At 69.2% G+C, this 447,097-nt stretch carries 410 protein-coding genes and 7 pseudogenes (2 of these 417 cut by a window edge); 200 read left to right on the top strand and 217 right to left on the bottom strand.

Annotated features, from left to right (window positions below; translation table 11 throughout):
- Positions 1 to 705 carry the 5' portion of an epoxide hydrolase family protein gene (locus tag QFZ27_RS39135; RefSeq protein ID WP_429232348.1) on the bottom strand. 591 nt of this gene lie to the left of the window's left edge, so the window shows 705 of its 1,296 coding nt (coding positions 1-705); its start codon is at positions 703 to 705; the stop codon falls past the left edge of the window.
- Positions 706 to 927: 222 nt separating this feature from the next.
- Here QFZ27_RS39135 and QFZ27_RS39130 point away from each other — a divergent pair, with 222 nt between their 5' ends.
- Genes QFZ27_RS39130 through QFZ27_RS39120 form a run of 3 tightly spaced genes read left to right on the top strand, consistent with a single transcriptional unit; the run spans position 928 to position 3,074 of the window.
- Positions 928 to 1,767, top strand: a complete 840-nt coding sequence (locus QFZ27_RS39130; RefSeq protein ID WP_429232347.1) for an enoyl-CoA hydratase/isomerase family protein — start codon at positions 928 to 930, stop codon at positions 1,765 to 1,767.
- A 25-nt stretch (positions 1,768 to 1,792) separates the two neighbouring features.
- Positions 1,793 to 2,350, top strand: coding sequence for a VOC family protein (locus QFZ27_RS39125; protein WP_429232346.1), 558 nt, complete (start codon positions 1,793 to 1,795; stop codon positions 2,348 to 2,350).
- Position 2,351: 1 nt separating this feature from the next.
- A complete protein-coding gene (locus QFZ27_RS39120; RefSeq protein ID WP_429232345.1) occupies positions 2,352 to 3,074 on the top strand; it encodes an SDR family NAD(P)-dependent oxidoreductase in 723 nt (240 codons plus the stop codon).
- Positions 3,075 to 3,097: 23 nt separating this feature from the next.
- On the opposite strand, the gene QFZ27_RS39115 is transcribed toward QFZ27_RS39120, so the two are convergent.
- Positions 3,098 to 5,968: an ATP-binding protein gene (locus QFZ27_RS39115; protein WP_429232344.1), complete on the bottom strand. Its 2,871-nt coding sequence runs from the start codon at positions 5,966 to 5,968 to the stop codon at positions 3,098 to 3,100.
- A 222-nt stretch (positions 5,969 to 6,190) separates the two neighbouring features.
- Between QFZ27_RS39115 and QFZ27_RS39110 the strand changes: the two genes are divergently transcribed.
- The 3 genes from QFZ27_RS39110 (at position 6,191) to QFZ27_RS39100 (ending at position 9,585) form a co-directional block, all read left to right on the top strand.
- Positions 6,191 to 7,564 carry an ABC transporter substrate-binding protein gene (locus QFZ27_RS39110; RefSeq protein ID WP_429232343.1) on the top strand — a complete coding sequence of 458 codons (1,374 nt, stop codon included), beginning with the start codon at positions 6,191 to 6,193 and terminating at the stop codon, positions 7,562 to 7,564.
- Positions 7,565 to 7,709: 145 nt separating this feature from the next.
- Positions 7,710 to 8,660: a carbohydrate ABC transporter permease gene (locus QFZ27_RS39105; RefSeq protein ID WP_429232342.1), complete on the top strand. Its 951-nt coding sequence runs from the start codon at positions 7,710 to 7,712 to the stop codon at positions 8,658 to 8,660.
- A 19-nt stretch (positions 8,661 to 8,679) separates the two neighbouring features.
- Positions 8,680 to 9,585, top strand: coding sequence for a carbohydrate ABC transporter permease (locus tag QFZ27_RS39100; protein ID WP_429232341.1), 906 nt, complete (start codon positions 8,680 to 8,682; stop codon positions 9,583 to 9,585).
- Positions 9,586 to 9,627: 42 nt separating this feature from the next.
- On the opposite strand, the gene QFZ27_RS39095 is transcribed toward QFZ27_RS39100, so the two are convergent.
- From QFZ27_RS39095 to QFZ27_RS39085, 3 genes are all read right to left on the bottom strand, one after another.
- A complete protein-coding gene (locus QFZ27_RS39095) occupies positions 9,628 to 10,050 on the bottom strand; it encodes a hypothetical protein (protein ID WP_429232340.1) in 423 nt (140 codons plus the stop codon).
- Positions 10,051 to 10,154: 104 nt separating this feature from the next.
- Entirely contained in the window at positions 10,155 to 10,991 is an 837-nt protein-coding gene (locus QFZ27_RS39090; protein ID WP_429232339.1) for a response regulator transcription factor, read from the bottom strand.
- A gap of 61 nt (positions 10,992 to 11,052) precedes the next feature.
- On the bottom strand, positions 11,053 to 12,006 hold the full coding sequence (locus QFZ27_RS39085; protein ID WP_429232338.1) for an alpha/beta hydrolase: 954 nt from the start codon (positions 12,004 to 12,006) through the stop codon (positions 11,053 to 11,055).
- Between the two features lie 445 nt (positions 12,007 to 12,451).
- On the opposite strand from QFZ27_RS39085, the gene QFZ27_RS39080 reads away from it, so the two are divergent.
- The gene (locus tag QFZ27_RS39080; RefSeq protein ID WP_429232337.1) at positions 12,452 to 13,480 is read left to right on the top strand and encodes an alpha/beta fold hydrolase; all 1,029 of its coding nucleotides are present in this window, start codon (positions 12,452 to 12,454) and stop codon (positions 13,478 to 13,480) included.
- A 49-nt stretch (positions 13,481 to 13,529) separates the two neighbouring features.
- Complete coding sequence (locus tag QFZ27_RS39075; RefSeq protein ID WP_429232336.1) at positions 13,530 to 13,976, top strand: organic hydroperoxide resistance protein; 447 nt, start codon at positions 13,530 to 13,532, stop codon at positions 13,974 to 13,976.
- A gap of 36 nt (positions 13,977 to 14,012) precedes the next feature.
- On the opposite strand, the gene QFZ27_RS39070 is transcribed toward QFZ27_RS39075, so the two are convergent.
- A complete protein-coding gene (locus tag QFZ27_RS39070; RefSeq protein WP_429232335.1) occupies positions 14,013 to 14,474 on the bottom strand; it encodes a winged helix-turn-helix transcriptional regulator in 462 nt (153 codons plus the stop codon).
- A 145-nt stretch (positions 14,475 to 14,619) separates the two neighbouring features.
- On the opposite strand from QFZ27_RS39070, the gene QFZ27_RS39065 reads away from it, so the two are divergent.
- The 7 genes from QFZ27_RS39065 (at position 14,620) to QFZ27_RS39035 (ending at position 21,511) form a co-directional block, all read left to right on the top strand.
- On the top strand, positions 14,620 to 15,270 hold the full coding sequence (locus tag QFZ27_RS39065) for a cysteine hydrolase family protein (protein WP_429232334.1): 651 nt from the start codon (positions 14,620 to 14,622) through the stop codon (positions 15,268 to 15,270).
- Between the two features lie 76 nt (positions 15,271 to 15,346).
- Complete coding sequence (locus QFZ27_RS39060) at positions 15,347 to 15,871, top strand: hypothetical protein (RefSeq protein ID WP_429232333.1); 525 nt, start codon at positions 15,347 to 15,349, stop codon at positions 15,869 to 15,871.
- Positions 15,872 to 16,594: 723 nt separating this feature from the next.
- The gene (locus QFZ27_RS39055) at positions 16,595 to 17,248 is read left to right on the top strand and encodes a response regulator transcription factor (protein ID WP_429232332.1); all 654 of its coding nucleotides are present in this window, start codon (positions 16,595 to 16,597) and stop codon (positions 17,246 to 17,248) included.
- Positions 17,249 to 17,344: 96 nt separating this feature from the next.
- Positions 17,345 to 17,821, top strand: a complete 477-nt coding sequence (locus tag QFZ27_RS39050; RefSeq protein ID WP_429232331.1) for a (2Fe-2S)-binding protein — start codon at positions 17,345 to 17,347, stop codon at positions 17,819 to 17,821.
- Positions 17,821 to 19,965, top strand: coding sequence for a xanthine dehydrogenase family protein molybdopterin-binding subunit (locus QFZ27_RS39045; RefSeq protein ID WP_429232330.1), 2,145 nt, complete (start codon positions 17,821 to 17,823; stop codon positions 19,963 to 19,965). Before QFZ27_RS39050 ends, QFZ27_RS39045 begins: the two co-directional genes overlap by 1 nt.
- Positions 19,962 to 20,621, top strand: a complete 660-nt coding sequence (locus QFZ27_RS39040) for a hypothetical protein (RefSeq protein ID WP_429232329.1) — start codon at positions 19,962 to 19,964, stop codon at positions 20,619 to 20,621. Before QFZ27_RS39045 ends, QFZ27_RS39040 begins: the two co-directional genes overlap by 4 nt.
- Positions 20,622 to 20,668: 47 nt before the next feature.
- Positions 20,669 to 21,511, top strand: a complete 843-nt coding sequence (locus QFZ27_RS39035; protein ID WP_429232328.1) for an oxidoreductase — start codon at positions 20,669 to 20,671, stop codon at positions 21,509 to 21,511.
- Between the two features lie 111 nt (positions 21,512 to 21,622).
- Here the strand turns inward: QFZ27_RS39035 and QFZ27_RS39030 are convergent, their stop codons facing one another.
- Complete coding sequence (locus tag QFZ27_RS39030) at positions 21,623 to 23,047, bottom strand: PAS domain S-box protein (RefSeq protein ID WP_429232327.1); 1,425 nt, start codon at positions 23,045 to 23,047, stop codon at positions 21,623 to 21,625.
- A gap of 191 nt (positions 23,048 to 23,238) precedes the next feature.
- Between QFZ27_RS39030 and QFZ27_RS39025 the strand changes: the two genes are divergently transcribed.
- Entirely contained in the window at positions 23,239 to 24,408 is a 1,170-nt protein-coding gene (locus QFZ27_RS39025; RefSeq protein WP_429227829.1) for an ISAs1 family transposase, read from the top strand.
- 59 nt (positions 24,409 to 24,467) lie between these two features.
- Here QFZ27_RS39025 and QFZ27_RS39020 read toward each other — a convergent pair whose 3' ends face one another.
- Positions 24,468 to 24,713, bottom strand: coding sequence for a hypothetical protein (locus tag QFZ27_RS39020; protein WP_429225456.1), 246 nt, complete (start codon positions 24,711 to 24,713; stop codon positions 24,468 to 24,470).
- Between the two features lie 276 nt (positions 24,714 to 24,989).
- On the opposite strand from QFZ27_RS39020, the gene QFZ27_RS39015 reads away from it, so the two are divergent.
- The 4 genes from QFZ27_RS39015 (at position 24,990) to QFZ27_RS39000 (ending at position 27,204) form a co-directional block, all read left to right on the top strand.
- The gene (locus tag QFZ27_RS39015; RefSeq protein WP_429232326.1) at positions 24,990 to 25,493 is read left to right on the top strand and encodes a sigma-70 family RNA polymerase sigma factor; all 504 of its coding nucleotides are present in this window, start codon (positions 24,990 to 24,992) and stop codon (positions 25,491 to 25,493) included.
- Positions 25,494 to 25,880: 387 nt separating this feature from the next.
- The gene (locus QFZ27_RS39010) at positions 25,881 to 26,132 is read left to right on the top strand and encodes a hypothetical protein (RefSeq protein WP_429232325.1); all 252 of its coding nucleotides are present in this window, start codon (positions 25,881 to 25,883) and stop codon (positions 26,130 to 26,132) included.
- A gap of 8 nt (positions 26,133 to 26,140) precedes the next feature.
- Complete coding sequence (locus tag QFZ27_RS39005) at positions 26,141 to 26,506, top strand: response regulator (protein WP_429232324.1); 366 nt, start codon at positions 26,141 to 26,143, stop codon at positions 26,504 to 26,506.
- A gap of 203 nt (positions 26,507 to 26,709) precedes the next feature.
- Positions 26,710 to 27,204, top strand: a complete 495-nt coding sequence (locus QFZ27_RS39000; RefSeq protein ID WP_429232323.1) for a YciE/YciF ferroxidase family protein — start codon at positions 26,710 to 26,712, stop codon at positions 27,202 to 27,204.
- Positions 27,205 to 27,324: 120 nt separating this feature from the next.
- Here the strand turns inward: QFZ27_RS39000 and QFZ27_RS38995 are convergent, their stop codons facing one another.
- From QFZ27_RS38995 to QFZ27_RS38930, 14 genes are all read right to left on the bottom strand, one after another.
- Positions 27,325 to 28,614, bottom strand: coding sequence for an NRAMP family divalent metal transporter (locus tag QFZ27_RS38995; protein WP_429232322.1), 1,290 nt, complete (start codon positions 28,612 to 28,614; stop codon positions 27,325 to 27,327).
- A 178-nt stretch (positions 28,615 to 28,792) separates the two neighbouring features.
- Positions 28,793 to 29,689, bottom strand: coding sequence for a cation diffusion facilitator family transporter (locus tag QFZ27_RS38990; RefSeq protein ID WP_429232533.1), 897 nt, complete (start codon positions 29,687 to 29,689; stop codon positions 28,793 to 28,795).
- Positions 29,690 to 29,936: 247 nt separating this feature from the next.
- Entirely contained in the window at positions 29,937 to 30,905 is a 969-nt protein-coding gene (locus QFZ27_RS38985; RefSeq protein WP_429232321.1) for a 2-hydroxyacid dehydrogenase, read from the bottom strand.
- Positions 30,906 to 30,933: 28 nt separating this feature from the next.
- A complete protein-coding gene (gene ggt / locus QFZ27_RS38980) occupies positions 30,934 to 32,607 on the bottom strand; it encodes a gamma-glutamyltransferase (protein WP_429232320.1) in 1,674 nt (557 codons plus the stop codon).
- 10 nt (positions 32,608 to 32,617) lie between these two features.
- Positions 32,618 to 33,295: an RraA family protein gene (locus tag QFZ27_RS38975; RefSeq protein WP_429232319.1), complete on the bottom strand. Its 678-nt coding sequence runs from the start codon at positions 33,293 to 33,295 to the stop codon at positions 32,618 to 32,620.
- Positions 33,296 to 33,305: 10 nt separating this feature from the next.
- Positions 33,306 to 34,094: an ABC transporter permease gene (locus QFZ27_RS38970; protein ID WP_429232318.1), complete on the bottom strand. Its 789-nt coding sequence runs from the start codon at positions 34,092 to 34,094 to the stop codon at positions 33,306 to 33,308.
- Positions 34,091 to 34,984, bottom strand: a complete 894-nt coding sequence (locus QFZ27_RS38965; RefSeq protein ID WP_429232317.1) for an ABC transporter permease — start codon at positions 34,982 to 34,984, stop codon at positions 34,091 to 34,093. Before QFZ27_RS38965 ends, QFZ27_RS38970 begins: the two co-directional genes overlap by 4 nt.
- Positions 34,981 to 36,036, bottom strand: a complete 1,056-nt coding sequence (locus QFZ27_RS38960; protein ID WP_429232316.1) for an ABC transporter ATP-binding protein — start codon at positions 36,034 to 36,036, stop codon at positions 34,981 to 34,983. The genes QFZ27_RS38965 and QFZ27_RS38960 overlap by 4 nt, the downstream gene beginning before the upstream one ends.
- Positions 36,037 to 36,040: 4 nt before the next feature.
- Positions 36,041 to 37,099: an extracellular solute-binding protein gene (locus QFZ27_RS38955; protein ID WP_429232315.1), complete on the bottom strand. Its 1,059-nt coding sequence runs from the start codon at positions 37,097 to 37,099 to the stop codon at positions 36,041 to 36,043.
- 59 nt (positions 37,100 to 37,158) lie between these two features.
- Positions 37,159 to 37,983, bottom strand: coding sequence for a creatininase family protein (locus tag QFZ27_RS38950; protein ID WP_429232314.1), 825 nt, complete (start codon positions 37,981 to 37,983; stop codon positions 37,159 to 37,161).
- A gap of 46 nt (positions 37,984 to 38,029) precedes the next feature.
- Positions 38,030 to 39,013 carry an ABC transporter ATP-binding protein gene (locus tag QFZ27_RS38945; protein ID WP_429232313.1) on the bottom strand — a complete coding sequence of 328 codons (984 nt, stop codon included), beginning with the start codon at positions 39,011 to 39,013 and terminating at the stop codon, positions 38,030 to 38,032.
- Complete coding sequence (locus QFZ27_RS38940; RefSeq protein ID WP_429232312.1) at positions 39,010 to 40,854, bottom strand: dipeptide/oligopeptide/nickel ABC transporter permease/ATP-binding protein; 1,845 nt, start codon at positions 40,852 to 40,854, stop codon at positions 39,010 to 39,012. The genes QFZ27_RS38945 and QFZ27_RS38940 overlap by 4 nt, the downstream gene beginning before the upstream one ends.
- Entirely contained in the window at positions 40,851 to 41,804 is a 954-nt protein-coding gene (locus QFZ27_RS38935) for an ABC transporter permease (protein ID WP_429232311.1), read from the bottom strand. The genes QFZ27_RS38940 and QFZ27_RS38935 overlap by 4 nt, the downstream gene beginning before the upstream one ends.
- Positions 41,801 to 43,333, bottom strand: a complete 1,533-nt coding sequence (locus QFZ27_RS38930) for an ABC transporter substrate-binding protein (RefSeq protein ID WP_429232310.1) — start codon at positions 43,331 to 43,333, stop codon at positions 41,801 to 41,803. The genes QFZ27_RS38935 and QFZ27_RS38930 overlap by 4 nt, the downstream gene beginning before the upstream one ends.
- Positions 43,334 to 43,676: 343 nt before the next feature.
- On the opposite strand from QFZ27_RS38930, the gene QFZ27_RS38925 reads away from it, so the two are divergent.
- Positions 43,677 to 44,339 carry a FadR/GntR family transcriptional regulator gene (locus tag QFZ27_RS38925; RefSeq protein ID WP_429232532.1) on the top strand — a complete coding sequence of 221 codons (663 nt, stop codon included), beginning with the start codon at positions 43,677 to 43,679 and terminating at the stop codon, positions 44,337 to 44,339.
- Positions 44,340 to 44,649: 310 nt separating this feature from the next.
- Positions 44,650 to 46,116: an FAD-binding oxidoreductase gene (locus QFZ27_RS38920; protein WP_429232309.1), complete on the top strand. Its 1,467-nt coding sequence runs from the start codon at positions 44,650 to 44,652 to the stop codon at positions 46,114 to 46,116.
- Here QFZ27_RS38920 and QFZ27_RS38915 read toward each other — a convergent pair.
- From QFZ27_RS38915 to QFZ27_RS38905, 3 genes are all read right to left on the bottom strand, one after another.
- Positions 46,091 to 46,870 (bottom strand): class I SAM-dependent methyltransferase, encoded by a 780-nt coding sequence (locus QFZ27_RS38915; protein ID WP_429232308.1) that lies wholly within the window; start codon positions 46,868 to 46,870, stop codon positions 46,091 to 46,093. The genes QFZ27_RS38920 and QFZ27_RS38915 overlap by 26 nt on opposite strands.
- A gap of 83 nt (positions 46,871 to 46,953) precedes the next feature.
- Positions 46,954 to 47,148: a hypothetical protein gene (locus QFZ27_RS38910; RefSeq protein WP_429232307.1), complete on the bottom strand. Its 195-nt coding sequence runs from the start codon at positions 47,146 to 47,148 to the stop codon at positions 46,954 to 46,956.
- Positions 47,145 to 48,272 (bottom strand): Kelch repeat-containing protein, encoded by a 1,128-nt coding sequence (locus QFZ27_RS38905; RefSeq protein WP_429232306.1) that lies wholly within the window; start codon positions 48,270 to 48,272, stop codon positions 47,145 to 47,147. Before QFZ27_RS38905 ends, QFZ27_RS38910 begins: the two co-directional genes overlap by 4 nt.
- Before the next feature lie 159 nt (positions 48,273 to 48,431).
- On the opposite strand from QFZ27_RS38905, the gene QFZ27_RS38900 reads away from it, so the two are divergent.
- Positions 48,432 to 51,035, top strand: a complete 2,604-nt coding sequence (locus QFZ27_RS38900; RefSeq protein ID WP_429232531.1) for an aconitate hydratase AcnA — start codon at positions 48,432 to 48,434, stop codon at positions 51,033 to 51,035.
- Between the two features lie 19 nt (positions 51,036 to 51,054).
- Here the strand turns inward: QFZ27_RS38900 and QFZ27_RS38895 are convergent, their stop codons facing one another.
- The 5 genes from QFZ27_RS38895 to QFZ27_RS38875 are packed head-to-tail and all read right to left on the bottom strand — an operon-like array spanning position 51,055 to position 56,193.
- Positions 51,055 to 51,810: an ABC transporter ATP-binding protein gene (locus QFZ27_RS38895; RefSeq protein ID WP_429232305.1), complete on the bottom strand. Its 756-nt coding sequence runs from the start codon at positions 51,808 to 51,810 to the stop codon at positions 51,055 to 51,057.
- Positions 51,807 to 52,661 carry an ABC transporter ATP-binding protein gene (locus QFZ27_RS38890; RefSeq protein WP_429232304.1) on the bottom strand — a complete coding sequence of 285 codons (855 nt, stop codon included), beginning with the start codon at positions 52,659 to 52,661 and terminating at the stop codon, positions 51,807 to 51,809. The genes QFZ27_RS38895 and QFZ27_RS38890 overlap by 4 nt, the downstream gene beginning before the upstream one ends.
- Complete coding sequence (locus QFZ27_RS38885) at positions 52,651 to 53,544, bottom strand: ABC transporter permease (RefSeq protein WP_429232303.1); 894 nt, start codon at positions 53,542 to 53,544, stop codon at positions 52,651 to 52,653. Before QFZ27_RS38885 ends, QFZ27_RS38890 begins: the two co-directional genes overlap by 11 nt.
- Positions 53,544 to 54,569, bottom strand: coding sequence for an ABC transporter permease (locus QFZ27_RS38880; protein WP_429232302.1), 1,026 nt, complete (start codon positions 54,567 to 54,569; stop codon positions 53,544 to 53,546). The genes QFZ27_RS38885 and QFZ27_RS38880 overlap by 1 nt, the downstream gene beginning before the upstream one ends.
- 31 nt (positions 54,570 to 54,600) lie before the next feature.
- Complete coding sequence (locus QFZ27_RS38875; RefSeq protein ID WP_429232301.1) at positions 54,601 to 56,193, bottom strand: ABC transporter substrate-binding protein; 1,593 nt, start codon at positions 56,191 to 56,193, stop codon at positions 54,601 to 54,603.
- A 146-nt stretch (positions 56,194 to 56,339) separates the two neighbouring features.
- Between QFZ27_RS38875 and QFZ27_RS38870 the strand changes: the two genes are divergently transcribed.
- The 3 genes from QFZ27_RS38870 to kdgD all read left to right on the top strand — a co-directional run bounded on the left by QFZ27_RS38870 (position 56,340) and on the right by kdgD (position 59,103).
- The gene (locus tag QFZ27_RS38870; RefSeq protein WP_429232300.1) at positions 56,340 to 57,080 is read left to right on the top strand and encodes a FadR/GntR family transcriptional regulator; all 741 of its coding nucleotides are present in this window, start codon (positions 56,340 to 56,342) and stop codon (positions 57,078 to 57,080) included.
- A gap of 86 nt (positions 57,081 to 57,166) precedes the next feature.
- Positions 57,167 to 58,162, top strand: coding sequence for a mannonate dehydratase (locus QFZ27_RS38865; RefSeq protein WP_429232299.1), 996 nt, complete (start codon positions 57,167 to 57,169; stop codon positions 58,160 to 58,162).
- Positions 58,163 to 58,182: 20 nt separating this feature from the next.
- Positions 58,183 to 59,103, top strand: coding sequence for a 5-dehydro-4-deoxyglucarate dehydratase (gene kdgD, locus QFZ27_RS38860; RefSeq protein ID WP_429232298.1), 921 nt, complete (start codon positions 58,183 to 58,185; stop codon positions 59,101 to 59,103).
- Here the strand turns inward: kdgD and QFZ27_RS38855 are convergent.
- From QFZ27_RS38855 to QFZ27_RS38825, 7 genes are all read right to left on the bottom strand, one after another.
- Entirely contained in the window at positions 59,100 to 59,873 is a 774-nt protein-coding gene (locus tag QFZ27_RS38855; protein WP_429232297.1) for an ATP-binding cassette domain-containing protein, read from the bottom strand. The two genes, kdgD and QFZ27_RS38855, sit on opposite strands and share 4 nt — an antisense overlap.
- 4 nt (positions 59,874 to 59,877) lie before the next feature.
- Positions 59,878 to 60,864: an ABC transporter permease gene (locus QFZ27_RS38850; protein WP_429232296.1), complete on the bottom strand. Its 987-nt coding sequence runs from the start codon at positions 60,862 to 60,864 to the stop codon at positions 59,878 to 59,880.
- A 58-nt stretch (positions 60,865 to 60,922) separates the two neighbouring features.
- Entirely contained in the window at positions 60,923 to 61,855 is a 933-nt protein-coding gene (locus QFZ27_RS38845; protein ID WP_429232295.1) for a substrate-binding domain-containing protein, read from the bottom strand.
- 102 nt (positions 61,856 to 61,957) lie between these two features.
- A complete protein-coding gene (locus QFZ27_RS38840) occupies positions 61,958 to 62,809 on the bottom strand; it encodes a phytanoyl-CoA dioxygenase family protein (RefSeq protein ID WP_429232294.1) in 852 nt (283 codons plus the stop codon).
- 16 nt (positions 62,810 to 62,825) lie between these two features.
- Positions 62,826 to 63,884: a LacI family DNA-binding transcriptional regulator gene (locus tag QFZ27_RS38835; protein ID WP_429232293.1), complete on the bottom strand. Its 1,059-nt coding sequence runs from the start codon at positions 63,882 to 63,884 to the stop codon at positions 62,826 to 62,828.
- Between the two features lie 7 nt (positions 63,885 to 63,891).
- Positions 63,892 to 64,797 carry a sugar phosphate isomerase/epimerase family protein gene (locus tag QFZ27_RS38830; RefSeq protein WP_429232292.1) on the bottom strand — a complete coding sequence of 302 codons (906 nt, stop codon included), beginning with the start codon at positions 64,795 to 64,797 and terminating at the stop codon, positions 63,892 to 63,894.
- Between the two features lie 26 nt (positions 64,798 to 64,823).
- Complete coding sequence (locus QFZ27_RS38825) at positions 64,824 to 65,918, bottom strand: Gfo/Idh/MocA family protein (RefSeq protein WP_429232291.1); 1,095 nt, start codon at positions 65,916 to 65,918, stop codon at positions 64,824 to 64,826.
- 452 nt (positions 65,919 to 66,370) lie between these two features.
- Between QFZ27_RS38825 and QFZ27_RS38820 the strand changes: the two genes are divergently transcribed.
- From QFZ27_RS38820 to QFZ27_RS38785, 8 genes are read left to right on the top strand one after another with little or no spacing between them, the layout of a single operon-like run.
- Positions 66,371 to 67,072 (top strand): sugar phosphate isomerase/epimerase family protein, encoded by a 702-nt coding sequence (locus QFZ27_RS38820; RefSeq protein WP_429232290.1) that lies wholly within the window; start codon positions 66,371 to 66,373, stop codon positions 67,070 to 67,072.
- On the top strand, positions 67,069 to 68,604 hold the full coding sequence (locus tag QFZ27_RS38815) for a sugar ABC transporter ATP-binding protein (RefSeq protein ID WP_429232289.1): 1,536 nt from the start codon (positions 67,069 to 67,071) through the stop codon (positions 68,602 to 68,604). The genes QFZ27_RS38820 and QFZ27_RS38815 overlap by 4 nt, the downstream gene beginning before the upstream one ends.
- A complete protein-coding gene (locus tag QFZ27_RS38810) occupies positions 68,601 to 69,581 on the top strand; it encodes an ABC transporter permease (RefSeq protein WP_429232288.1) in 981 nt (326 codons plus the stop codon). Before QFZ27_RS38815 ends, QFZ27_RS38810 begins: the two co-directional genes overlap by 4 nt.
- Positions 69,578 to 70,585 carry an ABC transporter permease gene (locus tag QFZ27_RS38805; protein WP_429232287.1) on the top strand — a complete coding sequence of 336 codons (1,008 nt, stop codon included), beginning with the start codon at positions 69,578 to 69,580 and terminating at the stop codon, positions 70,583 to 70,585. The genes QFZ27_RS38810 and QFZ27_RS38805 overlap by 4 nt, the downstream gene beginning before the upstream one ends.
- A gap of 45 nt (positions 70,586 to 70,630) precedes the next feature.
- On the top strand, positions 70,631 to 71,761 hold the full coding sequence (locus QFZ27_RS38800) for an ABC transporter substrate-binding protein (protein ID WP_429232286.1): 1,131 nt from the start codon (positions 70,631 to 70,633) through the stop codon (positions 71,759 to 71,761).
- A gap of 50 nt (positions 71,762 to 71,811) precedes the next feature.
- The gene (locus QFZ27_RS38795; RefSeq protein WP_429232285.1) at positions 71,812 to 73,083 is read left to right on the top strand and encodes a metal-dependent hydrolase family protein; all 1,272 of its coding nucleotides are present in this window, start codon (positions 71,812 to 71,814) and stop codon (positions 73,081 to 73,083) included.
- 4 nt (positions 73,084 to 73,087) lie between these two features.
- Positions 73,088 to 75,232, top strand: a complete 2,145-nt coding sequence (locus QFZ27_RS38790; RefSeq protein WP_429232284.1) for a substrate-binding domain-containing protein — start codon at positions 73,088 to 73,090, stop codon at positions 75,230 to 75,232.
- The gene (locus tag QFZ27_RS38785) at positions 75,229 to 76,071 is read left to right on the top strand and encodes an alpha/beta hydrolase (protein ID WP_429232283.1); all 843 of its coding nucleotides are present in this window, start codon (positions 75,229 to 75,231) and stop codon (positions 76,069 to 76,071) included. Before QFZ27_RS38790 ends, QFZ27_RS38785 begins: the two co-directional genes overlap by 4 nt.
- A 390-nt stretch (positions 76,072 to 76,461) precedes the next feature.
- Here the strand turns inward: QFZ27_RS38785 and QFZ27_RS38780 are convergent, their stop codons facing one another.
- From QFZ27_RS38780 to QFZ27_RS38770, 3 genes are all read right to left on the bottom strand, one after another.
- A complete protein-coding gene (locus QFZ27_RS38780; protein ID WP_429232282.1) occupies positions 76,462 to 77,385 on the bottom strand; it encodes a response regulator in 924 nt (307 codons plus the stop codon).
- 85 nt (positions 77,386 to 77,470) lie between these two features.
- The gene (locus QFZ27_RS38775) at positions 77,471 to 79,186 is read right to left on the bottom strand and encodes a DAHL domain-containing protein (protein ID WP_429232281.1); all 1,716 of its coding nucleotides are present in this window, start codon (positions 79,184 to 79,186) and stop codon (positions 77,471 to 77,473) included.
- A gap of 43 nt (positions 79,187 to 79,229) precedes the next feature.
- Positions 79,230 to 80,282 (bottom strand): cytochrome-c peroxidase, encoded by a 1,053-nt coding sequence (locus tag QFZ27_RS38770; RefSeq protein ID WP_429232280.1) that lies wholly within the window; start codon positions 80,280 to 80,282, stop codon positions 79,230 to 79,232.
- 416 nt (positions 80,283 to 80,698) lie between these two features.
- Here QFZ27_RS38770 and QFZ27_RS38765 point away from each other — a divergent pair, with 416 nt between their 5' ends.
- Complete coding sequence (locus QFZ27_RS38765; protein ID WP_429232279.1) at positions 80,699 to 83,836, top strand: FHA domain-containing protein; 3,138 nt, start codon at positions 80,699 to 80,701, stop codon at positions 83,834 to 83,836.
- Positions 83,837 to 83,887: 51 nt separating this feature from the next.
- The gene (locus QFZ27_RS38760) at positions 83,888 to 85,564 is read left to right on the top strand and encodes an FAD-binding oxidoreductase (protein WP_429232278.1); all 1,677 of its coding nucleotides are present in this window, start codon (positions 83,888 to 83,890) and stop codon (positions 85,562 to 85,564) included.
- A gap of 179 nt (positions 85,565 to 85,743) precedes the next feature.
- On the opposite strand, the gene QFZ27_RS38755 is transcribed toward QFZ27_RS38760, so the two are convergent.
- Genes QFZ27_RS38755 through QFZ27_RS38730 form a run of 6 tightly spaced genes read right to left on the bottom strand, consistent with a single transcriptional unit; the run spans position 85,744 to position 93,370 of the window.
- Positions 85,744 to 87,363 carry a formylglycine-generating enzyme family protein gene (locus tag QFZ27_RS38755; protein ID WP_429232277.1) on the bottom strand — a complete coding sequence of 540 codons (1,620 nt, stop codon included), beginning with the start codon at positions 87,361 to 87,363 and terminating at the stop codon, positions 85,744 to 85,746.
- A complete protein-coding gene (locus tag QFZ27_RS38750) occupies positions 87,356 to 88,570 on the bottom strand; it encodes an ABC transporter permease (protein ID WP_429232276.1) in 1,215 nt (404 codons plus the stop codon). Before QFZ27_RS38750 ends, QFZ27_RS38755 begins: the two co-directional genes overlap by 8 nt.
- A gap of 4 nt (positions 88,571 to 88,574) precedes the next feature.
- Positions 88,575 to 89,303: an ABC transporter ATP-binding protein gene (locus tag QFZ27_RS38745; protein WP_429232275.1), complete on the bottom strand. Its 729-nt coding sequence runs from the start codon at positions 89,301 to 89,303 to the stop codon at positions 88,575 to 88,577.
- Positions 89,300 to 91,306, bottom strand: coding sequence for a vWA domain-containing protein (locus QFZ27_RS38740; RefSeq protein WP_429232274.1), 2,007 nt, complete (start codon positions 91,304 to 91,306; stop codon positions 89,300 to 89,302). The genes QFZ27_RS38745 and QFZ27_RS38740 overlap by 4 nt, the downstream gene beginning before the upstream one ends.
- Positions 91,303 to 92,736 carry a serine/threonine-protein kinase gene (locus QFZ27_RS38735; RefSeq protein WP_429232273.1) on the bottom strand — a complete coding sequence of 478 codons (1,434 nt, stop codon included), beginning with the start codon at positions 92,734 to 92,736 and terminating at the stop codon, positions 91,303 to 91,305. Before QFZ27_RS38735 ends, QFZ27_RS38740 begins: the two co-directional genes overlap by 4 nt.
- Positions 92,737 to 92,743: 7 nt before the next feature.
- The gene (locus QFZ27_RS38730; protein WP_429232272.1) at positions 92,744 to 93,370 is read right to left on the bottom strand and encodes a hypothetical protein; all 627 of its coding nucleotides are present in this window, start codon (positions 93,368 to 93,370) and stop codon (positions 92,744 to 92,746) included.
- Positions 93,371 to 93,439: 69 nt separating this feature from the next.
- Between QFZ27_RS38730 and QFZ27_RS38725 the strand changes: the two genes are divergently transcribed.
- Entirely contained in the window at positions 93,440 to 94,069 is a 630-nt protein-coding gene (locus QFZ27_RS38725; protein ID WP_429232271.1) for a hypothetical protein, read from the top strand.
- 51 nt (positions 94,070 to 94,120) lie between these two features.
- On the opposite strand, the gene QFZ27_RS38720 is transcribed toward QFZ27_RS38725, so the two are convergent.
- The 13 genes and pseudogenes from QFZ27_RS38720 to tssA form a co-directional block, all read right to left on the bottom strand.
- Positions 94,121 to 95,485 (bottom strand): peptidoglycan DD-metalloendopeptidase family protein, encoded by a 1,365-nt coding sequence (locus tag QFZ27_RS38720; RefSeq protein WP_429232270.1) that lies wholly within the window; start codon positions 95,483 to 95,485, stop codon positions 94,121 to 94,123.
- A complete protein-coding gene (locus QFZ27_RS38715; protein ID WP_429232269.1) occupies positions 95,485 to 96,759 on the bottom strand; it encodes an ImcF-related family protein in 1,275 nt (424 codons plus the stop codon). Before QFZ27_RS38715 ends, QFZ27_RS38720 begins: the two co-directional genes overlap by 1 nt.
- Positions 96,760 to 96,768: 9 nt before the next feature.
- Positions 96,769 to 98,352: a type VI secretion system tip protein TssI/VgrG gene (gene tssI, locus QFZ27_RS38710; protein ID WP_429232268.1), complete on the bottom strand. Its 1,584-nt coding sequence runs from the start codon at positions 98,350 to 98,352 to the stop codon at positions 96,769 to 96,771.
- A gap of 70 nt (positions 98,353 to 98,422) precedes the next feature.
- Positions 98,423 to 98,857, bottom strand: a pseudogene (locus QFZ27_RS38705) (contractile injection system protein, VgrG/Pvc8 family); the annotation flags it as partial.
- A gap of 11 nt (positions 98,858 to 98,868) precedes the next feature.
- Entirely contained in the window at positions 98,869 to 101,514 is a 2,646-nt protein-coding gene (gene tssH / locus QFZ27_RS38700) for a type VI secretion system ATPase TssH (protein WP_429232530.1), read from the bottom strand.
- Complete coding sequence (locus tag QFZ27_RS38695; protein WP_429232529.1) at positions 101,514 to 101,801, bottom strand: type VI secretion system baseplate subunit TssG; 288 nt, start codon at positions 101,799 to 101,801, stop codon at positions 101,514 to 101,516. The genes tssH and QFZ27_RS38695 overlap by 1 nt, the downstream gene beginning before the upstream one ends.
- A 70-nt stretch (positions 101,802 to 101,871) precedes the next feature.
- Positions 101,872 to 102,570, bottom strand: a pseudogene (gene tssG / locus QFZ27_RS38690) (type VI secretion system baseplate subunit TssG); the annotation flags it as partial.
- Positions 102,570 to 104,456 (bottom strand): type VI secretion system baseplate subunit TssF, encoded by a 1,887-nt coding sequence (gene tssF, locus QFZ27_RS38685; RefSeq protein ID WP_429232267.1) that lies wholly within the window; start codon positions 104,454 to 104,456, stop codon positions 102,570 to 102,572. The pseudogene tssG and the gene tssF, both read right to left, overlap by 1 nt.
- The gene (gene tssE / locus QFZ27_RS38680) at positions 104,456 to 104,962 is read right to left on the bottom strand and encodes a type VI secretion system baseplate subunit TssE (RefSeq protein WP_429232266.1); all 507 of its coding nucleotides are present in this window, start codon (positions 104,960 to 104,962) and stop codon (positions 104,456 to 104,458) included. The genes tssF and tssE overlap by 1 nt, the downstream gene beginning before the upstream one ends.
- A gap of 67 nt (positions 104,963 to 105,029) precedes the next feature.
- The gene (locus QFZ27_RS38675; RefSeq protein WP_429232265.1) at positions 105,030 to 105,563 is read right to left on the bottom strand and encodes a type VI secretion system tube protein Hcp; all 534 of its coding nucleotides are present in this window, start codon (positions 105,561 to 105,563) and stop codon (positions 105,030 to 105,032) included.
- 100 nt (positions 105,564 to 105,663) lie between these two features.
- Positions 105,664 to 107,166: a type VI secretion system contractile sheath large subunit gene (gene tssC / locus QFZ27_RS38670; RefSeq protein ID WP_429232264.1), complete on the bottom strand. Its 1,503-nt coding sequence runs from the start codon at positions 107,164 to 107,166 to the stop codon at positions 105,664 to 105,666.
- A gap of 2 nt (positions 107,167 to 107,168) precedes the next feature.
- Positions 107,169 to 107,723, bottom strand: coding sequence for a type VI secretion system contractile sheath small subunit (tssB, locus tag QFZ27_RS38665; RefSeq protein WP_429232263.1), 555 nt, complete (start codon positions 107,721 to 107,723; stop codon positions 107,169 to 107,171).
- A gap of 36 nt (positions 107,724 to 107,759) precedes the next feature.
- Positions 107,760 to 108,743: a type VI secretion system protein TssA gene (tssA, locus tag QFZ27_RS38660; RefSeq protein WP_429232262.1), complete on the bottom strand. Its 984-nt coding sequence runs from the start codon at positions 108,741 to 108,743 to the stop codon at positions 107,760 to 107,762.
- A 309-nt stretch (positions 108,744 to 109,052) separates the two neighbouring features.
- On the opposite strand from tssA, the gene tssK reads away from it, so the two are divergent.
- Genes tssK through QFZ27_RS38630 form a run of 6 tightly spaced genes read left to right on the top strand, consistent with a single transcriptional unit; the run spans position 109,053 to position 119,307 of the window.
- A complete protein-coding gene (tssK, locus tag QFZ27_RS38655) occupies positions 109,053 to 110,390 on the top strand; it encodes a type VI secretion system baseplate subunit TssK (protein WP_429232261.1) in 1,338 nt (445 codons plus the stop codon).
- A 30-nt stretch (positions 110,391 to 110,420) separates the two neighbouring features.
- Positions 110,421 to 111,887, top strand: coding sequence for a type VI secretion system-associated FHA domain protein TagH (gene tagH, locus QFZ27_RS38650; protein WP_429232260.1), 1,467 nt, complete (start codon positions 110,421 to 110,423; stop codon positions 111,885 to 111,887).
- Complete coding sequence (gene icmH / locus QFZ27_RS38645) at positions 111,874 to 113,178, top strand: type IVB secretion system protein IcmH/DotU (protein ID WP_429232259.1); 1,305 nt, start codon at positions 111,874 to 111,876, stop codon at positions 113,176 to 113,178. Before tagH ends, icmH begins: the two co-directional genes overlap by 14 nt.
- Positions 113,179 to 113,192: 14 nt before the next feature.
- Positions 113,193 to 116,795: a type VI secretion system membrane subunit TssM gene (gene tssM, locus QFZ27_RS38640; protein ID WP_429232258.1), complete on the top strand. Its 3,603-nt coding sequence runs from the start codon at positions 113,193 to 113,195 to the stop codon at positions 116,793 to 116,795.
- A complete protein-coding gene (gene tagF, locus QFZ27_RS38635) occupies positions 116,777 to 117,544 on the top strand; it encodes a type VI secretion system-associated protein TagF (RefSeq protein ID WP_429232257.1) in 768 nt (255 codons plus the stop codon). Before tssM ends, tagF begins: the two co-directional genes overlap by 19 nt.
- A 59-nt stretch (positions 117,545 to 117,603) precedes the next feature.
- Positions 117,604 to 119,307: a hypothetical protein gene (locus QFZ27_RS38630; RefSeq protein ID WP_429232256.1), complete on the top strand. Its 1,704-nt coding sequence runs from the start codon at positions 117,604 to 117,606 to the stop codon at positions 119,305 to 119,307.
- Between the two features lie 274 nt (positions 119,308 to 119,581).
- On the opposite strand, the gene QFZ27_RS38625 is transcribed toward QFZ27_RS38630, so the two are convergent.
- Positions 119,582 to 120,292 carry a PP2C family protein-serine/threonine phosphatase gene (locus QFZ27_RS38625; protein ID WP_429232255.1) on the bottom strand — a complete coding sequence of 237 codons (711 nt, stop codon included), beginning with the start codon at positions 120,290 to 120,292 and terminating at the stop codon, positions 119,582 to 119,584.
- A gap of 254 nt (positions 120,293 to 120,546) precedes the next feature.
- Between QFZ27_RS38625 and QFZ27_RS38620 the strand changes: the two genes are divergently transcribed.
- The 3 genes from QFZ27_RS38620 to QFZ27_RS38610 are packed head-to-tail and all read left to right on the top strand — an operon-like array spanning position 120,547 to position 124,789.
- Entirely contained in the window at positions 120,547 to 121,263 is a 717-nt protein-coding gene (locus QFZ27_RS38620) for a response regulator (protein WP_429232254.1), read from the top strand.
- Entirely contained in the window at positions 121,263 to 122,273 is a 1,011-nt protein-coding gene (locus QFZ27_RS38615) for a cytochrome-c peroxidase (protein ID WP_429232253.1), read from the top strand. Before QFZ27_RS38620 ends, QFZ27_RS38615 begins: the two co-directional genes overlap by 1 nt.
- A complete protein-coding gene (locus QFZ27_RS38610) occupies positions 122,270 to 124,789 on the top strand; it encodes a two-component system VirA-like sensor kinase (protein WP_429232252.1) in 2,520 nt (839 codons plus the stop codon). The genes QFZ27_RS38615 and QFZ27_RS38610 overlap by 4 nt, the downstream gene beginning before the upstream one ends.
- Before the next feature lie 46 nt (positions 124,790 to 124,835).
- Here the strand turns inward: QFZ27_RS38610 and QFZ27_RS38605 are convergent, their stop codons facing one another.
- The 3 genes from QFZ27_RS38605 to QFZ27_RS38595 all read right to left on the bottom strand — a co-directional run bounded on the left by QFZ27_RS38605 (position 124,836) and on the right by QFZ27_RS38595 (position 127,839).
- A complete protein-coding gene (locus QFZ27_RS38605) occupies positions 124,836 to 125,867 on the bottom strand; it encodes a LysR family transcriptional regulator (RefSeq protein ID WP_429232251.1) in 1,032 nt (343 codons plus the stop codon).
- Between the two features lie 355 nt (positions 125,868 to 126,222).
- Positions 126,223 to 127,107: an NAD-dependent epimerase/dehydratase family protein gene (locus tag QFZ27_RS38600; RefSeq protein WP_429232250.1), complete on the bottom strand. Its 885-nt coding sequence runs from the start codon at positions 127,105 to 127,107 to the stop codon at positions 126,223 to 126,225.
- A 3-nt stretch (positions 127,108 to 127,110) separates the two neighbouring features.
- On the bottom strand, positions 127,111 to 127,839 hold the full coding sequence (locus QFZ27_RS38595; RefSeq protein WP_429232249.1) for a FadR/GntR family transcriptional regulator: 729 nt from the start codon (positions 127,837 to 127,839) through the stop codon (positions 127,111 to 127,113).
- A 259-nt stretch (positions 127,840 to 128,098) separates the two neighbouring features.
- On the opposite strand from QFZ27_RS38595, the gene QFZ27_RS38590 reads away from it, so the two are divergent.
- The 5 genes from QFZ27_RS38590 to QFZ27_RS38570 all read left to right on the top strand — a co-directional run bounded on the left by QFZ27_RS38590 (position 128,099) and on the right by QFZ27_RS38570 (position 135,381).
- Positions 128,099 to 130,054, top strand: a complete 1,956-nt coding sequence (locus QFZ27_RS38590) for an ABC transporter substrate-binding protein (protein ID WP_429232248.1) — start codon at positions 128,099 to 128,101, stop codon at positions 130,052 to 130,054.
- Positions 130,055 to 130,282: 228 nt separating this feature from the next.
- Positions 130,283 to 131,269, top strand: a complete 987-nt coding sequence (locus tag QFZ27_RS38585; protein ID WP_429232247.1) for an ABC transporter permease — start codon at positions 130,283 to 130,285, stop codon at positions 131,267 to 131,269.
- Between the two features lie 8 nt (positions 131,270 to 131,277).
- Complete coding sequence (locus QFZ27_RS38580) at positions 131,278 to 132,402, top strand: ABC transporter permease (protein WP_429232246.1); 1,125 nt, start codon at positions 131,278 to 131,280, stop codon at positions 132,400 to 132,402.
- A gap of 16 nt (positions 132,403 to 132,418) precedes the next feature.
- Positions 132,419 to 134,161 carry an ABC transporter ATP-binding protein gene (locus QFZ27_RS38575; protein ID WP_429232245.1) on the top strand — a complete coding sequence of 581 codons (1,743 nt, stop codon included), beginning with the start codon at positions 132,419 to 132,421 and terminating at the stop codon, positions 134,159 to 134,161.
- Positions 134,158 to 135,381: a mandelate racemase/muconate lactonizing enzyme family protein gene (locus tag QFZ27_RS38570; RefSeq protein ID WP_429232244.1), complete on the top strand. Its 1,224-nt coding sequence runs from the start codon at positions 134,158 to 134,160 to the stop codon at positions 135,379 to 135,381. Before QFZ27_RS38575 ends, QFZ27_RS38570 begins: the two co-directional genes overlap by 4 nt.
- 56 nt (positions 135,382 to 135,437) lie before the next feature.
- On the opposite strand, the gene QFZ27_RS38565 is transcribed toward QFZ27_RS38570, so the two are convergent.
- Entirely contained in the window at positions 135,438 to 136,235 is a 798-nt protein-coding gene (locus QFZ27_RS38565) for a PfkB family carbohydrate kinase (protein ID WP_429232243.1), read from the bottom strand.
- Positions 136,236 to 136,274: 39 nt separating this feature from the next.
- Positions 136,275 to 137,288, bottom strand: coding sequence for an SIS domain-containing protein (locus QFZ27_RS38560; protein ID WP_429232242.1), 1,014 nt, complete (start codon positions 137,286 to 137,288; stop codon positions 136,275 to 136,277).
- A 178-nt stretch (positions 137,289 to 137,466) separates the two neighbouring features.
- On the opposite strand from QFZ27_RS38560, the gene QFZ27_RS38555 reads away from it, so the two are divergent.
- From QFZ27_RS38555 to QFZ27_RS38540, 4 genes are all read left to right on the top strand, one after another.
- Entirely contained in the window at positions 137,467 to 138,198 is a 732-nt protein-coding gene (locus tag QFZ27_RS38555) for a GntR family transcriptional regulator (RefSeq protein WP_429232241.1), read from the top strand.
- A 100-nt stretch (positions 138,199 to 138,298) separates the two neighbouring features.
- Positions 138,299 to 139,147 carry a transporter substrate-binding domain-containing protein gene (locus QFZ27_RS38550; protein ID WP_429232240.1) on the top strand — a complete coding sequence of 283 codons (849 nt, stop codon included), beginning with the start codon at positions 138,299 to 138,301 and terminating at the stop codon, positions 139,145 to 139,147.
- A 70-nt stretch (positions 139,148 to 139,217) separates the two neighbouring features.
- Positions 139,218 to 140,504: an NAD(P)/FAD-dependent oxidoreductase gene (locus tag QFZ27_RS38545; protein ID WP_429232239.1), complete on the top strand. Its 1,287-nt coding sequence runs from the start codon at positions 139,218 to 139,220 to the stop codon at positions 140,502 to 140,504.
- A gap of 32 nt (positions 140,505 to 140,536) precedes the next feature.
- The gene (locus QFZ27_RS38540; protein ID WP_429232238.1) at positions 140,537 to 141,511 is read left to right on the top strand and encodes an amino acid ABC transporter permease; all 975 of its coding nucleotides are present in this window, start codon (positions 140,537 to 140,539) and stop codon (positions 141,509 to 141,511) included.
- 35 nt (positions 141,512 to 141,546) lie between these two features.
- On the opposite strand, the gene QFZ27_RS38535 is transcribed toward QFZ27_RS38540, so the two are convergent.
- Positions 141,547 to 142,458 carry a dihydrodipicolinate synthase family protein gene (locus QFZ27_RS38535; RefSeq protein ID WP_429232237.1) on the bottom strand — a complete coding sequence of 304 codons (912 nt, stop codon included), beginning with the start codon at positions 142,456 to 142,458 and terminating at the stop codon, positions 141,547 to 141,549.
- A 6-nt stretch (positions 142,459 to 142,464) separates the two neighbouring features.
- Positions 142,465 to 143,145 carry a GntR family transcriptional regulator gene (locus tag QFZ27_RS38530; RefSeq protein WP_429232236.1) on the bottom strand — a complete coding sequence of 227 codons (681 nt, stop codon included), beginning with the start codon at positions 143,143 to 143,145 and terminating at the stop codon, positions 142,465 to 142,467.
- 123 nt (positions 143,146 to 143,268) lie between these two features.
- Here QFZ27_RS38530 and QFZ27_RS38525 point away from each other — a divergent pair, with 123 nt between their 5' ends.
- Genes QFZ27_RS38525 through QFZ27_RS38500 form a run of 6 tightly spaced genes read left to right on the top strand, consistent with a single transcriptional unit; the run spans position 143,269 to position 149,658 of the window.
- A complete protein-coding gene (locus tag QFZ27_RS38525; RefSeq protein WP_429232235.1) occupies positions 143,269 to 144,465 on the top strand; it encodes a mandelate racemase/muconate lactonizing enzyme family protein in 1,197 nt (398 codons plus the stop codon).
- A 41-nt stretch (positions 144,466 to 144,506) separates the two neighbouring features.
- Positions 144,507 to 146,090 (top strand): ABC transporter substrate-binding protein, encoded by a 1,584-nt coding sequence (locus QFZ27_RS38520; protein WP_429232234.1) that lies wholly within the window; start codon positions 144,507 to 144,509, stop codon positions 146,088 to 146,090.
- Between the two features lie 7 nt (positions 146,091 to 146,097).
- Positions 146,098 to 147,144, top strand: a complete 1,047-nt coding sequence (locus tag QFZ27_RS38515) for an ABC transporter permease (protein ID WP_429232233.1) — start codon at positions 146,098 to 146,100, stop codon at positions 147,142 to 147,144.
- Entirely contained in the window at positions 147,141 to 148,064 is a 924-nt protein-coding gene (gene nikC, locus QFZ27_RS38510) for a nickel transporter permease (protein ID WP_429232232.1), read from the top strand. The genes QFZ27_RS38515 and nikC overlap by 4 nt, the downstream gene beginning before the upstream one ends.
- Positions 148,061 to 148,912 (top strand): ABC transporter ATP-binding protein, encoded by an 852-nt coding sequence (locus QFZ27_RS38505; protein WP_429232231.1) that lies wholly within the window; start codon positions 148,061 to 148,063, stop codon positions 148,910 to 148,912. The genes nikC and QFZ27_RS38505 overlap by 4 nt, the downstream gene beginning before the upstream one ends.
- The gene (locus QFZ27_RS38500) at positions 148,909 to 149,658 is read left to right on the top strand and encodes an ABC transporter ATP-binding protein (protein ID WP_429232230.1); all 750 of its coding nucleotides are present in this window, start codon (positions 148,909 to 148,911) and stop codon (positions 149,656 to 149,658) included. The genes QFZ27_RS38505 and QFZ27_RS38500 overlap by 4 nt, the downstream gene beginning before the upstream one ends.
- Positions 149,659 to 149,799: 141 nt before the next feature.
- Here the strand turns inward: QFZ27_RS38500 and QFZ27_RS38495 are convergent, their stop codons facing one another.
- The 9 genes and pseudogenes from QFZ27_RS38495 to QFZ27_RS38455 all read right to left on the bottom strand — a co-directional run bounded on the left by QFZ27_RS38495 (position 149,800) and on the right by QFZ27_RS38455 (position 159,234).
- Positions 149,800 to 152,025, bottom strand: a complete 2,226-nt coding sequence (locus tag QFZ27_RS38495; RefSeq protein WP_429232229.1) for an MGH1-like glycoside hydrolase domain-containing protein — start codon at positions 152,023 to 152,025, stop codon at positions 149,800 to 149,802.
- A gap of 1 nt (position 152,026) precedes the next feature.
- Positions 152,027 to 152,617, bottom strand: coding sequence for a cysteine hydrolase family protein (locus QFZ27_RS38490; protein WP_429232228.1), 591 nt, complete (start codon positions 152,615 to 152,617; stop codon positions 152,027 to 152,029).
- The gene (locus QFZ27_RS38485; RefSeq protein WP_429232227.1) at positions 152,618 to 152,848 is read right to left on the bottom strand and encodes a TOBE domain-containing protein; all 231 of its coding nucleotides are present in this window, start codon (positions 152,846 to 152,848) and stop codon (positions 152,618 to 152,620) included.
- 409 nt (positions 152,849 to 153,257) lie between these two features.
- Positions 153,258 to 153,629: pseudogene (locus QFZ27_RS38480) on the bottom strand (ABC transporter ATP-binding protein); the annotation flags it as partial.
- A 37-nt stretch (positions 153,630 to 153,666) separates the two neighbouring features.
- Positions 153,667 to 154,446 (bottom strand): ABC transporter permease, encoded by a 780-nt coding sequence (locus tag QFZ27_RS38475; RefSeq protein WP_429232226.1) that lies wholly within the window; start codon positions 154,444 to 154,446, stop codon positions 153,667 to 153,669.
- A gap of 277 nt (positions 154,447 to 154,723) precedes the next feature.
- Positions 154,724 to 155,647 (bottom strand): ABC transporter permease, encoded by a 924-nt coding sequence (locus tag QFZ27_RS38470; protein ID WP_429232225.1) that lies wholly within the window; start codon positions 155,645 to 155,647, stop codon positions 154,724 to 154,726.
- Positions 155,648 to 155,911: 264 nt separating this feature from the next.
- Positions 155,912 to 156,982 carry an ABC transporter substrate-binding protein gene (locus QFZ27_RS38465; protein WP_429232224.1) on the bottom strand — a complete coding sequence of 357 codons (1,071 nt, stop codon included), beginning with the start codon at positions 156,980 to 156,982 and terminating at the stop codon, positions 155,912 to 155,914.
- Between the two features lie 333 nt (positions 156,983 to 157,315).
- Positions 157,316 to 158,074, bottom strand: a complete 759-nt coding sequence (locus QFZ27_RS38460; protein WP_429232223.1) for a LuxR C-terminal-related transcriptional regulator — start codon at positions 158,072 to 158,074, stop codon at positions 157,316 to 157,318.
- Between the two features lie 506 nt (positions 158,075 to 158,580).
- The gene (locus QFZ27_RS38455; protein WP_429232222.1) at positions 158,581 to 159,234 is read right to left on the bottom strand and encodes a LuxR C-terminal-related transcriptional regulator; all 654 of its coding nucleotides are present in this window, start codon (positions 159,232 to 159,234) and stop codon (positions 158,581 to 158,583) included.
- Positions 159,235 to 160,045: 811 nt separating this feature from the next.
- On the opposite strand from QFZ27_RS38455, the gene QFZ27_RS38450 reads away from it, so the two are divergent.
- The 6 genes from QFZ27_RS38450 (at position 160,046) to QFZ27_RS38425 (ending at position 165,991) form a co-directional block, all read left to right on the top strand.
- Positions 160,046 to 161,320, top strand: coding sequence for a hypothetical protein (locus QFZ27_RS38450; protein WP_429232221.1), 1,275 nt, complete (start codon positions 160,046 to 160,048; stop codon positions 161,318 to 161,320).
- Between the two features lie 652 nt (positions 161,321 to 161,972).
- Positions 161,973 to 163,124: an SIR2 family NAD-dependent protein deacylase gene (locus QFZ27_RS38445; RefSeq protein ID WP_429232220.1), complete on the top strand. Its 1,152-nt coding sequence runs from the start codon at positions 161,973 to 161,975 to the stop codon at positions 163,122 to 163,124.
- The gene (locus tag QFZ27_RS38440) at positions 163,121 to 164,083 is read left to right on the top strand and encodes an ATP-binding protein (RefSeq protein WP_429232219.1); all 963 of its coding nucleotides are present in this window, start codon (positions 163,121 to 163,123) and stop codon (positions 164,081 to 164,083) included. Before QFZ27_RS38445 ends, QFZ27_RS38440 begins: the two co-directional genes overlap by 4 nt.
- Before the next feature lie 63 nt (positions 164,084 to 164,146).
- Positions 164,147 to 164,901 (top strand): IS5 family transposase gene (locus QFZ27_RS38435; protein ID WP_429227308.1). Its coding sequence is split into 2 segments (ribosomal slippage): positions 164,147 to 164,485 and positions 164,488 to 164,901, totalling 753 coding nucleotides; the frame shifts between segments, so codons are not numbered across the junction.
- A gap of 165 nt (positions 164,902 to 165,066) precedes the next feature.
- On the top strand, positions 165,067 to 165,780 hold the full coding sequence (locus tag QFZ27_RS38430) for an ATP-binding protein (RefSeq protein WP_429232218.1): 714 nt from the start codon (positions 165,067 to 165,069) through the stop codon (positions 165,778 to 165,780).
- A 1-nt stretch (position 165,781) separates the two neighbouring features.
- Complete coding sequence (locus QFZ27_RS38425; protein WP_429232217.1) at positions 165,782 to 165,991, top strand: KTSC domain-containing protein; 210 nt, start codon at positions 165,782 to 165,784, stop codon at positions 165,989 to 165,991.
- Positions 165,992 to 166,099: 108 nt separating this feature from the next.
- On the opposite strand, the gene QFZ27_RS38420 is transcribed toward QFZ27_RS38425, so the two are convergent.
- The 5 genes from QFZ27_RS38420 to QFZ27_RS38400 form a co-directional block, all read right to left on the bottom strand.
- The gene (locus tag QFZ27_RS38420) at positions 166,100 to 166,912 is read right to left on the bottom strand and encodes a sugar phosphate isomerase/epimerase family protein (protein ID WP_429232216.1); all 813 of its coding nucleotides are present in this window, start codon (positions 166,910 to 166,912) and stop codon (positions 166,100 to 166,102) included.
- Positions 166,913 to 167,137: 225 nt separating this feature from the next.
- A complete protein-coding gene (locus QFZ27_RS38415; protein WP_429232215.1) occupies positions 167,138 to 168,244 on the bottom strand; it encodes an Ldh family oxidoreductase in 1,107 nt (368 codons plus the stop codon).
- A gap of 5 nt (positions 168,245 to 168,249) precedes the next feature.
- Positions 168,250 to 169,146: a carbohydrate ABC transporter permease gene (locus QFZ27_RS38410; protein ID WP_429232214.1), complete on the bottom strand. Its 897-nt coding sequence runs from the start codon at positions 169,144 to 169,146 to the stop codon at positions 168,250 to 168,252.
- On the bottom strand, positions 169,143 to 170,033 hold the full coding sequence (locus tag QFZ27_RS38405) for a carbohydrate ABC transporter permease (protein ID WP_429232213.1): 891 nt from the start codon (positions 170,031 to 170,033) through the stop codon (positions 169,143 to 169,145). The genes QFZ27_RS38410 and QFZ27_RS38405 overlap by 4 nt, the downstream gene beginning before the upstream one ends.
- Before the next feature lie 26 nt (positions 170,034 to 170,059).
- The gene (locus tag QFZ27_RS38400) at positions 170,060 to 171,352 is read right to left on the bottom strand and encodes an ABC transporter substrate-binding protein (protein WP_429232212.1); all 1,293 of its coding nucleotides are present in this window, start codon (positions 171,350 to 171,352) and stop codon (positions 170,060 to 170,062) included.
- Positions 171,353 to 171,573: 221 nt separating this feature from the next.
- On the opposite strand from QFZ27_RS38400, the gene QFZ27_RS38395 reads away from it, so the two are divergent.
- The 7 genes from QFZ27_RS38395 to QFZ27_RS38365 all read left to right on the top strand — a co-directional run bounded on the left by QFZ27_RS38395 (position 171,574) and on the right by QFZ27_RS38365 (position 177,457).
- Positions 171,574 to 172,623: a LacI family DNA-binding transcriptional regulator gene (locus tag QFZ27_RS38395; protein WP_429232211.1), complete on the top strand. Its 1,050-nt coding sequence runs from the start codon at positions 171,574 to 171,576 to the stop codon at positions 172,621 to 172,623.
- 2 nt (positions 172,624 to 172,625) lie between these two features.
- Entirely contained in the window at positions 172,626 to 173,351 is a 726-nt protein-coding gene (locus tag QFZ27_RS38390; protein ID WP_429232210.1) for an SDR family oxidoreductase, read from the top strand.
- Between the two features lie 24 nt (positions 173,352 to 173,375).
- Positions 173,376 to 174,392: a hydroxyacid dehydrogenase gene (locus QFZ27_RS38385; RefSeq protein WP_429232209.1), complete on the top strand. Its 1,017-nt coding sequence runs from the start codon at positions 173,376 to 173,378 to the stop codon at positions 174,390 to 174,392.
- 167 nt (positions 174,393 to 174,559) lie between these two features.
- A complete protein-coding gene (locus QFZ27_RS38380) occupies positions 174,560 to 175,306 on the top strand; it encodes an SDR family NAD(P)-dependent oxidoreductase (RefSeq protein ID WP_429232208.1) in 747 nt (248 codons plus the stop codon).
- 92 nt (positions 175,307 to 175,398) lie between these two features.
- Positions 175,399 to 176,052 carry a response regulator transcription factor gene (locus QFZ27_RS38375; protein WP_342240649.1) on the top strand — a complete coding sequence of 218 codons (654 nt, stop codon included), beginning with the start codon at positions 175,399 to 175,401 and terminating at the stop codon, positions 176,050 to 176,052.
- Between the two features lie 52 nt (positions 176,053 to 176,104).
- On the top strand, positions 176,105 to 176,485 hold the full coding sequence (locus QFZ27_RS38370; protein ID WP_429232207.1) for a hypothetical protein: 381 nt from the start codon (positions 176,105 to 176,107) through the stop codon (positions 176,483 to 176,485).
- 189 nt (positions 176,486 to 176,674) lie between these two features.
- On the top strand, positions 176,675 to 177,457 hold the full coding sequence (locus tag QFZ27_RS38365; protein WP_429232206.1) for a Ros/MucR family transcriptional regulator: 783 nt from the start codon (positions 176,675 to 176,677) through the stop codon (positions 177,455 to 177,457).
- A 170-nt stretch (positions 177,458 to 177,627) separates the two neighbouring features.
- Here QFZ27_RS38365 and QFZ27_RS38360 read toward each other — a convergent pair whose 3' ends face one another.
- Both QFZ27_RS38360 and QFZ27_RS38355 read right to left on the bottom strand, forming a co-directional pair.
- A complete protein-coding gene (locus QFZ27_RS38360; protein ID WP_429232205.1) occupies positions 177,628 to 180,315 on the bottom strand; it encodes a hybrid sensor histidine kinase/response regulator in 2,688 nt (895 codons plus the stop codon).
- A 2-nt stretch (positions 180,316 to 180,317) separates the two neighbouring features.
- Positions 180,318 to 181,421, bottom strand: a complete 1,104-nt coding sequence (locus QFZ27_RS38355) for an FIST N-terminal domain-containing protein (protein WP_429232204.1) — start codon at positions 181,419 to 181,421, stop codon at positions 180,318 to 180,320.
- 287 nt (positions 181,422 to 181,708) lie between these two features.
- Here QFZ27_RS38355 and QFZ27_RS38350 point away from each other — a divergent pair, with 287 nt between their 5' ends.
- The 7 genes from QFZ27_RS38350 to QFZ27_RS38320 all read left to right on the top strand — a co-directional run bounded on the left by QFZ27_RS38350 (position 181,709) and on the right by QFZ27_RS38320 (position 186,964).
- The gene (locus QFZ27_RS38350) at positions 181,709 to 182,836 is read left to right on the top strand and encodes an S-(hydroxymethyl)glutathione dehydrogenase/class III alcohol dehydrogenase (RefSeq protein ID WP_429227096.1); all 1,128 of its coding nucleotides are present in this window, start codon (positions 181,709 to 181,711) and stop codon (positions 182,834 to 182,836) included.
- A complete protein-coding gene (gene fghA / locus QFZ27_RS38345) occupies positions 182,836 to 183,684 on the top strand; it encodes an S-formylglutathione hydrolase (RefSeq protein WP_429232203.1) in 849 nt (282 codons plus the stop codon). Before QFZ27_RS38350 ends, fghA begins: the two co-directional genes overlap by 1 nt.
- 130 nt (positions 183,685 to 183,814) lie before the next feature.
- A complete protein-coding gene (locus QFZ27_RS38340) occupies positions 183,815 to 184,795 on the top strand; it encodes an ABC transporter substrate-binding protein (protein ID WP_429232202.1) in 981 nt (326 codons plus the stop codon).
- The gene (locus QFZ27_RS38335; protein ID WP_429232201.1) at positions 184,785 to 185,564 is read left to right on the top strand and encodes an ABC transporter permease; all 780 of its coding nucleotides are present in this window, start codon (positions 184,785 to 184,787) and stop codon (positions 185,562 to 185,564) included. Before QFZ27_RS38340 ends, QFZ27_RS38335 begins: the two co-directional genes overlap by 11 nt.
- The gene (locus tag QFZ27_RS38330; RefSeq protein WP_429232200.1) at positions 185,561 to 186,313 is read left to right on the top strand and encodes an ABC transporter ATP-binding protein; all 753 of its coding nucleotides are present in this window, start codon (positions 185,561 to 185,563) and stop codon (positions 186,311 to 186,313) included. The genes QFZ27_RS38335 and QFZ27_RS38330 overlap by 4 nt, the downstream gene beginning before the upstream one ends.
- A gap of 61 nt (positions 186,314 to 186,374) precedes the next feature.
- A complete protein-coding gene (locus QFZ27_RS38325) occupies positions 186,375 to 186,653 on the top strand; it encodes a type II toxin-antitoxin system ParD family antitoxin (protein ID WP_429232199.1) in 279 nt (92 codons plus the stop codon).
- On the top strand, positions 186,650 to 186,964 hold the full coding sequence (locus QFZ27_RS38320) for a type II toxin-antitoxin system RelE/ParE family toxin (RefSeq protein WP_429232198.1): 315 nt from the start codon (positions 186,650 to 186,652) through the stop codon (positions 186,962 to 186,964). The genes QFZ27_RS38325 and QFZ27_RS38320 overlap by 4 nt, the downstream gene beginning before the upstream one ends.
- Before the next feature lie 3 nt (positions 186,965 to 186,967).
- Here QFZ27_RS38320 and QFZ27_RS38315 read toward each other — a convergent pair whose 3' ends face one another.
- From QFZ27_RS38315 to QFZ27_RS38295, 5 genes are all read right to left on the bottom strand, one after another.
- Positions 186,968 to 187,516, bottom strand: coding sequence for a PQQ-dependent catabolism-associated CXXCW motif protein (locus tag QFZ27_RS38315; RefSeq protein WP_429232197.1), 549 nt, complete (start codon positions 187,514 to 187,516; stop codon positions 186,968 to 186,970).
- 7 nt (positions 187,517 to 187,523) lie between these two features.
- On the bottom strand, positions 187,524 to 188,360 hold the full coding sequence (locus QFZ27_RS38310; protein ID WP_429232196.1) for a substrate-binding domain-containing protein: 837 nt from the start codon (positions 188,358 to 188,360) through the stop codon (positions 187,524 to 187,526).
- Positions 188,361 to 188,370: 10 nt separating this feature from the next.
- Positions 188,371 to 188,931 carry a c-type cytochrome, methanol metabolism-related gene (locus QFZ27_RS38305; protein WP_429232195.1) on the bottom strand — a complete coding sequence of 187 codons (561 nt, stop codon included), beginning with the start codon at positions 188,929 to 188,931 and terminating at the stop codon, positions 188,371 to 188,373.
- Positions 188,932 to 189,028: 97 nt separating this feature from the next.
- Entirely contained in the window at positions 189,029 to 190,831 is a 1,803-nt protein-coding gene (locus tag QFZ27_RS38300; protein WP_429232194.1) for a methanol/ethanol family PQQ-dependent dehydrogenase, read from the bottom strand.
- Positions 190,832 to 191,290: 459 nt separating this feature from the next.
- Positions 191,291 to 191,746 (bottom strand): hypothetical protein, encoded by a 456-nt coding sequence (locus QFZ27_RS38295; protein WP_429232193.1) that lies wholly within the window; start codon positions 191,744 to 191,746, stop codon positions 191,291 to 191,293.
- A 332-nt stretch (positions 191,747 to 192,078) separates the two neighbouring features.
- Between QFZ27_RS38295 and QFZ27_RS38290 the strand changes: the two genes are divergently transcribed.
- On the top strand, positions 192,079 to 192,420 hold the full coding sequence (locus tag QFZ27_RS38290; RefSeq protein ID WP_429232192.1) for a hypothetical protein: 342 nt from the start codon (positions 192,079 to 192,081) through the stop codon (positions 192,418 to 192,420).
- A 198-nt stretch (positions 192,421 to 192,618) separates the two neighbouring features.
- On the opposite strand, the gene QFZ27_RS38285 is transcribed toward QFZ27_RS38290, so the two are convergent.
- Positions 192,619 to 193,413, bottom strand: a complete 795-nt coding sequence (locus QFZ27_RS38285) for a quinoprotein dehydrogenase-associated SoxYZ-like carrier (RefSeq protein WP_429232191.1) — start codon at positions 193,411 to 193,413, stop codon at positions 192,619 to 192,621.
- Between the two features lie 27 nt (positions 193,414 to 193,440).
- A complete protein-coding gene (locus QFZ27_RS38280) occupies positions 193,441 to 194,424 on the bottom strand; it encodes a quinoprotein relay system zinc metallohydrolase 2 (RefSeq protein WP_429232190.1) in 984 nt (327 codons plus the stop codon).
- Positions 194,425 to 194,646: 222 nt separating this feature from the next.
- Between QFZ27_RS38280 and QFZ27_RS38275 the strand changes: the two genes are divergently transcribed.
- The 6 genes from QFZ27_RS38275 to QFZ27_RS38250 all read left to right on the top strand — a co-directional run bounded on the left by QFZ27_RS38275 (position 194,647) and on the right by QFZ27_RS38250 (position 199,848).
- Positions 194,647 to 195,030, top strand: coding sequence for a c-type cytochrome (locus QFZ27_RS38275; RefSeq protein ID WP_429232189.1), 384 nt, complete (start codon positions 194,647 to 194,649; stop codon positions 195,028 to 195,030).
- A gap of 203 nt (positions 195,031 to 195,233) precedes the next feature.
- Complete coding sequence (locus QFZ27_RS38270) at positions 195,234 to 196,427, top strand: ABC transporter substrate-binding protein (RefSeq protein WP_429232188.1); 1,194 nt, start codon at positions 195,234 to 195,236, stop codon at positions 196,425 to 196,427.
- A 10-nt stretch (positions 196,428 to 196,437) separates the two neighbouring features.
- Positions 196,438 to 197,403, top strand: a complete 966-nt coding sequence (locus QFZ27_RS38265; protein WP_429232187.1) for a YVTN family beta-propeller repeat protein — start codon at positions 196,438 to 196,440, stop codon at positions 197,401 to 197,403.
- 226 nt (positions 197,404 to 197,629) lie between these two features.
- Positions 197,630 to 198,364: an ABC transporter ATP-binding protein gene (locus QFZ27_RS38260; RefSeq protein ID WP_429232186.1), complete on the top strand. Its 735-nt coding sequence runs from the start codon at positions 197,630 to 197,632 to the stop codon at positions 198,362 to 198,364.
- The gene (locus tag QFZ27_RS38255) at positions 198,361 to 199,215 is read left to right on the top strand and encodes an ABC transporter permease (RefSeq protein ID WP_429232185.1); all 855 of its coding nucleotides are present in this window, start codon (positions 198,361 to 198,363) and stop codon (positions 199,213 to 199,215) included. The genes QFZ27_RS38260 and QFZ27_RS38255 overlap by 4 nt, the downstream gene beginning before the upstream one ends.
- A 12-nt stretch (positions 199,216 to 199,227) precedes the next feature.
- Positions 199,228 to 199,848, top strand: coding sequence for a hypothetical protein (locus QFZ27_RS38250; protein WP_429232184.1), 621 nt, complete (start codon positions 199,228 to 199,230; stop codon positions 199,846 to 199,848).
- Between the two features lie 143 nt (positions 199,849 to 199,991).
- Here the strand turns inward: QFZ27_RS38250 and QFZ27_RS38245 are convergent, their stop codons facing one another.
- The 17 genes and pseudogenes from QFZ27_RS38245 to QFZ27_RS38165 all read right to left on the bottom strand — a co-directional run bounded on the left by QFZ27_RS38245 (position 199,992) and on the right by QFZ27_RS38165 (position 218,207).
- Positions 199,992 to 201,338, bottom strand: a complete 1,347-nt coding sequence (locus tag QFZ27_RS38245; RefSeq protein ID WP_429224333.1) for an IS4 family transposase — start codon at positions 201,336 to 201,338, stop codon at positions 199,992 to 199,994.
- A gap of 35 nt (positions 201,339 to 201,373) precedes the next feature.
- Entirely contained in the window at positions 201,374 to 202,207 is an 834-nt protein-coding gene (locus tag QFZ27_RS38240) for an HAD-IA family hydrolase (RefSeq protein WP_429232183.1), read from the bottom strand.
- Between the two features lie 2 nt (positions 202,208 to 202,209).
- Positions 202,210 to 202,887 carry an HAD-IA family hydrolase gene (locus tag QFZ27_RS38235; RefSeq protein WP_429232182.1) on the bottom strand — a complete coding sequence of 226 codons (678 nt, stop codon included), beginning with the start codon at positions 202,885 to 202,887 and terminating at the stop codon, positions 202,210 to 202,212.
- A 61-nt stretch (positions 202,888 to 202,948) separates the two neighbouring features.
- Positions 202,949 to 204,235 carry a lipase family protein gene (locus QFZ27_RS38230; protein WP_429232181.1) on the bottom strand — a complete coding sequence of 429 codons (1,287 nt, stop codon included), beginning with the start codon at positions 204,233 to 204,235 and terminating at the stop codon, positions 202,949 to 202,951.
- Positions 204,236 to 204,564: 329 nt separating this feature from the next.
- Entirely contained in the window at positions 204,565 to 205,824 is a 1,260-nt protein-coding gene (locus QFZ27_RS38225; protein ID WP_429232180.1) for a lipase family protein, read from the bottom strand.
- A 201-nt stretch (positions 205,825 to 206,025) separates the two neighbouring features.
- Positions 206,026 to 206,688, bottom strand: a complete 663-nt coding sequence (gene rpe / locus QFZ27_RS38220; RefSeq protein WP_429232179.1) for a ribulose-phosphate 3-epimerase — start codon at positions 206,686 to 206,688, stop codon at positions 206,026 to 206,028.
- Positions 206,685 to 207,611, bottom strand: coding sequence for a CbbX protein (gene cbbX / locus QFZ27_RS38215; RefSeq protein WP_429232178.1), 927 nt, complete (start codon positions 207,609 to 207,611; stop codon positions 206,685 to 206,687). Before cbbX ends, rpe begins: the two co-directional genes overlap by 4 nt.
- A 155-nt stretch (positions 207,612 to 207,766) precedes the next feature.
- A complete protein-coding gene (locus QFZ27_RS38210; RefSeq protein WP_429232177.1) occupies positions 207,767 to 208,168 on the bottom strand; it encodes a ribulose bisphosphate carboxylase small subunit in 402 nt (133 codons plus the stop codon).
- 13 nt (positions 208,169 to 208,181) lie between these two features.
- Positions 208,182 to 209,600, bottom strand: a pseudogene (locus QFZ27_RS38205) (form I ribulose bisphosphate carboxylase large subunit); the annotation flags it as partial.
- A 77-nt stretch (positions 209,601 to 209,677) separates the two neighbouring features.
- Positions 209,678 to 210,758, bottom strand: a pseudogene (fba, locus tag QFZ27_RS38200) (class II fructose-bisphosphate aldolase).
- 167 nt (positions 210,759 to 210,925) lie between these two features.
- Entirely contained in the window at positions 210,926 to 211,873 is a 948-nt protein-coding gene (locus QFZ27_RS38195; protein ID WP_429232176.1) for a phosphoribulokinase, read from the bottom strand.
- A gap of 379 nt (positions 211,874 to 212,252) precedes the next feature.
- Entirely contained in the window at positions 212,253 to 213,239 is a 987-nt protein-coding gene (glpX, locus tag QFZ27_RS38190; protein WP_429232175.1) for a class II fructose-bisphosphatase, read from the bottom strand.
- A 188-nt stretch (positions 213,240 to 213,427) separates the two neighbouring features.
- Positions 213,428 to 214,042, bottom strand: a complete 615-nt coding sequence (locus QFZ27_RS38185) for a PIN domain-containing protein (RefSeq protein ID WP_488168139.1) — start codon at positions 214,040 to 214,042, stop codon at positions 213,428 to 213,430.
- A complete protein-coding gene (locus tag QFZ27_RS38180; RefSeq protein ID WP_429232173.1) occupies positions 214,017 to 215,198 on the bottom strand; it encodes an ImmA/IrrE family metallo-endopeptidase in 1,182 nt (393 codons plus the stop codon). Before QFZ27_RS38180 ends, QFZ27_RS38185 begins: the two co-directional genes overlap by 26 nt.
- Positions 215,195 to 216,568 carry a 7-cyano-7-deazaguanine synthase gene (locus tag QFZ27_RS38175; RefSeq protein ID WP_429232172.1) on the bottom strand — a complete coding sequence of 458 codons (1,374 nt, stop codon included), beginning with the start codon at positions 216,566 to 216,568 and terminating at the stop codon, positions 215,195 to 215,197. The genes QFZ27_RS38180 and QFZ27_RS38175 overlap by 4 nt, the downstream gene beginning before the upstream one ends.
- Positions 216,565 to 217,125 (bottom strand): hypothetical protein, encoded by a 561-nt coding sequence (locus QFZ27_RS38170; protein ID WP_429232171.1) that lies wholly within the window; start codon positions 217,123 to 217,125, stop codon positions 216,565 to 216,567. Before QFZ27_RS38170 ends, QFZ27_RS38175 begins: the two co-directional genes overlap by 4 nt.
- 113 nt (positions 217,126 to 217,238) lie before the next feature.
- A complete protein-coding gene (locus QFZ27_RS38165; RefSeq protein WP_429232170.1) occupies positions 217,239 to 218,207 on the bottom strand; it encodes a hypothetical protein in 969 nt (322 codons plus the stop codon).
- 146 nt (positions 218,208 to 218,353) lie between these two features.
- Here QFZ27_RS38165 and QFZ27_RS38160 point away from each other — a divergent pair, with 146 nt between their 5' ends.
- From QFZ27_RS38160 to QFZ27_RS38140, 5 genes are all read left to right on the top strand, one after another.
- Positions 218,354 to 218,638 carry a carboxypeptidase-like regulatory domain-containing protein gene (locus QFZ27_RS38160; RefSeq protein ID WP_429232169.1) on the top strand — a complete coding sequence of 95 codons (285 nt, stop codon included), beginning with the start codon at positions 218,354 to 218,356 and terminating at the stop codon, positions 218,636 to 218,638.
- A gap of 31 nt (positions 218,639 to 218,669) precedes the next feature.
- The gene (locus tag QFZ27_RS38155; protein WP_429232168.1) at positions 218,670 to 219,059 is read left to right on the top strand and encodes an ester cyclase; all 390 of its coding nucleotides are present in this window, start codon (positions 218,670 to 218,672) and stop codon (positions 219,057 to 219,059) included.
- A 229-nt stretch (positions 219,060 to 219,288) separates the two neighbouring features.
- Positions 219,289 to 220,236 carry a calcium-binding protein gene (locus QFZ27_RS38150; RefSeq protein ID WP_429232167.1) on the top strand — a complete coding sequence of 316 codons (948 nt, stop codon included), beginning with the start codon at positions 219,289 to 219,291 and terminating at the stop codon, positions 220,234 to 220,236.
- Between the two features lie 219 nt (positions 220,237 to 220,455).
- Positions 220,456 to 221,634, top strand: a complete 1,179-nt coding sequence (locus QFZ27_RS38145; protein WP_429232166.1) for an IS481 family transposase — start codon at positions 220,456 to 220,458, stop codon at positions 221,632 to 221,634.
- 446 nt (positions 221,635 to 222,080) lie between these two features.
- The gene (locus QFZ27_RS38140; RefSeq protein WP_429232165.1) at positions 222,081 to 222,803 is read left to right on the top strand and encodes a DUF899 family protein; all 723 of its coding nucleotides are present in this window, start codon (positions 222,081 to 222,083) and stop codon (positions 222,801 to 222,803) included.
- 39 nt (positions 222,804 to 222,842) lie between these two features.
- On the opposite strand, the gene QFZ27_RS38135 is transcribed toward QFZ27_RS38140, so the two are convergent.
- Both QFZ27_RS38135 and QFZ27_RS38130 read right to left on the bottom strand, forming a co-directional pair.
- Positions 222,843 to 223,409, bottom strand: coding sequence for a hypothetical protein (locus QFZ27_RS38135; protein ID WP_429232164.1), 567 nt, complete (start codon positions 223,407 to 223,409; stop codon positions 222,843 to 222,845).
- Positions 223,410 to 223,788: 379 nt separating this feature from the next.
- A complete protein-coding gene (locus QFZ27_RS38130; RefSeq protein WP_429232163.1) occupies positions 223,789 to 224,454 on the bottom strand; it encodes a LuxR C-terminal-related transcriptional regulator in 666 nt (221 codons plus the stop codon).
- Positions 224,455 to 224,733: 279 nt separating this feature from the next.
- Here QFZ27_RS38130 and QFZ27_RS38125 point away from each other — a divergent pair, with 279 nt between their 5' ends.
- Positions 224,734 to 225,288: a hypothetical protein gene (locus QFZ27_RS38125; protein WP_429232162.1), complete on the top strand. Its 555-nt coding sequence runs from the start codon at positions 224,734 to 224,736 to the stop codon at positions 225,286 to 225,288.
- Between the two features lie 85 nt (positions 225,289 to 225,373).
- Here the strand turns inward: QFZ27_RS38125 and QFZ27_RS38120 are convergent, their stop codons facing one another.
- Positions 225,374 to 226,720 (bottom strand): IS4 family transposase, encoded by a 1,347-nt coding sequence (locus QFZ27_RS38120; RefSeq protein ID WP_429224333.1) that lies wholly within the window; start codon positions 226,718 to 226,720, stop codon positions 225,374 to 225,376.
- Between the two features lie 236 nt (positions 226,721 to 226,956).
- Here QFZ27_RS38120 and QFZ27_RS38115 point away from each other — a divergent pair, with 236 nt between their 5' ends.
- Positions 226,957 to 227,907 (top strand): YopT-type cysteine protease domain-containing protein, encoded by a 951-nt coding sequence (locus tag QFZ27_RS38115; RefSeq protein ID WP_429232161.1) that lies wholly within the window; start codon positions 226,957 to 226,959, stop codon positions 227,905 to 227,907.
- A 19-nt stretch (positions 227,908 to 227,926) separates the two neighbouring features.
- Here the strand turns inward: QFZ27_RS38115 and QFZ27_RS38110 are convergent, their stop codons facing one another.
- The 6 genes from QFZ27_RS38110 to QFZ27_RS38085 all read right to left on the bottom strand — a co-directional run bounded on the left by QFZ27_RS38110 (position 227,927) and on the right by QFZ27_RS38085 (position 234,670).
- Positions 227,927 to 228,352: a cupredoxin domain-containing protein gene (locus QFZ27_RS38110; protein ID WP_429232160.1), complete on the bottom strand. Its 426-nt coding sequence runs from the start codon at positions 228,350 to 228,352 to the stop codon at positions 227,927 to 227,929.
- A gap of 126 nt (positions 228,353 to 228,478) precedes the next feature.
- Positions 228,479 to 230,125, bottom strand: a complete 1,647-nt coding sequence (locus tag QFZ27_RS38105) for an ABC transporter ATP-binding protein (RefSeq protein WP_429232159.1) — start codon at positions 230,123 to 230,125, stop codon at positions 228,479 to 228,481.
- A 1-nt stretch (position 230,126) separates the two neighbouring features.
- The gene (locus QFZ27_RS38100) at positions 230,127 to 230,984 is read right to left on the bottom strand and encodes an ABC transporter permease (protein ID WP_429232158.1); all 858 of its coding nucleotides are present in this window, start codon (positions 230,982 to 230,984) and stop codon (positions 230,127 to 230,129) included.
- Complete coding sequence (locus tag QFZ27_RS38095; protein ID WP_429232157.1) at positions 230,981 to 231,937, bottom strand: ABC transporter permease; 957 nt, start codon at positions 231,935 to 231,937, stop codon at positions 230,981 to 230,983. The genes QFZ27_RS38100 and QFZ27_RS38095 overlap by 4 nt, the downstream gene beginning before the upstream one ends.
- 250 nt (positions 231,938 to 232,187) lie before the next feature.
- Positions 232,188 to 233,801: an ABC transporter substrate-binding protein gene (locus QFZ27_RS38090; protein WP_429232156.1), complete on the bottom strand. Its 1,614-nt coding sequence runs from the start codon at positions 233,799 to 233,801 to the stop codon at positions 232,188 to 232,190.
- Between the two features lie 203 nt (positions 233,802 to 234,004).
- A complete protein-coding gene (locus QFZ27_RS38085; RefSeq protein ID WP_429232155.1) occupies positions 234,005 to 234,670 on the bottom strand; it encodes a haloacid dehalogenase type II in 666 nt (221 codons plus the stop codon).
- A 205-nt stretch (positions 234,671 to 234,875) separates the two neighbouring features.
- Here QFZ27_RS38085 and argE point away from each other — a divergent pair, with 205 nt between their 5' ends.
- From argE to QFZ27_RS38065, 4 genes are all read left to right on the top strand, one after another.
- Positions 234,876 to 236,024: an acetylornithine deacetylase gene (argE, locus tag QFZ27_RS38080; protein WP_429232154.1), complete on the top strand. Its 1,149-nt coding sequence runs from the start codon at positions 234,876 to 234,878 to the stop codon at positions 236,022 to 236,024.
- Between the two features lie 101 nt (positions 236,025 to 236,125).
- Positions 236,126 to 237,403 carry an NAD(P)/FAD-dependent oxidoreductase gene (locus tag QFZ27_RS38075; protein ID WP_429232153.1) on the top strand — a complete coding sequence of 426 codons (1,278 nt, stop codon included), beginning with the start codon at positions 236,126 to 236,128 and terminating at the stop codon, positions 237,401 to 237,403.
- 29 nt (positions 237,404 to 237,432) lie between these two features.
- Positions 237,433 to 238,140, top strand: a complete 708-nt coding sequence (locus QFZ27_RS38070) for a GntR family transcriptional regulator (protein WP_429232152.1) — start codon at positions 237,433 to 237,435, stop codon at positions 238,138 to 238,140.
- Between the two features lie 19 nt (positions 238,141 to 238,159).
- Entirely contained in the window at positions 238,160 to 238,648 is a 489-nt protein-coding gene (locus tag QFZ27_RS38065) for an Lrp/AsnC family transcriptional regulator (RefSeq protein ID WP_429232151.1), read from the top strand.
- A 152-nt stretch (positions 238,649 to 238,800) separates the two neighbouring features.
- Here QFZ27_RS38065 and QFZ27_RS38060 read toward each other — a convergent pair whose 3' ends face one another.
- Positions 238,801 to 239,736 (bottom strand): 2-hydroxyacid dehydrogenase, encoded by a 936-nt coding sequence (locus QFZ27_RS38060; RefSeq protein WP_429232150.1) that lies wholly within the window; start codon positions 239,734 to 239,736, stop codon positions 238,801 to 238,803.
- A 3-nt stretch (positions 239,737 to 239,739) separates the two neighbouring features.
- Positions 239,740 to 240,591: a GNAT family N-acetyltransferase gene (locus QFZ27_RS38055; RefSeq protein WP_429232149.1), complete on the bottom strand. Its 852-nt coding sequence runs from the start codon at positions 240,589 to 240,591 to the stop codon at positions 239,740 to 239,742.
- Between the two features lie 341 nt (positions 240,592 to 240,932).
- Between QFZ27_RS38055 and QFZ27_RS38050 the strand changes: the two genes are divergently transcribed.
- From QFZ27_RS38050 to QFZ27_RS37995, 12 genes are all read left to right on the top strand, one after another.
- Positions 240,933 to 242,036, top strand: a complete 1,104-nt coding sequence (locus QFZ27_RS38050; protein WP_429232148.1) for an NAD(P)/FAD-dependent oxidoreductase — start codon at positions 240,933 to 240,935, stop codon at positions 242,034 to 242,036.
- 2 nt (positions 242,037 to 242,038) lie between these two features.
- A complete protein-coding gene (locus tag QFZ27_RS38045; protein ID WP_429232147.1) occupies positions 242,039 to 243,511 on the top strand; it encodes an aldehyde dehydrogenase family protein in 1,473 nt (490 codons plus the stop codon).
- Between the two features lie 211 nt (positions 243,512 to 243,722).
- Positions 243,723 to 244,634, top strand: coding sequence for a MurR/RpiR family transcriptional regulator (locus QFZ27_RS38040; protein WP_429232146.1), 912 nt, complete (start codon positions 243,723 to 243,725; stop codon positions 244,632 to 244,634).
- Positions 244,631 to 245,479, top strand: coding sequence for a D-amino acid aminotransferase (locus tag QFZ27_RS38035; protein ID WP_429232145.1), 849 nt, complete (start codon positions 244,631 to 244,633; stop codon positions 245,477 to 245,479). The genes QFZ27_RS38040 and QFZ27_RS38035 overlap by 4 nt, the downstream gene beginning before the upstream one ends.
- Positions 245,476 to 247,320 carry an ABC transporter ATP-binding protein gene (locus QFZ27_RS38030; protein ID WP_429232144.1) on the top strand — a complete coding sequence of 615 codons (1,845 nt, stop codon included), beginning with the start codon at positions 245,476 to 245,478 and terminating at the stop codon, positions 247,318 to 247,320. Before QFZ27_RS38035 ends, QFZ27_RS38030 begins: the two co-directional genes overlap by 4 nt.
- 32 nt (positions 247,321 to 247,352) lie before the next feature.
- A complete protein-coding gene (locus QFZ27_RS38025; protein ID WP_429232143.1) occupies positions 247,353 to 248,879 on the top strand; it encodes a glutathione ABC transporter substrate-binding protein in 1,527 nt (508 codons plus the stop codon).
- Positions 248,880 to 248,937: 58 nt separating this feature from the next.
- Positions 248,938 to 249,858: a glutathione ABC transporter permease GsiC gene (gene gsiC / locus QFZ27_RS38020; protein ID WP_429232142.1), complete on the top strand. Its 921-nt coding sequence runs from the start codon at positions 248,938 to 248,940 to the stop codon at positions 249,856 to 249,858.
- Positions 249,855 to 250,742 carry an ABC transporter permease subunit gene (locus QFZ27_RS38015; RefSeq protein WP_429232141.1) on the top strand — a complete coding sequence of 296 codons (888 nt, stop codon included), beginning with the start codon at positions 249,855 to 249,857 and terminating at the stop codon, positions 250,740 to 250,742. The genes gsiC and QFZ27_RS38015 overlap by 4 nt, the downstream gene beginning before the upstream one ends.
- A gap of 11 nt (positions 250,743 to 250,753) precedes the next feature.
- On the top strand, positions 250,754 to 251,794 hold the full coding sequence (locus QFZ27_RS38010) for a DmpA family aminopeptidase (RefSeq protein WP_429232140.1): 1,041 nt from the start codon (positions 250,754 to 250,756) through the stop codon (positions 251,792 to 251,794).
- Positions 251,791 to 252,609: a M55 family metallopeptidase gene (locus QFZ27_RS38005; protein WP_429232139.1), complete on the top strand. Its 819-nt coding sequence runs from the start codon at positions 251,791 to 251,793 to the stop codon at positions 252,607 to 252,609. The genes QFZ27_RS38010 and QFZ27_RS38005 overlap by 4 nt, the downstream gene beginning before the upstream one ends.
- Positions 252,610 to 252,622: 13 nt before the next feature.
- Positions 252,623 to 253,585, top strand: a complete 963-nt coding sequence (locus QFZ27_RS38000; protein WP_429232138.1) for an isoaspartyl peptidase/L-asparaginase family protein — start codon at positions 252,623 to 252,625, stop codon at positions 253,583 to 253,585.
- A 42-nt stretch (positions 253,586 to 253,627) separates the two neighbouring features.
- Positions 253,628 to 254,731, top strand: a complete 1,104-nt coding sequence (locus QFZ27_RS37995; protein ID WP_429232137.1) for a M24 family metallopeptidase — start codon at positions 253,628 to 253,630, stop codon at positions 254,729 to 254,731.
- A 15-nt stretch (positions 254,732 to 254,746) separates the two neighbouring features.
- Here QFZ27_RS37995 and QFZ27_RS37990 read toward each other — a convergent pair whose 3' ends face one another.
- The 4 genes from QFZ27_RS37990 to QFZ27_RS37975 form a co-directional block, all read right to left on the bottom strand.
- Positions 254,747 to 255,859, bottom strand: a complete 1,113-nt coding sequence (locus QFZ27_RS37990) for an alcohol dehydrogenase family protein (protein ID WP_429232136.1) — start codon at positions 255,857 to 255,859, stop codon at positions 254,747 to 254,749.
- Positions 255,856 to 257,235 carry an aspartate aminotransferase family protein gene (locus QFZ27_RS37985; RefSeq protein ID WP_429232135.1) on the bottom strand — a complete coding sequence of 460 codons (1,380 nt, stop codon included), beginning with the start codon at positions 257,233 to 257,235 and terminating at the stop codon, positions 255,856 to 255,858. The genes QFZ27_RS37990 and QFZ27_RS37985 overlap by 4 nt, the downstream gene beginning before the upstream one ends.
- 31 nt (positions 257,236 to 257,266) lie before the next feature.
- Positions 257,267 to 258,760 (bottom strand): NAD-dependent succinate-semialdehyde dehydrogenase, encoded by a 1,494-nt coding sequence (locus tag QFZ27_RS37980; protein WP_429232134.1) that lies wholly within the window; start codon positions 258,758 to 258,760, stop codon positions 257,267 to 257,269.
- 128 nt (positions 258,761 to 258,888) lie between these two features.
- The gene (locus QFZ27_RS37975; RefSeq protein WP_429232133.1) at positions 258,889 to 259,383 is read right to left on the bottom strand and encodes an Lrp/AsnC family transcriptional regulator; all 495 of its coding nucleotides are present in this window, start codon (positions 259,381 to 259,383) and stop codon (positions 258,889 to 258,891) included.
- Between the two features lie 64 nt (positions 259,384 to 259,447).
- Here QFZ27_RS37975 and ehuR point away from each other — a divergent pair, with 64 nt between their 5' ends.
- From ehuR to doeB, 10 genes are all read left to right on the top strand, one after another.
- The gene (gene ehuR, locus QFZ27_RS37970; protein WP_429232132.1) at positions 259,448 to 260,866 is read left to right on the top strand and encodes a MocR-like ectoine utilization transcription factor EhuR; all 1,419 of its coding nucleotides are present in this window, start codon (positions 259,448 to 259,450) and stop codon (positions 260,864 to 260,866) included.
- Positions 260,867 to 261,002: 136 nt separating this feature from the next.
- Entirely contained in the window at positions 261,003 to 261,800 is a 798-nt protein-coding gene (gene ehuA, locus QFZ27_RS37965) for an ectoine/hydroxyectoine ABC transporter ATP-binding protein EhuA (protein WP_429232131.1), read from the top strand.
- A 26-nt stretch (positions 261,801 to 261,826) separates the two neighbouring features.
- Positions 261,827 to 262,669, top strand: a complete 843-nt coding sequence (gene ehuB / locus QFZ27_RS37960) for an ectoine/hydroxyectoine ABC transporter substrate-binding protein EhuB (RefSeq protein WP_429232130.1) — start codon at positions 261,827 to 261,829, stop codon at positions 262,667 to 262,669.
- Between the two features lie 285 nt (positions 262,670 to 262,954).
- On the top strand, positions 262,955 to 263,614 hold the full coding sequence (gene ehuC / locus QFZ27_RS37955; RefSeq protein ID WP_429232129.1) for an ectoine/hydroxyectoine ABC transporter permease subunit EhuC: 660 nt from the start codon (positions 262,955 to 262,957) through the stop codon (positions 263,612 to 263,614).
- A 3-nt stretch (positions 263,615 to 263,617) separates the two neighbouring features.
- Entirely contained in the window at positions 263,618 to 264,274 is a 657-nt protein-coding gene (gene ehuD, locus QFZ27_RS37950; RefSeq protein WP_429232128.1) for an ectoine/hydroxyectoine ABC transporter permease subunit EhuD, read from the top strand.
- 13 nt (positions 264,275 to 264,287) lie between these two features.
- Positions 264,288 to 265,043, top strand: coding sequence for an ectoine utilization protein EutA (eutA, locus tag QFZ27_RS37945; RefSeq protein WP_429232127.1), 756 nt, complete (start codon positions 264,288 to 264,290; stop codon positions 265,041 to 265,043).
- A gap of 339 nt (positions 265,044 to 265,382) precedes the next feature.
- The gene (eutB, locus tag QFZ27_RS37940; RefSeq protein ID WP_429232126.1) at positions 265,383 to 266,375 is read left to right on the top strand and encodes a hydroxyectoine utilization dehydratase EutB; all 993 of its coding nucleotides are present in this window, start codon (positions 265,383 to 265,385) and stop codon (positions 266,373 to 266,375) included.
- Positions 266,372 to 267,355: an ectoine utilization protein EutC gene (eutC, locus tag QFZ27_RS37935; protein WP_429232125.1), complete on the top strand. Its 984-nt coding sequence runs from the start codon at positions 266,372 to 266,374 to the stop codon at positions 267,353 to 267,355. Before eutB ends, eutC begins: the two co-directional genes overlap by 4 nt.
- A gap of 10 nt (positions 267,356 to 267,365) precedes the next feature.
- Complete coding sequence (gene doeA, locus QFZ27_RS37930; RefSeq protein ID WP_429232124.1) at positions 267,366 to 268,544, top strand: ectoine hydrolase DoeA; 1,179 nt, start codon at positions 267,366 to 267,368, stop codon at positions 268,542 to 268,544.
- A complete protein-coding gene (gene doeB / locus QFZ27_RS37925) occupies positions 268,541 to 269,548 on the top strand; it encodes a N(2)-acetyl-L-2,4-diaminobutanoate deacetylase DoeB (protein WP_429232123.1) in 1,008 nt (335 codons plus the stop codon). Before doeA ends, doeB begins: the two co-directional genes overlap by 4 nt.
- Before the next feature lie 25 nt (positions 269,549 to 269,573).
- Here the strand turns inward: doeB and QFZ27_RS37920 are convergent, their stop codons facing one another.
- Positions 269,574 to 270,251, bottom strand: coding sequence for a protein-L-isoaspartate(D-aspartate) O-methyltransferase (locus QFZ27_RS37920; RefSeq protein ID WP_429232122.1), 678 nt, complete (start codon positions 270,249 to 270,251; stop codon positions 269,574 to 269,576).
- Between the two features lie 147 nt (positions 270,252 to 270,398).
- On the opposite strand from QFZ27_RS37920, the gene QFZ27_RS37915 reads away from it, so the two are divergent.
- On the top strand, positions 270,399 to 270,974 hold the full coding sequence (locus QFZ27_RS37915; protein ID WP_429232121.1) for an alpha-ketoglutarate-dependent dioxygenase AlkB: 576 nt from the start codon (positions 270,399 to 270,401) through the stop codon (positions 270,972 to 270,974).
- Here the strand turns inward: QFZ27_RS37915 and mtnC are convergent, their stop codons facing one another.
- Genes mtnC through mtnB form a run of 7 tightly spaced genes read right to left on the bottom strand, consistent with a single transcriptional unit; the run spans position 270,975 to position 277,298 of the window.
- The gene (gene mtnC / locus QFZ27_RS37910) at positions 270,975 to 271,682 is read right to left on the bottom strand and encodes an acireductone synthase (protein ID WP_429232120.1); all 708 of its coding nucleotides are present in this window, start codon (positions 271,680 to 271,682) and stop codon (positions 270,975 to 270,977) included.
- A gap of 9 nt (positions 271,683 to 271,691) precedes the next feature.
- A complete protein-coding gene (gene mtnK, locus QFZ27_RS37905; RefSeq protein ID WP_429232119.1) occupies positions 271,692 to 272,936 on the bottom strand; it encodes an S-methyl-5-thioribose kinase in 1,245 nt (414 codons plus the stop codon).
- Positions 272,933 to 273,775 (bottom strand): carbohydrate ABC transporter permease, encoded by an 843-nt coding sequence (locus QFZ27_RS37900; protein ID WP_429232118.1) that lies wholly within the window; start codon positions 273,773 to 273,775, stop codon positions 272,933 to 272,935. Before QFZ27_RS37900 ends, mtnK begins: the two co-directional genes overlap by 4 nt.
- On the bottom strand, positions 273,772 to 274,725 hold the full coding sequence (locus tag QFZ27_RS37895) for a carbohydrate ABC transporter permease (RefSeq protein ID WP_429232117.1): 954 nt from the start codon (positions 274,723 to 274,725) through the stop codon (positions 273,772 to 273,774). The genes QFZ27_RS37900 and QFZ27_RS37895 overlap by 4 nt, the downstream gene beginning before the upstream one ends.
- Positions 274,701 to 276,041, bottom strand: coding sequence for an ABC transporter substrate-binding protein (locus QFZ27_RS37890; protein ID WP_429232116.1), 1,341 nt, complete (start codon positions 276,039 to 276,041; stop codon positions 274,701 to 274,703). The genes QFZ27_RS37895 and QFZ27_RS37890 overlap by 25 nt, the downstream gene beginning before the upstream one ends.
- A 49-nt stretch (positions 276,042 to 276,090) precedes the next feature.
- A complete protein-coding gene (locus tag QFZ27_RS37885; RefSeq protein ID WP_429232115.1) occupies positions 276,091 to 276,636 on the bottom strand; it encodes a 1,2-dihydroxy-3-keto-5-methylthiopentene dioxygenase in 546 nt (181 codons plus the stop codon).
- On the bottom strand, positions 276,633 to 277,298 hold the full coding sequence (mtnB, locus tag QFZ27_RS37880; protein ID WP_429232114.1) for a methylthioribulose 1-phosphate dehydratase: 666 nt from the start codon (positions 277,296 to 277,298) through the stop codon (positions 276,633 to 276,635). The genes QFZ27_RS37885 and mtnB overlap by 4 nt, the downstream gene beginning before the upstream one ends.
- 246 nt (positions 277,299 to 277,544) lie before the next feature.
- On the opposite strand from mtnB, the gene QFZ27_RS37875 reads away from it, so the two are divergent.
- Together QFZ27_RS37875 and QFZ27_RS37870 are read left to right on the top strand one after the other, a co-directional pair.
- Entirely contained in the window at positions 277,545 to 279,902 is a 2,358-nt protein-coding gene (locus QFZ27_RS37875; protein WP_429232113.1) for a heavy metal translocating P-type ATPase, read from the top strand.
- A 57-nt stretch (positions 279,903 to 279,959) separates the two neighbouring features.
- Entirely contained in the window at positions 279,960 to 280,562 is a 603-nt protein-coding gene (locus QFZ27_RS37870) for a LysE family translocator (RefSeq protein WP_429232112.1), read from the top strand.
- Here the strand turns inward: QFZ27_RS37870 and QFZ27_RS37865 are convergent.
- From QFZ27_RS37865 to QFZ27_RS37855, 3 genes are all read right to left on the bottom strand, one after another.
- Positions 280,559 to 281,431, bottom strand: coding sequence for an ABC transporter permease (locus QFZ27_RS37865; protein ID WP_429232111.1), 873 nt, complete (start codon positions 281,429 to 281,431; stop codon positions 280,559 to 280,561). The genes QFZ27_RS37870 and QFZ27_RS37865 overlap by 4 nt on opposite strands.
- A gap of 4 nt (positions 281,432 to 281,435) precedes the next feature.
- Positions 281,436 to 282,356 (bottom strand): ABC transporter permease, encoded by a 921-nt coding sequence (locus QFZ27_RS37860; protein WP_429232110.1) that lies wholly within the window; start codon positions 282,354 to 282,356, stop codon positions 281,436 to 281,438.
- Between the two features lie 230 nt (positions 282,357 to 282,586).
- On the bottom strand, positions 282,587 to 284,152 hold the full coding sequence (locus QFZ27_RS37855; RefSeq protein ID WP_429232109.1) for an ABC transporter substrate-binding protein: 1,566 nt from the start codon (positions 284,150 to 284,152) through the stop codon (positions 282,587 to 282,589).
- A 128-nt stretch (positions 284,153 to 284,280) separates the two neighbouring features.
- On the opposite strand from QFZ27_RS37855, the gene QFZ27_RS37850 reads away from it, so the two are divergent.
- From QFZ27_RS37850 to QFZ27_RS37820, 7 genes are all read left to right on the top strand, one after another.
- Positions 284,281 to 285,414 (top strand): ROK family protein, encoded by a 1,134-nt coding sequence (locus QFZ27_RS37850; protein WP_429232108.1) that lies wholly within the window; start codon positions 284,281 to 284,283, stop codon positions 285,412 to 285,414.
- 4 nt (positions 285,415 to 285,418) lie between these two features.
- On the top strand, positions 285,419 to 286,879 hold the full coding sequence (locus tag QFZ27_RS37845; protein ID WP_429232107.1) for a M81 family metallopeptidase: 1,461 nt from the start codon (positions 285,419 to 285,421) through the stop codon (positions 286,877 to 286,879).
- A gap of 226 nt (positions 286,880 to 287,105) precedes the next feature.
- Positions 287,106 to 287,852, top strand: coding sequence for a copper homeostasis protein CutC (locus QFZ27_RS37840; RefSeq protein WP_429232106.1), 747 nt, complete (start codon positions 287,106 to 287,108; stop codon positions 287,850 to 287,852).
- Complete coding sequence (locus tag QFZ27_RS37835) at positions 287,852 to 288,880, top strand: ABC transporter ATP-binding protein (protein WP_429232105.1); 1,029 nt, start codon at positions 287,852 to 287,854, stop codon at positions 288,878 to 288,880. The genes QFZ27_RS37840 and QFZ27_RS37835 overlap by 1 nt, the downstream gene beginning before the upstream one ends.
- Entirely contained in the window at positions 288,877 to 289,914 is a 1,038-nt protein-coding gene (locus QFZ27_RS37830) for an ABC transporter ATP-binding protein (RefSeq protein WP_429232104.1), read from the top strand. The genes QFZ27_RS37835 and QFZ27_RS37830 overlap by 4 nt, the downstream gene beginning before the upstream one ends.
- A 141-nt stretch (positions 289,915 to 290,055) precedes the next feature.
- Positions 290,056 to 290,631: a cytochrome b gene (locus tag QFZ27_RS37825; protein WP_429232103.1), complete on the top strand. Its 576-nt coding sequence runs from the start codon at positions 290,056 to 290,058 to the stop codon at positions 290,629 to 290,631.
- A 32-nt stretch (positions 290,632 to 290,663) separates the two neighbouring features.
- Positions 290,664 to 291,377, top strand: a complete 714-nt coding sequence (locus tag QFZ27_RS37820; protein WP_429232102.1) for a CDP-alcohol phosphatidyltransferase family protein — start codon at positions 290,664 to 290,666, stop codon at positions 291,375 to 291,377.
- Here the strand turns inward: QFZ27_RS37820 and QFZ27_RS37815 are convergent, their stop codons facing one another.
- The 11 genes from QFZ27_RS37815 to QFZ27_RS37765 all read right to left on the bottom strand — a co-directional run bounded on the left by QFZ27_RS37815 (position 291,378) and on the right by QFZ27_RS37765 (position 301,235).
- Complete coding sequence (locus QFZ27_RS37815) at positions 291,378 to 292,139, bottom strand: class I SAM-dependent methyltransferase (protein ID WP_429232101.1); 762 nt, start codon at positions 292,137 to 292,139, stop codon at positions 291,378 to 291,380. It abuts the gene before it with no gap.
- 22 nt (positions 292,140 to 292,161) lie between these two features.
- Positions 292,162 to 293,589 carry an NADP-dependent phosphogluconate dehydrogenase gene (gene gndA / locus QFZ27_RS37810; RefSeq protein ID WP_429232100.1) on the bottom strand — a complete coding sequence of 476 codons (1,428 nt, stop codon included), beginning with the start codon at positions 293,587 to 293,589 and terminating at the stop codon, positions 292,162 to 292,164.
- 99 nt (positions 293,590 to 293,688) lie between these two features.
- Complete coding sequence (locus QFZ27_RS37805; protein ID WP_429232099.1) at positions 293,689 to 294,651, bottom strand: alpha/beta hydrolase fold domain-containing protein; 963 nt, start codon at positions 294,649 to 294,651, stop codon at positions 293,689 to 293,691.
- 16 nt (positions 294,652 to 294,667) lie between these two features.
- Entirely contained in the window at positions 294,668 to 294,820 is a 153-nt protein-coding gene (locus tag QFZ27_RS37800) for a hypothetical protein (RefSeq protein ID WP_429232098.1), read from the bottom strand.
- Positions 294,821 to 294,840: 20 nt separating this feature from the next.
- On the bottom strand, positions 294,841 to 295,542 hold the full coding sequence (locus QFZ27_RS37795; RefSeq protein WP_429232097.1) for an SDR family NAD(P)-dependent oxidoreductase: 702 nt from the start codon (positions 295,540 to 295,542) through the stop codon (positions 294,841 to 294,843).
- 86 nt (positions 295,543 to 295,628) lie between these two features.
- The gene (locus QFZ27_RS37790; RefSeq protein ID WP_429232096.1) at positions 295,629 to 296,201 is read right to left on the bottom strand and encodes a flavin reductase family protein; all 573 of its coding nucleotides are present in this window, start codon (positions 296,199 to 296,201) and stop codon (positions 295,629 to 295,631) included.
- Positions 296,198 to 297,142, bottom strand: coding sequence for an ABC transporter substrate-binding protein (locus QFZ27_RS37785; protein WP_429232095.1), 945 nt, complete (start codon positions 297,140 to 297,142; stop codon positions 296,198 to 296,200). The genes QFZ27_RS37790 and QFZ27_RS37785 overlap by 4 nt, the downstream gene beginning before the upstream one ends.
- Before the next feature lie 150 nt (positions 297,143 to 297,292).
- A complete protein-coding gene (locus QFZ27_RS37780; RefSeq protein ID WP_429232094.1) occupies positions 297,293 to 298,384 on the bottom strand; it encodes an LLM class flavin-dependent oxidoreductase in 1,092 nt (363 codons plus the stop codon).
- A 21-nt stretch (positions 298,385 to 298,405) separates the two neighbouring features.
- Positions 298,406 to 299,596, bottom strand: a complete 1,191-nt coding sequence (locus QFZ27_RS37775; protein ID WP_429232093.1) for an acyl-CoA dehydrogenase family protein — start codon at positions 299,594 to 299,596, stop codon at positions 298,406 to 298,408.
- A gap of 2 nt (positions 299,597 to 299,598) precedes the next feature.
- Positions 299,599 to 300,432, bottom strand: coding sequence for an ABC transporter ATP-binding protein (locus QFZ27_RS37770; protein WP_429232092.1), 834 nt, complete (start codon positions 300,430 to 300,432; stop codon positions 299,599 to 299,601).
- A 5-nt stretch (positions 300,433 to 300,437) separates the two neighbouring features.
- Positions 300,438 to 301,235: an ABC transporter permease subunit gene (locus QFZ27_RS37765; RefSeq protein ID WP_429232091.1), complete on the bottom strand. Its 798-nt coding sequence runs from the start codon at positions 301,233 to 301,235 to the stop codon at positions 300,438 to 300,440.
- Positions 301,236 to 301,559: 324 nt separating this feature from the next.
- Between QFZ27_RS37765 and QFZ27_RS37760 the strand changes: the two genes are divergently transcribed.
- The 4 genes from QFZ27_RS37760 (at position 301,560) to QFZ27_RS37745 (ending at position 305,123) form a co-directional block, all read left to right on the top strand.
- Positions 301,560 to 302,156, top strand: coding sequence for a nitroreductase family protein (locus QFZ27_RS37760; protein ID WP_429232090.1), 597 nt, complete (start codon positions 301,560 to 301,562; stop codon positions 302,154 to 302,156).
- A 237-nt stretch (positions 302,157 to 302,393) separates the two neighbouring features.
- The gene (locus QFZ27_RS37755; RefSeq protein WP_429232089.1) at positions 302,394 to 303,365 is read left to right on the top strand and encodes an ABC transporter substrate-binding protein; all 972 of its coding nucleotides are present in this window, start codon (positions 302,394 to 302,396) and stop codon (positions 303,363 to 303,365) included.
- 22 nt (positions 303,366 to 303,387) lie between these two features.
- The gene (locus QFZ27_RS37750; RefSeq protein WP_429232088.1) at positions 303,388 to 304,170 is read left to right on the top strand and encodes a class II aldolase/adducin family protein; all 783 of its coding nucleotides are present in this window, start codon (positions 303,388 to 303,390) and stop codon (positions 304,168 to 304,170) included.
- A 5-nt stretch (positions 304,171 to 304,175) separates the two neighbouring features.
- Positions 304,176 to 305,123, top strand: a complete 948-nt coding sequence (locus tag QFZ27_RS37745) for an ABC transporter substrate-binding protein (RefSeq protein ID WP_429232087.1) — start codon at positions 304,176 to 304,178, stop codon at positions 305,121 to 305,123.
- A gap of 63 nt (positions 305,124 to 305,186) precedes the next feature.
- Here the strand turns inward: QFZ27_RS37745 and QFZ27_RS37740 are convergent, their stop codons facing one another.
- From QFZ27_RS37740 to QFZ27_RS37720, 5 genes are all read right to left on the bottom strand, one after another.
- Positions 305,187 to 306,554, bottom strand: a complete 1,368-nt coding sequence (locus QFZ27_RS37740) for an amidase (protein WP_429232086.1) — start codon at positions 306,552 to 306,554, stop codon at positions 305,187 to 305,189.
- Between the two features lie 92 nt (positions 306,555 to 306,646).
- Positions 306,647 to 307,015 carry a VOC family protein gene (locus QFZ27_RS37735; RefSeq protein WP_429232085.1) on the bottom strand — a complete coding sequence of 123 codons (369 nt, stop codon included), beginning with the start codon at positions 307,013 to 307,015 and terminating at the stop codon, positions 306,647 to 306,649.
- Between the two features lie 217 nt (positions 307,016 to 307,232).
- Complete coding sequence (locus QFZ27_RS37730) at positions 307,233 to 307,916, bottom strand: helix-turn-helix transcriptional regulator (RefSeq protein WP_429232084.1); 684 nt, start codon at positions 307,914 to 307,916, stop codon at positions 307,233 to 307,235.
- 31 nt (positions 307,917 to 307,947) lie between these two features.
- The gene (locus QFZ27_RS37725) at positions 307,948 to 308,523 is read right to left on the bottom strand and encodes a short chain dehydrogenase (RefSeq protein WP_429232083.1); all 576 of its coding nucleotides are present in this window, start codon (positions 308,521 to 308,523) and stop codon (positions 307,948 to 307,950) included.
- Positions 308,520 to 309,236 carry an NAD(P)H-dependent oxidoreductase gene (locus QFZ27_RS37720; RefSeq protein WP_429232082.1) on the bottom strand — a complete coding sequence of 239 codons (717 nt, stop codon included), beginning with the start codon at positions 309,234 to 309,236 and terminating at the stop codon, positions 308,520 to 308,522. The genes QFZ27_RS37725 and QFZ27_RS37720 overlap by 4 nt, the downstream gene beginning before the upstream one ends.
- 98 nt (positions 309,237 to 309,334) lie before the next feature.
- Here QFZ27_RS37720 and QFZ27_RS37715 point away from each other — a divergent pair, with 98 nt between their 5' ends.
- Entirely contained in the window at positions 309,335 to 310,240 is a 906-nt protein-coding gene (locus tag QFZ27_RS37715) for a LysR family transcriptional regulator (RefSeq protein ID WP_429232081.1), read from the top strand.
- A 225-nt stretch (positions 310,241 to 310,465) separates the two neighbouring features.
- On the opposite strand, the gene QFZ27_RS37710 is transcribed toward QFZ27_RS37715, so the two are convergent.
- Complete coding sequence (locus tag QFZ27_RS37710) at positions 310,466 to 311,368, bottom strand: LysR family transcriptional regulator (RefSeq protein WP_429232080.1); 903 nt, start codon at positions 311,366 to 311,368, stop codon at positions 310,466 to 310,468.
- A 312-nt stretch (positions 311,369 to 311,680) separates the two neighbouring features.
- Here QFZ27_RS37710 and QFZ27_RS37705 point away from each other — a divergent pair, with 312 nt between their 5' ends.
- The 3 genes from QFZ27_RS37705 (at position 311,681) to QFZ27_RS37695 (ending at position 314,908) form a co-directional block, all read left to right on the top strand.
- Complete coding sequence (locus tag QFZ27_RS37705) at positions 311,681 to 312,718, top strand: aldo/keto reductase (RefSeq protein WP_429232079.1); 1,038 nt, start codon at positions 311,681 to 311,683, stop codon at positions 312,716 to 312,718.
- 380 nt (positions 312,719 to 313,098) lie between these two features.
- Positions 313,099 to 314,181: an alpha/beta hydrolase gene (locus QFZ27_RS37700; protein ID WP_429232078.1), complete on the top strand. Its 1,083-nt coding sequence runs from the start codon at positions 313,099 to 313,101 to the stop codon at positions 314,179 to 314,181.
- 205 nt (positions 314,182 to 314,386) lie between these two features.
- Positions 314,387 to 314,908: an SDR family oxidoreductase gene (locus tag QFZ27_RS37695; RefSeq protein WP_429232528.1), complete on the top strand. Its 522-nt coding sequence runs from the start codon at positions 314,387 to 314,389 to the stop codon at positions 314,906 to 314,908.
- 600 nt (positions 314,909 to 315,508) lie between these two features.
- Here QFZ27_RS37695 and QFZ27_RS37690 read toward each other — a convergent pair.
- Positions 315,509 to 315,850, bottom strand: coding sequence for a winged helix-turn-helix transcriptional regulator (locus QFZ27_RS37690; RefSeq protein ID WP_429232077.1), 342 nt, complete (start codon positions 315,848 to 315,850; stop codon positions 315,509 to 315,511).
- Between the two features lie 135 nt (positions 315,851 to 315,985).
- Between QFZ27_RS37690 and QFZ27_RS37685 the strand changes: the two genes are divergently transcribed.
- The 4 genes from QFZ27_RS37685 to QFZ27_RS37670 all read left to right on the top strand — a co-directional run bounded on the left by QFZ27_RS37685 (position 315,986) and on the right by QFZ27_RS37670 (position 318,825).
- Positions 315,986 to 316,861 (top strand): NAD(P)-dependent oxidoreductase, encoded by an 876-nt coding sequence (locus tag QFZ27_RS37685; RefSeq protein WP_429232076.1) that lies wholly within the window; start codon positions 315,986 to 315,988, stop codon positions 316,859 to 316,861.
- Positions 316,862 to 316,879: 18 nt separating this feature from the next.
- Positions 316,880 to 317,296 (top strand): GFA family protein, encoded by a 417-nt coding sequence (locus QFZ27_RS37680; RefSeq protein ID WP_429232075.1) that lies wholly within the window; start codon positions 316,880 to 316,882, stop codon positions 317,294 to 317,296.
- A 171-nt stretch (positions 317,297 to 317,467) separates the two neighbouring features.
- On the top strand, positions 317,468 to 317,746 hold the full coding sequence (locus tag QFZ27_RS37675; protein ID WP_429232074.1) for a hypothetical protein: 279 nt from the start codon (positions 317,468 to 317,470) through the stop codon (positions 317,744 to 317,746).
- Between the two features lie 212 nt (positions 317,747 to 317,958).
- Complete coding sequence (locus QFZ27_RS37670) at positions 317,959 to 318,825, top strand: hypothetical protein (protein ID WP_429232073.1); 867 nt, start codon at positions 317,959 to 317,961, stop codon at positions 318,823 to 318,825.
- Here the strand turns inward: QFZ27_RS37670 and QFZ27_RS37665 are convergent.
- From QFZ27_RS37665 to QFZ27_RS37635, 7 genes are all read right to left on the bottom strand, one after another.
- On the bottom strand, positions 318,796 to 319,707 hold the full coding sequence (locus QFZ27_RS37665) for a DMT family transporter (RefSeq protein WP_429232072.1): 912 nt from the start codon (positions 319,705 to 319,707) through the stop codon (positions 318,796 to 318,798). The two genes, QFZ27_RS37670 and QFZ27_RS37665, sit on opposite strands and share 30 nt — an antisense overlap.
- A gap of 91 nt (positions 319,708 to 319,798) precedes the next feature.
- On the bottom strand, positions 319,799 to 321,022 hold the full coding sequence (locus QFZ27_RS37660; protein WP_429232071.1) for a Gfo/Idh/MocA family oxidoreductase: 1,224 nt from the start codon (positions 321,020 to 321,022) through the stop codon (positions 319,799 to 319,801).
- 18 nt (positions 321,023 to 321,040) lie between these two features.
- Positions 321,041 to 321,868, bottom strand: coding sequence for a sugar phosphate isomerase/epimerase family protein (locus tag QFZ27_RS37655; protein WP_429232070.1), 828 nt, complete (start codon positions 321,866 to 321,868; stop codon positions 321,041 to 321,043).
- 3 nt (positions 321,869 to 321,871) lie between these two features.
- The gene (locus QFZ27_RS37650) at positions 321,872 to 323,287 is read right to left on the bottom strand and encodes an enolase C-terminal domain-like protein (RefSeq protein ID WP_429232069.1); all 1,416 of its coding nucleotides are present in this window, start codon (positions 323,285 to 323,287) and stop codon (positions 321,872 to 321,874) included.
- Positions 323,288 to 323,291: 4 nt separating this feature from the next.
- On the bottom strand, positions 323,292 to 324,461 hold the full coding sequence (locus QFZ27_RS37645; RefSeq protein ID WP_429232068.1) for a dihydrodipicolinate synthase family protein: 1,170 nt from the start codon (positions 324,459 to 324,461) through the stop codon (positions 323,292 to 323,294).
- Between the two features lie 3 nt (positions 324,462 to 324,464).
- Positions 324,465 to 325,616 (bottom strand): Gfo/Idh/MocA family protein, encoded by a 1,152-nt coding sequence (locus QFZ27_RS37640; RefSeq protein WP_429232067.1) that lies wholly within the window; start codon positions 325,614 to 325,616, stop codon positions 324,465 to 324,467.
- 111 nt (positions 325,617 to 325,727) lie between these two features.
- Positions 325,728 to 326,408, bottom strand: coding sequence for a TetR family transcriptional regulator (locus tag QFZ27_RS37635; RefSeq protein WP_429232066.1), 681 nt, complete (start codon positions 326,406 to 326,408; stop codon positions 325,728 to 325,730).
- Between the two features lie 221 nt (positions 326,409 to 326,629).
- Between QFZ27_RS37635 and QFZ27_RS37630 the strand changes: the two genes are divergently transcribed.
- The 7 genes from QFZ27_RS37630 (at position 326,630) to uxaC (ending at position 333,759) form a co-directional block, all read left to right on the top strand.
- Positions 326,630 to 326,836: a hypothetical protein gene (locus QFZ27_RS37630; protein WP_429232065.1), complete on the top strand. Its 207-nt coding sequence runs from the start codon at positions 326,630 to 326,632 to the stop codon at positions 326,834 to 326,836.
- 60 nt (positions 326,837 to 326,896) lie between these two features.
- Positions 326,897 to 328,186 (top strand): ABC transporter substrate-binding protein, encoded by a 1,290-nt coding sequence (locus QFZ27_RS37625; protein WP_429232064.1) that lies wholly within the window; start codon positions 326,897 to 326,899, stop codon positions 328,184 to 328,186.
- 4 nt (positions 328,187 to 328,190) lie between these two features.
- Positions 328,191 to 329,123, top strand: coding sequence for a carbohydrate ABC transporter permease (locus QFZ27_RS37620; protein WP_429232063.1), 933 nt, complete (start codon positions 328,191 to 328,193; stop codon positions 329,121 to 329,123).
- Positions 329,116 to 329,976 carry a carbohydrate ABC transporter permease gene (locus QFZ27_RS37615; protein WP_429232062.1) on the top strand — a complete coding sequence of 287 codons (861 nt, stop codon included), beginning with the start codon at positions 329,116 to 329,118 and terminating at the stop codon, positions 329,974 to 329,976. The genes QFZ27_RS37620 and QFZ27_RS37615 overlap by 8 nt, the downstream gene beginning before the upstream one ends.
- A 13-nt stretch (positions 329,977 to 329,989) precedes the next feature.
- Complete coding sequence (locus QFZ27_RS37610; RefSeq protein ID WP_429232061.1) at positions 329,990 to 331,006, top strand: Gfo/Idh/MocA family protein; 1,017 nt, start codon at positions 329,990 to 329,992, stop codon at positions 331,004 to 331,006.
- 2 nt (positions 331,007 to 331,008) lie between these two features.
- On the top strand, positions 331,009 to 332,091 hold the full coding sequence (locus QFZ27_RS37605) for a Gfo/Idh/MocA family protein (RefSeq protein ID WP_429232060.1): 1,083 nt from the start codon (positions 331,009 to 331,011) through the stop codon (positions 332,089 to 332,091).
- 264 nt (positions 332,092 to 332,355) lie between these two features.
- A complete protein-coding gene (gene uxaC, locus QFZ27_RS37600) occupies positions 332,356 to 333,759 on the top strand; it encodes a glucuronate isomerase (RefSeq protein ID WP_429232059.1) in 1,404 nt (467 codons plus the stop codon).
- 165 nt (positions 333,760 to 333,924) lie between these two features.
- Here the strand turns inward: uxaC and QFZ27_RS37595 are convergent, their stop codons facing one another.
- On the bottom strand, positions 333,925 to 334,338 hold the full coding sequence (locus tag QFZ27_RS37595; protein ID WP_429232058.1) for a hypothetical protein: 414 nt from the start codon (positions 334,336 to 334,338) through the stop codon (positions 333,925 to 333,927).
- A 144-nt stretch (positions 334,339 to 334,482) separates the two neighbouring features.
- Here QFZ27_RS37595 and QFZ27_RS37590 point away from each other — a divergent pair, with 144 nt between their 5' ends.
- On the top strand, positions 334,483 to 335,514 hold the full coding sequence (locus QFZ27_RS37590) for an AI-2E family transporter (protein WP_429232057.1): 1,032 nt from the start codon (positions 334,483 to 334,485) through the stop codon (positions 335,512 to 335,514).
- Positions 335,515 to 335,654: 140 nt separating this feature from the next.
- Here QFZ27_RS37590 and QFZ27_RS37585 read toward each other — a convergent pair whose 3' ends face one another.
- The 3 genes from QFZ27_RS37585 to QFZ27_RS37575 all read right to left on the bottom strand — a co-directional run bounded on the left by QFZ27_RS37585 (position 335,655) and on the right by QFZ27_RS37575 (position 339,691).
- Complete coding sequence (locus QFZ27_RS37585; RefSeq protein WP_429232056.1) at positions 335,655 to 336,260, bottom strand: hypothetical protein; 606 nt, start codon at positions 336,258 to 336,260, stop codon at positions 335,655 to 335,657.
- 82 nt (positions 336,261 to 336,342) lie between these two features.
- Positions 336,343 to 338,319: an SEL1-like repeat protein gene (locus QFZ27_RS37580; protein ID WP_429232055.1), complete on the bottom strand. Its 1,977-nt coding sequence runs from the start codon at positions 338,317 to 338,319 to the stop codon at positions 336,343 to 336,345.
- Positions 338,320 to 338,449: 130 nt separating this feature from the next.
- Positions 338,450 to 339,691, bottom strand: a complete 1,242-nt coding sequence (locus tag QFZ27_RS37575) for a dienelactone hydrolase family protein (RefSeq protein ID WP_429232054.1) — start codon at positions 339,689 to 339,691, stop codon at positions 338,450 to 338,452.
- Between the two features lie 114 nt (positions 339,692 to 339,805).
- Here QFZ27_RS37575 and QFZ27_RS37570 point away from each other — a divergent pair, with 114 nt between their 5' ends.
- Positions 339,806 to 340,309 (top strand): MarR family winged helix-turn-helix transcriptional regulator, encoded by a 504-nt coding sequence (locus tag QFZ27_RS37570; protein ID WP_429232053.1) that lies wholly within the window; start codon positions 339,806 to 339,808, stop codon positions 340,307 to 340,309.
- 18 nt (positions 340,310 to 340,327) lie between these two features.
- On the opposite strand, the gene QFZ27_RS37565 is transcribed toward QFZ27_RS37570, so the two are convergent.
- The 7 genes and pseudogenes from QFZ27_RS37565 to QFZ27_RS37535 all read right to left on the bottom strand — a co-directional run bounded on the left by QFZ27_RS37565 (position 340,328) and on the right by QFZ27_RS37535 (position 345,760).
- Positions 340,328 to 340,912, bottom strand: coding sequence for a hypothetical protein (locus QFZ27_RS37565; protein ID WP_429232548.1), 585 nt, complete (start codon positions 340,910 to 340,912; stop codon positions 340,328 to 340,330).
- Between the two features lie 7 nt (positions 340,913 to 340,919).
- Positions 340,920 to 341,729: pseudogene (locus QFZ27_RS37560) on the bottom strand (sodium:solute symporter family protein); the annotation flags it as partial.
- Between the two features lie 64 nt (positions 341,730 to 341,793).
- Complete coding sequence (locus tag QFZ27_RS37555; protein WP_429232052.1) at positions 341,794 to 341,991, bottom strand: DUF3311 domain-containing protein; 198 nt, start codon at positions 341,989 to 341,991, stop codon at positions 341,794 to 341,796.
- A gap of 114 nt (positions 341,992 to 342,105) precedes the next feature.
- On the bottom strand, positions 342,106 to 342,867 hold the full coding sequence (locus QFZ27_RS37550; protein ID WP_429232051.1) for an ABC transporter permease: 762 nt from the start codon (positions 342,865 to 342,867) through the stop codon (positions 342,106 to 342,108).
- Positions 342,864 to 343,790: an ABC transporter ATP-binding protein gene (locus QFZ27_RS37545; protein WP_429232050.1), complete on the bottom strand. Its 927-nt coding sequence runs from the start codon at positions 343,788 to 343,790 to the stop codon at positions 342,864 to 342,866. The genes QFZ27_RS37550 and QFZ27_RS37545 overlap by 4 nt, the downstream gene beginning before the upstream one ends.
- Positions 343,791 to 343,878: 88 nt before the next feature.
- Positions 343,879 to 344,880 carry an NADP-dependent oxidoreductase gene (locus QFZ27_RS37540; protein ID WP_429232049.1) on the bottom strand — a complete coding sequence of 334 codons (1,002 nt, stop codon included), beginning with the start codon at positions 344,878 to 344,880 and terminating at the stop codon, positions 343,879 to 343,881.
- Between the two features lie 64 nt (positions 344,881 to 344,944).
- Positions 344,945 to 345,760 carry an oxidoreductase gene (locus QFZ27_RS37535; protein ID WP_429232048.1) on the bottom strand — a complete coding sequence of 272 codons (816 nt, stop codon included), beginning with the start codon at positions 345,758 to 345,760 and terminating at the stop codon, positions 344,945 to 344,947.
- Between the two features lie 103 nt (positions 345,761 to 345,863).
- Here QFZ27_RS37535 and QFZ27_RS37530 point away from each other — a divergent pair, with 103 nt between their 5' ends.
- The gene (locus QFZ27_RS37530) at positions 345,864 to 346,436 is read left to right on the top strand and encodes a TetR/AcrR family transcriptional regulator (protein ID WP_429232047.1); all 573 of its coding nucleotides are present in this window, start codon (positions 345,864 to 345,866) and stop codon (positions 346,434 to 346,436) included.
- A gap of 27 nt (positions 346,437 to 346,463) precedes the next feature.
- On the opposite strand, the gene QFZ27_RS37525 is transcribed toward QFZ27_RS37530, so the two are convergent.
- From QFZ27_RS37525 to pdxR, 5 genes are all read right to left on the bottom strand, one after another.
- A complete protein-coding gene (locus QFZ27_RS37525; protein ID WP_429232046.1) occupies positions 346,464 to 348,506 on the bottom strand; it encodes a glycoside hydrolase family 5 protein in 2,043 nt (680 codons plus the stop codon).
- A 5-nt stretch (positions 348,507 to 348,511) separates the two neighbouring features.
- Entirely contained in the window at positions 348,512 to 350,701 is a 2,190-nt protein-coding gene (locus tag QFZ27_RS37520; RefSeq protein ID WP_429232045.1) for a beta propeller repeat protein, read from the bottom strand.
- 331 nt (positions 350,702 to 351,032) lie between these two features.
- The gene (locus QFZ27_RS37515) at positions 351,033 to 351,353 is read right to left on the bottom strand and encodes a DMT family transporter (protein ID WP_429232044.1); all 321 of its coding nucleotides are present in this window, start codon (positions 351,351 to 351,353) and stop codon (positions 351,033 to 351,035) included.
- 33 nt (positions 351,354 to 351,386) lie between these two features.
- On the bottom strand, positions 351,387 to 351,842 hold the full coding sequence (locus QFZ27_RS37510) for a carboxymuconolactone decarboxylase family protein (RefSeq protein WP_429232043.1): 456 nt from the start codon (positions 351,840 to 351,842) through the stop codon (positions 351,387 to 351,389).
- Positions 351,843 to 351,947: 105 nt separating this feature from the next.
- Positions 351,948 to 353,369, bottom strand: a complete 1,422-nt coding sequence (pdxR, locus tag QFZ27_RS37505; RefSeq protein WP_429232042.1) for a MocR-like pyridoxine biosynthesis transcription factor PdxR — start codon at positions 353,367 to 353,369, stop codon at positions 351,948 to 351,950.
- A 216-nt stretch (positions 353,370 to 353,585) separates the two neighbouring features.
- Here pdxR and QFZ27_RS37500 point away from each other — a divergent pair, with 216 nt between their 5' ends.
- Positions 353,586 to 354,200 (top strand): FMN-dependent NADH-azoreductase, encoded by a 615-nt coding sequence (locus tag QFZ27_RS37500; protein WP_429232041.1) that lies wholly within the window; start codon positions 353,586 to 353,588, stop codon positions 354,198 to 354,200.
- A gap of 14 nt (positions 354,201 to 354,214) precedes the next feature.
- Here the strand turns inward: QFZ27_RS37500 and QFZ27_RS37495 are convergent, their stop codons facing one another.
- Genes QFZ27_RS37495 through QFZ27_RS37485 form a run of 3 tightly spaced genes read right to left on the bottom strand, consistent with a single transcriptional unit; the run spans position 354,215 to position 357,171 of the window.
- Complete coding sequence (locus QFZ27_RS37495) at positions 354,215 to 354,922, bottom strand: ABC transporter ATP-binding protein (protein WP_429232040.1); 708 nt, start codon at positions 354,920 to 354,922, stop codon at positions 354,215 to 354,217.
- Complete coding sequence (locus tag QFZ27_RS37490; RefSeq protein WP_429232039.1) at positions 354,919 to 356,166, bottom strand: ABC transporter permease; 1,248 nt, start codon at positions 356,164 to 356,166, stop codon at positions 354,919 to 354,921. Before QFZ27_RS37490 ends, QFZ27_RS37495 begins: the two co-directional genes overlap by 4 nt.
- A 3-nt stretch (positions 356,167 to 356,169) precedes the next feature.
- Positions 356,170 to 357,171: an efflux RND transporter periplasmic adaptor subunit gene (locus tag QFZ27_RS37485; RefSeq protein WP_429232038.1), complete on the bottom strand. Its 1,002-nt coding sequence runs from the start codon at positions 357,169 to 357,171 to the stop codon at positions 356,170 to 356,172.
- 190 nt (positions 357,172 to 357,361) lie between these two features.
- Between QFZ27_RS37485 and QFZ27_RS37480 the strand changes: the two are divergent.
- From QFZ27_RS37480 to QFZ27_RS37440, 9 genes and pseudogenes are all read left to right on the top strand, one after another.
- Positions 357,362 to 357,460, top strand: a pseudogene (locus tag QFZ27_RS37480) (helix-turn-helix domain-containing protein); the annotation flags it as partial.
- Positions 357,461 to 357,484: 24 nt separating this feature from the next.
- Positions 357,485 to 357,907 (top strand): TetR-like C-terminal domain-containing protein, encoded by a 423-nt coding sequence (locus QFZ27_RS37475; RefSeq protein ID WP_429232037.1) that lies wholly within the window; start codon positions 357,485 to 357,487, stop codon positions 357,905 to 357,907.
- A gap of 180 nt (positions 357,908 to 358,087) precedes the next feature.
- Complete coding sequence (locus tag QFZ27_RS37470; protein WP_429232036.1) at positions 358,088 to 358,852, top strand: SDR family NAD(P)-dependent oxidoreductase; 765 nt, start codon at positions 358,088 to 358,090, stop codon at positions 358,850 to 358,852.
- 7 nt (positions 358,853 to 358,859) lie between these two features.
- Entirely contained in the window at positions 358,860 to 359,690 is an 831-nt protein-coding gene (locus tag QFZ27_RS37465) for an enoyl-CoA hydratase family protein (protein ID WP_429232034.1), read from the top strand.
- Positions 359,690 to 360,859 carry an acyl-CoA dehydrogenase family protein gene (locus QFZ27_RS37460; RefSeq protein WP_429232032.1) on the top strand — a complete coding sequence of 390 codons (1,170 nt, stop codon included), beginning with the start codon at positions 359,690 to 359,692 and terminating at the stop codon, positions 360,857 to 360,859. Before QFZ27_RS37465 ends, QFZ27_RS37460 begins: the two co-directional genes overlap by 1 nt.
- A gap of 177 nt (positions 360,860 to 361,036) precedes the next feature.
- Positions 361,037 to 362,677 (top strand): benzoate-CoA ligase family protein, encoded by a 1,641-nt coding sequence (locus tag QFZ27_RS37455; RefSeq protein ID WP_429232030.1) that lies wholly within the window; start codon positions 361,037 to 361,039, stop codon positions 362,675 to 362,677.
- Entirely contained in the window at positions 362,674 to 363,141 is a 468-nt protein-coding gene (locus QFZ27_RS37450) for an acyl-CoA thioesterase (RefSeq protein WP_429232028.1), read from the top strand. Before QFZ27_RS37455 ends, QFZ27_RS37450 begins: the two co-directional genes overlap by 4 nt.
- Before the next feature lie 2 nt (positions 363,142 to 363,143).
- Positions 363,144 to 363,569: a RidA family protein gene (locus QFZ27_RS37445; protein ID WP_429232527.1), complete on the top strand. Its 426-nt coding sequence runs from the start codon at positions 363,144 to 363,146 to the stop codon at positions 363,567 to 363,569.
- Between the two features lie 4 nt (positions 363,570 to 363,573).
- Positions 363,574 to 364,443 (top strand): alpha/beta hydrolase, encoded by an 870-nt coding sequence (locus QFZ27_RS37440; RefSeq protein WP_429232026.1) that lies wholly within the window; start codon positions 363,574 to 363,576, stop codon positions 364,441 to 364,443.
- On the opposite strand, the gene QFZ27_RS37435 is transcribed toward QFZ27_RS37440, so the two are convergent.
- Positions 364,413 to 366,098, bottom strand: a complete 1,686-nt coding sequence (locus QFZ27_RS37435) for a saccharopine dehydrogenase family protein (protein WP_429232024.1) — start codon at positions 366,096 to 366,098, stop codon at positions 364,413 to 364,415. The two genes, QFZ27_RS37440 and QFZ27_RS37435, sit on opposite strands and share 31 nt — an antisense overlap.
- A complete protein-coding gene (locus QFZ27_RS37430) occupies positions 366,095 to 366,550 on the bottom strand; it encodes a thiol-disulfide oxidoreductase DCC family protein (protein ID WP_429232022.1) in 456 nt (151 codons plus the stop codon). Before QFZ27_RS37430 ends, QFZ27_RS37435 begins: the two co-directional genes overlap by 4 nt.
- Before the next feature lie 187 nt (positions 366,551 to 366,737).
- Here QFZ27_RS37430 and QFZ27_RS37425 point away from each other — a divergent pair, with 187 nt between their 5' ends.
- Positions 366,738 to 367,283 (top strand): DinB family protein, encoded by a 546-nt coding sequence (locus tag QFZ27_RS37425; protein WP_429232020.1) that lies wholly within the window; start codon positions 366,738 to 366,740, stop codon positions 367,281 to 367,283.
- Positions 367,284 to 367,459: 176 nt separating this feature from the next.
- Here QFZ27_RS37425 and QFZ27_RS37420 read toward each other — a convergent pair whose 3' ends face one another.
- The gene (locus tag QFZ27_RS37420) at positions 367,460 to 368,086 is read right to left on the bottom strand and encodes a TetR/AcrR family transcriptional regulator (protein ID WP_429232018.1); all 627 of its coding nucleotides are present in this window, start codon (positions 368,084 to 368,086) and stop codon (positions 367,460 to 367,462) included.
- A gap of 138 nt (positions 368,087 to 368,224) precedes the next feature.
- Here QFZ27_RS37420 and QFZ27_RS37415 point away from each other — a divergent pair, with 138 nt between their 5' ends.
- The 3 genes from QFZ27_RS37415 (at position 368,225) to QFZ27_RS37405 (ending at position 371,848) form a co-directional block, all read left to right on the top strand.
- A complete protein-coding gene (locus QFZ27_RS37415; RefSeq protein WP_429232016.1) occupies positions 368,225 to 369,514 on the top strand; it encodes an MFS transporter in 1,290 nt (429 codons plus the stop codon).
- Between the two features lie 110 nt (positions 369,515 to 369,624).
- Entirely contained in the window at positions 369,625 to 371,199 is a 1,575-nt protein-coding gene (locus QFZ27_RS37410) for a 5-guanidino-2-oxopentanoate decarboxylase (protein ID WP_429232014.1), read from the top strand.
- Positions 371,200 to 371,278: 79 nt separating this feature from the next.
- Positions 371,279 to 371,848, top strand: coding sequence for a type 1 glutamine amidotransferase domain-containing protein (locus QFZ27_RS37405; RefSeq protein ID WP_429232012.1), 570 nt, complete (start codon positions 371,279 to 371,281; stop codon positions 371,846 to 371,848).
- A gap of 267 nt (positions 371,849 to 372,115) precedes the next feature.
- Here QFZ27_RS37405 and QFZ27_RS37400 read toward each other — a convergent pair whose 3' ends face one another.
- From QFZ27_RS37400 to QFZ27_RS37390, 3 genes are all read right to left on the bottom strand, one after another.
- Positions 372,116 to 372,985 carry a hypothetical protein gene (locus QFZ27_RS37400; RefSeq protein WP_429232011.1) on the bottom strand — a complete coding sequence of 290 codons (870 nt, stop codon included), beginning with the start codon at positions 372,983 to 372,985 and terminating at the stop codon, positions 372,116 to 372,118.
- A gap of 243 nt (positions 372,986 to 373,228) precedes the next feature.
- Positions 373,229 to 375,229 carry a 4-alpha-glucanotransferase gene (gene malQ, locus QFZ27_RS37395; RefSeq protein WP_429232009.1) on the bottom strand — a complete coding sequence of 667 codons (2,001 nt, stop codon included), beginning with the start codon at positions 375,227 to 375,229 and terminating at the stop codon, positions 373,229 to 373,231.
- Positions 375,230 to 375,437: 208 nt separating this feature from the next.
- On the bottom strand, positions 375,438 to 375,740 hold the full coding sequence (locus QFZ27_RS37390) for a hypothetical protein (protein ID WP_429232007.1): 303 nt from the start codon (positions 375,738 to 375,740) through the stop codon (positions 375,438 to 375,440).
- A 325-nt stretch (positions 375,741 to 376,065) separates the two neighbouring features.
- On the opposite strand from QFZ27_RS37390, the gene QFZ27_RS37385 reads away from it, so the two are divergent.
- Positions 376,066 to 376,977 (top strand): dihydrodipicolinate synthase family protein, encoded by a 912-nt coding sequence (locus tag QFZ27_RS37385; protein ID WP_429232005.1) that lies wholly within the window; start codon positions 376,066 to 376,068, stop codon positions 376,975 to 376,977.
- A 151-nt stretch (positions 376,978 to 377,128) separates the two neighbouring features.
- Here QFZ27_RS37385 and QFZ27_RS37380 read toward each other — a convergent pair whose 3' ends face one another.
- The 4 genes from QFZ27_RS37380 to QFZ27_RS37365 all read right to left on the bottom strand — a co-directional run bounded on the left by QFZ27_RS37380 (position 377,129) and on the right by QFZ27_RS37365 (position 381,163).
- Positions 377,129 to 378,217: an ABC transporter ATP-binding protein gene (locus QFZ27_RS37380; RefSeq protein WP_429232003.1), complete on the bottom strand. Its 1,089-nt coding sequence runs from the start codon at positions 378,215 to 378,217 to the stop codon at positions 377,129 to 377,131.
- 38 nt (positions 378,218 to 378,255) lie between these two features.
- Entirely contained in the window at positions 378,256 to 379,047 is a 792-nt protein-coding gene (locus tag QFZ27_RS37375) for an ABC transporter permease (RefSeq protein WP_380310128.1), read from the bottom strand.
- Positions 379,044 to 379,949 carry an ABC transporter permease gene (locus QFZ27_RS37370; RefSeq protein ID WP_429232001.1) on the bottom strand — a complete coding sequence of 302 codons (906 nt, stop codon included), beginning with the start codon at positions 379,947 to 379,949 and terminating at the stop codon, positions 379,044 to 379,046. The genes QFZ27_RS37375 and QFZ27_RS37370 overlap by 4 nt, the downstream gene beginning before the upstream one ends.
- A gap of 113 nt (positions 379,950 to 380,062) precedes the next feature.
- Positions 380,063 to 381,163 carry an ABC transporter substrate-binding protein gene (locus tag QFZ27_RS37365; protein ID WP_429231999.1) on the bottom strand — a complete coding sequence of 367 codons (1,101 nt, stop codon included), beginning with the start codon at positions 381,161 to 381,163 and terminating at the stop codon, positions 380,063 to 380,065.
- 421 nt (positions 381,164 to 381,584) lie between these two features.
- Between QFZ27_RS37365 and QFZ27_RS37360 the strand changes: the two genes are divergently transcribed.
- A complete protein-coding gene (locus QFZ27_RS37360) occupies positions 381,585 to 382,052 on the top strand; it encodes a RidA family protein (RefSeq protein ID WP_429231997.1) in 468 nt (155 codons plus the stop codon).
- 22 nt (positions 382,053 to 382,074) lie between these two features.
- Complete coding sequence (locus QFZ27_RS37355) at positions 382,075 to 382,857, top strand: TrmH family RNA methyltransferase (RefSeq protein ID WP_429231995.1); 783 nt, start codon at positions 382,075 to 382,077, stop codon at positions 382,855 to 382,857.
- A 149-nt stretch (positions 382,858 to 383,006) separates the two neighbouring features.
- On the opposite strand, the gene QFZ27_RS37350 is transcribed toward QFZ27_RS37355, so the two are convergent.
- Together QFZ27_RS37350 and QFZ27_RS37345 are read right to left on the bottom strand one after the other, a co-directional pair.
- A complete protein-coding gene (locus QFZ27_RS37350) occupies positions 383,007 to 383,537 on the bottom strand; it encodes a GNAT family N-acetyltransferase (protein ID WP_429231993.1) in 531 nt (176 codons plus the stop codon).
- Between the two features lie 82 nt (positions 383,538 to 383,619).
- Positions 383,620 to 384,750, bottom strand: a complete 1,131-nt coding sequence (locus tag QFZ27_RS37345; protein ID WP_429231991.1) for a type III PLP-dependent enzyme — start codon at positions 384,748 to 384,750, stop codon at positions 383,620 to 383,622.
- Between the two features lie 646 nt (positions 384,751 to 385,396).
- Here QFZ27_RS37345 and QFZ27_RS37340 point away from each other — a divergent pair.
- The gene (locus QFZ27_RS37340; RefSeq protein ID WP_429231989.1) at positions 385,397 to 387,355 is read left to right on the top strand and encodes a transglycosylase domain-containing protein; all 1,959 of its coding nucleotides are present in this window, start codon (positions 385,397 to 385,399) and stop codon (positions 387,353 to 387,355) included.
- Between the two features lie 72 nt (positions 387,356 to 387,427).
- On the opposite strand, the gene QFZ27_RS37335 is transcribed toward QFZ27_RS37340, so the two are convergent.
- Entirely contained in the window at positions 387,428 to 388,207 is a 780-nt protein-coding gene (locus QFZ27_RS37335) for a transposase (RefSeq protein ID WP_429231987.1), read from the bottom strand.
- A gap of 225 nt (positions 388,208 to 388,432) precedes the next feature.
- Here QFZ27_RS37335 and QFZ27_RS37330 point away from each other — a divergent pair, with 225 nt between their 5' ends.
- Complete coding sequence (locus QFZ27_RS37330; RefSeq protein WP_429231985.1) at positions 388,433 to 388,864, top strand: terminase large subunit; 432 nt, start codon at positions 388,433 to 388,435, stop codon at positions 388,862 to 388,864.
- Positions 388,865 to 388,925: 61 nt separating this feature from the next.
- Here the strand turns inward: QFZ27_RS37330 and QFZ27_RS37325 are convergent, their stop codons facing one another.
- Positions 388,926 to 389,414 carry a RidA family protein gene (locus QFZ27_RS37325; protein ID WP_429231984.1) on the bottom strand — a complete coding sequence of 163 codons (489 nt, stop codon included), beginning with the start codon at positions 389,412 to 389,414 and terminating at the stop codon, positions 388,926 to 388,928.
- Positions 389,415 to 389,604: 190 nt separating this feature from the next.
- Here QFZ27_RS37325 and QFZ27_RS37320 point away from each other — a divergent pair, with 190 nt between their 5' ends.
- The 5 genes from QFZ27_RS37320 (at position 389,605) to QFZ27_RS37300 (ending at position 395,419) form a co-directional block, all read left to right on the top strand.
- A complete protein-coding gene (locus QFZ27_RS37320) occupies positions 389,605 to 390,297 on the top strand; it encodes a TetR/AcrR family transcriptional regulator (RefSeq protein ID WP_429231982.1) in 693 nt (230 codons plus the stop codon).
- 89 nt (positions 390,298 to 390,386) lie between these two features.
- On the top strand, positions 390,387 to 391,592 hold the full coding sequence (locus QFZ27_RS37315) for an ABC transporter substrate-binding protein (RefSeq protein WP_429231980.1): 1,206 nt from the start codon (positions 390,387 to 390,389) through the stop codon (positions 391,590 to 391,592).
- A gap of 467 nt (positions 391,593 to 392,059) precedes the next feature.
- The gene (gene ltrA / locus QFZ27_RS37310; RefSeq protein ID WP_429225542.1) at positions 392,060 to 393,538 is read left to right on the top strand and encodes a group II intron reverse transcriptase/maturase; all 1,479 of its coding nucleotides are present in this window, start codon (positions 392,060 to 392,062) and stop codon (positions 393,536 to 393,538) included.
- 283 nt (positions 393,539 to 393,821) lie between these two features.
- A complete protein-coding gene (locus QFZ27_RS37305) occupies positions 393,822 to 394,463 on the top strand; it encodes a LysE family translocator (RefSeq protein WP_429231978.1) in 642 nt (213 codons plus the stop codon).
- Positions 394,464 to 394,555: 92 nt separating this feature from the next.
- Positions 394,556 to 395,419 (top strand): EamA family transporter, encoded by an 864-nt coding sequence (locus QFZ27_RS37300; RefSeq protein ID WP_429231976.1) that lies wholly within the window; start codon positions 394,556 to 394,558, stop codon positions 395,417 to 395,419.
- 12 nt (positions 395,420 to 395,431) lie between these two features.
- On the opposite strand, the gene QFZ27_RS37295 is transcribed toward QFZ27_RS37300, so the two are convergent.
- Positions 395,432 to 395,647 (bottom strand): DUF7336 domain-containing protein, encoded by a 216-nt coding sequence (locus tag QFZ27_RS37295; protein WP_429231974.1) that lies wholly within the window; start codon positions 395,645 to 395,647, stop codon positions 395,432 to 395,434.
- Positions 395,648 to 395,668: 21 nt separating this feature from the next.
- Positions 395,669 to 397,129, bottom strand: a complete 1,461-nt coding sequence (gene xylB / locus QFZ27_RS37290) for a xylulokinase (RefSeq protein WP_429231972.1) — start codon at positions 397,127 to 397,129, stop codon at positions 395,669 to 395,671.
- Between the two features lie 169 nt (positions 397,130 to 397,298).
- Between xylB and QFZ27_RS37285 the strand changes: the two genes are divergently transcribed.
- From QFZ27_RS37285 to QFZ27_RS37275, 3 genes are read left to right on the top strand one after another with little or no spacing between them, the layout of a single operon-like run.
- A complete protein-coding gene (locus tag QFZ27_RS37285) occupies positions 397,299 to 398,273 on the top strand; it encodes a zinc-dependent alcohol dehydrogenase (RefSeq protein ID WP_429231970.1) in 975 nt (324 codons plus the stop codon).
- A 2-nt stretch (positions 398,274 to 398,275) separates the two neighbouring features.
- Positions 398,276 to 398,680 carry a 6-pyruvoyl trahydropterin synthase family protein gene (locus QFZ27_RS37280; protein WP_429231969.1) on the top strand — a complete coding sequence of 135 codons (405 nt, stop codon included), beginning with the start codon at positions 398,276 to 398,278 and terminating at the stop codon, positions 398,678 to 398,680.
- A complete protein-coding gene (locus tag QFZ27_RS37275) occupies positions 398,677 to 399,720 on the top strand; it encodes a glycosyltransferase family 4 protein (protein ID WP_429231967.1) in 1,044 nt (347 codons plus the stop codon). Before QFZ27_RS37280 ends, QFZ27_RS37275 begins: the two co-directional genes overlap by 4 nt.
- Here the strand turns inward: QFZ27_RS37275 and QFZ27_RS37270 are convergent.
- From QFZ27_RS37270 to QFZ27_RS37260, 3 genes are read right to left on the bottom strand one after another with little or no spacing between them, the layout of a single operon-like run.
- Positions 399,717 to 400,472 (bottom strand): RibD family protein, encoded by a 756-nt coding sequence (locus tag QFZ27_RS37270; RefSeq protein WP_429231966.1) that lies wholly within the window; start codon positions 400,470 to 400,472, stop codon positions 399,717 to 399,719. The genes QFZ27_RS37275 and QFZ27_RS37270 overlap by 4 nt on opposite strands.
- Positions 400,469 to 401,215: an FkbM family methyltransferase gene (locus QFZ27_RS37265; RefSeq protein WP_429231964.1), complete on the bottom strand. Its 747-nt coding sequence runs from the start codon at positions 401,213 to 401,215 to the stop codon at positions 400,469 to 400,471. Before QFZ27_RS37265 ends, QFZ27_RS37270 begins: the two co-directional genes overlap by 4 nt.
- The gene (locus QFZ27_RS37260) at positions 401,212 to 401,955 is read right to left on the bottom strand and encodes a CDP-alcohol phosphatidyltransferase family protein (protein ID WP_429231963.1); all 744 of its coding nucleotides are present in this window, start codon (positions 401,953 to 401,955) and stop codon (positions 401,212 to 401,214) included. The genes QFZ27_RS37265 and QFZ27_RS37260 overlap by 4 nt, the downstream gene beginning before the upstream one ends.
- Positions 401,956 to 402,094: 139 nt before the next feature.
- On the opposite strand from QFZ27_RS37260, the gene QFZ27_RS37255 reads away from it, so the two are divergent.
- On the top strand, positions 402,095 to 403,084 hold the full coding sequence (locus QFZ27_RS37255) for a 2-hydroxyacid dehydrogenase (protein WP_429231961.1): 990 nt from the start codon (positions 402,095 to 402,097) through the stop codon (positions 403,082 to 403,084).
- A 110-nt stretch (positions 403,085 to 403,194) separates the two neighbouring features.
- Here the strand turns inward: QFZ27_RS37255 and QFZ27_RS37250 are convergent, their stop codons facing one another.
- The 5 genes from QFZ27_RS37250 to QFZ27_RS37230 all read right to left on the bottom strand — a co-directional run bounded on the left by QFZ27_RS37250 (position 403,195) and on the right by QFZ27_RS37230 (position 407,594).
- Positions 403,195 to 403,986 (bottom strand): DUF533 domain-containing protein, encoded by a 792-nt coding sequence (locus tag QFZ27_RS37250; protein ID WP_429231959.1) that lies wholly within the window; start codon positions 403,984 to 403,986, stop codon positions 403,195 to 403,197.
- 64 nt (positions 403,987 to 404,050) lie between these two features.
- Positions 404,051 to 405,214: a GNAT family N-acetyltransferase gene (locus tag QFZ27_RS37245; RefSeq protein ID WP_429231958.1), complete on the bottom strand. Its 1,164-nt coding sequence runs from the start codon at positions 405,212 to 405,214 to the stop codon at positions 404,051 to 404,053.
- Between the two features lie 103 nt (positions 405,215 to 405,317).
- Positions 405,318 to 406,220: a polysaccharide deacetylase family protein gene (locus QFZ27_RS37240; RefSeq protein ID WP_429231956.1), complete on the bottom strand. Its 903-nt coding sequence runs from the start codon at positions 406,218 to 406,220 to the stop codon at positions 405,318 to 405,320.
- Positions 406,221 to 406,229: 9 nt separating this feature from the next.
- Entirely contained in the window at positions 406,230 to 406,874 is a 645-nt protein-coding gene (locus tag QFZ27_RS37235) for a CoA transferase subunit B (RefSeq protein ID WP_429231955.1), read from the bottom strand.
- A gap of 15 nt (positions 406,875 to 406,889) precedes the next feature.
- The gene (locus tag QFZ27_RS37230) at positions 406,890 to 407,594 is read right to left on the bottom strand and encodes a CoA transferase subunit A (RefSeq protein ID WP_429231953.1); all 705 of its coding nucleotides are present in this window, start codon (positions 407,592 to 407,594) and stop codon (positions 406,890 to 406,892) included.
- 262 nt (positions 407,595 to 407,856) lie between these two features.
- Between QFZ27_RS37230 and QFZ27_RS37225 the strand changes: the two genes are divergently transcribed.
- The 3 genes from QFZ27_RS37225 to QFZ27_RS37215 are packed head-to-tail and all read left to right on the top strand — an operon-like array spanning position 407,857 to position 411,520.
- A complete protein-coding gene (locus QFZ27_RS37225) occupies positions 407,857 to 409,104 on the top strand; it encodes a TRAP transporter substrate-binding protein (RefSeq protein ID WP_429231951.1) in 1,248 nt (415 codons plus the stop codon).
- Positions 409,101 to 409,769: a TRAP transporter small permease subunit gene (locus QFZ27_RS37220; RefSeq protein WP_429231949.1), complete on the top strand. Its 669-nt coding sequence runs from the start codon at positions 409,101 to 409,103 to the stop codon at positions 409,767 to 409,769. The genes QFZ27_RS37225 and QFZ27_RS37220 overlap by 4 nt, the downstream gene beginning before the upstream one ends.
- On the top strand, positions 409,766 to 411,520 hold the full coding sequence (locus QFZ27_RS37215; protein WP_429231947.1) for a TRAP transporter large permease: 1,755 nt from the start codon (positions 409,766 to 409,768) through the stop codon (positions 411,518 to 411,520). Before QFZ27_RS37220 ends, QFZ27_RS37215 begins: the two co-directional genes overlap by 4 nt.
- 145 nt (positions 411,521 to 411,665) lie before the next feature.
- Here the strand turns inward: QFZ27_RS37215 and QFZ27_RS37210 are convergent, their stop codons facing one another.
- From QFZ27_RS37210 to QFZ27_RS37200, 3 genes are all read right to left on the bottom strand, one after another.
- The gene (locus tag QFZ27_RS37210) at positions 411,666 to 413,552 is read right to left on the bottom strand and encodes a potassium transporter Kup (protein WP_429231945.1); all 1,887 of its coding nucleotides are present in this window, start codon (positions 413,550 to 413,552) and stop codon (positions 411,666 to 411,668) included.
- Positions 413,553 to 413,842: 290 nt separating this feature from the next.
- Entirely contained in the window at positions 413,843 to 414,595 is a 753-nt protein-coding gene (locus QFZ27_RS37205) for an SDR family oxidoreductase (protein WP_429231944.1), read from the bottom strand.
- A gap of 322 nt (positions 414,596 to 414,917) precedes the next feature.
- On the bottom strand, positions 414,918 to 416,363 hold the full coding sequence (locus QFZ27_RS37200) for an aldehyde dehydrogenase family protein (RefSeq protein ID WP_429231942.1): 1,446 nt from the start codon (positions 416,361 to 416,363) through the stop codon (positions 414,918 to 414,920).
- A gap of 125 nt (positions 416,364 to 416,488) precedes the next feature.
- On the opposite strand from QFZ27_RS37200, the gene QFZ27_RS37195 reads away from it, so the two are divergent.
- The gene (locus QFZ27_RS37195) at positions 416,489 to 417,913 is read left to right on the top strand and encodes a sigma-54-dependent transcriptional regulator (protein ID WP_429231940.1); all 1,425 of its coding nucleotides are present in this window, start codon (positions 416,489 to 416,491) and stop codon (positions 417,911 to 417,913) included.
- Here the strand turns inward: QFZ27_RS37195 and QFZ27_RS37190 are convergent.
- The 5 genes from QFZ27_RS37190 to QFZ27_RS37170 all read right to left on the bottom strand — a co-directional run bounded on the left by QFZ27_RS37190 (position 417,910) and on the right by QFZ27_RS37170 (position 421,334).
- A complete protein-coding gene (locus tag QFZ27_RS37190) occupies positions 417,910 to 418,374 on the bottom strand; it encodes an ASCH domain-containing protein (protein ID WP_429231938.1) in 465 nt (154 codons plus the stop codon). The genes QFZ27_RS37195 and QFZ27_RS37190 overlap by 4 nt on opposite strands.
- 34 nt (positions 418,375 to 418,408) lie before the next feature.
- Entirely contained in the window at positions 418,409 to 419,620 is a 1,212-nt protein-coding gene (locus QFZ27_RS37185; protein WP_429231936.1) for an MFS transporter, read from the bottom strand.
- 126 nt (positions 419,621 to 419,746) lie between these two features.
- On the bottom strand, positions 419,747 to 420,160 hold the full coding sequence (locus tag QFZ27_RS37180) for a type II toxin-antitoxin system VapC family toxin (RefSeq protein ID WP_429231934.1): 414 nt from the start codon (positions 420,158 to 420,160) through the stop codon (positions 419,747 to 419,749).
- A complete protein-coding gene (locus QFZ27_RS37175) occupies positions 420,160 to 420,405 on the bottom strand; it encodes a type II toxin-antitoxin system VapB family antitoxin (protein WP_429231932.1) in 246 nt (81 codons plus the stop codon). The genes QFZ27_RS37180 and QFZ27_RS37175 overlap by 1 nt, the downstream gene beginning before the upstream one ends.
- A gap of 74 nt (positions 420,406 to 420,479) precedes the next feature.
- Positions 420,480 to 421,334 (bottom strand): helix-turn-helix domain-containing protein, encoded by an 855-nt coding sequence (locus QFZ27_RS37170; RefSeq protein WP_429231930.1) that lies wholly within the window; start codon positions 421,332 to 421,334, stop codon positions 420,480 to 420,482.
- A 136-nt stretch (positions 421,335 to 421,470) separates the two neighbouring features.
- On the opposite strand from QFZ27_RS37170, the gene QFZ27_RS37165 reads away from it, so the two are divergent.
- Together QFZ27_RS37165 and QFZ27_RS37160 are read left to right on the top strand one after the other, a co-directional pair.
- Positions 421,471 to 422,382: a fatty acid desaturase gene (locus tag QFZ27_RS37165; protein ID WP_429231928.1), complete on the top strand. Its 912-nt coding sequence runs from the start codon at positions 421,471 to 421,473 to the stop codon at positions 422,380 to 422,382.
- Positions 422,383 to 422,447: 65 nt separating this feature from the next.
- On the top strand, positions 422,448 to 423,041 hold the full coding sequence (locus QFZ27_RS37160; protein WP_429231926.1) for a phosphate/phosphite/phosphonate ABC transporter substrate-binding protein: 594 nt from the start codon (positions 422,448 to 422,450) through the stop codon (positions 423,039 to 423,041).
- A gap of 140 nt (positions 423,042 to 423,181) precedes the next feature.
- On the opposite strand, the gene QFZ27_RS37155 is transcribed toward QFZ27_RS37160, so the two are convergent.
- Complete coding sequence (locus QFZ27_RS37155) at positions 423,182 to 423,568, bottom strand: Hpt domain-containing protein (protein WP_429231924.1); 387 nt, start codon at positions 423,566 to 423,568, stop codon at positions 423,182 to 423,184.
- 104 nt (positions 423,569 to 423,672) lie between these two features.
- On the opposite strand from QFZ27_RS37155, the gene QFZ27_RS37150 reads away from it, so the two are divergent.
- Together QFZ27_RS37150 and QFZ27_RS37145 are read left to right on the top strand one after the other, a co-directional pair.
- Entirely contained in the window at positions 423,673 to 424,245 is a 573-nt protein-coding gene (locus tag QFZ27_RS37150) for a TetR/AcrR family transcriptional regulator (protein ID WP_429231922.1), read from the top strand.
- 82 nt (positions 424,246 to 424,327) lie between these two features.
- Entirely contained in the window at positions 424,328 to 425,428 is a 1,101-nt protein-coding gene (locus tag QFZ27_RS37145; RefSeq protein WP_429231920.1) for an alkene reductase, read from the top strand.
- Positions 425,429 to 425,691: 263 nt separating this feature from the next.
- Here QFZ27_RS37145 and QFZ27_RS37140 read toward each other — a convergent pair whose 3' ends face one another.
- Positions 425,692 to 425,853 carry a hypothetical protein gene (locus QFZ27_RS37140; RefSeq protein WP_186002468.1) on the bottom strand — a complete coding sequence of 54 codons (162 nt, stop codon included), beginning with the start codon at positions 425,851 to 425,853 and terminating at the stop codon, positions 425,692 to 425,694.
- A gap of 8 nt (positions 425,854 to 425,861) precedes the next feature.
- Entirely contained in the window at positions 425,862 to 427,751 is a 1,890-nt protein-coding gene (locus tag QFZ27_RS37135; RefSeq protein ID WP_429231919.1) for an ABC transporter ATP-binding protein, read from the bottom strand.
- Between the two features lie 59 nt (positions 427,752 to 427,810).
- Between QFZ27_RS37135 and QFZ27_RS37130 the strand changes: the two genes are divergently transcribed.
- The 5 genes from QFZ27_RS37130 (at position 427,811) to QFZ27_RS37110 (ending at position 435,458) form a co-directional block, all read left to right on the top strand.
- Complete coding sequence (locus QFZ27_RS37130; protein ID WP_429231917.1) at positions 427,811 to 429,538, top strand: long-chain-fatty-acid--CoA ligase; 1,728 nt, start codon at positions 427,811 to 427,813, stop codon at positions 429,536 to 429,538.
- A gap of 85 nt (positions 429,539 to 429,623) precedes the next feature.
- Positions 429,624 to 430,046, top strand: a complete 423-nt coding sequence (locus tag QFZ27_RS37125; RefSeq protein ID WP_429231916.1) for a MerR family transcriptional regulator — start codon at positions 429,624 to 429,626, stop codon at positions 430,044 to 430,046.
- A gap of 56 nt (positions 430,047 to 430,102) precedes the next feature.
- Positions 430,103 to 431,242 carry a thiolase family protein gene (locus QFZ27_RS37120; RefSeq protein ID WP_429231914.1) on the top strand — a complete coding sequence of 380 codons (1,140 nt, stop codon included), beginning with the start codon at positions 430,103 to 430,105 and terminating at the stop codon, positions 431,240 to 431,242.
- A 73-nt stretch (positions 431,243 to 431,315) separates the two neighbouring features.
- Positions 431,316 to 433,646, top strand: coding sequence for a 3-hydroxyacyl-CoA dehydrogenase/enoyl-CoA hydratase family protein (locus QFZ27_RS37115; protein WP_429231912.1), 2,331 nt, complete (start codon positions 431,316 to 431,318; stop codon positions 433,644 to 433,646).
- Between the two features lie 12 nt (positions 433,647 to 433,658).
- Positions 433,659 to 435,458: an acyl-CoA dehydrogenase C-terminal domain-containing protein gene (locus tag QFZ27_RS37110; protein WP_429231910.1), complete on the top strand. Its 1,800-nt coding sequence runs from the start codon at positions 433,659 to 433,661 to the stop codon at positions 435,456 to 435,458.
- Between the two features lie 184 nt (positions 435,459 to 435,642).
- Here the strand turns inward: QFZ27_RS37110 and QFZ27_RS37105 are convergent, their stop codons facing one another.
- Positions 435,643 to 437,079, bottom strand: a complete 1,437-nt coding sequence (locus QFZ27_RS37105) for an IS1182 family transposase (protein ID WP_429224230.1) — start codon at positions 437,077 to 437,079, stop codon at positions 435,643 to 435,645.
- A 170-nt stretch (positions 437,080 to 437,249) separates the two neighbouring features.
- Between QFZ27_RS37105 and QFZ27_RS37100 the strand changes: the two genes are divergently transcribed.
- Complete coding sequence (locus QFZ27_RS37100; RefSeq protein ID WP_429231908.1) at positions 437,250 to 437,798, top strand: thioesterase family protein; 549 nt, start codon at positions 437,250 to 437,252, stop codon at positions 437,796 to 437,798.
- Positions 437,799 to 437,863: 65 nt separating this feature from the next.
- Entirely contained in the window at positions 437,864 to 439,867 is a 2,004-nt protein-coding gene (locus tag QFZ27_RS37095) for a hypothetical protein (protein WP_429231906.1), read from the top strand.
- 158 nt (positions 439,868 to 440,025) lie between these two features.
- On the opposite strand, the gene def is transcribed toward QFZ27_RS37095, so the two are convergent.
- Positions 440,026 to 440,541 (bottom strand): peptide deformylase, encoded by a 516-nt coding sequence (def, locus tag QFZ27_RS37090; protein WP_429231904.1) that lies wholly within the window; start codon positions 440,539 to 440,541, stop codon positions 440,026 to 440,028.
- Positions 440,542 to 440,659: 118 nt separating this feature from the next.
- Between def and QFZ27_RS37085 the strand changes: the two genes are divergently transcribed.
- The 4 genes from QFZ27_RS37085 (at position 440,660) to QFZ27_RS37070 (ending at position 444,458) form a co-directional block, all read left to right on the top strand.
- The gene (locus tag QFZ27_RS37085) at positions 440,660 to 441,283 is read left to right on the top strand and encodes a hypothetical protein (RefSeq protein WP_429231902.1); all 624 of its coding nucleotides are present in this window, start codon (positions 440,660 to 440,662) and stop codon (positions 441,281 to 441,283) included.
- Between the two features lie 19 nt (positions 441,284 to 441,302).
- Positions 441,303 to 442,460: an aminotransferase gene (locus QFZ27_RS37080; protein ID WP_429231900.1), complete on the top strand. Its 1,158-nt coding sequence runs from the start codon at positions 441,303 to 441,305 to the stop codon at positions 442,458 to 442,460.
- 157 nt (positions 442,461 to 442,617) lie between these two features.
- Positions 442,618 to 443,352, top strand: a complete 735-nt coding sequence (locus QFZ27_RS37075; protein WP_429231898.1) for a DUF1345 domain-containing protein — start codon at positions 442,618 to 442,620, stop codon at positions 443,350 to 443,352.
- A gap of 533 nt (positions 443,353 to 443,885) precedes the next feature.
- A complete protein-coding gene (locus QFZ27_RS37070) occupies positions 443,886 to 444,458 on the top strand; it encodes a DJ-1/PfpI family protein (protein ID WP_429231897.1) in 573 nt (190 codons plus the stop codon).
- 50 nt (positions 444,459 to 444,508) lie between these two features.
- Here the strand turns inward: QFZ27_RS37070 and QFZ27_RS37065 are convergent, their stop codons facing one another.
- From QFZ27_RS37065 to QFZ27_RS37055, 3 genes are all read right to left on the bottom strand, one after another.
- The gene (locus QFZ27_RS37065) at positions 444,509 to 445,471 is read right to left on the bottom strand and encodes an isopenicillin N synthase family dioxygenase (protein WP_429231895.1); all 963 of its coding nucleotides are present in this window, start codon (positions 445,469 to 445,471) and stop codon (positions 444,509 to 444,511) included.
- A 217-nt stretch (positions 445,472 to 445,688) separates the two neighbouring features.
- A complete protein-coding gene (locus tag QFZ27_RS37060) occupies positions 445,689 to 446,729 on the bottom strand; it encodes an ABC transporter ATP-binding protein (protein ID WP_429231893.1) in 1,041 nt (346 codons plus the stop codon).
- A 10-nt stretch (positions 446,730 to 446,739) separates the two neighbouring features.
- Positions 446,740 to 447,097, bottom strand: partial view of an ABC transporter ATP-binding protein gene (locus QFZ27_RS37055; protein WP_429231892.1) — the 3' end only. The gene runs 755 nt beyond the window's last position; 358 of the gene's 1,113 nt are visible here — the last part of the coding sequence; its start codon lies off the right edge, out of view; its stop codon occupies positions 446,740 to 446,742.

Genomic DNA, 447,097 nt, shown 5'->3' with positions numbered 1-447,097 from the left:
CATGTTGGTGTGGATGCCGAGCAGCCCTGGTGGCTGCTGCAGCGCCATCTGCTCGGAGACGGCATTGCCCCAGTCGCCGCCCTGCGCGACGTACCTAGTGTAGCCGAGCCGCTGCATCAGCACCGCCCAGGCCTGCGCGATGCGGACCGGGGTCCAGCCGGGCGCCGTGGGCTTGCCGGAGAAGCCGTAGCCCGGCAGCGACGGGATCACCACATGGAACGCGTCCGATGCGCTCCCGCCATGCGCCGTGGGGTCGGTCAGCGGGCCGATGATCTTGAGCTGCTCGATGATCGAGCCGGGCCAGCCATGCGTGACGATCACCGGCAGGGCGTTGTCGTGCTTCGAGCGGACGTGGATGAAGTGGATGTCCAGCCCGTCGATCTCGGTGACGAACTGCGGCAGGCCCTTGAGCCGCGCCGCCATCTTGCTCCAGTCGTAATCCGTCGCCCAATACTCCGCGAGCTTTCGGATCGTTGCCAGCTGCACGCCCTGCGTGTCGTCCGGGACGGTCTCCTGGTCCGGCCACCGCGCCGCGGCCACGCGGCGGCGCAGATCGTCGAGCTGCTCCTGCGGGAAGCTGATGCTGAAGGGGTGGATGGCGTCGCCCGTGGCCGCAGCGAGCGGAATCGGCATCATCAAGGCGACGCTCGTCAGCGCCGACGCGACCAGCACGTCACGGCGCGTGGGGGACAAACCTTCCGACATGGCGGGCTCCTCTCAGTAATGTCATTGGCGGCTAAGCGCTAAGACAGACTGAAATGAGACCGGTGAAGGCGCGATTGCACGTTGGTATCGCCGACACCTTGGTATCGGACGAGGCCGGGTGATACCAAGGGGTCGGCGATACCTTCGTTTGATAGATAGAAGCGCCGCGCGCTGGCATTTCGATGGCACCGGGATTGTCCCAGTGACCATCGGAGATTGGATATGGATGCCATCGCAGATTTCGGCCGGATTCGCGTCGATCGCCGTTCCCCAGCCTATTGGCGCGTCACCTTCGACCTGCCGCCCCTGAACATCTTCGGACCGGGGAACATGGCGCAGCTGAACGCCGTCGTCACGGCGCTCGAGAGCGACGGGCAGGTCAAGGTCGTCGTCTTCGACAGCGCCATCGAGGGCTTCTTCCTGACCCATTACGATTTCCTGGCCAATCCGGAAGATACGCTCAGCCTGCCGCCGGGGCCGACCGGGCTGCAGCAGCTGCCCGACATGCTGGTGCGGCTCAGCCGAGCTCCCGTCGTCTCGATCGCGTCGATCCGCGGGCGGGCGACCGGCGTGGGCAGCGAGCTCGCCCTCGCCAGCGACATGCGCTTCGCCAGCCGCGAGAAGGCCATCCTGTCGCAGTGGGAGGTCGGCGCCGGCCTGGTCCCCGGCGGCGGCCCGATGGCCCGGCTGCCCCGTCTCATGGGCCGCGGCCGCGCGCTGGAGGTGCTGCTCGGGGCGGACGACATTCCGGGCGATCTCGCGGAGCGCTACGGCTATGTCAATCGCGCCTTGCCGGATGCGGAGCTCGACGCCTTCGTCGACGCGCTGGCGCAGAGGATCGCGTCCTTCGACAAGCAGGCGATCGCGGAGACGAAGCGCCTGGTCGACATGGCCAGCTTGCCGCCCGACGCCGATATCGCGCCGGAATGGGGGGCGTTCATGGCCGCGCTGGCCCGCCCGGCCGCCCAGACCCGGATCAAGGCGCTGATGGAGCGCGGCTTCCACAAGCCGGGCGATGTCGAAACGCGCCTCGGATACCACGTCGGGCAGCTCGGCCGCTGACAGAGACCAGACTCAGGAGTTGACCATGACCGGTACCCAGATGCGCGGTGAAACCGCCGGGGCGCGGGCGATCGACATGCGCCTCGAGATCGTCATCATTCCCGTCTCGGACGTCGATCGTGCCAAGCGCTTCTATGGCGATTTGGGCTGGAGGCTCGATATCGACCACGCAACAGCTGACGACTACCGCGTGATCCAGTTCACGCCGCCCGGCTCCGAATGCTCGGTCATCTTCGGCAAGAACGTCACCGCCGCCGCGCCAGGCTCGATGCAGGGGCTGCACCTGATCGTCTCCGACATCGAAGCCGCCCGGGAGGACCTGCTCCGCCGTGGCGTCGAGGTCGGCGAGCCGTTCCACGACACTGGCGGCGTGTTCCAGCATTCCGACGGAAGGGGCGTGGCCGCCGGTCCGAATCCGCACCGGAAAAGCTACGCCTCATACGCCTCGTTCAGCGATCCCGACGGCAATGGCTGGGTGTTCCAGGAGGTGACCGCGCAACTGTCCGGAGACATTGAACCGGGTGACGCGCGGTTCACCAGCGAGGTCGTGAATGCGGTCCGACATACGGCAAGCGGAGGGTGAAGTGGATCTCGACAGAACGATCGTCATCACCGGCGCCTCGGAAGAGATCGGCGCGAGCCTCGTCGGTACCTTTCTCGAGCGCGGCTACAACGTCGTCGCGGCGTCTTCGGAGATCGGCCGGTCTGCGGGAAACCTGCAGTCGGACCGGCTGGCCTGCGTCGCCGGGGATATCGCGGATCCGGACACGGCCGAGATCGTCGCCAAGACCGCGGTTGCGCGCTTCGGAAGGATCGACGCGTTGATCAACGGCGCGGGGACCTTCGTCACGAAGCCGTTCATCGACTACACGGTCGAGGACTATCGCCATCTCGTGTCGACGAACCTCGACGGGTTTCTGCACCTCACCCAGCTGGTCGTCCGGCAAATGCTGGCGCAGGGGACCGGCGGAAGCATCGTCACCATCACCTCCCCTCGGGGTGACCAGGCGAGCCCCGGCGTCAATGCGTCCGTCGCGATCATCACCTCGAGCGGTGTCGAAGCCGCCTCCAAGACCATCGCGATGGAACATGCGCGGGATGGCATTCGCGTCAATATCGTGGCCCCCGGCGTCGTCGTCATGCCGCCTCGAACGGCCAATCAGGAAATCCTGCTCGAGACGCTGCCGGCGACGCGCAGCACTTCCATGACGAAGGAACTCATCGATGCCGTCGTCTTCCTGACCGAGGCGCCTCAAATCACCGGCAAGGTGCTGCATGTCGACTGCGAACCAGTCGACAGATGGTGAGTCCCGGACCGGTATCGACGGTGTCAGCTGCTTGCCCCAAGCTCCTGCAGCAGTTCCTGCGCGACCATGAGATCGTGCGTGTCCTGCCCTTCGGCGAAGCGATCGTAGATCGGCGCCAGGAGCGCGAGCGCTTCGCCGGCCCGCCGCTGATCCTTCCACAATCGTGCCAGGCTCGTCGCTGTCCGCAACTCCCACGCGATCGTCTGCTGCCGGCGGGCCCATTCGAGCGATCGGTGATAGTACAACTCGGCCTCGCGCGGCCCATCGGGCGCACCGTAGGACAGGATCAGCTCGCCTTTGATCCTGAGGATCTCGGCGAAATACCATCGTTCGTCATTCTGTTCGGATCGCGCCAGGGCTTCGTCGATCGCCGCCAATCCCTCGGCAATGTTGCCGGCACGCCCGAGGGCAGAGGCGAACTCGCTCTGGAAGACGATGTAATAGACGCCGTACTGGATCTCGCGGAACTCCGCCAGGGCGGCCTCGAGTTCGGCCAGCCCGCCATCGAGGTCGCCGCGCTCGATGAGCAGGACACCTCGGAAGCACCGGCCCCAGCCTTGCCAGAAACCGAGCCCTTCGGCCGCATTGTCGATCAGCATCGAGACGTAGCGCTCGACCAGCGCCCGATCGCCGACGAACAGGGCCACTGGACAAGCGGCGTGAACCAGGACCTGGCAAAGGGTGAGGGTATCGCTGCCGGATGCGGCGCCGTCGACAATGCTCTTGACCAGGAGCACGGCCTGCTTCGGCCGGCCCTGCAGCCACAGAATCCGCGCAAGAAAGCACCGGGCCATTGCGCGTTGGTCGAAGACAAAGCGGATCATCTGGGCGCCGATGACCGGAACCTCGTATCTGCCCAGCATGCGTTCGATGATGTGCCGCGCCTCGGCCTGGTCGCCCAGGACATGCAGGATGTAGCCGACCATCCGGTCTCCGACCAGGATGCCGAGCTTGTCGCCTGTGCTGGCGGCAAGCTCGGAAAACCTCCTCGCGAGTGCCAGCGCCTCACGGAACTCGCCTTTGTTCAGCAAGCCGGCCCAGAGGCCCCACAGGGCCCGCAACTGGTAGTCGCGATTCTCCTGCCGCTCGGAGGTTTCGAGAGCCCGGTTCCATGCAGCCATGGTCTCCGACCCCAGGCCCTTTGTCTGCATCAAGGACCAGGCGCGCGCCGCGTGCAGGCGCATCTCCTGGTCCAGAGTCCGGCTGGTCGCGGGGGCGGCCAGGGCGCGGTCGACCCGTTCCTCGCATTCCCTGGTGAGCGAAAGATGAAACCAGAGCGGGATGGCGAGGACCGTCAATGCGACGCCCGTGGCCACATCGCCGATGGGCGAAAAAGCCCAGTCGAGCGCGGCTCTGACATTGTCGATGTTGTGCCGGTAACGTGGGAGCCAATCGGTTGCGGGCTCGCGCTCCCATTCCCCATAGGCCTGTTCGAGCAAAGCCCGATAGTGCTCGGCGTGCCGCCGGGCGAACCGGCCTCGTTCGCCGCATTCGTCGAGCTTGACCAGCGCATAGGCCCGGGTGGTGTCGAGCAGGCGGTAGAGCGCCACGGCCGCATCCAGGCTGGCCGTGACCAGGGATTTGGCGATCAGATCGGCGATCGCATCGACGATCTCGGACGGAGGCGTATCGCCGTCGGCCAGGATGGCGCTCGCCGATTCCATCGTGACCATGCCGGCGAACACGGCCAGGCGACGGAGCACGACCTGCTGCAGCTCCGGCAGCAAGGCGTAGCTCCAGTCGAGCGTCGTGTGCAGGGTCTGATGGCGGGGCAGGGCGGTGCGGCGACCGCGCAGCAGCAGGCTGAAACGCTCGTCCAGCCGAGCCGCGAGCCCGGCGACGCCGAATGTGTCGACCCGCCCCGCCACGATCTCGATGGCCAGCGCGATTCCGTCGAGGCGGCGGCAGATCTCGGCGACCAGCGGCGCCTCGGCGTCACCGAGCTCGAAGGCGTCGAGGCATGCGGCGGCACGCTCGACGAACAGCTGAATCGAGGGAAACGCCAGGGCCTCGGCGGCCGTGAGCTCGGCGCCGCTCTGCGGAAAGGCCAGCGGCGCGAGCCGGTGCACGCGCTCGCCCTCGGACCGCAGGGCTTCCCGGCTCGTCGCCAGGATATGGACGCGCGGGGCGCCCTTCAGCACGTCCTCCGCCATCCTTGCTGCGGCTTCGACGAGGTGCTCGCAGTTGTCGAGCACGATCAGCAGGTGCTTTTCCCGCAGGAAGGAGATCACGGTCGACAGCGGCTTGTCCGAACCCATGCCGACCCCGAGGACAGTCGCCAGCACGCCCGGCGCCAGCAGCGGATCGGAGAGAGGGGCGAGGTCGACGAAACGGACACCGTCCTTGAAGCTGCCGGCCAGGGTGTCGGCGACGGCGACCGCGACGGTCGTCTTGCCGATGCCGCCGGCGCCGACGATGGTGACGAAGCGCTGGCGGGTGACCTGCGCGGACAGGGCGGCCACCGTGTCGGAACGGCCGACCATGCGCGTGAGCGGCATCGGCAGATCCTGCCGCGCCTCGATCGCCTCGATCTGCCGGTCGATATCGCCGAGCGCAAGGCCGCGGTCGACGGGTGCTACGAAGCTGTAGCCGCGTCCGGGGATGTTGGCGATGAAGCGCTTCCCGGCCTGTCCGTCGCCAAGGGCGCGGCGCAGGGCCGCGACATGGACCTTCAGATTGCCCTCTTCCACGAAGGTGTTGGGCCATACGCGGTCGAGCAGCTCCTGCTTGCCCAGGATCTGGCCCGGCCGCTCGAGAAGAGCCACGAGGATGTCGCGGGCACGGCTGCCGAGGTGCACCGGTTTATCGCCTTCGAGCAGCAGCTGTTGTGCGGGCAGCAGCCGGAAGGCGCCAAAGGCGATTTCGCTTGGCTTTTCGGCCTCGTACCCGGTCACTCTTCGCCCCTTCGGCTCGTGAGTCTGACGGCGCGTGCAAGACGCCCGATCCAAGCCATGCGGGCTTTGTCCTGGCCGGCCTCATGCGTATCGTCCCGCGATCGACGGGCACGGTCAACGCCCGGTGCTGACGATCTGAGGGGCAAGGGCCTGCATTGCCTCCAACCCCGGAATCGTGGAATATTTTAATGTTGGACAAAAGACAGGTCTGGGAGGCACCAAATGGCATTCCGGAAGGGGCAGACATTCCTTCGGGGGGTGGAATTTACTCCTCAGTATTTAAATAATATGAACCGGCGTGACTTCATCACGCAAAGCGTGACGGCTGGGCTCGGCCTGGCCGGCATCGGAGCCGTCGCGAGGATGGGCAGCGGTGCAGCGTATGCGGCAGACCGGCCGCTGACGCCGACAATCTATCAGTGGATCCAGGATCTCCATCCCGGAATCCCGGCGGTGAACGAGAAGTTTCCGGGGATCAACTACCAGATCGCGCCGGTCGAGGGGTTCGGTATCGAACGCTTCGTCGCCGAGGCGAAAAACAAGGAAAGCTCCTGGGACGTCTATGTCGGGCAGACGCCCTTCGTCGAGATGTCCGCCTTCGTCAAGGCCGACGTGATCGAACCCTGGGACAACTACATCCCGAAGGAGGTGATCGATGACCTCCTCCCATCGATCCGCGAGGAATGCACGATCGATGGCAAGCTCTACAGCTGGCCGTTCCTTCTGGATGTGATCGGCACGGGCTGGCATTCCGGCCTGACGAGCGCCGCCGGGTTGGCCGATGCCGCGCCGCCGACATGGGATGATTTCCTGTCCGCGGCCAGAACGATTATGGACAAGAAGGCCGCCCCCTGGGGCGCCACGTTCGACTGCCATGGCTGGCGCTCGCTGGCGCCGATCGCGCACAGCATGAGCACCCATGTCTATACGCCGGAGGGCCTTTTCGACTTCACCAGCGAGCCTGCGATCGAGGCGCTGAAGCTGATGAAGCAGATCATGCAGCTCGCGAACCCCGATGTCCTGCTGGAAGGCACATCGGACGCCGGCGTCAACGGCACCCCTGACGAGGTCGCATTCGCCGCGCAGCGCGTCGGCCTCTATTTCAAGTACTTCAATGCGCCGCTGCGGATGGCGGCGAACTGGGACGACCCGAAGGCATTGCACCTCGGTCCGTTGCCCAAATTCGCCAATGGCGAGGGCTCGACGGTGTTCTGGACGACCGGCTGCGCATTGTTCAAGTACGGCCAGAACAAGGACAAGGCGGCGGAATACGTCAAGGCGCTGACCTATGACAGGCAGATCTGGAAAGACTCGATCATGGGTACGGCGAGCGGCCATCCGGGGCAGCTGCCGCCATACAAATCGATCTACGCCGAATGGCAGGCCAGCAAGCCCGACTGGATGCCGAACTTCGTGGGTTTGGTGCGGGACCAGCTCGACAGGGCCAAGGCGATCAACAACCACCTGTTCGGGCTGCAGCAGTTCGTCATCGGCAAGCCGATCTGGGAGACCTACCTCAAGGGCGAGGAGGCCGACCCGAGAGTGGCCATGCAGAAGGTCGCCGAGGCGGTCAACGCCGAGGTGAAGAAGGGCTGACGCACGGCCGGCGGCCAGTCGCTGAACGCGACATGTCGCCCAGGGTTACCGTCGTGCATATTGCCGGACAGGTCGGCAAAGGCTTTGGCTCCAGGAGCCGCAGCCGCGCGGATATGTGCGCTGAGTTTCCAACAGGTTCGATGGCATGGAAGAGACGATCCCGTCCCCTTCGGCAACGGCGACTGCCCTGCACCGCCACGCGGTGCAGCTTCGCCGAACGGCCGGCGCATGGCTGTTCCTGCTGCCGGCCCTGGCGTTCTTCGCCCTGTACCAGCTCTACCCGATCCTGCGTGTGCTCTGGATCAGCTTCACCGACTATCAGGTCCTGTCCGACCAGCCCGCCAATTGGGTCTGGCTGAAGAACTATGCCGACGCCCTGCAGGACCCCTTGCTGTGGTCCGGTCTCGGGCGTGCGGCTCTGTTCACCATCATGTTCCTGCCTGGAACGATCATCCTGCCGCTCCTCCTGGCAATCCTGGTCGATCGGGTGTCGAGCCCTCGCCTGGCGACCTTCTATCGGGTCGTCTTGTTGATCCCGGCCGTCATCCCCAGCACGCTGATATTCGTCTTATGGAAGTGGATGTACAACTACCAGGCCGGCCCGATTAATCACTTCCTTGTCGATACGCTCGGGCTGTTCACCCTGCACGATGCGCCGCAGTGGCTGGGCGGGACGCCGCTGACGCTGCCCTCGATCGCCATCATGGAAATCTGGTGGGGGCTCGGCTACCACACCATCTTCTTCCTCGCCGGCCTTGCGGCGATCCCCAAGGATCTGCCTGATGCCGCACGCATCGACGGGGCGAATGAGTGGCAGATCTTCTGGTATGTCATCCGGCCGCGGCTTGCGCCGATCATGATGGTGCTGGTCGTCCTGCGCTTCGGCACAGCGATGGCGGTCATCGATGAGTATCTGATCTTCGGCGGCTTCAACCGCGCCTCGCCGACCTATACCTGGACGATCTTCATGTACGATCAGGCATTCAAGCTCGGCCTCTGGAGGCAAGGCTACGCCGCGGCGATCGGCATGATCGGAGCAGTCGCCATGATGTGTGTCATGGTGCTGCTGCTCCGGGCTTTCCGCACCAAGGACTGACTGTGGGATCGAGCTGCCCATGAGCCCCGAACCCATCGATTACGCCGCGGGCGCGGCAATGCGGACGGCCGGCGGGACAGCCAGGCCGGGCTGGTCCAGGCGCAGGCGGGCCACGGTCATCCGGCATGTGGTCATCAATCTGTTTCTGCTGATCATCCTGCTGCCGCTGGTCTGGGTCCTGCTGATGTCGGTAAAGACATTGCCGGATGCAATGCGCGGCGATTTCCTGCCAAGCCAGCTTGATTTCAGCCATTACCCTTATGTGTTCGAGCGCATCGCGACGTTGCCCACCAACCTGTTCAACAGCATCTACGTCACGTTCAGCGCAGTTCTGATTACCATGTTCTGCTCTGTCACGGCCGGTTATGCGCTCGTCCACCTCAGGCCGCGCGGCTCCGGCAAGGTGATCGCCTTGTTACTGGTCTCGCTATACTTTCCCGTTCGCGTCGTGTCTCTGATCAGCATCTACGAGACCCAGCGTTGGCTTGGCCTGATCAACGATACCGCCGGCCTCATCCTGCCCTATGTGACCCTTCAGCTGGCGATCAGCGTCCTGATCATGCGCAGCATGTTCCAGCTCGTTCCGCATGAAATCATCGACGCCGCGCGGGTCGACGGCGCCGGTCCTTGGCGCACGCTCTGGATGGTGGGCCTGCCGATGGTGCGCAACGGCCTCGTCGTCATCTTCATTGTCAATTTCGTCGCTGCATGGGGTGAGTATCTGCTGTGCGTGACGCTGGTCGACGACCAGGCGAGGCGCACAATGCCGGTCGTCCTGGCCGTGGCCCAGGGCGGTCAAGGCCAATGGGCCTGGCCCAATCTCGCGGCCGTGTACATCATTGTGACCATGCCCGGCATCATCGCATTCGCATTCGCCCAGAGGCTGTTCTTCAAGGGCTTGGCTGAAGGCGCGATGAAGCTGTAGTGGGCAGGAGCGGGTGTGGGCCGCGTCGGTCGCGAGCCGGCCTCAGCGTGTCCCGCTATCGGCGGATATCGCCACGGCATTTCTCAGGCGGATTCGTTTCAGCGCGTCCTGTTCGACGAAGCCGGACACGCTGATATGGCACGCCGTCAGGGGGGCGGTGTCGGTGCAATGCTTCAGTGCTTGCCGCAGGCTTGCACGATCGAAGGTTGCCGGGTCGATCGAAACTCTGCCTTTGCCTGACTCGGCGTAGCACCCCGCGGAATCGCTGATGAAACCGGCTATTCGACATCCGGTGAGGGTGACTTGCGAGCCCAGCAGCGTCGTCGGGTCGGCCAGGAACGTTTCGACGTCGACGCTGGTGGCCGGCGTCGTCGCGCCCGGTTCGTCTGTTGCGTGCTGGCCCAGGCCCGGTCTGGCTGCGCCAACGATGCCCACGGCCATCGCAAGCCCGGCGGCGGCTGCCATAAGCACTCTGGTGGAGCCGGAGCGTCTGTGCTGCACGACCCGTTCCTCAAATCCGGACCAGGTCACCGCTCGGTGGCAGGAATACGCAATTCGGAGGAAGGGGGCTATGCGCATAGGCGATTGCTTCTCAAGGGCGGTCGAAGGCTGAGCTTCGTCGCCATCGCGATCAGGTCAGCCAGGGAATTCGCCTCCATCTTGCGCATGACCCTGCCGCGATGGGCCTTTACCGTGATTTCGCTGATGCCCAGCTCGAAGCCGACCTGCTTGTTGAGGCGCCCCCTGACGACCAGCGCCATCACCTCCTGCTCGCGGCCGCTGAGCGCTTCGTGGCGCCGGCGGAGGGCAAGCAGTTCCGCTTCATGTTCCAGCCCGGTCCTGCTGGCCTCGAGAGCGCGACCAACCGCCGTCAGCAGCTCCTCGTCGTCGAACGGCTTCATGAAGAACTCGACCGCGCCGGCCTTCATGGCCTGGACGGCGACCGGAACGTCGCTGTAGCCGGTCAGGAAGATGACCGGCATCCCGCTGCGCTCCGCCGCGATCCGCCGCTGAAGCTCGAGACCGCTCAGGTCAGGAAGGCGAAGGTCAAGGACAACGCAGCTCGGGACCGAGACATGGGGCCGCTCCAGGAACCCGAGCGCGGATCCGAACGCCTCCGCCCGCCAGCCCGAGATCCGGATGAGATCGGCAAGGGACTCGCGGGCGGATAGGTCATTATCGACGATGAAGACGGTCGGCGTGCGATCGGCGTCCGACGATGAGGGAGCGCTCGCGACGATAGGGCTCGACGGCGTATCGCGACCCAAGCCCAGGTCAAGCAGCTTCCCGCGTTCCGGGAAGTCGATGCGAGCCGGCTCGGTGGCTCTGCCTCGCGCCAGGCCGATCTCCGGGAGAGGGCTGCAGCGGATCTGTGCGGACGCACTGTGATACGAATGCGATATCATGTGTCCCTCCTCTGATTTACTGCGCGCGAGCGTCTCGGTTGTCCCGATTGATGGGCGGGCTTCAATCCAGGACGGAGCGCAGGGCGGCGACCGCCTGGGCGATGGCGCTTCGCGTTGCCGGCGTGTCGGCCAGCGCGTTCAGCATGACGAACCCGTGAACGGTGCCGTTGTAGCGGACCGAGGTCACCCTGACGCCGGCGCGAAGGAGCTGGCGGGCGTAGCCCTCGCCATCGTCGCGGAGCACATCGTTCTCCGCAATGATGACCAGCGCGTCGGGCAAGCCCCGCAATTGGTCGACGGAGGCCCGCAGGGGTGCGGCGGTGATCTCGTTGCGTGAGGCAGCGTCCGGGAGATAGGCGTCCCAGAAGCGCTCCATGGCGCTCTTCGTCAGCCAGGGTCCGTTCGCAAAGGTCTGGTACGAGGATGTGGCGAAATTAGCATCCGTTATCGGATAGAACAGGACCTGCAGATCGATCTTGGGACCACGGCGCTGCATCGCCAGGAGAGTGACCGCGGCGGCCATGTTGCCGCCCGCGCCGTCTCCGACCACCGCAAGCCTTGTCGGGTCCACGCCAAGGCTCTCGCCATGCGCGGCGACATGAGCGGTGACGGCATAGACCTGCTCCAGGGCAACCGGATAGCGCGCTTCGGGGGAGCGGTCGTATTCCACGAAGAACAGTGCCGCGCTCGCGGCGACGGCCAGCTCTCGCACGATCCGATCGTGAGTATCGGCGCCGCCGAGGCACCAACCGCCGCCATGGATGTAGACGATGACGGGCAGGAGTCTCTGCGCATCGCTGGGCCGGAAGATTCTGACGACCACGGATCCGGTCGGCCCGACCGGAAATGTCGCGTCCTCGATCTGGGCAGACGGCCGCCCGACGGCGCCGGCTTGAATCCGGACCAGCGCATGGCGCGCATCCTCAGGCGATCGGCGGCACAGATCGGGGTTCTCGCCGACTGTATCGAGAAAGTCCTGCGTTATCGGCTCGAGAACCCAACCTGCGTCGTTCATTCTGTGACCTCGGCTCGCGAGTGATCGGAGCTCAGGGACGGATCCGGCAGCAGCCTCGCGCGACCGCATGTCCAATAGTCTCCGCGGTGGTCTGACGACAGCTCACCGGGTCGCGCATCGATGGCTGGCCCCCGAAGGCGCCTTGACGAAGGAGATGCTGCGCCTGTTCGAACAGCGGTTCGAGTTAAGACTGGTAAATCCGATGGTTGGGTGTCGCAGCCCAACAGATCCGCCGCCGCGGCCTCGGTCGTGCCGCCGGAAAGCTGCGCTCGTACGAGGCCGCTGCGTCGACCACTGCGGTTAACCCCCTTTAACGAGGACTAACTGGGCAGCGCCTGCGGGTCGACATCAGGATCTGAGCATTCCCATCCGGCGCCGGGCCGGCGCCGGATGGGCGGTGGAGCATCCGCTCCTTCCCCGGCTCTCAGCAAAGGTCGCATCCCTCATGGACATCGTCAGCTCATCCGAAGCGATCGACCGGCAGCGTCGCCATCTGCTTGGCGCCGCCGCGCTCGCCCTCGCCGCCGCTCCACTGGGCACGATCGCCGCGCGGGCCCAATCCGCAGGATCGGGCGCGTCCTTCACCGCGCTGAAGCAAGTCAATGCCGGCGTGCTGAACGTCGGATATGCCGAGGCCGGCCCGGCCGATGGGGCGCCGGTCCTGCTCCTGCACGGCTGGCCGTACGATATCCACAGCTACGCCGATGTCGCGCCCTTGCTCGCATCGGCCGGCCACCGCGTGATCGTGCCGTATCTGCGCGGCCACGGCACGACGCGCTTCCTGTCCGGCGCGACCGCTCGCAACGGCCAGCAATCGGCGATCGCCGTCGACATCCTTGCTTTGATGGACGCCCTCAAGATCGAGACGGCGACGATCGCCGGGTTCGATTGGGGCGCGCGGACGGCCGATATCATCGCCGCCCTCCGGCCGGAGCGCTGCAAGGCCCTGGTCTCGGTCAGCGGCTATCTGATCGGCAGCCAGAAGGCCGGCGGAATGCCCTTGCTGCCGAAGGTCGAGCTGCAGTGGTGGTATCAATATTATTTCGCCACCGAACGCGGCCGGGCCGGCTATGAGCAGTACCGGCGCGACTTCGCGCGGCTCATCTGGCAGCTCGCATCGCCGAAATGGGCCTTCGACGACGCCGCCTTCGATCGCAGCGCCGCAGCCTTCGACAACCCGGATCACGTCGCGATCGTGATTCACAACTACCGCTGGCGGCTGGGCCTGGCCGAGGGCGAGGCGCGGTACGACGATCTCGAGCGGCGGCTGGCGGAGGCGCCGGTGATCGGCGTTCCGACGATCACGCTGGAAGGCGACGCCAACGGCGCGCCGCATCCCGAACCCGCTGCATATCGCCAGAAATTCTCCGGCCCCTACGAGCACCGGACGCTGACCGGCGGGATCGGCCACAACCCGCCGCAGGAAGCACCGCGGGCCTTTGCCCAGGCGGTCATCGATGTCGGGAAGATCTGACCAGCAGCCGCGCAACACCACGAAAGCGAAAGAAATCAGGAGAGGCACCATGAGCCAGGACACGAAAGAACAGGCCACCCAGGAGATCGGAAAGGTCGTGTACACGGCCAAGACCCACACCACCGGGGGACGCGAGGGCGGTGCCTCGCGCAGCTCCGACGGCCAGCTGGAGGTCAAGCTCTCGCTTCCGGGTTCGGGCCGGGCCGGCACCAATCCGGAGCAGCTGCTCGCGGCCGGCTGGTCGGCCTGTTTCGAAAGCGCGATCGGGGTTGCGGCCCGCAAGAGGAAGATCGCGTTGCCGTCGGGCCTGGCGATCGACGCCGAGGTGGATCTGCACCTCGGGGAGGCCGGCTATTCCTTGGGAGCCCGCCTCAATGTCAGCCTGCCCGGGATCGCGCGCGACACGGCCCAGGCTCTCGTGGATGAAGCGCACGAGATCTGTCCTTACTCGAAAGCCACGCGCGGCAACATCGACGTGGCGATCACGCTGGTCTGAGCCGGCAGAGCTTGCGGTGCTGCCACGACGCGGGACTTACCGGCTGGCCTTGAACGCCTCGGATCGAGCCTGGCGTTCCTCTCGGTATGCCGGGCTGAGCTTGACCGTCAGGTCCTCACGGCGCAGCGGCAGGCCGCAAGACTCGCAAACCGGCCCGAGTCCTGCCGGCTTGCCGCAGCTCCGGTGCGTGTACTGCACGGCGCGGCCTTCCTCGGGCGATTTGAGCCAGGTCTCGCCCCAGGCGCGCAGCGCCAGCAGAACGGGATAGAAGGCCTCCCCCTTCTCCGTCAGGTGATAGTCGTGCCGCAGCGGCCGCGTGCTGTAGGGGCGACGCTCGACCAGGCCGTCGCCCTCCAGGGCCTTAAGGCGCGCGGCGACCATCTGCGGCGTCGCACCGGTCTGGGCCTGGATCTCCTCGAAGCGGTGATTGCGCATGAAGAGCTCGCGCAGGATCAGCACCGTCCAGCGGTCGCCGACGACCGTCTCGGCACGGGCCACCGGGCAGAGAGTCTGATTGCTAGGGGCGGCCAGAGGCCTATCAACTTTCCTTTTCATAGGTACTTGAAGCTATGATTTCCATAGCAAACATGGAGTGCCGATCACGCTTGTGCAACCGGCCGCGCTGCGGCCCAGGAGGTGACCCATGCCTGACATCGCCTATTCGTGTGAGAGGACAGCGCTCCTCTTCGTCGACCCGTACAACGACTTCCTGTCGGAGGGCGGGAAGATCTATCCGCGCGTCAAGGAGGTCGCGGACGAGAACGGGCTGCTCGACAATCTGCGCCGGGTGAGCGGCGCGGTCCGCGCTGCGGGGATCCAGGTGGTGATCGTGCCGCACCGGCGGTGGGAGCCGGGCGACTATGAGGACTGGGACCACCCCAATCCGACTCAGCGGGCGATCATGCACCGCCACAGCTTCGCCCGCGGCGAATGGGGCGGTGACTGGCATCCGGATTTCGCACCGCAGCCAGGCGACATCGTCGTCAAGGAGCATTGGGGCCAGAGCGGCTTCGCCAACACCGACCTGGATTTCCGGCTGAAGCAGAAGGGGATCACCCATGTGATCCTGGTCGGGCTCCTGGCCAACACCTGCATCGAATCCACCGGCCGCTTCGCCATGGAGCTCGGCTATCACGTGACCCTGGTGCGCGACGCGACCGCCGCCTTCTCCCACGACATGATGCATGCCGCGCATGAGCTGAACGGGCCGACCTTCGCCCACGCCATCCTGACGGCGGCGGAGGTGATCGCAGCCTTGTCCGGCGCGACCGAACCACTCGCAAAGACCGCCTGATCGCTCGTCCGGCACGCGCGCCGCCCCGCGGCGGGACCGCAACCGCGCCCGACACCCATCGAAACGGAGACAGGACATGGACGACAACGAGATCGTTGATTCCAGCTTCACCGCGATCATCAATGCGCCGATCGAGAAGATCGACATTCCCAAATGGTGCTTCACTCTCGCCGAGAAGGATTACCAGGGCTGTTCACCGGCGCACATTGCGGCAGGATTCACCACGGCGCCGGATGGCAAGCGCATGTCGATCAATGTCGAGATCATCGGCGGAAGCCTGATGGTCCAGCACTATGTCGAGACGCTCGGCGAGAAAGACCATTTGATCCTGGAATCGGTTTCCGACGTCTTCACCCCGACCGGCCGGACGACCATCCACGTCCGCTGGGAGCTGAGCGTGAAGGCGATCGACAGGGAAAGATGCGAGTTCACCAACCGGGTCCGGTCTCGCGCGACGCCGGAGTTCATGGAGTTCCTCGGCCGGCAGGGCATCCCCTTCGACGTCTTCAAAGCCCAGCGCCAGCCGATGTCGATCTATCACAACAAGTCGGAAACGCCGCTCTTCGCCGCCAGCATCGAGCGCGCCGCGCTCAACAGCTAGCGTTACGGCGGCGCCAGAATACCGTGGAGGCCCGGGGCTCCAGCGAGCCCCGGGCCGTTTTGCTCCGGCTCACGAGCCGCGGCGAGCGGCTCGACGAAGCCCAAAAGAAATGCGGCCCGGCCGCAGGCGAGGCTTCAACTCGTGTGGCCGGGCCGCCAGCGCTGCTGGGGTATGACAGCGCCTCGAGGTTGTGGCCGCTTCATGGGGGGAATGAAGGCTTGCCACGTGCCGCGTTCGGGGGAGGAACCACGGCGAAGCTGAGAGTAGTCGATCCCTCGCCACTCCTAAATAATATGAAAGTATTGGTGCTCTGCTGCCTATCGCCGGGTGGGAGCCGCTTCCGACGAGCTGATCCTCGCGCCGCCAACGGCGCATTTGAGCGAGACGGACGCTTTGACCATGCCGATTAACCTCGCTTAACGAGTTCTAACTGGCTGGGGCCTGTGGATCAGCGTCAAAGTCCAGGCAGCAGACAAGCTGGTCGAGCACGTATCTGAAGTTGATTTTCGAGAACCAACTCGACAGAGGCGGCCATTTCGCAGCCCGGAAGCTGCCAGCCCTCTCAGCGTCGAACCGCGCACGCCCGGCCTCTGCACGAAACAGATCCGACGCGCCAGCCCGCGACAAGGGTCCTGCTTGCGGCCTTCGGCGGCGCTCTACGCAACCGAGAGATGGAGGGTGATCATGCAACTTGACCAGCCGCTCCCAGGGAGGTCGGCACCGTTGCCCTCACTGCGAAGGAGTGCAGCGGACCAAGCGCTCGTCATCATCGTCGACGATCAGGAATCCGTTCGGGAGGGGCTGTCGGAGCTGATCCTGTCGGCAGGATTCCAGCCGGTCTGCTTCGCGTCGGCCCGCGAATTCCTCGACGCCGACCTGTCGGATACTCCCGGCTGCATGATCCTCGACGTGCGGATGCCTGGGGCCAGCGGCCTCGATCTGCAGCGACATCTCGCCCAGAGCGGCAACCCCAAGCCGATCATTTTCCTGACCGGACACGGCGACATCCCCATGTCGGTCCAGGCGATGAAGGCCGGCGCCGTCGATTTCCTCACCAAGCCGGTGCGGGACCAGACGCTGCTCGATGCCGTGGTCGCGGGCGTTGCGATCGATGCCGCGCAGCGCGCCAGGGCCCGGATCGCCCGGCTGCATGCCGACCGCTACAGGACCCTGACGCTGCGCGAGCGGCAGGTGATGTGCGCCGTGGCACTGGGGCGCCTGAACAAGCAGATCGCCTTCGATCTCGGCATCAGCGAGGTCACCGTCAAGCTCCACCGCAGCAACGCCATGCGCAAGATGCAGCTGACCTCCGTCGGCGAGGTCGTTCGCGTCTGGGAGGTGCTGCCGGCCGAGATGCGCGAGCGGCAGGCGGCGTGACCGGGTGGCGGCGAGATTTGAGACCTGACGCTCCGGATCACACAGGCAACGGAGCCGGCGGGCATCAGCACAGCGCCTGATCGGAGGGGATCATCGATGACCTATGCTTTGAATGTGAACGGCAAGACCCATCCGGTCGATGTGGACGGGGACATTCCGCTGCTGTGGGTGCTGCGGGACGTCATCGGCCTGACCGGGACCAAGTTCGGCTGCGGCATCGCCATGTGCGGCGCCTGCACGGTCCATCTCGACGGGCAGGCGGTGCGGTCCTGCGTCACCCCCGTCGCGGACGCCGCGTCATTCGCGATCACCACCGTCGAAGCGGTCGGCGAGACCGATGCGGGCTCCCGCATCCAGAAGGCCTGGCTCGCGGAAGAGGTGGTGCAGTGCGGCTACTGCCAGTCCGGCCAGATCATGTCGGCGACGGCCCTGCTCGTGGCCAACCCCGAGCCGACCGACGACGACATCGACGCCGTGATGGCCGGCAACATCTGCCGCTGCGGCACCTATCCGCGCATCCGCGCGGCCATCAAGCGGGCCGCCGGCATGACGCTGACCGGGGAGAGCCGCTGATGGGCATCCTCGCCGCCACCGTGTCCGGCCAGGTCTCGCGCCGATCCTTCCTGATCTCCGCCGCCCTGGCGGGCGGCAGCTTCGTCATCGGGCCGCGCTTCGCCGAGGCCGCCGGGACGTTCACCCCGAACCCGTTCATCCGCATCCCGCCGGCCGGCCCGGTCGAGCTGGTGATCGCCTCCGCCGAAATGGGGCAGGGGGTCTACAGCGGCATCGCCACGCTGATCGCCGAGGAGTTGGAGGTCCCGCTGGCCCAGATCCGGGCCATCCCGGCCCCCGCCGACCCCTCGCGCTACGCGCACCCCATGCTCGGCGATCAGATCACCGGCGGCTCGGTCACCATCCGCGGCTTCTGGGAGCCGATGCGCCGCGCCGGCGCCGCGGCCCGGATGATGCTGGTCGCCGCCGCCGCCCGGGACTGGGGTGTTCCCGTCTCGGCCTGCCGGGCCGAGGCCGGCGAGGTGATCCATCCCGAAAGCGGCCGCCGCATCGCCTATGGCGCGCTCGCCGACAAGGCGGCGCGGGAGCCGGTGCCGGACCGGATCGATCTGAAGCCGGCGTCGGAGTTCAAGCTGATCGGCAAGGCGGCGCCGCGCCTCGACACTCCGAACAAGGTGAACGGCACGGCCCGGTTCGGGCTCGACGCCCATCCGGCCGGGGTCAAATTCGCCGCCCTCGCCATCAGCCCGACCTTCGGCGGAACGCTGAAGGCGGTGGATGACGGCGAGGCGCTCCAGGTCAAGGGCGTGCGCCAGGTCGTCCGGTTGAGCGATGCGGTCGCCGTCGTGGCCGACCATACGGGGGCTGCGCGCAAAGGGCTCGCTGCGCTGCGCATCACCTGGGACCCGGGGGCGAATGGCGGTCTGACGACGGCCGAGCTCGATCGCCGCATCGACACCGCCATGGCGAGCGGCGAGGCGTTGGTGGCGCATGAGAGCGGGACTATCGCCGAGGCCGCCGGCGTGCGCGGAATCGAAGCTGTCTACCGCATGCCCATTCTCGCCCATACCGCCATGGAGCCGATGAACTGCACGGTCGATGTGCGGTCGGGCTCCTGCGAGGTCTGGGTCGGCACGCAGGTGGCGGGCCGCGCCCGCCAGGCGGCGGCGCAGGTCACCGGCCTGCCGGTCGAGAAGGTGATCGTCCACAACCACCTGCTTGGCGGCGGGTTCGGCCGACGTCTCGACCATGATGGCATCGTCATGGCGACGCGGGTGGCGCAGCAGGTGGACGGGCCGGTGCAGGTGGTCTGGAGCCGCGAGGAGGACATCCGCCATGATTCCTATCGCTATCTCAATCTGAGCCGCCTCGATATCAGGCTCGGCCCCGACGGAATGCCGGTCTCCTGGCGGCATCGCGTGGTCGGGCCTGCGATCATGGCGCGGTTCCTGCCGATCCTGTTCAAGGACGGCATCGACCTCGACATCACCGGCGGTGCCGAGAGCCCCTACGACATCCCGAACAAGCGGGTGGAGTATGTCCGGCACGAGGCGCCGGAGGGCATGCTGACGGGCAATTGGCGCGGCGTCGGCCCCACCCGCAACGCTCCGCCCGTCGAGGGCGGCATCGATGAGGCGGCGCATCTGGCCGGCCGCGATCCGGTGGAGTACCGCCGCCAGCTGCTGGGTAAGGCGCCGCGGCTGCGGGGCGTGCTGGACCTCGCTGCGGAGCAGGCCGGCTGGGGCACGCCGCTCGGCGCCGATCGCGGCCGCGGCGTCGCCGTGACGGCGGATTTCGGCAGCTTCGCCGCCCTGGTCGCGCAGGTGCATGTCGGCAAGGACGGCGCCCTGAAGGTCGAGCGCATGGTCTGCGCCATCGATTGCGGCCAGGCCGTCAACCCCGACATCCTGCGGCAGCAGGTCGAGGGCGGCGTCGTCTACGGGCTGAGCGCCGCGCTGTACGGCCGCCTGAGCATTGCCGACGGCGCCGTCGTCGAGGGCAATTTCGACGACTCGCCGGTGCTGCGCATCCATGAATGCCCGCCGATCGAAGTCCACATCGTGCCGAGCACCGAACCGCCGGGCGGGGTCGGCGAACTCGGCACGCCGGGGGTCGCGCCGGCCTTGATGAACGCGATCTTCGCCGCGACCGGCAAGCGCCTGCGGGATCTGCCGATCTACACCCGCCAGCTGGGGAGGGCGTGACCATGCCGAAGCGTTCACGCCAGATCGGGCTGGTGGCCTTGGCCTCGATCGCCGCCGCGGCCATCACGCTCGGGCTCGGATCCGGCATCGCCGATTCCGCACCCCAGGATTCGACCCGGCAGCTGAAGGGCGTCGCCGCGTTCCAGTCGATCGCGGATGCCGGCGACCGTTCCCGTGCCCTTTTCACCGAGGCGGCGAAGGTCATCACCGATCCGCGCTGCATGAACTGCCACCCGGTCACGGGCCGGCCCACGCAGGGCGACGATATGCATCCGCATATCCCGTTCATGCAGGCGGGTGCCAGCCGTATCGGGGTGGACGGCCTGGCCTGCAGCACCTGCCATCGCGCGGAAAACACGGCCGTACTGGGAAGCCGCATCCGGTCCATCCCCGGCAATGCGCACTGGTCGCTCGCGCCGGACAGCATGGGCTGGCAGGGCCATTCGCTCGGCTATATCTGCCGGCAGATCCAGGATCCCGGGCGCAACGGCGGCCGCAGCCTGGCCCAGATCCGGCAGCACCTGGCCGAGGATCATCTCGTGGCCTGGGCGTGGCATCCGGGAGAGGGGCGGCGGCCCGCCCCCGGCACCCAGGCCGAGTTCGGCGCCCTCATCGCCGCCTGGATCGAGACGGGCGCCGAATGCCCGCCCGAGTGATGCGGCGGGACCGCCGGACCCGCATCACGGATGCATGGAGATCCATCGTGAAGACCTGGTTCATCACCGGTGCGTCGCGCGGCTTCGGCTTGCGGATCGCGCAGCTGGCGTTGGCACAGGGCGACGCCGTCGTCGCCATGGCCCGCAAGACAGCGGCCGTGATCGAAGAGCTGGGCGAGCATCCGAACCTGCTGGCCGTGCCACTCGACGTCACCGACGAAGCGCAGGCCCAAGCAGCCGTGGCCACGGCCGTCGAACGGTTCGGCCGGATCGATGTGCTGCTCAACAATGCCGGCTTCGGCCTGCTCGGCGCGGTCGAGGAGGTGACGGCCGAGGAGGTCGAGGCGGTGTACCGCACCAACGTCTTCGGCCTGCTCGCGGTCACGCGTGCGGTGCTGCCGCAGATGCGGGCGCAGCGGTCCGGACGCATCCTCAATATCTCGTCGATCGGCGGTTATCGCAGCGCGCCGGGGTTCGGAATCTACTGCTCGGCCAAATTTGCGGTGGAGGGCCTGTCCGAGGCGCTCCACCACGAGCTGGCGCCGCTCGGAATCCATGTCACCGTGGTCGAGCCGGGTTATTTCCGGACCGACTTCCTGGATTCGACCTCACTGACGGTGAGCAGCACCCGGATCAGCGACTACGACGGCACGGCCGGCGCTACGCGCAGCCGGGCGGCCGACCTCAATCACGACCAGCCGGGTGACCCCGACAAGCTCGCAGCCGTGCTGGTGGCTTTCGCCGACGCGCCCAACCCGCCGATCCGCCTGCCGCTGGGCAGCGACACCATCGCCGCCATCGAGGCCAAGCATGCCTCCGACGCCGCGATCCTTGCAGATTGGCGGTCCGTGGCTGCCTCGACCGACTTCGTCTCAAGCCGATCCGGTTGACGCCAGCCGGGCAGGCCGTCGGTGGTCAGTCCCTGCACTCCAGGCCGCACCGTTCTTTTTCTGGCCCGGCTCGTCGTCGTCCAAAACCGCGACTGGGCGTGCATCGCCCCGTCATCCCGGGGCGACGGTCAATTGGGCCAATGGAACCGTGATCCCGATCTCCAGCCCCTCGGGCAGCCAGCGCCGGGTCAGGTCGCCCTGCAACTGGCCCTTGATCGTGCCGTCCGCCAGCCGGGTTCCGAAGCCGTCGGCTTCGGGCGATGCCGCGATCGGCGGTCCGCCGCGTTCCCGCCAATCGAGGCGAAGCTGGTCCGCCTCGATTGCGATGGTGATCTCGACCCGTCCGTCCGGCATCGACAGGGCGCCGTATTTCGCCGCGTTGGTCGCGAATTCATGGAACACCAGCGCAAGCCCGGTCACGATATGGCCTTCGACGGCAAGGTCAGGTCCCGAGATGGACACCCGTCGGCCGGGAGCCTCCTCGTAGGGCGACACGATGGTCTGCACCAGCCCATACAGCGAGGTGGCAGTGGCGGCCTTCTCGCGCCCGATATCGGCCAGGGTCAGGTCATGCGCCCGGGCCAGGGCGCCGAGGCGGCTTTGGACGGCCTCGGTCAGTTGCTCGACCGATGCGCTGGACCTGGCGCTGAGGGTCACCACCGCCCCGGTGAGCGCGAACAGGTTCTTTATCCGGTGGCTCATCTCCCGCAGCAGCATGACCTGCTGTTCCTGGGCCCGACGCTGCTCGGTGATGTTGCGCACGATCTTTGACGCGCCGACGATACGCCCACCGGCATCCTTGACCGGCGACACCGACAGCGAGACCTCGACCAGGCTGCCATCCTTGCGGCGCCGGACCGTTTCGAAATGGTCGATGCGCTCGCCCGACCGGATCCGCGCCAGGATGCGCGGCTCCTCCTCATGCCGGTCGAGTGGGATCAGAATGGTGATCGGCTTGCCGATCATCTCCTCCGCGGCATAGCCGAACAGCGTCTGCGCGCCGGCGTTCCATGCCGTGATGATGCCGTCGAGGTCCTTCGCCAGGATGGCGTCGTCCGACGATTCCACGATCGCCGCCAGACGCTGCGCGGCCAGCTCCGCGCGGTACCGCTCGGTGACGTCGATCAGGATGCTGACCGCGCCGGTCAGCGCGCCCGCGGCATTGAACAGAGGTGTCGGGTAGGGGACGAAATGCACCCGGCTTCCATCGGGACGCTCGGCGATCGTATCGACCCCGAGGACCGGCAGCCGCTCCCGCAGCGACAGCGCCAGGGGCGCCTCGTCATGCGGCAGCGGGGTTCCATCCGGGCGGAACAGCCTCAATGCGCCGTTGTACCTTGCCTTTCCGATCTCCGGTTCGGTCCCCCACAACCGTGCCGCCGCGTCGTTGAAGAAGGTGATCCAGCCCTCGGCATCCGTCATGTAGACGGCGACCGGCAGGCTTCGTAGCAGAGCCTGCCATTGCAGCTCATCCGCAAGCCGGCCGAGCTTGAACCGCGACACCCGGAACTCGGCTGCGTTCGGCAGACCAACCATCCGGCGTCCCCTTGTCGAAGCCGCCGTCATCCGGCCGACGATGGCACGACCAGCGGTAACGAGAACCGTAGAGGCTGGGGCTGCGAAAGGCAACGAGGCGGCAGGCCGCCCCAGGGCAGCGAACTCAAGTTACAGGTGACAGGGGGGAGAAAGGGTGAATCGCTGGAGGCGGATGATTCGGAGCCGCCGAGATGAGCGAAGAGCAGGGGAGTGCGTGGCCGAAGTCGCGGCTGCGGGCGTTGTTGGAGCATTTTTCGACGATCGAGGATCCGCGGGACGTGCGTCGGATTCTGCATCCGTTGCCGGAGATCCTGCTGCTGGTGGTGTGCGGGACGCTGGCGGACTGCGACGACTATGAGGGGATCGCGTCGTGGGGCGAGGCTCATCTGCCGTTTCTGCGGCGCTATCTGCCGTATGAGCACGGGGTGCCGGGCGAGCGCTGGCTGACGATCCTGATGAACCGGATCAACCCGGCGCTGTTCTCGGCCGCTTTCAGCGACTGGGTGCGCGAGACCTGGCCGGAACGGCCGGAGTTGGTCGCCATCGACGGCAAGACCTCGCGCCGCAGCCATGACCGGGCGGCGGGCGCCGGGCCGCTGCATCTGGTCTCGGCCTTCGCCACCACCCGCCGGCTGGTGCTCGGCCAGGAGGCCGTGCCCGACAAGGCCAATGAGCTGGCCGCGATCCCCGTCCTGCTCGAACGGCTCGGCGCCGAGGACGGGCTGAAAGGCGCCCTGGTCTCGATCGACGCCATCGCCACCAATGCCGACATCGCCACGGCCATCCGAAAGGTCGGCGCCGACTATCTGCTGGCGGTCAAAGCCAACCAGCCGACCCTCAGGGCCGAGATCGAAGCCGGCTTCGCCGCTGCCGAACCTCACAGCCTCGATACCGACATCGATCTCGACAAAGCCCATGGCCGCATCGAGCACCGCCGCGTCGATGTGCTCCGCGAGGTCGACTGGCTCTCCGGCGAACGCCGCTTCCCCGGCGAGCTCCGCCTGCCCGGCGTCGCCTGCATCCTCCGCGTCCACGCCAAGGTCGAACTGGCCGACCGCTGCCGCCAGGACACCCGATACTTCATCTCCTCCGCCAGCCTCTCCGCCACCCAGGCCGCCGAGGCCGTGCGCGGACACTGGGCCATCGAGAACCGCCTGCACTGGGTCCTCGACGTCACCTTCCGCGAAGACCAGTCCAGGCTCCGCAAGGGACACGGTGCCCAGAACATGGCCGTCGTCCGACACTTCGCTCTCAACCTCCTACGCAACGCCCACGATAAAAAATCTCTCAAACTCCGCCGCAAAATCGCCGCCTGGTCCCCAAAATACCTCAGCTCGCTACTCTCCATGCCAGACCGGTAACTTGGATTCGTAGCCCTGCAGGCCGCCCGGCGCTCCCTTCGGGACGAGAACCGGTCGCCTCACCAGGAGCCGGTCTCGAACACCTGGCCGGCGAGACGGCCGGAGCCGCGGATGGCGTCGAGACGCGCCTCCGCGTCGTCCTCATCATAGGCCCAGATCGTCGCGGTCCAGACGCGCTCCCCGCCCGCCTGCGCCGCCAGGTGCGGGTATTCGATCATGAAGCGGAACATCGGCCGTCCCCACTGGTCGCAGGAGACATGCTCGGGCTCGGGGCGCTGGCGATCGGGAAGGCGGAGGACGGTCATGGCGCTGCGATCCATCGGATGGTGGGACCCATCCTCCTGAATGCCGGAGCTTCGATGACGGTTCCGGTGAGTTCATGGTCGGCAGTCGTCTATTCAGATAAGAGCGGTTAAACATTTGTTATCCAGGTCGACTAATTATCATTTGATAGTAAATTAAAAGACGGAACGAAGTTATCGGCGTGAGGTTTGTTTTGTGTTCCTCAAATTTATAGCCGTTCCGAATCGTTTCGTTGGATGAGGCGACGGGCGGCACCCAGTGTTGAAGGAAAGATCCCGATGCCGGACCAAGATCGTGCCGCGGATTGCGCCGAATTCACTGCCGTCGTCACCCCGGTGCTGTGCGAGCTTCGGCGCTATGCGCGATCCCTGACCCGCAACCGCGCCGACGCGGAGGACTTGCTGCAGGACACGCTGCTGCGCGCCTACAACAAGTTCCATCTCTGGCAGCCGGGGACCAACATCGCCGGCTGGCTCTGCGTCGTCATGAAGCGCGTGTTCCTGTCGCAATTCGAGCGCCGCGGACGGGTGATTGCGGTGCCGGCCGAGGATTTCGACGGGCCGCAGCCGCCCAGCCAGGACGACGTTGTCGATCTCATCCGTCTCGGCAAGGCCATCGACGGCCTGCAGCAGCATCACCGCGAGCTGGTGGAGGCGGTGGCGATCAACGGCGACTCCTATGAGGAGGCGGCGCAGGCCTTCCACATCCCGATCGGCACCGTCCGCTCCCGCCTCGGCCGCGCCCGCGACCATCTCCGGCACGAGACCGGTATCGGATCGTAACCGCACGTCCGGCCTCAGCGGTCTCTCGGCTCTGCCGCCGGCGAGGTCGGCCGCTGGAAGATACGGGCGAGGCACAGGCATCACGAAATTTCGCGACGGCCGGACGGTGACCGGAACCGGCTTTCCGATGAGGCCGTTGGTCCTGCAGGACCAAAGGTTCGGCGGGCCGCTCCGGCCCGGCAGGCGCAGCCCGCGGCGCGCCATGGCGACGAGTTGCCGGTTCGGGACCCCGACCGCGGCCTCGAGATACTTGCCGGTGCGGGCCGAATAGTGGATCACATCGCCATCGCGATTTGACCACGACGTGCGGGGGCGCGAACCGCTCCAGCACCCGGGCCTCCACGGCATGGTGCAGCCCCGCTGCGGCCGGCATTACCCGGCGAGTGCGTGACTAATGCCGGCAAATACGGCGCGCTGTCCGTTGCCGAAGGGCAGGTGACCGTGACCTGGGCGCAGCATCAGAATGAGAGGCGGCTCGACTGGACGGAAACCGGCGGACCTGTCCCGGCAGCGCCGGCGACGCCCGGCTTCGGGCTAAAGCTGGACGATCGCGAGGCCGAGCACGCCCTCGGCGGTAAGGCCGAACTGAACTTCGCCCATGAGGGGCTGATCGCAACCCTGCGATTTGAGGTCGAGTAGAGGCGCAAATGGGCCGCCCGGACTGGAAATCCAAGCTTCTGATCGTCGAAGACGAATGGCTTCTGGCAGAGCAGATCGCAAGCGCCTTGACCACGGCGGGCTTCGAGGTCGTGCCGCCCGTGCCATCGATCGCCACGGCATTCTCCGTGATCGATCGGGAGAAGATCGGCGCTGCCGTGCTCGATATACGATTGAAGGGCGAAGACAGTTTCGAGCTCGCCCGGGAGCTGCAACGCCGGGGAATTCCCTTCGTCTTCGCCAGCGGCCATGCGCGCCTGGAAATTCCTGCCGACCTGCGTGAGCATGTCGTGCTCGCCAAGCCGATCCGAGCAGATGAGATGATCGAGACGCTGCACGCAATTATCGGCCGTTAGATTGTGGTTAAGCTCCGATGAAGTAACGACAGATTATAATTTGTTATATTTGCCGTTCACATCTGACCGTTTCGCATCGTTTCGCCGTCTGGAAAGAAGTCATTCGAGGAACGAAGAGGAGACGACGCCTATTGACTTGTCGTCTGCGGCGCGGCGCGCTCGATCGCTCCGGCCGTCAGGCGGCAATCGATAGGGGGTAACCCATGGCGACGACTGAAAAGACACTCGACGACCTGTTCCTCGACACGCTCAAGGACATCTATTACGCCGAGAAGCAGATCCTGAAGGCCCTGCCCAAGATGGCGAAGGCCGCCCAATCCGCCGAGCTCAAGGCCGCCTTCGAGACGCATCGCGACGAGACCGAAGGCCAGGTCGACCGCCTCGAGAAGGTGTTCGAGCTGCTCGGCAAGCGGGCGCAGGGCAAGACCTGCGACGCCATCATCGGCATCATCGACGAAGGCAAGGAGATCATGGAGGAGTTCAAGAACACCTCCGCGCTCGATGCCGGGCTGCTCTCGGGCGCCCAGGCCGTCGAGCACTACGAGATCTCCCGCTACGGCACGCTGAAGGCCTGGGCCGCCAAGCTCAACATGCCGGAGGCCGTGCGTCTGCTCGAGCAGACGCTGCAGGAGGAGAAGAAGACCGACCAGCTGCTGTCGAGGCTCGCGGAAAGCAGCCTCAACCAGAAGGCGGCCTGATCCGGCGCTGCGGCGAGCGGTGATCCGTCCGGCGACCGATCCGTTGCCGGGCGCGTCTCGCTCGTCGCGGGCGATCTCGCACGGTGAAGCATAATTCGAGCCGGATTCCGATGCCCCGTATCAGGCCAACCAGGTCCAGACCATGGCGGCCGCGATCAGCGCCATGAAGCCCGTGGCGATCCAGCCCAGGACCGCGAGGCCTTGCGGCAGCCGGAACTCCCCGACGACGGCGCGGCGCCGGCTCAGGATCATGATCAGCGTCATGATCGGCACCGCGACCAAGCCATTGATGACCGCGCTCCAGAACAGCGCCTTGATCGGATCGATGCTGACGGTGTTGAGGCCGATGCCGACGATCATGGCGGCGGCGATTACGCCGTAGAAGGTCCTCGCCTCGGCCGGCTTGCACGCCAGCCCGGCTGGGCGGTTCAGCGTTCCGCAGACCCCGAAGGCCGCGGCACCGGCGAGTACCGGCACGCCCAGCATCCCGGTGCCGATGATGCCGGCCGCGAAGATTGCGAAAGCGAAATCCCCGGCGATCGGCCGCAGCGCCGAGGCGGCGTCGGCCGAGGTCTGGATGTCGAGCTTGCCCGACGCATGCAGCGTCGCGGCGGTGGTGATGACGATGAACAGGCCGATGACGTTCGACAGGCCCATCCCGAGCCAGGTGTCCAGGCCGATGCGGCGGAACTCGGGTGCGGCTTGGCGCGGCGCCTCAACCAGCGGCTTCATCTTCGGGTCTTCCCGCTCCCGCTCGGCTTCCTGTGATGCCTGCCAGAAGAAGAGATAGGGGCTGATCGTCGTGCCGAAGATGGCGACGGCCGCGGTGATGTAATCCGTGTGTGCCTGGAGGCGGGGCCAGACCAGTTCGACCGCCACCTCGCCCCACGGCACATGCACGGCGAAGAGGGTGCCGGCATAGGCGAACACCGACAGGCAGAGCCACTTCAGGTAGCTGGAATAGCGCTCGTACGGGACGAAGGTGATGAGGCCGCCACAGGCGATGGCGAAGCCGACGACATAGATCTCGTGAGGTCCGGCCACGAGCAGTTGCAGCGCCGCTGCCATGGCCCCGAGATCGGCGGCGAGATTGATGACGTTGGCCACCAGCAGCAGCGCCGCGATCGTGTAGCCGACCGGTCGGGGGAAGCTCTCAGCGATGTTGGTCGCCAGGCCCTTGCCGGTGATCCGCCCGAGACGGGCGCAAGCCTCCTGGATCACCACCATCAACGGAAAGCTGAGCAGCAAGGTCCAGCCCAGGGAATAGCCGAACTGGGCACCCGCTTGCGAATAGGTGGCGATGCCGCTGGGGTCGTCGTCCGAGGCGCCGGTGATCAGGCCCGGGCCGAGCTTCGACAGCCAGCCGCGAGGCTTGGGCGAAGCGGAGAGCGGATTGACCGTGCTGGACATTGGATCGGCGGCCTACTCCAGATCCTGGTCGAACTGCTCGTCCCGCCGAAGCGCCGGCATCACCGAACGTGTGGCGTCCTTCCAAGCGGGACTTTGAAGCAATGGCCGGGATGCCGCTTCGGTTCCGCTTCTGACAAGGACGGCATGGCGGCAGGGTTCGGATCTCCCGGCGCGCAACTCAGTTTCCGGCAGGTGCCGTGGGCGGGCTGGGTCGCAGGAAGATGCGCGTGATCTCCGGATGCTCCCGGCGCAATTGCTCCGTCAGATCGTCGACGGCCGCCTGGACATCCTCGCGCGGCAGGCCGTCACGGAAATCCAGCGTCATCGCGAGCAGGATCTCAGCCGGTCCAAGGTGCATCGTCAGCAACTCGACCACCCGGGCCACCCTGGGATCCTTGGCGATCGTCTCCCGCGCGCCGGCGATCACCGCGGCCGAAGCGCTTTCGCCGACCAGGAGGCTGCGCGTCTCATTGCCGAGCATCGCCGCAGCGCCGATGAGCAGGCATCCGACACCGATCGAGGCGATCCCGTCGAAGACCGGAGCGTCGAACCACAAGGCAAGGGCGAGGCCCAGCAGGGCGATGAACAAGCCGGCAAGGGCCGCGGCATCTTCCAGCAGGACCGCGAAGATGCCGGGGTCCTTGCTGCCGCGAATGGCGTTCCAGAAGGCGACATCATGGTGGGCGCGGTGAAATTCCCGCCAGGCCATGATCAGCGACCCTCCCTCGAAGACCACCGCGGCACCGAGGACGACGAAGTTCACCCAGACCCGGCTGAGCGGTTCGGGCGCCATGACCTTGGCCACGCCCTGGTAGATCGAGACTGCGCCGCCGAGCATGAAGATCATCAGGGCGACGACGAACGCCCAGAAATAATACTCCATGCCGTGCCCGAAAGGGTGACGAGCATCTGCCGGGCGCGCCGCCCGGCTGAGACCCAGCAAGAGGAGACCCTGGTTGCCGCTGTCGACGGTGGAGTGGATCGCCTCGCTGAGCATGGCCGCGCTGCCTGTCCATGCCGCGGCGGCGGATTTGGTCAGGGCAATCGCCATGTTTCCGGCAAGCGCCGCGTAGATCGGTCGCCGCGACCCGCCTGACGGAACCGGTGCTGGATGACCGCGCGAAACTCGCGATCGTCGTCGCGGCTCACGCGCCATGATGTCCGGCACGGAGCCGGTGCGGGTCGGCGGTTGCGGGTTCGCACATGATGAGAGAAACGACACGGTATTCGCAGCGGTTCCGCTGGTCTCGCGGCGCGAGCCCGAGCTCAGTCCATTCCGCTCTATGGCACCTCCGACTCCGCCGGTTCCCGCCCCCGTCCGATCACACCACCAGGTCGCGCTCCGGCACCGGCTCGCCCCGCGCGACGCAAGCGATGTTGCCGAACATCTGGTTGACGGTCTTGTCGAAATTGTCGGCCGCGATCGCCGCCAGATGCGGCGTCACCACCAGGTTGTCCAGGGTCAGCAGCGGGCTGTCCGAAGGCAGCGGCTCGATCTCGTAGACGTCCATGGCGGCGGCATGGATCGTGCGCGCCCGCAGGGCGTCGACCAGGTCGCTCTCCACCACCACGCCGCCGCGCGCGGCATTGACCAGCACGGCGGTCGGCTTCATCGCCGCCAGCGCGGCCTTGTCGATCAGGTTCTTCGTCTCCGGAGTCAGCGGGCAGTTCAGGGTGATGATGTCGGCCTGGGCCAGGATCTCCGGCAGCGTGGCGAAGCGGGCGCCCAGCGCGGCCTCCTCGGCGGCGGGCAGGGGCGTGCGCTTGGAATACAGGATGGTGCAGCCGAAGCCCTTCAGCAGCCGGGCGAAGGCCTGGCCGATGGCGCCGAAGCCGATGATGCCGACGGTCTTGCCGGTCAGCATGAAGGTCTGCATCGGCATCGCGGTCGCGGTGCGCCAATGGCCCTTCTTCAGCTCGGCATGGCCGAAGGCGATGCAGCGCAGCGCCGCCAGCGTCAGGCCCAGGGTGAACTCCGCCACCGGCACCGCGTTGCTGCCGGTGGTGCGGGCGACCCGGATGCCGAGCGCGCGCGCCGTGTCGAGGTCGAGGTTGTCGACCCCGACGCCCCATTTGTGCAGCAGCTTCAGCCGGGGCGCGGCGCGCAGCACCTCGCCGCTGACGCCGACCTGGCCGGCGATGGCGTATTCGGCGCCGGCGATGATCTCCTTCAGGTGATCGTCGCCGCGGGCGGTGCCATGGGTGAGAACCAGGCCGGGCGGCAGCAGGGCGCGGAGGCGGGTGACGCTGTCCTCGCTGATCGGGTCCAGGACGACGACGGTTTCGGTCACGGCAGGCTAACTCCAGTCGGGCTACAGGTCAGATCGTGAAGCGGACGCCGGCGCGCGCGAGGCCGCCGGAGATGGCGACGGGCGTGCCGTCGGCGCGCCAGCAGGCGGCGCCGGTCAGGGTGCCGTCGGGGGCGAAGGCGATCGCGTTCATGCCGCCGGCGATGCGCGGCATGCGGGTGATGCTGTGGCCGCGGGCGGCCAGGTCCTCGGCGACGGATTCGGGGAAGGCCAGCTCCAGCTCCAGCATGCCGCCCTCGGTCCACACCCGCGGGGCCTCGACCGCCTCCTGCAGGGTCATGCCGTGGTCGATCAGGTTGACGATGGCCTGCAGCGCCGACGGGAAGATGCGCAGGCCGCCCGGCAGACCCAGGGCGAAGGCCAGCTTGTCGTTGCGCAGCACCATCATCGGCGCCATCGAGGTGAACACCCGCTTGCCCGGCGCGATCGACAAGGCGCGGCCGGGATGCGGGTCGAAATTGTACATGTAGTTGTTGGTCAGCATGCCGGTGCCGGGGATCTGGGTGCAGGCGCCGAACAGGCCGTTGATGGTCTGGGTGGTGGCGACGACGTTGCCGGCGGCGTCGGCCACCGTGACATGGGTGGTGTTGGCCGATTCCCCGCCCGCCAGGCCGGCGGTCCAGGCTTTCGTCCGCCGCAGGTCGATGCCGGCGCGCCGCTCCTCGGCATAGGCCTTGGCGATCAGGCGGTCGACCGGCACATCGACGAAGGCGGGATCGGCGGTGGCGACGGCGCGGTCGGCGAAGGCGATCTTCAGCGCCTCGGCCAGCAGGTGCACGGCATCGGCCGAGCCGAAGCCCAGCCCGCCGATGTCATAGCCCTCCAGGATGTTCAGCATCTGCACAATATGCACGCCGGAGGACGAGGGCGGCGGCGGGCCCAGGATCTCGAAGCCGCGATAGGTGCCGCGCACCGGCGCGCGTTCGATCACCCGGAAGCCGGCGAGGTCGGCCTGGTTGATCAGCCCGTCATTGGATGCCATGAAATCGGTCAGCGCGGCGCCAAGCGGCCCGTCATACAGCGCGGCGGGCCCGCGCTCGGCGATCAGGCGCAGGCTGGCGGCATAGTCGCCCTGCACCAGCCGATCGCCCGGCCGCAGCGGCCGGCCGCCGGGCAGGAACAGGGCCGACAGGCCGGGGTCGCGGGCCAGGTCGGCGGCGCAATCGGTGATGCAGTCGGACAGGTACGGGCTGGCGACGAAGCCGCGCTCGGCGAGGCGGATGGCGGGCGCCAGCACATCGGCCAGCGGCAGCGTGCCGAAGCGCGCCAGCGCCTCGCACCAGCCGGCCAGCGCGCCGGGGACGGCCACGGCCTTGGGGCCGACCTCGTTCTCACGGTCGCGGACCAGCCGGGCCTTGCCGATCTCGTCCGACAGTGGCTCATACATCGTGGCGCTGCCGCGGCCCGGCGCGGTCGACAGCCCGTCCAGCACCAGGTGGCGGCCATCGGCCAGCCGGATATGGGCGACGCCGCCGCCCAGCACGCCGACCATCATCGGCTCGACCACGGTCAGCGTGAACAGGGCGGCCACCGCCGCGTCGACGGCATTGCCGCCGGCCAGCAGCATCTCCGACCCCGCGGCGGAGGCCAGCGGATGGTTGGTGACGACCATGCCGCGCGAGCCGGTGGCCGGCCGCTTCTCACAGGTGAAGTCGGTGACGCGCGGGGCGCGGGAGTCCGTCACGATTCTGGCCTCAGCTGGTCTGGTTCAGGGCTTCGAGAACCATACGGCTGGCGCCGGAGATGTCGCCCAGCTTTTCGCCGGCCTTGACCCGTTCCTGGCTGCGCTCGCCGCGCTCCTGCCGCACCAGCGCGGCATCGGCGATCGCCTCGGCCTGGTCCGCCGGCAGCACCAGCACGCCGGATTCGTCGGCCAGGATCACGTCGCCGGCCCGCACCGGGACATTGCCGCAGGAGATCGGCAGGTTCAGCGTGCCCCCCAGATTGTACAGCCGGGTGGTGATCGGCGACATGCCGCGGCACCACATCGGGAAGTCCGAATCCTCGATCTCGGCCAGATCGGTGCAGGGTCCGTCGACGATGCCGCCGACGGCGCCGGCCGCCTTGGCCGCGATGGTGACGCCGCCGCCCCAGCAGGCGTGCTTGTCGTCGCCCAGCCGGTCGACCACCAGGATGTCGCCCGGCCGCAGCAGGCCCAGCGTGTGGTGCAGCAGGGTCGAATCCTGGCCCGGGATGGCCAGGGTGACGGCGGCGCCGGCGATGCGCTTGCCGCGCAGCAGCGGCTGGATGCCCCGGTCCATGAAGCCCCAATGCTGGGAATGGCCGATGGTCGCGGTCTCGACGCGGCGCAGCTTCTCCACCAGGGCGGCGGGGATCTGCGGCGGCATGGGGGCAATGCGGTAATCGGGCATGTGGCTTTCCCTAGTTGCCGACGGCGCGCGCGACGCCGACGAGACGTTCGACCAAGACGACGACGAGAAGGGTCGCGGCGATCAGCACGACCGACAGGGCCGCGACCATCGGGTCGGTGCGGCCTTCGACGTAGCGCACCATCTCGACCGGCAGGGTCGAGGCACGCGGCCCGGCGATGAACAGCGAGATCACGGTCTCGTCGAAGGACAGCAGGAAGGACAGCGCCCCGCAGGCGATCAGGCCGGGCGCGGCCAGCGGCAGAGTGACCCGGCGCACCACCCGCCACGGCGTGGCGCCGAGCGTGGCGGCGGCGGCCTCGATGTCGTCCGGCAGGGTCGAGAAGGCGGTGGTCATCATCCGGACGACGAAGGGCAGGGTCACGATCATGTGCCCCAGCACCAGGCCGGGCAGGGTGGCGGTCAGGTGCAGCGGCGTGAAGAACAGCAGCAATGCCAGGCCGATGATCAGCGTCGGCAGCAGCAGCGGCGCCAGGAAGAAGCCCTGCAGCGCCTCGCGCCCCGGGAAGGTTCCCTTGTTCAGGGCCAGCGCCGCCGGCACGCCCAGCAGCAGCGACAGCGCCGTGACCACGCAGGCGATCTGCGCGCTCAGCAGCAGCGCGTCGAGCAGCGGCCCGTGGCCGGCCAGCGCCTCGAACCAGCGCAGCGAGTATCCCGAGGGGGGGAAGACGATGAAGTCGTCGGCGGAGAAGGCCAGCGCCACCACCACGACGATGGGCGCCAGGATCATGGCGTAGACGATGCCGGCGAGGGTGGAGAGGACGCGGCCGGCGCCGTTCATCGCTGCAGCCTCCGCGCTGCGAACCGGGCGACGACGGCCAGCGCCAGCAGCAGCACCAGCGTGTAGATCGCCAGCACCGCGGCCACCGGCCAGTTGGTGTTGGTGGTCGCCTGCTCGTAGATCTCGGTCGCCAACACGAAGATGCGGCCGCCGCCCATCAGCCTCGGCGTGATGTAGGACGACATCGACAGCACGAAGCCCAGCCCTGCGGCCAGCGCGATGGCGGGCAGGCTCAGCGGCAGGGTGACGCGCAGGAAGCAGCGCAGCGGCGTCGCCCCCAGGCTGCGCGCCGCCTCCTCCAGCGTGCGGTCGAGGCGGCCGAACCCGGCCAGCAGCGCCAGGATCATGTAGGGCATGATGCTCTCGGCCAGACCGATGGTGACGCCGGTCCAGTTGAACACCAGCCGCATCGGCGTGCTGATCAGCCCGAGCCACTGGGCGATGCCGTTGACCAGGCCGCGGTCGCCGAGGATGGCGAGCCAGCCGAAGATGCGGACCACGCCGGACACCAGCATGGGCATGATCGCGACCACGGCCAAGAGGCCGCGGAAGCGCGACCGGGTGCGGAACAGGAACAGCGCCACCGGATAGGACAGCGCCAGCGCCAGGGCGGTCGCCACCAGCGACAGCCACAGCGAGTTCAGGGTCAGCTCGGCGGTGAAGGAATCGGCGAAGACCTCGCTTGCGGTCTGCAGCGACCAGGCCTCGACCATCGCGCCGGTCGACCCGACCTCGTTGAAGGCGGTGCGGAACAGGCCGAGCGTCGGCCAGACATAGACGGCCAGCACGAACAGCGCCGCGGGCAGCACCAGCAGGGGCAGCGGCAGGCGCCGGCCGCGGGGCGGTAGGACAGGGCGTTCAGCGGCGAGGGGGTGCAGGACGTCGGTCATGGCGCCTCGCGCGGGAACAGCAGCGTGTCCTCGGCCGGCCAGATCGCCGCGACCTCAATGCCCTCGGCCGGCGGGCGCTGGCCGGACGGCATCTCAACGCTGAGCTGGCCGCCGGCGCCTTCGACCACGACCTCGATCCGGTCGCCGATGAAGACGCTATGCGAGACTTGGCCGCGGATCCGCGCCACGCCCTCGGCCGCGGGCTCGGAGATTGGGGCCAGGCGGATGCGCTGCGGCCGGACGAAGATGTCGACCTCGCCGGCCGGGGGGGCCGCGACCGGCAGCGCCGTGCCCCACAGGGCGATGCGCCCGTCGGCGCCGCGGGTCGCCGGCAGGATGTTGGCGCGGCCGACGAAATCGGCGACGAACCGCGTCGCCGGGCGCTCATAGATGTCCTCCGGCGCGCCGACCTGCTCGACCCGGCCGCGATTCATCACCGCGATCCGGTCGCACATGGTCAGCGCCTCGACCTGGTCATGGGTGACGAACAGGGTGGTGATGCCGAGCGAGCGCTGAATGTCGCGAATCTCGTGCCGCATCGCGTCGCGCAGCTTGGCGTCGAGGTTGGACAGGGATTCGTCGAGCAGCAGCACCGAGGGGCGGATCACCAGCGCCCGCGCCAGCGCCACGCGCTGCTGCTGGCCGCCGGACAGCTCGCGCGGGCGGCGCCCGCCCAGCGCGCCGAGGCGCACCATGGAAAGCGCCTCATCGACCCGGCTGGCGGCCTCGGCGCGCGGCACGCGCCGCTCCTCCAGCCCGAAGCCGACATTGCGCGCCACGCTGAGATGTGGGAACAGCGCATAGGACTGGAAGACATAGCCCATGTTGCGGCGATGCGCCGGCTCGCGGGTGATGTCGGCGCCGTCGACCCGGATGGTGCCGCCATCCGGCGCGATCAACCCGGCCATCATCCGCAGCGTCGTGGTCTTGCCGCAGCCGGACGGGCCGAGCAGCGCCACCGCCTCGCCCCGGCCGACGGTCAGCGTGACGTCGTCGACCGCGACGAAACCGCCATAGCGCTTGGCCAGGCCCTGCAGCTGGAGATAGCTCATCGGATCAGCCGGCCGAGATCACTTCGCGGCGCCAGCGGTTGTTCCACTTGTCGCGCACCTTGACGATCTCGCTCCAGTCGACCTCGATCATGCGGCTGCGGTTCTCCGGCGCGATGGCGGTGCGGGCCAGCACCTTGGGGTCGATCTGCGCCTTGCCGTTGGTCGGCGCGTAGAACACCCGCTCGGTGAAGGCCTTCTGCGCCTGATGCGACAAGGCGTGGTTGATGAAGGCGGCGGCGGTGGCGCGGTTCTTCGACCCGGCGGTCAGGTTGATGGTGTTGATCTGGAACACCGAACCCTCCGGCGGCAGCAGCGCGCCGAGCTTGCCCTGGGTCTCGTCGATCTTGCGCTGCGACCGCGCGTTCCACCCGGTAGCGACGCGGACGATGCCGTTCTGGATCAGGGAGTAGCCGTCGGGATTGGGGTTCCAGGTGTTCACCGACGGCGCCAGCTCGGCCAGCTTCTTGATCGCCTGGTCGATCGACTGCCGGTAGTCGCCGCCCAGCATCTTCTCGACCATCACGGTCAGGGCCAGGCCCTGGATGTTGGGCGGGGCACTGATCCCCAGCAGCCCCTTGAGGTCCGGGCGCCACAGCTCGGCCAGGCTGGCCAGTGGCGGCTTCAGGTTCACGGCGTCGGTGACCAGCACCAGATGGTCGAAGGTCACGGCCGGCCCGAACTCGCCGCCAGCGGCGCGGGCCTCGGGGACGAGCTCCTCCAGCGACGGTACTTCGGCCGGGGTCAGCTTGTCGAACAGGCCCTCGGCATTGCCGATGTTCGAGGCGGTGACGTCCATGATGGTGACGTCGATCTGCGGATCCGCCTTCTGGGCGCGGATGTTGCCCAGCATCTCGGCCGAGGTGCCGCCGGGCGCATAGGCGACCTCGACGCCCGGGAAGGCCTGCTGGAACGGCTCGATGACGGTCTTGATGTAGTTGTCCTGGAAGGTGCCGTCGGCATAGGACATCAGCCGGATCTGGCCGGAAGGCGACTGGGCCCGGAGGATCGCCGGGGCCGCGAGGGTCGCGACCCCGGTCTGGAGCAGGAGACGGCGCGTCAGCATCTGGAAGCCCCCATTGTTGGCCCCGTTCGGGGCAGCATTGAATCCGGTCGCGGCCTGACTCAGGCCGCGACCTTGTCGGCGAAATGCGCGACGAAGCGGGCGCAGATCTCAGTCAGCTTCTCGGTCAGGGCCGCGCCGGTCTCGGCCGAGCACAGCCGCGGATCACCCTTGCCGACGCCGAGGGTGTAGACCTCGTCATACTGGTTCGGCATGCCGATCTCGGCGCCGTCGAAGCTGGCGGTGCCGAGCCCGGTGAAGGGCAGGTCCAGCACCGGGTCACGCTTCGCCGGCCGCTCCGTCGGCATCATCTCCGGGCGCATCAGCTCCGGGAACAGGTGCAGGCCGATGCTGGTCAGCGGGTCGGCGCCGTGGCCGGCGACCTTCGCTGACGTCTCGGCCCCGACGATGCCGGGCAGCAGGCCGTAGCCGATGCGCCAGAGGTACAGGCTGGGCAGCACCGTGCCGTCGCGCAGGTACAGGTTGCGCGCCACCTCGGCGATCGGCCCGACATTGCCGCCATGGCCGTTGATGACGACCAGGCGGGTCAGCCCGGTTTTGTGCAGCGACCCGACCATGTCGGTGATGACGCTGGTCAGGGTCGACTGGGACAGGGCGATGCCGCCGATCATCGGGCCGAACCAGTCGACGCCGCCATAGGGCAGCACCGGCGCCACCAGGGTCCGGACGCCGCGCTGGCTGGCGCGGATGGCGGCCAGCTCGGCGATCTTCTCGGCCAGCAGGTAGTCGCCCATCGGGGCGTGCGGGCCCTGGTCCTCATGGCTGCCCATCGGCAGCAGGATCACCGGGTTCTGCGCCAGGGTCTCGCGGGCCTCGCCGCCCGTGATGGTGCCCAGATGCACCTTCGGTTCCGTCTTCGCGGCCAAAGCTCTACTCCTTGTCGGCAGGTCGGTGGGCGGGCCGGATCGTCATTCAGGCGATCTCCTCGGCCCGGATGCAGGCGACACGGCGGGCTTCGCCGTGGGGGCGCAGCTCCGGCACCGTCTCGGCGCAGGCCGGCCGCGCATGGGCGCAGCGGGTGCGGAAGACGCAGCCGGAAGGCGGGTTGGACGGGCTCGGCGGGTCGCCGGCCAGCAGGATGCGGCCGGCGCGGCGGTCGGGCCGCAGCTGCGGCGTCGCCGAGATCAGGGCGCGGGTGTAGGGGTGGGCCGGGCTGGTGAAGACGGCCTCGGCCGGGCCTTCCTCCATCACCCGGCCGAGATACATCACCATCACCCGGTCGCACAGGTGGCGCACCACCGGCAGGTCGTGGCTGATGAACAGCATGGCCAGGCCCAGGTCGCGGCGCAGCTCGGCCAGCAGCTGCACGATCTGGGCCTGGATCGAGACGTCCAGCGCCGAGACCGGCTCGTCCGCCACCAGGAAGTCCGGCCCGCTGGCCAAAGCGCGCGCCAGACCGATGCGCTGGCGCTGGCCACCGGAGAACTCATGCGGGTAGCGTTGCGCATAACTGGGGTCGAGGCCGACCCGCTCGAGCATCCCGGCCACGCGCTGGGCGCGCTGCCCGGCGTCGCCGACGCGATGGATGGCCAGGCCGTCGGCGATCTGGGCGCCAACCCGGCGACGCGGGTCGAGGCTGCCATAGGGATCCTGGAACACGATCTGCATGCGCCGGCGCAGCGCCCGCCAGTCGCGGCCGGAGGGTCGGCCGAGCGGCTGGCCGTCGAAGCTGACCGTCCCGGCGCTGGCGGGCATCAGCCCCAGCATCAGCCGGCCCAGCGTGCTCTTGCCGGAGCCGGATTCGCCGACGACGCCCAGCGCCTCGCCGCGGGCCACGCCGGCATCCACCGCCCGCACGGCCTGGACGGCCCGGCCGCGCCGGAACAGGCCGCCGGTGTGGAAGACCTTGGACAGGCCCCGGGCCTCGACCAGCGGCGTCGCCGAAGGGATGGTCATGCCGCGGCCTCCGTCCCGTTCGCCAGATCCTGCCAGCGGACGCAGCGGGTCCGATGCCCGTCCCGCGCCTCGTCGAGCGCCACCGGCGCCGCTTCGCAGGCCGCGACGGCGTGGTTGCAGCGCGGCGCGAAGCGGCAGCCGGCCGGGAAAGCATGGGGCTGCGGCACCACGCCGGGGATGCCGGCGGGCTGGCCGTCGCCGTCCGGCGTCGCCGCCAGCAAAGCGCGGGTGTAGGGGTGCAGGGGTGCGGCGAAGACCGCGGCGGCATCGCCCTGCTCGACCACCTGCCCGGCATACATCACCGTGACCCGGTCGGCGATCTCGGCGACCACGCCCAGGCTGTGGGTGATGAAGATCATTGCCGTGCCGGTCTCGCGCTGCAGCTCGGCCAGCAGCTCCAGGATCTGGGCCTGGACCGTGACGTCCAGCGCCGTGGTCGGTTCGTCGGCGATCAGCAGGCCCGGGCGGTTGGCCAGTGCCATGGCGATCATGACGCGCTGGCGCATGCCGCCCGACAGCTCATGCGGCCAGGCGTCCAGCCGCCGCTCGGGGTCGGCGATGCCGACGCGCCGGAACAGGCCCAGCGCTTCGGCCCGCGCCGCCTTGGCCGTCGTCCGGCGATGGGCGCGGATCGCCTCGGCCACCTGGTCGCCGACCCGGTGCACCGGGTTCAGGCTGCTCATCGGGTCCTGGAACACCATGGCCATGGCGCCGCCGCGCAGCGCCCGCAGCGCCGGCTCGTCCAGCCGCAGCAGGTCGCGCTCGCCCAGCCAGGCGGCGCCGGCGACCGGCCGCGCCGCCGGCGGCAGCAGCCCCATCAGCGCGGTGGCGGTGACCGATTTGCCGGACCCGCTCTCGCCGACGATCGCCATGGTCTCGCCGGGGCGGACCGAGAACGAGACGTCCTCGACCGGCCGGATTGTTCCGCGCGGGGTGGCGATCTCGACGGTAAGACCCTGCAGGTCCAGCACCGCATCGGTCCGCGCCGGCGGCGGCAGCAGCCCGGGCAGCACTCGGTCGATCAGGCGCGGCCGGGGGCGGGCGGCCGGCGTGCGCGGGTCGACCGCGTCGCGCAGCCCGTCGCACAGCAGGTTCATCGCCAGGATGGTCAGGCTCAGTGCCGCGCAGGGCCACAGCAGCAGCAGCGGCGACTGCTCCATCGTGGCGCGGGCGCCGCGGATCATCAGGCCCCAGGACGGGGCCGGCGGCACCACGCCGAGGCCGAGGAAGGACAGGCCGCTCTCCAGCACCACCGCGGCGGCGACGGCGAGCGACAGCTGCACCAGCACCGGCCCGGCGATGTTGGGCAGCACGGTGCGCAGCAGAATCCGGCCGGTCGGGGCGCCCAAAGCGCGCACCGCCTCGACATAGTCGTGGCTGCGGGCCGACAGCACCTCGGCATAGGTGACCCGGGCGAAGCCGGGCAGGTACAGCACCGAGAGCACCAGGATCAGCGTGCCGGCGCCGGGGCCGAGCAGGGTGACCACCAGCAGCGCCAGCAGCACCGGCGGGAAGCACAGGATGATGTCCATGCTGCGCACCGCCAGCAGCTCGCCGATGCCGCGGAACCAGCCGCCGATCAGCCCCAGCGCGGTGCCGAGGATGCCGGCGATGGCGGCGGCGGCAAAGGCGACGCCCAGGCTGGTGCGGGCGCCCCAGATCAGGCGGGACAGGACGTCGCGGCCGAACTCGTCTCGGCCCAGCGGCGACCCCGGCATCGGTCCGGCCAGGCGCTGGGCGATGTCCTGCTTCACCGGGTCCGCCAGGCCCAGCCATGGCGCCAGCAGCGCCAGCAGGATGACGGCTGCGACCAGCGCGCCGGGGAGCCACAGGCGCCTCATGCCGCGCGGATCCGCGGGTCGAGCACGGCGTAGAGCATGTCCATCGCCAGGTTGATCAGCAGGAACAGGCCGGAGACGGTGAGCACGATCCCGACCACCATCGGATAGTCGCGCGCCTCGACCGCATGCAGCAGCGGCGTCGACAGGCCGGGCCAGTTGAAGACGTATTCGACCAGAACGGTGCCGCCCAGCATGGTGCCCATCTGCAGGCCCAGCACGGTCAGCACCGGGCTCAGCGCGTTGCGCACGACGTGGTGCACCAGCACCCGGGCGGGGGACAGGCCCTTGGCCCGGGCGGTGCGGACATAGTCGCGCGACAGGGCGTCCAGCACCGAGGACCGCGTCATCCGGAACACGATCGCGGTCAGCCCCTTGGCGATGGCGATCGCCGGCAGGGCCAGCAGGGTCAGGTGCTTCATCGGATCCTGGGCCAGCGGCACGAAGCCGCCCGCCGGCATCAGCCGCAGGGCCTGGGCCATCAGCAGGATCAGCAGGGTGCCGACCACGAACACCGGCACCGCCAGCAGCAGCGCGGCGAGGCCGGAGGCGACGCGGTCGAAGGTGCCGCCGCGGTGCAGCGCGGCATAGGTCCCGGCCGGGATGCCGAAGACCACCGCCAGCAGCGCGCCGGCGACGATCAGCTCCAGCGTGCGCGGCAGGCGCAGCGCGATCTCCTGCGCCACCGGATAATCGTCGACCAGGGAGTTGCCCAGGTCGCCCCGCGGCAGGCCGGACAGGAAGTCGAGATACTGGTCCACCAACGGCCGGTCGAGGCCCAGCCGGCTGCGCAGCTCGGCCACCGTGGCCGGGTCGGGCGCGATGCCGCCGGTCGACAGCAGCAGCTCCGCCGGGTCGCCGGGCACCAGGTGCAGCGCCAGGAACACGATCGTCGCGACGATCCAGGCCAGCGCCAGCGAAGTCGCGATGCGGCGGAGCAGCCCGGCGATCATGTGAAGCTGGTCTCTTCCAGCGTCGCGCCGGAGGAGGTGGTCAGGGCGCCGGGCAGGTTGGTGAAGCCGGCGAGGCGCCGGTCCAGGCCATAGCCCTGCGATCGCCAGGCCAAGCCGGCCAGCGGCACCTCTTCGAGGGCGGCGCGCTGCATCTCCTTGTAGATCTCGACCCGCTTGGCCGGGTCGAATTCGCCCCGGCCGCGGGCCAGCGCCTCGACGGTCCTCGGCGCCTTCAGGCCGAAGGAGCGGCCATGGGTGGGCGCCAGCGAGGTGTCGAGCACCCCGGTGAGACCGTCCGGGTCGTTGTTGTCGGCCGCCAGGCCGTGGATGGCGATGTCGTACTGGCCCTTGGTGCCGCGGGCGACGCGGGTCGACCAGTCGGGCAGCTGCAACTCGCACCGGATGCCGATGGCGGCGAGATGCTGCTGCACCACCTCGGCGGTGTCCTTATGCATGCCGTACTGGGCGGTGGCCAGCAGTGTGGTCTGGAACCCGTCCGGATGCCCGGCCTCGGCCAGCAGCGCCTTGGCCCGGGCGGGGTCGTAGGCCCAGCCATGCGCCAGTTCGTCGTCGTACCAGGGCGTGCCGGCGGTGATCGGTACCCCTTCCAGCGGCTTGCCGCGGCCGAAGAAGGCGGCCTTGACGATGTCCTCGCGTTTCACCGCGTGCGCGATCGCCCGGCGCACCCGCGGATCGTCGAAGGGCGGCCGGGTGGCGTTGAACAGCACGCACATGAACGGCCCCTCGACCGTGTCGAGCCTGAGTCGCGGGTCGGATTCGACCGTGCCCATCGACTGCCAGGGGACGTATTCGATCATGTCGACATCACCGCTCTGCAGGGCGGCGACGCGCAGGTTCTCATCGGCATAGACGGTGAACCGGATGCCCTTCAGCTTGGGGATGCCCGGCTTGTAGAACTTGTCGAAGGCGGCGAGCTCGATCGCGGTCCCGCGCTCCTGCCCGGCCAGGCGGAACGGCCCGGCGCCGATCGGCTCGCTCGGCGTCGAGTTCCGCGACAGCACGAAGGTGTTGTAGTTGGCGAACCAGGCCGGCAGCGTCGCCGTCGGCGTCTTGGTGACCAGGCGGACGGTCTGCGGGTCGGGGATGTCGATGCGTGCGATGCCCTGGAACTGGGTGCGCATATAGGCGGTCGAGGTCTCGCCGGCGATCTGCTCGATCGACCATTTCACGTCGTCGGCGGTGACCGGGTCGCCGTTCTGGAAGACGCAGCCGGGGCGCAGCTTGAACACCCAGGCGCCCTCGTCGTCGACCGACCAGGATTCGGCCAGCTCGCCGCGCAGCTGGCCCTTGCTGTCATAGGTGACCAGGCTGCGGTGCAGCATCAGCTTCACCGTGCCGGCGGCGGCGCCGGTGCTGACCCAGGGCTGCAGGTTGGGCGGAAAGGCGGACAGGCCGAAGCGCAGGATGCCGTCGGCCGATTGGGCCCGTGCCGGCAGCGAGAGGCCCGGTAGCGAGAGAAGGGGCAAAGAAAGCCCGGCCCCCAGCAGCGCGCGGCGTGTCGTGGTCATGCAACGGCTACCCCCGACCATGATGCCATCCCCTGTTGTTTCCGGCGCGCAGGCGCATGGCCCGGGGCCGAGATGTCGATTTGCGCCCGATGTGCTCCGAGCTTGGGTTTGACATCTATCCGGCTGAAAATTACATGTCAACTAACATGTGGACGAAGCGGTGTGGTTCGGCCGGGGCGGCGAAGATGCCCAGAAGCTTCGCTGCAGTGCCATTTTCCGGGACGGTCGGGCTTTGAGCTTCCCGGCATAACGTGTAACCTCACTTGCAAACAATCAGGCCCGCAGGCGGCAAAGGGTTCCGGTGTCTCAACGTCCAAGACTGAGCGATATCCTCTATGGCGACATGCTGGGGCGCATCCAGCGCGGCCAGTTTCCGGGAGATGGCAAGTTGCCCTCCGAGAAGGAGCTGAGCCAGAGCTTCGGCGTGTCCCGGCCGATCGTGCGCGAGGCTCTGCGCCGCCTGCGCGAGGAGGGGCTGATCCAATCCCGCCAGGGCGCGGGCAGCTTCGTCGTCGGCGTGGCCGAGCCGCAGCCGCCGCGGCTGGCGAATGGCGGCCAGGGCATCCAGACGATCTCGGATGTGCGGCGCATCTACGAGTTCCGGATCGCGCTGGAGGGCGAGGTCGCCTATGCCGCCGCGCTGAACCGCAACGAGGCGCTGCTGGCCGCGGTGAAGGGCGAGCTCGACGCCATTGACCAGGCGATCCGCACCGGCAAGATCGGCGTGCAGCAGGACAGCGACTTCCACACCGCCATCGCCCGGGCGACGCAGAACCAGTATTTCGAGGCGGCGCTGGCCGCGGTGCGGCCGCATCTCGACTACGTCATCGACCTGGCGCGCAGCTTCTCCGTGCTGCATTCGGCCGGGCATCTGGCGATGGTCCAGCGCGAGCATGCGGCGGTGTACGAGGCGATCCGCGACGGCGACGCGATCAAGGCGCGCGAGGCGATGCAGGCCCATATCCGCAATGCGCAGGAGCGGGTGTTCGACGGCATCCATCTGTAGCGTCCGGCAGCAGGCCGGCGACCGGATTGCTTGACAAGCGGCGATCCGGCAGGGGCCGTTCGGCGGTGGTTGTCAGGCAGGCCGGCGAGGTGGTCTGAAAAATTGTATATTTAAATCAACTTATTGATAGATGGCCGCCCAACGCGCTGCGGCCGGGTTGTGCAAAAAAGCATAAGTTGACAAGTTGAACGGTGACAACGCAGAGTCGTGGCAGGGCGGTCCCTAGCCGCCAGTAGCCGTCCTGCGGGGCGGGCCCGACCGGCAGGGAGGCCGGCCGCCGCCCGGGCCCGCGCCGGGAGAGCCTGCGCGAGTGAACGACACGGCCAGCCATCTGCAAGCCCTGGGGGCGGTGCTCGGAGAGCGCGGCCTGCTCGCGGCGCCCGACGACCTCTCCGCCTATGAGACCGGCGCCCGCTACGACCGCGGCCGAGCCGCCTTCGTCGCCCGCCCGGCAACGACGGCCGAGGCCTCCGCCGTCGTTGCCCATTGCGTGCGCCACGGCATCCGGCTGGTGCCGCAGGGCGGCAACACCGGCCTCGTCGCCGGCTCGACGCCGGACCCCGGCGGGGCGCAGGGCGTGCTCAGCCTCGACCGGCTCGCGGCGCCGTTCGACATCGACCCGGCCAACCGCAGCGCCACCGTCGGCGCCGGCCTGCGCCTGTCCGCCCTCAACCAGGGGCTGGCGCCGCACGGCCTGGTCCTGCCGATCGACCTCGGCGCCGACCCGATGGTCGGCGGCATGGTGGCGACCAACACCGGCGGGGCGCGCTTCATCCGCTATGGCGACATGCGCCGGCATGTGCTGGGGCTCGAGGTGGTGCTGCCCGACGCGCAGGGCACCGTGCTCGACCTGATGCGGCCGCTGCGCAAGAACAACACCGGGCTCGACCTCAAGCAGCTGTTCATCGGCACCGGCGGCGCCTATGGCCTGGTCACCCGCGCGGTGCTGGAACTGCGGCGCCTGCCGCAGCAATCGGCCACCGCCATCCTGGTGCCGCGCGACGACGATGCGGTGATGACGCTGCTGACCGCGTTCGAGGAGCGGGTCGGCGACCATCTGGCGGCGTTCGAGGGGATTTCGGGCGCGGCGGTCGGGCTGGCGCTGAAGCATCATGAGCGGCTGCGCAACCCGTTCGCGCCGAATTCGCCGCCGCCCTTTTGCATCCTGGTCGAGATCGAGCGCTCCTGGGCGCCGCGGGAGCAGGAGCCGTCGATCGATGCCCTGATGGAGCAGGTGCTGGCGGAGATTTGGGACCTGCCTGGCAGCCCGCTCGCCGACGCCATGCCGGGCCGCGGGTCCGAGTTCTGGGCCCTGCGGCACGTGCTGAGCGAGAGCCTGGCGGCGGAGGGCCGTGTGGTGGCCTTCGACCTCGGCTTCGCCCGCGCCGACGTGATGCCGTTCCGCCGGGCGATGACCGAGATGCTGGCGCAGCGGCACCCGGAGGCGCGGATCTGCGATTTCGGCCATGTCGGCGATGGCGGCGTGCATTTCAACCTGGTGCTGCCGCGCGACTCCGCCCTGGCGCGCGACCCGGCGCCGCTGCGCGAGCTGGTGTTCGGCGAGGCGGCCGGGCGCTTCGGCGGCAGCTTCAGCGCCGAGCACGGCATCGGCCGGGTCAACCTGGCCTTCTATGAGCGCTTCGTCGCCGACCATGAGCGCGGCCTTGCCGGGGCGATCCAGGATCTGGTCGCTCCGGGCGGCCTGGGCGCGGTGGACTTCCGCGCCGCAGCCTCGTCGAAGCGCCCGTTGGCTAGCCGTCGGCCCGGTATGCGGTGATGATCCATGCCCGCGAGTCGAAAAGCACACCGTCCTCAGTCAGGTGCGCTTCGAGCAGATCGCGCAACCGCCGGAGCACCGCGTCAGCCTCCGGACCCGCCCGGGCCAGCGGCTCCTTGACCATGTACAAGCCCGTCAAGGCCTCATAGGCCGAGTCGACGTCCGGACCATAGAAAACGGGTTCATGCACCTCGGCAAAATCGACCGAGCCGAAGCCGGAAGCATTCAAGATTTCGGTCGTGATGGCAGGGTCACTGAGAGAAAACGCGGGGGCAGTTGTCGCCGACATGGCAGTCCCCGGTGCAAGTGCCTGCTGAATGGCAGTCGACCACTCGTTGCGGCTTTGGCTCTGCCATACCATCCACACCAGGCGCGCCCCAGGCCGCATCGCCCGGCCTATATTGGCGAAGGCCGCTGCCGGATCGGCAAAGAACATCGCTCCAAATCGGCTGATGCAGAGATCGAAACCGGCAGAGGGAAATACCTGCCGCTGCGCGTCGCCCTGCTCGAAAACGACGTTCCGCAATCCCTCTTCTGCGCTGCGCCGGCGGGCGACATCGAGCATCTGCGCCGACACGTCCACGCCAAGCACGCGGCCTTCCACCGCGGTTCGGGCAGCATCGCGAGCGGATTGTCCCGCACCGCATCCGATATCGAGCACGCGATCGCGCCTTCCAGCCTTGACGGCAGATCGGAAGATCTCGTTGTGCCGACGCAGTTCGGCGTCATAAAAGTCGGCGCAATTCAACACCATTTCCCACCTATCCTGGCCAGCGAGTTCTTGGCATGACTTTCTGCGTCCCGAGCGTGTGATACTATATCTTCGCCGGACGTCGGTCACTGGTCGCTTCGGCCGCCTCTATCCGGGCCCTTCGTCAGCATTTGCAGCACCAAAATTTCACTCTTGGGCGCGCCCATGACGACGTGCTCGCCCTGGGCCCGGGCGTCGGCGGCGTTGCAGGAGCCGCGGAACGAGCGCGTGAGGCGCTTCCTGGCGAGCCGCGCGGCAAGCTTGACGCCCAGGCCTTTCACTCCAGCGCAAAGGCCTCGTGGACGGCCGATTGCAGCGATCCGCCGAGCACGGCGCCGCCGCCCGCCACATAGATCCGGTCGCCCAGCACGGTCGCGCCGACGGCATGGCGCGGGGTCAGCATCGGCGCGTGCTGCTGCCAGGAATCGGTCCTCGGGTCGTAGCTCTCGGTCTGCCCGAACACCTTGGCCTGCCGCGGCACGCCCTGCTCGAGGACGCCGCCCTCGCCGCCCATGGCGAACAGGCGGCCGCGATAGACCACGAGCCCGTGCCCGGACCGGGCCGTGGGGATCGGTGAGCGCTCCTCCCAAGTGTCGCGCTCGGGCAGGTACGCGTGGTGCAGATCGGTGTTGTACTCGAAGGTGTTGAAGCGCCCGCCGATGATGTGGATCACGCCCTCATAGGCCACGCAGCCGACGTGGTCGCGCGCGCCCGGCAGGGCCTTGCGCATCTCCCACCGGTCCGACTGCGGATCGTAGACTTCGTGCCAGCCGACGCTCGCCCGCTCCGCCACGGGTGCCGCGGCCCCGCCGATCAGATGGACCTTGCCGTCCAGCACCACGGCCGCGGCGGCGCCGCGGGCGCGGGGCAGGGGGGCGATGGCGCTCCACCGGTCCGCGGCAACGTCATAGGCATAGGCGTTGGTGTCCGGATCGCGGTTCTGCTGGATGAAGCCGCCGAAGGCATAGACCCGGCCGGCATCGGCCGTGACCGCCACATGGTTGGCGCCGCGCGGCAGCGGGGCCGCGTCGAACCACCGGTCCGCACCGGGATCGTAGACATGGTGATAGGCGCGGTCGACGCGGCCTTCGCCATAGCCGCCGACGATGTGCATGCGGTCCGACCAGGCCGTCGCCCAGGCCATTTCGCTGCGCGGGATCGGCAGCGGCGCGCGAGCGATCCAGCGGCCTTGCGGTCCCTTTGGCGCCGGGCTGTCGAACACGCGCTGGGCCTCCTGCGCGGGTTCGAGATGGTGCACGAAGTCTCCGCCCTTCAGGCGGGAATAGGGCGCGGGCGAGGGCGGTGCGTCCTTCAGCGGCGGCAGGTGATCGGCGTGCTGGGCGAGCGCTTCGGTTCCGAAGGCGGCCGTGGCAGCTCCCGTCGCGAGAAAGGTCCGGCGATCCATCAGGGGCCTCCCGCAGTGGTCGTGGAGATCTTGATGATACGGGGCGGGGCCATCCGTGCAAGCATCCGCCTTCTTCGGCGCGCTGCATTCAGAATTGCATTTTGGGCTCTATAGTGCAAATTTGGAGTGCCGAAGTCGGGAGATCCTTGCGTGACCGTGATGACTGCATCCGCATCGCTGACTTCGGGCGGTCGCCGATACCACATCGTCGATCTGCGGGATGCGGCCGGCGCCGATCTCGGCCGGCTGCCCACCATCCATCGCATCCTGCTGGAGAACGTGCTGCGCAATGCGGGCGAGGACGCGCCGCGCGCGGCGGCGGCGATCCTCGCCTGGCTCGGCACCGGGCGGGGCGAAGAGGAGATCCCGTTCCTGCCCGGCCGCGTGCTGATGCACGACACCACCTGCGGCCCGGCGCTGGTCGACATCGCCGGGATGCGCGCGGCTCTCGCCGAGGCCGGCGGCGACCCGCGCCGGTTGAACCCGGTCCTGCCGGTCGACGTCTCGACCGACCATTCCCTCGCCGTCGATGTCTTCGGCACGCCGGACGCGATGCGGCGGAACATGGAGTGCGAGCTCGGCCGCAACGCCGAGCGCTACCGCTTCATGAAATGGGCGACCAACGCGCTGTCCGGCGTCCGTGTGCACCCGCCCGGCACCGGCATCATGCACACGCTGAACCTGGAGCGGCTGGCGACGGTGGTCGGCACCGCCGAGCGCGACGGCGTCGCCTGGGCCGTGCCGGACACCCTGATCGGCACCGACAGCCACACGCCGATGATCAACGGCATCGGCGTGCTGGCCTGGGGCGTCGGCGGGCTGGAGGCCGAAAGCGTGTGCTTCGGCATGCCCGTGATGATGCGCGTGCCCGAAATCGTCGGCGTCCGGCTGACCGGCCGCCTGAGGCCGGGCGTGCTGGCGACGGACCTGGCGCTGACCGTCACCGAGCGGCTGCGGCGGATCGACCTCGCCGACCGCTTCGTCGAGTTCTTCGGCCCCGGCGTCGCCACCCTGTCGGCCGGCGACCGCGCCGTGGTCGCCAACATGGCGCCGGAGTTCGGCGGCAACTCCGGTTATTTTCCGATCGATGCGCAGACGCTGCGCTATCTGCGCGGCACCGGGCGGACGGCGGCGCAGGTCCAGCTGGTCGAGGACTATGCCCGCCGCCAGGGTCTCTGGTTCGACCCGGCGGCGACGCCGCGCTACAGCGAGACGGTCGAGTTCGACCTCGGCGAGGTCAAGGTCAGCCTGGCCGGCCCGCGCCGGCCGCAGGACCGGATCTCGGCCGGAGCCACCGTCGCCGCCCTGGCGCCGATGCTGCCGGCCCCGCCCGCCGCCCCGATGGCCGGGGAACCGGGCGACGGGGCCGTGGCGATCGCCGCGATCACCAGCTGCACCAACACCTCGGATCCGCGCCTCCTCGTCGCCGCCGGGCTGCTGGCGCGCAAGGCACGGCGCCTCGGCCTGGCGCCGCCGGCCTGGGTGAAGACCTCGTTGGCGCCGGGATCGCCGACGGCCGAGCGCATGCTGCGCCGCGCCGGCCTGCTGGAGGATCTCGAAGCCGTCGGCTTCGGCATCGTCGGCTATGGCTGCACCACCTGCATCGGCAATTCCGGGCCGATGACGCCGGCGATCGAGCGGGCGATGGCAGGGCGCGGCATCCTTCCGGTCGCGGTCCTCTCCGGCAACCGCAACTTCCCGGGCCGGGTGCATCCGCAGCTCGAGGCCGGCTTCCTGGCCTCGCCGCCGCTGGTCGTCGCCTTCGCCCTGGCCGGCGACGTGAACCGCGACATCCTCGCCGGCCCGATCGGCCGGTCGGCCGCCGGCGCCGAGATCCGGCTCGCCGATCTGTGGCCGACGGGGGCGGAGATCGACGCGGCGCTGGCCGCCGCCGTCGACCCCGCCGACTACGCCACAGCCTACGACCGGGCCGAGGCGAGCGCGGACTGGGCGCGGCTCGACGCCCCGGAATCGCCGCTGTTCCCCTGGGACGAGGCCTCGACCTATATCCGCCGGCCGCCCTTCGCCGGCTTCGGCGCGGGCACCCGGCTGGGCGCCTATCGGGCGCATCCCCTGATCGTGCTCGGCGACGACATCACCACCGACCACATCTCGCCGGCCGGGCAGATCCCGGCGGACAGCGAGGCGGCGGAGCATCTGGCCGCGCATGGCGAGGACCGGCGCGACCTCAACGTCTTCGCCGCGCGCCGCGGCAATTGGCAGATGATGCTGCGCGGCCTGTTCACCAACCGCAGTGTCCGCAACCTGCTGGCGCCGGGGATCGCCCCCGGCTCGACCATTCATGCCGGGTCGGGCGAGGCGCTGCCGCTGTGGCGCGCCGCCGAGCGCTACGAGCGCGACGGCGAGGCCGTGGTCATCGTCGGCGGCGAGCGCTACGGCATGGGATCGTCGCGGGACTGGGCGGCCAAGGGCGCGGCGCTGCTCGGAATCCGCGCGGTGCTGGCACTCGGCTTCGAGCGCATCCACCGCTCCAACCTGATCGGCATGGGCGTGCTGCCGCTGCGGCTTGCCCGGCATCCGGCGGAGCTGGAACTGGCGCCCGGCGACCGGCTGGCGATCGCGGCCGATCCGGACCGGCTGGCGCCGCGGGCCGAGGTCGCGGTGACGCTGCATCGCGCCGCGGGCGGGACCGAGGCGCTGCCGGCCACCGCCGCCATCGAGACCACGCTGGAGATCGAGATCCTGCGCGCCGGCGGGATCATTCCCCTGATCCTGCGTCGGGCCATGGCATCGGACGGCTGAACCGCGGCCCGGCGGACGGTCAGAGGAAGCTGTTGGCGATCAGCTCCCGCGTGTAGGGCGCGGCAACGGTGCGGGCGCGCAACGCATCGGAGGACAGCTCCTCGATGCAGGCACCGTCCTTCATCACCAGCACCCGGTCGCACATCTGGCCGACCACGGCGAGGTCGTGGCTGACGAAGACATAGGTCAGCCGGTGTTCCTCGCGCAGGGCCATCAGCAGGTTCAGGATCTCGGCCTGGATCGACACGTCGAGGGCCGAGGTCGGCTCGTCCAGCAGCACGATCGACGGCTGCAGGGCCAGAGCCCGGGCGATGGCAACGCGCTGCCGCTGGCCGCCCGACAGCTCATGCGGATAGCGGTCGGCGAAGCGCGCCGGCAGGCCCACCCGTGCCAAAGCGCCGGGCACATGGTCCCACGGGTCCGGCAGGCCCATGGCGATCAGCGGCTCGGCCAAGGCGCGGCCGATGCGGTGCCGCGGATGCAGCGACCCGTAGGGGTCCTGGAACACCATCTGCACCCGGCTCAGCTCGTCGCGGCTGCGCGTCGGGCCGACCGGCTTGCCGGCCAGCTCGATCCGACCGGTCCAGCGCTGCTCCAGCCCGGCCAGGGAGCGCAGCACGGTCGACTTGCCGCAGCCGGATTCGCCGACGATGCCCAACGCGCCGCCGGGCTCGACCGCGAAGGACACGCTCTTCACCGCATGCGCGCTGCCGCGGCGGGACTGGAAGCGCACATCGAGATCCGCAACCCGGACCATCGTCTCTCCGGGGCTCATCGGGCAGTCTCCTCGAGAGCGGCGAGGCGGGCCCGGTCGATCACCGGCAGCCGGTGCGGCCGCGGGCCGTCGAAGCCGGGCATCGAGGCGATCAGGCCCCGGGTATAGGGATGCGCCGCCTCGTCGAGCGAGCGCAGCTCCTCGACCACCCGGCCGGCATACATGACGAGGATGCGGTCGCAGAAGCGCGCGACCATGCGGATGTCGTGGCTGATCAGGATCAGGCCGGAGCCGTTCTCCCGCACCAGCCCGTCCAGCAGGGTCAGCACGTCCTGGCGCACGCTGACGTCGAGCGCCGAGGTCGGCTCGTCGGCGATCACCAGCTTCGGCTTGTTCAGCAGCATCATCGCGATCATGGCGCGCTGGCCCATGCCGCCGGAGATCTCGTGCGGGTACAGCGCCATGGTCCGCTCCGGATCGCGGATCCGGACATGGCCCAGCATCTCCAGCGCCGCCTTGCGCGCCGCCCGGCCGCCCAGCTTCAGATGCACCCGCGCCGATTCCGCGATCTGCGCCCCGATCGGCTTCACCGGGTTCAGCGAATAGCGCGGGTCCTGCAGGATCAGGGCCATGTCGCGGCCGCGGATCCGGGTCATCTCGCGCTCGCGCAGGGCCAGCAGGTCGCGGCCCATGAAGCGCAGCGCGTCGGCCTGCACCTGCGCGCCCTTCGGCTGCAGCCGCATGATGGCACGCCCGGCGGTCGACTTGCCCGAGCCGGATTCGCCGACGATCCCCAGCCGCTCGCGGCCCAGCGCGAAGCTGACGTCGCGGACCGCCCGGACGGCATAGGCGCCGTGGCCGAAGGTCACCGACAGGTTCTCCACCTGAAGCATGGGGACGTCACCGGGCATGGCGGGGATCCAGCACGTCGCGCAGCGCATCGCCCAGCAGGTTGAAGGCCAGGCTGGTCGCCAGGATCGCCAGGCCGGGCATCACCGAGACCCACCAGGCGTCGAGCATGAATTTGCGGCCGCTGGAGATCATCGCCCCCCATTCCGGCGCCGGCGGCTGGGCACCGAGGCCGAGGAAGCCGAGGCCCGCCGCGGTCAGGATCACCCCGGCCATCGACAAGGTCAGGCGCACGATCACCGACGGGATGCACATCGGCATGACATAGAGGCCGATCAGCCGCAGATGCGAGGCGCCGTACAGCCGCGCCGCGGCGATGTACTCGGCCTGCCGCACCACCAGCGTCTCGGCCCGCGCCAGCCGGGCGATCGACGGCCAGGCGGTCAGCGAGATGGCGACGATCGCGGTGCCCAGCCCGGCGCCCAGCGCCGCGGCGAAGGCCAGCGCCAGCACCAGAGAGGGGAAGGACAGGACGATGTCGGTGGCGCGCATCAGCACGGCGTCGACGCGCCCGCCGCAATAGCCGGCGACGACGCCGATCAAGAGGCCGATCGGGCCGATGATCAGCGTCACGGTGCCGACGATCTGCAACGTGATCCGGCTGCCCCAGACCAGCCGGCTGAAGATGTCGCGGCCCAGCTCGTCGGTGCCGGCGAGATGACCCCAGCCGGGCGGCTGCAGCACGTTGTTCAGGTTCTGCACGGCCGGGTCGTAGGGGGCGATCCAGGGTGCCAGCAGGGCGATCACGACCAGGACGCCGATGACGGCCAGCCCGGCCATGCCCAGCTTCTCGCGCCGGAAGCGGCGGATCTGGACGGACCACGCTCCGCCGGCGGCCGGTTCGGCCGCGATCGGCACGATCGGCTGCTCTGCCTGCATCGACATCAGCGGGCCTCCCGCGTGCGGGGGTCGAGCGCCAGATAGGCGGCGTCGGCGAGGACGTTGAGGATCATGAAGATCAGGCCGATAAGCAGGGTGCAGGCCAGGATGGCGTTCATGTCGCCGATCATCAGCGCGTTGGTCATGTACTGGCCGATGCCGGGCCAGGAGAACACGATCTCCACCAGCACCGCCCCCTCCAGCAGATGGCCGTAGGAGATCGCCAGGATGGTGACCAGCTGCACCGCGATGTTCGGCAGGATGTGGCCCCAGACCACGGCCGGCAGGCGCAGGCCCTTGGCCCGGGCGGCGATGATGTAGTCCTGGCCCAGCTGCTCCAGCGTGAAGCTGCGGGTCATGCGGACGATATAGGCCATCGCGGCATAGGCCAGGATGCAGGCCGGCAGGATCAGGTGGCTCAGCGCGTTCCAGAAGATCTCGTGCTCGCCGGCCAGCAGGCTGTCGATCAGGATGGCGCCGGTCCGCGGCTCGACGATGTCCTCGTAGAACACGTCGATCCGGCCCGGCCCGCCGACCCATTGCAGCCCGGCATAGAACACGATCAGCCCGACGATGCCGAACCAGAACACCGGCAGCGAATGGCCCAGCAGGGCCAGCACTCGGGCGATCTGGTCCAGCAGCGTGTCGCGGTACAGCGCCGCCAGCAGACCGAGCGGGACGCCGACGACGACGCTGAGGATGATGGCCAGCGTGGCCAGCTCCAGCGTCGCCGGGAAGGCGGCGGCCAGGTCCGACAGTACCGGGTTGCCGGTCAGCACCGCGGTGCCCAGGTCGCCCTGGGCCATGTTCTTCAGATAGACCCAGAACTGCTCGGGGATCGGCAGGTCCAGGCCCATCTTGGCCCGCATCGCCGCATAGGCCGCCGGGTCCGCCAGCTCGCCGACGATGGCGCCCACCGGATCGGACGGCATCAGCCGCCCGATCACGAAGGTGAGGCACAGCAGAACCAGCAGGCTGAGAGCCAGGCTGAAGACGCGGCGCAGCAGCTTGAGCGGCAGGTCGCGGGTCATGTCGTCTCCCATCCGCCGGTCCGCATCGCGGTCACTCGGCCTTCTTGCTGACGATATCCAGCCGGACGCCGCGGAAGCCCTGGCCGACGAAGTTCTCGACGTTGCCGGACACCACGACCGGCGAGAACCGCTCGAACATCGGCAGGATGGCCGGGCCGCTGGCCAGGAACAGCTTCTGGATCTCGGTGTACAGGGCCTCGCGCTTGGCGCGGTCCTCCTCGCCGCGGGCCTGCACCGTCAGCTTGGTCAGCTCCGGGATGTCCCAGGCCGACCGCCAGGTGAAGTAGCCGGAATTGCCTTCCGGGCTGTTGTCCGGATTGTAGGTGAAGTTCTGCAGCGACCCGATCGGGTCGGCCATGTTGCCGCCGCCGGTCAGCGGCATCAGCAGGTCGAAGTCCCGGGCGCGGTGGGAGGCGATGATCTGGCTGCCGTTGCCCTGCTCGATCGAAACCTTGATGCCGATCTGGGCCAGCGAGGCCTGGATCGCGGTGGCCAGGTCGACGCGCGGAGTCTCGGCGATCGTCTTCAGCACCAGCGGGAAGCCGTCCGGGAAGCCGGCCTTGGCCATCAGCTCCTTGGCCTTGGCGACGTCCAGCGTATAGCCGGGGTCGGGCAGGGCGGTCGGATAGTTCTCCGGCACCGGCACCTGGCGGACCCGGCCATAGGGGCCCATGATCGTCTTCTGCATGCCGGCATAGTCCAGGCCCCAGGCGATGGCGCGGCGGACATCCGGGTTGGCCAGGTACTGGTTCTGCGTGTTCATCGCCAGCACGTAGAAGCCGCCGGTCGGCACGCGCTGGGTGACGAAATCCGCCTTGCCGTCGAAGGCGGCGATGTCGGAGGCGGCGAGCGCGGTGGCGACGTCGATGTCGCCGCGTTCCAGCAGCAGGCGCTGCACCTGGCTTTCCGCGACGTGGCGCAGCACAACCCGCTTCATCGCCGGGGCGCCGCCCCAGAAGGCGTCGTTGCGGTCCATCAGGATGATCTCGTTCGGCGACCAGCGGCGCAGCACGTACGGGCCGGACCCGGCCGAGTTGGCACGCAGCCAGGCATTGCCGAAATCGTTGTTGGCCTCGTGCTTGGTGGCCTCGGCCTTGTCGATCACGGCGCCGTTGTTGCCCGACAGGGCGAACAGCACGAACTCGGCGATCGTGCCTTCCGGCAGCTTCAGGCGGAAGGTCTTCGGGTCGACCACCTCGAGGAAATCGTCGATGTTCTTTTCGTCATAGCCATAGGGCTTCCACAGCGACGCGGCGGCCTGGTTCAGCTTCAGCATGCGCCGCAGCGACCACGCCGCATCCTCGGCCGTGACCGGGTTGCCGGAAGCGAACTTCGCGTCGCGCAGATGGAAGACGATCGACCGTCCGTCGACCTCCCAGCTCTCGGCCAGCTGCGGCACCAGCTTGGTCGCGTCGTTCGGATCGGTCGAGACCAGGCGGTCGTAGATGTTGGAGGTGATGATCCAGGAACCGGATTCGGTGGCCTGGCCGGGGTCCAGCGACAGCACCTGCGCCAGCGACGCCCCGATCACCAGCTGGTCCGCCGGTGTCTTGGCTGCGGCGATGCCGCAGGCCGGCACCAGCGCGACCGCCAGGGCCAGCAGCCTTCTACCCCATTTTCCCATGGTCCGGGCCTCCCTAATTTTATATGATGTCTGTTGTCTGATGACTTATCACTGCCGATCTTGACTTCGCAAGGGTCAAAATGTGTGACTGCCGCGGACGGATGGGCGGAGGGCATGCCCCCACAAAGAAGCGAGCAGGAGGAGCGGTGCCGAACCCAATCGGAGTCGAAGCGGGGCCGCCACGGCGTCGCGAGAAGCTGGCCACCGCGGTCGCCGAGGCCCTGCGCAGCCGGATCGCCAACGGCGCGCTGCCGGTCGGCGCCAGGCTGCCGACCGAGCAGCGCCTGATCGACGAGTTCAACGTCAGCCGCACGGTGGTGCGCGAGGCGATAGCCGAGTTGCGGGCCAAGGGGCTGGTCGAGCCGCGCCAGGGCGTCGGCGTGTTCGTGACGACGGGAGCGGAGCCCGAGCCCGGCCTCCTGTCCGGAGACTTCACCCGGCTGTCGGAAGTGTTGGAATTGCTCGAGTTCCGCATGGGCGTGGAGATCGAGGCGGCGGGCCTGGCAGCGCTCCGACGGTCGTCGCGGCAGGAGGCCGAGATCCTGCTGGCGCATGACCGCATGATCGCCGCGGTCGATATCGGCGGCAGCGCCGTCGACGCCGATTTCGGGCTGCATCTGGCGGTCGCCGCGGCCACCAACAACCATTTCTACACCGACGTCCTGACCTATCTCGGCAAGCGCACCATCCCGCGCAGCCGGCTGGGCGAATCGGCCGAGGCGACGACCGGCTACCTGCGCAAGGTGATCGTCGAGCATGCCCGGATCATCGAGGCGATCGAGCGCCAGGACCCGGACGCCGCCCGCCTGGCGATGCGCCATCACCTGACTGAAAGCCAACGCCGCTACCGCGCCCTGGGCGGGCTGACGGGCGACGCCGAATCCTGACGGGCGAGGCCCGTTCCGGCTTGTCATCAGTCATATGATGTCATATTAGCTCAGCCAACAAAGCCGATGGCAGGGAGGGTGCGGGCATGTATCTCGGAACGCAGAACGGGGTTCGGGACGACGACGACTACCGGGTCATGGCCCAGCTCGGCGTCCGCCACCTCAACGACAACCCTCCCGGCAACCCGCATGACTGGTCGCTGGACGTGCTGCTGCGCCACCGCGAGAAGCTCGAGGGCTTCGGCCTGGTGCTCGACATGGTGCAGCTGCCGCTCGGCTCCCGCCCGATCGAGCAGTCGGACAGCCCCGACATCCTGTCGGCGGGCCCGGACCGCGACCGCCAGATCGACTCGATCTGCCGGCTGATCGAAAATCTGGCGCGGGCCGGCATCCCGGCCGCCAAGTACAACCTCAACATCATCGGCATCCCGCGCACGCCGGACGAGCCGGGGCGCGGCGGGTCGCTGAACGCCTCCTTCCGCTGGGACAAGGCCGACCACGACGCGCCGCCGACCGTGATCGGCACCCTGTCCGAGGACGAGAACTGGGAGCGCATCGACTATTTTCTCGAGCGCGTGATCCCGGTCGCCACGGCGAACAGGATCCGGCTGGCCTGCCATCCGCACGACCCCTACACCCCGCCCGGCTATCGCGGCGTCACCCGGGTGCTGGGCACGGTCGAGGGGCTGAAGAAGTTCGTGCTGATGCGCGAGAGCCCCTATCACGGCCTCAATTTCTGCCAGGGCTCGATCGGCGAGATGCTTGAGAACCCGGGGAAAGAGATCGACGACGTGATCCGCTGGTTCGGCAGCCGCGGCAAGATCTTCAACGTCCACTTCCGCAACATCCGCGGCGGCAAGCTCTCCTTCATGGAGACGTTCCCGGATGAGGGCGACATGGACATGTGGCGGTCGATGAAGCTCTACGCCGAGCTCGGCTACCCCTACATGGTGATGCCGGACCATGTGCCGACCATCAGCGGCCGCGACCCGGAAGGCGTCGCCTTCGCCTTCTGCTACGGCTACATCGCCGCCCAGCTCGAGACGCTGAGCCAGCTCTACCCGGGGTCCGTGACCCGCTGATCCGATCGAACGAGGCCTTCATGGATCCCCAGCAGCTCAAAGGGGCCCTGTCCGCAGGGCTCCTGTCCTTCCCCGTGACCCATTTCGACGCCGATTTCCGCTTCGACCGCGCCGGCTATGAGGCGCATGTCGGCTGGCTCGGCGGCTTCGAGGCCGCGGTCCTGTTCGCCGCCGGCGGCACCGGCGAGTTCTTCTCGCTGACCCCGGCCGAGGTGCCGCAGGTGGTGCGCGCGGCGAAGGACGCGGCGGGCTCCACGCCGATCGTCTCCGGCTGCGGCTACGGCACCCACACCGCGGTCGAGATCGCCCGGGCCGCCGAGGCTGCGGCGGCCGACGGCATCCTGCTGCTGCCGCCCTATCTGATGACGGCGGAGCAGGCGGGGCTGTACGCCCATGTGAAGGCGGTGTGCGACGCCGTCGGCATCGGCGTCATCGTCTACAACCGCGACAATGCGGTGCTGTCGGCCGACACCATCGCCCGGCTGTGCGATGCCTGCCCGAACCTGGTCGGCTTCAAGGACGGCCACGGCCAGGTCGACCTGGTGCTGGAGATCACCCGTCGGATGGGCGGCCGCCTGGCCTATATCGGCGGCATGCCGACGCATGAGGTGTTCGCGGCACCCTATTTCAGCGCCGGCGTCACCACCTATTCCTCGGCCGTGTTCAACTTCGTGCCGGAGCTGGCGCAGCGCTTCTACCGCGCCCTGCGCGGCGGCGACACGGCGACCACCGACGCCCTGCTGCGCGACTTCTACTACCCGCTGCTGGCGATCCGGAACCGCGGCAAGGGCTATGCCGTGTCGATCATCAAGGCCGGGCTGACCGTGCTTGGCCGCTCCGCCGGCCCGGTGCGCCCGCCGCTAACCGACCTGAAGCCGGAGGAGATGGTGCAGCTGCGCGGCCTGCTGGCCCAGCACGCGGAGGTCCTGGCGCCGGCCTAGGTCGGCTCGATCGCGACCCCGTCCTCCGTCATTCCGGTGATGACCCGCTCCACCGCTTCGACGCTGGTGTGCCTGGGGTCGATGTCGTCCGCCACCACCCGGCCCCGGCGCATCACCACGATGCGGTCGACCACCTGGAAGACGTGGTGGATGTTGTGGGCGATGAAGATGCAGGAATGTCCCGAATCCCGGGCGTTGCGGACGAAGCGCAGCACCCCTTGCGTCTCGGCCACGCCGAGGTTGTTGGTCGGCTCGTCGAGGATGATCAGGTCGCTGTCGAAATGCATGGCGCGGGCGATCGCCACGGCCTGGCGCTCGCCGCCGGACAGCGAGCCGATCGGCGTGTCGGGCGGGATGTCCTTGCTGATGCCGACCCGCTTCAGCAGGTCGCGCGCGACCGCGTCCATGGCGGCATGGTCCATGCGGTTCAGCAGGCGCGGGCCGCGGATCGGCTCGCGGCCGAGGAACAGGTTGCGGGCGATCGACAGCTGCGTCACCAGCGCCGAATCCTGGTAGATCGTCTCGATGCCGTGGGCGATGGCGTCGGTGGTGCTCCCGATCTCCACCTTGCGGCCGCGGATGAAGATGTCGCCGCTGGTGTACGGCACGGCGCCCGACAGGATCTTGATCAGCGTCGACTTGCCGGCGCCGTTGTCGCCGAGCAGGCCGACGATCTCGCTCTCGCGGACCGTCAGGCTGACGTCCTCCAGCGCCCGGACGCGGCCGTAATACTTGCTGATATGCGCCATGCGGATCAGGGGTTCGGCCATCGTTTCAGGTCCCTGCCTGGTGCCGGCGTTCGAGCCAGGAGTGCAGCGCCATCATCCCCAGGATGATCGCGCCGATGAAGATGTTGTAGGCGAGGCCGGGCACCCCGATCAGGACGATGCCGTTGCGCATCACCCGCAGGATGAAGATGCCGAGCACGGTGCCCAGGATGGTGCCGCGCCCGCCGCTCAGCGCCGTGCCGCCGATCACCACCATGGCGATGACCTCGAGCTCGTAGCCGGTGCCGCTGTTCGGGTTGGCGGCCGAGGTGCGGATCGAGCTGATCACCCCGGCCAAGGCGGCCATCATCGACGACAGCACGAACAGCGCGATCTTGGTGCGGCCGACGCGGACGCCGCGGGCCCGTGCCGCGCCCGGATTGCCGCCCGCGGCCTGGATCCAGTTGCCGGCCCTGGTCTGGTTCAGGACGTAGCCCATCGCCAGCGCGGCGGCGATGAACCAGAACAGCGACATGTAGACCCGGAAGCCGGCGATGAAGAAGTCGCCGGCCAGCAGCCAGGCCAGCCAGTTGCCGCCGGTGTTCCAGGTCCGCTGCGGGAAGCCGTCGGTGATGAACAGCGCCGTGCCGCGCACCACCAGCAGCATGCCGAGCGTGACCAGGAAGGACGGGATCTTCAGCCCGGTCACGAACCAGCCATTGACCAGCCCGATCAGGCCGGCGACGGCCAGGGCGGCGATGAAGCCGATCTCCAGCGGCGCCGTGCCGCTGTTGAACAGCGTCCACATCAGCACCGGGGCGAAGCCGAAGACCGAGCCGACCGAGAGGTCGAACTCGCCGGAGGTCATCAGCAGCGTCATCGCCAGCGCGATCAGGCCGAGCTCGACCGTGAAGGCCAGGGTGTTGCTGATGTTCTGGGGCGAGAGGAATTCGGGGTTGATCGCCCAGAAGGCGGCGAGCTCGACCACGAGCAGGACGAGGGGCCCGAATTCGGGCTTGGCCACCAGGCGGTGGACGATCGATCGATGTTCCAATTGGCGGTCCCGAGAAGGGGTCTGCGCGGCACTTGCGGCCGCGCAGACCGGTGGAGCCCTACTTGCCGGACAGGATCTTGTCGTAGACCGCCGCGGTGTCCTTCTCGTACAGCGCGCCGGTGATGACGTTGAAGCCGGGCGGGATGCCGCCGGACGCCATCGCCGCCAGCGACAGGGCGACATAGCTGGTCGCCTGCGGGTCCTGCCACTGCGCCGCGTTGACGTAGCCGGTCAGGACCTCCTGGGTCGTGTCGAGCGAATTGCCCCAGCCGACGACCGGGATCTCGCCCGGCTTGACGCCGACCTGATCGAACACGCGCTTGACGCTGCCGGTCACCAGGTCGCCCAGGCCGATGACGGCCTTGATCTTGGTCCGGTTGGCGGTCAGGTAGTCGACCATCCGGCTGATGATCTCAGCCTGGTCCAGCGTGGAGTCGGTGACCTCCCAGGTGATCCCGAGCGGCTTGAACACGCTGGCGATGCCTTCCTCCTCCTGCACGCCGTAGGTCGCGCCGGGGACCTCGACCGGCATCCAGACGAAGTCGCCGGACTTCACCAGGCCCTTGTCGACCAGGTACTGCGCCCAGTTCCGGCCGAAGGTGGTGTTGTCGCCGCCGACATAGGCATCGAAGGCGGCCTTGGGGTCGGGGGTGTTGAAGTTGATGATCGGGATGCCCGCGGCCTTGGCTTCCTTCACCACTTCGATCAGGCTGCCCGGGTCGGGGCTGGTGGTGACGATGCCGTCGGCCTTGGCCGCGATCGCGGCGCGCACCGCTTCCTGGTGCGACGGCACGTCGCCGTTGTGGAACGAGGTGTTCACCGTCTGGCCGGTGTCGGCGGCCCATTGCTTGGCGCCGGCCAGGAAATAGGTCCAGACCGGATCGGCCGGCGATCCGTGCGAGATCCAGTAGAAGGTCTTGGCCTGGGCCGCGGCCGGCGCGACCAGCGCCAGCAGCACGCCGCAGAGCAGCAGCGACAATCGCCTGAACATGCGTTTCCTCCCCTGTTATTGCCGCCTTCTCATGATCGATGGGCGGACGTGCATCGAGACTGACACAGCTGCAGGCGGTCCGGCGATGCGGATCGCCTGGCCTCAGCGCATCGCGGTGCCTTCCGGCTGCGTCTTCGCTTCGACGGTCTCGTCGCGCTCCGGGTCGAAGAAGGCGCGGTGGCCGGCGTCGAGAGTCAGGCCCAGCCCCTTGATCCGCTCGTCCGGCACCTTCTCCAGCTTGGTGTAGCCGGGATGGTGATGCGCCTTGTACGGGTCGTTCCAGGCGGCGTTGTAGCAGCACAGCATGACGTTGCGCGAATGCTCGGACTTGTTCTGCTCCGAGGCATGCAGCGTGTTGGCGTGGAAGAAGCAGACGTCGCCCGGCGCCATCTCCATGTAGTCGCGCGGCATCCGCTCCAGCGCCTGGTTCACCCGCTCCATGTCGGCGCCGGTCTGGCCGCCGACCCGGCCATGGTCGATCCGGCCCAGCTTGTGGCTGCCGCGGATCATCTGCAGGCAGCCATTCTCCTTGGTCGCCCGGTCGATCGCGATGGCGACCGACATCATGTCGGGGTACAGGCAGCCATTGTTGTACCAGTAGCCGTAATCCTGGTGCCAATCCCAGGCGCCGCCGGCGCGGGGCCGCTTCATCGTCAGCTTGGAATGGTAGTGGTAGACCTCGCCGCCCAGCAGCCGCTCGGCGCCGCCGACCATGCGCTCGCAGCGGGCAAAGGCGCCGAACAGGTCGTCGCCCGGGTGGTTCCACAAGGCCAGCTCGGTCGACCCGCCCAGGCTGTCCTTCAGTGCCACGACATGGCTGCGGATGCCCTCGTCCTGCGCGATCGCCTGCTGCAGCAGGCCGATCTCCTCGGCATCGAAGAAGCTGCGCTTGACGACGTAGCCGTCGCGCCAGAAGGCGGCGTGGTCGGCCTCGGTCAGTTGGGGAAAGGGCATGGTGTCCTCCTGGTCTTCAAGGCAGGTTCTCGCGGGTGAAGATTTCGATCCGCACCGGGGCAGCGGGTTCGTCCGGACCCGAGCGGACGTGGTGGCCCAGTAGCAGCCGCAGCGTCTCCGCCGCCTCGGCGCGGGGGTTCTGGTTGATCGCGGCGTCCATCACGCCCTCGATCAGGAAACGGCGGGTGTGCGGCGTCAGCTCATGGCCGATATAGACCAGGTGCGGCGCGTCGGCCGGCCGGCGGCGCAGCACCTCGGCGACGCCGCGGTTGCCGCCGCCGATGTTGTAGAGGCCGATCAGCCCGGGATGGGCGGCCAGCAGCCGGGCGGTCACCGCGGCGCTCTGCTCGACGCTGTCATGGCCCTCGACCAGGGCCGGGACGGTCAGGTTCGGGAAGCGCTCGCGCAGCACGCTGCGGAAGCCGGCCTCGCGCTCCTCATGGCCGCGATAGGCCAGGCTGCCGGCGATCAGCCCGACCTCGCCGGTGCGCCCGGTCAGGAAGCGACCCATCAGGTCGCCGGCGGTGCGGCCGGCAGCGCGGTTGTCGACGCCGACATAGCCGATGCGGGCGGATTGCGGCAGGTCCGAGACCATGGTCGCCACCGGCACGCCGGCCGCCGCCAGCTCCGCCACCGCCTCGCGCACCGCCGGGTGGTCGAGGGCGATGAATCCGACGCCGTCGCTGCCCCGGCCGATCCGGCGCAGCGCCGCGGCCAGGGCATCGGGGTCGAAGCCCTCGATCAGGTGCAGCCGCGGCTTCACGCCGAAGGCGGTGAAGTCACGCTCCGCCGCCAGCACCGCGTCGCCCAGGTCGCGGATGAAGGTGTTGCTGCCGGCCGGCAGCACGATGTCGAACTGCAGGATCCTGCCGCGCGACAGCAGGCTGGCGGCCAGGTTGGGGGCGTAGTTCAGCCGCTGCACCACCGCCTGGACCCGGCTCGCGGTCTCGGCGTTGACGCCGTCGCGGCCGTTCAGCACCCGGTCGACCGTGGCCAGGCTGACCCCGGCCTCGCGGGCGATGTCGACCATGCGGGCCTTCTTGCCGGCGTCCATGGCGGTGGTGTCTTGCCTCATGCGGTCCCTAGACCCCCAGCGCCCGCAGCTTGCCATCGATGAAGGCCTTGGCGCGGGGCACGTCGGCCTCCTCCAGATGCTCGATGATCAGCGGGATGTTCGGGTGCCGGCGGGACAGGCGCTTCAGGTACAAATCGTAGTTCAGCGACCCCAGCCCCGGCGCCGGCAGCTCGATCTCGCCGACGCCGCGGAAGCTGTGCGCCTCCGACGCGTCGATGTCGGCATGCTTCTCCGACTTGTCGGTGCCGGAGCGCTTCACATCCTTGGCATGGCTGATCCGGATGCGGTCGTCCAGCGCGTCGAAGATCCGGTTCAGCTCCCGGTCCATGCGATCGATGTTGTGGGATTCGAAGTAGTTGGTCGGGTCCATCAGCAGGCCGAGGCCCGGGCTGGGCACGTCGGCGAACAGGCGCAGCGTCTCGTCGACCGAGCCGATGACGTTGTTGACATAGGGTTCGAGCAGGAACACCGCGCCGTGGTCATAGGCGGTGCGGGCCAGGTCCTCGACCACCGCGCGACACTCCTCGTAGCCTTCCTCGGTCTTGTTCTTCGGGTGGTGCACCCAGTCGCTGTCGGTGGCGAAGGTGCCGGTCTCGCTGATGACATAGGGGCTGCCCAGGTCGCGGGCGTGGCGGATCAGCGTCCGCAGATGCTCCAGCTTGGCCTGCCGCGCCGCCGGGTCGGGATGGACGATGTTGGTGTAGCCGCTGATGGCGCAGACCGGCAGGTCGTGGTCGCGGAAGGTCTCCCGGATGGTCCGGCACTTGTCGCGCGTGATCGCGCTGGTCGACAGGTCCATGTCCTTGAAGGCGAGGTCGAGCTGGACGGTGTTGAACCCCAGCGAGCGGATCTTCTTCGCCGTCTCCGGCAGCGAATAAGGGAAGTAACCGGTGAAGATGCCGACCTGGATCATGACGCGTTCCTCCGTGTTTGTTGTTGTCAGGCGCCGAATTCCGCCAGGCGGACGGCGCGCTTTTCGGTGAGCGAGCGGTAGGCGGCTTCGACCAGCGCCATGGTGCGGACGTTGTCGGCGCCGCTCAGCAGCGGCGGCTCGCCGGTCTGCACCGCGTATTGCAGCTGTTCCATCACGCCCTTGAAGGCGTGCGGGAACCACATCGTGTCCCAGCGCGGCTGCACCCATTTCCCGTCGGTCTCCGGCGCGCAATAGGCCAGGGTGCTGGGGCTGCCCTTCGGATAGTCGGGCCAGCCGATGGTGCCCTGGGCCAGGCCCTCGGTGCCCTCGACCCGCCACTTGATGTAGATGTCGCTGTCGAAGCCCTCGGCGCGCGGGCCGGACCACACGTCCTCCAGGCTCACCGCCATCAGCCCGCTGGGGAAGGACAGGGTGGAGCAGCAGATCCCGTCGCGATGCGCGAAGCCGGTGCGCGGGTCGGGCCGCGCCGCCGTATAGATCTCGACCGGGTCGCCGAACAGGAAGCGCAGCACGTCGAGGTGGTGGATGCTCATGTTGAGCAGGGTCAGCCGGCCATAGGTCTCGAGGAAGGGCTGCCAGTGCGGGATCGCCCGCATCTCGATCGTCGCCAGCACCGGCGTGCCGAGCGCATTGCGGTCGAGCAGCTGCTTCAGCACCCGCATCGACTGGTCGAAGCGCATGTTCTGGTTGACCGACAGGATCTTGCCGGCGGCCGCGGCCTCCGCGGCCAGGCGCTGCGCCTCGCCGTGGTCCATGGCCAGCGGCTTCTGCGCCAGGATCGCCCGGATATGCGGCTGGCGCAGCGCGTGCCGGATCAGGGCCGGCTGCTGGTCGGGCGGGAAGGCGATGTCCAGGATCTCGACCTCGCGGTCCTCGATCAGCGCCGCCGGCGTGTCGTGCACCCCGGGGATGCCCCAGCGCTCCGCCACCGCACGCGCCTTGTCCGGGGTACGGCTGGCGATGGCGACGACCGGGAAGCCGGCCTCGCGATACGCCGCCAGATGCACATCCGCCATGATGAACCCGGCCCCGATCGCGCCGATGCGATGGTCACGGCAACGGATCTCGGGATCGGGCGTGAAACCCGACGGCACGGACATGGCGGCCCTCCCTGGCGTATTTTGAGGTACGTTACCGATTTCAATTTTCGGCTTCAATGATGAATCTGAGTAGGGATTACTTTCGACTGAGCATGAATGAATGAGGTGCGTTACCGGTTGCCGGTCAGCATATACTAACTAGGATGTTATGCCTGATCGATCGTTCAGGCGCTGATTGTCCAGAATATCGGACATCGGTCCGCGCCGCTGCGTTGACGCCGGCGGCGGGGGAACCTCATCCTTCGGGAAAACAGATCCAGGGCGCGGGCGATGGCCACGAGCTCGGAACCGGGAGGAACGCTTGCAAATCGGCTTCAACCTGCTGGTGGTCGGAGGGGCGATCTCGCCCGCCGACCGCCCGGTGCTCGAATCCCTGAAGCGCCACGGCTATGACGGCGTCGAGGTGCCGGTCATGGCCGGGACCGAGGCCGATTGCGCCGCCCCTGGGCCGCGTGCTGGACGAGCTCGGCCTGGCCCGCACCTACACCACCATCATCCCCGACCTCGACCACAGCCCGATGAGCGCGGACTCGGGCGTCCGCCGCCGCGCCCGCGACCGGCTGGCCTGGGCGATCGATTGCGGCCACGCGCTGGGCGCCACGGTGATGGGCGGGCCGTACCATTCGCCGCTCGGCGTGTTCTCGGGCTCCGGGCCGACCGAGGACGAGCTGGCCAACCTGGCCGAGGCGCTGCGCTGGGCCGCCGGCCGGGCGCAGGAGGCGGGGATCCATCTGTCGATCGAAGCGGTGAACCGCTTCGAATGCTACGCCCTGAACACGATGGAGCAGGCGGAGCGGCTGCGCGTCCGGGTCGGGCACCCGAATTTCGGCTTCATGTACGACACCTTCCACGCCAATATCGAGGAGCGCGACCCGGTCGGCGTCATCGCCGCCCATGCCGCCGGCATCACCCATGTCCATTTGTCGGAGAATGATCGCGGCATCCCCGGCCGGGGCCATGTGCCGTTCGCGGCGACCCTGAGGGCCCTGCGCGGCATCGGCTATGACGGCTGGCTGACGGTCGAGGCCTTCGGCCGGGCGCTGCCCGACCTCGCCGCCGCCACCCGGGTGTGGCGCGACCTGTTTCCGGATCTCGACACGCTGCTCGGAGAATCCATCACCCTGATCCGGCGCGAATGGGAGGAAGCGGCATGAGCGATGCCGCCCCGCGCTTCGAGATGCGAGGCATCCGCAAGGTCTTCCCCGGCGTGGTCGCGCTCGACGGCGTGTCTTTCGCCTGCCGGGCCGGCGAGATCCATGCGTTGTGCGGCGAGAACGGCGCCGGCAAGTCGACCCTGATGAAGGTGCTGGGCGGCGTCTATGCGCCGGATGCCGGCGAGATCCTGGTCGACGGCGCGGCGGTGCGCTTCGCCCACCCCGCCGCCGCCCGCGCCGCCGGCATCAGCATCATCCACCAGGAGCTGAGCCTGCTGCCCGACCGCAGCGTGGCCGAGAACATCCATCTCGGCATCGAGCCGGTGCGCCGCTTCCGGCTCGACCGCGCGGCGATGCGCGCCGGCGCGCGGTCGCTGCTGGACCGGCTGTCCTCCGACCTCGACCCGAACATGCCCGCGCGCGACCTGACCATCGCCGAGCAGCAGACGGTGGAGATCGCCAAGGCGCTGGCGGTCGATGCCCGCATCCTGGTGATGGACGAACCGACAGCGGCCCTGGACGACGTCGAGGCGGCGCGGCTGTTGCAACTGGTGCGCAGCCTGAAAGAGGCCGGCGTCGCCGTGGTCTACATCTCGCACCGGATGCCGGAGGTGTTCGCCATTGCCGACACCATCACCATGCTGAAGGATGGGCGCCACGTCGCCACCCGCCGGCGGGCCGAGACCGGGGCGGACGAGGTGGTGCGGCTGATGGTCGGCCGGCCGCTCAGCGACTATTACCCGCCGCGGCCGGCGGACCCGCCCGGCGACCCGGTGCTGCGGGTCGAGGGCGGCGGCAATGCGCTGCTGGCCGATATCGATCTCACGGTGCGGCGTGGCGAGATCGTCGCCGTCGCCGGGCTGGAAGGGTCCGGCAAGACGGCCCTGGCGCGCGCCGTGGTCGGGGCCGAGCCGTTCCTCAGCGGCCGGATGTGGATCGAGGCGAAGGAGGCGCGGCCCGGCTCGGTGCGGGCCGCTCTGTCGCTGGGACTCGGCCTGGTGCCGGAGGACCGCAAGCGCGACGGCCTGGCGCTGATGCAGTCGGTGCGCGACAACGGCCTGCTGGCCCGCCGCGGCCTGGCCGGGCTGTTTTCCCGGCCGAACGGCAGGGCGGTGGGGGCGGCGGCAATCGACGGCATTCTGTCCGCCGTCGATGTCCGGGCGGTGAGCTGGGAGCAGGAAATCCGGCTGCTGTCCGGCGGCAACCAGCAGAAGGCGATCCTGGCGCGCTGGCTGGCCTGCGACCCGCAGCTGCTGGTCTTCGCCGAGCCGACCCGCGGCGTCGACGTCGCCGCCAAGGCCGCGATCTACCGGCTGATGCGCGACTTCGCCGCTCGCGGCCGCGGCATCCTGGTCGCCACCTCCGACCTGCCCGAGGCGCTGGGCCTGGCCGACCGCATCCTGGTGATGCGGGCCGGCCGCATCGTCGGCGAGCGGCCGGGCGGCGCGACCGAGGAGGAGGTCATGGCGCTGGCCACCGGCCACCGCTATGACCTCCCTGGTGGGGCGGTCGCGGCGTTGGGGGCGGTATGAGCGCGATCGCCACCACCGGGCGGCCGCGCCGCCGCGCCGAGCTGCCGGTGCCGCTGATCCTGATCGCGGCCTCGGCCATCGGCTTCGCCGCCACCGCCCTGGCCACCGGCCAGTCGGCGCAGCTGTCGGCCGACGGCGTGATCGCGGTGCTGGAGCGGGTGGTGGCGCTGGGGCTGGTGGCGCTGGGCCAGACCTTCGTCATCCTGGCGCGGTCGATCGACCTGTCGGTGGCCAACCTGGTCAGCGTCGCCGCGGTGATGTCGTCCTGGATGATGCAGGGCGACCCGGCGATGATGCTGCCGGCGGTGGCCGCGGTGCTCGCCATCTCGGCCCTGGTCGGGGCGGTCAACGGCCTGCTGGTGACGCGGCTGGAGATCAACCCGCTGATCGCCACGCTCGGCGTCGGGCTGGTGCTGCAGGGGCTGCTCAGCGCCTCGTTCCAAAACTTCGCCGGTTCGGTGCCGGAAAGCTTCCAGGTCTTCGCCTACGGCCAGGTCGGGCCGGTGCCCTATCCGGTGATCGGGCTGTTCGTGCTGACCGGCTGCGCCGCCTTCGTGCTGCGCTCGACCCGCTTCGGCGCCCATCTCTACGCCACCGGCGGCAACCCGGACGGGGCACGGCTGGCCGGCATCCACACCCACCGGGTGACGCTGGCGGCGCATGTGATCTGCAGCCTCGCCGCCGGGCTGACCGGGCTCTACCTTGCCAGCCGCCTGCGCTCCGGCGCCCCCTGGGTCGGGCGCGACGGGCTCTACGACCTCGAATCCATCGCTGTGGTGGTGATCGGCGGCACCATCCTGGCCGGCGGCCGCGGCGGCGTCTGGGGCACGCTGGCCGGAGTGATCCTGTTCGGCACGCTCGACGCCGTGTTCACCATGGTCGGCATCGACGCCTTCGTGAAACAGGTGCTGCGCGGCGGCATCGTCATCGCAGCGGTCGCGGTTTATGCCTATCGCACGCGGGGGCACGTGGCATGATCGAAACCACGGAGCCGCGCCCGATCGCCCCCGCGAAGGCCATGCCGTCGCCACTGCGCCGCCTGGCCGCGATCCGCCCGGCCTATTGGGTGCTGATCGCGCTGCTGGTCGCGATCGCCGTGGCCAGCCCGGCCTTCCTGGAGCCGCAGGGCTACATGAACTTCCTGCGCCGGGCGGCGCCGCTGGTGATCCTGGCCGCCGGGCAGCTGTTCGTCATCGTCGTCGGCGGCTTCGACCTGTCGGTCGGGTCGCTGATCACGCTGGTGGTGATGGCGTCGTCGCTGCTGATCCAGGGCGACCCGGCGCAGACCTGGTGGGTGATCGCGCTGGTCTACGGCATCGGCCTCGCCGTCGGCCTGTTCAACGGGCTGGTGGTGTCCTGGCTGAAGGTGCCGTCGATCATCACCACGCTGGGCATGCTGCTGGCGCTGAAGGGCATCGCCCTGGCCTGGTCCGGCGGGTCGCCACAGGGCTACCTGCCCGACAATTTCCGCGACTTCGGCCGGCTGACCTGGCGCGGCCTGCCGGGGATCGACCTGCTGCCGCTGGCGGTGGTGGTCGCGGTGGTGGCGGTGGCGCTGCTGTGGTGGCTGATGCACGGCACCGTGCTGGGGCGCCTGCTGCTGGCGGTCGGCGACAATCCGCGGGCGGCGGAGCTGGCGGGGACGCGGGTGCGGCTGGTGCGCACCATCGCCTTCGTCGTCTCCGCCCTGTCGGCTGTCACCGCCGGCATCCTGCTCGGCGGCTTCGCCGGGGTGTCGACCAATGTCGGCGACGGCTACGAGCTGCAGGCGATCGCCGCGATCGTGATCGGCGGCGCCCAGCTGCTCGGCGGCCGCGGCACCGTGCCCGGCGCCGTGGCCGGGGCGCTCAGCCTGTCCGCCTTGTTCACCCTGCTCAACCTGATCGGCCTGCCCAAGCCGCTGCGCGACGCGGCCCAGGGGCTGATCCTGATCGGCGCCGTCGGCTGGAGCGTCTGGCGCCGCCGCAGGGGAGGGGCCTAGCTCCACGATCATTTCAAGAACCAGAACGATAGGGGAGGAACGCCAATGCATATCGGGATGATGATCGGCACCGCAGCCCTGCTGGCCCTGGCGGCCGGCACGGTCCAGGCGCAGAGCTTCGATGATCCGAAGGAGTTCGAGGCCCAGCGGGCGCTGATGTCGGCCAAGGCGGAAGGCCCGGCCGACAAGCCGTGGGAGCAGCACTACGGCAGCCAGATGGTCGACACCGCCAAATACAAGAAGGCCGGGCCGTACAAGCTGTGCTTCTCCAACGCCGGGGTCGGCAACCCGTGGCGCGTGGTCGGCTGGACCACGATGCAGGCCGAGGTCGCCCTGCACAAGGCGGACATCGCCGCCTTCACCGTGGCCGATGCCGAGGGCAAGGACGACAAGCAGATCTCCGACATCAAGGCGATGCTGGCCAGCGGCAATTGCGACGCGCTGATCGTGTCGCCCAACACCACCGCGGCGCTGACCCCGGCGGTGGAGGAGGCGTGTAAGCAGGTGCCGGTCATCGTGTTCGACCGCGGCGTGCTGACCGACTGCCCGGTCACCGTGATCAAGCCGATCGGCGGCTACGCCTTCGGCATCGCCGCGGCCGAATACATCGCCGCCAATGTGCCGAAGGGCGGCAAGGTGCTGGCGCTGCGCATCCTGCCCGGCGTCGACGTGCTGGAGAACCGCTGGGCCGCGGCCAAGCGGATCTTCGACGAGAAGGGCATCGAGGTGGTGGGCGCCGAGTTCACCGATGGCGACCGGGCCAAGACCAAGTCGATCGTCGAGGACACCCTGACCCGGGTCGGCAAGCTCGACGCCGTGTGGATGGATGCCGGCGCCACCAGCGTCGCCGCCATCGAGGCGTTCGAGGACCAGGGCATGGACATGCCGATCGTCACCGGCGAGGACCAGCAGGACTTCCTGCAGAAGTGGAAGCAGTCGGGCATGAAGGCGCTGGCGCCGACCTATCCGACCTATCAGTGGCGCACCCCGGTGATCGCGGCACTGCGCATCCTGAAGGGCGAGCCGGTGCCGGGCCCGGCCTGGTCGCTGCCGCAGCCGACGATCACGGCCGAAAACCTGGACAAGTACGTCAACGACAAGATGCCGCCGCTGCATTACGCGATGTGTGGCTGCGAGGGCATGCCGGACTATCCGCAAAGATGGATCGGCAAATAGGCAACGCGCAGGGGCGGGCTCGGCCCGCCCCTCAGCCACCGGAGGATCCCATGGGCGATTATCACATCACCGGCGCGATGATCTGGGACGGCAGTGGCCGCGACCCTTATCCCGGCCAGGTCGTGGTCCGCGGCGACCGCATCCATGCCGTGGCCCCGGCCTCGGAGCGGCTCGATGCCGGCGGCTGCGAGGCGGTCGACGGCGGCGGCGCCACGCTGCTGCCGGGGCTGGTCGAGGGCCACGCCCACCTGTCCTTCTGCGGCGCCGCCCGCAACACCGATCTCGGCGACATCCCGACCGAGGAGCATGTGCTGGAGACGATGTGGAACGCCGAGCTGCTGCTCGACCACGGCTTCACCAGCTGCTACTCGGCGGCCAGCGCCAAGACCCGGCTGGACGTGGTGATCCGCGACAAGGTCAACCAGGGCCGGCTGAAGGGCCCGCGCATCCGTGCGGCCAGCCCGGAGATCACGGTGACCGGTGGCCTCGGCGACGAGACCCGGCTGCACCTGGCCCGCGCCAGCTTCGGCATGGTCTGCGACGGGCCGGAGGAGGTCCGCCGCGCCGTCCGCATCTGCATCCGCGAGGATGTCGACAACATCAAGATCAACATCTCCGGCGACGATTTCGTCGACCCGGCCAAGGGCGGCATGTCGGTGATGTCGCAGTCCGAGGTCACCGCCGCGGTGGAGGCGGCGCATGATTTCGGCCGGCGCGTGAACTGCCATGCCCGGGCCAGCGAGGCGGTGAAGCGCGCCATCCGCGCCGGGGTCGACGTGATCTATCATTGCGAGCAGGCCGACACCGAGGCGCTGGACATGCTGGAGGCGAAGAAGGACCAGATCTTCGTCGGCCCTGCCATCGGCCTGATCTACAACACCATCCACGAGGCCGGGCCCTGGGGCATCGACGAGGAGAAGGCGCGCAAGCTGGGCATGCATCTGTGCCTGGAGGCCAGCCAGCGCACCTATGCCGAAATGCGCCGCCGCGGCATCCGCGTCGTCATCGGCGGCGATTACGGCTTCGCCTGGACGCCGCAGGGCACCAACGCCCGCGACGTCGAGCATTTCGTCAAGCTGTTCGGCTACACCCCGTCCGAAGCGCTGCAATGCGCCACCCGGATCGGCGGCGAGCTGATGGGCATGGGCGACCGGCTGGGCCAGGTGCGCGAGGGCTTCCTGGCCGATCTCATCCTGGTCGACGGCGACCCGCTCGCGGACATCGCCCTGATCCACAACCACGGCGCCATCCGCATGGTGATGAAGGACGGCGCCATGCACCGCCTGTCGCCGCGCCGGGCGATGCGGGCCGCTGCCGAGTGACGCGGTGGAGGGGCCGCGCCAATCGGGTGCCCACCAGTCGGGCGTCGAGGTCCTGCTCGGGGTCGTCGACCGGCTGATCGAGGCGACCGGCGGGGCGACGGTCGCCGCCCTGGCCGACGGGCTCGCCGTGCCGCGCTCCAGCCTCTACGCCGTGCTGCGGCCGATGCTGGCCGCCGGCTGGCTGGAGGCGCCGCGGCGCGGCACCGTCCGGCTCGGCGCCGCCTGGTTCGACCTGGCGGTGGCGCTGGAGGCCGAGGCGGCGCAGCCGGCCGCGGCATCCCGGCCGCGGCTGCAGGGCATGACCGGCCCGGCCCGGTCCTTCCTGTGGAATCCGGGCTTCACCGAGCTGGTCGATGCCGGCCCCTTCGCCCGGCCGCCGCCTTACGTCTTCGGCTTCTCCAACGGCTCCCGCGCCAATCTCTGGCGCCAGGGGCTGATCCACGGCGTCCAGTTCGCCGCGTCCGAGCATGCCGACCGCATCGCCGCGCTGCGAATCGCCCATGCCGATGAGGATGCGGCGGCCCAGGCGCGCGACATCGACGCCTTCCTGGCCATGGGCGTCGACGCGCTGATCGTCAGCCCGCTGGAGACCGAGGCGCTGCTGCCGGCCCTGGCCCGGGCCCGCGCTGCCGGGCTGCCGGTGATCATGGTCGACCGGGTGCTGGGCGACACGTCGCATTCGCTGGTCCAGGTCGTCGGGCCGGACACCGCCATCGGCAGGCTGCCGGCGCAGTGGCTGGTCGAGACGCTGGGCGGCCGCGGCGCGGTGGTGATGATGGTCGGCGACCCCGAGATCGGGCCGCTGCTGCGCCGGTCCCGGGCGGCGCGCGAGGTGTTCGCGCTGGCGCCCGGCATCCGCATCCTCGACACGGTGCACACCGAGATGACGGTCGCGGCCGGCCGCCGCGCCATGGCCGGGCTGATCGAGCGCTGGGGTGACGCCATCGACGGCGTCTGGTGCGACAGCGGCCTGCACGGCGCCGGGTCGATCCAGGCCTGGGTCGATGCCGGCCGCGACGGCCGCGTGCCGCCGCACACCGGGGGCGACCAGAATGCGGTCTACCAGCTGGCGATCCTGCACGGCGTCAAGCTGGCGGCGATGGACTTCCCGCCGGCCATGGGCATCCGCTCGGTCGAGGCCGGGCTCGACATCCTGGCCGGCCGCACCTTGCCGCGGCGGATCGAGGTGCACACGCCCTTGGTGATCAGCCGCGGCTGCGAGACCGCCTCGGTCCGCGCCGATGTCTTCGTCGAGGACCATGTGCGCTGGGACCGGCCGCCCAGCCTGATCCTCGGCCACGGCATGGGCGAGGATTACGACCCGACGAGCTTCACGCCAGGGAAGGGGGGCGCCGTGGGCAAGGGCGCGGCGGCCGATGGCGGTGCCCGCTCGATCCTGCGCACGCTCGACATCCTGGTCTGGCTCAAGGCGCATGGCGGCGAGGCCGGCATCGCCGATTTGCTGGAGGCGGTGGCGATGCCGCGCTCGTCGCTGCACGACCTGCTGGGTCCCCTGGCCGGGCACGGGCTGCTGCAGCGCGGCGGCCGCGGCCGGATCCGCGCCGGGCCGCGGGCACGGGCGGCCGGCTTCGCCGCGATCGGCATCGCCGACCTTGCCGCCGCGGCCGAGCCGATGCTGGACCGGCTGGCGCGGTCGGTGGGCGGGGCCGCGGCACTGGCGGTGCTGCATGGCGAGCGCTGCACCATCGCCCTCGGCCGCGCCACGCCCGGGGCCGCGCCCGCGGTGCCGCCGATCGCGGTCGGCGGCCGCAGCCCGGTGAACTGGACCCTGGCCGGGCGCCTGCTGGTCGCCGAGCTGCCGGAACGCCGGCTGCGCTGGCTGCTGGCCGCCCATGCCCGGCCGCGACGCGACGCCTCGCTGACGCTGCCCGAGCTGGTGGCGGCGATCCGGGCCGAAGGTGGGCAGCGCGTCGCCGTCCTGGCCGGCGAGGCGGGTCCCGATCTTGCCGAGGCGGCGCGGCCGATCCGCGGCGCCGACGGCCAGGTCCGCGCCGTGCTGCTGCTGCGCGTGCCGGCCGGCGACCTGCCGGCGGCAAAGGCGGCGCTGGAAGCTCTGGATCTGCCGGAAGCCGCTGTGCCTATTCTGCCAACCGATCCTTCTCCCGTCACCGAGGCCGCCCTGCCATGACCGACCCCTTCATGATCCGCGCCCATGTGCCGGATTTCGAAACCCATCTCGCCGCCTATCGCCGCGCCAGCGAGCGCACCCGGCAGTCGCTGCGCGGCGTCCGCGACCTGGCCTATGGCGACCATCCGGACGAGACGCTCGACCTGTACCTGCCGGCGAAGGGGGAGGGGCCGTTCCCGGTCCATGTCTTCGTCCATGGCGGCTATTGGCGCGCCTTCTCCAAGCTCGACTTCGCCTTCGTCGCCGATGCCGTCACCGCCCATGGCGCGATCGCCGCGATCATCGACTATTCGCTGATGCCGAAGGCGCGGATGGCGACGCTGGTCGGCCAGGTGCGCCGGGCGGTGGCCTGGCTGGCGGACAATGCGGGACGCTGGGGCGGCGACCCGGCGGCGCTCAGCGCCAGCGGCGCCTCCGCCGGCGCCCATCTCACCAGCTTCCTGGCCTGCCGTGGGGCGCGGGAGGCCGCACCGCCGGCCCTGCCGGTCAAGTCCCTGCTGCTGGTCAGCGGCATCTACGACCTCGATCCGATCCCTCGCAGCTTCCTGCAGCCGGAGATCGGGTTGACGGCGGAGGAGGTGGCGGCCTGGTCGCCGCTCGCGGCCACACCGGCGCCCGGGCCGGTGGTGGATGTCGTGGCCGGCGCCGACGAGACGCCGCCCTTCCTGGACCAGGGCCGCGCCTTCGCCGAGCGCCTGGCCGCGGCAGGCGTCGCGAGCAGCTTCGCCACCCTCCCGGGCGAGAACCATATGAGCATCGCCACGGCGCTGGGCACCCCGGGCTCGCCTTTGGCGGAGCGCCTTGGCCGGACCATCGCCGCGTCGCGACGGGGCGCCTGATCCGGCCACGCCCGGGCACCTGGAGCCAGATGAGTCCAGCTCAGATCGGGTCATTCCGATCCGGCGGTTTGTTGCCGGGCAATCGGGTGGGGACTATTTACCTATCTATTGTCATGCCCGGGCTTGACCCGGGCATCCAGAGGCTGTCGACATCTTCTGGATTGCCGGGTCAAGCCCGGCAATGACAGGAAATAACAAACACGAAATGGTTCAGCCTCTTCACCCGATTGTCCTGGATCTGTTGTCTCTCCTGCTTGCGAGACCTTTTCAGAATTTCAAACATCGTCATTGCGAGCGCAGCGAAGCAATCCAGGCAACGCGAAAACGCTCGGCATCCTGTCAACCCCTGCCCGAATGTACTGAGGTGACCTGATCTCAATTCATTCCGCCCTAGCTGACCTTGGTGAAGCGGCCCAGGCTGCGGACGATGTTGTCGAGCAGGCCGCCGCCCTCCGCCGCTGCAGCCTCGACCGGCCTCGGTGCCGCCGGCTGCCGGGCGAATCTTGGATCGACCAGCCGCCGGCGATGCTCGCGGATGGCGGCGCTGACTGCGAGGCGGAAGACGTTGGGGCTGAGCGGCTTGATGGCGAAGCGGTAGATCTGCCCCTGGTTGATCAGCTTGACGATGGTGTCGGCGTCGGGGGAGGAGGTCGTCGCCACCACGGTGATGGAGGGGTCGATCCGGGCGACCTGCGCCAGCATGTCGGTGACATCGACGCCGTCGACCTCGCTGTTGGTGACGATGACGCCGATCTCCTCCTGCTGCAGGATCTCCAGCGCCTCCTCCATGTTGGACGCCGTCAGGATGCTGTAGTCGCGGGTGAACATCTCGAGCATTTCCTGGCGGTCGCTGGCCAGGCCGTCGATCGCCAGCAGCTTGGTGGCGACGCCGAGCGGCGGTGTCAGGACTGCCTCAGCCTCCTCGGCCGCGGCCGGGGCGGCGCGCGCGATCTCGGCTGCCTCGGCGATGACCTGGCGCAGCTCGTCCTGGTTCCACGGCTTGTTGAGGAAGCGGAAGACTTCGCCCTCATTGACCGCGCCGATGATGGCGACCAAGTCGCTGTAGCCGGTGAGCAGGATGCGCACCGTGTTGGGCCACCGTTTGCAGACCTGCGACAGCAGCTCGATCCCGACCATCTCCGGCATGCGCTGGTCGGAGACGATCACGTCGATCCGGTGGGCCTCCAGGATCGCCAGGGCCTCCCGCCCGCCGGTCGCGGTGTAGACGTCGTAGCTGGACCGGAACATCACCTTGAGCAGCTTTACGATGCGCTCTTCGTCATCCACGAAAAGCAGGCTGGGCCTGTCAGTCATCTCGCTCTCCTTCATACCTGCGAAGCATCATGGGAGGGGTATCGAACGGGGTGGGGCCGGGTGACGGCCGGACGGCGGACGTCTCTCACGCGGCGGCCTGCTCGAGCCGATGCTCGGATTCGGTCTTGGCGCGATGCGGCAGGATGATGGTGAAGGTGGTCCCGATGCCGGGCTGGGACCTGGCGGAGATGGTGCCGCCATGGGTCTGGATGATCCGGTAGCAGATCGACAGCCCCATGCCGGTCCCCTTGCCGACATCCTTGGTGGTGAAGAACGGATCGAAGATCTTGGGCAGCACGTCCGCCGGGATGCCGGTCCCGCTGTCCTCGATCTCGATCCGGATCATGTCCTCGGTTTCCACCCGCGTGCGCAGGGTCAGCTTGCCGCGCTTGGGCTGATCGGCCATGGCGTGGGCGGCGTTGTTGATGAGGTTCAGGAACACCTGCTTCAACTGCGTCGAGGATGCGTGGATCTTGGGGATCTTCCCGTAGTCCTTGACCGTATCAGCGATGTATTTGACTTCCGACCGGGCGATCAGGGCTGCGCCGTCCAGGGCTTCTTCGATATCGATGTATTCGAGGCGGCCTTTGTCGAGGCGCGAGAAGTTCTTCATCGTGATGATCAGGTTGGTGATTTCGTCGAGGCCGTGCAGCCCTTCATCGATCAGCATGTTGAGCTCGCCGAGTTGATCGTCGGGCAATCCGTCCGCCGTGGCCGGCCGCAGTTCCGCGACGGCGCCGAGGACTGATGTCCTGCCCGCCTGCATCTCGGCCATCTGGTCCCGGATCAGGCAGAACACCGCCTTCACATAGGCCAGCGGCGTGTTGATCTCGTGGGTGATGCCCGCCACCATCTGGCCCATGGCGGACAGCTTGGACGACTGGATCAGCTGCGACTGCGCATCCTCATTGGCCTGCTGCAGCGCCGAGTTGTCCTGGTTGAGCCGCTTGTAATGGCGGCGCAGCAGATAGGCGGCCCAGGTGATCGCCAGGACGAGCAGGAAGGAGCACACCAGCACCAGGTCGCGCAGCAGCGACCGGTACCGGTTCTGATCGGCTTCCAGGACCTGGGCGTCGCGCTGCAGGCGGTCGATGGCCTGGGCGGTCGGCACGGCCGTGAGGTCCACGATCAGCTTGGTGCCGAGCTGCTTCTGGCGAAGGATCACCGCCATATGGGCCAGGAGCGTGTCCGCCTTGGCCGCCGCCTCGGGCGATGTCCGGCCGGCGGCCTCGCGCAAGGCGGCCATCTGGTCGTCGATCACCTGCTGCAACTGCTCATTGGGGGTGACGATGTAGCTCGCCACATCGATGACGATGCGGGTCAGCAGATCGGCGATCGGCGAGTTGGACGGAGGCCGGTCCGCGCCGCCCTCGAGCTCGGCGAACAGATCCGCCGCGGCGATCGGCAACAGGCGCGAGGAGTTGCTGATGATCGAATACTGGGCCTTGATGCGCTCGACGATGCGGATCTTGGCGTCCATCGCCGAGCGGTACGCGGCCAGCGAGGACGGCAAGTCCCCGGTCGGTGACGAATCCCCGTCGGCCAGCTTTTCGATCGTCCGATAGCGCTCGGCCAGCGTGCCGACGGGCGCGGCCACGGAGTCGTAATTGGGGTTCAGGCCCAGCTCCAGGCTGAGGACGTCGGCGCTCCAGAGCGCGTCGATCTGCTTCATCTCGGCGAGGCTGGCCAGCAGCTCCGCCGGCCGGGTGTCCGGCGCCCGCAGCATCGCCAGCAGCGTTGCCAGAACCGTGAGAAGAACGGCGATGATGCCTATGCAGACGATCCTGGATCTGACGATCATGATCTGATCTCCGTCACCGTCTCTTCGATTGCGGTGGGGCAATTCATTGCGAAACGCGGGCGTCGAGCGGGCGCCCCTTGTATTCGCCGGTGAGGGTCCGCAGGAACGCCACGATCAGCGCGTTGTCGCGGGCCGGGATCTGGCGCCCGAGCTGGTATTTGGCCATGGCGTCGACCGCGTCGGTGAGGGTCGCGGCCGAGCCGTCGTTGAAATAGGGCGCCGTCAGCGCGACGTTGCGCAGGCTGGGGACGCGGAAGACGAACTTGTCTTCCTCGACCTTGGTGATGTTGTAGAGCCCGAAATCAGGGTTGTCGGGCGAGCCATGCGACCGGAAGTAGTCCCCGGGCGTCCCGAGCACGCCGAACACCTGGAACATGTTGCCGCCGACATTCACCCCCTGGTGGCAGGAGGCGCAGCCATAGGTCTTGAACAGGCGGTAGCCTTCGAGCTCGTCGGCACCGAGCGCCGCCGCGTCGCCGCGCAGGAACTTGTCGAACCGCGCATTGGGCGTGGTCAGGGAGCGTTCGTAGACGACGATCGCGTCGGTGATGGTCTGCGGCCGCATCCCTTCGGGATAGAGGCTGGCAAATGCCTGGCGCAGCGCCTGGTCCTGGGCCAGCTTGTCGATGATCGCCGGCCAGGTTTCGCCCATCACGGTCGGATCGTGGATCGCGGCCTCGACCTGCTGCTCCGACGACGCGAAGCGGCCGTCCCATGTCGGGCGGAAGTTCAGCGTCGAGTTGAAGATCGTCAGCGTGTTCCGCTTGCCCGTCCTGCCGGCAAGTCCCTTCGACTTGGCCAGCCCATCGTCGCCGCCATTGTCGAGGTCATGGCAGGACGAGCACGCGTTCTCGTTGTCCTTGGACAGCCGGACATCGTGGAACAGGGCCTCGCCCAGATCGACCTTGCGCTGGTCCAGCTCCAGCTGGAACGGGATCGGCGCGATCGGTTCCGGCGTCTGCGCCTCGACCAGTGCGGGCCCCAGCAGCGCCAGGGCCAGGGCCGGGACGGCGGCGATCAGGAACTGCCGCCCGATGGTCGGGGCCGAAGCCTGCCCTGTTGCGCGCCAATGCTGAAGGTCGAGATCACGTTTCATCTTCTGCCGCCCTGACGAATTCGTGGCCACGACGTGGATGCGTGACTGGAATTAGTGTCTACCGGAAGAAGATCTCCGCACTATGCGATCTGGTTATGGCCGCATCATCGCGGTGATGGGCGGAGAGCCTCCGCCGTTGCGATACCGTCAGGAACAGCGGGCCTCTGGGAACAGAGTGCTGAGAGCCCGTCTGGAAATGCTACTGGTGCGGCCGTCTGACAGCGGTTTCTGCGCTTCCGGTGCTCACGGACCCAAACGTCCGCTGCGCGCCGGTTCTCGAAACCACCGCCAGCCGACTCACACCAGCGCATTTCCAAACGGTCTCTGACACCAGCCCCGAGCGTCGCGCACCGCCGGCCAGGACTTGAGAGTCCCGGCCGGTCGTTGCTCAACCGCAACTGCAGGGAAGGCCTGACATGCTCGCGCGCACCGCCGAACGCAAGATGCTGGTCATACGGGGCGTGCTGCTGACCGGATGGGCCGGGCTCATCGCCTCGCTGTTCTGGGATCCGGTCTCGATGGGCTGGACCCATGCCGGCACCGCGGTCGCGGTCCAGGACGGGGTGCTGGAAAGCGAGCCCTATCAGGTCGGGGCCCGGGTGTTCTGGACCATCATCGTCCCGGTCATCCCGCTGTTCCTGATGGTGTTCGGGCACGAGGCCTGGCGGCGCATCTGCCCGCTGTCGCTGATGTCCCAGCTGCCGCGCTATCTGGGCTGGCAGCGGCAGCGCACGGTGGTGCGGCGGCGGACCGGCAAGCTCGAGCGCACGCTGGCCCTGATCCCCCGCGGCGGCTGGCTCGATCGCAACGCCTGGTACGTCCAATTCGGCATCCTGTTCGCCGGGCTGAATGCGCGGATCCTGTTCATCAACAGCGATCGTTACGCTCTGGCGGCAGCCTTGCTTCTGGTGCTGGCGGCGGCGTTTCTCGTCGGTTTCCTCTGGGGCGGCAAATCCTGGTGCAACTACTTCTGCCCGGCCAACATCGTGCAGAAAATCTACACCGAGCCGCGCGGATTGCTGGAAAGCGCGCCGCACCTGCTGCGCCCGGCCGTGCCGCAGTCGATGTGCCGCACCAGCGGCCCCGACGGCGACCGCAGCGCCTGCGTCGGCTGCGCCGCCAATTGCGGCGACATCGATCTCGAACAATCCTATTGGAGCTCGATCCTCGATCCGGCCCGACGGCGCATCTACTACATGTTCAACGGGCTGATCATCGGCTTCTACTGGTACTTCTTCCTCTATGCCGGCAGCTGGGACTATTACCTGTCGGGGATCTGGAGCCACGAGGCCGGGGCGCTCGGCCGGCTGCTCGATCCGGGCCTGTATCTCGCCGGCCAGGCGGTCCCGATCCCCAAGCTGGTCGCCGTGCCGCTGGTCATGGCGGCCGCCGTCCTGGCCTCGCTGGCCCTGGGCACCGGGCTGGAGCGGGCCTATCGCTGGCTGCGAAGCCGTGGCGGCAAGACCATCCCCGAAACGGAGATCGTCAACCACTGCCTGGCTGTCAGCGCCTATCTGTCGATCAACATCTTCTACCTGCATGGCGGCCGGCCAAGCCTGCTGATGCTGCCGTCATCCGCGATCCATTTCGTCGACATCCTGATCGTCTCGCTCAGCACCATCTGGCTGTGGCAGACGCTCAATCGCTCGGCGTTCAAGTATGAGCGTGAGAAGATCTCGTCAAATTTGCTCAATCAATTGAAAAAACTGAAGATCGACTTCAGCCGATACCTGGATGGCCGGTCGGTCGGCGACCTCAAGCCCGACGAGATCTACGTCCTGGCGAAGGTACTGCCGGAGCTGCCGCACGATCAGAAGCTCGAGGCTTACCGCAACCTGCTGGACGATGCCATCACCACCGGCAAGACCGGGACGGTGTCCTCGGCCGAGCTGCTGCACGACGTGCGGCAGCAGATGGAGATCAGCGACGAGGACCATCTGCGGCTGCTGGAGGAGCCGGAGATCTCCGAGGCGGCAGTGCTCGGTGCGGTCCGCACCACCACCAAGGAGCGGATGGCCTGCGTCGCCAACTACCACCAGATCCTCGGCCGGTATCTCGTTGCCCATGTCGCTTCCGGCCGGACGCTCGACACGATCCGGACCGATCCGGGCATGCAGGCGACGATCAGGACCCTCCGCACCAGCCTGCAGATCACCGATGCCGAGCATCGGGACGTGATGGCGGAGTTCACCGCGCCGGGCGGCATGCTGGCCCGGCAGATGGAATCCATCCTCGACGCCCTGGTGAAGCTGCAGGGGGCGTATTTCTGCCTGCAGAGCTCCAGCCTGCCCGATCGCTTCGCCCGGACGCTGAACGAGCTGCTGCTGGCGGCCGGGGCGGACCGGTTCGGGGCACTGCACGAGGCCGGCCTGTCCTGCCTGCATGCCTTCGGCGACGGCAAGCTCGGGCGCTGGTATGCGCAGGACCTGGCCGCGCTGGCGGGCGACGGCGTGATCGACGCATTGTCCCGCCCGGTCTCGGGGCAGGAGGAGGTCCGCTGGGAGGAGGCTCTCGACGAGACGATCACCGCCATCCTGCACGGCGCGGCCGCGGCGCCCGATGTCGACGGCAAGCGGCCGGCGGAGCTGCCGCGGCGGTCGTTCCGCGAGGTCATTGCCGCCGGCCTCGATCGCGCCGCCAGCCTGGAGCTGCTGCTGGAGCACGAGGCGCCGGTCGTCCGCGCCCTGACGCTGACCGCGTTCAGCTATGTCGACGATGCCCTGGCGCGCGGCGCCGCGCGCCGGATCGCGGAAGACGGGAAAGCCGACGGCCACTGGCTGCTGCGGCAGACGGTGGACATCCTGACCGGCGCTGCCGCAGCCGCGGAGGACGCTGGCGCGTCCGAGCCGCTGATCCATGCCGTGGTCGCCCTGCCCGACGGCACGCAGATCCGGTCGACGCATGCGCAGCCGGTGATCACCGTGGGCCGCGGACCGGGCAACGACATCACCATCCCCGGCCCGGCGGTGTGGCCGTACCACATGGCGCTGTCCTCGGCCCATGGCGAGGTCCGCATCCTGCGGCTCGACGGGGCGGGCATCTTCGTCGACGGGATTGTGCAGGACGGCGAGTCCGCTGTCCTCCGCCGCGACGCCGTGCTGACCTTCGAGCCGGGCGCCGGACCCAGCCTCCGGATCGACTGGCAGGACGCCGCCGAAAGCCGCTACCTGCGGTCCTTCGACCCGGCATTGCGGTTGGTGGCGCTGGCCCGCAGCCCGGCGCTGCGGCCGCTGGGCCTTTCCGCTCTCGCCGAGATCGTCCGCGACTGCCGGGTCGGACGCTTCCGGGCCGGCGACGCGCTGCCTGCGGCGGCCGGTTCGGGCGACACGCTCTTCCTCCAGTTCGGATCGATCCGTTCGTCCGCGCGCCTGTTCGAGGCCGGCGACCTGATCGAACCGGGCGATGGCACGCACGAGATCGTCAGCGACTTCGCCATCGTCATGGCCATCCGGCGGCCGGGCCTGCTGGCGAAGGTGCCGGAAGATACCCATCGGCCGCTGCCGGTTGCCGCCGAGGTGGCGGATCTCACGCCGTCTCTCCGCTACGCCAGCTGATCGACGGATCCAACCAGACCAAGAACCGACCAGACATGGAGGGCCATGCGCATGGACACGCTGACCGAAAACATTACAGCTGAAGCACAGGGAGTCGATCTGGCGGTTCTCGTGTTTCTGGTCTTCATCTACGTCTCCGACAGTGAAAAGGACATCACGCCGCAGGAGGTGCAGCGTTTCCAGACGCTGATGAACGACCTGCACTGGACCGACAATGAGGATATGTGCCGGGCGCTGACGACGCTGCGGTTCAACTACACGGCGACCTGGGCCGATTACGAGGCCGGGACGCTGGGGGCGGACAGCGATGCAATCACCCGCCAGCTGGCCCGATTCGAGGAGGAGTTCGGCGACGAGCGGGCGAATGCGCTGAAGGCGGCTCTTGCCGACCTGGTGCAGCGCATCAGCCGGGGGCCTTCCCGCGCGGGCGTCCGCTTCGCCCTCGGGGAGTCGAAGGGGCGCGCCACCGCCAGGCAGGAGCTCGAGGCGCTGCTGGCGCAGCCGATGCCGGCCGTCGCGGCGACCGAGCTGCGAGAGGCCGAGATCGGCCCGAAGCCGGAGCCGATTCCGACGGCAGGCGCCCAGCCCTGGACCACGGCCCCGATGGCGATCGGCGAAGCGCCGGTCTGGCAGGGCGGCCGGCTCAAGGTGCGCTGCATCGCCGCCATCGACGAGACGCGGGACACCAGGACCTTCACCCTGGCCGCCGACCCGCCCCGCCTGTTCAGCTACAAGCCCGGCCAGTTCGTCACGCTGGAGCTGCCGGTCGACGGCCGGACTCTGCGCCGCAGCTACACGATCTCGTCCTCGCCGTCGCGGCCCTACACCCTGTCGATCACGGTCAAGCGCGTGCCCAAGGGGTGGGTCTCGAACTGGCTGCACGACACCATGACGCCGGGGTTCGAGCTCGATCTGATCGGCCCGCACGGCCATTTCACCTGCGTCGACAGGCCCGCCGCCAAACTGCTTTTCATCGCCGGCGGCAGCGGCATCACGCCGGCGATGTCGATGCTGCGCTGGCTCGCCGACACCGGCTGCGCCGCCGACATCGTGCTGATCAACAATGTCCGGACGCCCGATGACGTGATCTTCGGGCAGGAACTGCAGCATCTCAGCTCGCGACTGGGCGATGCGCTGCGCCTTGCCATCGTGCCGGCGCGGGTGTCCGCGGGACAGTCCTGGAACGGCCCGACCGGCCATTTCAGCGAAGCGCTGCTGCGTCTCCTGGCGCCGGACGTGCTGGAGCGCGAGGTCTTCGTCTGCGGCCCCGGCGGCTACATGGCGATGGTCAAGACGCTGCTGCAGGCCCGGGGCTTCCCGATGGCCCGCTACCATGAGGAGAGCTTCGGCGGCGTGTCAGCCTCGGTTCCCGCCCTGCCGGCGCCGCAGACCTTGCCGGCGACCCAGGTTGCGCCGGTTCCGAAGGCGACCGCCGCGGCCGCCCCGGCCCCCGCCGCCGCTGCCGCCGAGGCCAGGCTCGTCTTCCAGGCCAGCGAGCGGACGGTCGATTGCCGCGGCGGCGAATTCATCCTCGATGCCGCCGACCGGCATGCGATCCCGATCCAGAGCTCCTGCCGTTCCGGCGTCTGCGGCACCTGCCGGATGCGGAAGCTGAGCGGCACCGTGAGCATGGACGGCCAGACCGCCCTCTCCGATCCCGAGATCGCGGACGGCTATTTCCTGGCCTGCATCGGCCAGGCCCGGGGGACCGTCGTCATCGACGCCTGAGAGACCGTCCGCAAATGCTACTGGCGCGGCCGTCTGATGGCGGTTTCTCCGCTTCCGGTGCTCACGGACCCAAACGTCCGCTGCGCGCCGGTTCTCGAAACCACCACCAGCCGACTCACGCCAGCGCATTTCCGAACGGTCTCTGAAGCTGGGGAGGCGGCAGCCGATCAGCCGCCGCTTTACCGGGTCAGGTCGTCGATCAGGCTCTGCGGGTCGGCGGCGCTGTTGTCGCGCATCCGCCGCATGTGCCGGACGAACAGGTCGACATAGGGCAGCAGCGCGTCGGAGCCGCGGGCGTGCAGCTCCGCCTTCAGCGCCGGCAGCTGGGCGGCGATGACCTCGTCGGAATAGTCGCTGCCGGTGCTGAGCACGGTGTCGACATAGGTCTCCCGCGAGGTCTTGACGGTGTCCTCCAGCCCGTCCCGCTGGGCCTCCATCTCGCCGATCCGGGCGGTGGCGTCGGCGATGGCCTTGCGGATCTGGGGATCCTGGCGCCGCGCCTGCAACTGCCGCAGCGCCGGCCGGGCCACGCCCTCGATCGCCCTCTGCACCGCCAACAGCCGCTGATGATCGATGCGCAGCTTGTTGCCGAGCAGGGCGCCGACATTGATCAGCAGACGGATGGTCCGGTCGCGCGCGTCGTTGCGGTCGACCAGCGCCTCGCGGATCGACCGGCCGGCGTCGCGCAGCTGGGCGCGGACCGTCTCGTCGCCCGCCTGGTCGGCGAGGCGGTCGATGGTGCCGAGCGCGGTGTCCTCGCGGCGTGCGGTCGACGGCGCCTCGCCGGAGGACGGCATCGCCTCCCAGGCCTTTTCGATCTCGGTCAGCTTCTCCGGCGAGGTCACCACCGGCGCCGCGACCACGAGGCGGAAGCCGAGCTGCCGGCTTTCCGTGGCCGTGGCGGCGCCGGCGGCATAGTAGGGCATCTCGACCCGCATGCCGGACCGGATCTGGCTCAGCGGGGTGTTGTAGTCGCCGCCGCGCGCGATGAAGCCGCCGGCCTGGCCGTGCAGCCGGCCGCGCCGGTTCAGCCGGAAGGATTCCAGCATCATCTCCGCGGCGTTGCCGAGGATGTCGTGCAGGCCCAGCGGATTGGGCTTGAGCAGCCCGATCGGGTGCAGCCGGCCCTCGGCCGAGCCGGTGCCCTGGTACCAGATGTAGTCGGCGGCGCCTTCCGGCATCGGAAAGCGCGCCGCCAGGAAGTTCTCGGAGGACACGGCCATGCCGCCGCGGGCGGCGTATTCCCACTCGTCCTCGGTCGGCAGGCGCAGGAAGCCCGGGGTGCCCGATTCCGCCGGCAGCGCGTCGCGGGCATGGGCCAGCAGCCATTGCGAATAGCGGTTGGCGAAGCCGATCACGTCGAACCAGGAGACCTCGGTCTGCGGCACCCGCTGCCGCATCCCGGGATCCGGGCAGGCATCGCCGGACAGCGCGGCCCATTGGGCGCGCGTGACCTCGTATTTGCCGATCAGGAAATAGCGGGTGCCGGGCGCGGCCGGGTCGCCGAAGGCGCCGGCGATCACGTCATAGCGCCGGTCGCTGAAGAAGCCGAGCTCGGGCTGGGCATCGCCGAACTGGACCCGGACGTCGTCGAGCACCCCGGTCGAAGGCAGGGCGACGCGGCGGAACGCCATGGCGCCGCCGCAAGGCATCGGCAGCACCACGTCGCCCTCCGCCGGGGCGGGGTTGTAGGCCTCCGCCGGCCAAGGGGCGTCGTCGGCGGAGGCCGGGTTCGGGGCGGCCAGGAGGAAGGCGACGATCAGCAAGCCCGGGAGGGACGATGGCCGGCGCTCAGCCATCGCGCAGCTCCTTGGAGACTTCGATCCGGGCCGCCAGCAGGCCGCCCCAGCTGGCCGACAGCAGCGCCGCCGCCATCGTCGCCGCAGCGGCCACGCCGAGATGGACGGGCAGCAGCCGGCAGATGCGCTCGCCGGGCAGGAGCCCGGTGGCGAACACGGAGTTGAGCACGGTGGCGGCCCCCTGGAACACCGCGGCGCCGAGGACGAGGCCGAGCAAGGCGATCAGCACGGCCTGAGTGACCGGGAAGGCGACCAGCGCGCGGGTCGGCAGGCCGATCAGCCGCAGCAAAGCGAGGTCGCGGCGCTTGCGCTCGACATGGCTGCGCAGCCCGGCCGCCAGCGAGATCAGGTAGCCGAAGCCGCCGCAGCCGGCGATCAGCCAGAAGGCGATGCCGAGACTGCGGTCGAGCGACTGCATCTGGGCGATGTCGGCCTCGGCGGTGCGAACCGCGACGTCCTGGCTTCGGAACGCCTGCTCCAGCCCGGCCACATCGTAGATCGAGCGGGCATAGAGGCGGAACCGGGCGAAGCTGCGCTCGGCCTGCGGCCGCGGTGCCCCGGGCCAGCCGCGGTCGTCGACGGCGTAGCCGTCCCGCCAGTCCTCGGTGGCGACCAGCAGGTCGAGCGGCGCCAGCATCGCCTCGTCCGGCGAGACCGGCTGGTCGGTGATGCCGGAAACCGTGAGCGGGATGCGCTGCGCCTCCAGCACGCCGTCGCGCTGGCGGGTGATCTCGGCGATCAGCCGGCCGCCTTCGGCGACGCCGAGAGACTCGGCCAGCCGGCGGGTCAGCACCACCGCGGCGCCGGATGGAGGCTCAGAGGCCCCCAGCATCGGGTCGCCCGGCCCGGTCGGCAGCAGCGGCGTGCCGGACAGGGTGCGCCCGCCGGCCTCGCTGCGCAGCCGGGTGACGCCGGCGGCGATCGCGCGGGTCGCCGGCGTGACGAAGGCGACATCCGGCCGGGCGGCGAGCCCGGCGAAGAAGGCGTCATCGAAGCGGCCGCTGCCGGCGGCGACGATCTCGCGGTTGCGGGGATCCTCGATCAGGCGCTGGGCCAGGGTATCGATCAGGCCGAAGCGCAGCCCGAACAGGACGAGGAGAGGCGCGAGCACGGCCGCCAGGCCGAGCACCTGGCACAGGGCGATGCGCCAGTCATGGCCGAAATCCCGGGTGGCGAGGCGCGCCGCCATGGCAATGCGTCCGGTCATCGGCTCAGGTCCAGAAATAGGCGCGCACCACGTCGTCCTCGCGGCGCAGGCTATGGCCGATGGTTCGCCGCCCGGTGGCCTGCGTGCGGGCCCAGTCATGCGAGGCGATGACGGCGGTGGTGCGGAAGCGTTCGACCGTCTCGACCAGCAGGGCGAAGACCCGGTCGGCCGTCGGCGGATCCAGCGAGGCGGTGGGCTCGTCGGCCAGCAGCACGTCGGGGCGATGGGCCAGCGCTCGGGCGATGGCGACCCGCTGCCGCTCACCCACCGACAGCCGGTCCGGCCGGAGGCCGAGCAGCCGGCTCAGGCCCAGCCGCTCCGCCAGCTCGCGGACATGGCCGGGATCGTAGCGGCCAGCGAGGCGAGCGGTCAGGGCAATGTTCTCGACCACCGAGAGATAGGGCAGCAGGCCGCCGGTCTGCAGCACATAGCCGATGCTGCTGGCCCGGATTGCGGCGAACGCGTCCTGCCGCCGCCGGCGCCACAGTGCGGCGAGATCCAGCGGCGGGCGGCCGAGCGCCGCCAGCTCGAAGATCTCCGCCTGGTCCGGCGCCAATGTCCCTGCCAGCAGGTCGAGCAGGGTCGACTTGCCGGATCCCGACTGGCCGTTGAGGAACAGGATCTCGCTGCGCGGCACCACCAGGTTGCTGACATTCAGCTCGAACCCGGCTGTGCCGGCGCCGCGCCGCAGCACCACGTTGCGCAGCGTATAGACGGGGGCTGGGCCGATCATGGCAGCGCATCGAGCGGCATCGGATAGACCGCGTCGCCGCCGGTGCGCTGCCCGTCGAGCGCGATCCACAGGTCGGTGTTGTCGTAGATCTGCTGATACAGGGTCACCTTGGCCTGCAGGTCGTCGAGGAACTGGCGCTGCTGCCCGAAGCTCCAGGACAGCCAGTCATCCTCGGTCAGCTCCATGATCCGGCTGCGATAGGGCAGGCCTTCGAGGTATTCCCCGATCAGGCCGAGATCGGCGAGGTGCCGCGCCTGCTCCTGGCCGACGCCCTCCGGCCGCCGGGCCATGGTCGCGGCGGCGCTGCGCAGCTGGCGGAAGAAATCGTTCGGCGCCACCCGCGTCGCCTCGCCGGCGTCGATGATCGCGCCGAGCGTCGACTGCAGGTCGGACAGCTGGTTCTTGCTGATCAGCACCCGCACGTCGAGCGCCTTGCGGGCCGGGTTGGCGATGTCGCGGTCCGAAATCCAGGACGAGAACAGCCGCGGGACCTGGCCGCCTTCCTTCTGGCCGAGATAGGCCAGCTGCATGGCGCGCCCGACCAGGCCGGTGCGGGCCAGCGCCTCGCTGCTCGGATCGTTGGTGTCGGCAGGGGCCGGCGCATCCGTCGCCGGCGCCACCTGGCCCTCCGCCGCCGACTGCATCTGGCCGAGCATGATCCCGGCGATCCGATCGATCACCGACCCGAAGCTGCGCAGGTCGCCCCCTTCGATCGGGAAGTACAGGCTGCCGACATTCGGATAGTCGGACAGCGGCTGATAGGCATCCTCGGCGGCGGCATGGTCGTCCTTGCCGGCCGCGGTCTTCAGATGGATGACCAGCACCGCGGCGCCCTTCGACTGGGCCAGCAGCCGCAGCTGGTCTGGATCAAGATGGGTGGACGAATAGGGGTCGTTGGCCCGTCGCGGGCTGGCATCGGTGATCAGGACGATCAGGCGGCCGGCCACCCCGGTCCAGTCGATGTCGTCCAGCGCGGCCTTGACCCCGGCGAAGGAATCCTCGCGGAAGTCGCGGTTGTCGGCATGCGAGACCTTGGCCGCGTCGAAGCGATCGAGGAAGCCCTTCGGGTCGAGCCCGTCGGACAGGGTGGCGAAGACCTTGGCGATATACTCGTCCGGACGGCCGTCCTCGAGCACGTCGCGGAACCCGACCAGGCCGAGGCTGAGCTTGTCGCCCTCCTCGGCATGCAGCTTCTCGATCAGGCTGCGGATCGTCTCGCGCGTCCGCGCCACATAAGGGTCCATCGACACGGTTGTATCGACGACGAAGACGACGCCGGCGCGGTAGCCGGCCATCACCTGCGCCGCGTTGCCTGGGTCGGTCGCCTGCGGCGATGAGGGCGCCGGCTCCTGCAGCGACGTCGCCGCCACCTGCAGCGCCAGGCCGGGGAAGCCCTTGGCGAAATAGCCGTCGGTCCAGTTCAGGATCGGCAGCAGGTAGAAATCCTTGGCCGGGTCGACCCAGGTCGACGGCTCGAGTGCCGCGATCGGGCTGTCCGGCGGCAGCGTTCCGGAAACGGCGGCCTGGCGCAGTGCGCCGGCCTGGGCGTCGGCATCCGGGGCCTCCATGATCGACAGCAGCGGCGCCGAGTCCTTGAAGAACAGCGAACGGTCGCGGTTGACCGGGTTGGTGAAATTCACCACCAGGGTCTGCTTCCAGTCGATCGCCTCGGCCTCGGGAAGCCAGCCCAGCGTCTGGCCGCCGGTGGTGGCCCCGACCTCGAGCCAGTTGCCGCCGTCACCGGCCGCCCGGGCATAGACGAAGAACATGGTCAACGGCGGGATCTCAGCCTCGGCCGGCGGCCCGCCCGGGGACTGGGACGGCCGCGCGCCCGGGCGTGTCAGGACCCGCTGCCACAGGCTCGTCGTGCCCGTCATCAGCAGCGGCTTGCGGGCGCCGGCAGGAGGCGCCGGATCCTGGGCGATCGCCGGGGCGGCGCAGGCCGCCAGCCAGGCCATGGCCAGGAGTGCGGCGAGGCGGAGCCGGAAGGCTGGTGTCGTCATCGCGCGGACTCCGCGTTGTCGAGGGCCTGCAGCCGGGCGCGGGCGATGCCGATGCCGCGCTGCAGGGCCAGGGCGTAGAACTCCCGCGCCCTGGTCGGGTTGGGCGCGCTGAACGGGTTCGGGCCGGTGGTCCGGACATTCGGGTCGTAGAACTGCGCGAGGCCGAAGGCGGCGTCGCCGCTGCCGCGCCGCGAGGCCTCCTCCCACAGCACCAGCGCCGTGTCGGCGTCGCGCTGCTCGGTCAGGAAGCGCTGGCCGGCGGCGAAGATCTCGGCCGGCGCCAGCCTCAGGATCCGTGGTAGCTGCTCACGGTCGAGCTTCTGCGCCGGCTCCGCCGCGCCCGGCGGTGCCGACATCAGCAATGCCGGCGTGGACGTCGCCGGGGGGATGTCCGAGCCGGACCACCACCACAGGCCCGCGCCGGCCGCCAGGGCCAGCAGCAGGGCAGCACCCTGGACCGGCCGCGACCGCAGCAGCGCGGACCAGCGCGACCGGTCGGGCTGCGCCTCGTCGACCAGGCTGCGCATCGATTGCGGCCGGTCGCGCGGATCGGGGGCCAGCATGCGGGTGATCTGGGTGACGAGGCCGGGCGGCACGCCGTCCAGCTCGGGGGTGGTCTTGCGGGCCTCGACCGTGGCCATCATGGTCTTGCCCATCTCCAGCGGCCGGCCGCGCGCGGCGGCGGCGAGGACGAGGCCCAGGCTGTAGATGTCGGATCGCCCGTCGACCTGTGCGCCGAACAGCCCGATCTGCTCCGGCGACGCCCAGGAGAGTTTGCCGGCGAAGCGGCTGCCCACCAGTGTCCGCATGCTGGGGTCGGCGAAGCGGGCGATGCCGAAATCGATCAGCTTCGCCCGTTCGAGCAGGCCGTGCTCGAGGATCACGTTGTCGGGCGACAGATCGCGATGATAGATGCCCTTGTCATGCGCCTCGGCCAGGCCGGCGGCCAGGCGGTCGCGCAGCTGCGCGATCTCGTGCGGCGCCAGCGGGCCTTGGCGCAGCCGGTCGCGCAGCGACGGTCCGTCGACATACTCCATCACCAGGTGCAGCCGCCCAGTGGCGTCGCGGAACAGGCCGTCATAGCTGACGATTGCCGCGTGCCGGATCTTGCGCAGGGCTCCGGCTTCGCGCAGGAACAGGCTGACGATCGACTCGTCGCCGACCAGGTCGGGCCGGATGATCTTGATCGCGTGCAGCGTCCGCTGGTCGCAATGCTCGGCCTGGTAAATCTCGCCCATGCCACCGCGGCCGATCAGCCGGGTGATGCGGTAGGTGTGCAGGACCACCGTGCCCGGCGCCAGCGACGGCCCGTCCTCACTCGGCGCTGTCGGGGCGTTCGGTGCGGCCGAGGCGCTCGGCGCGGCCGGGCCGACGAGGCGCGTCTCGTCGGCCGGCGGCATCTCGGCGTCGCGGATCGGATCGGCGATCATGGCTCGGCTACCAGACCGGCGGCAGCTCGCTGATGACCAGCACGGCCGGCACCGGCCGGTCGGGCGCCTCGACCGAAGCGACCCAGATGGCATAGGGACCGTTTCCGGGAGAGGTCAGCGTCATCACCGGGTTGACGCCGCCTGCCTCGCTGTCGTCGGCACAGAGCCATTGCCCAGCGGGCGTGTGCACCACCAGCGCCGTGTCCGTGCCCGCCGCGACGTAGAAATTCACCGGGCCGTGGACATCCTCGAGATCGATGGTCGCATCGGGGCGTTCCGGCGTGATGTTGCCGACACAGTCGCCGGCCAGCCCCACGACCGAGCTGCGCCCGCCGGCCAGCACGCCGATTGGCAGGGGATCAGTCCGGAAAGCGCCGGTCAGAGTGGCGGCCAGGTAGTATGGCCGGGCGGTCGGGTCCGGCGCCGTCGCCGAAGCCGGTGCGGATGCGATCTGCTGTGCGATCGCCGTTGGTGCCGTCAATAACAGGAAGAAAAGAACCGCAAAGGCGCGTTTTGCGATTGGCATCATGGCCTCCAGGGTCGGGGCTGTTCTCGGCGAATATGCGATGTGATCTGCAGGCGGACCAGAATTCACCGGCGTTTCGGCCTGGATACGATCATGCCAATTCCGCATGCTCTACCGCGGCTGCGCCGGGGCCAGGATGCGGGACTTCTGCGACCCACCTTCGAGAAGGCGCTGCCCATGTCTCCGTTCAAGCCGCCGATGATCGTGCTCGGTCTGGGCCTGCTGTGCGCCGCCTGCGCCGATCGCCTGCCGGACCCGAAGCCGTTTTCCCACTTCGGCAAGGGGCCCGAGGCCACAGCCGCGGGCACAGTGCCGGTGACGCCCGTCGCGGTCACGACGCTGCCGATCGAGGTCATCGCCCGCAAGGCGCAGTCCTCGCGGGTCACGCTCGACCGTGCGATGGATACGGTGCAGCAGCGGCTCAGCACTCTGAAGAAGCTGGTGATCGAGGCCAGGGCCAATCTCGGCCCGAACGGCACGCCGGCGCAGTACGCGGCGCTGCGGCAGGCGGAACGCCAGGTCCGGCGCGGCATGGTGCAGGCCCGGATCTCCACCGGCGACCAGACTGCCGGCTGGACCGAGCAGGCGTCGACGATCAACGATCTCAGCGGCCTGATCGTCTCGGTCTCCGGCCTGGTCAACACGATCGGCGACGGGCAGCCGGTGCCCGGGACGACGGCGCAGGCCGAAGAGGCTGCGAAGCCGTCCGATGTCGGTGAGACCGGTGTGTTCACACCGGTGCAGGCCGTTCCCGTCGCCGCGCCTGCCGCCCCGGCCGGTCCGGTCGCGGCAGCCGGGGCAAGCTGAGCCTCGGATCGATCCCGGAGAGGAGATGGAGGGCGGCTTCGGGCCGCACTTTCAATTTGAAGTGACGGCGACCAGCATCGATTTCAGCGCCTGCCCGGCCTGCAGGAAGGGCATCGGGTCGATCGCCTCTTCCGCGCGCCGGATCTCGTAATGCAGATGCGGCCCGGTCGACACGCCGGTCGAGCCGAGCCGGCCGATGACCGTGGCGGCCGTCACCTCCTGACCCGCCTCCACCGCGATCGACTGCATGTGGCCGTAGCGGGTCACCAGGCCATCGGCATGCTGGATCTCCACCATGTTGCCGTAGCCGCCGGCCGGCCCGGCCCGCAGCACGCGGCCGTCGGCGGTCGCGTAGATCGGCGTCCCCGCCGGCGCCACCAGGTCCAGCCCGGCATGCAGGGTGGGGACGCCGGTCACCGGATGGACCCGCAAGCCGAAGGGACTGGACAGCCGCAAGGGCACGCGCAGCGGCACGGCGAGGGGCCAGCCGGGCAGGCGGGCCGCCAACATACGGGCCTGCGCATCGATCGCCCCCGGAGAAAAGGGGCGGATCGCAACGCCGTGATCCCCCGCGACCGGCGGCAGGCCGAGCTGCTGCAGCGTGCGGTCGATCGCCGCGACGGCCACGGCCAGCCGCGCCGTCTGGGCGAAGCGGCGGTCGGCTGCGGCCAGATCGCCCTCATCCGCCGCGGCCGGCGCGCTGTCCTGGGACGGCGCCTGCGCGGTTTCGCGTTGCGGTGTCGGCTCGGAGGCATCACGAAAGACAGCGAGGCCGAGCACCGCGGTGAAGGACAAGGCGAGGGCTGCCGCGGCGCTGACGACCACAGGCCGGATGCGGGATTGCGGCCGGGGGCGGGCCGGCGAAGGGATCTCCGCCGGTTGCGCCAACGTCGGCAGCCGGTCGGGCAGCGCCAGCACCACCGCTCCGCTGCCATGCCGGCCGGCAGCCTCGGCACGCTGCACCAGCAGCCGGGCGGCGGCGTCGGGCGGCAGCCTTTCCAGCAGCAGCGCGGTGCCGTGGACGATGTCGGCAATGGCCGGTGCGGCGAGGATGACGCGATCGCTTGCATCCGGCCGGACGCGGACCGTCCCGGCGTTCACCTCCCCGGTGATGGGGACGAGGCCGGCTCGGCCCAGGCGATGAACGCTGCCGCCGCCCAGCCGCAAACACAGCAGATGCGGCGGCCGCAGCAGGACGATCATTGCCGAGACGCCGGTCTTCCGCCGCGCGATGCGCGCCAGTCGCGCTTCGTCAACCGCGCCATCGAGTGCGGCGAGATCCTCGAAAAGGCGGCTGGACCGCGCGTCCCCGGCCGCGACCACGGCCCACAGCCCGAGCTCGGGGCGGCAGAGGCACGCGGCACCGGCAGCGCCGGCAATGATGCCGGGGGGCTCGGCGATGACGTCCCGCGGCATCAGTCGAGAGCCGCGGCGGGCGGCGCGACATCGGCCGGCATGCTGCCGGCGGTCGCGACGAAGCGGCGAATGGCATCGTCGAGCAGCGGGGCGCCCTGCAGCTCCGCACCGTCGAGCCAGGCATAGCGGCGGTCGATGGCGGTCCACAGCCGCAGGCCGCCGAGCTTCCGGGCCAGGGCCGCGAGGGCCGCGTCGTCGCCCTGGCCGCGGTCGAACAGCGTGGCCCGGCGGGCGGCGACGGCGAGGCGCAGCAACGGTCCTTGCGATGGGGTCAGCGCGGCGAGGAGGTGCGTCGCCGTCTCCGGATCGGCGGCAGGGGTCAGCTCGAGCTCGTCCTGCAGCCCGTCCCAGGCGCGGGCGACGTCGTCGAGATAGAGTGCCAGCACGGCGGCGGTCAGGTCGCCGCCGCCCGATGGCGCCGCGCCGAGCACCCAGTCGTCGGAGTCCAGGGAGGCGGACAGATCCGTCAGCGCCGGCACGACCACCCGGTGGAAGCCGTCGGCGGTGAGCAGCCCCGGGATCGGCGTGGCCAGTGAGGCGCCCGACCGGCGCCGCACCGTCCAGCTGTCCGTCCCGAGCACCAGATCGGCGCGGAAGGGCGGCAGGCTCTGGGCCGCGTCCGAGGTGCGGATTGCGGCATAGGCCCGGGCCGACAGCGGCTGGTCGCGCAGCCGGATCCGGATCCGCTCCACCACCGCCATGTCCAGCGGCGGGGCGAGGCGCGGCTCGGCGGCGAGGGCACGGTCGAGCTGCAAGACCAGAGCCTGGCGCATCTGATCCGGGGTGGTCATCGACCAGTCGGTCGACGCCCACAGCCGGATCAGCCCGTCCTGCCGCGGTCCGGTGCCGCCGATGGCCAGCGCCGCCTTCAGCCCGTCGAAGGCGAGGTCCGAGGCGACGTCCGGCCGGTCGATGCGGGCCAGGATCCGCTGCGCCAGCCGGCGCAGGAACGCGTCCCGCAGCAGGTCGCGGTCGAGCCCCGCGGTCGCGGCGGCGAGGTCGTCGAGCGGCGCGGCGTTCAGGCTCAGCCGCCGCCACCAGGGCAGGGGAGCCGCCAGGGGCGAGGCGGCCAGGGCATCGAGGGCGGGCAGCGCGGCCGTGGGATCGTCCGGCGCAGCTTCAGGGGCGGGCGTCGCCGCTGTCGCGTGATCGATCGCGGCGCGCGCCCGGTCGGCGACACGGTGGTTCGAGACATGGATCGCCGCCAAGCCGGCCAGCAGGGCTGCGGCCAGGATGCAGCCCGCGATGCGGGCCGGGCGGCGATGGGTGCCCATGGCCCGCGGTCACACCGGCGCCAGCTTCGGCGACGGCGGCGGCGTCGGCAATTCGGGGACGGGCGGCGGCAGCCCCGCCGCGGTCAGGGCCTGGAGCAGCGCCGGGGTCGGCGGAGCCGGAATCGCCGGCGGCATCGAGACGATGGCGCCGGCGCGGGCGGGCCGGGCCATCATCCCGATCGTGGTGCCGATCATGGCGATGCCGGTGGCGCTGATCTCGATGATCTGCGGGCCCGTCACCCCCGTCACCACGAAGCGGATCTTGTCGGGCGTGACCTCGATGCGGCTGGTGCCGGGCGTCGCCGCGGCCTGCCCCGGCGCCATCGCGGTGGGCGACGAGGTCAGGACGTACTGCGTCTTGACGTCGACGGAATAGACGTCGCCGACCTCGACAGTGTGGTCTTTCTGCGCCTTGAGATAGACCTCCTCCTGCCCCCGCTTGTCCTCGAAGCGCAGCTCGTTGTAGGCGTTGACCGCGCCGCGGTCGGTGTGCGTCCGGAAGGTCGAGCGCGTCTTGTCCGCCGGCAGGGTCTCGGGCGGATCGTTGGTGGCGTTGTAGACGACCCCGGTCACCAGCGGCCAGTCGGGGTTGCCGTGAATGAAGTCGACCACGACCTCCTGGCCGATGCGCGGGATGATCAGGCCGCCGAAGCCCTTGCCCGCCCAGCTCTGCGCCACCCGGATCCAGCAGGAGCTGTTCTCGTCCTTCTTGCCCTCGCGGTCCCAGAAGAACTGGACTTTGATGCGGCCGAGCTTGTCGGTGGTGACGGTCTCGGCCCTGGGGCCGACGACGACGGCCGTCTGCGGCCCCTGGATCACCGGCGCCGGGGTGCGGCGCTGCGGGCGGTACTGGGTGGTCGCCGGGATGATCTCGACCATGCTGCGGTAGAGGAAGCGGTCGCCCTTCGCGTCGACGGCGTTCTCCCCGGCGCCGCCGACCTCTCCGACCTCGCCGACGACCGTGAACTCGTTCCCAACCGCCAGGAAGCGCTCGGTGGGCTTGGGGCGGGAATCGACGTCGCCGTAGTAGAACGGGTTCGCCGCAGTGAAGATCGCCCCGGTCGTGATCTGCCGCGCCGTGCTCTCGACCCGCGCCCGATAGGCGTTGCAGGCCAGCTCCTCGGCCCGGATCGTGGCGTAGAAATCGCCGTCCTTCTTCTCGATGTAACGGCCCGGATAGACGAAGGTCTCCTGCGTCGGCGAGGTTCCCGCGGCGGTCGAGGTCTTCGCCGCCGTCACCGGCGCGACCGGTGTGCCGCCGGGACGTCGGGAGGCGGCGGCGCCCGTAAGGGTCTTGCGCGGCGGGATGCCGCCGACCTTCACGGACGGAACGCGCGCCACGGCCTCGAGATTCGCCGTCGGCTTCTCGTGGTCGTAGTCGTTGAGGACGATCTTGTCCGGCTGCATCGACACCACCTCCTCCCAGCGCAGGATCAGGTCCTCCTGGTGCAGGTTCCGGGCCGGCCGCAGGTTGTGGTGGGTCTCCACCACCTGCGGCGTGCAGGGCTTGTGGCTCGAGGCGTTGTCGACCAGCACCAGGTCGTGCCGGTTCTCCGCATGCTCGAAGTAATAGTAGATCCCGTCCTGCTCCATCAGCCGCGCTGACGAAGGCCAGGTCGGTCTCGTCGTACTGGACGCAGAAGGGGCGTCGCGGCAGCCGCCCGGTGGGCCGGCCCTTGAAGGTGCCTTTATGCTCCTGGAAGATCTGGGTGATGATCTCGAGGCTGGTCTTGTTCTGAAAGATCCGGCTGTTGCGACGATAGTCGAGCAGCGACAGCCAGGGCCGCACCTCGGCCACGTAATTGAGGCGCTCGGTGTCGTCGAGGCCGAGATACTGGAACCGGGTGACGATGCCGTGGAAGAACCGCGTCGCCGTGCCCTTGAGCTTGAGGCCGACGGTCAGGGTCTGGCCGGGCACCTTGGCGAAGGTCTGGATCGGATCGGGGCTGGCGAGCGTCACCTCATAGACGAAGGGCTCGCCCAGCCGCTCGGTGCCTCGGAGCCGCCGGAGATAGACCTCGTTCAGCTGGAATGCGGCTGAGGTCACCGCCGCGAAGCGGTTGTCCTTCAGCAGGGTTTCGATCGTCGACAGGGGCATGGTGATGTCGCCTAGTCGCTGGGCTGCAGGGATGCGGCGGGAAGGCCGCCACCGAACTGGTAGTGGAAGGCATCGTCCCGCACGCCGATGTGCAGCGCGCCGACCGGCCGGCCGTCCCGCTGCTCGGCCAGGATGTGCCGGCTGACCGCCGGCAGCAGCGTGCTGGTCAGGATGGCGTCGACCATGCGCCCGCCGCTGTCGACCTGGCGGGCGCGCCGGGCGATCAGCTCGGCCACGGCGTCGTCGCAGGTCAGCGGCACCTTGTGGGCCTGCATCATCCGGTCGGCGATCCGCTCCAGCCGCAGGCGCACGATGCGGTCCAGCATGCCGTCGCTCAGCGCGTAGTAGGGCACGAGCGTCATGCGGCCCAGCAGGGCGGGCGGGAAGACCTCGCGCAACGGGCGGTGCAGCGCGCTCTCCAGCACCTCCGGCTCCGGTCGCGCCTCGGCGGCGCACAGCCGGGCGATCTGCTCGCCGCCGACATTCGAGGTCAGCAGGATCAGCGTGTTGCGGAAGTCGATCTTGCGGCCCTCGCCATCCTCCATCACGCCCTTGTCGAAGACCTGGAAGAAGATCTCATGGACGTCCGGATGCGCCTTCTCGATCTCGTCGAGCAGGATCACCGCATGCGGCCGCCGGCGCACCGCCTCGGTCAGCACGCCGCCCTGGCCATAGCCGACATAGCCGGGCGGGGCGCCCTTGAGCGACGAGACGGTGTGCGCCTCCTGGAACTCGCTCATGTTGATGGTGATCAGGTTGCTCTCGCCGCCCAGCAGGGTCTCGGCCAGCGCCAGCGCTGTCTCGGTCTTGCCGACGCCGGACGGGCCGCACAGCAGGAAGACGCCGATCGGCTTGGCGGGATCGTCGAGGCCGGCGCGGCTGGTCTGCACCCGCTGGGCGATCGCCTCCATGGCGTGGTCCTGGCCGACGACGCGCCGGCCCAGGGCCTCGGCGAGGGACAGCAGGGTGGTGGCCTCGTCCTTCAGCAGGCGGCCGACCGGGATGCCGGTCCAGTCCTGCACCACGGCGGCCACGGCATTGCGGTCGACCCGGTCGAGCACCAGCGGCGCCTCCTCCTGGATCTCGCGCCACTCGCCGTCGAGCCGCCGCAGCTCGGCCGGATCGGCGTCGCCGTCGGCGCGCAGCGCGGCCCGGGCCCGCTGAATCTCCTCGACCAGGCTGCGCTCGGCCTGCCAGCGGACGTCGAGCCGCGCCGCCTCCTGCCGGGCCTCCTCGAGCGCCTCTTCCGCCTCCGCCCGGCGCTCGCCGACATCGCCACCATCGGCCTCCTCGCGGCCCAGCATCTCCAGCTCCAGCGTCAGGGCGTCGATCCGCTGCCGCTCATGCTCCAGCCGGTCGGGGCGGGCGTGGCGGCTGACGGCGACCCGGGCGCAGGCGGTGTCCAGCAGGCTCAAAGACTTGTCCGGCAGCTGGCGGGCGGGGATGTAGCGCCGCGACAGTGCGACCGCGGCCGCCACCGCCTCGTCCAGGATCTCGACGCCGTGATGCGCCTCCAGCGTCCGCACCATGCGGCGCATCATGGTGACGGCCTGCGGCTCGTCCGGCTCGGCCACCGGGATGGCCTGGAAGCGGCGGCTCAGCGCAGGGTCCTTCTCGATATAGCGCTTGTACTCGGCCCAGGTGGTGGCGCCGATGGTCCGCAGCGTGCCGCGGGCCAGGGCGGGCTTCAGCATGTTGGCGGCGTCGCCGGTGCCCTCCTGCCCGCCGGCGCCGATCAGCGTGTGCGCCTCGTCGATGAACATGATCACCGGATGGGGCGCCGCCTGGACCTCGGCGATGACGTCGCGCAGGCGCTGCTCGAACTCGCCCTTCATCCCGGCGCCGGCCTGCAGCAGGCCGAGGTCGAGCGCGTGCAGGGCGACGTCACGCAGCGGCGCCGGCACCTCGCCGGCCACGATCCGCAGCGCCAGGCCCTCGACGATGGCGGTTTTGCCGACGCCGGCCTCGCCGGTCAGGATCGGGTTGTTCTGCCGCCGTCGCATCAGCACGTCGATGATCTGCCGGATCTCGGGGTCGCGGCCAATCACCGGGTCGAGCTTGCCGGCCCTGGCGCTCGCGGTCAGGTCCACGGTGTAGCGCGCCAGGGCGCCCCCGCGACTGCCTGGCGCCGATGGCGTCGCCCCGTCGGCGGCCTCCACCGGCGCCTGCGCGGCGGTGGCCTCGGGCGAGCCGCGGGTGATCGCCTCGAACCCGTCGCGCAGCCGGTCCAGCGCCAGCTTGCCGAATTCGGGTGAGATCGCGAGCAGGACCTGGCTGAGCGGGCGGCTGGACAGACAGCCATAGAGCAGATGGCCGGAGCGGATGCGGTCGTCGCCGAAGGCCAGGGTCGCGACCAGCCAGGCCTCCTGGGTCGCGTCCTCGATATGCTGCGACAGGTCGGAGACGGCGGTGGCGCCCCGCGGCAGCTTGTCCAGTGCCCGGGTCAGGTCGCGCGCCAGAATGCCCGGGTCGACGCCGAAGCTGCGCAGGATCCGCCCGAAATCGGACTCGGCGACCTCGTTCAGCTGGTGCAGCCAATGGACCAGCTCGACATAGGCGTTGCCGCGCAGCTTGCAGAACGCTGTGGCGCTCTCGATCGCGGCGTAGCAGGGCGCGTTCAGCTTGCTGAACAGGTTCCGGCGGCTGATGCCCGTCATCACGGACTCCACGAGGCTGTTTCGGGGGATGCCGCGTCCGTCGGGCCGGGAAGCGGCGGGGTCGTCGTCAGGTCGTCGGCGTGGCGGCGCGACTTGCGCTTGCCCATCCAGCCGGTCCAGCCGAGCCGGCCGCTGCGGCCCAGTCGGACCGCCGGCACCTCGTCGCGGCGCAGGACCAGGTTGACCTCCCAGTCCAGCTCGTCGCCGATGTAGTTGCGGACGGTCTGGGCCATCTTGTCGAGGCCGGGGGCGCCGGGCAGCAGCCGCTCGTACTGGGCCAGCTCCAGCGGGCCGATGACGATGCGGAACCGGTGATGATAGACCCGGATCCGGGCGCCGGCGGTGGGCGGTGCTGCCCAGCGTCCCGGTGCCCGGGTCGCGGCCCAGCAGGCACAGCGCGTCGCGCGGCAGCTGGACCCATTTCGGCACGAATTCGCGGATCTCGACCGGCGCCGCGAAGAAGCTGGCCAGGATGGCGCCGAGCCCCTCGGCGTTGCGGGTGTGCGAGGCAAGCCGCCCGGTGAAATGGACCTTGGCCAGGTCGGGCATGGCGTCCCGGTCCTGCAGCGATTCCATGCCGAGGCCGGCGAGGGCGCCGAGCTGCAGGGCGAAGCGGTCCTGCTGCGGCCGGTCGTGGCTCACCGTCGGCTCGCTCTCCGCCCAGGCGCGGAAGAACAGCGAGGCCATGCGGTGGTGGAAGATGTCGGCGAAGCGGACCAGCGTCTCGTCGCCGGCGTTGTGCTGCCGCATTTGGGCGTATTCGGTCAGGTGCAGCGGCAGCGGGCCGTTCGACCCGAACAGCCCGAAGACATAGGTGGCCAGCCGGGCGGGGCCATCCTCCTCCTCGGCCTCGGTCAGCCCCGCGATCGGCCGGGTCGGGAAGGCCAGGGCCGGCTGCTGCCCGATCCGCACCGGGTCCGATCCCGGCCGGCTCGATTCCCCCAGCCGCGGGCGGTCCGGGCTGAGGGCATCGATCCGCCGCAGCGTCTGGAAGACGTCGAAGTCGTGCGGCTCGGCCGCGACCGCGCCGAAGAAGCTGCTGAGCGCGTCCGGCATCACACCACCGCCCGGCGGCCGATCATCGGCGGCCATCGCATCACCTCGCCGCGCTGCAGGGTCGACAGCACCATCTCGGTGAAGCCGTTGATCGAGACGTATTTGGCGAAGAACAGGTTGAGGACGGAGGCCAAGGGGAAGGTGCCGACGCCTTCGAAAGCCGCCTCGTCCAGGGTGACGCCGATCTCGATCCCGCGCGCCACCGCGGCCTGCCCGCCGCCGGGCAGGCGCCGGACGACGGCCTTGGACCGGACGTCCCGGATGCCGTCGATCTGCCGCGTGGCGGAGGCGTCGTCCGGATCGACATAGAGGCGCAGCAGCTCGCGCAGCGCCTCGGCGCCCTGGTGGTCGGGCCGGTCGGAATTGGTGATCGACAGGTAGTTCAGCGACAGGTGGCTGATCAGCTTCCAGGCGACATCGCCATTGGCGAAGGACGGCCGCGGCCGGCTCGGCAGCGACAGGCAGCGGACGCTGGTCACCGGGGCGCCGATCTCGAGCGTGAAGTCGGTCTCGCCCCGGCCGACCGGCAGCAGCAGCGGCAGGTCCCGGTTCGAGCACAGGCAGCGCAGCGACAGCTGGCGCAGATCGGCCGAATAGGGGGCGGCCTGGCGGTCGACCAGTGAGACGAAGGTTTCGCTGCCGATATAGCCGGTGCGCGTGCCGTGCAGGCGCTGGTGCTCGGACAGCAGGCGCTGCTCGCGCCGCACCGTGTAGTAGGCGGAATGCTGCTCGCGCCGGCCGTGCTCGTGGATGCTGTAGAAGGGCAGGAACGGCAGCGGGGCCGCGTCGCCGCTCTCGCCCTCGCCGCTCATCTCCAGGATCGAATGCAGCTCGATGTCGAGCGGCCGAATCCGGTCGACCACCACGTGGTGCTCGTATTGCTTGTCGCTGACATGGATCCGGTCGGCCTGGCGCTCGAACAGGTTGACCGCCGGGGTCGCGAACAGGGCGATGTTCTGCGGGCCGAGATGGCGCTCCAGCCGCGACTCGGCACGGCCGAGCGCGAACACGATCTCGAGCTCCTCGGTGGTCGACAGCGCCACGGCATCGGCGAGCCCGCCGAGCTCGACGAACAGCGTCCGGTCCGCCAGGGCGAAGTATTCCTGCAGCAGGCGGTAGCCGTCGAAGGAGCGGGGAACCTCGGGCAGCAGCGACGACCCCGGCTCCAACCCGACCTGCCGCAGCGCCTGCCGCGGGATCGTCTCCTGCCAGGGCACCGGCCGGCTCAGCGGCCGGGCGACGATGGCGCGGGTGTCGGCGACCAGCTGCTCGGCCAGGATCGCGCCGATGCCGCCGGGCCCGGTCAGATGCAGCGTCAGCGCCTTCAGCGCCAGCTTGTTGAAGGGCAGCCCGTTGGTGGTCCGCAGCCGCAGACGCAGCGCCGCCTTCACCGCCTGCCGGCCCGGCAGGTGCAGGGCCGAAAGCTGCCCCGGCGTCGCGTAGTAGTCGACCCCGCTGACCACGATCGGCCACAGCTGGACGTCATGGGCGGTGCGGAACTCGCAATGGGTGACCGCGCCCGGGGCGAGCTGGCTCAGCAGCTTGGTCCCGCGCGGCACCAGATAGCCGTTCTCCAGCCGTCCGGCCTCCGGGTCCGGCTCGAACCGGGCGATCGTCATCGACGGCACCGGCGGCAGGAAATGCGGATACACCAGCTCGAGCAGATGCTGGGTGAAATCGGGGAAGCGCGACTGCAGCTTCAGCTGCACCCGCGCCGCCATGAAGGCGAAGCCTTCGAGCAGCCGCTCGACATAGGGGTCGGCGACCTCGGTCGTCTCCATGCCGAGCCGGCCGGCGACCTTCGGGAAGGAGCGCGCGAACTCGGCGCCCATGTCGCGCATATAGGCGAGCTCGTCGTTGTAGAGGCGCAGCAGCCGGGGATCCATCAGCTGGCCTCCGCGCGCATCTCGACGACGCGGACGACGTCGAGCTCGCGGTCGACCTCGGTGCGCATCACCATGCGCAGCGGCACCGGATGGGCCCAGAGGTCGGCCTCGATCTTGAAGTGGAGCGAGCCGATGTCCTGCCCGTCCTCGATTGCCGTGACTCTCAGGCTGTCGGGCAGCAGCCGCGGCTCGAAGCGATGCAGGCTGGCGACGATCTCCTGCCGCAGGGCGCTTGCGTCGACGCCTTCGCGGATGTGCCCGCCCAGCGGCCAGATGCCGTAGTTCAGCGTGCTGGATGCGACATGGGGATAGGCCTGCAGATCCACGGTCGCGGCCAGCTGGTTGGTGTTCAAAAGCCACGAGATGTCGCGCAGGATCACCTCCCGCAGCTGGCGCACCGAGAAGCTGCGCCGGTCCTGCGCCTCGGTCGCGCTGCGCGGCTGGTCGTCGGTCAGCCGGTCGAGAAGCGACGGCTGGACCAGGTCCCGCTTGACGGCTCTGGCCATGATTCACCTGAGGGGTATGGTCGGAAGAAAGGGCGACCGGCCGGGGCGCCGGCCGGTCGCGGCGTCGTCAGGCGACGAGCTTGGTGAAGTCGGTGCTGTTGGCGATCTGGTTCCAGATGCCCTCGCCCTGCTTCGTCAGGGCACCCTTGTCGTTCTGCTTGTAGTAGATGACCTTGCAGGCGCCGAACCGGAAGGTGACCGTCTCCTCCGGCGCCTCCTCGGCGTAGGACCACTCGACCTTCTCCACGGCCAGCATGTTGAAGGTCCAGTGCAGGAACAGGTTGGTGCCGGAGGTGCTGGTGCCGGAGCCGGTCGCCTTGAACAGCTTCAGGTCGACATTGCTGAAATGGGCGCCGCGGCCGCAGGCCACGTACAGGTGGGGCGAGGCGGTATCGACCTGCTTCTTGACGGTGAAGACCTCGAACTCGGCCTTGCCGGAGCCGGCGCCGCTGGTGTGCGGGCCGATGTTGAGCTTGTTCTCGAGCGAGAAGCTCCACTCATCGGCCAGCGTGATGCCGTCCTTCAGGATGAGGGATTCACCCTTGGGCTGAATGCCGTCCTTGGATGCTGCCGTGAACACCATGACTGCGTCGAACGCCATGTTCGTCTTCCTTCATCTGGTGGTTTGGAATGGGATTGAAGTCTCTCGGGGGTGATCAGCCGTGCCGCATGCGACCTCCTTCCGCCGATGGAGCGGATCGTCAGGCCTTGCGGGCCGACGGCAGGCGCGAGACCAGCCGCAGCGAGATGGTCAGGCCCTCGAGCTGGTAATGCGGCCGCAGGTAGAACCGGGCGGTGTAGTAGCCGGGGTTGTCGGCGACCTCCTCGACCTTGACCTCGGCCGAGGACAGCGGCTGCTGCGCCTTGCTCTCCTCGCTGCCCAGCTCAGGCGACGGGTGGACGTAGCCCTGGATCCACTGGTTCAGCCACTCCTCGACCTCGTGCCGCTCCTTGAACGTGCCGATCTTGTCGCGGACCATGCACTTCAGGTAATGGGCGAAGCGGCAGGTCGCGAAGATGTAGGGCAGCCGGGCGCTCAGCTCGGCATTGGCCGAGGCGTCCGGGTCCTCGTACTTGATCGGCTTGTTGACGGTCTGGGCGCCGATGAAGACGCCGAGATCGGTGTTCTTCCGGTGCAGCAGCGGCAACAGGCCGTTCTTGGACAGCTCGGCCTCGCGCCGGTCGCTGATCGCGATCTCGGTCGGGCATTTCAGGTCGACGCCGCCGTCGTCGCTGGGGAAGGTGTGGACCGGCAGGTCCTCGACCAGGCCGCCGGATTCGACGCCGCGGATCCGCGACAGCCAGCCATACAGCTTGAACGATCGGGTGATGTTCACGCCCATGGCGTAGGCGGCGTTGGTCCACAGATACTTGGAGCTGTCGCCGCCGTCCGACTCCTCCTCGAAGGCGAATTCGTCTACCGGGTTGGTCTTGGCGCCGTAGGGCAGGCGCCCCAGGGTGCGCGGCATGGTCAGCGCCACGTAGCGCGAGTTCTCGCCGTCACGGAACGACCGCCAGGCGGCGTGCTCCGGCGTCAGGAAGATCTTGGTGATGTCGCGCGGGTTGGCCAGCTCGCGCCACGAGTCCATCTGCAGCAGATGCGGCGACGCGGCGGAGATGAACGGCGCGTGGCTGGCGGCCGCGATCTGCGACACCGCCGACAGCAGCTCGACATCCGGCGGGGTGTGGTCGAAGTAATAGTCGCCGATCAGGCAGCCATAGGGCTCGCCGCCGATCTGGCCGTACTCCTCCTCATAGATCTTCTTGAACAGCGGGCTCTGGTCCCAGGCGATGCCCTTGTACTTGCGCAGGTTGCGGGACAGCTCCTTCTTCGAGATCGGGAAGACGCGGATCTTCAGCGTCTCGTCGGTCTCGGTGTTGAAGACCAGGTGATGCAGGCCGCGCCAGGCCGATTCCAGCTGCTGGAACTCCTCATGATGCAGCACCTCGTTGATCTGCGCCGACAGCTTCTGGTCGATCGAGGCGATGATCGACTGGATGGTGTCGACGACGTCGTCGCTGATCACCGAGGTGTCGCGCAGGGCCTGCTCGGCCAGGGTCCGGACGGCGGTCTCCACCGCCTCCTGCGCCTGGTCCGACCGGGTCCTGAACTCGCGCTGCAGCAGGCTGGCGAAATCGCCGGGATCGACCGTGGTGGCCGGGGCGGCCTGCGCCTCGGCGGACCGGGTGACTGCGGACGACATGGTCAGTTCTCCTCCGTCTCTGGGGCCGGGGACGGAACCGCGTCCGGCTGGTCCTTGGGGGTATCGGGCTTCGGCGCATGGCCGAGGGCGCTGAGCAGCGTCGGGTCGGCCAGCAGCCGGGCGACCAGCTCCTCGGCGCCGTTCTTGCCGTCCATGTAGGTCAGGAGGTTGGACAGCTGCGTCCGCGCCTCGAGCAGCCGGTTCAGGCTGTCGACCTTGCGGGCCACCGCCGCCGGCGAGAAATCGTCCATGCTCTCGAAGGTCAGGTCGACCGCGAGCTGGCCTTCGCCGGTCAGCCGGTTCGGCACCCGCAGCGCCACCCGCGGCTTGATGGACCGGAGCCGATCATCGAAATTGTCGATGTCGATCTCCATCATCTTGCGATCGGCCACCGGGGGCAGCGCCTCGGTCGGGTTGCCGGCGAGGTCGGACATGACGCCGACGACGAACGGCAGCTGGACCTTCTTGTTCGAGCCGTAGGTCTCGACGTCGTATTCGATCTGGACCCGGGGCGCCCGGTTGCGTGCGATGAATTTTTGACTGCTGGCCTTTGCCATCTCTTCATTCTCCTTAGTGTGGGGCGGCTCCGGTCGTCAGGGGCTCTCGTCGGCCGCCAGGCCGGCGATCGAGCGGTAATGAGCGGCGCCCTCGGGCGCGAGCTCCAGGAGCAGAGCCATGAAGTCCTTGGAGACCAGCCGTTTCGCCCGTTCCAGCAGGGCCGGCACCGGGCTGGCCGGCTCGTTCGCCCGGTACCAGCGGCAGATCCGGTCAAGCGAGCCGATGACGTCGTTGCGGTCGCGGATCTCGCCGGAGAGGGCAACGGGGGCCGCCTCTCCCTGCGGCGTCTCGGCTGCCGGCGCGGCGCTGGGCCGGTGGGCGTCGACCAGCTCCTTGGCCTGGCGCAGCAGGGCGATCAGCGGGTCGAAGCGGACGGCCTCGGTGATGTCGACGCGCTGCTTGATGCCGGCATCCAGGCGGATCGCGGCGGCCAGGGCGGCGTCGAGATCTGCGCCGGCCCGGTCGATCTGGCCGGGATCGGTGTCGCCGAAGGCGCGCTCGACGGCTGCAAGGTCGATCTCGCCGGGCCGCTGTGCCTCGATGCAGTCGCGCAGCGTGAAGTTGCCGAACTGCCGCGACGCCGTCAGGGGTACCTGGCGGATCTCCGCCATCAGCCCGGCCGGATCGCAGAGATTGGCCAGGGTGTTGAGGCGCACGGTCTGGTCGTCGCCATCCTCCGCATCCGGCCGCGGATGCAGGTTCGGCCAGAACTGCTCGACATAGCCGGCGAGCAGCTCGAGGCCGCCGCGCAGGCCGGTGAAGCCGGATTGGTTGAGGGCCGAGCGCGCCAGCAGCACGCCGATGCGCAAATCCTTGGTGCGGCCGGCGAGGTCCAGGCCCAGCCGCCAGACCTCGCGCCAGTCGGGGGGCTCGTCGGCCACGACGGCATCGCCGATCTGCTGGCCCGGCTTGCCCTGCGACGCCATCTCGAGCTCGAGAAACCCCAGATCGTAGTCGAGGGCCTCTCCGCACGCGTCGCTGTCGTCGACCGGCTTCAGCAGATGATCTGCGTCGAGCATGACCATGTCCGTCACTGCATGTCCGCCACTGGGGCTTTCCGGTTCGCGCCACCTTCGGGTCCCGGCAGTAAAGGCAAGTAGATCCGGGGGAAGGGGCGGTCGTTCGATTTTGGAAATCTAGCGAAGCCTTGGCGTCGCACTGCATGCGCGATTGATATGCGGGCATGTTGCGACAGGCTCGCCGCATCCCGATCCCGAATGCCCGGATATCAACTGCGCATGCGAGCGGCGCGCCGGATGCCGTCAGAGTGTCCGCATCCCTGATCGCCGGCCCGTATCCGGGCGGCCTCGGATGAAGCGGAGCGCAGGATGTCTTGGGACAACAGGGTCGTCTGGTCGGAAGGGCTGTTCCTCCGGCCGCAGCATTTCCAGCAGAGCGACCGCTATGTCGAAAAGCTCGTCCGCAGCCGCACGGCTGCCTTGCGCGGCTATGGCTGGGGCGTCACCGAGCTGCGGCTGAACCGCGAGCTGCTCAGCCTCGGCAAGATCGCGATCGAGACGGCCCGCGGCGTGATGGAGGACGGCACGCCGTTCAGCATCCCCGACGACGCCGACCAGCCGGTTCCTTATGAGGTGCCGGAGCATCTGCGGGATTCGCTGATCCACCTGGCCGTGCCGCTGTACCAGCCCGGGGCGGTCGAGACCGACGGGCGCGCGGCGACCGACGTGCCGATCCGCTTCGCGGTGGCGGACCAGGATCTGGTCGACACCAATGCCGGCGAGCGCGACGGCGCCTCGATCGAGGTGGCGCGGCTGCGCTTCCAGCTGCTGCCGGACGGGGCGGACCGGGCCGGCTTCTCCTGCCTGCCGATCGCCCGGCTGGTCGAGGTCCGGGCCGACCGGCAGGTCGTGCTCGACGACACGCATATCCCGCCGACCATGGACTGCGCCGGCTCCCGCACCCTTTCGAACTACATCACCGAGATCACCGGCCTGCTGCATCATCGCGGCGAGGCCCTGGCCGCCCGGGTGTCGCAGTCGGGCACCCGCGGCGTGGCCGAGATCGCCGATTTCCTGCTGCTGCAGGCGATCAACCGCTACGAGCCCTACTTCTCCCACCTCTCCGGCGCGGCGGTCGTGCATCCGGAGTCGCTGTACGGCCTGATGGTCCAGCTCGCCGGCGAGCTCGCGACCTATGCCCGGACCGAGAAGCGGCCGCCGGCCTTCGCCGGCTACAGGCACGAGGACCTGGCGCTCAGCTTCCGGCCGGTGATCCAGTCGATCCGGGCGTCGCTCAGCGCCGTGCTGGAGCAGACGGCGGTGCCGGTGCCGCTCAAGCAGCACAAATACGGCGTCCACATCGCCGAGGTCGCCGACCGCTCGCTGTTCACGACCGCGACCTTCGTGCTGGCCGCCCGCGCCGATGTCGAGGTCGACCGGCTGCGCCGCGAATTCCCGACCCAGATCAAGATCGGCCCGGCCGAGAAGATCAAGGAGCTCGTCAACGTCGCGCTGCCTGGGATCATCATCAACCCGCTGCCGGTGGCGCCGCGACAGATCCCCTTCCACGTCGGGGTCACCTATTTCGAGGTCGATCAACAGAGCCCGTTCTGGAAGGACATGCGCCATTCCGGCGGGTTGGCGCTGCATGTCGCCGGCGACTTCCCGAACCTTGAAATGGCGCTCTGGGCCATCCGTGGCCAGTAGCAGCAACCCGCAACCGACCAGGTGTCCCCCATGGCCCTCGTCCTACGCGTAGACAGCACCGAGTCCAGCCTGCCCGAGACCGTCGGGGCCGACGGCCTGGTCGAGGCGGAATCGGCGCTGACCATCGGCCGGGCCGACGACAACGGCCTGGTCCTGCGCGACGCCCAGCAGACCATCTCCAAGCATCACTGCTCGATCGAACCGGCGCAGGGCCGCTTCGTCCTGATCGACCGCAGCCGCAACGGCACCTTCCTGAATGACGAGTCGGAGGCGCTGCCGCGCGAGGTGCCGGTGGCGCTGAAGGCCGGCGACGTCATCCAGATCGGCAGCTACCGCATCGATGTCATCGCGGCGCCGGGCTCGGGGCCGGCCGTGGTCAAGGCCGACGAGCCGGAACGCACCGCGCCGCCGGCGGAGGAGCTGAGCTTCCTCGGCACGGTCCAGATGGGCCCCTCGCTCGGCGGCGGCATCACCAGCCGGCGCGAGGAGCCGCTGCTCGGCGAGATCGACGGCGACCTGCTTCCGGCCTCGGGCTTCGGCCCGCCGCGGGAGCCGCCGGCGGACGACTGGGCGGCCGTCCGCAAGCCGGCCGCCTCCTATGCCGACCACGTGCCGGAGCATGCCGTCGTCTTCGTGCAGCCGAGATCCGGCGTCGAGGCGATCCCCGACGACTGGGACATCATGGCGGAGCTCGGCGCACCGCCGGCGGCAAAGGCCGCGCCGGCCTTCACCCGGGTCGACACCGCCAGGCCACCGGACGACGACGACATCCTCGAGGCCCCGCCGCAGCCGGAGGTGCAGCCTGCCCCGCCGCCCCGGCCGGTGGCGGATCAGCCGGCGGGCCCCGGCGGCGACGCCGATCGCGCCGTGGCCGCCTTCCTCGCCGCCTGCGGCCTGTCGCCGGCGGATGTCGGCGCGGCCGACCTCACCGCCGTGATGGACCGGGCGGGGCGGATGCTGCTGCATTCCGTTGCCGGGCTGCACGGCATCCTCTCGGCCCGCCAGCTGGCGAAGCAGGAATTCGGCATCGAGCGCACGATGATCGAGCGCTCGGGCAACAACCCGCTGAAGTTCACGCTGGACGCGAAGGAGGCGATGCACACGCTGCTCTGCGTCGAGATCCCGGGCTTCATCCGCGGGGACGCGGCGGTCGAGCAGGCCTTCTCCGACATCAAGGCGCACGAGGTCGCGATGCTGGCGGCGCTGCAGGAGGCGCTGCGCAGCGTCTGCGACCGCCTGTCGCCGACCTCGGTCGAGCGGACGGTCGGGCAGGCCGGCTGGCACTGGCCCGGCACCAGGAAGGCCCGGGGCTGGGACGAGTACCGGCGGATCTTCGACGACGTGGTCTCCGGCCTCGAGAACGACGCGCTGCGGATCTTCGGCGCCGATTTCGCGCGCGCCTATCGCGCCGAAACCGCCCGCCCGCGGGGGCCGGAACGCAGGGACACGGATGGCAGCGCCCGTCCGGAAGGAGAAGGGCTGGATGGCGATGACTGAGGAAACCGTCCTGCTGCCGCGGGGCCCCGCCCGTCCCAATCCGGGCGGGCGGCTGACCCTGGTGCCCCCGCCGCCGTCCCAGGCCTCGCCGGCCGAGCGGTTCTGGGAGGCGCTGGCGCTCGACCGGCTCGGCCCGCTGGTGGCGGCCGCGGCGGCGCTGCTGGGCCTCTGCGCCCAGCTCAAGAACAGCAGCAGCCATCCCGATGTCGAGGGCCTGCGCCTCCGGGTGCTGCGCGAGATCGACGCCTTCGAGCGCCGGGTCACCCCGCTGGGCCTGGCGCCGCGGGCGATCAAGGCCAGCAAATACGCGCTCTGCGCCACCATCGACGACATCGTCCTGAACACGCCCTGGGGCAGCCGCAGCGTCTGGACCACGCGCAGCATGGTCGGATCGCTGTTCAGCGAGACCTGGGGCGGCGACCGGTTCTTCGACCTGCTGGCGCAGTTGAAGAAGGACCCCGGCGTCAATGTCGACCTGCTGGAGCTGCTCTACTACTGCATGAGCCTGGGCTTCGAGGGGCGGTTCCGGATCGCGCCCCGCGGCGCGTCCGAGCTCAGCGTGCTGCGCGAGGACGTCTACCGCCTGATCCGGGCGGCCCGCGGCGAGTTCGAGCGCGACATCTCCCCCCACTGGCGGGGTGTGGCCGCCGCCCGCAAGCTGCTGCGCGGCATCGTTCCCGCCTGGGTGGTCGGGGCGGCCGGCGTGGCGCTGCTGCTGCTGCTCTATGCCGGGCTGCTGTTCGCGCTGAACGGCCGCTCCGACCCGGTGTTCGACGAACTCGCCGCGCTGCCGCCGACCGGTGCGGTCACCCTGGCGCGGGTGGCGCCGCCGCCGCCGGTGATCGTCATGCGCGGCGACCGGCTGCGGCGCTTCCTCGAGCCCGAGATCCGCGAAGGGCTGGTCACGGTGGCCGAGGACGCCCAGCAGATCGTCGTCACCATCCGCGGCGCCGGCATGTTCGATTCCGCCAGCCCGACGGTGAAGAGCCAGTTCGAGCCGCTGCTGCGGCGGATCGGCGAAGCACTGAACGACCAGCCCGGGGCCGTTCTGCTGACCGGGCACACGGATGCCACGCCGATCCGGTCGCTGGCCTTCCCGTCGAACTATCACCTGTCACTCGCCCGCGCCAAATCGGTCGGCGAGATCATCACCTCGAAGATGAGCGAGCCCGGACGCGTGCGGGAAGAGGGCCGGGGCAGCACCGAGCCGGTGGCGTCGAACGACACGCCGGAGGGCCGCCAGCAGAACCGCCGGACCGAAATCATCATCAGCAAGTCGACGAATAGTTGAGGGGACGGACGGCCATGCAGGCAATCAAGAGCGCGCTCCGGTCGAAATGGCTGTATGTCGGCCTCGGCACCGGGATCGTCTGTGCCCTGATCTTCACGCTCGGGCCGCTGATCTCGATCGCGGGCTTCGCCCCGCTCGACAATCTCAGCAGCCAGATCGTCGCGTCGATGCTGATCCCGGTCGGGTACACCGTCACCTACATGATCCAGTCGCATTTCCAGAGCCTCGTCCAGTCGCGGGTCTCGAATGCACTGACCGGATTCGGGACCGGGCAGTCGGAGGAGGCCGGCGCCGCGGAGTCCCCGCGTGCCGGCGGGCGGGACGGAGCCGCGGGCAGGGAGCTGGAGACGATCTCCGGCCGCTTCCGCGAGGCCCTGGGCACGCTGAAGGGGCGCCGCTTCGCCGGGGCCAGCGGCCGGCGCTGGCTGTACCAGCTGCCCTGGTACGTCATGATCGGCCCGCCGGGGTCGGGCAAGACCACCGCGATCGTCAACTCTGGGCTCAGCTTCCCGCTGGCGGACAAGTTCGGCCGCAAGGCGGTCGGCGGGGTCGGCGGCACGCGCAACTGCGACTGGTGGTTCACCGACGACGCGGTGCTGATCGACACCGCCGGCCGCTACATGACCCAGGACAGCGATGCCGAGCAGGACAAGGCCGCCTGGCTGGGTTTCCTCCGGCTGCTCAAGCGCAATCGGCGGCGCCAGCCCCTGAACGGCGTGCTGGTGGCGATCGGCATCAGCGAGCTGACCTCGACCTCCGAGGAGGCGCGGCTCGACCACGCCGCCCGTATCCGCCAGCGCGTGCTGGAGCTGTACAAGGAGCTCGGCCTGCGGTTGCCGGTCTATGTGATGCTGACCAAGAGCGACCTGCTGGCCGGCTTCGTCGAATTCTTCGACGACCTCGGCCGCGAGGGGCGGGAGTCGGTCTGGGGCTTCACCTTTCCGCATGAGCCGGAGCGCGAGGGCGGCTCGATCGAGGCCTATGAGGCGGAATACGACGCGCTGGTCGGCCGCCTGGGCGAGCGGCTGCTGGAACGGATGCAGCAGGAGAGCGACATCCAGCGCCGCGCTTTGGTGTTCGGCTTCCCGCAGCAGGTCGCCAGCCTGAAGCACCTGACCCATCAGTTCATGCAGGAGGCCTTCGCCCCGAATTCGTTCGAAGAGCCGATCATGCTCCGCGGCGTCTATTTCGTCAGCGGAACCCAGGTCGGCACGCCGTTGGACCGCGTGGTCGAGGCGATGGCGCGGACCTTCGATGTCGCCCGGCCGCCGCGCCCGACATTCGGCGCGCAGAAGCGCAGCTACTTCATCAGCCGGCTGCTGCGCGAGGTGGTCTTCGCCGAGGCCGGGCTGGTCAATGCCGACCCCCGCGCCGAGCGGCGCCGGCGGCGGATTCAATACGGCCTCTATGCCGGGATCGCGGCGGTGGTGGCCGCGGCCGGCATCCTGTGGACGGTCAGCTACGGCCGCAACGTCGACCTGATCGAGAACGTCCGGCTGACCGCCAGCAGCTACGCCGCGGAGGCCAACACCCTGAAGCTCGACCGGGTCGACAGCGCCGACCTGCGGCCGGTCGTGCCGCTGCTGCAGAAGCTGCGCGAGATCCCGACCGGCTATGCCGATGGCGACGCCGCGCCCGACCGCCTGGCCGGCTTCGGCCTGGACCAGAGCGACAAGCTCGGGGTGCAGACGCGGGCGGCCTATCGCCATGCCCTCAACACCCTGCTGCTGCCGCGCCTGATCCTGCGGCTGGAGACCGTGCTGGCGGAGCGGCAGGACGACCCGGCGTTCCTGTACGAGGCGCTGAAGGTCTATCTGATCCTGGGGCAGCAGGGGCCGCTGCAGCGCGACGTGGTCCGTAATTGGATGGCGCTCGACTGGGGCGTGCAGTTCCCCGGTGACGCCGATGCCGGGCTGCGCCGCGCGCTGGCCGGTCATCTCGACGCCCTGCTGGAAGGCCCGCTGTCGAATATCGGGTTGAACGGCGACCTGATCGAGAAGAGCCGTGCCAAGCTCCAGGGCGTCTCGCTCGCCCGCCGCGTGCTCGACGCCGTCGTTGCCAGCCCGGAGGCGGGGAGGGAGCCGAGCTGGCGCCTGGCCGACCATGCCGGGCCGGTGGCCGAGGGCGTGCTGACCCGCCGGTCGGGGCAGCCGCTGAGCGCTGGCATCCCGGGCATCTACACCAGCGCCGGCTTCTACGACGCCTTCCTGCCGCTGCTGCCGCAGGTGGCCGATGCCGTCGCCGCCGATGGCTGGGTGCTGGACCCGCAGGCGGCCGCGGCTCCGGCCGGCAGCGAGGCTGGCCTGAAGCTGCAGCGCGAGGCATCGGCCCTCTACGCCCAGGAATTCGCGCTGCGCTGGGATCAACTGATCGGCGACATCGCCATCCGGCCGATGCGGACGGTCGACGATTCGCTGCGCACCTTGAACACGCTGGCCGCGCCGACCTCGCCGATCCGCCTGCTGCTGGTCGCGGCGGCGCAGGAGACCAAGCTGGAGCGGCCGCCGGCGCCCGATGACGCCGCGCCGGCCGGCGATGGCGCCGCCCAGCCGGGCAAGGTGCCGCCGAGCAAGCTCGAGGCGCTGTTCCGGTCGCAGTCGGCAGTGGACACGCCCGAAGGGATCGCCCGGCGTTACCTGAACGATCACTTCCAGTCGCTGCACCAGCTGGTCGACGTGCCGCCGAACAGCCAGGCCGACGCCCAGGCGCCGATCGACAGCGCCATCCGCGACCTCGGCGGCTTGTACCGCTCGCTCAGCGAGATGCAGGGGCTGGGCGGCGGCTCGCTGCAGAAGGGCGACCAGGCGGCCGTCGCGATCCGTCAGATCGAGGCCGGGGCGTCCAACCTGCCCGAGCCGATCCGGCAATGGATCCTCGGCGTCAGCCGCACCAGCTCGGACCTGTCGATCACCGGCGCCAAACGCCAGCTGGCCAGCGTCTGGTCCAGCGGTCCCGGCGCGCTGTGCCAGCGCGCGACCGAGGGGCGCTACCCCTTCAGCCCCGGTTCCGGCCAGGACGTCCCGCTCAGCGACTTCGCCCGGCTGTTCGGCCGCAACGGTGCGATCGACAGCTTCTTCGCCGAGAACCTGGCGCCCTTCGTCGATATGTCCGAAGGGTCGTGGAAGGTGCGGCCGACCGGGAATGTCGACTTCCGGCTCGACCGCGGCACGCTGGCCCAGTTCCAGCGGGCGGCGGCGATCCGCGACAGCATGTTCCAGGATGCCGGGGCGCAGCCCTCGGTCGGCTTCGTGCTGACCGTCGCCGAGACCGACCCGGCGACCGACACGGTGGTGGTCGACATCGACGGCCAGCGGCTGGAAAGCCGGCGGGGCCAGTCCGGGGCGATGCATTTCCGCTGGCCGGCGACCGGCGGCGTCGGCGGCGCCTCGGTCACCTTTACCGGCGACCAGGACGCGACCCTGTCTCGGGCCGGCGCCTGGGGCCTGTTCCGCCTGCTGGACCAGGCGGACACGCGGCGCCTCGGCGGCTCCGACCGGCTGCAGCTGCGGCTGGCGGCCGGCACCCATTGGGCGACCTTCATCCTCCAGGCCGACAGCGTGATGAACCCGCTGTCCGGCAAGCTGCTGGCGCAGTTCCGATGCCCGCAGGATCTGTGAGCGCCCGCATCCCGGCCGCGATCGCGGCCGGGCGGTCCTGCGGCTTCTACGGCAAGCTGCCGGCCCGCGCCGATTTCGTCGGCGCCGGGCTGCGGCCCGAGACCGTCGGCAGCTGGGACGCCTGGCTGCAGCAGTCCCTCGCCGCCGGCGAGGCCGCGATCGGCGCCGACTGGGCCGAGCTGTTCTTCGTCGCGCCGCTGTGGCGCTTCATCCTCCCCGCCGGCGCCTGTGGCCGGTTCACCCTGATCGGCGTGCTGATGCCCAGTGTCGACGCGGTCGGGCGCTGCTTCCCGCTGATGCTGGGGCAGGAGATCGAGCGGCCGGTCGATCCGATCGGGCTGATGGCGGGCAGCGGCCCCTGGTTCGCCGCCGCCGAGGCCCTGGCGCTCGACGCCCTGGGCGAGGGTTTCGAGCTCGCCGAACTCGGCCGCGACCTGCCGTCCTGGTCGGTCGTCCACAGCGCGGCGGCCCCTCAGTCCCCGCCCCGGGAGAACGGGGCCGGCACCTGGGTCGAGCTGCCGATCGCCTCGGCGGCACCGGCCGCGGTCGCGGCACTGGCCGGTCACGGCGCCCTGTGGTGGACCACCGGCGCCCGGCATGTGCCGCCGGGCGTGGCGGTCAGCGTCGGACTGGTCGCGCCGGATGGCTTCGCGGCCCTGATCGACGGCCGCTGGGCGCGGCACGGCTGGTCGGTCCGGCCGCCGGCCGGCGGCGGGGCCGAAGACAGCGAATGGGACCGGGACCTGTGAGGATCGGCAAGGCCCCCGCATCCGAGTTCTTCAACCGTTTTGTTCAAGAGAGGTGAATCATGGCGACGTTTGTGCACAACAAGGCCCGGGCCAAGAAGTCTCGGGACTGGATCGAGGAGACGGGCAGGAACAACGCCGAGTGCTGCATCGCGCTGGCCTTTATCGGAAAGGCCGATCAGCCGGTAGCGCTCGTCATGCCGGCGGGCCTCAACGGGCTGTCGAACAAGCTGAAGAACATGAACTATGAGGGGAAGCCCGATAAGATCGACGTCAAGAAGGACAAGGATTTCAAGCTTGTGGCGCTCGGATTGGTCCGGCTGGACCAGGAGGGCGTTCTCAATGTGAGGCTCAAGAAGGGCAGCGCGAAGTCGCTGGGCAAGGGTCTCAAGGAGTATTTCAAGGACGGCTTCGGCATACCGGTTCCGTACAACTCGATCGCTCCGGAGGTCGCTCTTCCGGAGGATCAGGAGAATCTGTTTGCCCAGACCGAGACGGAGAATCAGCAGAAGTTCTCGTCCGAGGAGGCCGATGCCGATCCGCAGGCGATCGTGGCCGAACAGCCCGGCCCGGCGATCGGTCAGGACGCTGATTCGGACACGGAAGGCTCACCGGTCCTCACGCCCGAGGCCAGCGTGGCCGGAGACGACGACGTCCCCGAGGAAGACTTGATGGAGGGCGTGGAGGAGTCGGACAGCGAGGACGAGGAGGATTACGAGGCCCTCTCGGACGAGCTGAAGACGGGCATCGCCACCGCGTCGGCGACCATTGCCGGCCACGCGCTGAGCCTCAGCCGGCAGATCGGCGTCGAGCGGAAGGCCGAGCTGGGCCCGCTGACCGACAAGATCGCCACTTGGCTCGAGGACATGCTGGCCGGCCTGTCGCCGGAAGAGCGGGAGATGCGGCTGCACAACCTGACCAGCCGGCTGCTGCTGATGCTGGCCTATCCCGAGAACCTGCGGAACCTGCAATATGTGAAGACGACCCCGTCGGCCGACGATGGCGAGCAGGACAAGCCCAGCCGCGAGAAGGTCCTGGTGAACGGGATCGATCTCGACAGCGTCTCGACCGACGATCTCAACCCGGAGGAGGTGACGGAAAGCCTGTTCAAGCTGGCCAAGGCGCGGGCCCAGGAGCGCCTTCTGCCCTACCCGCTGAACCAGGCGAGCCCCGACCGGATCGCGGGCATGGTGGCATCAGGATGGCCCAAGGAGGACGGCGACGCGGAGGGCAAGCGCAAGGCCGTGCAGCGCCTGGTCGCCGTCGTGCAGCAGATGTTCGCGAAGGACGACCAACTCATCGGCCTGCTCGGCTTCAAGAAGGCGGATACGGCCGACGGGGACAATCTCGTCGCCAGTCTGGTCGAAAGCATCAAGGAGATGTGGGAGGCGCACCGCAACGCCGCGATCCAGCAGAAGGACGAAGTGAAACGCAGGGTCAACCAGATCGTCAAGGTCGAGGCCCTCGGTGGCACTTGGCGGCATGTCGACGACATCTTCCTGCAGATCGACGACGAGATCTCCAGCCAGCTTGCCGCCATCATCGGGCAGGAGGGCGATGCCAGGTCGAAGGCGGTCGAGGCCGCGGCGGACACGGTCCGGGTGAATCTCGGCTATCTCAGCGGCAACAACATCGTCGATCTGCTCGACAACCCGCCCTTCGACGTTGGCCAGGGCGCCGTCGGCGAGACGCTGCGGGAAGGGCTCGACGGCGTCAGCAAGGGTCTGGACCGGATTGCATCCCTGAGCGTCGCGGCCGCGGCATAGCCGTTCACCGGGCCGGTCTCCTCGACGGGAGGCCGGCCCGGATCGACCAGGCGAAGTAGCGGAAGGTGGCTTATGCCAGCGACCCAAGGCACTGAACCGTCATGGCGAACCCCGGAGGGGCGTGGCCATCCAGCGGCTCGATCTCTGGATGGCCGCGGCGCTTCGCGCCTCTTGAAGAAGTTAAAACTTTCTTTCCCTTCCGGGGCCGCCCCAGCGGCGTGAGATGCTCGCCATGACGAAAAGGGCCGAGGGTCGATCTCGGTGACCGCCGGTCTCAGGCGTCCGCGAGATGTGCCAGCACGACCAGGGTGACGTTGTCGGGAGCGCCGCGCGCCAGCGCCAGGTCCAGCAGCGCCGCCGCCGCCTCGCAGGGCGGGGCGGCGAGCCGATCAGTGATCTCGGCATCGGCGACGACATTGCTCAGGCCGTCGCTGCACAGCAGGTAGACGTCGCCGGGCCGGCTGTCGCCCTGCACCATGTCGAGCTCGAGCGGCCCCGAGGCGCCGATGGCGCGGGTGATCACATTGGCGCCGGGATGCCGGCGGCCCTGCTCGGGCGTCAGGCTGCCGCTGTCGATCAGGCGCTGGACGTAGGAATGATCGCGGGTGAGCTGCCGCAGCACCCCGTCGCGCAGCCGGTACAGCCGGCTGTCCCCCGCCCACAGGCAGGTGTAGCGGCCGTCGCGGACGACCAGGACGACCACCGTCGCGCCGATCACCGCGCCGTCGCCGAGGTTGGCGGCCTCGGCCAGCAGCGCCCGGTGGGCTGCGGTGAGCCGCGCGCGGATCTCGTCGATCGGGGTGTGGCCCTGGGCCAGGGCGTCCATCACCGTGCGGCTGGCGTGGTCGCCCCGCAAATGGCCGCCCATGCCGTCGGCGACGGCCCAGAGACCCTGCTCGGGCCGCAGGAGGAACGCATCCTCATTGTGCCGGCGGACGGCCCCGGCATCGGTTTTCGCCGCCCAGTCGTATCGATGCTCGACCATGCGGCTACCGGGCCGGAGGGGCCTTGCTGTCTCTCCGCAACCGTTCATCCCGTTCCGCCTGTGCGCGCGCCATGGACTCATCCTAGGCGGTCACCAGGCGGAATCTCTTCATACGAAAGTGGTATGGTGGTATGTCTCCGGGGCGGGGTGGCGCTTCCGGCAGATGAGGCCGTATTTCCCATGCTTTTGCCGCTCACCACCATGTTCAATCGTGTGGAGACAGATCTGGGCGAACTCGCGGGCGAGGTTACGCGGTGAAGCGTATTCTCGTGGTCGATGACGATCCGGCGATGCGCGACGTGATCTGTGAATACCTCGAGCGACATGATTTCGAGGTCCGGCCCGCCTCATCCGGCGCGGCGATGACGCGGATCCTGGCCACGGAGGAGATCGACCTGATCATCCTCGACCTGAAGCTGGGGCAGGAGGACGGGATGGACCTGATGCGGGGCCTGCGCACCAGCTCGGATGCGCCCGTGATCCTGATCACCGGTCACCGCCTGGAGGAGATGGATCGGGTCATCGGGCTCGAGCTGGGCGCCGACGACTACCTGACCAAGCCCCTGGCCCTGCGCGAGCTGGTGGCCCGGGTTCGCACCGTCCTCCGGCGCCTCGAATCGGCGGGGGAACGGGCGCGCCGGCGCGAGAGCCGGGCCCGTTACCGCTTCGACGGGTGGGAGCTCGACGTCGCCCGGCGTCGCCTGACCTCCCCGGCCGGCGTCGAGGTCAGCCTGACCTCTGGCGAGTTCAACCTGCTCACCGCCTTCGTCCGGTCGCCGCAGCGGGTGATGACCCGGGAGCAGCTGCTGGTCACCAGCCGGGTGCATGACGCGGAGGTGTTCGACCGCAGCGTCGACGTGCTGGTCCTGCGCCTGCGCCGCAAGCTCGAGGCCAATCCCAGCGACCCGGCGCTGATCCGGACCGAGCGCGGCATCGGCTACGTCTTCGCCCCCACCGTGGAGTCGCTGTGATGCGCGCCGTCTTGCGGGGACTGGCCTGGGGCGCGGCCGCCGGGCTCGCGGTCCTGGTGTTCGGCGCCGCGCTGGGGCAGGGCGTCGATCCCGTCCGGGACGAGCCGATCTCCCCGATCGAGCCGGACCGGACCCTGGACCCGGCGAAGGTCGCGCTGGGCAAGACGCTGTTCTCGGATGTCCGGCTATCCGGCGATGACGTCCGCTCCTGCGCCTCCTGCCACGAATTCAATCGCGGCGGGGCCGACGGTCTGGCCCATTCCAAGGGCGCCAACGGGCAGCTCGAGCCCTTCAACACGCCGACCGTGTTCAACCTCGTCGGCGATTTCCGCCTGAACTGGCGTGGCAACCACCGGGTGCTGGAGGTACATAACGAGGCGGTGCTGCTGGAGCCCCGGCTGATGAATGCACGCTGGCCCGACCTGCTGGCGAAGCTGAACAAGGATTCCGGCATCCGCAGCGCCTTCGAGTCGGCCTATGGCGCCGGGCCCAGCCGCGAAGCCGTGCTCGACGCGCTCGCCACTTTCCAGCGGTCGCTGTCGACCCCCGATGCCCGGTTCGACCGCTACCTGCGCGGCGACGCCACGGCCATCACCGCCGACGAGAAGCGCGGCTATGAGCTGTTCAAGGCCTATGGCTGCATCGCCTGCCACCAGGGCCGCAACGTCGGCGGCAACCTGTTCCAGAAGTTCGGCATCTTCTCCGATCCCTTCGCGGGCCGGCAGGATGACGACGTCGCCGATCAGGGCCGCTTCGCCATCACCGGCCGCGAATCGGACCGCCGGGTGTTCCGCGTGCCCAGCCTGCGCAACGTCGCGCTGACCGCGCCCTATTTCCATGACGGCAGCGCCGACACGCTCGACGCGGCCGTCGCGATCATGGCCCAGGCCCAGCTCGGCCGCACCATGCCGCAGGAAGACCGCGACCTGATCATCGCGTTCCTGGGCACGCTGACCGGCGAATACGAAGGCAGGCCGCTGTCGCAGATCACCGCCGCCGAGGCCCGATGAGGACGCTGGGCGCCGCGCTGCTGGCCCTTCTGCTGGCGCTGACCTATCTGCTGGTCCACGGCGCCACGCCCGACGCGGCGCAGCATGAGCGCACGCTGGACGCGCTGCGCGCGATCGACCTCAACAACGCCGCGCTGCAGCGCGACGTGCTGCGGTCCCGCACCGGGCTGCTGCGCACCTACGACCCCCTGGTGCAGTCCGTGGCGGCGCTGCGTCAGGCGGCGGCCAGCCTGAAGAGCGCGGGCGACATCGCCGACGGCGACGCGCGCATCGCCATCGACCAGGACGCGGCGCAGCTGGTCGCGGGGGTCGACGACCAGGAAGGGCTGGTCGACGACTTCAAATCCAGCAACGCGCTGCTGCAGAACTCGCTCAGCTTCTTCAACCACACGGCCCGACAGCTCGACCAGGCGGATGGCGTGCGGCAGACCGCCCTGGCGTCGGAGATCGGCAGCCTGGCCAGCGCCATGCTGTTGTTCGCCGCCGACCCCAGAAGCGAGATGGCGGCCGAGCTGTCGGCCGCGCTCGACCGGCTGCGTGGCCTGGACGTTCCGGCCGCCGCGGCCCCGGGCGTCGACGCCCTGGTCACGCACGGGCACCTGATCCTCGCCACCCTGCCGACCGTGGACAGCCTCGTCGCCCGCCTGCAGACCGCGCCGATCGCGGAGCAGGCGCAGACGATCAAGCAGGCCTATTTCTCCGCCTATGGCCGGGCCGCGACGCGGGCCCTGTATTTCCGTCTCCTGCTTTATGCCGTGGCGGTCGGCCTGGGCGCTTACGTCTGCTACCTGTTCCTGCGGCTGCGGGCCAATGCGCGGGCGCTTGAGAAGCGCCTGGCCCTGGAAAACCTGATCGCCACGATCTCGACCGATTTCATCAACCTGCCCCGGACCAGCCTCGACGACGGCATCGAACAGGGCCTGGCACGGCTGGCCGGGCACATGCTGTTCGATCGCGCCCATATCTTCGTCTGGGGCCTGGACACTGCGCCACGCGAATACTCATGGTCGCAACCGCAGGTGCCGAACACGGCCGACACCGGCCGGATGCTGCTCGACCTCGCGAATGACTGGCCGATCTCGGCCGGGGCCGATGACGAGACCATCCATGTGCCCTCTGTCGTCGCGCTGCCCGACGGACCGGTCAAGGACCGCCTGGCGCTGCTCGGCCTCCGCTCCTGGCTGTCGATCCCCCTGGGCAAGGCCGGCAGCCGCTCCGGCGTCCTGATGTTCGAAGGGGTGACGGCCGAGAAGCGCTGGTCGGCGGCAGACGTCGCCCTACTGCGCACCGCGGCCGAAAGCTTCGCCAACGCGATCGAGCGCGAGCGCGGCGAGGTCCAGCGCGAGGCGCTGCAGATCCAGCTGGCTCAATCCCAGCGCCTGGAATCGCTCGGCGCCCTGGCCGGCGGCATCGCCCATGAATTCAACAACATCCTCGGCGCGATTCTCGGCTATGGCGAGCTGGCGCTGTCGACGCTGACGCGCAGCGGCTCGACCCAGCAATATGTGAAGCAGATCATGACCGCAGGCACGCGGGCGCAGTCGGTGATCGACCAGATCCTGGCCTTCAGCCGCCGCCGCGAACGCCGCTATCGCGCCATCCACCCGGAGCCCGTGGTCGCCGAGGCGCTGGAGCTGCTGCGCGCCTCCCTGCCCCCGTCAATCGCCTTGCACCGGCGGTTCGAGGCCGGGGATGCGGCGATCCTCGGCGACGTCACCGAGCTGCAGCAGATCGTCATGAATCTGTGCACCAACGCGTCGCATGCCATGAACGGGCAGGGCCGGATCGAGATCGGCCTCGACCTGGCCCGCATGCCGTCGGACGCGGTGCTGTCGCACGGTCCTCTGGCGGCCGGCGACTATCTGCGCCTCAGCGTGACCGATTCCGGCCACGGCATCGATGCCGCCGTGATGAAGCGGATCTTCGAGCCGTTCTTCACCACCAAGGCGGTGGGCAGCGGCACCGGCCTCGGCCTGCCGACGGTGTACGGCATCGTCACCGGGCAGGGCGGCGCCATGAATGTGGAGAGCCGGCCCGGCGCCGGCAGCACCTTCGAGGCCTATTTGCCCCTGACCGAAGAGCCGGTGGTGGACGAGGACGAGATCGCCGACGCTTCGGGCCTGTGGGGGCGCGGCGAGACCATCCTGGTGGTCGACGACGAGACGCCGCTGGTGCTGCTGCTGGAGGAGATGCTGGCCGCCCTGCGCTACGAGCCGGTCGGCTTCGACAGCAGCGCGGCCGCCCTGGCCGCCTTCCGCGCCGACCCCGACCGCTTCGACCTGATCCTGACCGACGCGCTGATGCCGGAGGTGGCGGGGATCGAGCTGGCCGCCGAGGCGCATCGCCTTCGTCCCGGCCTGCCGATCCTGATGATGACCGGCCATTTCGGCGGTCTCGAATCCACCGAGATCGAGGCCGCCGGGATCCTCAAGGTCCTTCGGAAGCCGCTGCGGTCGCGGCTGCTGGCGGAAAGCCTGTCCTCCTGCCTGGCGCCCGCGGACAGCGAGCACGTCTGAGGCGGCCGGCCCGGTCGTCCCGGGCCGGCATGATCCATGGAGAGGATCAGGACGCTTCGGCCAGCTGCTGGTTGCCCTGCACCGTCGCCAGCGCCGCGGCCGCGATCTCGCCGCGCAGCCAGCTGTGGTCCGGGTCGCGATGGCGCCGCTCATGCCAGATCAGCGCGACCTCGTAGGGCGGCAGGTCCAGCGGCGGCTCGACCACCGCCAGCGGCATCATGGCGGCGATGCGGGTGGCGACGCGGTGCGGCACCGTCAGCACCAGGTCGGTCTCGGCGATCATCGCCGGCGCCGTCAGCATGTTGGGGACGAGCATCGGGTCGCGGTCCGGCAGGTCCAGCTTGGCCAGCCCGTCATAGACCTGGCCGAAGCCGTCCTCGGAGCCCGAGGCGATCACGGCGTGGCGCAGGGTCGAGAAGCTCTCGATCGTCCATTCCTGCGCCAGCGCCGGGTGGTCCTGCCGCAGCAGGCAGGCGAAGCGGTCGGAATACAGGCTGCGCCGGAAATAGCCGGGCGGGGTGTCGCCGATCTGGCCGACGGCGAGGTCGATCTCGCCCTGCTCCAGCCGCCGCAGCGCGCCGGCCAGCAGCGGGTCGGTGACGACGTCGAGCAGGGGCGCGCGCTCGCGCAGCCGCGGCAGCAGGCGCGGCAGCAGCACCAGCGCCTGGTGGTCGGGCATCGCCATCGTCGCCCTCGACCGCCACTCCCCCGGGGCGAAGCTGCGGCTGGTCACCATCTCGCGGATCGAGTCCAGCACCGACGGCAGTGCCGCAGCCAAGCGCTCGCCGCGCGGTGTCGGCGCCAGGCCGGTCGAGGTGCGGACCAGGATCTCGTCGTTGAACATGCCGCGCAGCCTGGCCAGCGCCCGGCTCATCGCCGGCTGGCTCTGGCCGACATGCTGGGCGGCATGGGTGACGTTGCGGAATTGCAGCAGCGCTTCCAGCGCCACCAGGAGGTTCAGGTCGACCGAGGCCAGATTCGGCATCGGCCGTTGCGGTGCGGCCTGGCGGCCGCCGACGATCAGGGCCGGCTGCGGCCGCTCCATCGAGGTCTTCCGGGTGAAAGCGAGTTCGGACATGGTTCTCCCCTCTCGCAGGAGAGGCCCGTGGGGACGGACGCTCCTGTGACGGAAACGACGGGTCGTGGTGATGCCTGTCCGGCAGTGGCCCGCCGGTCGGCTCGTGCTGATGTCGCCGGACCGGGCGGGCCCCCGATCCGGGCCGGTGGGAACCACCGGCTGCAGGAGCCAAGTGTCGTCAGCCGCGTTAATTGCGGATTTCAGAACCGGCCGAAATCGTTACAGATGAAATCCGGCGCCCGCGATTGTTCCCGCGGGAACAATCACGCCGCCGGGACGGCCCGACGCCGGGGCTAAACTGCCCTCGCCGGGCCCAGCTTGTGAACATCCGTCAGGCGCATGACGGCATCCGGCATCAGCTCCGGTTTCGCCAGATGCGGCGGCGGCGCACCACCCCGTCATGGCCCTGCGCGCTGAACCACCCGCCCTGGAAATGGTCGGTCACCTGCGGCAGGTCCGACGGCTTGGCCTGGAAGGCCTCGGGCGCGGCGAAGTCGACGGTGCGGTCCTGCGGCCGGTAGCCCAGCGCGGTCGCCACCGAATTGTCCCACCACGCCGCGTCATTGGCCGAGGCGCCGTAGACGGTGGTGCAGTCGATGTCGGGATGCTCCAGCCCGATCAGGACCAGCTGGGCCAGGTCGCGCGGGCTGATCCACACCGCCAGGCCGCGGGCATCGAACGGCCGCTCGCCGGCATTGCCGATGCGGATCGCCAGGGTGCGGATGCCGGCCTTCTCGAAATAGACGCCCGCTTCCAGCTCGCCCCAGCATTTGCTGAGGCCGTAGAGGCCGTCCGGCCGCATCTGGTCCTCGACCCCGACGCGGGCGTCGCGCGGATAGAAGCCGGTGACATGATTGCTCGACGCCTGCACTACGCGGTTGATGCCGGCGCGGACCGCCGTCTCATAGACATTGTGGGTGCCGAGTACGTTGACCCGCAGGATGTCCTCGGCCGCACGCTCATTCGGATAGCCGGCGAAATGGACGATGGCGTCGGCGCCTTCCACCGCCGCGGTCAGCGCCGCCAGGTCGGTGATGTCGGCTGGCACCCAGCTCTCATGCTCGGCCAGCGGGCCGGGATCGGCGATGTCGAGGATGCGCACCGCGCCGATGCGGCCGGCCAGCGCGCGGCGCAGCACCCGGCCGACATTGCCGGCACCGCCGGTCAGCACGATCGACTTGGCGGACGCAATGCTTTCGGCGCCGGCGTCGCTGCCGCCGGGCGGGACGGGTGAGGTCACGATTCAGACTCCTTCGAACATCCGCTGCCGGGCATTGAGGACATGCCGGCGCATGGCTTCGGCCGCGGCCCCGGCGTCGCGCCGGCGGATCGCGTCGACGATCGCGACATGCTCGTCCTGCACCGCCCGGATCCGCTCCGGCGTCCGCATCCGGCTCAGGTGGCGGGTGATGTTCATGCCGACGGCGATATGCGAGGCCAGCGAGGACTGGACCGCGACGTGATACGGGTTGCGCGTCGCCCGGGCGACGGCCTCGTGGAAGCGCCGGTCCTCGTCGGCCCCCAGCTCGCCATTGCCCAGGCAGGCTTCCAGGGCCTCCAGCGCATCCTCGATCTCCCGCAGGTCCCCCGCCTCCCAGCGCTCGGCGGCCAGCGCCGCGGCCACGCCCTCGAGCCCGGCGCGGAATTCGAAGCAGCGCTGCACATCGGCGAGAGAGCGGACCTGGGCGAAGCGCAGCACCTCGAGATCGGGTTGCCGCCGGACATAGGAGCCGGAGCCCTGGCGCGAGACCACCAGCCCGTCCTGCCGCAGCCGCCCCAGCGCCTCGCGCACCACCGGCCGCGACGCGCCGAAGCGCACCGACAGCTCCGATTCCGAGGGCAGCCGGCTGTTCACGGCGAAGTCGCCATGGGCGATCAGAGACACGATGCCGTCATAGACCACCTCGCTCAGCCGGGCCGGCGGTCCGCCGTCCCGCGGCAATAGGCCGGCATCGCCGTCCGTGCCACTCATGCCCGCCATCCCCCCGCCGGCAAGTTGTCAAGATTGATCACGGCTGTGATCCGCCTGGCTTTCATGCCGAATTGGTCTGCCCATCCCGAACTTTCCGCTGTTTGCGCTGCAGCAAAGCCGGACGACAGAAAACGTCCGGAACAAGGCCATTGCGGTTGTGATTTGTCAATATTTGTAATATGACCGGAACGGCAAAGGAAGCGGGTCGGCACGCATGGCGAAGCCGGATCCGACGCAGCACACAGGGGAGGGTCCCAGGATGGACGACAAGCTCAGCGCCTCGCCGCACGTGTTCGCCCGACGCATGGTCCTGAAAGGTCTCGCCGGCGTGGCGGCGCTGCCGCTCGCGGTCCGGCTCGCTTATGCCCAGGCCGCCAAGGGGGAGGCGCCCGACCTGGCGCAGCTGGTCAAGGACGGCAAGCTGCCGCCGCTGGCCGAACGGCTGCCGGCCAACCCGCTGGTGGTGCAGCCGCTGACCAGGGTCGGCACCTATGGCGGCACGCTGCATCGCGGCCTGCGCGGCTCGTCCGACCACAACGGCATTCTGCGCATGGTCGGCAATCAGGGCTTGGTGCGCTGGAACCTCGAATTCACCAAGGCGCTGCCCAACCTGGCGGAGAGCTGGGAGATCAATGCCGACGCCACCGAATTCGTGTTCCATCTGCGCAAGGGCACGAAATGGTCGGACGGCCAGCCCTTCACCGTGGACGACATCGTCTTCTCGATCGAGGATTGCGCCAAGAATTCCGAGCTCTACGGCTCGGTCCCGTCGCAGCTCGCCATCGCCGGCAAGCCGGTCGTCGTGACCAAGATCGACGACGCCACGGTCAAGTTCACCTTTGCCGCGCCCTACGCCACCTATCTGGAGACGCTGGCGACCCCGCTGGGCCAGCACCCGACGCTGTACGCCAAGCACTACGCCAGCCAGTTCCATCCCAAATACAACGACAAGGTCGGCGATCTGGTGACGCAGGCCAAGCTGTCGAAATGGACCGACCTGTTCCGGGCCAAGAACGGCGACATCGAGATCCCGCAGCGCTGGGGCAATCCGGAGAAGCCGACCCTCGACCCCTGGGTGATCGTCGAGCCCTATGTCGGCGGCACCACCCGCGTGGTGATGAAGCGCAACCCCTATTTCTGGCAGGTCGACACCGAAGGCAACCAGCTGCCCTATGTCGACGAGCTGTATTTCGGCATCTCGCAGGACGTCGAATCGCTCCTGCTCGATGCCATTTCCGGGAAGCTCGACATCCAGGAACGGCACGTCAGCGCGCTCCAGAACAAGCCGACGCTCTCGCAGAACCGGGAGAAGGGCGGGTACCGGCTGATCGAGCTCGAACCCTCGGCGGCCCAGGCCTGCCAGATCTACCTGAACATCTGCCACAAGGATCCGAAGATGCGGGCTTTCTTCAGCCAGAAGGAGGTCCGCCAGGCGCTGTCTCTCGGCATCGACCGGCAGGAGATCATCGAACTGGTCTATTTCGGCCAGACCGAGCCCTACCAGACCGGGCCCCGGCCGAGCCATCCCTGGTACCATGAGAAGCTCGGCCGGCAGTTCACCGAGTTCGATCAAGACCAGTCGAACGCCATCCTGGACAAGGCCGGCTACGACAAGAAAGACGGCAACGGCTTCCGCCTGCATCCCGACGGCAGCAAGGTCTTCTTTGCCATCGACGTGATCCCGACCCTCAACCCCGACCTGGTCGACGTGCTCGAGCTGGTGAAGCGGCACTGGGCGGCGATCGGCATCGACATCAAGGTCAACACCATCGAGCGCGCGCTGTACTACACCCGCGGCGACAGCAACGACCATGACGCCGCGGTGTGGCCGGGCTCGGGCGGGCTCGACCCGATGTTCGACCCGCGCGACTTCTTCGCCCAGCATCCGCAGGGCTCCCGTTACGCCATCCCCTGGACGCTGTGGTACGTCTCGAACGGCCAGTCGGGCGAGGAGCCGCCGGAGAGCCAGAAGCAGCGCATGAAGCTGTTCGACGAGGCGCGCGGCACCGCCGATCTCGACAAGCGCGGCGCGATCATGAAGCAGTTGTTCGACCTGACCGCCGAGGCCTTCGAGACGGTCGGCGTCTGCCTCGCCGCCAACACCTTCGGCGTGGTCAAGACCAACCTGATCAACGCGCCGGAGAAGGAGCCGGATTCCTGGACCTGGCCGAATCCCGGCCCGGCCATGCCGCAGCAGTTCTTCTTCTCGAGCTGAGGGTTTGCTCGCGGACCGAAGAATCGATGAACCAACCCTGAACTGTCATTGCCGGGCTTGACCCGGCAATCCAGGAGCTACCAGGAACTGCTCTGGAAAGCCCGTGGATCCTCGGGTCAAGCCCGAGGATGACAAGTCGGAAAAGCACTCTCGTTTGCAGCATCCATTCGCAACAGAGTGCTGACGCCTTCCTCCGTCGCTCAGCGTTCGTTCCGAGGAGAGTCCCGGATGCTCCGCTTCATCGCCAAGCGTCTGCTGTGGATGGTGCCCGCGCTGTTTGCGGTCAGCTTCCTCGCCTTCGTCCTGATCCAGCTGCCGCCCGGCGACTTCGTGACCAGCTATGTCGCGACGCTGGCCGCCTCGAACGAGATCGTCGACCAGAACGCGGCCGCGGCGCTGCGCGAGCGCTTCGGCCTCAACGACCCGATGCTGTGGCAGTACGCGAAGTGGATCGGCGGCATCATCACCCGCGGCGATTTCGGCCTGTCCTTCGAATGGCAGCAGCCGGTCAGCGACCTGATCTGGGAACGCATGGCGCTGACCCTGGTGCTGACCCTCGCCACGCTGATCGCGACCTGGGCCATCGCGCTGCCGATCGGGGTCTATTCCGCGGTGCGCAAATACTCGATCGGCGACAGCATCGTCACGATCATCACCTTCGCCGGGCTGGCCATCCCGTCCTTCCTGCTGGCGCTGGTGCTGATGTATGTCGCCGCCATCGAGTTCGGCCAGGACGTCAGCGGCCTGTTCTCCCCGGCCTATGAGAAGGCGCCCTGGAGCATCGCCAAGATGTGGGACCTGCTGCAGCATTTGTGGATCCCGGTGCTGATCCTGGCGGTCTCCGGCACCGCCAGCCTGATCCGGGTGATGCGGGCGAACATGCTGGACGAGATCCACAAGCCCTATGTCACCACGGCGCGCGCAAAGGGCCTGTCGGAGTTCCGCCTGCTGCTGAAATACCCGGTGCGCGTTGCCCTCAATCCGTTCATCTCGACCCTCGCCTGGCTGCTGCCGAACCTGGTCTCCGGCTCGATCGTTGTGGCGATCGTGCTCAACCTGCCGACGGCCGCGCCGCTGCTGCTGCAGTCGCTGATGGCGCAGGACATGTATCTCGCCGGCGCCTTCGTGCTGCTGATCTGCGCGCTGACGCTGATCGGGTCGCTGATCAGCGACATCCTGCTCGCGCTGGTCGATCCGCGCATCCGCCTCGAATAGGGGGCCCCATGACCGACATCGCGACCGTCGCGCCGGCCGGCCAGCTCGCCGTCGCCTCCCAGTGGCAGCTGATCTGGTGGGCCTTCCGCCGCCATCGGCTGGCCATGGCCTCGCTGGTGATCGTGGTGATCCTCTATGTGATCGCGGCGGTGCCCGGCCTGTTCGCCATCAACGACCCCAGCCAGCAGAACGCCCGCGCCGCCTTCCACCCGCCGCAGGCGATCCACCTGTTCGACCGGGCCGAGGACGGCAGCCTGCAATTCGGCCTCTACTTCCACCCCCACAAGCTGGCCCGCGACCCGGAGACGCTGGCTGCCGTCTACAAGGAGGACCCGGCGCGCAAGGTCGCGATCTCGCTGTTCGGCCGCGGCTACAGCTATTCGGTCCTCGGCCTGTTCAGCACCGACCTGCATCTCCTGGCCTCGGCCGATCCGAAGCAGCCGCTGTTCCTGTTCGGCACCGACCGGCTCGGCCGCTGCGTCTGGAGCCGGATCATGCAGGGCGCCCAGATCTCGCTGTCGGTCGGCCTGCTCGGCGTGTTCCTGTCGCTGGCCATCGGCCTGATCCTCGGCGGCATCTCCGGTTATTACGGCGGCAAGCCGGATTTCGTGATCCAGCGGGTGATCGAATTCGTGCTGGCCCTGCCGACGATCCCGATCTGGCTGGCTATGGCCGCGGCCCTGCCGCAGGACTGGCCGGCGATCACCCAGTATTTCATGATCACCGTGATCCTCTCGCTGACCGGCTGGGCCCAGCTGGCCCGCGTCGTCCGCGGCCGCTTCCTGTCGCTCAGGACCGAGGAGTTCGTCACCGCCGCCCGGCTCGACGGCTGCGGCGAGGGGCGGATCATCTTCCGGCACATGATGCCGAGCTTCCTCAGCCACATCATCGCCTCGGTGACGCTGGCGATCCCGGCGATGATCCTGGCCGAGACGGCGCTGTCCTTCCTCGGCCTCGGGCTGCAGCCGCCGACCGTCTCCTGGGGCGTGCTGCTGCGCGAGGCGCAGAACATCCGCTCGATCGCGACCGCGCCCTGGCTGTTCGCGCCCGGCGCCTTCGTCGTCGTCGCGGTGATGGCGCTCAACCTGCTCGGCGACGGCCTGCGCGATGCGGCCGACCCGTACAACAAGTGATGGCGGAGAGGCCCCGATGACGAACCCTCCCGCAGCCCCCGTGCCGTTCCCCGGCCGCCCCAAGCCGGTCCTGGCGGTGCGCGACCTGGTGACCCATTTCCCGACCCGAGCCGGGCTGGTCAAGGCGGTCGACGGCGTCTCCTTCACGGTCGAGCGCGGCAAGACGCTCTGCGTCGTCGGCGAAAGCGGGTCGGGCAAAAGCGTCACCGCGCGCTCGATCCTGCAGATCGTCGACTCGCCGGGGCGGATCGTCTCCGGCGAGATGGTGCTGAACCGGGCCGACGGCAGCAGCGTCGACCTGGCCAAGCTGCACCCGCGCAGCCGGGCCATCCGCCGGGTGCGCGGCCGCGAGATCGCGATGATCTTCCAGGAGCCGATGTCGTCGCTGTCGCCAATCCACACGGTCGGTGACCAGATCATGGAGGTGCTGCGCCTGCATCTCGGCATGAGCAAGGCCGCGGCGCGGGCGCGGACAATCGAGCTGTTGAAGCAGGTCGAGATCCCGCGGCCGGAGCGGGCGATCGACCGCTACACCTTCGAGTTCTCCGGCGGCATGCGCCAGCGCGCCATGATCGCCATGGCGCTGGCCTGCAACCCGCAGCTGCTGATCGCCGATGAGCCGACGACGGCGCTGGACGTCACCACCCAGGCCGAGATCCTCGACCTGATCAAGCGGCTGCAGGCCGAATTCGGCATGGCGGTGCTGTTCATCACCCATGACATGGGCGTGGTGGCCGAGATCGCCGACGACGTGCTGGTGATGTATCAGGGCCGGGTGATGGAGCATGGTCCGGCCGATCGCATCTTCCACGCGCCGGAGGACCCTTACACGAAGATGCTGATCGGGTCGGTCCTCAAGCTCGAGGACAAGGCCGAGATCCGCCTCCGGCGCCCCGCCCTGCCGGCCGATCGCCTGCCGGTGATCGAGGTCGAAGGCCTGAAGATGCAGTTCGGCACCGGCAGCGCCGCCTTCGCGGCGGTCGACGGCGTGTCGCTGCAGGTGCGGGCGGGGGAGACGCTCGGCATCGTCGGCGAATCCGGCTCCGGCAAGACCACCATGGGGCGCTGCCTGCTGCGCGTCTACGACCCGACCGGCGGCGCCATCCGCTACCGCCGCGCCGACGGCGCCGTGGTCGACCTGGCCAAAGCCGACAAGCCGACGCTGTCGGCCTGCCGGCGCGAGATCCGGATGATCTTCCAGGACCCGGTCTCCTCCCTCAACCCGCGCATGACCGTGGCCCAGGTGATCGGCGAGCCCCTCTTGGTCAACGGCATCGCCAGGGGCAAGGATTTAGACGAGCGCGTCGCCGGGCTGATGCGCCAGGTCGGGCTCGAACCCGCCTGGCGGGAACGCTACCCGCACGCCTTCTCCGGCGGCCAGCGCCAGCGCATCGGCATCGCCCGGGCGATCGCCCTGAACCCGCGAGTCATCGTCGCCGACGAGGCGACCTCGGCGCTCGACGTCTCGCTGCGCTTCCAGGTGCTGGACCTGCTGCTGAAGCTGCAGGACGAGCTCGACCTCGCCATCATCTTCATCAGCCATGACATCGGCGTGATCCGCTACATGTGCGACCGCGTCGGCGTGATGTATCGCGGCCGGCTGGTCGAGATCGGGCAGGCCGACGAGGTCTGCGAGGCGCCGAGCCACGACTACACGCGGGCGCTGATCTCCGCCGTGCCGCGGCCCGATCCGCGCCGCCGCAGCATCCACAACCGCACCCGCTACACCGAACCCTCCGAGCGGAGCCTGGCGCTATGAAGATCACCGACATCCGGACCTTCCTGATGCAGGCCGGCCCGCCGGACCCCGACAAATGGGCGACGGATAGCGGCCAGTCCGGCGATGCGGCGATCGCGGAGGGCAAGCTCGGCGGCTTCCGTAACTGGCTGTTCGTGAAGGTCTACACCGATGCCGGCATCGTCGGCATCGGCGAATGCTCCGGCTGGCCGCGGGTGATCGAGACCGCGGTGCAGGACCTGAAGGCGCTGCTGATCGGCGAGGACCCGACGCATATCGAGCGGCTGTGGCAGAAGATGCAGGTCGCGACGATGGGGCATGGCATGCTCGGCACCGTCGGCGCCGGCGCCATGACCGGCATCGACGTCGCGCTGTGGGACATCAAGGGCAAGGCGCTGGGCGTGCCGGTGTGGAACCTGCTCGGCGGCAAGATGCGCGACCGGGTGCCGATCTATTCCCACGCCAACACGGCCGAGGCGGCGCTGGCGGTGAAGAGCCACGGCATCCGGACGATCAAATGCGGCGGCGTCGCCGACCCGGTGCGCAAGGTGGCGACGTTGCGCGAGGCGGTGGGCGATGAGGTCGACATCGCCATCGACCTGCACGGCCCGCCCTGGCTGACCCCGGCCGATGCGGCCCGGCTGGCGCGGGCGCTGGAACCCTACAACCTGCTGTGGATCGAGGACCCGATCGCGCCCGAAAACCTCGACGGCTACAAGCGCATCCGCGACGCCGCCCATGTGCCGCTGGCGGCGGGCGAGCGCATGGCGACGATCTTCGGGGAGCGTGAGCTGATCGAGCACGATCTGGTCGACGTCATCCAGCCGGACACGGGACGGGCCGGCGGCCTGACCCAGATGCGGAAGATCGCGGCAATGGCGGAGGCGCATCACATCATGATGGCGCCGCATTCCGGCTCGCTCGGCCCGGTCGCCGAATACGCGGCGCTGCATCTGCTGGCCGCGATCCCGAACGGGCTGATCCTGGAGCGGCTGGACGCCGACTGGCCGGGCCGCGCCCGGACCGTGGTGCCGCATCCGGTGCAGGAAGGCGGCTCGATCGCAGTGCCCGACGCGCCGGGCCTCGGCTGCGACATCGACGAGGACTTCGTCGCGCGCTTCCCCAGCGAGCGCAACGTCGCCGTGCCCGGCTCCGACCGGTCCTACGCGCCGGGCACCCACCAGGAGCACGTCTATGTCCAGACGCGGCTCCGGCGGGCGTCGTACTTCAACGGGCGCTGACGCGACAGAACCGCGGGCTTGTGCGGAAGACCGGCGTTCTCCGCGAGAACAGCCGCTCAGGGGAGCGGCTGCAGCGCCTGTGCGAAGCCGCCGATATGACGGCAGGTGAGGGCGGCGGCCTGCCGCGCAGTGTCCAGGCAGGTGCTCAGGCTGCCGCCCGCCAGGTGCGCATCGATGAAGGCGGCGATGAAGGTGTCGCCCGCGCCGGTGGTGTCGGCCACCTCGACCGGCGCCGCGTCGGCCTCGACCGTCGCCGCGCCGTTCGCGGCGACGCTGCCCCGCGCGCCGCAGGTCACCACCGCGATCCGGGCGCCCTGGTCCAGGAAGTCCCGGGCCAGTTGCCGGGCGCGGGCCCGGTCCTCGCCCGCCGAGCCGAAGGCGATGGCCAGGCCGTCGGCGCCGGGGTTGACGGCGAGGTCCTGCGAGACCGAGATGCCTGCGCCCACCAGCTCACGCCGCAGCGCACCGCCATCGTCCAGCCAGCCGAGATGGACATGGCGCATGCGGCGCAGCCGCGCCCGATCGGCCTCCGGCGGCCGGTATCCGGCGCAGGCGCCGAAATCCTCGAAGGCGATGATCCGGTCGCCCGCCGCGTCGATGTCGAGATCGGTCACGGCGGTGCGGCCCGGCCGCAGCAGGACCGGGCTGGTGTCGACCCCGCAGGCGGCCAGGCACGCCAGCACCCGGCGGCCGTCCTGATCATCGCCGACGGCGCCGAAATATCCGACCCGGCGGCCCAGCCGGCGCAGATGCACGGCCACGTTCACGGCATTGCCGCCGACCGCCGATTGCCGGGCCCGCAGATACCGGTCGATGCAGTTGTCGCCGACCGTCGCGATCTCGAACCCGCTCATGCCGCTCCTCGACCGTCCCGTTTCGGCGGCATCATGCCCTCAATAGGCCACCCGCTTGTAGTAGCGCCGGGTGGTGAGCGGATGGTCGGTCAGCACCTCAAGATGGGCGCTGACCCGTTCCAGCGCGGCAGCCAGCAGGATGGGTGAGACCAGGGCCCGGACCTCCGGGGACAGGCCCGGCAGCGCGAAGCGGGCGGCGTCCAGCACCAGCAGCCTGTCGGTGTATTGCCGGGCGAAGCGCTCGACCCGCTCGGCCAGCGGGCGATGCTCGTCCTCGCCCTTGAGCAGGACGACGCTGACGCCCGGCTCCACCAGCTCCAGCGTGCCGTGGAAGAAGTCGGACGCATGCACCGGCCGGGTTCGGATCCACTGCATCTCTTCCAGGATGCACATGCCGTAATAGAAGGCCTGCGGCCAAGCCGAGCCCGCTGCCGTGACGATGTGATAGGGCGTTGCCGCCAGGGCTCGGGCGAAGGCGTCCGCCTCCGGCTCGAAGTCCCGCTTCAGGCCGACCAGCAATTCCGGCAGGCGGTCGAGCTCGGCAACGGTCGCGGCCCGGTCTGGGCCTTCGCCGCGATGCTCCAGGATCGACAGGGCCACGAACAGCGACTGCAGGTAGAAGGATTCGCAGGAGGTGTCGTCCTCGGCGAAGTTGACGATCGCATGGTCGGCCTGCTCGGCCAGCGGCGTGCCGCCGTGCCCGACCAGCGCCAGCACCGTCGCCCCGCGCGCCTTGCAGAAGGCCAGCGCCTCCACGCTCTCTGCGGTCGTGCCGGACAGCGAGGGGATGACGACGATCGATCTCGGCCCGAGATGCCTCGACCCGGCCAGCACCAGCTCGGCCGAGGAATCCTCGAACACCGGAAAGGTGGAGCGGCGCTGCAGCAGTTGAAGAGTCGGCTGCATCAGGATGGCGGCACCGCCGGTGCCCAGGAAAAACAGGTTTTCGGCCCCGGCCAGGAGGCCGACCTGGATCGCGGCGTGGATCTGCTCCGCCGTCGCCGTCGCACCAGACTGGATCCGGATGTATCGCTGCTCATCGAAATTCAGCATCGCAATCGCCTCTCGGCTGGCTGAGGTGTCGGTCGGCCTGTCGTAACAGCAGACGAGATGTCAGACAACTGAACTCTGCGGAAAAGTTGTTGGTGAAGCTTGACGCGCGCGGCGTGGCTCTCGATGTTGTCTGACGGCCGCAGCGCCGGCTGCTGCAGATCGGCTGAGGAGGGCGTTCATGGCCACCGCGCTTCGGGACGAGCGGGCGCTGAGCGTCCGGCTCCGGGACGAGATCACCGCCCTGATCGATCGCGGCCGGCTGCAGCCCGGCGACAAGCTGCCGACCGAGGCTGAGCTGACGGAACGCTTCCGGATCTCCCGGCCGGCGCTGCGCGAGGCGCTGAAGCTGCTGGAACAGGAGGGGATGGTCTCGGTCGTCCATGGCAGGGGGCGCTTCGTCTCCGCTGCCGCCGCGGTGCGGGTGAAGCGCCCGATCACCTGCTTCGAGAGCGCGACCGACATGGTCCGGCACTTCGGCTACACGCCGGAGAACAAGGTCCTGGACCTGTCCGAAACCGGCGCGGACCAGGAGACGGCTGCAGCCCTCGGCATCCCGAAGGGCGCGCCGGTTGTCAGACTGGAGCGGCTGCGGCTGCAGGACGGCTCGGCGATCATCTACTCGGTCGACCTGGTGCCGCGGCCCGTCCTGCCGGCCGACCTCGCGGCGCTCGACTGGGGTGGGTCGCTGTGCGATCTCCTCGACCGGTGCGGCCACCGGCCGCGCGCCTCCGCCGCCACCGCTTCCGCCGGCTTCCTGCCGCAGGATGTCATCGATTCGCACGGCCTCGCGGATTTCGGACCGGCCTTCCTGATCTCGGAGATCTGCTATTCGGCGTCCGGCCGCCCGGTCCTCTACGCGCATGACTATCACCGCGGCAGCGCCTTCTCGTTCAGCTTCGCGCGCAAATAGCCGGGGACCCGCCGCAGATGATTTCGCGGCACCCGACTTGTCAGTCGTCAGACACTGTGTCTATGCTCCGCAAAGCATAAAACCAACATAAGGGGAGAGCATGTTCGGGAAGATTCTGTCGGCCGCTGCCGCCGTCGCGGTGCTGGCTCTTGCAGTGTCGCCGGCCCAGGCGGGCCAGACGCTGGACCGGGTGATGTCCACCAAGGTGCTGAACGTCGCCACCAATGCGAACTGGCCGCCGCAGGGGTTTCTCAACGACGCCAACGAGCTCGACGGCTTCGACATCGACATGGCGAAGGAAATCGCCAAGCGCCTGGGCGTCGAGGTCAAGTTCGACACGCCGGAATGGCAGGTGATGACCGGCGGCCGATGGCAGGGCCGCTGGGACGTCGCGGTGGGCTCGATCACGCCGACCAAGCCGCGGTCCCAGGTGCTCGATTTTCCGGCGATCTACTACTTCAGCCCCTACGTGTTCGTGGTGCACAAGGACTCGAAGGCCGCCAAGCGGTCAGACCTGAACGGCAAGGTGATCGGGGTCGAGACCTCGACCACATCGGAGGACTACATCAACCGGCGGCTGCAGATCGACGCGCCCGACGTGCCGGCCTTCACCTATGACGTCGAGCCGGGCGAGGTCCGCACCTATCCGGGGTCGATCGAGCCCTTCGACGACCTGCGCCTCGGCGACGGCATGCGGATCGACGCCATCGTGGCGCCGGAGCAGACGGCGCTCGGCGCGATCAAGAACGGCTATCCGGTCAAGGTGCTGCCGGGCGACTATGCCTTCTTCGAGCCGCTGGTGGTGGTCGCCGACAAGGGCGATGCGGAGTGGGATGCCAAGCTCAAGGAGGTCATCGGCGCGATGCGCGCGGACGGCACCATCTCGAAGTTTTCCCAGAAGTGGTACGGCCGCGACTACAGTCAGATGACGGTCTCGACAGCGAAGTGACGTCCGGTCACCCGTTGCCGGCGCGGCCGTTCGGCGGCCGCGCCTCGTGACAGCCGTCCCCGGAGACTCCATGCCGGCCTCTTACATCGACACGTATTACAGCCGCACGCTGGCTGCCGATGAACGATTCCCGCCGCTGGCGGGCAGGCTGAGCGCGGATGCCTGCGTCGTCGGCGGCGGCCTCGCCGGCATCACCGCGGCGCTGGAGCTGGCGCGGCGCGGCCGGCAGGTCGTGCTGCTGGAGGGGCGCCGCGTCGCCTGGGGCGCATCCGGCCGCAACGGCGGCTTCGTGTCGCCCGGATACGCCACCGGCCTGGGCGCGATCGAAAAACTGGCCGGCCGCGACACCGCCGCTGCGCTGTACCGCCTGTCGGTCGAAGGCGTGCGCATCGTCGCCGACAACATCCGCGACCTCGCCATCGCCGAGGCGGGACCTGTCCCCGGCCTCATCGCCGCGATCCGCTACGACGGCGCCGCGTCCCTGCAGGCCTATCGCGACCGAATGGAGCGCGACTTCGGCCGGCCGCTGCGCTTCATGCCGCGCGAGGAGGTCCGGTCGCTCCTGCTGTCCGCGAAATACCACCAGGCGCTCTATGACGCCGACTCCTTCCACTTCCACCCGCTGAACTACGCCCGCGGCCTGGTCCGCGAGCTGCAGCGACTGGGCGGGGTGGTGCATGAGGGCAGCCTGGTCACCGGGGCGGAGCTGGACGGGCCGCGCAAGGTGGTGACCACGGCCGGTGGGCAGGTCGAATGCGGCGACGTGGTCTTCGCCGGCGGCGGCTACACGGATTCCGTCTGCCCGGCGCTGCGGCGGGCCTTCCTGCCCATCGCCACCTACATCCTCCTGACCGAGCCGATCCGCGACCGCATCGCCGACGCGATCCGGACCAATGCCGGAATCGGCGACGACCGGCGCGCCGGCGATTACTACCGGGTGGTCGGGGGCGAGCGGATCCTGTGGGGCGGCCGCATCACCACGCGCACCAGCGACCCGCGCGACCTGGCCGAGCGGCTGCGGCGCGAGATGGTGACGACCTATCCGCAGCTCGCCGACGTGCACGTCGAGATCGCCTGGTCGGGGCTGATGTCCTATGCCCGCCACCTGATGCCGCAGATCGGGCGGCTGCAGCCTGGCGTCTGGTACTGCACCGCCTTCGGCGGCCACGGCATGAACACCACTGCGATCGGCGGCAAGGTCGTCGCCGAGGCGATCGCGGGCGAAAGCGACCGCTACCGGCTGTTCGAGTCCTTCGGGCTGGCCTGGAACGGCGGTCCCTTCGGGCGGGCGGCGGCCCAGCTGACCTATTGGACCTACCAGGCGATGGACGCCTGGCGCGAGCGCAAGGCCGCCTGAACGCCGGCCTTCGACAACGGAGCGGGGAGACGATGTACGCGGACAAGGTCGAATACCCCCGCATCTCCACCAGGCCGGCGGTCTTCCTGGCGCTGGCCCTCGGGCTGTTCCTGGTGTTCTGGGCCTGCGGGCTGAAGGGCACCTGGCTCGGCCAGATCGGCGTCGCGCTGATCGGCGAGCCGGCGGCGGAAGGCTGGGCCGGCAATGTCGCCGCCGCGGCGGTCGTCACCGTGGCGATGCTGGCGAATTTCTACGTCATCGTGTTCCTGCCGCGGTTCTGGCAGATCGGGGTGATCTGGACCGAGCTGATGTTCTGGATCGTGATCTTCTTCCGATCATTCGACCTCAGCCTCGAATTCGTCCAGCGCAAGATCGGCTTCCTGATCACCCAGGGCGTGACGACGACGCTCTACGTCTCGGCCGCCTCGATCGCGATCGCCTTCGTCCTGGCCATGGCCGGGGCGATCGCGAAGCTGTCGCGCAACGGCATCGCCTTTGCGCTCGCCACCTTCTACACCTCGATCTTCCGCGGCCTGCCGCTGCTGATGCAGGTCTACATCATCTATATGGGCCTGCCGCAGCTGGGCTATGTCGTGCAGGCCGTGCCGGCCGGCATCGCCGCCCTGTCGCTGTGCTACGGCGCGTACATGACCGAGATCTTCCGCGCCGGCATCGAAAGCATCCCGCGCGGCCAGTGGGAGGCGGCGCGGGCGCTGGGCCTGGCGCCGCATATGGTGCTGCGCAAGGTGATCCTGCCGCAGGCGATGCGGGTGATCATCCCGCCGACCGGGAACCAGTTCATCGCCATGCTGAAGGACAGCACCCTCGTCTCCGTCATCGGCGTGTGGGAGCTGATGTATCTCGCCCGCACCCAGGGCCAGACCGAGTTCCGGCATGTCGAGATGCTGATCACGGCCTCGGCGATCTATTGGCTGATGTCGATCGTCCTCGAGCTCGGCCAAGCCAAGCTCGAGCGCAGCTTCAACCGGGTCCGGTTCCGGGGATAGGCCGCGGCCGGCGGCCGCCGGCGCGGTGCAGCGGGTCAGCGTCCGCCGAAGCCCCAGCGCGCGATCTCCTGTACGAGCGTCTCGCGGTCGGCGGGATCCAGGGCCGGCAGGCCCGGCAGCCGCACCGCCCCGGCCGGGAAGCCCAGCAGGCCCAGCGCCTCCTTGACCACGGTGACGTTGGCGCCGTTGCCGTAGCGGGTGCGCAGCGTCTCGAAGCGCGCGATCTCGGCCACCAGGGAGCGGGCCTTGGCATAGTCGCCCGCCTCCAGCGCCGCATGGATGGCCAGCGATCGGGCCGGGTCGACATTGACCAGGCCGGAGGTGAAGCCGCGGGCGCCGAGGGCGTAGAACGGCGCGGCCCAGCCCTCGGCCAGGCCGCAGACCCAGATTGCCGTGCCGGCATCGCTCGACCGCACGCATTCGGCCAGCAGCATCAGGTTGGTGGTGGCGAACTTCACCCCGACGACATTCGGGTGGTTGGCGACCGACAGCAGGTCGTTGAGGCCCATCGCGTCGGACCGGACATAGGCGACGAGCGGCAGGTCGACCGCGTCGGCAATCGCCCGGAAATAGGCGGTCTGGGCCTGCGGCGCGGCGAAGGGGTCGAGCGGCTGGTGCGACATGATCGCGCTCGCCCCTGCCTCCTTGGCGCGGCGACCCAGCGCGATCGCCTCGGTCAGCGACCGGCCGACGGCGGCGACGACGTTGCTGCGGCCACGGGCGGCGGACACCACGGTGTCGTGCACCAGCCGCACCTCGTCGGGCGACAGGGCGTAGAACTCGCCGGTGTTGCCGGCAGCGACAATGTTGTGGATGCCGCCGGCGACAATCCGCTCGACGATGCGGCCGGTGAGATCCGCGTCGATGCCGCCATCGGCGGCATAGGCGGTCGCATGCACGCCCGAGATGCCGCACAGCGCGCGCCGCAGGCCGTTCTGAGTGTCCATTCTTCGCTACTCCTTCCGGCGCGCGAACGCCGTCTGCACATGTTGTCGGCCCGACCGCACGATGTGGTCGCGCATCGCCCGTTCGGCCGCGTCCTCGTCGCGCGCTTCGAGGGCCGCGAGGATGCTCAGATGCTCCTGCAGCGCGCGCTCCCGCTCGTCCGGATCGTTCAGCAGGAAGCGGCGCGTCGCCTTGTCATAGACCAGCTGCCCGGCCAGCAGCCGCTGCAGATAGCGGCAGCCGGACGCGGCGTGGATGGTGTCGTGGAACGTCTCGTTCAGCGCGATCAGCCGGCGCACCACGCCCGCCGCCGTCGCCTGGCGCATGCTGTCTCCGACCGCGCGCAGCTCCGCGATCTGCTCGTCCGTGATCCGCGCCGCCGCCAGGCGGGCGATCATGCTCTCCAGCGCCGCGCGGGCCAGCGCCATCTCCTCGGCCTGGGCCGCGTCGAAGGTGATGCGGATGCCGCGGCGCGGCTCGGTCCGCACCAGCCCTTCCAGCTCCAGCCGGCGCAGCGCTTCCTTCAGCGGCGTGGTGCTGACGCCCAGCTCCGCCGCCGCCTGGCGCTCGTTCAGCAGCGATCCGGTCGGCAGCTGGCCGGAAATGATGGCTTGGCGCAGCTGCTCGTGAACGTGCTCGCGCAGCCCCTTCAGCATGTTCGGATCGAGGGATGTCAGGGGGCGGTGCACGCTGTCCTCTTGCTGGATCGGGCGGCTTCCGGCGCCGGCAATTTCTTGAGACTTGATATATCAGGTCTCATCAGGTTAAGTCTAGCCACGAGGAAGCAACAGGGCCTGGGAAGGATACGCGGCGTGAAGATCGACCGTCTGCGGACCTATATGACGCGCGACAAGGACCGTCCGCGTCTGCTCGTCGCCATCGACACCGATGACGGCCTGACCGGCTGGGGCGAGTGCTACAACCACGGGCCGGACCGGGCGCTGGCGCCGCTGCTGGAGTACCTGTTCACCTTCCTGCAGGGGCAGGACCCGCGCCGCATCGAGTACATCGTCCAGTACCTGATGCAGCAGACGCGCTTCCCGCCGGGCGCGCTGACGCTGGCGGCGATCTCGGCGATCGACCACTGCCTGTGGGACATCTCGGCCAAGGCGCTCGGCGTCCCGGTCTACATGCTGCTCGGCGGCAATGTCCGCGACCGCGTGCGCGTCTATGCCGGCGTCTATACCGCTCCGGATGCGCCGGCCGCGCGGGAGGAGTTCGACCGGCTGAACGAGAATTGGGGCCTGACCGCCTTCAAGCTCAGCCCCTACCGCATCAACATCTACGAGAACCGCTGGGGCGAGGTGGTGCGCACCAGCGCCGAGTATTTCCGCTCGCTGCGCGAGACCGTGCGCAACGACTACGAGATCGCCTTCGACGCCCATGCCCGAATCTTCGAGCCGCACCAGGCGGTGCAACTCGGCAATGCATTGGCCCCCTACGACCCGCTGTTCTTCGAGGAGCCGATCCGGCCGGAGAATGTCGAGGTCTGGGGTGACATCAAGCGGCAGATGGCCTGCACCCTGGCGACCGGCGAGTCGCTGTACAACCGCTTCGAGTTCCTGCGCCTGCTGTCCCATCGCGGCGCCGACATCATCCAGCCCGACATCTGCGTCGTCGGCGGCCTGCTGGAGATGCGCAAGATCGCGGCGATCGCCGAGGCGCATTACGTCACCGTCGCGCCGCACAACCCGATGGGCCCGCTGGCCACCGCGGTGAACCTGCATTTCTCCGCCTCCCAGCCGAACTTCCGCATCCTCGAATACCGACTGCCGCACGGCCCGAACTACACCTTCGAAGCCGGTGGGGGCGGCGCCGGCAACGATCCGTCTGCAGGCGCCTGGTACGTGAAGGACCCGTATCTCCCTCGCGACGGCTATCTCGAGCTGCGCCCCGACCGGCCGGGCTGGGGCGTCGAGATCGACGAGGAGGTGCTGAAGACTGACGGCTACATCCATTGGGAACGGCGTGTGGGCCGTCGCCCGGACGGATCGTCAGCGTTTCCGTAACAATCAAGAAGGCGGGCATCCGCCGCAACAGGGAGGACGAAATGAGACTGTCCCTACTGGCCGCGACCGCGGCCCTGGCGCTCGCCTTCGGTGTGTCCGGCGCCCAGGCGGCCTCACCGGCCAACGCGCTGGTGATCGGCACGCAGCTCAGCGCCGTGCCGTCGCTCGATCCGGCGGCGATCAACGCCCGTACGCCGTCCGAGGTGGTGTCGAACCTTTACGACAACCTCGTGATGGTGAAGCCCGACGACCTGCAGACGATCCGGCCGATGCTGGCCGAAAGCTGGGTCGTCGCCGACGACAAGCGCAGCATCACCCTGACGCTGCGCCAGGGTCCGACCTTCGTCTCCGGCAATCCGGTGACGGCGGAGGACGCGGCCTGGACCATCCAGCGCGTCATCAAGATGGGGCAGGTCGGGTCGACCGACATCGCGCTCTGGGGCTTCACCAAGGACAATGTCGACCAGTTGGTCCAGGCCAAGGACGAGCGCACCCTGGTGATCAGCCTGCCGCAGCCGGTCTCGACCGACCTCGTGCTCTATTCGCTGGCCGGCGCCTCGCTCGGCATCATCGACAAGAAGACGGCGCTGGAGCATGAGCAGAACGGCGACCTGGCGCAGAACTGGCTGAAGGCCAACAGCGCCGGCAGCGGCCCCTACAAGCTCACCACCTGGCGGCCGAACGACATCCTGCTGTGCGATGCGCGGCCGGATTATTGGGGTGGCGCGCCGGCGATGAAGCGCGTTGTGATGCGGCACGTGCCGGAGTCCGGCAACCTGCGGCTGCAGGTCGAGGCCGGCGACATCGATATCGGCCAGTACATGGCGAACAGCGACATTGAGGCGCTGAAGGCCAAGGGCGCCGTGGTCGACCCCGGTCCGGGCCTGGGCTTCTACTACATGGCCATGAACACGCAGGATCCGGACCTGGCCAAGCCGAAGGTGCGCGAGGCGTTCCAGCACATCATCGACTGGAAGCCGCTGGCCGAAACCACGATGAACTTCAACGGCTTCCCGTGGCAGTCGATCATCCCCAAGGGCATGCCAGGCGCGCCGACGGGCGAGCCGACCGGCTACCAGTACGATCCCGAGCTGGCGAAGAAGCTGCTGGCCGAGGCCGGCTATCCGGACGGGCTGAAGAAGACGCTGTACCCGTCGGGCGACGCGCTGCTGAAGATGGCGGTGGCGCTGCAGGCCAGCGCCAAGAAGGCCGGGGTCGAGTTTGAGGTGGTGCCCGGCGAGCATGTGCCGGATTTCCGTGCCCGGAAGTACCAGGTGCTGGTCGGCAATTCCGGCTCGCGGCTGCCCGATCCCTTCGGCACGCTGGTGCAATACGCCTACAACCCGGACAACCGCGACGAGGCGAAGCTCGGCGGCTACTACCTGTGGCGCACGGCGCTGGACGCGCCGGAGCTGACCAAGCTGGTCACCGAGTCGAAAAGCGAGACCGATCCGGCCAAGCGGGCGCAGCTGTTCACCGAGATCGACCGGAAGTTCAAGGAGATGGTGCCGCCGCTGGTCATCGTGCTGCAGCGCACCGACCCCTATGTCATCCGCCAGGGCATCACCGGCTATGCCGGCAACCCGACCTGGTCGACGCGCTGGCTCGACGTCAAGAAGAACTGAGGCGCCGATGACGACGATCGACACGTTCAACCGGCCCGCGCGCTTCCTGCGCACGCGGCGCCTGTCGGGCCGCACCCTGTCGGTCGTCGTCACCCTGATCGGGCTGATGCTGCTGACCTTCTCGATGGGGCGGCTCCTGCCCGCCGACCCAGTGCTGGCGGTGACGGGGTCGGAGGTCGACAGCGCCACCTATGACCGGGTGTACCAGGAGCTCGGCCTCGACCAGCCGGTGTGGTGGCAGTTCCTGTCCTATGTCGGCCGGGTCGTCACCGGCGACATGGGCCGGTCGCTGACCACCGGCCAGCCGGTCTCGGCCGACCTGCTCAGCGTCTTCCCGGCCACGATCGAGCTCGCCCTCGTCGCCATCCTGTGCGGCACCCTGGTCGGGGTGCCGCTCGGCGTCGTCGCCGCGGTCAATCGCGGCAAGCCGATCGACCATGTCGCCCGGGTGATCGGTCTGGCCGGCCATTCGGTGCCGATCTTCTGGCTCGGCCTGATCGCGCTGATCCTGTTCTACGCCAAGCTGCAATGGGTCGCGGCATCGGGCCGGATCGACATCCTGAACGAAGGCATGGTCCCGCCGATCACCGGGCTCCTGCTGCTCGACACCGCGCTGCAGGGCGAATGGGACGTGTTCCGCGACGCGCTCGACCACATCATCCTGCCCGGCGCCGTCCTCGGCTACTATTCGGTCGCCTATATCAGCCGGATGACCCGCAGCTTCATGCTGGAGCAGTTGGGCCAGGAATACATCGTCTCGGCCCGGGCCAAGGGCGTGTCGCGCCGGCGGATGATCTGGGCCCATGCCTTCAAGAACATCCGCGTCCAGCTGCTCACCGTCATCGCGCTGACCTTCGGCGGGCTGCTCGACGGCGCGGTGCTGATCGAGACCGTGTTCGGCTGGCCCGGCCTCGGCCAATACCTCACCCGGGGGCTGAAGATGAACGACATGAACGTGGTGATGGGGGCGGTGCTGCTGATCGGCATCACCTTCCTGGTCATCAACATCATCTCCGACCGCCTCTACCGCATCCTGGACCCGCGCACCCGATGACCGCGACCTTCAGCGCCCCCCAAGGCGGCCTGCGCGCCTGGCTCAGGGCGGACGCGCCGCGCACCGTCTTCCAGTCGGCGATGCAGCAGCTCTATCGCGGCTGGCGGCGCTTCGCCACGCATCCGCTCGGCCTCGCCGGGCTCGCCGTCATCCTGCTGCTGGTCGTGGCGGCGGTCGCGGCGCCCTGGCTGACCTCCTACGACCCGATCGCGCAGGACATGGTCAACCGGCTGCAGCCGCCCTCGGCGGCGCATTGGTTCGGCACCGACGAATTCGGGCGCGACGTCTTCGCCCGGGTCGTCTACGGCGCCCGGACGACGATCTACATCATCCTGCTCGTGACCGTCATCGTCGCCCCGATCGGCCTGTTGATCGGCGCCTGCGCCGGATATCTCGGCGGCTGGGCGGACGAGGTGCTGATGCGGGTCACCGACATCTTCCTGTCTTTCCCCGGCCTGGTGCTGGCGCTCGGCTTCGCCGCGGCGCTGGGCCCCGGCATCACCAATGCGATCATCGCCATCGCCCTGACCGCCTGGCCGCCGATGGCGCGGCTGGCCCGGGCCGAGGCGCTGAGCCTGCGGAAGGCCGACTTCATCGCCGCGGTGCGGCTGCAGGGGGCGTCGAGGACGCGGATCATCACCCGTCACATCCTGCCGATGTGCCTGCCGTCGCTGGTGGTGCGCCTGACCCTGAACATGGCCGGCATCATCCTGACCGCCGCCGGCCTCGGCTTCCTCGGTCTCGGCGCCCAGCCGCCGCTGCCGGAATGGGGCGCCATGGTCTCGACCGGGCGCGAATTCATGATCGACTGCCCCTGGGTGATCACCGCGCCCGGCATCGCCATCGCGGTCGTGAGCCTGGCCTTCAACCTGGCCGGCGACGCGCTGCGCGACGTGCTCGACCCGAGGTCCGGCGAATGAACCCCCTGATCGAGGTCCGCAATCTCGGCATCGCCTTCGGCCGCGGCGACGCCGCCGTGCCGGTGGTGCGCGGCGTGTCCTTCACCCTCGGCCGCGAGAAGCTCGGCATCGTCGGCGAATCCGGGGCCGGCAAGTCGACGGTGGGCCGCGCCCTGATGCGGCTGCTGCCGCCGGGTGCCCGGGTCACGGCGGACCGGATGGCCTTCCGCGACACCGACCTGCTGAAGGCGAGCGAGCGGCAGATGATGGCTCTGCGCGGCCGGCGCATGGGGCTGATCCTGCAGGATCCGAAATACTCGCTGAACCCGGTCGTGCCGGTCGGCGAGCAGATCGCCGAGGCCTGGCGGCTGCATCACAAGGGGCCGGCTCGCGAGGCGCGCGAGCGGACGCTCGCGATCCTCGAGGCGGTGAAGATCCGCGACCCCGCCCGGGTGGCGCGCCTCTATCCGCACGAGATCTCGGGCGGCATGGGCCAGCGCGTCATGATCGCGATGATGCTGATCGCCGGCCCCGACGTGGTGATCGCCGACGAGCCGACCTCGGCGCTGGACGTCACCGTGCGGCTCGAGGTGCTGCATCTGCTCGACGAGCTGATCGAGAGCCGCGGCCTCGGCCTGATCCTGATCAGCCACGACCTCAACCTGGTCCGCCGCTTCTGCGACCGGGTGGTGATCATGTATGCCGGACGGGTGATGGAGACGTTGCCCGCCGCCGATCTGGACCGGGCCGAGCATCCCTACACCCGCGGCCTCCTGGCCTCGCTGCCCTCGATCCATCGTGCCCAGGGCCGGCTGCCGGTGCTGCGCCGCGACCCGGCCTGGCTGGCCGCGGCAGGAGGCACGCCATGATCGAGGTCCGCGATCTGGTCGTGCGCTTCGCCGATGCCCCACCGGCGGTGGCCGGCGTCTCCTTCGCCGTCGCCGCGGGCGAGACCTTCGGCCTGGTCGGCGAATCCGGCTGCGGCAAGTCGACGGTGCTGCGCGCCTTGGCCGGGCTGAACACCGACTATGGCGGGGAGGTGCGGCTGGACGGCACGGTGCTGCCGGCTCACCGTCCGCGCGGCTTCTTCAAGCGGGTGCAGATGGTATTCCAGGACCCCTACGGGTCGCTGCATCCGCGCCAGACCATCCAAGCCCAGCTGCTGGAGCCGCTGCGCAACCAGGGCATGACCCCGCCGGCGGATGCGGTCGGCACGGCGCTGGATTCGGTTGGGCTGCCGCGTACGGCGGCCTTCCGCTACCCGCACCAGCTGTCCGGCGGCCAGCGCCAGCGCGTGGCCATCGCCCGCGCCCTGATGCTGCAGCCGGAGGTGCTGCTGCTGGACGAGCCGACCTCCGCCCTCGACGTCTCGGTCCAGGCCGAGATCCTGAACCTGCTGATGGACCTGCGGGCGCAGCGGGGCCTGACCTACATCCTGGTCAGCCACGACCTCGCCGTGGTCGCCCATATGTGCCACCGCATCGCGGTGATGCAGGGCGGCCGCATCGTCGACGGCTTCGACGCGGCGACGTTGCGCGCCGGCACCCCCGCGCACCCCTACACGCAGGAGCTGCTGGCCGCCAGCGAAGCCTATGGCGAGGCGCCGGCGGGCTGATACAAGGGGCTTTAGCCCTTCCTCGTCATGGCGAGCCCCGCAAGGGGCGTGGCCATCCAGAGATCGAGCCGCTGGATGGCCACGTCGCTTCGCTCCTCGCCATGACGGGTTAAATATTTCGGCCCGTTGATACGACGCCCATCACCCGGCCAGGATCACCCGCAGCGTGCGGCCGGCGGCGCCGGCGGGCAGGTCCATGGTGACGCCGCCCTCGGCCCGCAGCGTGTGGGGCTCGTCGCCGATCCGCAGATCCAGCACCCGGTCCGGCGCCAACGACGGGAAGCGCAGCCAGGCGCCCGCCGGCAGCTCCGGCGGCAGGGTGACGGCGATGTCGCCCTCGCCGAAGCGCAGCTGCGACAGGCGGCCGACCAGATTCGTCTCCAGCAGGGTCCGGCTGCCGCGGCGCAGCGCCAGCACGCCGCCTTCGATGGCGACCGTCACCGCGCCGGCGGGGCTGGCGATCGGGCCCAGCGTCGCGTCGGCGCCGTCATTGACCAGTTCCCACCCGGCCCAGGGGTTGATGTCCATCACGCTGGCCACGCCCAGCGCCGGCAGCAGGGCGCCCCAGCTGTAGAAGCCCTCGGTGTCCGGCTGGTCCATCGGCTCGCCGGTCTCGGCGTTGAAGTTCTCCGGGCACAGCCGGCGCTCGTCCCAGACGCCGCGGAACAGGCGGACGCTGTCCTCGGCCAGGCGCGCGGCCTCACGGTCGAAGCCGTTGCGGCGCAGCCCGTGCCAGACCATCCAGTTCAAGGGTGGCCAGATCCGGCCGCGCCAGTAGGAATTGTCCTTCGCCGCCGGGTCGTCCCGCGTGGTGCCGGGGATGACGAATTCGCCGCCGAAGGTGGCCGGGTCCGCGAGATGGGCCAGCAGACGCTGCGCCTGCTCGGGCGAGGCGGCGCCGCAGATCAGCGGGTAGAAGCTGGTAGGCCCCAGGCTGCGCACGAAATCGCCGGACCAAAGCCGGTTGGCGAAGATGCCGCGGCTGTCGTCCCACAGTTCCGTGCCGATCTTCGCCCGGGTGCGGGCAGCGGTCTGGGCATGGGCGGCCGCGGCGGCATCGTCGCCCAGCTCGGCCGCGATCCAGGACAGCACCTCGGCGTCGAAGGCCAGCAGGCTGTTCAGCCCCACATCCTCCGACCTCAGGGTCCGCGTCTCCGGGTCGTAGGCCGCCTGGTCATGGATCGGCGAGTTGTCCATGCTGGATTCGTTGCGGGCGCCGAAGGAGGTGCCCTTGTACAGCCCCTCGCCGACATCCGAGGTGCCGTAGGAGACCAGGAAGCGGCCGCGCGGGTCGCGCTCGCGCCACCACCAGGCGTGGTTGCGCGCCAGGGTGGCATAGGCCAGCTCCAGCATCGGCCGCGAGCGCGAGCGGAGATAGATCAGCCACAGCAGGAACGACCCGATCGGCAGCTGGGTGCGGTCGACCCAGGCGTCGTTGGCGGTCAGCAGGCAGGCGAGGTTGCCCTCCGGCGTGGCGCTGGCCAGCGACGCCGCCAGGTTCTCGCGCGCCATCTCCTGGTCGAGAGTGCCGGTCAGCAGCGCGTTGTAGAGCTGGTCGTTCAGCCAGACGCCGAAGCCGCCGAACTTCGACAGGTTCCAGTTGCGGCTGATCGAGGTGTAGGGCCGGTGGTTGACCTCGTCCCAGACGGTGTTCCAGGCCATGACGTCGCGCAGCGCGTCCAGCGCCCCGGCCTGGGCCCCGGTCTGGCCCGGCAGGGCAGGGGCCTCGTCCGGCTCGGCCGCCAGCGCGCGGGCGCGCTCGACCGCCAGATCCGCCCGGTCGGCCACGGCGACGCCGATGCCGCCGTCGCGCATCATCTCCAGGTTGAAGCGCAGCACCAGCACCGGCGCCGCCTCCGACCGCGCGCCGAGATGGAAATAGCCGTTGGTCTCGTAATCCGCAGCCACGGCCTCGACCGTGGCGTGGCCGGTCACCTGCACCGGCGGCTCGGCGCTGGCCAGGGCGACGAAGCGGTGCCCGACCTTGACCACCGCAGCGCCCGCCGGGTCCCAGCGCACCACCTGGCCGTCCTCGGCCGACAGGCACAGGTTGAACCAGAAGCGCAGGCCCCATTCGCCGGTCTTCATGGTGCGCCAGGTGCCGGACAGCTCGAACGGCCCGCGCTTGGCCCAGCGCCAGGCCAGGCCGGTGCCGGCATGGTCGAGGTCCAGCTCCACCAGGCTGCCGTCCAGCGCATGGCGGCCGTAGCGGACCGACTTCGCCGGGAACAGCGTGGCGCTGCGGCTGCTGTCGGCATAGGCCAGCGGCGTCACCCGCACGCCGAGCGGCAGGAACACCATCTCGGCCGGGCGGCTGGACCAGGTGTTCCAGGCCCGGGCGAGCGGGACGGTGGTATCGCGCAGCATCTCAGCTCCAGGCCCGCAGGGCCGCTTCGGTCGTGACGATCTCCACCTGCTGGTCGAAGCGCGGCAGGATCAGGTCCAGCGTGGCGTGGTGGCCCGGCAGCGACGAGCTGGTCATCGCGTCGGACACGGCGACGATGCGGAAGCCGCGGTCGATGCCGTCCAGGATGGTGCCGAGGACGCAGACATCGGTCTCCACCCCGGTGACGATCAGCGTGTCGGCGCCCAGCGCGGCCAGCCGGTCGACGAATTCGGGCGCGGCGAAGGCGGAATGGGTCGGCTTGTCGATGACGCTGCCGGGCGCGGCCAGCGCCGCCAGCTCCGCCACCAGATCCAGCATGCCGGGCGCCAGGTTCGGCCGGGTCACCGCGGCCCAATGCGTGTAATAGCGGCGCCAGGTGCCGGACGCGTCCTCGGCCCGCTCCGGCGTCACGAAGCGCGGGAACAGGGTGCGGCCGGCTTTGGTCAGCGCGGCGACGTTGGGGACCACGCCCATCAGCGTCGGGGTCGACCACACCGTGTCCTCGGCGAACAGGCGCTGTAGGTCGATGGCGACATGGACGGTGTTCGGCGACAGCGGCCCGAAGCGCAGCATTCAGTCCTCCAGCGCGATGGTGTGGGCGGCGGACCAACCCAGGGTGACGGCGGCGCCGGGCGCCGGCGCGGCGGCATCCTGAGACCGGTTCTGCGAGAAGACCTTCAGCTCGCGCCCGTCCGGCCCGGCCAGCAGATAGGTCGAGACGGCGCCGGCATAGATCACCTCGCGCAAGGTCGCCGGCAGGGCGTTGTCGAAGCTGTGCGGGGTGTTCGGGGCCAGGATCACCATCTTCTCCGGCCCGCACCGCCAGCGTCACCTTGGACCCGGCCGCCGGCAGCGGCCCCGCGACCCGCACCATGCCGCCCTGCACCTCGACGCCGCCGGCCTTCACCGTGCCCTCGAGGAAATTGGCGTCGCCCAGGAACCCGGCGGCGAAGCGGGTGCGCGGCTGTTCGTAGATCTCGCCCGGCGCGCCGTCCTGCACGATCCGGCCGCGGTCCAGGATGGCGATGCGGTCGGACAGGGTCAGCGCCTCCTCCTGGTCATGGGTGACGAAGATGGTGGTCAGGCCGCTCTCGCGCTGGATCCGCTTCAGCTCGACCTGCATCTCCTGCCGCAGCCGCCGGTCCAGCGCCGACAGCGGCTCGTCCAGCAGCAGCACGGTCGGCTTGGTGACGATGGCGCGGGCCAGGGCGACGCGCTGCTGCTGCCCGCCGGACAGCTGCTTCGGGCTGCGGCCCTCGAAGCCGGACAGGCGCACCATCTCCAGCGCCTCGCGCGCTTCCTTGGCGGCGGAGGGGCCGCGCACGCCGCGCCGGTTCAGCCCGAACATCACATTCTGCAGCACGGTCATGTGCGGGAACAGGGCGTAGGACTGGAACACCATGCCGATGCGCCGCTTCCACACCGGCACCCGCGTGACCTCTTCGGCGCCGATGCGCAGCTCGCCCTCATCCGGCACCACGAAGCCGGCGACGATGCGCAAGAGCGTGGTCTTGCCCGAGCCGGAGGGGCCGAGCAGGCTGGTGAAGCGCCCGGCCTCGAAGGTCGCGCTGATCCGGTCCAGCACGGTGGCGGCGCCGTAGCGCTTGCTGATCGCGGTGACCTCAACGCCGCTCACGGGCGCCTCCCATGTTCGACAGCAGGGCGAAGGCCAGGACCAGGACCATCGAGGCGCCCAGAAGGATGGTGGAGATGGCGTTGATCTCCGGCGTGAAGCCCTTACGGATGGCGGAGTAGATCTCCACCGGCAGGGTGGTGACGCCGGGCGTCGCCAGGAAGTAGGAGACCACGAACTGGTCCAGCGACACGGCGAAGGCGAACAGCGCCGCGGCGATGATGCTGGGCAGCAGCAGCGGCAGGGTGACGCTGAAGAAGGCGTGCAAGGGCGTCGACCCCAGGCTCATCGCCGCCTCCTCCAGGTCGGCGCGCTGCGACTGCAGCCCGGTGCCGACCACCAGCACGACATAGGGGATGGCCAGGGCGACATGGCCGATGGTCATGGCGAACAGGCCGCGGCCGATGCCGGTGGAGAAGAAGAACACCAGCATGGCGGTGCCGGTGATCAGCCAGGGGATGGCGATCGGCGGCAGCAGCAGCAGTTGCAGCAGCGACCGGCCGCGGAACTTGCGCCGCGACAGGGCCAGCGCGGCCGGGGTGCCGATTGCGGTGGCCAGGATGGCGGTGACCACGGCCAAGACCAGGCTGTTGCCGCTGGCCGACAGCAGCCGGTCGTTGTCCGGCAGCTTCGCGAACCAGTCGAGCGAGAATTCGAAGGGCAACTGGTACAGCGGCGAGGCGTTGAACGCCATCACCACCATCACCGCGATCGGCAGGTACAGGAAGGCGATGACGATCCAGAGATGGGCGAGGCCGAGGCGTTTCATCGGCGGTCTCCCCCGGTCGCGGCACGATCGGATTCACGCATCGCCCCCTTTGAGTCCCCCCTCCCCCCGCGGGAGGGGGGTAGGGGGAGGGGGGCCCCTCCGCCCGGGCCGGCCTGGACTGTCGTGGGCCGGCCCGGATGCCGCAGGCGGTCCTTTGCCCATTCGCGCGCGGACGCGCGCAGACCCCTCCCCCTGCCCCCCTCCCGCAAGGGGAGGGGGGACTTGAAGGGGGGCGGCGCGTTGAGGGATTCCAGGAAAGTCGTGGCGAGGATGCTCGTCATGCCCGCGCCCCTCCCTGCTGGCGCTTCAGCACCGGCGCAGCCAGGGCGAAGATTGCCAGCACGATCGCCAGCATGGTGAAGGACAGGGCGGCGCCCAGCGGCCAGTTGAAGGCCTGGGTGAACTGGTCCTCGATCACCGTGCCCATGGTGACGCCGACCCGGCCGCCGAGGATGCGCGGCTCCATGAAGCTGCCGATCACCGGCACGAAGATCAGGACCGAGCCCGAGACCAGCCCCGGCGTCGCCAGCGGCAGGATGATCTTCCAGAACACCACCGGCGCCCGGGCGCCCAGGCTGCGCGCCGCCTCCAGGATCTGGTCGTCGATCGCCACCAGGGACAGGTAGCAGGTCAGGATCATGTAGGGCAGGTAGGCATGCACCAGCCCGACCACGATGGCGGGGTAGGTGTAGAGCAGGCCCAGCGGCGCCGCGTCCGGCAGCACCCAGTGGTACAGGCCGTCGATGATGCCGCCGTCGCGCAGCACCATGGTCCAGGAGAAGACGCGGACCAGCCCGTTGGTCCAGAACGGCAGGATGATCAGCAGGAACAGCACCTGCCGGGTGCGGCCGAAGGTGGAGCGCGCCAGGGCCAGCGCCGCCGGCAGGCCGATGACGGCGCAGATCAGCGTGGCCCAGATCCCGATCGACAGCGAGGTCCAGGCGACGTCGCGCAGATAGGGCCGCTTCAGGAAGGCGAGGTAGTTGTCGAGGGTCCAGACGATCGCCCGGCCGCCGAAGGGCGCCACCTTGAGGAAGGAGAAGCCGAGCATCATCAGGAGCGGCAGGAAGATCGCCAGCGTCAGCCAGCCATAGGCCGGCAGCAGCAGCCCCGCCGTGGCCAGCCAGCCGCGCTTCTCCGCCCCGCCCGTGGCCGGCGCGGTGACGGCGGAAGCGGTGGTCGGCGCCGCCAGCTCGGTCATCGGGTCATTCCCTTGCACCCATCCTCATACTCTTCTTCTGTCATCCTCGGGCATGACAGTGAAAGACAGCCGCCCGACTTTTCCAGCGCTGCCTTTTCATCCTCCCCCTCCCCCCGCGGGAGGGGGTAGGGGGAGGGGGCTGCTGCCGCAAGCACAGACGACGCAGGACCGATCCCGGCTTCGACATACCCCTCCCCCTACCCCCTCCCCCCGCGGGAGGGGGAGAGTAACAGGGCAGGCCGCACCATCAGCATTCGCGGGCGGTCACCCCGCGTAGAACGCCTTCGTCTCCTGCCACAGGTCGGAGAAGGCGGTGCGCTGGTCGTCGCTCAGCGGCGACATGAACTGCAGCTGGGACAGGTACTCGGCCTTGTGGATCTGCTTGTTCAGGTCGTCGGCCGGCAGCGCCGCCATGGCCTTGGCGTTGGCCGAGGCCGGGGCGCCGACATTGGTGGCCCAATAGTCGTAGAAGCCGGGGTCGATCATGTAGTTGATGAAGGCCAGCCCGGACGCCTTGCGGGTGCTGGTGGCCGGCACCGACAGCCCGTCGATCCAGCCGATCCCGCCTTCCTTCGGCACCACGAAGTCGACCGCCAGCTTGAAGTTGCGCTGCGACCGCACGGCCGCGCCCGACCAGTAGATCGAGACGTCGAACTCGCCGGCGGCGAAGGCCTTGTTCCACTGGTCCTCGCTGGACCACAACAGCTTCACGCCGGGCTTCAGCTCCTTCAGCTTGGCGGCGACGGCGGCCATGTCCTTGGGCGTGTTGATGTCCTGCCCGGTCATCAGCGCGCCGATGCCGATCGCGGTGACGGCGTCGTCGAACAGGGCGACGCGGCCGGCCTGGGCCGGGTCGGCCAGGACCGCCAAGCTGTCGGCCTTGACCTTGTCGCGGCGCAGGCCCAGCGCGTTGATGCCCCACAGCCAGGACACGCCATAGGCCTTGCCGTCCTTGTGGAAATTGGCGTGGTCGCGCAGCGCCGGCGCCAGGTCGGCGGCGTTCGGCACCTTGGCCAGGTCCAGGGGCTCCAGCAGGTCCTCGGCCTGGGCCTGCAGGGTGCGGGCGCTGTTGATCAGCACCACGTCATAGGTGCCGGGGTTGGTGCGCAGCTTGGTCAGCATCTCCTCTTCGGAGTTGAAATAGTCGTGCTTGACCTCGATGCCGGTCTTCTCGGTGAAGGCCTTCAGGGCCCAGGCCTCGTCGGTGCCGTAGCCCTGCCAGTTCAGCACATAGATGGTCTCGGCCGCCCGCGCCCGGCGCAGCGGCAACCCGGTGGCCAGCGCGCCGGCTCCGAGCAGGGCGCCGAAGCGGCGCCGATTGAGGATGATGGACATGAAACGCTCCCCGGCGGTTATTGTTTGTACACAAACGATGCTAGCGCGGGGTGGCGGGGGTTGTCAAATTGCGTTGGAGGGTCGCCGGCCGGTCTCCCGGCGATGAGAGCCGGCCCGGCATCCGGCGTCGAAAAAGGCCGCCTACTTCGAAAGGCGTATTTGGCGTATTTGAATAGCGTGTTATGGTTACTTCGCTTCGACCGAGGAAATGAATGTGTTCGGGCCGTCACCCGGCACACGGTATTGCGGATAAAGTATTCTTGCCCGTGTTGACGGATCGGGAAGGAACGCTTGAAGCTGGAAAGGCCGCCAGACAATGGCGGCCTTTCCATGTCAGGCGGCGCGGGTTTTCGCCGCGTGCAGCTTGAAGGCGATCTCGGTCCGGTTCCGGGCCTGCAGCTTCTTCATGATGGTACGGATGTGTACCTTCACGGTGCTTTCACACAGGTTAAGCTCATAGGCGATGATCTTGTTCGGCTTTCCCTGGGCGACGGCATCTGCGACTGCGGCCTGCCGTTCCGAGAGGCCGAGCAGGCTGTGAACGGTCTGATCGCGCTCCGGCCGCTCATGGCCGGAGTTCCGGAGGGCGGTGGCAGGAACGAAAGTGCCTCCGGCCATCGCGAGGCAAAGCGCCCCGATCACGACGCTCAGGCTGACGCTGGTGGGGATATAGCCGCGGGCCCCTTGTGCCAGGATCTCGGCGATATAACGGGGATCCTCGCTTTCGCCCATCATGACCACAGGGATGTCGGGATGGGCGCCGACCAGCGCACGGAGCTCGTCCTCGGGTGACGCGCCATCATGGCTGACCGCGCCGCACTCCAGCAGGATCACCGAGGTTTCGTGTCGATCCGGGCTCCGCCCCCATTCACCGATATCGGCGAATGCCTGGCTCTGAAAGCGGGCGTCGGCCCCCACCAGCGCCTGCGTCAGGGCTTCGCGGCCCAGGGCGCGCCTGTCGATGATCGCGACCATTCTCAGACCAGGAACGGGATGGTCCACCGTCCGGTCCCTGGTGGAATGATCAATCTCAGCTTCCGCCGTCCCGATAATGGCGGGACGCGCATCGGCTTGATTGCTGATGAAATGCATAATCCAACCTATGCTGTATCGGAGGGTAGTGTTCCCCCTTCCGCTTCATCCTATCGAAGGCGCTTTGCGCTCTAATTTTCGCTCGCACAGCCAGTGGGCTGCGCGGGGAGGCAGTTGGGTTAGGTTCAGCTATATCTGTATGACTTTTTATACGAAAGCAATATAATCGACGATACGCCTTTCGAGGGAGGAGGCGTAGGCGAGGCAGCAACCTGCAAGGGCATTCCAGGGCCGGATGGGTTAGGCCTGTCGCCCAGCGCGATGGCCTCCCGGCGATGAGAGCCGGCCCGGCATCTGGCGTCGAAAAAGGCCGCCTACTTCGAAAGGCGTATTTGGCGTATTTGAATAGCGTGTTATGGTTACTTCGCTTCGACCGAGGAAATGAATGTGTTCGGGCCGTCACCCGGCACACGGTATTGCGGATAAAGTATTCTTGCCCGTGTTGACGGATCGGGAAGGAACGCTTGAAGCTGGAAAGGCCGCCAGACAATGGCGGCCTTTCCATGTCAGGCGGCGCGGGTTTTCGCCGCGTGCAGCTTGAAGGCGATCTCGGTCCGGTTCCGGGCCTGCAGCTTCTTCATGATGGACCGGATGTGCACCTTCACGGTGCTTTCACACAGATCCAGCTCATAGGCGATGATCTTGTTCGGCTTGCCCAGGGCGACGGCATCGGCAACGACGCCCTGTCGTTCCGAGAGGCCGAACAGGCTGTGGACGGTTTGCTCGCACTCCGGCCGCTCATGGCCTGAGTTCCGGAGGGCACTGGCAGGGACGAAAGTACCTCCGGCCATCGCGAGGCCAAGCGCGCCGATCGCGACGCTCAGACTGACGCTGGTCGGGATGTAGCCGTGGGCTCCCTGCCCCAGGATTTCGGCGACATGGCGGGGATCCTCGCTTTCGCCCATCACGACCACGGGGATGCCGGGATGCGCGGCGACCAGCGCCCGGAGCTCGTCCCCAAGGGGCCGATGATCGTGGCCGGCCGCGCCGCACTCCAGCAGGATCACCGAGGTGTCGCCCCGTTCCGCGCTCCGTTCCCACTCGCCGATGTCGGCGAATGCCCGAATCCGAAGGCGCGCATCCGTTGCCGCCAGCGCCTGCGTCAGGGTCTCCCGGCCCAGGGCCCGTCTGTCGATGATCGCGACCGTCGGGCCCGGCACGGGATGGTCCGCCGTTCGATCCCCGGCGGAACAATCGATTGCCGGTCCTGCCGCCCCAATGATGGCGGGAAGCGCTGCCGCTTCACTTCTAACGAAATGCATAATCGCCTCTTGTTCTATCTGAAGTAAGGCTCGACCTTCCCGCTTCATTCAAATGAAGGCTTCTTGCTGCTTCTAATTCTCGCTCGCAGAGCCGATACGGTTTGCCATCACCGGTTGGCTCCGCGGGGCCATTTCAAATATAATTGTATGATATTTTATGCAAAATCAATGAGGGTCTATGTACCCCTTATGGTCGATGGTTGCGGCAAAGGGAGTGTGCCCGGCCGCAGATCGGGGCGTAGAGCCTGTTGCCCGGCACGAATCGAAGCGGGGCCGCGCTCGCAGGAGCCAGGGCGGGCTTCCCTCCAGAGACCGTCCGGCCTCGGCATGACTGCTGGGAGGCTTAGCTGGGTTACATACATTCGTATGATATTTATTCAAAGCCGATGAAGACCTGCAGGCGGATTTAGAGGCCGGCTGGGCCAAGTCGCTCAGGGCGATGGAAGCAGGCCCGGGAACGCGATCAGCAACAGCCAGGAACGGCGTTCTCTCGACCTGCAGCGCCGCGTCCGCGCGGAGGCCATGACGGTCCCGTCGAAGAAGCGGCCGGCGCTGCTCGCAATGGCGCATGCGAGTCACTCTGCTGCATCCGTAACCGGAAAGGGCTCGGCCGAAACGATGCGAGCACACAAGTCTGAGCATCGTTCGATCCTCCCGGCGGCTGTGCCGCCGCCGGTTCATGGTGCCAGATCTCACGGATACGGATTCGATGCCCGACCGGAAGCCATCCCCCGCTGCAAGCCTGTCGCAGAGCGGCCCCGACACATTTGAGAGCTGGGTGGGCGAGTTATGCAGCATTCCTCGGAACGAGCGGCCGGCGATCAGGCCACTGCCATTGTTGCCGGACGGCAGCGGACGCATGTTCCATTCGGAGGAAGAGCTGGCCGCGTTCAGTCGCTCATCCGCATTGCCCCGGCGGGCGGGACCGTCGGATGGCGGTCGGGGCCGGCGGAGCGACCATCCTGCAGCTCCCGCTTCGACAGGACTGTCGGCCCAAGGCGCCCGGCCGTCCGCCGCAACCGCACTCAAGCCGTCCTTCGACAGGCCTGCGGGCGTCGATCCACGCGAGAAGGATCTGCCCCCCTTGCCGCCCAAGGCGACTGCAGGCCGGCCGGCGCGGTTCGGGAGGGTCGATGAGGTCTTGTCGCGGCCGGAGGCCGGTTTCGACCGGCGGCACCAGGAGGCCGCCAACACGGCGGCGTTCGCGAGCCAGCCCGTCGCCGTGGCCCCGCCGCTCGCCGAGGTCCTGACAAGCGAGCATTGGGCACGGAACAGGGGTCGCCTGGCCAAGACCCGCAGAACCGGCATGGGCCAGGCCCTGAGGGAGCTGGAGACGCTGTACGCCGCCGTGCGATGGGATCAGCTCTCGCTGATGAACCCGAAGCCGTTCTCCCTGGCCGAATGGGAAAGACGGTACGAAGCCGCGAAAGCGGCGTGCATAGAGGCCGGCAAGTTCTACGGCCAGGCCGATCAGGTTCGCAGGCTGGCTCTGGAGATCCGGAACAGCTGGCGCACCCTCGATGCCGAGAAGGCCTTGTGCGACGGGATCGTCAGCCGGATCGACGAGCTCACGGCGTCCTCGTTCGGGACTGTCACGGAAGCCACGCTCACCGCGCGGTACGAAACAGCGATCGCGGCTCGTCGTCAGACACTGGACAGCCTTCACACCAAGGTGCCGTCGCTGGTCCAGAGATGCGTTGCGGCGCTGAAGACCGTGGCATCGGAAGAAGATTGGACAGGCGTCGGGATACTGACGCTGTCCCGGAACATCACCCAGATCATCGGCAATGCGCAGTCTCTCGCCGATGCCGGGTTCGACGTGCGGGTCGATGTCTCGAGATGCTCCGACTTGTTCCGTCGGCTCACGCCTTACGCCAATATCGGGGCGCCGAGGCTGATCGATGGGCGTGGCTTTGAATTCCACCATCGAACTCTGATGGATATCCTGCTCGAAATGGAGCGTGTACCGATCATCGCTTCCTGACTCAGCAGCTGCCGTTGGGGGGGCGGCCCCGCCCTCTGCGGCCGGGCCTTGCGCAGCTCGGTCCGCATTTCCGCTTAGGCGTTGAAGTGGTCGCGCCTGACCTCGCTGCCGGCCGTCCGGCGAAGGCCTTCAGGGCCTAGGCATCGTCGGTGCCGTAGCCTTGCCAGTTCAGGACATAGATGGTCTCGGCCGCCCGCGCCCGGCGCAGCGGCATCGCTCCGGCCAGCGCCCGGCCCCGAGCAGGGCGCCGAACCGGCGTCGATTGAGTGTGAAAGACATGAAACGCTCCCCGGCGGTTATTGTTTGTACACAAACGATGCTAGCGCGGGGTGGCGGGGGTTGTCAAATTGCGTTGGGGTGGGCGTACCCTGACCATCGAGTGCGCTGTTGAAGGCCAACGGCTCGGCAGACACGAGCGCGCTGGCTTCTCAGCCCACATATGAGCTACCATTGCAAAGACGGAGCCTTAAGCCATTTTGCTGTGTAAATTATTCTGTATTCGGAGACAATAGGTGCCCCGCTTACCCAACGTCTCGCAGTAAAAGTTTTAGAACGAGAAAAAAACTTCAAGTAGAACCACAATAATTTTAGAAAAAGGCCTTGCTTTAGGAAAAAATATATGGCTATAAATATTCACAACCCTGATCAATATATGGCGTCGCTGCGCACTATCATTGCGCAGGGTCGCAAAAGAATTGGATTTCTTATCGGAGCGGGAGCGCCCGCCGGAATGGCTAAAGCTGACGGCACCTATCCTCTTATACCAGCCGTGGTTGGCCTAACAGACAAAGTCTTGACAGCCCTGGCTGGGAAATATGGACCTCAGATCAATTCTCTTAAGGAAGAATTACCCAAGAATGATATAGAGACAATTCTTTCTAGAGTCCGAATTTTGGCAAAAGTAATTGGAAATACTAAGCTTCACAATATGGATGGACCAGGATTTGATGAGTTCGGTAGTGACATTTGTGCTGAAATTGGAAAAATTGTCGATGTATTGCTGCCAAAGCCAAATTCTGCCTACTCTGACTTAGTAAATTGGATAACCGGAACTTCTAGAGATAGTCCCATCGAGATTTTTACCACCAACTATGATCTTCTACTTGAGGAAGCGTTCGAAGCGATCCGCGCGCCATACTTCGATGGTTTCGTAGGCGGTCGAGAGCCCTTCTTTGATCCGGTCTCTGTCTCGCGTAACGATCTTCCTTCTCGGTGGACACGCTTATGGAAACTTCACGGATCTCTGGGGTGGAGCGCCGGCGAACGAGAAGAGGTCATTCGAACTGGGAATCGGAGCGCGACGCACCTTGTCTTCCCGGAACACCTCAAATATGACCAGACGCAAAAGGCACCCTACACAGCTCTATTTGATCGGTTGAGGACATTCCTTAGCGCCAATGACACATTGTTAATTTCCATAGGCTTCTCTTACGCCGACGCTCATGTCGCTGCGCGGATTGATGAAGGGTTAGCTGAAAATGCAGCCGCCAGTGTGTTTGCATTTCAGTTCAAAACTCTCGCGGAGGAGGGGGCCGCATGCGATCTAGCACGAAAGCGCCCAAATTTCAGTGTGTACGCACGCGATAAGGCGATGATCAACTGCACCGCGGGGCCTTGGGTCGTCCCCGCAGATCTTCCCAGCAAGGACTGGGGCCCAATTCGCTCTACTTACTGGGGACAAGCTAAGGGATCTGACCCGGAACAATTTCTGCTCGGGGCAGTTGAACCATTCTGCAAATTTTTTGCAGCCTCCCGTTCAGCACAAATCTTCTCCCCAATAGCCGCTCCGAGTGCGGCGCCATGAGCGCGCCGACCCTGCTGGGATATGTCGGAGCGGTGTCTGGAGCCACAATCAGCGTCCGGCAATTTGAGGGAATCGCCTCAGGTATCGCGATCATCGGAGGACGAACTTATCGAGTTGGCCAGGTGGGAAGTTTTGTCAGAATCCCACAAGGTTACCATGATCTATACGGCATCATCGCCGACGTTGGGGCAAGTGCAACGCCTGAGACGCTTAGGGACGCGGCAGCTCGCGGTGAGCGATGGATGACGATTCAGCTCGTTGGCGAAATTGTCGAGGCTACCTTTGAACGTGGCATTAGTCAGTATCCGTCGATAAATGATGAGGCGCATTTAGTTACCGAAGAGGATCTCGGCAAAATATATGGGACATCGGATTCAGGTCAGGTAACAGTGGGTCGTCTTGCAGCGGCGGAGAGCATTCCAGTCAGAATCGACCTCGATAGACTCGTGAGCAGGCACTCAGCTATCCTTGGATCTACCGGATCAGGAAAATCGACCACCGTCGCCAGCCTTCTCAGGTCAATTTCAGTAGGGCAAGGAAAGGAAAAATCTTTTCCATCTGCTCGTATCCTGCTTCTGGACATTCATGGGGAGTACACAAAAGCTCTTTCGAATGTTGCTAAAACATTCAAGGTTAATCCAGGACCTACTGAGGAGAAGCTAGTCGTTCCATACTGGGCGATGGATATAGATGATCTGATTCTTTTCCTTATGGGGAAGGTCGAAGAAAAGGCACTAACAGCTATTCAGGATAAGATACTAGATGCAAAAATATCCGTTTCGGAGACATCCGATTTTCCAGGTGTCGATGTAACATCATTAACTTTGGAGAGTCCAATACCTTTTAGCTTAAAGCAACTGTGGTTCGAACTCATAGATCCGGAGTTAAAAACCTGGAATAATCAAGCTAGGACAGATTCTGCGATAATTGCTAGGGTTAAAACCCAATCATCCTCTTGATGAAGTCGGTGAATCGTGATTCACCCGGATTCCGGATCGACCAGAAGGGAGCGGGGACGACTGATGAGCAATCTGTTCTGGCTCAACGACGAGCAGTGGGCGGCGATCGAGCCGTTCATGCCGACGAACCAGCCTGGGGCGCGGCGCCAGGACGACCGTCGCGTCATGTCGGGCATCTTCCACGTCTTGAGGACCGGCTGTCGCTGGCAAGATTGCCCCGGGGCGTATGGCCCGGCCACGACCATCTACAACCGTTTCAACCGCTGGTCGCGCAAGCGCTTCTGGACGGGCATGCTGGAAGCGCTCGCCAGCGCCGGTGCGGCGACCAACGCCGTCGCCATCGACGCCACCTACGTGAAGGCCCAGCGCGCCGCCTATGGCGGAAAAGGGGGGCCAAGGCGCAGGCCATCGGGCCTTCGCGCGGTGGGAACACAACGAAGATCCATGCGCTCACCGACGTGATCGGCCGCCCTTTCGTCGTCGACCTCACGCCCGGCAACGTCGCCGATGTGACCGCTGCACCGAAGTTGATCGAGCGGGCGGCGGGCTTGGGCTATCTCATCGGCGATAAGGGCTACGATGCCGACGGCCTGCGCGCGATGATCCGCGCCCGCGGCGGCCGGCCAGTGATCCCCGGCAAGGCCAACCGCAAGCGCAAGATCCCGCTCGACAAGGCTCGCTACAAATCTCGCCATCTGATCGAGAATGCTTTCGGCCGATTGAAGGATTTCAGACGTATCGCCACTCGCTACGACAAGCTGGCCCGAAACTTCTTGTCCGCCGTCGCCCTCGCAACTTTGCTTGTCTTCTGGATCTGATTGAGTCTGGAGCCTAAGGGTGATGCCGAAACTCTCTCTCCACCGCAATATCCTATGCCAGGCCTCGGCAATACGTCCCCATTCACCAACAACATCGGCGTTCTCTCAATTCGGCGCCAGCTATCCCAGCTGCGGTCGAGGCTCTTAGACCGGCGGTATGATTTCATGATGCATCCGGATGATTGGGAGCCTAACCTTAGTGGTGCCGTCGCCAAAGATCTGCCCCAATTGCTAGAAAGTTGGATTGGTCATGATCGACCCATTACCATATTGGATCTGTCCGGTATTCCAAGCGTAGTGATGTCGCGTCTTATCGGTGGCATTCTGAACATTATTTACGAGGGCTTGTTTTGGGGACGGGAGCTACCAGAGGGTGGTCGGCAACGGCCGCAGCTTGTTGTCATGGAAGAGGCGCATCGATATCTCGGAAAAGATACGGAAAGCCCCGCTCGAGAGATGGTTCAGCGAATTGTTAAGGAGGGACGTAAGTTCGGTGTGGGTGCGATGATTGTTAGTCAACGACCATCGGAAATAGACGAGACTATACTTTCGCAATGTGGGACTTTTTTTTCGCTTAGGCTTTCGAATGGAAATGATCGTGCTAAAGTCCAGGCTGCCTTACCTGACAATTTAAGTGGAGTGGTCGATAGCCTTCCCGTTCTGCGTACGGGCGAAGCCATTATCATCGGCGAAGCAGCACGATTACCGATTCGCTGCCGTGTGACGTTGCCTCGTGAAGGGGAGCGTCCCGAGAGCGGAGATCCGCTAGTCGCTGCATCTTGGTCGAAAGAGCCGGCAAAAGGTGACTATATCGCGCTAGTGGCTGCTTGGCGTTCTCAAAATTCAAAATTAAAATATAAAATAGAGGAGGAAAAATAAATTGGAGCGACAATCTGTTAGTTCAACAAGTATTGCCTCAATTGGTTATGATAAAAATAGCGAAACACTTGAAGTGGAGTTCATAAAATCCGGCGTATATCAATATTATAATGTTCCATTATTTATGTTTGAAAGATTAATATCTTCAGATTCTATTGGATCGTTTATAAATAAGGAGATTAAGCCACCTTATTCATGTTCGAAGATGTAGTAATATTAAAGAAGAACGAAACACAGCAAACTCACAGACTGATGCTCGGGTCCCAACAGAGGGGGCGGCCGCTTCCGGCGACCGCTTCTCCGCCTGAACTCCAGATTTTCACACCTCCCCCAGCAACCCCTTCAAATACCCGATATCCCCCCTCAGGAACGGCACCACCTCATCCCCCATGCGTTGGCCCTGGCCGCTCGGATGGCTGTACTCGGCCGGCAGGCAATACGCCCCGTCATAGCGCACCTTCCGCAGCACCTGCACGAAGCCGCGCCAGGAATAGGCGGCGTGCCGGTGCGTGGTCCAGTGCACCTTGTAGACCGCATCCTCCTCCGGCGGCGTCAGCCGGCGCTGATAGGCGCTCTTGAAGTTCACCAGGCGCAGCCGGTCCGACAGGATGTCGACCGCCAGCTCGACCGGCTCGCCCGCCACGCCGCAATGCGCCATGTCCAGGACGGCGCAGACATGCTTCGGGTCGTAGCGCTCGATCAGGTACAGCACCCCCGCGGCGCTGCCGATCTGGGCGCCGGAATGGTTCTGGATGCCGATCGCCACGCCGTGCCGCTCCAGCGCCGGCAGCAGCGCGTCGAACCGGCGGCGCCAGCCGTCGACCGTGGCGCGGAAGCCGACCGCCGGGTCGACCGCGACGCAGATCCGGATCATCGGCACCCCGGCCTCGCCGCAGGCGGCGACCGTGGCCTCGTCGACCGGCCCGGCGATGCTGCGGATCGACAGGCCGCGCGCCGCCAAAGTGCGGGCGGCGGCCGGCAGACCGGTCGCTGCCGTCTCCGGCGTCACCTGGTAGCCGGGGCGCACCGGCAGCTCCACCCCCTGGAGGCCGAGCCCGGCCACCGTGTCGGCCAGCTGCGGCAGCGGGCCCGTCCAGGGCTTGGTGAACACGGTCAGGATCGGCTCGGACATTGTTCCTCCAGGAGGCAGGGGCCGGCGGGGCAAGGCCCTTTTCGTCATTCCCGCGAAAGCGGGAATCTCTTTCCGGTCAAAGCGTTGCGAGATCCCCGCTTTCGCGGGGATGACGGGTTTGGAGTAGGCAAGACGAATTCAAGCTGAGTCTCCCCTCCCGCAAGGGGAGGGGGGACTCAAGAAGCGGGAGAGGCAACGCGAAGGCGCAGAGTTCACCTGAAGCGATCATGCTCCGGCCGCTGGCAGGGTCGGGTAGCGGGCGAGGTCGAGGCCGCCGGCCCGGGCGGTCTCGCCCAGGCTGCGCCAGACCTCGTCGGGCAACGGCACGCCGCCGGCGATGCGCTCGGCCCGGCGGCGTGCCTCGGGCTCGCCGGGCAGCAGCACCTCGCTGCCGGCCTCGGCCGGGCGGCAGGCCTTGAAATAGTCGATGTAGCGCGTGGTCTCGGCCGCCAGATCCTCAGCCGAGCCGAACTGGCCGGGCGCCATGTAGATCGACAGCATGCCGTTGCAGAAGCGGCGCGGCCCCGGCCCGGCGCAGCCCGACCCGGTCAGGGCGCCGGCCACCAGCTCGCAGATCAGGGCCAGGCCCGACCCCTTGTGCTCGCCGAAGGCGCGGATGGCGCCGAGCCCGTCCTGGGCGTTGCGCGCCTTGCCCGCGACCGGCGGGCCGTAGAGCGTGTCGGGGGCCTGGCTCAGCGTGCCGTCCGGCTCGATCAGCGCGCCCTCGGGCAGGGGCTTGCCGCCATTGGCCGCCACCAGCACCTTGCCCTCGGCCACCAGCGAGGTGGCGAAGTCCAGGATCACCGGCGCCCGGCCGGGTACCAGGAAGCCGGCGGCGAAGGGGGCGGTGGAGAAGCGCCGCTCGACCCCGCCGAAGGGCGCCACCAGCTCGCTGCCGGCGACATTGACGAAGTGCAGCGAGCACAGGCCGGAATCGGCCGCCATTTCCGCCCATTCGCCGATGCGGCCGAGATGGCCGGCATGGCGCAGCCCGACCACCGCGACGCCGCCCTTCAGCGCTTTGTCGATGCCGAGCTGCACCGCCTGCGGCCCGACCGTCTGGCCGAAGCCGTAGCCGCCATCGACCAGGGCGAAGGCGGGGGTGTCGGTGACGACCGCGGCGGTGACGTCGCGCCGCACCTCGTCCTTGGCCAGCATGCCGACATAGCGCGGCACGCGGATGACGCCATGGCTGTCATGCCCGGTCAGGTTGGCGGCGACGAGATAGCGGGCGATGCGCTCGCTCTCGGCGGCGCTGCAGCCCTGGGCGGCGAAGATATCCCCGACCAGCTGGGTCAGGGTGTCGTGGCGGATCAGCATCGGTGGTCCCATGGGTTTCATTTCAGGCCTGTCGTCGCGATCCCCTCGATCAGCCGGCGCTGAAAGACGAAGAACAGGACGAACAGGGGGACCAGCGACAGCAGCGACATCGCCAGCATCGGGCCCCAGGCCGAGACGCCGGTCGAGGCCATGAACAGCCGCAGCCCCTGCGGCACGGTATAGGAGGCCATGTCGGTCAGATAGACCAGGGGCGTCAGGAAATCCTCATAGGTCCAGATGAAGGAGAAGACCGCGGTGGTGACCAGGGCCGGGGTCAGCAGCGGCAGGATGATCGAGCGGTAGATCCGGAACGGGCTTGCGCCGTCCATCATCGCCGCCTCGTCCAGCTCGCGCGGGATGGCGCGGATGAACTGCACCATCAGGAAGACGAAGAAGGCGTCGGCCGCGAGGAACTTCGGCACCACCAGCGGCAGGATCGTGTTCACCCAGCCCAGGCTGTGGAACAGGATGTATTGCGGGATCAGCGTCGCGTGCAGCGGCAGCATGATGGTGGCCAGCATCAGCGCGAACAGGGTGCGCTTGAACCGGAAGTTCAGCCGGGCGAAGGCGTAGGCCACCAGGCTGCAGGCCATGACGTTGCCGATCACGGCCAGGGCGGAGATCAGGAACGAGTTGCCGAAGAACACGCTGAAGGGCAGGGCGGCGCCGCGCCAGCCATCGGCATAGTTCTGCAGCCGCAGCTTCGACGGCCACAGCCCGGGGTCGGAGAAGATCTGGTTGGACGGCTTGACCGAGGCGCTGGCCAGCCACAGCAGCGGGTAGATCATCACGATGGCGCCGGCGATCAGCGCCAGGTGGATCAGGATCCGCTTCGGCCGGACATCGGCCATCCAGAAAGGAAGGCCCTGGCTGCCGCTGTGCATCCGGCCGCTGTCCTGCGCCGGGGCCGTCATCGCCCGTCCCCGTAATGCACCCAGAAGCGGGCCGACAGGAAGGCCACGGCCGTGGCGGTGGCGATGATGCCGACCAGGATCCAGGCCATGGCCGAGGCGTAGCCCATCTGGAAGTTGGTGAAGCCCTGCTCGTAGAGATACAGGGTGTAGAACAGCGTCGAATCCGCCGGCCCGCCAGTGCCGTTGCTGATGATGAAGGACGGCGTGAAGGCCTGGAACGCGCCGATCATCTGCATCACGAAGTTGAAGAAGATGATCGGCGTCAGCAGCGGCAGGGTGATGCGCAGGAACTTGGTCACCGGGCCGGCGCCGTCGACCGCGGCGGCGTCGTACAGATCCTGCGGGATCTGCTTCAGCCCGGCCAGGAAGATGATCATCGGCGACCCGAACTGCCACACCGCCAGGCTGACCAGGGTGTACAGCGCGGTGTCCGGGTTCGAGATCCAGCTCGGCCCGTCGATGCCGAACCACAGCAGCACGTGGTTGATCAGCCCGTCATAGCTGAAGATCTGCCGCCACATGATGGCGACGGCGACACTGCCGCCCAGCAGCGACGGCAGGTAGTACAGGCCGCGATAGATGCCGAGGAACGCGATGCCGCGGTTCAGCATCACCGCCACGGCCAGGGCGAAGGCCAGCTTCAGCGGCACCGACAGGAACACGTAGCTGAAGGTGACCTTGACCGCCTGGAGATAGCGCGGGTCCTCGAACAGCAGCCGCTCGTAATTGTGCAGCCCGGCCCAGACCGGCGGGTTGAACAGGTCGTAGCTGGTGAAGGACAGGTACAGCGACGCCAGGATCGGCCCCAGCGTCAGGCACAGGGCGCCGACGATCCACGGCGCCAGGAACAGGAAGGCGGCGCCGTTCTGCTCCGCCGTGCTGCCCACGCCCCTCGGATTGGCGCCCCGCCGCCTCACAGCCGCGCCTTCGCTTCGCCGATGAACTGGTCGGCGGCCTCCTGCGGCTTCATCTTGCCGAAGGCCACCGCCTCGTTGGCCCGGCGCAGCATGCCGGACATCCCGGTGATGCCGGGATAGCGCGGCGGCGCCGGGTTCTGCTGCAACAGGTCGATATAGGCGATGATCTTGCGGTCCGCGTCCGTGCCTTCGTTGGCCAGGGCGGCCCGGCCGGCCTTGGACGCCGGCACCATGCCGCTGCCGCGGTAGTACAGCTCGATCCCCGCCGGCTCGAAATGGATGAACCGGATGATGTCGACGATCCGGTCCTTGTGCGGCGACTTGGTCCACAGGCCGGTGGAGTTGCCGGCATAGGTGTAGTGGTGCTGGGCCAGCGTGCCGCCTTTGAACCCGTTCGGCAGCATGTGCAGCACCAGGTCGTCCTCGGTCAGCGCCTGCAGGCCGACGAAGCTGTCGGTCAGCGACGCGAACATCGCCGCGCGGCCGCTGATCAGGCCGGTCAGGGCCGGGTCGTCGCCATTGGCCAGCGCCTGCACCTCGCCGGGCGGGATGCCGCCGGCGTCGCGCAGCCGGGCCCAGTAGGCGAACCATTCGGCCAGGTCCTCGCGGCTGAAGTTGAACTGCCGCTCCGGCGTGAACATCGACTTGCCCATGCCGCGCAGGAAGACGTCGCAGGGGATGTAGTTCGACCCCGCATCTTCCAGCCCCCAGAAGCGCTTGCCCTTGGCCTTGCTGATCGCGACCGCGGTCTCGGCCAGCTGCTCCCAGGTCCACATCTGGTCGGGCAGGGGCACGCCCGTCTCCTCGAACACCGCCGTCTTCACCGTGATCGCCGGGGCGATGCAGTCGTTCGGGATGGCGTAGAGCTGGCCGTTCAGGGTGCCGGCCTTGATCGCCCCGTCGACATAGTCGGACAGGTCCAGCGGCTTCGGGATGTAGCCGTTCAGCGGCGCCAGCACGCCGCGCCGGGCGTATTCGCCCAACAGGTCGACATTGACGCTGAACATGTCGGGCGCGTTGCCGCCCGCGGCCTCGGTCGCCAGCTTGTCGGTGAAGGCGCCGAAGCTGGTGAATTCCGGGACGATGTCGACCCCCGGATGGCTGTCGGTATAGGCCTTCAGCGTCGCCAGCGTCTGCTTCAACTGCTCCTGCGATTCGACATAGCCGCCGAAACGGATGCGGGCCGTGTCCTGGGCGAAGGCGCGGGGCGTGAGGCCGGCCAAAGCCAGCCCTCCCATCAGCCCGGCCCCGTAGCGCAAAGCGTCGCGTCGATTGAGTGTCCTGGACATTTGGGTCCTCCCCCATGGGCGGTGGTGCGCTTGTTGCGCCTTTCACCATGACCGGCTCGTTGGTGCCCGGTTGGTGCAACGTAACACCAACTTCGCCGGACAAGTCAACACGGAGGATTTTCATAATTGGGGCCTGGTCCTGCAATCCGCCATTTGACAGTGGCGGCAGGCCGGCGCTATTCGTGATAAAACGTTGTACTGAACGAATGAGCCGGGGAAACGTGGCGAGCATTCTCGACGTGGCGCGGGCGGCAGGGGTCTCGGCCAGCACGGTGTCGAACGTGCTGAACGGCCGGCATCGGCGCATGCAGGCCGAGACCAAGGCGCGTGTGCTGCGGGCGATCGAGGATCTCGGCTATACCCCGAACGCGCTGGCCCAGCAGTTCAAGTCCGGCCGCAACCGCACCATCGGGCTGATCGTGCCGTCGGTCGCCAACCCGTTCTGGGGGGCGCTGGCGCACAAGGTCGAGCGCGCGGCGACCGCTCTCGGCTACAAGGTGCTGTTCTGCAATGCCGAGCGCGACCCGCAGCTGGAGGCCCGCTATGCCGAGACGCTGCTGTCCTCCGGCGTGCGCGGGGTGATCTTCAGCTCCTCGCCGCTGTCCTTCGACCACATCGCCCATCTGACCAAGCGCGGCCTGGTGGTCGCCGCCTTCGACCGCAAGGGCCATGGCGCGGAGGAGGTGGTGGCCTGCAGCGTCAGCGTCGACAACGAGCTCGGCGCCCGGCTGGCCGGCCAGCACCTGGTCGGCCTCGGCCACCGCCGCATCGGCTTCCTGTCGGGACCCATAAAGACCTCCAGCCGCGCCGGCCGCCTCGACGGGCTCAAGGCCGCGATGGCCAAGGCCGGGCTGGCGCTCGACCCCGCCCTGGTCTGGCAGGGCGCCGGCATCGGCGGCTACGGCGACACCGAGGGGCCGGAGCTCGGCCGCATCGGCATCCGCGAGCTGCTCAGCCGCGACGACCCGCCGACCGCGGTGGTCACGGTGAACGACATGTACGCAATGGGCGCCTATGCCGGCGCCCGCGACCTCGGCGCCGCGATCCCCGGCGACATCTCGATCGTCGGCTTCGACGACATCGACCTCGCCGCCGTCGTGCATCCGGCGCTGACCACGGTGCGCCAGCCGCTGGCGCCGATGGCGGAAGCCGCAGTCGGGGCGCTGATCCGGGTGCTCGAGGGCACCGATGACGGGCAGGAGGCGCATGTCAGCGCCATGCCCCAGCTGATCGTGCGGGCCTCGACGGCGCCGCCCAAGCAAGGAGTCTGACGATGGCGGGTGTGCTTTCCGGCCGGACGATCCTGGTCGCCGGCGCCGGCAGCGGCATGGGCCGGGCGACGGCGCTGGCCGCCGCGGGGGAGGGAGGCTCGCTGCTTCTCCTCGGCCGCGACCGTGGGCGGCTGGATGCGGTGGCTAGGGAGATCCGCGAAATCGCCCCGGACCGTCCGGCGGTGGTGATCGCGGCCGACGCCGCCGATGCGGCGGCGCTGGACGCGGCCCTGGCGCCGCATGCCGGGGCGATCGATGTCGCGGTCAACTCGGTCGGCACCAACATCGCCCGCCGTGCCTTCGGCGAGCTGACGCCGGACAGCTGGGCCGGCATGGTCGATGCCAACCTCACCGCCGCCTTCAACCTGACTCGCGCCGTGGTGCCCGGCATGCGCGGCCGCGGCCAGGGCCTGATCATCCACATCGCCTCGGTCGCGGCGCGCAGGCCCGACCGCTCCGGCGCCGCCTACCAGGCGACCAAGGCCGGGGTGATGGCCCTGTCGCACGCGGTGATGGAGGAGGAGCGCGACAACGGCCTGCGGCTGACCGTAATCCTGCCCGGCATGACCGACACGCCGCTGCTCGACAAGCGCCCGGTGCCGGTGCCGGCGGAGGCGCGCCGGAAGGCGCTGCAGCCGGAGGATGTCGCCGCCGCCTGCCTGTTCGTCATGGCGCTGCCGCCGCGCGCCCATGTCGCCGAGATCATGCTGCAGCCGAGCCGGAGCTGACCGGCCCCATCAGAGGACGCGAAGATGTCGACAGGATCCAGGCCGGTGGTGGCGCTGCTGCTGACGCCGGAGATGCGGGCGCAGATGATCCCGCCCGCGGCGGAGGAGGCGCTGGCCGCCGCCGCCACGGTGCGGGCGCCGGGGCCGGGCGAGCTGACCGCGGAAAGCCTGCCGCGGCTGCTCGACGGCGCCGTCGCGGCGCTGACCGGCTGGGGCACGCCGCCGCTGGGCGACGAGGTGCTGGCTGCCCGGCCGGGGCTCGGCCTGGTCGCCCATTCCGCCGGCAGCGTCCGCCGCCTGGTGCCGCCCGCGGCGATCGAGAGCGGCCGCCTGCAGGTCTCCCACGCCGCGGTCAACATCGCGGAATCGGTGGCCGAGTTCGTCATTGCCCAGACCCTGTCGATCCTTCGCGAGCCGCACAAGCACGACGCCGGGATGAAGGCCGGTGAGGGCTGGCTCGACCTGCGCCAGCGCCATCTCGGCCGGCTATTGGGCGCGCAAACGGTCGGCATCGTCGGCGCCGGCTATGTCGGCCGGCTGGTGATCGGGCTGTTCCGCGCCTTCGGCTGCCGCCTGCTGGTCTCCGACCCGTATCTCACCACGGAGAAGGCGGCCGGGCTCGGGGTCGAACGCGCGAGCCTCGACGAGCTGCTGGCCGGCTGCGACATCGTCTCGCTGCACGCCCCGGCGCTGCCGGAGACGCGGCACATGATCGGCGCGGCCCAGCTGGCGCGGCTGCGCGACGGCTGCCTGTTCATCAACACCGCCCGCCCGTCGCTGGTCGACGAGGCGGCGCTGCTGGCCGCGCTCCGCACCGGCCGCTTCACCGCCGCGCTCGACGTCTTCGACCAGGAGCCGCTGCCGGCCGACAGCCCGTTCCGCAACCTGGCGAACGTCGTGCTGTCGCCGCACGCCGCCGGCCACAGCGCGGATTCGCACAAGCGCCAGGGCGCGACCACGGTCGACGAGATCTGCCGCTTCCTGGCCGGCGAACCGCTGCGCCACCGGGTGACGCCGGCGATGCTCGCGACGATGGCCTGAGACCGTCCGATCACACGCCCGGAGCGGCCGTCTGATGGCGGCTTCTCCGCTTCCGGTGCTCACGCACCAAACGTGCGCTGCGCTCCGGTTCTCGAAACCACCGCCATCCGACTCACGCCAGACGCGTGCTCGAACGGTCTCCGATCTACGCATCGAAGGAAATTCCCATGAGCTTCCAGGACAAGGTCGTGCTCGTCACCGGCGGCGCCTCGGGCATCGGCGCCGCCACCACCCGTGCCTTCGCCAAGGCCGGCGCCAGGGTCGCCTTCACCTACGCCACCAGCCGGGACGAGGCGGCGGCGCTGGCGGCGGAGCTGGGCGGCGCCAAGGTGCTGGCCCTGCCGGCCGACCTGACCCGGCCGGAGGCGGTGACGGAGGTGTTCGCCCGCACCGAACGCGAGTTCGGGCCGCTCGACGTGCTGTTCGCCAATGCCGGCGGCCTGCTGCAGCGCAGCCGCTGCGTCGACACCTCGCTTGATCTGTGGAACCAGGCGATCGCGGTCAACCTGACCAGCACCTTCCTGTGCTGCCAGGCGGCTTTGCGGTCGATGGAGCCGCGCCGCACCGGCGCCATCGTCACCATGGCGTCGCTGGCCGCCTTCGACGGCGGCGGCCCCGGCGCCTCGCACTACGCCGCCACCAAGGGCGCGGTCGCGACCTACACCCGCGCTTTGGCCAAGGAGGTCGGGCCGCTCGGCATCCGGGTGAACGGCGTCGCCCCGGGGCTGATCGGCACCCGCTTCCACGACGTCTTCAACACGCCGCAGGGCCGCGCTGCGGTGGTCGAGCGCACGCCGCTGCGCCGCGAGGGCACGCCGGAGGACGTGGCCGAGGCCGTGCTGTACCTGGCCTCGGACCGCGCCTCCTTCCTGGCCGGCGAGATCCTGCAGATCAACGGCGGCATCGGTTTCTGAGACCAAAGGCCAAGGCGGGACCTTATCGCTTGACCCGGGGGACTCCCGCGGCGTTCAATTCCACACTTGCCGCCGAGACAAGGATGTCGCCGATGCGCACGGTCCTGGTCGCTGACGATCACCCGATGTTCCGCGAGGCCCTCGTCGGCACGCTGAAGTCGCTCGACGACCAGGTCGATGTGCTCGAGAGCGGCACCTTCGGCGAGGCGGTCGAGCGCATCGCCTCGGTCATGGACATCGACCTGATCCTGCTCGACCTCCGCATGCCGGGGATGAACGGGGTCAAGGGCGTGCGCTCGCTGCGCACCCGGCGGCCGGACGTGCCGGTGGCGGTGATCTCGGCCCTGGCCGACAGCTTCGTGATGCGCGAATGCTTCGACGCCGGCGCCGTCGGCTACATCCCGAAATCGCTGTCGCGCGACGCCATCGTTTCCGCCATCTCCACCATCCTCGACGGCGGCAGCTACACTCCGTCCGAGGGGCTCGACGTGATCGGGCCGGGCGAGCTGGAGGAGGACGAGCCGCTGGACGAGGCGGTGCGCTGCCGGTTCGAGCTCCTGACCAACCAGCAGCGCAAGGTGCTGGAGCTGATGGCCGAGGGCCTGCTGAACAAGCAGATCGCCTACGCCATCGACGTCCAGATCACCACGGTCAAGGCGCATGTCTCCAGCCTGCTGCAGAAGCTCGGCGTCTCCAGCCGCACCCAGGCGGTGATCCTGTTCCAGAAGTACCGCCGCGCCCTTTGAGACCGCTGCCCGGTCCGGGACGGCATGACCTATCCGGGACGAAGGCTTCCCTTTGCCGTTCAGCATGGCCGGCCCGGCGAGGTGCCGCCGCGCCATGTTGTCCGCCTGTCGGGCAACCGCATCATCCTCGGCGGCGCCGGTGAGTCCGGGCTGCCTTCGGAGATCCCGTTTTCCGGCGAGGGACGCCTGGGAAAGCGAGGATCTGTTCCGGAAGCTTTCGGCGCTGAACGGCGATGGCCTGCCGTTCCAGTATCAGCCCCAGCAATGGGAGGCTCCGGATGCCCTGATGGCCTGGTGGCAGGAGACGGGCAGGCTCACCGTCAGCTTCAGGGCGATATCCTGGGTGGGGCCGGATCGTTGGCTCATCACGACGGTCGAGCCGCCGGTGATCGGCGTGCTCGGCTGGACGGGTCCGACGCCATTCGACCATTGAGGCTGGCCGGAGAGCGAGGGCACCGGACGTGCTGCGCCGGTGGTTGATGGCGCCGGAGAGAGGGCTCTTCCAGAGCGTAACCGACATGAAATCTTCGTAAGCAACAAGGATTTAATTCCTTAAATCAAGATAACCGGCAGATCAAACAGGCGAGGCCGGGCCCCCTTCTGGTCATAGGTTTATAGTCTTATGAGCCTCGGCGTCAGCAACGTTCAGTTACAAATCTCGCTCGCGCAGATTCTTTCGGAAATGATAGGACAAATGTCTGCAACCATTTCGCGCAATCTTCTCCGAATTCAGAGTCCAATTGTTGCGAGGCGTATCTTGCTGTCGAAATCCGAAGCCCCTGACCATCCTGTCGTTGATGCGATCGCACATGCCGCGGTTCTGCAGGTCGCCGATCGAAGGTCGGGCCATGCCACGGGGACGCCCGGAACGGTGGGCAACCCGGCTCCGCTGCGGCTTGCCGGGGCGGCCCCGACCGCTGGTCCGGCGCGGCGCGGCGACGAGCCTGCCGCCCAGGCCGCGATCGAGCCGATGGCCGACGTCCGGGCCGCGGCGGAGCGGGGCGAGGGCAATGCGCTCTCCTGGACGGTCGACATCGTCCTGGCCTATCTCGCCCGCAATTCGGTGGACAGCCAGGAGCTGCCGAAGCTGATCGCCGACCTGCACGGCGTGCTGGAGCAGATCTCGACCTCGGACAAGGCGCCGGAGCCGCCGCCCGAGACCGGCCGCCGTCCGGCGGTCCCCGTCAATCTCTCGGTCACGCCCGACTACATCATCTGCCTGGAGGACGGCCGGCGATTCCGGTCGATGAAGCGGTACATCAAGACGGCATACAACCTGACGCCGGACGAATATCGGGACCGGTGGGGACTGCCGGCGAGCTATCCGATGACCGCGCCGGGCTATACCGAGATGTGCTCGGCCCGCGCCAAGGCCCGCAAGCTGGGGCGGCGCCGGAGCGTCTGATACCAGCGGGCTCACAGATCGGCTCTCCGGTCCTTTTCCGTCATGGCGAGGCGCGCCCCTCGGACTTGATCCGGGGGGCCGTGGCCATCCAGAGATCGTGCCGCTGGATGGCCACGCCCCTTCGGGGCGCGCCATGACGAGTCAATGGTTCGGGCTGTTGGTGTAAGGACTCACCGCCGCGCCGATGCAATAAGAGCGCGCAGCCGGGCCGGCTTGATCGGCTTGGTCAGCAGGCTGACCCCGGACAGCGCCTGCACCATCGACTGCACCTCCGGGCTGCGGTCGGCGGTGATCACCGCGGCCGGGATCTCCTCGTTCAGGGCGTGGCGCAGGGCGATGATCAGCTCGGTGCCGCGTTGCCCGGCATCGAGGTGATAGTCGGCCAGGACGATGTCCGGCCGGAACCCCTCCGCCCTGATCCGCGCCTCCGCCCCGGCCCGGCCGGCGGCGGCGGCGACGCGGCAGCCCCAGCTGCGCAGCAGCCGGGTCATGCCGTCCAGGATGGCGGGGTCGTTGTCGATCACCAGCACCCGCACCCGGTCGACCGCGCCCGGCAGCACGGCGGCCGCGGCCGGGCGCGGCGATGCGCAGATCTGCGCCGGGTCGGTCAGCGGCAGCAGCACCGAGAAGGCCGAGCCGCGGCCGACGGTCGAGCGCACCTTGATCTCGGTGCCGAGCAGCCGGCTGATGCGGCGCACGATCGACAGGCCCAGGCCGTAGCCCTTCTGCCCGGCTTCGGCCTGGCCCTCCGGTCCGTCCAGCCGACGGAACTCCTCGAAGATCTCGTCCAGCCGCTCCTGCGGGATGCCGATGCCGCTGTCGATCACCTGCAGCTCGACCTTGTCGCCGCGGCGCCGGGCACCGAACAGGATCCGCCCGGCATGGGTGTAGCGCACGGCGTTGGTCAGGAAGTTCTGCAACAGGCGGCGCAGCAGCTGCGGGTCGGAGCAGACGGTCAGCGAACAGGGCAGCAGGGTGAAGGCCAGCCCCTTGCGCTGGGCCAGCGGCGCGATCTCGTCGTGCAGCGCCTCCATCAGTGGCGGCAGCGCCACGCTCTGCAGGTTGGCGCCGACCCGGCCGGCATCGAGCTTGGAGATGTCGAGCAGGATGTTCAGCAGCTCCTCGACGTTCTCCAGTGCGTGGTCGATCTTGCCCAGCAGGGCCTCGCCCTCGGCCGGCAGGGTCGTGTCCTCCAGCGTGGCGACGAACAGCCGGGCGGCGTTCAGCGGCTGCAGCAGGTCGTGGCTGGCATCGGCCAGGAACTTGGTCTTGCTGATGTTGGCGCGTTCCGCCTCGGTCTTGGCGACGCGCAGCTCGCGGGCGATCCGGCGGCGCTTCTCCACCTCCGCCGACAGCGCCTCGTTCAGCCGGGACAGGGTGGCGGTGCGCTCATGCACCCGCCGCTCCAGCTCCTCATTCGCCGCCTCCAGGATGCGCTCGGCCCGCCGGCGCTCGGTGATGTCCTGGATCAGGGTGAAGAAGCCGACCACCTCGTCGCGATGGCTGCGATGCGGCACATAGGTGGCGAAGCCGAAGCGCGGCTCGGTGTCCGACCCCGGCAGCGGCAGGTCGAAGGTGACGGTGGCGCCGGCCAAGGCCCGCTCGATGAAGGGCTGGCGCGGGCTGTATTCGGCCTCTCCCAGCACCGCGCGCAGCGTCTGGCCCAGGATCGGGGTGCCGTTCGGCGCATAGGTGGCGCGATAGGCGCGGTTGACGAAGCGGTAGCGCTGGTCGCGGTCGACATAGGAGATCATGGTCGGCACCGCATTGGCGAACAGCCGGATCCGCTGCTCGCTGTCCAGCAGCGCCTCCTCGGCCATCTTGCGTTCGGTGATCTCGACATAGGAGGTGACGAAGCCGCCATCCGGCATCGGGTCGCCCTTGACCTCGAACCAGCGGCCGTTCAGCGCCACCTCGGACGGCGGGCCAGACCCTCGGGTCACGCCGCGGGCCGAGCCCGGACCGATCGGCGAGGCGGTGCCCAGCGCCGGGGCGCCGCGGGCGTCGTTGAACTCCTGGAACCGGCGGTACGACGCGCCGGCCCGGCGTAGTTCCGCCGGCAGCTCCAGCAGCTCGCCGTAGCGCCGGTTGGCGGTGACCAGATGCTGGTCGCGGTCGAACACGGCGACGCCGATCGACATGCTCTCCAGCGTCGCCTGCAGATGGGCCGAGCGCTCGGCCAGCGCCTTCTCGCGCTCCTGCCGCTCGGCATCCTTGACGTCGGTGATGTCGGTGTAGATCGAGGCGATGCCGCCCTCGGTCGACCGCCGGTCGTTGACCTGGACCCAGCGCCCGTCGGCCAGGGCGTAGACCCAGCGCTGGGCGCCGCCGTCGCGGGTCGAGGCCCGCTGCAGCCGGCGCTCGGCCATCCAGGCCTCCGGCGCCAGCCCGTCCGACTGGATGATGCCGGCATCCAGGCCGAGGCGGACCAGCGCGTCCAGCGACAGTCCGGGCCGGATGCTGCCGGTCAACTGCGGCCAGAAGTCGAGGAAGCGGCGGTTGAACAGCACCAGCCGGTCGTCCGGGTCGAAGATGGCGAAGCCTTCGGAGATGCTGTCGATCGCGTCCCGCAGCCGGTTCTGCGCCGTGCGGCTGGTGACGATCGCCTCGCTCAGCTCGAGGTTCGACTGCTCGACCGCCTTCAGCGCGTGCTCCAGCTCGCGCGTCCGGTCGCGCACCTTCTGGTCCAGCAGGATCGCGGTCTGGAACAGCTGGTAGGCGTTGCCCTGCATGTCGAGGCTGTGCTCGACCCGCTGCATCAGGGCCCGGTTGATCTCTGACAGCTTGGCGACCTGGCGCCGCAGCTCGGCCTCCTGGCCAACCTCCGTCCGATCCTGCTGCGCGACCTCCCGCCCCATGCTCAGCCCGGCCCGAAGGCGATCCCGGTGAAGGTCTGGCTGACATGCATCATGCCGAACTGCTCGCCATAGGTGTTGAAGCCGACGACGTTGTTCTGGGCCATGATCTTCGAGGCTTCGGTCAGCATCTGGCGCTGTTCCATCTCGACATAGCGCAGCACGCAGTCGAAGCCGATCACGGCGTCGATGCTGCCCAATTCCGCGCGCAACTCGTCGAACAGCGAGGCCAGATTCGCGACCAGATCGCCGCTCTTTGCGACGCTCAGGATGATTCCCTCGTCGATGGCGCAGAAGAAATGCAGGCAGCCGGCTTCGTCGACCCGCTGGATGGCGCGGACATAGTGGCGGCCGCCGGCCTTGACCACCAGCGGGTGCGAGGCGAAGACCAGCGGCGTCAGCTCGGCCGGCTCCAGCCCGATCAGCCGGGCATATTCCTCGGCCGCCGGCTCGGCGTTGATCTCCATCACCACCCGCCGCGCCGGGTCGGCGCGGGTCACCACCATCTTCTGGTCCAGCGCCTGGAAATGCTGCCGCTCGAACACCCGGAAGGCCAGGTCGGTCGACACCAGCACCAGCAGCGAGGCGCTCGACAGCACCTTGCCGTCGAGGAAGATCGCGGTCTCGCGGAACGCCAGGTTGTCCCCTGCCGAACCGCCGACCAGCGGGATCTCGCCCAGCGCATCGCCCAGCGCGCTGACGATGATCTCCTCATGCATCGACAGCCCGTCATTGATCAGCAACGCGAAGCTGCGCGACGGGTCGAAGCGGTGCTGGTGCCGGGCCTCGTGCTCGGCCAGCAGCGTCTTGGCGAGGGCGGCGCCGTCGGCGATCTCGAAGCTCATCGGCTCGATCAGCAGGACCGAGGTGGCGAAATGGTCGGCGGACAGGCTCATTCCGGTGATCGTGCCCTGACGGTAGCCGGCCGGGGTGATCTCACCGGCGGTGGTGCAGCCCAGGACCCGCACCTCCGGCGCTCGCCGGCCGATCTCGGCCAGCACCGCCGGCAGGTCGTAGGTGGGCGAGCAGAACAGCAGGACCATCTCCATCCGGTCCTGGGCGATCGCCGCCAGCAGTTCCTCGACCGCGTCCTCCGTCGACGCTTTCATGCTCGTTCCCCGACGGATGCCGCTTGGGTTGACGACGGCCGTCTTCTCCCTGGTCATGCTGGCTTGAGACATCGCTTCCTCCCGAGAAGCTTATCGGGCCCCTCCGACGGGGACCACTGATCCTAGGTCCAATTATCCGCCCGGATTCCGGTTGTGCCAAAGTCCTATTCCGGCCGGTGTTTCTTTGCCGGTACCGTTTCCCCGAGGTTCAGGCGCCGGTACGAACGGCCGTGGCGCGACCCGGGCACGCGCCCGCACCGGACGGCGCGACAGACAGGAGGAAGCCGATGAAGACGCGTGCCGCCGTAGCCGTGGCTGCAGGGAAGCCTCTGGAGATCCTGGAGGTGGACCTGGAGGGTCCGAAGTTCGGCGAGGTGCTGGTCGAGATCAAGGCGACGGGGATCTGCCACACGGACGAGTTCACGCTGTCGGGGGCGGATCCTGAGGGGCTGTTTCCGTCGATCCTGGGGCATGAGGGGGCGGGCATCGTGGTCGATGTCGGGCTTGGCGTGACCAGCCTGCAGAAGGGCGACCATGTGATCCCGCTGTACACGCCGGAATGCCGGCAGTGCCCGTCCTGCCTGTCGCGCAAGACCAATCTGTGCACGGCGATCCGGTCGACCCAGGGGCAGGGGCTGATGCCGGACGGCACCAGCCGGTTCTCGCTCGGGAAGGAGAAGATCTTCCACTACATGGGCTGCTCGACCTTCTCGAACTTCACGGTCTTGCCGGAGATCGCGCTGGCCAAGGTCAACCCGGACGCGCCGTTCGACAAGATCTGCTACATCGGCTGCGGCGTGACCACCGGGATCGGTGCGGTGATCAACACGGCGAAGGTCGAGATCGGCGCGACCGCGATCGTGTTCGGGCTCGGCGGCATTGGCTTGAACGTGATCCAGGGCCTGCGTCTGGCCGGGGCCGACATGATCATCGGCGTCGACCTGAACAACTCGAAGAAGGAATGGGGCGAGCGCTTCGGCATGACCCATTTCGTCAACCCGAGCGAGGTCGAGGGCGACCTGGTGCCGTACCTGGTGAACCTGACCAAGCGCGGCGCGGACCAGATCGGCGGGGCGGACTACACCTTCGACTGCACCGGCAACACCAAGGTGATGCGGGCGGCGCTGGAGGCCTCGCATCGCGGCTGGGGCCAGAGCATCGTGATCGGCGTGGCCGGGGCGGGGCAGGAGATCTCGACCCGTCCGTTCCAGCTGGTGACCGGGCGGGTGTGGAAGGGCACGGCCTTCGGCGGGGCGCGGGGCCGGACCGACGTGCCGAAGATCGTCGACTGGTACATGTCGGGCAAGATCGAGATCGACCCGATGATCACGCACAAGCTGCCCTTGGAGCGGATCAACGAGGGCTTCGACCTGATGCATGAGGGCAAGTCGATCCGCACGGTCGTGGAATTCTGATGTCGGATCTGGTCACCAGAAGCAAGCACCGGGCCTTCGCGGGCGAGGTCGGGTTCTACAGCCACGCCTCGTCCGAGATCGGCGGCGAGATGCGCTTCGCGGTCTATGTGCCGCCGCAGGCGCAGGACAAGCCCGTGCCGGTGCTCTTCTACCTCGCCGGGCTGACCTGCACCGAGGAGACCTTCATCATCAAGGCGGGCGCGCTGCAGCATGCGGCGGAGTTCGGGCTGATGCTGGTGGCGCCGGACACCAGCCCGCGCGACCGGCGCCACCCGGGCGACGACGAGAGCTGGGATTTCGGGCTCGGCGCCGGGTTCTACCTCGATGCCACGCAAGAGCCCTGGCGCGACGGCTACCGGATGCACGCCTATGTGACGAAGGAGCTGCCGGAGGTGATCGGCAGGCACTTCCCGGCGCGGCGCAGCGCGATGGGGATCTTCGGCCATTCGATGGGCGGGCACGGGGCGCTGGTGGCGGCCTCGCGCAACCCCGGCCTGTACCGGTCGGTGTCGGCCTTCGCGCCGATCGCGGCGCCGTCGCAGTGCCCGTGGGGGCAGAAGGCGTTCTCGCGCTATCTCGGCCCGGACCAGTCCACTTGGTCGGCCTGGGACGCGACGGCGCTGGTCGAGGCCGGGGCACGCTGCCCGGACCTGCTGATCGACCAGGGTGAGGCGGACCAATTCCTGGAGCGCGAGCTGCACCCGCATCTGCTCGAGGCCGCGTGCAAGGCCGCCGGGCAGCCTTTGACCCTGCGGCGCCATCCCGGCTACGACCACGGCTACTACTTCATCTCCACCTTCATCGCCGACCACATCCGCCACCACGCCGGGGTGCTGAACCAGGGGTAACGGCGCGGCATCCCCCATTTGTCATTGCCGGGCTTGACCCGGCAATCCAGAGGGTGTCGACAGTCTCTGGATGCCCGGGTCAAGCCCGGGCATGACAGCTTTGGGATGGGCCTCAGTCATGGTGTCTCGCATGCCGCCCCCGATCGGCCGCCGCGGTTTCCTCATCGGGGGCGCGTTGCTGGCCGCGCCGGCCGTCCTTCGTGCCCAGGACCTGCCGCGGGTGCGCGTCGGCACGCTGCAATTCGGCACGGTGAACTGGGAGCTGGCGGTGATCGGCGACGGGCTCGACCGCCGCCACGGCTTCACGCTCGAGCCGCTGGTGCTGGCCGACAAGGACGCGACCGCCGTCGCCTTCCAGTCCGGCGCGGTCGACCTGATCGTCACCGACTGGATCTGGGTGGCGCGGCAGCGCCAGGCCGGGCGCGACGTCACCTTCGTGCCGTTCTCGCTGACCGTCGGCGCGCTGATGGCCGATCCCGCGACCGGCATCCGCACCATCCAGCACCTGCCCGGCAAGCGCCTGGGCGTCGCCGGCGGTGAGGACGACAAGAGCTGGGTGCTGATCCAGGCCTATGCCCGCAAGGCCGGCATCGACCTGCCGCGCGCCGCCACCGTCAACTTCGCGGCGCCACCGCTGCTGAACCAGCTGGCGCTGCGCGGCGATCTCGACGCCGTGCTCAATTTCTGGCAGTTCGCCGCCCGCCTGGCCGCCAAGGGCTTCCGGCCGGTGGTGGAGATCGCAAAAATCCTGCCGGAGCTCGGGCTCGACCGCCCGCCGCCGCTGCTCGGCTGGGTGTTCCGCGATGGCTGGGCGGCGCAGAACCCGGATCTCACACGCGGCTTCCTCGATGCCTCCTTCGCCGCCAAGGCCGCGATGAAGACCGACGACGCGCTGTGGCAGAAACTGCGGCCCGAGATGAAGGCTGAGGACGATACCGTCTTCGCCGCCCTGCGCGACGGCTACCGCGCCGGCATCCCGGCGCCCCCGAGCCCGGCCGACGCGACGGCAGCCGCCGCCGCCCTGCGGCTGATGGCCGGCATCACTCCGGCCGCGGTCGGCGGGCTGACGGCGCTGCCGCCCGGCACCTTCTGGTCCGGCTATGGCGGTTGACGCCGGGGCACCGGCGGCCGCGCTGAACCTGCGGCGCTGGCGCTGGCTGCTCTCCCTCGCGATCCTGGCCGCGATCTGGCAGCTCGCCGCCCTGCTGGCCGACAGCGCCGTGCTGCCGCCGCCGGCCGAGGTCGCAGCCTCCGCCTGGCAGCACCTGGTCGCGGGCGACCTGCTGCGCAACGTCGCCATCACCCTGGCCCGGGTGCTGGCCGCCTTCGCCGCCGCGATGGCGATCGGCACCGTCATCGGCATCGCCCTCGGCCGGAGCCGGCTGCTGGACGAGCTGTTCGACGGCTGGCTGGTGATCGCGCTCAACATGCCGGCGCTGGTTACCATCGTGCTCTGCTATGTCTGGTTCGGGCTGAACGAATGGGCGGCGGTGATCGCGGTCGCGGTCAACAAGGCGCCGCTGGTGGTGGCGATCACCCGCGAGGGCGCCCGCGCGCTCGACCGGCCGCTGATGGAGATGGCGCAGCTGTTCGACGTGCCGCGCGGCCGGGTACTGCGCCGGATCGTGCTGCCGCAGCTGGCGCCCAGCCTGATGGCCGCCGCCCGCTCCGGCCTCGCCTTGACCTGGAAGATCGTGCTGGTGGTCGAGCTGCTGGGCCGGCCGGACGGCGTCGGCTTCCAGATCCGCAGCTTCTTCAACTTCTTCGACATTGCCGGGATCCTCGCCTACACGCTGGTGTTCATCGCCGTGATCCTGGCGATCGAGGCCTTGATCCTGCAGCCGCTGGACCGCGCCGCCGGCCGCTGGCGGTCGCCGTGATCGGCCTGACGCTGCAGGGCATCCGCCGGCGCTTCGCCGCCCCGGTGCCGCGCGACGTGCTGGACGGCGTCGACCTGTCGATCGGGGCGGGGGAGTTCGTGGCCCTGGTCGGCCCCTCCGGCCGCGGCAAGACCACGCTGCTGCGCATCATCGGCGGGCTCGATTCCGGCTATCAGGGCCGGATCGACTGGCCCGACGGGCCGCCGCGGCGCCGCGCCGCGGTGTTCCAGGACCCGCGGCTGGTGCCCTGGCTCGGCCTGCTCGACAACCTGCTGCTGGTCGCCGGCCGCGCCGCCGAGCCGGAGGCCCGCGCGCTGCTGGCGGCGGTCGAGCTGGCAGGCCGCGAGGATGCCTGGCCCGGTCAGCTCTCCGGCGGCATGCAGCGCCGCGCCGCTCTGGCCCGGGCTCTCCTGGTCGAGCCCGACCTGCTGCTGCTGGATGAGCCGCTGGTCTCGCTCGACCATGCCCTGGCCGGCCGGATGCGGGCCCTGCTGGCGGAATACTGGCGCCGGCGCCGGCCGACCGTGCTGCTGGTCACCCACGATTTGCGCGAGGCGGTGACCCTGGCCGACCGGGTGGTGGTGCTGGCCGAGGGCGCCGGCCGGGTGTCGCTGCAGCGCGGCATCGAGCTGCCGCATCCGCGCGACCCCGCCGACCCGCGGATCGACGCCATCGTCGACGCCCTGCTGCGCTTCGACCCCGGCTTGGCCGTGCCGGCGGGGGACGACGACGCGGCGGATCGCGCCTGACTGCACCCTCGCCCGATCTGTGATAGTGTTCCATCCTATCCAACAGGATCGGAGGACGCAGTTGCGCAGCACCCAGCAGTTCAGCGTCACCTTGCCGAACGAGATGGCGGACATGGTCCGGGCCAAGGTGTCGTCCGGCGAGTACGCCAGCGAGAGCGAGGTGATCCGCGACGGCCTGCGCGCCCTGCAGGCCCGAGACCAGGCGCTGGAGAAATGGCTGCGCACCGAAGTCGCGGCCGCCTATGACGAAGCCAAGGCCAATCCGTCGAGCCTTCTCGACAGCGAGCAGCTTCGCGAGCGGCTGGCCAAGCTGCACGACCGGACGACCAAACGCCGGTGAAGCGATACCGCGTCTCCTACACGGCGCGGGCTGCCGATCAGTTGGAAGCGTTGTATCTGTGCATCGCAGAGGACAGCGGGCCGGATCGCGCGGCCGGTTACGTCGATGCAATCAGAGATTACTGTGACAGGCTTGAGACCTTTCCCCATCGAGGCTCACGCCGTGACGGCATCCGGCCGGGACTCCGCCTTCTCGGCTTCCGGCGCCGGGTGACCATCGCCTTCACGGTCGAGGACGAAATTGTGACCATCCTCGGCGTGTTCTATGGCGGCCAGGACGTCGAGGCGGCGTTGCAGGCCGACGACCCCTGATTCCTACTTCACCGGCAGCGGTACATTCGGCAAGGTCGGGTGGCCGGCGGCGGTCCAGTCCTTCACCCCGCCGGGGAACCAGTGCACCGCGGTGTAGCCCTCGGCCACCGCGCGCCGGGCGGCGTTCCAGGACATCCAGCATTCGGCGTCGCAGTAGAACACCAGCGGCCGCGCCCGGTCGCCCAGGGTCAGCGCCGCCAGCGCGTCGCGGAACCAGGTCTCCATCTCCGCCGACAGGGCGCCGTAGCCGGTGTTGGCCAGCCAGACGCTGCCGGGGATGTCGCGCCGCTCCGGCGGGCGCCACAGCGTCCCCGGCGGCAGCTTGTCCGGCCGCGGCGGCTGCGGCAGCACGTCGATCACCACCACCGGCCCGCTGCGGATCAGCCGCTCAACCGCCGCGGCGTCGACCACGATGGCGCCCTGCAGCGTCGCCGGCACCGGTGCCCGGTAGTCTTCCATCCGATAGCCGTCGGGCTCCGCCACCTGCGCCAGCCCCGGCCCGGCGGCCAGGCAGACGGCCAGCATGGCGAGGCGGAGCAGGGGGCGGATCATGCGGCGCTCAGAGCATCGGCTGGCCGCGGGCGTCCAGCAGCGGCACGCCGTATTCCTTCAGGATCGCAGTGATGGCATCCTGGTTCTCCCGGATCAGCCCGTTGATCCGGTTCTTCCAGTCGCTCTCGCCCGGCCGCACCCCCATGGTGATGTAGAAGTCGAGCCGGGTCTCCTTCGACTCGCTCATCAGCGGCGTCACCGCCAGCGCGTCGCCATGCTGCTTGGCGAAATAGCCGCCGATCGGGCCCCACAGCACGGCGACGTCGATCTGCTTGGCCGCGAGGTCGTCGATCATCTGCTTGCCGGGCGCGTCGTAGCGGCTGTCGACCACGAGCGGATAGGGCCGGGCCTGCGGCATCAGCCCGCCGCGCGCCGCCAGGTTCGCCGGCGGCGTGCCGGCGGTGATGCCGAGGCGCAGCGACTTCAGCCGCGGATCGGCAAGGCTGCTCAGATCGTCGAGCTTGTCCTCGCGTCGCGTCACCAGCACATAGCCGGAGCGGTAATAGGGGTTGCTGTTCTGCACCAGGTCGGCACCGGCAACGATGCCCATCACCAGATCGCAGCGCCGGGCGCGCAGGGTCATGCGCAGGAAGCCGGTCGAGTTCGGGTACCAGGTGTAGCGCACCGGCACGCCCAGCTTCTCGGCCAGCAGCTCGGCGATCCTGTTCTCGAAGCCCTCGCCCTTGTTGTCGGAGAAGGGCAGGTTGGCCGGGTCGGCGCAGACCCTGAGCGCCGAGCGGTCGATCGCCTCCGGCCGCGGCGGCTCGGCCCGGCCGGGGCCGGACAGCAGCACGGCGCCGGCCAGCAGGGCCAGCGCCGCGACTCGCCAGAATTGCGGCGTCATGCCGGGCGCCCTAGCCGGGCGTCCCCATGCACGAGGATTCCGCGTCGGCATAATCCTTGGACTTCTTCTCGAACTTGGCCGGCCGCCCGCGCCCCACGGCGCCGTCGGACCGGGCCTTGAGATAGGCGTAGATGTCGTTGATGTAGCACATGACATTCGGATCGGTGCCCAGCGCCGGCATCTTCTTGTCGCTGGCCGTGTTCACCGTCTCCTTGCCGTTCACCACCGTCTCCATGAACTGGTCGAAGGACAGGGTCTTCAGCGAATCGACCAGGCTGGGGGCGAAGCTGCTGCCCTCGCCGTCCGGCCCGTGGCAGACGTAGCAGATGCCGTTGTAGCGGCGGAACCCGTTATAGACCGGCCACTCGACCGTGCCGTCCGCGGCGATCTTGTAGGGTTTCTCCTCCTCCGCGGCCGCCGGTGCCGCCGCCGCGGGCGCATCCGCCGCGGGCTGCTGTGCCGCCGGGTCGCTGCTCTTGTCCTGGGCGTAGCCCGCGGCGGCGAAGCCGCCGATCGCGATCAGGCCGCCGGCCAGGAGGGCGGTGCGGAACAGGAAGACACGGAAAGGCATCCTCGATCCTCTCGGATGGTATGGCATGTCGAACGTGGCAGGGCTGGAAGAAAGAGGAGGCGGGCCGAAGCCCGCCTCCGAGGCGCACAGGGAGGCTTCAGTCGGGAAGGGCGAAGACGGTCAGCGTTCCGCCCAGCTGGGTGTATTGCGACAGCGACTGATAGGCACCGACCGCGCCGAGGCCTTCCTGCGGGTTGGTCAGTCCAGCCGCCATGCCGATGCCGGCCCAGCCGCCGACGCCGGAGAGCACGGCAACGTATTGCTTGCCCTTGCTGGTGAAGGTGTTGACGTTGCCGATGATGCCGGAAGGAGTCTTGAACTTGTACAGCTCCTTGCCGGTCTTGGCGTCGACCGCCTTCAGATAGCCTTCCAGCGTGCCGTAGAAGACGACGCCGCCGGCGGTGGCCAGCGCCCCGCTCCACACCGAGAACGGTTCCGGGATCGACCAGACGATCTTGCCCTTCTCCGCATCCCAGGCGATGAAGTTGCCGAGATGGTCGCCGCCCGGCGCCGGATACATGCTCAGCGTGGCACCGACATAGGGCTGGCCGGCGGTGTAGGCCACCTTGTACGGCTCGTAATCCATGCAGACATGGTTGGTCGGCACGTAGAACAGGCCGGTCTCGGGCGAGAAGGCGGCCGGCTGCTGGTCCTTCGATCCCAGCGCCGCCGGGCAGATGCCCTGCGAGTTGACGTCCTCGCCATTGGCCTCGGTCGAGAACTTCTTGTCGCGCTCCGGCAGGCCGGTCTTCAGGTCGATCTTGGTCGCCCAGTTGACCGCCGGATCGAACTTCTCGGCCACCAGCAGCTCGCCGGTGACGCGGTCCATCGTGTAGCCGAAGCCGTTACGGTCGAAATGGACCAGCAGCTTGCGGTCCTGGCCGTTGAACTTCTGGTCGGTCAGGATCATCTCGTTGACGCCGTCATAGTCCCATTCGTCATGGGGCGTCATCTGATAGACCCATTTCGCCATGCCGGTGTCGGCGTCGCGGGCGAAGATGGTCATCGACCATTTGTTGTCGCCGGGGCGCTGCACCGGGTTCCAGGTGCTGGGATTGCCGGTGCCGTAATAGATCAGGTTGGTCTCCGGATCGTAGGAGATCCAGCCCCAGGTGGTGCCGCCGCCGATCTTCCACTGGTCGCCCTGCCAGGTGGAGATGCCGGAATCCTTGCCCACCGGCTTGCCCAGCACGGTGGTCTTCTCCGGGTCCATCAGCGTGTCGGCGTCCGGCCCCATCGAATGGGCCTGCCAGGCCAGCTTGCCGGTCTTGATGTCATAGGCCGAGATGTGGCCGCGGACACCGAACTCGCCGCCGGAATTGCCGATCAGGACCAGATTCTTGACCACCAGCGGGGCCGAGGTGCCGGTCTCGCCCTTGGTCGCGTCGCCGTCCTTGGCGCTCCACGCCACCTTGCCGGTCTTGGCGTCCAGCGCCACCAGCGTGGTGTCGGCCTGATGCAGGAAGATCATCCCGTCACCATAGGCGACGCCGCGGTTGACGGTGTCGCAACACATCACCGGGATGACGTTCGGGTCCTGCTTCGGCTCGTATTTCCAGACGATCTTGCCGTTGTTGGCGAGGTCCAGGGCGTAGACCGTGTTCGGGAACGGCGCATGGATGTACATCATGTCGCCGATCACCAGCGGCCCGCCTTCATGGCCGCGCAGCACGCCGGTGGAGAAGGTCCACGCGACCTGCAGGTTCTTCACATTGGCGGTGTCGATCTGCTTCAGCGCGCTGTAGCGGGTGTTGGCATAGTCGCCCGCTGGCTGGGTCCACTGATTGGGATCCTTCTGCAGCTTCAGCAGCTCGTCATTGGCCGACGCAATCGTCGGTACAGCCGCCAGCGCAAGCACGAGCGCCAAGGCGGTCCCGGAAACCCGCAGCAATCTGGGCATTCGCTATCCTCCCATTGATCGCGATGCGTGACCCGCGGCAATGCCGTCGGCATGCCGGAGGTCCGCCTCGACGGTCGTTGTTCAGCCATCGGGCCCGGTCGTCATGGCCTCGTGTCCGGGCCGGTTGGCGCTTCATTCGGAAGACGACCGCCATCACTTTGCGAAGACATCCAAATCCCAGTCAATTGCAAACACACAAAATCGTATTGTCCTTTGGTAGGAAATCGGAATTTCGCAACTGCGAGAAAAATACTTGAATTATACCAAGGTACAATCTTCAAATATTGATATCGGACTGCGGCCGACAGTGTGAGGGGCGGCGGGGGCGTGGCGGGCGGCCCGGCAGTGAAGCCGGCGTCTCAATCGGATTTTTGCGGCGCGAAAGAAAGCGGGGATCCCACTTGTTCAAGCGCCGGAGCAATACTCCCGGATATCGACCCAGTCATGCCATAGCGCCGCTCACGGCATCGGCTGACCGGGCCGGCACGGCGGGATCACTGGATGGGGACCGAGGCGGACGAGACGGATCGAGAACTCGCGCATCGTCGGCGCCGTGTCGCGCAGCCAATGGTACTGCACGTCATAGGCCTCGCGCTCGCGCTCGACCCAGGCGTCGCAATCGGCCGCCGGCGCTCCGCCCGCGGCGGCGCGCTGCAGGAAATGGGTCAGCTCATGCACCAGGATGCTGGTGTCGGCCGGATCGGTACCGATTCGCAGCCGATCGTCGAGCGCGATGGTGCCGTCCGGCTCGGCATAGCCCATCACGGCGCAGGGATGGTTGCAGGCCATCGCCTCCAGGGCCGCATGCGGCACCATCAGCACCACCGGCGGGTCGCCCGGCACGGCATAGCCGGTATAGCCGGCGACCGCGGTCAGCAAGCTCGCCACCAGCGCCGCCGGGACCGCGCCGGTCATGGAGTGCCGACCCCTTGTTCAGCCTGGAGAGCGCAGGCAGCCGACTTTGAGGCCCCCCTCCCCTCGCGGGAGGGGGGTAGGGGGAGGGGGTTTTCTCCACCGGAACGGGCGGCCGATCGCGTAAGATCCATCCGTCGGCTGAAGCTGATCCCCTGCAATACGCGCGCGGACGCGCGCAGACCCCTCCCCCTGCCCCCCTCCCGCAAGGGGAGGGGGGACAAAGAAGGACGCGGCAGCACTGTGGGCGAGGCTTCCTCGTTCCTTGGGAGGAATTGACCGGCCCCGGCCCGTTTGCTCTGCTGGCCACCCGACGCGACTGCGGAGCGAACGCCATGAAGGGCTGTGCGGTACTTGCCCTCCTTGCCCCGGCGCTGCTCGCCACGCCCGGTCCGGCGCGGGCGAACGACTATCCGACTCCGGTGGTGGCCGACTACGTGATCGGCTGCATGGCCAGCAACGGCGAGACGCAGGAAATGCTGCAGCGCTGCTCCTGCAGCATCGACGCGGTGTCCTCGATCATGCCTTACGACTCCTATGAGAAGGCCGAGACCGTGCTGCGCATGCAGCTCGCCACCGGCGACCAGGCCGGCATCTTCCGCGAGATGACGATGCTGAAGACCATGGTCGACACCCTGCGCCTGGCGCAGATCGAAGCCGATTTTAGGTGTTTCTAGGGACTGTCCGGGGCTGGGTGTCCCGGCGAATGGTCCCTTCCCTCCGTTGTCATGCCCGGGCTTGACCCGGGCATCCAGAGGCTGTCGAGACCCTCTGGATTGCCGGGTCGAGCCCGGCAATGACAGCACGGAGGGTTCCGGCGTTCGGCTCATCGGCTTGCCCGTTTCCCGACAGGTCCCGCGCGTCACCGGCTCGCCTCACATCGTCGCCGGCACCGGCCAGGCGTCGGTGAACACGGCGCCGTCCGAATCCTTGGCGGTGGCGCTCAGCCGGCCGGTCTCGGTCGGGGTGAAGCTGAACTCCACCACCGGGTTCTCGCTCAGCGAGATGTTGCTCTCGACCTGCAGCAGCCGGGTTCCGTCATAGCTGACCTCGATGGTCTCGATGAACCGCGCCGGCACATAGGTGCGCTTGATCTGGTCCATCTGCATGCCGGAATAGTTCGGGTGCCGGATCAGCAGCTCGACCCGGCTCGGCGCGCCAATCTGTGCCGCGTCCAGGTTCTTGGTCCGCATCTCGCCGAGATGGGCCTCGGCCTGGTCCGGCGTCTTGGTCGCGGGGGCGGAGCAGCCGCCGGCGGCCTTGACGAAGACGGCGGCCATGAACAGCGATCCGTCCTCGGTCTCGGCCACGGCGTGAATGTTGGTGTATTCGTTCACCCGCACCCGCGTGCCGATGGTCGGGTCGGCGATGCCGTCGCCCAGCCGGAACACGGCGGCGACCGGGGCCGGGTTCTTGTCCACCACCAGCGTGACGGCACGGATCCGGCCGGGCATGTGCCCGCCGTCGAAGCGGACCGTGACCGGCACCACCGCGGCGTCATAGGCCCGCTGCGGCGCCTCGATCCGCATGAAGGCGCTGCCGTCGGCGACCGCCTTGTCGCCGAAGATCGCGGTTTTCAGGTCGGGCCAGGGGTCGTCGTCTGCCGCCCGGGCGGGGGCCGACAGGGTGATCAGGGCGATCAGCGCCAGCGCTGCGGCGTGCTTCGGCATCGTGTCCTCCCCCTCGCCATCTTTTGCCTATTCCCATTCCAGCTCGGTATAGGCGGTGGCGACGTTGCGGTCGTTGTAGTCGTCGAACAGCAGCCAGCGGCCGCGCTCGGACCGGCCGACGGTGGCCACCGCCTGGTCGAGGCTGCGCCCCGCGGCCAGTGCCGCGCGGGTCTCGGCCAGGATCAGGCCAAGATAGCGCTCCTCGTCGTCGAGCGCATCCGGCCAGCGGGCCGAGACGGGACCGTGGCCCGGAACCACCCGGGCGATCCCGGTCTCGCGCCGCAGCCCGGCGATGACATCGACCCAGCCGCGCAGCGACCCGTCGATCGCCGGCACCCGCTCCACGAACACCAGGTCGCCGGCGAAGAGCGTGCCGGTCGCGGTGTCCAGCACCGTCAGGTCGGCATCGGTGTGCGCCGCCGGCCAGGCCTTCAGCTCCAGCGTCCGGCCGCCGAGGTCGAGCGACAGCCGGTCGCGCACCAGCAAGGTCGGCGGCACGATCTCGGTGCCGGCGGCGGCGTCGCCCAGCGCCCGGCGCAGCCCGCCGAGATAGGTGTCGGCCCGCGCGGCCAGGCCGCGCGGCATATTGGCGTGGCCGACGATGGTCGTTCCCGGCGCGGCGAAAGCGGCGTTGCCCAGCGTGTGGTCCGGGTGGAAATGGGTGTCGATGGCCCAGCGCACGGGCAGGGCGGTGCGCTGCCGCACCGCCGCCAGCAGCCGGCGCCCCTCGGCCGCGCTGCCGCCGGTGTCGATCACGGCCACGGCTTCGGTGCCGACGACGAAGCCGAGATTGGCGATGCCGCCGAGATTGGCGGCCGTCGCCTCCTCATGCGCGCCATGGAAGACGAAGACGCCGGGCGCGACCTCGATCACCGGCAGCAGCGGGGCCATGTCTTGGGCCGCCGCAGCCGCACCGCTCAGCAGGCCCAGCGCCAGGGCGCCGCCGAGCACGTGCCGGCGGCTCAGCACCGCCAGCCGGTCCGGGTTCTGCGTGCGGCCGGATGATGGCACCCGAATTCTCCAGCAGTGGTCGGGACAACAGGGCGCGTTTTCGTCCGGCGGCTGAATTGGACTTTGGTCTCAGACCCCGCTTCTCGCCTTGTCGGGGCCGGGGGCGGTTCATACAGTCGGGGCCAATCCCGCCCGTCGAGCGGGCAGGTGCGGCAGGGCCCCGGCCCGCACCGCGCCGAAGCGGAACGCCGGCCCGTCCGGCTCAGCAGGAGGACGTCCGAGATGCGAGGTTTTGCGCTGGTCGCGGCAGTCGCCGCGCTCGCTTTGCCAGTGGCGGCCCAGGCCCAGGATGCCGCGGGGGACGCGGCCAAGGGCAAGCAGGTCTTCGCCAAATGCCAGGCCTGCCATTCGCTCGATGCCGGCACCAACAAGCTCGGCCCGTCGCTGCACGGGCTGATCGGCCGTGCCTCCGGCGCGATCGATGGCTTCCGGTACTCCGACGCGATGAAGAACGCCCACCTGACCTGGGACGACGCGACGCTCGACAAGTACCTCGCCAATCCCAAGACCCTGGTGCCCGGCACCAAGATGGTCTTCCCCGGCCTGCCGAAGGAAGAGGACCGGCTCGCCGTCATCGCCTATCTGAAGGAAGCGGGCGCGAGCTGACTATGCGGGGCTGGGGCCGATCCTTCCTTTTCAACCTCCCCCTCCCCTCGCGGGAGGGGGTAGGGGGAGGGGGTGTTGCCGCGGGAGCGGATAGTCGAGGATCAGCACCGCCGCCGACCGTGGTTCTCAGCGGCCCGGTGCCGGCCCTCTTCGATCGACAGACCCCTCCCCCTACCCCCTTCCGCAAGGGGAGGGGGAGAGTAGTGGGCTGGGCGGCGCTCGGCTTGGCTACCGCGCTGCTGGCGCTTCCCGCCGCGGCGCAGCAGGCGTCCAAGCTGTCGGTGACCATCGGCTGGCTCAGCGAGGCGATCCCGGAGCCGGAGCCGCTGTCGCTGGTCGAGCCGGTGGCCAAGGACAAGGGGCTGGCCGGCGCCCGTCTCGCCATCGCCGACAACCAGACCACCGGCCGCTTCCTCGGCCAGGACTATACGCTCGACGAGACCGTGGTCCCCGAGGGCGGCGACCTGGCCGGTGCCGCCGCGGCCCTCGCCGGCAAGGGCGTCAGGCTGATCGTCGCCGACCTGCCGGCCGACCGGCTGCTGCAATTGGCCGACCTGCCGGAGATGAAGGATGCGGTGATCCTCGACGCCCGCGCCCAGGATGACCGGCTTCGGGTCAGCGACTGCCGCGCCAACGTCTTCCACACCATCCCCAGCCGGGCGATGAAGGCCGACGCGCTGGCCCAGTATCTGGCGTTCAAGCGCTGGACCCGCTGGGTCCTGGTCTCCGGCACGCTGGACGGCGACAAGGCCTTTGCCGATGCCGTCCGCCGCGCCGCCAAGCGCTATGGCGCCGAGATCGTCGAGGAGCGCAGCTACGAGTTCCAGGCCGGCTCCCGCCGCTCCGACACCGGCGAGCAGCAGGTGCAGCGGCAGATGACACAGCTGACCCAGCGCCTGCCGGACTACGACGTCATGGTCGTGGCCGATGAGAGCGAGGTGTTCGGCGAGTACCTGCCCTACCGCACCTGGGACGCGCGGCCGGTGGTCGGCACCCAGGGCCTGGTGCCGACCAGCTGGCACCGCAGCCAGGAGCAGTGGGGCGGCACCCAGATTCAGCGCCGCTTCCAGAAGGCCGCCGGCCGCTGGATGCTGGAGCGCGACTATGCCGCCTGGGCCGCGGTCCGCGCCCTGGGCGAGGCGGTGACCCGCACCGGCAAGGCCGATCCGGCCGCGATCCACGACTACCTGGCGTCCGACGCCTTCCAGCTCGGCGCCTTCAAGGGCGTGCCGCTGACCTTCCGGCGCTGGGACCAGCAGCTGCGCCAGCCGATCCTGCTGGCCTCGCCGATGATGCTGGTCTCGGTCTCGCCGCAGGAGGGTTTCCTGCACCAGCGCACGCCGCTGGACACGCTCGGCTATGATGAGCCGGAATCGCAGTGTCGGCTGAACCCATGAGGAGGCGCGCATGACCAGGTTCATGTTCCTGACCTTTGCCGCGGCTACCCTCCTCGCCGCGGGGCAGGCGCAGGCCTTCACCGCCTATGTCTCGAACGAGAAGGGCAACACCGTCAGCGTGGTCGATCTCGACACCATGACGGTGACCCAGACCATCAAGGTCGGCCAGCGGCCGCGCGGGATCACCCTCAGCAACGACGGCAAGGTGCTCTATGTCTGCACCAGCGACGACGACCACATCGAGATGATCGACACGGAGACGCTGAAGCCGCTCGGTACCCTGCCCAGCGGCCCGGATCCGGAGCTGTTCGTGCTGGCGCCGGACGGCAAGCGCCTCTACGTCGCCAATGAGGACGACAACATGGTCACGGTCCTCGACCTCGAGCAGAAGGCGATGGAGACCGAGATCCCGGTGGGGGTGGAACCGGAGGGGATGGGCGTCAGCCCGGACGGCAAATGGCTGGTCAACACCTCCGAGACCACCAACATGGCGCATTTCATCGACACCGACACGCTCCAGGTGACCGACAACGTGCTGGTCGACACCCGGCCGCGCTTCGCTCAGTTCACGCCGGACGGCAAACAGGTCTGGGTCTCGGCCGAGATCGGCGGCACGGTCAGCGTCATCGACACGGCGTCGCGCCAGGTGCTGAAGAAGATCGGCTTCGCGGTGCAGGGCGTGCGCAAGGAGACGATCCAGCCGGTCGGCGTGCGCGTCACCGCCGACGGCAAGACCGCCTTCGTCGCCCTCGGCCCGGCCAACCGCGTCGCCGTGATCGACACCGCGACCTATGAGGTGACAGACTACCTGCTGGTCGGCCAGCGGGTCTGGCAGCTCGCCTTCACCCCGGACGGCAAGTACCTGGTGTCGACCAACGGCGCCTCGAACGACATCTCGGTGATCGATGTGGCCGCGCGCAAGGTGATCAAGTCGATCCCCGTGGGCGAACTGCCCTGGGGCGTGGCGATCCGCTAGATGGCGACGATCGCGCCGGCTCCCCTTTTCATCCTCCCCCTCCCACCGCGGGAGGGGACAGGGGGAGGGGGTGTTGCCGCGGGAGCCGGCTTCTGGCATGGCCTCGGCCGTTCAACTCGGATCTGGGCGCCGCCGTTCTCTTCGATCGACAGACCCCTCCCCCTACCCCTACCCCCTCCCGCAAGGGGAGGGGGAGAGTTGGTTGGCCAGGGCAGGGCGGTCATCCATGTCCCCCGCTGACGCCCTCACCGTCACCGGCCTGTCGCACGAGATCGGCAGGCGCGAGATCCTGGCGGAGATCGAGATCGCGGTGCGGCCCGGCACCTTCACCGTGCTGCTCGGCCAGAACGGCGCCGGCAAGACCACGCTGTTCTCGCTGGTCACCCGGCTCTACGGCGCCCAGTCGGGCCACATCCGGGTGTTCGGCCGGGACCTGGTGCAGGAACCCGGGCGGGCGCTGGCGCTGATGGGCGTGGTGTTCCAGCAGCGCGCGCTCGACCCCGACCTGTCGGCCCGGCAGAATCTGCGCTACCACGCGGCGCTGCACGGCATGCCGGGCGGGGTCGCCCGGTCCCGCATCGCGGCGGAACTGGAGCGGGTCGGCCTGGCCAAGGAGGCCGACCGCAAGATCCGCGGCTTCTCCGGCGGCGAGATGCGGCGCATCGAGATCGCCCGCGCATTGCTGCACGAGCCGCGCCTGCTGCTGTGCGACGAGGCGACGGTCGGGCTCGACATCCGCAGCCGCGCCGCGATCCTGGCCGATGTCCGCGGCCTGGTGCGCGACCGCGGCCTCACCGTGGTCTGGGCCACCCATCTGATCGACGAGGTCGAGGCGGCCGACCCCACCATCATCCTGCATCGCGGCCGGATCCTGCGGCAGGGCCCGGCCGCTTCGATCATCTCCGATCTCGGCGCCGGCGGGCTGCAGGACGCCTTCCGCCGGCTGACGGAGGCGGCATGAGCACGGCCCAGGACATCGAGCGCCGGCCTCTCGGCACCGTCACCATCGGCGGCGCCTGGCGCTGCCTGCTGGGCATCCTGTGGCGCGAGGGGCTGCGCTTCGTGCACCAGCGCACCCGCTTCCTGTCCGCTCTGGTGCGGCCGCTGGTCTGGCTGTTCATCTTCGCCGCCGGCTTCCGCTCGGTGCTCGGCGTCTCGATCATTCCGCCCTATGAGACCTATATTCTCTACGACGAGTACATCGTCCCCGGGCTGATCGCGATGATCCAGCTGTTCAACGGGATGCAGAGCTCGCTGTCCATGGTCTATGACCGCGAGATGGGCAGCATGCGCGTGCTCCTGACCAGCCCGATGCCGCGTTGGTACCTGCTGACCGCGCGGCTGCTGGCCGGCACCTTGCTGTCGCTGCCGCAGGTCTATGTCTTCCTGCTGATCGCCCGGTTCTGGGGCATCGAGCCGCCGCCGATGGGCTATGTCACCGTGCTGCCGGCGCTGGTGCTGTCCGGGCTGATGCTGGGCGCGCTGGGCCTGTTGCTGTCCTCGGCGATCCGCCAGCTCGAGAACTTCGCCGGGGTGATGAACTTCGTGATCTTCCCGATGTTCTTCGCCTCCTCGGCCCTCTACCCGCTGTGGAAGGTGGAGGAGGCGAGCCCGCTGCTGCGCGACATCTGCGGCCTGAACCCCTTTACCTATGCGGTCGAACTGGTGCGCTTCGCGCTCTACGGCCAGGTCGACACCCGGTCGCTGCTGCTCGTCCTTGCCTTCGCCGTGGTGTTCCTCGGTGGGGCGATCTTGGCCTACGACCCGGCGCGCGGCCTTGTCGCCCGCGTCCGCGGTCCCGGCGCCGGCTGAAAGGAGGCCGTCATGGTTCGCTCCGCATTGCTTCTCACTGTGCTCCTGGCCCTGGCGCCCGCCTTGGGCTGGGCGCAGGACGCGAAGAAGGACGACTGGCCCTGCGTCCAGGTGCTGCAGCCGGAGCTGTCGATCGGCGCGATGTGGCCGGGCGACGACCCGACGGCCAACGGCCCGTCCTGGCGCGACGATGCGGTGGTCGCGGCGCTGGTCGAGCGGGTGGCGCCGCGCCGCGTCGCGGTCGACGAGGCGGCGGCCGAGATCCGCCGCTTCGCCGCCGGTTACGAGGGCGACCGCAAGGTCGCGCTGACCGAGCTGTTCGCGGGGCTGTTCGAAAGCATCAACGGCGAGCGCGCCACCATCATCCGCGGCATCCGCCGCTACAACGCCCGCCAGGCGGGGCTGGCCAAGCGGATGGAGGACACGACCCAGGCGCTGGACGGGGTCGACGCGACCTCGACCGACATGGCGGTGGCGCAGAAGCGGCAGCAGCTGGAGACCCAGCTGACCTGGGACCAGCGCGTCTTCGAGGAGCGCGAACGCCTGCTGCCGGCGATCTGCGACCAGCCCTTCATCCTGGAACGCCGCCTGTTCTCCCTGTCGCGGACGATCCAGGAGGAGATCGGGAAGTAGGGGGCAGTCCCTGCCGAACGACCCCCTCCCCCTACCCCCTCCCGCGAGGGGAGGGGGAGAGTGAAAAATGCGCGCCGGCACTTTCCTCGGCTTTGGGCTGCTCTGGAAGTTCATCCTCCCCCTCCCCCTGCGGGCTACGGGATTCACGGAAGTTTTGCCTGTGTTGCGAGGGCATAGCCATGGAGCATAGGGGCGAGCCGTTTCCATCCATTGTGCATGGTTTTGGGACCCGGTGGCTTGCCGTAGCAGTTCCATCCGCCGAGGCGAGCGGTGACCCAGGAGAGGAAGGCGAGGCTGGTGGGGGCATGGGGGTTCTTCTGGCGCGGGGTGTTGCCTTCGAGGGATCGAGAGATGGCGGCAAGTGGAGCGAGGAGGTCGGGATCGACCACGTCGGTGGCCGGCCTGGGGCTGCCGTCGCGGGCATCGACGAGTTGCAGGGTGCGGACTGCGGCGGCCAAGCCCATGGCGGCGAGGATGAACAGCCGCTCGGCATCGGCGAGTTGAGTGTCTTCGAGGCCCAGGCCATCGCTCTTGAGGGCACGAAAGACCTGCTCGATGCGCCAGCGCAGGCGATAGAGATCGATGATCTCGGTGGCGGCGTCGGCGCCGTCGGCGGGATGGGTGGTGAGCAGGCGCCAGGCGATGGCCTGCTTCGGGTCGGGCGGATCGATCTCGATGGCCTGGACCAGCGTCAGGGTTACGGTGCGCACCGCGCCCGGTTCGGCCTTGCGGCTCTTCGGACGGGCGATCTGCACGCTGCCCGCCTTGATCGCGAGGGTCGCTTCACGGCTGCGCTCGCCCGGTCGGCTCGGCGGCACCAGGATGCGGCGGCGCGTCAGCTCCGGGGCATCGTCCAGGGCGGCGAACAGCCGGCCGCCGCCGGCCAGGCTGCGGTTCTGCGCCGACCGGAGGATCAGGTCGAGATTGTCCGGGCGCTCGGTGAACAGCTCCCAGATGTCGCTCTCGCGGTCGGCGATCATCGTCACCGCCGCCGCCTCGGCCAGCACCCGGGCCGCGGTGGTGCAGCCGTCGTGCCAGCGCATCGATTCCTTTTCCGCCAGGGCCCGGCCACGCCGCTCGCCCACCGGCACCGAGCCTCGCGTCCAGATCTGGGCCCCGACCAGGCCGATCACCGCCTCTTCCTCCACATCCACCGCAATCACCGGATGCAGGAAGAAGCCGGGGTCCTTCCCGTTGCCCCCAGGACCCAGCCCGCGCCGCTTGGCCGCCCGACCCTTGAAGTTGACCTCGCTCGTATCCTGGATCGCCACCACCCGGCGCCCCACACACTGCTGGGCTGTCCGCGACGCCAGCGTCTCCACGATCCCTTCCACCGAGCTGTACGGCGACGACAAAAACCGGTGCACCGCCATCTCTCCGGCCCGCGTCCCGCCAAGCTCGCGCACCACCAGCGATCCCGTCGCCACGATCTGCTCGATCAACCACTCGGCTCGCGCTGCCACCCGGATGTCGCCCAGCCCAAACGTCACGGCAAAGTCTCCTCTCGGCTTGACTTCGCCTTGAATCACACCTCCCTCCACACGCAAATCACTTTCGTGCATCCCGTAGCCCCCTGCGGGAGGGGGTAGGGGGAGGGGGAGGCACCGTCGTGACGGGGCTTGCAGTCCGCAACCCACCGCCCCAGCGCCTCGACCGTCACCCAGCCTTCGCCGGCCCCGGCGCCGCCCAGGTGCCGATAGGGCGCGTCCGGCTCGCCCAAATCGGACAGCACTGCGAAAGCGTGGCGCAGGTCGTCGTCGCCGGTGTAGAGGCCCGGCGTCGCCAGCACCGGCAGGCCGGCGCGGCGGGCCGACAGCACGCCGTTGCGCGAATCCTCGATCGCGATGCAGGCGGCCGGGTCCAGCGCCATCGCCTCCAGCACCGCCCGGTACACGTCCGGCGCCGGCTTCTTGCACGGCACCGCGTCACCCGCGACCATCACCTCGAACAGCGCCGGCCCCTCCGGCCCCAGCGCCGCCGCCAGCAGCGCCGCGACATTGGCCGGCGTCGTGGTGGTGGCGATCGCCAGCCGCACGCCCTGGGTCCGCGCCTCGGCCAGGAGGCGGGCGATGCCGGGGCGCAGGGCCACGGCGCCGGCCGCCACCAGCGCGGTGTAGCGCTCGGTCTTCGCCCGGTGCAGCGCCGCCACGTCGCAGCAAGGCGGGTCGGCCAGCCCGGCCAGGAACCGCCCGATCCGCTCCTTGCCGCCGGTCACGGCCAGGAGCTCGCGGTACAGGTCGCGGCTCCAGTGCCAGGGCAGGCCGGCGGCGCGGAAGGCGGCGTTGAAAGACCGGCGGTGCACCTCCTCGGTCTCGGCCAGGGTGCCGTCGACATCGAACAGGATCGCCTGGAGCGCCACGGCTACCCGGCCTCGGCGAGGCCGAGCATCTCCGGCAGCGCGGCGTAGTCGGCGAGGATTCCGTCCGGCTCCAGCATGGCGACGTCGCCATAGCCGAACGGCACCGCCAGCACCCGCACCCCGGCCGCCCGGGCCGTAGTGATGTCGACATGGTGGTCGCCGACATAGACCGTGTCCTCCGGCGTGGCGCCCAGCTCCGCGATGCAGGCCAGCAGCGGCGCCGGGTCCGGTTTCATGCCGTGGCCGCTGTCGCCGCCGACCAGCGCCCCGACATGCGGCGCGAAGCCCAGCGCCCGCAGCACCGCCCGCGCGGTCCAGGCCGCCTTGTTGGTGCAGATGCCGACCGGGATTCCGGCGGCGGCCAGCGCCGCCACCGCCTCGACCGCGCCGGGATAGGCCGTGCTGCGCACCGCCGGCGCCGCGGCGTAGCGGTCGAGGAAGCGCCGGGTCATCCATTCGGCCTCGGCCGGGTCGCAGCGCCGCAGCCGCAGCGCCCCGCGCAGCAGCCCGGGCGCGCCATGGCCCATCAGGCCGCGCACCTCGTCCTCCGACAGCGGGTGGATGCCGGCCTCGCGCAGCACCCCGGCCAGGGCGGCGGCGACATCGGCGACGCTGTCGACCAGGGTGCCGTCGAGGTCGAACACGACCGCACGAGGACCGCGGAGAGGGACCGGGCTCATCGCCGGCCCTCCCCGCCGCCCTGCCCGGACCCGGCGAGCCGGGGCTGGGCGGGCGCCGTCCCTAGAAAGTGAAGGTGAACTTGTCGCCCGAACCGGCCGCCGAGGTGCCGAACATGTTGGTCACCCGGATGTCGACCGCGCCGAAACCGAGGGGCGCCACGGCGGTGATGCTGGTCCCGCCGGGGGCCACGGTCTGCGACGCCGCCGCGAAGCCGCCGAAATCCACCACGCAGTCGGAGGTGAAGGTCGAGCCCGACGCCGGCAGGATCGTCACCTTGGTGCCCCAGTTGCCGCTGGTCGGGCTGACCGAGGCGACGGCGGGGACGGCCGGCGGCGGGACCTGCGGGGCGTTCAGCAGCCGCAGATAGGTGTCGCTCCAATGCTGGTACCCGACCTGCTCCAGGAACTGCTGTACCGGTGCGGTTGCGGGGGCGGTATAGCTTTCCAGGAACTGCAGCGGCGACTCGTTGTTCAGCGGCGGTTGCCGGGTCGGCTGGACATAGGTGTTGCCGTTGGTCAGGGCGGCGGCGGCGACCAGCAGGACGCCGATGTCGTTCGTCAGATCCGCGGTCGGGCCAGGCCCCGGCGGGTTGTCGTTCGGCCCGGGATAGAAGGGCTGATGGATCAACGGGTCCAAGGGCAGCTTCCAAAGCGTCGCCCAGGCGTTCGGCACCAGATCGTATTTGTTGTAGGTGCAGACGGCATTCGGGAACTGCTGGTCGAACCAGTCGGCGAAGACTTTGTCGCCCGATGTCGGGGCGGCGAAGGTGTAGGGCTGGATGCTTGCGATCGGCAGCTTGCCGGCCGAGACCTGGTGCTGCAGGTACAGCGCGACCGTGGTTGCCATCGCCCCGCCCAGGCTGTGGCCGACGACATAGAGCGTGTGGGGCTTCAGCTTCGCAAGCTGCTGCTGCAGGTCGGTGCCCGCGGTGATTTCCTTGAACGCCTCCATCGCACCCTTGGAGATTTTGGGTTGCCGCTCGGTGGGCGGTTTGCCGCCGGAGAAGAAGTCGTGCAACTGCCCGACCTGAAGGTCCTCCAACTGGTCCATCAGGTCGCCCATCTGGGTGCCGCGCAGCACCAGCGCGTAGACCGAGTTGCCGTCGCGGTCGTTCGGCCCCTGCGCGATATAGGCCAGGTTGGCGTCGTCCTCGGTCAGCCCGACCCAGGTCACGCTCCACTGGCCCTGGGTGGCCAGGGCGGTGTCTTGCAGCTGGGCGGCGATGCCCTGTTTGATCCGGGCGGCGTGCTGGTCCCGCGCCTCCCCCGAAGGCCGCGGATCGGCCCCGTCCGAGGCCAGCGCCGCCAGGGTCATCATGATCTTCGTGGTGGTGGAATAGTCTGGCATCACGGCAATCCTTTTGTTCAAACGCGCCAACAAAAAAGGAAAAATACTTCTGAATTTCTAGATGCATCTGGGCGAGTACTGGCGCGGATACCGCCGACGCCAGTAGGAAGCAGTTCTCAAAAAAATGCAACCGCGTTGTCGTGACAATCGGGCGACGAGGGATGGGCGCGGTCATCGGGCACTACTCCGGATGGCGGCGACGTCGGCGACGCTGTCGATCAGGGTGCCGTCGAGGTCGAGCACCACCGCGTGGGGCAGAGCCGGGCTCGTGGCTCGGCCTTCCGCCCCAGGCCGGGTCCGCCGCACCGGACCCGGCCGCATGCGGGGGGCTAGTAGCCCTGGTATGTGAACTGGTCGCTGAAACTGTCCATGGTCAGGTTCGGATAGACCGGCACCGCGGGGGAGGTGCCGAACTTGTTGGTCACCCGGATATCGACGGTGCCGACCCCCGGCGGCGCCACCACGGAGATGCTGGAGCCGTCGTCGGCGACGGTGCAGGGCACCGCGACGATGCCGAAATCGACCACGCTGCCCGGCTCGAAGATCATGCCGACGGGTGGTGTGATCGTCACCGGGGTGCCGGCAACCCCGATCGGCGGACTGATCGAGGCGACGACCGGCGCCTTCGCTGTCGGGCTCGGCGCGCCCAGCAGCGCCAGATAGGTGGTGTTGGCGTGCTGGAACCCGACCTGCACCTCGAATTCCTGCATGGAGGTGAGGTTCGCGGGATAGGCCCATTGCAGCACCGGCACGTCGCTCACGTTCAGCCAGGGCTGTTGCTGGGTCGGCTGGACGTAGAGATTGCCGTTGGTGCCGTCGGCGATGGAGCTGATCACCAGGCCGATGGCGTTGTGCTTCTCCATCGTCGGACCCGGTCCCTTCGGGCTCGAAAACAACCCCGGGTAGTACAGCTGCTGTCCGTTGCCGGAGTTCGCCGGCATCGACGCCAGCGTCTGCCAGGCGTTCGGCACCAGGTCGTAGGCGTTGATGACGCAGACGGCCCAGGAGAACTGGCTGTTGAACGCGGTGGCGAAGGCCTGATCGCCGGCGGTCGGCGCCGCAAAGGTATACGGGTAGATGTTGGTGTAGTCGACGATGCCGGTGTTGGCGATGTACAGGCTCATCGTGGTGGCCATGGCGCCGCCCAGGCTGTGGCCGACCACGTACAGGGTCAGGATCGGGCTGCACTCCTGCAGTGCCTGGATCAGGCCAGTGCCCATGACGATGTCGGTGAAGGCCTGCATCGCGCCCTGCGAGATGTTGCCGGCCGCGCCGCCGAGGAAGGGCAGCATCAGGCCGACCTGCATGTCCTCCGCCGTGTCGATCGGCGAGCCGCCGACCGTGCCGCGCAGCACCAGCGCATAGACCGGGCCGCTGCCGTTGTCCGGGCCCTGGGCGATATAGGCCAGGTTGGCGCGGCTGGCCGTCTGCCCGACCCATTTCAGGGTCCAGGCGCCGCCGGTGGCCAGCTCCTTCATCTTCAGCAGGGCGGTGATGCCGTGGCCGATCCGGGCCGTGTGCTCCTTCAGGGGTTCGCTGGAGGGGCGTTCGGTTGCGCCAGTCGCCGCAAAGGCGGCGAGGGTCATCATGACCTGAGTATCGGAATATGTCGTGCTCATGGCTGATGCCTTTCGGATAGAGGCCAATCGATCCATGGAAATGCTGGAGTTCAGCCAGGGCACGATACGCGCGGGTGCTCGCGGATCCCGTCACGGATGCATCACCGATTGCCGTTTTTCTGCCTCCTTCCGGCGAAAGATTGGAGTGAATGGGAAGGGCCATTGTGCGCCTCACCGGGCCGAAGCGCCGCGGCGGATGGCGGCGATGTTGGCCTCATAGGCGGCGGGGCCGCCGCGGAACACGGCGGAGCCGGCGACCAGCGTGTCCGCCCCGGCCGCGGCCACCACCGCAGCCGTCTCCGGCGTCACCCCGCCATCAACCTCGAGGCGGATCGGCCGGTCGCCGATCATGGCGCGGATCCGGCGGATCTTCTCGGCCATGGCCGGGATGAAGGCCTGGCCGCCGAAGCCGGGATTGACCGTCATCACCAGGATCAGGTCCAGCCGGTCCAGCACGTGGGCGACGGCGTCCGCCGGCGTCGCCGGGCACAGCGCCACCCCGGCCTGCTTGCCCAAGCTGCGGATGTGCTGCAGCGACCGGTCGAGATGCGGCCCGGCCTCGGCATGCACGGTGATGACGTCGGCCCCCGCCTTGGCGAAGGCGTCGAGATACGGGTCGGCCGGGGCGATCATCAGGTGGACGTCGAACACCCGGTCGCTGTGCGGCCGCAGTGCCTTCACCACATCCGGCCCGATCGTCAGGTTGGGCACGAAATGCCCGTCCATCACGTCGATATGGATCCAGTCGGCGCCGGCCGCGACGATGGCGCGCACCTCCTCGCCCAGCCGGGCGAAGTCGGCAGAGAGGATCGAAGGAGCGATCACGACACTCACAGCTTGGCCTCCACTTCCGGCGGCTCGGCCGAGAACACGCGGCTGGCGCGGATGTCGGCCTCGGCCAGGGTGACGAAATCCTCGACCGTCAGCTCGGGCGGCATCTCCCGCACCAGCCGGTTGGCCTGGCGCAGCCGGGCGCGGTCCAGCGCGTTGCGGATCGACCGGCCATTGGCGAAATGCGGCAGCCGGATGCGGCGGGCGACATAGTCGCGGAACGCGGCCAGCGCCTCCGGGCTGAAGCGGTAGTTCTGCCGCGCCAGCATGCCCTCGCCGATCGTGATCAGCTCTTCTTCGGCGAAGTCCGGGAACTCGACATGATGGGCGATGCGCGAGCGGAAGCCGGGGTTGCTGCTGAAGAACTTCTCCATCCGGTCGCCATAGCCGGCGACGATCACCACCAGGTCCTCGCGCTGGTTCTCCATCACCTGCAGCAGGATCTCGATCGCCTCCTGGCCGTAGTCGCGCTCGTTCTCCGGCCGGTACAGGTAATAGGCCTCGTCGATGAACAGCACCCCGCCCATCGCCCGCTTCAGGATCTCCTTGGTCTTCGGCGCGGTGTGGCCGATGTACTGGCCGACCAGGTCGTCGCGGGTCACCGAGACCAGGTGCCCGCGCCGGACATAGCCGAGCCGGTGCAGGATATCGGCCATGCGCATGGCGACGGTGGTCTTGCCGGTGCCGGGGTTGCCGGTGAAGCTCATATGCAGGGTCGGCGCCTCGGCGCCGAGGCCGAGCCGGCGGCGGATGCGCTCGACCAGCAGCAGGGCGGCGATCTCGCGGATCCGGGTCTTCACCGGCACCAGCCCGACCAGGTCGCGGTCCAGCGCCTCGAACACCTCGTCGATCCGGGTCTCGGCGAATTCCTGGGCGAGGTCGATGCGGGTGTCGGCCGGCGGCAGGGCCAGGGCGGCTTCGGTCATGGCGGGCCTCTTCGGGTTTCTTGAAGTCGCTGACCCGCATTCCCCCTCCTGTCATTGCCGGGCTTGACCCGGCAATCCAGTGGGCGTCGACAGCCTCTGGATGCCCGGGTCAAGCCCGGGCATGACAGAAAGAGAAAGCGGGAAAAGGAGCGGGCCTAGGAAGCCGGCCCCGCCACCAGCCGTGTCGTATACCGGATGCTCCGCCCCTCGACCTCCTGGCGCTCCAGGTGGAAGCGGGCCTCCTCCGCCGGCCGGTTCACCAGGAAGGAGATCCGCAGCGACTCCCAGCCCGGCGTGGCATCGAAGCCGGAGATGCGGATGTAGCGGTCGCCATAGGCCTTGCGGCACGACGCCAGCTCGGTCATCACCGCGGCGGCGTCGCGGATGTCGAACATCGGCAGGTCCCACATCTCCCAATAGGTGTTGCGGGGGTGCGGGTCGTCGGTGAACTCGATGTTCACCGCCCAGCCATTGTCGATGCAGTACTGCACCTGGTCGGTGATCTGCCGGTCGGTCAGGTCTGGCAGGAACGAGAAGCATCCCTGGGTGATGCGCATGGTGGCGGCCTCCTCAGCTGGCGGCGGTGACGGCGGGCACGAAGTCCGGCGTGTCGGTCGAGGCGTAGTCGAAGGTGACGTCCTTCCAGACGTCCAGCGCCTGGCGCAGCGGCTGGCAGTGCCGGGCAGCGTCGACCAGGATCTGCGGCCCCTCGACCTTGGTGTCGCGGCCCTCGTTGCGGGCCAGGATCATGGCCTCCAGCGCCACGCGGTTGGCCTGGGCGCCGGCCTGGATGCCCATCGGGTGGCCGATGGTGCCGCCGCCGAACTGCAGCACCGTGTCCTCGCCCAGATAGTCCAGCAGCTGGTGCATCTGCCCGGCATGGATGCCGCCGGACGCCACCGGCATCACCTTGCGCAGGGACGCCCAGTCCTGGTCGAAGAACACGCCGTTCTCCAGCGTCGCCGGCACATGGTCCTCGCGCAGGATGTCGTAGAAGCCTCGCGTCGTGTTCGGGTCGCCCTCCAGCTTGCCGACCACGGTGCCGGCATGGATGTGGTCGACGCCCGCCAGGCGCATCCACTTCGCGATCACCCGGAACGACACGCCATGCGTCTTCTGCCTTGTGTAGGTGCCGTGGCCGGCGCGGTGCAGATGCAGGATCATGTCGTTGCGCCGCGCCCATTTCGACATCGACTGGATCGCGGTGTAGCCGATCACCAGGTCGATCATGACGATGACGCTGCCGAGCGACTTGGCGAACTCCGCCCGCTCGTACATGTCCTCCATGGTCCCGGCGGTGACGTTGAGGTAGGTGCCCTTGACCTCGCCGGTCAGCGCCTGGGCCCGGTTCACCGCCTCCATGCAGTACAGGAACCGGTCGCGCCAGTGCATGAAGGGCTGCGAGTTGATGTTCTCGTCGTCCTTGGTGAAGTCGAGCCCGCCCTTCAGCGCCTCGTACACCACCCGGCCGTAGTTGCGGCCGGACAGGCCCAGCTTCGGCTTCACCGTGGCGCCCAGCAGGGGCCGGCCGAACTTGTCCAGCCGCTCGCGCTCGACCACGATCCCGGTCGGCGGCCCGTCGAAGGTCTTCACATAGGCGACCGGCAGCCGCATGTCCTCGAGCCGCAGCGCCTTCAAGGGCTTGAAGCCGAAGACATTGCCGATGATCGACGCGGTCAGGTTGGCGATCGACCCCGGCTCGAACAGGTCGAGGTCATAGGCGATATAGGCGAAGTACTGGCCCGGCTGGTTCGGCACCGGGTCGACCCGGTAGGCCTTGGCCCGGTACTTCTCGCAGGCGGTCAGCCGGTCGGTCCAGACTACGGTCCAGGTGGCGGTCGAGCTCTCGCCCGCCACCGCCGCCGCCGCCTCGATCGGGTCGACATTGTCCTGCGGCGTGATCCGGAACAGCGCCAGGACATCGGTGTCCTTCGGCACGTAGTCGGGCTCCCAATAGCCCATCTTCCGGTATTCCATCACCCCGGCCTTGTAGCGGTCCTTGCCGGTGACGGTGCCGCTCTTGGCGTCCAGTGTCGTGACGTTCGTGCTCATGACGCTCTCCTCTCTCAGGCTGCGGCGCCGATGGCGATGCGCGGGTCCAGCGCGCCGGACCGGTAGCGTTTCGCCATCTCGGGCAGGGGCAGTGGGGTGATCTTCGCGGCCTGGCCGGCGGTGCCGAACTGCTCGTAGCGCTCGCGGCACAGCGCCTCCAGCGCCGCCATCGACGGCTGCAGGAACTTGCGCGGGTTCGAACTCGCCGCGCTTCTCCACCGCCACGCGGCGGATCTCGGCGGCCATGGCCAGGCGGCAATCGGTGTCGATGTTGACCTTGCGCACGCCGTAGCGGATGCCGCGCTGGATCTCCTCGACCGGCACGCCCCAGGTCTTCGGCATCTCGCCGCCGAACCGGTTGAACTGCTCCTGCAGCGCCTCGGGGACGGAGGAGGAGCCGTGCATCACCAGGTGGATCTCCGGCAGCCGCTCATGGATCGCCTGGACCACGTGCATGGCCAGGATCTCGCCGTCCGGCCGGCGCGAGAATTTGTAGGCGCCGTGCGAGGTGCCCATGGCGATGGCCAGGGCATCGACCCGGGTCTCTCGGACGAAGGCCACCGCCTGGTCCGGGTCGGTCAGCAGCTGGTCGTGGCCCAAGGCACCCTCGGCGCCGTGCCCGTCCTCGGCCTCGCCCTGCCCGGTCTCCAGGCTGCCGAGCACGCCGAGCTCGCCCTCCACCGACACGCCGACGGCATGGGCCGTGGCCGCCACCCGGCGGGTGATCCCGACATTGTAGTCATAGCTGGCCGGGGTCTTGGCGTCGGCCTCCAGCGATCCGTCCATCATCACGCTGGTGAAGCCGTGCTGGATGGCGGACAGGCAGGTGCCGTCGTCGTTGCCGTGGTCCTGGTGCAGGCAGATCGGGATGGCGGGATGCATCGCCTCCGCCGCCTCCACCATCTTCGCCAGCATCAGGTCGCCGGCATAGGACCGGGCGCCGCGGCTGGCCTGCAGGATCACCGGCGCGTCGGCCTTCTGCGCCGCGGCCATGATCGCCAGGATCTGCTCCATGTTGTTGATGTTGAAGGCGGGCACGCCGTAGCCATGCTCGGCGGCGTGGTCCAGAAGCTGTCGCAGCGTGATGCGGGCCATCGGGGGCTCCTTGGGTTCAGTCGAAGCGCGGGCTCGGTTTCCGGGCCTTCACCGTCATTGCGAGCGCAGCGAAGCAATCCATCGGGCAGCAAGAGCGGAGGCATGGATTGCTTCGTCGGCTTCGCCTCCTCGCAATGACGGTGGAGGTGAGGGCTCTCATCACACCCTCACACCGCGTGCACGCCCTGGGCGGCCTTGACCATGTGGAAGGCGACCAGGAGCTGGGTGAGGGCGAGGGGGTGGCTGATGCTGCGGCCGGCGGCGCCGTCGTAGCGGCCGAGGCTGTCGCGCAGGTGGCTGGCCTCGGGGATGTGCTCCCAGAGATACTCCTCCACCCGCTCGGCCCGGCGGTCGGAGATCGAGCCGCGGATGTCCAGCACGTCGACCGGCTTGCCCTCGTCGCGGGTCAGTTCGAAGCCGACGCTGCCGTCGCCCACCGCCTCGATCAGCCGGGAAAAATTCGGATGCGGCAGGGTCGGGCGCAGGATATGGGCGACATCCAGCCGATGGTCGGTCTCCGGCGCCCCGGCCTGGGAGTTGGCGCCGGGCGGCCGCTGGAAGCGGATGACGATGTCGGCGAACAGCCGCTGCGGCCGGATGAAGGTCGGGCTGTCGTACTCCCGCTTCTTCAGCGATTCCAGCACCTGCTCGGCGGTGTAGCCGCGCTTGCTGGTGTCGCGGTGCACCTTCCAGCGCACCCGCAGCTCCTCCTCCGGGTCGAGGTAGATCTTGACGTCGTAGCAGTCGCGCATCGCCCGGGTGGCGTAGCCCAGCAGCCCTTCCGCGACCACGAACTCCTTCGGCTCGATGTATTCCGGCCGGTCCAGCGTGCCCTGGTCGTGGTTGTAGATCGGCTTCAGGATCGGCTGGCCCTGGCGCAGCAGGTGCAGGTGCTGCTCCAGGATGTCGACATAGTTGCCGGCGGGGTCCAGCGCCGAGACCCCGTTGCTGGCCCGCTCGCGCCGGTCGTAGCGGTGATAGTCGTCGGTGCAGATCAGGGTGCAGCGCTGCGGCCCCAGGATCTCGGCGATGCCGCGCGACAGGGTGGTCTTGCCGGCCGCGCTGTCACCGACGATCCCGAGGATGATGGGCCGGTCGAAGGAGGGCTTGGACATTCTGGTCTCCCATCTCGGGTCGTGATCGGCGAGCCTCGGGCGCGGCTCGGAAGGGTTGCGGCTCCAGCTCCGGCCCGCGGGGTCCGGCTCGCCCCCTCCCTCGGGGGGAGGAATGAGGGAGGGGGCTGCCTCCGCCCTGGGTGTCGTCGCGGCAGTGGGCGGAGGGGTCTGAGTGGGCAGTGGGGCCGTCGTGCTCATGCGCGACCCCAGCGCCGTAGGTTGCCTCTCCCGCTTGCGGGAGAGGTCGGAGACGCGAAGCGGCTCCGGGTGAGGGTTCTTTGTCGAGGCCTGGGCCGGCCCTCACCCGGTCTCGCTGCGCGAGCCCGACCTCTCCCGCAAGCGGGAGAGGCAATCCGAGCCCGGCGGGCCAGGTGCGCGCTCACCGCCCCGCCTCCTGGGGCGCGGGCGTCTCCACATACGTCGTCAGCACCTGCCAGCGCCGGTCCGGCGCGGTCAGCATCAGCGACTGGGTGCGGGTGCTCGTGCCCCGCCGCGACACGCCCTCGAACAGCAGGCCGGTGGTGATGCCGGTGGCGGCGAACCAGACCTTGTCGCTGCGCACCAGCTCCTCCACCCCCCACCAGCGGCGGGTGTCGAGGCCGGCCTGGGCCACGGCGGCGCGCTCATGCTCCAGCTGCGGGTCGATGCGGCCCAGGAACTCGCCGCCGAGTGCCCGGATGGCGCAGGCCGCCAGCACCCCTTCGGGCGTACCGCCGGTGCCCATCAGCGCGTCCACCCCGCCGCCGGGCATGGCGGCGACGATGGCGCCGGCCACGTCGCCGGCGGGGTACAGGGCGACGCGGGCCCCGGCGGCGTGGATCTCCTCCACCAGCCGGCGGTGGCGCGGCTTCTCCAGCACATAGATCGACAGTTCGGAGACGGGCTTGCCCAGCGCCTCGGCCAGCACCTTGAGCTTGTCGCGGGTCGGCGCCAGCGGGTCGATCCGGCCCTTCACCGCCGGCGGTCCGGCGAATTTCTCCATGTAGAAGGCGGGGCCGGGGTCGAACATGGCGCCCTGCGGCGTCATGGCGACCGCCGCCAGCGCATTGGTCTGGCCGTTGGCCAAGTGGCTGGTGCCGTCGACGGGATCGACCGCGATGTCGACCGCCAGGCTGCTCTCGGCGCCGCGGCCCAGCCGCTCGCCCTTGTACAGCTGCGGTGCCTCGTCCTTCTCGCCCTCGCCGATGACCACGTACCCGTCTATGTCGAGATGGTTGAGGACGGTGCGCATGGCGTCGACCGCGGCGGCGTCGCCCTCGTCCTTGCGGCCGCGTCCGATCCAGTCGAAGGCGGCGCGGGCGGCGGCTTCGGTGACGCGGCGCAGCGCGTAGATGAAGCCGTCCTCGGCAATCGCTGCACCGGTCATGCGCATCTCCACCCGATATCCGCACTCCGGCCGGGGCCGGGTGCGGGGCAGGGAGTCTGTCGCTCCCCAGGACGATCAGGATCGGGGAGGGGACAGCGGACCGGAACGCCCACCCGGGTGGGCGGGCGCGATCTTACGGGTGGGGCGGGACCTGCCCGGATGGGTGGGGAGGAAAACCGCCGGAGCGCTCAGGAGCCTCTACGATGGGCTGCCGGGAGGCTCGTACAGGCTTTTGCTCGCTCTGGGCCGATCAATCGTAGGACTTCGGCGAGGTGGTGCTCCGGAATCCTCATGCGGGCCGACACGAGCGCGCGATGCAATGAGTCACAGACAATCTCGAGTCCTAAAGTTTCGATCACCTCGGTAGATAACAGTAAATCGACCGTTGTTCGTAGATTCAAATGAGGAAATTTCCGTGCCGCGATTATTGTCGCTTTACGTTCATCGATGACAGCGATACATCCGCAGCTATTTGCAACAACCAATGTATCTGCTTCGCCATCGTCCAGAGTTTCGACAGCTTTTCCTGCGATCAATCCAAGAAAGAGATCGTCGTCCTCGGGGCGGTGTCTCATCACGTCGACAAGCCCAAGGTGTATTAATGCAATCACCTCGTCGGCTGTTTGTCGGCCCTTGGTACGCCCTTTCTCGAGTTCCCCAAGCGCAACATCGGTTATCACGAATCTCTTCCTGATAGCGCGCAAATGCTCTGCGGCTCGGCCGGTGGCGACAAGGTTGATCCAGACGCTAGCGTCGGCAACAAGAATGTCGGTTGTGTCAGGTACGTAGCGTCGGGGCCGCATCTGTCATCGGGCCTTCTGCATCATATACGTCCAGTAACTCCCGAACTTCGACACGATCAAGATGGAGCAAACGTGATATCTGCCCCTCGCTCAGGAGATTTCGTCGCCACGCCTCACTGGCTAGGAGATTAAGGCGTATTGAGATAAGCCTATTGGCATCCAGCTGCTCTCGGTCATTGATCACTTCACCGCCTAGTACTTGGCGAACTTGTTCTTCGGTAATTCCGCCATAATTTGCAAACCAGTCCCACGTCCCAATTTTTGTGAGCCGAAGTTCCTCCAGCCGTCGTGCGATAGCTTCACGCGATACGCCAAAAGAATGTGCCAGAACGATAACATGTCGACGCGTTAATTGAGTAGCGCCTGCGGTAATGTCGCGGAATTTGGCCATAACGGCACGCGCTGGTGTCAAGAATGCGCGAGCGAATGCGTTAGCATACCGCTCATCCCGGTTAGCTTCAGGGGAGCCTTCATAAAGTGCATCGGGCTCACGTCTGGTGGAGACGAGGTGTCCCAGTTCATGAGCTGCGGTCTGCGCGCGACGATCGCGGGGGTGGGCCGCATTGAGCAGAATGCATGCGCCTATATTTTCATCGAAGGCGTAGAGTCCCGAGACTTTGGGTGGCAGACGCCGAACGAACACACGTGCTCCAACCTGTAGCTCGAGGAGCGATGTCATATCGTGCACCGGCGCCAATCCGAGGCCAAGCCACTGGCGCAGTTCAAATGCATCCTGTTCGGCTTGAATCAGAACGTCGCCAGGAAGAAGGGGGCGCTCTGGTGGATCGTTCCGGGTTCGTTGAATTCCGAGGAGATTTTCAAGTTCGACTTCCGCTTGTACCAAGCCGGTGAGCAACGCTGCTGCGTTCTCGATAGCTTCGTCAGCTTCTATAGTTTTGCGAAACCGTGGCCTCAAATCCACTTGAACGGCCTCGCGACGGAGAAGTGCGTTTAGCGAAGTGCCGTAGAGCGCTGCAAGCTTCTGCAGTTCGTCGAGGCGTGGCCGCCGCTGACCTTGCTCTATAGCAATTAAAGTCGTACGAGCAAAATCCAATGCGGCTGCTGCGGTCGCCTGTGTGACTTTGGCGGCTTCACGAGCAAGTCGTAGTCGTTCACCAACCTCGATCGGATCGAGCGCGTCAGATCCACTCGTCATGGCAGCACAGATGCGAGCTGTGTGACGAAGGACTTAGGGCCGAGCATGCGGAGAAAGTCGCACCACTCGCGACGATGACACTCCAACATATGAATCAACTTCGCTTCCGCCTCATGCACGTCTTCACCAAGCGCCCGAGCCGTCTCTCTTGCCACCTGACGCAGGCGTCGGGCATGGAGTGGGGACCCGGGAAGTGCCGCGAGGTGGTCCAGATGTAGGACGCCAGCGATCGCGTACTGCTCAAGGCGGGAAGTGTACAGCTTAAAATCTGCAGCAGCGCCGTCACGTATCTCCCGAGCTGTGAGATCCTCCCATACGTACATATCCTGCGATTCCGGCTGACCGGCGGCATGCATGCTCATTCGCCGCAAGAGGCAGGCTGCACAGATTCCGCATTGTCTGCGTCGTCCAGCAATGCCGGTTTGGCGAGACTGCTGCCAGCACGACCGCGTGTCGTGCCAAGTTGGCTTTGATGGAAGAGCCGAGGCCTCGCCAATCGTCTCGCCCTTGGTCTTCCATATGCGGGGAAATTCGTAATGTACGCTAGATCCCATCAGTTCGGTAAAAAGTTGCTCCATTTTTTTGGTAAATGTTGGGTGAACTCGATAATCTGGATAAGAATGTCCAGTACAGGCCAGAATGGGCCCTAACGATCCTTGGCCACTCTCGGTAACAATTATCCTATTAACTTTAGCGAGATGTGCGGCAATACCTGTTATGATCGAAAACTTGAAGCCGCGAGAGCGGGCGCTAGATTCTCGTCTAAGATGCTTTGCAACGTTTACCTCATAGGGGACGGTTGTAAACCGCACTCGGCGAGACTTTCGGTCAACTCCTTTAGATCCAAGCCGCACGCGTACGAGGCCGCCACGCTCCTGATACTGGACAATTTCGGCTACGGCTTTTGAATCTATGCCGTCGCTATACGGCATAATCGTACGATCAGTTGGTGTGATGGACAGAGAGGGGTCGCGAACTGAATCCATTTCAGAGATGCGTTTGACAAACGTGAATGACCAGTTATCGCCCGTCAAAAGATGCAGTGCATCCTCCAGCGCTGATTTAACGGGTGTCGCGCGCCATGTACTGGGGTCGTGGACTGCTACACGAACGTCGAAGGTGCGAGCCCATCCCAAGGCAGGACGGCGTTTGACGACGTCACAGTATTCAGCTGCAGCCGCGACCACAAGAAGATCGACCAACTTAGTTTGCCATTCGGCAAAAAAATAGGCCTTAAGGCCCGCAATCGACATCTCAAGATTACGTCCTATAACGGCTATGGCTGCGCCAGGTCGAGCGCGAACACCCGGCTCAATGGCATCGAGGAGAAATTTATTTGTCGGATCCGCAGCGTATTTTTGATCAGTCACAGCATGACTCCGTCATCCAGGCCATCGTTCTTAGGGGCCTGTACGGTCGCTCTGCTACTGTTGTCCAGAATTTGGCGAGCAAGTGTTTGCAAGGAAACGTTTGGAAGAGCAGTTTCCAGGCGTTCTCTTACTTTGGCCGCCCGACCCTTAGCTCCTTCCCGTACGACGTGTTCCTCGATTTGTCGAAACGCACTAAGGATTCTAGTTTCTAGGGCTCCTTCGATAGCAAGGATCATTGCTTCTGGCCCGCTCAAACCGTCGGCCAGAGCATCCAATGCACAATCAATAAAGGAGGCATCCATTGGAGAGTTACTGCGGGCACGAAGCACCTGAACATCCGAGGCAGTTTGGTCCGGAAAGAGAGCGGCTTCGCCGCACAAGGTGCGATCCAACGCCCTGACAAGCGTTGGAGTCACTTCATTGCGCCAATCGCTGCTGAGCGCAGGGGCTATCCCTTCGGAAATTTCTCTGCTGCTGGAAGCAGGATTGTAGGCACTCCAAAGCAGGGCCTTCCAGTTCGCCCGCATCGGCAATGTCTTGTGAGGGCCATCGCTCATGTCCGACCTCCATGTCAGGAAGGTCGCACAATCCAGCTGACAATGTCAAATTCAAAGAGGGGGGGACCTGACATTGTCAGATCATGAAGCTTGGCTGAGGACGTAAGCCTCCCTCACTCCCTCTCATACGCCGGCACATCAAACTCCCCGAGCCCGATCGCCCGAAACCCCTCCCGCCGGCTCCAGTCCAAATGGCCGCCCAGGCGCTCGACCAGGGCGGCGGCGTCGGTCTGCGGCAGGTTGACGGCGGCCAGGGCCTGGGCCGTCGCCCGGAGCCAGAGCACGGGCGTGACGCCGATATGGCCCGAGCCGCGGTCCAAGAGGTCGGCCTGCATCACCACCTCGATCTCCTCGACCGGCAGGGCGGCCAGGCATTCCGCCGCCACCCGCACCGCGGCCGAGCAGATGGTGTCGCGGTGCAGCTCCAGCATCCGGCCCTGCGCCAGCGGCTTGACCGAGGCCTTGCCCGATTGCAGCAGCGTCACCGACCGGTCCGGCAGGTCCTCCAGGTCCAGCCCGTCGATCATGGCGACGATCCGCCCGCCCGCGACGAAGACGAGGTCCAGCCCCTCGACCGAGAAGGGCAGGTCGCCCAGCCGGGTGAAGCGGCCCAGCGCGTCGGCCACCGCCGCCGGGTCGCGCGCCACCAGCCGCCGGGCGAAATCGATCTCGGCCCGGCGCGCCTCGGCCTGCTGCCGCCGCGCCTGGAATTCCGCCTCGTCGCGAACCCGCGCATCCTCCACCGCCGCGGTCAGCTCGACCTGGCGCCGCTGGCCCCCGCCGAAGGTGCGGGCGAACCAGCCGGGGCGGTACGCCTCCTGCTGCCGCCGCGCCGCCGCCTCCTGCGCCGCGGACCGCTCGGGCTCGGCCGGCGGCGGCGCCGCGACCAGGGCGTGCCAGTCGCGGCGCGGCAGCTGGACCCGGTGGGCGCCGGTCAGGGCCTCGATCAGCCGGTCGTATTCCTCGGCGGCGGATGAAGCGGCCTCCAGCGCCGCCTGCTGCTGCGCCGCCTTCTCATAGGCCAGACGCCGGCGCTCCGCGCGCTCGTCCTCGCGGCGCACCGCCCGGATGCTGCTCGTCATTCCCCCTCCCCGAACCGACCCCTTCAACCCTTGCGGCGGCCCAACCTTTGCGGCGGAATGTGGAGAATGCAAGGCGCTGCCGGCGGGCGGGCGCTGCCCCCCGGGGCAGACGCTGCCGGCGGCCCGGCGGAATGGAGGAGGGCGACATGGCGGATCTGACCGGCACGATCGCGGGCAGGGTGGTGGATGCCGCGACGGGCCAGGGAATCCCGAGATGCGACGTCACGGCCAGGGCGGGCATTGCCAGGGCGGCCGTGACCGACGGGCGCGGCGCCTATCGGATCCCGGGGCTGCCCGTGGGGTCCTACACGGTGGAGGCCGCGGCCCTCGGCTACGCGTCCCAAACCACGGCCGATGTGGCGGTGCAACTCGGCCGCTCCGTCCCCTGTGATTTCACGCTGCAACCGAAACCGCAGGACGGGGGTTCATGATCGGCCGGCCGCCCGCACAGGAGCCATCGCCATGACCGACCTCGCCGCCCGCTACCGCGCCTATATCGACTGCCTGAACCGGCAGGACTGGGCGCGGCTGGGCGATTTCGTCGACGACTCGGCCCGTCACAACGGCCGCCCCTTCGGCCTGGCCGGCTATCGCGCCATGCTGGAGCAGGATTTCCGCGACATCCCGGACCTGCGCTTCACCATCGGGCTGCTGGCCTGCGACCCGCCTCTGGTCGCCGCCCGGCTCGACTTCACCTGCTCGCCCAAGGGCCGGTTCCTCGGCCTCGAGGTGAACGGCCGCACGGTCTCGTTCAGCGAGAATGTGTTCTACGAGTTCCAGGGCGGCCGGATCGTCCAGGTCTGGTCGGTGCTCGACAAGACCGCGATCGAAGCGCAACTCCCGGCGGACTGAGCCACCCCCTCACCCGAAATCGCGATGCGATTTCGACCTCTCCCCAGGGAGAGGTGTTTTTCCCTCTCCTCGGGGAGAGGGAGGGGCCCGCCGCGTTGGCGGCGGGAGGGTGAGGGGGAGAGCGGCCGCTGGCCTGATCGCCCGTCGCCGGTTCCATAGGACGTCGTATCGCCTATACTGACCACCTTCCTATCATTGTATCGATGATGCCGACACCACGGAGGCAGGCATGGCGACGACGATCGAAGGCACCACCGGCAACGACCACATCATCGTCGAGGGCAATGACGAACTCTATTTCATCTACGCCTACACCGGCACGGATGTGATCGACATCCGCACGACCTCCGGCGCCCGGTCGGCGGCGATCTTTCTGGATGACGGCGGAGACACGATCCATGGCGGCTTCCACGACGACGTGATCTCGTTCCGCGGCGCCGCCAACCGCCTGTATGGCGGCGAGGGGAACGACACCTTCGCCCTGGGCTCCGTCGGCGCCGGCAACCTGATCGACGGCGGCGACGGAACCGACAGCTTCAGCGCCGCGTATGCCGGCGCCGACGGCGCCTTCATCACCCTGGCCGAGGGCCGGGCGGCGGTCCGGTCGGGGCCGTCCGGACTGACCTGGCAGTACGACCTGCGCGACATCGAGGACCTGACCGGCACCTCCGCCAACGACATCCTGGTCGGCGACGACGGGGCCAACACCCTCCAGGGCGGCTATGGGCACGACCTGCTCTCCGGCTGCGGCGGCGACGACACGCTGATGAGCTATGACGATCCCACGCCCTCCGGCAACGACGTCTTCGTCGGCGGGCTGGGGGCGGACGACATCACCACGGCCAACGGCGACGACGTCATCCGCATCGACCGGCTGGTGGAGAGCCTGCCGGGGCAGGAGGACCGGGTCACCGATTTCAGCAGCCGCGACATCCTCGACCTGTCGCGGATCGACGCCGACCAGACGGCGGCGGGCGACCAGGCCTTCACCCTGATCGGCGACGCCCCGTTCAGCCACACGGCCGGCGAGCTGCGTTATCAGCAGCTGGGCCGCGGGCTCCTGGTCTCCGCCGATGCCGATGGCGATGGCCGCTCCGACATGCAGGTGATCCTCGAGCCGACCTGGTACCAGGGCCAGGCCCTGACCCGGCTGACGGCCGACGACGTGCTGCTATAGGAGAGGAGCTACCGGATCACACATCGATCAGTGAGACCGACCGCAGATATGCGAACAGATTGCCTCTCCCGCTTGCGAGACCTTTTCAGAATCCAGCCGTTCGACTCGACCTGCGCCTTTAATCCTCCCCCTCCCCTTGCGGGTGTATGGACCGGGGAGATGGTGAACAGGTGTTCGGGGACATGGTGAACACTTACGGCATGAGGCGAAGGAGGCCGTATGCCGTTTCGGGAGTGTTCGCGCATGTCGCAACGGGAAGAGTTCTGCCGGCTGGCGCTGATGCCGGATGCGAACATATCGGAGCTGTGCCGTCGGTTCGGTGTCGGTCGGACAGCAGGGTACAAATGGCTGGAGCGCTATCGGGAGGAAGGAGCCGAGGGCTTGGCGGAGCGGTCGCGTCGGCCGCGAGGCAGTCCGGGGAAGACACCGGCGGAGCTGGAGGCGCGGGTGCTGGCGGAGCGTGCGGCGCATCCGGCCTGGGGCGGCCGGAAGATCCGCCGAGTGCTGGAGCGGGAGGGACTTGTGCCGCCGGCGGTCTCGACGATCACCGAGATTCTGCGGCGGCACGGGAAGCTGGACGGTCCGCGGGCGGGGGAGCGGCGCGACTGGGTGCGGTTCGAGCATGCGGCGCCGAACGACCTGTGGCAGATGGACTTCAAGGGCCACTTCGCGCTGGAGGCGGGGCGCTGCCATCCGCTGACGGTGCTGGACGACCACTCCCGCTATTCGCTGGAGATCGGCGCCTGCGGCAACGAGACGAGCGAGACCGTGCAGGAGCGACTGGTCCGGGTGTTCCGACGCTACGGCCTGCCCTGGCGGATGCTGATGGACAATGGCCCGCCCTGGGGCACGGGCGGGTCGGCGCAGTACACGGTGCTGACCGTCTGGCTGCTCGACCTGGGCGTCGCGGTGAGCCACGGCCGGCCCTACCATCCCCAAACCCAAGGCAAGGACGAGCGCTTCCACCGCACGCTCAAGTCCGAGGTGCTCGACGGCTACCGGTTCCGGAACCTCACCCAGGCCCAGGCCGCCTTCGATGCCTGGCGCGAGGTCTACAACACCCACCGGCCGCACCAGGCGATCGAGCTCGAGACGCCTTCCAAGCGCTACCAAGTGAGCCCGCGCACAATGCCCGAGGCCATCACCCCGCCCGACTACGAGCCCGAAGCCCAGATCCGCAAGGTGCAGGACACCGGCTGGATCAGCTTCAAAGGGCAGAAGATCAACTGCTCGAAGGCCTTCGCCGGCCGCCACGTCGCACTGCGCGCCACCGACACCGACGGCCTCTTCGATCTGTGCTATCGCAGCCATGTTCTGGCGCAGGTCGACCTGCGCCAGAACATGGCCCAACCTGTTCACCATGTCCCCGAACAGGTGTCCACCATCTCCCCGGTCTAAACAGCGGGAGGGGGCAGGGGGAGGGGTCTGCGCGCGCGTCCGCGCGCGAAGGGGCAGTGGACAGAACTCGCCATTGGCGCCGTTTTGCGACCATCCAGGTCGGATCGAGCCGAGAGAAAACCCCTCCCCCTACCCCCTCCCGCAAGGGGAGGGGGAGGATAAAAAGTCCATACCGGAAGGGCGGAGTCATTCTGAAAAGGTCCCGCAAGCGGGAAAGGCAACGCGAACGACACCCGGAGATGAGTGAAGGCGGTTGCCTCTGGGAGAGGGAGGGGGGTGAGGGGGAGAGCCGGCCGCCGCCTGATCGCCCGTCGCGGGTTCGACAGGACGACGAACCACTCCCCTGAAACCGGCGTGTTTGCAGAACCGTTACATGCAGGCACGCAACGCTTTCAGCGGAGGAGGCTATGGCTCGACAGGAAGGTCCCGCGGTCCCCGCTCCGTCCATGCGCGAACCGATCGGCGACTTCGATGTGGTTTCGCAAGAGGAATGGAACGCCGCCCGCGAGGCGCTGCTCGCGGAGGAAAAGGCCCTGATGAAGGCCAAGGATCGTCTGGCCGCCAAGCGCAGGCTCCTGCCGGTGACCGAAGTCGACCGCGATTACAGATTCGGAAGTGCGAATGGCGACAGGGACCTGCTGGGGCTGTTCGAGGGACGACGACAGCTTGTCGTCTATCGCTTCTTCTATGCGCCCGATGTCGAAAATTGGCCGGATGGGCCGTGCAGCGGTTGCGCGCTGTTCGCCGACACCGTCGTGCATCCGGCCCATCTGGCAGCACGCGACACGACCCTCGCCTTCGTCACCGCCGCCCCTGTCGACCGGATCGAGAGCCTGCGCAAACGGATGGGCTGGAGCCATATCCCGTTCTACTCGCTGCCCGACGACCGGTTCTCCCGGGATTTCGGTGTCGAAGACCTGTTCGGCATCAACGTCTTCATCCGGCGCGGCGACCGTGTTTTCCGCACCTACTTCCTGAACGGGCGCGGCATCGAGGACATCGGCCCCGTCTGGTCGTTTCTCGACATGACGCCGCTGGGTCGGCAGGAGAGCTGGCAGGCGGTGCCGCCCGGGCGGCCTCAGGGCGATCCCTACAAATGGTGGCGGCTGCACGACAATTACGGCCCGGTCGCTGCCCCCGACCCTCCGCGACCGAAGGGAGACGCATGAGGACCCTCCGAGCCGGCCTTGGCCGGGCCGCAGCCCGCCTCACGCCGCCGCCTGGCCGATCTCCGGGCGGCGGACGATCCGGCTCATGGCCCGGCTCCAGGCATCCGCCGGCTGCGGCGGCCGCGGCGGGGTGAAGGAGCGATAGCTGCGGAACGCCAGGCGGTCATCCAGCCGCCGGGCCGGGGGCGGCTCGCGGCACATCACCCAGCTGGTCAGCTCGACCGCGCCGTGCTGGCGCAGGCTGTCGCCGCGGACCAGCAGCACCCAGCGGCCGGACTCGTCGAAATAGCCGTGGTCGATGGCGTCGATCTCCACCTCGGGCGCGCCCGGCTGGCGCAGCGCCGCGGTCGAGGAATGCTTGAACGGCGCCGGCGACATCGGGTCGAAGCCGGCCAGGGTGAAATTGGTCCGCACGGCGAAGGTCCCGGCGGTCTCCGCCGCGCCGGCGGGCAGGGTGCCGCGCACCAGCACCAGCGCGTTGAACGGCTCAGGCCCCGGGACGGCGCTGCGCAGCACCGGCTGCAGCTCGACCTCCGGCCCATGGTCGTCGACATCGGCCGGCGGGGCGGCGAAGCGGATCGGATCTCTGGCGTCGAGCATCTGCATGATGGCGTCCCGGAAGCCGTTGCGAGGAAGCCCTTCCGATCACAGCCAACCACGCCCCGCCCGCCCGGGTCGTCCTACGTTCGTAGGATGCCGGGCGAAAAATTTTGCGAGCGCGGGGTGCCATCGCAACCGCCCTCTTGAGCCCCCTACGGCATTCACACCTCGCTGACGCGAGCTCTTATCAGTCCCCCCTCCCCTTGCGGGAGGGGGGCAGGGGGAGGGGGCCGCGCGCGTCCGCGCGCGAATGGGCAGGGCACTGAACTCGCCGTCACCGCCGGTTTGCGACAGTCTGGATTGGTTCGAGCCGAGAGAACCCCCTCCCCCTAGCCCCCTCCCGCAGGGGGAGGGGGGACTAAGAATCAGGTTGCCTGTCCGTCGCCTACCCCCGGTCCCGCCCCAGCAGCACGGCCACCGCCTGCGCCCGGTTGGCGGCGCCCAGCTTCTCGTACAGGTTGCGCAGGTGGAACTTGACCGTGTTCGGCGACAGGCCGAAGCAGCGGGCCAGCCCTTCGTTGCTCAAGCCCTCGGCCAGCCGCTCCAGCAGCTCGCGCTCGCGCCCGGTAAGGCAGGCCAGCGGGTCGGCGGCCGCCGCCCGGCCGAGGTCGAGGAAGGGGAACATCATCCGGCCGCGCGCCACCTCGGCCACCACGTCCAGCAGGCGCTCCGGCGGCTCGGATTTCGACAGGAAGCCGGCGGCGCCCAGCTGCATCGCGGTGCGCGCCACGCCCAGGTCGGCGCCGGTGTAGACGACGATGCGCGGAGTCTTGTCCCGCAGCGCCTCCAGCACGGCGCGGCCGTCGCCATTGGCCATCACCCAGCCGATGATGCCGACATCGAACTCGAACCGCGCCACGGCGTCGAGGAAGCGCTCGCCGTCGCTGGCCGAGACCACCAGCTCGAACCGCCGGTCCTCGCCGAACAGCGACTGCAGCCCGCGCAGCACCAGCGGGTTCTTGTCGGCGAAGCCGATGCGGATCGGGTTCGCCTCCGCCCCGCCCAGGGCGGGGGTCAGGTCGGTCAGGGGTGGGGACAGGGTCCTGGTCATCCGGTGCCGCGGCAAGGTTTCCGCCGGATGCTATCCCGTCCGGGCCCCCGCTGTCCGTCGTCCTTGCGACCAAGATGCCGGGGCAAAGCGGCGCGGCTGCAGTGTGAACGCGATGTTCATTGCGCGCGGCCGCGATCTTCGTTCATGCTATGTTCTATGGATGAGGCGAAATCCGAACCGATCCGGCCGACCGACCCCGACATGCATTGGACGCGCTGGGCGCTGGGCTCCCTGGGCGAGCTGGTCGAGATCGGCCTCCGCTCGGCGCGGATGACGGCGATGGAGCAGATGGCGACGCCGATCACGCAGACGAAACCGGATTTCGGGCTGGCGCAGGTGCGCCTGGCCCGGTCGGTGCGGCTGTCGATCGCGATGAGCCAGCGGGTCCGCGAAAGCTATCAGGATCGCAAGGCCGGGAAAGCGGTGCCGCAGCGCCCGCCGGCGGAGGAGGCGTCCGACGTTGCGCCGGCCGAGGCCGCGCCAGCCGAGGCTGCGCCGGCCGAAGCCGCGCCGCGGGACGGCGAGCCCCGCCGGACGGAGCCGCGCGAATCCCTGGCCGAGAGCGAGTGCCTGGAGAACGAGCTCGAACCGTTCGAGGAGGCGGAGGAGCGGCGCGACCTGGACCCGGCCCTGTTGCCGCGGGACCGGACCGGCGCCGCCGCCGAAACCCCCGACCGCCCGCCCGCCGATGCCTTGCCCCCCGATCCCGTGCCCGGCGCCCGTGCCGAAGCCGTTTCCGTGGCCGCTCGGCCCAAGCGCGGCTGGCCTCCTCCGTCGGATGAATCCGGCACCGGCCGCCCCATGCCGAAACCGTGGCAGCCGGACAGCAGTTGAGGGCCGATGTAGCGCGACCGCGTAACAACCCGTCACCACTCCGCCCAGCCATCCACTCTCCCCCTCCCCTCGCGGGCTACGGGATTCACGGAAGTTTTGCCTGTGTTGCGAGGGCATAGCCATGGAGCATAGGGGCGAGCCGTTTCCATCCATTGTGCATGGTTTTGGGACCCGGTGGCTTGCCGTAGCAGTTCCATCCGCCGAGGCGAGCGGTGACCCAGGAGAGGAAGGCGAGGCTGGTGGGGGCATGGGGGTTCTTCTGGCGCGGGGTGTTGCCTTCGAGGGATCGAGAGATGGCGGCAAGTGGAGCGAGGAGGTCGGGATCGACCACGTCGGTGGCCGGCCTGGGGCTGCCGTCGCGGGCATCGACGAGTTGCAGGGTGCGGACTGCGGCGGCCAAGCCCATGGCGGCGAGGATGAACAGCCGCTCGGCATCGGCGAGTTGAGTGTCTTCGAGGCCCAGGCCATCGCTCTTGAGGGCACGAAAGACCTGCTCGATGCGCCAGCGCAGGCGATAGAGATCGATGATCTCGGTGGCGGCGTCGGCGCCGTCGGCGGGATGGGTGGTGAGCAGGCGCCAGGCGATGGCCTGCTTCGGGTCGGGCGGATCGATCTCGATGGCCTGGACCAGCGTCAGGGTTACGGTGCGCACCGCGCCCGGTTCGGCCTTGCGGCTCTTCGGACGGGCGATCTGCACGCTGCCCGCCTTGATCGCGAGGGTCGCTTCACGGCTGCGCTCGCCCGGTCGGCTCGGCGGCACCAGGATGCGGCGGCGCGTCAGCTCCGGGGCATCGTCCAGGGCGGCGAACAGCCGGCCGCCGCCGGCCAGGCTGCGGTTCTGCGCCGACCGGAGGATCAGGTCGAGATTGTCCGGGCGCTCGGTGAACAGCTCCCAGATGTCGCTCTCGCGGTCGGCGATCATCGTCACCGCCGCCGCCTCGGCCAGCACCCGGGCCGCGGTGGTGCAGCCGTCGTGCCAGCGCATCGATTCCTTTTCCGCCAGGGCCCGGCCACGCCGCTCGCCCACCGGCACCGAGCCTCGCGTCCAGATCTGGGCCCCGACCAGGCCGATCACCGCCTCTTCCTCCACATCCACCGCAATCACCGGATGCAGGAAGAAGCCGGGGTCCTTCCCGTTGCCCCCAGGACCCAGCCCGCGCCGCTTGGCCGCCCGACCCTTGAAGTTGACCTCGCTCGTATCCTGGATCGCCACCACCCGGCGCCCCACACACTGCTGGGCTGTCCGCGACGCCAGCGTCTCCACGATCCCTTCCACCGAGCTGTACGGCGACGACAAAAACCGGTGCACCGCCATCTCTCCGGCCCGCGTCCCGCCAAGCTCGCGCACCACCAGCGATCCCGTCGCCACGATCTGCTCGATCAACCACTCGGCTCGCGCTGCCACCCGGATGTCGCCCAGCCCAAACGTCACGGCAAAGTCTCCTCTCGGCTTGACTTCGCCTTGAATCACACCTCCCTCCACACGCAAATCACTTTCGTGCATCCCGTAGACCGCAAGGGGAGGGGGCAGCGGGAGGGGCTGCGCGCGTCTGCGCGCGGCGTGCTCATTCCAAGACCGCCGAGTGTTACGACCGTCGTCAAGATCCCCGCGACGGCTTTCCGGGCGCGTGGGAGAAACGGGCGGGGGCATGTCGTGAAAGTGACGCTATGAAATCCGGCCCATCCGACAACCGCGCCGTGGTGATCGACTATCTGGTCGCGCTGGGCGTGCTGCAATCGCTGCCCCCGCCGGCGAATGACGAGCTTTCGCGTCTCGGGAGCGCGGCGGAGCCGGTTCCCGGCGGCAGCGAGTCGGCGCCGCGGCACGTCTTCGCCGGCCTGCGCGACCACGGCCGCAAGGTCGGGAAGTTCAAGCAGCGGCGATCGACGGGCAAGCTGACCGTGGAGGCCTTCGACCGGGAGGGATTCGGCATCACCCAGCAGGCGCTCGACCGGCAGAACCGCATCGGCTACTGCGTCGGGATCTCGATGAAATGGGCCGCGCTGCAATTCGCGGCGCCGGGCCTGGATGCCGGGCAGGCCGCCGCCGAGGTCGAGCAGCGCGAAGGCGACATCCACGAGCGGAACGCCCAGTTCGTGTTCGACGGCGCTCTCGGCAAGCTCAAGGGGCTGCGCTCCGCCGATTATGACGATCCGCTGCAGGCGATGCTGGCGGAATTCGGGGCCGAACGTCTGCCGGGCGACAGGCTCGCGGGGATCCTGCATCCGCCGGGCGATGCCGACCCCATTCCGGCGGCCACGGCCCTGGCGCAGGCGTGCCAGGATGACGACCTGCTGCCGCCGGGCGGAACCGTCATCGCCTTCCTCGCGGTGACGCGGCCGGGTGAGACGGAGCGGCCGGGGCACGTCGTCTCGCTGCGTCGCGACGGGGACGGGACGCTGCGCTTCTTCGACCCGAATGCCGGCGAATATGCGGTCGACCGGCCCGGCCCCTTCTTCGCGGCCTGGATCCGATCCTACCGGGAGGGCCGGGGTGCCGAGCTGGAATTCGACACCAGCCGGATCATCGACGGCTTCTACCGCATCGGGCCGCTCACTCCGCCGCCGGACGACCCCGATTGGGAGTCGGACAGCAGCGAGAGCGACGAGGAGACCTAGCGGCTACTTCACCACGCCCCTACTTGACCACGAACGTCCCGCGCATGCCTTCGGCCTCGGTGCCGGGGGCGTGGAAGGTGAAGGTGCCGGGGCGGATCGGCACGAAGGAGATGGTGGCGGAGCCCTCGTCGTCGAACTCGATCGAATCCAGCCCCAGCGGCCGCACCTCGATCTTGTTGATCACCACCTCGTTGATCCAGATGTTGCGGAAGAACTCCGGCGCGGCGATCGCCAGTTCGGCGGTGCCGTCGGCCTCGATCGTCCAGCGATAGTATTTGCCGGCCTCCAATTCGTAGGGCTTCTCCGGGAAGGCCAGGCCGGAGGACAGCTTCAGCGGCGCCAGATTGGTGGCGCGGGTGGTCAGTCCGGACTGGGCAGAAGCGGGTGCGGCGATGCCAAGCGCCAGCAGCAGGGCGGCCGCCGCCGCGATCGTCGGTGCACGCATCTTCAGGCTCCCTCCCATTGCGGCGGCCATCCTGGGGGACCCGCCCGTTCGGGTGAGTATGGCGGGTCCCGCCGCACTAGGTCCGTTGTCCTTTGGTCCAAGCCGGCGGACCAGGGTGTCCCGCGATCAGGCAGCCGATACGGCGCGCGCCCCGACGTCGTCGAGCCACCCCGTCCGCAGCTCGGGCACCGAGGCCAGCAGCAGCTTGGTATAGGCGGCCTGCGGCGCGCGCAGCACCTGCTCGGTCGGGCCGGCCTCGACGGTGCGGCCGTGGCGCAGCACCAGCACCTCGTGGCTGATCGAGCGGACCACGCCGAGGTCGTGGCTGATGAACATCAGGGCGACGCCGAGCTCGCGCTGCAGCTCGGTCAGCAGGTCCAGCACCGCCTCGCCGACCACGGTGTCGAGGGCGGAGGTGACCTCGTCGCACAGGATCAGCTCGGGGTCGGCGGCCAGCGCCCGGGCCAGGTTGACGCGCTGCTTCTGCCCGCCCGACAGCTCGCCCGGCAGCCGGTCGGCCACCGCCGCGGGCAGGCGCACCAGGTCGAGCAGGCGGTGCAGCCGCTGCCGGCGCTGGCGGTCGCCCTGGCCGTGGTAGAAGGCCAGCGGCCGGGCGATGATCTGCGCCACGGTGCGGGCCGGGTTCAGCGCCGTGTCGGCGTTCTGGAACACGATCTGGATGCGGCGCAGCTGGTCGCGGCTGCGGCCCTGCAGCGTCGCCGGCAGCGCCTGGGCGTCCAGCAGGATGCGGCCGCGCGCCGCCGGCAGCAGCCCGGCGATCACCCGGGCCAGCGTGCTCTTGCCGCTGCCGGATTCGCCGATCACGCCGAGGGTGCGGCCGCGCCGGATCGACAGGTCGATGTCCTGCAGCGCCGTGACCGGCGGCAAAGCACCCGGCCTGGCCGAGCCGAAGCCGGCGAGCAGCCCTTCGACCCGCAGCAGCGGGGCCGCCTCGGCCGGCGCCGCCTCGTCGCCGAGGGTCCGCCGCGCCGGGGTGGCGGCGGCGATCAGCTGGCGGGTGTAGCCATCCTCCGGCGCGGTCACCAGGCGCTCGGTCGGGCCGGTCTCCTGCAGCCGGCCGTGGCGCAGCACCGCGATCCGGTCGGCGATCTGGGCGACCACGGCGAGGTCGTGCGACACGTAGATGCCCGTGGTCTTGCGGGTCCGCACCACCGCCTTGAAGGCGCGCAGCACCTCGATCTGGGTGGTCACGTCCAGCGCCGTGGTCGGCTCGTCGAAGATCACCAGCTCCGGGTCGTTGATCAGTGCCATGGCGGCCATCAGGCGCTGCAGCTGGCCGCCCGAGACCTGGTGCGGATAGCGGTCGCCGATATGGTCGGCGTCGGGCAGGGCCAGCTCGCGGAACAGCTGCCGTGCCTTCTGCCGCGCGGCCTCGGCGGTCATGGTGCCGTGGATCAGCGCGCTCTCGATCACCTGCGCCATGATGCTGCGCGACGGGTTGAACGCGGCTGCCGCGCTCTGCGCGATATAGGCGATCTGCCGGCCGCGCAGCCCGCGCAGGGTCTTGCGGTCGAGCGCCAGGATCTCGCGCCCGAAAACATTGACCGAGCCTCCGGTGATGCGGCAGCCGCCGCGGCAATAGCCCATCGTCGCCAGGGCGATCGTGGTCTTGCCGGAGCCGGATTCGCCGATCAGCGCCAGCACCTCGCCCTGGCGGATGGTGAAGCCGACATCGTCGACGATCACGGCCTCGCCGCCCTCCTCGGTGCGGGCGGTCACGCGCAGCCCGGAGACCTGGACGGTCGCGCTCATCTCAATGCCCCTCGCGGCGACGGCCGGGCAGGCTGTCGATCAGCAGGTTGACGCCGATGGTCAGCACCGCGATGGCGATGGCCGGCATGATCACGGCCGGTGCGCCCTCGCTCAGCCCCGAGATGTTCTCGCGCACCAGCGACCCCCAATCGGCGTTCGGCGGCTGCACGCCGAGGCCGAGGAAGCTCAGGCTGCTCAGCAGCAGCACGACGAAGACGAAGCGCAGCCCGAAATCCGCCAGGATCGGCCCGACCATGTTCGGCAGCACCTCCTGCATCATGATGTATCCGGTGCGCTCGCCGCGGGCGCGGGCGGCCAGGACGAAATCCTCTGCCGCGATGTTGACGCCGAGCGCCCGGGTGATGCGGAAGCAGCCCGGCAGGTAGATGAAGGCCAGGGTCAGCACCAGGATCGGGGTGGAGGAGCCGAGGCCCGCCACCAGCACCAGCGCCAGCATCTTGCTCGGGATCGAGGTCAGGGCGTCGAGCGTCCGGCTCAGGATCGCGTCGGGCCAGCCGCCGACCGCGGCGGCGAACAGGCCCAGGCAGACGCCGGCGGCGCAGGCCAGCAGGGTGGCAAGGCCGGCGATGCCGACGGTGTAGCGGGCGCCGAGCAGGACCCGGCTCAGCATGTCGCGGCCGAGATAGTCGGTGCCCAGCGGGAAGGCGGCGCCGATCGGCTTGAACACCTCGGTGTCGATCACCGCCCCGGCATCATAGGGGGCGAAGGCCCAGCCGAAGGCCGCGACGGCGATCGCAGCCAGCACGATCGCGGCGCCGATCACTCCGGCTGGGGACAGGCGCAGACGGCGCGGCTTGCGCCGGGGCAGCTCTCCATCCTCGAGGACTGGCTGGGTCATCGGTGGCGCAGCTTCGGGTTGGACAGGATCGCGGCGATGTCGGCGGCGGTGACCAGCAGCAGATAGACCGCCCAGAACACCATGGCGCAGGACTGCACCACCGGCATGTCGCGCATGGCGACGCTGTCGACCATCAGCTTGGCGATGCCCGGATAGTTGAAGATGGTCTCGACGATGATCACGCCGCCCAGCAGGTAGGACAGGCTCAGCGCCACCGCGTTGGCGATGGCGCCGACCGCATTCGGCAGCGCGTGGCGCAGCACGATCCGTGCCGGGCTGGCGCCCTTCAGCGCCGCCATCTCGACATAGGGCGACCGCAGCGTCTCGATCACCGCGGCCCGGGTCATGCGCGCCATCTGCGCCACCACCACGAAGCTCAGGCTCAGCACCGGCATGGCCATGGCGCGCAGGAACTGCAGCGACGTGGCGTGGGCCGGGACGAAGGACAGCGCCGGCAGCCAGTGCAGATGCACCGCGAAGATGAGCACGGCGACGGTGGCCACCAGGAACTCCGGCACCGCCACGACCGAGATGGTGGCGGTGGCCACCACCCGGTCGTAGAGCGAGCCGCGCCAGACGGCGGAGGTGATGCCGATCGCCAACGCCAGCGGCACCGCCACGGCGGCGACGATGGCGGCCAGCAGCAGCGAGCTGGCGAGGCGGGTGCCGATCAGCGGGCCGATCGGCTGGCGGCTGACCAGCGACACGCCCGGGTCGCCGGTCAGCATCCCGCCGAGCCAGGCGAGGAAGCGCTGCGCCGCCGGCTGGTCCAGGCCCAGCGCGGTGCGCAGGCCGGCCACCGCCTCCGGCGTCGCGCTCTGGCCCAGGATCGCCTGCGCCACGTCGCCCGGCAGCAGCTGGGTGGCGGCGAACACCACCACGGCGACGAAGACCAGGGTCAATGCCGCGACGACCAGCCGCCCCCCGACCAGCTTCGCGATCTGGGCGTTCATCGCCTGGTCCCCGGAATCGGGAGCGACTGATCCTTTTTGTCCCCCCTCCCCTTGCGGGAGGGGGATAGGGGGAGGGGGTTCTCTCGGCTCAAGCTGGCCCAGACTGTCGCAAACCGGCACGGACGGTGAGTTTGGTGCCCTGCCCATTCGCGCGCGGACGCGCGCAGACCCCTCCCCCTGCCCCCCTCCCGCAAGGGGAGGGGGGACTCGTTGAGGTTCCACCTCGGGGATCGGCCCATCATCATCCGGGCTAGCCGTCCAGCCAGACATACTCGCCGAAGCCGTAGCCCATCAGGGCGCCGGTCGGCATCGGCTTCAGGCCTTTCAGATTGCTGGCATAGGCGTCGAGGTTGCTGATGAAGGTCGGGATGGCGACGCCGGACCCGTCGCGCACCATCACCTGCAGGTCGTGATACATCTGCCGGCGCTTGTCCTCATCGGTCTCGGCCCGGGCGGCGACCAGCAACTGGTCGAACTGGCCGTCCTTCCAGCCGGATTCGTTCCAGGGCGCGTCCGACTTGTAGAACAGCGTCAGCAGCAGGTCGGCGGTCGGCCGCGGGTTGATGTTGCCGAAGCCGACCGGCGACTTCATCCAGTAGTTCGACCAGAAGCCGTCCGACGGCACCCGCTGCACGTCCAGCGTCAGCCCGATCTTCTGCGCCTCCTGCTGCAGCAGCACCGCCATCTCCACCGAATTGTCGGCGGCGGGCGAGGCGACGACCGGGACCGTCGTGCCCAGCACCCCGGCCTTCTGGAAGTGGAACTTGGCCTGGTCCGGGTCGAAGGGCCGCTGCGGGATGTCCTTGGCGTAGAATCGGTTCGAGGACGGGATCGGGTGGTCGTTGGCGATCTCGGCATAGCCGCGATAGATCGCCGACTTGATCTGCTCGCGGTTGATCAGGCTCTTCATGCCCAGGACGAAGTCCGGGCTGCTGCCCGGCGCCGCGTCCAGGCGCATGATCAGGTTGGTGTAGTTGCCGGCGCTGGTGTTCAGGACGCCGAAGGCGCCGGTGTCCTGCAGTTGCTTGACCGAGCGCGGATTGATGGTCGAGGCCAGCTGCACGTCGCCCGAGAGCAGCGCATTGACCCGGGCGCTCTCATCGGCCAGGCCGAAGAACTCGATCTGGTCGAGCCAGGGGCCGTCGCGCCAGTAGCCGTCGTTGCGCACCGCGACCGAGCGCACGCCGGGCGTGAACTCCTGGCACTTGAACGGGCCGGTGCCGACCGCGGTGGAGAAGTCCGTGGTGCCGTCCTTGACGATGTGGAAATGGGCGGTGCCCAGGATCACCGGGAAATCGGCGTTCGGACCCGACAGCCTGATGCGGACCTCGTTCGGCCCGGTCGCGCTGATCTCCTCCATCGCCGATGCCAGAGCCTTGGCCTTGCTGCCGACCTCGGGGTCGAGATGGCGCTTCAGCGAATAGACCACGTCCTCAGCCGTGAGGGCCTTGCCGTCGTGGAAGGTGACGCCCTTGCGCAGCTTGAAGGTCCAGACCGTGGCCTTGTCGTTGTCGATCGCCTCCGCCAGCTCCGGCTGCGGCTCGCCGGCTTCGTCGATCCGGGTCAGCTTGTTGTAGAACAGGTTGCAGCGGACATAGTCGGTCGCCGCCGTCTGCTTGGCCGGGTCGAGCGTGTCGGCGGTCGAGCTGGTGTAGCCGGCGACGCGGATGCTGCCGCCGCGCTTCGGCGTGTCGGCCAGCGCCCGGCCGGCCTGAGCGAACACCGATCCGCCCGCGGCCAGGCCCATGCCGGCCATCCCCAGCATGCCCAGCACGTCGCGTCGCGTGGCGCCGCCGCGCAGCGCGTCGACGACCCGCCGGCGCTCGGCGGGGCGCATCGCTTCGAAATCGCTGATCTTCGTCATGCCGCCGTCCCTCTGTTGTGCGGGATCACCGATCCCGAGCTCCCCTGGTTGTTCTGATGCCGGGGCATCCCGGACGCGCGGTGTTCCGCGTCGCCCCTCGCAGCCGCTGGTGCCGCGATGCCCAGGTTCCCGTCCGGTATGATGGCGACAGTCGTAGGATTGTCAACAATCTTAATGAAGACGATGCCCCCTTCTGGATCTGCTTACAGCCCGAGCAGGCCGGGCAGGCCGCGGATGTCCTTGATCTCGTGACAGCCGTAATAGGGGTTGGGCGGCTCGTGCCCGCGGTTCACGAACACCTTGTTGGTGATGCGCAGGTCGTGCGCGGTCATCAGGTCGTAGCGGAAGCTGGACGAGCAATGCAGCACGTCCTCCGGCCCGCAGCCGAGCTGGTCGAACATGTATTCAAAGGCCCGCATCCGCGGCTTGTAGGCCTGGGCCTCCTGCGCCGTGTAGGCGGCATGGAACGGCGCGCCGAGCCTGGCCACGTTGTGCGGGATCAGGTCGGTCATGGAGTTCGACAGGATCACCAGCGGGATGCGCGTGGCGACCTTGGCCAGCGCCTCCGGCACGTCAGGGTGCGGTCCCCAGCCCGGGATGGCGTCGTAGATCGCCTGGGCATCCGCCTCCCGGAACGGCACCTGCCACAGCTTGCAGCTGCGCTCCAGCGCGTTGCGCACGACCTCGAAATAGGGCTTCCAGGCGCCCAGCACCTCGTCCAGGCGATAGGCCGAGAAATCGGCGCAGAAGGCATCCAGCCGCGATGCGTCGACCCGGTCGGCATAGATCCGGCGGGCCGCCGGCGCCATCTCGAAATAGATCAGGGTGCCGTAGCAGTCGAAGGTGACGTATTTCGGTCTCAGAGCCATGTCCGGTCGCTTTCATGGGTTGCGCGATCGGGCCATCCTAGAAGGGGTAGGCCGCACGGCCAGCCCCCTGCATGGCGCATTGCCGGGGCGATCATGCCGTTTGCGGCCGGCCTGCTGGCACGACATGCCGATCCGCCTCCCTCCTTCGACGCGACCGCTTCGACGCGGCGGGGCAGGATGGCAACGCAACGGCAGGAGGTACGGGATGAAACCGGTCGAGGAGATTCTGGCGGATCTGGTGGCGATCCCGTCCGTCTGCCGCACCCCGAACGGCGCGATCGTCGACCATGTCCGCGCATATCTTGCGGCGCATGGCGTGACGGCCATGGTGCTGCCGGGGCCGGAGGGCGACCGGGCCAACCTGTTCGCCACCATCGGCCCGGCGGAGGTGCCGGGCATCATCCTGTCGGCCCATCTCGACGTGGTGCCGGCGGCGCCGGAGGGCTGGACCGGACACCCCTTCGCCCTGCGCCGTGACGGCGACCGGCTGTTCGGCCGCGGCGCGGTCGACATGAAGGGCTTCGTCGCCTGCGTGCTGGCCGCCGTGCCGGCCCTGGTCGCGGCCCGGCTGAAGCGGCCGGTGCACATCGCCCTGTCCTATGATGAGGAGGTCGGCTGCGTCGGCGTGCGCCATCTGATCGACCGGCTGCCGCAGCTGTGCGCTTCGCCATCCGGCTGCATCGTCGGCGAACCGACCGGGCTTCGGCCCGTGCTGCGGCACAAGGGCAAGATCGCCCAGCGGGTCCGCGTGCGCGGCCGCGCCGGCCATTCCTCGCGCCCCGATCTGGCCGACAACGCAATCCACCTGGCGGCGGAACTGATGCTGAAGCTGCAGGACGAGGCCCGGCGGATCGAGGTGGAGGGCCCGTTCGACGACCGCTTCGCGCCGCCGGTCTCGACCCTGCAGGTCGGACTCGTCTCCGGCGGCACCGGGGTCAACGTCGTGCCGGCCGAATGCGTTTTCGACCTCGAGGCCCGCGCCATCCCGGGCACCGACCCGGCCGGGCTGTGGCGGCCGATCGCGCGCTTCGCCGCAGGCCGGGTGGCGGCACTGCGGGCCGAGGGGCGATCGGTCGCGGTCGACAGCGAGACCCTGGCCCTCTACCCGGCGCTCGACCTCGCCGACGACCATCCGCTGGCGGCGCTGGCCGAGGCGATCTCGGGGCAGCCCCGGCAGGCCGCGGTCAGCTTCGGCACCGAGGCCGGCCTGTACCAGCAGGCCGGCGTGCCCGCGATCGTCTGCGGCCCGGGCGACATCGACCGGGCGCACAAGCCGGACGAGTTCATCACCCGGGCCGAGCTGGCCTCGGGCGTCGCCATGCTGGGACGACTGCTGCCTCATCTTTCGTTATGATTGTTGACAATCCTACGAGTGACGTGGTCAAGCTAGTGGGTCGCCGCCGCGACGGGCGCTGACCGGGCGCGCGATCAGGCGGGGCGCGATCAGGATCGATCATGAAACTGGCTTCCTACTGGATGGATTCCGTGACGCCGTTCCAGGGCGCCGCCACCGGCCCGGTCGAGGGCAAGGTGGATGTCGCCGTGATCGGCGCCGGCTTCACCGGGCTGTCGGCGGCGCTGGCGCTGGCAAAGCGCGGCGCCCGGGTGGCGGTGCTGGACGCCGGACGGGTCGGCGCCGGCGCCTCCGGCCGGAACGGCGGCCAGTGCAACAACGGTCTCGCGGTCGATTTCCAAGGCGTCGCGGCCCGCCACGGCCTCGACCGGGCCCGGCTGCTGTACCGCGCCTATGACGCCGCAGTGGACACGGTCGAGCGGCTGGTGCGGGAGGAGGGGATCGACTGCGATTTCCGCCGCACCGGCAAGATCAAGCTGGCCGCCAAGCCGGAGCATTTCGACAAGCTGCAGCGGGCGCAGGAGGTGCTGGCGCGCGAGGTCGACGCCGACACCGCCCTGATCGCGGCCGGCGACCTGCGCGCCGAGATCGGCTCCGACCGGTTCCACGGCGGGCTGGTCTACCGGAAGAGCGCCGGCATGCATATGGGCCGGTTCTCCAGGGGGCTGGCCGAGGCGGCGGCGGCGCGGGGTGCGATGATCTTCGAGGACGCGCCGGTCTCGGCGCTGGAACGGCGGAACGGCCACGCCCATGAGGTGGTCACCGCCCGCGGCCGGCTGACGGCGTCGCAGGTGCTGTTGGCGACCGGCCCGTCGCGCGCCGGACCTTTCGCCTGGTTCCGGCGCCGCGTCATCCCGATCGGCAGCTTCGTCATCGTCACCGAGCCGCTCTCGCAGGCGCTGGTAGACGAGCTGATGCCGACGCGCCGGATGGCGACGGATTCGAAGAATGTCGGCACCTATTTCCGCATCCTCGGCGACAACCGACTGCTGTTCGGCGGGCGGGCGCGCTTCGCCATCTCCAGCCCGCTTTCCGACGCCAAGAGCGGCAAGGTGCTGCAGAAGACGTTGCGCGGGGTGTTTCCGCAGCTCGGCGAGGTGCGCATCGACTATTGCTGGGGCGGGATCGTCGACATGACCGCCGACCGGCTGCCCCGGGCCGGCGTGCATGACGGCCTCTACTATTCCATGGGCTACAGCGGCCACGGCACCCAGATGGCCACCCATATGGGCGCGGTGATGGCCGAGGTGATGAGCGGCCGGCCGGAGGCGAACGTCTTCCGCGACCTCGACTGGCCGGCGGTGCCCGGCCATTTCGGGCCCCCCTGGTTCCTGCCCCTGGTGGGCGCTTACTATCGGCTGCAGGACGTCCTGCATTGAGCGGGGCATCACGGAGGGTGGGGCAGCGCATGGCACAGGCGAACAGTGGGAAGGTCAAACAGCTGAAGCGGACGACGCTGTCCGGCCAGGTCAGCGAGCAGATCCGCGCCTCGATCCTCGACGGCACCTTCCCGCTCGGCGCCCAACTCAACGAGATGGAGCTCGCGGCCAGCTTCGGCGTCAGCCGGGGACCGGTGCGCGAGGCGCTGCAGCGGCTGATCCAGGAAGGGCTGCTGCGCAGCGAGCCGCATCGCGGCGTGTTCGTGCCGGAGCTGACCGACGAGGACCTGCAGGACATCTACTTCGTGCGCCGGTCGCTGGAGCTCGTCGCCCTGCGGCGGGTGATGGCCCTGCCGGACAGGACCGCGCTGGCCAAGAAGCTGAAGGCCGTCGTCAAGCAGATGGAAGCCTCCGTCCGGCGTGAGGACTGGTCGCGCACCGCCGAGCTGGACCTGGAGTTCCACCGCGAGATGGTCGACACCGCCGGCAGCCACCGGCTGTCCCGCGGCTACGCCACGCTGCAGGCCGAGACCATGCTGTGCCTGCACAAGCTGATGGGCGGCTATCGCGGCAACAAGGCGCTGATCGACGAGCACAAGCTGCTGGCCGACCTGGTCGGCGGCGACGACGCCGAAGCGGCGCTGAAGGAGCTGGACCGGCATTTCGGCGACCCGGTGCGGACGCTGCACAAGGCCAACGCCCTGCGGCAGGGCAAGACCAACGTCGCCGCCGAGTAGGATCGTCGAGGAGCAGGTCGTGCATCCAACAGGCAACAGGCTCGATCAGATCGACATGCGGATCCTGGTGCAGCTGCAGCGCCAGGGCCGGATGACCAATGTCAACCTGGCGGATGCGGTCGGGTTGTCGACCAGCCCCTGCCTGCTGCGGGTCAAGCGGCTGGAGCAGGCGGGTTACATCGCCGGCTATGGCGCCCACCTCAATCTGGCCAAACTGGGCGAGACCGTCACCGTCTTCACCGAGATCACGCTGGCCGACCAGACGATGCCCTATTTCACCCGCTTCGAGGCGGCGATGCGCGGCCTCGAAGAGGTGATGGAATGCCACCTGGTCAGCGGTGGCTACGACTATCTGGTGAAGTTCGTCACCCGCAGCCTGTCGCACTACCAGGAGGTGATGGAGGGGCTGCTGGAGCGCCCGGTCGGGATCTCGAAGTATTTCAGCTATATCGTGATCAAGACGCCGGTCCGGAAGACCGAACAGCCGCTGATGAGCCTATTCGCCTAGAGGCCGTCCCGAAACTCTACTCCGACGGCCATCTGACGCGGTTTTCTGCGCTTCCGGTGCTCACGGACTTAAACGTCCGCTGCGCGCCGGTTCTCGAAAACCACGCCAGCTGACTCGTCGGAGCGACTTTCGGAACGACCTCTGGACTGCGCTCAATACGCTTGTCGGCGGTCGACGATGTTCTCCATCGGCAGCCCGTCCCGGTGCCGGCGGATCGCGCGGATCACCTGGCGGGCGGCGGACTCCGGATGGGTGACGCTGGCCACATGCGGCGTCAGCATGACGCGCGGATGCTTCAGCAGCGGATGGTCGGGCGGCGGCGGCTCGGTCCCGAGCACGTCGAGCATCGCGGCCGAGACCTGCCCGCTCTCCAGCGCGGCCAGCAGGTCGGCCTCGACCACATGCCCGCCGCGGCCGACATTGACCATACCGGCCCCGGCCGGCAAGGCCGAGAAAACCTCCGCGTTCAGCAGGCCGCGGGTCGCCTCGGTCAGCGGCAGCAGGCAGACCAGGATCTCGCAGGCGTCCAGGAACTCCGGCAGCGCCTCCAGCCCGGCGAAGCTGGTGACGCCGGGGATCGCCTTCTCCGAGGCACTCCAGCCCCGCACCACGAAGCCGAGGTCGCGCAGCGCCTCGGCCGCGGCGCGGCCGAGCACGCCCAGGCCCATCACCCCGACCGTGCGGTCGGCGCTGCGCCGAACCGGGCGTGGAGCCCAGCGGCCCTCCCGCTGGTCAGCGAGATAGGCCGGGACGTCCCGGTGCAGCGCCAGCACGGCGTAGAGCAGGTATTCGACCATCGAGCGGGTGAGGTCCGGATCGACCATGCGCACGACCTGGACCCGCGGCGGCAGGCGGTCGAGGCCCAGATGGTCCACTCCGGCGCCCAGGGCGAACAGCACCTCCAGCTTGGGCACCGACTGCGCCAGATCCTCGGGCGGGATCCAGGCCACCAGATAGGCGGCATCCGACGCTGGGCTATCGGGCGACCAGACCTCAAGCGCGATGTCCGGCGCCTCCTCCCGGAACACCCGGTCCCAGACCGCGCCGCGGACCGGGTCGGATTTGTACAGCAGCGTCGGGCGGGTCATGGTTCAGCCCAAAGCCTGGTTGATCAGCCCGAAGATCCTCGCGGAAGGCGATGCCGCCGGCCGGTCGCCGCGCCGCATGGTCACGACCGTGTCGACCCGCGCCAGGCCAGCGGCTGCGAGCTGGTCGGCGAAGGCGCCGTCATCCGGCGTGTCGACCCGCAGGAAGCGGCCGGCATGCTCCTCCAGATGCGCCTGCAGCAGGGCGATCGCAGCGGCCCCGTCCGGCGCGACGATCGGGCCGACGACATGGCCGCGGCCGAACGGGCGGCACAGGCTGAAGCCGAGCAGATCGCCATCCACCTCGTAGCCGAACCCGGCAGACCGGATGGCGAGACCGTCCAACGCCGCCGACCGCTCCGCGCCATAGGCCTGGCGATCGAGGTCATGGACCCGCGGCCAGTCCTCGGCCGAAATCGGCCGCACCCATCCGGCCGCGGCAACGGCCGGTACCGGCTGCACCGGCCCCTGGTGCTGGTGGATCCGGCCGATCTCGCGGAACCCTTCGGACCGGTACAGCCGCAGCCCGGCCGGGGTGGCGTTGAGCTGCAGCACGCGGTCGCCGGCCCGGTCGAACAGCCATTGCATCAGCCGCCGGCCGGTGCCCTTCGCCTGCAGCCGCGGCGAGACGATGATCATGCCGACCGTGCCGAAATCCGGGCCGAACGGCCACCACAAGGCCGAACCGATCACCCGGCCGGCGCCGTCGCAGGCGACCACGCCATGGCCGACCTCGCACACGAAGCGCCAATCCTCCGGCCGGTGCGCCCAGCCGACCTCCACGGTCAGGGCGTGCAGCGCCGGCAAATCCTGCTCCGTCATCGGGCGCAAGGTCGGGGGAGGGGTGTCCTGGGTCATCACCGCTATCTCTGGTCGGGCACGTGTCCTACAGCTTGCTCCGTGCATCCTGGCACGATCGGCCAAAAAGCCGGCGCCACACCATGTGGATGCACCAAGGCGACACGCATCCATGGCAGCATCTGCCACGCCGGCCGGTCTAGCCTCGGTGGCAGGCAATGGGGACGATTGGATTAAGAACAGACCGCCCCTTTTCTGTCATTGCCGGGCTTGACCCGGCAATCCAGGAGGTGTCGACGCCCTCTGGATGCCCGGGTCAAGCCCGGGCATGACAGATGTGGGTTCTGTTCCTTCACCGGATCGACCTCTCAATCAGTCTCAGTGGAAACAGGGCATATCCCATGGCTCGTATCGTCATCATCGGTGCCGGTATCGTCGGTCTGTCCGTGGCGCGGGCGGCGCTTAAGCGCGGGCACGAGGTGCATCTGCTGGAGCAAGGCGAGGTGCCCAACCCGCACGGCGCCTCCTACGACCAGCACCGGATGATCCGCTACCATTACGGCGCGGCCGCCGGCTACACCCGCATGGTGGCGCCGGCCTTCGAGGCGTGGTCGCGGGTCTGGGACGACATCGGCAGCGAGCAGTTCGAGGACACCGGCGCGATCGCGATCTCGCTGGAGGCGGGCGACTACGCCGCCCAGACGCTGGAAGTCTTCCGCGAGCTGGGCATTCCGCATGACGTGCTGGACCGCGACGATGTGGAGCGGCTATGCCCACATCTGCAGCTGCCCGACGGCGCCTGGGGCGTCGTCGCCTCGCCTGGCGGGCCGCTCTTCGCCGGCCGCATCGTCACCGAGCTGGCGCGCTGGGCGGCGGAGCACGGGGCGGTGGTCGAAGGCGGCTGCCGCATCGCCCGGGTGGACCAGGAGCGCGGCGTCGCCGTCCGGGCCGACGGCAGCACGGTCGAGGGCGACATGCTGGTGGTCGCCGCCGGCGCCTGGCTGCCGGCGCTGATGCCGGAGCGCTACGGCGACGCATCCACCTGGCGGCAGGGCCTGTGCTATGTCGAGCCGCCGGTCCGCTTCGCCCAGTCCTGGCGCGACGCCCCGGCCATCGTCACCCTCGGCGACCATGGCGGCTACACCCTGCCGGACCGCCGCGGCGCCGGCCTCAAATTCGGCCACGGCCCGCACCGGCGCCGCGCCCGGCCGGAGGTCGACGGCTTCGGCTCGGACCTCGCCGGTGAGGGCGAGGCGGTGCTGGCGCCGTTCCGGCCCTATCTCCGCGACGCCGGGGACTATCGCCCGACCCGGATCCAGGTCGGCTACTACGTCCTCGACGCCTCGCGCCGCTTCCGGCTCGACACCGCCGGGCGCGGCCTCGTCGTCACCCATTGCGACGGCCAGATGTTCAAGTTCGGGCCGCTGCTGGGCGAGCGCATCATCGCCATGTTCGACGGCGCCGAGAGCGCATCCGACCTTGCCCGCTGGGCCGCGGGATACTGACCATGCTCGACTTCGATCCCGCCGCGATTGCCATTCCCGCCGGCCATTTCATCGACGGGCGCGTCGTGGCCGGGGAGGGTGAGGCGATCGGCGTCCGCCGCCCCTCCGACAACGCCCTCTATGCCGACCTGCCGATCGCCTCCGCCGACCTGGTCGACCGGGCGGCAACCAACGCGGCCGAGACGCAGCGCCGGACCGACTGGGCCACCCGCGCGCCGCGCGACCGGGCCCGGGTGCTGCGGCGCTTCGCCGACCTGATCGACGCCCGGGCGGAGGATCTGGGGCGGCTCGAGGCGCTCGGCTCCACCCGGCCGATCGCCCAGGCCCTGGCCGTCGACGTGGCCTCGACCGCCGAAGGCTTCCGATTCTTCGCCGAATATGCCGACAAGCTGGGCGGCGAGGTCGCGGCGACCCGCAGCGACAGCCTCGGCCTTGTGATCTCCGAACCCTATGGCGTGGTCGCCGCGATCACGCCCTGGAACTTCCCGCTCAGCATGGCGTCGTGGAAGGCCGGGCCGGCCCTGGCCGCCGGCAACGCCGTCGTGCTCAAGCCGTCGGAGCTGACGCCGTTCTCCACCGTGCTGCTGGCGCAGCTGGCGGTCGAGGCCGGGGTCCCGCCGGGCATCTTCAACGTGGTCCAGGGCACTGGCGCCGTCACCGGCGATGCCCTCTGCCGCCATCCGCTGGTCGGCAAGATCTCCTTCACCGGGTCGACCCGGACCGGCGCCGCCATCATGGCGGCTAGCGCCGCCAGCGGGGTGAAGCCTGTAACGCTGGAGCTCGGCGGCAAGAGCCCGCAGCTGGTCTTCGCCGATACGCCGAGCGCCGACCGCACCGCCCGCCAGGTCGCCGCCTCGATTCTCGGCAATGCCGGCCAGGTCTGCGTCGCCGGCTCGCGCCTGATCGTGCAGCGCCGGCTGCGCGACGAGATGGTGGAGCGGCTGACGGCGCTGTTCGCCGAGGTGCGGCCGGGTCCGACCTGGCGCGGGGACACCAGCTTCTCGCCGATCATCTCGACGCCGCAGGCCGATCGGATCGACGGTATCGTCCGCCGCTCCCTCGCCGTTGGTGCCCGGGCGGTGACCGGCGGCCGGCGAATGGCCGCGATCCAGGACGGCGCCTTCTACGAGCCGACGATCCTGACCGACGTCACCCCCGACACGCCGGCGGTGCGCGAGGAGATCTTCGGCCCGGTGCTGACGGTCCAGGCCTTCGACGACGAGGAGGAGGGGCTGGCGCTGGCCGACCATCCCGATTACGGCCTTGCCGCCGGCGTGCACACCGCGGATCTCGGCCGGGCGATGCGGGCGGTGCGCCGGCTGCAGGCCGGCACCGTCTGGGTCAACCGCTACGGCCGCACGGCGGACTTCATCCTGCCGACCGGCGGCTACAAGCGCTCCGGCATCGGCAAGGATCTCGGTCGCCAGGTGGTCGAGGCCAATCTGCGCCACAAGAGCGTGCTGATGGAGTTCTGATCCCGGCCTCCCCTGCCGTCAATGCGAGCCCGACGGGGCGTGGCCATCCAGAAATCGAGCCGCTGGATCGCCACGTCGCTTCGCTCCTCGCGATGACGGCGTTAGTAAGCGCGGATCTATTTCCTGAAAAAATCTTTACATTCGTCACATCGGATGACAGAAGAATTTTCATCCAGCCGCCCCGCGGCTCCCATTCCTTGCTCGATTCCGCATGGCCCAGGACCTGCCGCAGACCCTGATGAATCGGCTGGCGCAGGGCGTTGATTCGCTCTCGCCGGCGCATCGCCGGGTCGCGGGTTTCGTCCTGGAGCACCCGTTCCGCGCCGCCACCATGGGGATCGAGGACCTGGCCGGCGCCGCCGACGTGTCGGTCGCCACCGCCAACCGCTTCGCCCGCAGCCTCGGCTTCGGCGGCTTCCCCGAATTCCGGGCCGAGCTGCTGCAGCAGTTCCAGCGCGCGCTGGCCCCGGTCGAGAAGTTGCGGGCGACGCAGCAGGGCGGCGAATCGGCCCATGCCGTGCTGCGCCGGTCGCTCGACGGCGTCGCCGCCAATCTCGGCCAGGCCGCGGCGCTGCTGTCCGACGAGGCCTGCGCCGGCGCGGTCGATCTGGTCCTGGCCGCGCGCCGGGTGGTGCCGCTCGGCCTCGGCATCAGCGCCGTCTCCGCCCGCTTCCTGGCCGAGCTGCTGCAGCCCTATTGTCCTGCGGTCGAGGTGATGGACGGCAGCGGCGGCACCGAGCGCATGGTCCGCCAGCTCCTCCGCCTCGGCCCCGGCGATCTGCTGATCCCGATCTCGGTGCCGCGCTATTCCCGCACCACCATCGAGCTGCTGCGCCAGGCCAAGGTGCGGGGCCTGCGCGCCCTGGCCCTGACCGACGGGCCGGCCTCGCCTTTGGTGCCCGACAGCGACGCCGCCCTGTTCGGCCCGGCCGAGCACGGCGTGCTCCACGGCTCCTCGATCGCGGTGATGGCGCTCGCCGAAGGGCTGGCCGGTGCCGTGGCCCAGCGCCGCGGCACCATTGCCGACGCGGCCGAGCTGACCGAGCAGATCATGCCCTTCCTCCTGGTCGACGACGCCCCCGCGCGCCGCCCCCGCCCTCCAACCCCGGAACGCCGACGATGACCCTGGCCTATTGGACCGGAACCTATCTGCCGCTCGACGACGTCAAGGTCTCGCCGCTCGACCGCGGCTACCTGTTCGCCGACGGCGTCTACGAGGTGGTGGCGGTCTATGACGGCCGGATCTTCGAGCTCGACGCCCATCTCGACCGGCTGGCGCGCAGCCTTGCCGCGGTGCGGATCGATCCCGGCCTCGACCGCGCCGGCCTCGCCACGGTGTTCCGGCAGCTGGCCGAGACCGCGCCGCGCCCGGCCGGGACCATCTACATGCAGGTCACCCGCGGCGCCCCGGCCCAGCGCAGCCATGCCTTCCCGGCCGCGTCCCAGGCCAGCATCCTGGCCTTCGCCGGCGCGTTGAAGCGCCTGAGCCGGGCGCAGCAGGAGGACGGCTTCGCCCTGGTCTCGGCGCCTGACATCCGCTGGCTGCGCTGCGACATCAAGTCGATCGCGCTCCTGCCCTCCGTCCTCGCCGCGCAACAGGCGGCCGAGGCCGGGGTGCTGGAGACGGTGATGCTGCGCGACGGCCTGGTCAGCGAATGTGCCGCCAGCAACGTCTTCGTGGTCAAGGACGGGCGGGTGGCGACGCCGGCCGCCGACCATCTCATTCTCGACGGCATCAACCGCCGCCTGTCCATCCGCCTCGCCGAGGAGCTCGGCATCGCGGTCGAGCAGCGCGACGTTACCGAGGCCGAGCTGCGCGCCGCCGACGAGATCTGGATCACCAGCACGACCAAGGAGCTGGCGCCAATCGTGCGGCTGGACGGCGCCGCGGTCGGCTCCGGCCGGCCGGGCCCGGTTTGGCGCCGGGTGCGCGACGCCTTCGACCGCCTGGTCGGGCAGCCGGCATGAGCCAGGCGGCGCCGCTGATCGAGGTCGACGGGCTGACGGTCCAGTTCCCGACCGATGACGGCATCGTCACCGCGGTCGAGGATCTCAGCTTCGCCATCGCGCCGGGCGAGACGGTGGCGGTGGTCGGCGAGAGCGGCTCCGGCAAGTCGGTCACCTCGCTCAGCCTGATCCGGCTGGTCGATTACGGCGGCGGCAAGATCGTGCGCGGCGCGGTGCGCTTCCGCGGCCGCGACGGCAAGGTGCGCGACCTGGCGAAGGCTCCGGCCGAGGCGCTGCGCGCCCTGCGCGGCAACGAGATCGCGATGATCTTCCAGGAGCCGATGACGTCGCTGAACCCGGTCTTCACCATCGGCGACCAGATCGCCGAGGCGGTGATGCTGCACCAGGGCAAGGACGCCAAGGCAGCGCGGGCCGAGGCGCTGCGCATGCTGGAGCGGGTGCGGATCCCGGAGGCGAAGCGGATGCTCGACCGCCACCCGCACCAGCTGTCGGGCGGCATGCGCCAGCGCGTCATGATCGCCATGGCGCTGTCCTGCCGGCCCAGCCTGCTGATCGCCGACGAGCCGACCACGGCGCTGGACGTCACCATCCAGGCCCAGATCCTGCGGCTGATCCGCCAGCTGCAGGGCGAGATGGGCATGGCGGTGATGTTCATCACCCACGACATGGGCGTGGTGGCCGAGGTCGCCGACCGGGTCGTGGTCATGTACCAGGGCCGCAAGGTGGAGGAAGGGTCGACCGAACAGATCTTCGCGGCACCCCAGCACCCCTACACAAAGGCGCTGCTGTCGGCAGTGCCGAAGCTGGGCAGCCTGCGGGGCCAGCCATTGCCGGCCCGCTTCCCGCTGGTCCGGGTCGACGGATCGAAGGAGCCGCCGCCGGCGCCGCAGGACACGGTGCATGCCGGCAGCCCGCTGCTGGAGGTCGACCATCTCTCGACCCGCTTCGACGTGCGCCGCGGCGTGTTCGGCCGGCTGGTCGCCCGGGTGCATGCGGTGGAGCAGGTCAGCTTCGGCCTGCAGCCGGGTGAGACCCTGGCCCTGGTCGGCGAGAGCGGCTGCGGCAAGTCCACCACCGGCCGCACCATCATGCAGCTGCTGGAGCCCTCGGCCGGCAGCATCCGCTTCGAGGGTCGGTCGCTGGCCGAGATGAAGGCGGAGGAGCGGCGGCGGCTGCGCCAGAAGATCCAGTACGTCTTCCAGGACCCCTTCGCCTCGCTGAACCCGCGGCTGACGGTCGGCTTCTCGATCGCCGAGCCGCTGCTGACCCACGGCCTGGCCAAGGGCCACGCGGTGGAGCAGCGGGTGCGCGACCTGCTGGTCCAGGTCGGGCTGCGGCCGGAGCATGCCCGGCGCTACCCGCATGAGTTCAGCGGCGGCCAGCGCCAGCGCATCTGCATCGCCCGGGCTCTGGCGTCGGAGCCGAAGCTGATCATCGCCGACGAGGCGGTGGCGGCGCTCGACGTCTCGATCCAGGCCCAGGTGGTGAACCTGCTGATGGAGCTGCAGGCGCGGCATGGCCTGTCCTATCTGTTCATCTCGCACGACATGGCGGTGGTGGAGCGGGTCAGCCATCGCGTCGCGGTGATGTATCTCGGCCAGATCGTCGAGATCGGGCCGCGCCAGGCGGTGTTCGAAAGCCCCCAGCACCCCTATACCCGCCGGCTGATGGCGGCGGTGCCGGTGGCGGACCCCACCCGGCGCAACCGCGACATGAGCCTGATCGAGGGCGAGATTCCGAGCCCGATCCGGACCCTGGGCGACGATCCGCTGGTGCGGCCGCTCGAGGCGGTCGGGCCGGGCCATTTCGTCGCCCGCCACCGGGTCGGCGACTTCGGCTGAACCGTGAACCAACCAGAGCAAAGGGGAGAGCAATGAGACAGTGGAGACAAGCCCTGATCGGCTGTGCTGCCGCGGCGCTGCTGGCGCTGCCGAGCGCGGCCTTGGCGAAGTCCCTGGTGATCGGCATCCAGGAGAACCTGACCGGCCTGGACCCGTCGAACGTCAACGAGACCTCGGCCCAGTCGGCCTCGCGCCTGTTCTATCAGGGGCTCTACGGCTTCGATCAGGACATGAAGCTGGTGCCGCTGCTGGCCGAGAGCTACACGGTCAGCGATGATGCCAAGCAATACACCTTCGTGCTGCGGCAGGGCGTCAAGTTCCAGGACGGCACCGATTTCAACGCCCAGGCGGTGAAGGTCAGCCTGGAGCGGCTGGCCAACCCTGAGAACAAGCTGAAGCGTCAATCGCTGCTGTCGATGCTGGACCATGTCGAGGTGGTCGACGATCACACCGTCAAGGTGCTGCTGAAGGAGCCGTTCGGCGCCCTGGTCAACACCCTGGCCCATCCCGGCACGATGATCATCAGCCCGGCGGCGCTGGAGAAGTACGGCAAGGACATCGGCCGCAACCCGGTCGGTACCGGCCCGTTCAGCTTCAAGTCCTGGTCGGCCGACACGCTCGAGGCGGTGCGCAACGACAGCTACTGGAAGGGTGTGCCGAAGGTCGACGGCGTCACCATCCGCAGCGTGCCGGAGAATGGCAGCCGCATGGCCATGCTGCAGGCGGGCGAGGCCCAGTTCATCACCCCGGTGCCGCCGGAGATGGTGAAGGTGATCAGGGCCAACGCGAACCTCTCGGTGGTCGAACGGCCATCGATCGTCAACTTCTACGTCGCGCTGAACACCCGCAAGAAGCCGTTCGACGACGTCCGCGTCCGCCAGGCGCTGAACTATGCGGTCGACCGCACCGCCTTCTGCAAGGTGGTGCTCAGCGGCTTCTGCGAGCCGGCGGACTCGCCGATGCCGCCGCCGCTGAAATTCTACGCCAAGCAGGGCGTCTGGCCCTATGACCCGGCCAAGGCGAAGGCGCTGCTGGCCGAGGCCGGCTACGCCGATGGCTTCGAGACCGTGCTGTGGTCCGCCAACAGCACCACCTCGGTCCGCGCCACCCAGTTCCTGCAGCAGCAGCTGGCCCAGATCGGGGTCAGGGTGCAGGTGACGCCGCTCGAATCCGGCGTGCTGTCGCAGAAGATCTGGAGCGTGCAGACGCCCGAGGAGGCGACGGTCGAGATGTACTATGGCGGCTGGTCGTCCTCGACCGGCGATGCCGATTGGGCGCTGCGGCCGCTGCTGTGGGGCAAGGGCTTCCCGCCGAAGCTGTTCAACGTTGCCTACTATTCGAACCCCGAGGTGGATTCGGCGTTGGAGGCGGCGGTGGCGACGGCTGATGAGGCCAAGCGCGCCGAGGCCTACGCCAAGGTGCAGGCCCAGGTCTGGCAGGACGCGCCGTGGATCGACCTGGCGGTCGAGCATGTGCTGAGCGCTCAGGCCAAGGACCTGTCCGGCGTTTTCGTCCTGCCCGACCGCGGCTTCGTGGTCGAAGACCCGGCGTTCCAGTAAGCCTCAGACGCCCACCCTCTGGCGCCATGCCTGAGGGTGGGCGGCTCCCGGAGCCTTCATGCTGCAATATCTGATCCGGCGCCTGCTCGGCATCGTCCCGGTCATGGCGGTGATCGCCGTCCTGGTCTTCAGTTTCGTCCACATGCTGCCGGGCGATCCGGCGCGCCTGGTGGCCGGGCCGGACGCGACCGCGGACGACGTCGCCCTGGTGCGGTCTGATCTCGGTCTCGACAAGCCGCTGCACGAGCAGTTCCTGACCTTCGTCGGCCATATCGTGCAGGGCGATTTCGGCACCTCGCTGAAGACCCGCCGGCCGGTGGCCGAGGAGATCGGCGAGCGGCTGATGCCGACGGTCTGGCTCAGCGTCGTCAGCATGGTCTGGGCGGTGATCGCCGGCCTGCTGATCGGCGTGCTCTCCGCGGTCAAGCGCGGCCGTTGGCAGGATTATGGCGGCATGGTCCTGGCCGTCTCCGGCATCTCCTTCCCGCCGTTCTGGCTGGGCCTCTTGATGATCGGCGTGTTCTCGGTCGATCTCGGCTGGCTGCCGACCGGCGGCTACGGCACCTGGCAGCATTTCGTCATGCCGTCGATCGCGCTGGGCCTGACCGTGGCCGCGGTGATGGCGCGCTTCACCCGCTCTGCGTTCATCGAGATCTTTCGCGAGGATTATGTCCGCACCGCCCGGGCCAAGGGCGTGTTCGAGCGGTCGGTGGTGTGGAAGCACACTCTGCGCAACGCGCTGATCCCGGTCATCACCATGGTCGGGCTGCAATTCGGCTTCCTGCTCGGCGGGTCGATCGTGGTCGAGACCGTGTTCACCTGGCCCGGCCTCGGCCGCCTGCTGGTCGACAGCGTCTCCTACCGCGACTACCCGGTGATCCAGGCGGAGATCCTGCTGTTCTCGATCGAGTTCATCCTGATCAACCTGGCCGTCGACGTGCTGTACGCCTTCGCCAATCCGGAGATCCGCTACCGATGAGCGCCGTCACCGCCCCCGTCGCGTCGGCCGGCGCCGAGAAGGTCCGCTCGCCCTGGCGCGAATTCTGGCGCCGCTTCCGCCGGCAGAAGGTCGGCGTCATCGCCGGCCTGTTCCTGGTGGCGCTGGTTGTCGTGGCCATCCTGGCGCCCTGGATCGCCCCCTATGACCTCGCCGCGCCGGACTACGAGCGGGTGCTGGAAGGGCCGTCCTGGGCCCATCTCGCCGGCACCGACGCCTATGGCCGCGACATCCTCAGCCGCATCGTCTTCGGCGCCCGCATCTCGCTCGCCGTCGGCTTCCTGTCGGTGACGCTGGGCGGTGTCGCCGGCATCCTGCTCGGCCTGGTCAGCGGCTTCTATGGCGGCTGGGTCGACGGGCTGGTGATGCGGTTCTGCGATGTGCTGCTGGCCTTCCCGGGCATCATCCTGGCGATCGGCGTCATCGCCGTGCTGGGCCCCGGCATCGACAACGTGATCTACGCCGTCGCCGTGTTCAGCGTGCCGGTCTTCGCCCGGCTGGTGCGCGGCAGCACGCTGGCGATCAAGCAGACCGTCTATGTCGACGCGGCCCGGGCGATCGGCGTGCGCCACCGCCTGCTGATGCTGCGTCACATTCTGCCGGGCACGCTGCCCAGCGTGATCGTCTACTTCTCGATGCGCATCGGCACCTCGATCCTGACGGCCGCCAGCCTCAGCTTCATCGGCCTCGGCGCCCAGCCGCCCAGCCCGGAATGGGGGGCGATGCTGGCCGATGGGCGCAGCTATCTCGGCGTCGCCGACCACATCACCCTCTTCCCAGGCATCGCCATCTTCGTCACGGTGCTGGCCTTCAACCTGCTTGGCGACGGCCTGCGCGACGCGCTCGACCCGAAGCTGAAGACCTGAGGGAGGCATCGGTGACGGCTCGTCTCGCGCGCGATTTCGGCCTGGTCTGCGGGACGCTGCCGACCGGCCCCCTCAACGCCGTCACCGATGTGCCCGGCGTGCTGGTCGGCCATCTCAGCATGCATGCCGGTGAGGTGCTGACCGGCGTCACCGCCATACTGCCGCATGCCGGCAACCTGTTCCGCAGCAAGGCCCGGGCGGCGGTCGAGGTGATCAACGGCTTCGGCAAGAGCACCGGCCTGATGCAGGTGGCCGAGTTGGGGACGGTCGAGACGCCGATCCTCTTGACCAACACCTTCGCCGTCGGCACCTGCGCCACGGCGCTGATCCGCGCCGCCATCGCTGCCAACCCCGATATCGGCCGCGAGACCGGCACGGTCAACCCGGTGGTGCTGGAGTGCAATGACGGCTTCCTGTCCGACATCCAGGCCCTGGCGGTGACCGAGATCGACGCGCTGGAGGCGGTCGCGGCGGCCAGCGACGGCAAGGTCGGCGAGGGCTCGGTCGGCGCCGGCACCGGGATGAGCAGCTTCGGCTTCAAGGGCGGCATCGGCACCGCCTCCCGCCGGGTCAAGTTCGACCGCGACCATTTCCACCTCGGCGTTCTGGTGCTGGCCAATTTCGGCCGGGCCGGCGACCTGGTGCTGCCCGACGGCCGCCGCCCGGTCCCGCCCGCCGAGCCAGCGCCGGAGAAGGGCTCGGTGATCGTGATCCTGGCGACCGACGTGCCGCTGGAGCACCGCCAGCTGCACCGGGTCACCAAACGCTGCGGCGCCGGCCTGGCCCGGCTCGGCGCCTTCTGGGGCCATGGCAGCGGCGACATTGCATTGGGATTCTCCACCGCCGATCCGGTGGAGCACGACCAGAAGCGCGACCTGGTCGGGATCCGGGCATTGAACGAGGCGCGCATCGACCGGCTGTTCCAGGCCGCGGCCGAGGCGACGCAGGAGGCGGTGCTGAACGCGCTCTGCGCTGCCGGGCCTGCCATCGGACGTAACGGACACAGCCGGCCGTCGCTGGCGGACTGGCTGGAAGCGGAGGAAGGCAAATGAAGATCTACATTTCGTCGGATATCGAGGGTGTGGCCGGGGTGATCACGCCGCAGCAGGGCGAGCCGGGCAATGGCGAGTACGAACGCGCCCGCCGGCTGATGACCGAGGAGGTCAACGCCGCAATCGAAGGCGCGCTGGAGGGCGGCGCGACCGGGATCCTGGTCAACGACGCGCATGGCCCGATGACCAACCTGCTGCCGGAGCTGCTGCACCCGGCGGCGGAGCTGATCCAGGGCAAGCCGAAGCCGCTCAACATGTTCTGCGGGCTCGATGCCGGCCATGCCGCGGTGTTCTGCCTGGGCTATCACGCCCGTGCGTCGGAGCGGGGCGTGCTGGCCCACACCACCAGCGGCTTCGCCTTCCGCGCCGTGCGGCTGAACGGTCAGCCGCTGGGCGAGGCCGGGATCTACGGCGCCTATGCCGGCAGCCTGGGCGTGCCGGTGGCGCTGGTCTCCGGCGACGATCGCTGCGTCGCCGAGCTGCGCGAGCATTTCCCCGAGGCCGAGTTCGTCCAGACCAAGCAGGCGCTGGGCAACCGCTCCGCCCGGTCGCTGCCGCTGCCCGCCGCCCGCGCCGCCCTGCGTGAAGGGGCGGCCCGCGCCGTCCGCCGCGCCGGCGCGATGCCGCCCTTCCGCATCGAGGGGCCGTACACGCTGGAGCTGGAGATGGGCGGCCCGGCTTTGGCCGACCTCGCCGCCACCCTGCCGCCGGCCGAGCGCCGCGACGGCGTCACCATCGCCCTGCCGGCCGGCAGCGTCGCCGACGCCATCCGCTGGATGAATGCCGTCTCCGCCATGACCGCCTTCCTCCGTTGACCCCGAGGCATCCATGACCGACCCATTCCGCGCCGTCCTGGTGATCCATGGCGGCGCCGGCACCATCCGCCGCGACTCGCTGTCGCCGGAGCAGGAGGAGGCCTATCACCAGGGCCTGCGCACCGCGCTCCGCAACGGCCATCTCGTCCTGGCGGCCGGTGGCTCGGCGCTCGATGCCGTCACCGCCGCGGTGATGGCGCTGGAGGAGGACCCGCTGTTCAACGCCGGCCGCGGCGCCGTTTTCACCAGTGCCGGCGAGACCGAGATGGATGCGGCGGTGATGGATGGGCGCGATCGGCGCGCCGGTGCCGTCGCCGGCATCTGCGGCCCACGCCATCCGGTCCTGGCCGCCCGCGCGGTGATGGAGCGGACCGAGCATGTGCTGCTGGCGGGGGAGGGGGCGCGCCGCTTCTGCCGCGAGGCCGGGCTGGAGCATATGGACCCGTCCTGGTTCCGCACCGAACGGCGCTGGGCGGCGCTGCAGGAGGAGCTGGAGCGCCGCCGTCAGGCGCTGCCGGATGACGGCGACCCGGCGCGCAAGCACGGCACGGTCGGCGCCGTGGCCTGCGACGCCGCCGGCAACCTCGCCGCCGCCACCTCGACCGGCGGCATGACCGGCAAGACGCCGGGCCGGGTCGGCGACTGCCCGGTGATCGGCGCCGGCACCTGGGCCGACAACGCCACCTGCGCCGTCTCCGGCACCGGCCATGGCGAGATCTTCATCCGCTACGCCGCCGGGCACGAGATCGACGCCCGCATGCGCTGGGCCGGCCAGGGGCTGGCGCAGGCGGCCGAGGACGTGGTGCAGGCGCTGCTGGCCCCGGCCGGCGGCTCCGGCGGGCTGATCGCGGTCGACGCCCAGGGCCGCGTCGCGCTGCCCTTCAACTGCGAGGGCATGTATCGCGGTGTGGTCGGGGCCGACGGCGTCCTCCGCACCGCGATCCATCGCGAGGAATTCCGCGTCGAGGCGGTCTAGGGTAGCAGTCGGAGGCGGCGGGACGCCGCGAGTCGGGAGGACATGATGACGGTCGAAATGGGCAAGAGGCTGGCGGCGCTGCGCGCAAAAATGCGGGAGGCGGGCGTCGACCTCGCTGCGCTCGGTCCCGGCTCGCATATGCAATGGGCGGCCGGCTTCCACCCGCATGCCGATGAGCGGCCCTGCCTGCTGCTGATCGGGCCGGAGCGCGAGGCGTTCCTGATGCCGGTGCTGAATGCCGAGGGCTCGCGCGAGGAAACGGCGATCGCCTTCCACACCTGGGACGATGCCGTCGGGCCGGACGCCGCGCTGGCGGCCGCCCTGGCCGATGTCGGCGCGACCCAGGCCGGGCATGTGGTGCTGGACGAGACCATGCGGGCCGATTTCGCCCTGCTGCTGCTCGGCGCGTTGCCCGGGGCGCGGCACAGCTTCACCGACAGCACCATCGGTGCGCTGCGCATGCGCAAGGATGCGGCCGAATTCGCCAAGCTGAAGATGAATGCCGGCATCGCCGACCGCGCCATCCAGGCCGCCTTCGCCGCGGCCAGGCCCGGCATGACCGAGCTGGAGCTGGCGGCGGTGATCAAGGACCACTTCAGCTCGGAAGGTGCGTCGCCGCAGTTCTGGATCGTCGGCAGCGGCGGCAACGGCGCCTTCCCGCACCACCAGACCGGTGGGCGTCGGCTGGCGGAGGGCGATGCCGTGGTGGTCGACATCGGCGGCCGCAAGGGCGGCTTCCCCAGCGACATCACCCGCATGGTCGCGATCGGCCGCCCGCCGGAGGGCTATGGCCAGATCCACACCATCGTCGAGAAGGCGGTGCAGGCAGCGCTGAAGGCCGCGAAGCCCGGCGTGCAGGCCAAGGAGGTCGACGCCGCCGCGCGCAAGGTCATCGCCGATGCCGGCTACGGCGAATACTTCGTCCACCGCACCGGCCACGGCATGGGCATCGACGGCCACGAGCCGCCCTACATCACCGCCACCTCCGAGACGGTGCTGGAGGAGGGCATGGTGTTCTCGATCGAGCCCGGCATCTACATCCCGGGCCGCTTCGGCATCCGGCTCGAGGAGATCGTGATCCTGCGCGAGGACGGGCCGGAGATTCTGTCCACCCTGCCGCGCGACCTGCACGTGGTGCGGGTGTGACGGTCGGGCGGCCGGTCAGCCGGCCGCCCACTTCGTATCCGGCACCACCACCAGCTTGCCGACGAAACCCTTGGCCATGAAATCGGCCTGGGCGCGGTGGAAGTCGGACAGGCGGTAGACGCCGCCGACCAGCGGCTTCAGCTTGCCCTCCTCGATGTACCGCACCAGCCGCCGGAAGGCGCCCCGCGTGCCCTGGGACGAGCCATGCAGCTCCAGGTGCTTCAGGTACATCGTCCGCAGGTCCAGCTGCACCACCGGCCCGGCGATGGCGCCGGCGGTGGTGTAGCGCCCCTCCGGCCGCAGGATGCGCAGCAGATCGTTGAACATCGCCCCGCCGACCAGATCGGCGACGACGTCGATCGGCCGGCCCTTGGTTGCGCGCTCCACCGCAGAGACCAGATCGCCGGCATCGCGGGTGACCACCGCCTCGGCGCCGGCCGCCAGCACCGCCTCCTCCTTGCCGCGTCCGACCACGGCGTAGGGGATGGCGCCGCGGGCGCGGCACAGCTGGACGATGCCGGAGCCGACGCCGCCCGAGGCGCCGGTGACCAGCACGCGCTCGCCCGCCGCCACCCGGGCGCGGTCCAGCATGTGCTCGCCGGTCAGGTAGGCGCAGCAGAAGGTGGCCAGCTCGACATCGCTCATCGGCGTATCGACGCGATGGGCATGGTCGGCCGGCAGCGCCATGTACTCGGCATAGCCGCCGTCGCGGCCATGGCCCATGTAGTCGATGTCGGCCAGGCTGTCGTCGTCGCGGTTGTAGAGGCTGAAATCGACCATCACCCGCTCGCCGATCCGCGCGTCCGGCACGCCAGGGCCGACCGCGACGATGCGGCCGACCGTGTCGGTGCCCTGGATGCGCGGGAAGGTCAGGGTCGACCGGTCGCCACGGCCGCGCCAGCTCGACACCGCCTCCGGGTCCGCCTCGGTGCCGTAGGCGCCTTCGCGGACCCAGACATCGGTGTTGTTCAGGCCGCAGGCGGCGACCTCGATCAGCACCTCGCCGGCGGCCGGCTTCGGCACCGGCACATCGTCGCGATGGACCAGCTTGTCGGGCCCGCCATGGCCGGTCAGGACCACGGCGCGCATGGTGGCGGGGATGGTTTCGGCGATCATGGCGTCGCTCACAGCTCCCTCGCCACCGACTCGACCGCGCCGGCCACGGCCTTGACCACGATGTCGGCCTCGTCGCGGGTCAGGCACAGCGGCGGGGCGAAGCCCAGGATGTCGCCCTGCGGCAGGGCGCGGGTGATGACGCCGCAGGCCAGCGTCGCCGCGTAGATCCGCGGGCCGACCTTCAGCGCCGGGTCGAAGAACACCCGGTCGTCCTTGTCGGCCACGAACTCGATCGCTGCCGCGAGGCCCTCGCCGCGCACCTCGCCGACGATGCGGTGGCCGGCCAAGGCATCGGTCAGCGCCTGCTTGAAATAGGCGCCGGTCTCCTTCGCGTTCTCGACCAGCCCCAGGCTGTCGACCAGCTCCAGATTGGCGATCGCCGCGGCGGTGCACAGCGGGTGCGAGGAATAGGTCCAGCCATGGCCGATGGCGCCGAGCGCGTCGGACCCCTTCTCCAGGATCTTCCACACCTTCTCCGACACGATCACGCCGGAGAGGGGCGCATAGGCCGAGGTCAGGCCCTTGGCGATGGTGATCAGGTCCGGCTTGATGCCGTAATGGTCGGAGCCGAACATCGACCCCAGCCGGCCGAAGCCGGTGATGACCTCGTCGGCGATCAGCAGCACGTCGTATTTGGCCAGGACGGCCTGGATCTTCTCCCAGTAGCCGGCCGGCGGCGGCACCAGGCCGCCGGTGCCCAGGATCGGCTCGCCGATGAAGGCGGCCACCGTCTCCGGCCCCTCGGCCAGGATCATCTCCTCCAGCCGGTCGGCGCAGGCTTGCGAGAACTGCTCCTCGCTCAGCGACCGGTCCTCGCGGCGGTAATAGTACGGCGCGTCGGTGTGCAGCACCTGAGCCAGCGGCAGGTCGAAGGCCTTGTGGAACAGATCGAGCCCGGTGAGGCTGCCGGTCATCAGGCCGGAGCCGTGATAGCCGCGCCAGCGCGAGATGATCTTCTTCTTCTCCGGCCGGCCCAGGATGTTGTTGATGTACCAGACCAGCTTGACATTGGTCTCGTTGGCGTCCGACCCGCCGAGGCCGAAGAACACCCGCGACATGCCGGCCGGCGCGCGGTCGATGATCATCTTGGCCAGGCGGATCGACGGCTCGCTGCCATGCCCGACATAGGCGTGGTAATAGGCCAGCTCATGCGCCTGGGCGGCGATCGCATCGGCGATCTCGCGCCGGCCGTAGCCGACATTGACGCAGTACAGGCCGGCGAAGGCGTCCAGGCTGCGCTTGCCGTCGCGGTCGGTGATGTAGACGCCCTCGCCGCCGGTGATGATCCGGTTCGGCGTCTCGCCGCGGGCATGGGCCGCCATATGGGTCGAGGGATGGAAGAAGTGATCGCGATCCCAAGCGTCGAGTTCGTTGCCGCGAAGGGCCATCGGAAGTCTCCTTGAACGAGAGGGCGGGCGCTCAGGCGGCGTCCAGGCACAGATATTTGAGCTCGGTGAAGGCCTCGATGCCGTGGCGCGAGCCTTCGCGGCCGAGGCCGGACTGCTTGGTGCCGCCGAACGGGATCGGGGCACCGGTGATCTTCACCCGGTTGACCGCGACCATGCCGTAGTCCAGGGCGCGGCCCAGCCGCAGCATGCGGGCGCCGTCGCGGGTGACGACATAGGCCACCAGCCCGTATTCGGTGTCGTTGGCGCGGGCGATCACCTCGTCCTCGGCATCGAAGGCGGTGACGGCAGCGACCGGGGCGAAGGTCTCCTCGCGCATGATCGCGGCGTCGTCTGGCACATCGGCCAGCACGGTCGGGGCGAAGAACAGCGGCCCGGCGGAATGGACATCGCCGCCGGCCAGGCAGCGGGCGCCGCGTGCCACGGCATCCTGGACATGCTCCGCCGCCTTGGCCACGGCCCGGCCATGCATCAGCGGCCCGATCTCGGTCTCCGGGTCGAGGCCGTTCCCAACCTTGAGGGCGGCCACCCGCTTGGCGAAGGCCTCGCAGAAGGCGGCATAGACCGGCCGTTCGACATAGATCCGGTTGGCGGCCAGGCAATCCTGGCCCGAGGTCGCGAACTTGGCGTCGATCGCGATCGACACGGCGCGGTCCAGATCGGCATCGGCGAAGACGATCAAGGGCGCGTGGCCGCCCAGCTCCAGCTGCAGCCGCTTGATCGTCGGGGCACAGCGCTCGGCGATCAGCCGGCCGATCCCGGTCGAGCCGGTGAAGCTGACCGCCCGCACCCGCCTGTCGGCACAGATCCGGCCGACGATCGGCTCCGGATCGCCGGTGACGATGTTCAGCACCCCGGCCGGGATGCCGGCACGCTCCGCCAGCTCGGCCAGGGCCAGGGCCGACAGCGGGGTCTGCGACGATGGATGCGCCACCACGGTGCAGCCGGCGGCCAGCGCGGCCGCGGCTTTGCGGGTCAGCATGGCGCAGGGAAAGTTCCACGGCGTGGCGATTGCGACGACGCCCAGCGGCTCGCGCCGCACCATCGTCTCGGCGCCCGGCAGGTGGCTGGTGACGGATTCGACGTTCAGCCGCTTGGCCTCCTCGGCGAACCATTCGACGAAGCCGGCGCCGTACTCGATCTCGCCGCGCGACTCCGCCAGCGGCTTGCCCTGCTCCAGCGTCATCAGCAGGGCCAGATCCTCCTTGGCCGCCAGGATCCGGTCGAACCAGTTGCGCAGCTTGGCCGCGCGCTGCTGCGGCAGCAGCGCCCGCCAAGCCGGGAAGGCGGCCTCGGCGGCGGCGATGGCACGGTCGGCCTCGGCCGCGCCCAGCCGGGCCACCCGGGCGACGGTGACGCCGGTGGCGGGGTCGGCAACCTCGAACACCGCGCCGTTGGCGGCGGCGGTCCAGCGGCCGTCGACATAGGCCAGCTCGCGCAGCAGCCGGCGGTCGGTCAGGCGGCCCAGCGCGTCGTGCTGGCTGGGCCGGGTGGCGAGGGCGGTCATTGGCTGAGCCTCCGTCAAGGGCGAGGCCGCCAGGGTAGGGGAGGAGCAGGGGAGAAGGAGACTGTTCGGGCCGCGGTCGGAAGACCAAATCTCTTGGCGCGAGGAGGACGCGGAGAGAGACTCTCCGCCTATGTCCCCTCCGCACCCGCCAGCACCTCGACCGGCACCGTCACGTCGTCCTTCACCGTGCGGGTGACGATGTAGGTGAAGTAGCGGTCGATGCCGATCTCCTCCTCCAGCAGCCGGTCGATCAGCCGCTGATAGCCGTCGATGTCGCGCGCCACCACCTTCAGCAAATAGTCGATGCCGCCGCCCAGCGACCAGCAGGCCACCACCTCCGGCACCGCCTTCACTGCCCGTTCGAACCGGTCGAAATCGGTCTGGCGGTGGGCGCCCAGCGTGATCTCGACGAACACCATGGCGAAGGGCGCGATCCGGCGCAGCGCCAGCCGGGCGTGGTAGCCGGAGATCACGCCCTCGCGCTGCAGCCGGTGCAGCCGGGTCCAGCACGGCGTCGGCGACAGCCCGACCTTCTCGGCCAGGGCCAGCTTGGTGATGCGCCCGTCCCTCTGGATCTCGGCCAGGATGCGCAGGTCGATCGGGTCGAGCTTGACGGAAGTCATGGCAAACCATGCCGGTGCGCAATTCGGGTTGTCAATTGAACTGATTGTGGATCACAGTCCAATCATGACAATGTGGCAGCCCGACCCCACCGCCCTGCGGCGGCCCGCCTATCTCTCTCTGGCCGACCAGATCGCGCGGGCAATCTCGGATGGCCGGCTGCAGCCCGGGGAGCGGCTGGCGACCCACCGGCACATGGCCGAGACGCTGGAGCTGTCGGTGCAGACCGTCAGCCGGGCCTATGAGGAGCTGATCCGCCGCGGCCTGATCTCCGGCGAAACCGGGCGCGGCACCTTCATCCGCCCGCCGCAGCGCGAGCCCGTTCCACCGTACATTCCCGAGCGGCTGAGCGAGGTCATCGATCTCTCGATCCTGAAGCCGGTGGTGTGCGAGACCCGCCACATCGACGCGATGAAGGCGGCGCTGCAGGCCCTGGCGGACGACCTGCCCCATTCCGCCGTGCTGTCCTTCCGCCCGAACACGCTGTTCGCCCGCCACCGCCGGGTGGCGCAGGGCTGGCTGCGCGAGCACTGCGGGGTCGAGGCCACGCCCGGCGCCATCCACTTGACCAACGGCGCCACCTCCGGCATGACCATCGCCCTGATGGCCGCGGCCCCGCCCGGGTCCACCGTGGTGACCGAGGCCGTCGGCCACCACACGCTGGTGCCGCTGGCCGCCTATCTCGGCCTGCGGCTGCGCGGCGTGGCGATCGATTCCGAGGGCGTGATCCCGGAGGCGCTGGACGAGGCCTGCAGCGAAGGCGACGTCCGCGCCCTGTTCGTCATGCCGAATCCGATCAACGCCACCGCCAGCCTGATGGGCGAGGCGCGGCGGGCCGAGATCGTCGAGGTGGCGCGCCGCCACGGCCTGCAGATCATCGAGAACGACGTGCTGGCGCCACTGCTGAGCGAGCGCCTGCCGCCACTGGCCGCCCTGGCGCCGGAGCGCACGCTCTACGTCACCACCTTCACCAAATGCGTGATGCCGGGGCTGCGCGCCGGCTATCTGGTGGTGCCGGACCGGCTGGGCCCGGGCGTCGCCAACCGCAGCCTGGTGACCAGCTGGATGGCGACCGGACTGATCGCCGAGCTGGCCGCCCGCTGGGTCGAGAACGGCACGGCGGCGGAGCTGGTGCGCTGGCAGGTCGAGGCGATTCGCGGCCGCCAGGCGATCGCCGCCGAGCTGCTGGCCGGCATTCCGCACAAGGCCCATCCGGAGGGGCTGCATGTCTGGCTGCCGCTGGGTGAGGGGCGGTCGGAGGAGGAGTTCGTGTCGCATGCCCGGCTGCAGGGCGTGGCGATCGCGCCCGGCGCCTCGTTTGCGATCGGTGGCGCCATCGGGGGCGCCAGCGAGGGTGGCATGGACCGGCAGCCTGCGGTGCGCATATCGGTCGGCTCGACCACGCCGGAGCAGCTGCGCGACGGGCTGAAGATCGTCGTCAACCTGCTGCAGGGCGAGCCGGAGCCGGTGCTGCTGGCGATGTAGGAATCGGCAAGCCGCTGCCTAAGGAATCAGCACGGCAGATGAAATTGTACTGATTTGTTTTTCCATTTGACATGATTTTGTCTCCCTTCCATCGTTGGCGGCAACAGAGGCCCGTCGCCACAACAGGGAGAGCGACTTGGCAAGTTCCGCATCCGACCCGTGCATCAGCGTCGAGGGCGTGACCAAGCGCTTCGGGCCGCTGACCGTCCTCAACGACCTCACCTTCACCGTGAAGCCGGGCGAGAAGCTGGCCCTGATCGGGCCGTCCGGCTCGGGCAAGACCACCATCCTGCGCATCCTGATGACGCTGGAGGAGATCAACGGCGGCGTTGTCCGGATCGAGGGCGAGCCGCTGTTCCACATGCCGCGGAACGGCGGGCTGGTGCCGGCCGATGAGCGCCATCTGCACAAGATGCGCGCCAAGATCGGCATGGTGTTCCAGCTGTTCAACCTGTTCCCGCACAAATGCGTGCTGGACAACGTGACCCTGGCGCCGATCCTGACCAACGGCGTCGACCGCAAGACCGCCGAGGCCCGGGCGATGGAGCTGCTCGAGCTGGTCGGTATGGCGGAGAAGGCCAAGGCGATGCCGGCGCAGCTGTCCGGCGGCCAGAAGCAGCGCGTGGCGATCGCCCGCGCCTTGGCGCTGAAGCCGAAGATCATGCTGTTCGACGAGGTCACCTCGGCGCTCGACCCCGAGCTGGTCGAGGAGGTGCTGAACGTCATGCGCCGCCTGGCCGCCGAGACCGACATGACCATGCTGCTGGTCACCCACGAGATGAGCTTCGCCCACGACTTCGCCGACCGGGTCCTGTTCTTCGACCGCGGCCGGATCGTCGAGGAGGGGCCGCCGGACGAGATCTTCCGGCACCCGCGCGAGGAGCGGACCCAGACCTTCCTCAAGAAGATCATCGCCGCCGGCCAGCGGATCTGACCGGCAGCAAACAGGAGAGGCAGAAAATGAACAAAGGATTTTGCGCGCGTCTGGTCCTGGCCGCCGTGTCGGCCGTGGCTTTGGCGCAGCCGGCCGCGGCCGACACGCTGGAGAACCTGAAGGAGCAGGGCTTCGCCCGCATCGCCATCGCCAACGAGCCGCCCTTCACCGCGGTGGCGGCGGACGGCAAGGTCTCCGGCGCCGGGCCGGACGTGGCGCGCGAGGTGTTCAAGCGCATGGGCGTGCCCGACGTCGTCGCCTCGATCTCGGAATACGGCGCCATGATCCCCGGCCTGCAGGCCCGCCGCTTCGACGCCGTCACCGCCGGCCTGTTCATGAAGCCGGAGCGCTGCCGCGCCGTGGCCTATTCGCAGCCGATCCTGTGCGACGGCGAGGCCTTCGCGGTGAAGAAGGGCAACCCCTCGAACTTCCAGAGCTATGCCGACATCGCCGCCAACGCCGACGCCAAGATCGGCGCGCCGGGCGGCGGTACCGAGGAGCGGCTGGCGCTGGAGGCCGGGGTGCCGCGCGACCGGGTGATCGTGGTGCCGGACGGGCAGAGTGGCATCAAGATGCTGCAGGACGGCCGCATCGACGCCTATTCGCTGCCGATCCTGTCGATCCAGGACCTGCTGAAGAAGGCGTCCGATCCGAATATCGAGATGGTCGGGCCGGTGAAGAACGCCCCGGTCTATTGCGACGGCGCCGCCTTCCGCAAGCAGGACACAGCGCTGCGCGACGCCTTCGACAAGGAACTGGCGGCGCTGAAGCAGTCCGGCGAGTTCGCCAAGATCGTCGAGTCCTACGGCTTCTCGGCCAAGGCCGCGCTCGAGACCAACCGCGACGCGATGTGCGGCGGCCCGAACTGAGACGGAGAGGCCGGTGACTGTCCCCACGATCCTGAAGACCGCACTCCTTCTGAGTCCCCCCTCCCCTTGCGGGAGGGGGGCAGGGGGAGGGGGCTGCGCGCGTCCGCGCGCGTACAGGCAAGGGACGGAACTCGCCTCCCGGATTGGTCTCTCGTCGTCCGCAGCCGGCGCTTGCCGGAAGACCCCCCTCCCCCTAGCCCCCTCCCGCGAGGGGAGGGGGGACTCGTTTGGCTTGGGGCGGCGACGGCATCGCGATCCTGAGAACGTCGTTTCGCGAGCCGCCGCATGAACGAGTGGGAAGGCTATCTCGGGCTGATCCTGCAGGGCGCCTGGGTGACGATCGAGCTGACCGTGCTGGGTTGCGCCCTGGCGCTGGTGGTCGCCTTCCTGGCCGGGCTGGGGCGGCTATCGTCCAGCTGGGTGCTGCGCACCATCGCCACGACCTATGTCGAGTTCTTCCGCGGCACCTCGATCTTCGTGCAGCTGTTCTGGATCTATTTTGTGTTGCCGCTGGCCGGGTTCGAGCTCAGCCCGCTGCTGGCCGGCGTGCTGGACCTCGGCCTCAATGTCGGGGCCTATGGGGCGGAGGTGGTGCGCGGCGCCGTGCAGTCGATCGGGCGCGAGCAGCGCGAGGCCTGCGTGGCACTGAACCTCACCAGGCGGCAGAGCCTGTGGCACGTCATCCTGCCCCAGGCCTTCGTGCTGATGCTGCCGACCTTCGGCAACAACGCCATCGAGCTGTTGAAGGCCACCGCCGTGGTGTCGCTGATCTCGCTGACCGACCTGACCTTCCAGGCCCAGATCGTGCGGGCCCAGACCGGCAGCACCGCCTTCCCCTTCCTCACCATCCTGCTGATCTATTTCGCGCTGGCGATGCTGATCTCGGCCGGGGTGCGGGCGCTGGAGCGGCGCCTGGCCCGCGGCCTTGACGGCGTGCGGAGCTAAGCCATGGATTGGGACTGGGCCTTCGTCGTCGAGATCCTCCCGACCCTGATCGAGGGCGTGAAGATCACCATCCTGGCCACGATCCTGGGCTACGTCCTGGCGGTGGTGCTGGGCCTCGGCCTCGCCCTGCTGCGCCGCAGCCGCCGCCGCTGGCTGGCGCGCACCGTGAACTTCCTGATCGAGTTCATCCGCGGCACGCCGCTGCTGGTGCAGCTGTACTTCCTGTTCTACATCATGCCGGATCTTGGCCTGACGCTGTCGCCGCTGACCGCGGGGGTGATCGGCCTCGGCCTGCACTACGCCACCTATACCGCCGAGGTGTACCGCGCCGGCATCGACAATACCCCGCGCGGCCAGTGGGAGGCGGCGAAGGCCTGCAACCTGACGGCGGGGCAGAGCTGGCGCCACGTGATCCTGCCGCAGGCGATCCCGCCGATGCTGCCGGCGCTGGCCAACTACTTCATCGCCATGTTCAAGGAGACGCCGCTGCTCTCCGCCATCACTGTCCTGGAGCTGATGAACCAGGCCCGCAGCGTCGCCAACTTCAACTACCGCTACCTGGAGCCGATGACGCTGGTCGGCGCCTTCTTCCTCGTCATCAGCCTGATCGCCGTGGTCGGCCTCCGCTTCCTGGAGCGCCGCTTCCGGCCGCTGCGCTGAGTCGGAGCCCGTGATGCCCGAGATCGAACGGTCCACCCTGCCGCTCAGCTTCGACGACCGGCCGCTGCCGAAGCGGGTCGGCCTGGTCATCCTGGCGACCGACCACACCAGCGAGCCGGATTTCCGCCGCATGGTCGCGAGCGACCGGATCGGAATCTATGTCGCCCGCATCGCCTATGCCAACCCGACCACGCCGGAGAACCTCCGCCGGATGCAGCCGCGCCTCAGCGCAGGCGCCGGGCTGATCCTGCCGGAGGAGGATCTCGACCTGGTCTGCTACTCCTGCACCTCGGCCTCGGTGGTGATGGGCGACGACGCGGTCGAGGAGGCGATCCGCGAGGCCAAGCCGGGCGTCACCGTGGTGACCCCGCCGCTGGCCGCGCGCCGTGCCCTTGATGCGCTGGGCGCCCGGCGGATCGCCGTGCTGACGCCCTATACGGTCGAGACCAGCCGGCCGATGGCCGACTACTTCGCCGGCCACGGCCATGACATCGCCCGCTTCACCTGCCTCGGCCTCGACGACGACCGTGAGATGGCGCGGATCAGCCTGTCGCCGATCGTGGAAGCGGCCGAGGCGGCGATGGCGCCGGACGCCGAGGCGTTGTTCATCTCCTGCACCGCCCTTCGGGCCGCCGGGGTGGCGGCGGAGATCGAGCGGCGGATCGGCAAGCCGGTGGTGACCAGCAACCTCGCCACCGCCTGGATGGCCCTGCGTCTCTGCGGCGACGACCGCCCCCGGCCGGATCTCGGCCGGCTGATGGCGCTGTGAGGGGGGGCGGGGGATGATCACCGGTGCATCCCATCTGAGTCCCCACATCCTCGGGTTGGCCGGACAGGCATCGACGGTAAGACGCGTTGCCTCTCCCGCTTGCGGGAGAGGTCGGACATCCGAAGGATGGCCGGGTGAGGGCTCGTCTCGGTCTTGCCGAGGGCACGCTATCGCCATAGCCAAGCGGGCAAGCCACCCATTCTTTGAGCACCGCTCCCGGGATCGCGGCCGCTGGCCCTCACCCGGAGCCGCTTCGCGTCTCCGACCTCTCCCGCAAGCGGGAGAGGCAACGCGAACCACGCCTGAGAGGGCGGGCCGTCGCCACGAAGGCCCCGGCGGATGACCCACGCCGTCACCCTCGGCACCATCCGCGCCGCCGCCGAGCGCATTGCCGGCGAGGTCGTCCGCACGCCGCTGGTCCGCTCCGCGGCTCTGTCCGAGCGCGCCGGGGCGCCGGTGTTCCTGAAGCTGGAGACCCGGCAGGCCACCGGCAGCTTCAAGCTGCGCGGCGCCACCAACGCCGTGCTGTCGCTGCCGCCCGAGGCCCGACGCGTCGGCATCGCCGCGGCCTCGACCGGCAATCACGGTCGCGGCCTGGCCCATGCCGCCGCCCGCCAGGGCCTGCGCTGCGTCGTCTGCATGTCCGCCCTGGTGCCGGAGAACAAGGTCGCGGCGATCCGCGCCCTTGGGGCCGAGATCCGCATCGTCGGCCGATCCCAGGACGACGCTCAAGGTGAGGTCGACCGGCTGGTGGCGGAGGAGGGCTTCACCGCCATCCCCCCCTTCGACCACCCCGGCGTGATCTCCGGCCAGGGCACCATCGGCCTCGAGATCGTCGCCGACCTGCCCGAGGTGGCGCAGGTGGTGGTGCCGCTGTCCGGCGGCGGCCTGTTCGGCGGCATCGCCGCCGCTGTCAAGGGGCTGTGGCCGCAGGCCCGGATGGTCGGGGTGTCGATGGCGCGCGGCCCGGCGATGCGCGACAGCCTCGCCGCCGGCCGGCCGGTCGCGGTCGCGGAGTTGCCGACCCTGGCGGACTCGCTCGGCGGCGGCATCGGCCTCGACAACCGCCACACCTTCGCTTTGGCCCGCGACCTGCTGGACGAGGCGGTGCTGCTGACCGAGGCCGAAATCGCCGCCGCGATCGACCACGCCTATGCGGCGGAGCAGGAGATCGTCGAGGGCGGCGGCGCGGTCGGCATCGGCGCCCTCCTGGCCGGCAAGCTCACCATATCCGGCCCGACCGTCCTGGTGCTGTCAGGCCGCAACATCGACATGGCGCTGCACCGCAAGATCGTCAGCGGCGCCTGGGAGGAGACATCGTGCCCCGCATGACCATCGTGACGGAGGCGGAGCTGCGCCGCGCCGTCCCTCTCGACCGCGACGCCGTCGCCTGCGTCGAGCAGGCGTTCCTGGCGCTGGCCACCAAGGATGTGGCGATGCCGCCGATCCTGCGCCTGGACATCCCCGAGCATCGCGGCGAGGTCGACGTCAAGACCGCCTATGTGCCGGGGCTGGACGGCTTCGCCATCAAGATCAGCCCCGGCTTCTTCGACAACCCGAAGCTGGGCCTGCCCAGCACCAACGGCCTGATGGTGCTGTTCAGCGCCACGACCGGGCTGGTCGACGCCGTCTTTCTGGACAATGGCTACCTGACCGATGTCCGCACCGCCGCCGCCGGGGCCGTGGCAGCCCAGCATCTCTCGCGCCCGGACTCCAGGGTAGCGGCAATCTTCGGCGCCGGGGTACAGGCGCGGCTGCAGCTCAAGGCCCTGACCCTGGTGCGGCCGATCGTCGAGGCCCGGATCTGGGCCCGCGATCCCGATCGGGCGCAGGCGCTGGCGGCCAGGCTGTCGGACGAGCTGGGCCTCGCCGTTCACGCCGAGGCGGTGCCGCAGGAAGCGGTCGGCGGCGCCGACATCATCGTCACCACCACCCCGGCGGCCGGGCCGATCCTGCGCGCCGAGTGGCTGGCCTCCGGCCAGCACGTCACCGCCATGGGCTCGGACGCCGAGCACAAGAACGAGCTGGATCCGGCGATCCTTGCCAAGGCGGATCTCTACGTCGCCGACAGCCTGGCCCAGACGCGCCGGCTGGGCGAGCTGCACCACGCCATCGCCGCCGGCACCGTGGCCGCCGACGCGGTCTTCCCCGAGATCGGCGCGATCATCGCCGGCACGGCGTCCGGCCGTCCCTCCGCCGCCGCCGTCACCGTCGCGGACCTGACCGGCACCGGCGTCCAGGACACCGCCATCGCCACCCTGGCCCGCGGCCGCGTCGCCGCCGCCGGGGTCGGCACATCCTTCGAAAGCTGAGAGGCACAGCATGTCCGTAGAGCTCAACTTCAGCCGCGAGGAATATGCCGCGCGGCTCGCCAAGACCCGTGCCGCCATGGCCCGCAAGGGCATCGACCTGCTGTGGGTCAGCGACCCGTCGAACATGGCCTGGCTGACCGGCTATGACGGCTGGTCCTTCTACGTCCACCAGGGCGTGCTGGTGCCGCCGGAGGGCGAGCCGATCTGGTACGGCCGCGGCCAGGACGCCAACGGTGCCAAGCGCACCGCCTATCTCGCCCATGACAACATCATCGGCTACCCGGACCATTATGTGCAGTCGACCGAGCGGCACCCGATGGACCGGCTGGCCGACATCATCGACTCGCGCGGCTGGGGCCGCCTGTCGATCGGCGTCGAGATGGACAATTACTGGTTCTCGGCCGCCGCTTTCGCCTCGCTGCAGCGCCACCTGCCGAATGCCCGCTTCGCCGACGCCACCGCGCTGGTGAACTGGCAGCGCGCGGTGAAGAGCCCGCAGGAGTTGGACTACATGCGCAAGGCCGCGCGCATCGTCGAGGCGATGCACAAGCGGATCGTCGAGAAGGTCGAGCCCGGCCTGCGCAAGAACGACCTCGTGGCCGAGATCTACGACGCCGGCATCCGCGGCGTCGAAGGGTTCGGCGGCGACTATCCGGCGATCGTGCCGCTGCTGCCCTCCGGCGCCGACGCCTCGGCCCCGCATTTGACCTGGGACGACAAGCCGATGCGGTCGGGGGAGGGCACCTTCTTCGAGATCGCCGGCTGCTACAAGCGCTACCATTGCCCGCTGTCGCGTACCGTGTTCCTGGGCAAGCCGACCCAGGCCTTCCTCGATGCCGAGAAGGCGGTGCTGGAAGGGATGGAGGCCGGGCTCGGCTCGGCGCGGCCCGGCAATACCTGCGAGGACATCGCCAACGCCTTCTTCGCCGTCCTCAAGAAGTACGGGATCATCAAGGACAACCGCACCGGCTACCCGATCGGCCTCAGCTATCCGCCCGACTGGGGCGAGCGCACCATGAGCCTGCGCCCCGGCGACCGCACCGTGCTGGAGCCCGGCATGACCTTCCACTTCATGACCGGGCTGTGGCTGGAGGATATGGGGCTGGAGATCACCGAGAGCATCGCCATCACCGACAGCGGTGTCGAGATCCTGGCCGACGTGCCGCGCCAGCTCTTCGTCAAGCCATGACGGTTGCCGAGCTTCCGCCCTCGCCGATCGTCCCGTCGGTCGATTTCGATCGCGACGGGGTACAGCACGGCACGCTGCGCCTGCCCTACAGCCGGGACGACTCCGCCTGGGGCTCAGTGATGATCCCGGTGGCCGTGATCCGGAACGGGGAGGGGCCGACCGCGCTCCTCACCGGCGCCAATCACGGCGACGAATACGAGGGGCCGATCGCCCTGTTCGATCTGGCGCGGACCCTGGACCCGGCGTCGGTCCGCGGCCGGGTGATCATCGTCCCGGCGATGAACTATCCGGCGTTCTGCGCCGGCACCCGCACCTCGCCGATCGACAAGGGCAATCTGAACCGCAGCTTCCCCGGCCGGCCGGACGGCACGCCGACGCAGAAGATCGCCGACTATTTCCACCGCCACCTGCTGCCGCTGGCCGACATCGTGCTGGACTTCCACTCGGGCGGCCGGACGCTCGACTTCGTGCCCTTCGCCGCCGCCCATATCCTGCCCGACAAGGACCAGGAGGCGCGCTGCTTCGCGGCGGTGGAGGCGTTCTCCGCCCCCTGGTCGATGCGGATGCTGGAGATCGACGCCGTCGGCATGTACGACACCGCGGCCGAGGCGGCGGGCAAGGTTTTCGTCACGACGGAGTTGGGCGGCGGTGGCACCGCCACGGCGCGTACCGCCGGCATCGCCAAGCGCGGCGTGCGCAACCTGCTGCGCCATGCCGGCATCCTGCAGGGCGAGGTCGAGCGCGCGCCCAGCCGCTGGCTCGACATGCCGTCCGCGGACTGCTTCCGCTTCGGCGAGCAGGACGGCATGGCCGAGACTTGCGTCGACCTGGGCGACCCGGTGCGGAAAGGCGACATCATCGCCCGCATCCACCCGGTCGACCGCACCGGCCAGGCCCCGGCGGAGTACCGCGCGGCGCTCGACGGCATCCTGGCGGCCCGGCATTTCCCGGGGCTGGTGAAGGCCGGCGACTGCCTGGCGGTGATCGGCACGGTGGAGGGATAGGGGCGGCAGGCCGCCACCGCCCCGCTCACAGCACCGTCTCGAGCCGGCTGAAGCGGACCGGGAGGATCTCCCGGGCCTGGAGCCTCCCAGTCGCGTCCTTGTCGATGACCGTGAGGATCTGCGCCTGGTCGGGGCCTAGCGGCATGACCAGGTGGCCGCCCGGCCGCAGCTGGTCCAGGAGCGCCATCGGCGGGCGGGCGGCGGCGGCCGTCACCATGATCCTGTCATAGGGGGCGTGCTCGGCCCAGCCGCGGGAGCCGTCGCCGATGCGGATGCCGACCCTGGACGTGCCCAGCCGGCGCAGGCGCGATTGGGCCTCGCCGGCGAGCTCCTCGACGATTTCGACGCTCCAGACCTGGGCTGCCAGCTCGGCCAGCACCGCCGCCTGGTAGCCGAGGCCGGTGCCGACCTCCAGCACCACCTGGTCTGGCTCGGGAGCGAGCAGGTGGGTCATCAGCGCACAAATGAAGGGCTGCGAGATCGTCTTGTCGAAGCCGATCGGCAGCGGCCCGTCATGATAGGCGACGGCCGCGAGCTCCAGCGGGACGAAGTGGTGCCGCGGCACCCGCTCCATCGCCGCCAGCACCCGCCTATCGAGCGGCACGTGTCCGAGTTCGTCGCTCATCAGATCGGCATGGATCGCAATCACCTCGACCATGTGCCGGCGCAGGATCGCGAAGTGCTGCTCTTCCATCGGCTTCATGGGCGGCGGGCCTTGTGCCGGTCCAACGTGCCTCTGGAGTATCCCGCCGAGCGGGTGCGCAGGTCCACAGGCATGCGCACCTCGTCTTCGCCTGGAGCGGCTTTGTCAGGCCTGCCGGCCGATGCCATATCGATGGCGGGAGCAACGATGGAGCCCACCGTGCAGCCCGACCTGTTCGGCCCGCCGCCGCTGGCCGGCCTGGCCACCGTCGAGGACATCGTCACGCCGGAAGAGGAGCGGCGACTGACCGCGGCGATCGACGCGGCGGAGCTGTCGCCGTTCCGCTACCAGGGCTGGGAAGGCCGGCGCCTGACCGCCACCTTCGGCTGGCGTTACGATTTCGAGGACGGCAGCTTCCGGCCGGCGGAGCCAATAGCGGACTGGCTGCTGCCGTTGCGCGAGCAGGCCGCCCGCTTCGCCGGGCTGGGGCCGGCCGACCTCGCCCAGGCGCTGCTGATCCGCTACGACCCCGGCGCCGGCATCGGCTGGCACAAGGACCGGCCGGTGTTCGAGCATGTCGTCGGCGTCTCGCTCGGCGCCCCCGCGACCATGCGCTTCCGCCGCCGCCGGCCGGAGGGCGGCTTCGACCGCCGGTCGGTGCCGCTGGCGCCGCGCTCCGCCTACCATTTGTCCGGCGAGGCGCGGCATGGCTGGGAGCACAGCATCCCGGAGATGGCCGCGACGCGCTGGTCGGTGACGTTCCGCAGCCTGGCCGGCCGTTGATCAGCCGAACGCCACCAGCTCGCGCAGCTGGTCGAACTCCGCCACGATCGGCGCGCCGGCCTCGTTCGGCTTCACCGACTCGTCGCGGATCACCTGGACCACATGCACGCCGGCCTGACGCGCCGCCGCGACCTCGCGCGGGTTGTCGGTCAGGAACAGGATGCGGTCGGGTGCGGCGCCCAGATCCGCGGCGATCGCCATATAGGATGCGGGCACCACCTTGGCGCCGATATCGGTGTCGTAGTGCCGGCCGAAATAGGAGCGCAGGTCGCCGCGGTTGGAGTTCTGGAAGAACTCGACCTGCGCCTTGACCGAGCCGGAGGAGAAGATGTGCATCGGCACGCCGGCCTTTCGCCAGCCCTCCAGCGCCGCATGGGCGTCGTCATAGATATGGCCCTTGAAGGCGCCTTCCCTGTAGCCCTCCTCCCAGACCAGCCCCTGCAGCAGCTTCAAGGGCGGCACCTTCTGGTCGGCATCCTGCCAGGCGATCAGCGCGGCGACCGGGTCCTGCCCGGGCTCGATCCGCTCCGCCGTCTCCCGCAGCGCGCGCTGCACCACCGGGTGGTCCGGGTGCCTGGCGACGAACACCGGGATCCGCTCCCGCGCGAAAGGATACAGCACCTCCAGCACATAGCGCTGCGAGCTGATCGTGCCCTCGATGTCGAGCAGGATCAGGTCGATCGGATGGGTCTGGAAGGTCAGGGTCATCTCGGTCTCTCATGCCGTGCGCGTTGCCGCCACGATATCGTCTGTCGTCCGGAAACGCTCGGACTCCGTCAGCATGCGGCGGGCCAGCAGCACGGTGCGGCGCTCGCGGGCGGCGCGGCGGTCCGGGTCGGCGATGCGCAGGAAGTCGGCGACATGGGCGTAGCTGAACACCCGGCGAATCATCTTCAGCGCGGCGAAACCCACCATGTCGGCGAAGATCTCCGCCTCCAGCGCCTCGTAGTCGCCGCGCAGCAGGGCCGCCGAGCCCGGCTTCGGGAACAGGTCGTCATGCCAGGCATCTCCGCCGCCCTCGCTCTCCCACAGCGCGCGGAAGGTGCGGCTGAAGCTGTCCCACAGCAGCGCCGGCTGCTGCAGCAGCCATTCGGCCATGCCGGCGCGGTCATCCGCCGGCGTGGCGTGGCCGGGCTGGGCCAGGTGGCTGATCAGGATGTTGGCGAGATAGGCGCCGAGGTCGAAGCCGATCGGGCCGTACAGGGCGAATTCCGGATCGATCACCTTGGTGTCCGTCTCGGTCACCATGATCGCCGCGGTGTGCAGGTCGCAATGGATCAGCGCCTGGCCCGTGGTCAGGAAGCGCTGGGCCAGCCGGCCGGCGGCGCGCTTGAGCTCGATATCCGCGCGCAAGCCATGGGCCAGGTCGTCCAGCTGCGGGCTGGTCCAGGAGCTGCGCGGGTTGTCGCGATAGGGATCCTGGAAGATCAGGTCGAGGGTGATGCGCTGCAGCTCGACCCCGGCGGCGAAGCGGCCCTGCCACCCGCGCACCCGCTCCAGCTTCTGGTGGAAGGGCGAGGTGCGATAGCACGCACGGGCGACGAAGGCACCGATATCGGCCGAGACGCGGGGGAAGCGTCGGCCCTCGATCAGGGCGTAGCGCAGCGTCTCGTGCGGGGTCAGCAGCTCCATCGCCAGGATTTGCCGGCCGGGATCGTAGTGATGGAGCTTCGGCAGCGCGCCCTCGACCAGCGGCCCGACGATGGCGAGATAGGACTGCTCGAAGAAGGCGCGGTTGTCCGGCAGCGGCCAACTCTCGCCGGCATGGCGCACCCAGGGCAGCGCCTGCTTCAGGCACAGGCCGCCGGCTGGGCCGCGGACCAGGAAGACGACGTTGAGGAAGCCGTCGCTGGCCTCGCGCAGGTCCCAGCCCGCCGGATCACCGCCGAGGATCGCGGACAGCTCCGGATGGGCGGCGAGATAGGCCCGGGCGGCCGGGACGTCGAGCGGGCGGATGGTCACTTCACGCTCCCCTCGGTCAGCCCCGCCACCAGCCAGCGCTGAGCCAGGAGAGCGATGAGATAGATCGGCGCGATCCCGGCCAGCGAGGCCGCGGCCATCTGGCCGAAATTCACCAGCCGGTCGCCCTGGAACAGCGAGATGCCGACGGTCAGCGTCCGGGTCTCGTCGGTGAAGGTGAAGACCGAGGCGAACAGGAACTCGTTATAGCCGAGGATGACGATGATGATCGCCGTCGCCGCGATGCCGGGGGCGACCAGCGGCGCGATCACGCGGACAAGGGTCAGCAGTGGCCCGGCGCCGTCGATCGCCGCCGCATCCTCGATCTCGCGCGGGATGCGGCGCAGGAACGGGATCAGCAGCCACAGCGCCACGGGCACGTTGGTCAGGCCGTAGACCAGGGCCAGGCCGATCACGCTGTTCAGCAGCCCGGTTGCCTTCAGCAGGAAGAAGAATGGGATTGCGGCCACGATCGGCGGTGCCACGAAGCTGCCGAAGGCGATCGAGATCAGCCGCTCGCCCGCCTTGTCCAGGCGCAGGCAGGCATAGGCGGCCGGCAGGGCGATCAGGACGGTGACGACGCCGCCCAGCACCGCGGTCAGCACCGAGCTGACGATGAACCGGGTCAGCGCCGTGGCGTCGAAGGCGGCCGGCCAGTTGGCCAGTGTCGGCACCTCCGGCAGGAAGCTGCCGGACAGCACCTGGTCCGGCGACTTGAAGGAGACCGAGAGCAGATAGGCCAGCGGCAGCAGGAACGCCGCCGCGACCAGCACGGCGACCAGGTCGATCCAGGACCAGCGATGCGGCGCCTGCGGCCGCTCGGGATGGGCGGCGACGGTCATGAGTACCGCGCCTCCAGCCGCCTGGCCGCGCGCGAGGCCGGCCAGATCACCAGGCTGACGAAGCCGACGAAGACCAGCGTCGCGGCGGCCGCGCGGCCGACGTCGAACTGCTCGAAGGCCAGGCGCCAGATCTGGAAGCCGGAGGTGGTGGTGTCGAAGCCCGGCCCGCCGAAGGTCAGGACGTAGACCAGGTCGAACAGCTTGAACGCCATCACCAGCCGCAGCAGGAACACCGCGGCCAGCGTCGGTACCAGCAGCGGCAGGGTGATGTGGCGGAAGCGCTGCCAGGCGGTGGCGCCGTCCAGCCGCGCCGCCTCCATCACCTCCTCCGACAGGGCCTTGATCGCGGCGAAGCACATCAGGGCGACGAAGGGCGTCCATTGCCAGGCGTCGGCGACCACGATGGCGACGGCGGCCCAGCCGGAGGAGCCGAGGAAGCTCATCGGCGCCTCGGTCAGCCCGGCGGCGCGCAGCCAGCCGTTCAGCAGGCCGCCATCGGCGGCGAAGATCAGCTTCCAGGCCACGCCGACCATCACCGGCGGGGTCATCAGCGGCAAGAGGGCCAGGCTGGTGAACACCCGGCCGGCCCGGACCAGCCGGTGGAACAGCAGGGCCAGCGCCAGGCCCAGCACCAGCTCGACCGCCGCCATCGGCAGGGCGAAGGCGGCGCTGCGCCAGAGCGAGGCCAGGAAAGCCGGGTCGCCCAGCACCCGGGTGAAATTGGCGATCCCGGCCCAGTCGCGCAGCGGCTTGCCCAGCGTGCTCTTGCTTAAGGAGAGAGCGATCAGCGCCACCAGCGGATACAGCGTCGTCAGCACCAGCGTCGCCACCAGCGGCGCGGCCAGGGACGCATTGCCCAGCCGCCATCGCCGACGCCGCGTCGGCGTGTCCGTCCGTTCCGTGTCGATGCTCTCCGCCAGGGCCATCACGAACCGATGATCGTGGTCCACTGCTCATGCGCGGCCGCGATCGCCTCCTCCGGCGCCTTCTGATCGGCCAGGATCAGCGCCAGCTCGTCGGCCAGCACCTGCATCAGCTGCGGCGATTCCGGGCCGTTCGGCCAGGGCAGGCCGTTCTCCAGCGCCCCGGCCAGCGCGGTCTGCACCTTCGGCGCGAATTCCCTGTACTCGGGCGCGTTCAGGGTCGAGGTGCGGTCCGGGTCGATGCCGCTGCCGGTGGTCAGCAGCAGCCCGAGGCCGGTCTTGGCGCTGGTGGCGAACTTGATGAACTCCCAGGCGTGCTCCTGCTTCTCGGAGCCTGAGGAGATGGCGAAGGCGAAGCCGGAGTTCAGCGCCAGCCGGCTGGTCTTGTTGGCGCCGCCGACCGGGATCCGCACCGCGTCCCATTTGTCGACGATCTTCGACCCCTTCGGGTCCTGGGCGTAGACACCCAGGTCGCTCCAGAACTCGATCATCGCGACCTTGCCGGACAGGAAGGCCGGCAGGCCTTCCTCGAACCGCGTCTCCAGGGGAGTCGGCAGGGCCGAAGGCGCCGCGTCCTTCAGCGCCTTGGCCGCCTCGACCGCTGCGCTCTCGTCGAGGGCGGAGGAGCCGTCCTCCTTCAGGTAGCGGCCGCCGAAGCCGGCCAGCCGGTTGGTGTAGGACGCGCCGATGATGATCGGCGCCTTGCCGCCCAAGACCGCGGCGCCGTAGATGCCGTTGGCCTTCTCGGCCTCGGTGATCGCCTTCGACCGTTCCAGATACTCGTCCCAGGTGGTCGGCGCCTTCAGCCCGTGCCGGCCGAAGATCTCGGTGTTGTAGAACAGCAGGTGGCTGTCGCCGTCATAGGGCAGGCCCCAGCGCTTGCCGTCGGCCAGGGTGTAGGGGTCGTAGATCGAGCGCAGATAGTCGTCCGGCTGAATCTCGGCCTTGTCGCGCTCGATCCATGCGGTGACGTCGACGATGACGCCGTCATTCGCCAGCGCGCCGACCCCGGTGTACCAATAGTCGATCACGTCGAAATTGTTGGTGCCGGACTGCACGTCCAGCGTCGCCTTGGCCTGCAGCTGGTCGTAGGGCACGGCGGTGACGTTGACCTTACCGCCGGTCAGCTTTTCCCAGGCCTCTGCCAGATACCGCCCGGCCACCACATGCGGCTGGATGATCATCAGATTCAGGCTCTGGCCGTCGAAGCGCTTCGCCTGGGCGAAGGCCCGGCCGAAGGGCGCAAGGCCGAGCCCGAGCGTGCCGGCGGAGGCCCCGGCCAGGAAGCGCCGGCGGCCGAACGGGAATGCGGACAGGCTGCCGCGGTCGTGCGGTGAGGTCATGGCAAGGATCCTGGATGGACGGGCCGGCGAGGGGCCGGCCGGTCGTTGCTCAGCCGGCGTAGAGCGGGAAGCGGCGGGCGATGGCGTCGCCGGTGAAGTTGGCGATCCAGCCGTCGCTGTTCTCGAACAGGCGAATGGCGGTGAAGCGCGGCGCCGGGCCCATGTCGAACCAGTGGGTGGTGCCGGCCGGCACGCTGATCAGGTCGTCCTTGGTACACACCACCTTGAACACCCGGCCGGCCTTGCGCAGGTAGAACGCGCCGGAGCCCTCGACGAAGAACCGGACCTCGTCCTCGCTGTGGGTGTGCTCGTCCAGGAACTTCTCGCGGAAGGCCTCGCGCTGCGGGTGGTCCGGCTGCATCCGCACCACGTCCACCGATCTGTAGCCGCATTCGGCCTTCAGCTTGTCGATCTCCGGCTTGTAGGCCGCGATCACCGCGTCCTGGTCGGCCTCGGCCGGCAGCGGCGTGCTCGCCTCCCAGCGCTCGAACCGGACACCGATGGCGTTCAGCTCGCGCGCGATCGCGGCACCGTCCTCGGTGTCCACCAGCAGCGCCGCGGGATTGGTCTCGTCATAGACATAGAGCCGGGTCATGGCTGCAGCCTCCGTCGCTCGAATTCGAATCCCAGCAGGACCTCCAGCGCCTCGAGATGGCGCCGCGCCTCGGCCGGGGTGCGGCCCCAGGCATAGAGCCCGTGGCCGGCCAGGAGATAGCCGGGAATGGCGGGGGCGCCGCCCAGGCGCGCCAGCACCTGCGGGCCCAGCACCGCCATGTCCTGCGAATTGGCGAAAACCGGGATGTCGAGCGCGACCTCATGGGTCTTCACGCCCGCCAACGCCTTCTGCAGCTCGAAGCCCTGGATCCGCACCGCGCCCTTCGGGGCATCGACCAGCGACAGCAGCGTCGCCGCCGGGCTGTGCACATGGTAGATCGCGCCGATCTCCGGGAACGCCCGGTACAAATCGACATGCAGCGGCGCCTCGGCCGAGGCGCGCGGATGCGCCGGGTCGTCCAGCGACACGGTGATGATGTCGCCGCGGGTCAGCCGGGCCTTGTCGGTGCCGGTGGCGGTGATGGCGATCTCGTCGGCGTCGATCCGGGCGGAGAAGTTGCCGCTGGTGGCCGGCACCCAGCCGCGGGCGCCGGCGAAGGCGGCACCGTCGAGCACGGCCTGGATCGCCGCGTCCCGCTCCGCCGGCTTCTGCGGCAGGCGAGCGACGGGCGAGACGGGGAGGATGTCGGGAGTCGGAGCCATGGTCGATCCGGGTGCGGGTCGGCGGGTTCTGCAATTTCATCGTTGCGGCACGAGGGATTTGCGATAAATCCACTCACATCGCGAACGCGATCGACCATATATACACGTCAATCGATGTCAATTTGAATTTGTATAACATAATGTCGAGTTGATTGTGGGCGTCAGAACCCGATGCCGATCCCGGGCCATTGACCTTCCATCTGCTGGAATCCCCATCTCGCTGGGACGGAGCAGAGGAAGCAGGACATGGCTGACGCCTACCACGACCATTCGGCGGATCACCATCACGGCCATGGGACCATGGTGAAGGACCCGGTCTGCGGCATGGCGGTCGACCTGGCCGCGACGCCGCATCACGCCGAACATCGCGGCCGCCAGCATCATTTCTGCAGCGCGGGCTGTCTGGCGAAGTTCCGGGCCGAGCCGGACCGCTACACCAATGAGCCGGGCGAGACGGTGCCGCCCGCCACAGCCCCGGCCGGCACTATCTACACCTGCCCGATGCACCCGGAGATCCGGCAGGAGGGGCCGGGCAGCTGCCCGATCTGCGGCATGGCGCTGGAGCCGGAACGGGTGACGCCGGAGTCCGGCCCGAACCCGGAGCTCGTCGACATGCGGCGGCGGTTCTGGATCGGCCTTGCCCTGACCATCCCGATCGTCCTGCTGGAGATGGGCGGCCATCTGCTCGGCATCGATGTCGCCCACGCCATCGGCGCCCGCACCGCCGTCTGGATCCAGCTGGTCCTGGCCACGCCGGTGGTGCTCTGGGCCGGCTCGCCGTTCCTGGTCCGCGGCTGGCAGTCGGCGGTCCGGCGCAGCCTGAACATGTTCACGCTGATCGCGCTCGGCACCGGCGCCGCCTGGCTCTACAGCCTGGTCGCGGCGGTCGTCCCCGGCCTGTTCCCGGACGGCTTCCGCGGCATGGACGGTGCCGTGGCCGTCTATTTCGAGCCCGCGGCGGTGATCACGGTCCTGGTGCTGCTGGGCCAGGTGCTGGAACTGCGGGCGCGAGAGCGCACCGGCGGCGCCATCCGCGCCCTGCTCAACTTGGCGCCGAAGCTGGCCCGGCGGGTCCGCGGCGACGGGTCGGATGAGGAGATCCCGCTCGAGCACGTCCATGTCGGTGACCGGCTGCGCGTCCGGCCCGGCGACAAGGTGCCGGTCGACGGCACGGTCGAGGAAGGCCGCAGTTCGGTCGACGAAAGCATGATCACCGGCGAGCCGATCCCGGTCGAGAAGGCGCCGGGCGACAAGATGATCGGCGGCACTATCAACGGCACCGGCAGCTTCGTGCTGCGGGCCGAGCGGGTCGGCAGCGAGACGGTGCTGGCCCGCATCGTCGAGATGGTTGGCCAGGCCCAGCGCAGCCGGGCGCCGATCCAGCGCCTGGCGGACCGCGTCTCCGGCTGGTTCGTGCCGCTGGTGGTGCTGATCGCCGTTCTGGCCTTCGCCGCCTGGGCGACCTGGGGCCCGTCGCCGGCGCTGGCCTACGGCCTGGTCGCCGCCGTCTCGGTGCTGATCATCGCCTGCCCCTGCGCCCTCGGCCTGGCCACGCCGATGTCGATCATGGTCGGGGTCGGCCGCGGCGCCCGGCTGGGCGTGCTGATCAAGGACGCCGAGGCGCTGGAGCGGCTCGAGAAGGTCGACACGCTGGTCGTCGACAAAACCGGCACCCTGACCGAAGGCAAGCCGCGGCTGGTCCGGATCGTCGCCGCGCCCGGGCAGGACGAGGCCGGGCTGCTTCGCTTGGCCGCGGGGCTGGAGCGCGGCAGCGAACATCCGCTGGCCGCCGCCATCCTGGCCGGCGCGGCGGAGCGCAAGCTGGAGGTGCCGGCGACCGAGGATTTCCGCTCGGTGACCGGCAAGGGCGTCGCCGCCCGGGTCGAAGGGCGCGAGGTGGCGCTGGGCAACGCCGCGCTGCTGGACGAACTCGGTATCGCGGCCGGTCCGCTGGCGGAGCAGGCGGAGGCGCTGCGGCGCGACGGCGCCACCGTGATGCATCTGGTGGTCGACGGCGCGGCCGCCGGGCTGATCGCCGTGGCCGATCCGGTGAAGGAGACCACGCCCGCCGCCATCGCGGCGCTGCGCGCGGCCGGGCTGCGCGTCGTCATGCTGACCGGCGATAATCGGACCACGGCCGCGGCGGTGGCCAGCCGGCTCGGCATCGACGAGGTCGAGGCCGAGATGCTGCCCGAGGACAAGGGCGCGGTCATCCGCCGGCTCAAGGGCGAGGGCCGGGTGGTGGCCATGGCCGGCGACGGGGTGAATGACGCCCCGGCCCTGGCGGAGGCCGATGTCGGCATCGCCATGGGCACCGGCACCGACGTGGCGATCCAGAGCGCGCATGTCACTCTGGTGAAGGGCGACCTCGCCGCCATCGCCCGGGCCCGGTCGCTCAGCGCCGCGACGATGCGCAACATCCGCCAGAACCTGTTCTTCGCCTTCGTCTACAACGCGGTCGGCGTGCCGGTCGCCGCCGGCGTGCTGTACCCGATGGTCGGGCTGCTGCTGAGCCCGGAGATCGCGGCTGCGGCGATGGCGCTCAGCTCGGTCTCGGTGATCGCCAACGCGCTGCGGCTGCGGGCGGTCCGGCTCGACGGCTGAGGGGCGGCAGCACCGGCGTGCAAGACCGGCCCCGCGCCGGCCGTTAGCGTCCCCGGCATGGACACCTTTCTCACCGATCCGGGGCTGTGGCGGCCCCTGGTGGCGCTGCTCCTGGCCTCCGCCGTCGTCATGGGCAGCCCCGGCCCATCGACGATCAGCCTGACCGCGGTCGGCGCCTCCTTCGGCATCCGCCGGTCGCTGCCCTATGCCGCCGGGCTGATCACCGGCACGGTCACGGTGCTGCTGGCGGTGGCGGCCGGGGTGGTGGCGCTGGTGACGTCGATTCCGCATGGCGCCCTGGTGCTGGGCGTCTTGTCGGCCGCCTACATCCTGTACCTCGCCGTCAAGATCGCCACGGCCCCGCCGCTCGGCGGCCGGGGCGGGTCCGCGACCGCACCGGGCTTTCTCGGCGGGCTCGGGCTGGCGATCGCCAATCCCAAGGCCTATGTCGCGATCGCCGCCATATTCGCCGCTGACCCCGGCCTCGACGCGGTGGTGAAGACGGCCGTGCTCAGCGGCATGGTCGTGATGATCCACGTTTGCTGGCTGCTGGCCGGGGTGTCGCTGTCGCGCTGGCTGCACGACCCGGTGGCGGCGCGCATCATCAACCTGGCGATGGCCGCGGCATTGGTCGTGGTGACGGTGCTTGCGGTCGTCTAGCGTCTTGGATCCAGCAGGTCGCGTAACCCGTCGCCGAACAGGTTGAAGCCCAGCACCGAGAAGGTGATGGCCAGGCCCGGGAACAGCGACAGCCAGATGTTCACGCCCAGGAAGTTGCGGCCGTCGCTCATCATCGCGCCCCATTCCGGCGTCGGCGGCTGGGCGCCGAGGCCGAGGAAGGACAGGCTGGCGGCGGTCAGCACCACCGTGCCCGCCGTCAGCGTCGCCTGCACGATGATCGGCCCCAGCGCGTTGCGCAGGATGTGCTGGAACAGGATGCGCCACAGCCCGGCGCCCAGCGCGCGCGCCGCCTCGGTGTACTCCACCTGCTTCAGCCCAAGAGCCAGGTTGCGCGACAGCCGGCCATAGACCGGGATCGAGAAGATGGCGATGCCGATCATCAGGTTGACCAGGCTGGTGCCGAGGATGCTGACGATCAGGATCGACAGCACGATGCCCGGGAAGGCGAACAAGATGTCCATGAACCAGATGACGGCCTGATCGATCCGGCCGCCGGAATAGCCGGCCAGCAGGCCCAACGGGATGCCGACGACCAGCGCGATGCCGACGCCCAGCACGATCTCCAGCAGCGACAGCCGGGCGCCGTAGACGATGCGGGAGTAGAGGTCGCGGCCATACTGGTCGGTGCCGAAGAAATGCTCGGCCGAGGGCGGGCGCAGGGCCATGGCCAGCGACTGCTGGGTCGGGTCGTGCGTCGCGAGAAGCGGCGCCAGCAGCCCTGCCAGCACCAGCAGCAGCACCATGGCGCCGCCGATGGTCAGGCTGCGGTGGCGCCGCAGGATGCGGCCCAGGCGCTTGGCCCGGGACGGGGCGGCCGGAAGGTCGTCGCTGTCGGCGAGGCTGGTCATGGTCCTAGTCGAAGCGGATGCGGGGGTTGATCGCGGCGATCAGCAGGTCGGCCAGGAAGTTCACCACCACGACCGCGGTCACGGTCAGCAGGGTGACGCCCTGGATGATCGGATAGTCGCGATAGCGCACGGCGTCGACCAGCAGGCGGCCGATGCCGGGCCAGTTGAACACGGATTCGGTGACCACGGCGCCGCCCAGCAGGCCGCCGAAGTTCAGCCCGACGATGGTGACGATCGGGATCAGCGCGTTGCGCAGCGCGTGCTTGCGGTAGATCACCCGCGGCCCGAGACCCTTGGCGCGGGCGGTGCGGATATAGTCCTGGCCGATCACCTCCAGCATGCTCGACCGGGTCATGCGCGCGATCAGCGCCGCCGGCAGCAGGCCGAGGGCGACGGCAGGCATGACGTAGTTCAGCCAGCCACCGGCGCCGAGCAGCGGCAGCCAGCGCAGCTGCACCGCGAACAGGTTCATCATCATCAGCGCCAGCCAGAAATTGGCCACCGAGGCGCCGCCGATCGCGGCGATCATCACCGCCTGGTCGGGCCAGGCGTTGCGGTAGACCGCGGCCAGCATCCCCGCGGCCACCCCGATCAGGATGGCGGCGGCATAGCTGACCACGGCCAGCGACAGGGTGTAGGGGAAGCGCTCGCCGACCTCGTCGATCACCGGCTTCTTCGACTTGATCGACTCGCCGAAATCGCCCTGCGCGGCGCGGCTCAGGAACAGCCCGTATTGCAGCAGGAAGGGCTGGTCGAGGCCGAGCCGGGCGCGCATCCCATCGACCGCGTCCTGCGTCGCCTGCGGCCCGGCCATGATCCGCGCCGGATCGCCGGGCAGCATCCGCACCGCGCCGAAGATCAGGAACGAGACGCCAAGCAGGATCAGCGGCAGCGCGACCAGCTTGCGGACCAGATACACCTTCATGCGCTTGCCGACCCGCACAACAGACGAGTCCCCCCTCCCCTTGCGGGAGGGGGGTAGGGGGAGGGGGCTCTCGACACCAGCGCCAGCGTGGCTTGTTGGGAGGAAAAAGGAGCCGTGCGAGACCGAACCGGCGTCTGCTTGCTTGGCGGCAACCCCCTCCCCCTAGCCCCCTCCCGCGGGGGGAGGGGGGACTCGGAAGGAGCGAGGGAAGGGGTGAGATCCATCCGTCCTTACGCCTTCGTCGCCCGTTCCGGGATCACCTCGCCGCCTGGCTGCAGCCACAGGTTCTTGACGTCGGCCCGCGACGCGGCGAGGTCGTTCGGGTAGTACAGCAGCACATGCGCCGCATCCTGGACGATGATGCGCTGCGCCTTGGCGTACAGCGTCTTGCGCTCGGCATCGTCGGTCGACGAACCGGCCTTGTTCAGGATCTCGTCCAGCTCCGGGTTGCTGTAGAAGCCGAGATTGGCGCCCTTCGGCGACCAGCTGTCGGTGTGGTACAGCGGCTTCAGCTGCAGGTCGGCGTCGAAGGTGCCGGTCGACCAGGAGGCGATGACGCTGTGCACGCTTTGCGCGGCCTTCTCCTCCGGCGTGCCGAAGGCGGCGGCGGTCCAGACGCCGCTCTCCATCCGCTGGATGTTCAGGGTGATCCCGGCCTGGGCCCACATGCCCTGCAGGATCTCGGCGATGTTCGCCTCCGGCTCCTGCACCGCGACATTGATAGTGATGCCGTCGGCATGGCCGGCCTCGGCCAGGAGCGCCTTGGCCTTGGCGACGTCGAGGCCGTAGCCCTCGACCGTCGGGTCATAGCCGAACACGGCCGGCGACAGCGGCGAGGTCGCCGGCAGGCCGAAGCCGTACAGCAGGTTGCTGACCAGCCCGGCCCGGTCGGTGGCCAGGTTCAGCGCCTGGCGGACGCGGACGTCGTCCAAGGGCGCCAGCTTGACGTTCAGCGACACCCAGAACACCGAGGTCGGGTTGCCCTGGAGCAGGGTCAGCTCCGGGTTCGCCTTGATCGGCGCGGCGAACACCGGCGGCAGCGGCATGACGACATCGGCGTCGCCGGTCTGCACCGCCATGTTCATGACCGCCGCTTCCTGGGTCCAGATCCACTTCAGGGTCTTGGTCGGCGCCTTCTCGCCCCAATAATCGGCATTGGCCTCGGACAGCACGTACTCGCCCGACTTGTACTCGGCCAGCTTGTACGGGCCGGTGCCGACCGCGGCGCGGCCCAGCGTGCCGGCCTTGTCGGCCTTCGGGCTGACGATCGTGGCGGACGCCACGGCCATCAGCTTCAGGAAGGCGGGGTAGGGGCGCTTCAGGGTGAAGCGGATGGTGTCGGCATCGGTCGCCTTGACCTCGGCCAGGATGGCGCGGAAGCGGCCGCTGGCGGCCAAGCCGCGCTTCTCGTCCATGTGCCGGGCGAAGCTGGCGATCACGGCGTCGGCGTTGCAGGGCTCGCCGTCATGGAACTTGACGCCCTGGCGCAGGGTGAAGGTCCAGTTGGTGCCGGTGGCGTCGGTCTCCCACTTCGTGGCCAGGACCGGCACCAGCTCCATCTTGTCGTTGTAGCCGGTCAGGCCCTCATACATCGGCTCCAGGATCGCCGAGGTGTAGGTCGCGGTCTGGTCCGCGGGGTCCATGCTGCGCGGCGCCTCGTTCTGCAGGATCACGATCTGCGAGGATTCGGCGGCGAGGGCGCCGCGGCCGCGCAGCAGCGCCGCCAGTCCCAGCGACCCGCCGAGGGCCAGCGCGCCGCGCCGGTTGATCGACAAGGTATCGATCACAAGGGTCATGTCCTTCTCCCATTGGTGGAATCGATCCGGATGTTCCGGCGATTTTGTTCGATCGGTGAAGCCTTCAGCTTGATTAAATTCAATTTATGAACTAACTGTCAAGTGTAACGCACCGGATGCCGAGGCGAATGGCCAACCCGTCGAAACGCTCGCTGCTCGAAGCCGTGTCCGACCACGGGCCGCTCAGCCGGTCCGAGCTCGCGCTCCGGACCGGGCTCAGCAAGGCGGCGATCACGGGGCTGAGCCGCGAGCTGATCCAGGACGGCGCGCTGGAGGAGAGCGAGGTGGCCTCGCCGCCGCGCCAGGGCCGGCCGTCGATCCTGCTGCGGCTGAATCCGACCCATGGCTACTTCATCGGCGCCTCGATCGTGGAGGAGCCGGTGACGATGGTGCTGACCGACTTCCAGGGCGCGGTGCTGGGCCAGCGCATGGCCTCGTGGTCGAACGACCCGAAGGCGATCGCCGGCACCATCCGCGATTCGATCCCGCATCTCCTGCGCGCGGCCGGCATCCCGGCCGACCGGCTGCGCGGCATCGGCGTCGCCCTGTCCGGTCTGGTCAATCACGACCAGGACCGCTGCCTGCACTCCGCCAATCTCGGCTGGATCGACCTGCCGGTGGCGGCGGTGGTGGAGCAGGCGACCGGCGTGCCGACCTTCCTGGAGAACGACGCCAACGCCGTCGCCACCGGCGAGCGGCTGTACGGGCTGGCGCGCGACTACCGCACCTTCGCCACCGTCACCTTCGGCGACAGCATCGGCTGCGCCCATTACGTCGACGGCGTCCTCTACCGCGGCCATGGCGGCGGCGCCGGCGAGATCGCGCATTGCACGATCGAGCCGGGCGGCCTGCCCTGCCGTTGCGGCAAGCGCGGCTGCCTCGACACCGTCGCCCCGCGCCAGGCGATCCTAGCCCAGGCGCGCGGCCTCGGCGTCTCGACCATGGCGGAGGTCGAGGCGCTGGCGGCGCAGGGCCATGCCGACGCCATCGCCATCCTGCACCGGGCCGGCGGCGCGCTGGGCCTGGCGATCGCCCATGTGATCCAGGTCAACGACCCCGAATTCGTGCTGATCGTCGATGTCGAGGGCGCGATGGGTCCGCTGTTCCGCACCGTCACCCGGCAGGCGATCGAGGCCAATGTCCTGCCCCGCCTCGCTGCCTCGACCACCATCCGCTTCCACCACGCGACCCGCGCCCTGTGGGCCCGCGGCGCCGCCAGCATCGCCGCCCACCGCTTCCTGACCCGCGCCGAAGAAGACTGAAGACATGGCATCTCCCCGCATAGCCGTCGGCGGCATTCACACCGAATGCAGCACCTACAGCCCGGTCCTGGCGACCGAGGCGGATTTCCGGGTGCTTCGCGGCAATGCCCTGACCGCCGACCCGTCCTTCGCGATGCTGCGCGACTACGACGCCACCTTCCTGCCGACGCTGCATGCCCGCGCCATTCCCGGCGGCCCGGTCGCCCGCACGACCTATGAGGCGTTCAAGGCCGAGTTCCTCGAGCGGCTGAAGGCGCTCGGCCCGATCGACGGCCTATACCTCGCCATGCACGGCGCCATGAATGTCGAGGGCATGGAGGACGCGGAGGGCGACTGGATCACCGCCGCGCGTGCCGCGGTCGGACCGGACTGCCCGATCAGCGCCAGCTACGACCTGCACGGCAATGTCAGCCAGCGCATCATCGACGCGCTCGACATGTTCTCGACCTACCGCACCGCGCCGCATATCGATGTCGAGGAGACCAAGCGCCGCGCCTGCACCATGCTGTTGCGCCGCCTCACCGAAGGCGTCCGGCCGCTGCTGCTGTGGGTCCCCGTCCCTGTGCTGTGGCCGGGCGAGCGCACCAGCACGGTGGACGAGCCGGCCAGGTCGCTCTACGCCCGGCTGCCGGCGGTCGATGCCGTCGACGGCATCCTCGATGCCTCGATGATGGTCGGCTATGTCTGGGCAGACGAGCCGCGGTCGACCGCCGCGATCATCATGACCGGCACCGACCCGGCGGCGATGGAGCGCGAGGGCACGCGCCTGGCCCAGGCCTATTGGGATGCGCGCGACGACTTCGTCTTCGGCAGCCGCACCGGCACGGTCGAAGAGTGCGTGGAGTGGGCCGTCGGCTCGGCGACCCGGCCGGTGATCCTGGCCGATTCCGGCGACAACCCGACCGGCGGCGGCGTCGGCGACCGGGCCGACCTGCTGCGGGCGCTGCTGGCGCGGGACGCTCAGGACGTGCTGATCGCCGGCATCGCCGACCGCCCGGCCACCGAGGCCTGCTTCGCCGCCGGTGTCGGGACCAAGCTGCGCCTGAGCATCGGCGCGACCCTCGACACCAAGGGCAGCGTGCCGGTGGAGGCGGAGGCCGAGGTGCTGGTGCTGGACCCCGGTTCCGATCTCGCGGACCGGCAGGCCCTGGTCCGCATCGGCGGCATCCGCGTGGTGCTGGCCGCCCGGCGTCGTCCCTTCCATAACATTTCGGACTTCACCCGGCTGGACGTGCACCCGGCCGAGGTGGCGATCCTGGTGGTCAAGTCCGGCTACCTGTCGCCGGAGCTGGCGCCGATCGCCAACCCGAACCTGATGGCGCTGTCTCCCGGCGTGGTCGACCAGGATGTCGAGCACCTGCCGCGCCACCGCACCACCCGCCCGACCTTTCCCTTCGACCGCGGCTTCGACTGGCGCCCCCGGCCCGTCTGGTCCGCCCGGTCGCTCAAGGCACTGGACCGATGACGCTTTCGCCGATGGCATGGTCAATGCCGGCGCGCTCCGATTGCCTCTCCCGCCTGGCGGGAGAGGTCGGACGTCCGCCAGGACGTCCGGGTGAGGGTTGGCCCGGGCCTCGACAAAGAGCCCTCACCCGGAGCCGCTTCGCGTCTCCGACCTCTCCCGCAAGCGGGAGAGGCAACGCAGGATCATCGTCCCACGAGGGACTCCCAGCGCAGCGAAAGACCCGTCCATGACCATCCCCCTGATCGAGATCTGCGTCGAAGGCCTGGACGGGTTTCTGGCGGCCCAGGAGGGCGGGGCCGACCGGGTCGAGCTCTGCGCCAGCCTGATCGAGGGCGGGCTGACCCCCAGCATCGGCACGATCCTCGAGGTCAAGGCCCGCGCCCGCATCCCGTTCCACGTCATCATCCGGCCGCGCGGCGGCGACTTCCTGTACAGCGACACCGAATTTGCCAGCATGGTGGCCGATGTGAAGGCGCTGCGGGAGCTCGGCGTGCCCGGCATCGTCATCGGCTGCCTGACCCCTGACGGCCGGATCGACGAGGACCGGACGGCGCAGCTGGTGCGCGAGGCGCGGCCGATGAAGGTCACCTGCCACCGCGCCTACGACATGACCCGCGACCCGGAGGAGGCGCTGGAGGCGCTGATCCGCTGCAACGTCGACCGGGTGCTGACCTCGGGCCAGAGGCCGGACGCGACGGCCGGCCTCGCCATCCTGAAGCGGGCGGTCGAGCAGGCCGGCGACCGCATCGTCATCATGGGCTGCGGCGACCTGGACGAGGCCAACATCGCCGGCATCCGCCGCGCCACCGGCCTCAAGGAAATGCATTTCGCGGCGCTGCGCACCGAGCCCAGCGGCATGGTCTACCGCAACCCGGAGATCGGCATGGGCGGCACCGAGCTGGAGCGCGAATACACCAACACCGTGACCGATCCGGAGCGGGTGCGCGCCACCATCCGCGCCGCGCGCGCCTGATGGCGGCGGCCGGGCCAGACGCCGACACCATCCTGTCGGTCAAGGAGCTGCGGACGTGGTTCGACACCGAGGACGGACCGATCCGTTCGGTCGACGGGGTGACCTTCCAGATCCGCCGCGGCGAGACCCTGGCGCTGGTCGGCGAATCCGGCTCGGGCAAGAGCGTCACCAGCCTGTCGCTGATGCGGCTGATCCAGACCCCGCCCGGGCGCATCGCCGGCGGCGAGATGCTGTTCACCGACGGCCAGGGCCGCCGGCGCGACCTCGCCCGCCTGTCGGAGGCGGAGATGCGCCGCATCCGCGGCAACGACATCGCCATGGTGTTCCAGGAGCCGATGACGTCGCTGAACCCCGTCTATCCGGTTGGCGACCAGATCGCCGAGGCGGTGGCGCTGCACCAGGGGCTGGGTCGACGCCAGGCGATGGAGACGGCGGCGCAGATGCTGGAGCTGGTCGGCATCCCGGCCGCGCGCCGGCGCCTGAAAGACTACCCGCACCAGATGTCGGGCGGCATGCGCCAGCGGGTGATGATCGCCATGGCGCTGTGCTGCCGCCCGGCGCTGCTGATCGCCGATGAGCCGACCACGGCGCTGGACGTCACCATCCAGGCCCAGATCCTGGACCTGATGCGCCGGCTGCAGGCCGAGATCGGCATGTCGATCCTGTTCATCACCCACAATCTCGGCGTGGTGGCCGAGATGGCCGACCGTGTCGCCGTGATGTATGGCGGGCGGGTGGTGGAGGAGGCCGGCGTGGTCGAGATCTTCAAATCGCCGCGCCACCCCTACACCATCGGCCTCCTGAACAGCGTGCCGCACACCGACTATGCGGCGCTGGACCGCGGCGAGTCCCGGCGGCTGGAGGCGATCCCCGGCAATGTGCCGAGTCCGCGCAAGCTGCCGCCCGGCTGCACCTTCGCGCCGCGCTGCCGCCATGCGGTCGAGGCCTGCACCGCCGCGGTGCCGCCGCTGGCCGACACCGGCGGCGGGCACATGTCGCGCTGCCTCCGCTGGAGCGAGCTGGCATGAGCGCCGTGGTCGAGAATCGGGTGGGGCGGGCCGATCGCCTGAGCACCATCGCCCTGCCGGCGCCGGGCGAGACCCTGCTCGAGGTCGACGGGCTGCGCACCTGGTTCCCGGTCGGCGGCGGGCTGTTCGGCGGCAAGGGGCAGCATGTCCGCGCGGTCGAGGACGTGTCCTTCAGCCTGAAGCGCGGCGAGGTGGTCGGGCTGGTCGGCGAATCCGGCTCCGGCAAGACCACGGTTGGCCGGTCGGTGCTGCGCCTGACCGAGCCGACGGCCGGGTCGGTGCGCTTCGCCGGCACCGACATCCTCGGCCTGTCGAAACCGGCCTTCCAGGCCTATCGGCGCGAGATGCAGATCGTCTTCCAGGATCCCTATGCCAGCCTGAACCCGCGCATGACGGTGGGCGAGATCGTCGGCGAGGCCCTGACCATCCACGGCCTGTCGCGCGGGCGCCAGCGGCCGGAGCGGATCGCCGACCTCCTCCGCCGGGTCGGCCTGCGGCCGGACGCCATCACCCGCTACCCGCATGAATTCTCCGGCGGCCAGCGCCAGCGCATCGGCATCGCCCGGGCCCTGGCGGTGGAGCCCAGCTTCATCGTGGCGGACGAGCCGGTCTCGGCCCTCGACGTGTCGATCCAGGCCCAGGTGGTGAACCTGATCCAGGACCTGCAGCGCGACCTGGGCCTGACCATGCTGTTCATCGCCCACGACCTGTCGGTGGTCGAGTATCTCTGCGACCGCGTGATCGTGATGTATCTCGGCCGGATCATGGAATCGGCGCCGGCCCGGTCGCTCTACACCGCTCCGCGCCACCCCTACACCCGGGCGCTGCTGTCCGCCGCGCCGGTGCCGGACCCGACGGTGCGGCGCGAGCGAATCCTGCTGCAGGGCGACATCCCCAGCCCGATCAACCCGCCCAGCGGCTGCGTCTTCCGCACCCGCTGCCCGCATGCGATCCCGGACTGTGCCACCGCAGTCCCGCCGCTGCGCGAGGTCGCGCCGGGCCATGCCAAGGCCTGCATCCGGGACGACCTGTAGCCCGGTCCCTTCACCGTCATGGCCAGCCCCGCCCCATGCACTTGATTGGGGGGCGTGGCCATCCATCGCACCGGCCACGCCATTTGAACGCGGCCCTCGCCGTACTAAGTTTTACAAAGCGAAGCGGCGAAAGGCCGGTTGATGAACCGCAACACGGCGGAGCGTTGGGGGCGGGTCAGCATCGCCCTGCATTGGACGATTGCGGGCCTGATCCTGCTGGTGCAGATCCCGGCCGGCATCGCGATGAACCGGGTCGATCCGGGCATGCTGCAGAACATCCTCTACGACACGCACAAAATGACCGGGCTGACGGTGTTCGCGCTGGTGGTCATCCGGCTGGCCTGGCGCTGGGCCAATCCGGTGCCCGAGCTGCCAGCGGACATGCCGCACTGGCAGGCCGCGGTGGCGCGAATAACGCATGGGCTGCTGTACCTGTTGATCCTCGCGATGCCGGTCAGCGGCTTCATCTACACGGCCACGGGCGGCTTTCCCGTGCCGCTGTTCTACCTGGTCAACCTGGCGGACTTCGTCCCGGTGAGCAAGCCGGTCGCAGCCGTGGCCAAGGCCGTGCACCTCAACCTGATCTGGGCCCTGCTGGCGGTCGTTCTGCTGCACGTCGCGGGCGCGTTGTACCACCACCTGGTCCGCCGCGACGGCGTCCTGCGGCGCATGCTGTCATCGAGGTCGCGCCTGCCCGCTGGTGAGGCGCGATCCTGAACGGCCATCGCCCTCTCCTGTTCACGACCTGGATGTGCCTGCTGGGCGTGGGGACGGCGCTGACCGGCACGGCCGCGGCGCTCGCCGGCGCAAGCCCGGTCGCCGCGCCCTTCCTGATCGCGACGCTCCTGGTCTATGCCGGGGTCGCGGCCGTGATCGCCGTGACGATCGAGGGCTGGCACCCCCATCCGCGGTTCGGCGCGGCCAATCTGATGACGCTGACGCGGCTGGGCATCGCCGCGATCTTCGCCGGAGTGTTGGTGGAAGGGCTGCTCGACCCCAGCCGGATCTCGGCCGGGGTCGCCTGGACCTGCGTCGTGCTGCTGTCGGTCGCGCTGGTGCTGGATGGCGTCGACGGCGTGCTGGCCCGCCGGCAGGCCTTGGCCTCACGCTTCGGGGCGCGCTTCGACATGGAGGTCGACGCGCTGACCATCCTTCTCCTCTCGGTCCTGGCGGTCCTGCTGGAGAAGGCCGGTGCCTGGGTCGCGCTGATCGGCCTGATGCGCTACGCCTTCGTAGCGGCCGGCATCGTCTGGCCGACCCTTGCCCAGCCGCTGCCGCCATCGCTGCGCCGGAAAGCCGTCTGCGTCGTCCAATACGCCGCGCTGCTTGTCATGCTGCTGCCGATCGCGCGTCCCCCGGCGACGGTAGTCGTCGCTGCGGTCGCGCTCGCGGCCCTGGCCTGGTCCTTCGCCGTCGATATCGGCTGGCTGCTGCGACGGCGCGGCGTGCGAACGGCGACCTGATCAGAGGGTCGCCAGAAGATCCACATGCCCGACCAGGCATTGCCCGTCCGCGGCCCGGCCCTGCCGGAACGCCAGCCAGTCCTCGACCTCGCTCCTCGCCAGGCCGTCCCATCCGGCGGCCACGGCGGCGATCCCGGGCAGCAGCGCGGCGACCAACTCGGCGTCGCCCGGCCCGAGGCGCCACGGGCTCGCTTCGACGCGGACTTCGAAACCCCGCGCCCGCAAGGCTGCGGCCAGCACCTCCGCGCCGTCCGGCCCCAGCGCCGGGCCGAACTCCTTGTCGGTCCGCTGATGCGCGTTGAGGGCGGCGGTCATCGCCGGGTCGCCGGGATGCGCCGGATCGAAGGACAGGCACCCGTCATAGGAGAGTGCGGCATAGAATGGGCATCGACGGGCTTTCAGGGCATCCGCCAGACGCTCGACCCACGCCTCGGACACCAGATCCAGCAGCGCCGAAGCCGTGACCAGCGCGGCGCCCTCGATCGGCGGATCTTCGCGGGCCAGTTCGCAGAGCACCGTTTCGGCACCCGTTCTCCGACCGGCCTCGCGCAGTACCGCCGCATCATGATCGACCAGCCGCCACCGGACGGAACGGGCGAGGTGCGGCTGCAGCGCCCGCACGGTCGATCCGGTGCCGCAGCCCAGATCCACGACCAGCCCGCCGGCCCCGACGAGGGCCGCAGCGGCGCCGCGCAGCCCGGAATGCCGGGCGGCGTGGTCCGCAGGCTCGCGCAGGTCGAGCCAGGCGATCGGGAAGGACAAGGGGCGGCCGCCCTCGCTCCGCTCAGCCGTGTGCCTGGCTCCACGGGCCGTGGTGCTGCCCCTCGGCGTCGATGCGGCCGAAGCCGTGGGCGCCGAAGAAGTCGCGCTGGCCCTGGGTCAGGTCGGCGGTCGAGCGCGGCTGGCGCAGCGCCAGCCAGCGCGAGGTCGCGGCCGACAGGGCCGGCACTGCATGGCCGTGGCGGAAGGCCTCGGCCACCACCTCCGGCAGCGCCCCGGCGGCGCCCTCGAACAGCGGCGTCAGGCCCGGCGCCAGCACCAGGGACTCGATGTCCGGCGTCTGGTCATAGGCCGAGGCGATGCGGTCCAGCAGGGTCGAGCGGATGATGCAGCCGGCGCGCCAGATCCGGGCGACCTCGGCCAGCGGCAGCTTCCAGCCATATTCGCGCGAGGCCGCCGACATGATGGCGAAGCCCTCGGTATAGGCCAGGATCTTGCCGGCCAGCAGCGCCTTCTCCAGCAGCTCGATCGCCGCCTCGCGGTTGCCGGCGAATGTCAGCTTCTGGGCCGCGCCGGGGAAGCGCTCGGACAGGGTCTTGCGCAGGGCGCGCTCGGCCGAGACGCCGCGCGCCTCCACCGCCGCGGTGATCGAGGAGGCCGGGGCGCCCAGCGCCAGCGCCTCGATCGCCGACCAGCGGCCGGTGCCCTTCTGGCCGGCGCTGTCGACGATGACGTCGACCAGCGGCTTGCCGGTCTTGGGATCAGTGGTCTTCAGCACCGTGGCGGTGATGTCGACCAGGTAGGAGGATAGCGGGCCCTTCGACCAGCGCTCGAACACGTCGCCGATTTCGGCCGGGGTCAGCCCCAGGCCGCGGCGCAGCAGGCCGTAGACCTCGCCGATCATCTGCATGTCGGCATATTCGATGCCGTTGTGGATGGTCTTGACGAAGTGGCCGGCGCCGTCGGTGCCCAGCAGGGCGCAGCACGGCGTGCCCTCGAACTTGGCGGCGATCGCCCGGAAGATCTTCTCGACCCGGCCATAGACCTCGGGCTTGCCGCCGACCATGATCGACGGGCCGTGGCGCGCCCCCTCCTCGCCGCCCGACACGCCGACGCCGAGATAGGCGAGGCCCGCCTGGTCCATGGCGCTCTCGCGCCGCACCGTGTCGTGGAAATTGGCGTTGCCGGCGTCGATCAGGGCATCGCCCTTGTCCAGCAGCGGCTGCAGCCGGGCGGCGGTCTCGTCCACCGCGGCGCCAGCCTGCACCATCAGCAGGATCGCGCGCGGCTTCTTCACCGCCGCCACCAGCTCCTCCGGCGTATGGCAGGGCACGAGGCGCTCGGCCAGCGGGCCGGCCAGGGCCATCGCCTCGTCGGTCCTCTCGCTGCTGCGGTTGTAGAGCGCGACCCGGAAACCTTTTTCCGCCATGTTGAAGGCGAGGTTCCGGCCCATGACGGCCAAGCCGACGACTGCGATATCCGCGCCGCTCATCTGATGCCTCTTCTCTGTCCGCTGATGACCAGACGGCCAATCGATGAGGCTATCGATAGTCAACCGCCGGAGCCTTGTCCATGCCCGGCGGCCGGCTTGTCAGACAAGATGCCGCTTCAACGCCGCGACCACGTCGTCGCGGGCCTCGCGGGCGCGGGACAAGAGGCGGGTCTGCGCCAGGAAGCCGTGCGGCATGTCGGGATAGAGCTTCAGGCTGTGCGCCGCGCCGATCCCGGTCAGCCGCTGATCCAGGTTGAGGGTGTCGTCGAGCAGCGGGTCCAGCCCGGCGGCGAGCAGCAGCAGCGGCGGCAGGCCGCCGAGATCGGCGGTCAGCGGCACCGCCTGGGGATCGTCGCGCAGCGCCGGGTCGGGCAGGTACTGGGTCCAGAACCAGTCCAGCTTGGCGGTCGACAGGCCGTAGCGGCCGTCACCGAAATCGCGATGAGACGGGGTGTCGTGGTTGGCCGACAGCATGCCGTAGACCAGGGCGCCGAAGCGCGGCAGCGGTTCGCTCAGGTCGCGCAGCCGCAGCAGCGTGGCCAGCGCCAGATTGCCGCCGGCGGAATCGCCGCCGATGCCGATACGGCCGGCATCGAGGCCCAGCGCCACGGCGTGCTCGCGCAGCCAGCGCACCACCCCGACGACCTGGTCGCGCGCGGTCGGGAATTTGTGCTCGGGCGCCAGGGCGTAGTCCAGACCGACCACCACCACCCGGGCGTCGCGCGCCACCTCACGCTTCCAGCGGTCCAGCGAGTCGATGCCGCCGAGGGCGAAGCCGCCGCCATGGGCGTGCAGATAGGCCGGCAGCGGCCGGGTCGCGCCGTCGGGGTAGTACAGCCGCACCCGCACCGGCACCGGCAGGTGGGCCAGGATAAGCTCCTCGACCCGAGCCAAAGGCGGGGCGTCCTGATTCAGGAAGGCCTGCAGGGTCTGGGCATGGCCGCGGGCGACGACGATCGGCGTTGCCAGCACGTCGGCCTGGACGATACCGCTCTCGCGCAGCAGCGCCTGGCCGGCGAGGAATTCGGGGGCGAGGCCCGGCGGGGTCAGGGCATCCGGCATGGCGAGGCCTCGGTGGTCAGCGTGGCAGGGGGCGGCGGACGAAGGCCCGGACCCGGTCCAGCAGGCGGGGGCCGGCCGGCCGCGTCCGCCGCGGCGGCTCGGCCTGGTCGTCGGGCCGCTCGGGCAACCGGCTCTCCAGCGTGTGGATCAACCAACCGATCGTGTCCATGGGCCCTCCGAACCGTGAAATCAGAAAGTCTCCACCCAGGGCCGCAACTCGATCTCCCAGCTCCAGGCGCTGCGCGGCTGACGCAGCAGGTCGAGATAGCTCTGAGCGATGGCATCGGGGTCGAGGGTGCTGTCCGGCTTGGCGGGCGGGTCCTCGCGACCGGCCTCGCGGATCTGGCCGTCGATCACGACATGGGCGACATGGATGCCCTGCGGCGACAGCTCGCGCGCCATGCTCTGGGCCAGACCGCGCAGCGCGAACTTGCCCATGGCGAAGGGGGCGGAGCGGGCATAGCCCTTGACGCTGGCGGAGGCGCCGGTGAACAGGATGGCGCCGCGCTTTTTCGCCAGCATCCGCTTGGCCGCCTGCTGCCCGACCAGGAAGCCGCCGAAGGCCGACACCGCCAGCACCCGCTGGACCTCGGCCGGATTCAGGTCGGCCAGCGGGCCGCGCAGCCGGGCGCTCGCGTTGAAGATCACGACGTCCGGGTCGCCGATGCGCTGCTGCACAGCGTCGAACAGCCCGGCCACCGCCTGGGCGTCCGACGCGTCGGCGGCAAAGGCGGCGGCGCCGGTCTCCTCCAGCAGCGGCTTCAGCTTGTCGGTATCGCGCGCGGCGACGGCGACGCGCATGCCCTGGCGGCTGAGCAGCCGAGTCAGCGAGGCGCTGAGTCCGCTGCCGGTGCCGACGATCAGGGCTGTCTTGTAGCTCTCACGGCTCATGGCTGTCCTCAGGACCGGGTTGGCTGCGCCGGATGCGCCCCTGTCCTATCATGTCGTCGGCAACGTCCACAGCCGCAAGGCCGATCTCAGGTCGGCCGGATCGCGCCATAGGCCCCGCGCCAATACAGCAGCGGATCGGTGCCGGGGGCACCCCCCGTGCCCCCGGCACCGTGCAGGGCCTGCACCCGGCCGATCAGAATGTCGTGGGAGTGGCGCTGGATCCGTTCCTCCAGCGTGCAGTCGAAGGCGACCAGCGCGTCGGCCAGGATCGGCGCGCCGCTGGCCAGCTGGATCCATCGGGCGCCGGCGAAGCGGGCCTCGCCCTTCTCGCCGTTGCGGCCGGCAAAGCGGTCGGCGACCGGCTGCTGCGACGCGGCCAGCACATTGACCCCGAAATGCGCGTGCCGGACCAGCAGCGGCCAGGCCGAGGCCGAGCGGTTGACGCAGACCAGCACGGTCGGCGGATCGGCCGACAGCGACACCACCGAGGTGGCGGTCAGGCCGTTGCGCTCCGATCCCAGCCCGGCGGTGACGATGCTGACTGCCCCCGCCAGGTGGCGCATGGCGCCGCGGAAGCCGTCATTGGTCACCGGCGAGTGGCGTTCTTCCCAAGGCTCCAGGCCGGCTGCGGCTAAAGCGAGAAGGGTGTCGAGGCTCATTTCTTCGCCAGCTCCGCCAGCACCGGGTCGTTGAACGACCGGTCGAGCACGGTCCCGGCGTCCAGCTGCGTCTGGATCAGCCCGGCGCGGAAATAGAGGTCGATGGTCTTCTGTTCGTCGGCGACCACGGTGTCGTCGATCGCCACCGGCCGCACCGCTTGGCGCGACAGGTATTGCAGCGCCACCTCCTGCGGCAGGCCGACCAGCTTGCTCCAGATTTCGGCATAGGCCGGGTAGTTGCTGGTGCCCCAGTTGCGGGCCTTGGCCAGCCGGCCGACGAAATCCTGCAGCGCCGCGCGCTTGGCCTCGATCGCATCCGGCCGGGCGACCAGGAAGCTCAGGCCCGGCGTGATGCCGACGCCGGTGACGACGCGGCGGGCGCCCTCCTGCAGCTCCAGCTGCGAGGTGTAGGGCTCCCAGGTCGACCAGCCGTCGATGGCGCCGCTGGACAGCGCGGCCTTGGCCTCCGCCGGCAGCAGGTAGACGATGGTGACCGCGTCCGGCTTCAGCCCGGCCTGCTCCAGCGCCGCCAGGATCAGCTGGTGGCCGATCGAGCCGCGGCCGGTGCCGACGGTCTTGCCGACCAGGTCCTGCAGCCCCTGCACCGGCGAGTCCTTGGGCACGACGATGGCCAGGCCGTCCTGCTTCGACCGGATCGCCGCGATCGCCTTGACCGGCACCCCCGCGGCGGCGGCGAAGGTGAAGGGCGCGTCGCCGACGCTGCCCGCATCGATGGCGTCGGCGTTCAGCGCCTCCAGCAGCGGGGCTGCAGCCGGGAACTCGCTCCATTCGATCCGATAGGGAAGGTCGGACAACACGCCCGCCGCCTCCATCACCGACCGGGCGTTGCCCTTCTGGTCGCCGACCCGCAGCACCGTCTCGGCATTGGCCGCGCCGGTGATCGCCAGGGCCAGGGCCAGCCCGGCCAGGATGCGCTTCATGGTAGGAACTCCGGACAGGCTCATTATCGGGCCCTTGTTTTTGCTGTCATTGCCGGGCTTGACCCGGCAATCCAGAGGGTGTCGAGGCCTTCTGGATGCCCGGGTCAAGCCCGGGCATGACAATGAAGAAGAGGCGGGAAAGATTGGCGTTCACTCCGCTGCCGTCGCGTTGGCCCGCGCACGCTCGGCGACCAGCATGCGGGTCAGCGGGATCAGCTCGCGGCCGTAATCGATGGCGTCGTCCAGCGGGTCGAAGCCGCGGATCAGGAAGGTGGTGACGCCGAGGTCGTAATAGTCCAGCAGCGCGTCGGCCACCTGCTCCGGCGTGCCGACCAGCGCGGTGGAGTTGCCCTTGGCGCCGGTCAGGGCGGCGATGCCGGTCCACAGCCGCTTGTCCAGCCGCGGGCCCTGCGCGGCCGCTTCCAGCAGGCGCTGCGACCCGGAATTGGCGGGCTCGGCGGTGCGCTTGTAGCCGGTCTTGTCCTGCACCGCGCGCGCCTGCTCCAGGATCGCATCGGCGCGGGCCCAGGCCTTTTCCTCGGTCTCGGCCAGGATCGGCCGCAGCGACAGGCTGAAGCGCAGCTGCCGCCCGTGCCTCGCCGCCGATGCCCGCACCCGGCCGGTCAGCTCGCGCACCTGGGCATGGGTCTCGCCCCACAGCGCGTAGATGTCGGCATGCCGGCCGGCCACCGCGATCGCCGCGTCGGAGGCGCCGCCGAAATAGACCGGGATGTGCGGCGGCCGCACCGACTTGACGGTCGAGAAGCCGCGCTCGAACCGGTAATGCGGCCCGTCATGGTCGAAGGGTGCGTCGCTGGTCCAGATCTTGCGCAGGATGCCCAGATACTCGTCGGTGCGGGCATAGCGCTCATCCTTGGTCAGGAAGTCGCCGTCCTGGCGCAGCTCGGCATCGTCGCCGCCGGTGATGATGTGCACGGCGACGCGGCCGCCGGTCAGCTGGTCCAGCGTTGCGAACTGCCGCGCCGCCAGCGTCGGGGCGGTGAAGCCGGGCCGGTGGGCGATCATCAGCCCCAGCTTCTCGGTCACCGACGCGGCATGGCCGGCGATCAGGATGCTTTCCGGCGAGGTCGAGTGGAAGGCGACCAGGGCGCGGTCGAAGCCGGCGGCCTCATGCGCCCGGGCGACCGTCTCGATATAGGGCACGTCGATCACCGGCCCGCTGGCGGGGCGGGTCTCGGAGAAGTCGCGGGTGCCGATGAAACCGATGAATTCGACGCTCATGGCAAGATCCTCGAAGCGATGTCAAAGGCCGAGGGCGAGGCGCCCGGCGGCAAGGCGGATGGAATCGTCCTGCGGCGTGTGGATGCGGGCGCACAGCACGTCGCGGTAATGCCGCTCCAGCGGGTTGGCGCGGGCCAGGCCGGGGTTGCCGGTCAGCCGCACCGCGGTCTCGACTGCGGCGATGGCGTTGCCGGTGATGGTCAGCTTGACGATGCCGCTCTCGGTCGGCGTCGGCGGACGGCCGTCATCGACGTCGCGGGCAGCGCTGGCGAGCAGCCGGGCGTCGACGGCGAGCAGGGTCTCGATCTCGCCGACCGCGTCCTGCATCCGCGGCAAGGTGGCCAGCGGCGCGCCGAGATTGGCCGGGGTCCGGGTCTTCAGGAACTCGACGAACCAGTCCCGCGCGGCGCGGGCGATGCCGTCATACAGGGCGCCGATCAGCACCGCGCCCCAGGCCGACTTCACCGGCTCCGGCGTGCGCGACGCCGCGGGCGGGCGCAGGTCGACCGCATGGTCCAGCGGCACCAGTACATCCTCCAGGATCACGTCGTGGCTGTTGGTGGCGCGCATGCCGAGCTGGTCCCAGCTCTCCACCACGCGGATGCCGGGCGAGTTCGCCGGCACCAGGATGGTGCCGATTCGCGGCTCGGTCTCGTCGGTCACGGCCCAGACGGCGAGCCAGGACAGGATCGGGATGCCGGTGGCGAAGATCTTGTGGCCGGAGACGCGCCAGCCCTCCGGCGTCCGCCGCGCCACCGTCGCCGGCAGCCTGCCGCGGGCCGGGGTGCCCAGCTCCGGCTCCACCCGCAGCGCGTTGATCAGCGACACGCCGGCGGCGGCCTCGCGGCCCAGCCGCTCCGCCAGATGCGCCGGCCAGCCGCGCTCCTCCATCGAGGCGTGCTGCAGGTACTGCATCGACAGCACCAGCGCGGTCGACGGCTCGCCCCGGGCGATGCCGCCGATCACCGCGGCGGCGTCCTGCAGCCCGCCGCCCAGCCCGCCGAAGCGGCGCGGCGTGACCAGGGCCAGCAGGCTCGCCTCGGCCAACCGGTCGAAATTGGCAAAGGGAAAGGCGCCGCTGCGGTCATGCTCCGCCGCCGTCCGGGAGAACTCCGTGGCCAGGGCGGCCACGGTCTCCGCCAGGGTCGGTGGCGCCCCGACACGATGCAGGGGGACGCTGCGGAGCGGCTGGTCCGGCCGGGCCAAAACCATGCTCAGGCTCCGACAGCGGCCGGGGCGCCATGCCCGGCCGAAATCGGTCGGCCGGCGGGACGGGGAGCGGCCGGCACCGCCTCGCCCTCGAACTCGTCGACGCCGAGATCGGCCAGCAGCCTGGTGCGCAGCCGGACGAAGCCGGGGTCGCCGTGGCGGCGCGGCCGGTCCAGCGTGATCGGGATGTCGGTGGCGATCCGGCCCTCGGCCAGCACCAGCACCCGGTCGGCCAGCAGCAGCGCCTCGTCGACGTCGTGGGTGACCAGCAGCACTGCCGGGCGATGTGCCTGCCACAGCGACCCGACCAGCCCCTGCATTTTCATCCGGGTCAGCGCGTCCAGCGCGGCGAAGGGCTCGTCCAGCAGCAGCAGGCGCGGCTCGCGCACCAGCGCCCGGGCCAAAGCGGTGCGCGAGGCCTCGCCGCCCGACAGGGTCAGCGGCCAGGCGTCGATCCGGTGCGACAGCCCGACCTCCTGCAGCGCCGCGACCGCGCGGTCGCGGGCGCCGGCCCCGGGCAGGCCCAGCGCGACGTTGCGCCAGACGCTCTTCCACGGCAGCAGCCGCGGCTCCTGGAACACCACGGTGCGCTCCGACGGCACGGTGACGGTGCCGGAAGGGGCTGGGTCCAGCCCCGCCAGGGTGCGCAGCAGCGTCGACTTGCCGGAGCCGCTGCGGCCCAGCAGGGCGACGAAGGCGCCGTCGGGGATATCGAGGTCGAGATTGTCGAGGATGTTCGGGCCGCCGAAGGACCGGGTCAGGCCGCGGATGCGGACGAGGTCCGGGCGGGCAGCGGCGGGTTCGGTGTCGGCCCGCTGGCGGGCGGCGGAGAGGGGCACGAAGCTCACTCCTTCACGAAGCTGGGGCGCCAGCGCAGCACGCTGCGCTCGATGCCGCGGACGAGCTGGTCGGCGCCGAGGCCGAGCAGGGCGTAGACGATCAGGCCGACGAAGATGATGTCGGTGCGCAGGAAGTCGCGCGCGGTCATCACCAGGTAGCCGATGCCGCTGGAGGCGTTGATCTGCTCGCCGATCACCAGGCTGAGCCAGGCCGAGCCGAGCGAATAGCGCAGCCCGACCAGGGCCGAGGGCAGGGCGCCCGGCAGGATCACCTGGCGCACCAGCTCGCGCTGCGACAGGCCGAACACGCTGGCGGCCTCGACCAGCTTGGCGTCGACGCCGCGGATCCCGGCGAACAGCGTCAGGTAGATCGGGAAGGCCGAGCCGAGCGCGACCAGCGCGATCTTCGGCGTCTCGCCGATGCCGAACCACAGGATGAACAGCGGCACCAGCGCCAGGAAGGGCAGGGTGCGCAGCATCTGCATGGTGGCGTCGACCAGATCCTCGCCGCGCCGCGACAGCCCGGCCACCAGCGCCAGCCCGGCGCCGGTGGTGACGCCGATGGCCAGGCCCGCGGTGACCCGGCCCAGCGAGACCAGCAGGTGCTGCAGCAGCTCGCCCGAGGCCAGCAGCGTCCAGAAGGTGGCGATGATGGTCGCCGGCGAGGCGATCGACCGGGCCGGGATCAGCCCGGCGGAGGAGCCGGCCTGCCACAGCAGGATGATCACCAGGGGCGGGATGAAGCGGCGGAACCGCTCGATCCGGAAGCCGCCGGCAGGCTGGGTCAGCGAAAGCGTGGCCAAGGCGCGATGTCCTGTTGCCGGGAAAGCGGGGAGGCGACAGCGGGCGTCGCTGATATGTAGATCATGACTAACGATATTTCTGAGTCAATGTGATTCTGAAATATAGATCAATAAATCTATGTATAATATGTAACCGACTGATATTTATTGATTCTATGTCGATCTGTGATCCCGGAATCGGCGCTGCGGCTGCTGCTGCATGGCAGCGATGCCGGATAATTAAACATGAGTAATTTGTTTTGATGGCGCTTTGGCCGGTATCACAATGGCCTTTCGCGATTAGCCGAAGCCCGCCCTTCGTCCGGACCGGCCCATGGAGTCGACATGACCAGCCTCAACGGCCGCGTGGCCGAGCACGACATCGATGCCCTGTTCCTGCGACGCTGGTCGCCGCGCGCCTTCACCGAGGAGGCGATCCCGGAATCGGAGCTGCTGCGCTGCTTCGAGGCGGCGCGCTGGGCGCCTTCCGCCTACAACTCGCAGCCCTGGCACTTCATCTATGCCCGCCGCGGCACGGCGCGCTGGCCGGTCTTCCTCGAGATCCTGAACGAATGGAACCGCGGCTGGGCGCAGCACGCGGCGGCGCTGGTGATCGTCACGTCCAAGACGAAGTTCGACCAGCCCGGCAAGGGCGAGACCCCGCTGCCGACCCATTCCTTCGACGCCGGCGCCGCCTGGTCGAACTTCGCCCTGCAGGCCCTCCTGTCCGGCTGGCACACCCACGGCATGTCCGGCTTCGACCGCGACAAGGCGCGCTCTCTGCTCGGTCTGCCGCCCGACTACGGCGCCGACGCCGCCATCGCCATCGGCCGGCTGGGCGACAGGTCGGTCCTGCCGGAGAAGCTGCAGGAGCGCGAAATGCCGAACAACCGCAAGCCGCTGAGCAGCATCGTCTCGGAAGGTGCCTTCCGGGGCGAATAGGAGGCTCCTCACCGTCATTGCGAGGAGGCGAAGCCGACGAAGCAATCCAGGGGCCGATGCAGGTGGCCCTGGATTGCTTCGCTGCGCTCGCAATGACGGAGAAGCTGGGTGCGGCTTGCAGAGAAATAACAAAAATAGAATGTTCTAAATTTCAATTTGACTCATTAAGATTTGTATATTCACCTAATCCACATCGAATCCCGCATTGCCGCGTCCACGCCCACCGAAGGAACGCCCGTGCCCATCATCCTGTCGCGCCGCTCGCTGCTGGCCGGCGGCGCCGGCCTCCTGGCGCTGGCGCCCGGCCTGTCCCAGGCCGGGTCCGGCGTCACCCTGCGCGCCGCCAAGTACAAGGGCCGTGAGGACAACCTGCTGCGCGCCGCCGGGCAGCTCGACACGCCCTATGCGCTGAGCTTCGGCGAGTTCGCCTCGGGCAACGTGATCGTCGAGGCGATGAATGCCGGCGCCATCGATGTCGGGTCGATGAGCGAGATCCCGCCGGTCTTCGCCGCCGCCTCCGGCGCCCGGATCAAGGCGGTCGCGATCATCGCCGACGACGTCAACAACCAAGTCGTCCTGGTGCCGAAGGACAGCCCGATCCGGGCGCCCGCCGACCTCGCCGGCAAGCGCGTCGGCTATGTCCGCGCCACCACCACCCAGTATTATCTCGCCCGGATCCTGAAGGCCGTGGGCCTGTCCTTCGCCGACATCACCGGCGTGCCGCTGACCCCGGCCGACGGCCGTGCCGCCTTCGACCAGGGTGCCATCGACGCCTGGGCGATCTACGGCTACTCCGTGCCGATCACCATTGCCGCCTCCGGCGCCCGGGTGCTGGTCACCGCCAATGGCTACCTTTCCGGCAACTACATCTACGCCGCCCGGGCCGAGGCGCTGGAAGACCCGAAGCTGTCGGCGGCGATCGGCGACTACCTGCTGCGCATCAAGCGGGCCTGGGCCTGGCAGCAGGCCCATATCGAGGACTGGGCGACGATCTTCAGCGATGCCATCGGCGTGCCGCGCGACATCGTGCTGGGCCAGCTGCGTAACGCCAGCCAGCCCAACGACCTGAAGCCGGTGACCGACGACGCCGTCGCCTCGGTCCAGGCCGTCGCCGACACCTTCATCGAGCTCGGCCTGGTGCCCGGCCCGATCGACGTCGCTCCCCTGTTCGACCGCCGCTACGGCGAACTGCTGGCCAAGAGCGCCTGACCCCCTTGCGAGGACCGACCCCATGAGCCAAGCCACCGTCGCCACCCGCGCCCGGGACTTCTTCACCCTGCCGCAGCACAATTCGCTGGAGGCGGAGCGGCTGCACCGCAAGCAGCGCCTGGCCGCCGCCTTCCGCATCTTCGCCCGCCGCGGCTTCGACCAGGGCCTGGCCGGCCACATCACGGCGCGCGACCCGGAGCTGACCGACCATTTCTGGGTCAATCCGCTGGGCAAGCATTTCGGCCAGATCCGCGTCTCCGACCTGCAGTTGGTCAACGAACACGGCGAGATCGTCGCCGGCGACCAGCCGATCAACGAGGCCGCCTTCGTCATCCATGCCGCGATCCACAAGGCGCGGCCGGACGTGGTTGCCGCCGCCCACACCCATTCGACCTATGGCAAGGCCTGGTCGACGCTGGGCCGGCTCCTGGACCCGATCACCCAGGATTCCTGCACCTTCTACGGCGACCACGGCCTCTACGGCGAATTCCACGGCGTGGTGCTGGAGGCGGAGGAAGGCCAGCGCATCGTCTCGGCGCTGGGCCACCGCAAGGCGGTGATCCTGCAGAATCACGGCTTCCTCACCGCCGGCCCGTCGGTCGAGGCGGCGGCGTGGTGGTACATCGCCATGGACAACGCCGCCCATGCCCAGCTGCTGGCCGAGGCCGCGGGCAAGCCGATCGTGCTGGACCACGACACGGCCAAGTTCACCTATGACCGGGTCGGCGGCCCGACCGGCGGCGCGCTCAGCTTCAAGCCGCTCTGGGACTGGATCGTCGCGGCCGAACCCGACCTGCTGGATTGACGCCGATGCGAAACACCCTCAGCCGCCGTGACCTGTCGCGCCTCGCCCTCGGCCTGCCGCTGCTGGCGTTGTCCCGTCCTGGCCAAGCGCAGGAGACGGCGCTGCAGGTCGGCGACCAGCTGTTCGGCAATCGGTCGGTGATCGAGGTCTCGGGCCAGGCGGAGAACCTGCCCTATGCCATCGACTGGAAGCAGTTCCCGGCCGCCCAGCCGTTGCTCGAGGCGCTGAACGCCGGTGCGCTGGATGTCGGGATGATGGGCGACCTGTCCTTCTTCACCGTCTTTGCCGCCGGGGCGCCGCTGCGCGCCATCGGCGCCTATCGGGCCGATCCGCGCACCCAGGCGATCCTGGTGCGGTCCGACTCGCCGATCCAAAGCGTGCAGGACCTGAAGGGCAAGCGGGTGGCCGGCACCCGCGCCGGCTGGGGCCAGTTCCTGATCCTGGCGACGCTGAAGCAGGCCGGCATCGATCCGTCCGAGGTCGAGATCGTGCTGCTGCCGCCGCCGGAGGCGCGGTCGGCGCTGGCGGCCGGCGCGATCGACGCCTGGGCGGTGTGGGAGCCCTATGTCTCGACCGAGATCCTGGAGCGCGGTGCCCGGGTGGTGGCGGATGGGCGCGGCCTGTCGCCGACCATCACCCTGGTCGCCGCCCATGTCGACGCGATCGCGGCCAAGCATGCGGCGCTGCAGGACTTCCTCGGCCGGCTCAGCGCCGGCCGCGCCTGGGTCCGCGCCCATCCGGCGGACTACGCCCGCTACTATGCCGGGCTGTCGAAGATCCCGGAGGCGGTGGTGCAGCGGTCGACCGAGCAGCAGCAGGTCGGTTTCGTCGCCCTCGACGATGCGGTGGTGGCAGAGCTGCAGCGCGCCGCCGACCTGACGGTGAAGTTCGGCATCCTGCGCGACCGGGTCGACGTCGCCAGCACCATCGACCGCAGCTTCAGCGCGGTTTGAGAGACCGTCGGGGGGCGGTGGAGGGGAGAAAGGCCCGGCCGGGGGATCGGCCGGGCCTTTCGATCAGCCGCGCCGGTCGATGCCGGCGGCCTCGGCGGCCAGGCCGATGGCCAGCAGCCGGGCATCGTCGCCGGCGGGGGCGGAGAGCAGCAGGCTGGTCGGCAGGCCGCGCCCGTCGAGGCCGGTCGGCAGGGCCAGGCCGCACATGGTCAGGATGTTGCCGATCATGGTGTTGCGCAGGCTGCGCAGGTTGACCTGGTGGTACAGCTCGACATCGGCCTCCAAGGGCGCGATCTCCGGCGCCGCATGCGGCACGGTGGGGAAGGCCAGCAGGGCGCCGTCCAGTTCGGCCGCGAGCGCCGCGGTCAGCCGCTTGCGCATGGCCTGGATCGCCAGCAGGTCCAGCGCCGTCATCCGCTTGCCGCCGTCGATGCGCGAGGTGATGCGCGGGTCGACGCGCGCGGCGTCCGGCCCCTCCATCAGCTCGCGGTGGAAGGCATAGGCCTCCGCCGCCGTCAGCGAGCCATGGGCGGCGCCGGTTGCGAACATCTCGTCGATGATCGCGATGCGCCGGCGCTCGACCTTGGCCCCGGCGGCGGCCAGTACCGACAGCGCCTGTTCGAAATTGGCGACCACGCCATCCTCGGCCTGGTCGAACACGACGTTTTCCGGCACCACCAGGCGCAGGCCGGACAGCTCGGCGCGGCGGATGTCGGTGGCGACGGCGCCACGCAGCGCGGCATCCAGCAGGATGCAATCCTCCACCGTCCGGGCCAGCGGGCCGATCGTGTCCAAGGTCTGGGACAGCGGGAACACGCCGGCCTTGTCGATCCCGTCCTCGGAGGTCTTCAGGCCGACCAGCCCGTTGAACGCGGCCGGGATGCGCACCGAGCCACCGGTGTCGGTGCCGATGGCACAAGGCGCCAGGCCGCGCGCCACCGCGACGGCGGAGCCGGAGGAGGAGCCGCCGGGCGCCCGCGGCGTCGCCGCGTCGAACGGGTTCAGCGGCGTGCCGTAATGCGGGTTCAGCCCGAGGCCGGAATAGGCGAACTCGCTGAGATTGACCTTGCCCAGGCTGACCATGCCGGCGGCGGCCAGGTGACGGGCGATCGGCGCGTCGGCCTTGGCCGGCGAGGCGTTTCGAAGCACCTCGGCCCCGGCGGTGGTGACGGTACCCTCCAGGTCGACCAGGTCCTTCCAGGCGACCGGCACTCCGTCCAGCGGTCCCAGCGGCCGGCCGGCGCGGTAGCGCTGCCGGCTAGCCTCGGCCTCGCGCCGCGCCCGCTCCTCGGTCAGCAGCAGGAAGATCGCCTTGTCCGGGCAGGCGCGGATGCGGTCGAAAAAGGACTCGGTCGCGGTGACCGGGTCGGTCGCGCCGGCGAGGTAGAGGCGGCCGAGGACGGCGGCGGAGATCTGGGACAGGTCGGTCACGGGCGATGATTCCACGGCCCCGGGGTCCCGTCGCCCCGGCGGGCCGCCGGCCGGGCGCGATCCGCTACTCGACCAGCCGGCGCCGCGTTTGTCTACACCGTCAGCGCGAACACCCGCAGTCGGTGGCCATCGGGGTCGAGGGCGACGAAGGTGTAGCCGAAATCCAACTCCGTCGGCGGCTGCAGGATCGGCAGGCCGCGGTCGCGCCACTCGGCATGGATGGTCTCGACCGTGGCGGCGTCGGCGACGCTGAAGCCGATCTCGGCGCCGCCGCCGGCCGCCGTCGCCGCCGGCTCGACCGTGTGCCGCGACCACAACCCCAATTTGGCCCCGCCATCGAGCAGGAACAGGGCGAAGGTGGGCGCGGATTCGATCGGCTCGCGGCCCAGCAGCCCGGCATAGAAGGCGGCGCTGGCCGGCGGGTTGTCGACATAGAGCAGGGTGTAGCTGGGGATCGGCATCGCGGTTCTCCTGGGTGATGACGAGCCCAGGATGCATGCCCATGCTGACAGTTTCCGGCAGCATCAGTCGCGCGAGAGGCCCTTTCGAAATGCGCTGGCGTGAGTCGGCTGGTGGTGGTTTCGAGAACCGGCGCGCAGCGGACGTTAAAGTCCGTGAGCACCGGAAGCGCAGAAACCGCCGCCAGACGGCCGCGACAGTAGCATTTCCAAAGGGCCTCTAAGAGATGCCCTGCATCTCGCGCCATTCCTTCAGCAGCATCAGGCGGCGGCGCGGATAGCGCGCCTCGAGCGCCGCCAGCTCCAGGATCCGGTCGGTGCGGAAATGGCGGAAGCCCTGGCGCAGCTCGCACCACGCCACCACCATGCGGACCTGGTCGAAGAAGCCCAGCGCGAAGGGCCAGATCACCCGTCGCGTCTCCGCCCCCTCCGGGCCGCGATAGGCGATCGCCAGCTTGTGCTCGGCCCGGATCGCCCGGCGCACCGCGGCGAGGTCGATGCTGCCGCCGGCGATCGCCTGGCCGGGCCCGACCAGCAGCGCATTGGCGTCGAGGCCCTGGCGCAAATCGTCCGGCAGCACCGCCGCGATCTTGGCCAGCGCATTGCGGGCGGCGTCGCCCAGCCGGTCGTCGGCGCGCTGCGCGACCCAGCGCGAACCCAGCACCAGCGCCTCGATCTCGTCCTCCGAGAACATCAGCGGCGGCAGCATGAAGCCGGGCCGCAGCACATAGCCCAGCCCGGGCTCGCCCTCGATGTCGGCGCCCTGCGCCTGCAGCGTGGCGATGTCTCGGTACAGTGTGCGCAGGCTGACCCCGGTCTCGGCCGCCAGCGCGCGCCCGCTGACCGGCCGGCGGTGGCGGCGCAGCACCTGGATCAGAGTCAGCAGGCGTTCGGATCGCGACATGGGGTCATGCTGCCAGATCCTGGCAGCAGCGTCAGGGCCTGATCACTTGGCCCTGCGCCGGTCCCTCCACCGCCGCGACATAGGCGTGGGCGACATCGGCCGCGGGCATGCCGCCGTCCCGGCCCATCGCCCGCAGCGTCTCGCGCACCCAGCCGGGGCTGACGGCGTTGACCCGCAGGCCGCGCGGCAGCTCCAGCGCCGCGGCGCGGACGAAGGCCTCCAGCCCGGCATTGACCAGCGCGCCGAAGGCGGCGCCGGCCATCGCCGGGTCGATGGTCCCGGCGGTCAGGGTGACCGAGCCGCCGTCGCGCAGCCGGGGCAGGGCCAGCCGCAGCAGCGCCACCTGGCCCAGCAGCTTGCCGTGCAGGCCGTGCAGGAACGCCTCGTCCGGCGCGTCGAGCGGCGCCATGCGGGCGCTGGCGGCGCAGCAAACCACCGCGTCGACCGGGCCGGCCGCCGCCAGCAGCGCCGCGATCGACACCGGATTCTCCATGTCGACCGAAGGCGAACCGGTCCGCGACGCCCGCACCACCTCGTGCCGCTGCTCCAGCGCCGCGGCCACCGCCGAACCGATCGTGCCGCCGGCGCCGATGACGATGATCCTCATGCCGCCACCCCCGTCTTCAGCCGGTAGGTCTCGGGGTCGTAATCGTCGAGGCTCGGGAAGCGCAGCGGCTCGGTGGTCGCCACCGTCAGCAGCCGCTGCCGGTACTGCTCCAGATACGCGCGCCGGCCCTCGTCGCCGATCCGGGCCGGCTGCCAGGCGATGAAGGGCGGCAGCACGTCGAAGCCGGTGAAGCGCAGCATGCCGTGCTGGATCGGGTACAGCAGCTGGTGGATGTCGCCGTTCAGCCCGTCCGGCCCGTACATCGAGGCGGGGCCGCCGACGGTCAGCGACAGCATGGCCCGGCGCCCGGCGAAACGGCCGCGGTCGTACCAGACGCCGCCGCCATAGACCGCGCCCATGGCGAAGACCCGGTCGACCCAGCCTTTCAGCATCGCCGGCAGCGAGAACCACCACAGCGGGAACTGGAACACCAGCGCGTCGCACCACAGCAGCTTGTCCAGCTCAGCCTGCACATCCGCCGCGAAGCCGCCGGTCGCGCTGGCATGCGCCTCCTCCTGCTGCTGCCGGAAAACCTCAGGGTCCAACGCGCCGGTGAAGTTGCCGCGGCCGGAGCGCGGGTCCCAGCCCATGGCGGTGAGGTCGGAGACGATCAACTCGTGCCCGGCCTCGGCCAGGCAGCGCCGGGCGGTGCCGGTCAGCGCGCCGTTGAAGCTGCGCGGCTCGGGATGGGCATGGACGATCAGGATCTTCATGGCGGCCCCCTCGGGTGTCCTGGCGCCGAGGATGCGGCCTCGCCTCCATGAAGGGAATGACGCATAATCTTCAATGGTCTTGAAGGAAACCATGCAGAATGCGCGGCAGCGACTATGCCGAGCTGCGGGCCTTCGCCGCGGTGGCGGAGGCGGCGAGCTTCTCGCGAGCCGCGAAGCGCCTCGGCGTCTCGCCCTCGGCCCTCAGCCAGACCCTGCGCGGGTTGGAGGAGCGGCTGGGCGTCCGCCTGCTCAACCGCACCACCCGCAGCGTCACCCCGACCGAGGCGGGCGAGCGCCTGCTGGACCGGCTGCGCCCGCTCTTCGTCGAGTTCGACCAGGCGGTGCAGGAGGTGAACCGCTTCCGCGACTCCCCCGCCGGCCGTCTGCGCATCAACGTGCCGCGCTTCGCCGCCGCGCATCTGGTCGGCCCGGCGCTGGGCCGGTTCCATAGCGCCCATCCCGGCGTCGAGCTGGAGGTGGTGGTCGACGACTCCATCACCGACATCGTCGCCGGCCGCTTCGACGCCGGCATCCGACTGGGCGAGACGCTGGAGCGCGACATGGTGGCGGTGCCGCTGACCGGTTCGCTGGAGCTGGCGGCGGTGGCGACGCCGGACTATTTCGCCGAGCATGGCGTGCCGCAGAGTCCGGCCGACCTGCACCGCCACCGCTGCCTGCGCTTCCGCTGGCCGGGCGGCGGCGACCTGTATCGCTGGGAGTTCGAGCAGGGCGGGCAGGAGGTCGTGCTGGCGGTGGACGGGCCGCTGGTGGTCAACGACGCCGCGCTGATGCTGCAGGCGGCGCTGGGCGGCGTCGGCATTGCCTATCTGCTCGACCGCCAGGCTGAGGCCGATGTCGCGGCCGGGCGGCTGCAACGGGTGCTGCGCGACTGGTCGCCGCGCTTCCCGGGCTTCTACCTGTACCACCCCGGCCGCCGGCAGATGCCGCCGGCGTTGCGTGCCTTCATCGAGGTGTTGCGCGCATCGATGCCGCGATCAAACTGACCCGGCCGCTCGCGAGCCATCACCAGCCAGCTCACACCATCGCATCTCCAAGCGGTTTCCAACACCGACAGCCTTTGAGTTCGACTCTCCAAGCCCTTCTTCGTCATGGCGAGGAGGCGAAGCCGACGTAGCCGTCCAGAGGCCGGTGCCGCTTGGATGGCCACGCCCCCTATAGGCGTAAGGGGCGGGCTCGCCATGACGGGTCAATATTTCCGGCCGCTGGTATTATCTGATTGAATGTTGATACTCCTTCACATGTTCAATGAAGGCTCGGAGCTTCGGATGAACCTGGGAGCGCCGAGGGTAGTAGAGATATACCCCGGTGCTGGTCGCTGCGTATCGATCCAGGACGACTTCAAGGTTTCCAGCCTCAATTTTGTCTATGATGGCGTTTTCACTCGCATAGAGGAGTCCGACACCGCCAAGGGCCGCGTCCAGCGCGAGCGTTGCATCATTCATGATGAGAGAGCCCGTGACCTGCACTGCGAATTCCTTGTCCTCGCTCTCGAATTCCCAGCGGTCGTAGACACGCTCGCCCGCGCCGACGCAGATGCAGCCGTGCGACAGCAGATCCTTGGGGTGCTCCGGGCGACCGAACTTGTCGAAATATCCAGGCGCACCCGCGATCACCCAACGAACCGGGCCGAACAGCTTGAGTGCCACCATGTCCTGGGCCAGGATATCGGAGACCCTGATCCCCGCATCGAACCCTCTCTCGAAAATGTTGGTTGCCGCGTTTTCGAAGAAGAGCTCAACCGTGACGTCGGGGTATTTTTTGACAAAGCTCAGAACGACGGCTTTCAGAAAATTTGGATAGATCAACTGCGGTATATTCAACCGCAACCGGCCGGCCGGCTTCTCTGCAAAATTCCCGGCATCCTTCATCGCGGCAAGGATCAGCTCCAGCGCCGGCCCCGCCTGGCTTAGAAACCTCTCGCCGGCTTCCGTCAGGCTCGTCGCCCTCGTGGTCCGCGTCAGAAGGGTCACGCCAAGCCGCGCTTCGAACTGCCTGATCATCTTGCTGATCGCCGACGGCGAGACCTTGAGTGTCTTGGCCGCGGCGGTGAAGCTGCGTTTGTCCGCGATGAGCTTCAGGGCCAGGAGCCCGTCGAGCTGGTTCTTGTCCATTGTGAACCTATGGTCAAAGGTTCATCAACGAATATGCCGCTTTTAGAAATCATGTAACGGGCGAATTTTGAAAGAGCGGAATTTCAAAGAAGCGGAGAGCGGTCACGAACCGAAGGACCGTCGATCCACTGGAGTTGCAGCAGCATGAAACACCCAACACACAGCGGAATCGAAACCGGCGGCCCCGCGATGCCTGACCGCCGTAGATTACTGGCCGCCGGCTTTGGATTGGCCGCAGCATCTTTGCTGCCTCTCTCAGCCGCACGAGCGCAGACAGCGGGATCATCCGCGACGGGTTCTCGCCCGTTGAGCATGGATCGCCGCAAGCTCGGCTCGCTGGAAGTCTCCGCTCTCGGGATGGGCTGCCAGAATTTCGCCGGGATGTATGGCCCGCCGACCAATCGGCAGGAAGCGGTCCGGATCATCCGCGCGGCCTATGACCGGGGCGTCACGTTTTTCGATATCGCCGAAGTCTACGGGCCCTTCCTTGGCGAGGAGATCGTCGGAGAGGCGCTGGCGCCGATGCGCGACCAGGTGGTCATCGCCACCAAGTTCGGGTTCGACATCTCGCCGGAAGGCCGGATTCGCGGCGTCAACAGCCGCCCGGCCCATATCAAGCAGGTGACCGAAGAATCGCTCCGGCGCCTGAAGACCGATTACATCGATCTTCAGTATCAGCATCGCGTCGATCCCATGGTCCCCATCGAGGACGTTGCCGGGGCGGTGCAGGAGTTGATCCGCGAGGGCAAGGTTCGTCACTTCGGCCTGTCGGCCGCGGGCGAAGCGACCATCCGCCGGGCGCATAAGGTGCAGCCGGTCACGGCGGTGCAGAACGAATACTCCGTCTGGACACGCGATCCGGAGCCCGAGGTTCTCCCAACCTGCGAAGAGCTGGGCATCGGGTTCGTGCCGTGGAGTCCGCTCGGAATGGGCTATCTGACCGGCACCGTCACTCCGATGGTGGTGCATGGCCCTGCGGATTTGAGGGCCAACCTGCCACGCTTCACCCTCGAGGCGCGCCGCGCGAACTGGCCGGTCGTCGAATTGCTGCAGCGCGTCGGCGCACGCCATCAAGCGGCGCCTGGCCAGATAGCGCTCGCCTGGTTGCTTGCCCGCAAGCCATGGATCGTGCCCATTCCGGGACCGACAACGCAGGACCAGATGGATCAGAACACGGACGCGCTTCAGGTCCGGTTGACCGCCGCCGACATCCAGGAGATCGAGGACGGCTTCGCTCAGATCAAGGTGCAGGGTGCGCGACTGAGCGAGCCGATGCTTGCGATGATCGACATCGGGGCCAAGCTGGGGACCAGCTCAAAGGGCGGGCACGGCATGACGCCTCTGCCGTAAGAGACCGTTTGGAAATGCGCTGGCGTGAGTCGGCTGGCGGTGGTTTTCGAGAACCGGAGCGCAGCGCACGTTTGGCGCGTGAGCACCGGAAGCGGAGAAACCGCCGTCAGACGGCCGCACCAGTAGCATTTACAAACGGTCTCTAAGAGCCAAGATGAACCGGTAAAGGCTTGAAGGTTTGCCGAACCGGTTCTGCAGTATCGGACAAGATCTACGCGTAGCTGCTTTCACAGCATCGATGTCTTACCGACGCAGCCGCTTCTTCGATCGCCGGCGGCGACCCGGCCTAAGAATCGTCAACCAGCATGACGCTTTTGGCAAGGCTGGGGAGCATTACTTTGGCTGAAGACGAGAAGTCGTCGACAAGAAGGAGAACAGTCATGAACAGAAGAACCGTCTTGGCGGCCGGCGCATCATTGGTCAGCCTAGCCGCCGTGGCGCCCGCCGGTGCGGCTGGCGCTGCCGGTGCGAGCGCAAATGAAGCTCCCATCACCGGTCTGGCAGAGTTCACCAAAACGGTGAGCGAAGATCGCACCGTTTCGCGAAGGACGGTCACGTTCAGGAACGGGCAGATCGACATGGCCGGCGTGATCTTCGAGCCGGCCGACATGGAGAAGGGCAAGGCCTATCCGGCGATCGTCGTCGTGCATCCGGGCGGCGGCTCCAAGGAACAGACCGCGAGCCTCTACGCCTATCGCTTCGCGCAGCAGGGCTATATCTCGCTCGCCTATGATGCGTCCCATCAGGGCGAAAGCGGCGGCATGCCACGTCTACTCGAAAACCCCACGGTCCGGGTGGAAGATGTCAGAAGCGCAGTCGATTACTTCACCACGCTTCCCGTCGTCGACCGCGAGCGGATTGCGGCCATGGGCATTTGCGCCGGCGGCGCCTATGCCATCAACGCGACGATGACCGACCACCGCATCAAGGCGGTCGCCGGCGTCAGCTCGTTCAACATGGGAGACGGCTTCCGCAAGGGCTGGTTTGGCTCGGGAACCGTCGAGGAACAGCTCGCCACGCTTCGGAACGTCGCCCGGCAGCGCACGGCAGAGGCCAACGGGGCAGAGCCTGCGATGTTCCCCTATGTGCCGGACTCTCCGGAAGGCGTTACCGACCCCGAGCAGGTGGAAGTCAGCGAGTACTACCGACTGGCCAACCGGTGGATGCATGCCAATTCGCCGAACCGTTTCCTCGCCAGCAGCACCGACAAGATCTACGCCTACGATGCCTTCACCAACATCGGCGTGTTGCTGACGCAGCCGCTGCTGCTGATCGCGGGCAGCGATGCCGGCACCAAGTGGCACAGCGACCGCGCCTTCGCCGAGGCCGCGAGCGCCGGCGAGAAGGAACTCTTCGTCGTTCCGGGCGGCACGCATATGAGCCTTTACGACAGGGACGTCGGCAAGGCGATGCCCAAGCTGCTCGAGTTCTTCGGCAGGCATCTCGACAACCCGGCGATCTGATGAGGCCCATGAAAAGGATGGCCTGAAGAGGTCATCCTGCCGAGGAACAATCAATGAGCAAAGTATGGTTTGTGACCGGCGCGAATAGCGGGATCGGCGCCGGCATCGTCGCGACGGTTCTCGATTCCGGCGGCAGCGTCGTCGCCACCGGCCGGAACATGGACAAGCTCCGCGCGGCTCCTTTGCCGGTGTCGAGAACGAGCGGCTGGCGCTGGTTCAGCTGGATGTCACCGACAAGGCTCAGGCCGAAAAGGCGATCGGTGACGCGGTAGCCCGGTTCGGGCGGCTCGACGTCGTGGTCAACAACGCCGGCATCGCCGTTCTCGGTTACTTCGAGGCCCTTTCGGCATCGGATTTCGAAAGGCAGCTCGCGCCGAACCTCTACGGCGTCATCAACGTCCTGCACGCGGCTCTGCCGGTGATGCGCAAGCAGCGTGCCGGCCACATCATCAACATCAGCTCCGTGGCCGGTGGCGTCGGACAGATGCACGCCGCAGCCTATAGCGCGAGCAAGTTCGCCGTCGAGGGTCTGTCCATGGCTCTTGCCGACGAGGTGGCAAAATTCGGCATCAACGTCACCGTCGTCAGCCGGATTTCTTCCGCAGCAAGCTGCTGGATACGGGCAATGCCAGCTTCGTCGATACCGGTATCGAGGATTACGCCACCGGCACCTCGACCCGCGAAACATGGGCGCCCTATGACGGCAAGCAGAACGGCGATCCGCTGAAGCTGGGAGAGGCCTTGGTCAGGATCGCAGCGATGGAGAGGCCACTCAAGCTGTTCCTCGCCGGCAGCGATGCCGTCGAGGTGCTGACGCCTGTTGTCGAAGAACGGCTGAGGGCCATCAAAACACAATCGCGAGCTGTCCAGCTCAACGGATGGCGTTGCTCGATAACCTGTCTCGTCAGTACAGCTTCAATTGCGTGATATGACCCGAAATCCGGCCTCTCTATCATTCCAGATAAGGGGCAGGTTTTTTACAACCGCCGCAATGACCGCTCCTGGCGAAGCGGCCGTGGGGCACCGCGTGCATCTTGTTCATGATACGCTCCATCTCCCCACATCGGGTGACGGAAGCGACGCCTCAGGCCGCGGCGTCTCGAAGCCGGTTGGCTGAGGAGGCGATGGAGATTCCGCCCAGCAGCGGGGCGCTGCCGGTGGCCTTGCCGGCAACGTCGGCGGACGGGCTCATGCGCGCCTGTCCGGCACCGGCCTGGTGTCGAGATCGGACATGCGCCGCTTCCTCCCGTCGGGCCGGCAGGGTGGCTGAAATCCGGCTATACGGGAAGGGTCGGAATTCGGGAATGTCAGGACGGCCCGGCGGCGTTCAGGCGATCAGGCGGCCGGCCGCCGTCCGGGCCTCATAGGCCTTGCCCCAATGCGACATGGCGGTGACCGCCTGGTTCAGCGTCAGGCCGAACTCCGTGACCGAATACTCCACCCGCGGCGGCACCTCGGCGAACACCTCGCGGCGGATGATGCCGTCCGCCTCCATCTCGCGCAGCTGCAGGGTCAGGATCCGTTCGCTGATTCCCGGCAGCAGCCGCCGCAGCTCGCCGAAACGGCGGCGGCCAAGATGCAGCTCCCACAGGATGTCGGTCTTCCACTTGCCGCCGATCACCGCCAGGGCGGTGCTCCAGCCGCAGCCGTCGTTCCGATGTGTCTTCATTTTTCGCAATACTTACATCAATGTGCGTCTCTAATAATATTGTCAGTACTTGATCGGGGTCAAGTTGTTCGTAGATTTCGAATGATCGGGCCGATTTGAGATTTCGGAGGCAGGCCCATCATTCGGAGACTTCGCGTGAAGCCAGAGATTTCGGTCATCGGCACGGGGCGGATGGGGTCCGCCCTGGTCCGCGCCCTGCTGCAGCAGGGCCATCCGACCCATGTCTGGAACCGCACGGCGGAGCGGACCGCACCGCTGCTGGCGCTCGGCGCCCGGGCCGCGGAGACGGTCGCCGCCGCAGCGGAGGCCGCGCCGATCGTCATCGTCAACGTCTCGGACTACGCCGCCGGCGACCGGCTGCTGCGGGTGCCGCAGGTCGAGGCGGCGCTGCGCGGCCGGCTGCTGCTGCAGCTGACCTCCGGCTCGCCGGGCCAGGCGCGCGAGGCCGCGTCCTGGGCGGCGCGGCACGGCATCGACTATCTCGACGGCGCCATCATGGCGACGCCGAACTTCATCGGCGAGCCCGGCGCCACCATCCTTTATTCCGGCCCGGCCGGGCTGTTCGAGCGGCACCAGGCGGTGCTGCGCGTGCTCGGCGGCAACCCGCAGCATGTCGGCGAGGATCCCGGCCACGCCTCGGCGCTCGACGCCGCCCTGCTGGTGCAGATGTGGGGGGCGCTGTTCGGCGCGCTGCAGGGCATCGCGGTCTGCGCCGCCGAGACTATTCCGCTCGCCGCCTATGAGGCGCAGCTGCAGGCGTTCAAGCCGGTGGTCGACCTGGCCGTGGCCGATCTCGTCGGCCGGGTCCGGCAGGGCCGCCTGGCCGGGGACGAGGCGACGCTGGCCACGGTTTCGGCCCATCACGGCGCGTTCCGGCAGCTGCTGGAGCTGCATCGCGAGCGCGGCCTGGACCGGACGGTGCCGGACGCCTTCGACCGGGTGTTCCGGGCGGCGATCGCCGCCGGGCACGCCCCGGACGATTTCGCCGTGCTCAGCCGGTATATTGGCTAGCGGGACGGGGAGGCGGGGATGGACGATGAACGGAACAAGGTTCGGGTCGCGGCCTGCGCCTGCGGCGATCTGCGATTGACCCTCTCCGGCCCGCCGCTCGGCATCTATGCCTGCTGCTGCCTGGAGTGCCAGCGCGCCACCGGCAGCGCCTTCGCCGTCCGGGCCCGCTTCGCCGGCAGCGCGGTCGTGTCGATCGAGGGCGAGCGCCGCCGCTGGCGCCGCGGCAGCGAGGCCGGCCGCTGGCTCGAGCACTGCTTCTGCCCGGCCTGCGGCGGCCTGGTTTTCATGCGCAGCGAGGCCGCGCCGGACATGCTCGCCGTCTCGGTCGGCTGCTTCGCCGACCCCGGCTTCGACGCGCCGTCGACGGCTTATTGGACGTCGCGGAAGCCCGGCTGGTGCGTGCTGTCGGGCGTGCGCGAGATCGCGCGGCAATAGGGCTCGCGCATCACCAGTGCGTCCAGCCCGCCCGTCATCGACCGCATTCGACCCGAAGCAGCCATTGGCAGGGGCCCTGTCGTCGATCATAGTCGGCCAATGGTGACCAAAGACTCCCATCCATCCGGACTGGATCCTAGAACCCCGGCAGCCCAGGCTTTGGACATGATAATGAAGGGAGGCCTGGGCCTGCCGGCTCTCGCGGCCTGTGCCGATCTGGTCTCCGCGGATTGTCGGCGTAGCTGGTGGTATGCTGTTGAGGTAAAGGCGTCTGCTCTCGACGAGGACGGGTGGCTCGCTTTGCTTGATGAAGATGATCGGACCTGGGAGATGGCAAAGTCCGCGTTTGTCGCTTTCGGTGTAGATGGATCTCAGGAGCGCCTTTGCGAAGACCTCGCCGAGGTGATCAGGCGCTTCAATCATCGCCCTAATCTTCCCAAGCAAAGCTGACTTCAAGGCGTCCGCTTCCCGCCCCTTGCGGACCATCGCTGGTGGCTGGCACCGCCCAGATACCGGTGGCCGGTCATCTGAAGAGCACGCTCCGGGCTAGCCTGCTGCCGTGCATCTGCCGGTTGGCCTGAACGCGCAAGCCTATGGTTCCACCAAATCCGCGAACACAATGTTCATTGCGCTCGATCGGGCGTTCGTTCATGATACGTTCCATGAAGGAGATCCCTGCCGATTTCGATGTCCAGGCCTATGGCCGCGGCTGCACCCTGCAGCAATGCGAGATGCTGACGCGCCTGGCCGAGATCGGCATGCAGCTGGCCGAGACGGCCGGCGCCCGCGCCCTCGCCGCCCAGGCCGCCGAGGCCCAGTCTGCGGAGGCTCAGGCCCCGGACCCCGGCCTCGCCTTCGCCCGCTACGCCCATCTGGTGCGCCAGACCCTGACCCAGCGCGCCCGCGCCGTGAAGGATCTGTGCACCCGCGACGGCGGCCGCGAGGCCCGCCGCGCCCGCCATCGGGAGGAGGTCGAGGACGTCATCATCCGCCTGATCGGGGCCGACCGCGGCACCGACCGCACCCGCTTCGCCGATGTCAGGATGCAGCTCGACCAGGCGCTGGTCGAGCTCTATGGCGACCAGGACGACCCGGTCGAGGACCGCCCGGTCCCGTCGGTCGTGGCCGGCCTGGTCTGCGGCCTCGGCCTGGTCCGGCAATGGCGCCGCTACCAGCCGCGCTACGAGAATGGCCGCCCGGGCCTGCCGGCCGGCAGCCCGGACGAGATCCGGGCCGAGCGCGCCAGCCGCCGGGCCGCGGTCGTCGCCATGGTCGAAGAGGTCATCGACGAGGTCGACGACCCCGCCCGGATCGCCGACCTCAAGGCCGGGCTGGCGGTGCGGCTGCAGGAGCGCGACATCGACAGCTGCTCGACACCGCCAGCACCGAGAAGGCCACGGTCCGCCTCTGCCGCTCCCTGGGCATCGACCTCCACTCCGACATCTGCTTCGAGAACGGCCCCGAGGTGCCGCCCGATAGCAGTTGAGAGACCAGGCGCCTCAAGCCGCTCGACGACGATTCGCCGATGAGGCGATGGCGATGCCGCCCAGCACCACCAGGCCGCCGAGGATCTCGCGCGGGCCGACGGTCTCGTGCAGCACCAGCACGCCCAGCAGCACGGTCCAGACCGGGGTCAGATAGGCGTTCATCGACCCCAGCGTCGGACCGGCCAGGCGCAGGATCTGCATGTAGAGCGCGATCGGCAGGGCGGTGGAGAACACGCCGAAGGCCAGCAGCTCCAGCCCGTGCGCCGGCGCCGCGGCGAAGGCGGACGGGCCGGTGACGGCCAGCACCGCGATCATCGTCGGCAGGCCGGAGAAGACCTGCTGGCCCAGCGCCAGCCGCACCGGCTGCGGCGACGGGATGCCGCGGACATAGATCACGCCGAATGCATAGCTGGCGGCCGTTGCCAGCATCGCCAGCGGCCCGAGCAGACCGCTGCCGGCGAATGCGGCGGGGCCGATCAGGATCGCCATGCCGGCGAAGCCGGCCAGCACGCCGCCGGCGCGCCGGCCGGTCAGCCGCTGATCGGCGAAAAGCCAATGCGCCAGCACCGCCACCATCAGCGGGCTCGACGCCGCGATCAGCGCCGCCAGCCCGGTCTCGGTATCGGCCAGGGCATAGGCGGTCAGCGTGTTCGGGATGATGCCCTGCAGGATGCCCAGCACGATCCAGTCGCGCCATTCCCGGCCGCGCGGCAGGATGCCCTGGCCGCGGGCCAGCAGCCACAGCGCCAGCAGGCCGCCGCCCAGCACGCCGCGGATCGCCGTCAGCGGCATCGGGGCGAAGTCGGTGCCGAGCACCTTCATCAGCAGATAGGCGGTGGCCCACAGGAAGGAGCAGAGCAGCAGCCCCAGCAGCGGCGCGCTGCTGCCGGACGCCTTGCCGGCGATGTCCGCGGACGGGCTCATGCGCGCCCGCCCGGCCCGGTGTCGAGTTCGATCATGTGTCCTCCCGTCGGCCGGCAAGGTGGCGGAATTCCGGCCGGACGGGAAGAGGGTGTCAGCCCTCCAGCAGCGGCGCCACGGCGACGCTGCGGCCGCTGTCGATGCTGTCCAGGGCGGCGACGCCGCACAGCACCGCCAGCGCCCCGGCGCGGGCATCGGCACGCAGGCCCAGCGGGTCCGGCAGCCCGGGCCGGAACAGCATCGCCTGCATCTTCGGGTCGCCGCCCCAATGGCCGCCATGCTCCTGCGGCACCCAGATGTGCTCGACCGCGCCGAAGTTGCGCATCAGCAGGATCTCGTCGGCCGGCGGCGTGGTCCAGGGCTGGCGCTCGTATTGCCGCACCTCGATCCGGCCCTTGGTGCCGTTGAAAGCCAGATGGTGGCCCTCGATCGGCATGAAGGTGTTGAGCGAATAGGAGACCTGGACCCCGTTCCGGTAGCGCAGCGCCGCGCTCATCGTGTCCGGGATGTCGATGTCCTCGCGGAACACGCAGGCATCGCGGACATAGCCGTCCTCGCGCGACGGATCCTCGTACAGCATGGTCAGCCAGGCGTCGGCCGAGACGTCGAAGTGGAAGTCGCACTCGCCGGCATGCGGGCAGGTCTTGCAGCGGGGCCCGCGGAACGGGCCCTTGCGGCCGTAATGGCGCAGCTCGCCGCGGGCGAACACCTCCTCGGGCTCGGAGGCCAGGTACCAGTTCAGCAGGTCGAAATGGTGGGTGGCCTTGTGCACGAACAGGCTGCCCGAATTGGCCCGATAGGCGTGCCAGCGGCGGAAATAATCGGCGCCGTGCTTGGTGTCGAGATACCAGTGGAAGTCGACCGACACGACGTCGCCGATGGCGCCGTCCAGCAGCAGCTGCTTGATCCGCTGCGAGGTCGGGGCGTAGCGGTAGTTGAAGGTGACGTCGACCCGGCGGCCGGTGCGCTTCTCGGCGGCCAGGATGCGGCGGCACTTCTCCGCCGTCGTCGTCATCGGCTTCTCGGTGATGGCATCGACCCCGGCCTCCAGCGCCTGGACGATGTGGTCGTCATGCGCGCTGTCGCGGCTGCACACCATCAGCCGGTCCGGCCGGGTCTCGCGCAGCATGGCGCCGAGATCGGTGAACACCGGCGCGTCGACGCCGATCGCCGCCCGCGCCCGCTCCAGCCGCAGCGGGTTCTGGTCGCACAGGCCGACCATCTCGACCACGTCGCCGACCTGGGCCAGCAGCTCCCGGCCCCAGGTCCCGGCGCCGCGATGGCCGGTTCCGACCAGCGCGACCTTCGTCTTGCCCATTTCCGCCTCCAAACCCCGTTACAGGGTGCAATGCGAGTGATAACGCTCGACGCAGGTCCGCAAGACCTCGTCGCCCGGGCGCTTCCACCAATTCTCGGCCGAGAAGATCTCGACCTCCTGCGGTCCCCGGAAACCGGCGGCCTCGATCGCGGCGCGGATGCCGCGCAGGTCGATCACCCCGTCGCCCATCATGCCGCGGTCCAGCAGCAGGTCCGTGGTCGGCACCAGCCAGTCGCAGATGTGATGCGCCAGGATCCGGCCCCCGGCGCCGGCCCGGGCGATCTGCGGCATCAACTCCGGGTCCCACCAGACATGGTAGACGTCGATGGCGACGCCGATGCCGTCGCCCAGCAGGTCGCAGATGTCCAGCGCCTGCTTCAGCGTGTTCACGCAGGCGCGGTCGGCCGCGTACATCGGGTGCAGCGGCTCGATCGCCAGCGGGATGCCGCTGGCCCGGGCATGCGGCAGGATGGCGGCGATGCCGTCGGCCACCATCTGCCGGGCGGCGCCGATGTCGCGCGACCCGGCCGGCAGCCCGCCGACCACCAGCACCAGGCAGTCGGCGCCCAGCGCGGCGGCCTCGTCGACCGCGTGCAGATTGTCGTCGATCGCGGCCTTCCGCGCCTCCGGATCGCCGGCCGGGAACATGCCGCCGCGGCACAGGCCGGTGACCTTGAAGCCGTTGTCGCGCACGATCCGCGCCGCCTCGGCGAGGCCGATCTTGTGCACCTGGTCGCGCCAGGGGGCGATGGCGGTGATGCCGTGGCCCAGGCAGGCCTCGGCCGCCTGGCGCATGTCCCATTGCATACGGGTGGTGGCGAGGTTGATCGACAGACCTTCAGCCATGGATCAGATCTCCGTCGGTCCGTCGGCCATCGCCGACCAGTCGGGGATGAGGGCGGTGCCCAGGCCGCGCGCGGCCAGCACCGAGCCGATGGCCAGCCGCCCGCCGCGGATGCTCAGGCGGGCGCGGCCGCCGGCATCGGCGTACAGATCCGGGTGGGCGGCCAGGAAGGCGCGCTGTTCGGCTTCGGGCGCGCCGGCCATGCCGTCGACATAGTGGTGGCCGTTGCGCTCGACATGGCCGGCGCCGCCCAGCGCCGCCAGCACCAGGTCCTGCTGCAGGGCGACGCCGCCCTGGGTGGTCAGGTCCTCGGCCGACAGGAAGTAGCGGATGCCGTCCTCGGCGCTCCATCTGGCGATGCGGGCCCGGTTCAGCAGCGCCCGGTGGAAGCCCTTGCAGGATTTCGACGAGATGCCGCGATAGCCCAGGGCGCGCGCCTGCGGGAAGGCGTCGATGCTGGCGTCGGACTCGTCGATCTCGACCGGCACCCGTTCGGCCAGCGCATGGATCGGCTCGGCCAGCGCGCGGGCGCGGGCGATCGGCTGCTCCAGGAACAGCACCGCGGACCGCAGCCGGGCCAAGGCGGGGTCGGCGGTCAGGCGGTCCCAGAACTCGGCGACCGGCCCGGCCTCGGCGAACTGCTCGTTGCCGTCCAGGGTGACGCGATAGTCCGGCAGCCGGTCCAGCACGGCGGCGATCCGGCGCAGCCGGTCCAGGTCGGCGTCGGCCCGGCCGCTCAGCTTCAGCTTGAAATGGCTGTGGCCATAGGCGGCAACCGCCTGCTCCAGGCTCTGCGGCAGCCCGTCATTCAGGGGCTCGGCGATCTCGGCGGTGGTGATCGGGTCGGCCAGCCCGACCGTGTGCCGGGCGTGCAGCGAGTCGGCCGGCGCCAGCCCGGCCAGGAACCGGCCGAGGTCGAACTCCCCGAGATCGGAGGCGGTGGCCGTGGTCAGCCCGATCCGGTTGGTGCGCACCGCGGTGACCGCATTGATCCCCTCGATCCGGCACAGAGCGTCGATCACGGCGCGGTCGAACAGGGCCAGGCCGAAGGAGGCGATCAGCCCGCCCAGCCCTTCCGCCGCGCAGGCCGCGTGCTGCCGCGTCTCGATCGCGGCGCTCAGGGCGAAGGCCGGGGCAGGGCGCTCCTCGGGATAGAACGGGCGGGCGATGGCGAGCGACCGGCGCAGCTGGTCGAAATTCTGCTGTTCGGTCAGGGCCGGGTCCTTGTCGAACCATTTCGGCACCATCAGCTCGGCCGCCTGCCCCTCGGCGCGGCGGCCGTCCGCCGTCTCGACCGTCAGCCGCAGGAAGGCCTGCGGTGCGCCGGTGACGGTGGCGGCGCCGAAGCGGAAGGGCAGCCGGAACCGCACCGGCCGTTCGTAGAGCCGGGCCTCGACGACGCGCAGGCGGGGGGCGGTCACGGCGTCATTCCACCCCGCCTACGGCCAGCACCTTGCGCATGCGCTGCACCGCCAGGTCCGGGTCGCGCAGCACGCGGGCGGCGTCGGCCAGGCGGAACAGCTCGGCCAGGTGCGGCAGCGACCGGGTGCTCTGCTGGCCGCCGATCATCAGGAAATGGTCCTGCAGCCCGTTCAGATAGGCCAGGAACACCACCCCGGTCTTGTAGAAGCGGGTCGGCGCCTTGAAGATGTGCCTGCTCAGCGGCACGGTCGGCGCCAGGATGTCGTGGAACCCTGCCTCGTCCCCGGCCGTCAGCCGCGCCAGCCCGGCCGAGGCGGCGGGGGCGATGGCGTCGAAGATGCCGAGTAGGGCATCGGAGTAGCCCTGCGCGTCGCCGGCGATCAGCTCGGCATAGTTGAAGTCGTCGCCGGTGTACATGCGCACCCCTGCCGGCAGCCGGCGGCGCATCGCGATCTCCTTCTCCTTCGACAGCAGCGAGATCTTGATGCCGTCGACCTTGGCGGCGCTGTCGCGGATCACGGCCAGGCAGGTGTCCATCGCCCGGTCGTGGTCGGCATCGCCCCAATAGCCGGCCAGGGCCGGGTCGAACATCTCGCCCAGCCAGTGCAGGATCACCGGCTGCTTCACCTGGGACAGGATCCGGCCATAGACCCGGACATAGTCGTCCGGCCCGCGGGCCGCGGCGGCCAGCGCCCGGCTGGCCATCAGGATCACCCGTCCGCCCAGGCCTTCCACCGCCTCGATCTGCTGCTCATAGGCGGCGATCACGTCGGCGATGGTGACGCCGGGGCCGGGCGGCAGGTGGTCGGTGCCGGCGCCGCAGGCGATCATGGCGCCCGGCCGTTCCTTGGCTCCGGTCAGGGCCCGGCCGATCAGCGCCTTGGCGGTCGGCCAGTCCAGGCCCATGCCGCGCTGGGCGGTGTCCATCGCCTCGGCGATGCCGAGGCCGAGGTCCCAGAGATAGTGGCGGAAGGCGAGGGTGCGGTCCCAGTCCACCGCCGTGTCCAGCCAGGGGTCGTTGTCGGCCAGCGGGTCGGCCACGACATGCGCCGCGGCATAGGCGACCCGGTTGAAGGCCGGGGCGCTGCCTGGCGCCGGCATCGGCAAGGGCGCGTTGCGGATGCTGTAGCTCTCAAGACCGCCGCCAGAGCGGGGAAGGGTCAGCGAAGCCATGGCTCAGCGCTCCAGCGCCGGCAGGTCGATCCAGCGCCGCTCGGCCCAGCTCTGCAGCCCGGCCTCGGCCAGCTGCACGCCCTTCACGCCCTCCCACAGCGTGTACTTCCAGGGCGTGCCGGCGACGACGTGGCGGATGAAATCCTCCCACTGCACCTTGAAGCCGTTGTCGTAGACCACGTTGTCCGGCACCTCTTCCCACTGGTCGAGGAACTTCATGGTCTGCGGCTGGTCCGGGTTCCACACCGGCCGTGGCGTGTTCACCCGGTGCTGGGTGTAGCAGCGGGTCAGTCCGGCCACGGCCGAACCGTGCGTGCCGTCGACCTGGAAGGTCACCAGGTCGTCGCGCCGCACCCGCACGGCCCAGGAGGAGTTGATGTGCGCGACCACCCCGCCCTCGAGCTGGAAGGTGGCATAGGCGGCGTCGTCCGCATCGGCCTGGTAGCGCTTGCCGGCCTCATCCACCCGCTCCGGGATATGGGTGGCGCCGAGGCAGCTGACCGACTTGACCTCGCCGAACAGGTTGTCCAGCACGTAGCGCCAGTGGCACAGCATGTCGAGGATGATGCCGCCGCCATCGCCCTTGCGGTAGTTCCAGCTCGGCCGCTGCGCCGCCTGCCAGTCGCCCTCGAACACCCAGTAGCCGAACTCGCCGCGCACCGCGAAGATCCGGCCGAAGAAGCCGGAATCCCGCAGCATGCGGATCTTCTGCAGCCCCGGCAGGTACAGCTTGTCCTGGACCACGCCGTGGCGGATGCCGCGGGCGTCGGCGTGGCGGGCCAGCTTGGTCGCGACCTCCAGCGTCTCGGAGATCGGCTTCTCGCAATAGACATGCTTGCCGGCATCGATGGCGCGGGTCAGCAGCTCGGCCCGCATCTGGGTCGAGCCGGCGTCGAAGAACAGGGTGTCGTCGCGGTTGGCCAGGGCCTTGTCCAGGTCGCTGCCCCAGCGCGCGATGCCGTGGCGCTTGGCCAGCTCCTCGACCTTCTCGGCGTTGCGGCCGACCAGGATCGGGTCGGGCAGCACCTTATCGCCATTGGGCAGCACCACGCCGCCCTGGTCGCGGATGGCGCAGATCGAGCGCACCAGGTGCTGGTTGTAGCCCATGCGACCGGTGATGCCGTGCATGATGAGGCCGAGGCGCTGGGTGGCCATCCGGTCTTCCCTCCCGTTGCGGCACGGGCGGCAATTCCCGGCCTTGTTGTAACCAACTGGTTACTAGCCGACCACGGAACGGGTCCGCGCGTCAAGAGGCCGGCGTGTGGATCAGGGGCGCAGCGAGGCCAGGATCATGTGGGCGATGTGGTCGCCCCATTCGGCCAAGGCGCGCGTCTCGGTCAGCTCGCGCCGGAAGATGGTCGAGAGCGTGTAGCGATTCGACAGGTAGAAGGCGCCCAGCGAGGCGATGCTGACATAGACCTTGACCGGGTCGGCATCGGCCCGGAACACGCCCTTGGCGGCGCCGCGCTTGAGCAGGTCGGAGATCACGGCGACCAGCGGCGAATGCAAGTCGAAGATGCGGGCGGAGCGCTTCAGGTGCCGCGCCTTCATCAGGTTCTCGGTCTGCAGCAGGCTGAGGAATTCCGGGTGCTCGATGAAGTAGCGCCAGGTGAACAGTGCCAGCTCGCGGATGCCCTCGACCGGGTCGTGATCGGCCAGGTGCAGCTTGCTCTCGGCCGAGCGGATGGCGACATAGGCGCCTTCCAGCACCGCCAGGTAAAGGGCCTCCTTGTCGCCGAAATAGTGGTACAGCATGCGCTTGTTGGCGCCGGCGCGTTTGGCGATTTCGTTGATCCGCGCGCCGCTGTACCCTTTCTCCATGAACTCCTTCACCGCGGCGGCGAGGATCGCGGCGCTGGTGCGTTCCGGGTCGCGCACGGCCTTGGTGGCGGGACGTTTCGGCTTGTCTTCCGCCGGGGCGTCGATGGTCTCGTCGCTGATGCTCACGGTTTGGCGGCCTCGATCAGGGCCGGAGGCGACGCAACGTCGCGGCCGGTGTTCGTGTTGACAGCCATCATCGCATCGATCTAGCTTGTAACCAACTGGTTATAACAATCGTCGCGCCGGCCTTCGGTCGAAGGCCTGCCTCAGGCACCAACCGACCACCGCTTGCAACGTCTCGCCGACCGACGGGCTGACCGACGGGGTGGGGCATCAGGAGGAACGCGATGACGCCGCTGCGGTCGACCCGCAGGCATGCCCTGGGACGCAGGATCGGTGCCGCCGGTCTCTCCAAGGCCAGCGCGACGATCGCGCCCCGGCTCGCGACGCCGACCCGCACCATGCTCGACGACATCGACCTCGTCACCGACAGGATTGCGCCGCTGCCGCCGCTGAAGAACGCCGGCGCTGCTGCCATCCTCGGCCCCAACTGAACCCCGACACCAGGCAGCGCCTTCGGAGAGAAGAGGCGCGAACGACAGGAGGAACACGAGATGGCGAGACTGATCACGAACCGCAGACAGATGCTGAAAATGGGCGCCGCTTTGGGTGGACTGGCTGCCTCCGGGCTGCCGCTGCCGGCGCTGGCCCAGGACACCCGCCTGCGCATGTTCTGGTGGGGCTCCAAGGAGCGGGCCGACCGCACCAACAAGGTCAACAAGCTGTATGAGGCCGCGCATCCCAGCATCGGCATCAACGGCGAGACGCTGGGCTGGCCCGACTACTGGCCGCGCCTGGCCACCCAGACCGCAGGACGCAACGCGCCCGACCTGATCCAGATGGACTACCGCTACATCGTCGAATACGCTCGGCGCGGCGCGCTGCTGGCGTTCGACGACTACATGCCGTCGATCCTGAAGATCGAGGATTTCGGCAAGGATGCGATCGAGTGCGGCCGGGTCGACGGCAAGCTCTACGGCGTCAATCTCGGCAACAACTCGACCGCCTTCGTCTACGACGCCGAGACCGTGAAGCAACTCGGCGTCGAGGAGCCGCAATGGGATTGGAGCTGGACGCAGTGGGGTGAGTGGTCGGGCCGCGTCGCCCAGAAGAAGCCGGGCTATTGGGGCATGCAGGATGGCGGCGGCGTCGAGCCGTCGCTTGACTGCTGGACCCGCCAGCGCGGCAAGTCGCTGTACACCGCCGAAGGCCGGCTGGGCTTCGACCTCAAGGACGCGGAGGACTGGTTCGGCTTCTGGCACGAGCTGCGCCAGAAGGGCGCGGTGCCGCCGGCCGATGTCCAGGCGCTCGATAAGAATGCGCCGGAGAGCAGCATGCTGGCGCTGGGCAAGGCCGCGGCGATCAGCACCAATTCGAACCAGCTGGTGGCGCACCAGGCTCTGGTGAAGACCAAGCTGAACATGACCATGCAGCCGAGCGGCGGGCCGGGCGCGAAGCCGGGCCAGTACCTCAAGCCGTCGATGCTGTGGAGCATCAGCGCGCGCAGCAAGGTCGCCGAGGAGGCGGTCCGCCTGGTCAACTACTACGTGACCGATCCGGAGGCAGGGAAGGTGCTCGGCGTCGAACGCGGGGTCCCGGCCTCGAAGGCGCTGCGCGAGGCGGTGGGCCCGACCCTCGACGGCCAGAACAAGATCGCGCTCGACTACATCGCCTTCATCACCGACAAGGTCGGCCCCCTGCCGCCGTCGGCGCCGAAGGGCGCGGGCGAGATAGCCTTCCTGCTGAAGCGGGTGAACGAGCTGATCTCGTTCGAGCAGGCGTCGGTGGCTGACGGCGCCAAGCAGTTCTTCGACGAAGCCAACAGCATTCTCGATCGCGGGTGACGTCATGACCGTTGCGGTGCAGGCCTCAGGCAGGGTGCAACGGGCGCGGGGGAAGCGGCGAATCACATCCCGCACCCTTTCGGGCTACATGTTCCTGACGCCATGGCTGATCGGATTCATCGGCCTGACTGCCGGGCCGATCCTGGTCTCGCTCTACCTGTCCTTCACCGATTTCGACCTGCTGCAGGATCCGAACTGGGTCGGGGCCGCGAACTATGTCCGGATCGCGACGGCCGATCCGAAGTTCCTGTCCTCGATGAAGGTCACCTTCCTGTTCGTGCTGTTCGCGGTGCCCTTGAAGCTGGCCTTCGCCCTCGGCGTGGCGATGCTGCTGAACAAGGGCATCTCCGGCCTGCCGGTGTATCGCGCGCTGTTCTACCTGCCGTCGCTGCTGGGCGCGAGCGTCGCCATCGCGGTGCTGTGGCGGCAGCTTTTCGCCGGCAGCGGCCTGGTCAACCAGTTCCTGGCCCTGTTCGGCATCCACGGGCCGAGCTGGATCTCCAATCCGAATTACGCGCTGTCGACGCTGGTCGTCCTCAGCGTCTGGCAGTTCGGGTCGCCGATGATCATCTTCCTCGCCGGCCTCAGGCAGATCCCGCGGGACCTGTATGAGGCGGCGGCGATCGACGGCGCCACGCCCTGGAACCGGTTCTGGCGCATCACCCTGCCGCTTCTGACCCCGGTGGTGTTCTTCAACGCCGTGATCCAGACGATCGAGGCGTTCAAGGCCTTCACCCCGGCCTTCATCATCAGCGAGGGCACGGGCGGGCCGATCGACTCCACCCTGTTCTACACCCTGTACCTGTACCAGGAGGCCTTCAGCAATTTCCGGATGGGCTACGCCTCGGCGCTGGCTTGGGTGCTGGTGGTGATCATCGCGCTGTTCACCGCCTTCTCCTTCCTCTCGGCACGCTACTGGGTGCATTACGATGAGTGACATCGCGCTCGACCCGGCCCGCCGCCCGCTGTCGCGGTCGCTGCTGATCCACATCGCGCTCTGCGCCGCCTCGCTGGCGATGCTGTATCCGCTGCTGTGGATGCTGGCCAGCTCGTTCAAGGACGACAGCCAGATCTTCTCCTCGGCCTCGCTGTGGCCGGAGAGCTTCAGCCTCGACGCCTATGTCCGGGGCTGGAGCGGGCTCGACATCAGCTTCGGCCAGTTCTTCTGGAACTCGGCGGTGATCTCGGGGCTATCGGTGATCGGCAACGTCTTCGCCTGTTCGCTGACCGCCTTCGCCTTCGCCCGGCTGCGCTTCCCCGGCCGCGGCTTCTGGTTCGCGCTGATGCTGGGCACGCTGATGCTGCCCTACCACGTGACCCTGATCCCGCAATACGTGCTGTTCCTGCAGCTCGACTGGGTCGACACCTTCCTGCCGCTGGTGGTGCCGAAATACCTGGCCTCCGACGCGTTCTTCATCTTCCTGATGGTGCAGTTCTTCCGCGGCCTGCCGCGCGAGCTGGACGAGGCTGCGATGATGGACGGCTGCAGCCCGTGGAAGATCTACTGGAAGATCATCATGCCGCTGTCGAAGCCGGTGCTGGCTACGGCGGCGATCTTCTCCTTCATCTGGACCTGGGACGACTTCTTCGCGCCCTTGATCTACCTGAACGACATGGGTTCCTACACGGTCCAGCTCGGCCTCAGGAACTTCGTCGATTCCACCGGCAAGTCGGACTGGAGCGCGCTGTTCGCCATGTCCGTGCTGACCCTGCTGCCGGTGTTCGTGTTCTTCCTGTTCTTCCAGCGCCTTCTGATCGAGGGCGTCGCCACCACCGGCATGAAACGCTGAACCGGGACCCCGAATGACCATCCGCTTCGCCGCCATCGGCATCAATCACAACCACATCTTCGGGCAGGTCGACGCGCTGCTCGGCGCCGGGGGCGAGTTCGTCGCCTTCCACGCGCCGGAGGACGACCTCGCCGGCCCGTTCCAGACCCGCTACCCGCAGGCCAGGCGCGTCTCCGACCCGCGCGCCATCCTGGACGACCCGTCGATCAAGCTGGTCACCTCGGCCGGCATCCCGGCCGACCGGGCGCCGCTCGGCATCGCCGTGCTGCGGGCCGGCAAGGACTACCTGTCCGACAAGCCGGGCATGACCACGCTGGAGCAGCTGGCCGAGGTGCGGCGGGTGCAGGCCGAGACCGGGCGGATCTACTCGATCTGCTACTCCGAGCACTTCCAGACCCGGTCGACCGTCAAGGCGGGCGAGCTGGTGCAGGCCGGCGCGATCGGCAAGGTGATCAACACCGTCGGCCTCGGGCCGCACCGCCTCAACGCCAAGACGCGGCCGGACTGGTTCTTCAAGCGGGCCCGCTACGGCGGCATCCTCACCGACATCGCCTCGCACCAGTTCGAGCAGTTCCTGTTCTTCGCCGGCACGCTCGACGTCGAGGTCGCCTCGGCCGCGGTCGCCAACCGCGGCAACCCGGGGACGCCGGAGCTGCAGGATTTCGGCGAGGCGCTGCTGCGCACCCCCGACGCCACCGGCTACATCCGGATCGACTGGTTCACGCCGGACGGGCTGCCGACCTGGGGTGACGGGCGGCTGACCATCCTCGGCACCGAGGGCTATATCGAGCTGCGCAAATATGTCGACCCGACCGGCCAGCCGGGGACCGACCACCTGATCCTGGTCGACGGCAAGGGGATGCAGCGGATCGACTGCAGCAATGTCGAGCTGCCTTTCGGCCGGCAGCTGGTCGCCGACGTGCTGGAGCGGACGGAGACGGCGATGACCCAGGAGCATTGCTTCAAGGCGATGGAGCTGGCGCTGACGGCGCAGGCGATGGCGGAATCGACCGCCGGACGGAGGGCTTGAGAATGGCGGTTCGTAACGTTGCTGTGATCGGCCTCGGCGTCGGCCGCGGCCACATTGCCGAAGGCTATGCCGCCCATCCGGACAAGTTCCGGGTCGAGGCGATCTGCGACCTGAACCCGGACCGCCTGACCGAGATCGGCGACGAATTCAACGTCCCGGTGCGGACCACCCGCTTCGACGAGATCCTGCGCATGCGGGAGATCGAGGTGATCGACATCTGCACCCCGCCGACCGTGCATATCGGCCAGGTCCTGGCGGCGCTGGAGGCCGGCAAGCAGGTGATCTGTGAGAAGCCTCTGGTCGGGTCGCTGGCCGATCTCGACCGGGTGGTGAAGGCGGAGGCCGAAGCGCCGGGCCGGGTGATGCCGATCTTCCAGTACCGCTATGGCGACGGGCTGCAGCAGGCCAAGCGCATCGTCGAGGCCGGCATCGCCGGCAAGCCCTACCTCGCCACGGTGGAGACGCACTGGAACCGCGGCGCCAAATACTATTCGGTGCCGTGGCGCGGCCGGCTGGACACCGAGCTGGGCGGCGTGCTGCTGACCCATGCCATCCATTCGCACGACATCATGACCTGGCTGATGGGGCCGGTGGCCTCGGTCTATTGCCAGACCGCGACCCGGGTGAACCCGATCGAGGTCGAGGACTGCGCCGTCGCCAGCGTGGTGATGCAGAGCGGTGCCCTGGTCTCGCTGGCCGCCACCCTCGGCTCGCAGGTCGAGATCAGCCGGCTGCGCTTCTGCTTCGAGAATGTCACCTTCGAGAGCGGCCTGAAGCCCTATGCCCCGGGCGACGGCCCGTGGCAGATCACCCCGGCCTCGCCGGAGATCGCGCAGCGGATCGAGGGCGCGCTGGCGGAGTGGGAGCCGGTGCCGTCGCGCTTCGCCGGCCAGCTCGGCCGCTACCACAAGGCGCTGGAGACCGATGGCGCGCTGCCGGTAACGCTCGATGATGCGCGCCGGTCGCTGGAACTGGCGACGGCGCTGTTCCATTCTGCGGAGACCGGCGTGGCCGTCGACCTTCCGATCGGCCGCGACCATCCCAAATACGCCGATTGGCGTCCGCAGCCGAAAGCCGTGGCATGAGCCCAAACCAGCATTTCTCACCCCCCTTACGCCCTGCGTCGCCTTGCGGCGAGTCGGATGAGGGGGCGGGACGCGAAGAGCGTATCGGGCGATACGGTCGAGCGGCCCGCCCCCTCAGGCGGCCGCCGCAAGGCGACCCTCCGGGCCGGTTGAACATGCCGACCGGGGGCGTCGAACGGCTTGCGCGATGCGCTGCATCGCGCTGCGCCGCTCTCCTGCCCGGTCGGCATGTTGAACCGGCGCAGGACGCAAGGGGGGTGAGAAATGCTGGTTAACCCGGACCGTCTCTTTTCACCGGACCCGACCCAGCGCGGCATCGCCCGGCGCCTCTATGCCGAGGTCGCCGGCCTGCCGCTGATCAGCCCGCACGGCCACACCGACCCGGCCTGGTACGCCAAGAACGAGGCCTTCCCGGACCCGGCCTCGCTGCTGATCATCCCGGACCACTACATCTTCCGCATGCTCTACAGCCAGGGCGTGCGGCTGGAGGATCTCGGCGTGCCTCGGCGCGACGGCGGGCCGGTGGAGACGGATCCGCGGGCGATCTGGCGCCGCTTCGCCGAGCATTGGCACCTGTTCCGCGGCACCCCGACCCGGATGTGGCTCGACCACACCTTCGAGACCCTGTTCGGGGTGGAGGAGCGGCTGACCCCGGCCAGCGCCGATCGGATCTACGACCGCATCGCCGACCGCCTGGCGCGACCGGACTACCGCCCCCGGGCGCTGTTCGAGCGCTTCAACCTCGAGGTCATCGCCACCACGGAATCGCCGCTCGACCCGCTCGACCATCACCGCGCCATCCGCGACAGCGGCTGGAAGGGCAGGGTGGTCACCGCCTTCCGCCCCGACCCGGTGGTGGACCCGGAGTTCGACGGCTTCCGCGACGGGCTGCAGAAGCTCGGCGAGATCACCGGCGAGGACACGCATTCCTGGCGTGGCTACCTCACCGCCCTGCAGCAGCGCCGGGCCTTCTTCAAGGACATGGGCGCGACCTCGACCGACCACGGCCACCCGACCGCGGCGACGGCCGATCTCGACCCGGTACCGGCGGTGACGCTGTTCGAGAAGATCGTCTCCAGCCATTTCGAGCCGCAGGACGCCGAGCTGTTCCGGGCCCAGATGCTGACCGAGATGGCGCGGATGAGCCTCGAGGACGGGATGGTGATGCAGATCCATCCGGGCTCCCTCCGCAGCCACAACCCGACGCTGCAGCGCGAGTTCGGCCGCGACAAGGGCGCCGACATCCCGACCCGCACCGACTATGTCCGCGCGCTGAAGCCGCTGCTCGACCGTTTCGGCAATGAGCGCGACCTGTCGGTAATCCTGTTCACGCTCGACGAGAGCACCTATGCGCGCGAGCTGGCGCCGCTGGCCGGGCACTACCCGACCCTGCGGCTCGGCCCGCCCTGGTGGTTCTTCGACAGCCCGGAGGGGATGCTGCGCTTCCGCGAGCTGGCGACCGAGACGGCCGGGTTCTACAATACCGTCGGCTTCAACGACGACACCCGCGCCTTCCCCTCGATCCCGGCCCGGCACGACGTCGCCCGCCGCATCGACTGCCGCTACCTGGCCCAGCTGGTGGCCGAACACCGGCTGGACGAGGACGAGGCGGCGGAGGTCGCGGTCGACCTGGCCTACCGGCTGCCGAAGGCGGCGTATAAGTTGTAAGAACAGCGGCGCCAATTCTTAACCCGTCATGGCGAGCCCCGAAGGGGGTGGCCATCCAGTTGCACCGGCCCCCTGGATGGCCACGTCGCTACGCTCCTCGCCATGACGGAAGAGGCCGGAGAGTGGATCTCAAAGGCCGCTGGAGCGAGCCGGAATCTGGCTGTATCAGCCGACCCAGGTCTCCTGCAGGTGTCGCCACAGCACCGCGTCGTCCCGGGCCTCCAGCAGGGCGGTCGATCGGCGCAGGCTCTCGACGCCACGGACGCTCTGCCATTCGTCATAGGTGCAGAGGCGGAAGCCACCGGGCAGAACGAGGCGCACGGCGGCGTTGCGGATTTCGATCCGGAACGGGGCGGCGGGGTCGGCATGCACCCCGCGCGCCTGGCGCAGCCAGCCGGTCACTGCGGCACGGTCCAGCACCGCCCCGTCCGGGGCGATCAGCGTGAAGTCGGAGGGCCAGGCCGGCTCGACCCGGGCGAACTCCGCCGGGTCGGTCGCGCCGTTGCCCAGCCAGCGCTCGAAGAACCGGTGCAGCCGCTCGATCTCATCGAGGCAGCGGTCGCCGATCGGGTCGTTCATGTCGAGGCCTCGTCCACAGCGTTTGATTGACTTTTGTCCGATAAAGGTCCGGAGTCAGGCCGGTATCCTTTGCGTGCGCGCCCGTCGAGAACAGGCTTTCCCATCATGAATTTCCAACCCGGCCGAAGCGAGGACGTTCCGGCCGTGGTTCCGGCAGCCGTGCATCCCGCCCCCCGGGAGCGCCACATCGAGATAGCCGCCCAGATCCTTGCCGGCCTTGCCCTGCTCGGCAGCCTGTGGTTCGGCCTGCTCGCCGCGCTGCTGGCGGGGCTGCTGATCCATGAGCTGGTGCATGCCGTGGCGCCGGCGTTCCGCCGCTTCGGCGCCATGCACAACATCGGCCGCATCATCGCCCTCGGACTGCTGACCGCGGTGCTGAGCCTGGCCGTCATCTTCGGCGTGATCGAGCTGATCTCCCTGCTCACCACCCGGCAGGAGGGGCTGGTCGCGGTGATGCGCAAGATGGCCGAGGCGGTCGAGGAAGCCAGCCAGCAGCTGCCGCCCTGGATCGTCGCCTATATCCCGGCCAGCGGGCAGGACCTCGACACCATGCTGGCGCAATCGCTGCGCGAGCATTCGCGGGACCTGCTGCGGCTCACCACCGATGTCGGGCGCATCCTGGTCCATATCGTCATCGGGCTGGTGATCGGCGGCATGATCGCCATTGCCGACCTGACCGAGAAGCCGGGCCGCGGGCCGCTGGCCCGGGCGCTGGCGGAACGGGCCCGGCTGCTGGCCTTGTCATTCCACCGCGTGGTCTTCGCCCAGGTGCGGATCTCGGCCCTGAACACGGTGCTGACCGCGATCTACCTGGTCGTGGTCCTGCCCTCGTTCGGCGTCCATTTGCCACTGACCAAGACCATGATCGTGGTCACCTTTGTGGTCGGCTTGCTGCCGGTGATCGGCAACCTGATCTCGAACACCGTGATCGTGGTGATCAGCCTCAGCCTGTCGGTCTATACCGCCGCGGCGTCGCTGGCCTTCCTGATTCTCATCCACAAGCTGGAATATTTCATCAACGCCAAGATCGTCGGCACCCAGATCCATGCCCGGGCCTGGGAGATTCTGATCGCCATGCTGCTGATGGAGGCGGCGTTCGGCGTGCCCGGCGTGATCGCGGCACCGGTGTTCTACGCCTATCTCAAGGCCGAGCTGGGGCGGAGCAAGCTGATCTGAGGCCGGGGGACGCCCCACCCTTTATCGTCATGGCGAGCCCCGAAGGGGCGTGGCCATCCAGAATGGTCGGGCCAGCGCTCCGGCCGAGGGACTGGATGGCCACGCTTCGCTCGCCATGACGGTGTAGGAGCGGTGCGGCCCTACATCGGCGGCACCAGCCCATCCTTGCCGACCTGGATCGCGTGCGAGACCAGCGACCCGTCGGTGCCCTTGACCGTGCTGACGATGACATGGGCGCCCTTGGTCAGCTGGTCGCGGCTGCCCGGCTCATAGGTGATCACCGGCACGTCGGGCGGCACCGTCAGCTTGGTCTCGACGCCCTGGTAGCGCAGCGTCACCACCCGCCCGTCGGTGCCTTCGACATCGCCGGCCGTGGCGTTGGTCATGGTGCTGCCGGGCTTCAGGTCGAACGGGTGCTGGCCTTCGCCGACGCCGCGCATGCTCTCCGGGAACACCTGCACCTCCAGTGCCCGCAGGCTGCCGTCGGGTTGCGGCATCGCGGCGCTGCCGATATAGCTGCCGGGCTTGATGTCGCGGATGTCGGCCGGAGCGATGGTCCGCACCGTGGCGTCGTCGGCCAAAGTGACGGTCGCGGTGCTGCCGCCGCGGGCGGCGATGGTCAGCACCGATCCGTCCATCGCCTCGATGGTGCCGCGGATGCGCTGCTGGGGCTGGCTCTGGGCCATGGCCGGCAGGGCGGCCAGGGCCGTGAACAGGGCCAGGCCCGCGATCGCGCTGCGCTTCATGATGTGTCCTCGTTGGAGCGTCGACGTCCCCTTCGAGAAACCCGTACGCCCGGACGCGGCCGGCGGTTACATGAATTCCGCGTCAGGACGCAGGACCGGCCTGCCGCGCCTTCCGTGCCAGTGCGATCAACAACACGTCGTCGACGCCGTCGGATGCCGGAAGTCCTTCGGCGCGGCGGAAGGCCTCGGCCGCGCCCTCGGAGGCATAGCCGAGCGTCGCCAGAAGCCGCAGCGCCGCCGCGACCTTGGCGGTCGGCGACCGGGCGCCCAGCAGCGCGGCGGCATATTGCGGCACGTCGTCCGCCTCCGCCAGCGACCGTGCGAACCAGATCACCGCCTCGGTCTCGTCGCGGGCGACGCCGCGCCCGGTCTCGTAGGCGATGCCCAGCTCGCCCTGCGCTTCGGGGTTGCCCTTCGCGGCGGCGATGCGGAACCAGCGCAGCGCCTCGGCATCGTCCTGCGCCACGCCGCGCCCGGTCTTGAAATGGGAGCCGAGATGGAAGGCGGCCTCGGCATCGCCCTGGTCGGCGGCCAGGCGGTACAGGCGCAACGCCTTGACGTCATTTTGCGCTGTGCCTCGGCCTTCCTCATACATCCGGCCGAGACTGAGCTGGGAATAGGCATAGCCCCGCTCGCCCGAACGGCGATACCAGCGTGCCGCCTCGGCATCGTCCTCGGGCACGCCGCGGCCGCGCTCATGCATCCAGGCGAGGTTGGCCTCGGCGCGGGCATAACCCTGCTCGGCGGCCAGGCGGTACCAGCGGATGGCCTCGCGGTCGTCCTGCGGTATGCCCCGGCCGTCGCGATAAAGATCGCCGAGATTGGCCCGGGCCCGTGCGATGCCCTGGTCGGCGGCGAGACGATACAGGCGGGCGGCCTCGGCCAGGTCCTGCGCCACGCCGCGGCCGCACTCATACATCCAGGCGAGGTTGCTCTGGGCGTGGGCATAGCCCTCGTCGGCCGCCAACCGATACCAGCGCACGGCCTCGGCATCGTCCCGAGCCACGCCCTTGCCGACGTCGTACAGAATGCCGATGGCGTTCTGCGCCTCGGCGTAGCCCTGCTTCGCGGCCAGATGGTACCAGCGCATCGCCTTGGCGTCGTTCTCGGCCACGCCGCGGCCGTAGTCGTACATGGAGCCGAGCTCGGCCTCGGCGCGGGCATAGCCCTGCGCCGCCGCCCGGCGGTACCAGCGCACCGCCTCGGCATCGTCCCGGGCCACGCCATGGCCGCCGGCATACAGGAAGGCCAGGTTGGTCTGCGCCCGGGCCAGGTCCTGATCGGCCGCCAGGCGATAGTGGCGGGCGGCCTCGGCCTCGTCCTCGGCCACGCCGCGACCGACCTCGTACATCCAGCCGAGATTGGTGCGGGCCTCGGCATCGCCCTGATCGGCGGCCAGGCGGTAGAGGCGCACCGCCTCGGCATCGTCCTGCCGCACGCCGCGGCCGGACTGGTACAGATTGCCCAGCAGGCGCCGGCCGACGGCGGAACCGGACCCGGCGGCGCGGCCGTACCAATAGGCCGCGGCGGCATAATCCAGGGCGCCGCCGCGGCCGTTCTCGGCCATGTAGCCGAGGCTGTTCTGGGCCGGGACGTAGCCCTGCTCTGCGGCCAGGCGGTACAGGCGCACGGCCTCAGCCTCGCTGCGCTCGATGCCACGCCCGTCCTGATACATGTAGCCGAGATAGGTCTGGCCGCGGTCGTAGCCCTGGGCCGCCGACAGGCGGTACCAGCGCACCGCCTCGGCGTCGTCCTGGGCCACCCCGGCGCCGTCCCGGTACATGTCGCCGAGATAGGCCTGGCCGCGGGCGCTGCCCTGCTCGGCGGCCCGCCGGTACCAGGTGACCGCGTCGACCAGATCCCGGTCGACGCCGTCGCCGGCCTCGTGGCGATAGCCGAGCCGGATCTGCGCCTCGGCATTCCCGGAATCGGCTGCCAGACGCAGGCCGAGCAGCTCGGCCTCGGGGCCTGCAGCGGTGATGGCCAGGATGTCGGAATGGACCGGCGCCGCGGGCATGAGGGGCGACGGGGAGGCCAGGGCGGCCGGCGATGCCAGCATCAGCCCGAGCACAAAAATATGACTGCGCATCTCAAATGGCGGTGCCGGAAATCCCCCTGTTCACCCTTATCCTTATCGAAACCGGCCCCGCTGTCGATGCCCGATTGTTCCGGGGCCGGTCGATTTTTGCCTAGGCGTTCCGCTGCGCTGCGCTGTCCGCCCAGCGGGCCATCAGGGTGTTGGAGGGCAGGCTTTCATCGACCAGCTTCCTCGCCGTCTCGGCCCCCGCCACCGGCAACCCCTTCGGATCCAGGAGGCCGATCTGCACCAGCACCGAGGCTTGGTCCCAGTAGATGTGCTCGTTGTACAGCTTGTCGCCGCGGAAGCGGACGATCGCGACCAGCGGGATCTCGACATAACGGCCGGTGGGCGGGATGCCGGGCAGCATCCAGTCGATCTCGACGTCATGGGTGAAGCAGAACAGCATCTCGTCGACCAGTCGGTCGACGCCGACGGTGCGGCTGATCGGGATCAGCTTCGTGTCGGCCGGCGTCTTCGGAATGAAGTGGTTGGCGTAGAAGCGGTGCAGGTCGTCCTGGCCGACGCCGCCGGTCATGGTCGGGATGTGGTTGACATAGGGCTCGGCCACCATCGTCGCCATGGTGGCGCGGGCATCGCGGGTGGCGAATTCCAGCTCGGTGTGCCGATCCCACAGCGCCGGCAGGTCGTAACGCGGCCCCAGGGCGGCGCGGAACACGGCCAGGCTGCGGGAATGGGCCATCAGCGAGGCCGGCTTGTCGTAGGCCGCCCGGGCCGGCACGTTGAAGCCGTGGTCGGCGCCGGGATAGACGAAGATCCGCACGTCGTCGCGTCCAGCGAAGGCGTCGGCGATCGCCTCCCGCACCGGCGGCGGCAGGTGGCGGTCCTTCTCCGCGCAATGGAACACCATCGGGCAGCGGATCGCGCCGGCCTCGCCCAGCAGCGGTTCCAGCCCGGTGCCGTAGTAGCTGACCGCGGCGTCGACATGGTGGCGCGCGGCGGCCAGATAGGCCAGGCGCCCGCCCAGGCAGAAGCCCAGCGCGCCGATCTTGCCGCGGCATTCCGGCAGCCGCCGCAGCGTCGTCAGGGCGGCGCCGCAATCGGCCACGGCGAGGTCGATGTCGAGGCGGCCCAGCAGGTCGCGGGCGCGGGCCACGTCGGCCTCGCCATAGCCGAGGTCGACCCTGGGCTCCAGCCGCCAGAACAGATCCGGCGCCAGCACGACATAGCCTTCCTCGGCATAGAGGTCGGCGACGGCCCGCAGATGCGCGTTGACGCCGAAGATCTCCTGCAGCAGCAGGATGCCGGGGCCGGAACCGCTCGCCGGCACCGCGAGATAGCCCTGGAACCGGCCGTCGTCATCGGCCGTGATATCGACCCACCTGCTGGTCATCGCTGATCTCCGCTGGCTCCTGCGCGGCACCCTTCTTCGGGGCGCCGTCCGCGGCTATAGTTTAAACTTAAAGCAGATCGGGTGGCCAACGGCCGTGTGCAGGACTGACGCAGAATGATCGATGCCGAGACCGCGGTCACCGACCGGCCCAAGGACCATCGCGTCGAGCTGCGGCTGTGGCTGCGGCTCTTGACCTGCACCACCATGATCGAGCGCGAGGTCCGCCGCCGCCTGGCCGAGAGCTTCGACACCACCCTGCCACGCTTCGACCTGATGGCGCAGCTGTACAAGATGCGCCAGGGGCTGACCTTGGGCGAGCTGAGCCAGCGGCTGATGGTCTCGAACGGCAACATGACCGGGCTGGTCGAGCGGCTGGTCGAGGGCGGGCTGGTGGCGCGCGAACAGTCGCCGGCGGACCGGCGCAAGCACGTCATCCGCCTGACCGAGGAGGGCGAGCGCCAGTTCGCCGCCATGGCCGCGGCGCATGGCGACTGGGTGGCGGAGATGACGGCGGGCCTTGGCACCGGCGAGATCGAGCACCTGATGGATCTGCTCGGCCGCACCAAGGTGTCGGTGGCCGAAGCCATCCGTCCGCGGGGGCGGAGCAAGGCCGAGTAACCCTGCCCCGCCCGACGATCAGGCTGTCCGCGCCACTCGCGGCGCCACGGCCAGGTTGACCACCACCGCGACCACGATGTTGGCGGCCAGCGCCAGCAGCCCGGCATAGACCGTGACCGTGCTGCCGCCGAAGCTCAGCGCGTGCAGCGGCTTCAGTCCGTCCTGCCAGACGATCCAGCTGCCGCCGAAGAAGCCGACGGCCCAGCCGGCCAGCAGCGCCGGCGCCCGGAACCAGCCGACATAGAGGCCGAACACCAGCGCCGGCAGGGTCTGCAGGATCCAGACGCCGCCCAGCAACTGCAGGTCCAGCGCGAACTGGGTCGGCAGGAACACGATCACCAACAGGGCGCCGACCTTGACCACCAGCGAGGTGAGCTTGGCCACCTGAGCCTCGCCGGCATGGCTGATGCCGGGGTCGACATAGGCCTTCCAGAAGTTGCGGGTGAACAGGTTGGCGGCGCCGATGCTCATCACCGCCGCCGGCACCAGGGCGCCGATGGCGATGGCGGCGAAGGCGAAGCCGGCGAACCAGCTCGGGAACAGCGTCTGGAAACAGGGCCGGCACCACGTCGTTCGGGCTGGCGACGTTGAGATGCGCGGCATGGCCCATATAGCCGAGCAGGGCCAGGAGGCCGAGCAGCAGGGTATAGGCCGGCAGCAGGGCCGCGTTCTTGCGGATGGTGTTGGCGCTGGCCGAGGCGAAGATGCCGGTCAGGGTGTGCGGATACATGAAGGCGGCCAACGCCGAGCCGAAGGCCAGCGTGGCATAGGCCACCATCTGGCTGTCGCCCAGCAGCAGGCCGCCCGCGCCCTTGGCCTTGAAGGCGTCGTCGGCCGCCTGGAACACGGCGCCGTAGCCGCCCAGCTCCCACGGGATCAGCGCCACCGCGGCCAGCACCGCGATGTAGATCATGATGTCCTTGACGAAGGCGATCAGGGCCGGCGCCCGCAAGCCCGCGGAATAGGTGTAGAGCGCCAGGATGACGAAGGCGATCGCCAGCGGCAGCTCGCCGGTCAGCCCCAGCGCCTTGATCACCGCGGCCATGCCGACCAGCTGCAGCGCGATGTAGGGCATCACGGCGAGGACGCCGGTGATGGCGACCGCCAGCTCCAGCCCGCGCGAGCCGTACTGGCCGAACACCACGTCGCCGGCGGTGACGTAGCCATGCTCCTTCGCCCGCTTCCACAGCTTCGGCATCACCAGGAAGACGAAGGGATAGACGATGATGGTGTAGGGCAGGGCGAAGAAGCCGTAGGCGCCGACGGCGTAGACCAGCGCCGGCACCGCGATCACGGTGTAGGCGGTGTAGAAATCGCCGCCGACCAGGAACCAGGTGACCCAGGTGCCGAACTTGCGGCCGCCCAGCCCCCATTCGTCGATATGGGCCAGCGTCTCGCCGCGCTTCCAGCGGGCGGCCATGAAGCCCATGACGGTGACCAGGATGAAAAAGAAGGCGAAGACCGAGAGCGCGACGACGTCCAGCTCAGTCGTCATGACGCACGCTCCGATAGGCGATCCAGATGATCAGCGCGGTCAGCGGCACCCAGGCGAACTGGTACCAGTAGAAGAACGGGAAGCCCAGGATCTCCGGCTCCCGCGCATTGTAGAACGGCACCCACAGGAGCCCGAGGTAGGGCAGGAGCAGCAGCCACAATACGGGCCGCCGTGAACGCACAGGCATGGCGAATCCTTCCGTCGCGGGCCTACCTGGCCCGATTCCGGCCAACCTGCCATCGTCCCCGGATATGTTAACCCGAATTAAGGCATGGCGGCATTGCCGTCGACGGGCCTGCGCTCAGGACTTCAGCCGATACCCGGTCCTGAAGATCCAGGCCACGATGGCCAGGCAGATCGCCAGAAAGCCCATGGTCATGCCCAGGCTCACCGCGACGTTGACGTCGGCGATCCCGTAGAAGCTCCAGCGGAAGCCGCTGACCAGGTACACCACGGGGTTGAACAGGGCCGCGGTCTGCCAGAAGGGCGGCAGCATCGAGATCGAGTAGAAGCTGCCGCCCAGGAAGGTCAGCGGCGTGATGATCAGCAGCGGGATCACCTGGAGCTTCTCGAACCCGTCGGCCCAGATGCCGATGATGAAGCCGAACAGGCTGAAGGTGACGGCGGTGAGCACCAGGAACAGCAGCATCCAGAACGGGTGGAGGATCTGCAGCGGCACGAACAGCCCGGCCGTCGCCAGGATGATGGCGCCGAGGATGATCGACTTGGTGGCGGCCGCCCCGACATAGGCGACGACGATCTCGAGATAGGAGACCGGCGCCGACAGCAGCTCGTAGATCGTGCCGATGAATTTCGGGAAATAGATGCCCATCGATGCGTTCGAGATGCTCTGCGTCAGCAGCGACAGCATGATCAGGCCGGGCACGATGAAGGCGCCGTAGCCGACCCCGTCGATCTGCTCGATGCGCGAGCCCAGCGCCGCGCCGAAGACGACGAAGTACAGCGAGGTCGAGATCACCGGCGACAGGATGCTCTGCATCAAGGTGCGCCCGGTGCGCGCCATCTCGGACATATAGATCGCGCGGATCGCGTAGAGGTTCATCGCCGTTCGCTCACCAGGCTGACGAAAATCTCCTCCAGCGAGCTCTGGCTCGTGCGGAGGTCCTTGAACCGGATGCCGGCATCGGCGAGGGCCTGCATCACCGCGGTGATGCCGGTGCGCTCGCCCTGCGAGTCGTAGGTGTAGACCAGCTCGGTGCCGTCGGCCGACAGCGACAGCTGATGGGCGGCCAGCGCCTCCGGCAGGCTGTCCAGTGGCGCCTGCAGCTGCAGCGCCAGCTGCTTCTTGCCCAGCTTGCGCATCAGCTCGGCCTTGTCCTCGACCAGGATGATCTCGCCTTTGCGGATCACCCCGATGCGGTCGGCCATCTCCTCGGCCTCGTCGATGTAGTGGGTGGTCAGGATGATGGTCACGCCCTGGTCGCGCAGCACACGGACCAGCCGCCACATGTCCTGCCGCAGCTCGACATCCACCCCGGCCGTCGGCTCGTCCAGGAACAGGATCTGCGGCTCATGCGCCAGGGCCTTGGCGATCAGCACCCGGCGCTTCATGCCGCCGGACAGCGTCATGATCTTGCTGTCCTTCTTGTCCCACAGCGACAGGTCCTTCAGCACCTTCTCGATATGGGCCGGGTTCGCCGGCTTGCCGAACAGGCCGCGGCTGAAGCTGGCGGTGTCCCAGACGGTGGTGAAGGCGTCGGTGGTCAGCTCCTGCGGCACCAGGCCGATGCGGGACCGGGCGGCGCGGTAGTCGCCGACGATGTCGTGGCCGTCCACCGACACCGCCCCGCCGCCGGGCCGGACGATGCCGCAGACAATGTTGATCAGCGTGGTCTTGCCGGCGCCGTTGGGGCCGAGCAGCGCGAAGATCTCGCCGCGCCGGATCTCCAGGTCGACGCCCTTCAGCGCCTGGAAGCCGGAGGCATAGGTCTTCGACAGGTTCGAGATGGTGATGATCGGCGACATGGCGCGACCATACCCGATGCCGGGGGTGAGTCGATGCGGGATCGTGAACCGGCGGCCGCGATGCCGACGATGGGCGGAGGTCGTCTCCCTACCGCACCTTGATCACGACCTTGCCCTTTGCCCGGCCGGTTTCGACATAGGCCAGGGCCTCTTTGGTCGCTTCGAACGGAAAGACCCGATCCACGACCGGGCGGATGATACCGGACTCGATGAGGGCGGCGATCTCGCGCAGCTGGTCTCCGTCGGCCCGCATGAACAGGAACGAATAGCTGAGGTGGCGGCGCCGTGCCTCCTTCCTGATCCTGCGGCTCAGGAAGCGGATCGCCAGCCCGATGAGCGGGTTCGCTCCGATGGATCTCGCAAACTCCGGGTCGGGCGGGCCGGCGAGACCGATCACCTTGCCGCCGGGCTTCAGCACCTGCAGGGATTTCTCAAGAACCGCTCCGCCCTGGGTGTCGAGCACGACATCGAAATCCCTCAGGGTCCTGGCGAAGTCGTCCTTCCGGTAGTCGATGACGATATCGGCGCCGAGCCTTCTCACCAGATCGGCTGTCGCGGCACTCGCCGTCGTCGCCACGGTCGCGCCGACATGCTTGGCCAGCTGGATGGCGAAGGTGCCCACGCCGCCGGAGCCGGCGTGGATCAGGACCTTCTGCCCCTGCTTCAGCCCGGCTCTGTCGATCAAGGCCTGCCAGGCGGTCAGGCCGACGAGGGGGATCGAGGCCGCTTCCTCCATGGTGAGGGTTTTCGGCTTGAGCGCCACGTCGGCTTCGTTCATCGCGATCAATTCCGCGAAGGTGCCGATCCGGTTGTGATGCGGCCGGGCATAGACCTCGTCGCCGACCTTGAAGCGCCGCACCCGGGATCCAGCCCGCACCACGATTCCGGCCACGTCGTTGCCCAGGATCAGCGGCAGGCGGAACGGCAGGAGCAGCTTGAACTCGCCGGATCTGATCTTGTTGTCCAAGGCGTTCACGCCGGCGGCGTGGACCTGGACCAGCACGTCGTCGTCGCGCAGCTCCGGCTCCGGCATCTCGCCGGCCCGCACGTTCTCCGCCCGGCCGTAGCGATCGACGATGAACGCCTTCATGACACTGTCTCCCTGCCGTTCTCGAATGATGCGGCGAAGCCTTCGCGCTTCGGCCGCAAAGGGTTTAGACCGGCAGCCGCATCTGCTGGCGCAGGCTCTTGTCGAACATCTCCGCGGGCACAAACCGGCGCAGCAGGCTGACCTGCCGCGCCCTTTTGCCGGCGGTATAACGCCGCCGCGGGCGCGCATCGGCCACGGCCTTCAGCACCGCGTCGGCCACGACCTTCGGGTCGTCGCCTGTGCTCACCATGTCCTTCATCACCGCCGCGGCGCCGGCCCGGGCCCGGTCATACTCCGCCAGCACGGCATCAGGCTCGAGGCCGTTCTGCTCGAAGCCGCTGCGGGTGTTGCCCGGCTCGATCAGCGAGACGCGGATGCCGAAGGCGCGCACTTCGTGGTCGAGCGATTCCGAATAGCCTTCGAGCGCGTGCTTGGCCGCCGAATAATGGGCGGAATACGGCGCGGGGATCAGCCCCAGAATCGAGCCGATATTGACGATGCGCCCTTCGCCGCGGCGCCGCATCGGCGGCAGCACCGCGTTGGTCATGCGGATGGTGCCGAACAGGTTGACGTCGAACAGGGCGCGGACCTGGGCGATGGAGGATTCCTCGGCCCCACCGACCAGTCCGACGCCGGCGTTGTTGACCAGAAGGTCGATCCGGCCGGTCTGCGAGAGCACGGCCGAGACGAGGGTGGCGACGGATTCATCGTCGGTCACGTCGCAGGCCAGCATGGACACGCCGGCCGGGCCATTGCCGGCCGTCCGGCGGCTTGTCCCGAACACGGTGAATCCAGCCTGTGCCAAGGCCTCGGCGATGATGCGACCGATGCCGGAGGAAGCCCCGGTCACGATCGCGGTCTTTCCCGAATATGCATTCATCGCTGCTCCAAAGCCACGAGCCCTGGCCTGTAGTGGTTCATTGCATTACGATCACTTAGTCACATTATGATCATAATTCAATAAACATCGCAAAGGTCGGGTCATGCGCTACGAAAAGGGACGGAAGGACGCGACGCGCCGGCGGATCACGGAGGTCGCCTCCGAACGGTTCCGGTCCGGCGGCATCGCCTCATCCGGAGTCGCGAGCATCATGAGCGACGCCGGGCTGACGAACGGCGCCTTCTATCCGCATTTCCAGTCGAAGGAGGAGCTTGTCCGCGAAACCGTGGCAGCGGCGCTGGAGGCGCAATCGGACCAGCTGCGCGACGTCCTGTCCGCCGGCGGGCTGGAGGCGGCCATCGCGGTCTATCTGTCGGCGGAGCACCGGGACAATCCGGCGACCGGCTGTGCGTCGGCGGCGCTGCTGCCGGAGCTTGCGCGCCAGCCGCCGGAGACGCGCAACCTCTATGCCGAACGCTTTCTCGCCCTGGTGCGCCAGGTGGCGGCGGCGCTGCCGCCGCAGACCCGGGATCCGGAGGGAGTCATGCTCGGTGTTTTCGCGACGCTCATCGGCACGCTTCAACTCGCCCGCGCCGTCGAGGGGAGCGCATTGTCGGATCGCATCCTGGCCGCAGGAGCGGAGGCGGCGCGGATGCTGGTCCAGCCGCCTCCGTGATTGCGGGGAGAGTGCCGGCTGCGGGCGTCAATCCGGGTAGACGCTCGTCAGCCCGCTCAGGTGGTTGCGGTACTGGGAGCCGTAGTCCGACGGCGTGCCGGCTTCGTCGGTGATCAGGCCGATGTTGAAGTCGCTGGTGCCGCAGGTGCCCGGCCAGGTGTTGAAGTTCCAGGCCATGAAGCCCTGCTGCTTGCCCTCGACGAAGGCCCACAGCCGGTCCAGGTAGTCGGTGTCGCAGCTGGCGCCGAAGTGATCGGCCATGCCGAACTCGCCGACGATCAGCGGCACCTGATCCATCACCGGACCGACCTCGTCCTCCCAGCACTGCTCGCTGGTGCAGGTCGCGAAGTTGTACTGGTGCCAGGAGGCGACGATGTTGCCCTCCGGGTCGGTCGGCTTGTAGGCCAGCCAATGGCTGAGGTCGCCGGCGAGCCCGAGCCCGCCGACCATCAGCACGTTCTCCGCCCCGGTGGCGCGCACCGTGTTCACCAGGGTCTGCATGCCGATCGCGGTGTAGGGCGTGGTGGTGTCGACATAGCCCTCCGCGACCTTCACCGAGCAGCTGCTGCCGCCGTCGCGCCAGCAGGTCCAGGCCTGGGCCACGGGCGGATCGTTCAGCAGATAGGGTTCGTTGTAGAGGTCGAAGATGACCGCGCTGTTGGTCTTGAACGCGTTGGCCACGCTGGTCCAGAACGTCACCGAATGGTCCGCGTTCGGCATCGGCTGGAAGTTCAGGCCGATGGTCGACAGCGTGCCCGGCATCGCATAGTGCAGGTCGACGATGACGGCCAGGTTGTTCGCGGTCATCAGGTTGACGTAGTCGATGATCGCCTGCCGGTAGGTCGCGCCCATATAGGGGGCGTTGGCGCTGGTGGTGTTGATGCCCAGCCAGCACTGCTCGTTCAGCGGCACCCGCACGGCGTTGGCGTTCCACGACTTGACCGCGTCGACGAAGGCCTGGTCGCGCGGCGTGGCGTCGTAGCCCTGCACGCATTCGAAGCCGGTGGTGCCGCGATTGACGCCATGGATGAACAGCGTCTGGCCATCGCCGTTGAGCAGCTTGTTGCCCTGCACATGCAGGCCGCTCATCGACACATTGGACGGGCCGGTGCCGGGCCCGGTCATGGCCAGGTCGTCGAGGTAGAACCAGGGTCCGGCCTGATCCGAATAGTGTTTGATCGCCAGGGTGTCGATCGTGGTGTTCGCGATGCCGAGATCGGCCAGCGGCACCTCGAACCTGGTCCATTGCCCCGCGGTCATCGGCGCCAGCACCGCGGTGCCCAGGAAGGTCCCGGCGCGGAAGGCGTCGACCGACACCACCTGGCCGCCGGCGGTGCCGCCATGCGCCCACAGCTCGAGCGTGTCGAAGCCGGCGGTGCTGAAGCCCTCCTTGTCGAAATAGAACTGGCCCCAGGCGCCGGTCGGCGTGATCCCGATGGATTTGGTGCCGGCATGCACCGGGCTGGTGATGGCGGTGTTGCTGCTGATGTTCCAGCCATTGCCCGGCGTCCAGCCGTTCTGGAACTGATCGTCGTAGAGCACCTGCCGGGTCGGCGCGACGTTGAGCCCGATGTCATCGACGAAATAGGCGGGGAGGGTGGACGCGGTGGCGTTCTGGAGGACGAAGCCGGTGACCTGCAGGTCCTGCGCCTCCAGCGTCGACAGGTCGACTGAATATTGCCGCCACTGATTGGCCAGCAGCGGCGCCAGCGGCACGCTGGTCAGGGGATTGCCGGCGGTGTCGCGGGCCTGCAACTGCAGCTGCTGGCCGCCGGCCGTCCCGCCATGCGCCCAGAAGGTGAAGGCCCCATAGCCGGTGGTGTCGAGCGAGGCGGTGTGCAGGTAGAGGCCGCCCCAGCCGCTCTGCGCCACGCGGATCGAATGGCTGCCGCCATGCACCGTGGTGCCGTTGGTCAGGCTCTGGCCGGACGACCAGCTCCAATCCTGCCAGCCGGAGTGCAGCGCTTCCTGGTAGATCACGACCGGGTCGGCCGCGCGGGCATTGCCGAAGCTGAGGACGCCGAGCAGTCCCAGCAGCACGACCAGGCCTTGGAGCAGGCGATTGCGCATGGATGTCACCGCCACTTCATCACGCCCTGCCCGGGCGAGACCAGCCACAGCGCGCCATTGGCCGCGACCCTGGCGTAGAGCGCGAACGGAAAGGCCAGGCCCTGGTTCTGCGCCGTCCAGCCGGTGACGCCGTCCGCGCTGGTGACCACGCCCTGGCTGGTGGTGGCATAGCCGCCGGCATGGACCGCGCTGGAGCTGCCGAAATAGACGCGGCCGCTGCTCGCATTGACCGTCACGGTCCGGCCCTGGTCGTCGGCCCGGACGCGGGTCCAGCTCTGGCCGTAATCCGCCGACCGGTACAGGCCCTTGCCGGTGCCCTTGACCGCGACCCAGATGTTGCCGCCCCGGCTGGCCAGGTCCATCGGGCCGCTATAGGTCCAGACGTCGTGCAGCCAGTGCGCTCCCGCGGTCCAGCCGCTGGTCATGGCGGCGGGCAGGGTCAGCGCGCTCCAGGTGCCGGCGCTGCCGCCCTGCCACGAGCGGTAGACCGCGCCGGCCGACAGGGCGAGCACGCCGTTGGTGTCGGTGTAGTAGACCCGGAAGCAGTCGTCGTTCGGGCAGTCCAGCACCTGCGCCCACGACACGCCGTCATCCTCGCTCAGATACACGTCGCCGTTCACGGCGGCGTAGACCCAGCGGAAGTTGGCGGTGCTGTCGGGCGCCACGGTCAGCCCCTCCAGGCGCCGGATCGGGTTGGGCAGGCCCTGGGTGATGTTCTGCCAGGTCGCGCCCTTGTCCGTGCTCTTCACCAGGTACAGCGGCTCGTCGCAGGGCGTGCCGCAATTCTCCATGTTGCCGCCCAGCTGGGCCCACACCACGCCGGGGCGGCTTGGATCCGCCGCCACGCTCAGGGTGTTGCCGCCCTTGCCGGCCCAGCCGCCGGTGTATGCCGCGGCGTTCAGGCTGGTCCAGCCGAGGCCGCCGTCGTCCGAGCGCCACAGGCCGAGATCCATGTAGCCGGCATAGACCGTGTTGGCGTCCGCCGCGCTCTGCTCGACCACGATCGGGACGACGTTGTCGATGCCGCGCGAGCGCCACTTGCCGCTGACCGCGGTGGAAACGCGGTCGCTCCAGGTCTTGCCGCCGTCGCTGCTGCCGTAGAGGAACTGGTTGTTGGTCCACAGCACGGTGTTCGGGTTCGCCGGATTGGTGGCGAGGGTCTGGCCCAGCCCCTGGTAGCTGAAGCCCATGCCCCAGACCTCGTCGGCCTGGGACCAGCCGCCGCTGACGCTCAGGGTGTATTTGGTCCAGCTCGTTCCGCCGTTGCTGCTCTCCCACAGGAAGCTGCCATAGGTGCCGGCGGGGCGTAGGGCCTGGTCGTCGAGGCCGACGATCCTGACATGGCTGGAATTGGCCGGGTCGGCCAGGATGATGCCGGACGGCGCCTGCGTGCCGGAACTGAGCAGCGTCCAGGAGTATCCGGTCTCCAGTGACTTGTAGACCCGCGGGGCGTTGCCGGTCGCGGCGACCGTCGCATACATCAGATTCAGGTTCGACGGGTCCTGGCCGTAGGCGATGTCGACCAGCTTGCCCTGCTGCGGATCCATCCGGGCGAAGGTCGCGCCGCCGTCGGCGGAGAAATGGGCCTGGTAGACCACCTGGCTTTCCGGAGTGTCCGGGAAGCGTCCCCGGCCGCTGACCGCCCAGACGCCGTCGGGATCCACCGGATGGGTGCGCAACCCGGTGATGCGCAGGTTGGCGGGCAGGTTGGACCCCGTCGCGCTCCAGGTCTGGCCGGCATCGCTGGAGCGGATGATATAGGGGCTCAGGCTGTCCCACTGCGGATGCACCGCGGCGTAGATGATGTTCGGATCGGCCGAAACGGCGATGGCGGCGATGTAGCCGGTGGCGTATTTCCGGCTGAAGCCGGTGCCGTTGCTGTTGCCGACGAACAGCCCGCCATCGGTGCCGACCAGCAGCTTGCCGGCGGGATGGGCCGCCAGCGATGCGATATGGGTGACGGTCAGCCCCTGGGCCGACCCCACCGCGGTCCAGGTGGCGCCGGCATCCATGCTGAGATAGACGCCGCCGAGGTCCGAGCCGACGGCCCAGTACCCTTCGCTGGTCACCACGGGGGAGTTGAACGCACCGCCGCCGCCGGGATTGCCGGGCTTCCAGGTCAGCTGGGCGTGGCCGAGGCCAGGCATGAACAGGAACAGCGCCGCCAGCAGGACGGCCATAAGTCTATGGTTCACCGGGTCCCCCTCCCGTTATGTGTCGATCAGGACCGGCCTGCGCTCCGCATGCGCAGAACGGCTGCCCGCAGCCGCGATCCCGAACGCCCGAAACGATCTCTGTTGGATCCAGCGCCGCCAAACCAATCCGGCTTACTGGAGGGGCTCGGAGTCCCCTGTCGCGAATCACGTCCTATATGTCGATCCACGCCGCCATATTCCTGCAGTAGGCGCAAGATCTGATCGTATAAGGCAGACAAAATTCATATGGAATTTCACGCAGGTGGACCACCGGACGGCTGCGCCAGCCCGATGCGGGATCAGGCGGCACATCCCGGTCGGAAGGAACCTCTCAGCCTTCCGAGACGAGCTTGAGCCCGATGACGCCGGCGAGGATGATGACGATGCAGAGGATCCTCACCGGCGCGGTGGAGTCTCCCAGCACCGTCATCCCCAGGATCGCGGTGCCGGCGGCGCCGATGCCGGTCCAGACCGCATAGCCCGTGCCGATCGGCAGCGTGCGGAGTGCGAGCGACAGCAGCACGACGCTCGACAGGCCGGTGCCGACCGTCAGCAGCCCCGGTATCAGTCGCGTGAACCCCTCGGACGCCTTCATGCTGAGGGCGAACGCGATCTCGAGGATGCCGGCGATGCTGAGCATGAACCAGGCCATGGCTGTAGATCCGTTGGTTGAGGGTCGAAGACATCAGCCCTTGGCGACGGCCGCGGGGGTCGAGCGGAAGGCGATGCCGAAGCGGTTGAAGGCGTTCATCAGGCCGATCGCGTAGGTCAGGTCGGCGAGCTCCTTCTCGTCGAACTCGGCGGCTGCGGCTTGATAGTCGGCATCGGGCACGCCGGTCTCGGCGACCTTCGTGACGGTTTCCGCCCAGGCGAGAGCGGCACGCTCGCGGGGCGTGAAGACATTGCCGGCATCGTGCCAGACCGGCACCAGCACCAGCTTGTCCACCGCGAGGCCGGACTTCAGCAGGTCGCGCGAATGCATGTCGATGCAGAAGGCGCAGCCATTGATCTGCGACACCCGCAGATACACGAGGTTGATGAGATCTTTCGGCAGGCTGCCGTGCTGAACGGTGACGTACACGCCGCCGAAAGCCTTATAGCCCTCCGGAGAAACCTTGGCGTAGTCGATGCGATTGCTCACGGCGAAATCCTTCTGCTTGATGATCGAAGGACTCCAACGTGATGCGTCTTGGCCTATCCCAGAAGGTCCATGAACCGGCTTAGGCACTGGTCCATGATCGGGGGGTCAGAGCAGGCTCAGGATGCGCCGGCCCAGGCTCTCGGCCGTGCTTCGCGAGTCGATGTTCGTGAAGTTGAGAAGCAGGGCCGCTGGCCCGTCTCCGATGGCCGTCCAATCCGTCAGCGCTTCGCCGTACAGGCCCGTCTTGCGCATGCGCTCGACGAGCCGGCGGTCCGACTGCCGCCCGCGCAGCCGCAGGATCAGATGCATCCCGCCCGGTTGTGAATCGATCTGCATGTGCCTGCCCAGCACGCTGTCCAGACCGGCCGCCGTCGCCTCCCGGCGTTCCGCATAGAGCTTGCGCATCCGCTGGATGTGGCGCGCGAAGTGCCCTTCCTGGATGAAGCCGGTGACGATGGCCTGGGTCAGCTCCGGGCTGCCGCCGGCGAAGGCCTGGGTGATCTGCTCGAACCGCCCGACTTGCGTCTCCGGCACCACCAGATAGGCCAGCCGGATGCTGGGAAGCAGCACCTTGCTGAACGTGCCCGCATAGAGGACGCGCCCGTCGCGATCCAGGCTCTTCAGCGCCGGCAGGGGGCGGCTGACATAGCGGTACTCGCCGTCATAATCGTCCTCGACGATCCAGGCGCCGTTGCGCGCTGCCCAGTCCAGCAGCGCCAGGCGGCGGGGCAAGGACAGGGACACGCAGAGCGGGCTCTGATGCGCCGGCGTGACCACGGCGGCGCGCGCCCGCGGCGCCAACCTGGTGCCGTCGGCAACGACCATCCCCTCGCCATCGACCGGCACGGCGACGGGCTCGATCTGCAGATGTCCCAGCAGCTCGCGCGTGGGCGGGTATCCCGGATCCTCGAGCCAGACGCTGTCCTCCGCCTTCAGCAGCGAATGGGCGATCAGCTCGATGGTGTGGCGGTATCCCGATGTCACGAACACCTGGGATGGAGAGCAACTGATCCCACGCGATAGTTGGAGATAGGCGGCAATCCCGGCGCGCAGTGCCGGCAGGCCGGCGACGGGGGGATGGACCATGTCCGCTGGTTGCATGGCGCGAACGCAGCGCGCCCCCAGCCTTGCCCAGATCTTGCGGGGGAACCGATCCAGGGCGGGCAGGCCCATCTGGAACGGCAGGATCGAGTCCGGGCGAAAGCTGGGCACGGCGATGCCGCTGTCGGGCGTCGTCGGCGGGCTTGCGGCCCGCGTCGGCAGATCGAGGTTCGGCGTCACGATCGTCCCGGCCTGGCCGCGGGCCTGGATGTACCCTTCGGCAACCAGCAGGGAATACGCGGCCTCGATCGTGCCTCTCGCCAGGCCCAGCTCTTTGGCCAGCGCTCTCGCCGAGGGAACCCGGTCGCCCGGCTTCAGCATCCCACCGGCCATGGCCCCGCGAAACCGGTCGTAGATCTGCCGGTAGAAGGGGATGGCTGCCTCCGGATCCAGCGGCGGGATTTCTTCGAGCCTTTTGATCGTCATGGACCAGTCAGCCTGGCAGCCTGAATAAGAGCGCCTGCACCATACCGGCGTGGCGTCACATGGACCAGATCCAATGTCCGATTATGGATCTAGGGCATGGGCCATGAGCCTTGCAGAATGACGGCCACTCAACGCTTCAGATCCACCCCTGCGTGCTGACCGATCGACAATCCGGATGCAGGCGACGCGTGCGGGAAGAACCCGGAGTAGGGCAGAATGAAGAGAATCTTGTTCGTCAGTTGCAGCCCTCGGGGTCGGGCCGCCGAGAGCCACCGGCTCGCCCAAAGGATCATCGGCCACTTGCTGGAAATGCAGCCGGATGCCATCGTGATGGAGCGGATGATCGGCTGGGGCACGATCGATCACGTCGATGAGAATTACGCGATCGCCCAGGCGTCGTCCTCGGACCCGTCCCAAAGCGGCTCCATTTCCGTGTCCGACGAGCTGATCCAGGAGCTGGAGAGCGCGGATGTCGTGGTCATCGGCACGCCTATGCACAACTTCACCGTGCCGTCCGTGCTGAAGGCATGGATCGATCACGTCGTCCGGGTCCGCCGGACGTTCAACGTGACACCAGGCGGAAAGGTGGGCCTGCTGCGCAACTGTCCGGTTCTCGTCGCCGTGGCCTCGGGCGGGAGGTTTTCCGGCGAGCGAGCGCGCCAGCCGGATTTTCTGACGCCCTATCTGAAGGCCGTCCTCGGCATCATCGGGCTGCGTGACCTGGCCTTCTTCTCCGTCCAGGGAACCGGCTCCGGCCCGGATGCCATAGCCGAAGCCAGGACCAGGGCAGATCAGGCGCTCCGGGAGCACTTCTCGCTGCTTCAATCATGATCCGCAGATAACGCTCACCCGCCATTCCGTTCATCGCTGGTCACAACCCCGTCAACCAGATGGATCCGCCGGTCCATCCGGGCCGCCAGGTCGATGTCGTGGGTCACCGCCACCACGGTCTTGCCGCGCTCATGCACCAGGGCCGAGAGGATGGCGAAGACCTGTTCCGAGCTGTGGGAATCGAGGCTGCCGGTCGGCTCGTCGGCCAGAAGCAGCGGCGGGTCGTTGGCCAGGGATCGGGCCACCGCCACGCGCTGGCGCTGGCCGCCGGACAGCTGGTCCGGCCGCTTGCCGCGATGGTCGGCGAGGCCGAGCGCGTCGAGCAGCGCATCCGCCCGCTCGCGCATCTCCCGGGCGCCGAGGCGGCCCAGCTTGCGCATCGGGATCTCGACATTCTCCCGCGCCGTGAACTCCGGCAGCAGGAAGTGGAACTGGAACACGAAGCCGATCGACTCCAGCCGCAGCCGGGCGCGGTCCCGCTCGCCCAGCGCCGATGCATCCTGGCCGGCAATGCTCAAGGTCCCGCCGGTCTGCCGGTCGAGCAGGCCGAGCAGGTAGAGCAGCGAGGATTTGCCGGAGCCGGAGGGGCCGGTGACGGCGACCAGCTCGTGTTCGCCGATCGCCAGTGACACGTCCTTGACCAGCGTCACCGGCACCGTCTCCGGCAGCACCCGGGTCAGGCCCTTGGCCTCGATGAGCTTTTCCGGGTTCCGGGTGCTCATGTCGCCCCCCGGATGATGTCGACCGGGTTCAGCTTCGCCGCCTGGCGGGCCGGCAGGTAGCCGGCGATGCCGGCGGCGGCCAGGGCGAAGCCGGCGGCGATCAGATAGTGCCAGGGGCTCCAGGTCAGCGGCAGCTTGGTGATCTCGCGTCCCACCGTGCCGCCGGAGATGTGCAGCTCCACCTGCGACAGGCCGAAGCACAAGGCGAAGCCGAGCAGCCAGCCGGCCAGCGACCCGGCGAGGCCGAGCGTCAGCCCCTCCAGCAGGAACAGCCGGCGCATGTCCCGCGCCTCGAAGCCGAGCGACTTCAGGATGGCGATGTCGCGCGCCTTCTCATGGGTGATGGTCGAGACGATGTTGAAGATGCCGAAGCCGGCCACCAGCAGGATCGCGCCGACCACCGTGTACATGATGAGGTTGCGGATGACGAAGGCCTCCAGCAGGGACTCGTTCGCCTCCTGCCAGGCCACCGCCTTGTAGCCGATCAGCGCCTCGGCCCGCTTGGCCACCGCCGGCGCGGCGTTCGGATCATCCAGCTTCAGCCGGATCTCGTTGATGGCGTTCGGCCGCTCGCTCAGGATCTGCGCGATCTTCAGCAGGACATAGCCCTCGCCCTCGTCGCGGGCGGTAACGCCGGTGTGGAACAGGCCGACGATCTTGACCGCGCGGCTCTGGCCGGTGGCGGAGACCAGGGTGACGGTGGTGCCGAGATCGGCGCCCAGCCGCCTGGCCAGACTGTCCCCGACCACGATGTTGTTGCCGCCGGCGATCAGCGAATCGAAGCTGCCCTGGCGGAAATCCTGGGCGATCGAGGAGATGCGCGCCTCCTGCCGCGGCTCGACCCCGAAGATGCTGATGCCGATGTCCTGCCCGGCATAGCGGATCACGGCCTGGGTCTTCAGGCTCTTCGACATCTTTCCCGGGATCCAGGCGCTCAGCGCCGCCACCGCCGCGGTCGGGTTGAGGATGCCGCGCCGGTCGTCCCGGGGCCGCAGGCCGGCGATCGCGACCGCGTCAAATTCGTCCTCCGCCGGCTGGCGCGCGGCGGTCCGCCGCTCGTCGGTGATCTGGACATGCGGCATGGTGTCGATCAGCTGGGCCACGAAGTCGTCCTCGCCGCCCTGCATCAGCGCCGCCATGGCGATCGAGAAGCCGACGCCCAGGGCGGTGCCCAGGATCGCGACCAGGGTCTGCCGGCCGCGGCCGATGATGTGGGTGACGGCGAGGTCGAGCAGCAGCCGCATGGCTCAGCCCTCCGGCGCCACCCGGGCGCCGTCGGCCAGCGCCTCGGGGAAGGGGGTGACCACCCGGTCGCCCTCGGCCAAGCCAGATTGCACCTCGATGTCGCGGATGCCGCGGATGCCGGCCGCGATCGTCCGGCGCCGGGCCCGGCTGTCGCCGTCGACCACGAAGACGGCGTCGCCGTTCACAGCCTCGGTGGGCACCAAAAGGGTGTTCGGCACCGTGCGGTTGACGATGTTGACGTCGACGGTCATGCCGATCCTGACCGGCGTGTCGTCCGGCAGGGCCAGGCGCACGCGATAGGTCTTGGCCACCGGGTCGCCCTTCGGCGTGATGCTGTCGACCGTGGCCGGCAGCGCCTGGCCGGGGAAGGCGTCGGCGCGCAGCAGCGCCTTCTGCCCGACCGCGACCAGGGGGATGTCCTCCTCATTGACGTCGGCGATGACCCAGAGCGGCTTCGGCTCGCCGACCCAGAACAGGATGGTGCCGGGATCGACGATCTCACCGACCTCGCCGTCCTTGCGCAGCACCAGGCCGCGCATCGGCGCGCGCAGGACGTAGTTCTCCAGCTTGGCGGTCTGGCCGGCGATCATCGCGTCCAGTCGCGACAGCTCGCTGCGCGCCTGGTCAAGGGCCTGGACGCTGGAGACGTTGCGGCCGGCCAGGACCAGCTGCCGGTCGTGCTCGGCCGAGGCCAGCTTGTGCCGCGCCTTCAGCTCGGCCAGCGTCGCCTCGGCCTCGCGGCTGTCCAGCCGGGCCAGCTCGGCGCCGGGCTCGACCGGCTCGCCCTCGCAATCGCACAGCGCCGTGATCCGCTCCTGGATCAGCGGCGTCACCTTGGCCCAGACGCGCGGCTCGATCACGCCGGTGGCATAGACGATCTGCGCCGCCTCGCCGCGCCTGGGTGTCACGGTCGCGACCGCGGCTGGGCGACCGAACAGCCAGAAGGCGGCGCCGGCGATCAGCGCGAGCACCAGGACGATGGACAGGATGCGGACGGTCTTCAACTGCGGCTCCGAAAGCGGCGAGTCGGTGAGAATATATATACGAAACAGTATCGTTTCGATATATGATTCGGGAAAAGGATTGGAGGGCGCGATGTGACGACAGCGGATATCGGGGGAAAGCGGACGCCGGGGCGGCCGCGCAGCCAGGCGGCGGAGGAGGCGATCCTGACGGCGGCGCTGGCGCTGTTCCCTGGATCATGGCGTCGAGGGCGCCAGCATCGAGCGCATCGCCAAACGGGCCGGGGTCGGCAAGACCACGATCTACCGCCGCTGGTCGTCGAAGGAGGAGCTGCTGGCCCAGGCGATCGGCCGGGTGCGCGAGAATGCCGAGCGCGACATGGGCGTCACCGATTTCCGCGACTTCGCCGAGATGCCGCTGGGCCCGACGCTGCGCCGGATGATGGAGGCGGGGGCCGAGCTGATGGCGAGCGACGATAATCGCAAGCTGCTGGCCCGGCTGATCGGTTCGGTGCAGAGCCATCCGCGGCTGCTGGCGATCTATTGGGAGACCTATCTGCGGCCGCGGCGCGAGGCCTTCGGGGTGCTGCTGGACCAGGCGAAGGCGCGCGGCGAGCTGCCGGCCTCGGCCGACACCGGCATGCTACAGGACATGATGGGCGGCGCCATGCTGCACCGCCTGCTGATCGACCCGGCTCCGCCGACCGCGGAGGATCTGCGTGCCTATCTCGCCCGGCTGCTGCAGCAGCTTGGGCTGACCGAGCCGACGGATGGGTAGCGCCGACGGTCCTCCTTATTGTCATGCCCGGGCTTGACCCGGGCATCCAGGAGATGTCGATGCCGCTCCGGGTGGCCCCTGGATCGCCGGGTCAAGCCCGGCGATGACAGAATTGGGTGGGCATGACCCTTCTTGCTCCAGAGATGCTTCAAGCTTAAAGTATCTCGCAGGAGGGACGGCATGACGACATCGGCATCCCTGGACGGGCGCCACGCCCTGGTTACCGGCGGCGGCAGCGGTATCGGAGCGGCGGTCGCGGCGGCGCTGACGGCGCGGGGTGCGGCGGTGACCGTGCTGGGCCGGACCGAATCCCGCCTGGCCGAGACCGTCGCCGCCGGCAAGGCCGGCGCCTACGCCGTCGCCGACGTGACCAGGCCGGAGCAGCTGGAGGCCGCCGTCGCCCGGCTGGCATCCCCGGTCGACATCCTGGTCAACAATGCCGGGGCGGCGGAAAGCGCACCCTTCGCCCGCACCGACCGGGCGCTGTGGGATCGGATGATCGGCCTCAATCTCGGCGCGGTGTACGAAACCACACGGCTGGTGCTGCCGGGCATGGCCGAGCGCGGCTGGGGCCGGGTGGTCAACATCGCAAGCATCGCCGGGCTGACCGGCTTTCCCTATGTCGCCGCCTATTGCGCCGCCAAGCACGGCGTGATCGGGCTGACCCGGGCGCTGGCCCGAGAGTTTGCGACCAAGGGCGTCACCGTCAACGCCGTCTGCCCCGGCTACACCGACACCGAGCTGGTGCAGGGCGCCGTCGCCCGGATCGAGGGCAAGACCGGCCGCAGCCCGGACGAGATCCGGGCCGAGCTGATCCGCGGCAACCCGCAGGGCCGCCTGATCCAGCCGGAGGAGGTGGCCGCCGCCGTCGCCTGGCTGGCCGGGCCCGAGGCGGCAAGCGTCAACGGCATCGCGCTGCCGGTCGCCGGCGGCGAGGTCATGTGAGGCCGGAATGAACCAGACCCCCATCGCCCCGCCGCTCTCCGCCTACCAGGCCAAGCACGTGCTGTGGTCGGTCGAAGGCAAGGTGGCGACCATCACCCTGAACCGGCCGGAGCGGAAGAACCCGCTGACCTTCGACAGCTACGCCGAGCTTGTGGCCCTGTTCCGGGCGCTGGCCGCCGACACCGACATCAAGACGGTGGTAGTGACCGGGGCGGGCGGCAATTTCTGCTCCGGCGGCGACGTGTTCGAGATCATCGCGCCGCTGCTCGACCGCGACATGGCCGGGCTGCTGGAGTTCACCCGCATGACCGGCGACCTGGTCAAGGCGATGCGCGCCTGTCCGCAGCCGATCGTGGCCGCGGTCGACGGCGTCTGCGCCGGGGCCGGGGCGATCCTGGCCATGGCGTCGGATCTGCGGCTCGGCACCGCGCGCAGCCGCACCGCCTTTCTGTTCACCCGGGTCGGCCTGGCCGGCTGCGACATGGGCGCGTGTGCGATCCTGCCCCGCATCATCGGCCAGGGCCGGGCGTCGGAGCTGCTGTACACCGGCCGCAGCATGGACGGGACGGAGGCGGAGCGCTGGGGCTTCCTGAACCGGCTGGTCGAGCCCGAGGCGCTGCTGGGCGAGTCGACGGCGCTGGCCCGGTCGCTGGCCGACGGCCCGACCTTCGCCCACGCCATGACCAAGCGGATGCTGCACCAGGAATGGGACATGGGCGTCGACCAGGCGATCGAGGCCGAGGCCCAGGCCCAGGCGGTGTGCATGCAGACCCGCGACTTCCGCCGCGCCTACGAGGCCTTCGCCGCCAAGTCCCGGCCGGTCTTCGAGGGGAATTGATGCCCGACCGCAGCTTCCTCGACTGGCCCTTCTTCGAGGACCGCCACCGCGCCCTCGCGGCGGAGCTCGACGCCTGGGCCGGCGCCACCCTGCCCGGGCTGGTCGACCATCACGACGTCGACGGCTCCTGCCGCCGGCTGGTGGCGGCGCTGGGCGAAGCCGGCTGGCTGCGCCACGCGGTGCCGGCCAGCCATGGCGGCGCGTCCGACCGGCTGGACGTGCGCAGCCTGTGCCTGATCCGCGAGACCCTGGCCCGGCATGAGGGCTTGGCCGACTTCGCCTTCGCCATGCAGGGGCTGGGCACCGGCCCGGTCACCCTGTTCGGGTCGGACGCCCTAAAGGACCGGATCCTGCCGCCGGTCCGCGACGGCCACGCCATCGCCGCCTTCGCTCTGTCGGAGCCGGAGGCCGGGTCCGATGTCGCCGCCACCGGCACGACTGCGGTGCCGGACGGGCCGGATGCGGTGCGGATCGATGGTGAGAAGACCTTCATCTCGAATGGCGGCATCGCCGACCATTACGTCGTCTTCGCCCGCACCGGTGAGGCGCCGGGCGCCCGCGGCCTGTCCGCCTTCCTGGTGCCGGCCACGGCACCCGGCCTGACGGTGGCGGAGCGGATCGAGGTGATCGCGCCGCACCCCCTGGCCATGCTGCGCTTCGAAGGCTGCCGGGTGCCGCTGGCCGACCGGATCGGCGGAGCGGGGGAGGGGTTCAAGGTCGCGATGGCGACGCTGGACGTGTTCCGCTCCACCGTCGGCGCCGCGGCGCTGGGCTTCGCCCGCCGGGCGCTGGACGAGGCGCTGGGCCGGGCCCGCGGCCGCAAGATGTTCGGCGGATCGCTGGGCGACCTGCAGCTCAGCCAGGCGGCCCTGGCCGAGATGGCGACCGAGATCGACGCCAGCGCCCTGCTGATCTACCGCGCCGCCTGGGCCAAGGACCGCGGCGCCGCCCGGGTCACGCGCGAGGCGGCGATGGCCAAGATGTTCGCGACCGAGGCGGCGCAGCGCGTGATCGACCGGGCGGTGCAGCTGTTCGGCGGCCTCGGCGTCACCCGCGGCGTCAAGGTCGAGGAACTGTATCGCGAGATCCGCGCGCTCCGCATCTACGAGGGCGCCACCGAGGTCCAGAAGATCGTCATCGCCCGCCAGCTGCTGGCGGAGGCGGAGTGACTGTCATGGCTCGAATTGTCCATAGCCCAAAACTGTCATTGCCGGGCTTGACCCGGCAATCCAGGGGCAGCCAGAGCGGTTCTTCGTGGCCCCTGGATGCCCGGGTCAAGCCCAGGCATGACAGCAAAAAATGCATCCGGGAGTGAGATGCAGAGGGCAAGAAACGGGAGAGGCGAGATGGAGACGAAGAGCGCGCATGTCGACAGCTTCGCCCGCGACAATCTTCCACCGCGGGAGCAATGGCCGGAGTTCCGCTTCACCCTGCCGGCGCTGCAGTATCCGGCCCGGCTGAACTGCGTCGCCGAGCTCTTGGACCGGCATGTCGCCGAGGGGCATGGCGAGCGGCCCTGCCTGATCGCGCCGGGCGTCGAATGGTCCTATGCCGAGCTGCTCGACCGGGTCGACCGCATCGCCCAGGTCCTCGTCAGGGATGTCGGCCTGGAGCCGGGCGACCGGGTGCTGCTGCGTTCGGCCAACAACCCGATGATGGTCGCCAGCTACCTGGCGGCGCTGAAGGCCGGGGCGGTGGTGGTCGCCACCATGCCGCTGCTGCGCGCCAAGGAGCTGGCCTTCATGATCGAGAAGGCCCGGGTGCGGCTGGCGATCTGCGACGCGAGGCTGCTGCCGGACCTGGAGACGGCGAGGCCGCTGGCCCCGGTGCTGGAGCACATCGTGGCCTTCGGCGGCGGCACCCCGGCCGACCTCGAGGCCCGGATGGACACGGCGCCGGGCGGGTTCGATGCGGTCGACACGGCGGCGGAGGACATCTGCCTGATCGGCTTCACCTCCGGCACCACCGGGGTGCCGAAGGGCACGATGCACAGCCACCGCGACTTGCTGGCGATCTGCGACGCTTATTCCCGCCAGGTGCTGCAGCCGAACGAGTCCGACCGCTTCATCGGCAGCCCGCCCTTGGCCTTCACCTTCGGGCTCGGCGGGCTGGTGCTGTTCCCGATGCGGGCCGGCGCCTCGACCGTGCTGCTGGAGCGCGCCTCGCCGCCGGAGCTGCTGGACGGCATCGAGCGCTTCCGCCCGACCATCTGCTTCACCGCCCCCACCGCCTACCGCGCCATGCTCGTCCAGCGGCCGGGGCGCGATCTGACCAGCCTGCGCCGCTGCGTCTCGGCCGGCGAGGCGCTGCCCGCCGCCACCTTCGAGGCCTGGCGCGACGCCACCGGCATCGAGATCACCGAGGGCATCGGCGCCACCGAGATGCTGCACATCTTCATCGCCTCCAGCCCCGGCGCGGTGCGGCCGGGGTCGACCGGCACGGTGGTGCCCGGCTATGAGGCGAAGATCGTCGACGACGACTTCAACGAGCTGCCGGCGGGCCAAGCCGGGCGGTTGGCGGTGCGCGGTCCGACCGGCTGCCGCTACCTGGCTGACGATCGCCAGCGCGCCTATGTCCGCGACGGCTGGAACCTGACCGGCGACACCTATCGCCGCGATGCCGACGGCTATTTCTGGTACCAGGCGCGGTCGGACGACATGATCGTCTCCTCCGGCTACAACATCGCCGGGCCGGAGGTGGAGAACGCGCTGCTGACCCATCCGGCGGTGCAGGAATGCGGCGTGGTTGGCGTGCCCGACCCGGACCGCGGCCAGATCGTGAAGGCCTATGTCGTGCTGAAACCCGGCCACGCGCCCGACGCCGCGACCCGCAAGGCGCTGCAGGACCATGTGAAGGCCGAGATCGCGCCCTACAAATATCCCCGGGCGGTCGAGTTCCTGGAGCGGCTGCCGCGCACCGAGACCGGCAAGCTGCAGCGCTTCCAGCTGCGCCGCATGGCCACCGAAGCCGCAGCGAAGGCCTCATGAACGACACCCGCCGCGCCCCGCTGCCCGTCGCCGACCGGCCGGCTGCCGCCTTCACCACCCGGCAGCCGATCCGGTTCGAGCATTGCGACACCGCCGGCATCGTCTTCTTCGCCCGCTACTTCATGATGATGCAGAACGCGGTGGAGGAGTGGTTCGCGGCCGATCTCGGCCTCGACTATGCCGACATCATCCAGCGCCGCCGGGTCGGGCTCGGCTATGTCCGGGCCGAATGCGACTACGTGAAGCCGGCGCGGCTGGGCGATGTCCTCAGCCTGACCCTGCTGGTCGAGCGGGTCGGCCGCACATCGATCGGCTTGGCCTTCCACGGCCATCGCGAGGGCGAGCCGGTGCTGGTTGGGCGGCTGGTGCTGGTGACCACGGATATCAACGAGGCGGCGTCGATCCCGATCCCGGCGGACATCCGGGACGCGGTGGACTCCTATCAGCGGAGATGCGCGACGTGACCATGATCGATCAGGCCCAGGGGGCCGCCGCCGGTGGCCTGGTGACGCTGCAGCCGGAAGGCTGGCCGGCGCCGAGGGGCTATGCCAACGGCATGATGGGGCGCGGCCGGGTGGTCTTCGTCGGCGGCCAGATCGGCTGGGATTCCGAGGGCCGCTTCGCCGACGGCATGGTCGGCCAGATCGCCCAGGCGCTGCGCAACATCCTGGCGGTGCTGGCCGCGGCCGGGGGCGGACCGCAGCACATCGCCCGGCTGACCTGGTACGTCACCGACATGGAGGCCTACCGCGCGAACCTGAAGCCGCTCGGCCGCGCCTATCGCGAGGTGATGGGCGCGCATTACCCGGCCATGGCGGTGATGCGGGTGGTCGAGCTGGTGGAGCGCGAGGCGCTGGTCGAGATCGAGGCCACCGCCGTGCTGCCGGAGTGAGGTAATGACCGCCCCCCACTACGACGACCCGGACTGGTGCGAGCGGGAGTACAACCCGCGGGTCACCATCTCCGATCTGCCGGCCGTGTTCGGCCGCTGGCTGGAGACCGCCGCGGCGACGCGGGCGCGGCTGCCGCACCAAGCCGGCATCGCCTATGGCGCGGATCCGCGCGAGACGCTGGACCTGTTCCGCGCCGACCGGCCGCGCGGCGCCGTGGTGTTCATCCATGGCGGCTACTGGCGCGCCTCCTCGAAGGACGAGGTGTCCTGGGCCGCGGCGGCTTTGGTACCGGCCGGCTTCAGCACTTTGGTGCTGAACTACCCGCTGTGCCCGCAGACCACGGTCGCCGGCATCGCCGAAAGCTGCCGCCGGGCGATCGCCTTCGCCTGGACCAGCCTGCTGGGCGAGGCCGAGCGGCGCCGCCTGATCGTCAGCGGCCATTCCGCCGGCGGCTATCTCACGGCGTCGATGCTGGCGACCGACTGGCCGGTACGTGGCCTGCCCGCCGCGCCTTTCGCCGGCGGCCTGTCGATCTCCGGCGTGTTCGACCTGCGGCCACTCTTGCGCACCAGCATGAACGAGCTGATCCGCCTGACGCCGGAACAGGCCTCGGGCTGGAGCCTGCACGAGGCGCCGAAACCTTCGCCAGGCGCGCCGCTGGAACTGCTGGTCGGCGGCGACGAGACGGCGGAGTTCCACCGCCAGTCGGCGCTGATGGCCGCTGCCTGGCCGATCCTCGCCCGTGCGCCGATCGCGGTGCCGGGCCGGCACCATTTCGACGTGGTCGAGCAGATCGGCCACCACGGCACCCCGGTCTTCGACGCGGTGCTGCGGCTGGCGCGTCAGTCCTCCGGCGCCAGCCAGCCGCGGTAGCGGACGATCAGCCCGGTCCAGGGGTGGCGGATCTCAACGTGGAAGCGGAACCGGCCCTCCGCCGCGCTCTCCCACGCCTCGCCGCCCGGGGCCAGGGCCAGCGGCATCGACAGGCCCAGCAGGCTCCAGCGCCGCACCACCAGGCGCAGCCGGTCACCATCCAGCACGAGCGCCAGCCCGACCCGCACCGGGCCGAACCGCTCCTCCAGCAGCCCTTCCGAGCGGTCGCGACCGGCTTGCTGGGTGCTGGAGAAGGCGCGGCCGGCGAAGCGGCGCCGCCAGGTCTCCACGCCGTCCCGGACCCGGAAGGTGACCTCGACCGGCACGTCGCGCCTGGCCACGGGGAAGCCGATGACTGCCGCCGCCAGCCGTGCCATCCAGCCGGTGCCGCGCTCGACCTCGGCCCGGCCGGCGACTCGCCTGTCGCCGGACAGGTCGTGCATCGCCCGCACCGGCTCCGGCAACTCGGCCCAGGCCTCGCCCAGCATGCGGCGGTACAGCGGCTGCCGGGCCGTCGCGGCCGTGACCTCGCGGCAGCCGCTGACGATCGCCCGCCCGGCGAACAGCGGCTGATAATCCGCCAGCTCCAGCGCCTTGGTGGCGGCCTGGGCTCCGGGCGCGGGGCGCAGGCCCTGCAGCCGGCGCAGGATCACCGCCGCCGCGGCCATCGACGGGATCAGCGGCCCGTCATCACCCTCGGCCAGCATGTGCCAGGACCGCTCCACGGCTTGATCGGCGGCGTCGCGGCCGCGGACGATCACGATCATGCCGCCGCGATGTTCGCCCCAGCGCAGCCGGTTGATGGCGGCGTGGAACAGCGGCGCCAGCGGCCGCAGGCTCGGGATCAGCCCGATCCGCACCAGCCGGGCCAGGGCGTTCAGGCCGCGATGCAGCACCGCCGGCACCGGGCCGGCGCCGATCCAGATCTCGCGCAGCCCCGGCCACAGCGCCGGCAGCAGCCGCAGATCGGGCACGTCGACCAGGGAGAAGCGGGTGCTGCGCAAGGGCAGCCGGCCCGGCGGCGCGATGGTCCAGCGCCGGGTCTCGACCAGCGCCCGGCCGGTCGCGGCCGCGCCATCGCGCGTCAGCCGCACCTCCTGCCCGGCATAGGAGGCGATGGCGCGGATCACGTTCAGCCCGACCCCGGCATAGGGCGAGGGGGCGATTCCACCTTCGATGCTCTCGACCCGGACAAGGCCGCGGGCGAGATGCCGGACCACCGCCGCGGTCAGCACCGGAAAGCTGCTGACGCCGGACAGCACGGCGACCCCGCGGGCCTTGGCGGCATCGTCGAAGCGGCCGATGCCGGCGACGAAATCGGCACCGTCGGCCAGGTCGAGATAATCGGCGCCGGCGGCGATGCAGGCCTCGACCACGCGGTAGGGCGCGTCGCCATAGGCCTGGAACGGGCCGGTGGCATCGACCACGATATCCGCCGCGGTGGCGATCTGGGCCATGTCGCCGTCGCGGTCGACGGCCAGCGGTACCGTCTCGGCCGTCCCGCCCAGCGCCCGGCAGAACGCCTCGGCCTTCGCCTGCGACCGGCCGGCGATCAGCAGCGTCAGCCGGGGCTCGCCTGCCAGCAGCCTGGCCAGCCGGCCGCCGAAGGTGCCGTAGCCGCCCAGGATCAGGACGCGCAGGCGGCCGTCGGTCATGTCAGGAAGCGGTCCTCCTGCCCTGGCACCGGCAGCATGCAGCTGTCGCTGCGGCCGAACAGGCGCAGGCGGTTGCGGGCCAGCAGGCTGTACAGCCGCTCGCGCCAGCCGAAGGGCAGGACCAGCAGCGCCGCCACCAGCGACCAGGGGAAGCCGAGGTCAAGCGCCGTGCGGATCACGCTCTCCGACTTCAGCCAGGCGACGCCGTCGGCCAGCAGGATGTTGGTCTCGTAATCCTCCGGGTCGAGCCCGTAATGGACGTAGAGCGCGCGGCCGGTCCGGGACTGCGCCGGCAGCAGCCGGAACCGCTTCGCCGTGTCGTGCTTCAGGATGAACCGGGCCCAGCCGGAGCACAGGACGCAATGGCCGTCGAAGACGATCACCGGCCGGTCGTCGGCGAAGGCCGGCACCGCCGGATCCTGCCGCCAGCTATAGGGTTCGCGCTCGATCATGCCGCTCCGGCCCGCTGCGTTGCTGCCGGATGGGAAGCCTAGGGCATTGGCCGGGTGGACGCGCTGCGACGGATTGTCGGCGGATCGAACCGCGACGGCCTGGACGAGTTGCCCTTGCGCGCCAGTATTTCCTTGATCGAAAGCCGATGGACGGGTCGACTACTCGCAAAACGATCGGGAGGACCACATGGCGACGTCGCTGGCCGATCATTTCCGCCAGATGGCCCGCAACAACGCCTGGGCCAATGCCCGGCTGCACGCCGCCTGCCTGCGCCTGACGCCGGAGGAGTTCGCGGCGCCGCGCACCGGCTTCTTCCCGTCGCTGCGGCGGACCCTGAACCACATCCTGATCGTTGACCGCTCCTATCTGGCCGATCTGAAGGGCTCCGGCAGGCGCTATCCGATCGACCCGATCCCCTATCCCGACGCGGTCGACTTGGCCGCGGCGCAAGCCCAGATCGATCGTGATCTGGTGGAATTCTGCGACGGGCTCGACCAGGCAGGCGTCGACCGGGTGGTGCCGATCGACCGCCGCGACGGCGTCGCCTATCGCGAGACGGTCAGCGCCATCCTGGCGCATCTGTTCCAGCACCAGATCCACCATCGCGGCCAGGCCCATGCCATGCTGTCCGGCACCCGGGTGGCGCCGCCGCAGCTCGACGAGTTCTTCCTCGCCTCCGACGCCCCGCGGCGCGAGGCCGAGCTGAAGCGGCTGGGACTGGAGCGGCGCTAGGCGGGTTCATACCGGCGAGCGTGATCGGGCTCTTCCCTCTCCTATCTAAGAACCGTCATTGCGAGGAGGCGAAGCCGACGAAGCAATCCATGCCTCCGCTCTTGCGGCCTCTGGGATTGCTTCCCCCGGCTCAAGGCCGGGGTCGCAATGACGATCTTTTCATGGGCTCAGCGACATCAGGCGCTGGTGTCCCGCCCCAGCTGCGCCTCGACCAGCGCCTCGGCGGCCCAGATGATCGCCCGGCCGGGGCCGTCGCGCCCGCTCAGGGTCTGGCTGATCGCGTAGGCGCCCTCGACCAGCAGCACCAGCCCGTCGGCCAGCGCCTGCTTATCGGGCGCGCCCAGCGCCTCGGCCAGGCGCAGCAGGCGCTGCCGCAGCTCGCGCTTGTTGGCCTCGGCCACCCGCCGGCCAGGATGACTCGGATCCGGGAACTCGGTGGCGTCGTTGGTGAAGGGGCATCCACGATAGCCCGGCACGGTGGTGCGGTCGGCCAGATGCTCCATCATCGCCCGCAACTGCGCCCGCGGATCGCCCTCGTGCTTGGCGAAGGCGCGGTCCCAGCGCTGCCAATAGCTGGCGTTGCGGTCCTCGAGATAGGCGACGACCAGGTCGTCCTTCGACGGGAAGGCGCGGTACAGGCTGATCTTGGCGACCCCAGCCTCCTTGGCGATCGCGTCGACCCCGACCGCGCGGATGCCTTGGCGATAGAACAGGTCGTCGGCGGCCGCGAAGATCCGGTCGCGCGCCCGCTTCGGCGCCGTGCCGTCGGCCATCGCCTCCCGGGTCGTTCTCGTCTCCGCCATCATCCCGCCTCCGGGCTTGACATGTAACCGATCGGTTCGTACGTCTTGGCAGCCGACGAACCGATCGGTTACATCTGGGCCGGATCACGGCTGTTGTCCAGTCGCAACGGTCTTTCGCCGAAGCTGTAGGGGATCCCGATGACCGCCCTCGTCGCCCGCCTGGTGTCGGGCCGCACGCATTACGGTTGGATCGCCGCGGCGGTCGCCTTCTTCGTCCTGCTCGCCGCCGCCGGCGTCCGGGCCACGCCCAGCGTGCTGATCGTGCCGCTGGAGCAGGCCTTCGGCTGGAGCCGCGACACCATCTCCTTCGCCATCGGCGTGAACATCTTCCTCTACGGCCTGATGGGGCCGTTCGCCGCGGCGGCGATGCAGCGCTTCGGCATCCGCCCGGTCATCATCTTCGCCCTGGCGGTGCTGGCCGCCGCCGTGTCCGGCTCGACCCTGATCACGCAGGAATGGCAGCTGGTGCTGACCTGGGGCCTGTTCGTCGGCTTCGGCAGCGGCATCGCCGCGATGGTGTTCGGCGCCACCATCGTCAACCGCTGGTTCCAGGAGCGGCGCGGCCTGGTCATGGGCCTGCTGACCGCCAGCACCGCCACCGGGTCGCTGGTGTTCCTGCCGATCCTGGCCGCGGTGGCGGAGGATTACGGCTGGCAGTCCGTCGCCTGGGTGGTGGCCGCTGCGGTCGCGGCGATGATTCCGGTGGTGTTCCTGCTGCTGCCGGAACGGCCGCAGGATGTCGGCCTGGGCCGGCTCGGCGAGGCGCCGGGCGCGGCGCCGGCCGGGGCCACCGGCAACCCGATCCTCACCGCCTTCCGCATCCTCGGCCGAGCCTCCAGGAAGCGCGACTTCTGGCTGCTGGCCGGCAGCTTCTTCGTCTGCGGCCTGACCACCAACGGGCTGATCGGCACCCATCTGATCGCTGCCTGCATGGACCAGGGCATCCCGGCCACCACCGGCGCCTGGCTGCTGGCGGCGATGGGCATCTTCGACCTGATCGGCACCACCGCCTCGGGCTGGCTGTCCGACCGCTATTCCAGCCGCAAGCTGCTGTTCTGGTATTACGGGCTGCGCGGCCTGTCGCTGATCTACCTGCCCTTCTCCGGCTTCAGCTTCTACGGCCTGTCGGTCTTCGCGGTGTTCTACGGGCTCGACTGGATCGCCACCGTGCCGCCGACGCTGAAGCTGACCAACGACGCCTTCGGCAAGGACGACGCGCCGGTGGTGTTCGGCTGGATCGCCGCATCGCACCAGGTCGGCGCCGCCACCGCCGCCTTCGGCGCCGGGGTGATCCGCACCGCCATGGACGGCTACCTCCTGGCCTTCCTGATCGCCGGCGTGATCTGCGTCGCCACCGCCTTCATGGTGCTGGCGATCGGCCGCGGCTCGCGCCCCGCCACCGGCAGGCTGGTCGAAGCCACCGCCTGATCCTGGACGCCGGGGCAGGGAAGCCCTGCCCCGGCGGTTCGAGGGGTGGTCATCCGCCGCGGCCCACGGCAGTCTCTCCGGCAACGAATCGGAGTTCGGGGAGAGGCTTCATGGCGGACAACTGCGCCCAGGCGATCATCGACGCCTTCACCCGCAGCGGCGTGGACACCGCCTTCGGCATCCCCGGCGTGCACACGCTCGAACTGTACCGCGCCCTCGGCCGCAACGGGCTGCGCCATGTCGCGGTGCGGCACGAGCAGGGGGCTGCCTTCATGGCCGACGGCCATGCCCGGGCCAGCGGCCGCCCGGCGATCTGCGTGCTGATCACCGGCCCAGGCCTGCTCAACGCCGCCACCGGCATCGGCCAGGCCTATTCCGACAGCGTGCCGATGGTGGTGCTGTCCACCGTCAATGCCCGCCCCGATCTCGGCCTCGGCCGCGGCGAGCTGCACGAGATGCGCAACCAGCGCCTGGCGATGGAGGGGCTGGTCGCCTCCGCCCTTACCGTCATCGACCCGTCCCAGGCCCGCGCCGTGGCCGATCTCAGCCTGGCCCGGATGACGCTGGGCCGGCCGCGGCCGGTCTATATCGAGCTGCCGCTCGACGTTGCCACCGCCGAGGCGCCCGCGGATGCCGGCGGGTTGCCGCCGCTGCCGCTGCCGGCCCCCAACCCGGCGGCGATGGCCCAGGCGGCCGGGCTGCTGCGCGGCGCCAAGCGGCCGCTGATCCTGCTCGGCGGCGGCACCGTCGGGGCGTCTGCCGCGGCCCGGCACTTGGCCGAGAGCCTGGGCGCGGTCGTCGCCTGCTCGATCGCCGGCAAGGGCATCGTGCCGGATGACGGGCCGCATTCGATCGGCTCCCGCATCGGCACGACGGAGGGGCAGCGCCTGATCGGCGAGGCCGATGTCGTGCTCGCCGTCGGCACCGAGCTGGCGCTGAACGACCGCTGGGCGCCGCTGCGCCTGCCGGCCGCGCTGATCCGGGTCGACCTCGACCCCGACGTGCTGGTGCGCGACCACCGGCCGGCGGTGCCGCTGCTCTGCGACGCCGGGCTGGCGCTGGAGGGGCTGGTCGCGGCGCTGTCCGACCTGCGCGGTCGCACGGTCTGGGCCGGCGACCTGGCGCCGGTGCGCCAGGTCGCCGACGCGGCCGAGTTCGGCGACAAGCCCGGCCATCTGGCGTTCCTGGCCACGCTGCGCGACGCCCTGCCGGACGACGCGGTGGTGGTCACCGACATGACCCAGATCGCCTACACCGGCAATGTCGTGTTCCCGGTGCGGCAGCCGCGCGGCTGGCTGCACCCGGTCGGCTTCGGCACCCTGGGCTACGCCCTGCCGGCGGCGGTCGGGGCCAAGCTGGCGCGGCCGGAGGCGCAGGTGGTGGCGCTGGCCGGCGACTACGGCATCGGCTTCACCTGCCAGGAACTGGGCACCGCCGCCGATCTCGGCCTCGGCCTGCCGGTCGTGGTCTGGAACAACCGCGGCCTCGGCCAGATCGCCTATGGCATGGACAAGGCCGGGATCGACCGGCTGGGCGTCGACATCGACCCGCCGGCCTTCGACGCCATGGCCGCGACCTATGGCTGCGGCTACGCCGCGGTCGACGACCCGCGCCACCTGCCGCAGCGCCTGGCCGCCGCCTTCGAGGACAGCAAGCCGACCCTGATCGAGGTCGCGGCCGCCTAGGAACCAGCCTTCGCCGCCGGCCATTCCCCGAATAGATGGTCCGCGTCCCGCGGCCGTCCATCTGACCAGGGAGAGCGGCATGACCGAACGTCTCGACGGACGCAGGATCGCCGTGCTCGTCGCCCATGGCTTCGAGCAGGTGGAGATGACCGAGCCGGTCAAGGCCCTGAAGCGGGCCGGTGCCAAGGTCGACATCGTCAGTCCGGAAGCCGCGCAGGTGACCGGCCACAAGCATCTCGACAAGGGTGACAGCTTCCCGGTCGACGTGCCGCTCGAGCAGGCCGCGTCCGAGGGCTATGACGGTCTCCTGATCCCGGGCGGCGTGCACAGCCCGGACCGGCTGCGCACCGACAAGAAGGCACTCAGCTTCGTCCGCAGCTTCTTCGAAGCCGGCAAGCCGGTGGCGGCGATCTGCCATGGGCCGCAGCTGCTGATCAGCGCCGGCGTGGTCGAGAACTGCGAGATGACCGGGTACAAGGCGATCCAGATCGATCTGCGCAACGCCGGTGCCACGGTCTATGACCGCGAGGTGGTGGTCGACCAGGGCGTGGTCACCAGCCGGTCGCCGGACGACCTCCCGGCCTTCAACGCCAGGATGGTCGAGGAATTCGCCGAGGGTGAGCACAGCGGCCGGATGGCGGCCGGCTGAGAGGCCACACGGGCGTTGCCTCTCCTGCTTGCGAGACCCTTTCGGAATTCGACCACCTGAGCTTTCCACTCTCCCCCTCCCCCGCGGGAGGGGAGGATAGAAGGGATAGACCGGCCCAGACGACTCGCCGGTTGCGGGAACACCACGCGCATGGCTCCGGCCAGGGCGACCGGGCTTCCGGTCGGCCGTGCCGGTGGATGTGGGCGGGCATCTGCAGGTGGTCTGCCGGGCGTTGTGCCCGTTGTCTCGGCGGCGGCGTTCGGCCGATCAGGGCGGGCCGCGGGGGCGGAGCAGGATCGGGCTCGGCCGTGGCGGGCGGGCCGGTGCTGGCGGCCGGCCGGTCGTCCCCGGGCGGCGCCGGGACGAGTTCCCGGTTCCGGAGTCGCCAGTGGCGAGGCTGTGCCTGCGGCGTTCGCCCTTCGGCCCGGCGCCTGGATCGTCGGCCCCGGATTTCACCGCCGCGGCGGGGCTGCCGGCCGGCGGAGTCCCGCGGGGCGGCAGGCCGAGGGCCCGGCACAGGCTGGCGATCAGGGCTTCGATCGGCAAGGCGGTGTCGGCAAGGTCGACGTCGATGCGCTCGTCCTCGGTCAGCTTTTCCCGGAGATCGGCGGTCAGCCGTTCCTGGGCCTCGGCGTCGGGAACCGCGGCGATGGCGGCGGCGACGCCCTGGGCGGCGGCCTGGCGCCGGCCGTCCTTCTCGTCCTGCCGGGCCTTGCGCCGGAGCTCGGCCTCACGCTGCGCCTGCTCCCGCTGCTGCCGCAGCCTGATCTTCAGGGCGATGGCGCGGCGGATGCCGAGGAACAGGCTGCTGAAGCGGGTCTCCGCCTCCCCGGCGCGATCGAGATCGTTGGCCGCGAGGGCGGCGAGGGCCAGGGCGTGAAAGCCGCGGGCCAGCGCCTCCGCGAGCTCCATCAGCTCGGACAGCATCGCGGCCTGGTCCATGGCCGGCGACGCGGCGTCCTCCCGCTGCCGGCGGAGCCCGAGCGCGACGGCGCGGCGGATGGCGAGGAAGAGGGTGCTGAAGCGGGTCTCGGCCGTGCCGGCGCGGTCGAGATCGCCGGAAGCGAGGGCGGCCACCGCCTCGGCCTGGAAGGTCCGGGCCATCTCCAAGGCGAGCCTGGTCAGCCCGGACAGCACCTCGGCCTCCCGCTCGTCGGGGGACGGCGAAGCGGCAGAGGGAGTCCCGGCTGGGATGGCATCGACCATGTCTTTATTAGAACAAAAGCAGAACATATAAGCCAGCAGAATCTCACTTGGCTGAATGGTCATCGCAATGTCGGGCCGTGCCTGCTGGATGGCCACGCCCCTGCGGGGCTCGCCATGACGGTTCTTTCTTCAGGGAACGCCCCGCCGGAGAGGCGCTATGAGAACGATCATGCCTTACCGCTGCCGTTCGCGGCGGATTGCGGCGATGCGTGCGGCCACGGCGGGGTCGGCCAGCGCCTCGCCGGCCGGCCGGTCCAGCCGCCGGCGCCAGTTCGGGTATTCGTCGATCGTGCCCGGCAGGTTCGGCTGCTGCTCCAGCCCCAGCGCATCCTCCAGCGGCAGCAGCGCCAGCCGCGACGGGCTGCGGGCGACGAAGCGCAGCGCCGCGTCGACCACCGGGCCGGCTTCTTCCGGCACGGGGCCGGCGCCGATTGCCTGCCACAACCGGGCGCGGTCTGCCGCGCGCTGCGCCCTTTCCGCCGCGCCGCCATCCTCGTATTGGCCGAGTTCCGTCCGCGCCGCGATGTCGGTGCCGCGCCACCAGCCGGCCACCGGCGGCAGGTCGTGGGTCGAGCTCATGGCCACCGCTCCGGCGTCCCAGCGCTCGACCGGCTTGAAGCCGCCGCCGTCGCGCTCGAACGGCAGCACCCGCATGCCGGCCACGCCGTGGTCCGCCAGCTTGTCGGCGAAGCCCCAGGGCAGGGTGCCCAGGTCCTCGCCGATCACCACGGCGCGATGGCGATGCGATTCCAGCGCCACCAGGCGCAGCAGGTCCTCCACCGGATAGGTCAGGTAGGCGCCCTCGGTCGGGGACATCCCGTCCGGCACCAGCCACAGCCGGGCCAGCCCCATGACATGGTCGATGCGGATGCCGCCGGCATGGCGCAGCGTCGCCCGCAGCGTGTCCAGGAACGGGGCGAAGCCGGTCTCGACCATCGCCCGCGGCGAAATGGCCGCCAGCGTCCAGTTCTGGCCGTCGGCGTTGAAGGCGTCGGGCGGCGACCCGATGCTGGCGCCGCCCAGCACATCGGCCGGACGGCTCCAGGCATGGCTGCCGGTGGCATCCATGCCGACGGCCAGATCGGCGATCAGGCCGATGCGCAGGCCGGCCGATCGGGCCTCGGCCTGGGCCGCGGCGAAGGCGCGGTCGGCCAGCCATTGCAGGAACAGGTGGAAACGGACCTCGGGCTCATGCGCCGCCGCGAACTCCGCCACCGCGGCGCCGGCAGGATCGCGCAGCACCGCCGGCCAGCGACGCCAGTCGCGGTCGGCCGGATCGGCGGCCAGGCGGGCGGCCTGCAGCGCCTCGAACCGGGCATGGTCCTGCAGCAGCGCCCCGCCGGCCTGGACGAAGCCGGCGAAATCATCGGCCAGACCGCCGCCGGCGGCATCGAAGCCGTCGAACAGGGCGCGGAACAGCGCCAGCTTGGCCCGCCCCGCCTCCGGCCAATCGACCAGCGGCGCGGCCTCGCACCGCCGCGTCGCCTCGGCCACGCCCGCCGTCCGGGCCGCGGCGGCGACCCGGCCCTGGCCGAACAGCGCGGCGGGGTCGGCCAGCAACGGGTTCAGGAACAGGCGGCTGGAGGGAGAGTAGGGGCCGAAACGCTCCGGCTCGGCCGTGAACAACGCATGGGTCGGGCTCAGCGCCAGGGCGTCGGCGCCGGCGCGGCTGGCCGCCCGGGCCAGCTCGGCGATGCCGCGGCTGTCGCCGATGCCGCCGTCGCCGGGGCGCCGCAGGCCGTAGATCTGCGCCGCCAGGCCCCACATCCGGCCGCCGCGGGCGACCTGGTCCAGGCCGAAGCAGCGCGGCGGCGCCACCGCCAGGGTGATCTCGCGGTCGCGCAACTGCAGCCGGTGATAGCCGGCCCGGTCGATCGGCGGCACCCAGCAGCGTCCGTCATCGCCCGGATATACGGTGATGTCCGCCCGCTCGCTCGATTCCAGGACCAGGATGGCGGCGCCGGTGCCGGCCGCCGGCGGCAGGGGGATCGACTGGCCGGTCACGCCGGTGACCAGCGGCGGCACGGAAGCGGCCGGCTCGTCGGCGCCGATCAGCGCCAGCAGCCGCTCCAGCGTCTCCGGTGCCACGCTGCAGGTCTGGCCGGTGACGTCGGTCCAGTCGGGCGCGATGCCGGCCCGGCGGGCCCGGTCGCGCAGGGCGTCCGCGAGATCCAAGAGCAAGACCCTTCCACTTGATCGCGCCGGTCCGATGGCACGGCCGTGATCATATGGAGCCGGATCTCGGATGGGAAAGGCTATGCCGGAGGAAACGGTCCCTCGGACTCAAAATCCCGCGCCCGCAGCGTCGCTTGGCGCCGTGCGGAGCACGGGATCGAAACCGTCGGCCACGGCCCGGAAGGGCCGGGCCTCCCGATAGGGTGGATCAGGCCAGGGTCAGCGAGCGCGGCATCGCCACGCTGCGGGTGCGGCGGCGCTCCACCACCACGGCGCTGCCGGTGTTCGACCGGATGGTCGAGGTGATGCGCAGGGTCGACTTCTTCGCCATCTCCGCCGCCTGGGCGTCGGCCGCGGCGCGGACGTCGTCCAGCGACTGGCCGCTCAGCTCGGCGGCGATCTGCAGCCGCTCCTCGAAGTCGGCGGTCAGCCCTTCGGCGGCGTACAGCGCGTCTTCCATCGTCGGCAGTTCGCGCTTGGTGACGTAGCGGACATTCTTGACGGCAGGCATGGATCGCTCCCGTAAACCTTCACCTGTTGGGTCGGATCATTCGATCACGGCCTTGTGTCGGAAGGCCGGTCAAATGCCCATAAAATGTGGTCCAAAGAGGGCGGGACCAAGCCGCCCGTCGGGCGTCGCCTCGTCTCTCTGCACCTTGATGAGAATAATCATACGATATTGCGGTGCAACATAGATCTGCAGGAAATGCTGCGGTGCAATGCAGCCGGCGAGGGGCTCGCTCCATCCTGTCGAAGTTTGTCGACAAATTAAATACAAGAGGTATTCTGGGTCGGCCGCAGGCGGATCGGCGGCGGAAACACAAGGGATGCACGCGATGGCGGGGCAGCGCTGGACCGGAGTCTACACGGCGATCACCACCAAGATGGATGCGCGGCAGGAGGTCGACCTGGCCGCGGTGCGCGCGGATGTCGCGTTCCAGATCGAGAACGGGGTCGACGGCATCATCTGCTGCGGCTCGATCGGCGAGGCCAGCACCCTGACCGCCGATGAGAAGATGGCGATCGCCGGCGCGGTCAAGGAGGCGGCGGGCGGCCGCCCGGTGCTGCTGACCGTGGCCGAGGATTCGACCCGGGCCGCGGCGGCGCTGGCGGAGCGGGCGGCGGCCGCCGGGATGGACGGGCTGATGCTGCTGCCGGCGATGCGCTACGTCTCCGACCGGCGCGAGACGATTCAGCATTTCCGCACCGTGGCGCGGGCCACCGGACTGCCGATCATGGTCTACAACAACCCGATCGCCTATGCGGTCGACGTCACGCCGGAGATGTTCGCCGAGATGGCGGACGAGAAGAACTTCGTCGCGATCAAGGAATCCTCGGGCGATGTCCGCCGCATCACCGACATCCTGAACACCGTCGGTGATCGCTACGACATCTTCACCGGCGTCGACGACCTGGCGCTGGAGAGCCTGATGCTGGGCGCCGTCGGCTGGGTCGCCGGCCTGGTCTGCGCCTTCCCGCGCGAGACCGTGGCGATCCACAAGCTGGTCGCGGCCGGCCGGATCCCCGAGGCGCTCGAGATCTACCGCTGGTTCATGCCGCTGCTGCACCTCGACGTGTCGCTGCGCTTCGTCCAGAACGTCAAGCTGGCCGAGGCGATCGTGCGTGGCACCTCGACCGTGGTGCGGCAGCCGCGGCTGGAACTGCAGGGGGCCGAGCGCGACCGGGTCGAGACCATCGTCCATACCGCCCTGGCGAAGCGCCCGGACCTGGCTAAGTACGGGGTCTGAGGCCACTTCCTTCCGCTGTCATTGCCGGGCTTGACCCGGCAATCCAGAAGATGTCGACGCTCTCTGGATGCCCGGGTCGAGCCCGGGCATGACAGGATGGGGGATGGAAGGGGTTGGGTTCGCGCCGCGAACCCAACCTACGCCGGCAGCCTCAGTTCGGCTCGCCTTCCAGCACCAGCACATCGTCCCGGCCGAAGGTGACGGTGACCGGCTGGCCGCGCTCGGGCGGGGCCAGGCTGGGGCTGTTGAAGGTGTCCAGCGACACCGCGCTCTCCTGGAAGCGGACACGGACCCGCACCACCGCGCCGAGGAAGTTCACATCCTCGATCGTGCCCTGCATCCGGTTCCGATCCTCGCCGCGATCCTCGGTCGACCCGGCCAGGGCGATCGCCTCCGGCCGCAGCGCCACCGAGCGGATCTCGCCGTCCTTGCCGCCGGCGACGCCGCGGGCGGCGATGATGTCCTGGCCGTCGATCCGGATCCGCCCGCCCGCGGCGTCGACCACCTGGGCGCGCAGGGTGTTCAGCGTCCCGACGAAGGAGGCGACGAAGCGGGTGCGCGGATAGTTGTAGACCTCGAACGGCGTGCCGACCTGCTCGGCATAGCCCTCGTTCATCACCACGATCCGGTCCGACATCGACAGGGCTTCTTCCTGGTCGTGCGTGACGAAGATGGTGGTGATGCCCAGGTCGCGCTGCAGCGCCTTGATCTCGCCGCGCAGCGACACCCGGATCTTGGCGTCCAGCGCCGACAGTGGCTCGTCCAGCAGCAGCACCTTCGGCTTGTTGGCCAGCGCCCGGGCCAGGGCGACGCGCTGCTGCTGCCCGCCGGACAGCTGGTAGGGGTAGCGGTCGGCCAGGTGCGGCAGCTTGATCAGCTCCAGCATCTCCTTGACCCGCTGGGCGATCTCGGCGGCCGGCTTCTTCGCCACCTTCAGGCCGAAGGCGACGTTGTCGGCCACCGTCATGTTCGGGAACAGCGCATAGGCCTGGAACACCATGCCGACATTGCGCTGGTTGGGGCGCAGCCGGGTGACGTCGCGGCCGTCGACGCGGATCGACCCGCCGGTCGGTATCTCGAACCCCGCCACCATGCGCAGGGTCGTCGTCTTGCCGCAGCCCGATGGACCGAGGAAGGAGATGAACTCGCCGCGCTTCACCGCCAGGTCGAAATTGTGGACCACGGTGTTCTGTCCGTAGCTCTTGCGCAGGCCGCTGATCTCGAGGAAGTCCGTGTCCATCACTTCACCTGGCTGCGGCGCAATTGCGGTCGAATGCTTCATCGTGTGGCCGCCGAGGAGCCGCGGCGGCCGCGGCCGAAGATCTGCAGCAGGCCCATGCAGGCCCAGGTGACGACGAAGGCGATGATCGCCAGCGCCGCCGGCTCATAGGCGCGGTTGGCCCCGACCAGCTGCAGATAGGGGCCGAAGGCCGGCCGGTTCAGCAGGCTGGCGAAGGTGAATTCGCCGATGACGATGGCGAAGGTCAGGAAGGCGCCGCTCAGCACCGCCGAGCGGACATTCGGCAGGATCACCCGGAACAGAATCCGGGCCCGGCCGGCGCCCAGGCATTCGGCCGCCTCGGTCAGGGTGCGGACGTCGATCGCCTGCAGCCCGGTGTCGACCGCGCGGTACATGTAGGGCAGCGCTAGGGTGACGTAGCCGAAGGTCAGCAGCAGGTCGGTGCCGCGTTCGCTGCCCAAGAGCGGCAGGATCGAGGAGGTGTTGAACAGCTGGATGTAGCCGAACACCAGCACGATCGCCGGGATCACCAGCGGCAGCAGAGTGATGAACTCGATCACCGGGCGCAGCCGCGGCAGGCGCAGCCGCACCCAATAGGCGGTCGGCACCACCAGCAGCACCCCGACCGCGATGGTCGCCAGCGCCAGCACGCAGGAATACAGGAAGCTGGCCTGGAAGCCGGGGTCGCCCAGCACGATGCGATAGGCGTCCAGGCTGTATTCGCCGCGCCGCATGCGCAGCGAGAACTCCAGCGTGCCGATCAGCGGCACGATGAAGTACAGCGCGCCGATGATCAGGGCGATCCAGGCGCCGATGCGGTTCTGCTTCATCGCAGCCACCGCTCGCTGCGGGCGCGCAGGATCATGTAGAGGCCGTTGGACAGGCCGGTGATCAGGATCATTCCGAGCGCCAGGGCGTAGCCGAGATTGGGGTTGTGCAGCACGTCGCCGCGGATCTGGGCGTAGAGCAGGATCGGCACGATGTTCAGCGAGCTGCCGGTCAGCGCATAGGCGGTGGCGATGGCGCCGAAGGCGTTGGCGAACAGCAGCAGCGTGGTGCCGACGATGCTGGGCCACAGGATCGGCAGCGCCACCATCCGCCAGTATTGCGCGGTCGAGGCGCCGAGGATGGAAGAGGCCTCGCGCCATTCCTTCTTCAGCCCGTCCAGCGCCGGCGCCAGGATCAGCACCATCAGCGGGATCTGGAAGTACAGATAGGTCAGCGTCAGGCCCCAGAAGCTGAGCAGGTTGAAGCCGGTCTGGTACAGCCGGAAGCCCAGCACCGGGCTGACGAAGGTGTCGAACAGGATCGTCACCAGGCCGAGCCGCCCGAGGGTGGAGATGAAGGCGAAGGCCAGCGGCACGCCGGCGAAGTTCGAGGCGACGCCGCAGAAGGTCATCAGCGTCGGCCGGATCCAGCCCGGCAGCCCGCCCATCACCACGGCATAGGCCAGGAAGAAGCCGATCAGGGCGCCGAGCAGGGCGGAGGCGAGGCTGACCCGGATCGAGATCCAATAGGCGTCGACGATCGATCGCTGGAACAGGTTGGCGACATTGTCGAAGGTGAACGACCCGTCCGGCGTCTGGAAGCTGCCGACCAGCAGATAGACGGTCGGCAGGACCAGGAACAGAAGGGCGAACAGGAAGAAAGGCGCCACCCCGAGCCAGGCCCAGGAGAGCTTGCCGGGCTTGGCCGGCGCGGCGAGGGGGGCTGCGATCGAGGCCTGGGTCATCGGCGCCTGTTGACGGAAACCTGCCGCGGGGGCAGAAGACGCGAGAGGCCGCATCCTCCCCCGGCCCTAGCGTAGGGCAGGGGGCGGTGCGGCCTCAAGCGAAACGCTCGCTGTTACTTGACGTTGGCGCCGACCACGGAGTCCCACTGCTTGGTGATGATCTCCTTGGCCTTGTTCTGGTCGTCGAGGCTCGGGAACACCGCCGCGGCATAGGCCTCGGCCGGCGGCAGGGCCTTCAGCAGATCCTCGGGGATCTTCTTGGTGTCGGCCAAGTTCTGGAACCGGATCGGATGGCAGTAGCCCTTCAGGTAGCCGATCTGGCCCTCATCCGAATACAGATGCTCCATCCACAGCTTGGCGGCGTTCGGATGCGGCGCGTAGGCGCTGATCGCCTGGACATAGACGCCGGCGGCGACGCCCGTCTTCGGCACCACCACCTCGACCTCCGGGTTGCCCTTCAACGTGTCGCGGTCGCCGAGCGCGTTATAGTCCCAGCGGATGATGATCGGGGTGGCGCCCTGGGCCAGCGACGCGGCCTTGCCGATGGTCGGCACGAAGTTGCCGGCCTTGTTCAACTCGGCGAAGAACTTCAGCCCCGCCGCCGCGGCCTTCTCGGCATCCTTCTCGGTCGACAGGCCGGCGGCCAGGACGGCCAGGATCGCCTGGTTCGAGCCGCGCGGATCGCCGGCCAGAGCGACGGAGTTGGCGTAGTCGGAGGCCAGCAGGTCCTTCCAGTCGGCCGGGATCTTGCTGACGATGTCCTTGTTCACCTCGAAGGCCAGCACACCGTAATAGTCGCCGTACCAGTAGCCCTCGGGGTCCTTGGCGCTGTCCGGGATGGTGTCCCAGGTCGACACCTTGTACGGCGCGATCAGGCCCTCGGCCTTGGCCGACGGGCCGAAGGACAGGCCGACATCGATCACGTCCGGAGCCTGGGGGCCCTTATTCCCCTTATTGGCCTTGATCGCCTCGACCTCGTCGCCGGAGCTGGCGTCGGGGTTCAGCTCGTTGACCTTCAGGCCGTATTTGGCCTTGAAGCTGTCGATGACGCCGCCGTAGCCGCACCAGTCATGGGGCAGGGCGATGGTGGTCAGCTCGCCCTCGGCCTTGGCCGCGGCGATCAGCTCGGCCGACGGCTCGGCCCTCGCGGTGGCGGCGGAGGCGGCGAGCGCCAGGGCCGAGATCGACAGCACGGATGTCCACGACGCCTTCATGTCACAACCCCCGATGTTCATCTGCTTGTTTGGTGGATTTTAACAAAATCCCTGAATCCGAAGTCGAGCGCTCGGTCAAATCCGGGCTTCGGCGCGGATGCGGCGGGACTGTGTTGCGCGGCGCAATTCTTGTCAAGGTGAATACAGATCGATAGCCCGACCATGACATGGCGGCTGCCACACTATTGTAGCCTGACTGTAATAATAACGTCATGAAACCATGACGCCGTCAACGACTCCCTGCACGGGCCTGTTTCCGGCCTTGGCGCAATAGTGACTCACTGCGAAGCCCTTATCTGTTCCGGCTGCGGCATGATCCGTCGCGCTTCGGCCGAAGCGGGTCGGGGCCGGGCTTTCGCGGCCGGGCGGCGCTGGCTATGGTGCGGCCTTCGAGTCACCAGAGCAGAACGGGAACCGACCCATGGCAGGAAGCATCGAGGCACGGCTGAAGGAGAAGGGCGTCACCCTTCCCAACGTCGCGGCACCGGCGGCGAACTACGTGCCCTCCGTTATCTCCGGCAACATGCTCTACATCTCCGGCCAGGTGCCGTTCGTCGACGGCAAGATCAGCCACACCGGCAAGCTCGGCGCCGAGTTCACGGTCGAAGAGGGCTACGCCTGCGCCCGGATCTGCGCCATCAACATCCTGGCGGCGGCCAAGGCGGGGCTGGGCGGCGATCTCGACCGCATCGTCCGGGTGGTGAAGCTGGGCGGCTTCGTCAATTCGACGCCGGACTTCACCGACCAGCCGAAGGTGGTCAACGGCGCTTCCGACCTGATGGCCGAGGCTTTCGGCGAGGCCGGCAAGCATGCCCGCGCCGCGGTCGGCGTCGCCCAGCTGCCGCTCGGCTGCGCCGTCGAGGTCGAGGCGATCTTCGAGATCAAGTAGGCCTCGTCCGGCAGGAGGGGCGATGGCCGAGCGCAGCATCGAGAGCCTGGACAATCCGCGCGCCAAGCTGTGGGCGGCGCTGCTGGAGAGCCGCGGGCTGCGCAAGCATCGCCGCTTCCTGCTGGCAGGGCGCAAGACCGTGCGCGAGGCGCTGGACCAGCATCCCGAGCGGTTCGAATCGCTGCTGCTGCCGCCCGGCGCCGAGGATCTGCCGGCGTGGCCGGAGCTGGAGCGGATCCGCCTCGGCCGAGCCCTGTTCGACCGGCTCGACGTCTCCGGCACCGGCCTGCCGATCCTGGTCGGGGTGGTGCCGGAGATGGCGGCGATCGACCTGGCCCGGCCGCCGGAGGGGCTGGAGCTGGTCTGCGCCCTCGGCGACCCGAGCAATCTCGGCGCCCTGCTGCGCAGCGCCGCCGCCTTCGCCGTGTCCCGAATCATCCTGCTGGCCGATGCGGCGCATCCGTTCCACCCGAAATGCCTGCGCGCGGCGTCGAACGCGCAATTCGCGCTGGAGCTGCGCCGCGGCCCGGCCTGGGCCGGGCTGGCCCAGGCGGCGGGGCCGCTGCTGGCGCTGGACGGGCAGGGCGACGACCTGTCGGGCTTCGCCTGGCCGCGCGACCTGCGCCTGGTGCTGGGCGAGGAGGGGCTGGGCCTGCCGCCGGGGCTGGACCTGCGGCGGCTGGCGATCCCGACCACCGGCGCGGTCGAATCGCTCAACGCCACCGTCGCCGCCAGCCTGGCGCTGTACGGGCATTACGTGGCGCACGGACACGCGATCTCCCCCTCCCCCCGCGGGAGGGGGTAGGGGGAGAGGGTGTCGATGGAAGAGGGCCGGCGCGGCCTGTCGGAGCCGCTGCGGATCTCGCCAAGCTTTTGATATCAGTCGAGCGGCGCCGAATACCCCTCCCCCTACCCTCTCCCGCAAGGGGAGGGGGAGGATGAAAGGGGGAAGCCTCAGGCCGCCGCCGTCTCCGCCATCTCGTAGCGCACCGGGATTCCGTCGGCGCGGCCGATCATGCCGCGGGCGTTGGCCAGGGCGCCGGGCACCAGCTCGAGGCCGAGCAGGCGGTCGTAGTCGACCGGGCCCGGCAGCATCAGGCCGAGGGTCAGGTCGCGGCGGAAGCCGAAGCGGCGGTAATAGGGCTCGTCGCCGACCAGGATCACGCTGCGGTAGCCGAAGGCCGCCGCGCGCGACAGGCCGGCCCGCATCAGCCGCGAACCGATGCCGCTCGAGCGCAGCCCCTCGGCGACCGCGAGCGGGCCGAGCAGGATGGTCTCGCCGATGCCGTCGACATGGATCGGCCAGAAGCGCAGCGTGCCGACCAGCTCGCCGTCCTCCAGCGCCACCAGGCCGAGCTCGTTGTTCGGCCGCACCCCGTCGCGCAGCCGGTAGACGGTCTTGCCGAAGCGCCCCTCGCCGAAGCAGTCGACGACAAGATCCTCGATGGCGGCCGCGTGGCGCGGCCGCTCCCGCATGATGTCCATGGACCCGATCCCCACGCGGATCACCGGTGTGATCCGCCACTGAGAAGAGAGTGGTTCGACATGTCGAACCACTGGCTGAGGTTCAGATGTAATAGGCCTTGAGGGGGGCGAAGCCGTTGAAGGCGACCGCCGAATAGGTCGTCGTGTAGGCGCCGGTGCCGTGGATCAGCACCTTGTCGCCGATCGCGAGCGAAACCGGCATCGGGTAGGGCGTCTTCTCGTACAGCACGTCGGCGCTGTCGCAGGTCGGGCCGGCCAGGATGGCGGGCTCGGACGCGTCGCCGTCATGCGCCGTGCTGATCGGGTAGCGGATCGCCTCGTCCATCGTCTCGGCCAGGCCGCCGAACTTGCCGATGTCGAGATAGACCCAGCGGGTGTTGTCGTTCGCCGACTTGTTCGAGATCAGCACGACCTCGGTCTGGATCACGCCGGCATTGCCGACCATGCCGCGGCCCGGCTCGATGATGGTCTCGGGCAGGCGGTTGCCGAAATGCTGGCGCAGGCTGCTGTCGATGGCGCGGCCATAGGCCTCGGCCGTCGGCACTTCCTTCAGGTATTTGGTCGGGAAGCCGCCGCCGAGATTGACCATCTTCAGCTCGATGCCCTTGGCCGCCAGGTCGCGGAAGATGCCCGCGGCCGACTCCAGCGCCTGGTCCCAGGCGCCGGTGTTGCGCTGCTGCGACCCGACATGGAACGACACGCCGTAGGCGTCGAGGCCGAGGCCCGGCGCCATCGCCAGCAGCTCGCGCGCCATGCCCGGCTCGCAGCCGAACTTGCGCGACAGCGGCCATTCGGCGCCCTCGCCCGAGGTCAGGATGCGGCAGAACACGCGGGCACCCGGCGCGACCTCGGCGATCTTGCGCAGCTCCGCCTCGCTGTCGAAGGCGAACAGACGCACGCCGAGCGCATAGGCGGTGGCGATGTCGACCCGCTTCTTGATGGTGTTGCCGAAGGAGACGCGGTCCGGGGTGGCGCCGGCGGCCAGCGCGTCGCGGATCTCGACGACGCTGGCGGTGTCGAAGCACGAGCCCAGCGCGGCCAGCAGCGACAGGATCTCCGGCGCCGGGTTGGCCTTCACCGCATAGAAGATGCGGCTGTCGGGCATGGCGGCGGCCAGCGCCTGATAGTTGCCGGCCACGACGTCGAGGTCCAGCACGAGACACGGAGTCTCGGGACGTCGCTCTTCCAGGAAGGAGGCAATCTTGGTGTTCATGGGGACTGATCCCTCACGGCAAGCCAGTTCAAACCAAACCGTTGCCTGAGGCGCCCGCCTCTGCTCACCGGCGACGAAACCCGGCGGCACATGCGGATCCGGGATTGCAGAGACGGGATCGCGGGACGACGCCTAGGGCGCCACCCGGTGAAACCGTCCAGACAATCACGGAAGAGGAACCCTCTCCGCACCTGCAACCGAAAAACTTCTCTTCAACCCAGCCGGCCGAAGCCGGACAGACCGAGGAGACGCGTGACGTCGTTGCTGTGCCCACCAGGTTCGAACCTTGTCGAACGGGGCGGGCCGGGGCACGTGCGAATACGTTCCGAGGCGTGAGATACGGTCGGTGCCCCCCTGATGCAAGTGAAATTTTGGTGTTGGAAAAAATACCCCGTCACCGTAGCGCCACAGCCTCAGCCGATTCCTGAATTCCGCCGTATTCCGGCTTGATATTGCGGGATTCTCGCTAGATAAAGTCACCATTATGACGACCCGCTCTTCCGGCAAGCCAGCCTTGCGTGCCACTGGTGGCCGCTCCCGGACGAGCACGTCCGCCGGCAAGTCCCCGCCGCGCCGCCCCAAATCGCCGTCCAAACCGACTCAAAAGACCCGCAAGTCCCCGGCCCGCCGGCACTGGCTGTGGGGCGTGGCGAAATGGGGCGCGGTGCTGTCGATCTGGGGCGTGATCGCGCTCGGCGTGGTCGTCGCCTATTTCGCCTACGACCTGCCCGACATCCGCCAGGTGGCGATGCCGGAGCGGCGGACGGCGATCACCGTGGTCGCCGATGATGGCGGCCAGATCGCCCGCTACGGCGACATGACCGGCGACATGGTCCAGGCATCGGCCCTGCCGAAGCACCTGACCGAGGCGGTGCTGGCGATCGAGGACCGCCGCTACTACAGCCATTACGGCATCGACCCGATCGGCGTGGCCCGGGCCTTGTGGGTGAACTGGCGGGCCGGCCGCGCGGTGCAGGGCGGCTCCACCATCACCCAGCAGGCCGCCAAGAACCTGTTCCTGACGCCGGAGCGAACGGTCCGCCGCAAGATCCAGGAGGCGATCCTGGCGGTGTGGCTGGAGATGAACTTCTCCAAGGACCAGATCCTCACCGCCTATCTCAACCGGGTTTATTTCGGCTCCGGCACCTACGGCATCGACGCCGCGTCCCGGGCCTATTTCGGCGTGCCGGCGACCGACGTGAACCTGGAGCAGTCGGCTATGCTGGCCGGCCTGCTGAAGGCGCCGTCGCGCTACGCGCCGGACCGCAACCCCGAGGCGGCGCGGCAGCGCGCCGACGTGGTGCTGTCGGCCATGGTCGATGCCGGCTTCCTCAGCGACAAGGACCGCCAGGCCGCCGACGACCAGCCGCCGGTGCCGCCGCGCCGGCCGGGCGGCGGCTCGGGCAGCCGCTATTTCGCCGACTGGGTCGCCGACCAGGTGCCGGATTTCGTCAACACCGCGGCCCCGGCGCTGCGGGTCGAGACCACGCTGGTGCCGGCGCTGCAGCGCGCGGCGGAAAGCATCGTCGACGCCCGCATGGCGGAGGATGGCGGCAAGGTCGGCGCCAGCCAGGCGGCGCTGGTGGCGATGCGGCCGGACGGCGCCGTGGTCGCCATGGTCGGCGGCCGCGGCTACAGCCAGAGCCAGTTCAACCGCGCGGTGACGGCGCAGCGCCAGCCCGGCTCCTCGTTCAAGATGTTCGCCTATCTCTCGGCGGTGGAGCAGGGGCTGACGCCGGACAGCCTGGTGCTGGACGCGCCGATCACGATCAAGACCTGGTCGCCCGGCAACTATGACGGCAAGTTCCATGGCGAGGTGACGGCGCGCGAGGCGCTGGCCAAATCCTACAACACCGCCGCGGTGCGCATGCTGCAGCGGGCCGGCATCAACCGGACCATCGAGCTGGCCCGCCGGCTGGGCATCACTTCGCCGCTGCGGCCGGAGCTGTCGCTGGCGCTGGGGACCAGCGAGGTCAACCTGCTGGAGCTGACCGCGGCCTATGCCGCCCTGGCCAACCAGGGCAACGGCGTCTGGCCCTATGGCGTCGAGCGCATCGGCCCGCCGGGCGAGGCGGCGCTGTACACCCGCTTCGGCGGCGGCCCGGGCGAGGCGGTGCTGCCCTGGCATGTCGAGGCGATCAACCGGATGCTGGGCGCCACCATGACCATCGGCACCGGCCGCAGCGCCCGGCTGGACGACCGCCCCTCGGCCGGCAAGAGCGGCACCAGCCAGGGTTATCGCGACGCCTGGTTCATCGGCTTCACCGCCGATTACGTGGTCGGCGTCTGGGTCGGCAATGACGACGGCACGCCGATGGACAAGGTGACGGGCGGCAGCCTGCCGGCGAAGATCTGGCACGACTTCATGGTCGAGGCCGAGCGCGGCAAGCCGGCCCGGCCGCTGCTGGGCGTCGACGGCTCGCTGCCCGCCGCGGTGGCGACGGCGGGAGGGGCCCCGGCGGCGATCGCCCCGACCGTGACGCCTTCGGGCGCCCCGAAGGTGCTGGTGCCGCCGACGGCCACCGTCCCGACGGCACCGCCGGCGAAGCAGGAGCTGGACCAAGGCGGGCTGGAGGGCCTGCTGGGCCGGCTGGGGAACGGGTGAGGGGGCGGCGCAGCTTCGCGGACATAGCCGGAATTCGAATTCGGTGACAGTGCACTTAAGAATTACTAAGAATTACGGTGACACTGCACTTTTAGCAGGCTTCCGTCCGCGCTTGGCAGGAGCGAGAGGCCGGCCGCTCTCGCGCTCGAGCCGGTCCAGGAAGTCGCGGCCGCCGAGCGGCCGGCCGATCTGCTCGGCCCGCCGCAACCGCATCGACGCCGCATCGTCCTCGCCGGCGGCCAGGATCGCGGCGAAATCGGGATAGCGCGACAGCACGGGCTCCGCGGCGGTCAGGCCGTCCGCCTCGACCCGGCCGAGATGGGCGGGCGCGCTGGACCAGGGCCAATCCGCCGCCCGCTGCGCCAGCCCGGCCCGCACCGGATTGAGCGCGACATAGCGCAACGCCGCCCCGAGATGCTCCTCATCCATCGCGACGCAGCCGAAGCGCCCCTGCCAGAAATGGCCGCTGCGCCCGAGCCGGGCATGGATGTGGCCGGCATAGTACCGGTGCACCGGCGCCAGCGCCCGGCGGAGGCCGTCCGGATCGTCCGGCACCAGGATCAGATGGACGTGGTTCGGCATCAGCACCCAGGACCAGACCTCGACGTCCGCCGCCGCGCAATGGGTGTCGAGCAGGTCGCGGTAGAGCGCGTAGTCCGCGTCGCAGAAGAAGGTCTGCCCCCGCCCGTTGCCGCGCTGGGTGACATGGGTGCGGAAGCCCCGGAAACACCGCACGCGCCAGCCGGGGTCGGAGCTGTGGTTCTCCTGGAACCCGACCCGGCCGGACGACCCGGTCGATGCGCTGTTCCGCGACGGCCCGGCGCCGCCGCGCACCGTGCTGATCCCGGCCAATTTTACCGAGAATCCGCGGTTCCCGAAGGTGCTGAAGGCCGAGATGGAATGGGACCGCGAGCGCGACCCGGACAAGTACCAGCATGTCTGGCTGGGCGGCTATCTGCGCGTCAGCGAGGCGCGGGTGTTCAAGAACTGGAAGGTGGAGGCGTTCGAGACGCCGGCCGATGCCCGGTTCCTGTTCGGCGCCGACTGGGGCTTCGCCCGCGACCCGACCGTGCTGGTGTGCTGCCACCTGGCCAGGCGGACGCTGTCGTCGACCACGAGGCCTATGCCGTCGGCTGCGAGATCGACCGCACGCCGGCGCTGTTCGACACGGTGCCGGAGGCGGGACGCTGGCCGATCATCGCCGACGGGTCGCGGCCGGAGACGATCAGCTTCCTGCAGCGCCACGGCTTCCCGCGGATCCGGGCGGCGATCAAGGGGGCGGGGTCGGTCAAGGAAGGCGTCGAGTTTCTGAAGAGCTGCGACATCCTGGTGCATCCGCGCTGCCGCCACCTGATCGACGAGCTGGCGCTGTACAGCTATCGCACCGATCCGAAGACCGGCGAGATCCTGGCCGAGCTGGAGGACCGCGAGAACCACGCCATCGACGCGCTGCGCTATGCCCTGGAAGGGCAGCGGAGCGGCAGCACCTACGATAGCAGCATGCGCTAGGGTGGGGACGCCGGTCTGGGGATTGTGGGGGCGATGACGGGGATAAGGGCGGCCGGCGCCGCTATGGCAGGACGACCACGGCCTCGACCTCGAACAGCATGGGGTCGACGGCAAGCTTGGGCACGGGAATCAGCGTCTGCGCCGGCAGCGCCGCGCCGAACATCTCCTTCACCGCCTGGGTCAGCACCCCGAGCTTGGCCATGTCGTGATCGACCACGAAGACCGTGAGCTTGGCGACCTGGTCCGGCCTGGCGCCGAGCGCGTCCAGGGCGGTGCGCAGATTGGCATAGGCCTGCCGGACCTGGACGGCGAAGTCGGGCGACAGGGCGCCCGTGCCGTCCTGGCCGCCCTGTCCGGAGATGTAGGCCACCCGGGCTCCGGGCGGCGTGATCACGGCCGTGCTGTAGCCGTTCGGCGACGGGTCGTAGAGGGTCTTCGGATTGACGATGGTCAGCGTGGGATCGGCCGCATCGGCCGTGGTCGCAGCGGGAACTGCCATGGTCATGATGATGAACCCTCCGATCAGCAGATGCTTGAGTGCGCGTGACATGATTTCTCTCGGCTGCGAGGGCTGCGAGCACCCTCGCAGCCGTCAGGATCGAGCTTCGACCCATCGGCCATGCGCTTGACTCGTACAGCGTACGACTAAATCGCATCGTACGTTGTACGAGTCAATCGCTGAGGATCGACATTCGTCGCATTGCCGGCCTAAATCGACGTGTGACCAGCAAGGAGGACGGATGGCAGCCAAGCGCAGCGGCACCGGGAGCAAGCGGACTCGGCGGACCGGTCCGCGGCTTCAGCCCGTGCCCGAGCCGCGCGAGCCGCCGCTCTCCCTGGACCGCATCGTGGCGACCGCGGTGGAGCTGCTGGATGCGCAGGGAGTCGACGGGCTGACGATGCGCCGGCTGGCCGATCGCCTCGGCGCGGGCGTGATGAGCCTGTATTGGCACGTCGGCAGCAAGGAGGATGTCTTCGATCTGGCGCTCGACTCGGTGCTCGGCTATCGCGCGCCGTCGCAATCGGGCGAGGCGCAAGACTGGCGCGGCGACGTCGTTCAGATGCTCGAAGACTGGCGCGCCAGCATGCTGCGCCACCCCTGGTCGGCATTGCTGCTGCCGCGCCGGGCGCTCGGCCCGAACATCCTCGGTCGCCTGGAACTGCTGGGCCGGACCTTGTCCGGGGCCGGCGTGCCGGATGCAGATCTGAACGTCGCGATCTGGTCGCTCTGGAACTACGTGATGGGCGCCACCATCAGCCGGGCGAGCTTCGACCTCTCGGACGACGACAGGGCCGCTGCGCAGCAGCGCCTTGCAGGTCTCGGCGAACTCTATCCGACGATCGGACGCACGCGCCTGCTGCTGGACAACGACTGGGATGGCGCCTTCCGCAAAGGCCTCGACTTCCTGCTCGATGGCCTCGCCCCGGCATAAGGCAGGCCCGCAGACCCGGCCTTCTTGTCGATCGGACAAACTTCCTGTCATCATCCCCGGCAACGAAAACATCAGTTCGGGGGGAGACAATGAAGCTTCATGTCCTGGCGCTGGGCCTGGTCGCGGCCGGCCTTCTGTCGTCTGGTGGGATCCAAGCCCAAACCGCGGTCAAGGTCGGGGTGATGAACGACCGCTCCGGCGTCTATGCCGACATCACCGGCGAGGGCTCGGTGGTGGCGGCGCGGATGGCCGTGGAGGACTACGCCGCGGTCGACAAGGGGGTGACGGTCGAGATCGTCGCCGCCGACCACCAGAACAAGCCCGACATCGGCTCGAACATCGCCCGGCAGTGGTACGACCAGGACGGCGTCGACGCGATCCTCGACGTGCCGACCTCCTCGGTCGCCTTCGCCGTCAACCAGATCACCTGCGACAAGAACAAGGTCTTCCTCAATTCCGGCGCCGGCTCCTCGGACCTGACCGGGGCGCAATGCTCGCCCAACACGGTGCACTGGACCTACGACACCTGGGCGCTGGCCCACGGCACCGCCAGCGCGCTGATCGCGCAGGGCGACGACACCTGGTTCTTCATCACCGCCGATTACGCCTTCGGCCATGCGCTGGAGCGCGACGCCTCCGCGCTGGTCAAGGCCCAGGGCGGCACCGTCGCCGGCTCGGTCCGCCATCCGTTCCCGGGGCAGGACTTCGCCTCCTTCCTGCTGCAGGCGCAGGCTTCCGGCGCCAAGGTGGTGGCCTTCGCCAATGCCGGCGGCGACACCATCAACGCGATCAAGCAGGCGGCGGAGTTCGGCCTGCAGGCCGGCGGCCAGAAGCTGGCCGGCCTGCTGACCACGATCCGCGACGTCAAGACGCTGGGTTTGCCGGCGGCGCAGGGGCTGCTGCTGACCGAGGCCTTCTACTGGGACATGAATGACGGCACCCGGGCCTTCTCCAAGCGCTTCGCCGAGCGCATGGGCGGCCAGATGCCGAGCATGATCCAGGCCGGCGTCTATGCCGCGCTGACCCACTACCTGAAGGCGGTCTCCGCCACCAAGGGCAAGGACCCCGCGGCGGTGCTGGCCTGGATGAAGGCCAACCCCAGCGACGACCCGCTGTTCGGCCAGGGCCGGATCCGCGCCGACGGCCGCCACATCCACCCGATGTACCTGTTCCAGGTCAAGACGCCGGCCGAGTCCAAGGGCGACTGGGACCTGTACAACCTGCGCGCCACCATCCCGGCCGACCAGGCCTTCCGGCCCGAGGCCGAGGGAGGCTGTTCGCTGGTGAAGGGGTAAGGGCCGACGCCGGCGTGATCGCTCAAAGTCTCCTTTGACTGACATGCCCGGGGCTCGACCCGGGCATCCAGGGGGGCAGCCCAGTTCATCGAGCTGCGGAATTCATGCACTGTCAGAGCGCCGGGAGACCGGCAAGGAGTAGGTGGTGGAAGTCCACTGCGATGAAGGAGTAGCGATCCACATCGGCCCCGAGCCGTGCGTTGTTGTCCGTGAGGGCAGGAGCGAAGCGTCGGCAGGGGAGAGCATAGGCCAGCCATCGAGCCGCGAAAGGCACAAATCCGGGCGCCGACGCCGTTGACAGGGTGGAAGGCAACATGGACGGGCGCGTCATGCGAGCACCCGTCCGGCCCGGCGTGGTCGCAGACCCTGGCATGTGCAGACGCTCCTTGTTCGGGAACCGGGAGGTCCCGCGTCCGACCGCCGTGTGGTGCGGCGGCCCGCATCGGGAAGGTGAGGAGCCGTAGCCGATGATGCACGGGCGCGGGACGTCAGACGCCGCCATAGTAGCTGTGAAGCCGACGAACAAGGCGGAGCGATCCGCTGCGGAGCCGGTGGAGCCAAGGGCGGCGACCGAGGGGAATGCGGGCCGGAACCGCACGCGCCGGGCGCAGAACCGGGCAAGCGTGTCCCAGGCGCTGGACCGCATACGGCAAGCCGCAAGGCAAAGGAAGAAGGAGAGGTTCAACGCGCTGTTCCACCATCTCAGCCTGGCCCTGCTCGAGGAGGCGTTCTTCGATCTGAAGAAGAATGCCGCTCCCGGCGTCGACGGGCTGACATGGCAGGACTATGAGGCAGATCTGGAGCGCAAGCTCGCAGACCTGCACGCCCGGGTCCAGCGGGGCGCGTATCGGGCGCTGCCGAGCCGGCGGGTCTTCATTCCCAAGCCGGACGGCCGGCAGCGGCCGCTGGCGGTTGCCGCCCTGGAGGACAAGATCGTCCAACGGGCGACGGCCGCGGTGCTGAATGCGATCTATGAGGAAGACTTCCTCGGGTTCTCGTATGGGTTCCGACCCGGGCGCGGGGCGCATGATGCGCTGGATGCGCTCGTGGTCGGGATCACCAGCACCAAGGTGAACTTCATCCTGGACGCCGATATCCGCAGCTTCTTCGACACGGTGAGCCAGCCCTGGCTTGTCCGCTTCCTGGAGCACCGGATCGGCGACCCGCGCGTCCTCCGCCTGATCCGCAAATGGCTCAGGGCGGGCATTCTTGAAGACGGGGTCGTGACAGCCAGTGACCAGGGGACGGGACAAGGGTCGGTGATCTCACCGCTCCTGGCCAACGTCTACCTGCACTATGTCTTCGACTTGTGGGCCCATCGCTGGCGACGGCGAGAGGCCACGGGCAACGTCATCATCGTGCGCTACGCCGACGACATCGTCGTCGGCTTCGAGCACGAGGCGGACGCCCGGCGCTTCCTGGAGGCGATGCGCGAGCGGTTCGAGGCGTTTGCGTTGTCGGTGCATCCGGACAAGACCCGCCTGATCGAGTTCGGCCGCCATGCGGCGGCCGACCGCGAGCGGCGCGGGCTCGGCAAACCGGAAACCTTCGACTTCCTGGGCTTCACCTTCATCTGCGGGCGATCGCGGGCGGGCAAGTTCCTGGTCAAGCGCAAGACCCGGCGCGATCGCATGCGGGCGAAGCTGCAAGCCATCAAACAGGAACTGCGGCAACGCATGCACCAGCCCATCCCCGATCAGGGCAGATGGCTGGGGCAGGTCGTCAAAGGCTACTTCAACTATCACGCCGTGCCGACCAACAGTCAGGCGCTGGTCACGTTCCGCTTCTTCGTCACCGAACTCTGGCGGCGAACGCTTCGGCGGCGCAGCCAGAAGGACAGCATGACCTGGACGCGGATGACGCGGCTGGCCAATGACTGGCTCCCCAAACCGCGAGTCCTACATCCCTGGCCACAACTGCGCTTCGCCGTCAAACACCCAAGGTAGGAGCCGTATGCCTTAATCGGGCACGTACGGATCTGTGCGGGGGGCGCTCAGCAATGGGCGTCCCTACCGCGATCCGAATTGTAGAACCGTCATGGCGAGCCCCGAAGGGGTGTGGCCATCCAGCTGCACCGCCCTCTGGATGGCCACGTCGGCTTTGCCTCCTCGCCATGACGGGTAAGGGTTGCCGTGGGCCTGCAAATCTTGCCCGGAGAGCAATGTTTCGATTGCCCGGCGGCGAGGTGGGCAGCGATGCTCCGCTTCGCTTCAGTCGAGGATCCCCGTGATGATCGTCAGCCCCACCGGCCTGGCCGGCCTTGCCCTGATCGCGCTCGGCATGGTCTGCACCCCCGGGCCGAACATGATCTATCTGCTGTCGCGCTCGATCCTGCAGGGCCGGCTGGCCGGGGCGATCTCGCTGGCCGGCGTGGTGCTGGGCCTGCTGTGCTACATGCTGGCCTCCGCGGTGGGCCTCACCGCCCTGATGCTGGCCGTGCCGCTGGCCTATGAGGCGGTGAAGCTGGCCGGGGCGGGCTACCTGCTGTGGATGGCCTGGAATTCGGTGCGGCCCGGCGCCGGCTCGCCGCTGCGGCCGCGGCGCGACCTCAAGCCCGACCGGCCCCGCAAGCTGTTCGCCATGGGCTTCCTGACCGCGCTCCTGAACCCGAAGATCGCGATCTTCTACGTCTCGCTGCTGCCGCAGTTCATCGACCCGGAGCGCGGCTACGTGCTGGCGCAGAGCGTGGTGCTGGGTGCCACCCAGGTGGCGATCAGCTTCACCGTCAACCTGCTGATCGTGCTGGCGGCCGGCGGCATCTCCGCCTGGTTCGCGACGCGGCCGACCTGGCTGCAGGTGCAGCGCTGGATCATGGGCAGCCTGCTGGCCGGCTTCGCCGTGCGGCTGGCCTTCGACAAGCGACCCGTCTGACCGCCCGCGCATCTCCAAACGGTCTCTGACGCCGCCGCGACTCTCGATCCTCGCTATACTGCGGCCCCAACCGACAGCCGGATCCAGACAGCATGGCGGCCGATTCCAACAGCACACCGGGCACCACCGCGGGGATCGCCGCCGCCGCCCTGATGGCGGTCGGCTCGATGACCCTGGTCCAGCTCGGCGCCGCCGTGGCCAAGCCGACGCTGGACAGCTTCGGCCCGCTGGGCACGACCTGGCTGCGGCTGGCCTGGGCGGCGCTGCTGCTGGCCGTGGTGACCCGGCCGAAGGTTCTCTCCTACAGCTGGGCGCAGTGGCGCGGGGCGATCCTGCTGGGCGCGGCGATGGCCGGCATGACGCTGTGCTATTTCCAGGCCGTGATCCGCATCCCGCTGGGCCTGGCCACGGCGATCGAGTTCCTCGGGCCGCTCGGCGTCGCGGCCTTCGGCATGCGCCGCGCCTGGCACGCGGTCTGGCCGGTCCTCGCCCTGGTCGGCGTGGTGCTGCTGGTGCATGACGGGTCGGACTGGACGGTCGACCCGGTGGGCGCCGGCTTCGCCCTCGGCGCCGGCCTCGGCTGGGCGGTCTACATCCTGCTGATGAAGCGGGTCGGCCAGGCGTTCGCGGGACTGCAGGGGCTGACCATGTCGCTGGCCGTCGCCGCGGTGGTCGCCACGCCCTGGGGACTGGCGGAGAACGGCGGGCACATCCCGCTGCCGGTGCTGGGCATCACCATCGGCCTCGCCATCCTGGTGCCGCTCTTGCCCTATGCGCTGGAGATGATGGCGCTGCGGCGGATGCCGACACGGGCCTTCGGCATCCTGATGAGTGCGGAGCCGGCGCTGGGCACGCTGATCGGCTTCGTCGTGCTCGGCCAGGCGCTCAGCCCGGCCCAGCTCGCCGGCATCGCCCTGGTGGTGATCGCCAGCCTCGGCGCGGTGGCGGGCGAATAGGGCGCCGCCGGGTCAGAGGGTGATAAAGCCCTCCCGCCATTGATCACGATCGAGCTCGTACGGGCTGATCTCGAAGCCATAGGGGTGATCGCGGAAGCCGGGCCAGTCGGCGACACGCTCGATCGCCGCCCGAGCGGCGGCCTCACTGCGATAGACGCCGATCAGCTTGGCATCGTCGGAGCCGTCGGGGAGCGGATGCGTGTGCCAGACGAGATACACCTTTTCCACGGCTGGTCTCCGCGTCTGGTCCTACCCCCGCCAGGCCGGCTTCAGCATCGGGTACAGGGCGCGGAAGCGCTCGTACTTCTGGGCGTAGCGCTCGGCCAGCCCGGCGTCCGGCTCGACCACATGGGCGGTCTGCGGCCGGGTGCAGACGGCCTCGGCCGCCTCGCCGGTGGCGGCCAGGCGGCCGAGGCGGGCGGCGCCGAAGGCGGGGCCCAGCTCGCCGCCGGACGGGTAGTGCAGCGGCCGGTTCAGCGCCGCCGCCAGGATCCGGCCCCAGAACGGCGACCGGGCGCCGCCGCCGATCACCGACACCTCGCCGATCGCGGTGCCCGCCGCGGTCAGGGCCGCTTGGCCGTCGGCGAAGGCGAAGGCCACGCCCTCCAGCAGGGCGCGGACCAGCTGCGGCCGTCCGGTCGCATGGGTCAGGCCGAGGAAGACGCCGGTCGCGGTCGGGTCGTTGTGCGGCGTGCGCTCGCCGGAGAGGTAGGGCAGGAACAAGAGGTCGCCGATGTCCGGATCGGCGGCCTCGGCCTCCGCCAGCAGCTCCGGCTCGGTGCCGCCCAGGAGGCGGGCCAGCCAGGACAGGGCCGAGGCGGCGCTGAGGATCACCGACATGCGGTGCCAGGTGCCCGGCAGGCAGTGGCAGAAGGCGTGGACGGCCTCGGCCGGGTTCGGCGCGAAGCCGGCATCGGCGACGAACAGCACGCCGGAGGTGCCGAGCGACAGGAAGGCGTCGCCCGGGCGGATCACGCCGACTCCGGCGGCCCCGGCGGCGTTGTCACCGGCCCCGCCGGCCACCACCGCATCGGCCGGCACGCCCCAGGCTGCGGCGACCTCGGGCCGCAGCGTCCCCGTGGCTTGGCTGCCCTCGAACAGCTCCGGCATCGCCGAGAGCGGCAGGCCGGTGGCCGCCAGCATCGCCTCGGACCAGCGCCGGGCGCCGACATCGAGCCACAGCGTGCCGGCGGCGTCCGACATCTCCGAGGCCGCGGCGCCGGTCATGCGCAGGCGGAGATAGTCCTTCGGCAGCAGCACCCGGCGGGTGCGGGCGAAGTCGTCGGGCTCATGCGCCGCCACCCACAGCAGCTTCGGCGCGGTGAAGCCGGGCATCGCCAGGTTGCCGGTGATCGCGCGGGAGCGCGGCTCGCGCCGCTCCAGCTCGGCGCATTCGGCGCCGGCGCGGCCGTCGTTCCACAGGATCGCCGGGCGAATCGGGCGGTCGGCCGCGTCCAGGAGGGTGGCGCCGTGCATCTGGCCGGACAGGCCGATGCCACGGACGCCGGACAGGGCCTGGGCGTGCCGGGCCTTGAGCGCGACCACGGCCTGATCGGCGGCGCGCCACCATTCCTCGGGGTCCTGCTCGCTCCACAGCGGATGCGGGCGGGAGACGGAGAGCGGCACCGCCTCCTGGTCGACCACGCGCTGGTCGCCGTCGACCAGCACCACCTTGACCCCCGAGGTCCCGAGATCGATGCCGAGAAACATGCCCATCCTCCCGATTGCGGCCCCCAAGCTACGGAACCCACTGGCCGGAGACAATGCGCGAGGCCGGTCCCTCCGTTGCAGCGGTAGCCGGTTTTTCCCGTCCTGTCTGGCCGGCACGCGGCGCTGGCCTCTGGCCAGGGGCGCCGCGGCGGCTTATTCCAGGGGCATCATGGATGCGCGCGCCCTCTGGATCCTCAAGCCGGGCCAGGCCCGGATCGGCACCGAGACCTTGCCCGAGCCGGGGCCCGGCGAGGTGCGGGTGCGGGCCCGCTTCGGCGGCCTCAGCCGCGGCACCGAGGCGCTGGTGTTCCAGGGCAAGGTGCCGCCCAGCCAGCACCAGGCGATGCGGGCGCCGTTCCAGGCCGGCGTGTTCCCCGGGCCGGTGAAGTACGGCTACATCAATGTCGGCACGGTCGAGGCCGGGCCGGAGGCGCTGCTGGGCCGCGACGTGTTCTGCCTGTTCCCGCATCAGACTCGCTACGTGGTGCCGGCCACGGCGGTGACGCCGCTGCCCGAGGGCCTGCCGCCGGAGCGGGCGGTGCTGGCCGCCAACATGGAGACGGCGCTGAACGTGGTCTGGGACTCGGCGGCGCGGCCGGGCGACAGCATCGCCGTGGTCGGCGCCGGCGTCGTCGGCTGCCTGGTGGCGCGGCTGGCCGGGCGGATCCCGGGCTGCACGGTGACGCTGGTCGACACCGATCCCGGCCGGGCGGCGGTCGCCGCGGCGCTCGGCGTCGGCTTCGCCCTGCCGCCGGACGCGCCGGGCGACCAGGACCTGGTGATCCATGCCAGCGGCCACCCCAAGGGCGCGGCGACTGCGCTCGGCCTCGCCGGGGTCGAGGCCACGGTGGTCGAGGCCAGCTGGTACGGCGGCACGCCGGTGCTGCTGCCGCTGGGCGAGGCCTTCCATTCCCGGCGCCTGACCCTGCGCTCCTCCCAGGTCGGGATGGTGGCGACGGCGCAGCGGCCGCGCTGGGACCATGCCCGGCGCATGAGGAAGGCGCTGGAACTGCTGCTCGACCCGGCGCTGGATGTGCTGTTCAGCGGCGACTGCGATTTCGACGACCTGCCCGAGGTGCTGGCCCGGCTGGCGGCCGACCCCGCCGGCGCGCTGTGCCAGCGCATCCGCTACCCGGAGGACTAAGCATGTACACGGTTTCGGTCCGCGACCATTTCATGATCGCCCACAGCTTCCGCGGCGCCGTGTTCGGCCCGGCGCAGAAGCTGCACGGCGCCACCTATGTCGTCGACCTGGCCTTCCGCCGGGCGGAGCTGGACGAAGACGGCATCGTCGTCGATATCGGCCTGGCCTCGACCGCGCTGAAGACGGTGATGGACGAGCTGAACTACCGCAACCTGGACGACGAGGCCGCCTTCGCCGGCCGCAACACCACGACCGAGGTGCTGGCCCGCACCATCTTCGACCGCATTGCCACGCGGATCGCGGCGGGCGAGCTCGGGGCCGGCGCGGCGGCGATCGAGAGCCTGGCCGTGACCCTGCACGAATCGCATGTCGCCTGGGCCTCCTATGAGGGCCGGCTGGCGCGATGAGCATCGCCTTCCTGCTGCCGGGCGATCCGGAATCGCGCACCGGCGGGTACATCTACGACAAGCGCATCGTCGAGGGGCTGCGAGGGCTCGGCCGGCCGGTGACGCTGCATCGGCTGGGAGACGGATTTCCCTTTCCAAGCGAGGCCGAGGCGGTGGAGGCCGCCGCGGTGCTGCGCGGCCTGCCGGATGATGCGCCAACCATAGTCGACGGGCTGGCCTTCAGCGTGCTGCCGCAGCAGATGGCCGCGGAGGCGTCGCGGCTGCGGCTGGTGGCGCTGATCCACCACCCGCTCGCCTTCGAGAACGGGCTGAGCCCGGCGCAGCGCCAGTCGCTGGAGGCCAGCGAGCGGCAGGCGCTGGCGGCGGCGCGGCGGGTGATCGTCACCAGCCCCGGCACGGCTCGCGACCTGCACGGCTACGGCGTCGCGGCCGGGCGGATCGGCGTGGTGCTGCCGGGCACCGATCCGACCCCGCCGGCCCAGGGCTCGGGCGAGGCGGCGCCGGTGCTGCTCTGCGTCGCCACGCTGACGCCGCGCAAGGGCTATCTTGACCTCGTCGCCGCGCTGCAGCGGCTGGCCGGGCTGCCCTGGCGGCTGGTCTGCGCCGGCAGCCTGGAGCGCGATGCGGAGCATGCCCGGGCGGTGCTGGCGGCGGCGGAGCACGCCGGCCTGTCCGGCCGCATCCGCTTCCTCGGCGAGATCGACGAGCCGACGCTGCTGCGGCACTACGACCGCTCCGACCTGTTCGTGCTGCCGTCGCATCACGAGGGCTACGGCATGGCCCTGGCCGAGGCCTCGGCGCGCGGCCTGCCGATCGTCAGCACCACCGGCGGCGCGATCCCGGACACGGTGCCGCCCGATGCCGGAATCCTGGTGCCGCCGGGCGATGTCGACGCACTGACCGGGGCGCTGCGCGGCCTGCTGACCGATCCCGGGGCGCGGCTGCGGCTGCGCGCGGCCGGTCTGGCGGCCCGCGCCCGGCTTCCCGGCTGGCCGGCCCAGGCCGCCGCCTTCGCGCATGAGCTGGATTTGGTCGGTTAGGCCGGCCTGGCCATCCCCCGCAAATCGAAGTCGAACAGCACGTCGCCGCCCATCGCATAGGTGCGGCAGGGCGGGCGCAGGGCCTGGTCGAGATGGGCGATCTCCGGCAGCCGCAGGCCGCCCTTGCCGGAGCCGATGATGATCGGCGCCACCGCGACATGCAGCCGGTCCAGCATCCCGGCGGCGAGGAAGCGCGACACCGTGGTGCCGCCGCCCTCGATCAGCACCCGCCGCAGCCCGCGCGCCGCCAGCGCGTCCAGCACCGCGGCCGGGCAGGGGTCGTCGAGGCCGATGATCTCGGCCCCGCCGGCCGGCTTGTCGGCGCGGTCGGCGGCGCAGAGCAGCAGGGTCGGGGCGGCGCCGTCGGTGAACAGGCCATGGCCGGCGTCGAGCCGGCGGCCGGGATCCAGCACCACCCGCACCGGGTTCGGCCCCTCGACCCGGCGGGTGGTCAGCCGCGGGTCGTCATGGGCGACGGTGCCGGCGCCGACCAGCACGGCGTCGGCCAGCGCCCGCAGCCGGTGTAGATGGTCGAGGTTGCAGGGACCGGTGACGTATTGCGACTGCCCGCAGCCGGTGGCGATGTGGCCGTCGATGCTCTGGCCGAGATGGGCCAGGGCGAAGCGGCCCTCGGCCTCGGCGAAGGGCCGCAGCAGCGCGATCCGGTCGCGCGCCGCAGTGTCGGAGGGCAGCGGCGCCTCCGGCCGGCCGGCGCGGCGGTCGAGCAGCCAGATCCAGGCGGTGTCCATCATGCCTCGGCCCGCGCGTAGATGTCGCCGGAGCGGTCCCCCGGCGATCGAGTCAACAGCCAGGCCCGCACTTCGTGCCCCTCACGCCAGTTCGGCCACAGGAAGCGCCCGGTTTCGCCGATCGAGACCTGGAAGCGGCAGCGGCCCAGCGCCTCGATCCGGTCCAGCGCGGCGAGGGTGGCCGGCAGCGCTGCCGGGACATATTCGACCGACAGGAGGGGAAGGGGCCGGGACAGCCCGGCCAGCACCTCGGCCTCGAAGCCCTCGACATCGATCTTGCAGAAGGCGGGGGTGCCGAAGCGGCCGATCAGCGCGTCCAGCGTCGTCACCGGCACCTCGACCCGCCGGTCCCAGCGGATCGAGGCGAAGCTCTCCGCCTTCGACACCGTCTCGATCCAGTCGGGCGACAGGCTGGCGACCGTCGGCGTGCGGCTGCTGAGATGCAGGGTGGCGGTGCCCGGGGTAGCGCCGACCGCGCTTTCGACCAGGGTGATGCCGGGATGGGAGCGGAAGCTGTGGCGCAGCAGCCGGGCGAGATCGGGCTGCGGCTCGACCGCCACCACCCGGGCGCCGAGTCCAGCCCAGCACAGGCTGCGGTTGCCGACATGAGCACCGATGTCGAAGCACAGGTCGCCGGGACGGATCAGGGTCGAGAAGAAGCGCCGGAAACGGGCAGAGCGGCCCGGGATGCCGCGGTAGATCGCGAGGGACCGGGCGATGCCGGCGGCGCGGGCGATGGCGTTCATGCCGGCAGCCGCTGCCGCTGCCGCCGCAGCCAGACCACGTCGCGGCCGAAGGACCAGCCCAGCAGCGCCAGCGCGCCCGCCGCCAGCACCTCGGCCAGCGAACGCGGCACCGGCGGTGCCAGGCAGGCGATCAGCACCAGGATCTGGATCACGCAGACGGTCTTGCGGGCGATGCTGTCCGGCACCGGCGCGCGCAGCCAGGGCCAGGCGGCGCCGGCCGCCACGTAGAGGTAGCGCATCGCCCCGATCAGCAGCACCCAGATCCCGACCTTGCCCCATTGCCAGACCAGCACGGACAGGACCAGGACGAAGAAGGCGTCGGCCTCCATGTCGAATCGGGCGCCGAAGCGGGAGGCCAGGCCGCTGCGCCGGGCCGCCCAGCCGTCGACCCCGTCCAGCGCCAGGGCCAGCGTGGCGAACCCGGCGATCAGCCACAGGCAGTCCTCGTCCGGCGCCGCCGTGCCCATCAGCGCGGCCAGCAGGCAGATCAACACGATCCGGGACAGCGTCACCGTGTTGGCCGGGCCGAAGCGGCGATGCGGCGCATGGGCGGCGAGGCTGGCCAGGATCAGCGTGGCGATGCCGCAATACAGCAGCTCGGCCCGCGCCACGAAGGCGGCGCCGAGCGTCGGGTCGACGGCCAGCGGAAGCGCCAGCGCGGCGAGCGCGACTGCTCCCGCCGTCAAAGGCCACCGCGCCTGCCGCTGCAGCGCGCCACGAAAATCGGTCTCGTCCCGCATGATCCTTCCGCCGGTCTTCGGCACTATCCTACGCGACTCTTCGGTCGGACGGTGACCTCGGTCACAGTCCGGCTCTGGACAATCGCGCGGCCGGCTTGCTCTATGAGGCGCAAACGGGGTTGCCGGGACTGGTTTCGCCATGGTCGAGAGAAAACGTCCGCTCGTCATCGTCACGCGCAAGCTGCCGGATGTCATCGAGACCCGGATGATGGAGCTGTTCGAGACCCGGCTGAACCACGACGACGTGGCGCTGGACCGGGAGCAGCTGGCCGCCGCGATGGCCGAGGCCGATGTGCTGGTGCCGACGGTGACCGACCGGATCGACGCCGAGCTGCTGGCCCGATCCGGGCCGCAGCTGAAGCTGATCGCCAGCTTCGGCACCGGCGTCGACCATATCGACCTCGGCGCCGCCAGGGCGCGCGGGCTGACCGTGACCAACACCCCCGGCGTCCTGACCGAGGACACGGCCGACATGACCATGGCCCTGATCCTGGCCGTGGCCCGCCGGCTGGCGGAGGGCGAGCGGCTGGTCCGCGGCGGGCAGTGGACCGGCTGGAGCCCGACCGGCATGCTCGGCGCCCGGCTCGGCGGCAAGCGGCTCGGCATCATCGGCATGGGCCGGATCGGCCAGGCGGTGGCGCGCCGGGCCCGCGCCTTCGGCCTGTCGGTGCACTACCACAACCGCAACCGGGTGCATCCGGAGGTGGAAGCCGAGCTGGACGCCACCTTCTGGCCCAGCCTGGACCAGATGCTGTCGCGGATGGACATCGTCTCGGTCAACTGCCCGCGCACCCCGGCGACCTTCCACCTGCTGTCGGCCCGGCGGCTCAAGCTGCTGCGCCGCGACGCGCTGATCGTGAACACCTCGCGCGGCGAGGTGATCGACGAGACCGCGCTGGCGCAGATGCTGAAGCAGGGCGAGCTGGCCGGCGCCGGACTGGACGTGTTCGAGCGCGAGCCGAACGTCAACCCGAAGCTGCTGAAGCTGCCCAATGTGGTGCTGCTGCCGCATATGGGCTCGGCGACCCTCGAGGGCCGCATCGACATGGGGCAGAAGGTGATCGTCAACATCCGCAGCTTCGTCGACGGCCATGTGCCGCCGGACCGGGTGCTGGAGACGGAGTTTTAGGACCGCCCCTCCCACTGTCATTGCCGGGCTTGACCCGGCAATCCAGAGAACGTCGACATCCTCTGGATGCCCGGGTCAAGCCCGGGCATGACAGCAAAGGAGAAAGCCCTTCAGCCCGGCCGCACCGTCTGGTGCAGCGCGGCGATGGTCTGGGCGTCGAGCCGCAGCGCCAGGGCCAGCTGCTTCAGGAACTGGCTCTCCTCCGGCGAATCCATGGTCACGGTCAGCAGCGCCGCGGTGTAGACCTGCGCCGCCTCCTGCGGGCCGCTGACCCCGGCCGCCAGCTGCTCCGGCGTCGCCGGGTTGTTCAGCTCCTGCTCGATGAAGGCGCGCTCTTCTGCATCGTCCTCGCCGAGATGGCCCTGGATCGCGGTCGCCTCGGCCTCGTCTATGGTGCCGTCGGCCGCCGCCGCCGCGATCATGGTGCGGATGATGCAGTGGGCGGTGTCCTGCCCGATCAAAGGGGCTGCCTGGGCCCCGCCGCCGCCGACCGAATCGGCCATGTCGAGGAAGCCGCCGCCGGCCCCGCCGCCCACGCCCGGGGCCGCGGCCGGCGCGGACGGGGCCGCCGGGGGCGCGTCGTCCTGGCCGCCGAGGCCGCCCAGCAGCCCGCCGAGCCCGCCGCCGCCGCCGCGGTTCTGCATCGCCTGCATGGCGACCGTGGCGATGATCGCCATCAGCCCGCCGCCCAGGCCTCCGCCGAGCCCGCCGCCACCCCGGCTCTGGCCGCCGGCGAGGCCGCCGAGAATGCTGCCCAGGCCGCCACCGGCGCCGCCGGCCCCCAGGCCCTGCAGCAGCCCGCCGAGCCCGCCGCCGGATCCGCCGAGGCCGCCGCCACCGCCGCCCGAGCCGCGGCCCATGCCGCTCTGCGCCAACGCGCCCAAGAGCTTGTCGAGATCCATCGCTCACTCCTCCGGTTCGCGGCGTCGGCCCTGCCGGCCGTTGCGTCGTGATGCCAGGATGCCGCTAGGGACAATCTTGCCGGAAGGGGAGGTGTTCCGCGAGGTCTTCGATGCCGGCCTCGACCGCGCGGGTCTCGCGGGCCAGGAAATCGGCCACGGCGCGGCGGAAGCCGGGGTCGCGGATCCAATGGGCGCTGTAGGTGCGCACCGGGCGGTAGCCGCGCATCACCTTGTGCTCGCCCTGCGCCCCGGCCTCGACCCGCTTCAGGCCGCGGGCGATGGCGAAGTCGATCGCCTGGTAGTAGCAGGCCTCGAAATGCAGGAAGGGGTAGTCGTGGCCGTCGCAGCCCCAGTTGCGGCCGTAGATGGTGTCGCTGCCGATCAGGTTCAGCGCGCCGGCGATCCAGCGCCCGTCCTTCTCGGCCATCACCAGGGCGATGTGGTCGGCCATGGTCTCGCCGATCCGGGCGAAGAAGTCCCGGGTCAGGTACGGGTCGCCCCATTTCCGGTCGCTGGTGTTGCGGTAGAAGCGGAAGAAGGCGTCCCAGTGCCGCGGTTTCAGGTCGTCGCCGGTCAGCACGGTCAGCCGGATGCCGCCTTCGACCGCGCGCTGCCGCTCCTTGCGGATGTCCTTGCGCCGGCGGCTGTTCAGTGTCGCCAGGAAGTCGTCGAAGCCGGCATAGCCGTCATTCTCCCAATGATACTGCTCGCCGATGCGCTGCAGCCAGCCGGCGGCGCCGAAGCGTGACCAGTCGGTCTCGGTCGGGAAGGTGACGTGGACGGAGGAGACCTTGTGCGCCAGCGCCGCCTGCTCCAGCCCGTGAATCAGCAGGTCGGCGGTCTGCGCCGGCGCGCCGGGGCGGACCAGCAGGCGGGGGCCGGTGACCGGGGTGAAGGGCACGGCGGATTGCAGTTTCGGATAGTAGTCGCCGCCCGCCTGCTCATAGGCGCGAGCCCAGCTGTGGTCGAACACGTATTCACCCTGGGAATGGCCCTTGAGGTACAGCGGCACGGCACCCAGCAGCCGTCCGTCCGGCTCCTCCAGCACCAGGTGCTGCGGCAGCCAGCCGGCCTCGGCGGTGGCCGACCCGCTCTGCTCCAGCGCCGACAGGAAGGCGTGCGACAGGAACGGGTTGTCCGGCCCGGCGCAGGCATCCCAGGCGGAGGCGTCGAGGGCGGTGATGTCGGCGACGAGCTTGAGGCTTGCCTCGGGGGTGCCGTCGGGCATGGGGCCGATCTCTCGCATGTGCGAAAGCCTTAATCTGGGCTCGGCGCCGGGCGGGGGCAAGCGTCGCGGCTGGTTTTGAGACGCGACGATCGGGCGCTGGCCGTCAGTCCGGCACGGTTCCGGGCGGCAGGGCGGCGGCGTGGGCGGCGATGGCGCCGGCGGTGGTGATCCAGACCTCGCCACGGCGAGCGGCGATATGCGCCAAAGCGCGGCGCAGCTGGCGCAGCCGATAGGGCTGCCCGACGATGTAGGGGTGCAGCGCCACGCCCATCACCAGGGTCTGGCCGTGTGCCTGCTGCTCCAGCATCTCGTCGAACTGGCCGATCACCATGTCGGCGAAGGCGTCGGCGTTCATCTTGCGCGCCACGATCGCCGGGATGTCGTTCAGCTCCTGCGGATAGGGCACCGACAGGATGCGCCCCGCCCGGGTGCGCATCCACACCGGCTGGTCGTCATGGCACCAGTCCAGCAGGTAGTCGTAGCCCGCCTCCTGCAGCAGGTCGGGGGTGCGCAGGCTCTGCGAGATCCAGGGGCCGAGCCAGCCCTTCGGCGGCGCCCCGGAATGGCGGGCGATGGCGTCGGTGGCGCGACGGATCAGCGCCGCCTCCTCGGCCTCCGGCAGCACGCCCTGGCGTTCGGAGTTGCTGTGGCCGTGGCCGACGATCTCGTCGCCGCGGGCCTGGAAGGCGGCCGGCAGCTCCGGGCAATGATCGTAGATCGACGCGTTGACGATGGCCGAGCAGGGCAAGGCCAGGCTGTCGAACAGCTCCAGCAAGCGCCAGGCGCCGACCCGGTTGCCGTAGTCGCGCCAGGCGTAGTTCAGCACGTCCGGATGCGGCCCGCCCGGCGCCAGCTCCGCCCCCAGCCCCTCGCCGAAGGCGAAATGCTCGAGATTGAGGCCGAGATAGACGGCGAGGCGCGTCCCGTGCGGCCAGGCCGTGGCCGGCCGGCGGGTGATCGCGCTGTAGCCGTAGCGGTCATGGCCCGCCAGCGGCGTCCCGGCCATCGGGCGGGGTCAGGCCAGGCCGGGCCGCGTGGCGAAGGGGGCCTCAGTCTTGGCCCGGATCTCCTCGACCGTGACGCCGTCGGCGACCTCGGTCAGGGTCAGGCCCTGCGGCCCGATCTCGAACACGCCGAGCTCGGTGATCACCAGGTCGACCACGGCCTTGCCGGTCAGCGGCAGGTCGCAGGCGTCCAGCAGCTTCGGCGTGCCGTCCTTGGCGTTGTGCTCCATGATCACGACGACGCGCTTGACGCCGGCGACCAGGTCCATCGCCCCGCCCATCCCCTTCACCATCTTGCCGGGGATCATCCAGTTGGCGAGGTCGCCCTCCTTCGACACCTGCATGGCGCCGAGGATCGACAGGTCGATATGGCCGCCGCGGATCATGGCGAACGAATCGGCCGAGCTGAAATAGCTCGACTGCGGCAGCTCGGTGATCGTCTGCTTGCCGGCGTTGATCAGGTCCGGGTCCTCCTCGCCCTCATAGGGGAAAGGGCCCATGCCCAGCATGCCGTTCTCGCTCTGCAGCGCCACGGTGATGCCGGGGGGAATGTAGTTCGCCACCAGCGTCGGGATGCCGATGCCGAGATTGACGTAGAAGCCGTCCTGCAGCTCCTTCGCGGCGCGGGCGGCCATCTGCTCACGGGTCCAGGGCATCTGTCTCTCCTGTCCTCAGGCCGCGCGCGGGCGGGTGGTGCGCTGCTCGATGCGCTTTTCGTAGTCCCGGCCCTGAAGGATGCGCTTCACATAGATGCCGGGGGTGTGGATCTGGTTGGCATCGAGCCCGCCGACATCGACCAGCTCCTCGACCTCGGCGACCGTCACCTTGGCGGCTGTGGCCATCATCGGGTTGAAGTTCCGGGCGGTCATCCGGTAGATCAGGTTGCCCTCGGTATCGCCCTTCCAGGCCTTGATGATGGCGAGGTCGGCGAACAGCCCGCGCTCCATCACATACTGCGCGCCGTCGAACTCGCGCACCTCCTTGCCGTCGGCGACGATGGTGCCGACGCCGGTCTTGGTGAAGAAGGCCGGGATGCCGGCGCCGCCGGCGCGGATCCGCTCGGCCAGGGTGCCCTGCGGGTTGAACTCCAGCTCCAGTTGGCCGGACAGGTATTGCTGGGCGAACAGCTTGTTCTCGCCGACATAGGACGAGATCATCTTCTTGATCTGGCCGCGCTCCAGCAGCTTGCCGAGGCCGACGCCGTCGATGCCGCAATTGTTCGAGATCACCGTCAGGCCCTTGACCCCGCTCGCGGCGATGGCGTCGATCAGCTTCTCGGGGATGCCGCAGAGGCCGAAGCCGCCGGCCATCACCATCATCCCGTCGCGGAGCACATCGGCCAGCGCCGCCGTGGCATCCGGATAGACTTTCTTCATCCCGTCACTCCCGTCAGGCATCACTGGGCGCCGAGGGACTAAAGCGGGGCGGCGGGCGGGAGTCAATCGAGGCCGCGCCGCGCCCCGGCCGGTTTGCGGCAGGGGCCGGAGGCGCAGTCCGCGACTGCGACGAAGGTCGAATCTGTGACGCCAATCCTGCTGGATGATTCTTGCCATCATCTGTGACAAGCTGCGACTTTATTGCGCATCGAACGACGCCGGCTGAAGCGTCTCACGCGCGCCCAACAGGGGGAGGTTTTCAATGACCGTTCATGATCGGGATTCCACGCCGCCGGTCGCGGCATCGAAAGGGTCGCGCCGCCGGTTCCTGAGCGGCGCTGCCGTGGCCGCCGCGGCGACCGTCGCCGCGCCGGCCATCGTCAAGGCGCAGGGTCCGGTGCATATGCGCTGGCAGAGCACCTGGCCCTCGAAGGACATCTTCCACGAATTCGCGCTCGACTTCGCCAAGAAGGTCAACGACATGACCGGCGGCGAGCTGGCCATCGAGGTGCTGCCGGCCGGCGCGGTGGTGCCCGCCTTCGGCCTGCTCGACGCGGTGTCGCAGGGCACGCTCGACGGCGGCCATGGCGTGCTCGTCTACCACTACGGCAAGCAGACGGCGCTCGCGCTCTGGGGATCCGGCCCCGGCTTCGCGATGGACGCCAACATGCTGATGGCCTGGCACAAATACGGCGGCGGCAAGGAGCTGCTGGCGAAGCTGTACGAGTCGATCGGCGCCAATGTCGTCTCCTTCCCCTACGGGGCGATGCCGACCCAGCCGCTGGGCTGGTTCAAGAAGCCGATCGCCAAGGTCGAGGACCTGCAGGGCCTGAAGTTCCGCACCGTCGGCATCTCGATCGACGTGTTCACCGCCCTCGGCGCCGCGGTCAACGCGCTGCCGGGCGGCGAGATCGTGGCGGCGCTGGACCGCGGCCTGCTCGACGCCGCCGAGTTCAACAACGCCTCCTCCGACCGGGTGCTCGGCTTCCCCGACGTGTCCAAGATCTGCATGCTGCAGAGCTATCATCAGAATGCCGAGCAATTCGAGGTCCTGTTCAACAAGACCAAATACGACGCGCTGCCCGACAAGATGAAGGCCATCATCGCCAACGCGGCCGAGGCGGCGTCGCAGGACATGCAGTGGAAGGCGATCGACCGCTATTCGACAGATTACGGCGAGCTGCAGAGCCAGGATGGCGTCAAGTTCTACAAGACGCCGGAAGCGATCCTGAAGCGGCAGCTCGAGGTCTATGACGAGGTGGTGAAGAAAGAAGGCCGGGGAGAATCCGCTGTTCAAGGAGATCCTGGAATCCCAGATCGCCTTCGCCAAGCGGGCGACGCGGTGGGAGCAGGACACCGTCGTCGGCCGGCGGTTGGCCTTCGATCATTACTTCGGAGCGAACGGGGCGGCCAGCAAGCTCTGATCCCGCAGCGGAGCCGGCGCCGTCGGGCTGGTCCGGCGGCGCCGTGTTTCCGTCAGACTCCTCCGGCAGCGGGCGGCATGGCATGAGCCTTCAAAGACTCCTGCATCTGGTCGACGGCGTCAGCACCTGGGTCGGCAAGGCCGCCGCGTGGCTGATCATCGGGCTGATGGTCCTGATCTGCGTCGAGGTCTTCAAGCGCTACATCCTGAACGCGCCGACGGCCTGGATCTTCGACGCCAGCAACATGTTCTACGGCAGCCTGTTCATGCTGGCCGGGGCCTATACCCTGGCCCAGAACGGCCATGTCCGCGGCGACTTCCTGTACGGGTCGATGCGGCCGCGGACCCAGGCGGCGTTCGACCTGGTGCTCTACATCATGTTCTTCCTGCCCGGCATCGCCGCCCTGGTCTATGCCGGATACAGCTATGCCGAGCTGTCCTGGCGCATCGGCGAGCATTCGACCGTCACCGCCGAAGGGCCGCCGATCTACCATTTCAAGGCGGTCATTCCGATCGCCGGGGCGCTGGTGCTGCTGCAGGGCCTGGCCGAGATCCTGCGCTGCGTCGCCTGCCTGCGCACCGGGGTCTGGCCCAGCCGGCTGAAGGACGTCGCCGAGATCGACGTGGTCGAGGAGCAACTGGCCCACAGCGAGCATGTGGATGAGGCGACGCGCCGCGACGCGATCGAGCGGGCGCAGAAGATCGACGAGGCGGCGCGCCAGCGCGGGCAGGGGGGAGATCTGCAGACATGAGCGAAGGGGCGCTCGGACTCGCGATGCTCGGGCTCATCGTGGTCGTCATCATGATGGGCTTCCCGACGGCCTTCACGCTGATGGGCCTCGGCATGTTCTTCGGCTTCTACGCCTTCTTCGATCCGTCCGAGCCGTGGTGGGACAACCGGGTGTTCGACCTGATGGTCCAGCGCACCTACGGGGCGATGACCAACGACGTGCTGGTCTCGATCCCGCTGTTCGTGCTGATGGGCTATGTGATGGAGCGCGGGGCGCTGGTGGACAAGATGTTCTACAGCATCCAGCTCTCCGCCCGCCGGGTGCCGGCCTCGCTGGCCGTCGCCACCCTGATTGTCTGCACCTTCTGGGGCATTGCCAGCGGCCTGGTCGGCGCCGTGGTGGTGCTGATGGGCGTGATCGCCCTCAACCCGATGCTGCGCGCCGGCTACGACGTCCGGCTCGCCTCCGGCGTGATCACCGCCGGCGGCACGCTGGGCATCCTGATCCCGCCCTCGGTGATGATCATCGTCTATGCCGCGGTGGCGGGGCAGTCGGTGGTCAAGCTCTACGCCGCGGCGATGTTCCCGGGCTTCTTCCTGGCCCTGCTGTACCTGATCTACATCATCGGCTGGGCGCTGCTGCAGCCGAAGATCGCGCCGCGTCTGCCGGAGGAGCAGACCCGGGTGCCGGTGCCGGGCTGGATGCGGGACTTCCAGGCGGCCTATTCGCGCAACATGCTGGTCGGACTGGCCAAGTCCCTGGTCTCGCCGTCGCGGGCAACCGCGCTCGACACCGGGGTCGGGCGCCTGACCTATGGCCGCCTTGCCGGCAATTTCGGCACCGCGCTGGTGCCGCTGGTGCTGACCGCGCTGACCCTGGTCGCGATCTGGTGGTACGTCGTGATCTACCCGCAGGCCTCGGCCGAGGCGGAGGCGGTGCCGGAAGGGCTGGAGCAGCTCGGCGCGCCGGTCGCCACCGCGGCGCCGGCCACCGGCGCCGAGATCGGACCGGGCACCGGCTTCTATGTCGCCTTCGGCCTGGTGGCGCTGGCCGCGGCGGTAGTGCTGTTCCGCTACTACCGGCGCATGACCGCCGAGCGTTTCGAGATGCTGAAGCTGCTGGCCTCGTCGGTGATGCCGCTCGGCATCCTCACCGTCCTGGTGCTGGCGGTGATCCTGTTCGGCATCACCACCGCGACCGAATCCGCCGCGGTCGGCGCCGCCGGCGCCTTCCTGCTGGCGCTGCAGGCCGGGACGCTGAACTGGAAGCGGACCAAGGAGGCGGTGTTCCTGACCGCCAAGACGACCGCCATGGTGTGCTGGCTGTTCGTCGGCTCGGCGCTGTTCTCGGCCGTGTTCGCGCTGCTGGGCGGGCAGGCGCTGATCGAGCGCTGGGTGCTGTCGATGGACCTGTCGCCGGTCCAGTTCATGATCCTGTCGCAGGCGATCATCTTCCTGCTCGGCTGGCCGCTGGAATGGACCGAGATCATCATCATCTTCGTGCCGATCTTCCTGCCGCTGCTGAAGCATTTCAGCATCGACCCGGTGCTGTGGGGCGTGCTGGTCTTCGTCAACCTGCAGGCGGCGTTCCTGTCGCCGCCGGTGGCGATGTCGGCCTTCTACCTGAAGGGCGTGGCCCCGGCGCACGTCACCCTCAACCAGATCTTCGCCGGCATGATGCCGTACATGCTGGTCGTGATCCTGTGCATGGTGCTGATGTATCTCTGGCCCGGCATCGTGATGTGGCTGCCGGAGTATCTGTACGGGAATTGAGGGGCCTCGCCCGGCTCGATCATAATTCGTCATGGCGAGGAGCGCAGGGGCGTGGCCATCCAGCGGCGCGATTCCTGGATGGCCACGCCCCTGCGCTCCTCGCCATGACGATGTGAAAAGGGGCGGCCCTCTCGCGAAAGCCCGGTCAGATCTCCAGATGCGAGCCCAGCTCGACCGCGCGGTTGGCCGGGATGCGGAAGAACTCGGTGGCGCTCAGCGCGTTGTTCGACATCAGGATGAACAGCCACTCCTGCCACGGCGGCAGCTCCGGCCGTGGCGACGGCACGAAATACTCCCGGCTCATGAAGAAGGAGGTATCGGCCATGTTGAAGCCCAGGCCCTTGCCGGCGCAGGCGGCCAGGGCGCGGGGGACGTCCGGCTGCTGCTGGAAGCCGTAGCGCACGATCACCGTGTAGAAGCCGTCGCCGAGATCCTTGATCTCGATCCGCTGGTCGTCGTCGACCCGCGGCTCGTCCGTGGTCTCGACCTTCAGCAGCACCACGCGCTCGTGGATGATCTTGTTGTGCTTCAGGTTGTGCAGCAGGGCGAAGGGCACGACGCCGACATTGCCGGTCATGAAGATGCCGGTGCCGGGCACCCGGTGCGCCCGCTTGTACATCTTGCCCTCGACGAAGGTCGCCAGCGGGATGGCGTCGCGGTAGCGCCGCCGGTACAGGATCTCGCGGCCCTTGCGCCACACCCACATCAGCGTCGTCAGCGCCACCGCCAGCACCAGCGGGAACCAGCCGCCATGCAGGATCTTGATGGTGTTGGCGCCGAAGAAGGCGAGGTCGATGAACAGGAACGTCGCGAACAGCGGCGCCGCGGTCCAGCGGCTCCAGCCCCAGCGGTGGCGGGCGACCAGATAGGCCAGCACGCTGGTCACCGCCATGGTGCCGGTCACGGCGATGCCGTAGGCCCCGGCCAGGGCGCTGGAGGAGCCGAAGCCGACCACCAGGATGACGACGGCGGCGTAGAGCGACCAGTTGACCCGCGAGATGTAGATCTGGCCCTTCTCCTCGGCCGAGGTGTGGCGCACCTCCAGCCGCGGCATGTAGCCGAGCTGGGCCGCCTGCTGGCTGACCGAGAAGGCGCCGGAGATCACGGCCTGGGAGGCGATCACCGTGGCCATGGTGGACAGGATCACCATCGGGTACAGGCCCCAGGAGGGGGTCAGCAGGTAGAAGGGCGATTCGATCGCAGCGGGGTTCTCGATCAGCAGCGCGCCCTGGCCGAAATAGTTCAGCAGCAGCGCCGGCCAGACGAAGCTGATCCAGGCGATGCGGATCGGGCCGCGGCCGAAATGGCCCATATCGGCGTACAGCGCCTCGCCGCCGGTGACCGCCAGCACCACCGAGCCGAGCACGACGATCGCGGCCCAGGGGCTGGTGGCGAACAGCTCGACCGCATGGTTCGGCCAGATCGCCGCCAGCACGTCGGGGCGGTTCACGATCTGGGCGGCGCCGAGCAGGCCGATGACCAGGAACCACACGCACATGATCGGGCCGAAGGCCGAGCCTACCTTGGCCGTGCCATGCGCCTGGACCATGAAGATCAGGGTCAGAATGACCAGCGTCAGCGGGATGATGTAGGGGTCGAAGACCGGCGTCGCGATCTTCAGGCCCTCGACCGCGCTGAGCACCGAGATCGCCGGGGTGATCACGCCGTCGCCGTAGAACAGCGCCGCGCCGATGATGCCCAGCAGGACGATGAAATGGCCCCATTTCTTGCCGCGGCGGGCCCGGAAGGCCAGGGCCGTCAGGGCCAGCACGCCGCCCTCGCCGCGATTGTCGGCGCGCATCACGAAGGAGACGTATTTGATCGTGATGATCAGCGTCGTCGCCCAGAAGATCAGCGAGAGAACGCCCAGCACCGCCCCCTCGGAGACGCCGGGCGCCCCCGGATGGGTGAAGCATTCCCGGATGGTGTAGAGCGGGCTGGTGCCGATGTCGCCATACACGACGCCGATGACGCCGAGCAGCTTGGGGGCGAGCGATTGGCCGTCGCGCGAGTCGGTTGCGAGGGTCGTCATCGCGCCTTCCTAGTCGGATGGCGCGCCGTCGACAACCCGGCCGTTGCTGGCATGCCCATCGCCCCTTCGCTGCATTCAGGGCCGAGGGTGCGGGGATCGCCGCGCCGAGGCAAGTCCCGGCTGCGGCGACCGAACCATCGGACATTGCAGGGTGCTTGATTTTTCCCTGTCATGCCCGGGCTTGACCCGGGCATCCAGAAGCTGTCGACATTCTCTGGATTGTCGGGTCAAGCCCGGCAATGACAACTAGTGAGAAAAGTTCTTCCCCGTACCTCAGGGTCTGGGCAGTCTCAGATGCAGCGGCCGCCATCGACCTCGAGCGCTACGCCGGTGACCATCGAGGCCTCGTCCGAGGACAGGTACAGCGCGGCGTTGGCGATGTCTTCGGGCGTGCTCATGCGGCCGAGCGGGATGGTGGCCAGGAACTGAGCCCGCCGCTCAGGCGTGTCCTCGCCGAGGAAGGTCGAGGTCAGGCCGGTCTGGCCCAGCACTGGACACAGGCAGTTGACCCGGATCTTCGGCGCCAGCTCGACCGCCATCGACTTGGTGGCGGTGATCACCGCGCCCTTCGAGGCGTTGTACCAGGTCAGGCCGGGCCGCGGCCGGATGCCCGCGGTCGAGGCGATGTTGAGGATCGAGCCGCCCTTGGCCGAGAGATGCGGCGCGGCATGCCGGACCGACAGGAAGATCGCCTTCACATTGACCGCGAAGATGCGGTCGAACTCGTCCTCGGTGACCTCGGACATCGGCTTGTTGCGATGGGTGTAGCCGGCATTGTTGACGACGATGTCGAGCCCGCCGAAAGCCTCGACCGCGGTGGCGATGGCGACCGCGGTGTCGGCGTCGCGCGACACATCGGTGCGGACGAAGCAGGCCGAGTCCGCACGCACTTCGTTCAACGCCGCGGCCACGGCCTCGCCGGCTTCCGTCGACAGATCGGCGATCAGCACGTTGGCGCCTTCCCGCACGAAGCGCTCGGCGATGCCCTTGCCGAAACCTGACGCCGCGCCGGTGACGATGGCCACCTTGCCTTCGAGCCGCATGCCCTGTCCCTCTGTCCTGGTCGTATGGTGGTCGTGCCGCGGGCGGAGGCGCCGCCGAATGCCGGGCGCCCGGCCCGCCGCCTGTTCCGGTCGAGGACCGTCGAATGGCCGGACTATAGGGGCAGCGCGGCCGGGGCAGCAGGCGAATGTCCGCCGAGGAGGTATGAGCCGGGCGCGGATCTTCGGTCTCCGGTCCTCGCTCCCCCTTTCCTGTCATTGCCGGGCTTGACCCGGCAATTCAGGGGCCACCCAGAGCGGCATCGGAGTCCCTGGATGCCCGGGTCAAGCCCGGGCATGACAGAATTGGGAACGCAGGAAGCGGTCAGCCATGCCGGATCGCGATGGTCTTCGTCACGCTGAAATGGTCCAGCCCCTCCATCGCCTTCTCGCGGCCGAAGCCGGAGCGCTTCATGCCGCCGAAGGGCAGCTCGACGCCGCCGCCGGCGCCGTAGTTGTTGACGAAGACCTGGCCGGCCCGGACCCGGCGGGCGCAGCGCAGCTGGCGGGCGCCGTCGCGGGTCCAGACTCCGGCGACCAGGCCGAACTCGGTGCCGTTGGCCAGGCGGATCGCCTCCTCCTCGTCGTGAAAGCGCTGCACCGCCAGTACCGGGCCGAACACCTCCTCCTGCGCCAGCGGATGGCCGGGCGGCACGTCGCCGATCAGGGTCGGCACCTGGTAGAAGCCGCCGGCCGGGGCATTCGGGGACAGGCGGCCTTCGGCCAGCACCGGCAACCCGTCGGCGCGGGCGCGGTCGAGATGGCCGCGCACCCGCTCCTGCTGCCGGGCGCTGATCAGCGGGCCGCAATCCGGGTCGCGGTCCCAGGGACCGGTCTCCAGCGCCTTGAAGCGGTCCGCCAGCGCCGCCAGGAACACGTCGGCGATGCCGTCCTGCAGCAGCAGGCGGCTGCCGGCGGAGCAGGTCTGGCCGGCATTCTGCACGATCGCCGCGGTGACGAAGGGCAGGGCGGCCTCGGCATCGGCGTCGTCGAACACCAGCTGCGGCGACTTGCCGCCCAGCTCCATCGTCACCGGCCGGTTGAACCTGGCCGCCGCAGCCTGGATCGCGGCGCCGGTGGCGGGCGATCCGGTGAAGCTGATGTGGTCGAGGCCGGGATGCGATGCCAGGGCCGCCCCAGCCTCGGCGCCGAGGCCGGTGACCACGTTCAGCACGCCCGGCGGCAGCCCGGCCTCCAGCGCCAGCCCGGCGATGCGCAGCGGCGTCAGGCAGGCATCCTCGGCCGGTTTCAGCACGCAGGCATTGCCGGCGGCCAGGGCGCCGCCGATGGTGCGGCCGAAGATCTGCGCCGGGTAGTTCCACGGGATGACGTGGCCGGTGACGCCATAGGGCTCCTTCACCGTCAGCACGGTGTAGCCGTCGAGATAGGGCAGGGTGGTACCGTGGTGCTTGTCGCAGGCGCCGCCATAGAACTCGAAGTAGCGGGCGCAGGCGGTGATGTCGGCCTTGGCCTGCTTCACCGGCTTGCCGGCATCGGCGGCCTCCAGCCGCCACAGCGTCTCGAAATCCGCCTCGATGGCGCGGCCGATGCGGGTCAGGATGCGGCCGCGCTCGACCGCCGGCATCCGGCCCCAGGGCCCATCATCGAAGGCGCGCCGCGCGGCCAGCACGGCGGCGTCGATCTCGGCCGCGCCCCCGCGGGCCAGGCTGTCGAACGCCGCGCCGGTCGACGGGTCGATCACCGGAATGGTGCGGCCATCCTCCGCGGCGTTCCAAATTCCGTCGATCAGAATCGTTTTCGGACCTATCATGACATACTTTCTGTCTCTGGACCGTTCGTCGTGGCGGGGCAGGCTCGGCACGTCGTTGCGTTTAAGACGAATTCTTGTTGCGGGCTATTGTGAAGATGGATGCCTCCCTCGGCCACGAAGTCGCCATGGCGCCCCTCGCTGATCCGCAGGCGGCCGACCCCGCTTCCGTGCTCCTGGTCGAAGACATGCCGGCGCTGGCGCGGCTGTACATCGAGACCTTGGCCAAGGCCGGCATCGCCGTCGATCATGCCGAGACCGGGGCCGAGGCGCTCGCGGCGCTGGCGCATGGGCATTATGCGACCGTGCTGCTCGACCTGAACCTGCCCGACATGAACGGCATGGAGATCCTGCAGCATATCCGCGAGCAGCAGATCCCGGTGGCGACGATCGTCATCACCGCACATGGCTCGGTCAACATCGCGGTCGAGGCGATGCGGCTCGGCGCCTTCGACTTCCTGGTCAAGCCCTTCCCCGGCGACCGGCTGACGGTGACCGTCCGCAACACGCTGGAGCGGATGCGGCTGCAGCGCGAGGTCGAGGCCTGGCGCGAGGATCTCGGCCGCGACCGCTACTACGGCTTCATCGGCCGGTCGCTGGCGATGCAGGCGGTGTACCGGATCATCGATTCGGCGGCGGCATCGAAGGCCACGGTGTTCGTCACCGGCGAGAGCGGCACCGGCAAGGAGCTGTGTGCCGAGGCCGTGCACCGACGCAGCCCGCGGCGCGACCATCCTTTCGTCGCGCTGAACTGCGGCGCCATCCCGCGCGACCTGATGGAATCGGAGATCTTCGGCCATGTGAAGGGTGCCTTCACCGGCGCGGTGGCCGACCGCGAGGGCGCCGCGGTGCGGGCCGATGGCGGCACCCTGTTCCTGGACGAGATCTGCGAGCTGCCGGCGGAGCTGCAGACCAAGCTGCTGCGCTTCCTGCAGACCGGGCAGGTGACGGCGGTCGGCGGCAGCCGCGAGCGCAAGGTCGATCTGCGCATCGTCTGCGCCACCAACCGCGACCCGGCGGAAGAGGTGCGCCTCGGCCGGTTCCGCGAGGACCTGTACTACCGCCTGCTGGTGATCCCGGTGACCCTGCCGCCGCTGCGCGAGCGCGAGGACGACGTGCTGCTGATCGCCCACCAGTTCCTGCACGACTACGCGGCGGAGGAGGGCAAGAGCTTCAGCGATTTCGACCTCGAGGTGGCCGAGGACCTGCAGCGCTACGCCTGGCCGGGCAATGTCCGCCAACTGCAGAACGTGATCCGCAACATCGTGGTGCTGCACGACGGGCCGATGGTGACCCGGGCGATGTTGCCGTCGCCGGTGCGGACCCTGATCCCGGCGGCGCAGCCGAGCCGCCCGGCGGTCGAGTCGCCGCCGGCCGGCCCGAACGGCAAGGGATCGTCGGTCCGGCCGCTGTGGATGATCGAGAAGGATGCGATCGAGGACGCGATCACGGCCTGCGCCGGCAATGTGCCGCGCGCCGCGGCACTGCTCGGCATCAGCGCCTCGACGATCTACCGCAAGCGGCTGAACTGGGAGGCCGAGGGCCGCGGCTAGCTCCGCGGCTCCGGATAGACCAGGCGGAAGCGCTCGCAGAACACCGGCATGTCGAGCGCCGGCCGGCGTCCGATCTCGGTGCAGCGGCGGCCGAAATAGCGCCAATGCGCGTCGCGCCAGAAGGCGAGCGAGCGGTCGCCTTCGCCCTCGTCACGGGCGAAGTCGGCGTCGACTTGGTCGAAGGGCAGCACCCGCACCTCGACTGTCTGCAGCACGCAATGCGGCGTGCCGGCGAAGTCGGTGATCAGGCTGTGGCCGCCCGGCTTCGGCGTGCCGGCCTCGTCCGCATCCCAGACCAGCCCGGCGGTGGCGGTCTTGGTGCCGGCCAGCACCAGGTCCAGCAGTTCGCGCGCCAGCGCCTCGCTGTCGCCGAAATACCAGAGGTCGTAGCGCTCGGGCAGGCCGAGCTCCGGCCGGCTGCGGCGGAGATCCCGCCACCAGGAATCGGCGATGTCGGTCACGGTCGGCTCCTCCGGTGCGGGCCGCCCCCGGCGCTCAGGCGCGGCGCGGCACCGGCCGGCGACAGAACAGCTCGGTCGTATACAGCAGCAGCGCCACGGCGGGGAAGGCGAGGCCGATCCAGCTGACCAGCGACCAGCCGCCCGAGCTGAAGGTGCCGCTGGCGATGGCCGAGCCGACGGCGCCGCCGGCGAAGGCGCTGGCGACGTAGAGGCCGTTCATCCGGCCGCGCGCTTCCGGCGCCAGGGCGTAGATGGCGCGCTGGCCCAGCACCATGTTGGCCTGCACCCCGAAATCCAGGAGGATGCCGGCGGCGGCCAGCAGCACCACCGACCCGGCGGCGCCGCCGGCCCAGGCCATGACATAGGCAACGGCGACCGAGGCCAGGGCGCCGAAGGTGGCCGGCCGGGTCCAGCCGCGGTCGGCGATGCGCCCGGCCAGGGGCGCGGCCAGGGCGCCGGCGGCGCCGACCAGGGCGAAGACGGCGATGCCGGCCTGGCTGTAGCCGAAGCGCGCACTCGCCAGCTCCAGCGGCACCGCGGTCCAGAACAGGCTGAACCCGGCGAACAGCGCGGCCTGGTAGGCGGCGCGGCGCTGCAGGATCGGGGTATGGCGGAACAGGGTGGCCAGCGAGCGCAGCACCTGGCCGTAGCTCGGGCCCGGCGCCGGCCGGTACTGCGGCAGGCGCCAGGCCAGCACCGCCAGCAGGCCGGCCATCAGCAGGGTGGAGAGGAAGAAGATGGCGCGCCAGCCGAACAGCTCGGCCACCATGCTGGCGACCGGCCGGGCCAGCAGGATGCCCAGCAGCAGGCCGCTCATGATGTTGCCGACGACGCGGCCGCGGATCGCGTCGGGCGCCATATGCGCCGCCATCGGGATCAGGACCTGCGCCGCGACCGAGCTGAGACCGATCAGCAGCGCCGCGAACAGGAAGATCCCAGCGCTCGGCGCCAGGGCGGCGATCAGCAGCGCGACCACGGTGCCGGAGAGGGTCAGCACCACCAGCCGCCGGTTCTCGACCATGTCGGCCAGCGGCACCAGCAGGATCAGCCCGACGCCGTAGCCGATCTGGGTCAGGGTGACGACCAGGCTGGCGGCGACGGTGCCGAGCCCGACCGAGGGCGCGATCAGCGCGATCAGCGGCTGGGCGTAGTACAGGTTGGCGACGATGGCGCCGCAGGCGACCGCCATCAGGAACATCATCGCCGGCGTGATCGCCGGGACGGCAGGATGCGCGCGCTCGCCCATGGCGACGCCTCTCGGCAACGGAATCGGTCAGAGAAGGACCAGATATAGAACGACCGGCGCCGCTGCAGCGCACAAAAGTCCGGCATGGCAGCGTTGAGGCAGTGGCGCGGCTGCCGGGTCACGCAGCTAGGCGAGGTCGGTAAGGGCGAAATCGCTCCCCTTGTAGAGCAAGGGCACCCCGAGCGTCTTGGCGCAGGCATAGGCGTAGCAGTCGCCGAAATTGAGGTTCGCGACATGACCCACGGCCTTGCCGTAGGCTGCGCTGGCCTCGATCGCCCGCCGTCCGATCTCGGGTGAAATGACGATTTCCTGCGCATCGAGAGCCTCGACGAGGATATCCACGGCTCTTTGGGCCTGTCGCAAGAGTTCGGGAGACGGCTTCGTCGCTGCCTTCTGGCGCGCAAGAGCGATCGTGGCTTCGAACCTGACCAGAGGCGAGATGAAGAACGGGCCATCGAGACCGGACAGCCTCTTCTCGATCTCCTCATAACCGGGCTCGCGCCGCAGAAGCGCGACGATGACGGATGCATCGACGAACATCAGTTTTCGTCCCACATCTCGTCGGTGAAAGCCTTCATGTCGAAGTCGGGATCACCCGGCCCCATCGCGTCGGCAATGGCCTGCGCGGGTGCCAATCGCTCCTTGAGCGGCAAGGCTCGGCGTGCCGCCGCGAGTCGTGCTTGCAAAGCCTGGCGAACAGCATCGGTCTTGGTCTTCGCCTTGGTCAGCCGCCGGACTTCCTCCGCGAGGGCATCGACCTCCGGGTCTCGGATAAACAGTGCCATTGAGATATCTCCTAGCCGATATCTATATATCGCACCGTGATATCCCGCTAATCAAGGACCACTGCGTTCTCCGGCTATCCCAGCCGGGCCCGCAGCCGGCGCAGCAGCTTGGGCACGTCCGGCGGCTGCACGATGGCGCCGCGGATCAGGCTGTCGAAATGCTCGGACAGGGCGCGGATGTGCTCGGTCGAGTTGAACAGGAAATACATGCCGCCGAGATAGATCACCGCCCGCAGCGGCCCGAACACCGTCACCGGCACGGAATAGTGCTGCCGGCCGTCGTAGAAAAACCAGCGGAAGGTCGGGTACAGCTCCTCCACCAGCGCGATCATGTGGTCGAGCTGGCGGGCCCGGACCTCGTTGTCGAGGTCGTGCCAGATGCCCTCGCCGCGGGCGAAGCCCTCGATCGCCTGGATCGAGTTGCAGGCCTCCATGTCGGTCTCCGGCCGGCGCTGATAGGCCAGGCGGGCGGCCGCGGTCTCGATCCGCTGCTCCGGCCCCGCCCCGGCGAAATGCGCCAGCTCGTGCCGGATCACGTCGCGGTTCTTGAGGATGTCGGGCAGGGTGGTCGCGACGTGGCGGATCTTGTAGCCGATCGCCTCGCGGTGCCAGGCGATCAGCCGTTCGTCATCGGCCCATTGCGCGTCGCGCTCGATCGCCAGCCGCTCCGGCAGGATGTCGGCGGAGAGGGGACCGCGCTGGCTCAGGCCCAGCAGCCAGTCGATGCTGACCTGGCGGGCGGCGGCGATCGCCGCCAGGGTCTCGGCCCGCGGCAGCCGGTCATTCGCCGGCGACAGGATCTGCGACAGGGTGGACCGGTCCATCCCGGCCGCGGCGGCGAAGGCGCTACGGCTCTGGCCGGAGGCGGCGATGATCTCCTCCAGCCGGGCGCGGAAGGTCTCGATCATCTCGTGGCGGCATTGCGCCATTGCGGGGTTTCCGAAACAAATTGTGCGGTTTCGCAACAGTTTGGATGAGAGTACACCAACCGCGTTGTTTCGTGCGCATTATCGCATTGTCCGACATGACCGTTTCACGACAGCCTTGATCCGAGGAGATGGATCGATGGCAGACATGGTGAGACGGGCGAGCTTCGAAGGACCGACCTGGGCGGTGGCCGTCACGGTGTATTGCGGCTGGATAGCGCTGCTCTGGTTCCACGCGGCGCTGCCGGCGCCGCTGTTCATCGCCATCGGCGCGGTGCTGCTGGCCTGGTACGGGTCGCTGCAGCACGAGACCATCCACGGCCACCCGACCCGGTCGCGGCGGATCAACACGGCGATCGGCTGGCTGCCCCTGTCGCTGTGGCTGCCCTATGCCAGCTATCGCGACCTGCATCTGCACCATCACCGCGACGCTCACCTGACCTCGCCGGTCGAGGATCCCGAAAGCTACTACGTCACCGACGACCATTGGTCGGCGCTCAGCCCGGCCGGGCGGGCGGTGTTGCGCTTCAACCGCACCCTGCTGGGCCGCTTCCTGATCGGCCCGGCCCTGGCCTGGTACGGGCTGTGGGCGGAGGAGCTGCCCAAGCTGCGCCATGACCGCAAGGCACGCATCGTCTGGGCGGCGCATCTGGCCGGCGCCGCCGCCGTGCTGGCTGTGGTTACCATCGGATTCGGCATCTCGCCGATCCTCTATGTCGCCACCTGCTATGCCGGCACCGCGCTGTCGCTGCTGCGCTCCTTCGCCGAGCACCGCGCCGGGCCGGAAGGGCTGCGCACCGCGGTGGTGTCCTCCGGGCCGTTCTTCTCGCTGCTGTTCCTCAACAACAACCTGCATGTGGCGCATCACGCCCGGCCCGGCTTGGCCTGGTACCGGCTGCCGCGCTTCGCCGCCGCCAATGATTCCGCGGGCGTCGCCGCGCGCGGCGCCGGACTCTATCGCGGCTATGGCGAGATCGCCCGGCGCTACCTGTTCCGCCCGGTCGACGAGCCGGTGCATCCGGATTTCGACGCCGAGCGGCGCGCCCGGTGACAGTCGCGACCGTGCCGGGCACGGCCAGTCTGCCCCCGGCTGCGCCTGGCGCAGCCAGTCTCCCAATGTACGATCTGCCGGAGGTGCGCTGGGCCACCGATGCGCTCTGGTCGGCAGTCGCCGCGCGCCTGGCGGCCGTGGGCATCGCGGCGCCGCCGGCCCTGAGCCGCGGCCCGGCGGTGCACCAGCTGTGGGCCGACCCGGCGCTGCTGCTCAGCCAGACGTGCGGCAACCCCTATGTCCGGACCTACCGCGACCGGCTGCGGCTGGTGGCGACGCCCCGCTACGCCGCGCCGGGCTGCAACGGCCCGCGCTACCGCAGCGTGCTGGTGGTGCGCGCGGATGCGCCGGGCGACGGGCTGGCGAATTTCCGCGGCGCCGTCTGCGCCGTCAATGGCTGGGACAGCCTGTCCGGCTGGGTCGCGCTGGCCGCGGCGCTGTCGGAGCCGCAGTTCTTCCGCGCCGCTTTGGTCACCGGCGCCCATGCCGACAGCGTGGCGGCGGTGGCGGCGGGGGAGGCCGACATCGCCGCGATCGACTGCGTCACCTATGCGCTGCTGCACCGCCACCGGCCTGCCGCCACCGCCGGGCTGCGGGTGATCGGCCGGACCGCGCTCGCGCCGAGCCTGCCCATGGTGACGCGCCGGGACTGTGGATGACGGCACGGTCGAGGTCCTGCGGTCGGCCCTGCGCGATGCTCTGGCCGATCCGGCGCTGGCCGAGGCCCGCGCCGCGCTGCTGATCGAAGGCATCGAGATCCTGGGCGAGGCCGATTACGACGCGATCCCGCCCCAGCCGGTCAGCACTCCTCCGGCTTTCGCTCCGCCTCGCCGCTCCGCCACAGCTCCAGCGCCCTGACGGTCTCGGCCACCCGGGCCTTGGCCACCTTGGCCAGCTCCTGGGGGCGGCCCGGCCGGTTGCCGCCCTTGCCGCCGCCGAGCGATTCGGCCAGGTCGATCAGGGTGCGGGCACCGCAGATCGCGGCGCAGGAGCGCAGGGCATAGGCCTCCAGCGCCAGGGCCTCGCGGTCGCCGGCGCCGGCTGCGGCAGCAATCGCGTCGGCGCGGTCGCGCAGTTCCTCGAGCAGGTCTTCGACCATCGCTCGGCGGGCGGCGTCGTCGAACCCGGACAGGTTGCGCTCCAGCGCCGCCGGGTCGAACTGATATCGCGGACCGTTGCCGGCCATCCATGCCTCCACCACCCCCTTCTCATATCGCTTCGCACGGTCGTGAGTTCCAGGCGCGAAGCGGCGCGTCTTGCATTCCGGAACGGGCAGTCCATATTTCAGCCATGGTTTCCCATCCCGGCCGGCCCCGCGAATTCGACAAGGACACCGCGCTCGACGCGGCAATGGCCCTGTTCTGGCGTCAGGGCTACGAGGCGACGTCGCTGGACGATCTGACGCGGGCGATGGATCTCAGCCGCAGCAGCTTCTACGGCTGCTTCGGTTCGAAGCGCGACACGCTGCTGGCGGCGATCCAGCGCTATGGCGACCAGCGCTTCACCGAGCTGGAGACGCGGCTCGCGGCCGAGCCGGATTCCGGCCGCGCGCTGCGCTTTGCGGTCGCTGCCATTGCCAATGCCCACGGCACCCGCGACGGCTGCTTCCTGATCAACTGCACGGTCGAGCTGGCGCCGCACGACCCCGAGATCGAGGGGCTGAGCCGCCGGCACCTGGAGCGGCTGGAGGCCTTGCTGGCCGGGCTGCTGGCCCGCCGGTCCGGCGCCGAGGCCGGGGCGGAGACGGCGCGGGCGCGCAGCCTGCTGGCCATCGCAGTCGGCGCCTCGGTGATGCACAAGGCGGGCACCACGCCCGCCGCGATCGACGACCTCCTGGCCGCCGCCGAGCCGCTGATGCAATGAGGCCGACCGAATCCCCAATCCCGTCTTTCTGCCCAATTCTGGACCGATCGGTCCTTAAAAGGGTTCCCAACCGGAGCGACCAATGACTGTCCCGAAGCTGTTCACGCCGACCCGGATCGGCGACCTGGATCTGCCGAACCGGATCGTGATGGCACCGCTGACGCGCAACCGGGCGCAGCCCGACGGCGACGTGCCGCATGCGCTGAATGCCGAATACTACGCCCAGCGCGCCACGGCCGGCCTGCTGATCTCTGAAGGCACCCAGATCTCGCCAGAGGGCAAGGGCTATGCCTTCACCCCCGGCATCCACAGCCCGGAGCAGGTGGCCGGCTGGCGGCTGGTGACCGACGCCGTGCACAAGGCCGGCGGCCGGATCGCGGCCCAGCTCTGGCATGTCGGCCGGATCTCGCACACCGTGCTGCAGCCGGGCCGTGCGTCCCCGGTCGGCCCGTCGGCGATCACCGCCGAAAACAGCCGGGTCTATGATGGCGAAGGCTTCGTCCCGGTCTCGGCGCCGCGGGCGCTGGAGACGGCGGAGCTGCCGCGCATCGTCCGCGACTATGCCCAGGCCGCGCGCAACGCCCGCGAGGCCGGCTTCGACGCGGTCGAGATCCACGCCGCCAACGGCTATCTGCTGCACCAGTTCCTGGCCGATCGCACCAACAAGCGGACCGACGCCTATGGCGGCCCGATCGCCAACCGGGCGCGGCTGCTGCTCGAAGTGGCGGAGGCGGTGGCTGAGGTGTGGACGCCCGGCCGGGTCGGCGTCCGGCTGTCGCCCTTCTCCAGTTTCGGCGATATCGCCGACAGCGACCCGATGGCGACCTTCGGCCATGCGATCGAGGGGCTGAGCGGGCTCGGCCTCGGTTTCCTGCACCTGGTCGAAGGCCAGACCGGGGGCACCCGCGAGCTGCCGCCCGGCGCCGACCTCCAGGCCCTGCGCCGGCTGTTCAAGGGCAGCTACATCGGCAACAACGGCTATGACCGCGGCCTGGCGATCGACGCGGTGGAGAGCGGCCGCGCCGACCTCGTCGCCTTCGGCAAGCTGTTCATCGCCAACCCGGACCTGGTCGAGCGGCTGCGCCGGAATGCGCTGCTGAACCCGCCGGACCAGACCACCTTCTACGGCGGCGACACCCGCGGCTACACCGACTATCCGGCGTTGGAGCAGGCCGCTGCCTGATCGACCTATTGCCGGAGGATTGGGGGTCAGTTCACGCTGGAGGAATCATACTGCGTTGCCTCTCCCGCTTGCGGGAGAGGCCGGAGACGCGAAGCGGCTCCGGGTGGGGGTTCTTTGTTGAGGCCCGGGCCAGCCCTCACCCGGTCGTCCTACGGACGCCCGACCTCTCCCGCCAGGCGGGAGAGGTAATGCGAAGACGCCTAGCATCCTGCCGTTCTTCGGCCAGAGCGCACCGACGTGATTCAACCTGAATCTATTTGGCTCTAACCCGCCTTCGGCGCCGTCACCGCGGCGGCGTCGCGGGCGGTGTCGACGCCGAGGGTGAAGCCGGCATAGAAGCCGATGCCGAGGCCGAAGATCAGGGCCCAGACGGCGAACCAGCGCATCCCGCGCAGGCGCTGCTGCAGCTTGTCGGTCTCGCTCATCGGCATTCTCACAATGGCTCGGCCGATAGTTCGGCCAGATCTTCGTCATCGGCGGTCTGCATCGCCCACAGCCGGGCGTACAGGCCGCCGCTGGCGATCAGCTCGGCATGGCTGCCGACCTCGGCCACGCGGCCGTGGTCCAGCACATAGATCAGGTCGGCGTTGCGCACTGTCGACAGCCGGTGCGCGATCATCAGCGTGGTGCGCCCGGCCATCAGCTGGGTCAGCGCCGCCTGCACCTGCCGCTCGCTCTCGGTGTCCAGCGCCGAGGTCGCCTCGTCCAGCAGCAGGATCGGCGCGTTCTTCAGCATCGCCCGGGCGATCGACAGGCGCTGGCGCTGCCCGCCCGACAGCTTCACTCCCTGCTCTCCGACCGTGGTGTCGTAGCCCTTGGGCAGGCGTTGGATGAACTCGTGCGCCGCCGCCGCCCTGGCCGCGGCCTCGACCTCCTCCTGCGTCGCCTTGGGGCGGGAATAGGCGATGTTGGCGCGCACCGTATCGTCGAACAGGGTCACTTCCTGGCTGACCAGCGCCATGTGGTCGCGCAGCGAATGCAGGGTCAGGCCGCGGACGTCGTGGCCGTCGATCGCGACCGTGCCCTGGGTCGCGTCGTAGAAGCGCGGGATCAGGTTCAGGATGGTCGACTTGCCGGCGCCGGACGGCCCGACCAGCGCCGCGGTCTTGCCGGCCGGCACCTCGAGCGTGACCCCGCGCAGCGCCGGGATCTTCGCGCCGTAGGAGAACTGCACGTCGGTCAGGGTGATGCGGCCCTGGCACTGCGCCAGCGCCATCGCGTCCGGCGCGTCACGGATCGTCGGCACCGCATCGATCGTCTCGAACACCCGCTCGGCCGCGGCGAAGCCAGAGGACAGGGTGTTGTGCAGGTTGGCCAGCCGCCGCAGCGGGTCGTAGACCATCAGCAGCGCGGCGATGAAGGCGAAGAACGAGCCGGTGGTGCGCGAGCCGGAGACGACCTCGTTGCCGCCATAGAGAATGACGATGACGATGGCCACGCCCGACAGGATCTCCAGGATCGGGCTGGTGGCCGAGCTGATCCGCATCGCCTTCTGTCGCAGCCGCGAGACCTCGTTGATGATCTTGGCGGCGCGGCCGGTCTCGCGCTCCTCGGCGTTGTAGGCCTTGACGTGGCGGATGCCCTGGAAGACCTGGCCGAGATGGTTGTTCAGCGAGCCGTACTGGGTGAAGGTCTTGCCGGTGATCTTGCGGATGCGCTTGCCGATCTGCAGCACCGGGATCACGGTCAGCGGGAAGATGATGAAGGTGACCGCCGCCAGCTCCAGGTCGGTGTAGAACATCACCCCGACCAGCGCGATCAGCGACAGCAGGTCCCGGCCGATGCCGGTGATGCCGGTCGCCACCGCGCCGTACATCGACTGCACGTCGTTGGTGAAATGGCTGACCATCCGGCCCGAGGTGGTTTCGTGGAAGGTCGCCAGGTCGGCCCGCACCCGGTTGCGGAACATCCGCACCTGCAGCTCGGCGATGATCAGCCGGCCGACATTGTTCAGGATCACGCCCTGGGCATAGCCGGCGACGCCCTTGACCACGAAGATCGCCAGCACCGCGATCGCCAGCGGCCACAGCCAGGTGGCGTCGCGGTCGGTGAAGATCTTCTCGATCACCGGCTTCATCACATAGGCCGAGGCCCCGGTCGAGACCGCGGTCAGCGCCATGCAGAACAGCGCCATCGCCACCTTCGGCCAATGCGGCCGGATGTAGTTGCGCAGCAGCCGCTGCGCGATCTCGCGGTCGCTCACATGCCGCGGCTGCGGCTTCCTGTCCTTGCGCTTGGCCAAGGTGATCCGGGATCTGGTGTCGGGCGCGCCGTTAAACCACGGCCCCGGCTTCGCTTCAACCTTGCGGCCCGTTCCGCTCACCGGCACCATCATGCGATAAGGCCGCGCTGCGGCCCGAGAAAGATCGCGGGGAGACCGAAATGACGGAGGCGCTCGCCTCGGACCGCCCGAATGCCTGGGCCAAGCTGTACCCGCCCAAGATCGACTGGAGCCGGCCGATCGAGCCGCGGCCGCTCTACGCCATCCTCGACGACGCGGTGGCGAAGTTTGCCGACCGACCCTGTTCCACCTTCATGGACAAGACCCTCAGCTACCGCCAGGTCGGCGACCTGGTGGCCCGCGCCGCCAAGGGGTTCCAGGCCGCCGGGATCGGCAAGGGCGACCGGGTCGGTCTGTTCCTGCCGAACTGCCCCTATTACGTGATCTGCTATTTCGCGCTGCTGAAATGCGGCGCCGTGGTGGTCAACTACAATCCGCTCTATGCCGAGCGCGAGCTGATCACCAAGATCGACGACAGCGGCACCGAGCTGATGGTGACGCTGGACCTGGCGCAGTTGCATGGCAAGCTGCTGCCGCTGGTCGGCCGCACGGTGCTGAAGCGGATCCTGGTCTGCCCGATGGCGGGCGTCCTGCCCTTCCCCAAGAACCTGCTGTTCCCGATCGTCAAGCGGCGCGAAGTGGCGAAGGTGCCGAAGGATGGCCGCCACCTGCGCTGGGCCGACCTGGTGCGCAATGACGGCCGCTTCGCCCCGGTCGCGATCGCGCCGGAGGAAGACCTGGCGGTGCTGCAATACACCGGCGGCACCACCGGCACGCCCAAGGGGGCGATGCTGACCCACGCCAATCTCTACGCCAATACGGTGCAGGCCGGCTGCTGGTTCGAGGGCATGACCCCGGGCCAGGACCGGATGCTGGCCGTGCTGCCCTTCTTCCACGTCTTCGCCATGACCGTGGCGATGAACCTGGCGATCTGGGCGGGGGCGGAGATCGTCATGCTGCCGCGCTTCGAGCTCGAGACCGTCATGAAGACGATCCATGAGAAGAAGCCGACGTTGTTCCCGGCGGTGCCGACCATCTACACCGCGATCGCCAACTTCCCCGAGCGCGCCAAATACGACCTGTCCTCGGTGAAGCGCTGCATCTCGGGCGGGGCGCCGCTGCCGGTCGAGGTCAAGCACGCCTTCGAGGCGGCGACCGGCTGCAAGCTGGTCGAGGGCTACGGCCTGACCGAAGCCTCGCCGATCGCCACCTGCAACCCGCTGTTCGGCGTCAACAAGGAAGGATCGATCGGCATCCCGCTGCCGCAGACCGCGATCGAGATCGTGTCGCTGGACGACCGCATCACGGTGATGCCGACCGGCGAGCGCGGCGAGGTCTGCATCCGCGGGCCGCAGGTGATGAAGGGCTATTGGCATCGCCCGGAGGACACGGCCGAGGTGCTGCGCAACGGCCGCCTGCACACCGGCGATGTCGGCGTCATGGACGAGGACGGCTACACCTTCATCGTCGACCGGATCAAGGACATGATCCTGTGCTCCGGCTTCAACGTCTATCCGCGCAATGTCGAGGAGGCGATCTACCTGCATCCGGCGATCGAGGAATGCATCGTCGCCGGCCTGCCGGACCCGTATCGCGGCCAGACGGTGAAGGCCTACATCAAGCTGCGCGTCGGGCAGAGCCTGACCGCCGACGGTCTGGTCGAGTTCCTCAAGGACAAGCTGTCGCCGATCGAGATGCCGAAGCTGATCGAGTTCCGCGACAAGCCGCTGCCCAAGACCCTGATCGGCAAGTTGTCGCGCAAGACCGTGCTGGAGGAGGAGGCGGCCAAGGCAGCCGCGGCCAAGCCGGAGGCGCGCACCGGCACCTGAGCGCCTGCGATATTGACCCGGATCTCCGGTCGCGTTAGTTTCCGTTTACGTAAACGGCATGCCGCAACGCGGTCGGAGGCACGCCATGGAGGCGGATACCAGGGAGAAGGCGGAGGTCGAGCGCAGCTACTCGATCGGCGATCTCGCCGCGGCGTTCGACATCACCCCGCGCAGCATCCGGTTTTATGAAGACGAGGGCCTGCTGTCGCCCGAACGGGCCGGGCTGACCCGCATCTACAGCCATCGCGACCGGGCCCGGCTGGCGCTGATCTGCCGCGGCAAGCGGCTCGGCTTCTCCCTGGCCGAGATCAGGGAGTTCCTCGACCTCTATGACCGCGAGCACGGCCAGGTCGGGCAGATGTCCTTCTTCCTCGGCCGCGCCCGGGCCCGGCGCGCCGCCCTCGAGACGCAGCTGGTCGACGTGCAGCAGACGATCGAGGATCTGAAGGGCATCGAGGACGAGATCGTCACCTTCCTGAAGCGGGAAGGCGCGCTGCCGGAAGGCTGAGCCGCCCACCCAATCCGCGGGCGCGGCCCGCGACAAGAAACTCTGAGGAGCCTGACATGGACAAGAGCGTCGTCATCGCCGGGTTCAAGCGGTCGCCGCATCACTTCGCCAACAAGGGCGACCTGCGCCGGGTCCGGCCCGACGACCTGGTCGCCGACGTGATCAAGGCGCTGGTGGCCGAGACCAAGGTCGACCCCGAGGCGATCGAGGACCTGATCCTCGGCTGCGCCTTCCCGGAGGGCGAGCAGGGCTTCAACATGGCCCGCATGGTCGTGTTCCTGGCCGGGCTGCCGCAGTCGGTCGGCGGCGTGACGGTCAACCGCTACTGCGGCTCGTCGATGCAGGCGATCCATCAGGCGGCAGGCGCCATCCAGCTGGGCGCGGGCGAGGCGTTCCTGTGCGCCGGGGTCGAGAGCATGACCCGGGTGCCGATGATGGGCTTCAACCCGGCGCCGAACCCGAAGCTGGCGGCCGAGATGCCGGGCGCCTATTTCAACATGGGCGTGACCGCCGAGAACCTGGCGGTGAAGTACCAGATCACCCGCGAGAGCCAGCAGGACTTCGCCATCCGCTCGCAGCAGCGCGCGGCCAAGGCCTGGGCCGAGGGCCGCTTCGCCGGCGAGATCGTGCCGATCGCGACCCGGGACGGCACGGTCGAGCGCGACGGCACCATCCGCCCCGACACCAGCCAGGAAGGCCTGTCCGGGCTGAAGCCGGCCTTCGACCAGAACGGCACGGTGACCGCCGGCACCTCCAGCCCGCTGACCGACGGCGCCTCGGCGACGCTGGTGACCAGCGAGGCCTTCGCCAAGGCCGCCGGGCTGCCGATCCTGGCCCGCATCAGGTCGATCGCGGTGTCGGGCTGCGCGCCGGAGATCATGGGCATCGGCCCGGTCGGCGCCAGCCGCAAGGCGCTGCAGCGCGCCGGGCTGACGCTCAAGGACATCGACGTGGTGGAGCTGAACGAGGCCTTCGCCGCCCAGGCGCTGGCGGTCGGCCGCGACCTCGAGTTGGACTGGGACAAGACCAACATCGACGGCGGCGCCATCGCGCTCGGCCACCCGCTCGGCGCCTCGGGCGCCCGGATCACCGGCAAGGCGGCGTCGATCCTGAAGCGGGAGGGCGCCAGCCTCGCTCTCGCCACCATGTGCATCGGCGGCGGCCAGGGCATCGCCACCGTGCTCGAGGCCGCCTGACCCGACCCGACATGACGTCAGCGCCGCCCTTCATCCGCGGGTGAGGGGCAGGCCGCGACCAGGGAGCTGAGACATGGACATCAAGCAAGTCGCGGTGATCGGCGCCGGGGTGATGGGCAGCGGCATCGCGGCACATTTCGCCAATGCCGGCGTGCCGGTGCTGCTGCTCGACATCGTGCCGAAGGATGCCACGAACCGGAACGTGGTCGCCGAGGGCGCCCTGGCGCGCATGGCCAAGGCCGACCCGGCGCCCTTCATGTCGAAGGCGGCGGCGAAGCTGGTCACCCCCGGCAACACCGAGGACGACCTGGACAAGCTGGCCGGCTGCGACTGGATCGTCGAGGCGGTGCTGGAAGACCCGGCGGTCAAGCAGGACCTGTATGCCCGGATCGAAAAGGTGATGAAGCCGGGGGCGGCGGTCTCCTCCAACACCTCGACCATCCCGCTGGCGATCCTGACCGAGGGCCGGTCCGAGGCGTTCCGGCGCGGCTTCCTGATCACCCATTTCTTCAACCCGCCGCGCTACATGCGCCTGCTGGAGCTGGTCGTCGGGCCGGACACTGACCCGGCGCTGGTCGCCGGCATCCGCGGCTTCGCCGATCTCCGCCTCGGCAAGGGCGTGGTCGACTGCAAGGACACTCCCGGCTTCATCGCCAACCGGATCGGCACCTACTGGATTCAGGCGGCGGTCAACGGCGCCTTCGACCTCGGCCTGACGGTGGAGGAGGCGGATGCGGTGGTCGGCCGGCCGATGGGCGTGCCGAAGACCGGCGTGTTCGGGCTGATCGACCTGGTCGGGCTCGACCTGATGCCGCACATCGCCAAGAGCCTGCTGGCGACCCTGCCCAAGGACGACCCGTATCGCGAGATCTACCGGGTCGAGCCGGCGATCGAAAAACTGATCGCCGAGGGCTACACCGGCCGCAAGGGCAAGGGCGGCTTCTACCGTCTCAGCAAGGCCGCCGACGGCAGCCGGGTGAAGGAGAGTATCGACCTCCGGACCGGCGCCTGGGCGAAATCGGACAAGCCGAAGCTGGACGGCGTCGACGCGGCGCGCCAGGGCGGGCTGAAGGCGCTGGTCGCCTTCGACGACAAGACCGGCGAATACGCCGCCCGGGTGCTGGGCCAGACATTGTCCTACGCCGCCGGCCTGGTGCCGCAGATCGCCGACACGGTGGTCGCGGTCGATGAGGCGATGCGCCTTGGCTACAACTGGACCTACGGCCCGTTCGAGCTGATCGACCAGGTCGGCGCCGACTGGCTGATCGGCTGGCTGGAAAGCCAGGGCAAGCCGGTGCCGGCGCTGCTCAAGGCCGCGCAGGGCCGCAGCTTCTACCGCGTCCAGGACGGCAAGCTGCAATACCTCACCACCGGCGGCGACTATGCCGAGGCGGCGCGGCCGGACGGCGTGCTGCTGCTGGCCGACATCAAGCGCACCGCCAAGCCGATCGCCCGGAACGGGTCGGCGGCGCTGTGGGACATCGGCGACGGCGTCACCTGCTTCGAGTTCATCTCGAAGATGAACAGCCTCGACGACCAGACCATGGCCCTGCTGGCCGAGGCGATCCGCATCACCGCGACCAAGTACAAGGCGATGGTGATCTACAACGAGGGCACCAACTTCTCGGTCGGCGCCAATCTCGGCCTCGCCCTGTTCGGCATCAACATCGCCTTGTGGCCGCAGATCGAGGCGCTGGTGAAGGGCGGGCAGGATGCCTACAAGGCGTTGAAATTCGCGCCGTTCCCGACCGTCGCCGCACCCTCCGGCATGGCGCTGGGCGGCGGCTGCGAGATCCTGCTGCATTCGAGCGCGATCCAGGCCCATGCCGAGACCTATTGCGGCTTGGTCGAGGTCGGCGTCGGGCTGATCCCCGGCTGGGGTGGGTGCAAGGAGATGCTGCTGCGCGCCTATGGCCAGCCGAAGCGTCCCGGCGGCCCGATGCCGCCGATCGGGCAGGTGTTCGAGACCATCGGCACGGCCAAGGTGGCGAAGTCGGCCTTCGAGGCGAAGGAGTTGCTGTATCTCCGCCCCGCCGACGGCATCACCATGAACCGCGACCGGCTGCTGGCCGATGCCAAGGCCCGCGCTTTGGCGCTGGCCGAGGGCTACCAGCCGCCGGAGCCGGCCGAGGAGATCCGCCTGCCGGGCCCGACCGCGCGGACCGCGCTGGCCCTGGCGGTCGCCGACCTGGCCCGCACCGGCAAGGCGATGCCCTATGACGTCGTCGTCTCCGACAAGCTGGCGAATGTCCTGTCCGGCGGCGACACCGACATCACCGAAAAGCTGACCGAGGACGATGTGCTGGCGCTGGAGCGCGAGGCGTTCACCGCGCTGGTCCGGGCCCCCGGCACTATCGCCCGGGTCGAGCACATGCTGGCCACCGGCAAGCCGCTGCGGAACTGAGAGGATCTGACGATGCCCAGCTACAAGGTCCCGCTCGACGACATCCGCTTCGTGCTGCACGAGCTCCTGGACGCCGGCCAGTTGGCCAAGCTGCCCGGCTATGAGGAGGCGACGCCCGACACGGTCGACGCCATCCTGGAGGAGGCGGCGCGCCTGGCCGAGAACGAGTTGGCGCCGCTGAACCAGTCCGGCGACGAGGAGGGCTGCCGCTTCGAGAACGGCGTCGTCTACACGCCGAAGGGCTTCAGGCAGGCGTACCGCACCTTCGCCGAGGGCGGCTGGACCGGCCTGTCCGCCGACCCGGCCTTCGGCGGCCAGGGCATGCCCAAGGCGGTGAACGTCGTGATCGAAGAGGTGCTGTCCTCCGCCAACATGTCCTTCGGCATGTATCCCGGCCTGTCGCAGGGCGCCTACAACGCGCTCGAGGTCTATGGCGACGAGCGGCAGAAGGCGACCTACCTGCCGAAGCTGGCGGACGGCACCTGGTCCGGCACCATGTGCCTGACCGAGCCGCATTGCGGCACCGATCTCGGCCTGATCCGCACCAAGGCGGAACCGGCGGCCGACGGCGCCTGGAGCATCACCGGCACCAAGATCTTCATCTCGGCGGGCGAGCACGACCTGACCGAGAACATCATCCACCTGGTGCTGGCCCGGCTGCCCGACGCCCCGCCGGGCATCAAGGGCATCAGCCTGTTCGTGGTGCCGAAATTCCTGCCGAAGGAGCAGGGCGGGGCGGTCGTCGCCGGGCCGCGCAACGGCATCGCCTGCGGCTCGATCGAGCACAAGATGGGCATCAAGGCGTCGTCCACCTGCGTGATGAATCTCGACGGCGCCACCGGCTGGCTGGTCGGCGAGAAGCACAAGGGCATGCGGGCGATGTTCGTGATGATGAACACCGCCCGGCTCGGCGTCGCCATGCAGGGGCTCGGCATCGCCGAGGTCGCCTACCAGAACGCGGTGACCTATGCGAAGGACCGGCTGCAGGGCCGTTCGCTGGCCGGCGCCCAGGCGCCGGACAAGCCGGCCGACCCGATCATCGTCCACCCCGACGTGCGCAAGAACCTGCTGACCGGCAAGGCCTTCGCCGAGGGCGCACGAGCGCTGGGCTACCTGGTCGGCATCAACATCGACCTCTACACCAAGCACCCCGACCCGGCGGTCCGGCAGAATGCCAACGATTTCGTGTCGCTGATGACGCCGATCCTCAAGGCCTACTTCACCGATATGGGGCTGGAGGTCGCGGTCCGGTCGCAGCAGGTGCTGGGCGGCCACGGCTACATCCGCGAATGGGGGATGGAGCAGTTCGTCCGCGACGCCCGCATCGCCCAGATCTACGAGGGCGCCAACGGCATCCAGGCGCTGGACCTGGTCGGCCGCAAGATGCCGCAGGATATGGGCCGGCTGCTGCGCAGCTTCTTCCACCCGGTCGACGCCTTCATCCGCGAGGAGGCGGAGGACGAGGCGATGCTGGAGTTCGTCGGCCCGCTGGCCAAGGCCTTCGGCAAGCTGCAGCAGGCCACCGCCTGGATCGCGCAGAAGGGGCTGAAGGACCCGGAGGAGGCCGGCGCCGCCTCGTCCGACTACCTCAAGCTGTTCGCCCTGGTGGCGCTGGGCTGGATGTGGGCGCGGATGGCGAAGGTGGCGCTGGAGAAGGCGCCGGAGGCCGGCGACCGCGCCGGCTTCTACGACGCCAAGCTGAAGACCGCGCGCTTCTTCATCCAGCGCATGCTGCCGGAGACCGGGTCGCTGTTCATCCAGATCATGGCCGGCAAGGCGCCGCTGATGGCGCTTGAGGCCGAGGCGTTCTGATCCGTTCGGGTGGGTGGTTCCGAGCCACCCCCTCACCCGAAATCGCTGCGCGATTTCGACCTCTCCCCAAGGAGAGGTGTATGGGTGCTGACCCTTCTCCCCCTCTCCTCGCAGCCCGTGTGAGAAGTGTGGGGATTTGCTTGAGGGGTCAGAGGGGACAGAAGATTTAGGTCGAGTGGGCCAGTCATGGCCCGGCGGGAGTGGGTTGGAGGGCGGCGAGGAGGAGTGGGACGCCGCGGGTGGTGATGGTTCGCTTGAGATTGAAGGCGAGAACCATGAGGGCGAGTTCGGCCTTGGCCTTGCGCCGGCCGCGGAGCAGGAAGCGTGGATAGCCCATCATCCATTTGATGATGCCGAAGGGGTGTTCGACGAGTTCGCGGCGGCGCTGCATCCAGCCGGGATCCTCGACGGCACGGCGGTGCATGGCCTCGCGGGCGTCTTCATGGAAGTGGCGGGTGACCTTGCGCCGTTTGCCCCTGGTGCATTGGACCTTGATGGCACAAGCGGCGCAGGCCGGAGTGGCATAGGTGTTCTTCTGCTCGGGTTGGGAGACCGAGACGAGGGTGAGGATCTCGCCGGCCGGGCAGGTCCAGCAGTCGCGGGCCGGGTCGTAGGTGAAGGCGTCGCGGGAGAACAGATCGGCGTTCTTGGGATTGACGACCGTCTGGCGCGGCACCACGGCGGTGATGCCGGCCTCGGCGCAGGCTTGGCCCTGGGTGCCGTTGGAATAGCCGGTGTCGGCGACCACGGTCAGGGTCTCGACCGCCAGGCTCTCCTTGGCCGCCTGGGCCATCGGCAGGAGCTGGGTCTGATCGTTGCAGTCCCGGGTCAGATCGAAGGCGGCGATCAGGCCGTGTTTGCCGTCGACCGCGCTCTGGGCGTTGTAGGCGACTTGATGGCCATGGCGGGCGGTCTTCATCAAGCGGGCGTCGGGCTCGCTGGTCACGGTCTGACTGAGCCCTGCCCCGGCCAGGGCCTTGGCCTGGGCCTGGACCGTGTCGCGCTTGGCCTGCAGCACCGCCAGGGCCCGGGCCACATCGGTCGGTCCGGCCTCCGTCGCCGCCTCCTGGCGGTCGGCTTCGTCCATCGCCGCCAGATACTCGGCGATCTTGGCGTCCAGCGCCGCCGCCCGCTTCTCCAGCAGCGCCGGCGTCAGCACCTTCTTGCGGCTGGCCACGGCCTCGATCTTGCTGCCGTCGATGGCGACCAGTTCACCGCCATACAGCGATTGCCCGCGGCAGAACTGCATGAAGGCGCGGCACACCCCGGTGATGGCCGCGACATGGTCGCGGCGGAAGTCGGCGATGGTCTTGAAGGCGGGGGTGATCCGGTTGACCAGCCAGTGCACTTCGAGGTTGCGCACGCATTCCCGCTCCAGCCGCCGGCTCGACCGCATCTGATTGAGGTAGCCGTAGATGTACAGCTTCAACAAATCGCCGGGATGGTACGGCGGCCTGCCCGTGCTCTCCGCCTCCACCTTGCCGAACTTCAGATCCCTCAGGTCCAGCGTGGCCACAAACGCGTCGATCACCCGCACCGGATGCTCGGCAGCGACGATCTCGTCCAGGCTCGGTGCCATCAGCAACCGCTGATACCGCGACTCCCCCGTCACATGAACCATCACCGCCACTCCGAATGTCTTGTCGAAGCAGTAGATCACACCGGACCGGCCTCTAGAATCCCCCGCCAGTGGGTTTCCACACGGGCTGTTGCGGGAGAGGGAGAGGCCCGGCCCGCTTGGGCCGGGAGGGTGAGGGGGCGTTCACCCCGACGCAGGGAAGGGCACGCCCCATGAACCTCTATCTCCGCCTCATCCGGGTCGTGGTCGCGGCGCTGCTCGGCCGCCGGATCGGCCTGCTCGACGAAAGGGTGGTGCGCTTCCGGGTCTGGCCGAATGACCTCGATTTCAACCTGCACATGAACAACGGCCGGTACCTGACGGTGATGGATCTCGGCCGCACCGACCTGATGGTGCGGGTCGGGCTGGTCGGCCTGCTGTGGCCCCGGCGCTGGGCGCCGGTGCTGGGCGGGGCGACCATCCGCTACCGCCGCTCGCTTGCCGCCTTCGCCGGCTACCGGCTGCGCAGCCGGCTGCTCGGCTGGGACGAGAAGTGGCTGTATCTCGACCAAAGCTTCGAGGATGCCGGCGGCGCCGTCGCTGCCCATGCCGTGGTCAAGGCCGTGTTCCGCCGCCACGGCGGCACGGTGCCGACGGCGGAGATCGCCGCCGCCTTCGGCTGGCAGGGTCCCTCGCCCGCGCTGCCGGCCTATGTCCAGGCCTTGCGCGACGGCGAGGAGGCGATGCGCGAGGGGCTGCGGGACGGCCCCCGCGCCGCCTGATCTTCGCCTTGCTCCCGCCGCGACGCCGCGCCAGTCTGGCGCCGACTCCGACGGGGGAGGGATGGATGAGGTTCCTGGCAGGCCTGGTCGTCGCCGCAGCGCTGGCAACCCTGTCCGTATCTCCCGCCGCGGCGGCCGGATCGCCGGACTCCAAGGCGCTGGCGGAGGCCATCTCCGCGATCTACGTGCCGCTCGGTTTGGCGCGCGGCGTGGTCGCCAGCTGCGATCGAATCGACGCCCCCGGCGCCGCGGCCCATGCGGCGGCGCTGAGGGCCTGGCGCGAGGCGAACGACGCCGACGGGCTGGAGCGGCTGGTGGAGCGGGTCATGGCGCAGAACGACGCTGTCGCCAAGGCCCGATCGAAGCTCGACGCCGCGCTCCAATCACAGGCCGACGCTCTGGTGCAGAAGATGCCGCTCGCCTGCGGCGCCCTGCCGACGGTGTTCGGCGGGACGACCTTCGCCCTCGCCGCCAAGGCCGGACCGGCACGCGGCGTGCTGGAGGCCTTCCTCGGCCCGGCACCGAGGCCGAAGACCCTCTATTCCGCCGGCCAGCTTTCGGCCCTGGCGGCGGAGGCCTGGCGCCAGGCGCCGCAGGACAGGGACGAGACCGACCAGACCGACTGGGTCTCCACCGTGCTCGGCCGGATCGGGCTGATCGCCGTGTCCGGCCGGGTGGTGGATGATGACGAGCTGCAGCAATGGACGGTCGACCAGCAATCGCTGTGGAAAGTCAGCTGCGAGTTCGCCGACGATGCCGAGGAATCGCTGTTCGGCCGCGAGATCGGCCGCGACGTCGTCGTCTCGGGCCGGATCGACCGGGTCTACAACTTCAACCTGATCAAGCTGGACGACTGCCGTCTGCTCGACGAGTCCGGCGGCATCTCCAAGGCGAACATCCCGGAAGAGACGGGACTGACGCCGAAGCCGAAGTCGCTGTACTCGATCGCCCAGCTCTCGGTCATCGCGAAGGAGCTGTTCCGGCGCACGCCCGGCGCGAAGGACGACGACAAAGCCGAGGCCGTCACCGCGGCGATGCGGACGCTCGGGCCGATCGTCCTCGCCGGCCGCTCCGATGGCGACGACCGGCTGCAGCAATGGCTGCCGGAGCAGCGCTCGATCTGGAGCGCCAGCTGCGAATTCGCCGACGATGCCGAGGAGAAGCGTTTCGAGCAGGCGAAGGACAAAGATGTCACCGTCGTCGCCCGGATCAGCAAGGTCTATGCGTTCGAGGTGTTCAAGCTGGCCGACTGCCGGCTGCTGGACGACCCGTCGCGGGTCGCCCGCTCCGACCTGCCGGAGGCCGGCGGGCTGGAATACCGGCCGCCGGATGCGGCGGAGGTGAATGCCGGGCCGGACAAGGGGCTCCCGGCCGACCAGATCGAGGCGGTGCTGTTCCGCGAGCAGTTCCAGGTCGGCATGAACCCGACCGGCGGCACGTTCACCGATCGCAACGACGAGAGCTTCCTGCTGCTGAAGGACGGCACCGCCTATCGCTACGAGTTTGACTATCCGCCGACCGATCTCGACGTCGATCAGGTTCGCCGCCGTGCGCCGCAGGACTGGTCGCGCTGGGAGCGGCCGGGCGACAAATACGCGATGTCCGCGGCGGCGGGGGAGAAGGCGGACCTGCCCAGCTTCACGGTGCTGAAGCCGTTCCCGCCCGACGCCCGGCTGGACCGCAGCTACTATTATCTGAACGTGTTCCAAGGCGGCGTCACCCGGCGCATCGACCTCGTCTTCCGTCCCGACGGCACCTTCGAGCGCCACCAGGGCGGCAGCTTCTTCATGCAGAGCATGGCAGGGACGGGACCGGACGGCGGCTCGGTCGGCGTCGCGGGGGGTGGTTTCGCTGCCGTCACGAACGAGAGCGGCTTCTCGGCCATGGGCGCGCTGAAGTCGCGGGATTCGGCCGGGCGCTACCGCCTCGACGGCTACACGCTGGAGCTCAGGGCCGATGACGGCACGGTGACCCGGCTGAGCGTCGGCGTTCCCGGCGACGATCTCAAGGCGCCGGACACGCTCAACATCGGCGGGACGAGCTACTGGGATACGGAGGAGGAGAAGTAGGGCAGGGGAGGGGCCGTTCTCGTCCCCTTATTGTCATGCCCGGGCTTGACCCGGGCATCCAGGAAATCTCGATGCCGCTCCGGGTGGCCCCTGGATTGCCGGGTCAGCCCGGCAATGACAGAAAAGGGAAGAGGGATCGAGCCTGAGTGCACGCGCCGTTACGACGCGTGGTCCTTCTTCCACTTCTGCACTTTGCGCAGGATCATGTTCCGGCGCAGCGCCGAGATGTGGTCGACGAACAGCACGCCGTTCAGATGGTCGATCTCGTGCTGCACGCAGGTGGCCAGGAGGCCGGTCGCCTGCATCTCCTGCGGCGCGCCGGTCTCGTCCAGGTAGCGGACCTTGACCTCGGCGGGACGCACCACCTCGGCCCATTGCTCGGGCAGCGACAGGCAGCCTTCCTCGGCCGTCTGCAACTCCTCCGAGGCCCAGGTGATCTCCGGGTTGATCAGGCGCAGCGGCGCCGGCGGCTCGTCCTTGCCGGCGACGTCGATGACGATGATCCGCTCCAGCACGCCGATCTGCGGCGCCGCGAGGCCGATGCCCGGCGCGGCGTACATCGTCTCCAGCATGTCGTCGGTCAGCTGGCGGATGCGGTCATCCACCGCGGCGACCGGCTTCGCCTTGGTCTTGAGACGGGAATCAGGGGCGATCAGGATCGGGAGCTTGGCCATGGCGCGATCCAGATAGGCATGCGGCGGACAGGGGTCAAGCTTCGCCATCGGCAGAGCTGTTGTGTTAGGGTGCGCCCGCGCCGCCGGGCGCGACGGAGAGACAGACAGGACGAGAGCCGTGACCGCGATAGCCAAGCCCGAAACATCGCTGCTCGCCGACATGGCGCCGGATGAGCAGGAGCGGCTGCGGTCGATCGCCGAGGACGTCCGCAGCGGGGCCAATTGGGTGGTGCGCAAGCGCAAGCTGCTCGACACGCTGCTGGCGATCGAGGCGGCGATCGGCGGCACGCCGAACGAGGCGCTGATCGGCGACGACAGCGACTTCGCCGCGCTGCGCGACGAGATCCGCAAGATGGAGGAGGCGGCCCAGGCCGCCGCGGCCGCCGCCGGCGAGGCGCCGGACGAGCCGCTGGACGAGGACGAGCTGGCCGCCGCGGCCAACGAGATCGCCTTCCTGACCGGCCTGCCGACCTATGTCGGCGCGGTGCTGGAGATTCTCGACGAGGGCGAGATCGTCGCCGTCGAGCAGGCCGCCTTCTACCACCTCTCCGCCCATCCGGAGCATCAGCGCGCCGCCGATGCCTGGTTCGATGCGGATATCCGCAACGACAAGGCGTTCCGCAAGTTCCTGCGCGCCAACCGCGACTATTCCGACCTGCTCGACCGGTTCGAGGAGATGCTGGACGTGGTCGAGGAAGGTCCGGAGGACGAGGAGTTCGACGACGCTCCGACCCGGCACTGACACCGGCGGCCAGCTTAAGATGAAGCCCGGAAACGCGATCTTCTCCGGCCTCGGCACCACGGTGTTCGAGGTCATGTCCCGGCTGGCGCGGCAGCACGGCGCGGTCAATCTCGGCCAAGGCTTCCCGGACGGGAAGGGGCCGGAGGATGTGCTGCGGGTCGCCGCCACCGCCGTCACCGATGGCTGGAACCAGTACCCGCCGATGCTCGGCCTGCCCGAGCTGCGCCAAGCCGTGGCGGCGCATGACAAGCGCTTCTACGGGCTCGATGTCGATCCCGACAGCGAGGTCGTGGTCACCTCCGGCGCGACCGAAGCGTTGGCGGCGGCGCTGTTCGCGCTGATCGAGCCGGGCGACGAGGTGGTGCTGTTCGAGCCGCTCTACGACGCCTATCTGCCGCTGGTCCGCCGCGCCGGCGGCGTGCCGAAATTCGTCCATCTGACGCCGCCCGACTGGTCCTTCGACCGGGCGGCGCTGGCCCGAGCCTTCTCAGCCCGGACCAAGGCGGTGCTGTTCAACAACCCGCTGAACCCGGCGGCGAAGGTGTTCGGCACCGCCGAGCTCGACCTCTTGGCCGAGTTCGTCGACGGCTCGGACGCCTATGTCATCTGCGACGAGGTCTATGAGCATCTGGTGTTCGACGGCCGGCGGCACCAGCCGCTGATCGCCCGGCCTGGGATGCGCGACCGCTGCCTGAAGATCGGCTCGGCCGGCAAGACCTTCTCGCTGACCGGCTGGAAGGTCGGCTACGTCACCGCGGCGCCGGCGCTGGCGACGCTGCTGGGCAAGGCGCACCAGTTCCTGACCTTCACCACGCCGCCGAACCTGCAGGCCGCAGTCGCCTACGGCCTGGCCAAGGGCGACGACTATTACGACGGCTTCGTCGCCGAGCTGCAGGGCAAGCGCGACCGCTTCGCCGCCGGGCTGCAGCGGCTGGGGCTTACGGTGCTGCCCTGCGACGGCACCTATTTCGTCAATCTCGACATCGGCTCGACCGGCTTCAACGGCGACGACCAGGCCTTCTGCCGGCATTTGATCGAGGAGGTCGGCGTCGCCGCCATCCCGGTCTCGGCCTTCTACGCCGAGTCTCCGCTGTCGACCGTCGCCCGCTTCTGCTTCGCCAAGCAGGATGCGGTGCTGGACGAGGCACTGGCACGGCTGGCCAAGCGCTTCAGTTAGGACGCGGGCTACCTCTCCCGCTTGCGGCCGGGCGTCCGCAGGACGACCGGGTGAGGGCTGGCCCAGGCCTCGACAAAGGACCCTCACCCGGAGCCGCTTCGCGTCTCCGACCTCTCCCGCAAGCGGGAGAGGCAACGCAGGAGCGACTCCAAGCGGGTTGCGTTCGACCTGGACAGCCGGGCGCGGCAATGCCTTCCTCGCGGAAGCGATCCTGCGAAGGGAGGCTGCCCTGCTCGGCCCGATCCGCAACCATCTGCGGCACCACACCCGCTTCTATGCCGGCGCGCTGCTGGGCGTGGCGCTCTGGTTCGCCCTTGGCGGCAGCGCCAGCGGACCGATCGCCGTCGTCATCGCCGGCGATGCCTTCTTCGGCCTGTATCTCGCCTGGACCGCGGTCCTGGCCCGGCATGTGACGGCCGACTCGTTCCGGCACCGCGCCGATATCGACGACGAGGGCCTGCCGCTGATCGTGCTGATCACGATGATCGCGGCCGGCCTCGGCGTGGCCTCGATCTTCAGCCTGCTGAACCAGGCGCAGGGGCCGGCGCCGCTGCATCTGGTCCTGGCGGTCGCCGGCGTGGCGCTGGGCTGGGCCACGCTGCACACCGTCTTCGCCTTCCGCTACGCCCATCTCTACTACGGCAAGGCCGGCGGCGAGCGCGGCAAGCGCCAGGATGCGCGCGGGCTGGAGTTCCCGGGCGACGAGGAGCCGGGGGTGTGGGACTTCCTCTATTATTCCTTCGTCGTCGGCATGACGGCCCAGGTCTCGGACGTGCAGGTGACCGATTCCTATATGCGCCGGCTGACCCTCGGCCACGGCGTGCTGTCCTTCATTTTCAACACCGTGATCCTGGCACTGGCGGTCAATATCGCGGCCGGCCTGGCGAACTGACCGACCCCGCCCTTGACAGATCCGCCCATTCGCCCGACCTTTGTCGCAGGTGCAACAAGCGAAAGGAGGTGATCCGATGTCTAGCGCTCCGGTGACCATGATCTCCGCGGCGGCCCTGATGGGACGTGCGTCGGATCGGGCGATGTCGGCAACCTCCGGGCTGCCGGCCTGACACCGACCATTTCGTCGCGGTGATCCGCGAGCGCCGGCACTTGAGACCGGTGCCTCACCGAACGTTGAACTCCGACCGCCGCCCTCCGGGGCGGCGGTTTTGCATCTCGCAGCAGGGCTCCGGAAGCCGACCGAGCCCCAGCATTGTGCAATGCACCCATGCGACGGGTCTGCGCCATTGACTTTCGGCGTCCCTGCCGCCACTTCTACGATCGAATTCAATCACCATCCCGGCATGGTTTCGCCGCTGCCTCGCGACACGCGATCCGCAGCGCAGGACGGCGCCTCGTGCGCGTCCATAAGGCGACCATGTGATCCGGAGGGGATCCGCCGGGACCGGCTTCAGCAAGGGAGAATAATACATGCAGAACGACAAGCCTCTCGCCGGCAAGACGATCGCCATCCTGGTGTCGAACGGGTTCGAGGAAGTCCAGATGACCGAGCCGCAGCGGGCCCTGCTCGCCGCCGGCGCCGCCCTGAAGATCGTCTCGACCGAGCAGGGGCTGGTCAATGGCTGGCACGAGAAGGCGTGGGGTCACTACTTCGCCGTCGACGTGCCGCTGTCGAACGCGCTGGCCGCGGATTTCGATGCCGTCCTGATCCCGGGTGGTGAGCGCGGCGTGGCCAAGTTGGCCGCCAACCCGCACACCAAGCGCATCCTCCGCGGCTTCGCCGATGCCGGCAAGCCGATCGCGGCCCTCGGCGTCGCTCCGCAGCTGCTGGCGCTGTCCGAGCGGATCCAGGGCCGCATCGTGGTCGCCAATGACAGCGTCCGCGAGACGCTCGAGGCCGCCGGCGCCAAGCTGGTCGACGACACCGTCGTGGTCGACGGCAACCTGATCACCGCCCGCGACGACCTCGACATGCCCGCGTTCAAGGGCTCGATCGTCGAGCACTTCACGACCGTTGCCGCCCTGGTGGCCGCGGCCGCCTGATCCTCCGGGACCGGGAAAGTTCAAAGGGGCGCCGGTTTCGGCGCCCTTTTTTATGAGCCGCCGCCCGGCGCGCGATGGGCGTAGGTGGCGTCGAGCCGCGACCGCAGATAGTCGGCGCCCAGCACCGGCGGATAGCGGGCCGGCCGGTCGGCCGTGACGCAACCCGGCAGGGCCTCGACCAGCGCGTCCGGATTGGGATCGAGAAAGAAGGCGACCGAGTACCGTTCACGCTCCGGCGGCTGCACCCGGTGTGGCGTCGAGATGTAGACGTCGTTGGTCCAGCGCATCAGGCAGTCGCCGATGTTACACAGGAAGCCGCCCGGCACCGGCGGCGCGTCCAGCCACACCCCGTCCCGCCGCCGTACCTGCAGCCCGGCCACGCCATCGGTCGCCAGGATGGTGACATTGCCGTAATCGGTGTGGGTGCCGGCGCCCATCTGGCCCGAAGCCACCGTGCCGGGGCGGGGCGGGTAGTGCAGCAGCCGCAGGATCGCCATCGGCGCATCCAGCCGGCTCTTGAAATGGCCGGGATCGAGGCCGAGATCGGCGGCGAAGCCGCGGTGCAGCAGCCGGCCCAGGCGCCAGGCGGCGTCGAAATAGGCCAGCATGGTCTCGCGCCAGCCGGGAATTTCCGGCCACAGGTTGACGCCGCGGAAGGGTCGGCCTGCGACCACTTCGGGATGGTCCGCCGGCAGGTCGAGGCCGATGTTGAAGGCCTCCTTCAGATCGGTCGGTTTGGTCACGTCCAGCGTCTCGGTGCCGATGCCGACATAGCCGCAGTTGTGCGGCGACCGGGTGATCGACAGCGCTGTCTTCTCGGCTGCCGGCCGGCCGAAGAAATCCCGGGCCGCGGCGAAGACCCTGCCGGTCAGGGCCGGGTCGATGCCGTGGCCGGTGACGGCGAAGAAGCCGACCCCGCGGCAGGCTTCGCCGAGGGCGCCGGCCACGTCCCGCAGCCCTTCCACCCCTCCGAGGCGCAGCGGAGTCAGGTCGATCACCGGGATGTCGGTCATGCGCGACTCCGCTGCAGGGATGGTCCGATTACAGCGGGAAGGTCAGGGCGGTACAAGCTGGTTGTCGCCGACAATCCATTACCTCTCCCGCTTGGCGGGAGAGGTCGGGCGTCCGCAGGACGACCGGGTGAGGGTTGGCGCCGGCCTCGACAAGAACCCTCACCCGGAGCCGCTTCGCGTCTCCGACCTCTCCCGCAAGCGGGAGAGGCAATGCAAATTACGCCGCCTCGTCGCGGCGAGCGGGGGTCGGGGTGTCCCAGAAATGGCAGGCGGCCTGGTGGCCGGGGCTGCCGACGTCGATCAGCTGCGGCGCCACCTGGGCGCACAGATCCTGCGCCTTCGGGCAGCGGGTGCGGAAATAACAGCCGGTGGGCGGGTTCAGCGGGCTCGGCAGGTCGCCGGTCAGCACGATCCGCTTCTTGCTGCGCTCCGCATCCGGGTCGGGCAAGGGCACCGCTGAGATCAGCGCCTGGGTGTAGGGGTGGCGCGGATTGTCGTAGATGTCGTCGCGGTCGGCGATCTCGGCCAGCTTGCCGAGATACAGCACCATGATCCGGTGGCTGATGTGGCGCACCACCGAGAGATCGTGGCTGATGAAGATCAGCGACAGGCCGAACTGGCGCTGCAGCCGCATCAGCAGGTTGACGATCTGGCTCTGGATCGAGACGTCGAGGGCCGAGACCGGCTCGTCGCACACGATCAGCTTCGGGTTCAGGATCATCGCCCGGGCAATGCCGATGCGCTGCGCCTGGCCGCCGGAGAATTCGTGCGGATAGCGGTTGATCATCTCCGGCCGCAGCCCGACCAGGCCCATGATCTCCTCGACCTTGGCCCGGCGCTCCTTCTTGCTCAGCTTGCCCTCGAACACGTCGAGCGGCTCGCCGATGATCTCGCCCACGGTCATGCGCGGGTTCAGCGAGGCCAGCGGATCCTGGAAGATGATCTGCAGGTCCTGGCGCTTCTCGCGCATCGCGTGGCTGTCGAGATTGGCGATGTTCTCGCCCATCCAGACCACCTGGCCCGCGGTCGGCGGGATCAGCTGCAGCACGGCGCGCCCGAGGGTCGACTTGCCGCAGCCGGACTCGCCGACGATGCCGAGCGTCTCGCCGGCCTTGAGGTCGAAACTGATGCCGTCGACCGCCTTCAGGCTGTCGCGGTGGCTGGACCACATGTGCCGCTTCGGCATCGAGAAATGCACACGCAGGTCGCGCACCGACAGGATCGTCTTCTTGCCGTCCGGCGGGAGGATGTCGGTCATGGCACGGGCCTCAATGACGGGTCCGGGCGGCGCGATCGGCGTCGATGATCGCGCGATCGGCCTCGGTCAAGGGCAGCTGGGTCAGGTGGCAGGCCTTGGCCCGCCGCACGCCGCTGGCTTCGAGGTCGCCGCCGCACGGGCGCAGCAACGGCTCTTCTGCCACGCAGCGGGCATGGGCGTAGCGGCAGCGCGGCTGGAAGTTGCAGCCGGGCGGCAGGTTCTGCAGGTTCGGTGGCTGGCCGCCGATCGACGGCAGCTCGGCATGCCGGTCGGAGTTCAGCCGCGGCATGCTCTGCAGCAGCCCCTCGGTGTAGGGGTGCTGCGGGTTGTAGAAGATGTCCCGCACCGACCCGGTCTCGATCACGTTG

It is taken from the genome of Inquilinus ginsengisoli, from assembly GCF_050434925.1.
GTDB lineage: Bacteria > Pseudomonadota > Alphaproteobacteria > DSM-16000 > Inquilinaceae > Inquilinus > Inquilinus ginsengisoli_B.
The sequence above is the reverse complement of the archived record's forward strand: the minus strand, read 5'-3'. Positions and strand labels throughout refer to the sequence as shown.

What these genes read in the sequence shown, in the direction of transcription:
- QFZ27_RS39130 (WP_429232347.1), top strand. Translation starts at nt 928, where the DNA reads ATGGATGCCATCGCAGATTTCGGCCGGATTCGCGTCGATCGCCGTTCC.
- QFZ27_RS39125 (WP_429232346.1), top strand. Translation starts at nt 1,793, where the DNA reads ATGACCGGTACCCAGATGCGCGGTGAAACCGCCGGGGCGCGGGCGATC.
- QFZ27_RS39110 (WP_429232343.1), top strand. Translation starts at nt 6,191, where the DNA reads ATGGCATTCCGGAAGGGGCAGACATTCCTTCGGGGGGTGGAATTTACT.
- QFZ27_RS39105 (WP_429232342.1), top strand. Translation starts at nt 7,710, where the DNA reads ATGGAAGAGACGATCCCGTCCCCTTCGGCAACGGCGACTGCCCTGCAC.
- QFZ27_RS39100 (WP_429232341.1), top strand. Translation starts at nt 8,680, where the DNA reads ATGAGCCCCGAACCCATCGATTACGCCGCGGGCGCGGCAATGCGGACG.
- QFZ27_RS39095 (WP_429232340.1), bottom strand. Translation starts at nt 10,050, where the DNA reads ATGGCAGCCGCCGCCGGGCTTGCGATGGCCGTGGGCATCGTTGGCGCA.
- QFZ27_RS39090 (WP_429232339.1), bottom strand. Translation starts at nt 10,991, where the DNA reads ATGATATCGCATTCGTATCACAGTGCGTCCGCACAGATCCGCTGCAGC.
- QFZ27_RS39085 (WP_429232338.1), bottom strand. Translation starts at nt 12,006, where the DNA reads ATGAACGACGCAGGTTGGGTTCTCGAGCCGATAACGCAGGACTTTCTC.
- QFZ27_RS39080 (WP_429232337.1), top strand. Translation starts at nt 12,452, where the DNA reads ATGGACATCGTCAGCTCATCCGAAGCGATCGACCGGCAGCGTCGCCAT.
- QFZ27_RS39075 (WP_429232336.1), top strand. Translation starts at nt 13,530, where the DNA reads ATGAGCCAGGACACGAAAGAACAGGCCACCCAGGAGATCGGAAAGGTC.
- QFZ27_RS39065 (WP_429232334.1), top strand. Translation starts at nt 14,620, where the DNA reads ATGCCTGACATCGCCTATTCGTGTGAGAGGACAGCGCTCCTCTTCGTC.
- QFZ27_RS39060 (WP_429232333.1), top strand. Translation starts at nt 15,347, where the DNA reads ATGGACGACAACGAGATCGTTGATTCCAGCTTCACCGCGATCATCAAT.
- QFZ27_RS39050 (WP_429232331.1), top strand. Translation starts at nt 17,345, where the DNA reads ATGACCTATGCTTTGAATGTGAACGGCAAGACCCATCCGGTCGATGTG.
- QFZ27_RS39045 (WP_429232330.1), top strand. Translation starts at nt 17,821, where the DNA reads ATGGGCATCCTCGCCGCCACCGTGTCCGGCCAGGTCTCGCGCCGATCC.
- QFZ27_RS39030 (WP_429232327.1), bottom strand. Translation starts at nt 23,047, where the DNA reads ATGGTTGGTCTGCCGAACGCAGCCGAGTTCCGGGTGTCGCGGTTCAAG.
- QFZ27_RS39025 (WP_429227829.1), top strand. Translation starts at nt 23,239, where the DNA reads ATGAGCGAAGAGCAGGGGAGTGCGTGGCCGAAGTCGCGGCTGCGGGCG.
- QFZ27_RS39020 (WP_429225456.1), bottom strand. Translation starts at nt 24,713, where the DNA reads ATGACCGTCCTCCGCCTTCCCGATCGCCAGCGCCCCGAGCCCGAGCAT.
- QFZ27_RS39015 (WP_429232326.1), top strand. Translation starts at nt 24,990, where the DNA reads ATGCCGGACCAAGATCGTGCCGCGGATTGCGCCGAATTCACTGCCGTC.
- QFZ27_RS39005 (WP_429232324.1), top strand. Translation starts at nt 26,141, where the DNA reads ATGGGCCGCCCGGACTGGAAATCCAAGCTTCTGATCGTCGAAGACGAA.
- QFZ27_RS39000 (WP_429232323.1), top strand. Translation starts at nt 26,710, where the DNA reads ATGGCGACGACTGAAAAGACACTCGACGACCTGTTCCTCGACACGCTC.
- QFZ27_RS38995 (WP_429232322.1), bottom strand. Translation starts at nt 28,614, where the DNA reads ATGTCCAGCACGGTCAATCCGCTCTCCGCTTCGCCCAAGCCTCGCGGC.
- QFZ27_RS38975 (WP_429232319.1), bottom strand. Translation starts at nt 33,295, where the DNA reads ATGCCCGATTACCGCATTGCCCCCATGCCGCCGCAGATCCCCGCCGCC.
- QFZ27_RS38970 (WP_429232318.1), bottom strand. Translation starts at nt 34,094, where the DNA reads ATGAACGGCGCCGGCCGCGTCCTCTCCACCCTCGCCGGCATCGTCTAC.
- QFZ27_RS38965 (WP_429232317.1), bottom strand. Translation starts at nt 34,984, where the DNA reads ATGACCGACGTCCTGCACCCCCTCGCCGCTGAACGCCCTGTCCTACCG.
- QFZ27_RS38960 (WP_429232316.1), bottom strand. Translation starts at nt 36,036, where the DNA reads ATGAGCTATCTCCAGCTGCAGGGCCTGGCCAAGCGCTATGGCGGTTTC.
- QFZ27_RS38955 (WP_429232315.1), bottom strand. Translation starts at nt 37,099, where the DNA reads ATGCTGACGCGCCGTCTCCTGCTCCAGACCGGGGTCGCGACCCTCGCG.
- QFZ27_RS38945 (WP_429232313.1), bottom strand. Translation starts at nt 39,013, where the DNA reads ATGACCATCCCTTCGGCGACGCCGCTGGTCGAGGCCCGGGGCCTGTCC.
- QFZ27_RS38940 (WP_429232312.1), bottom strand. Translation starts at nt 40,854, where the DNA reads ATGAGGCGCCTGTGGCTCCCCGGCGCGCTGGTCGCAGCCGTCATCCTG.
- QFZ27_RS38935 (WP_429232311.1), bottom strand. Translation starts at nt 41,804, where the DNA reads ATGATCGCCGGGCTGCTCCGCCGCATCGCGACTTCGCTGGCGCTGGCC.
- QFZ27_RS38930 (WP_429232310.1), bottom strand. Translation starts at nt 43,333, where the DNA reads ATGACCACGACACGCCGCGCGCTGCTGGGGGCCGGGCTTTCTTTGCCC.
- QFZ27_RS38925 (WP_429232532.1), top strand. Translation starts at nt 43,677, where the DNA reads ATGCTGGGGCGCATCCAGCGCGGCCAGTTTCCGGGAGATGGCAAGTTG.
- QFZ27_RS38915 (WP_429232308.1), bottom strand. Translation starts at nt 46,870, where the DNA reads ATGGTGTTGAATTGCGCCGACTTTTATGACGCCGAACTGCGTCGGCAC.
- QFZ27_RS38905 (WP_429232306.1), bottom strand. Translation starts at nt 48,272, where the DNA reads ATGGATCGCCGGACCTTTCTCGCGACGGGAGCTGCCACGGCCGCCTTC.
- QFZ27_RS38900 (WP_429232531.1), top strand. Translation starts at nt 48,432, where the DNA reads ATGACTGCATCCGCATCGCTGACTTCGGGCGGTCGCCGATACCACATC.
- QFZ27_RS38895 (WP_429232305.1), bottom strand. Translation starts at nt 51,810, where the DNA reads ATGAGCCCCGGAGAGACGATGGTCCGGGTTGCGGATCTCGATGTGCGC.
- QFZ27_RS38890 (WP_429232304.1), bottom strand. Translation starts at nt 52,661, where the DNA reads ATGCCCGGTGACGTCCCCATGCTTCAGGTGGAGAACCTGTCGGTGACC.
- QFZ27_RS38885 (WP_429232303.1), bottom strand. Translation starts at nt 53,544, where the DNA reads ATGTCGATGCAGGCAGAGCAGCCGATCGTGCCGATCGCGGCCGAACCG.
- QFZ27_RS38880 (WP_429232302.1), bottom strand. Translation starts at nt 54,569, where the DNA reads ATGACCCGCGACCTGCCGCTCAAGCTGCTGCGCCGCGTCTTCAGCCTG.
- QFZ27_RS38875 (WP_429232301.1), bottom strand. Translation starts at nt 56,193, where the DNA reads ATGGGAAAATGGGGTAGAAGGCTGCTGGCCCTGGCGGTCGCGCTGGTG.
- QFZ27_RS38865 (WP_429232299.1), top strand. Translation starts at nt 57,167, where the DNA reads ATGTATCTCGGAACGCAGAACGGGGTTCGGGACGACGACGACTACCGG.
- kdgD (WP_429232298.1), top strand. Translation starts at nt 58,183, where the DNA reads ATGGATCCCCAGCAGCTCAAAGGGGCCCTGTCCGCAGGGCTCCTGTCC.
- QFZ27_RS38855 (WP_429232297.1), bottom strand. Translation starts at nt 59,873, where the DNA reads ATGGCCGAACCCCTGATCCGCATGGCGCATATCAGCAAGTATTACGGC.
- QFZ27_RS38845 (WP_429232295.1), bottom strand. Translation starts at nt 61,855, where the DNA reads ATGTTCAGGCGATTGTCGCTGCTGCTCTGCGGCGTGCTGCTGGCGCTG.
- QFZ27_RS38840 (WP_429232294.1), bottom strand. Translation starts at nt 62,809, where the DNA reads ATGCCCTTTCCCCAACTGACCGAGGCCGACCACGCCGCCTTCTGGCGC.
- QFZ27_RS38835 (WP_429232293.1), bottom strand. Translation starts at nt 63,884, where the DNA reads ATGAGGCAAGACACCACCGCCATGGACGCCGGCAAGAAGGCCCGCATG.
- QFZ27_RS38830 (WP_429232292.1), bottom strand. Translation starts at nt 64,797, where the DNA reads ATGATCCAGGTCGGCATCTTCACCGGTTACTTCCCTTATTCGCTGCCG.
- QFZ27_RS38825 (WP_429232291.1), bottom strand. Translation starts at nt 65,918, where the DNA reads ATGTCCGTGCCGTCGGGTTTCACGCCCGATCCCGAGATCCGTTGCCGT.
- QFZ27_RS38815 (WP_429232289.1), top strand. Translation starts at nt 67,069, where the DNA reads ATGAGCGATGCCGCCCCGCGCTTCGAGATGCGAGGCATCCGCAAGGTC.
- QFZ27_RS38810 (WP_429232288.1), top strand. Translation starts at nt 68,601, where the DNA reads ATGAGCGCGATCGCCACCACCGGGCGGCCGCGCCGCCGCGCCGAGCTG.
- QFZ27_RS38805 (WP_429232287.1), top strand. Translation starts at nt 69,578, where the DNA reads ATGATCGAAACCACGGAGCCGCGCCCGATCGCCCCCGCGAAGGCCATG.
- QFZ27_RS38800 (WP_429232286.1), top strand. Translation starts at nt 70,631, where the DNA reads ATGCATATCGGGATGATGATCGGCACCGCAGCCCTGCTGGCCCTGGCG.
- QFZ27_RS38795 (WP_429232285.1), top strand. Translation starts at nt 71,812, where the DNA reads ATGGGCGATTATCACATCACCGGCGCGATGATCTGGGACGGCAGTGGC.
- QFZ27_RS38785 (WP_429232283.1), top strand. Translation starts at nt 75,229, where the DNA reads ATGACCGACCCCTTCATGATCCGCGCCCATGTGCCGGATTTCGAAACC.
- QFZ27_RS38780 (WP_429232282.1), bottom strand. Translation starts at nt 77,385, where the DNA reads ATGACTGACAGGCCCAGCCTGCTTTTCGTGGATGACGAAGAGCGCATC.
- QFZ27_RS38775 (WP_429232281.1), bottom strand. Translation starts at nt 79,186, where the DNA reads ATGATCGTCAGATCCAGGATCGTCTGCATAGGCATCATCGCCGTTCTT.
- QFZ27_RS38770 (WP_429232280.1), bottom strand. Translation starts at nt 80,282, where the DNA reads ATGAAACGTGATCTCGACCTTCAGCATTGGCGCGCAACAGGGCAGGCT.
- QFZ27_RS38765 (WP_429232279.1), top strand. Translation starts at nt 80,699, where the DNA reads ATGCTCGCGCGCACCGCCGAACGCAAGATGCTGGTCATACGGGGCGTG.
- QFZ27_RS38760 (WP_429232278.1), top strand. Translation starts at nt 83,888, where the DNA reads ATGGACACGCTGACCGAAAACATTACAGCTGAAGCACAGGGAGTCGAT.
- QFZ27_RS38755 (WP_429232277.1), bottom strand. Translation starts at nt 87,363, where the DNA reads ATGGCTGAGCGCCGGCCATCGTCCCTCCCGGGCTTGCTGATCGTCGCC.
- QFZ27_RS38750 (WP_429232276.1), bottom strand. Translation starts at nt 88,570, where the DNA reads ATGACCGGACGCATTGCCATGGCGGCGCGCCTCGCCACCCGGGATTTC.
- QFZ27_RS38745 (WP_429232275.1), bottom strand. Translation starts at nt 89,303, where the DNA reads ATGATCGGCCCAGCCCCCGTCTATACGCTGCGCAACGTGGTGCTGCGG.
- QFZ27_RS38740 (WP_429232274.1), bottom strand. Translation starts at nt 91,306, where the DNA reads ATGACGACACCAGCCTTCCGGCTCCGCCTCGCCGCACTCCTGGCCATG.
- QFZ27_RS38735 (WP_429232273.1), bottom strand. Translation starts at nt 92,736, where the DNA reads ATGATCGCCGATCCGATCCGCGACGCCGAGATGCCGCCGGCCGACGAG.
- QFZ27_RS38730 (WP_429232272.1), bottom strand. Translation starts at nt 93,370, where the DNA reads ATGCGGAATTGGCATGATCGTATCCAGGCCGAAACGCCGGTGAATTCT.
- QFZ27_RS38725 (WP_429232271.1), top strand. Translation starts at nt 93,440, where the DNA reads ATGTCTCCGTTCAAGCCGCCGATGATCGTGCTCGGTCTGGGCCTGCTG.
- QFZ27_RS38720 (WP_429232270.1), bottom strand. Translation starts at nt 95,485, where the DNA reads ATGCCGCGGGACGTCATCGCCGAGCCCCCCGGCATCATTGCCGGCGCT.
- QFZ27_RS38715 (WP_429232269.1), bottom strand. Translation starts at nt 96,759, where the DNA reads ATGGGCACCCATCGCCGCCCGGCCCGCATCGCGGGCTGCATCCTGGCC.
- tssI (WP_429232268.1), bottom strand. Translation starts at nt 98,352, where the DNA reads ATGGAGCAGGACGGGATCTACTATTACTTCGAGCATGCGGAGAACCGG.
- tssH (WP_429232530.1), bottom strand. Translation starts at nt 101,514, where the DNA reads ATGACGGGCATCAGCCGCCGGAACCTGTTCAGCAAGCTGAACGCGCCC.
- tssF (WP_429232267.1), bottom strand. Translation starts at nt 104,456, where the DNA reads ATGGATCCCCGGCTGCTGCGCCTCTACAACGACGAGCTCGCCTATATG.
- tssE (WP_429232266.1), bottom strand. Translation starts at nt 104,962, where the DNA reads ATGGCCAGAGCCGTCAAGCGGGACCTGGTCCAGCCGTCGCTTCTCGAC.
- QFZ27_RS38675 (WP_429232265.1), bottom strand. Translation starts at nt 105,563, where the DNA reads ATGGCGTTCGACGCAGTCATGGTGTTCACGGCAGCATCCAAGGACGGC.
- tssC (WP_429232264.1), bottom strand. Translation starts at nt 107,166, where the DNA reads ATGTCGTCCGCAGTCACCCGGTCCGCCGAGGCGCAGGCCGCCCCGGCC.
- tssB (WP_429232263.1), bottom strand. Translation starts at nt 107,723, where the DNA reads ATGGCAAAGGCCAGCAGTCAAAAATTCATCGCACGCAACCGGGCGCCC.
- tssA (WP_429232262.1), bottom strand. Translation starts at nt 108,743, where the DNA reads ATGCTCGACGCAGATCATCTGCTGAAGCCGGTCGACGACAGCGACGCG.
- tssK (WP_429232261.1), top strand. Translation starts at nt 109,053, where the DNA reads ATGTCTTGGGACAACAGGGTCGTCTGGTCGGAAGGGCTGTTCCTCCGG.
- tagH (WP_429232260.1), top strand. Translation starts at nt 110,421, where the DNA reads ATGGCCCTCGTCCTACGCGTAGACAGCACCGAGTCCAGCCTGCCCGAG.
- icmH (WP_429232259.1), top strand. Translation starts at nt 111,874, where the DNA reads ATGGCGATGACTGAGGAAACCGTCCTGCTGCCGCGGGGCCCCGCCCGT.
- tssM (WP_429232258.1), top strand. Translation starts at nt 113,193, where the DNA reads ATGCAGGCAATCAAGAGCGCGCTCCGGTCGAAATGGCTGTATGTCGGC.
- tagF (WP_429232257.1), top strand. Translation starts at nt 116,777, where the DNA reads ATGCCCGCAGGATCTGTGAGCGCCCGCATCCCGGCCGCGATCGCGGCC.
- QFZ27_RS38630 (WP_429232256.1), top strand. Translation starts at nt 117,604, where the DNA reads ATGGCGACGTTTGTGCACAACAAGGCCCGGGCCAAGAAGTCTCGGGAC.
- QFZ27_RS38625 (WP_429232255.1), bottom strand. Translation starts at nt 120,292, where the DNA reads ATGGTCGAGCATCGATACGACTGGGCGGCGAAAACCGATGCCGGGGCC.
- QFZ27_RS38615 (WP_429232253.1), top strand. Translation starts at nt 121,263, where the DNA reads ATGCGCGCCGTCTTGCGGGGACTGGCCTGGGGCGCGGCCGCCGGGCTC.
- QFZ27_RS38610 (WP_429232252.1), top strand. Translation starts at nt 122,270, where the DNA reads ATGAGGACGCTGGGCGCCGCGCTGCTGGCCCTTCTGCTGGCGCTGACC.
- QFZ27_RS38605 (WP_429232251.1), bottom strand. Translation starts at nt 125,867, where the DNA reads ATGTCCGAACTCGCTTTCACCCGGAAGACCTCGATGGAGCGGCCGCAG.
- QFZ27_RS38595 (WP_429232249.1), bottom strand. Translation starts at nt 127,839, where the DNA reads ATGAGTGGCACGGACGGCGATGCCGGCCTATTGCCGCGGGACGGCGGA.
- QFZ27_RS38590 (WP_429232248.1), top strand. Translation starts at nt 128,099, where the DNA reads ATGGACGACAAGCTCAGCGCCTCGCCGCACGTGTTCGCCCGACGCATG.
- QFZ27_RS38585 (WP_429232247.1), top strand. Translation starts at nt 130,283, where the DNA reads ATGCTCCGCTTCATCGCCAAGCGTCTGCTGTGGATGGTGCCCGCGCTG.
- QFZ27_RS38580 (WP_429232246.1), top strand. Translation starts at nt 131,278, where the DNA reads ATGACCGACATCGCGACCGTCGCGCCGGCCGGCCAGCTCGCCGTCGCC.
- QFZ27_RS38575 (WP_429232245.1), top strand. Translation starts at nt 132,419, where the DNA reads ATGACGAACCCTCCCGCAGCCCCCGTGCCGTTCCCCGGCCGCCCCAAG.
- QFZ27_RS38570 (WP_429232244.1), top strand. Translation starts at nt 134,158, where the DNA reads ATGAAGATCACCGACATCCGGACCTTCCTGATGCAGGCCGGCCCGCCG.
- QFZ27_RS38565 (WP_429232243.1), bottom strand. Translation starts at nt 136,235, where the DNA reads ATGAGCGGGTTCGAGATCGCGACGGTCGGCGACAACTGCATCGACCGG.
- QFZ27_RS38560 (WP_429232242.1), bottom strand. Translation starts at nt 137,288, where the DNA reads ATGCTGAATTTCGATGAGCAGCGATACATCCGGATCCAGTCTGGTGCG.
- QFZ27_RS38555 (WP_429232241.1), top strand. Translation starts at nt 137,467, where the DNA reads ATGGCCACCGCGCTTCGGGACGAGCGGGCGCTGAGCGTCCGGCTCCGG.
- QFZ27_RS38550 (WP_429232240.1), top strand. Translation starts at nt 138,299, where the DNA reads ATGTTCGGGAAGATTCTGTCGGCCGCTGCCGCCGTCGCGGTGCTGGCT.
- QFZ27_RS38545 (WP_429232239.1), top strand. Translation starts at nt 139,218, where the DNA reads ATGCCGGCCTCTTACATCGACACGTATTACAGCCGCACGCTGGCTGCC.
- QFZ27_RS38540 (WP_429232238.1), top strand. Translation starts at nt 140,537, where the DNA reads ATGTACGCGGACAAGGTCGAATACCCCCGCATCTCCACCAGGCCGGCG.
- QFZ27_RS38535 (WP_429232237.1), bottom strand. Translation starts at nt 142,458, where the DNA reads ATGGACACTCAGAACGGCCTGCGGCGCGCGCTGTGCGGCATCTCGGGC.
- QFZ27_RS38520 (WP_429232234.1), top strand. Translation starts at nt 144,507, where the DNA reads ATGAGACTGTCCCTACTGGCCGCGACCGCGGCCCTGGCGCTCGCCTTC.
- QFZ27_RS38515 (WP_429232233.1), top strand. Translation starts at nt 146,098, where the DNA reads ATGACGACGATCGACACGTTCAACCGGCCCGCGCGCTTCCTGCGCACG.
- nikC (WP_429232232.1), top strand. Translation starts at nt 147,141, where the DNA reads ATGACCGCGACCTTCAGCGCCCCCCAAGGCGGCCTGCGCGCCTGGCTC.
- QFZ27_RS38505 (WP_429232231.1), top strand. Translation starts at nt 148,061, where the DNA reads ATGAACCCCCTGATCGAGGTCCGCAATCTCGGCATCGCCTTCGGCCGC.
- QFZ27_RS38500 (WP_429232230.1), top strand. Translation starts at nt 148,909, where the DNA reads ATGATCGAGGTCCGCGATCTGGTCGTGCGCTTCGCCGATGCCCCACCG.
- QFZ27_RS38495 (WP_429232229.1), bottom strand. Translation starts at nt 152,025, where the DNA reads ATGCTGCGCGATACCACCGTCCCGCTCGCCCGGGCCTGGAACACCTGG.
- QFZ27_RS38490 (WP_429232228.1), bottom strand. Translation starts at nt 152,617, where the DNA reads ATGCTGCGCTTCGGGCCGCTGTCGCCGAACACCGTCCATGTCGCCATC.
- QFZ27_RS38485 (WP_429232227.1), bottom strand. Translation starts at nt 152,848, where the DNA reads ATGGTGATCCTGGCCCCGAACACCCCGCACAGCTTCGACAACGCCCTG.
- QFZ27_RS38475 (WP_429232226.1), bottom strand. Translation starts at nt 154,446, where the DNA reads ATGAAACGCCTCGGCCTCGCCCATCTCTGGATCGTCATCGCCTTCCTG.
- QFZ27_RS38470 (WP_429232225.1), bottom strand. Translation starts at nt 155,647, where the DNA reads ATGACCGAGCTGGCGGCGCCGACCACCGCTTCCGCCGTCACCGCGCCG.
- QFZ27_RS38465 (WP_429232224.1), bottom strand. Translation starts at nt 156,982, where the DNA reads ATGTCCATCATCCTCAATCGGCGCCGCTTCGGCGCCCTGCTCGGAGCC.
- QFZ27_RS38460 (WP_429232223.1), bottom strand. Translation starts at nt 158,074, where the DNA reads ATGCATTTCATCAGCAATCAAGCCGATGCGCGTCCCGCCATTATCGGG.
- QFZ27_RS38450 (WP_429232221.1), top strand. Translation starts at nt 160,046, where the DNA reads ATGCCCGACCGGAAGCCATCCCCCGCTGCAAGCCTGTCGCAGAGCGGC.
- QFZ27_RS38445 (WP_429232220.1), top strand. Translation starts at nt 161,973, where the DNA reads ATGGCGTCGCTGCGCACTATCATTGCGCAGGGTCGCAAAAGAATTGGA.
- QFZ27_RS38440 (WP_429232219.1), top strand. Translation starts at nt 163,121, where the DNA reads ATGAGCGCGCCGACCCTGCTGGGATATGTCGGAGCGGTGTCTGGAGCC.
- QFZ27_RS38430 (WP_429232218.1), top strand. Translation starts at nt 165,067, where the DNA reads ATGATGCATCCGGATGATTGGGAGCCTAACCTTAGTGGTGCCGTCGCC.
- QFZ27_RS38420 (WP_429232216.1), bottom strand. Translation starts at nt 166,912, where the DNA reads ATGTCCGAGCCGATCCTGACCGTGTTCACCAAGCCCTGGACGGGCCCG.
- QFZ27_RS38415 (WP_429232215.1), bottom strand. Translation starts at nt 168,244, where the DNA reads ATGGGACCACCGATGCTGATCCGCCACGACACCCTGACCCAGCTGGTC.
- QFZ27_RS38410 (WP_429232214.1), bottom strand. Translation starts at nt 169,146, where the DNA reads ATGACGGCCCCGGCGCAGGACAGCGGCCGGATGCACAGCGGCAGCCAG.
- QFZ27_RS38400 (WP_429232212.1), bottom strand. Translation starts at nt 171,352, where the DNA reads ATGTCCAGGACACTCAATCGACGCGACGCTTTGCGCTACGGGGCCGGG.
- QFZ27_RS38390 (WP_429232210.1), top strand. Translation starts at nt 172,626, where the DNA reads ATGGCGGGTGTGCTTTCCGGCCGGACGATCCTGGTCGCCGGCGCCGGC.
- QFZ27_RS38385 (WP_429232209.1), top strand. Translation starts at nt 173,376, where the DNA reads ATGTCGACAGGATCCAGGCCGGTGGTGGCGCTGCTGCTGACGCCGGAG.
- QFZ27_RS38380 (WP_429232208.1), top strand. Translation starts at nt 174,560, where the DNA reads ATGAGCTTCCAGGACAAGGTCGTGCTCGTCACCGGCGGCGCCTCGGGC.
- QFZ27_RS38375 (WP_342240649.1), top strand. Translation starts at nt 175,399, where the DNA reads ATGCGCACGGTCCTGGTCGCTGACGATCACCCGATGTTCCGCGAGGCC.
- QFZ27_RS38365 (WP_429232206.1), top strand. Translation starts at nt 176,675, where the DNA reads ATGAGCCTCGGCGTCAGCAACGTTCAGTTACAAATCTCGCTCGCGCAG.
- QFZ27_RS38360 (WP_429232205.1), bottom strand. Translation starts at nt 180,315, where the DNA reads ATGGGGCGGGAGGTCGCGCAGCAGGATCGGACGGAGGTTGGCCAGGAG.
- QFZ27_RS38355 (WP_429232204.1), bottom strand. Translation starts at nt 181,421, where the DNA reads ATGAAAGCGTCGACGGAGGACGCGGTCGAGGAACTGCTGGCGGCGATC.
- QFZ27_RS38350 (WP_429227096.1), top strand. Translation starts at nt 181,709, where the DNA reads ATGAAGACGCGTGCCGCCGTAGCCGTGGCTGCAGGGAAGCCTCTGGAG.
- fghA (WP_429232203.1), top strand. Translation starts at nt 182,836, where the DNA reads ATGTCGGATCTGGTCACCAGAAGCAAGCACCGGGCCTTCGCGGGCGAG.
- QFZ27_RS38340 (WP_429232202.1), top strand. Translation starts at nt 183,815, where the DNA reads ATGCCGCCCCCGATCGGCCGCCGCGGTTTCCTCATCGGGGGCGCGTTG.
- QFZ27_RS38335 (WP_429232201.1), top strand. Translation starts at nt 184,785, where the DNA reads ATGGCGGTTGACGCCGGGGCACCGGCGGCCGCGCTGAACCTGCGGCGC.
- QFZ27_RS38315 (WP_429232197.1), bottom strand. Translation starts at nt 187,516, where the DNA reads ATGATCCGCCCCCTGCTCCGCCTCGCCATGCTGGCCGTCTGCCTGGCC.
- QFZ27_RS38310 (WP_429232196.1), bottom strand. Translation starts at nt 188,360, where the DNA reads ATGACGCCGCAATTCTGGCGAGTCGCGGCGCTGGCCCTGCTGGCCGGC.
- QFZ27_RS38305 (WP_429232195.1), bottom strand. Translation starts at nt 188,931, where the DNA reads ATGCCTTTCCGTGTCTTCCTGTTCCGCACCGCCCTCCTGGCCGGCGGC.
- QFZ27_RS38300 (WP_429232194.1), bottom strand. Translation starts at nt 190,831, where the DNA reads ATGCCCAGATTGCTGCGGGTTTCCGGGACCGCCTTGGCGCTCGTGCTT.
- QFZ27_RS38295 (WP_429232193.1), bottom strand. Translation starts at nt 191,746, where the DNA reads ATGACCGGCGCGGTCCCGGCGGCGCTGGTGGCGAGCTTGCTGACCGCG.
- QFZ27_RS38290 (WP_429232192.1), top strand. Translation starts at nt 192,079, where the DNA reads ATGAAGGGCTGTGCGGTACTTGCCCTCCTTGCCCCGGCGCTGCTCGCC.
- QFZ27_RS38285 (WP_429232191.1), bottom strand. Translation starts at nt 193,413, where the DNA reads ATGCCGAAGCACGCCGCAGCGCTGGCGCTGATCGCCCTGATCACCCTG.
- QFZ27_RS38275 (WP_429232189.1), top strand. Translation starts at nt 194,647, where the DNA reads ATGCGAGGTTTTGCGCTGGTCGCGGCAGTCGCCGCGCTCGCTTTGCCA.
- QFZ27_RS38265 (WP_429232187.1), top strand. Translation starts at nt 196,438, where the DNA reads ATGACCAGGTTCATGTTCCTGACCTTTGCCGCGGCTACCCTCCTCGCC.
- QFZ27_RS38260 (WP_429232186.1), top strand. Translation starts at nt 197,630, where the DNA reads ATGTCCCCCGCTGACGCCCTCACCGTCACCGGCCTGTCGCACGAGATC.
- QFZ27_RS38255 (WP_429232185.1), top strand. Translation starts at nt 198,361, where the DNA reads ATGAGCACGGCCCAGGACATCGAGCGCCGGCCTCTCGGCACCGTCACC.
- QFZ27_RS38250 (WP_429232184.1), top strand. Translation starts at nt 199,228, where the DNA reads ATGGTTCGCTCCGCATTGCTTCTCACTGTGCTCCTGGCCCTGGCGCCC.
- QFZ27_RS38235 (WP_429232182.1), bottom strand. Translation starts at nt 202,887, where the DNA reads ATGAGCCCGGTCCCTCTCCGCGGTCCTCGTGCGGTCGTGTTCGACCTC.
- QFZ27_RS38230 (WP_429232181.1), bottom strand. Translation starts at nt 204,235, where the DNA reads ATGCCAGACTATTCCACCACCACGAAGATCATGATGACCCTGGCGGCG.
- QFZ27_RS38225 (WP_429232180.1), bottom strand. Translation starts at nt 205,824, where the DNA reads ATGATGACCCTCGCCGCCTTTGCGGCGACTGGCGCAACCGAACGCCCC.
- cbbX (WP_429232178.1), bottom strand. Translation starts at nt 207,611, where the DNA reads ATGACCGAAGCCGCCCTGGCCCTGCCGCCGGCCGACACCCGCATCGAC.
- QFZ27_RS38210 (WP_429232177.1), bottom strand. Translation starts at nt 208,168, where the DNA reads ATGCGCATCACCCAGGGATGCTTCTCGTTCCTGCCAGACCTGACCGAC.
- QFZ27_RS38195 (WP_429232176.1), bottom strand. Translation starts at nt 211,873, where the DNA reads ATGTCCAAGCCCTCCTTCGACCGGCCCATCATCCTCGGGATCGTCGGT.
- glpX (WP_429232175.1), bottom strand. Translation starts at nt 213,239, where the DNA reads ATGACCGGTGCAGCGATTGCCGAGGACGGCTTCATCTACGCGCTGCGC.
- QFZ27_RS38185 (WP_488168139.1), bottom strand. Translation starts at nt 214,042, where the DNA reads ATGCGGCCCCGACGCTACGTACCTGACACAACCGACATTCTTGTTGCC.
- QFZ27_RS38180 (WP_429232173.1), bottom strand. Translation starts at nt 215,198, where the DNA reads ATGACGAGTGGATCTGACGCGCTCGATCCGATCGAGGTTGGTGAACGA.
- QFZ27_RS38170 (WP_429232171.1), bottom strand. Translation starts at nt 217,125, where the DNA reads ATGAGCGATGGCCCTCACAAGACATTGCCGATGCGGGCGAACTGGAAG.
- QFZ27_RS38165 (WP_429232170.1), bottom strand. Translation starts at nt 218,207, where the DNA reads ATGACGAGCAGCATCCGGGCGGTGCGCCGCGAGGACGAGCGCGCGGAG.
- QFZ27_RS38160 (WP_429232169.1), top strand. Translation starts at nt 218,354, where the DNA reads ATGGCGGATCTGACCGGCACGATCGCGGGCAGGGTGGTGGATGCCGCG.
- QFZ27_RS38155 (WP_429232168.1), top strand. Translation starts at nt 218,670, where the DNA reads ATGACCGACCTCGCCGCCCGCTACCGCGCCTATATCGACTGCCTGAAC.
- QFZ27_RS38150 (WP_429232167.1), top strand. Translation starts at nt 219,289, where the DNA reads ATGGCGACGACGATCGAAGGCACCACCGGCAACGACCACATCATCGTC.
- QFZ27_RS38145 (WP_429232166.1), top strand. Translation starts at nt 220,456, where the DNA reads ATGCCGTTTCGGGAGTGTTCGCGCATGTCGCAACGGGAAGAGTTCTGC.
- QFZ27_RS38140 (WP_429232165.1), top strand. Translation starts at nt 222,081, where the DNA reads ATGCGCGAACCGATCGGCGACTTCGATGTGGTTTCGCAAGAGGAATGG.
- QFZ27_RS38135 (WP_429232164.1), bottom strand. Translation starts at nt 223,409, where the DNA reads ATGCAGATGCTCGACGCCAGAGATCCGATCCGCTTCGCCGCCCCGCCG.
- QFZ27_RS38130 (WP_429232163.1), bottom strand. Translation starts at nt 224,454, where the DNA reads ATGACCAGGACCCTGTCCCCACCCCTGACCGACCTGACCCCCGCCCTG.
- QFZ27_RS38125 (WP_429232162.1), top strand. Translation starts at nt 224,734, where the DNA reads ATGGAGCAGATGGCGACGCCGATCACGCAGACGAAACCGGATTTCGGG.
- QFZ27_RS38115 (WP_429232161.1), top strand. Translation starts at nt 226,957, where the DNA reads ATGAAATCCGGCCCATCCGACAACCGCGCCGTGGTGATCGACTATCTG.
- QFZ27_RS38110 (WP_429232160.1), bottom strand. Translation starts at nt 228,352, where the DNA reads ATGCGTGCACCGACGATCGCGGCGGCGGCCGCCCTGCTGCTGGCGCTT.
- QFZ27_RS38105 (WP_429232159.1), bottom strand. Translation starts at nt 230,125, where the DNA reads ATGAGCGCGACCGTCCAGGTCTCCGGGCTGCGCGTGACCGCCCGCACC.
- QFZ27_RS38100 (WP_429232158.1), bottom strand. Translation starts at nt 230,984, where the DNA reads ATGACCCAGCCAGTCCTCGAGGATGGAGAGCTGCCCCGGCGCAAGCCG.
- QFZ27_RS38095 (WP_429232157.1), bottom strand. Translation starts at nt 231,937, where the DNA reads ATGAACGCCCAGATCGCGAAGCTGGTCGGGGGGCGGCTGGTCGTCGCG.
- QFZ27_RS38090 (WP_429232156.1), bottom strand. Translation starts at nt 233,801, where the DNA reads ATGACGAAGATCAGCGATTTCGAAGCGATGCGCCCCGCCGAGCGCCGG.
- QFZ27_RS38085 (WP_429232155.1), bottom strand. Translation starts at nt 234,670, where the DNA reads ATGGCTCTGAGACCGAAATACGTCACCTTCGACTGCTACGGCACCCTG.
- argE (WP_429232154.1), top strand. Translation starts at nt 234,876, where the DNA reads ATGAAACCGGTCGAGGAGATTCTGGCGGATCTGGTGGCGATCCCGTCC.
- QFZ27_RS38075 (WP_429232153.1), top strand. Translation starts at nt 236,126, where the DNA reads ATGAAACTGGCTTCCTACTGGATGGATTCCGTGACGCCGTTCCAGGGC.
- QFZ27_RS38070 (WP_429232152.1), top strand. Translation starts at nt 237,433, where the DNA reads ATGGCACAGGCGAACAGTGGGAAGGTCAAACAGCTGAAGCGGACGACG.
- QFZ27_RS38060 (WP_429232150.1), bottom strand. Translation starts at nt 239,736, where the DNA reads ATGACCCGCCCGACGCTGCTGTACAAATCCGACCCGGTCCGCGGCGCG.
- QFZ27_RS38055 (WP_429232149.1), bottom strand. Translation starts at nt 240,591, where the DNA reads ATGACCCAGGACACCCCTCCCCCGACCTTGCGCCCGATGACGGAGCAG.
- QFZ27_RS38050 (WP_429232148.1), top strand. Translation starts at nt 240,933, where the DNA reads ATGGCTCGTATCGTCATCATCGGTGCCGGTATCGTCGGTCTGTCCGTG.
- QFZ27_RS38045 (WP_429232147.1), top strand. Translation starts at nt 242,039, where the DNA reads ATGCTCGACTTCGATCCCGCCGCGATTGCCATTCCCGCCGGCCATTTC.
- QFZ27_RS38040 (WP_429232146.1), top strand. Translation starts at nt 243,723, where the DNA reads ATGGCCCAGGACCTGCCGCAGACCCTGATGAATCGGCTGGCGCAGGGC.
- QFZ27_RS38035 (WP_429232145.1), top strand. Translation starts at nt 244,631, where the DNA reads ATGACCCTGGCCTATTGGACCGGAACCTATCTGCCGCTCGACGACGTC.
- QFZ27_RS38030 (WP_429232144.1), top strand. Translation starts at nt 245,476, where the DNA reads ATGAGCCAGGCGGCGCCGCTGATCGAGGTCGACGGGCTGACGGTCCAG.
- QFZ27_RS38025 (WP_429232143.1), top strand. Translation starts at nt 247,353, where the DNA reads ATGAGACAGTGGAGACAAGCCCTGATCGGCTGTGCTGCCGCGGCGCTG.
- gsiC (WP_429232142.1), top strand. Translation starts at nt 248,938, where the DNA reads ATGCTGCAATATCTGATCCGGCGCCTGCTCGGCATCGTCCCGGTCATG.
- QFZ27_RS38015 (WP_429232141.1), top strand. Translation starts at nt 249,855, where the DNA reads ATGAGCGCCGTCACCGCCCCCGTCGCGTCGGCCGGCGCCGAGAAGGTC.
- QFZ27_RS38005 (WP_429232139.1), top strand. Translation starts at nt 251,791, where the DNA reads ATGAAGATCTACATTTCGTCGGATATCGAGGGTGTGGCCGGGGTGATC.
- QFZ27_RS38000 (WP_429232138.1), top strand. Translation starts at nt 252,623, where the DNA reads ATGACCGACCCATTCCGCGCCGTCCTGGTGATCCATGGCGGCGCCGGC.
- QFZ27_RS37995 (WP_429232137.1), top strand. Translation starts at nt 253,628, where the DNA reads ATGATGACGGTCGAAATGGGCAAGAGGCTGGCGGCGCTGCGCGCAAAA.
- QFZ27_RS37985 (WP_429232135.1), bottom strand. Translation starts at nt 257,235, where the DNA reads ATGGCCCTTCGCGGCAACGAACTCGACGCTTGGGATCGCGATCACTTC.
- QFZ27_RS37980 (WP_429232134.1), bottom strand. Translation starts at nt 258,760, where the DNA reads ATGACCGCCCTCGCCACCCGGCCCAGCCAGCACGACGCGCTGGGCCGC.
- QFZ27_RS37975 (WP_429232133.1), bottom strand. Translation starts at nt 259,383, where the DNA reads ATGACTTCCGTCAAGCTCGACCCGATCGACCTGCGCATCCTGGCCGAG.
- ehuR (WP_429232132.1), top strand. Translation starts at nt 259,448, where the DNA reads ATGACAATGTGGCAGCCCGACCCCACCGCCCTGCGGCGGCCCGCCTAT.
- ehuB (WP_429232130.1), top strand. Translation starts at nt 261,827, where the DNA reads ATGAACAAAGGATTTTGCGCGCGTCTGGTCCTGGCCGCCGTGTCGGCC.
- ehuC (WP_429232129.1), top strand. Translation starts at nt 262,955, where the DNA reads ATGAACGAGTGGGAAGGCTATCTCGGGCTGATCCTGCAGGGCGCCTGG.
- ehuD (WP_429232128.1), top strand. Translation starts at nt 263,618, where the DNA reads ATGGATTGGGACTGGGCCTTCGTCGTCGAGATCCTCCCGACCCTGATC.
- eutA (WP_429232127.1), top strand. Translation starts at nt 264,288, where the DNA reads ATGCCCGAGATCGAACGGTCCACCCTGCCGCTCAGCTTCGACGACCGG.
- eutB (WP_429232126.1), top strand. Translation starts at nt 265,383, where the DNA reads ATGACCCACGCCGTCACCCTCGGCACCATCCGCGCCGCCGCCGAGCGC.
- eutC (WP_429232125.1), top strand. Translation starts at nt 266,372, where the DNA reads ATGACCATCGTGACGGAGGCGGAGCTGCGCCGCGCCGTCCCTCTCGAC.
- doeA (WP_429232124.1), top strand. Translation starts at nt 267,366, where the DNA reads ATGTCCGTAGAGCTCAACTTCAGCCGCGAGGAATATGCCGCGCGGCTC.
- doeB (WP_429232123.1), top strand. Translation starts at nt 268,541, where the DNA reads ATGACGGTTGCCGAGCTTCCGCCCTCGCCGATCGTCCCGTCGGTCGAT.
- QFZ27_RS37920 (WP_429232122.1), bottom strand. Translation starts at nt 270,251, where the DNA reads ATGAAGCCGATGGAAGAGCAGCACTTCGCGATCCTGCGCCGGCACATG.
- QFZ27_RS37915 (WP_429232121.1), top strand. Translation starts at nt 270,399, where the DNA reads ATGGAGCCCACCGTGCAGCCCGACCTGTTCGGCCCGCCGCCGCTGGCC.
- mtnC (WP_429232120.1), bottom strand. Translation starts at nt 271,682, where the DNA reads ATGACCCTGACCTTCCAGACCCATCCGATCGACCTGATCCTGCTCGAC.
- QFZ27_RS37900 (WP_429232118.1), bottom strand. Translation starts at nt 273,775, where the DNA reads ATGACCGTCGCCGCCCATCCCGAGCGGCCGCAGGCGCCGCATCGCTGG.
- QFZ27_RS37890 (WP_429232116.1), bottom strand. Translation starts at nt 276,041, where the DNA reads ATGACCTCACCGCACGACCGCGGCAGCCTGTCCGCATTCCCGTTCGGC.
- QFZ27_RS37885 (WP_429232115.1), bottom strand. Translation starts at nt 276,636, where the DNA reads ATGACCCGGCTCTATGTCTATGACGAGACCAATCCCGCGGCGCTGCTG.
- mtnB (WP_429232114.1), bottom strand. Translation starts at nt 277,298, where the DNA reads ATGGCTCCGACTCCCGACATCCTCCCCGTCTCGCCCGTCGCTCGCCTG.
- QFZ27_RS37875 (WP_429232113.1), top strand. Translation starts at nt 277,545, where the DNA reads ATGGCTGACGCCTACCACGACCATTCGGCGGATCACCATCACGGCCAT.
- QFZ27_RS37870 (WP_429232112.1), top strand. Translation starts at nt 279,960, where the DNA reads ATGGACACCTTTCTCACCGATCCGGGGCTGTGGCGGCCCCTGGTGGCG.
- QFZ27_RS37865 (WP_429232111.1), bottom strand. Translation starts at nt 281,431, where the DNA reads ATGACCAGCCTCGCCGACAGCGACGACCTTCCGGCCGCCCCGTCCCGG.
- QFZ27_RS37860 (WP_429232110.1), bottom strand. Translation starts at nt 282,356, where the DNA reads ATGAAGGTGTATCTGGTCCGCAAGCTGGTCGCGCTGCCGCTGATCCTG.
- QFZ27_RS37855 (WP_429232109.1), bottom strand. Translation starts at nt 284,152, where the DNA reads ATGACCCTTGTGATCGATACCTTGTCGATCAACCGGCGCGGCGCGCTG.
- QFZ27_RS37850 (WP_429232108.1), top strand. Translation starts at nt 284,281, where the DNA reads ATGGCCAACCCGTCGAAACGCTCGCTGCTCGAAGCCGTGTCCGACCAC.
- QFZ27_RS37845 (WP_429232107.1), top strand. Translation starts at nt 285,419, where the DNA reads ATGGCATCTCCCCGCATAGCCGTCGGCGGCATTCACACCGAATGCAGC.
- QFZ27_RS37840 (WP_429232106.1), top strand. Translation starts at nt 287,106, where the DNA reads ATGACCATCCCCCTGATCGAGATCTGCGTCGAAGGCCTGGACGGGTTT.
- QFZ27_RS37835 (WP_429232105.1), top strand. Translation starts at nt 287,852, where the DNA reads ATGGCGGCGGCCGGGCCAGACGCCGACACCATCCTGTCGGTCAAGGAG.
- QFZ27_RS37830 (WP_429232104.1), top strand. Translation starts at nt 288,877, where the DNA reads ATGAGCGCCGTGGTCGAGAATCGGGTGGGGCGGGCCGATCGCCTGAGC.
- QFZ27_RS37825 (WP_429232103.1), top strand. Translation starts at nt 290,056, where the DNA reads ATGAACCGCAACACGGCGGAGCGTTGGGGGCGGGTCAGCATCGCCCTG.
- QFZ27_RS37820 (WP_429232102.1), top strand. Translation starts at nt 290,664, where the DNA reads ATGTGCCTGCTGGGCGTGGGGACGGCGCTGACCGGCACGGCCGCGGCG.
- gndA (WP_429232100.1), bottom strand. Translation starts at nt 293,589, where the DNA reads ATGAGCGGCGCGGATATCGCAGTCGTCGGCTTGGCCGTCATGGGCCGG.
- QFZ27_RS37805 (WP_429232099.1), bottom strand. Translation starts at nt 294,651, where the DNA reads ATGCCGGATGCCCTGACCCCGCCGGGCCTCGCCCCCGAATTCCTCGCC.
- QFZ27_RS37800 (WP_429232098.1), bottom strand. Translation starts at nt 294,820, where the DNA reads ATGGACACGATCGGTTGGTTGATCCACACGCTGGAGAGCCGGTTGCCC.
- QFZ27_RS37795 (WP_429232097.1), bottom strand. Translation starts at nt 295,542, where the DNA reads ATGAGCCGTGAGAGCTACAAGACAGCCCTGATCGTCGGCACCGGCAGC.
- QFZ27_RS37790 (WP_429232096.1), bottom strand. Translation starts at nt 296,201, where the DNA reads ATGAGCCTCGACACCCTTCTCGCTTTAGCCGCAGCCGGCCTGGAGCCT.
- QFZ27_RS37785 (WP_429232095.1), bottom strand. Translation starts at nt 297,142, where the DNA reads ATGAAGCGCATCCTGGCCGGGCTGGCCCTGGCCCTGGCGATCACCGGC.
- QFZ27_RS37780 (WP_429232094.1), bottom strand. Translation starts at nt 298,384, where the DNA reads ATGAGCGTCGAATTCATCGGTTTCATCGGCACCCGCGACTTCTCCGAG.
- QFZ27_RS37775 (WP_429232093.1), bottom strand. Translation starts at nt 299,596, where the DNA reads ATGGTTTTGGCCCGGCCGGACCAGCCGCTCCGCAGCGTCCCCCTGCAT.
- QFZ27_RS37760 (WP_429232090.1), top strand. Translation starts at nt 301,560, where the DNA reads ATGACCAGCCTCAACGGCCGCGTGGCCGAGCACGACATCGATGCCCTG.
- QFZ27_RS37750 (WP_429232088.1), top strand. Translation starts at nt 303,388, where the DNA reads ATGAGCCAAGCCACCGTCGCCACCCGCGCCCGGGACTTCTTCACCCTG.
- QFZ27_RS37745 (WP_429232087.1), top strand. Translation starts at nt 304,176, where the DNA reads ATGCGAAACACCCTCAGCCGCCGTGACCTGTCGCGCCTCGCCCTCGGC.
- QFZ27_RS37735 (WP_429232085.1), bottom strand. Translation starts at nt 307,015, where the DNA reads ATGCCGATCCCCAGCTACACCCTGCTCTATGTCGACAACCCGCCGGCC.
- QFZ27_RS37730 (WP_429232084.1), bottom strand. Translation starts at nt 307,916, where the DNA reads ATGTCGCGATCCGAACGCCTGCTGACTCTGATCCAGGTGCTGCGCCGC.
- QFZ27_RS37725 (WP_429232083.1), bottom strand. Translation starts at nt 308,523, where the DNA reads ATGAGGATCATCGTCATCGGCGCCGGCGGCACGATCGGTTCGGCGGTG.
- QFZ27_RS37720 (WP_429232082.1), bottom strand. Translation starts at nt 309,236, where the DNA reads ATGAAGATCCTGATCGTCCATGCCCATCCCGAGCCGCGCAGCTTCAAC.
- QFZ27_RS37715 (WP_429232081.1), top strand. Translation starts at nt 309,335, where the DNA reads ATGCGCGGCAGCGACTATGCCGAGCTGCGGGCCTTCGCCGCGGTGGCG.
- QFZ27_RS37710 (WP_429232080.1), bottom strand. Translation starts at nt 311,368, where the DNA reads ATGGACAAGAACCAGCTCGACGGGCTCCTGGCCCTGAAGCTCATCGCG.
- QFZ27_RS37705 (WP_429232079.1), top strand. Translation starts at nt 311,681, where the DNA reads ATGGATCGCCGCAAGCTCGGCTCGCTGGAAGTCTCCGCTCTCGGGATG.
- QFZ27_RS37700 (WP_429232078.1), top strand. Translation starts at nt 313,099, where the DNA reads ATGAACAGAAGAACCGTCTTGGCGGCCGGCGCATCATTGGTCAGCCTA.
- QFZ27_RS37690 (WP_429232077.1), bottom strand. Translation starts at nt 315,850, where the DNA reads ATGAAGACACATCGGAACGACGGCTGCGGCTGGAGCACCGCCCTGGCG.
- QFZ27_RS37680 (WP_429232075.1), top strand. Translation starts at nt 316,880, where the DNA reads ATGGACGATGAACGGAACAAGGTTCGGGTCGCGGCCTGCGCCTGCGGC.
- QFZ27_RS37675 (WP_429232074.1), top strand. Translation starts at nt 317,468, where the DNA reads ATGAAGGGAGGCCTGGGCCTGCCGGCTCTCGCGGCCTGTGCCGATCTG.
- QFZ27_RS37670 (WP_429232073.1), top strand. Translation starts at nt 317,959, where the DNA reads ATGAAGGAGATCCCTGCCGATTTCGATGTCCAGGCCTATGGCCGCGGC.
- QFZ27_RS37665 (WP_429232072.1), bottom strand. Translation starts at nt 319,707, where the DNA reads ATGAGCCCGTCCGCGGACATCGCCGGCAAGGCGTCCGGCAGCAGCGCG.
- QFZ27_RS37660 (WP_429232071.1), bottom strand. Translation starts at nt 321,022, where the DNA reads ATGGGCAAGACGAAGGTCGCGCTGGTCGGAACCGGCCATCGCGGCGCC.
- QFZ27_RS37655 (WP_429232070.1), bottom strand. Translation starts at nt 321,868, where the DNA reads ATGGCTGAAGGTCTGTCGATCAACCTCGCCACCACCCGTATGCAATGG.
- QFZ27_RS37645 (WP_429232068.1), bottom strand. Translation starts at nt 324,461, where the DNA reads ATGGCTTCGCTGACCCTTCCCCGCTCTGGCGGCGGTCTTGAGAGCTAC.
- QFZ27_RS37640 (WP_429232067.1), bottom strand. Translation starts at nt 325,616, where the DNA reads ATGGCCACCCAGCGCCTCGGCCTCATCATGCACGGCATCACCGGTCGC.
- QFZ27_RS37630 (WP_429232065.1), top strand. Translation starts at nt 326,630, where the DNA reads ATGACGCCGCTGCGGTCGACCCGCAGGCATGCCCTGGGACGCAGGATC.
- QFZ27_RS37625 (WP_429232064.1), top strand. Translation starts at nt 326,897, where the DNA reads ATGGCGAGACTGATCACGAACCGCAGACAGATGCTGAAAATGGGCGCC.
- QFZ27_RS37620 (WP_429232063.1), top strand. Translation starts at nt 328,191, where the DNA reads ATGACCGTTGCGGTGCAGGCCTCAGGCAGGGTGCAACGGGCGCGGGGG.
- QFZ27_RS37615 (WP_429232062.1), top strand. Translation starts at nt 329,116, where the DNA reads ATGAGTGACATCGCGCTCGACCCGGCCCGCCGCCCGCTGTCGCGGTCG.
- QFZ27_RS37610 (WP_429232061.1), top strand. Translation starts at nt 329,990, where the DNA reads ATGACCATCCGCTTCGCCGCCATCGGCATCAATCACAACCACATCTTC.
- QFZ27_RS37605 (WP_429232060.1), top strand. Translation starts at nt 331,009, where the DNA reads ATGGCGGTTCGTAACGTTGCTGTGATCGGCCTCGGCGTCGGCCGCGGC.
- uxaC (WP_429232059.1), top strand. Translation starts at nt 332,356, where the DNA reads ATGCTGGTTAACCCGGACCGTCTCTTTTCACCGGACCCGACCCAGCGC.
- QFZ27_RS37595 (WP_429232058.1), bottom strand. Translation starts at nt 334,338, where the DNA reads ATGAACGACCCGATCGGCGACCGCTGCCTCGATGAGATCGAGCGGCTG.
- QFZ27_RS37585 (WP_429232056.1), bottom strand. Translation starts at nt 336,260, where the DNA reads ATGAAGCGCAGCGCGATCGCGGGCCTGGCCCTGTTCACGGCCCTGGCC.
- QFZ27_RS37580 (WP_429232055.1), bottom strand. Translation starts at nt 338,319, where the DNA reads ATGCTGGCATCGCCGGCCGCCCTGGCCTCCCCGTCGCCCCTCATGCCC.
- QFZ27_RS37575 (WP_429232054.1), bottom strand. Translation starts at nt 339,691, where the DNA reads ATGACCAGCAGGTGGGTCGATATCACGGCCGATGACGACGGCCGGTTC.
- QFZ27_RS37570 (WP_429232053.1), top strand. Translation starts at nt 339,806, where the DNA reads ATGATCGATGCCGAGACCGCGGTCACCGACCGGCCCAAGGACCATCGC.
- QFZ27_RS37565 (WP_429232548.1), bottom strand. Translation starts at nt 340,912, where the DNA reads ATGCCGCGCATCTCAACGTCGCCAGCCCGAACGACGTGGTGCCGGCCC.
- QFZ27_RS37555 (WP_429232052.1), bottom strand. Translation starts at nt 341,991, where the DNA reads ATGCCTGTGCGTTCACGGCGGCCCGTATTGTGGCTGCTGCTCCTGCCC.
- QFZ27_RS37550 (WP_429232051.1), bottom strand. Translation starts at nt 342,867, where the DNA reads ATGAACCTCTACGCGATCCGCGCGATCTATATGTCCGAGATGGCGCGC.
- QFZ27_RS37545 (WP_429232050.1), bottom strand. Translation starts at nt 343,790, where the DNA reads ATGTCGCCGATCATCACCATCTCGAACCTGTCGAAGACCTATGCCTCC.
- QFZ27_RS37540 (WP_429232049.1), bottom strand. Translation starts at nt 344,880, where the DNA reads ATGAAGGCGTTCATCGTCGATCGCTACGGCCGGGCGGAGAACGTGCGG.
- QFZ27_RS37535 (WP_429232048.1), bottom strand. Translation starts at nt 345,760, where the DNA reads ATGAATGCATATTCGGGAAAGACCGCGATCGTGACCGGGGCTTCCTCC.
- QFZ27_RS37530 (WP_429232047.1), top strand. Translation starts at nt 345,864, where the DNA reads ATGCGCTACGAAAAGGGACGGAAGGACGCGACGCGCCGGCGGATCACG.
- QFZ27_RS37525 (WP_429232046.1), bottom strand. Translation starts at nt 348,506, where the DNA reads ATGCGCAATCGCCTGCTCCAAGGCCTGGTCGTGCTGCTGGGACTGCTC.
- QFZ27_RS37515 (WP_429232044.1), bottom strand. Translation starts at nt 351,353, where the DNA reads ATGGCCTGGTTCATGCTCAGCATCGCCGGCATCCTCGAGATCGCGTTC.
- pdxR (WP_429232042.1), bottom strand. Translation starts at nt 353,369, where the DNA reads ATGACGATCAAAAGGCTCGAAGAAATCCCGCCGCTGGATCCGGAGGCA.
- QFZ27_RS37500 (WP_429232041.1), top strand. Translation starts at nt 353,586, where the DNA reads ATGAAGAGAATCTTGTTCGTCAGTTGCAGCCCTCGGGGTCGGGCCGCC.
- QFZ27_RS37495 (WP_429232040.1), bottom strand. Translation starts at nt 354,922, where the DNA reads ATGAGCACCCGGAACCCGGAAAAGCTCATCGAGGCCAAGGGCCTGACC.
- QFZ27_RS37490 (WP_429232039.1), bottom strand. Translation starts at nt 356,166, where the DNA reads ATGCGGCTGCTGCTCGACCTCGCCGTCACCCACATCATCGGCCGCGGC.
- QFZ27_RS37470 (WP_429232036.1), top strand. Translation starts at nt 358,088, where the DNA reads ATGACGACATCGGCATCCCTGGACGGGCGCCACGCCCTGGTTACCGGC.
- QFZ27_RS37465 (WP_429232034.1), top strand. Translation starts at nt 358,860, where the DNA reads ATGAACCAGACCCCCATCGCCCCGCCGCTCTCCGCCTACCAGGCCAAG.
- QFZ27_RS37460 (WP_429232032.1), top strand. Translation starts at nt 359,690, where the DNA reads ATGCCCGACCGCAGCTTCCTCGACTGGCCCTTCTTCGAGGACCGCCAC.
- QFZ27_RS37455 (WP_429232030.1), top strand. Translation starts at nt 361,037, where the DNA reads ATGGAGACGAAGAGCGCGCATGTCGACAGCTTCGCCCGCGACAATCTT.
- QFZ27_RS37450 (WP_429232028.1), top strand. Translation starts at nt 362,674, where the DNA reads ATGAACGACACCCGCCGCGCCCCGCTGCCCGTCGCCGACCGGCCGGCT.
- QFZ27_RS37445 (WP_429232527.1), top strand. Translation starts at nt 363,144, where the DNA reads ATGATCGATCAGGCCCAGGGGGCCGCCGCCGGTGGCCTGGTGACGCTG.
- QFZ27_RS37440 (WP_429232026.1), top strand. Translation starts at nt 363,574, where the DNA reads ATGACCGCCCCCCACTACGACGACCCGGACTGGTGCGAGCGGGAGTAC.
- QFZ27_RS37435 (WP_429232024.1), bottom strand. Translation starts at nt 366,098, where the DNA reads ATGACCGACGGCCGCCTGCGCGTCCTGATCCTGGGCGGCTACGGCACC.
- QFZ27_RS37430 (WP_429232022.1), bottom strand. Translation starts at nt 366,550, where the DNA reads ATGATCGAGCGCGAACCCTATAGCTGGCGGCAGGATCCGGCGGTGCCG.
- QFZ27_RS37425 (WP_429232020.1), top strand. Translation starts at nt 366,738, where the DNA reads ATGGCGACGTCGCTGGCCGATCATTTCCGCCAGATGGCCCGCAACAAC.
- QFZ27_RS37420 (WP_429232018.1), bottom strand. Translation starts at nt 368,086, where the DNA reads ATGGCGGAGACGAGAACGACCCGGGAGGCGATGGCCGACGGCACGGCG.
- QFZ27_RS37415 (WP_429232016.1), top strand. Translation starts at nt 368,225, where the DNA reads ATGACCGCCCTCGTCGCCCGCCTGGTGTCGGGCCGCACGCATTACGGT.
- QFZ27_RS37410 (WP_429232014.1), top strand. Translation starts at nt 369,625, where the DNA reads ATGGCGGACAACTGCGCCCAGGCGATCATCGACGCCTTCACCCGCAGC.
- QFZ27_RS37405 (WP_429232012.1), top strand. Translation starts at nt 371,279, where the DNA reads ATGACCGAACGTCTCGACGGACGCAGGATCGCCGTGCTCGTCGCCCAT.
- QFZ27_RS37390 (WP_429232007.1), bottom strand. Translation starts at nt 375,740, where the DNA reads ATGCCTGCCGTCAAGAATGTCCGCTACGTCACCAAGCGCGAACTGCCG.
- QFZ27_RS37385 (WP_429232005.1), top strand. Translation starts at nt 376,066, where the DNA reads ATGGCGGGGCAGCGCTGGACCGGAGTCTACACGGCGATCACCACCAAG.
- QFZ27_RS37380 (WP_429232003.1), bottom strand. Translation starts at nt 378,217, where the DNA reads ATGGACACGGACTTCCTCGAGATCAGCGGCCTGCGCAAGAGCTACGGA.
- QFZ27_RS37375 (WP_380310128.1), bottom strand. Translation starts at nt 379,047, where the DNA reads ATGAAGCAGAACCGCATCGGCGCCTGGATCGCCCTGATCATCGGCGCG.
- QFZ27_RS37370 (WP_429232001.1), bottom strand. Translation starts at nt 379,949, where the DNA reads ATGACCCAGGCCTCGATCGCAGCCCCCCTCGCCGCGCCGGCCAAGCCC.
- QFZ27_RS37365 (WP_429231999.1), bottom strand. Translation starts at nt 381,163, where the DNA reads ATGAAGGCGTCGTGGACATCCGTGCTGTCGATCTCGGCCCTGGCGCTC.
- QFZ27_RS37360 (WP_429231997.1), top strand. Translation starts at nt 381,585, where the DNA reads ATGGCAGGAAGCATCGAGGCACGGCTGAAGGAGAAGGGCGTCACCCTT.
- QFZ27_RS37355 (WP_429231995.1), top strand. Translation starts at nt 382,075, where the DNA reads ATGGCCGAGCGCAGCATCGAGAGCCTGGACAATCCGCGCGCCAAGCTG.
- QFZ27_RS37350 (WP_429231993.1), bottom strand. Translation starts at nt 383,537, where the DNA reads ATGGACATCATGCGGGAGCGGCCGCGCCACGCGGCCGCCATCGAGGAT.
- QFZ27_RS37345 (WP_429231991.1), bottom strand. Translation starts at nt 384,750, where the DNA reads ATGAACACCAAGATTGCCTCCTTCCTGGAAGAGCGACGTCCCGAGACT.
- QFZ27_RS37325 (WP_429231984.1), bottom strand. Translation starts at nt 389,414, where the DNA reads ATGTCACGCGCACTCAAGCATCTGCTGATCGGAGGGTTCATCATCATG.
- QFZ27_RS37320 (WP_429231982.1), top strand. Translation starts at nt 389,605, where the DNA reads ATGGCAGCCAAGCGCAGCGGCACCGGGAGCAAGCGGACTCGGCGGACC.
- QFZ27_RS37315 (WP_429231980.1), top strand. Translation starts at nt 390,387, where the DNA reads ATGAAGCTTCATGTCCTGGCGCTGGGCCTGGTCGCGGCCGGCCTTCTG.
- ltrA (WP_429225542.1), top strand. Translation starts at nt 392,060, where the DNA reads ATGATGCACGGGCGCGGGACGTCAGACGCCGCCATAGTAGCTGTGAAG.
- QFZ27_RS37305 (WP_429231978.1), top strand. Translation starts at nt 393,822, where the DNA reads ATGATCGTCAGCCCCACCGGCCTGGCCGGCCTTGCCCTGATCGCGCTC.
- QFZ27_RS37300 (WP_429231976.1), top strand. Translation starts at nt 394,556, where the DNA reads ATGGCGGCCGATTCCAACAGCACACCGGGCACCACCGCGGGGATCGCC.
- xylB (WP_429231972.1), bottom strand. Translation starts at nt 397,129, where the DNA reads ATGTTTCTCGGCATCGATCTCGGGACCTCGGGGGTCAAGGTGGTGCTG.
- QFZ27_RS37285 (WP_429231970.1), top strand. Translation starts at nt 397,299, where the DNA reads ATGGATGCGCGCGCCCTCTGGATCCTCAAGCCGGGCCAGGCCCGGATC.
- QFZ27_RS37280 (WP_429231969.1), top strand. Translation starts at nt 398,276, where the DNA reads ATGTACACGGTTTCGGTCCGCGACCATTTCATGATCGCCCACAGCTTC.
- QFZ27_RS37275 (WP_429231967.1), top strand. Translation starts at nt 398,677, where the DNA reads ATGAGCATCGCCTTCCTGCTGCCGGGCGATCCGGAATCGCGCACCGGC.
- QFZ27_RS37270 (WP_429231966.1), bottom strand. Translation starts at nt 400,472, where the DNA reads ATGATGGACACCGCCTGGATCTGGCTGCTCGACCGCCGCGCCGGCCGG.
- QFZ27_RS37265 (WP_429231964.1), bottom strand. Translation starts at nt 401,215, where the DNA reads ATGAACGCCATCGCCCGCGCCGCCGGCATCGCCCGGTCCCTCGCGATC.
- QFZ27_RS37260 (WP_429231963.1), bottom strand. Translation starts at nt 401,955, where the DNA reads ATGCGGGACGAGACCGATTTTCGTGGCGCGCTGCAGCGGCAGGCGCGG.
- QFZ27_RS37255 (WP_429231961.1), top strand. Translation starts at nt 402,095, where the DNA reads ATGGTCGAGAGAAAACGTCCGCTCGTCATCGTCACGCGCAAGCTGCCG.
- QFZ27_RS37250 (WP_429231959.1), bottom strand. Translation starts at nt 403,986, where the DNA reads ATGGATCTCGACAAGCTCTTGGGCGCGTTGGCGCAGAGCGGCATGGGC.
- QFZ27_RS37245 (WP_429231958.1), bottom strand. Translation starts at nt 405,214, where the DNA reads ATGCCCGACGGCACCCCCGAGGCAAGCCTCAAGCTCGTCGCCGACATC.
- QFZ27_RS37240 (WP_429231956.1), bottom strand. Translation starts at nt 406,220, where the DNA reads ATGGCCGGGACGCCGCTGGCGGGCCATGACCGCTACGGCTACAGCGCG.
- QFZ27_RS37235 (WP_429231955.1), bottom strand. Translation starts at nt 406,874, where the DNA reads ATGCCCTGGACCCGTGAGCAGATGGCCGCCCGCGCCGCGAAGGAGCTG.
- QFZ27_RS37230 (WP_429231953.1), bottom strand. Translation starts at nt 407,594, where the DNA reads ATGAAGAAAGTCTATCCGGATGCCACGGCGGCGCTGGCCGATGTGCTC.
- QFZ27_RS37225 (WP_429231951.1), top strand. Translation starts at nt 407,857, where the DNA reads ATGACCGTTCATGATCGGGATTCCACGCCGCCGGTCGCGGCATCGAAA.
- QFZ27_RS37220 (WP_429231949.1), top strand. Translation starts at nt 409,101, where the DNA reads ATGAGCCTTCAAAGACTCCTGCATCTGGTCGACGGCGTCAGCACCTGG.
- QFZ27_RS37215 (WP_429231947.1), top strand. Translation starts at nt 409,766, where the DNA reads ATGAGCGAAGGGGCGCTCGGACTCGCGATGCTCGGGCTCATCGTGGTC.
- QFZ27_RS37210 (WP_429231945.1), bottom strand. Translation starts at nt 413,552, where the DNA reads ATGACGACCCTCGCAACCGACTCGCGCGACGGCCAATCGCTCGCCCCC.
- QFZ27_RS37205 (WP_429231944.1), bottom strand. Translation starts at nt 414,595, where the DNA reads ATGCGGCTCGAAGGCAAGGTGGCCATCGTCACCGGCGCGGCGTCAGGT.
- QFZ27_RS37200 (WP_429231942.1), bottom strand. Translation starts at nt 416,363, where the DNA reads ATGATAGGTCCGAAAACGATTCTGATCGACGGAATTTGGAACGCCGCG.
- QFZ27_RS37195 (WP_429231940.1), top strand. Translation starts at nt 416,489, where the DNA reads ATGGCGCCCCTCGCTGATCCGCAGGCGGCCGACCCCGCTTCCGTGCTC.
- QFZ27_RS37185 (WP_429231936.1), bottom strand. Translation starts at nt 419,620, where the DNA reads ATGGGCGAGCGCGCGCATCCTGCCGTCCCGGCGATCACGCCGGCGATG.
- QFZ27_RS37180 (WP_429231934.1), bottom strand. Translation starts at nt 420,160, where the DNA reads ATGTTCGTCGATGCATCCGTCATCGTCGCGCTTCTGCGGCGCGAGCCC.
- QFZ27_RS37175 (WP_429231932.1), bottom strand. Translation starts at nt 420,405, where the DNA reads ATGGCACTGTTTATCCGAGACCCGGAGGTCGATGCCCTCGCGGAGGAA.
- QFZ27_RS37170 (WP_429231930.1), bottom strand. Translation starts at nt 421,334, where the DNA reads ATGGCGCAATGCCGCCACGAGATGATCGAGACCTTCCGCGCCCGGCTG.
- QFZ27_RS37165 (WP_429231928.1), top strand. Translation starts at nt 421,471, where the DNA reads ATGGCAGACATGGTGAGACGGGCGAGCTTCGAAGGACCGACCTGGGCG.
- QFZ27_RS37160 (WP_429231926.1), top strand. Translation starts at nt 422,448, where the DNA reads ATGTACGATCTGCCGGAGGTGCGCTGGGCCACCGATGCGCTCTGGTCG.
- QFZ27_RS37155 (WP_429231924.1), bottom strand. Translation starts at nt 423,568, where the DNA reads ATGGCCGGCAACGGTCCGCGATATCAGTTCGACCCGGCGGCGCTGGAG.
- QFZ27_RS37150 (WP_429231922.1), top strand. Translation starts at nt 423,673, where the DNA reads ATGGTTTCCCATCCCGGCCGGCCCCGCGAATTCGACAAGGACACCGCG.
- QFZ27_RS37145 (WP_429231920.1), top strand. Translation starts at nt 424,328, where the DNA reads ATGACTGTCCCGAAGCTGTTCACGCCGACCCGGATCGGCGACCTGGAT.
- QFZ27_RS37140 (WP_186002468.1), bottom strand. Translation starts at nt 425,853, where the DNA reads ATGAGCGAGACCGACAAGCTGCAGCAGCGCCTGCGCGGGATGCGCTGG.
- QFZ27_RS37130 (WP_429231917.1), top strand. Translation starts at nt 427,811, where the DNA reads ATGACGGAGGCGCTCGCCTCGGACCGCCCGAATGCCTGGGCCAAGCTG.
- QFZ27_RS37125 (WP_429231916.1), top strand. Translation starts at nt 429,624, where the DNA reads ATGGAGGCGGATACCAGGGAGAAGGCGGAGGTCGAGCGCAGCTACTCG.
- QFZ27_RS37120 (WP_429231914.1), top strand. Translation starts at nt 430,103, where the DNA reads ATGGACAAGAGCGTCGTCATCGCCGGGTTCAAGCGGTCGCCGCATCAC.
- QFZ27_RS37115 (WP_429231912.1), top strand. Translation starts at nt 431,316, where the DNA reads ATGGACATCAAGCAAGTCGCGGTGATCGGCGCCGGGGTGATGGGCAGC.
- QFZ27_RS37110 (WP_429231910.1), top strand. Translation starts at nt 433,659, where the DNA reads ATGCCCAGCTACAAGGTCCCGCTCGACGACATCCGCTTCGTGCTGCAC.
- QFZ27_RS37105 (WP_429224230.1), bottom strand. Translation starts at nt 437,079, where the DNA reads ATGGTTCATGTGACGGGGGAGTCGCGGTATCAGCGGTTGCTGATGGCA.
- QFZ27_RS37100 (WP_429231908.1), top strand. Translation starts at nt 437,250, where the DNA reads ATGAACCTCTATCTCCGCCTCATCCGGGTCGTGGTCGCGGCGCTGCTC.
- QFZ27_RS37095 (WP_429231906.1), top strand. Translation starts at nt 437,864, where the DNA reads ATGAGGTTCCTGGCAGGCCTGGTCGTCGCCGCAGCGCTGGCAACCCTG.
- def (WP_429231904.1), bottom strand. Translation starts at nt 440,541, where the DNA reads ATGGCCAAGCTCCCGATCCTGATCGCCCCTGATTCCCGTCTCAAGACC.
- QFZ27_RS37080 (WP_429231900.1), top strand. Translation starts at nt 441,303, where the DNA reads ATGAAGCCCGGAAACGCGATCTTCTCCGGCCTCGGCACCACGGTGTTC.
- QFZ27_RS37070 (WP_429231897.1), top strand. Translation starts at nt 443,886, where the DNA reads ATGCAGAACGACAAGCCTCTCGCCGGCAAGACGATCGCCATCCTGGTG.
- QFZ27_RS37065 (WP_429231895.1), bottom strand. Translation starts at nt 445,471, where the DNA reads ATGACCGACATCCCGGTGATCGACCTGACTCCGCTGCGCCTCGGAGGG.
- QFZ27_RS37060 (WP_429231893.1), bottom strand. Translation starts at nt 446,729, where the DNA reads ATGACCGACATCCTCCCGCCGGACGGCAAGAAGACGATCCTGTCGGTG.